Genomic DNA, 461,373 nt, shown 5'->3' on the forward strand with positions numbered 1-461,373 from the left:
ACACCTTCACGCGAAATAGTTAATTATTTTTTTTATATCAAACTTACTACAATTTGTTCCTAATCGAGATTCTTATTCTTCTATTGAAGAAAAGCACACTTATATACTCTATCGACAGATAAGGGGAATTACTTAATTAAACTGGATAAAAACATTCCTGAGTCCATTTTTATCAACTTTTTAATAATTCTTCTGTAAAAATTGCCCGATTTCCTCGTTCATCTGAACCAATACGTCCTGGGAAGGAAAATGTCCGGTATCATACTTAATGGCTTGCACATTCGTAATAATCTTTTGAGCACGTTCAATACACTTATCCGCAGGGAAAAAGACATCCTTCTCCCCCACCAATAACAGGGTTGGAGACGTATAGTTAACGAGCTCTTCCCGCTCTGTGAGTTTGGGCAGATCCTGATCTATGCTGACATATTTGAAAAGTTTGCCGATAATGTTTTTATCCATTTCTTTCATGCAGTTGCACGACATGGTGTCCGTAATTTTTTGCAAGGAAGATGGTGAAGACGTCATACGATACTTGACGATCGGCAGCGTGATATCCTGAGCTGTTTTAATTTTGGAGTTGACCGCAAGACCCGCAGGAGCAACCAATACGGCACACGAGATACGTTCGGGAATATAGGTAGCCAATCTGAGAATGATGCCTCCTCCAAATGATGGGCCGATAAACGCACTCTTTTCAATCTCATAGTGGTCAAGCAGATCCGACACCCATAATGCCAAACTATCAAATCGTGTCGAGATGCTCGCTTCCTCGCTATAACCTGGGTGACCAATCGTATCCGGAGCAATAATCCGGTATTCTTTAAATAAAGAAGAGAACCATGACAAGGTCATTGGGTTCACACAATTACCGCCCTGGAGAATAAATAACGGCTTGCCATCCAGAGGGCCTGTCAGTAGAACATGTGTCTTTCCAAAACGTGTCTCCACATACTCCCGAGTAAACTCCTCACCCAACTCGTTCAAATAAATCTCATACTCTTCAAGTATGCTGCTCTTGCCTTCTTCACTTCTATAAATGGAACTCATGTCTGCCTCCTGCAATATATACTCAAAATAACTGATTCTAACAAATGGACTTGCTAACCAATGGACCAAAAAGATAAAGAGGGCCTGCAGATGACAGGCTCCTCCATATGTTTAACTAATCATATTCAGATGATTATAGAGCGGAAACTGGAAATTGTAAATAACGATTCTAATAGACCAGAAATAAAGGAAGCATCCTTTGTATGAATACTTACTTCCGGCCGTAGTCGGCCTTGATTTCGCCCCACTGTTTGGTCTGCCATTTGAGCACTTTATTGCTGTACGTATTCGTCTGGAGCCACTGTTCCGCACGGTCAATCATCAGCCAGATCTCTTCCGTGGAGTTGTCTCTTGGTAACGTCGTGGCTACTTTTTTCTGCTTCAGCCATTTCATGGCATTGACCGAGTCGGTATATACCGTTTTGGTACTGCCTTCTTTTTTCAGATATGCTAGGGCATGTACAATGGCCAGGAATTCGCCCAGATTGTTCGTGCCTTTGGAGATCGGTCCAACAGAGAAAATAGTCTCACCGGTGCGGGTGTCTACCCCTTTGTATTCTACAGGTCCGGGGTTACCACGTGTACCCACATCAACAGAGATACTGTCGTAATCCACTTCCTCCGACGTTTCCATGCCTGCGCTTCTTCCACTACCCGTTGACTTCTTCTTCGATGCTCCGCCGGCACTTGAACCCCAATTTCCTTTCCACCCGGCACGATACGCTTCTTCTGCAGCCGCTTTGGATTCATACGATTTATATTTAGCTCCGGTATACTGATCCGTCTGCGCTTTGCATTCTGCCCATGTACTGTACACGCCTGGCTTCTTGCCTTCCCAGACAACATAGTATTTCTGTTTTGCCACTGTGACCCGCTCCTTTGTTTACTTCATCAATATCCTATTGTAAACGATCCGGTGGGATGAATGATAGTTATGGATTCAGTCACCTGCATAATTCCTCCAACTCCAGAACAGCCTAAGAAGCAAAGAGCATACTGGAATAGAAAGGAATATACTTATGGACTGGATATGGAAATCTGTTTTACTTGTACTTATCGGCATGATTCTGCTGCGAATTGCAGGACGCAAGTCGATCTCGCAGATGAGTGTTGCCACAACGGTCATCATGATCTCCATCGGAACAACGATTGTACAGCCCATCGCCAATCATGAGCTTGGCAAAGCGATTGGATCAGCATCAATATTCATAGTGACATTACTTGTGGTGGAACAACTTCAATTGAAATTTAATATTTTTGAACGGTTAATGAGTGGCAGTTCCAAAATGGTGGTCGAGGACGGGAAAGTCATTATTCCGAATCTGAAACGTATGCGTTATACGATGGACCAGCTCGAGATGCATATGCGGCAGAACGGAATTACGAGTGTAGATGACCTGGAGTCAGCAACGGTGGAACCTAATGGTCAACTCGGTTATGTCCTAAAACGACATGCTCGTCCTGTGACGATTGGAGATCTGGAGGAGATCCTGCGAAGTTATGCGATGACAGGTAGTAGTTCAGCAACGGCAGAACCCAAACAACAACAAAACAACAGCAGCAACTCTTCAACGCATAATAATAACTCCACAGATATTTTCCAAGAAGTCAGCAACGGTGCTCATGCTCATCCCGTTGATCCTAAGCTTCAATAGACGCACCTAGACCTAACCAAAAAAAGACCTACCCGCGAGCAATTAACAACTTCGCTCCAACAGGTACGGTCTATTTTCACTTTGGATTGGTACCTCCAAGGCTCACATAAAACCCAAGGATTTGGTGCCCAATTTGCCGTCCGGATCACCGTGTACTCAGGTAAGCAATACCCAGACCACCCGTCACCGGATTTGTATAGATTTCACAGTCTACATCGAACACCTCACCAATCATCTCGCGAGTCAGAATATCAGCCGGTTTGCCATGGACGACAATCTGGCCCTTCTTCACCACATAGAGATAATCGCAATATTCTGCGGCGAGTTCGAGATCATGCAGCGCTGCCAATATGCCAATGCCGAGTCCACGGACAATATTTAGAATCTGAAGTTGGTATTTGATGTCCAGATGGTTCGTCGGCTCGTCCAGGATCAGGAATTCAGGCTGTTGTGCCAGGACACGTGCTAATACGACACGCTGTTTCTCTCCACCAGACAATGACACATAATTGCGGTCTGCATGTCCAGTCAGATGTACTTTTTCCAAAGCCTGCTCCACAATTTCGTGGTCACGTTCATTATCCGTCTCCAGCATTTTTTTGTGCGGGGTACGCCCCATCATGACCATCTCGCGCACCGTAAAATCAAAGCTCAATTCATTAAACTGGCCGACAACACCCATATGTCTGGATACAACCTTCGGGCTGGATTTGAGAATATCGGTATGGTCGAGAAAAACCCTGCCTTGCTGCGGTTTGATCACTTTATAGATGCTCTTGAGTAACGTTGACTTGCCGCAACCATTCGGTCCAATCAGTCCGACGAACTGTTTGCCGTCCACCTGTAAAGAAATGTCCTTGATGATGTCCGTGTTCAGCACAGAGATGGATACATTTTCTACGTTCAGCTTCATGTTAATTTCCTCCAAAACCGTAGCCTTTTTTGACCAGCATATACATAAACATGGGTGCACCAATCATGGCTGTAATAATACCGATTGGCAACTCCACGCTGGATATGAGGGATCGTGCAATAACATCCGTCCAGATGAGGAAAATGGCTCCAAACAGCACGGACACAGGCATTACTTTACGATGGTCGGAACCCACCAGACCTCTGACGATATGCGGAATAATGAGTCCCACGAAACCAATCATGCCACAGCTCGCCACCATGACACCTGTCACCAAAGCGGTTAACAGCATATACACCCTGCGGTACACACTCAGATTAATGCCCAGTGTGACGGCTGCTTCATCTCCCAATAACATCGTATTGAGAACTCTGGACTGTAAAAGAAAGAATAGAATCGCCACCAGCACGACGATACCCACGAGTGGAAGCTTGTTCCATCCGGAAGATGCCAGACTGCCCATGGTCCAGAATGTCACCGTTTTGATGCCTTCAGCATTGTTGGCAAAATAAATAATAAAGTTCGAAAATGCGCTGCACAGCGCGTTAATTACCATTCCGGCAAGCACTAGCTTGACCGATGTCATTTTCCCCCGAATCCCTGCCAAAGTCAGGACCAGTAAGGATGCACCCATCGCTCCGGCAAAGGCCCAGAAAGCAACTCCGGTCTGACCAAGCCAGCCAATCGCACCAAAGCCAATGAGAATCGCAAAGGTCGCCCCAAGTGAAGCGCCTGAGGATATACCCAGTATGTATGGATCTGCCAACGGATTCTGAACAGCAGCCTGCATAACAGCACCGCACAAGGCCAAGCCTGCACCAATAAACATCGCCATCAGCACACGCGGGAAACGAATCTGCCAGATGATATCGGTAAAGGAACCTGTCTCAATGGGTGTTGTCCCCCACTGAAATCCCGTTAATTTGTACAAAAGAATACGATATGACTCCGCCAGTGGAATGTGTACCTGTCCAATGGAAACTGCAATACCTACAGAAATAAGCGTAATCATGATTAAAGCTGCAATCAGTAAAGCAAACCCGGATTTACTCTGAATCAGAGACTCTCTTTTCCCCATACGCTGCGTCTGAACCTGAACCGTCTGTGCCATCTCTTCCCCCATCAATTCATGTAAATTGTAGAACATCATAAATTTAGCTATTTACAAAGCATTTTCTCGGATTATAATTGAGAATGATTATCTTTGTCAATTTAAAACACATCGAAAAGGGGTTCATCATTTCATGAAATTTACATCCAGAACGATTGGCATTGTTGCTCTAAGTCTCCTGTTGCTGCTGCTTGCAGCCTGTTCGAATGTTTCAACTTCCTCCACTGCCGGAGAAACAACTTCAACCACGAACACGACAGAAACTTCAACTTCTGCTCAGAATACAAATAAAACGACCTACCCGCTCACCATTGAGAATTTCACGATCTCGGGTGAGGGTGGTGAATGGAAACCAAAAGTGCAAGTATTCGATAAAGCACCGGAACGTGTGGTTGCGAATACCCAATCTGCGGCAGAGATGCTCATCAAGTTAGGTCTGACCGATAAAATGGTCGGCGTTGCTGCTCTATACGGTTCCGTTACACCGGATGTGGCTGATGATTTCGCCAAAATTCCGGTATTGTCCAAGGATTACGTAGGTAAAGAGCTGGTGGTAGGTGCAAGCCCGGATCTGGTACTCGGACGGGGTGACCTGTTCGCTGATGCAGACTGGGGTGTGGGTACCGTCGATGGATTGAATGACATGAATATTCGCACATTCCTGCAAACGACGAATCACAAAGGCACACTCGAAAGCCTCTATAGCGATATCGCACAACTTGGGCAGATCTTCGACGTTCAAGAAAATGCCGCAACATTCACCGAAAGTCTGAAGACTCGTGTTGAAGCTATTAAGGCAAGTGTAGCCGATCAGCCTGAACATTCTTTTGCCTACATCGTACCTGCTACGGAAGACACCATTACGGTAAGCAGCATGCAGAACGATACGTATCAGCTTGATGCGCTGAGCCTGTTGAAGCTGAAAAACACGTTTGATGGTGTGCAAGGTGAGGTTAGTGTTGAACAGTTGATCACAGCGAACCCGGACTACCTGCTCTTGTCCGCGTACGCCGGTTCACCGGATATCGACAAGCTAATTGAAAATCTGTATGCCAACCCTGCCCTGCAAAGTATGAACGCAATCAAGAATAAACAGATCTATGTCACAGATTTCAGCCAGTTCTGGGGTTATGGATATCAGATTCTGGATGGTATTGAGAAAATGGGACAGGAAATGAAAGCTAATCCAATCAAGTAATCGCTGGAGCAAAGGAGCAGGAGAAGAAGTTCTCACTGCTCTTTTGCTATACTCCGCAAGTAATACAACATGATCAAAGCTTGACATTAGTTTGATAACAAACTATATTACACATATGAAAACAAGAGACGCTATTTCACTCATATCCAAAATTAAAGAGAAGGTCAACCGCTTCATCCTGGCCGAGATGGCTGAGCAAGGAATCCAGGATCTCGCCACGTCCCATGGGGATATTATCTATGCCCTGTACAACAATCACAGGATGACCATGGCTGAAATCGCCAAAAAAATTGGCAAGGATAAATCCACGGTAACTGCACTTGTGGACAAATTGGTGCGGACAGGATACGTCGTCAAGGAGCGTGATGCAACCGATTCACGCGTTGTTCATGTGGCTTTGACTGCGAAAGGCGAAGAATTAAAGCCGGACTTTGAAGAGATATCGCAGCGCATGCTGGACGTGTTTTATGCGGGCGTTACGGAAGCGGAGAAAAAAGAACTGCTGCGAATTTTAATGAAGATTCATGACAACTTCTAATTTTTTTGGGAAAATAGTTTGATATCAAACCAATATCTTGGAGGAGGTTTTTAGCATGACAGATTACACAAAATTATTACCGAAACATGAGGTCAAGAAGATCGGAGAACATGATTTGCACTTGGAGATTTTCGAAGGAGCCCTACCTCATGATACCGAAACAGTGACCAAGAAGCCCCCTCTGCTGTTCCTTCACGGTGCCTACACAGGCAGCTGGATGTGGAGCAAATATATCCCCCATTTTGTCCAGCACGGTTGGACCTGTTATGTCATGAACTTGAGGAGTCATTACATGAGTCGGGTCATGGACATGACAAAGATTACGTTTGACGATTATTTGGAGGATATTCGGGAAGTGTTAGCCGGGATCAACGAACCTCCCATACTTATTGGCTTCAGCATGGGCGGGATTCTCAGTCAAAAGATTGCAGAAAACGCTACTCTCGCAGGCCTGGTTGTCATTGATGCCAGTATAAGCAAAGAGGTCCATGACGCCGTGCCTTATCCTGAGAAAGATCGATCGACCGTATCGGACATCATCATGCCTGCACCTGTCCGTGATGAACTGCGCAGTATAGATGAGACGGCAGAAGACATTGCTTTTCAGCGTAAGTATCTGCAAACGGAGTCTGCGAAGGCATTTGCTACCTTTTCAGCCCTGTGTGGAGCCGATGGAATATCCATTAATGGCGACCTGATCCATTGCCCCAGCTTGGTGATCAAGGCTGTTTCCTGTGAAGACGAAGATCAGCGAGGCCAATTAACTGCCAAGCAGCTGGGCGCTGCATATGCCGGACTGTGGGATACGACCCATACGGGTTTGCTGGTAGGCCAACGTTACATGGAACCTGTCGAACTCATTCTTGGATGGTTGAACAGACTGCACCCCTTTGAATTAACGGAAAAACTCACAAAATAAAGTAAATACCATCTTAAGACCTCCTTCTTACCTTTAATCCTGTATGCAAAAGTTTGTTTTTTTTAGATAAGCTTATATGCATAGTTCTGGATAGGATTAAACAATAAGAAAAGAGGTTTTAATTCATGGCCATTCACACATCCCTCCCCAAGCAAAGGGAGCTGCCTTCCATATCTTCAGAACGCCTTCCGTGGGCGGGACTACTTGCTTTAGCCATGGCTGGATTCATTTGCATCCTCACTGAAAGCCTGCCTGCAGGACTGCTGCCGCAAATTGCAAAAGACTTGGGGGTCACCGAATCCCTCACCGGACAGTTGGTGACTCTTTACGCCATTGGATCACTTCTTGCTGCCATTCCCTTGACTGCTGCCACACGTGGATGGAGACGCCGACCTCTTCTGCTGGTATGCATCGGCGGCTTTCTTGTCTTTAACACCGTTACCGCCTTATCCTCAGATTATATCCTGACACTTGCTGCTCGTTTTATGGCCGGGGTCTCTGCGGGTGTGTTATGGGGAATGACAGCAGGTTATGCTCGTCGGATGGTCTCTGATTCGTTAAAAGGCAAGGCCATGGCCGTGGCTATGGTCGGCACTCCGGTGGCGTTAGCCCTGGGTGTCCCCATCGGCAGTTTTCTCAGTTCTTATATCGGCTGGCGCCTCATCTTCGGGATTGTATCGCTTCTGACCGCAGCTTTGATCGCATGGGTTCTCTGGAAAATGCCAGATTTTGCAGGAGAACTGGCCGGGGAACGTCTCCCCCTGCATAAAGTATTTGTAATTCCGGGAGTCAGACCCATTCTGTTTGTTGTTCTGGCCTGGATGCTTGCCCATAATATCCTTTACACCTATATTTCTCCCTACCTTACCCAGACCGTATTTGCAAACAGAGTAGACTTGATTTTACTCATTTTCGGTATCACTTCCATTGTGGGAATCTGGTTAACCGGAATGCTCATTGACCGATTTTTGAGAAAACTAGTGATTATCAGTCTGGCAGCATTCGCTCTGGGATCTGTCGTGATGGGAATCGGTACTGATCAACCTGTGATGATTATCCTTGGCATCATGATCTGGGGAATTACGTTTGGCGGGGCTGCCACGCTACTGCAAACTGCCATTGCTCAAGCCGGAGGTAAAAGTACAGATGTCGCCCAATCAATGCTGGTTACAGCATGGAATCTGGCTATTGGCGGAGGAGGCATCATCGGGGGCATCCTTCTTGAAGTACTGGGAGCAGGATACCTTGCCGGGTCGTTGTTTATCTTGCTCATTCCTGCATTGCTCGTAGCTATGAGGGCTTATAAATATGGCTTCCCCAAAGCTAAATAACAGGAAGGCATTTTGCATGAGATACCATGAGTTACACCATGAGTTACACCATGAGTTACACCATGAGTTACACCATGAGTTACACAAAGAACCAAAGAGGAGTTCACTTGATGTGAACTCCTCTTCTGTATTTCATTTTATAGATTATATAGACTTCGGTCTTATTCTGTCTGTGCCAGCAAATTCGGTCCTTGCATCAGATTTTTATGTGCAATCGGAGAAGACATCGTAATCAAGGTCATGTAAGTCCCGTATGGGTCACACTTGTTCTGGAACTCTTCAAGTCCCTGGATCGTGTCTGTAAGGATTTTCAGCAAGTAGTTATACTCCCCGCTAATCCGATAACATTCCACGACTTCAGGTGACGCACGGCAGAAATCCAGGAAGGGATAACAATCCCGTGTACGAAAGAGAACATATGCCGTGCTCTGCTTGCCCAATTTGGATGGGGAGATCACCGTACGATATTCCTCGATAACCCCCTTTTCTTCCATTCGTTTGACGCGTTCAGTCACAGCTGGTTGAGATAATCCGACTAATTTTCCTAATTCGGTCATGGATAATCTCGCCTGATTCTCCAAGTGAAACAGAATATGCTGATCTATTTCGTCCATGTAATACACCCCTTTAAATACATAAGATATAGGCTGGAATAACCTTAAGTATATCCGATAAATCACTATAATACCTTTAGTAATCCATGTAATACAACATTAATCATTTATATAATAAGCACAGTCACAATAATGAATCAAGCATATCACCTGAAGAGAGGAAGTTTGGAATGGAAAAAAAAAATAAGGCAACATTGCATACTTATGTGGATGAGGCAATAGACCGTGCTATAAGCGAAAACAGAATCGTGGGAACGGTTGTACAGATTGCATTAGGAGGAGAACTGATCTACAGCCGGGCTGCCGGTTTCGCAGACAGGGAGCAAAAGCGTACCATGGCAGAAAACGCTCTGTTTCGACTGGCTTCCGTAACCAAACCCATTGTGTCCACAGCAGCTCTGGCATTGGTCTCACAAGGACAACTGAGTCTGCATGATCCGGTGACTCGCTGGCTACCTGCATTCCGGCCCAAGCTTGCCAATGGTCAGGACACCCAAATAACCATTCAGCAATTGATGACACACACTGCTGGCTTGACCTATCGGTTTTTCCAAGAAGAGCAAGGAACCTATGAACGTGCAGGTGTCTCGGATGGAATGGATTTATCTGAATTAAGTCTGGAGGAGAATCTCCAAAGGATTGCTTCTGTTCCTCTTATATATGAGCCAGGACACATGTGGAGGTATTCCATCGCGACAGATGTACTCGGAGCTGTTATTGAAAAGGGTAACCGGAATGTCATTAAGAGAAGCTGTTCAATTGCTGGTTACTCGTCCACTTCATATGAAGGACACTGATTTTGTTGCGGTGGATTCGAATCGGTTGACCGCTGCATACGCTGATAGTTCCGAAGAACCGCGTCTTCTCCATAATCAATTGGAGCAGGTCCCTTTTATTGAAGGTACTGCCGGTTTCCGGCTTGCCCCCAATCGTGCAAATCAACCTTCGGCTTATGCATCAGGCGGAGCGGGAATGGTTGGAAGCACCGGAGATTTTCTCACTTTACTTGAGACATTGCGGCAAGGGGGGCAGCCTATTCTTACGGAAGCTGTTGCCACCGAGATGGCCACGAATCAAATCGGTGAACTCGACATGCCGTATTGGCCAGGAAGAGGGTTCGGCCTTGGATTTACAATACTTAAAGACCCTGTTGCAGCTGGTACACCGGAATCCCCGGGAACGTGGCGGATGGGCGGAACCTACGGTCACTCCTGGTTTGTCGATCCAAAAGAAGAACTTAGTGTTGTCGCATTCACCAATACGGCACTTGAAGGGATGTCGGGAAAGTATACTACCGATATCTGTGATGCCATCTACGCAGGCATTCGTGAAAGCAACGAGGCTGCAAGAATTTAAATACGAATAACCGCCCAATATCATTGGGCGGCTTTATTTGGCGACAATGGTAAGACCTACTATCTGTCACTGCTCAAGTTTCTCTTTTTAAAAAGGTAAATCCCTGCAACCAGGATAAACCACACCGGCGTGACAAATAACGCCACTCGCGTGTCTTCAGCCAATGCCAATATCACCAGCACAAACGCGAGAAAAGCCAAAATCAAGTAGTTCGAGAACGGATAAAATGGCAGTTTGAAGCGGCTGCGACTCGCTAGTTCCGGCTGAGTACGACGATATCGGAGATGACAGATCACCATGATGCCCCAGACAAAGATAAAGCACACGGTAGACACACTTGTGATCAGCGTAAATACGCCCTCCGGCATGATGTAATTCAAAACAATTGCAATCAAAATAACAATCGTGGAGAAAAACAGCGCATTGGCAGGAACCTTCCTGTTATTCAGACGTGCAAATGACTCGGGGGCGTTTCGATCCTTTGCCATCGAGAACACCATACGGCTTGTACTGAAAATGGCACTGTTACAAGCCGAAGCTGCGGAAGTCAGTACCACGAAATTCACAATTCCTGCGGCAGCCGCAATTCCCACAGCGGCAAACACCTGTACAAACGGACTTTCAGTCGGCACAATGGCGTTCCACGGGTAGATACTCATAATAATCAGCAGTGCGCCAACATAGAAGAGCAGTACCCGGATCGGGATCTGATTAATTGCTCTCGGAATAACCTTCTCCGGGTTCTCCGTCTCTCCAGCAGTGAGTCCCACCAGTTCCATGCCTACAAAGGCGAAAACTACCATCTGGAACGATATGATGAAGCCATGCAGTCCATTCGGGAACCATCCCCCATGACTCCACAGATTGGTGAAGCTTGCAGGACCCTGATCCGTTGTAAAACCTTTGAAAATCATATATAAACCAACCACAATAAGTGCCAGAATAGCCACCACTTTAATCAGGGCAAACCAGAATTCCATCTCACCAAACAACTTGACCGTTGCCAAGTTCATAATTAGCAAAATGACTAACGCAATTAACCCTGGCATCCACTGCGGTACATTCGGAAACCAAAACTGCGTATATAAACCAACGGCGGTAATATCGGCCATGGCAATGGAAATCCAACAGAACCAATAGGTCCAGCCTGTAATAAATGCCGCCATATTTCCCAGGTAATCACGCACAAAATCGACAAAGGAATGATACTGCAAGTTGCTTAAGAGCAGCTCCCCCAATGCACGCATGATCAGGAACAACACAACACCCGTAATAATGTAGGCAAGCAAGATGGATGGTCCTGTCAGTTGGATCGTTTTGCCTGCTCCCAGAAACAAACCTGTCCCGATCGCACCTCCGATCGCCATCAATTGCACATGTCGGTTCTTTAATCCCCTTGTTAACGTTTCTTGCTGCATGATCAACCACCACTCTCTTTCTGCACATGCTCTCTACGTTGAAAAATAATATTAATCATCATATAATAATCTGCCCAGAATACATATCCCTCTTTATATATTTTTTTTGCACAGCAAAAAGCATGTCCCACACGTCATGGATATGATAGGGGGTATGCTCTTTGCTGTGTTATTTTGTTTTAATGAACCTGACACACGTTATTTGCTCCCATTGGCCCAGATCTGAGAACTAACGAATCACAAAGACGCTATTTCGTGGATTCACTGGATTTTTAAGGTTTGGAAGCCCTTTTGTGACGAAATAGCGTTATTTAGGTTCGTTAAATATCGAAACCTTTGATGATCTGCCAATTAAGGTGCGGTAGGTTCGTTAGCGGTTGGGCGAGGCGGAATTCCTTTTGAGACAGTACCTGATTATGTACATGTTTACCATACATACCTAAGGAAATATATTAAAATATAAACCACACATAGAACGGCAACGATTAAAGAGGTAATCGCTAGTGGTCGTTCGTTTTTCCAAACTCGAATCGCATTAGCAACATTAATCATCCATAACGCAAGATAGTTAATAACACTCGAATAAGAATGAAATGAGTTGAACACGATCATAATCATCCCTACGACCCAGACGAACCAAAACCAAAGTGGAATTTTTAGAAAAAGCTGCTTCATTATGTTGTACTCCTTATATATTAAATCGGTCTATGTACAAGATATTCTTCAACGTAGATATAAATCCCTTTATTTAGGTTATAATCCTAAATAATTAATACAATTTAGATCCAATTTTAAGCATCTTCATAGTAAAAAGGGCCCCGATAAAGGCGCCCTCTGGTCTGTTAAAAAACTATTTTTGCTTATAAAACTCATGATACAGCTTCATTAACGCCCGCTTCTCAATCCGTGATACATAAGAACGTGAGATGCCAAGTTCCTTTGCAATTTCGCGTTGAGTTCGTTCTTCCCCGCCTGCTTCCAGACCAAATCGACCGATGACAACTTCCTTCTCCCGATCATCCAGGATATCTAGATTGCGATAAATTTTGCTTTTCTCAATCTTGAGCTGTACCCGATCTACGACATCATCAGCTTCTGTGCCAAGGATATCGATCAATGTAATTTCATTAACACTAAATGGCTGTCGGTGTTTATAACATTTTGAATTCAATAAACTCAGTTCGTTATATTCCATTATAAAGAAAAAAGAGAACTTTCTATAAGGAAAGTTCTCTTTTTTTACTAAGCATAACTGTGACGGTTGTTACTTTTTTTTTCGTTATCGGTCTCTGATTCAATTTCTTTTAACTTTTTAACAAAGAGATCCATATGCTTGCTCGTATCTATTATCAACTTTGCATCCAAATTAATTTTATTCTTTTCGAGTTCTTTTCTTTGTTCGTAGATATTATTAACTTGTTCGATAATTTTTTTGTATTTTTCTGGCGTAATTTGTCCCTTGTCTAAAGAGAGTTCGAGAAACTTTTTCAGGTAAACCACGTCATTATCTCGAATATTCATCTCTGTTCACTCCTTTAAAACACATTATAAGCATTAATTGTTGTGCTTTACAATAGTATATACCCATTATCTAAGGTTATTCTCATCGTCGTCATCGTCGTCATCGTCGTCCAACCAAAATGAACTGAAATCAAAAGAAGAAATATTCTCTCTTTCCTTGCGTTGTTCAGTCATTAATCGGAGTACTGTAAGCAATTCTTTAAGACAAAGTTCAATGACTTTTGTATATGCCTCTGCAATGATCTCAAGTTCATCCCTAACAACATTTTTAGCATCTACTGTTACTACACCAAGTTCTCCAACCGGCACAGCAAGTATCGCTTTGTATTTACTTGTTGTAGGGGAAGATTTATACCATTCATAAGAGTTATTCACTTCATCCTCTTTGATTGTCCTTTTTAATCTGAATGCTCTCCCAGCAATTGAATGGTCAACATTTAGTGACTTATTATTAACATGTTCCGTTTGAAAACCTGCACTTGCATGAATTAGTACCAGTGTTCTATCTTCTGATTGGTATAACCAAAGACCACATCTATGCATTTCTCCTGGATCAAATTTCATGTCTGCTGCCATTGAATCAATTATTCTGTTTAATAAGTTTTTAATTTGATTATGCACTTCAATCAATTCACGTTCTTCTTTATTGTATCGTATGTCTGACAACGTCTTTATGTGAGAAGCAACGTTGCCTAAAGCAGTATGATACAGGGATGACACTTCATTTTTGAATTTATATTCTGTATCCAATGTTCTAATCTGTTCTTGCATTTCTTTGATATTACTTTCCTTATCTAAGACTTTCGTAATTTGCCGAGCTCCTTTGGATAACAAATAAGAAATATAAAAAAATAGAATGATTACTGATATTCCTATGATTGTGAATACCCAAGTTGGCATTCGTGCGATAACCTCTTTAACAATGTCTCCAGTAGCACTCGTGAGATACATATGACCCTCCATTTATCTATTTATCCTTATAATAAGGTCTCTAATAATATTTTCCAATAAAAAAATAAAAAAAGACCCTGCCGCAATAGCAGGGCCTTTCCTCTTAGCTGGCAATTCTGCCACCAGCCTTTTGTGCTTTATAATCAACAACTGCTTTTTCAATAGATGCCCGAATTTCATCTCCGGCAACATCAATTCCCACAGCCTCCAATTGATCACTTGCGTATTCATATGCCTTATTAAGTTTGACATCACCCTCATATTCCTTATACAACGTTTCAGCCTAAGCAAATGCCTCCTTACCAATCTTGTGCAGTACGGTCTTTCTCATTGGTGTGTGCGTTGTAGTATGCTTCTGCTCTCTTTTGTGCCTTCTTGATTGCTCCGGTAATCACAGTAGTTGCCCATGCGATAAGTGCCAGTACAATCGTTTCCAGATATGGCTGTGCTTTGGAGCTAGAATAAAAAGTGGACACCCGTTAACGGACGGAAGGATAATAAGACTAACGGAGGTTTCCACAAGAGAGAACAGCGGCAACGATACAACGAAGAATTCAAGAAACAAACGGTCAAATTCATTCAAGAGCAGACGAAGACACTTGGAGATTTGGCAGAAGAACTCAACATTCCAGAAAACACGTTGCACCAATGGATGAGTGAGTACCACGAACTAAAGCATGAGCCTGTTCCCAGCGTAGATCGAGTGAAGGAACTGGAAGCAGAGCTTCAAGCGATGCGCCGGTTGCTTCAAGAGAAACACCACTCGCTTGCGGATACACAAGAAGAACTGGCGATTGTAAAAAAAGCAGTGCACATCTTCAGCAAACCAAAGAGCTAAGATTTCAGTTTGTGGAAAACCATCGCTCCGAGTTTTCTTTGGAGAAGATGTGCAGTACCTTTCAAGTATCACGGAGCGGATATTACAAAATGGCGAATGGACCGAACCAGCATGCGGCAGAACCGTAAAGACGAGGTCATGAAGCGTATTCGGTATCATTTTTACGACCACCAGATGCGGTGTGGAAGCCCTAAAATTACGTATCTGCTCCATTTAGAAGGGTTGCGAATCTCTTCCCGTACCGTCAGTATATACATCCGTCAAATGAATCTTCGTTCTGTGGTCATGCCCAAATATCGCGTTCAGACGACGGATTCCAAACACAACCATCCCCTTGCGCCGAATACGCTGAATCAGCAATTTAAAACGTCCAAACCGAATACGGTATGGGTTACCGACATCACCTACATTGCTTGCCGAGAAGGTCGTCTATACCTCGCCAGCGTTCTGGATTTGTGCACACGTGAAATTGTAGGCTGGCGTCTATATAACCATATGGAAACCAGTTTGGTGATGGGTGCACTGGAGGAAGCTTACAAGGCCAAACGCCCTGCTCCGGGATTACTCCATCGCTCGGATTGCGGCTCTCAATACACGTCAAAAGAATACGTGGAGCAACTAAAATCATACGGAATGGAATCAAGTATGAGCCGCCGGAAGAGGCTTATACTGCCATCTACCAGTACATTGAGCTCTATTACAACCGCAAGCGAATGCATGGCGCGTTAGGGTATCTTTCCCCTGCTCGTTTTGCGATGAAATTTACGGAAAAATCCGCAGCGTAGTGTCTGCTTTTTTGACATAGGTCCACAGAGACGCTAATTCGTGATTTACTGGATTTTTTAGGTTCGGAACCCCTCTTATGACGAAATAGCGTTATTGAGGTTCGTTAAATCCTGCAACCGTTGATGATCTGCCATTTAAGGTGCGGTAGGTTCGTTAGCAATTGTGCGAGGCGGAATCCCTTTTGAGACAGTACCTGATTATGTACATGTTTACCATACATACCTAAGGAAATATATTAAAATATAAACCACACATAGAACGGCAACGATTAAAGAGGCAATCGCTAATGGTCGATCGTTTTTCCAATTTCGAATCGCATTAGCAACATTAATTATGATTAACGCAAAAAAGTTGATAACACTGGAATACCATTGAAATGAGTTGAACACGATCATCATAAATCCTACGATCCAGACGAACCAAAACCAAAGTGGAATTTTCAGAAAAAGCTGCTTCATTATGTTGTACTCCTTATATATTAAATCGGTCTATGTACAAGATATTCTTCAACGTAGATATAAATTCCTTTATTTGGGTTATAACCCTAAATAATCAATATGATTCAGATCCAATTTTAAAGATATCAACAGACAAGAGGGCTCCCGCTAAGGAGCCCTCTTGTCTGTTTAGTAATTTCTTTGCTTATCCAATCTGTTCTGAGGATATCGATCAGTGTAATTTCATTTCCCTCTTTGTCCGTACCAATTTCAGAGAGCGCAGTGTATCTAATCTTCGATCTTCATGCATCCAGCTACACCAGCAACTATTTTTGCTTATAAAACTCATGATACAGCTTCATTAACGCCCGCTTCTCAATCCGTGATACATAAGAACGTGAGATGCCAAGTTCCTTTGCAATTTCGCGTTGAGTTCGTTCTTCCCCACCTGCTTCCAGACCAAATCGACCGATGACAACTTCCTTCTCCCGATCATCCAGGATATCTAGATTGCGATAAATTTTGCTTTTCTCAATCTTGAGCTGTACCCGATCTACGACATCATCAGCTTCTGTGCCAAGGATATCGATCAATGTAATTTCATTGCCTTCTTTATCTGTACCGATCGGGTCATGCAGAGATACGTCTTTGCGTGTTTTCTTCAAAGAACGCAGATGCATAAGTATCTCGTTTTCAATACATCTCGCCGCAAATGTGGCAAGCTTCGTTCCCTTGCCTTGTTGAAAACTTTCAATGGCTTTGATCAAACCGATGGTTCCGATGGAAATCAGATCTTCCTGATCTTCACCCGTATTGTCGAATTTCTTGACGATGTGTACTCGAAACAAGGTTAAATGAGTAAGTATCCTTTTTAGCGCCTAGGTAACCTATACACGATATTGAAAACCTGTCTTCCTCTTCATTGTGAGTAATTACGATCTCATCAATTAATTTCTCAATGATCCACCTTTTATCTTCATCGGTGAGTTTTGCAGATGCGTATTTTTTAAACGCGTTAGCCAGCTCCATAAGCTGTTCTTTAGTTGCCTCTTTGTTGTTTCTAGAGTTAAGTTTATCTTGTATTTTGTCGTACTCGTTTTTGATCTTTGAAGCTTCTTTGTTCAGTTGTGTGATATCGTCGTCTAATTCTTTTTCATCAATTATGCCTTTACGAAACATCAGTTTAATCTTTGTTCGCTCATCTTCTTTACTCTTTAATTGCCTTGAGTATTCATCAGCCAATTCCTTTAAATTATCATCTGGAGACTTAGACGTTTCTTCAAGTCTAGATAATACCTCCTCTGGATTGTCCAAGAATTTAACTACAATACTCCATACAAAATCATCAAGGACATCTGTTCTTAAAGTTGGAACACGACACTTGTGAACTGATTCTCCAAATCTTCTTGGGTATTTTCCTGAACATCTATAAAGCGGATAAGTCACTTTCTCGCCTTGTTTTTTTGAGTTGTACGTTGTAGACTCCCATCTTCTTCCACAATGCGAGCATCTAATAAGTGATTTAAGCAGATAATTATGCTTTACGTTTCCACCTTTGCGAGTCAAATTCTTATCTCTCTGTAATTGAGCCAAGCTAAACAAACTTTCAGAAATAATTGCTGGTACTGAGAGTTCAATCCATTCCGATCTATCTCTAATCTTATAAGTCTTTTTTGCTTTTCCACTAACTGTCTTTTGGCCTTTTAATTTCTTTGTCTCGCGTCTATTGTAGAAGTACCTTCCTACATATATCTCCGAAGTAAGTATTTTTGATATTGAACTTGCATTCCATACTTTACTTTCTGCCCTTTTGGGAAGTGCACCGAGCATCAATAATTCTTCTCCTATTTCTCTAAGAGTTCTCCCCTCGCGCACATACCATTGATAAATCAAATGTACAAATTTCGATTCCTCTTCATTGATAGTTAATTTTCCATCTTTAAAATCATATCCAAACGGTGCTACTCTCATTGGCATTACTTTGCCTTCCTTTTCTACTGCTCTAATCCTTCCTCTAACCGTTCTCTTTTTAATTAGTTGAAGTTCATACTGAGCTATAGAGGACATCATATTAAAGAAAAGCTGCCCTTCTGGCGTAGTCAGATACTCTGTGTCAACAAATATGAGCTCAACATCGTTCTTCTCAAGTTCACGACATAGTATCAACTTGTCTGTTAGATCCCTAGTGAGTCTGTCAGGATGAGTGACGATGAGTCTTTTAATTTTCTTATCTTTAACATCTTGCATCAATTCATTTAAAGCAGGTCTATCTATGTCTTCACCTGTAAAGCCATACTCAATGTATTCTCTTATCTCTTCTTTTGAGATGTTTAAGCTTCTGGCTTTCTTGTAACATAGCTCAAGTTGCCCCTCCAAACTCGTTCCTTCAGATGCTTGCATGCCGGTTGACACACGTGGATAGACTGCGACATTTCTCAATGCTGACTCACCTCCATATAGAGTAAATTAGAATGACAAAAGGTGGCTATTCGCCACCCTCATCAATTTGTTGATTTTGAAACATTTTATCGATAATATAGTCAATTGCTTGATGTAGTGGTTCATCGTTATAGTATGTATTTTGCATGATTTCTTCGTTTGGAACATACACAATCTCAACCTCTTTTTTGATGGCTATTTTGCATCCCTCCTTTATACAGTCAAATTATTCAAAGGAGAGATCGTCCTATTCCTATTTTAATGACGTAATTCTTAATCAAGGGTCACCCTTGACACCCCACTACACTGTCCAGAATCAATTCTAAGCCTTGTTTTGTTTATGTATTATGCAGTTTCAGGAAGCTATATCTGGTTGGCATAGAATTGATTCCAGACAGATCAAATTATTCCTTTACTAAGTATTTAATCTTGTTTCTTCAATGTAATCTGCATCTGTTCAAAGGTGAATGGTTGGTTAACTGTGTATAATTGCCCATCTATCTCTACCTGTCCAATTGGAATATAACCTACATACTCTTTTTTCTTCTTGCTCGCGGTGTTTTCAGTTTGTACACTTTCTAGTCCACTCGTTGCGCTCTCTGATTGAATAAGAAATTGTCTTCCGTCTTGAGTATTAGTAAACATTCCAGAATCCTTATCTAGTTTCTGTAAGCCCAATTCCTGTTTTGCTTCTGTTATCGAATCGAATTTCCTAAATGTCGGTAATCCAACTGACTGATTATTGCTCATCTCAAATGCATAAACTGGTTTGACTTGTGCCTTATAAGAATTTTTGCCGAACGGTAGCATGGCAATATTAGATAACCTGTATCCTACATCTGGATTAGTCTCTATGCGGTCAACTGTAGGGCGACACGACTGCTGTTGATCTTTCTCTAGGAAAATTTTTGTCTGCTCAACCCACTGTGACCACATATCTGATTTGTATTTGATAATGTCCATCAATCCACTGATTGGATCACTCCAAGCGCAATGAACACCCTTATAGATACCTTGTTCATAGCGACAACTATGGATACGCGATTCTATTGATTTGAATAGTAGATAACAAGCAAATTCGTGCTCTTCATCAATAAACTCATTCTCAATTAAAGTCTGTGCGCATAAAATCGCTCTCGGTAAATATGTATTTTCTCCATACTTCTCATTCCAATTGTTTATTTCTGATGGGTGTACAATATGTGGTCTACCCTTCTTTTTATCTGCCATACTTATCAACCTCTCTTTATTATTTATATAAAATTGTTATTTTATAATATTTAATTACTCAGAAGTCGGACACCTAAGCCCGACCCTTGTAACTGTATAATTCCTACTCGATAATTTTCTTGTAATACTTCAATTGCAATTTTGGGCTATAGAACATCTCGGTGCTATTTGAATATGTATCATCTTTCGTATAGCGTTCCCCCTCTATTCCGAAAATTGAACCATCATCGACCAAAACTTCGTATAATTGCCCAACCGCAAAATCACTCGTCTCACCACTTACCAACTCAATGTAATCAAATTCGTCTTTTTCACTTACTTCTCTCAGTTCAGGGTGCATGTTGATTCCTCCGTGTTTGTGTATATTTTGATAGACACAATTGAAAATACCACTATCTCAAATCAATCGCATCACCACCTCTGGATTGTATCATCAAGGTGTCTATCTATATAAAACACTGCTTAAGTCGTATGTAGGCTATTCCCATGTATCGACGTAGCCAAGTTGAATCATTCCTGCTCTATCCAATTGAGGGGCTAACCCTGCAGGGACAGAACCGATCTTCCACAACAATTGATCCTTTGAGATAGTGCTCATAGTTTCAAGCATCACGATACTGTCATTTTTCAAACCACATTCAGTAGCATCGAGATTAACATGTGTAGGCATTTCCTTTTTACGTGCTGTTGTGATTGAAGCAACCTGAACAGTAGGGCTATACTTGTTTCCCACATCATTTTGGAGAATAAGGCATGGTCTCTTTCCTCTCTGAACAGAACCACTTGCTACTGGCATCTCGGCGAACCATAATTCGTACCGACGATATTCTTTAGTTTGAGCGGTCAACATTTCATCACTCCGTTTGTCTATTGTTTATAGTAGTATTGTACATTCATATAAAATATAAATCAAGTGTTATTTTATAATATAAAGCAAAAAAATAGGATCAGGCTTCATTTGCCCAATCCATAGTTACTTTAACTTATGTCTTCTTTGTTGATCTGTGAGATTTTCTTGTAAACGCCCATTTGGTAGCAGTATTCAATTCTTTGTTCAATAATATCCATGAACTCAGTTATATCGTATTTTTCATCAAGTAGCATGTTCTTATGTATGGTTGTGGTGTTGGATAAATCGACATAGCATTCTTTACCAGTCACTGCATCCGGTAGATATGCGAACAATGGATGTGTTCCTGCTTTTGTAAGATGATACCACTCTTCATCTTTTTCGTGCTCCTTAATACTATAAATCTTTGCTACTATTACATCATCATGAGAGTTATCACCATTTAAATCGTCTGATGATATAATAACAACCTTTCTACGTTTAACCTTTAGAACAATCTCAAATTCACTTTGCCCAGTCTCAAAGTTCTCACTTAGTGCCACAGAAGTTCCCGTTTGTGAGATTGAATGTTTCCTACCTCTATAAGAATTCCGTTGGTCAGGAATGAAGAAATCAAGAGGTCTTTCGCCAGCAAACGGGACTACCGCTTCAAAAACCCATCCACGCTTAATCAGACTCCAATTGCTCTGTTCAAGAAACTTTGTGTTCTTAGACAAGTATTTATTCCTCTCTTCTTTTTTTATTTGAGGTAGACTTCATTTGTTCTGGAGTCAATTTTGTTAGAGGTTTCACTTGAGTGTAATTTCTAATCTCTTTTCTTTTCTTAAAGTCAGCAAGTGAAGTTGGAGACATTTTGTGTCCACTCCTTTTTTTCATGCACAGTTCAACTCCCAACTAGACATATTGTCAGTTAAGGATATGATAGTGCTCTAATTTGTATGCTTGATATGTCCTGAATACAGAAATATAAGCAAGATTTGAAAAACAGTTTGAAGAAGCGTACAAATATGCACCCTCTAAAAACTTAATTTATACCTTAATAATATCAGTTTTATATAACATATACAATGTATATGCGACATTTAGTTGGTAATAGTATCCTTTTTGAGCTGCATAGTTGGTAAAAGTAAAGCGCCTAGAACTTAGTCTAGACGCTAGTTTGGTGATGGTCACATGTTGATTGAGTTATTACCCTCAAAAACCGTTGTAGACGTCCCTAGATGTGTCTGAACCGTTGATCCCTCAATGGCAATCAGTTTCCCGTTCAAAGTCACCCTTGCACCATTTCCGGTTGTTATTCGTCCCTGACCACTTCCACTCGTGCCGGGAGAAATTGAAATGATGCTTCCTCCGCTATTTTTAGGAGAAGGAGAGGGATCAGCTACCCATTGTTCTTGAGTTGGATCACCCACACATGCGACACTTATACCGTTAACCTTGAATTTATTACTGTTGAGAGCTACAGTACCTGTAACCTTAGCACCAGTTGTATGTGTGGTTGTAGTGTATTCGGGATGTCCATCTTCATCATATCCGTAAATGTATCGTTCAACATATGACACGTGTCCACTTTTAGATGAATCCGCTAATCGTGATCCTTGTAATGCTACTTTTGCGATAATAATCTTCCTCTCTTACATCATATAAATTTTAAGATACCTCTGTTCAGTTGAGTTATCGTCAGCGTAATCTATTGCTTGTTTTCCCGTTTTATCCGTCAAGGCTGCGTCTGCTTTTAAACTTGTCATTTCTCCAAAATAGAAATCATTCTTATTGATAATTGTCAACATTAGCGCCGTTTTTCCGTCATCACGTTGAACGTCCACATTAAGTGCATTACGTTTAATCGCTTTGTAAGCTTCGTAATTATTCTCTTCAATAACGTACATCAGCAGTGTGTTACCACCATTAGATGAGTCTTGAGCATTCACACCAAGTGAACCATTGTTTAATGCTGTACGAATCTTTTCAGCGTCTAATTTCCCATCTGTTGAATAAGTTTCTTTCAAATTCTTCACCTTTTTGATTGAAGTTGTATTTGAGTTATTGTTACTTGGAGTAGTAACAACAGTTCCAGATTGACCACCCGTAGAACCAGTGTTTGTTGTGCTGTTTGTCGTAACACTCTCTTTTAAAGAAACTTGAAAACTGGTCACAGATTCAACAGAGTATCCCATTGCATTTGCAGTGTCTCTCACTGGGAGATAAAGTCTTCCACTCACGATAAGTGGACTATCAGAAAGTTTAGCTTGAGATCCGTCGACCATTAACTTAACATTACTTTGAGTAGCTTTAAGATATGCGGTTGCACCCACTGCTGTTCCTGCTGTTAAAGTAATACCAACTATTGCACCGAGCATAAATGTTGGAATCTTTGACGCTAATTTTTTCATATTATGTACCTCCAATTAATTATGGGATATACCTAGTAAGATTAGATACAGTATATCCCATATATCGGTCACACGAATGAAATTAGTTACTCGCCTATTCAACTCTTACTCCGTTGATGTAAACCTCCTTACCAATATTAATTGATGGCTGTTTAGTCTCTTCTGGATTATGTGTAATGAGGCGTAAGTAACTATCTAGCATGTCTGGCTCGGTATATTCCTTAATTTGCTCATAAATATAATTGTCTAGCATCTTAGTTAGATTGTGATCCATAACGAAATTCATAAGAATATCGCTCTCATCCATTGTCATTTCGTATAAATCTCTCGTTTCTTGTAACTCTTCCATCAACGCTTTATCTAACTTATATCTTTTATCCATATGTATATTCCCCTCTGTTAACTAATTTGTATGAAAATTGAATGCTTTACCATGGAGTTCAAACGTACCATCTGCTGTAATCTCAATATAACCATTAGTGTTGCCGATCTTAACAGGGCCGCCGTCAGCCATTGCTGTCAATTCTTTTGCTGTAATTACTACCTTTTCATCTTGAGAATCTAGATAAACCCCACTATCTTTAAAATCAATACTACGCTCTTTCCCTGTATTACTCGCTTTATATACTTGCTTATAACCGCCGTTGTACTTAGTGTTAACCATCCTAGCTCGATTATTTGCTCCACCATCACCAGTACCAATAATATCTGTTGGTTGTGCTACATCCCCTGAACCATCAAAACTAATCTCTCGCTTAATCTTTTCATTGGTCAACTTATATGCATAAGCGATGATACCCGTATTTTCTGTTGTCAAAATACGCTTCTCACTATCTTGCCAATACAAAAGTCTATCACGAGAATCTTTTGCTTGTTCTTTGGATTGAACTTGTGCCGTAATCCATCTTTGATAATTGTCCTGAATGTCAATATAGTCAATAAACTGCCCAACTTCCGCATCTTTACCAATGGTTTTCAACCTATTTACTGTAAGGTTGTTTACGTATCCATCATCAGCCAGAATGGTGTTTACCTCTAGCATCTCAGCCATCAATTTACCAACATTAATAATGTCTAGTTTGTCCATATCTAGATATCCAGCATCAGTATCAAACAGTATTTCTCCAGCTTTGCCAATGAATTTTGCTTTATGGGCTACCAAATTCCCGAAAAGGTCTACGCTAAAGGGTGCGTCATGAAAATTTTCAGCCCCAGCCCACATCCCAATGCGGGGAAAAATCTTGAACACTCCTGTACCATCGCGTAAGGTAAGGGATGATCCTTCAATCTGTGCATGTGCCACAAGCATTTTTTTAATGTTCTCAGTGTTGTCATAGGCTCCTCTATCACCCGGATACCACTGGAATGGTTTTTCTTCAATTTTCTCATCAAGAATCTTACGAATGCCCTGTTTTGCTAGAACGTAAAGTTCCAAGTTACCACCAATTTTCTCACTGCTTGCATTAGCATATGTATTTCTGTAAGCTTCGAAAACATCATTTGCTTTTTCTGTTTGGTCAATGAAAAACTCATTATCATATTTACAGTTCACACCTGCATTGTAGTATGCGACCTTATCATGAGCCTTAATTTTCTTAATCTCAAATTCGCTTCTTTGATCCAGCTCATATAATACAGGAGAACCATTTTCAAATTTTGCCACAACTGTCATATTCACGATTTTTCCACTATCAACCATTTCTTTTACCCCCGGACGCTTGGAGTAATATTGCTCGAACCAATGCTTGATTGTTTCTTTCAATGTATCAATGTTTCTGTCTTCCTTAGTCTTGAACTCATCGATGATGATTTTTGATAAATCTGCATCCCCCGAAGAAAAAATAATCATATCATCAACATGATGAATCTTCTCTCCTTTGTTATGTAGACGGTATGATATACCGTTCAATTTAGAAGAAATAGCCGTATCAGCACCCATATATAGAAAATCTTTGTTAAACATAACCTGACAATAACTCAATTAAACAACTCCCTTTTTAGTTTTTATAAATTCAGTGAACTTGTTTCGATAGATCTCATATATTTCGTAGGCTTCTGGTGTTTGAGCAAGACATTCCATTTCAAGGAACATTTTCACAATGTGAATAACAACGTCTTCGTTTTCTCCCTCAGTAGAAATGTAGGCATTCTCTAGAGCAAGATCATTGTAATCTTTAATGAATGCGCGCTTGTCTTTCATAGAAAGCCTATCTCCAACTTCATTTGATTCGAGAATGATTAAATTCCCATATTCGTCTCTCTCTGCATGTAGCATAATAAGACTCTCGATTTCCTTATTCCATTTGTCATTCAATGGAGATAGTATCTCGTTTAAAAATCGGTTCTTCATTCTTTCACCTTGAGCATTCATCTTAAGGTTGAGGATATACTTCCCCAACCATGGAATGTGATAATTAGGTATTTTCAAAACTATTTACACTCCCTGTAACTTTGACTTAGATCTCAAGAATGACTGCTTTTACTTCGCTACCTTTACATACATATCTTCCTTCTACACGCATCTCAAAATCTTCTTCAATTGCAGTCAACATTTGCTCAACTTGTTCTTTGCTATATGTATCTGCTCTACTTTCATATGCTCTATTGTCTATTAATAGGAATTTAACTTTCATATTCACTTTACCCCATTCATTATGTATTATTTTCGTCTATAAATATTCTCCTAGATAAACTACATCCGAACTTATCCACTCTTCTTCTTCATCTCTCTTACCCTTACTAATCCTCCTTGGATCACTTCCAGCCTAGCCGCTGCATCAACCTGTACCATATATATCTAACCTTCCACGTATCTCATCCCTCCCCTGCTCCTCATTAAGGCTCCAAGAGTCTGCCTTGGAATTCGTTAACCTTGTAATCACAGTATAGTCTCATAATAACGTTACTGTAAAGTGTTATTTTATTATTTAATACATTTAATTTTCTCTTCTACTATAGTGACATCTCAGATTCAATTCTCCTCCTCAGTTCCTTGATTAATTAATAGGAAATCGGAATACAACTATCCTAGGAGGTATAAAGTATCTCCTTCTGTGAGTTCCCTCTTATTTCATTGTTATTTACAGTCGTTGTGTGGTTCGTTGGGATTCACCTATAGCTTCAGCAACATCTTTCATGGAGCGCCGGATCAATGGTCCAGCGCTTTGGTCTCCATTGTTTTTTATTTCCCAATACTCCTTCAAGAATGCTGCCTGTCTTCCTTTCTTAACAGGACCACTCTCAGCTTCTCCTCTACGCTCTGTATTCTCAGCAATCAGCATGTACTCTGATTTCCATTTTTTGGAACACAAAATTTCGTGAGCCCTTATTAAGAATTACACTTGATAAATTCGATTTTGTATGATAACTTAAATGTAGTGTTATTTTATTATATAAAAGGAGGAATACTCATACACGATGACAAGACGTAAGAAACAAACAGTAACAGACATCATAGGCAATGAAGTTGAACAATGGCAGCAGGGTGAGATTATCACGATTGAGGCAGGCACAGGTGTAGGCAAATCGTACTTCGTCAAGAACACTTTATACGAGAAGGCTAGACGTGAGGGAACTAAGATACTGTTTCTGGTTAACCGAACTAGGCTTAAAGATCAGTTTTTAGAAGAAATACAGAAGGACGGAAAAGATGATGTAATTGACATCTTCCTTTATCAAAAAGTTGAAAGTAGACTTGGAAGAGAAAAGGCTACCACATTTAAGAACGATTACACGTATATTGTTTGCGATGAATTTCATTACTTTCTAACCGATTCAACTTATAACTCTAATACAGATACTTCATTTAAGTTGATAATGTCCCATTCAAGCAAAATAAGAATCTTTATGTCAGCCACAGCAGATATCACGATAGCCTTCTTCAAATTTAAGCAGATCAAATTTAGAAGTTATAGCATTCCTCATGATTACAGTCACATCAAAGAATTGATATTTTACAGACATGAGAAAGTGCTGGAGAAGTACCTCAGCAAGATTAGAAAAGGACAGCAAGTGATAGCATTTTTCACTAAAGCATCAAAAGCATATGAACTACATAAGAGGTTTGAAGATTCAATGTTCGTCTGTGCAGAAGGAAACGTTGACTACAAGAAATATGTTAACAAGGATCGAGTTAAACTAATGCTCGACAGTGAAACGTTCGAAGAAAAATATCTCTTTACCACTTCAACACTGGATAATGGAATAAATCTTCGAAGTAAGAATATGAAGTACATAGTCTGTGATATACAAGATGTTGATACTCTGATTCAATGTTTGGGCAGGAAACGTATTATAGATGCCAAGGATCAAGTTACAGTAGTAATTAGAAATATAACGGATAAAGAAATTGGACAACGTATAAGAGCAAAGAACAAGATAATAAATTCGGCAAAATACTTACTTGAAAATGGATCAATTGCATATATGGACAAATACAGACGGAATCATAACAATCCTACAATCTACGTTGAACCGAATAAGGATCGTACTAATCCCGAGTTCTTCGTCAATGAATTGCGCTACTTTAAAGAATGCTCGGACAGAAACAATCTTGAGGATATTCGAGAAATTGAGAATGGGTATATGGAGCACGTAAAAAATAAACTTCAAAAGGAGAATTACACTATGTTAGATGACACATATGATAAAGCTAAATCCGAAGATTATCTGGATAGTTTAGTGGGTAAACAGTTGTTTAAAGATGAGCAAAAAGCCCTTATAAAAATGGTTAACCTTCGAGACAACTATAACAGGGTTCAAAGTAGTGTTAGATTGATTAACGAATACTTTATACAAAATAGTATTCCATATAACATACGAGATAAGAACAGGGACAATAAGCGGAAAACAGAAGATAACCAGCCTAATCCGAATTTTAACAAGACATTCTGGACTGTAGCAAAGCATAATTATTGAGATAATTTCCTGAATTTTGTTCGGTGAAATCTCAAAAAAGCCTGAGTTTATGCGTACTTTTTGATAAAGTTGTCTCATTATCCTGCATATTTATATATATAAACTATAGTAAACTAGACTATAAAGAATACCAAAAAACACTTGATACATAAGGATTTCTTGATTTTTTTGTTCATTTTCTTGCAAGAATTCAAACCAAATTGAATCGGAAGGTGAATTGGCGCAGCCAAGAGGAAACGCGATAGGTCGGTAAATACCGATTACGAAGCGATAGCGAAGTGGTTTTTATCGAGTTGGTATCGTTTCCTGATAATTACCCCCAATTACAATTAAAAATATTCAAATTTAAAATGTGTCACTTCTATTCCCTACTAGGGTTATTGTTTTATATTATAGGACTTTAAGGTGACAAATTTTGAGTTATCAACACACAACAATAATAGGTAGCGAGATCCATTCCGTTTCACTCCATGGCTGTCGCTTCACCTTCATCCACAACTTACGTTGTGTCTGTCATTTGGATTTCTTTAATCTGAATTAGATGTAAGTGTGATACAAGTATAGACTCAATAATAGCTATGGTTTACTACAGTAATTGAGGTCATAATATCCCCCTCTACATTATAATGAGAATGGCAATCCAAGTTATCCAGTCGTATATTTCAAAACATAGTAGATATAAAAATCCCCCAACCATTTATGGAAGGGGGTAATTGGTATGTCGTTGAATAATCTGTCACTTTAAACTCTGGTAGTCATTTACGGTGACATGAACTATTACAGTTACTCCACATCATGTATCTTCGTAATTTCACTCAATTCCTTAATATCCAATACATTCATCAGTCTAAGTAGAAAATGACCATCAGGCGTTGTTTCTCCTCGCTCCCACTTTTGCAGTGTTCGGTCAGAAGCCCCAACTGCTTCAGCAAGCTGTTTCTGTGTCATTCCTATTGCAACTCGTCTATCCTTAATCACTGTATAATCAAATTCCATTAATAATGGGCCTGTATATAGGTCATACCAAATATCTGAGCCATCTTCATCTGCTCCATACACATTGAGTCCCCACACTTTTGTTCTAGGTGTAATTTCTACATATAATGAACCTTTCAACTTATCATTGACATCGACCCATATTCTCTTGGCATTTTTAATTCTTACACCAATCCATTTAAGTATGGGTTGATTGTTATGGTCACATGGGAAAATACCATCCATTCTTAATCTGTTCCCGTATCTTTCGATAAACTCTCCAACATACATTTCTTGAATCTCATATATAATTGGTTCCAATCCAACCATTTCTCTGACAATATTGTATTCAACAATGAAACGAGTCGGTGTCTTCTCTTCTATTCCAAGTTTCTGTGCTAATTCAAGGTAATGCAACCAATTATAAATCGGTTGAATCTCTCCAACACGTCCACGCTGTTTAACTGTATAGTTTAAAATGGTAACAATATCAATACAAAAGTCATAATATAGGCGTTCCAACACACAATAAAAATCTTCAAGTTGATTATTGTAATCTGGTTTGTTGAATTCAAGTGAATAATAGATGTATTGACTTAATTCAGCAATGTCACCTAACTCTCTACTAGGTTTATGAAAATAGAATGGCGCTCTTCGAATGAATGTATCTCTACTGACTGGCTGAAATAAATAATCATCCATCTTATCAAATCCCAAGTATGCAAATACCTCTAAACCAACTACCTCATGCCTGGATAAGTAATCCACCAGCTTTTCTACATTTTTTTCTTCGTATATGTATTGTCTAATCGTTGCTTTTAATTGTTGCTGCTCATCTACTGTAATAGTCATCCTATCCCCTCCTCTTTGATATATCCACATTATAGTATGAAGAATATGGGTAGGATAGATGACAAGTTATTCGTATGAAATAACCCTTCATATTAGAATCTACATATCCTTTAACAACCGTTCCTCCAAAATGCTCAAATTAAACGAAAGAATGTTCGCTAGAATCTATTGTAAAATTCTTTATGGACAGTCTTCTGCTCCCCTCACTCTTTCAATTCATTCAAAAGAATAGAATTTAATAATTGGACGATACTAAAATTAGGTAGTAATTGATCTTATTAAGGTGGTCATTATGAGATATAAGAAAAGGTATGAATATAAGATTATTTCACGTTATCCAGACGAAAACCTAGCAGTTCCAGAAGAAATTATAGAGACGCAAATCCTCAATTGGATGGAACATGTTCTACTGAGTTATTCCAGTGAGAACCAAATAGAAAACAGTCAAAATTCGGAGGACTGATTTTTTGATGAGAGTACTCAAAGATCATGAAAAGCTCACCAGGGAAGATATCGTATCCTTGATCGATAAGATTAAAGCTATTGTTTATACACGAGTATCATCTGATATACAAGTGGATAACTACTCACTTGAATCACAGACACAAATATGCGTAAAGGAAGCAAAAGAGAAGTTTGATATCAACGAACATGAGGTTATTGTGTTGCGAGAAGAAGCTGAATCTGGGGATAACCCTAACCGTCCAATGCTGAATTACATCTTATTTCTCCTTGAAAAAGGAATAGGGAACAAAGTCATCTTCTTGCATCCTGATAGACTGAGTAGACATTTGCATTTACAACAACAAATCACACATAAGATTTGGGAGTTGGGTTGTGATCTACATTTCGTTGAGTTTGACTTGCAAAAAGGAAATGCAGAATCATTGCTAAACTATAATATTCAAGGTTCCATTGCTCAGTATAACAAAGCCAAGATTCTAGCCAATACAAAGCGTGGAAGACAGACTATGGTATCAAATAATAAGATACCCGGTATGAACAGAATATACGGATATACTTATGATAAAAAACTGAACACCCTTGTTGAAAACGAGTATGAAAAAGAGCGTTATCTGACAATGGTTAATATGGTACTAGAAGGTTCAACCGGTTCTGAGGTTGCGGCATATTTAGCTAAAAAGAAACATCCTGCACCAAAAGGAGATAAATGGTATCAAGCGACCATCAGTAGAATACTCAGAAATGAGTCTTATATGGGTACGTACTACTATGGTAAAACTGAGGTAGAACAACAGAACGGGAAAAGAAGACAAGCACCACGTCCTAGAGATCAATGGCAAAAGATTACTATACCTGCTTATATTGATGAGGTTACTTTTGGTCGTTTACAGAACTGTTTAGATGGAAATATAAAGAATGGTGGTCGCCCATCGGAAGATTACTTGCTAAAAGGAATTGCTAGATGTGGAAGATGTGGAGCAGCAGCATCGTCGGGTATTACTACGAGGACACAAAATGGATTGCTGAAATATTATAGTTGCACAAGAAAAACAAGAAAATCCTACAGCGTGGAAACAGGAGAGCCTAACAAGATTTGCTTGGGAGAAAATTGGCGAGTTGATATGGTAGACTCTCTCATATGGAACGAAGTAGTAAGGCTGATTGATAATCCTAAAACATTGATCGATAAGATGCTTGATAAGATTTCTGATGTATCAAAAGTTAAAGAAATGGAGAGAAACAGAGATGACATTGGAAAATTGATTAAAGATAAGGAATCTTCTAAGGCAAGATACATTGACCTTTACGCTGAAGGTATCATTAAATCCAAAGAAGATCTTTCTATTAAATTGGAACGAGCAGATACTGAAATTAGCGAACTAAACAAAGAGCTGAGCTTAATTACAGACAATTTAGAGCTGAACAAAAGACAAAATAAGAATACTTCACCAGGGTCGCCATTGCTAAAAAAATATCAAAATATCCTTAATAACGAATTACAGATGAAAGACGCAAGAAAATTAATGAGCATCTTAGTCGATAAAATAGTCTTACATGATAATAAGCGTATTGAGATATTCTACAAATTCACCGCTGAAAGTGATTTAATTCTGAGTTATAACAACGTTTCTGGTTCAATCAACTTCGATAAGCTTAACTGGGTATTTGAAGAACCAGCTCCTAAATGGGGTGAGATTGAACACCTCTATTACGACATGCTAAAAATGTACAATGAAGATTTACTCAGCTTTGAACAGATTGCCGAAGCTACCGAAACGGATTGGTGGTCGATTAAGCAGATGTTTAAAGCGAAGGGGGCAGATATATTAACTACCAAAGAAAGAGGCATTAAAAGACGAGCTCGTGACTTTGAGAGGATATATGATTTGCATTATGTTGACGGATTAGCCTTCACTAAGATTTACAAAGAGCATGGTTTAAGTCCAACTTACTGTAAACAGGTACTCCAAGAAAACATACAAGTTGAAAAAATGAAAAAGCCCCTCTCTTAGTCCTCTGGAACGAATAGTGTACTCCCCCTCCTCTATGGAGGGCTATTTTGTGTATATGGAATGGTATTATGGTGTCGGTTTTATCCAATAGAATTTCACTCGTTAAAATTCAACTCTCGTGTCGAGGCAGATGTGCTAGGGGCATATTCTGTAAAATGGATACTATTTTAAATTTAAAATATCCCCCCATGTATCTATGTATCGTCAATGCAATAACTTGATGACCCATTGATATGTGCTAGCGGATTATTTTCCAGAAATTATTACTTTTTGGGTGTAAATGTACCCCCGTATGTATGTCCAATTTTGTATCGGTTGGGCTTATTTCAATAGGGATGTATGTGGTATACTGTAATATGCGAATACTTTAAGGAAGGTGTTATATGACGAATAAGGAAAGTGAACAAGAAAAGTTGGCAAGAAAATTATCTATGTTGCAAGAACAACACGTTGATTCAATCACAAAAATGAGTAACATGATCAATCAATCATCAATCTCCAGAATGGTTGAGCAAATAAGTTTATCTTCTAAGATTAACTCTCAATATAGTCAAGCATGGAAAGCGCATCAAGGATTGGCAAGCTCTATTCAACAAGTATCATTGGCTTGGAAAGAACCACTAGCAGAAATTGCTAAAATAACTTCTTCCCCATCTTTTTCTAGTGCAATTAAGGGAATAAATGCTGCAAACAGTATAGGCATAGATAATCTTCAAACCTTTTATAAATCTTCTTCTTTTGCATCTATGATTGATGTAATTTCAAATATGGATACTCATTCTTGGCAATCATTTGTTGATACTGTACCTGAAGATATTTCTTCTAACATTTATGATATCGAACAGGAAATAGAGAGTGATCCTGAGACTAAAGCTAAATTTCAACCTATACTAGACAGTATGGGAGAGGTTTTATCTTCTCAAGTGGGATCTGAAATTGATTTCAGTAAGAGTAAACTTACTATTAATGGATTTAAGATAATGCTCCATATTATTATTGTACTTGTTGGTTTATATGGTCAAGATATTTTGTTTCCTGACCCAGCAGATAAAATGGTTGAAGTCTCCGAGAAGAGTTTTGAAGAACAAAAACGACACAATGCAGTTATAGAGGAGAACAGTAAAAAACAACTTGAAATTGACAGAAAAACATTAGAAGTAAACCAAGAACAACTAAAGGTTAATAAAGAACGATTAGAGTTGGATAAAATTAGATTTGAATTGGAAGCAAAAAAGGACTCGAAATGAGTCCTCTTCTATTTATGATCATACTAAGGAATAATTCCCCAAGGATCATTAACCTAGGCCATTTGCTTTAGCTTCTTGTTGTTCATGTTCCTTTACCCTGCGATAGAAAGTATTGGGCTTCATATCTAGTTCCTTCATTGCGGCAACTGCTGTAATCCTTCCATGTTTCCATTCTGTGTATGCTTGCTTAAACTTCTCGTTGATTGCTTGCTTTGGTCTGCCGAATACAACACCGTCACTCTTAGCAGCCGCGATACCTTCAGCTTGTCTACCGTTAATCCTCTCACGTTCAGACTCAGCCATATATGATAACAGTTCTAACACAATACTGCTTATAACCTTCTCTAATCCATTCTTGTATTGCCGTGTATCTAACAGTGGCATGTCAATTATGACAATGTGAGCACCTATGTTCTGGACAATATCCTGCCATTCATTCTTTATCTCCTCTGCATTCCGTCCCAAACGATCCAACTCTTTGACGAAGAGAATATCACCTTTACGAAGCACATTTTTCATGGATTGATAATATGGTCTGTCAAAGTTCTTGCCACTTTGTTTGTCTATAAAGAAATCACGATCCATTATACCTAAGTCCTTCATTGCTTCTAGCTGTCTCGCTTCATTCTGATCTTTAGATGACACTCTTATGTATCCATACTTCCGAATCTCGCTCATACTGATCATCCTTTGCTATGTCGTTAAGGATATTATATCAAATTAATGTCAAAATGTATACCGTTACTTTTGAAATGTTTCATATATATTTATATACTTTTTGAAATATATCATAACCACTTTTGACACATGCTAAGAGAGTCTTTCAAAAAGTATACTTTTAGCCATACCCTTTCAAATCGTAAGCACGTACCAATATGGTACTGGAACAACATCGAAAAATTACGAAGTCCCTTGGGACAGTGTGAGCCTGTCTTAGAAATCCGTCTCTGTAACCTTATTCTGACTGAATCGACAGATTACAATCACATAGATCATGATTCCAATCGTGTACGATACAACAACTATCCATTTATGCAGTTAAATCAACGTTTTAGCTTCTTTGTCAGGTCAATTTATCCTATATCGTAAACGCAATCGTAGAATGACCATCAACACCCTAAAAAGCTAGTCGTAGCAACGATTTTAACACATTAGAAAATTTTGTAAGTTTACGATTGGAATATCAAAAAATGTAGGTAGGACAAGGGGATTTCAAGGTGTTTTAAAATATCAATCGTATAGTAACAGAGTTATCTAAAATGATTACTTATTTACGCATTTTTTCAAAATTTTCACGATTGAAATCAAGAATGTTGATAAATATATACTAGGACCTCTAAATCACAATACAACTTGAATCGAAGCAAAAAAAATCTAATTTTAAGAGTCATAGATAACTAGTATAATCCTCCAATGAATTGAATATATTAGAATTAAATAGGATGCAGGATGCATAGGAGGATTAATTCTAAATGGAAAAAATCATGTTTGCTGGTGACATTTTCGAATACACAGAGTTCGAAGATGGCTCTAAACTCTTATATACTAAAAAGAACAGCCGAGGATTCGAGATTACACTCAGAATATCAGGTGATCCAGAAGAGCATGAAATAGCTCATCAAGCTTTGAAAAATTTCTTTGTAAAAGGAGGTTTATAGTTTTTCTCTAAAATCTCATCAAGGGGTTAACTCTGTCTTGATGTCCCTTAACCCGAATAAAAGCTAACTCACAAAAAGGCATTCAGATTAATTCGTCTGAGTGCCTTTTTTATGGATATCTACATTTTATCTTGATCATTAATTAAAGGTAGCGATAGCATCTTCAATCATAAACTTTTTCTCTACATTACTGCTGAGTTTAAGTCCCTTTCCTGCAGCCGCATAGAAATGATGGAGTAAGATTACTCGACGATTGCCCCAGTAGTAAAATGAATAACCCCTTGCCTGCTTTAAATCCTTTATAAGTTTTAGAGATCCTAATTTTTCATTTTTTTCTATCATATCAAGAAAAGTATTACATGAATCACTCCCATTACAAACAATCCAACCATCATCAGTAAGGGAATCATGAATAGTTTCTAAAAGTAATGTTAAGTATTTTTTGAATTGTGGGATTGTATCAAATAGCTCTTCTATCTTTGAGCTAGAAGACTTAAATTTATGTGAATGAAAAGGAACAAACTCTGCTGCACAAAAGTTTTCAAGTGCCTTAATTACTTTTTTACTTGTTTCTTCTTTGCTGGGTAATTTGAAGTCTAGCCAGCTTATGTACTCTTTTTCAATTAATGAGGTAGCAAGGGGTGTGATTTCTCTATAGTACTTTCCAATAGGCAATGCCACATGTTTAAAGACCCCATCAGAGTTATAGAAAGATGAATACTCCTCCCACGTATCTCCAGCAAATTCTTTTTCAATGATTGTTTTGTTTGATTCTTTTGTATCTAAATGAGGATTTAAACCAAATACCACAATTTTTATATCGCCGCCTCCTGAAGCAAGTGGAACAGGAGCGATAATCTTACCTTTATACTCACTCACGAAAGCGACGTCGTTCTTTAGATTTAATACCGAGTTAAATCTATCTGTAATGTTGATAAAATCCTTGCCTTGTTCATTAATCTGTCCACTTAAACTATCTTCTTCAGTAAAACATGAAATTAGCTTTAGGAATTGGTCTTTCAAATGAATACCCCCTACTTCAAAATTTTAATCAAACTTGCTTTCATTGACTTGTCTACCACAGTTCTAGTGATTCCCCGTACTCTCTGACATCATCATCCATTTTGTCGATTTTAGAAGCGTCCATTACAGAATGTATAAAATGTTCACCTGCTTCAAACTTACTCATGTCAACCGTGATTTGTGCAATTCTAAAATCCCCACTCATTATTCCAACAGTAACAGTTTCGGCTTCTTTTACCTTAGTTTGCTGTAAAAAGTCATACAACTGTGTGAATACATGTTGCACAGCCAGCCCTTTCCCTACATCCTCACTCATATATACAACTACATCTATATGTTTTGTTATATCTATCGCATCTGTAACTTTTATATCTTGAGCAAATACAAAAACTGATGTGTCGATCTGGGAAACTTCTGGTGTGCTTGCTACTGTAGTATCCTCTTTAGTTTCATGTGTTTCGCTTGCTTCCACAACCGCTTCATCTATTGAAGATCCTGTCTCATTATCGTTAGTGGAATCTTGAATAGAGTTTTCAACGGGGCTAGACTCTAATTTAGCTTGTTCTTGAATAACAGGCTGCTCTACACTCTTCTCTGAACATCCCACCATTAACAACATGAGTGCTAATATAGCTAAATAGAACTTAAAATTCATCATGAATAATTTCTCCCTATGCTGATAGTATTTAATTATAAAGTTCAATACACTTCTTATAAAGCATCCCTCTACCTACTCACCAGAATACTTATTCACCGTTATCGGATAATGATATATCTCGATATCCTCTGCAATGAACCCTCTTCGCTGAGCTGCCAACAGAGTCTCATACATGTTCTGTCTTCCTACAGGATTATCTGTGTGTATGTATATCTTATCTGCCCTTAATCCATGTTCGCAGAAATACTTAACCAAGTCATACCCATTGGGTAACTCTTTACCATCCACATCCTCGCCCAGATCATGGTCTAATGTAAGAATAGCCACCTCTTTGGTCTCTAGGATATGTATTGCTTCATAGTATGTACGAGCGACCACAAAGCCTTCTGGACAGTCTCTGAGGTCGTCTACGTAAAGGTTGATCTTGTCTGTCATGGTCGCACATCCTTCCTCGTGAAACACATCTTTTACTTTAAATCGCTAAGTTTCCTCAACATCTGCCTATATTGCATTTCATAATCGGGAAATCTATGAATGATGTCCAATTTACTTGCATTCTTCATTAGAATCAATCTATGGATCTCTCCTCCAATCCCTGCTTTATCAGGCTTTTGATCATCTAATTGTTTTTGCATTGTCATCAATTTAATAAAATTTTCGTCCACATTATTTTCAAAGTTATCAAAATTGAAGTCTTCTACAGGGGGGCGGTGTGCAGTACAAAAAGTTAACTCCTCAAGTTTGAATTTGTTTGTGCTTCTAAAAACAAATCCTCGAAATTTATTTAACGTTTGAGAGTAACCAAATTGATACATCGTAGTTGTTGCATTTTTGGGGTAGTTTTCATTTAATTTAACCAAGATATCTGTAGAATTCTCGGCAAAAAAGTCTATACTTTGTGCTATAATATTTTTTTGAATTTCTCTGTGCCAATCAAGAACTAAATCCAAATTTCCCGTTCCACACAAAGCCCCTCTCAAATGAGGTAATGGAAAAATCTTTGACACAAACTTGTATGGAGTACGTTTATCAGTAGAAATAGAAAGAGTATCCATGGCAATGAATATTACTTCTTCTTCGAATATAAAGTTCAGTGCAGTCATTGTATATCGCACCCTTCTTTTAAAATAGCCATTTGATCAGAAGTCTTGCGAAGTACCTTGTGTAGACTCCAATACAGAAATTCGCTCCTCAAGTTTATCTCTATTAATATTTTTTTTGTCCAATAGATTGTGCGTTGCGATTAAAGATCGATAATACTCTACTCTATCTAAAGTTGGTCTATTTTCTAAAAAATCAACAATATACGATTTCAAGTCCTCAATGAACAGAGGTGAGGAAAGAAATGCGTCATTAATTTCCTTATATTTTTCTTGTTCATTTCCTAAATGAAGATACTTATTGTACACCTTCTTTATAATTTTATTGACATCTTCACCGCTGTAATCGGAATAAATATGTCCAAGATCATTTCGTACAAACTGATCCACATAGCGTGTCAAACTTGGGCGCGCGCGGTCTGACAATTGATCAAGATAGTTCATGTTAGTTTCCTCCTAGTTGTGGGATAAACCAGTCATTTTACATCTTCATTAAATTGAATCTACCGTTAAATCTGAATATCCTTTTCTCTCTAATTCGTTGAACATATCATATGCCTCGTATCGGGTAAATCTCATTGCTTTGCTTATATCTCCAAATGTTGGCCTGTAATTTTCGTACTTGATTAAATATTTGTATTTACTATTTGAAATTCCAAAATTTGAATCCTGACTTTTCTTTTCATTTTCCATTGAATATCAACACCTTTTCTTATGAAATAGTTTTTTAAATAATCTCATACCTTAAAAAGAGCTTACTAAAAAAATCAAATACCATTTTTTCTACATTGTTTTCATTTATAAATTCAAATCCTCCAAATCTAAAGACTTCATAACCTTGAAGCCTAAGATCTCTATCAGCTTTCATCATCTCAGCATATTTCTTAGGGCTCGGTCTATTATCTTCAGAAGAGTAGTGTTGTTTACCATCTATCTCAATTACAATTCGAACTTTATTGGGTAATAGCAATAAAAAGTCCATACGCTGTCTCACTAGACGTGTTTCATTCAAAACTAATTTAGTAACATATGGGTCATAATGAAGGTATACTTGGGGGATCAAAGCCGGCAACTTATTACCCATATGTTCTCTAAAATGCTTAAAATAGAATTTAAAAAAGTTTCTCTCTGGCCCTTTATCTAATGACTTAATCAACCGCTTGTATATCGCACGTTCAATATCTATCCCTATCTCTTTAGATTCCTTATCTCCCCACCATGTCACCAACTCACTCCATAATAAGCCATCCAAAATTGGCAAGTCATACACAAGACAAAACTCTTGATTTTTAACTATAGTTATTTCGTTATTAATCGAATCACTAATAACAATTTCAGGTTTAGGGCCATCTGCAGCGAATATAAGATTTTTGAATTCTCCTTTGACACCTTTACTGTTTTTTAGAATAGCGTATAATGGATAACCTGATATCTGTGAAGTTACCTGCATTTTGAATCCATCTTTAGCTAAATAATAATTCAATTTTTCAATAAACTGAGGATCAACCTCGCCTCTGACACTTGGATGGACAATTTGTTCTGTAAAATGAATGAATTTTTCATCTGTAATATTGTATATTTCAAGAATATCTTCAAATAATTCTTGATATGACCAATCGTCATTTGCTATCATGTGCTGAATTATGTCCCCAGTTGCATTAGAAAACCTAGAATCTGTAGAAGGCATAGAATCTAAATCCCATGTTCTTTTCAGAAAGTCAATTAAATTCATATCCCCTTCGATGTACCCTAAGGACAATATTTCTTTAACAATGTTTTTTCTTGTTATCTGTGAAACTTTAAAAATTCCTCTTGGAGAGATCGTATTTAACATTCTATTTAAATCAACAGAATTATAATCTTTAGCTACTCTCTTAGCTAAATCAATAAGAAACAATTGATTTTTACCTCTTAGTCTACGTTCTATATATCTTGCCTTGCCCTCAAATGCCTCGCTATCATCACCCTTGTCTAAGCCGTAACTCGAACAGATATCGGGTAAATTGTACGATTTCACTTCCGATGCTAAAACAATTGCTATGTTATGAACTAACTCGGTATGATTCATTCTCCCACCTCGAAATCTGAATAATGATAAAATAAACCTTTTAGACATCTATAATAGTGATCTACAATTTACTTTTTCCTATTCAAAGGTTTCATTTCAACTCACTATCGTATGCATTTGCAAAAGTAATTCCCACAGCCTGAACTTGATCATAACTCTAAAACTCTGCACGAGACTCAATTAATCCATTCACTACATTTGCTGCTCGTTGTGCCAGTTCCTCTTTATCCAGCCTCTCATCAGAATTAACTCTCACGTTTCTGTTTATGTATTCTTCCGCGTCATCCTGACTAGCATATAGATTAACCACAACTGTATATGAGTATCGAGCATTCTTGCTTTGTTCTTTAACATTTTCAGGCATCGAATAATATTTCAATTCTCTAAGCCTCACTTTCTCATCAAACATAATTTTCATCTTATTTTCTAAATTCTTGCATTCAATAACTCATAATTGTTTTTCTTATGATCCAAGATTATTAAATTCTCCAATAATACTCTTATATTTTTTGAATCCAAACTGCCTTGCTCAAATTCGATACCATTAAAGATGAAAGTTTTAATCTGAATTGTGTCTAATTCAACTATGAAGCCATCATTGATGTACTGTTCGAATAATGCCTTCATTCTAATATTGGTATGCTGGCTAGGCCCTGGTTTTATATAACCAGAAATCCTTCGCTTTAAATTATCAGTCTCACCAATATAGACCACCGTGCACTGGGTATTGGGCTTGTATATCTTCCACCTGTATATTGCAGGCACATGATAAAACTTATTCATGGTCTTATCAAATGGTCGAGGGAAACGATAAGTCTCTATGTTTACCACTGCATCGACGCTCTTCCACTCGAAATTTAGGCTCAAACTGTACATGTTAGTCTCCAATCAAATCTGTACCTCCTTCGAGTAAAGATTCGTTTTATTGTAATCAGATTTACATCAGGCCTAGCCTCTCAAGTAAGTCTGTTAATTCATCGGGACATTCAACTTGAACAATTTGCTGAGAGTTAACCCAAAATCGAACAAATTCTAATTCATCTAAGGATAATGATACCTCATTGATCATATTTCTTATTCTAGGAATATCGGGATTGGCCATTATTAGAATCGTTTTACCAGAACTGTATTCGTAATGTTTCATAAGGCAAAATATCTGAGCACTTAGATGATTTTTAAGTTGTCCTGTCCCAAAAACATATGTACATTGATTATTACCAAGTGAACCTTTTGATTCAACAATTAAAGAGTATCCATTCTTTTCGCCATATACATCGAATCCTCTTTCTTTGTTCTTGGCAACATTTTTAACGTCCACCCCTTTATTTTCGAAATATGATGAAACAGCTAAATTGACTGTATTTTCATCCATTATAAAAGGATCTTTACATCTTTCTATTGGTATTCTTACAGTCATTAATATCTCTCCGTCCTCTTAAAGGCTCAAATTATGCAGAGTTTTCATTAATTTGATTTCGTACTCTTCTCAATATTTCCCGCTTAATTTTTTCACGGTAATCTTCATGTTCCCACTCTCTTAAATCCTTTTTATATCCACAGTTCTCACACTCTAAAGTGTTGATATGAAATGTCCGTCTTCCTTCAACGAGATACCCGTTACAAGTAGTGCAAACAGCAGCAATTTGACGAGAAACGTTATATTTCCCATTATATCTAACCCAATCCCACTCCCATCTAATTCCATCAATAGTGTCATTTCTGTAGTTTAAAAGATTAGGTACGCTGCTAGTTTTATTGACAGCTTTTACAATAGGCCTAATAAGTTTAAAATAGACTACTGCGCTTAATAGCAATGTCCAAAGTGGCACCCCGAAAGTCAGGATACTTTTTACTAGTTCGTAAGCCCACTTAAAAATGGAAACAAATGCATCACTGAACGGTTGCGACTTGACATAAGCGACTATTGGAGTGCTAATGACTGTACTTAGAACAGCCGTTGTAACACCAATCCCTATCGGGTTCTTGAATATTTTTGAGATATGCTTCATGTAATTCACCTCGTTATCACTAATTTTGAAAAAGTATATTGTTGATTATCTCGGAACCATTTTCTATAAATCATTTGTAAGGCAGAATTACTCTCTGAATATCTACATCAACGATAGAACCATCAAGCACCACATTTATTTGCACCCATATTGCTTTTCATCAACTATGTATACATCCCGCCCATTACTGCGAAAGACTAATTTTGCTGAAACGAAAACAAATTGCGGTTAGTTATAGACCCAAAACTTTCTAGGAGATTTCGCTGCACCATGCTCCTTATACTCAATATCTATTTTTCCGCAGAACTCTTCAAAGTACCTGAGTATCTGTTCGTTTTGCTTAGGCGTTTTACCTAAGATGTTGTTAATGATCTCATTGGTATAACGCCCATGTTTATCGTCATGATCTGTATGCTTTTCCGCTGAATTTTCAACATATCCAATAAATCTACTAGGATAAAAATTTCTGTTTCCATTGTCATCCATGCAAACTATAAAGCATATACCCTTCTCTATCCTTTTTCTATAATACTCATTATAATCCTTCGAACCTCTGTACTCATCAAATGTTTGCATATTGTTCTTTATATCCTTCCATGAATACACCAACTCCATTTTCAATCATCTCCAGATCATATGTTCAAAATAATTAATGAAAGTATTATTTCACTAAGAATAACTTTTCAATTTAAATTGATATATCAGTACATAATACGTCGGTCCCTATCAATACACTTGCTTTTGTACCACAATTATACAACAACAAGTGTCAGTCTACCTATGTTTTATGAAACAAATGCAGCTATAATGACCAATTTAATTACTACTCAGTCAACAATAAAAAAAGCACCCCAAAGGATGCGAGTTTATACTATTTTGAAGCTTCATATATATACTTTGAAAATCCAGCGCCAGAAGATTTTATTCCCGTCTTAGCCAAGTTAGCCGCTGATTCAGCAATTAGTGCATACTTTATAAGAGTACTATTCTCTGAGATAGGTGCACTATTGGCGAAAAGATCAAGTTCTTTGAGTTTATCTATTGAATCGAAGTAGTTTGCTAGAATTTGATTAATGGTTGCATCGCTTGATGAATAGTTCAACACATCTTGTCTATTGATGAATTCGTTGTACTTGTTAATAGAACTATTTAGTTTACCATAAGCAGTGTTTAACTGTGTGCTAGGCCCAATCACCTTGCTCATCATTGCAATATCATAACTTTGTTTAGTTTCCATTAAATTTTCGCCTAAATCTTCAAGGTATTTAAAAAGGTTCGCTTTCATTACTGCATCACTATTTAATCCTCTACTAGAAGGATTTGATGCTACATCAACCGTTTGGTTTTTAGCATCCCATGTGTAACCAATCCCTAACTGTCCCAGCATACTAATTGGTATCATTGTCCGTCCATTGTAACTAATTGCCGGAACGTCAGGTGTCTTCAAGGCTACTCCGTTAGATGTAATTCTTATGATCTGATTTCCCTTATATGTTCCCCACACACTAGCAGCACTTACCGCCCCTGCAAATAACATACTCGCCATCACTACTGTTACAATCTTCTTCTTCATTCTAGTATCCCCTTGTTTATATCCGTATCGGTTACGGTTCTCACTCAGTTATGTAGACTGCAATATTATATCATCAGTATGCCATCTAAAGAGACTACAAAGTGGAATATTTTCCACCACGGCATAACTAATTTACGATACACATTTTTCACCTCTTAAATTACAGTCGAGTCGTGGAATTGGGTAACAATAATCGCGGAGAGGAACTGTTATCTAATTTGATTCACGCACTAAAAAGATATTTAATCTTCTAGAATACCCGCCAATCATTACTAACCCACCTTGCACTTTCATTGGTCCTACTAACAGTATCTCCCTTCTCATCTTGGGTCAGCATAATAAATCTGCAATCCTTTTCTTCAACTCGTCCTCTCTTTTCTATCTCTAACCGAACCTGTATAGTTGTATTTGCTAAACCCACATCGTCAATTGAATTGAATTTAAATGATTTTAGTAACCTTTCCTGAAAATGTTTTTTAATTCGCAAAGGTGGCTTTATCTCACTTTTACTTGGAGGGAGTATCTCTGCCATTTTTCCATAATTTTTTTTGACCCAATAATTCAAAAATGCATTCAATACATATTCTGGAGTTCCCACTGTAAACTTCTCTGGATCTAACGATATCAATTCTCTAGCAACCCAATTATCTAGTTCATTATTCAGCTGCTCTGTTTGTTGGCTTCTTACTAACAATTCATGTATTGTTACTGGTGGTTCCTCATCTGGGGCTTCAAGCTCTCCTTTTTCAACTTTTGTAGCCCATTCCCCTACTGCAAAAAGCAGTGCCCATGTTTTAGCTGCTACAGTGATATTATCGTAACCGAGATCAGTTCCATGAAGTATACCGTTTCTATAAGGAAGTGTAATTGATTCAGTATTAATTTTTTTTCTACCTTTAAATAGTATACTCTTTAGTTTACCTAGCCCTTGACTATGAGCAGCAATAGAGTCCCATGCTTGTAACTCAGTTTTTTCTGCTGAGATCCCTCTACGATCTGGGTGTAACTCATTTACCAATCCATCCGTTAATGCTAAGACCACTGGAATTATGGCATGATACCTTTCTGCTAGATAGTCATCCAATGCTAAATTTATTAAACGCATACGAGGTTTAAACGCTTTTATTTTGTCAAAATAAGTTAGTTGCATTCGTATATTTTTTTCATTGTAATAATCAATTAAATCTCCTTCTGCTCCTACAAAATCACCTACTTCAGCTTTTTTAATAGCTTCCTTAGCAACAGTCAGACTCATTGTGCTGTAAATAATCCATCCATGTTCAACAAATAATTCATTGAATCTATCTGGGATATCTAACATTTCATCTATGCCTTGAAAATCAAATTTTTCTAATGCTTTCTTCACTTCCCCTATATCTACGCCTAGCATCTCAAATAATGGTTCAACAATAGGCATTGATTGCTTTAAGGTTTCTACGTTTTTCACTGTATCATCAATTTCTCTAGAACTGGGGTTCTCCCTGATAGTATTAGCTAATCCTGTTGGCTTTTGTTTCTTCCTTTGACTCATTTTTGCCCTCCTAATTTTTAAAATTATAATATAGTATTTAAAGATCGTAGATAAACTCATCACTAAGAAGTGATCTCGTGGTTTCGTTTATAATAACTACAGGACTCTGAGGTTCTATTACAAGTCGAGTAGCACCTATAAACCATCCATTATTTATATATTTTTCAGTGTAAACTTGTGCTCGTTTGAATAAAACTGAATTAAACTCTTTAAACTCCGCATTCACATAATCATAAATTCCATCAATTATGTAGTTTTCTGCTTCTCTTTTTGAGTTGAACCTAAAAGCCACAGTTATTCCGTCATAATCAAGTAAGTTGTCAACCATAGACTTTATCACTTTTGAGAGTAATTCATCATCAACCTTCTTTGATATTTCAATAATTCCAGAAGAGCTGCACATTATAAAAATCTCTCGTACTAGAAAGGTTTCTCTAATTATCTTGGATTTCTTAATGAAATTTGTAAAGAATGCTCCTCTTCTTGGCCTTTTTCTATAGCCAAATACTCTCCAAGTCCAATCATCTAATACGATGTTTGCTGAAATACCAATCAGTTCTGTTAATACTGCTTTTAAGCTCTGTGTCATTCTCTCACCCTCCTTGGATTTGCTTTCATATAATGCCTTTCATATGGTCAAGTTGACTATCCTTTGATTTCATCTTTAACTAACCAACTCAACTCTTCATATCTCTTTCTGAAGATTCAACTCTTGGCAACATCAATTCCTAAGATATACTTACAAATGCTGAATTCTTCTAGGCATTCAGTACACTTAATGCTCCAATTGTGAATTATTTCATTCATTAGCTCATGATTGATTAAAACTCTTTGATTGCAGTAATCACAGGTGAGGAAAATATTAGTACCTTTTTCCTCTGCTAAATCAAAGATTTTATATGCCTCCTTCTCTATCTTCTTAGCACTATCAAGGTCAGGTGATATTTTGCTGTACTTAGCATAACGTACAGAGCGATTGAACAATAACTCAAGTTCAGTTACATCAGTTATGCTTATAAAAAGCGCTTCGCAAATTTCAAGCGAATATGTTATTAACTGTGGCATAACTAGGTAGTAGTAGTCCCAATATTCATTCCAGTTTTCATTGTCTGTAAATATAAAATTAAGGTTCCCTCGTTCAGTTAAATAGTTTGGAGAAGTAGTAATAAGGTGCATAGATTGATTCCAGATTCGTTGCAATCCGATTTGTTCTTTATTATTAAATCTAAGCGTAAAAACGATATTATCTTTATTAAGGGTCTCACCCATATACGTTTTTTTACATGCAGAATTAACTATTTTTCGAATTCTTGATTTATCGAAGTTTTTAAAGCTAGCTACGTCATATTCCTCAACAGATCTAGTCATAAAAGTGTTGTAAAACTCTTCACAATTATCTAACAACCACTCCAAATATAACAAATTGTCGCGGATCGGTTTCCTAAGCAAAGAATAAGCCACAGTAACCTTTCCTCTTTGAGCGCAACTCAATGACTCATATAGGTAATAACAGTAATCTTTTACTAGGCTAAAAAAAACCTGACTTACAAACATCTTAATTGAAGTTTCATGGTATCCATTTCTGTCCATCCACTCAAACATATCCTCTGCACTCTCAAAAGAACGTGCTGCTTCTTCGTTGTCAAAATTCAATGTAAAACTAGATAAATTGTTTTGATCTGCTTTCCTTAGCATGTCAGCAATAACATCATATATATAAAGCAAATAGTCTTGAGTTTCCCAATGTTTTTTATGTAAAAAGTTATACTCCATAACTCACCCTCCACAATTTTCTGTTAGTTAACTCGCTTTATTTACAGAATATCTCTGAAATACTTTCTTGAACAGGGTTAATGTATTACTAGATAACAAAATAATTAAAAAAAGGACAGCGCAATATTGCACCATCCTCACATGTGGTATTCCATTTTCAACATCATTCGCTTCTGTTGCCTAATCAATGTTAACTCCTTACGTATTTCCATCCTACGTTCAAATTTTATGTCCGTTCGTGATCCTTCAGCAACCAAATAGCTGTACCTTGAATCAAGTGTTATAGACTTAGGCATACTCTGTTTTTTGGGCTTAGTATGATTGGCAATAATGATTCTGCGTTTATTGTTAGGTGACTGATAAGGTATTTCCGTGTAACTCAGACTCATTATCGTTTCAAATAAGTTCTCTTCATAATACACCTAATTTCGTTCCCCTCTCCATTGTACGATGTCGTACACCTTCCAATTTATTTTTAATAGTGTTCAACATATCCAATTCTCCTCTTCTTCGTTTCTATTGAAAACTCTGGCGATAAAGGTCGTGATACCTTATCAAACAGAATGGAAATTATCATTTGAAGCTCGTCTACAATTTTGCATCAATAATATCAATTATCGTTTGGTACTTTATATTCTCCTCTTTAGCTCTCTCCATCATTTCTATAATCAAGGCAACATCTAACCCGTAGGAGACAAAATACTTATCGATGGCTAAGCGAGTTTGCTGGTAGCTATCATACGTCCAGACCGCCTTTTCATCGGCTGGTAAATTGTCATAGTCCTGCTTAAACAATTCGTTTACATCCATGTATTCTGTTACCTCCATTCTCTTCTATCCTTCAAATGAAATAGAACTAGGATTTCACAGAGAATATTATGTTCATATAAAGTTGTTATAAGAATTATTTAACCATAGTTACAGTACATTGTTTATGTATGAATCAAATGTGAGATACATTTCCGATTGCCCTGACTACATGAATGTGTCTGTTCAGCTTTCGTTGCTCGATTAGATGCTCAATGGTTACACCATACGTCCTCATACGTTCAACGCATACAGGCGAAACCTGTTCTTTAAAGTATTGTGTGAGCGCCTTTACAGGATTGAGTAAGAACATATCTTTGAAATCCTCATCGCTCATGGGATCCAATTCAAGCTGTTCACGTCTGAACTGACACAAAAGGCTAAACACTTGAATAGATGTTGGATAGATCGGAATCCTTGCCATAAACTGTTGACGCAATTCTTGAGTTGTGAGAAGTGCTTCCAACCCGTGGATAATGTTGACAGCATTATTGGAGACTTCACAAGCAACATAAATTTCTTCGAGTGTCCAATCCTGCTTTTGGTTAAAGTAGTAAACTTTCATTTGTGATTGCTCCTTTGTGAGTGTGATTAATTACCCTAATGATGCCACAGACTTTAGTGCTATCCATGTACCGTTACGAGTACGAACGCATAACTGTCTATTAATCAATTTGCAGTGCTTGTACATTTGTAATGCTCCATTTTGAATGAATTCCCCCCCGCAAAATTTTGCGTAGGGTTTCATATCAGTTGTTACATGCATAATACTTACAGTACATTGTTGCTAATTTAACTCGCTTTTAAAAATCGGAACTCAAGTTCCAGTATGTTTTTGATGATGAAAAGTTGTAGATAGTGTACAATGTGTACACAGGTGTTAACGTTTGATACTCATAATTTGATTCGCATAAACGAATAATAATCACCTCTTCATAATATTCGCTCAAACGAATCATGTCAACTGTTTTTAGGGGGAATTTCTAGTTGTACGTTCTGAGAATTAAACTTAAAGATGTACTAAAACACAGAAACATTACTCAAAGACAATTAGAAACTATGTCTGGAGTTAATCAAGCTAGGATATCTCAACTCTGTAAACAGGGTAGACAAGAGATTAACTTAAATATCCTTGAGAAAATAGCTGCTGCACTAGATATCACAGACATATCTGAACTAATTCAGTTTGAAGAAGTACCAGATACACAACATGATGAATCTATATCAAATTAAGGACTCTGAATTAGGGTTCTTTTTACTTTTGGTAAACTATTTTTGCAACTTACATAAACATTGAAGGAGTATCAAAGTATGAAAAAGAAATTAGTTTTTACTGTGTTAGCCGCAATTTTGGTTGCAAACGTATCAGTAATAGTTGTACCTAAAGTTGAAGCAAAAAAAGTATATTACAAGAACTGTATTGCTGTGAGAAAGGCTGGCAAGGCTCCTCTATACAAAAGCGAGCCAGGATATCGTAAAGCATTGGATAGAGACGGGGATGGTGTAGCTTGTGAGAAGAAATAAACTAACTAAAATTTTCAGTGCCTTAATCTGCTTCTCTGTGGTTTCTACTGTAATTACAGTTCCTTCCCTTCACCCTAAAGTAGAAGCTGCTGCTAAAAAGGAGAGCACTGTAGCAGAAAAGGTCGCGTATTACAAAAAGCAAATCAAGAAACTTAGAAATTTGAGAACTAAGGTACAAAATGAACGCGATACGTTAGTTAAGGGTTCAAAAGAGCACATTGCTAACCTTGAATTAGAAAGGAAATACATTAAGCAAATCATATATTATTCAGAAAAGATTCTTGAACTATATAATTAATATGCAAGCACTCCATTTGTTTGGGGTGCTTTTGTCTTCCCACTATTGTTTGAGTGGATGTCTGCACATTTTGAAGAACTTAGTACACGGTTCCCCGAAAATTTCGTGGAAGCTAAAAGGATTCTCAACAGGCCATGTTGTCCCATCGAAACTAAACTACCTACCCAATTTTGGTGCAGGTGTGTACATTGAGTACACAGTTAAAGTTAAACTTGACGAATTGGGCATATAGGTAGAGTGCTAAGTAGTTGATATGAGGACTTATTCGGGGAATCCCGAAAAACTATGACAAATAGGTGATCGTCAAATTGACGAGAAGCATATGTGTTTGTAAGGAGGGTTAACCCCCCCTTTTTTTTTGACCAGTCTTAACCAGATTGGTTAGGACTCAGTTTGCTTCGGGATTCCCCGAAACGATAATTTAGACCTTCTGACTCCCTTCAATCTGACCGCTGAGCTTTGAGTTTTGAACGGGTTTACGTCACGTCAACCTGTAAACAACTTCTAAGGTGTCCCATATAATCTCTTTATCGTTTTGATATTTAGAAAGTTTCTTCTCATAACAATATAATTGTATGTGCCATCATCTCTCTTTCCTACATCAAAATGATCACATATTTCATGATACTCTTCAGTGTCCAACTTACCCCGCTCCTCATGTAAATCTCTAGCCAATTTTAACATTCCACTGTTGCGTAAATTAATTGTGGTGAGCATTGGAAAGTTATTAAATTCACCAGCCTTTTTAATTCTTAGCCCCAATACTTGAGCTTGTGCTGGAGCATCGTCACCATCACTTTTTCTAGAATTCACAGCAGTTCTAAGTATATAATCATTTTCCACTAAATCACTAAATCTTGACTTTATCGTCTCTAAAACTACACCGTTATTTTTTAGATATTTAACTTCTTTATTTGCTTTATCTAATATCTTAAATAGATCCTTTGATATTAAAATCTCCCTAGTTTTAATTCCTTCAGGAGTATCGTTAAACAATTTAATCCTATACTTTCCCTCAATGACACATTCAGAAATATGCTCCATCTTCATATTGGCTAACTCGCTCATCGTGTGACCAGAGATACCTTCAAAAACAGCTTGAACCACAGCTTGATCTTGAGCATTTATCAAACTGTCTACTATATTATCAATTCGCTTCTCAGTGAATAACATTAATGAACTATCATCAACAAACTGGCTATACCATTCATGGGTAGTTACTGCAACGAGGGGGTTTATGTTGTCTTTACGTAAATCCTGTTCTACAGCCCATTGAATATAATTCCTTATTACGCTGCCAGCATGTCTCAATGATGATACTTTAGTCGCTTTTAGAGTATACAAAAATTGTGAAATCTCATGTAAACTGAAATTATAAAGATCCTTATTCAAAGATGACTCCATCATCTCTGTTTTTTTCAAAATTGTAGAATATGATTTTCGAGTTGATTCAGTGCTTAAACTCCTGAGATATCTCTCCTTATGTTCGCTATTATAAAAATCATTGTAGTAAACCTTATTCATTAGCTGCTACCTCCTCAAATAACCTTGAAAAATAGGAAATGAGCTTATCTCTGACTCTCTTATTGCCTGTTAATATTATTTTATCATTTAATAATGAGATTAGCTCATCATCTTCATAGTCTATTCGATCCACATACTTTTCAATTTCCTCCAAGTTGATGTTGTTTGATAGCATGTATTTTGACAGTACAATATAACCAATAAACATCAAAGGATGACTCTTCGTGCGATTCTTACGTTGTTTGATGTCTGTCGAGAATTCATCGGGGTAATTTCCCACTAAATACGCAAAAAATTCATTCAGATACTTAGAGGTTTTGATTACATCCAATTGCCTTTCAAGGTGATACACCTTATCAATTGCGTATGTCATAATATCAAAAATGGTTAGTTCACCAGCCAACTCACTAATCGCATTAGATGACGCAATCTGTTTACCTATTTCAGATTTTTGTTGAAGATCAGATACAACTTTATCCGAAAGTCTTTCTTGAGCAAGCTCTTTTCTTCTTTCTTTCTTGAGTACATTAATTGTGTTTAATTGACTGAAAAATTTCTTAGCAGTTTCATCATCATATACTCTAATGGATAGTATTTCATTTAGTTCAGCATTTGGATTCATCTGTAATGCTGCTACAGCGCCTTGTAAGCGGTGGAACCCATCGAGTATAGATATAACCGCACCCTCGTTAATTGTAAGTGTTCTGGAACCATCATGATACGCTACAGGATCAACCTCAGTTGAGTATACGTTCAATGTAATCATATCTTCAAAGTACTGATTGCCAGCCATTTTAGAAGCGATTCTTCTAACACTTGCCCTGTTCACAATCGGAGTTTTAACTATCCCTCCAGATTTATTCTCTTTATAGACTACCCCACGTTGTGTTTCTTCTTCGTAAACAATTAATTGACTACTTACCATCTCAACTAATTTCTGAATAGATATCTTAGTTAGATAGCTATCAAACTTTATTTCTAATGTATCGATGAACGTTAGAGGTAAAGAAAGCTTGTCATCTTCGTTGTTTAGTGCATGTTCAGAATCCCTTATTTCTCTTTCACCAAATAAAGAGCTTGGTTCTAATTCTTTGTGATTCAACAGATCATGTAACCCACGAGTCAATCCGATGAGATACTGAAATTCCGTTTCTTTAAGCGTGTTTTCATCCTGTATAATTGATTGCAACAAGCCAAATGGAACTCTGTATTCTGCAAGTATCTTGTTTAATTCATACAATTTACGTCGAGAATGTTTGATTTCTTTTAGAGCGTTAGCTATTCTTTGTTCAATTTGCTCTCTTTCAATTTTCATTATGTAGTTACTCCCTTCATACATTACATACAACATGGTATCACATATATTATAAAATAATAAGGAACACTTTTATACTCCCGAAATTCGGAACCACAGTGTCACCGGGTGACACGATTGTATGGGGCTATGATTGGTTGTGCTGGAGTTTTGGGAGTTGGACAGACATAATGAGGGTAAACAAAAAACAGCCGTGTGAGGGCTGTCTAGAAGTTTATTTGAGGTATTTCTGGTTTAAGCGGCGTAAGAACTGATGCAATAAACCTTGATACATGCTCGATAGAGTGTTCAACAATATTGCCCACACCTTGATAGCTATAGTCTGTCTTGTAAGCAATGTAAAACAAGATGAGAAATGCAGAGCCACCAACAAGTATAAGCTTGTCCTTTAACGATAATGATCTCATGTACAACCTCCCTTTTTGTATAGGGATATTATACCATGTGACTACTACATGCTTGCAAATTACCAACGGCTTTCAATCCCGCTCACTAAATATAGAGTTTAATCCTACACTATATGTACAGTAGATGTTTTCTTAATTGCTTTCCGTGTTTTATTTGATCCCCTAACCAACTTTTCGAGAGTCAATTTCCCTTTAAGAATAAGGGTTAATCCGTCTTCAATCTTACCTTGTTTTGTGTTTACATTATCTTGACGATATGCGCGACGAGGCGCAGATTGTGTTCAATGAGCAGATTGCGAGAGTGAGCATTGCCTTCAGCCATAAGGCGTAAATGTTTGGCTTCATCATCCTCAGCCAGTGGCTGGGGGAACGCATTATTTTTGACATACGAGACGAGTAACGTTAACTCTTTAATGAATAGAGCAATTGCGGTAAACAATCCGGGCACAGATGACACCTCCTGCAGTTTTACAACGATCTGGCCTGAGCACATGTGGGAACAGGGTCGATTTATTGTATGTAGGCAGAGGCCCAGAAGTGCATGTACGGGGAAATAGGTACGGGCTATAAAGCTTTAAAAAATATTATTTTATGTAAATGGAGTGTGTAGCATATGCAACCTTTTAATATCGCCATTCTCCTTTCTTAATAAAGCATTAACTTCATGAAGTTACGATAAAAGAAATTTATTCCATTAAAGTTGTAAACATGCTAACATAATAAAATGCTACTTTTTGACTACTAATTAGTACATAAGACTCAGGAGGATGTTATGGGAACCGTATCACAACAGAAGGCGAAAAAGGAAATTAAGAAAGTAGACAGACTTGGCAGAGCAGTAGTATCCTTTATATTTAGTTTTATTGGATTAGCCTCCCTCGGTTTATTCCATATGGCAATGGAAGCAAATAAAAGCTACAATACAAATGGAAACGGAATAATGATCACAATGGCATTGGTTCTATTAATTAACGCAACTAGTTTTTTTCTTGGCATGAGTGCTCGACGTTCAACATCGGGAAGAGGGTTGGCTATTGCGGCAATTACTATAAGCTCAATTCCACTGGCTCTTATGCTTCTATTAATAATAGGTACAATGCTTGCCATGTTTTTAATGAACTAAGCCCTCACTGGGCTTTTTTTATTTCATCAGTACTAATGTCAAGTGGATAGATCCCCCTTCAATCTAAATGTGTATTTTCAAGAAAACTAAAAAAAGGTGACACCTCATGGCCACCTGACACTAAATAAATGATTATAAGACCTTACGAAGATTTCACAGGCTCACAGAAACAATGGAGCCCACCCGCTGAAGCAGGAGAAATTCTTTCTCCACACTTTCGATAAAATACTTCTTTTCACCAAATAGGACAACATCATTCTGGGCTAATGAAACATCGCTTTTAAAATAGATCACATTGTCCGTTTCACGGAACGCACCTTTGTAATAAAACATCATATCCCTCTCCTTCATCACAGTACCTATACCTATGTAATAATAAATTAAACCAATACGTACACTCTCATTAACCCCAACTACAAAATTAATAATACTCTAAATGTTCCATTCAGATGACTTGATTCATCATAAAAACACAAAAACCCCAGCTCTGTACGTAACAGAACTGAGGCAGCGGCCATTCAATATAATTCCCAGTACATATCCTTAAAACTCTAAACCCCTAGGAGTGCCGGTTAATTATTTGAAGATTCGTTGTGAGAACTGATACAGGCCGCTGTTCCAGACAGATGGTTCGTGTCCACCTACATCCAGATAAAACGTATGCGGAATGTTCATGCTGCTCAAGCCGTTTTTGAAATTCTGGCTGACCCATAACAGACCATCACTCGATCCGCAGGAGATCCACAACAATTTCAGTTGGCTAGCAACTTGTCCCGGGTTGGACACCAGCTGCGATACAGATTGCGTATTCGGTGCAGCCGAGAAGGCCCCTACCCAAGCGAAGGTATTCAGATTTTTCAATCCGAAGTTAAGTGACTGCCCACCACCCATGGACAGACCGGCCAGCGCACGACTATTCTTGTCTTTGTATACCGGATAATTAGCCTCGATGTGAGGAATCAGATCCTTGAGCAGGTCTTGTTCAAACCGTTCAAACGCAGCCACTTTGTCCGGAGCAAAGATGTCACCCACTGGACGGTCGTCCTTCATGGCACGGCCATTCGGCATAACAACGATCATATCTGACAGTTTGCCTTCGGAATACAGGTTGTCCAGAATATTCTTCGGTTTCATAGCGTTAACCCACTCATACTCATCCCCGCCGATGCCGTGCAAGAGATACAGAACGTTATACTTTTTATTCGGAGAATATCCTGGCGGTGTATACACCGTCGCTTTCCGTGTATTTCCTACCGTTGTGGAATAATAGGAGATCAGATTGGTATTGCCGTGCGGAATATTGTTGCGATAGGCATCATAACCCGGCGGTGCAGGCACAACCGGAGTGTTAGCCAGCGCATTTTGCCCGGAATTATCCAGGGTCCCGGTCGTTCCCTGATCTACCACCGCCTGAATGGGGCTAGGGGCTGCGGTTTCCTGCATATCGGCTGCAGACGCCATTGTAGGTACAAGGAGTGCTGCTGTGATGGAGAGACTCAGAATCTTGGACAGACCTTTTTTCATCAGTATCAATCTCCTTTGGAATATGATTTTAAATCGTGTACGAACCTCATAACAGGTCTTTCAGATATACAACCCCTAATTGAAAGCCCTTACATTTTAGAGTGAAGTCCCTCCTTCCTACGCACGAATACGTCTTGCTGTTCTTCACCTTTCCTAATACAGATGCCAACATTCACTATCCATAATTTACAAACAATTCCAATTACATTTTCATTATATCACCTTATATGTCTTGTACATCATCAAAAAACTTAAATATCTATACCTTCTACTTAAAAAAGTATACTTCTGCACGCCACCAGACCGTCTATTCACTCCCAACTCCGGATTCATCATGACATAAAAAAACACCTCAATTCTCCATGTTCAATGGAAGAATTGAGGTGAACGGATTTTATGTTCAGCTTGCCGACACAGCTTCTGCGACCTGAGCAACCTCTGGCCCATGATGTTTACGATCCATGAAGAGACTGAAGAGCAGTCCTAGCAAACCCAATCCGGCAATAACTGCTGCGTACAAAGGTACCGATATAAGACCCGTATGAGTAATTGCATACCCGCCCAGATAGGCACCACCTGCATTCCCTAGGTTAAATGCAGAGTGACTTGATGTCGTCGCCAGCAGTGGCGCTTCGCGGGTCATATTCATGATGCGAATCTGTAATCCCGGCATAATACCAAAAGCGGCAACCCCCCACAAGAATATCGTGATTACAGCTAGGTAAGGATTCTCCAGCGTAAGCGTAAGTGCAGCCAGAAGCACCGCCAGGATGCCAAAGTTGACGATCAACGAAGGCATTAGCTTCCAATCTGCGAGACGGCCGCCAACCATGTTGCCCAACGTAACACCGAATCCGAAAAGCACCAGAATCCAGGTCACATTGTGCTCGGCAAAACCACTAATGTCCACAAGCATCGGCGTGATGTAAGTAAACACGGCAAACAGACTTCCACAGCCCATTGCTCCCACGAGCAGAACCAATAATACTTGGGGACGGACCAGATTCCGAAATTGCTGCCCGAGGTTTGCTGGTGCGCCTTGCGGGAGAACGGGAATGAAACGAATGATGCCAATCAACGAAATGATGCCCAAGATCGTAATTGCTCCAAAAGATGACCGCCATCCAAGCTGTTGCCCGATAAACGTACCAAACGGAACGCCAATGATATTGGCAATCGTTAGCCCCGCGAGAACAACCGATACCGCTCCTGCCCTTCTCTCGGGTGCAACAAGCCGCGTTGCCATGATCGAACCTACACCAAGGAACGTACCATGGGCAAATGCCGTTAATATCCGCGCTGAAATTAACAACCCGTATGTCGGGGCAATGACAGACAATGCGTTCCCGATAATGAAAATGCACATGAGCAACACCAGCAGTTTCTTCTGTGGTATCTTGTGGGTGAACACGGTTAAGATCGGCGCACCTACCGCTACACCAAGTGCATATCCCGTGATGAGTTGTCCTGCCTGTGGAATGCTTACATTCAAGTCTGTTGCCACATTGGGCAGCAGGCCCATAATGATGAATTCAGTCATACCAATCGCAAAAGCTCCAATCGTCAGACATAACAGGGACAATGGAAATGCCCCTCGTTTACCAGACTGCGAAGCCTCTAATTCTGTTTTGTGTCCAGTCGTGCTCATAGATGTTCTCTTCTCCTATCTCTTTATCAACGAGTTTCTGTCGCCTTCAACCACAAGGCTTCTGTTAGTTGTTCGAACGTTTCAGGCATAGCCAACTTGTCCCGCCAGTGTGCCGGAATACCACTCAGTCCATAATAAGCACCAGCGATCTGTCCGTACACCGCGCCCGTAGTGTCCGCATCATCACCCAGATTAACAGCTAACAATGCGCCTTCTTCAAAACTTGCCGACTTATGGAACGCCCATAATGCTGCTTCAAGTGAACGAACCACATAACCACTACCCTTAATGTCGGGCGGCTCTTTACTCTGATAGGAACCCATGACAACCTCTTCAATTGCGGGCGAAAATACATTCTCTTCCCTCCACTGTCGGCATGTCTCCGGCATTAGCATGACGTCTTTGTCCGCTCCGTGCAGTCCAGCAACAAGTATGGCAGCCAATACCTCACATGCCTCTACGCTTTCCGCTGCGGCATGCGTTGTGCGAGAACTCAACCCGGCATAGCGGACTGCCTCGTTTGGTTGATTGGCATAAGCCAACGCGACAGGAGCAAGCCTCATAATAGAGCCGTTGCCCGCCGTCATCGGGTCAGCTGATCCGCTGAAGGCTTCTCCAGTGATCTCAAACCTCTCCAGAGCACTTCGCGTGGCCCCGCCGATATCGAAGCAGTCGCCTGTACTGCTCATATATCCGACCCTGTACCAATTCGTATATCTGCGCATCTGATCCGCAGGATCGAAGTCTGCCTTGCGCACCAAACTTTCTGCCAAACATAGAGCCATGGAGGTATCATCTGTCCACTGTCCTGCTTTTAGCCCGAATACGCCGCCTCCCACGATATCCGTTACAGGTTCAAATGTGCCCGGACTGCTAAATTCCACGGTAGTTCCGAGCGCATCACCCACTGCAAGCCCGATGAAGCAGCCATTGAAACGGTCCCTTAGCAGCATGCTTGTCTTCCTCCCTTACTCCATATACTTTCAGAATCTTTCTTCTATTTTCCCACAGGGTTTAATCCGGCGTAAAGCTAATATTCCTGATTACAGGAACACGATTTCTTCTATTATAAAAGTGTCGAAAGCTGTTGAAGGATCAGAAAAGCCCATTTTCATAAAAATTCTTTTATTTTATTATGCTGAAAAAACAGTTTATTCAGTACACCGCTTACATGTAAAGGGCTTAACGGTTTGCAAGGTTCATCACTTTCTGAAAATACGTCATCCATGCGAAAATTTTCAATGTAAACATTCATAACACACTTGACCCCCAAGTTTGTCCTATGTTACGGTTTTATTAGCTTTTAACACATATTTTTTCCCAATTTAATATCCATTAACGATAAACTGCGTCAGATAACATTCCGCAGGTTAATGAATATACGGAAATGAATTTGCAGAAAACTTTCATTTTATTTTATCCCAAACTAATTCTGAAACAGGAGGAACAAATTTATGATTAAGGCACTGGTGTTTGATTTCGACGGAACGATTATTGATACAGAGACAGCATGGTATATTGCTTTTCGTGATGCTTACAAGGAACACGGCGTAGATCTAACCCTGGAGATGTACTCACAATGCATCGGGACCAGTCTGAAAACATTTAATCCGTATGAGTACCTCATCACAGATTTGAATCTTCCGATCGATCGGGAAGCGTTCAGGGAGTCCGTTCAGTTGCAGCACGCTGCATTGATGAACAAGGAGAAGGTACGTCCTGGTATTCAGGAATATCTTGAACAAGCACGTGAAGCCGGATTGAAACTCGCTGTAGCCTCCAGCTCCAAACGGGAGTGGGTTGAACAGCATCTGGAACAACTGAAACTGAAAGATTATTTTGAAGTCATTCGTACGGCAGATGATGTAGCGAATGTAAAGCCTGACCCGGAACTCTACAATCAAGCGCTTGAAGCCCTTGGAGTAACTGCAGACGAAGCCGTAGCGATTGAGGATTCACCTAACGGCGCGCGTGCAGCTGCTGCGGCTGGTATGCACTGCGTAGTCATCTCGAATACCATCACCGGAACACTGGAATTCGATATGCCTCACCAACGGCTTTCTTGCTTGACTGACCTTGCATTTAACGATTTGATTTCGAAGCCACTCGTCACTACCGTCTAAGGTCTGCACGAATTTCGCAATTTAATCCTTAAGGGGGAGTTCACACATGAAAGCTGTACATTTTGGTGCGGGCAATATAGGCCGCGGTTTTATCGGTCATATGTTGTCCGCTTCCGACTACGAAGTCTGCTTTGTCGCACGTAACCCGAAGAAAATCTCCATGCTTCAAGAGAGACAGGAATACCCGATTACACTTGCCAATAGCGAACAGGATACAACAATTGTCAACAACGTGACGGCGATCAACGTAAGTGAGCAAAATCTGGTTGCTGAAGAGATCGCTTCAGCTGATGTGATTACAACTGCGGTGGGTGTATCTGCACTCGGAGATATCGCAGAGCCAATCGCCAAAGGCATTCAACTTCGCATGAAAAACAATAATCAGGCGCCACTGCATATCATCGCTTGCGAGAATGCCATCGGTGGCAGCACTCGGCTGAAGAAACGCATCTATCCATTCCTGGATGAACAGACTCGCAATAAAGCCGAACGTTATATTTCTTTCCCCAATGCAGCTGTGGATCGGATTGTTCCGGCCCAAAACCACAAAGACCCGCTGCAGGTCACGGTTGAACCTTTTTACGAATGGGTCGTTCATCGTCCAGCACTTCTGGATGGTTTTAAAGAAATTGACGGTGTTCACTATGTGGATTCCCTTGAACCTTATATCGAGCGTAAAATGTTTACGGTGAATACAGGCCACTGTGTCGCCGCATACTTCGGATATCTTGAAGGATTCAAGACAATCCGGCAGGTTATGAGCAACTCCACCCTGCGATCCAAGGTACGGCAGGTTATGGAAGAGACCGGTGAGATGCTCATCCAGAAGCACGGATTTAACGCTCAGAAGCATAACAAATATATCGACACCATACTGGAACGCTTTGCTAACCCCAACCTGACAGATCAGGTCACTCGGGTAGGACGTTCCCCCCTTCGCAAGCTCTCGCCACATGATCGGCTTGTTCGCCCAGCGATGCAGGCCAGTGAATTCGGAATCAAAATTCCTCATTTAACTTCTGCTATGGCGGCCGCAATGCTATTCAATGACAAACGCGACGAGGAAGCCATGAAGCTACAACACATGATTCGCGAAGATGGCGTCTCCGCCTTCATCCGTGAACGCATGGGAATTCCCGACGAACATCCCGTTCATCAGAATGTAATCGCCAGCTATCAGGAACTCAGAGGGCGTAAGGAATCGACTATATTAACCTGAATATGCCTATCAGTCCTATCCAGGCTATTGGTTCGATTCTGCTAACTGAATATTAATACGGTGAAGAAGCCGGGAGGAACCTATGCATGGGCATCGTTCCTTCCGGCTCTTTGTCTTTGCATAGCCCGGTACACTCTATAGTGTAGGGACCCTCAACAAAAACAGCATATCTCCTCTCTCAAGGAAACACGCTGTTTAGGGAATCTTTTTTTCTACTCATTCATGATGGAATTAAGGGATGCATATGCCATGGGCAGGAAACCTTCAGACGGTTCCCCAATCGGTGCATGAATATGGAAAACGAAGCCATTACCGTCCAGTTCTTTCACAATAAAGTACTCTGTTTTCTTATCATTCTGGGACATCATGTACAATTTTGCATCCTTCATCGGCCCATTACTGAGTTGTTCAGCCGTCAATTGCTTCACTTCTCCGGTCTCGGACAACTCTTCCTTGGCGTCCATCTTCAGCACATCCAGATTGTAATCCGCCGGCAGCTTTTCAATCTCTACCTCATAGTCGGGATCAATCTTCATGGTCAATTCCTGATCTTCCGCGTCAAAAGCCATCGGTTCAAACACATAAAGTGAATAACCTTTTGCTTGTGCCAGTGTCGCTGGTCGCTTCTCGGTCATGCCTTCTACCGTCACTTCCAGCTCTGCTGTCTTCGGACGATCGGAGGTTACAGTGCCACCTCCATTGGAACCATTATTATCATCACTCGATTCAATCTTAGCAATCTCTGTAAGTACAAGCTGTTTCGTTGTTGCATCAATGGTTTTCTCTACATATTTGAAACGAACGGAATCTTCGTCATCGATATCATCCAAAGACTTCTGCAGGTCTTCGCCCACCTGGAAAGACATCGGTTTGTCATTCACACGAATCTCGACGGTGTGCGGATCAGCCCATCCGGTGAGAATCCCTTCCGCTTCTATTACAGCACTTTCATTCGGTTGTTGCTCTGGTGCTGGTGACTGTTCTTCCGTATTATTCACCGGTGGCTGTGCTGCAGGATTACTGTTCCCACAGGCCACAAGCGAGAATCCCATAAGTAAAACCAGGAGTGATGCACTGACTTTCATTGTATTTCCTTTTCGCATATGAACACCTCCGTTAGCTTATACGCAATGATGCTTGTCCATGTTGCTTCTCATCCATTGGCTTGGCTGTATACTAGTACTTACACGGGAGAAAGGCAGCTCAATCATGCAAATATCTGAACGATTATCAGGGACCCCAGCCTAGCTGGCCTGATCCATCTGAACCAGTTTGGCATTGGCTACGTTAAATGCTTTGGTCTGGAGGTTAAATTGCTTGCGGAATTCAGCAAGCTTCGCATATTCGCTATTTCGTGACCGAATGGCTCGCTTGATCTTAACCAGATTAGGTTCTGCACTTTCTCTCATCAGATCATACAACTGTTCATCGGCACTCAGACTTAGCTGATACGAGGCAATAAAATTTTCCAATGCACGCGCTCTTGCTTCATACTGATCCAGCACCTTTTCAGCCTGTGCCAACGTTTCTTCGTTTTCAAATGATAGTTCTTTCAATGAACTGCGCAGGGCTACCGCCCTCTCGTTGGACTGTTTCATGGCCTCTTCCGCCTCTTTCAACAACGTGCTTCGTTCATCAATATGATCTGCCGCCTGATCCAGCAGTGCTTTGAGATCACTGTTTTTGTTCTTGCCTTTGTCTAAAATGGACTTGTATAACTTCATATCTTCCTGCTCGTGACTGGTCAAATTGTTCAAACTCTGATCAATCTTCTGTCCACTGAGCACCAGTTGGTTCACCTGATTTGCCGCAGGCTCCTGCGGATCTCCACAACCACTCGCCAGCAGAATTAGCAATACACTAACTGCTGCGAGCGCCACTTTTTTACTCGTTAGCACCTAAGTCCTTCCTCTCTTGCACCATCTTGTTGTTCTCTTACAAGCGGGTATCTCCGCTAAAATTCGCTATCCAATGTGCATCCGGATCGTATACTTCGAACTCGTAACCTCGATCTTCGAGCAACTTCAGAATACGCGGCAAAGCCTGAACCGTTTGCTCTCGCTCATGCATCAGAATCACTTCCTTATCCCGATGTACACTTTTGCTCACGCGGGCCACAATCTTATCCGGCTGACCGGGAAGATTCCAATCCAGTGAATCTGTCGTCCAGTCCCACATTTTGAACCCGGCCGCCGCAATGTCACCTCTGAATTTTTCACCGATCTGTGGACTACTGCCATAAGGCGCGCGAATAAGATGAGGCGTAAAACCAATCAGGTCCTGCACCATCTTCTGTTCTTTTTTGAACTCTTTCACAAAGTTTGCAGAGCTGCCGCTCTTATACAGCTTTTTATAGTTATGCGTTATGCTGTGGAGTCCGGGGTAACTGCCTTCCTTCAACAGCCGTTTCACTGCATCTGGATGCTGATTCAATTGTCGTCCGATCATGAAAAAGGTAGCCTTCGCCTCATGCTGCTTCAAAATATCCAGCAGTTGTTCCGTATACTCCGTCGGACCATCATCAAACGTTATGTATGCCAATTTGCGAACCTGGCCCTGGAACCGTACCGGCTCCTCCTTCGCATCTGGAGTAATTTGTATCATGCCGAGCTTGGCGGGCTGTTCGATTACAGTCATCGGAGGCGGTGCCACAACGCTTTTGATCCAATGTGTCATGCCAAGGAATATATATGTTACACCGGTAACGAACAGTACCAGGAGCATTAGAGCTATGCTGATCCTTCCATACCGAATTTTTCTGCGTTTATGTGTTTTCTTGCGGCTTGTGTTGTGCGGAATACTGCCACGTTCTCCCGCTCTCTCTTGTTGGACTCTCACTGTCATGCCACTTCCTTACTTTCATTTTTTCCCGATTATTGGTATATTATCTCGTTTCATGTCTCTATATAGAAGATTAATAGAAAAATGATTCGGGAGAATGACAGAATAGTTACAAGCCCGGTTACAATCTACTTATCTCTTTATTCTCTTGATCTTTCCTACGGTTACCTTCTCCTGTATAATGAAGTGATTTACGCCATCAGACTTCAAGAAGGAGCTACACCCATGACAAGCTTGAACCGTGCCGGCAGATTCATTTATCTGTTATTCTTTGTCGGCATTATCGCCATTTCTTTTTCTTCGATATTTGTACGTTGGTCTAACGCAGATGTTGCGGTCATTGCCATGTACCGTCTATTTCTGACCAATCTGTTAATGCTCCCGTTTGTCTGGAAATACAGACACGAGATGATGCGTCTGAGCTTACGCCAGTGGGGCTTGCTGCTTGCATCCGGTGTGATGCTGGCCCTTCACTTTCTGCTCTGGATGGGTTCGCTTCGACTCACCAGTGTCGCCAGTTCCACCGTTATTCTCGCACTGGAGCCTATACTGATTCTTGCAGGTTCGGTATGGCTGTTCAAAGCCAAAATTAACCGCATGATGATCATCGGCATGGGCATCGCCCTGTTTGGGTCAATCGTCATTGGTGCAGGAGATTTCCAGTTGGCAGGTACTGCCCTGCAAGGTGACATCCTCTCTTTGCTTGGCACAATTGCAGTCGCTGTCCATATGCTGCTGGGTCAATTTTTGCGAGCGGGGCTTAGTGCATTCTCGTATAACTTCTGGGTATTCTTCGTGGCTGCCTGCACGCTGGCGGTATATAATCTGATCATGGGCCATCCGTTCGGAGGTTACGCTGCATCAGAGTGGGGGATCTTCCTATTGCTCGCCATTGTGCCAACGATCTTCGGACATTATCTCTTCAACTGGCTGCTTCAATATATGAATGCCACGACGGTATCCATGGGTGTACTTGGGGAACCCGTATTCTCTTCATTGCTGGCCTGGATGCTGCTCGGTGAATCCCTCAGTGCGTTACAGATGTCTGCCGGGGTCGTCATTATATTCGGGGTATGGATCTTCATTCGATATGGCAAAACCAAACCTCAACCCATTCCTGCTGATGCTCCTATCGCTGGAAAAGGGCCTGTTGAACCTACTACGGTATAACGTATTTTTTTCGTAATGCATAGTTATAAACGACTCTCCCACTCTCATAAGGCGGTGTATTTTGATGAAAAATATTGTATCCATGCGCTGGCTGCTCGCCAGAATGTATGAACCTGATGTCGTCATTGCCGATTGCCGATTCTTGCTCGGTCAGGCGGAGGCTGGAAGACAAGCCTATGAAGCTGGACATATTCCAGGAGCTGTCTATCTCGATTTGGAAAAAGACCTGTCTTCTCCTGTCTCTGCACACGGAGGACGTCACCCGCTCCCTGATCCGGCTGTTCTCGCGAATCGTCTCGCCAAAGCGGGCATTGGCTCCAATAGTCGAATTGTTGCTTATGACGATCAAGGCGGCATGAATGCCTCACGATTGTGGTGGTTGCTTCGCTATATCGGTCATGATCAGGTGTATATCATGGACGAAGGTTTCTCCGCTTGGCAAAATGCCAAGTTCCCCGTGACCACGGATGTGCCCGTGCAGATCCCGTCTTCCTTTGAGGTGAACGTACAGCCGCAGATGCTGGCAAGTGTTGAGGATGCTCAGCAAGCTTCCGCAAGCGGTAGCGCCGTGTTGATCGATTCTCGCGATGCCCGCCGCTATGCAGGTCTGGAGGAACCGATTGATGCCAAGGCCGGACATATTCCTGGGGCGTTGAACTACTTTTGGAAAGATGTGTTGGATTGGGATAGACGTTGGACAGATACTGGGGTGTTAGAAGAGCGTTTCAGTAAGCTGGACAAGGATGGTGCGATTATCGTGTACTGCGGTTCTGGCGTCTCGGCTTGCCCGAATGTGATTGCGCTGGAAGAAGCGGGATTCTCGAATGTGAAGTTGTATTCTGGAAGCTGGAGCGACTGGATCAGTTATGATGAGAATCCGGTGGCTACGGGTGAAGAAGTTTAGGATTCTGATACATTGTAGATGATATGAAATGCTAAGCGGAGATGCCGCCTGGGTCTAAGGACTCGTGGCGGCATTTTATCGTGATTTTTTTCCTATTCACTACGAGGAGTACGGTTTTGGCAGGGATTGAAGTGTGAGGATAAGCTGTCGACTTTGAGAAACGTGTATAAAAGATTGCTTTAAGAGCGTCATGGGCTGATTTGTTTCTGTAGAAACCATCGGCATTACCATAGACGATTAGTAGAAGAATTTTTCGCGCGCGATATGGAGCCGATATCGCTTGTTACGACTCGGTCCCACGTCGCATATCAATCCGAGAAAGAGACCGTCCAAACTTTTCCTTCTTGGTATTATCCCCTTATTCTCTTATAATTAGTAATTTAGCGACCAATATTCAATTTTAAGGAGATGGAGTATGAAAGAGAGTAGGGTACGCTTTGTCACAAAGTTTCTGATCGTAGTAGCTATGATTTTATTTAGTGGGTTGCTACCGATTACAGGTGGAAAAGCAGAAGCAGCACAAGAGAGGTATAAATCCGAATTTGAATTTGAATTCAAGTATGAGGAAGAAGCATCCAGAGTTATACCTCAGGTTCGTGTAACGAAGTTTTATTTTGATGACGGTCATGTGGAGACTGAACTTCATGAATTTCCAAAGCAGGCACGGGCTGTATCGAAAGACGCTCAATATTCGGAGAGCGCTCGCAAAAAAGATGATCCAGCGCTGAAGCAAACATTTTATCCAGGCTGCGGTTGGGGCTTTGGCACACATGTGATGAACACAGAGAAAGGTCCACTAGCTTTTACGATTTATTGTGATTCAACGACAGACAAACAACCAGATGCAAAAGGTCAAAAGAAGTCAGTAAGCAATCATGTTATCTATAAATATGATCTCGAACGCAATCTTCTAAGCGTGTTGAATCAAGTACAAACGTTCGGGGAAAGCCGGCCTCCGTTTCAACTGTATTATGACTTTGGAGGATATACCTTGCAAGAAGGTAACGGAGAAATAAACTATGAAGAACGAAATATCCGAATCTATTCACTGCTCAGTAACAAACTGCTGGCGCGTATTGCTGGATATCCACAGGAAATCGACCAAACCTTAAGATACACCGAGTATAAAAAAATATCCAATGATCCAAAAGTTCTCGCCAAAATCGGCAATTATAATACACATGGCAATAATCATTTTTCGGTAGAAACATACATTTTGAATTCAGATGGAACCCGAACAAAAAGCAAGATTCCCGCCGCACTACCAAAAAATGTTTTTTATGAAGATAAAATCGGTTCAATAACTTATGTATCCTATAAAAATCCAAAAAACGAAAATACCATGGTAGGTTATCGGACTGCTACAAGTACAGCAATTAAGCCACTATCTCGCTCAGATGCTTCAAGTTACATAAGATTCAGTAAGAACAAACGTTACGTTTTGATTCATCAGCAAACAGCCAAAGAAAAAACGATACGAATCGTTGATACAAAAACAGCAAAAGTTGTATCCGATATTCCGGATACCGGCGGTGGAGTATATAAGGAAGTTGGCGATTCAATTCTTTTATTCCAAGCCGAAAAGAAAGATTACTACCTGCATGTGCCAACAGGAATTGTCACCCGTAATATGGAAAACTCCCAATTGGTACAAACCGATACAGGTGGCTACACGGGCGACCAATCGAAGCTGATCTCCATGCAGGCTCCACCACAAATGCTCGTAAACGGCAAACCGATGCGTTATGCCGGCCAAGGGCCTTTTCTGACGAAGGACAACCGCTGGTATGTGGAAGTGAACGATTTTGCAAAGGCTGCAGATGCTACAGTGTCCAAAACTACCAGTGGATTGACGATCAATCGTGGTAATTACAAAATGACCGTCTCCAAAACCGATAAAACGGTATTAACCTGGGCTGGGCAGACCTTCGTACCGTTGGAGACACTGAACGAAAAACTGGGCATGGCTGGAGGTTTCTTGAATTCCCTTTTAGGTAAAGGCTACGAATACAAAGTGCTCCATGTTTTCTCCAAAGATCTGAAAGAAGCAGATGTGATCGCTCGCCCTGATCTGTATGAGGCCATCGAAAATGATTCAGGGAATTATTATTCAATGGAAAATGGTAAACCTGCCGCAAGGCCGTTGTCGGATGCCAACAGGTATTATTATGATGGAACTAATCTCATCTTCAAAGATGGCTTACTCGTCAATGTAGCTTCTATTCACAATGCGGGTGGCCGTACGTTGCGAAATATTATCTTCGATATCAATAAACTGAAGCATGTCATTGCCGTCTATGGAACGCCGAATGCAACCAAGACCGGAGGACAAATGGTACGCTGGTACGAGGTGGAAGGTAACGTCCTAGTATTCGAAAGTAACACGAATTTGAACGGTGCTTATTATATTTCACAATAAACACGAGGTGATATTCTGTGCTCCAAGCCCGTTTCCAAATAAGGACTCGGGCTTTTTTTATTTAGGCTGAAAGAATCCCGCGTCCTGCGGTTCTGGCGTCTCGGCTTGTCCGAATGTGATTGCGCTGGAAGAAGCGGGATATACGAATGTGAGATTGTACTCCGGGAGCTCGAGCAACTGGATTAGTTATGAGGAGACCCCTGTGGCTACAGATATTTTCTGCTTAGAATATAACTTATCTCTTTTAATGTAAAACCATGTTGAAGAATGTAGATGTATCGCTATTTTCAAACTTTCACTGATGGATGAAAGTTTGTTTGTGATTACTACATTCGACATGTTTTTTTGTGTTTTGTCTTCTTTTGAGGTTAGCAATGAAAACACAAAATGGTCTAAACATTTTCTGTCAATGCCCAGACCACACATCAAAACAGGCGAACGATTTCATATTTTTATTAGAGTACGCCAATATATTTTTGTCAATTGTTGGAGTGTAGAGAGGGACGCCTCCCAATTCCAGGAGGTAAATTTATGTGCATCTACAATGTATAGCAATAAAGTTCATAGAAACACCAATTATAATGATCATCTTCAAGAAGCTATCCGGGCACTCAACATCTTTGCATCCAGTAATGAACACTTTTATTGATGTTAACTAACGGTCTAAATCCAAATCTAAATGATAGCAAGGGAAATTGTCTACTCCATTTCTGTTACCAGCTTGATAAAAGTGATGAAGTAGATTTACTTCTTGATTTTGGTGCAGACCCACTGGTGAAACTTCATTAATAACTGAGTTGAGAGTTCAGGGTGGTCAATACATAGATAACAACGATTGAACTTATTTCATATAACTAATTATTCTCAAAATATTTAAAAAATCTGATTGTTTCATTATAATCATCTTCATCCGAATAAATATTTAACATTTTGCCTAGCTCAATCGCAAAATCTACATATCCGTTAGCTTTTGCAGTTATTATGTTCTGACTAACTGTATATGTTTCGTTATTATTTATCCCATTGCCATTAAATCTTTTTCCTTCTAAAACCCCTGCTTGTTTAACAAGTTCAACTCCTGAGCAAATGGCACCAATATATTTCCCGTTAATGTCTAGTCTCTTAATAAGTGATGTTAGCTGACGATTTCCTTCTATGGCGCCAATATCTCCTCCTGGAATAAGCAGTATTTCTACTTCGTCACAATCAATTTCTTTTATATCTTTATGGGGTTTAACAATAAAGCCCTCATAAGAATTGACCATTTCGGAATTTAAACCCACTGTTATAATTTCCCCCTGAGTTTTCATTAAATAAGTTGCCAGCATTATTTCAAAATTTACAAACCCGTCGTAGATTAAGACATGAGTATTAATGCTTACACCTGCTTTCGTGTATTTTTAGTTCATTTTAAGTAAGTTCTAGCTATCCATATGTTCACGAAACCATACAAAGGGCCATTGTGTGAACGAAGTAAGTAATTGAAACAAAAATATCGTCCATTTTTTAATGGAAATAAAAGGACTGATTCAGTTGTTAATACAACAAAGTTTTATTGAAGCCTGCCAAAACAATGATACTCTAAAATGCACTATGCTTTTTAGTATATATGTAAACGAAATTTTCCAAGAGCCACCATTCATCTTTGAATGTGTGGCTCTTGGAAATGTACAGACAATTCAATTAATGTTGAACAACGGTCTGAATCCAAATTTATGTGATTTCGAAGGTATCAGTCTGCTACACCTTTGCTGGCTACTTGACAAGAGTGATGAAGTCAGCGTTCTACTCGACTATGGTGCAGATCCGAAGCAATTAAACATTTATGGTAAAACGCCGTTTATGACTGCTTTGAGAGCTGGAGAAATCCCAACTTCCCTTGAACGATGAAAACAGTACACAATCTTACGACAACATAAATCGCTACCCTTTAATTAAAGGAGGAGTCTTTACCAGTTCCAGTATTTTGAACCATTTGTAATGATAAAACGGTATAGCCACGTTTCAAAATCACAGCCTAAACCATTAAAATCTTCAAATGAAGAGGTACTGTTCCCAACGAACATATAGTTTTTCTCCCCCATAGAGTAGGCATTACAATCTATCATTATAGTATCATCAGATATATAAGCTATTTCTAAATATCCCCTACTACGATTCACCTTTGTATATAAATACTCAACTTGATCTATTGGAAAGAGGTTACTTTCCCCTCCGTAAATTTCGTGATTAAACAAACTACAACCATTAGTGACTCTCAGAAAATCAAGATAATCCAACGGAATTTTTTGTCCTGTAGATTCTATAAATCTCTCGATTTCGCCATCATCTACTGGTTGAGCGAATTTACAGACATATCGTTCTACATTACCTTCACGATCTTGTAAGTAAACACACTCATTAGACATTTCTAACTTTTTCTTCAAACCATTAATTGTATTTTTCACTAACGACAACATAACCACTCTCCTTATATGCATAAACGGACACTATAATTCCCGTGTCCGCCTATGATTATGATTATTCAATAAACGCAGATTGAGTTAATAACTTAACAAGTGGATGATCTCTCCAGACTCTTTTTATTGAGCCGTTTACCTGATGTTTCTTTTATGAGTTTATTTGTCATTCTATCTCCCCATCTTCTAATGCCGCCTCAGATTGATTTACAATGCGTTTACCTAATTACATATAGAGCTCTTGTTATTAAAAACGTACTATATAGTCTCTCCACCAAGCATTCACAACATAAACATGAAAATTAGTTGGAATAGGAATCAAGTTATTAAATTCATTTGTTCCGCCAAATTCGCGCGGTCTAATATGATGAACATTTATTTGTGACCCTGACCAATTATATCCGTTCCTTGGATACAGCTCACTATATTCTTTTATATATTTCGCTCTATCCGTACTTGAGTCCCAATCAATGGAGGGAGTTTTTGCCCACGTTGTTGTAGATGGTTCTATCATAATTTTTTGTGAGACAGGATCTTTATAATAAGGATATATCATTGCCTTTAAGTTAAGTAAAGTTTGCCGTGTTTGAGCAACGTTAGCCATATCATTATACTTTCTTCCAAAAGCATCATAAACATTTAATTCAAGTTCTGTGAAATAAAATCCTGTTTTTGAGATATTAAAAGTATAAGAGACTTCTTTCCCTACCTTCACACCTAAGATACCTTTCAAAGTAAGTTTAACTCCATGTGATAACGTTCCGCTCCCCCGCGCATTTCCTCTAAAAACGTCAAAGTCAAAAACAATTTTATTTGGTTTTTTACCTGTTATTGAGATGATTTTCGAGCGGACTTCTAATTGAGAAGCGCCCTCAATAGGAATTTGAATCAAATTTACAAGTACAGTACCAGCTTGAGCTCCGCTTTTTTGAGCCATAGCTCTAGCAGTCTCTATGGTTTCTACATCTTTTCCTACTTCTACCACATTCGTCTCACCAGTTACTTCATCAAATGTAAATAGATAGTTGGATTCTATAATTTGATTCTGATTCCCATCCGAAGGTATTTCTGAGTTATCAATATTAACGTATTTTATAATATTATCATTAGCATCCTTAATTCCACTAACTTCGAATTCACTAGATCCATTTTCCTGCCCAGTGAAAACACGATAAATGCCCCCAAACGTCACAGGTTGATCTGAAATGGTAGTAACTACAACTTCTTTACCGCCTAAGATCGTCGGTTCAATTGCGGTTGCTGATTTACGATTAGATTCCATTCCATCTGCGTTATAAATGATGTAATCAAACACCCGCTGCTCACTGCTGGAAGCATCGTTTCGAATTCTTTCCGAATCTGGGCTTGTATTGCTGAAGGCATAACTCTCGCCCTTTTTCAGCGTCGCGCGTAGATAAGCCGGTTCTTGACTGTCCACCACAGAGAAATCATCCGTGTATTCAAACAACACAGGAGCACTTCCTACCACGGTGACTACAGCTTCACCACCTGCTGGAATTGTAGCGAGACTTACATTGCTATTAAATTTGTCACTATGTGCTCTGCCGTCTGCCTTATAGACCACAACATCAACTAGAGCACCTATGGACTTGGCGTTACTCCGAATCGGATTACTGAGTGAACCACCATTGTGGAATTTAACCGATTGACCCGGTGAAACGGTAATCTTAGTAAGGGCTTCATTCGGTCGATCCTCTACATCAAAAATCGTGTAAATCGCACCTATAGTTACAGGTTGAGCTGATGCACCCGTAATCACTGCTTTATTCCCATTAAAAACAACAGGCTCAACCGCTGTTGCTTTTTTCGTACTCCGTTCTGTGCCATCAGGGTAATATGTCACGTAATCGAATACCCGTCCTTGGCTGGTGGAAGCATCACTGTCGAGGTATTCCCGATCGCTACCGTGATTCCAAAATGTCACGCTTTCTCCTTGGTTAAGTGTTACCCGATGGTATGCGGGTTCCATGCTTTCCTCAACCGAAAAATCATTCGTGTAACTAAATTCAATTGGGACTTGCCCGGCCACGGTCACGACTGCATAACCCTGTGAACGAATAATCGGATTTGTGTTTTTGTTAAAGCCATCCGAATGAACAACGTCTTCTGATGTATACAGGACATAGTCAAAAACGGCTCCGTTGGTACTGCTCGCATTGTTTTTGATAGGATTAGCTAAGGAACCATTGTTCTGAAAAATAACAGATTCCCCGGGGTATAAGGTAATTCGAGTAATGGCATCTCCACCGGCCTTTTGGACTTCAAATGTCCGATAAGGCACACCATACGTCACTGGTGTTGCCGTTACCAAAGTCAATACAGCGGTTCTTCCCGAAGCTACCGTAGGTTTAGTGGACGTATTTGTCCCTGTAGAACTTTCCGTACCGTTTGGAAGGTAAACGACATAGTCATGTTTATCTTTGGTGGTCCCATCACTTTGGAGCGCATCTGATTTAGCACTGATATTGGTAAATTGGTAACTTTCACCTTGGCTCAGCGTCACTCTGGTATACGCAGGTTCATCGCTCCACTCACCGGTATAGACTTCATAAGGGAGGCCAATAGTGACAGGTTGAGATCCTGCCCCCGTAAAGATGATCTCGTTCCCTCCCCCTAAATATGGTTTCCCCGTTGATTCAAAGTTGGAACTAGAAAGGCTTCCATCTTCATTGTACGTGGCATAGTCATACTTCCGGTCTTGGGCTGTGGAGGTATCGGCACTAACAGCTCTTGTTTGTGTTCCTTCATTGACGAACCGATAGCTCTCACCTTTGGATAAGGTCGCTCTATGTAAGGCGGGATTTGCAGATATACTATAGGTGAATTCAACCGGTATAGTCACTGTAATCGCATTGCTTCCACTTGAAGTAATGACAGCGGTATACCCTGCTCCTACAGACAAGCTACTAAGTGAATTCATGTTATCTGTTGAAATACTTCCATCTGCTTTATAAACAGCATAATCATAAGAATTGCTTCTTGATGTTGCGGCATCTGTACTCAAGGATCGGGTACGAGTTCCAGTATTGGTAAAGCTATAGGAATCTCCTGGATACATAATTAGAACTTCTTCGCCAGCCAATGCGATGGCTTGAGGAGCAAACATATCCTCCTTATACGTATCCTCCGTCACCGTCGATGCATCATCTGTATTTTGTTCATCTTCGTCCACACCTTCTGGTTCTTCGTGGACGTCCGGATCTATACCATCCCGATACTCGTCGTCTGTTAAAGCTAAATCCTCCATAGAAACATCCACATTCTCGGCGCTACTTTCAGTCGTTATTAAGGCACCTGATTGATCCGAAAGCGAATAAACGCTAGTCGGAAGCAAGGTTCCAATCACAAACCAAACGACCAGTAAAATGATAAAGCTTTTTTTAAAATTCATGTAAGTTGTATTCCTCCTTTTGGATTTTCTCCTATCTAACCCTAATTAAAGGTGAATTTGGAGTGAATATTATTTATCGGTACTTTCCTTTATTTAGGTTATAGGGATATAGCACCTTAATTATCAGGACTATTTCCCTTATTTGCTATCGTTAGTCTACACAGGTATGCAACATTTAAAATAATCAGCAGATCAATGCTCGCCGCTATGCGGGTCTGGAGGAACCCATTGATGCCAAGGCCGGACATATTCCCGGGGCGTTGAACTATTTTTGGAAAGATGTGTTGGATTGGGATGGACGTTGGACAGATACTGGGGTGTTAGAAGAGCGTTTTAGCAAACTGGACAAGGATGGGGCGATTATCGTGTACTGCGGCTCTGGCGTATCGGCTTGCCCGAATGTGATTGCGCTGGAAGAAGCGGGATATACGAATGTGAAGCTGTATTCCGGGAGCTGGTCGGATTGGATCAGTTATGATGAGAATCCGGTGGCTACGGGGGAAGAATAACGTATAGTACAAGTGATAAAAAGCCCGCGCAAAGCGCGGGTTCTTTGTGTTAGGTTGGGTGGTTTACCTTCGGTACATTAGTGTTCTGAGATATTCCGAAACATTTAAAGGATGAGAGGCACTCTCAATCCATTTCACGGCTGTCGCTATCATTCGGAACAAATTCCATAATGTCTCCCGGCTGACAGTCTAAGATTTCGCAGATAGCTTCCAAGGTAGAGAAGCGGATCGCCTTCACTTTCCCCGTTTTCAGATTGGACAGATTGACATTAGAGATCCCAACCTTATCTGCCAGATCATTTAATTTCATTTTTTTGTCGGCCAGAACTCGGTCGAGACGTATAATAATCGGCACTGTCATCAATCTCCATTCTTATAAAGTCGAATCGTGCTCTTCCTGCAGAAGAACGCCATATTTGAAAATCTCGGAGACGAACAGCACTAGTATGCCGATGATAATTCCGATTACAGAGATCCCGCCCAGATTAATTGAGAAGATACGAGTAACGAACAGGCAGATCAGAATGTTGAGTACGAGCTTCGCCAGCAAAGAATACAGGATAACGACGATTCCCAGCTTTTTCAGACGGGTGGCATTCGCCTGATTAAACGGGCTGCTTCCGCTTAGTATGCTACCTATTATATTGCGAATCTGGCCAATTGAGTAGATGTAAGTAATGAAGATAAGCGTAGTGTTGGTCAAACTGACGACCAGATATGCAGTCTTGGCATCGAACATATCGGGATTGATCGTTTGAAAATAAGTGAAAGGCACCATAACGCTATTCGTCAGCGTATCCGATAAAGGTACTGAAAAGAACCAGTGCGCGATTCCTTTTTCTACAGAAAACAGTTCCTGAGGTTTTAATCCAATCCAGAGTTTGAAACAGATCAACGCAATGAGCAGCCCGATTCCTCCCCAGTATCCGATCATAAGCGCAATGTGCATTCTTTTGAGTCCAGGTTTGGCTTTAAATTCAATTCCGTTCATACGCAATCTCCTTTTCTTGTGAACTTACAATATATACTAAATGATAAGTTCATGAAAAACAATAATTATTTAATGATAAACATTAATTATTGATCAGAAAGCGGTTCAAAACTGTTTGATAATAATCAACTTGCTAGCACGACTTCGAATGGACAAGAAGGAAAAGCTAGAAGTCTCCCCGATGTAATGACCGACGGTTTTGGGAGCTGAGGGAATTATATCGGGGAGGCAGATTGGTTCTAAACCCAACCAGTTGTAAATCCATTTATATCGCCCCCTAACAACTCCTCTGGAAGTGATTTCTAGCATAATAAACAGCTGAAGTGACTGGATTAGTGATGAGGAGAATCCGGTGGCTATAGGTAATGCGGAAGAGCACAAAGACGTATAGCAGTATATCGATGTTGAATACATCGCCAGGTGGCTTATCTGCCCCGGCGATGTATTTTTCTATGTTTGGATTCATGATAACAGAAAAAACCGTGATGGACGTCCGTCCACCACGGTTGAATATGAAATCTATTATTGCTTTTTACTTAAAGATACATTTGCTGTTAACGTCTTGTCGATCGTCGTCCAGTTTACATAAGCACCTAGTATTTCATTAATAACAGCAACCGGAACGACAGTTTCGCCATTTAAAAGCTTTGGTACTTTACTATTGAACACCAGCTTATCGTTGATTGAATACACATCTGAACCAATTTGAGCAATTATATTTTTCGTACCTAAATTGATTTGCGTGGTACGCGTCTTATGATCCCATTCTACTGTGCCGCCCAATAGCTCAGAAATGGTTCGAATCGGTACATAGAACTCATCATTATGAACAACCGGTTTGATCGTCGTACCACCTACATTCATGGCAACGTCAACATATTCAAGGAAATCGGTCTTTCGAATGAGTCCATGAACGCCTTTTGTTCGGTCCACGACCTGAGATACTTCGTAATCCGTTGCGGCCGACAGGTACGCATAAGCTACACTTCTATCCATATCAAGCTTATCGGATAAGAATTGAATCGATTCACGTACTGATTCTTTCATCGCTTCATCCAAATCAGGGTCCAGTCCAATGGGAATCCAATAATCCTCTGTCTCAGCAAAGGGTTGCGTGAATTCTCCACTATGTGGGAGTGATGGATCACCTTTCTTCAACACCGTTAACCGAACTGTTCCCCTCAAGGAAGCTTCCAATGCAGTTAACGCTACTTCTCCATCCCCTTGAGCAAAATGCGGATCTCCAGTGTAAAATAGCCCGCCTTTAACTTGGATCGGATAATAAATAGTTGCACCAACACCCAACTCATTAATATCCATATTCCCTCCTGTTTCAATCGGTGGGATAGAACTCACAACTTCGCTGGTATTTGGCGCAACCCCCATAACACCTAGAAACGGGTTAATTGGGAAACGTACCTTCTTGCCAGCTTTTGTTGGTAACAAACCATACCAATTACCGTTGATTTCTTCAATAGGTGTAAATATAGATACATTATTATATAATTCCGGTTTTGTTGCGCTAGCTCCCTCTTGCGGGCCTGTATTTTCTGGAAATTCGTTAGGTAGGGCACCTTTACCATGGCGGTTAGAAATGACACCATATGGAACTCGAGTTTGCAAGGAAAGCACTTCTACTTTAAGAACATCTCCTGGCTCCGCTCCCTCAACCGCTACTGGCCCAGTGATAATATGAGGTCCGTCTTTTACAAAATCATGCTTAATGCCAGAAGCTGTAATTGCCTTTGCATCATCCAACACTCCATCGGATGAAATACCGAATTTGCCGAAGTACTCCACTGGATTTCTCCCTTGATCCTCCATCAGTCCCTCATGCGATACCGTGTCAAATGTTACAGCACTTCCTGATGGTACAGTAAGAATCGGAGAGCTGTCTCGATTAGGCAGTGATCCCCAGCGAATGTTCTCAATCGCAGACGTTACATAATAATCACCTTCAACCTTCTCAAGGGTTGTTGGTTGTAGCGGCATACTAAAGCCCACTGAAGGTAGAGCAAATGTAAACATACTTATAATCCCTACTGAAACCCCAAATTTCCTAATCGTTCGGTTAATAAACATCTCGCTCCCCCTCTACGATATGTAACGTTATGTGACATTATATAACACACATAAAAGATAACATATAAATGTATTTACAACAATATTTTCTTGTCAACAAAAATGACAAATAAAGCTAGAATTCAAGAAAAAAGTTTTAAAAACACAAATTTAAGTTAGAATATATAACATATAAAACATAAATGCATGTCCTAAAGTTGATGAACATTTTTCAGAGACCTGAATACACAAAATGAAGTAAGTTGGAGCAACTAGATCAGTTATGAGGAAATGCGGTGGTTGGCCGTATTTTGTTTTCTGTTGAATTCCTTCAAAATCCTGAGCGGCGACTGCTTCGCTTCTGGTTTTGTTCCGAAAATGTTCCTGAGGACTGGAGAGAGGGATGCCGTGACCGTTTTTTCGATCTTACGGTGACAATTGACGCCGAATCACTGATTATTCAACATACGGCGGGACCAAGCCGTTAAAACCAAAAGCCTCCGCTGGAGGAGGCTTCGGATACTGCTGATTACTAACAATCGTAGTTCACTTTATTTCAGAGGAACCTTTATTTCCCGCTAATGAAACAAGATCTGCAATAGAAAGTAAGGGGATGCATTTAGGAGTCCATGAATCAGGATAATCACCCATACTTTGCGATAGCGGGACCATAGATAACCAAGAAAGAGACCCGTAACCCCATGATTTGCAATCACTGTGGCCACATCCATATCCCACTGACCACTTCCTTGAATGGCGACATGCCAGATGGACCATAGTATTGAAACTAGTAATATGGCGGGCCATCTTCCAAGCAAAGTCTCCAACCTCGTTTGCAGCCAAACTCGATAAAAAACTTCCTCCAATACGCTATTGATCATAAAACCGATCAACACCAAGAAAAGTAATTCAGACATATTGGTTGCTTCGATTGCTCCTTCTGGTTGTGCAATCGGGGAATAAAACTTTAGATAACACCAGACCACAATAACGATCAGTGGTGCAATGACGTGTCCGCGAGAGCGAGGCTTTTTCGAGATTACGTCTTGTTGCCCGCCAGTTATTTTGCGATAAATCAGCAATAGAATCAACGGAATGAACAATAGTGTCGTCAACTTGAATGCCAAATAATATAGCTGAAAATGTAATCCTTGCGGGTCTATCGTTATCAGAGAAACCGTAAATAAAACGCCTGACAGCAATAATACAATCGATTGAACGACCAAGCGATTTTTCTCCATTTGTTGATAAGACGAGGGATCTTGACTTTGACTTTCATAAGGAATCATACGGATTAGGAAAATGCCAAAGAATGCCGGGAATATACTATGCCATATTGGAATCACTTCCTCACGGTCGGCTGTGTACCTTATATTCAAGTTTCCGGTCCATACCAACCACAATACAGCAGCAAATATAATTATCATGCACAATAGGCCGATTGCCTTTCCCCATCCTGGAAACATTACTTTGAATTGCTGATTCATTCCAATTATCCTCCTTGAGTGGTATGTTGCTTTGCCTCTTTTTTTAATTCAGTTGAGTTAAATAAACTCTAGCACATCCCATCTTCTTCGTCTATTTATTTCAGTTGAGTTAAATAATATGATATTCTGTGTGTATGCCAAAAATCGTGGACCATGAGAAAATGAAGAATATTATTGCTGAAGCAACTTGGAAAATCATTAGTGAGCAGGGCATTCATCATGCAACGTCAAGAACAATTGCGAAGGAAGCCGGATTATCACAAGGAGCCTTAAGACATTATTTTTCCAAACAAGAGAGCCTGCTAGCATTTGCAATGGAGTTAGTTAAAGAAAAGGTACTTGCTCGGCTAAAGAATCTGAATACAAAAGAACTGGCGCCTCAAGAAAGAATTGTTGAATACTTGCTTGAGCTAGTGCCGACTGATGAACAGACATTATTGGAAATGGAGGTTTGGTTTGCATTTGTAAGCTATGGAAAAACGCAAAAAGGGTTCGATGCCAACTATGAGGACCTGCAAAGCGCAATAAGGAACTGCATTACGTACTTGAAAAATGAAGGTCTTCTACGCACTACCGATGAAGAGAAGGAACAGGAAAAGCTGTATGCCTTTATGAATGGGATGGCTCTCAATTTGTATCTCGAGCCGGATAAAATCAATCGAACACGAAGCAAAGAAATGATACAAGACTACATCCATTGGATTATCCGTTGAAGAAAAGCATGACACATAGATCGGGGAGTTAAGTTAGCTTGCCAAAGCCCAGCAGAATCCAATCTGCAGCAGGAGCGGCTGAATAAGTTATGAGGAGAATTCGGGGGCTACCGGGGAAAAAATAAAGATTAAGAACCCGCGTCTAACGCGGGCTTCTTTGTGCTTTCTATGCATTGATGTCCATGCATTTCAGGAGGTTACCTCTCCGACTTCTGTAACGTTTAGATTCAGCTTATGTTTTCGGCATACTTCGTAAAAACCTTTTGAAACAATGGGTTTGAAGATATGGATATAATCCAGCATAAAAAATTCATGCTCACCAATTCGCTCTTCATGAAGGCAGATTCGAGATACAACTTTGACGATCTTACGTGGAGGCTGTTCTACAGATGCAGCAATGACTGCTTTGCGCCCATATTCGGAACGTTCATAATCGAAAACATCCAAACGATCCAGCTGATGTGCAGTCCAATAGGTTTCTTCCACCATACGACCGTTGTGATAACATACCGTTGTCGGAATAAACTGTGCGTTTGTATTGGCTTCCTCCAACAGCTTTTTAAAACGATCTGATACATGTCTCGTTCCTGTGATCGTCTCAAAATAATCTACATTCATCTTGCGCACTGAAGACAATAACTCAACCTCTGCGGTTGTCCCCTCTGGCAACGGATTCTCTACCGCCACATAATTCATCTCTAATTGAGGAGTGAAAATCGTTCCACCACTAATAAACCCTCTACGTGGATATTGAGATTCCAGAAAATAATAGTTCAAAGAGTGATGTATCCTTTCCAAATGAAGTGCTTTTAAATCTTTACGGTTGTCTACTCGTGCGTGAAGTAATGCTCTAAACGAGATTTTGTTTCTGGATGAGGCATATAAATCATGATTCGCTGATCTGGTTCATTGGGAAATTGTAGGGTAACATGCTCAAACTCAACAACTCCAAAAGTGGGGTGCACAAGCTTCTTGTAACCGTCAAGGGAGCTTGGCACCTCGTGATACTGCCACATCCTCGTAAAATCAGCACTTGTCCTCTTCAAATCTTCGATTAACTTGTCGAATGAATCATCGTTAAGATAGCGTGCTCTTGACGTTCTAAACTCGGCAATCATTCTCTGCGAGACACTCTCCCAATCCTCCGATCCCTCTTTCCACACAGGATCCGTAAATTGGCGCCATATCAAATTATAATCATGCGGAGGTGATATCCTATTAATCGTAAATACAGCATCTGCTGCTTTATTCCAAGCAAGAAAATCCCACTTTTTCCCGATGACATAGGCCGGATTCGGATTCAATTCATTCAGCATGTCCTGAATGGATGAGCTGATTTTCTCTTCAATAATAGTCGATTGAGGAGGCAGTGATTCTCCAGCAAGCAGAAAGAGATGTCTTCGCTCATTGGGTGTCAGCTTGAGTGCCGAAGCCAAGCTTTCCAGTACACTTACCGACGGACGGATATCACGCCCTTGCTCAAGGCGTGTATACCATGATAGTCCTATGTTCGCGATCCCGGCGACTTCCTCTCGCCGCAAACCTCGTATTCGACGACGATTCCCAGGCAAAAGGCCGACATCAAGGGGAGATAGAGAGGAGCGTAAATCTCTTAAGAAATTACCTAGCGCTAACCGGCGCTCACTGTCGTTCAAGTAAAAGCTCCCCCCTTATCCTATCACTCGTAAACCCACCATCAAGCAGGTTCTCGTGACCATTTAATAGTCAAAGTATACTTAAGCCAGTTGATGAGATCAACAATACCAGGCAAGGAGAATGAATATGACAACCATTACAGGACAAATGTTGGCGAGCAAGATCGTGATGATTACAGGTGCGGGGCGAGGCATTGGAGCTGAGGCAGCAAGGCTGTTTGCACAACAAGGAGCTTCTGTGATGCTCGTCGCAAGAACAGAGACTGAGTTGCGCAAAGTCAGGGATGAGATTGTGACGTCGGGCGGAGATGCAGCATATTTTACAGCCGATCTGTCAGATGTAAGCAACGTTGAAGAAGCTGTTAAGGCTACAGTGGAACGATATGGCCGTCTGGATGCTGCTTTTAATAATGCAGGCATCGGAGTCACGGTATCATCGCTGGTGGATGAAAGAGAAGAAGATTTCGACCTGATTCAGTCCGTAAATTATAAAGGAGTCTGGCTATGCATGAAAGCCCAGATTAAAGCTATGATGGAGACTTCAGGGTCAGGTTCTATCGTTAACACCAGCAGCGTGGGTAGTCTAAAGGGGAATCCGGGATTGGGAGCTTACGGGGCATCTAAACGAGCGGTAAACAGTCTAACTCAAACGGCTGCGGTCGAATATGGGCCAGCAGGTATCCGTGTTAATGCCATTGCTCCGGGAACCACAATGACGGATATGATTCAGCAATGGGTTTCTATTAACCCTGACATTGTTGAACAAATTAGTGCTAAGACACCTCTCAGGCGTCCGGCTGAACCTGCTGAGATCGCGAACGCAGCCGCTTGGTTGCTTAGTGATTATTCCTCTTTTGTTACCGGGGTCGTTTTGCCTGTAGATGGTGGACTTAGTGTATAGAATCGGTGGTTACATTCGAAGTGTCTAAGTTGATGTCAATACAGTGTTAACTTGCATGCAAAATGCAAAATAGGGGCCGGGTTACTCATGAATATGAGTGCCCTGCCCCTTGCTTTGATATACATATGAAATATGAATATACAGACCTTAAGCAACACTTTAACAGATCGAAAAGAAACAGTCTATATTTTTGGAAAAATGTTCTATATATTTAGATTGCTGGCCGGCAACTACAGATGAAACGGAGTATAAATCAATGATGTCCAACAACCATCTTACTCATGAAGAATTACAGGATTATGTGTACAATGTATTTGGTAACGGTTACCACTTGACGCAGTGTGCAAGAGTTCATGGAGGCGCACAAAAAGTCATTTACAAAATGGACTTCAAGAATGGGTTCACTTGCCTGTTGTACGTTTGGGATATTTCCAGCAACTATTTTCAGGAAGAGATCTTGAATGAACCCAAGTTCCATAGTGCCTATGGCAGCGAACTTTTTTCTTTGAACACTCGCTTTCTCGCTCAACATGGAATTCGAACGCCAGCCTTGTATGATCTGAATAACGATAGAGGCCGGTACGGTTATGATTTTGCTCTTGTTGAGTATGTGGATGGACAGAAGGCCGAAGCCTATTTCCAGCATAACAATCCCAAAGATCGGGATGCGTTGTTTCAACGGATCAGGGATATGTTGACTCATATGCATAACATTCAAAGAAACGTTTATGGAAACGCCAACGATAACCAAAAAAAGGCTGAGCCTTGCTACAAAGTCAAGCGGTTCGATGCGGAAACAGCCTTATCCTATGCATCCAGGCACATGACCGATATTAGAGAAAATGAAGAAAGGCTGCTTGAGAAACTATCCGAATTGGAAGCAGCAATTCAGCCCAGAGACCTCTATAGTTTCATTCATGGAGAGCTAGGTCCGGATCATATATGGATAGATTCTGCGATGCAACCATGTCTTATTGATATTGAGGGCGCAGGATTCTTCGATCTCGAACATGAGCATAGTTTTCTGGAGTTTCGATTTGGAGACTTTTATCAGCACTTAAAAAATAATGATCTCGACCCGGAGCGGATGACATTTTACCGATTTTGCCATCATTTGTCCCTGATATCAGGAGGACTGAAACTGCTTCATAGACAGTTCCCCGATCAGCAATTCGCTAGAGGTCTCGCGGAGTATCATGCCAGATGCGCAGTTCAGATGCTTATGTGATAAGAACCATACACAGGAATATGGATATAACTCTGGAAGGAGATTTGAGGATGGAATTTATTTACGAAGATGAACGACTTGCCGTGAGCGTTATTCAGGCCATTCATACTGGAGATATCCCATCGTTACAGCAACTGCTGGCAGAGAATCCGGGATTGGAAAATATAAGAATCTTGGAAAGAAAGCCTAACAACATAGACTCGGATTCTAGTATCTCTCGAACGCTGCTGCACGTGGTTACGGATTGGCCGGGGCACTTCCCTCATGGAGCGGATACGGTGCGATTATTAACCAAGTTTGGAGCGAACTTGAATGCTCCTTTTGTCGGTCCACATATCGAGACACCTTTGCATTGGGCTGCAAGCTCCAATGACGTTCAAGTGCTCGATGCCCTTCTGGATGCTGGCGCAGACATTGAAGCGCCTGGCGCGGTGATCGCCGGTGGTACACCGCTGGACGATGCTATTGCATTCGCGCAATGGGATGCAGCACTACGCTTGGTTGAGCGCGGGGCGACCTTTGCCCTTTGGCATGCGGCAGCCCTTGGAAATATTCACGCCATACAAGATCATTTCAAAGGCGTCCAACTCTCGGAACGTTATCCTTGGGGAGCAAGCACCTCCTCTTCCCCACCCGATGTAGTAACCGTTGCCTTCTGGTGTGCTTGCCATGGAGGTCGTAGAGAAACAGCCGAATACTTGCTTAACCGAGGCGCCGAACTGAACTGGATAGCCACCTGGGATGGAATGACTCCACTGGACACAGCCAAACGACATAGATGGGTTGAACTGATCCCTTGGCTTGAGAATCAAGGTGCCAAATCTGCTGGCGAGATTCACAGATAGATGATTGACTGGAAAGAAAAAGCCCGCAATCTTTGCGGGCTTTTTGGCGTGTGATTTGTATGGAACCGAGACGTTTACTGCAAGGAATCGACTTTTTGAAGATCGGATTCGTTTGCCCCTGCCTCGGCTCCTTTACCGTAGAGCTTATCCATATGCTGCATATGCCCTACTCCCCAGTCGCTCATTGTCTGAAGCACAGGTTTCATGAGCTGTCCATACTCCGTAATCGAGTATTCAACCTTTGGAGGAACCTGCGCATACACTTCGCGATGCACAATATCATGATACTCCAGTTCTTTCAACTGCTGGGCTAACATCTTTTTCGAAATATCGGGAATGGCTTTTTGTAATTCGCTGAACCGCATTGTGCTATTGCTTAGCAGGCGTAGAAGAATTAAAGATTTCCATTTGCCCGTAAGAATATCCAGCGCCGTTCCAAATTTGCAATACACCGTCATCTGAATTCCTCACTTTCTAGTCATACGAGGGTATACTTTTGGTTACCTGGTTAGGTTTAAGTGCCTACTTCCTGATTGGACTTTCTCACTTTAGTATAGAGGCAGACATCAAAATTGAACAAGTGAGGGGTAAAGAAACGATGGATATAACGTTATGGATCGTACAAATCATATTAGCGGCAGGTTTCGTATATTCGGGATGGATGAAAACTATTCGTATCGAGTCATCAAGAAAGATGTGGGCCTGGGTCGATGATGTGCCAAAAAGTCTGGTTGTGCTGATCGGAATCGCGGAGCTGCTCGGAGCGCTGGGCCTCGTTTTGCCGTGGGCGCTGAACATAGCTCCGCTGCTTACGCCGATCGCCGCAATGGCTCTGGCAGCGGTCGCATTTCTTGGGATGTTGTTTCATATTCGGCGCAGTGAGTATCGGGAGCTTGGCGTGAATATCCTTTTTATGGTTCTGGCATTAATCGTAACCTTTGGAAGACTATGAACACGGCGCTCATCAGACTTATCTGTTCTCCCACCCAACCCAATTTTATATACGTATCCTTGGGGTAGGTTAAGAGTGAAGGACTGTTTTCAACCTGTCCTAAAAAGCGGTCATAATAATCTATGATAGCATTTTATAGCTATCCTGTTACCGATGTGCTCACATATAAACAGGGACCTCTCGCCATACTGGCAAGGGCCCCTGTCTAACAACTTGATATATAATTTTCCGTTAAGTGATGGTCAGACCGCCGCTTGCATATCCGGCCACGGTTGTAGCTACATCAAGACCGGCTGTTACTGATGCCGAGAAGACCATAAGCAGGCGGTCACCTGCGGCCACCGGAATGCTCAGTCCTGTAGTCAATCCGCTGGATATTGTGCCCAGTGCCAGAATTCCGGTGAGTGGGGGAGCCAAAGTGACCAATGCACCAGGTACAGCTGTAAAGGAGTTATTCGGTGTAGTGGAGCGGAATAATTGTGCAGTTATGGTTACTGTAGATCCAACCAAGCTCAGTCCGGCTGTCGTGCTGAAATATGCAGCCAGTGAAGTAATCGTTCCGGTACGCGATGCGGAGAAAGCGAAGTTAAGCAAAGTGCCAGCAGCGCCTGTGAGATCAATAACTCCGCCACTAACACTGATGCCTGTAGTACTGTTGCCAAAACCTACTAAACTGGAGGTATTCAGAAGGCCGCCCAATACCGTAGTCAACGCAACCGGAAGTCCTGATGCATAAGGAATAATTGCTCCAGAACCTGTCGCACCAGTAGCTCCAGTTGTACCTGCTGTGCCCGTTGCACCAGTAGCTCCGGTTGTACCTGCTGTACCTGTCACTCCAGTAGCTCCGGTTACGCCTGCTGTACCTGTTGCTCCTGTTGCTCCTGTTGCTCCAGTCGTACCTGCGGTGCCTGTCGCTCCAGTAGCCCCGGTTGTACCGGCGGTGCCTGTCGCTCCGGTTGCTCCAGTCGTACCTGCGGTGCCTGTTGCTCCGGTAGCTCCGGTTACGCCTGCTGTACCTGTTGCTCCTGTGGCTCCGGTTACACCTACGGTGCCTGTCGCTCCTGTTGCTCCGGTTACACCTACGGTGCCTGTCGCTCCTGTTGCTCCGGTTGTACCGGCGGTGCCCGTTGCTCCTGTTGCTCCAGTTGTACCTGCTGTACCTGTCGCTCCAGTAGCTCCGGTTGTACCGGCGGTGCCCGTTGCTCCTGTTGCTCCGGTTGCCCCAGTAATGCTCGGGATTTCGCCTAGCAATTCAGAAGAAACCAAACGGTGGGCTGTTACCAAAGAGCCTGTGCTGCTCTTACCCCATACGGATACTTGAACAGGATCATTAATCGTCGCTGTTGTTGTAAAAGTAAACTCGAAGGCATCCAGATTGGCAAAGTAGTTGTTAGTTATTACCTGATTGGGTGCAAGGTCAAAAGTCTCACTGATATACAGAACTCTCATTCCACCACTCATGTAATACCCTTGTATTTGTATGGTTGAGGTAGCCACATTACTGCGGTTATCGATCTTGACTGTAACTGTCTGAGTCGGTCTTACACCACTAACCGCATTATTTTCTATCGGCCCTGTTGATAAAAAGCTCATCGCTACATCTCCTCTTCATGGGATTGGGATATCTTTTTTCCTAAGTGTTTTGAACTATTTCCTCGTACTCCACCACCCGGTGTGCATCAACCAATTGTCCGGAAGCTTGTTTGCCCCACACGGAAATCCCCACTTCCTCCGCACCTGCCACATCCGTTCCAAAAACAAACTCAAACGCATCTAAATCTGCAAAATAATCTCTCGTCACTGCTTCGTTAGGGGCTACACTAATCACTTCACTTACATACAGTGTTCTGGTTGTGCTTAGCACATAACCCTGAATGGATACTGTTACAGAATCCACATCAGTCTGACTTACCAATTGAATCGTTACCCGTTGTGTCGGTCTAAGTCCAGAAACCGGGTTGTTTTCTATCGGACCTGTTGATAAAATAGACATTTTTCCCCATCCCACCTTTTTATGAACCTCATACTCTAGCAGGTTTTGGCATAAGCTCACTTGATAGTAATATTCAAGAACAAAACCAACGGTGTGGACAAAACACAGGGGGCAAGTTCACCATTGTCAATAAACAACAACCCTGTACAACCCGTGATTCTATGCAATGAATGAACAGGCACAACAGCAAACGATTGATACTCGTAAAAGTCGAGCAACAAGTGGGCGAGTCTTTGGTCTGATAACCCCACTCGATTCCAGCAAAAAAACGACCGACTCCCCATTCATTGACAGGGAAACGGCCGCTGCTTAAGACGTGTCTATATATCTGTGTTTATTTCATGAGATTATAAACTCATTTAAAGCTGATCCATCCGTTTTAATTCTAGCGAGAGAGTAATGTTCTTCTTCATCCTCTACTTCAACATAGAAAAAGATTGTAATATCTTAAAATTGTGATATGATATCGTCAAGTTAATAAACATTTAAAAGAAAATATGAAAAATAATTACATTTAGATGTGGTCAAATCTCTTTTTTCGCCAAATTCCAGTTCTAACCCATTTTATTGAAAGCGATTACAAAAAGAAACCTGACAGATTATAGCACTTCTAATCCCACACAAAGATGCAGGCTTACTTTGGGTTATAGCCATTCCCTTATCCCCGTGACCACGCACACGGTGTACAGGTCGCTTGGCTTAAACCATATATAACAGCATGACATAACCTAACAACTGACCTAACAACTATTAAAAAAGGGGGTGACATGAGGGACATCTCTTCATTTTTTCAGCATTTCATCATCTCTGCTATTCTAACTTTCGATCACCACTAATCCAATCTCATGGAGGCGAAATGTATGATCCGTAAACCGCTAGTTTTATTGTTGGCGTGTCTGCTAATCTTTGTCACCCTACCCGTTGAATCAAGCCATGCAGCCAATGCAGCTGTAGCCAAACTTCCTGGAAATTCCAATCCTCTCATCGATCACAAACTTGGAGCTGACCCTTATGTGCTCGTCCATAACAATCGCGTCTATGTCTACATGACAGGTGATGCATATCTGTACAACAGTGACGGCTCTGTCAGAGAGAACCAGTACAGCACCATCGGGAAAATTAACGTCATCTCTTCAGCTGACATGGTGAACTGGACAGACCATGGTTCCATCCCTGTAGCGGGTGCGAATAATGCCAATAATGGACAAGGTATTGCCAAATGGGCTACCCAATCCTGGGCTCCTGCCATGGCGAAGAAAACTATTGCTGGCAAAGAGAAATTTTTCCTGTATTTTGCCAACTCGGGCGGAGGTATTGGGGTACTCACAGCGGATTCCCCCATCGGTCCTTGGTCCGACCCAATCGGACGTGCCCTCTTGACGCACGGAACACCAGGTATGTCAGGTGTAACCTGGCTCTTTGATCCGGCTGTACTTGTCGATGATGATGGCTCTGCTTACCTGTATGCTGGAGGGGGTATTCCGAACGATACCAATGCTGCTTCCATTGCCAATCCCAAAACAGCTCGGGTCATTCGTCTCGGTGCCGACATGATCAGCGTGGTGGGCAGTGCCGTTACGATTGATTCTCCTTATATGTTCGAAGATTCCGGTATTCATAAGTATAACGGCAAATATTACTACTCCTACTGCATCAACTTCGCGGGAACACATCCCGCTGCATATCCAAAAGGTGAGATCGGATACATGGTCAGCGACAGCCCAATGGGCCCTTTTACGTATAAAGGCCACTTTCTGAAAAATCCCGGTACGTTCTTCGGTGTAGGCGGCAATAACCACCATGCCGTATTCCAGTTCAACAACGAATGGTATGTGGCATACCATGCACAAACAGTAAGTAAGGCATTCCTCGGGGATGGCAAAGGGTACCGTTCCACCCACATTAACAAGCTGACCCACAACGCGGATGGCACCATCCAGGAAGTGCAGGGTAACATGACTGGTGTATCCCAAACGACCAACCTCAACCCGTATGTCCGGGTGGAAGCGGAAACCATTGGCTGGCAAGCAGGCATTAACACTGAGCCGAGTCAAGCGAGCGGTGGACCTGTAGCCAATCAGAATGTCACTAATATTCATAATGGAGATTGGATCGCGGTCGGCAATGTGGATTTTGGATCAGCTGGAGCCTCCAAATTCAAGGCTAATGTCGCTTCTACCGGAAATGGCAACATCGAGGTACGACTGGACAGTCCGACAGGTCCTCTGGTTGGAACACTTAATGTAAGCTCAACCGGCGGTGCGCAAACGTGGCGCGAGATGGAGACCAATGTAACCAACGCTACGGGCGTACATCGTTTGTATCTGGTGTTTACAGGCTCAGGTAATGGAAACCTGTTCAAACTGGATTACTGGCAGTTTACATCCGGTTCGGGTGGCAACCCCAACCCCAATCCTAACCCGTCCGTTACTCGCATCGAAACGGAAAACATGACACTTGGCGGTCAATATGCCGGTGTGATCAGCTCCCCTTTTAATGGAGTAGCACTCTACGCCAACAATGATTATGCAGCATACAATCAATATTATGCTTTCCCAACCCATCATTTCTCTGTCCGCGGTGCTTCCAACAACAATGAGACGGCACGTGTGGATCTTGTCATCGGGGGTGTAACGGCGGGTTCATTCTACTTTACCGGTACACAACCGACCGTACAGACCCTGTCGAACATCACACATGCTACAGGCAATCAGGAAGTTAAGCTGGTCGTAACAACGGATAATGGCACGTGGGATGCTTATATTGATTATCTTGAACACTCACAATAACACAAAGGTCAAGATAGACTTGGGAGGACAAGTTATGTGGAAAAAAATCTGTACGCTTCTGCTCTCTCTTCCGTTACTTGTGGCATCGCTGTCAACGACAAGTCCTACCGCTTCCGCATCAACGTTCAGCAATCCGGTCATTTATGCGGATGTTCCTGACAGTGATGTCATCCGGGTGGGCAATGCCTTCTATATGACCAGCACAACGATGCATATGAATCCGGGTGTACCTGTGATGAAGTCTTATGATCTGGTCAACTGGAGCATCGTAAACTATGTGTATGATACGCTTGGAAACGGGGATATACAAAATCTGAACAACGGACAAAACGAGTATGGGCGCGGTTCCTGGGCAAGCAGCTTGCGGTACAACAATGGGATATATTATGTGGCTTTTGGCTCACTTTCCACGGGCAAGACATATATTTATCAGACCAGCAATATCGAAACAGGCCCATGGACACCTTACACACTGAACAGTTATTACCATGACCCCTCCCTCTTGTTTGACGGGAATCGAACCTTTCTTGTTCATGGCAGTGATAACATCAGTATCATTGAGCTGACACCTGATGCGAAGGCCGTCAAGGCCGGAGGGCTGAATCAGGTTCTGATTCCAAACGCGAGCAGTATAGCTGGTTCTAACATGATTGTAAAGGCAGAAGGAGCACATATTCAGAAGATCAACGGCATGTACTATGTATTCCTGATTGCCTGGCCTTCGGGTGATGGTCGCATTCAGCTTGCCTATCGTGCAAACACATTGACAGGGCCATACACAGGTAAAGTTGTACTACGAGACTCGGGCATTGCCCAAGGAGGCATCGTGGATACCGCATCCGGTGCATGGTACGGCTTGCTGTTCAGAGATAGCGGGGCTGTTGGACGCATTCCCTATCTGGTGCCGGTGACATGGTCGGATAACTGGCCTGTGTTTGGGGTGAACGGTAAGGTTCCTCTTAACATGAATATGCCCGTTGAAGGTCAGCCTGCTGCCAAAATCTACGGGTCGGATGAGTTCAACGCAACCACATCAGGTACACCCTCAGTAACGCAACTGTTAGTGAACGGCGGCTTTGAGGACAGCACCATTCAGCCGTGGACCAGCAACAATACAGCAACCATCAGCTTAACGAATGCCGAAGCGTTTAGCGGTACCAAAAGCCTGCTCGTCAGCGGCAGACAGCAGACAGCAGGCGGTGCCAAACAGATGGTTACAGGTAAGCTGTTACCAGGGGAAACGTACTCTTTTTCGGCTAAGATCAAATACACCGCTGGTCCCGCAACCAAAACGTTCAATCTTAGCATCCAGAACGGTGCAAGTTATACCGGAATTAGCATTATGGGCAGTGCAACGCTAACCCGCGGACAATGGGGCACCCTTCAGGGTACGTATACTGTTCCATCGAACGCAGACCTGTCCCAAAGCTTTATTTTTGTGGAAACACCGTATAACTCGAATCCGGACCCGACCAATGATCTGATGGTATTTTATGTAGATGACGTCTCACTGACAAGCAATTCATCTACCGGCACATCCAGTCTGGCTCCATACTGGCAATGGAATCATAACCCCGATGCTGCCAATTGGTCCCTGCTCCAGCGACCCGGTTTCATGCGGCTAACCGCAGGCAAAATCAGCAAAAACCTGTTGGAAGCCCGCAACACACTGACACAACGAACCTTTGGTCCAAAAAGCACGGGCATTACCGCTTTGGATACAGCAGGCATGAAGGATGGTGATTATGCTGGACTTGCTGCTTTTCAGGCCAGATACGGCTTTGTCGGCGTAAAGATGACGGGCAGCACCAAATCCATCGTTATGGCCAATGCCAGTTCCGGCACCATGACCGAAGTAGCAACGGTGCCATTGAACCAGAACAGAATCTATCTCCGCGTCATCTGTGATTTTACGAACCAGACAGACAAAGCCTACTTTGCTTATAGTCTGGATGGAAACAACTGGATATCCCTTGGCAATACACTTCAAATGTCTTACACACTGCCACACTTTATGGGATATCGGTTTGCACTATTCAATTATGCAACGAAGTCTACCGGAGGATATGCAGATTTCGATTATTTCCGCGTAGAATAAATGTGATTTTATTCAGTTATCGATCAGGACCTGGAACTCCATCATGTGTGGAGCCAGGTTCTTTTCAATACATTTCTTATGAGAATATTCACCTTTTAAATTCAAAAAGTCCGGTGCTGTTTTATATAACGCATGTATCCTTCAGCACTTCGGTTAATCTCTTCATCGGAAGCCTGGAATGAGGCTCCATAGACTGCATATTGTGGCACCGCCTGAGCCCCTACATGATTCATGCTTGCTATGAAAGGTGCAACAAGTTCCTCAACGCTGTAACCGATAGAACCATCTTTCGCATAATTCTCCTGTTTATCCCCTATGGAGATTGCCAGTCCCATTCGCTTTCCCTTCAATCGATTCCCTTTCGATCCGTACGCCCATCCATGGGTGAACACATCATCAAACCATTTTTTCAACAGCGGTGGGTAACTGTACCAATATAACGGGAACTGCAACATAATAAGATCATGCGTCTCCAGCAACTCTTGTTCTCGGGCTACATCAATCTTCCAATCGGGGTAGGTCGTATATAATTCGTGAAGAGCAATATCATCTGTATACTGCAGCAACTCCTCCTTCCAGCGACGATTGACTCTCGAACTTTTCATATCGGGATGTGCCAGAATAACAAGTGTTTTCATCATAAGTTCCTCTCTTCCCTTCCAGGGTGTTGGTTTCTATACTTGAATATGGACCATTATCGGCCACATCCAGTCAAAAGAAAATACACACAATGAAGTAAGGTACTTACCTCAAAGTGTGTATGGACTTCCGTGTCAGAACCGTGAGAAAATAAATAGTTACACCCTATAAAACACGTAAAACTTAAACTGAGGTGAATCAGGATGAAACAATACAATCTGGGCATTGAAGCAACGCTCGAAATTATAGGCGGCAAGTGGAAAGCCTTGATCATCTGTTTGTTGATGTCCGGGGTAAAGAGAACGGGCGAATTAGAGCGAAGCATCCCCGGCATTTCGCAAAAAGTGTTAATTCAACAATTGCGCGAGCTGGAACGGGACGGCCTTGTCACCAGACATGTCTACCAGCAGATGCCTCCCAAAGTGGAATATGGACTTACAGAGTATGGCGTTACCGCCAATACCATCGTGGATGTCATGTGTACTTGGGGAAGGGACAATATTGCTCTCAGACAGCAGCGGGGCGAAGACGTTGTATTATTGGAAAACAACCAGCCCGAGTCTTGATTTCACAGTTGCACATTCCCCATACATTATGTAGGACATATGTCTCCTTTTCCACGAAAACGATTAAAAAACCTTTATATTCCAGACCAAATGATCGATATACACATTGGGGCACCTGAATATCCCGTGTTGAGCATTGGATTCACATCTCACAAATGCAACACGGGAGAACAGAATGATACATACGGTAGCGAGTAAGGGAAAAAGATAAGCTCTATCTGGTGAGATGGAAAGGGCTAACAAAGGAGAAGGAGAGTCATATGAAGGTAAGAACGAGTCAAAAAGGAAACACACGCCACAGCTACATCAACTTGATGTTATCTGTTCTGTTATTGATTAGCAGCATCCCGCTGTGGCCAATCTCAAAAGTGCACGCCGCAGATGAGGAACATCATCTGTTATCCCTGAACCGGCCGGTGTACAGTTCCTCATCTCTGGGCGGCAATACGGCAGACCATGTGGTTGACGGCAACAAAAACACCCGCTGGGAAAGCATATGGCAGCAAGATCCGCAGTGGATCTATGTTGACTTAGGCGCGGTGGCCTCCATCTCGGGCATCTCCATCGAGTGGGAAAATGCGTATGCTTCCAGCTTTGATCTGGAAGTATCCAACGACGAGGTCCATTGGCAGTCTGTTTACTCCACAACAAAGGGACAAGGCGGCCTGAACGAAATTGAGGTCACAGCAGAGGCACGATATGTGCGCTTGTTCAGCCATCAAAGAGCACAGCAAGCCTATGGCATCTCTGTATACGAATTCAATGTATACGGGACGGGCGGAGCAAATCCACCGCCCAAACCAGCAGCCATGAACCTTGCACTTGGACAACCGGTTACAGCGTCTTCGGAAGAAATTGATGAGCCTAGCCGTTCAGCCGAGGATAAAGCCAAAATGGAAAAAAAGAATTACGAAGCTCGGAATGTAACGGATGGCAATCCAGATACACGCTGGTCTTCCATCTACAAGGATCAGGAATGGATTGTTGTAGACCTTGGACTGATCCGGGAAATCGGGAACGTATCCCTGCAATGGGAAAACGCTTTCGGACGTGCATATGATATTCAAGTATCCAATGACGCACAGCAATGGACTACATTGTACCGGGAATTGCACAGCAACGGTGGACGGGATGAAATTCCGGTATACGCCGAAGCACGGTATGTGAAATTGGCCGGACTTGGCAGAGGAACAACCAACGGATACTCCCTGTACGCATTTGATGTCTACGAGTATATCGAAGGTGATGCCAAACCTGTGCATACCATTCCGAATATCCCTGAACCGTCATCCGTACAGATGGGTTCCGGCAGTTACGCTGTAAATGACATCACGATGCTGCAGCCGAAAAATCCGAAAAATCGTACGGCTGATATTACGGCGCCTCTCCCTTCCAATAACTGGTGGCAGTCTATTCTTGTATCTGATCTGGGGGATGGCAACAGTCTGGTCACACTCCCACTCAAAAGCAGATATACCAAACAAGGACTTCAACTTCTGAACCCCGGAGCTGGTTACGTTTCGGCTGATGGCGGTTCTATGGACGCTGACGGGGAACCGGATCTGATCATGACCACCAGCAATATGAATCCGGCGGAGGTCAATACCAAGGTGGCGGGATATGGAGATTATTCCTCCACGATCATCATGAGTGATGATGAAACGGCCAAAATGAACACCACGTTTGTGAAGGGTTCCCCTTTCCTGTACAACACCTTCGATAACCCGGATACCATTATTGTTCGTTCGCCCAACATCACACGTCTCTTCGATGATCAGAACCGTGAAATTGTTCTGAAGGATGGAGAATCACTGACGGCCGATCATATCGGCGTTGAAATAACCAATCAGGACAGAGCGCCCAAGCCTCAGACCTTTAAAAGAAATTACGGGATCTTTGCACCTGAAGGAACCGTATTTATGAAACTTGGCAATACGATCAAGATCAAGCTGGGCCAGAGCGAAAACTATCTGTCACTGGCTACCCTGCCGTCCGCGGCAGAGCTGCCTTATTATTACCAGCACGCCTACGCCTTTGTTACCGATACCCAAGTGGACTACAATTATAACGAGAGCACTTCACTGGTAACGACTACCTTCAACTCGGTAACCCAGACGAAACGGGCAGGCTTTTCCTCCGAGACACTCATGGCCTTGTTCCCGCACCAATGGAAACTGGCGACTACTCCGTTAACGGAGCTTGCTTACCCTTCCATTCGCGGCATGATGAAAGTAAGTGAAGGCAATACGTTTACGACACAGGATCGATTCTATGGCATTATTCCGCAGTTTGTTGAGCCGGATGATCCGACCTACTCGCGTGCACAATTAATCAGCTATCTGGATCAGCTTGATGCGGATACGGCAGGCAATCTGATGAGCGAGGATCCTTACTGGCAAGGGAAAAAGCTTCATCCGCTTGCGCTGGGTGTACTCATCAGCGACCAGATCGGAGATACGGTAAGGCGAGACCACTATCTGTCCCTGCTTCGAAACATTTTGACAGATTGGTATACTTATTCGCCGGATGAACCTTTGCACTCGTATTATTTTTATTATTCGGATGAGTGGGGAACCATTTTCCCTTACGGTAGTGGATTTGGTGTTAATACCGGATTGACAGATCATCATTTTACCTACGGCTATTACGTTTTTGCATCGGCTGTACTGGCCACATATGACCAAGCATTTTTGCAAGATTACGGCGACATGGTTGACCTTCTGATTCGGGACTATGCCAATCCTTCACGGACAGATGATCAGTTTCCAAGGCTTCGCAATTTTGATGCGTACGCAGGTCACTCCTGGGCGGGTGGTTACGCCGATAATCGCAGCGGGAATAACCAGGAGGCGGCAGGTGAAGCCCTCTTTAGTTGGGTCGGACAATATATGTGGGGTGAGGTGACAGGCAACAAAGCCTACCGCGACACCGGAATCTGGGGTTTCGTAACTGAAGAAAAGGCTGCCGAGCAATACTGGTTTAATTATGACGGGGATAACTGGCTGGAGGATTACCAACATGCTACGGTAGGTCATGTGTACGGCAGTGCCTACCTGTATGGAACGTACTTCTCGAATGAAGCCGAGCACATTTACGGTATTCACTGGCTGCCGCCAGCGGAATGGATGACCTATTATGGACGTGATCCGCAGAATACTAAGGCTCTCTACAATGGTCTCATCAAGGATCTGGGCGGTCAGCAGGAGCGCACATGGCAACATATTATCTGGCCGTTCCAGTCCATTGGAGACCCGCAAGGTGCTCTAGCCAAATGGAATACGAGCGAGATGCAGCAAAATGAAGTCTTTAACGCGTACTGGTTCATGCACAGCATGGCTTCTACAGGAACACGCACGATGGAAATCTGGGCAGATGATCCGGCAGCAACCGTGTACGAAAAAGACGGCGTCTATACAGCGCAAATCTGGAATCCGTCCGACACTGTCAAAACAGTGCATTTCTACAATGCCAATGGCGCTTTGGGTTCGGCTACCGTTTATGCCAAAGCGCAAGTAAAGGTTAACCCGCTGGAACATTCCGTTGTTAAACAGCCGGATGCCTCTCAGGGTGTAGTCTATCTCGATCGGAGCCAATGGACCATTACGGCATCCTCCAGTTCAGAGCCGGTAGAGCGCATGGTCGACGGTGATCTGACTACACGCTGGTCATCCGGACAGATCCAGCAGCCCGGCGATTGGCTGCATATTGATCTGGGAAGCGAACAGTCTATGGATACGGTATTCATGAACTCCGGCAACAGCGGCGGTGATTATGCTCACGGGTACGAAATCTACGTATCCAAAGATAACGAGAATTGGGGCCAGCCTATCGCAGAGAGCGCTGGAACATCTCCAAGTCTGTCCGTGGAATTGGGCATGCAAACCGCCCGTTATGTCAAGATTGTATTGACTTCCTCTGCGGACAGCTGGTGGTCTATCTCTGAACTCAAGCTTGCCCGATTTGGTAAACTTGACGCAACACCGGACCTCCCACAGCCTGTATCGCTTCCAGATCGCTCTTCATGGATCGTAACCGCCTCCTCTACTCAAGGAGCAGATGTGACGGCCAATATGCTGGACGGAAGTTCAAATACCCTATGGACCAATGGGAGGAAACAAATCGAAGGACAATGGATTACCATTGATCTTGGCCAAAAGAGTTCTTTCGATGCCATAGAATTGGACCCGGGTCATGCGAAAGACGACTATCCGAGACAGTATCGGATCTATGTCTCGGATGACGGCGAACACTGGGGCACGTCCATTGCAGGCGGCGAAGGCACGCCTGGACGCATGTCCATCACCTTCCCTGAACAGCAGGCACGTTATGTGAAGGTGGTACAGATCGGGAATTCCGATCAATGGTGGTCTATCTCCGAGTTGTTTATTCATCATAATGGAACGGGCAAACAAAAGCGGTTGCTGCCAGACGGCTGGTCCGTGACCACTTCCTCCGGAGACGATGCAGCGGCTATACTCGACGGCTCGGACCAAACACGCTGGACCTCCGGTCAGACTCAAACAGGCGGCGAATGGATTCAGATTGATCTGGGGGCCTCGCAGCCAGTGAATCGGATTGTGCTGGACAGCGCGCACAGCCGGGAAGACTTTGCTCGCGGTTATGAAGTATTTACTTCCCTGGATGGAGAGCAATGGGGGGAAGCCCTGGCTTCGGGTGAAGGATCATATCCGCTGCTTTCTATCCCCTTTGCATCACATGAAGCACGTTATATTAAGGTCGTACAGACGGGTACTGATGCTCATTGGTGGTCCGTAGCTGAATTAGAGGTCTATACCGCTGATCAGACGCCCTGGATATCCGGGGAACTGGATCATCTGCTACCTGCTGAACTGGATCGAACATCATGGACAGCGACTGCCTCCACCTCTGGAGATGTTGTGGCGATGCTCGACGACGATCTGAATTCACGCTGGACCTCTTCATCTGGTCAACACGCCGCTCAATGGGTCCAGATTGATCTGGGAAGCAAGCAGAGCTTCAGCCGCTTGACCATGGATTCGGGGAGCAGCAGTAACGATTATGCTCGCAGTTTCCAGTTATTCACTTCTGATGATGGCGAGCACTGGAATGGAGTTACGGAAGTCCTGGGAACAGAACCCGTCATTTCACATACGTTCTCCAAACAAACCGCGCGATACATCAAAATGGTTTTGACCGCGGACACTCCCGAGTGGTGGTGGTCCATTGCCGAGTTAAAACTTTACCATTAATGTCATCACGATCTGTTCAACCACCTCTCTCCCGTTCTTGCGGGACAGGGGTGGTTTTTCTATGCCAAGGATGAAACATACCTCATTCAAACTTCATGTTCCATACATCACCTCTATAGTAAGATATAGATTAATGTATATTCACTAAATGCTATTCAACAAGGAGTGTTCCGTATGAAAAATATAATTGTCTTTGGTGCAAGCAAGGGATTGGGTGACGCATTCGTTAGAGGTGTGCCACAGTCCGGTGATAAAGTCTGGGTGGTTTCCCGCAGCAAGCCGGAAAGTCTGAACGTAGAGGATGGCGTCCAGCGAATATGGATTCAGGCCGATCTTTCCGAACTTCAGGCCGCGGAGCATATTGCCAACCAGCTTCAAGGCGAGACGTTGGATGTGCTTATTTATAACGTGGGGATCTGGGAGAAGGAAGGATTTGAAGAGCACTATACGTTTGATCGGGATGAACCCGCAGATATCAGTCAACTTATTCATGTGAATGTGACCTCAACGATTGTATGTATACAGGCTTTACTGCCTCATCTTCGCCAGTCAGAGGCAGGCAAGATCATCCTGATCGGTTCAACAGCCGGTTTGAGCAATGCAGGCAACAGCCAGGTTTCATTTGTCGCCTCCAAATTTGCCATACGGGGTGTTACGGAAGCTCTAAGAGAGCATACGAGAGAGGACCGCATCGCGGTGACATGTATCAACCCGGGAGAACTGGCGGCAGCGATTCCTTATGAAGACGGAATGGAACGTGCACTCGCCGAGTATGACGGAACCCGTATTCCCTTACAGGATATGGTCGCCGTCGTTCGATGTATTATCAGCTTATCCAAGGCGGCCTGCGTGAAAGAGATCAACATACCCGCATTAACGGATATGAACACTTAGATAGCGATGACATCTGCCCGCACAACCGGTTCGTTCAGTGCGGGTTCGCTATGTATACATACGCTGGACTGAAGACCGTCTACATTAATACATGCGACAAGTGTGCAATGCCTATGGAATTCATGCGTTCATGCTCAGGAATATTTTCATATAACAAATTCGACTTTCCTGCCTTGGCCAGGTGATCACGCATAGCGGCAATCCGTCCTTTGTTCACACCAATATAACGAAAATCAATTTGGCGCAAGTGCTCCAGCTCGGTCAGTCCAGCAAAAGAATTCGCCTTGAGCGCCGTATTTATCTCCTTTAGTTCAATAGATTCCAAAGTGCCGGCTGTCCATAGATGTTCGGTATCCCGCAACGATTTCATATAGTCCAGTTCGAGCTGTCTGAGGCAGGTCATCTGGGAAAAGTCGCATAACTGCTCCAGCTTGGGCAAGGACAGATGCAGATACTCTAGCCCATGCATCTGTTCGATTCCCTGAACACTCGTCAGCTTGCGAACAGAGCTTAGCTTCAACATCGAGATAGTTGACTCTGTCAATACATCCAGTCCACCTTTTAACTCGCCATGATCCAGGGACAGATATTGAAGCATGGGCAGTTCAGCCAACACATCGAGTGATTCAATAGAGCAGTTCAGAATGATGGTGTTGAGACTTAGGCATGTTGCAATGGAAGCAAAATCTTTGAATTTGCCGCGGAGTTCAAGAAAGGTTAGTTGGTTGTAGTGTTCAATAAAATTGAGCCGGGTTGCCTTTGCAGGTGAAATCAACCTTAGAAACTGCAGTTGCTTCATCGCACCCAAAATCGTCAAATCCTGTGCCTGCGAAAGATCAAGCTGCAAGGCAGACACATGCTTCAATTGGGCAAGTCGCCCCAAAAATCCTGATGAATATCCCCCTTTAGGGTCCACATGCGATATGTGTAAAATTAGATCTGGGCGGGCAAAGAACACTTTGGCATCTAGCTCGGCAAGGTCCTCGTATGTATCCGCGTCGACGCGAAAATGAACCGTTGCTCTGCGGCGCAACAGATGCACCGCCTGGTGCATCTTTTCGGCATTCCATGGAGCCCCTTGTATCGAAGCGTGCCATACTTCACTCACAGATAATCCCCCTTTTTACACCCCTATAGTTCCAATTAATTCCATTATAAACAACATTACCTGGATGAACCACTACTGAACCCGGTTTTTCATTCCTATTCTCTTTTCAACCCTTCCTTTCATTTTCCTCATCTTCTAGTCCCTTTCCTTCCTGTTGCTTTCAATATTAATCGACAGAAATCTACATAAAACTATAGGATATGCCGACATATAACTTAGGCGTTTTGAGCTTTTTATTACTCATCTGGGGAGATGGAATATGTCGAACATGTTGAATAAGTGGGGTAAAAAGGGAGCACGGACATCCAGTATGGCAAATACGTTGTCCATTGTGCTGCTCGTCATCATCGTAGTCGTCTTTTCCGTGCTGGGAACTTTTATGTTCGCAAGCACACGAAACATTCTGGTAAAGCAGCAGGAATCCATGCTCCAGACCAAGACACAGGCTATTGTTAGTGAATTTGATGCGCTATTCAAAGAAAAGGGCGCGCTGGTCAAACAAATGTCCACCAACACATTATTTAAGCAATACATAGAAACAACCGCATCTGCAGCAGATGCGGCAAGTTCAACCTACGCTGCTGAAACACAGGCGACACTGGCTGAAATTGTTAAAGCAGAGCCCTCATTTGCCGATGCTTGGGTCGCGGGTCTGGATGGAAAAGGTTTTTGGATTCAAAATGATGGTGTCGTCTCTGCTCCGGACTTTGATATCCAGTCACGTCCATACTACAAGCCTGTTACCGGTGCAGACGGGCTTTATTTCTCCGATCCGTACATTGACGTTGCAGCAGGCGACGTACTTATGGGAATCTTTTATCCCATCAAAGACGACAACAATAACATGATCGGCTTCGCTGCAGCGGATATTGCGTTTAAGGATATTCCAGCCATCATGGAGAGTTATTCGCTTGGTAGCACGGGCTATTCCATGCTGCTGTCCAAGAGCGGGGAAATTCTGTACCATCCTGATCAAGAGAAGGTGCTGAAGGAGAACATCCTGGACAGTACGGGGGACATGGGGGAGATCGGCAAGAAAATGCTTGCCGGCGAACACGGCATACAGCTTATGAATGACAATGGGGAGCGTCGCTATATCGGCTACGCTACCAGCAAGGATACGGGATGGTCCGTTGGTCTGACGATAACAGAGAAAGAAGTACTGGGTGAATTAAAAACTTTCACGTGGATTACGCTTGGCGGTTTTGCTGCAGCCACTCTTCTGCTTGTGATTATCTGTTATATTACCCTTCGCCGTCTGTTACGCTCCATACCACAACTGCTGGCCAAGATCAAACAGATTGAACAAGGTGACCTCACCGTGATACTGGATATCAAATCCAATAATGAAATTGGACAGATCGCCACAGGTTTGAATTCCATGGTACAAAAAATTCAAGGTATGCTGCAAATGGTCGGCAACTCAGCGCAAATTCTGAACCAGTCGTCGAATGATCTGCAAGCCATCTCCTCACGAACGGCTGTGACCATGAATGACACATCGACAGCGATTAACGAGATTGCCAATGCCACGAATTATCAGTCCATTGAAACGGAAAATATCTTACGCAAAACAGGCTCGTTATCCAGCCAAATCGATGAAATTGCCACCGATACACAGGCTATGGGGACGGTCGTACAGACATCTGCCGATCAAAGCAGCCAAGGTCTTGCGGTCGTGGAGCAATTATCGAAATGGTCGGAGGAAAATCATCAGTCCACCCAAGCGGTATCCTCTATTATTCAGGAGATTGATCTGAGCCGGAATGAAATATCCAGTTTTGTAGATACGGTTAAACAGATTGCCTCTCAGACGAACCTGCTCGCCTTGAATGCCTCCATTGAAGCCGCACGTGCTGGCGAACATGGAAGAGGATTTGCCGTTGTTGCCGAAGAGGTTCGCAAACTTGCAGAACAGACCGCTCAGGCAACAGAGGAAATTAACAAAAAAGTGAATATGATTGAAGAGAAAACAACCCTGTCGGTTGAACATACTATGCGCGGTATGAAGATTGCGGAGGAAAATGCCAAATCCGTCGAAGATACCAAGCATGTATTCTTCAGCATTAACCAAGACCTGAAAGATCTACAGCAGCGTATGATGCAGATTACCAACAACACCTCCAATGTACACAAACACAAAGATGAGATATTCCAGGCACTGGAGATTATTTCTTCCACCACAGAGGAGAACTCGGCATCGACGGAAGAAGTAAGCGCCAGCACGCAGGAGCAGCTGGATAGTATTGAACAGGTAGCTGATCTGTCGAAACAGTTGAACCAGCTATCTGGCAAACTGCAAGAGGAATTGAGCCAGTTTAAAGTGAAGTCATGATCCACAGGCGTTCCCCTGCTCTTCTCTTTTCGTCGCTGTCCATTTATTATTAATGAATATGTGTACGAAGAGGATTGGAGGCTGAATCATCATCATGAACTTTGCCAGACGAATGGATCATTTCAACGAAGGAATTTTCACACGGCTACTGGAGATCAAACGCCGCAGACTGGAGAACGGACAGCCGGTTATTGATCTCAGTGTGGGCACGCCAAATATCCCACCTGCGCAGCATATTATAACTGCACTATGCGAGGCCGCAGCTGATCCGGCTAATTATATATATGCAGTGAATGATCAGAGTGAGTTGCTGCAAGCTGCTAGCGATTGGTACAAGCAGCGCTATCAGGTCGAGCTGGACCCGGCATCACAGATCTGTTCCTTGCTCGGTTCACAGGAAGGGCTGGCACATATATCCCTCTCCATTGTAGATGAAGGTGATCTGGTGCTGGTTCCTGACCCCTGCTATCCCGTCTTCGCGGATGGACCGCTACTGGCAGGTGCTGAACTGTATTATATGTCGCAAAAAGAAGAAAACGGGTATGTTATTCAACTTCAGGATATACCGGAAGATATCGCCCATCGTGCGAAATTCATGCTGGTCTCCTATCCTAACAATCCAACAACCGCAATGGCACCGGATCAGTTCTATCTGGACCTGATTGCCTTCGCCAAAAAGTATGATATTATCGTGCTTCACGATAATGCTTACAGTGAACTCGTATTTGATGGAAAGTCTTGCGGAAGCTTCCTCGCGTTCCCTGGCGCCATGGACGTTGGTGTGGAATTCAATTCCTTATCCAAGACCTATGGCCTGGCCGGAGCTCGAATCGGCTTCTGTGTGGGTAATACAACCATGGTTTCCATGTTGAAAAAGCTAAAATCCAATATGGATTACGGGATGTTTCTGCCGATCCAAAAAGCAGCAATTGCTGCCATTACCGGCGATCAATCCGAGGTTGAACGGGTCAGAGCGATATACGAACAGCGCCGAGACATCCTCTGTGAAGGCTTCAGCCAACTCGGTTGGCCTATTGCCAAACCGGAAGCAACCATGTTTGTCTGGAGTCGCATTCCGGCTCACTACGACAGCTCAGAGCAATTTGCCATGGATCTGGTCACACATGCGGGTGTCATTGCAACCCCAGGCAGTGCCTTTGGTCCTTCAGGCGAAGGTTATGTTCGATTCGCGCTTGTTCAGGAGGTTGAAGTACTGCAGCAAGCTGTGGAATCCGTCAATCACAGCGGGATTTTGAAATCCAGCTAACAGGAGCATCGTTAACATGTGCTCAACCATCAATCCCCTCATGGTCTACAGAGAGTATGAGCTTCACGTTTGATACGTGATCTCAACTTCTTGAAGACCTGAGGGGATTTTGTCATTTGGTGCGGGACCAGACATTCATTGGATGGATGCTACTTGTGTGTGCCTTCCAGGGTCCGACAAACCATTATTGATAAACCTCAGTTGTCAGTTCAACGGGATTCTAAGCTGGCAGCTAAATGTTGCCAAGGTATAGCCAAAAGCCTGCTCGGGGAGCAGGCTTTTGGTTTCAATCATTTATACAGACTTTCGCCAGTTAGAACGATACATGAGATACAGGAAGTACGGTGTTCCAATGATCGCAATGAGTATGCCTGATGGAATCTCTGTCGGTGCCATGACGGTTCTGCCGATAGTATCGGCGAGCACCAACATGACTGCACCCGCTAATGCGGATAGGAACATGGATCGTCTTAACTTATTTCCTGTCAGTAACCGAACCATATGGGGTGCAATCAAACCGATGAAACCGACGGTTCCTACACAAGCAACAGCCCCTGCTGCAAGTAAAACACCAACCGCCATGGCCAATAATCGTGTACGACGTACACCCAGACCAAGTCCGGATGCACTATTATCGTCAAATACCAGCAGTTCGAATCTGCGTGCCAGCCACCAAGCCACCGGTACCAGAATCACCAAAAATAATCCGATAACCTTTACCTGATCCCAGGTACGAGCGTAGGTACTGCCTGTCAGCCAGATATATCCACTGCTACCGTATACCGCACCTCGTACAATCAGGATTTGAATACCTGCTCCAGCAATGGCAGACATCGCAATCCCCAGCAACACCACTGCAGATGGGTTTAGCCCTTTCTTCCAGGCAAGTGAGAACACAACCACTGCGGCAATGGCTGCACCGATGATTGCTGCAATCGGCAGCAAGTAACTTGGAAGACCCGGCCATAAAATAATAACCATCATTGCTCCGAGACCTGCACCAGAGGAAACACCCACAATTGAAGCATCCGCCAGCGGGTTCCGAACCGCCATTTGAATCAGCACACCGCTAATGGCCAGTGCTGCACCCGCACCTGCGGCAACAAGGGTACGTGGAATCCGAAGCTGAACCAAGGCGGAGAACAGTCCATCCGACTGGAACAGACTCGGCAACAGATCAGCCAGTGGAATCCGCATCCCGCCAAACATTGTACTGAGTAAGATAAGTCCGACAGTAATGACTGAAAATAAGACGGCCACGGGGCCGTATGCAAAGCGACGCGAAGTTGCTCCCGTGCTCATGGAAGTGGACATGCCTGATCCATTCGCAGCCTTCATTCGTTTGAGCACAAGCCAGATGAGCCACGGTGCACCAATGATGGCCATAACAGCACCTGTTGGCAACTCCATACTGGAGTTATGCACCATCTTGGCAAGCACGTCTGCCCCAACCAGAAGCGCTGCTCCCCATATAAACACACCGGGTAACAGTAATCGGTTGGAACGTACCCCACTCAATCGTACCAGATGGGGTGCAACCAATCCCACGAAGCCAATCGGTCCAATCACACTGACAATGACTGCAGCCAACAATACGGCGAGAATTAAACCACCCGTACGAGCCAATCCAACCTTTTGTCCCAAAGAAGAAGCCGTTGATTCATCCAGCTCCAGCATATCCCACTGTCTGGACATGATTAACGCTAGAAGGGTTATGCCAATCACCCAAGGCCACGCATAAGACACACCACTCCAGTCATTCTGGACAAGTGTTCCGGAGCCCCAAAGAAATAACCCTTGTGTCTCCATGGAGAAAAATATATGTAATGCACTTGTAAATGAACCAAGCACCATCGATACAATCATACCTGACAATGCCAGTCGAACCGGACTTGATGTTCGTCCGCCGCCCATGAAATAAGCTGCAAAAGCGGCCAGTAAACCACCAAAAGCTGCGAAAAGAAAAGGAGACTGACTTAACAAACCCGGAAAAGCGATAGCTCCTAGCACCACTACAAAGTACGCTCCTGCATTAATGCCCAGCGTATCCGAAGCAGCCAGTGGATTACGTGTAATCGTCTGAAGCAAAGCGCCTGCTACAGCCAGTGCACCGCCTGCAAGAATACCAATCACCGTACGCGGCATCCGCAAATCCCAGACCATATTATGCTCTAATGAATCCTGTCTGCCTGTGAGCGATTCCCAAACGACATGCAAAGGAATGGATGCCTCTCCATAAATTAGACTTACAAAAAAAAGCACGATGAGAGCGGTTAAACCGCCCCCATATATGCTTATTGTGCGCCAATTCATCGTTGGCTTGGATCTTTGAACCGAACTCATTTAGTAATCGCCTCAACAACACCGTCAACCAATACTTTGGAGGAGATCGGTCCACCAAAAGTCCATGTGGTGCTATCCAGTTGATAAGTGCGTTTGTCCTTCACGAAGTTCAGTCCGTTCCAAACCGAGTTATCTTTCATGGCTGTGCCAAAAACGTCATCGTCTGGTTGAGTGATGTAAATGAAGTTACTGTCCTTAACAGCGGTCAACGACTCAATGCCTACTGTCGAGAAACCGTAGTTCTCCAGTTTTTCCGGCTTCCAATCATTCACCAGACCAATTTTGTCCAATGTACCGATAACAACCGAATTATCCGTAAACATACGCAGGCTGACTGCATTTTGATACGTGAATGCTTGTGTCAGTGCAAAGTTGAAATTCTCTTTACCCGCAGCAGCCAGCTTTTCTTTGGCTTCTACATAGTGCTGATCGAGATCACTAAGAACTTGCTTTGCTTTGTCTTCTTTACCGAGAGCTGTTGCAATGGTATTAAAGATTTCTGTCATTTTGTCATAATTATAGCCATCGCCATCATACGGATCGAATTCAATGGTTGGTGCAATAGCATTAAGCTGATCGTAGACCGCATTATTGTTATCTGCGTTAGCAATGATCAGATCCGGCTTCAATGCAGCGATAGCTTCCAGGTTCGGCTCACCGCGTGTACCGATATCCGTTACACTGTCATCCAGTGCTGCTTCGGATGTTACCCACACTTTATAGTTAGCGTTATCTGCATTACCTACTGGCTGAACCCCCAGGGCAACAACATCTTCCGTATATGTCCATTCAAGTGTAACGACACGTTCTGCTGGCTTGTCCAACTTAAGCTCTCCACGTTTATGCTTCACCGTAACAGGACCTGCTGTCTCTTCAGCGGGAGCACTGCCCGTATTAGTACCTTGACTTGTATCTGTTGTAGTCGTGGTTTTACCACAACCCGCCAATATCAGCACAAATGCCAGCATGATCAACAGTCCGTTTAACCCTTTTTTCATATCTTGATCTCCCCTGTTTATATGTATTTATATGATAACAATTATCATTATCACTATTGGATTATGCCGTAGGAATGAATTTTTGTCAATGAAAAGTACTTTATTCCAACTCTTTTATAAAATAAAAAAAAGGAAAGGGATTGCTCAACGGCCATCCTTCCCCTTCTATTGCTTGTCTATTGGCGTTAACTCAACTGCATCGTAGTGATACAAGTATTATCATTTTCGTATGTAGACAATTGCGCTTCTGCAACCTTTCCATCTTGAACAATACGAATCAGATAGGTTCTGTCTCTTGGCACCCAAAAGTCCATGAATCCGTTCGCACCAGACTTGATCACTTCGTCTTTCATAAACGTGTTGCCTTGGGAATCGTGAATGGTAACACTGAATTCCTTATTGCTCATTTCCCCCTGACAACCAGTTAAGCTATGAATGGCACAGGGATGGGTCTGATCCACATAGGGTGCAATGGAAAGGAAAAATTCATTTTCAGGCAAATTATATGTAGTCGTATGTTTATCTTGATCGGTGACAATTAACTGTTTGGCATTAATGGAGGCTGATTCCGGCGTCTCTTTTCCTGTGCTGATCTCTTCCACCAATTTTCTGATGTTAGGCGCATTGGCTGTACCTGCCTCTTCCTTGCCCGTATTACTTGCGATCAGGTATGTTCCGATCACAATGACAATTGCAACACTTGCAATGATCCACATTTGTTTTTTCATCTGGAGTCCATCTCCTCGTCCGTTTTCATTAAGTATAATGGAGAACATACCATCATGGACCTATACAGCGAGGAATTCACCAGATATTCACATATATGGTGGGTTGATTACCGAACGTATCATATGTGGAATATCTGATTGAATTGAACGTTTATCTGTTCATACTCTTACGTAAGTGGCATATTCAACGTGCCATAATCAGCTCTGCCATTTCTTCGGCTTGCAGCACCGCCGACAACGGGTCGGACAGAAAATATCTATTCCAATCAAGGTTAATAATCCGGCAGTGCTCTGTCTCGATCGATTTCTGCCATGGTTTGACTGAAGATGGATCATCAGAACCATGTCTTGGACCATTATCCAACACCAACAGGTAGTCCTCCAGATACCCACCTACCGCACTCCGCGCAATATCCAGAGATTCCAGACCCGGCTCTAGCAACTCCTGACGAACCTTGCCTGCCGGCTTCAAGTTCAGTAATCCGTAGGCCGCCTTACCTCCACGTGTTCCCGTATCTCCCACAAGGGTAATATGTTCTCCCCAATTCGGATCGATGAGGGTAAATGTCTTCTCAGAAGAAACCTTGCTCGTGATCGTTTGCTGCAAAGTATGTACCCTCCGCATGTATTCCTTAATCCATGCTTCAGCTTCTGTATGTCGGTTCAGAATACGCCCCATCTGACGGATCCCCTCCGGGACAGAGCCGTATCCACCCCCTCCATAGACTACTGTAGGCGCAATCCGGGCATAGGAAGCATAGGCAGCAGGATTCCACGTGATAATGAGATCCGGTTCCAGTTCAAGCACCTTTTCAAGGGAGATAAAATTATGATTGCCAATATCCTGTACTTGGTCGCAGATATAAGGCTCCAGCATTTGGTTGCTTTCAATGAGTGAATGCGGCGCTCCGAGAGGTGTTACTCCCAATGCCAGTACTTCTCCCAAATTCCAGTCCACAACAACACGGCTAGGCTTGTTCGGTATCGTAATCTCGCCCATGCTTGTGGCAAACATCCGAGCTCTGGCTCTTGGCATCACGGACGCCGAGGACTTCCTCACTTGGACTCCGTTCAAATCTATAATATCCTGTTCTGACATGGTCTGGTCAGCTTCAAGTATGGGTATCTTTCGCTCACTCCATTCCGGATAATGACTCTCCAGAGAGGCGTGTGGTTGGAATGTTTGCAGGGCTAGATCTGGAACATTGCTTTCTCGACGCTTCCTATAATACTCAGGAGAACCCCCATAGTGTTTCTTGAAGTAGCGACTTAGTGTATAGCCGTTCTCATAGCCTACTCTCTCGGCTATTTCCTGCAAGGTCCCTTTCGTGCTTACCAGTAGTTTCATTGCATGTTCCATCCGAATCTGTAACAGCACACGACCGGGACTTGTGTTCAATTGAAGCTGAAACAACTGGTTCAGATACCTTGGACTGCAATCCAGCATATCAGCTACCTGTTCCATCTTGAGTGGTTCCGCGTAGTGACGGTGCAGATATCGCACTGCTTGATCTACCCGGTCCAGCTTCGTACGTTTCTTCCTCTGCTCTTGCAATTGTTTCAGCATCTCGGCGAGCCATTGGTAGAATAATGCCTTGGTTTGAATCCGGCCTGCTGACTGTAGTTCATTCCACTGTCTGTATATCCATTGCATAATCTCAATTAAAGGCATTGGATACCTTGGTTCAAATCCATAACTTACTTGCAGAGAATCTGACCCGGAACTGGTTAGGGAACTTCCCATATTGGCCCTCTCTGGCTTTGGTGACGAATAAGACAACATATATATTTCAATCTGCTTCTTAGCAAGACAATTCAGATGCGTTCCTTTGGAGGCGTGCAGAACATAAGCTCCTTTAATCTGATGCATCGCTTGCCCAAGCCAGATCTTCCCCTTGCCATTCGTAACCAATAAAAAAGCATTCGAGGGAAGCGTCCACGTATCAGGGTCTCCACTGATGTTAACAGTCATGATTTGAATATCCAGTAATCGGATGGTTATATGCTCCCATAATGCCCCGTATTCTTCTATGTTCATCGTCATGGACCTTTCTATTATTTCTCGTTACCACATCCATAGCTTTGCCTCATCATATATGATAATCATTCTCAACTCAACCTGCGACCGAGTTCTGAAATGGGTATGCTTTCACTTCCGAATCGGTTATTGTGCAATCGCAAGTTTCCCTCTAGAGTTGTATTAAATGAAAATCATTATCAATTAGAAAGAGGGTTCTTCATGTTGTTTGCGAAAGCTTGGTATCGTATGCTCCTGCCTGTTTTGCTGATTATGGCCATATTCATGAGTGGTTGTGCCCAGAACGGGAAAGTGGAGCCAGCTGCGACAGAAACAGAAAACACCGTACCACAGACAAGAACACTTTCCACGATGATGGGAGACGTTACCGTCCCCCTCACCCCGGAGCGGGTTGTTGTCGACTGGAATATAGGACATGTTCTGGCTGTCGGCGTAACACCTGTTGGTGTGCCGAGCAGCCTGCTGGATTATGGCATGTTCCTGCGTGACAAACTTGTGGATAGCGCGGATTTGGGCAACCATAGTGAGGTTTCACTTGAGAAAATGGTAGAGTTGGAACCGGATCTGATTATCACATGGGATCAGGAGAAATTTCAGACCTATTCCAAAATCGCTCCGACTGTCGTATTCGTGCCCGATCAGTATGATTCCATGGAAGACGAGGTAACCGCCATGGGCGAGATTCTGAATCGCGAAGCAGAAGCCATCGCGTGGAACGAATCGTTTAAACAACGGATCGCAGCGGCTCAGGCCAAAATCAAAGGCGTGATTCCGGACGAAGCCACCTTCACGGTTGCCGATTTCAACTTCTTGAAAAATCCCGCCATTATCGGCAACAGTGCCAATCGTGGTGGAAGAGCAGCCTATGAATTGCTCGGACTGACTCCAGCACCCAAGGTGAAGTCAGATCTTCTGGACCAAGGTAAAGAAAACTTGGAAGCCAGCGCAGAGGTATTTGGAGAGTACGTGGGTGATTACCTGCTGATGATGGTTACAGAAGGCACGAAGGATCACTCCCTGTTGCCTAATGTCTGGGATAACCTGCCTGCGGTGCAGAACAATCATATCTTCAAACTGGATATCCATAAATATTTCACCGCTGATCCCTATACCTCCATTCTACAAGCTGAAGAGATCGCAGATCGACTCGCAAGTGGACAGACGGAGCTGAACTAGAGGAGTCTATAATCTATTGAAAACCAGCGAAGAATGCGAACACTGGAAAGCCTTTGAAACTTAACGTGTCTGTCTGGAGCAGTCAAGCGTACTGAATCCCGAATGTGTGAGAACACACCCTTCAAGTGAGAGTAAGCGATGGAGGCGTCGTAAAAGTAGATTTCCCCCTCCCAATGAAAAGCCACGCTTCGGGCAAGACTCTGGGCGAGATTCAGGATCGTCCTCCAGGCCAGCCGCCGGTTGGATCAAAACATTGAGCGAGCATAATGAGTTTGGTGCATCAAGATACTCAGCCCTGCGGCCATGTTTACGTGCTAACGAATCTGAGGCGTCTTATTCCAGGATTTGAAGCCACTGCGAAAATCTAAAGAACTTGAGACACGCTATATCCGAGAAAAGAGCTGTTTTCAATCTGTTTATCAGGGAATTTTGGTAGATAACGTGTCTGAGGTTCCTTAGAGGATCACCAATCCATCCTTAGGTAATCTTCTATCCATTCGCCAAGATTGGCAGTCTGGGATTCAAGACTTTTTATCCAGCTCAAAAAAGGAGTAAACAAACAGCGCCCACCAGAATGATTCAGGTGGCGCTTTTGTTTGCCTTAAATATGTTGCTATTATCAATAAGGATATGCAAAAAGCCCGACGCAATTTTGAGGCAATCTCGAAATTGTGCCGGGCTCTTCAGATTGACTTCCATCCGTACTAACCCAACTACGTAGTGGAGAGAGCTTTGTTTTTCTCATAGAATCTGGCATTGTGAGAAGATACACCTGCCATATCCGAGGCACCAGGTTCCAGATACATCTTGGCACTGTTGACCGCAAGCACCGCATCGTTAAAAGCACCTGCAATTAGCCTGACTTTACTTCCATAGGTGATGAAATCACCTGCTCCGAATATGCCTGGAATATTGGTACGCATACGCTGATCAACGGAGACGCCGTAGTCTTCACGCGCCAGTCCCCATTGCACGAGGTTGCCAAAGTCACGATCATACCCATGGCTTACGACGACTTCATCCACCGCGACAGGTATGATCTCACCGGTCTCCACATGGACCAACTCGACACGATCGATTTGATCACCTGTACCGTATAAGCGAGAGATGGTATAGGGTGTCATGACTTTGGATTGAGCTTTCATCTGGGCAACAGGTGACTCATGTCCGCTGAATTCATGGCGCCTGTGTACTACCGTAACTTCACTTGCGATCTTGCCCATTTCATTCGCCCAGTCGACTGCGGAATCGCCGCCACCCGAGATCAGAACTCGCTTCCCGGCAAAACGGGACAGATCGGTTATCGTATAATGAAGATTCGTCAGTTCATACCGATTGGCACCCTCGATATCCAGCTTTTGCACCTGAGTCATGCCTCTGCCCGCACATAACAGGATGGTACGTGTGTAATGATGCTCTCCTGTCTTGGAAATGAGTTCAAATACACCATCCTCACGTCGTTCAAGCTCGGCTATTTCCTGTCCAAACACAATCGTTGGATCGAATGTCCTCGCTTGCCTTTCCAGTGAATCAATCAACTTCTCACAGCGAATCGGATCAACCCCGCCCACATCCCAGATCAGCTTCTCCGGATAAGTACGCATGAATCCGCCCAGTTCCTGCTTGGCCTCAATGATCTTGGTACGCATGGCTCTCATGCCACTGTAAAATGAGGCATACATGCCAGCAGGCCCACCACCAATGATTGTAATGTCATAGATATCCATGTGTGTCTCCTTCGTCATCATCTATGGCACCAACTTTTCAACAACGTAGTCCATCAGTTTTACAGAACCGATCGGACCTACACCGGATACGAATTGGCTTGTCTTCAATGGGAAGACATGATCATTCTTCACAGCCTCCAGATTCGACCATACCTGGCTTGCTTTCAGATCTTCCATGGATTTCTTCGTGTCATAACCCACGAGGGTTCTGTCTTCCAGGAAAATATAATCCGGATTCATCTCAGGCAAGAATTCCAGTGAAAACTGGCTAAACCAATCTGTAGAGTCTTTGATAGCCTCTGGGCTATTCAGACCCAAGATATCATAGAAGAAAACACTGCTGCTTCCTCCTTTGGGACCCATGAACCGGTAACGATTGTGCTCTACCCGGAGAACCAATACGGTCTTGTCTCCCAGGGCTGCCGCAATTTTCTCTTTCGCTTGTGAGGCTTTCTCGTCGAATTCAGCCAGTATTTTGACAGATTCTTCGGTCTTATCAAATAGGGCTGCCAACTTCGGCATGGCACGCTTCATTTCACTGTTGGCATCCAGTGCCACCGTTGGAGCAATTTTGGATAACTCGTCATATACACCCTGTTCCATGCCTTCGCCCGCTGTAAGGATCATATCCGGTGACAACGCCAGCAACTGCTCATAGTTATATTGGTATTGCTCCACTTCGATAACCTGAACACCATGTTCTTTAAAATAAGCAGGGCGGTATTCCGCTTCAACTTCGGGAGTTAACAAAACCATTTGGGGTGTAGTCCCCATCTCAATCAGATACTCGGCATAGATCGAATCAAACACAATTAAATTTTGAGGATGGGCAGGAATCGTTACTTCCCCAAACTGATCCTGCACCACTTTAGTTCTGTTAGCATCCTCTGCTTCGTCTGTTAGACTCGCTGCTCCTTCAGTTGTAGCTCCAGCTGTTCCAGCTGCAGCGTTCTCTTCAGTAGTTCCACCGGAACATGCGGCCAGCATCATACAGACCACCAACATCAAGATGGCCAATCCTTTGAATCTTCGTGACATGATATACTTCGCCCCTTATCTATAATGATAATGATAATTATTATCAAATGGTATCAAATAAGAAGTGCCGCTTCCATAGCATATCGTGCGTATTCAGTTGGATTATTGTGCTCTCTCATGATGAGATTCCGTAAGATGGCGAACGATCTGATTAAGTATCAATGCATGTCCCGTAATTCCGTGACCGTCCACCCACAGGTTGGTATCCACATAAAATACACGATTATTTTTTACAGCCTGCAGGTCATTCCATTGCGGACTCTCCCATAGTCTGCTCATATTCTCTTCAGCACTAAAGTGCTGCATCATCCGTTTCTCCACAAAAAGGTAGTCAGGATTGGCTTGCGTGAGCAGTTCAAGTGAACAAGGATTAAACCAGGCTGCACCTGAATCCAATGCTTGCGGCAGTGCCAATCCAAGCTGTTTATATAACAAGTTCGATACCCCGTAGGAATGCCCACCCAGATATCGATAACCAAATGCTTCAACCCTTAGAAGCATGACTGTCGATGCGGATTGAATAATGGGATGCAACTGTCGCTTCGCTACACTGACCTCGTGTTTCATCTGCTGATGCAGTCTGTGGGCCTCTTCTTCTTTGAGAAACCAGCCTGCCAATTGATCGAGCATTGGTTCCACATCTTGATGAAGGCCGGTTAGAATCGGTGCAATTGTGCGCAGCTCTTTTTTGACCTCTTCCGTCAATATGTTTCCAATCAACATCTCCGGTTGAACTTGCCGAACAAGATCTATCTCCACCTCATACTGTGTTACCTCCAGCATTTCTACTCCATGCGCAGTAAATTGTTCACGGTGATGTGGAGACAACAGGATCGGTGTGACCACAACGGCATGGGGAATGACACCCAGATGAATCATGATTTCGCCACAGATGGGAGACAGTGACACGATCTTTCGCTGCGTCATCGTCTGCCTATATTTTTTAGGAGATATGCCCGTTAATTGTTTGAAGCGCCGGCTGAAATAATGGGCATCTTCAAATCCAGACTTCTTGGCAATATCCTGAGAGGTTGCTCTAGTTAATAACAATTCTTCCTGCGCGCGATAGATCCGGTAGTGTGCCAGATAATCCAGAGGTGGCTTACCATATCGCTCACTAAATTTGCGGGAATAATGCCACGGGCTCATACCTGAAATCTGGGCCAACTGCTTGCGTGTGATCACCTGATCATGATGCTGCTGCATGTAATGAACGGATCGACGCAGGCTCTCTTCTGTCGTATGCATCTCGTCCGGCTGAGCTTGGTACAGATGGTCCAACAACTCATGAATCAGATGTTGTCTGCGAACCCATACTGCATGTGGATTTGGAGACACATCCCCGCTTACCCGCTGGCTAAGTCTGCCTAAGCTCCCACCCGTCAGTTGTACCTTCTGGTATCCAGTGTCGTAAGGAACATGCCAATAGTGCTTCACGATTTCTCGTTGGTTCTGAGGCATTGTGTACGTATGGAACTGAATATGCCACCCTGCCAGATCCTGAAGCCCTCCCTCCATCACTTCAATCACGACATTTTCTTCTACCGCAATAAGTTGTCCATAAGAAACTTCAACTGGATGCCCATTTATTTTCCAAATGGCTTTTCCATCCATAAGGAGGATAAAGGAGGGACTCGAAAAATAATGCACCCTGCCCGCAGTCATCCAGACTGGGGTTAAAGGTTCGGATGATAGCCACTGCGCCACCCATGCTACATTGTTCGTCATAAGATTAATCCTTTCCACGCGCTATCTAACGTTGTACGTTCTTTCATTCATTTGACTTTCTATCATTGTACCATTTTGCATTCCTAGCATAAGATGGGGACTATCAAAACCCAAAAAAGAAGCAAGCGCATCACACATGTGTGGTCGGCTTGCTTCTTCTCATGGTCTGTTTTTGTTCCTCAGCAGGAAACAGAATGATTGCGGAAAAGGGGGATTACTTCGCGGCGGCGGTGGTGTTCACTCGCAATTGTTCATTCAATTTCAGCACATTTTCAAATTTCGAAATGCGGTTGCCATTCTTGGATCCGTATATGCCTGGGTACACAGGTATCATAGACATGCTCACCTCCTTTCCTGATCATCCGTTGAAAGATTGCGAAATCGATTGCACAATTTCAATTACACCAACGTTTTTATTTTCAGATAAGACAGAAGGGTATCCAGTTCCGCCGTATAGACATGCTCTGTTCTTCCATTTCGTACCTGACTATCCGTCCGTTTGGCGAACTTGCTGTAAAGCCTGTTAATATAATGGTTATCTGCAATGGCATGGAACTGTAGCGCTTGAATATATGGGTTCTCCTCACAGATCCATAACACCACATCCCGAAGTCCTGCAAAGAACACTCTGCTGCTGCGATATTTTTCAGCCAAGATGGCTGAATCAATGAATGCCATGTGCCTGTCTTCCGTATATCGATACTGAATGAATGCACTCAACTGCCCCTGCTCATCGTCGAATAAAAGCAAATGTGCTTGCTGTACCGTACTAATCAGATGGAGCAAAGCATCATGCAGCATATATTGCTCATCGAACTCATCACTGTTTGTCAGATAAAACCGGGCAAAACGGGCATAATCCTCGTCCTTTAATGTATCGTGGGCCTTGAGTTGCAGCATCAAGACGACTCCACCTTTCCATGTTTCTCCTTCATCCTTGAGTCTCGCTCAAAAGAAGCGAGGTATGAACGAAGCTCTGCAAGCTGCACAACGTAAGCATTTAGCTCCCCTTCTTCACCGATCATGCTTGTAACTTGCTTCGCAATTTTGGAGAATAACCTGTGGTTGGCTTCTTCACTGAGAGCCCAGAACCTAATTTCCTGCACAGGTTCCTCATCCGCATATTCATCCAATTGTTCCACCAAGAACTGAAGACCCTCGATAAAAATCCTGCTTCGGCGTTGCTCATGTACAATGAAAGCCACCTGAAGCTGAATCACATGTCGATCCTCATAATCATGCTCTCCCGTGCCATGAATATATCCAAACGCACCTGCCACCTCATCCTCATCATCAAAGCATAACATCGCCCCCCCAGCCATAAGCAGTGGGCTAGAAATATAGCTGAGTGTCGTCGAAAAGGAATAGGGCAGCTTCAATTCAAGATAATGAGCCAGTAGAAAGTCCATATATCTATGCTGGTACATATAGGTTGAACATTTAGCAAAGTAGTGACTCATACGTATGTTCCCTTTCTATTACCGGGTCTTTATCCCTACAAGTTATGTGGTCTATTGTACTCACGTTAGTTTAAGTTTTGTTTAAGTCCGGGAAATTTCGCCAAAAATCTTCTTTCTGCAAACCCGGGAACCATCTATAATAAAAAAATATACGATCTTACCCTGGCCGGAGGTCACCCTAGATGAAGCTTATCCCATCGGCTCGCAGTCTCATCCGCAAACGAACTTTTCATCTGAGAAGCCTGTTCCTGCTTGTGATTGCTACCGGAATTCTGATGATATATATATCAAAAACAGCCCCATTAATAGCAGTTTCAGACCACGCGCTAATCTCCGCAGAACACGGAGTCCTGGATATGTCTGATCGTTCTGACTCCATCTTGCCCAATGTGACTTTGGATGGCGAATGGGAGTTTTACTGGCGTCAACTGTTGGAACCGATTGATTTTCAAGCTGCTGCCCCACCTGTACCTGCCTTTGAACAAGTACCCGAGCCCTGGATATCGTACCAACAGGACAACGATTCATTTCTACCCAATGAAGGCTATGCAACCTACAGACTGCGAATTCTCCTTCCGGATGAGCGATCAAGCAGTTCAACACTCGCCCTTTATTCCAAGAGCATCGCCTCGGCTTACCGAATCTGGATTAATGGTCAACTGCAAGGTGGCAATGGTACTGTTGGCACGGATCATTTCTCCGAGAGTCCAAAAAGTTATCCCAAAGTCATCTATTTCGAATCGCATCCTGGATGGAACGAAATTGTCATTCAAGTGTCCAACTTCTCACAGCGAAATTCAGGCATCTGGCAGAGCATGGAGCTTGGAACAGCAGAGAATATCTCCTGGCTACGGATTCTTCATATCGCCGCACAGTCAGGTATTGTCGGGATTTTTGGTGTGATGGCACTATATTACGGACTGGTCTACCTAAACCGCAGAAAAGAATTTTCCGCTCTGCTGTACAGTCTGCTCTGTCTGTCTGTGGGTGTACGTACGGTGGTACTTGGTGAATCGACAGCGTTATATCTTCTGCCTGATCTTCCATGGGAGTGGGCGGTCAAAGCCGAATACATATCCGTCGCCCTGACGGCATTATTGCTCATTTTGTTTATTAACAGGGAATATCCCAAGGAATCTGTATCCTGGGTGTCGAAAGTCGGCGGACTTGTTCTGCCGGTTTTTATCCTGTTATTCCTGCTCACACCGGCTCGTGTATATACCTATGTTCTGACACCTTTTACATGGGGAGTTCTGTTTCCTTCACTGATCTATACACTCTATATGTATGTCCGATCTGCGTTCAGACGGAGAAAGGGTGCTGTCACCAGTATGATCGGTTTTGTGTTTTTCATGGCCTTTGCCCTGAATGATATGCTCTTCTACACGGTCCATTTACCCACGGAGGACATGCTCTCCATCGGGTTGCTTATTTTTCTGTTAACCCAGGCGTATAATCTGTCTTCCCGCTTCTCGCGAGCATTACGGCAAAAGGAACAACTGTCCCTACAGCTTCAACGAACGAACCAACGGCTGGAACGAACCGTGGAGGAGCGAACCCGTTCATTGCGGCAAAGCAATGCAGAGCTTCAGGAAGCTAACCAGAAGATGGCTGAATTCGAGTTGTTCCGTGTTCGGCTCCTGTCTAACATCTCTCATGAGCTGAGCACACCGATCACATCCATTAAGGGTTTCGCCAAAGCGTTGCGAGATGGCATTATTACGACCGAAGCACCTAAGTATGTGAACCGGATTTACACACGTTCCCTCCTACTCGAACGAATGATCCATGATCTGATTGAGCTTACGAAGCTGGAGACCAACCAGGTGCAGTTTCAGATGCAGGACCTTCATTTGCTCTCATTCGTGCAGGACTTGTTCCAAAAATATGAAGCAGACGTAGAGACGCAAGGTATCCATTACCGTCTGAATCTGCCTGTGGAATCAAACTTCGGGCACATGGACTCCGGTGGTTGGATCGTGAAACTGGATCCCATTCGAATCGAACAGGTGCTGTCCAATCTGATCTCGAATGCACTGCGATTCACGCCTCAGTCCGGCACGATCTGTGTGCGTCTTCATCTTGAGGAAACACCCCTAACAGAAACAGGATGGACCGCCTGCATCTGTGTTGAGGATACGGGCACGGGCATTCCGCCGGAGTGGCAGGAACGAATCTTTGAACGTTTTGAACAAGCCAGTCAGCAGCTTGGAGCTGAACACAGAGGTTCAGGGCTGGGGCTCGCCATCTGCAAAGAAATTATGTATTATCACAATGGAGAGATTGGGGTAACCAGTGAGCCAGGTTCAGGCAGTCAGTTCTGTTTTCGGTTACCCGCCTGGAGAGGAAGGTTGCCGGAAGATGACGTACACTGAGGAGCGCCGACGCATTCTAATTGTGGAGGATGATATTGATATCGCAGATCTGGTCACGATCTATCTGCATAATCAGAACTACATAACTCATGTAGCGCATACGCTTGAAGAAGCTACGAAGCTGCTGGAACAGCGACGCCCTGATCTCATTTTGTGTGATATCATGCTGCCTGACGGAACAGGCACCGACTGGATACGAGGGCTTCGGAAGAGTGCTGATCTGCCTGTCATTTTTCTCAGCAGCCGGCAGGAAACCGAGGATATCGTTCAAGGGCTGGAACTGGGGGATGATTATATAACCAAACCGTTCGATCCGGATATTATGGTCGCCAGGGTCAAAAAAAGACTACGACCTGCACCCTCCACATCTGAAAACATGGTTGCCTCTGGTGAGAACGTATGGCGTGACGGCTGGCTCGATCTGCATTTTGGCCGCTTTGAAGTCCGGGTCAACGGCAAAGAGATTAGCTTACCTGCTAAAGAACTGCAACTACTGTTCCTCATGGCAAGTCGTCCAGGGCACGTTTTTAGTACAGACTACCTTTTTGAACGCATATGGGGGCTGGATAACTGGAGTGATGTTCGCACGGTCATGGTGCACCTTCATCACCTGAGACGCAAAATTGAGGATACCTCCAGTACCCATCGCTACATTATCACCGTTCGAGGGATCGGCTACAAATTCCAGGCACGGTAAGATGGAGCGTAGCAGCCCTATGTATTTCACTTAATAGACCTGCTACATCCGTTAAACGAGAACAGAGGGCTACCCTATAAAGTCATGTTATGACTTTGTAGGGTAGCCCTCTTCACCTTTCCAAGTTTCACATGGTAAATAATCCATTACCAGGCCCACTAAGACCCCTCGCCCCAAATTCCAATGAACTTAACTTATGATAATGCCAACATCGCGTTCATATCTTCTTCTGCCGTTGTAATTAACTTCAGACCAAACATATCCACGAGTACATCCAAGACCCCTTCGGATATGAATTCAGGCGGTTTCGGTCCAATCCGAATATCCTGAATGCCGAGGCTGAACAGGCCGAGCAGGATCGCAACTGCTTTTTGCTCAAACCAGGACAGCACGATGCTGACCGGTAATTCGTTGACGGTACAGCCAAAAGCATCCGCCAAAGCCAATGCAATTTTCACCGTAGAACCGGAATTATTGCATTGACCCAGATCGATATAACGCGGGATACCCGTGTCTCCGACCGTACCGTAATCCACATCGTTGAAGCGGAACTTGCCACAAGACGTGGTCAGAATCACAGTATCATTCGGTAATGATGTCGCGAGTTCACGATAGTAGTTGCCGCCTTTACCGGGTGCATCACAGCCTGCAATGACAAAGAATCGACGGATATGGCCGTCTTTCACCGCTTGAATGATCTCAGGCGCAAGCCCGATCACGGTTTCATGGTGGTATCCTGTCGTTAAGACTTGCTCCGACTGTACATCAGCCGCAGGCAGTGACAATGCACGCTCAATCAGAGGTGAGAAGTCATCATCCATAATCTTGGCCACACCCTCCAGACCCGCCACTTCATACGAGAAAAAGCGGTCTGCATATGTTCCTTTGATCGGCATGACACAGTTGGTCGTTGCGAGAATAGCACCCGGAAATTGTTCAAAGAGTCTTCTTTGATCGTACCAGGCTTTACCGATATTGCCCTTCAGATGTGCATACTTCTTCAGTGCCGGATAACCGTGGGCAGGTAACATTTCCGAGTGGGTATAGATGTTGATTCCTTTCCCTTCGGTTTGACGAAGCAGCTCCTCCAATGCATACAGATTATGTCCCGTCACCACGATACACTGTCCTTCGATCTGATTCTGGCTAACCGTAATCGGTTGCGGTACACCAAAGCGGTCCGTATGCGCACGATCCAGCACGTCCATAATGCGGATGGCTGCATTACCTACCTTCATCGCCATATCCAGATGTTCCTGCACATTAAAATTCGAGTTCGTTAATGTCATATATAATGCCTCATGTGTAATTCGATCCACCTCAGGATCAGAATATCCCAACTGGCGTGCGTGTGTCGCATAAGCAGCGATTCCTTTTAACGCAAAGATCATCGTATCCTGCAAACTTGCGATTGTTTCGTTTTTGCCGCAAACCCCTACCACGGTACACCCGCCACTCGGCGTCTGTTCGCATTGATAACAAAACATATGGATTCCCCTCCAAACTTAGATTAAAACGCCCTTCGTTATGTAATAGCGTAACAGACCCGAATATGCGCTAGTGTGATGGTGCACACAGTTTTTGCTCTAGCTCTATATTGTTTTTGTAGACCATCATGCACACTGGAAATAATAATATTCGAAAAAAGGCATATCTCGGATCATTATGAAAAATACTGTATACAGCTAAAAATCGTATATCATCCATAATCTTAAAAAAATACGGAAACGAAACGATTCTAGATTTTGTCCGTAAGGGTAATACACAGAGAGAAATCTACTATTCAAGGAGCTGGTCAATTGCAACATTATAGACACAGTGCGGAGGAAACCCTTCAGGATGTACAGAGTTCCTCTAAGGGACTCACAACCTCCGAAGCTGCAAAGAGACTTGAAACCGAAGGATATAACGAATTAAAAGGGAAAGATGCAACACCTGTCTGGAAATTGTTCCTTGAAAATTTCAAAGATCCGATGGTCATCGTGCTGCTGATTGCAGCTGCGGTACAGGTTGTACTTGGACACCTGATTGAATCGTTGATCATATTCCTGGTTATTTTGCTTAACGCGGTAATCAGTGTAGTTCAGACCAAAAAAGCCGAGAGTTCGCTTGACGCGTTAAAACAAATGTCTGCGCCCGAAGCCAAAGTCATTCGTGACGGGCAGAAAAAAACCATTCCGGCGAGGGAACTCGTTCCCGGTGATATTGTTATGTTGGATGCAGGTGATTATGTCCCGGCTGACGGGCGTATCCTGGAGTCAGGAAGTCTGAAAATCAACGAGGGTATGCTGACCGGAGAATCCGAAGCTGCGGAAAAACACGCGGACACCATCCCGGATGAAGCTCCAATCGGAGATCGTCGCAATATGGCCTTCAGTGGTTCACTGGTCGTATATGGACGAGGCATGCTCGTTATTACAGGTACGGCTCTCAAGACGGAAATTGGTAAAATTGCCGAACTGATCGAAAATGCCGAAGCCAAGAACACGCCGTTACAGCGCAAGTTGGAATCATTCAGCAAAAAACTGGGCTTTTTCATCCTGGGGTTGTCGATTCTCATCTTTGGCATTGAAGCCGGTCGTGTATGGTTGACCGAAGGTACGGAGAATATCGGGCCATCCATCGTAAATGCACTGATGTTTGCTGTAGCTGTTGCGGTTGCTGCCATTCCAGAGGCACTTTCCTCCATTGTGACGATCGTATTGTCACTCGGAACCAATAAGATGGCCAAACAACATGCGATCATTCGCAGACTGCCTGCCGTGGAAGCACTCGGTTCTGCCAGCATCATCTGTACGGATAAAACAGGAACACTAACTCAGAATAAGATGACTGTTGTGGATTATTACATTCCCCATGGCACCAAGGAAGAATTCCCCGATGATCCCGATCAGTGGTCGGAGGAGGAACGACGTCTGTTACATATTGCAGTGCTCTGCAATGATTCGAATATTAACCAGGAAGGCAAGGAACTCGGTGATCCAACCGAAGTGGCACTTATTGCCTTCAGCAACCGGGTGAACAAGGATTACAATGAAATCCGTGACCAGTTCCCGCGTGAAGCCGAGCTTCCTTTTGACTCGGATCGTAAGCTCATGAGTACCGTTCATACCTTTGAGGGACAGACGGCTTTGCTAACTAAAGGTGGACCAGATGTGCTGTTCAGCCGCTGTAGTCATGTGTTTATCAACGGCGAAGTTCAGCCCCTCACACCCGAGATTCGCACACAATTTGAAGAGAAAAATGAGGCCTTCTCCAAACGTGCCTTCCGCGTACTGGCCTATGCGTACAAAAAATTTGATGACAAAAACCAGGTCACTATTGATGACGAGCATGATCTGACACTGGTTGGTCTGACAGCGATGATTGACCCGCCGCGTGAAGCGGTATACGGGTCGATTGAAGAGTCCAAAAAAGCCGGCATTCGCACCATCATGATCACCGGAGATCACAAAACGACGGCTCAGGCCATCGGTGTGGATATCGGCCTTGCCGAACCGGATGATCTCGCCATTACCGGCGCCGAACTGGACAAAATGTCCGATGAAGAGCTGGATCAACAACTTGAACATATCTCGGTATACGCCAGAGTATCACCTGAGAATAAAATCCGGATCGTGCGTGCATGGCAGCGCAAGGGCAAGGTTGCAGCGATGACCGGAGATGGAGTCAATGACGCACCTGCGCTGAAACAGGCTGACATCGGCGTAGCGATGGGTAGCGGAACGGATGTCGCCAAGGATGCCGCTGCCATGATTCTGACGGATGATAACTTTGTCTCCATTGTGAATGCAGTCAGTGTTGGGCGGATGGTATTTGATAATATCAAAAAAGCGATCGCTTACCTGTTCGCGGGTAATCTCGGTGCTATTATCGCGATTTTGTTTGCTCTGGTGGTTGGCTGGGTGAATCCGTTCACGGCCCTTCAACTGCTGTTCATCAATCTGGTGAACGACTCCCTGCCTGCCATCGCTTTGGGCACAGAGAAGCCCGAGCCAGATGTCATGCGGCGTAAACCACGCGATATTAACGAAGGCATCTTCGCAGGTGGAACCCTGCAAGCGGTCATTACGCGTGGTGTCCTGATCGGTGCAGCTGTTATCGTCTCCCAATATATCGGGCTTGGCATCTCGGAGGAAATCGGCGTAGCTATGGCCTTCACCACCTTGATTCTGGCACGCAGTCTGCAAACATTTGCAGCACGTTCCAATACACAAACCATCTTCCAGGTGGGCTTCATGACCAATAAATTTGTGCTTGGTTCCATTCTGGTATGTCTCTGTCTCTATGCAATCACACTGATTCCAGGTGTTCGCGGCGTCTTCGCTATCCCGGATACATTCGGTTGGAATGAGTTCCTGATTGCAGGCGGACTCGCTCTTGTTGCCGTCATTCTGATGGATGTCATCAAGTGGGTTCGCAATCGCGGCAAACAAGTTACTGCGGCATAAGCTCTTCAGATATCGTACGTATGCACAAACAGGCGCCCGTGATCGGAGCGCCTGTTTCTGTATCAAATTCACCCCTGTTTGATGCCAAAAGCGATCCATCGTCCATCGATATCCTCGATCACAAACTCCTTGTTATTATAGTCTGTATGATTGAGGGCACGTACAATCTTCACATCTGCGTTGATCAATTCCTGTTGAAGCTCTTCCTGGTTCTTGGTAATAAAATAGGCATCATATCCATAACCATATAATTCTCTGTTGGGAATGACTTTCTGTCCATTACTTTGGGTTAAAATAATCTCGGTAAGATCACGATAAAGACAGATATGAGGTTCGGCTGCATTGAGATATTCGACCACACGAAAGCCCATCTTTTTTTCATAAAATTGTGCTGTTCGCTTCATATCCAACGTCGGAAATACGCTGTGGGACATTAATAGTAAGTGATCCATACTGTAAACTCCTTATAAAATAATCAATCTAGTTATGTATTCCAACCATCATTTTACCCAATTTCAGGGAACTAGTCTATAAATTAAACTCTGCATTACATAAATTTAACTGATATCCAGTATGACATTATTGCCATATAATAAAATGAAGTGTAAAATGATATATTGCTTTTCATCACATTTTCATCCATGCTCAATCCGAATTCACATTCATAGATAAGACAGGAATGGTTACGTGAAAGATAAAATTGTCATGCCACTCTGGACGTGCTGTTTGTTCATCGTTGTGATGAACACCACCATGTTCAATGTTTCATTGCCCGTCATTATTCATGATCTACAGATTACCTCAGACCTGGGTTCGTGGGTCATCTCAAGTTATTCCATTGGTTACGCCCTGTCAACGGTGATATACAGTCGATTATCAGACCGAATTCCGGTACGCAAACTGCTCACGGTCGGGCTTCTGATCCTGGGGTTATCTTCATTGCTGGGGTTGTTCGCACATAACTTCGCAATCCTGTTGCTCACACGCATTCTGCAATCTGCAGGTGCAGGGGTGATGGCTGGTCTGGGTCTCGTCATCGCGAGTCGTTACATCCCGGTGGAACGGCGCGGAGCTGCCATCGCACTCATCTCATCAGGCAGCGCCATGGCTTTTGGACTTGGCCCCATTGTCGGCGGACTTATTAGTGAGTACTGGGGCTGGAACGGACTTTTTGCCATAACCGTGCTTGTCCTGCTCGCCCTGCCTGTCCTGCTCTATTTTCTCCCACGTGAATCCGTCAAAACGGATCAGCCGTTTGATGTTATTGGTGCCATACTAACCGTCATTAATGCAACTACACTTCTCGTCGCGATCACCCAGCAGTCCTGGTTATGGTTAGCTATTGGCGTTATTTCACTTGTAGCACACCTCCTGTATATTCGGAAAGCGAGTCTTCCGTTTGTGAATCCACAAGTGTTTCGAACACCAGGATACACCCGCTTAATTCTTATAGGATTCTGCGTGCTGGTCGTGAATCTGGGCAATCTGTTCTTGATGCCGCTTGTGCTCTCAGATCTCTATGGACGCTCATCGCTCGCCATCGGTTTGCTGATTGCTCCAGGAGCCATTGTTGCAGCATTCTGCACCCGTTTCGTCGGCCGCTGGATCGACCGTTATGGCAATATGCGGTTTATGATCATCGGACACATCCTGCTCGCAGCGGTACTTGCCTTATTCATGCTCGGACTGGATCAATCCGCCCTGATCATTACCAGTGGTTATCTCTTTTTCTCACCGGCACTCTCGGCATCCATGGCTTCATTGAATAATGAAGCGTCACGTGTGCTGCCCAAATCACAGATTGGTTCAGGAATGGGCATGTTACAATTGATTCAGTTCTTCGGTGGATCGGTATCTGTAGCGGTATGCGGGTTGCTGTTGCACAGCATTCCGGGAGTATCAGTAGAGGAAGCTTATCATGTGGTATACGCTTGTCTGTTGCTCGTCTGCGTTGTTTCACTGGGTCTGACCGTCTGGCATAGCAGAGCTTCACGCTCTGGCATGGAACCTCTTGCATCCGGTAGTTAAATTGTTCAACAGAGAAAGGCTCGCGCCTTAGCGCGAGCCTTTTTACGAATTCGGACAGGAGGTTTCAGTTTCAAAAATGAGTATGCATTCCATGAAATAGCCACCACTCCTTATCCTTCTCAAGCAGCATGCCGACTATTTCCCATCCAGGGCTGACTTCCAGGCCTCCATGATGCTAATTGGGGATTTGCTACTGCTCTCGCCGCCACCTTCCTTGGTCCAAAGTGGTGGATAATATGCAAATACTTGTCCCGTCTGGAGCTGTGCCATATCCTCCTGCCAACCTTTCCAGCGAAACGTCTGATAGAACTGCCCCAGATCGCCATCCGCCAGCCAGTTAATGAACTCTGAATATGTCAGTTCTGTCGATTCCCATTCAAGTGTATCCGGTGCAAAATAATAGATATGTCCCGTACGGCCATACTTGCCTGTATCCAGTCCGAAGAAACCACCTGCCGCATCATATGCGACGATCATCATACCTTCCAGAACATCTACCCAAGGTTGCTCACTCACACCATTCCAACTGGTGAGGCTTCCATATGTACTGTCACCACCCGCACCAAGCAGCGTGATCCAGCCATGGTCAAGTACGATACCTTCTGTCTCATAAGCAACAACTCCCAAATAGGATTTCGTACTTATTTGCAGACGATAGAGGGTATCCTCTCCCGCCTCCTGCTTTGCTGGAACATACACATATGTATTTTGCCCGCTATCCAGAAGTTCCTTGAGTTCTTCCCATGCGTGATTCTCCCGATCTACTAATTCAGCTACAGTTAATGTATTCATGAGCAGTCTCCTCCCTGATTTGATAAAAAGCATATCATGGCTTATTAACCCGTTCAAATCTGCTATAATCTAGCTTCGCAGGTAAATATAAAGGAGGAACAACTTTGATTCGTACAGTTTTGCTGATTATTCCAATTCTATTGTTATTCGCATCTGGTTGTCAGAACCGTACCCAGTCCATGAAGACACCCGTTTCTGTTCAAAAGTTGGATCCTCAGGTCATCCATTACATATCCCCCCATGGAAACGACGCGAATAAAGGAACCCTTCAATCTCCGTGGAAAACGTTACAGCACGCAGCCGACCATGCTTCGCCAGGAAGTACGATCTATTTGCGTGAAGGTGTCTATCATCAGAAAGTCAAAATCACCCGGAGCGGCCATTCCTCCGGTAATCCGACCCTATTTGCCAGCTATCCGCAAGAGAATGTCGTCATTGATGGAGAAGGCCTCGCTGTTCGAGGCATCGAAGGACTGATTGAAATTGATAATGCCAGTTATATCACCATTCAAAACCTCGAAATTCGTAACTTCACGACCACTCTGGGGGGCCAGGTTCCAACCGGGATCTATGTCCACGGGGCAGGTGAGCATATTCAGTTGTTGGGTAACACCATACACGCGATCGCTAGTTACGCACCTCCTGAGGGTCCCAATTTGAGGGGCAGGGATGCCCACGGTATTGCCCTATATGGTACAGAGCACCCTCAAGCATTACGCGATATCATCATTAAGGATAATGAATTGTATGATCTTACCCTTGGTTCCAGTGAGTCACTTGCAGTCAACGGCAATGTCGATACCTTTGCCATACAGAACAATATCATCCATGATTCCGACAACATTGGTATTGATCTGATCGGGTATGAGGGTACGTCCGAAGACGACACGTACGATCAGGCTCGGAACGGCATTGTACGAGGCAACGAAGTATACGATATTACGTCCAATAACAATCCTTCCTATGGAACAGACCTGCCCAATGATAGCAACTCGGCGGGTGGCATCTATGTCGATGGCGGGAAAGATCATATCATCGACCAGAACCGGGTATACCGGAGCGACATCGGAATTGAGATAGCCTCAGAGCATGCCGGGCGTTCAACCAGCAACATTACCGTGCGTGATAACCTGATCTATTCCAACCGATTGACGGGCATTGCCATGGGAGGTTATGACGATGAACGTGGAGCTACCGAGGATAGCAAGATTATGTACAATACGCTTGTAGGGAATGACACCCTGAATGCAGGCAATGGACAGTTATTCATGCAGTCACGGACGAAGAACAATACGTTCATGCGCAATATTCTCGTATCGGGCAGCTCGGAAGTCCTGATATACAATGAATATACAAGCAATACCGGCAATATATTTGACTATAATGTCTATTACTCACCAGGAGAGCAGGAAGATGCGCTGTGGGTTTGGAAAAATAAGGCCTACTCCGGCATCGCCGCCTACCTAAAGGGATCTGGTAACGATGCACACTCCATATATGTGGATCCGGCATTTATGAATGAACCGAGCGAAGATTTTCGCCTCCATGCGAATTCTCCAGCGAAGTCGTATGGCTATCTTGCTCCGCGGTAACGTTAATCTGATGCTATTCCAGTGGGATTAGCCCTGCCTATTTTCACACCAATTAAAGAAGCCTGTGTTATGTGGGATCACTTCCCCATATGCACAGGCTTCTTTTCGTTTCTTTTGATACAATCCAGCTCTTAATTTCTTACCATATGGGCTGAATCTCACCTGCACCAAAAAAATCATGTTTGCATAACGAAACGCACTTTACAATCTGACCATCGTCAGGTAAAATCATTTCAACATGTCGGCCGACAGAGATCAATATACATGGAGGATCCTATGAGCACTTCGACTACCAGCCCTACACCTCAGCAACTCTGGGGAAGATCATTTATTTTCATCATGTTAGCCAACGCACTATTGTTTATGGCCTTTGAAATGTTACTCCCCACCTTGCCATTATTCGTTTCCAGTTTGGGTGGAGAAGCTTCACAGATCGGTCTTGTTACCGGCATATTTATGTTTTCTGCCATTTTGATTCGCCCCTTCACATCCGTCTTAGCAACCCGAATAGATAAAAAGGTTCTGTTAATTATCGGCATAACCGTCTGTGCATTAATGACAGGTACATACTACCTATCGTCAGGTATTGGGATGATCCTCGTGTTTCGAGTGATCCATGGATTCGGATTTGGTTTGGCAACGACCTATTTTGCGACGATTGCTACAGAAAACATTCCAAGCGATCGCCGGGGAGAAGGCATGGGGTATTTTGGGGTAGGCGAGACCGTCGCCATATCCATCGGTCCCTTGATTGGTACCAGTCTGTTGTTTAAGTATGACTATCAGAGCCTGTTTATGGGAGGCATGTGCATTTTGCTGCTAGCTCTCCTGATGGCCGTGTTTGTTTCCAGAAAGCCCAAGGGGTTACCTAATCACGAAAACGCCGAACTTCCAGCTGCAACCGTCAAGTTGATCGAAAAGAAAGTACTGTTCCCTTCGCTGCTGATCATGCTGGTTGGCATTGCAGCCGGCTCCATCATGTCCTTTGTGGCTTTATTTGCCGCCGAGAGAGGATTCAACAATGTCGCCTGGTTTTTCTTTATCGTTGCTATCGCCAGTTTCACTGTTCGGTTGTTCTCTGGGAAAATGTTTGATCGACACGGTCCAGGCTCCGTGTTGTTGCCTTCTGCGGTGTTTGCAATCGCAGGACTGTTGGTTCTAATTATCGCCCAACATGATGTGCAATTCCTGATCGCTGGCGCGTTATACGGCTTTGGCTTCGGTGCCATATTCCCGGCGATTCAGACCTGGTGTGTGAACCTTGTGGAGGAACATGAGCATGAAAATGCGATGGCTTCCTTCTTTAATTTTTTTGACCTCGGGATTGGCGGTGGTTCGTTGATCCTTGGCGTGGTGGCTTCTGTATTTTCCTATACAGTGGTGTACGCTATCGCTATAGGCATTTTTGTGGTATATATCTTGTTATATTTGGTATACTCCCAAAAACAGCAGAGGTATACCGCTCGCCAACTGGAGGTAGACATTGAGTAAAAAACGAATCAAGGAAATTGCCATTCAACATTTTAATCGTCTGGGTTACGAGGGGACCAAGATGGCGCAGATTGCCGAAGAGGCAGGCATTCGCAAGCAATCTCTGGCCTATCACTATTCATCCAAAAAAGCGTTATTGCTGGAGTTATACGAGGAAGTAGTGCAGGAGGAACAGCAGTTTGTACGCCAATTTTTCAGTGAGTCTGTTACCCAAACTCTGGATCAGCAGCTGTACGCCTTTTTGCATGAACACAAAAATCGTTTCCTGACCCATCCAAACGTGGCTTTTATGTATATCCTGTCGTTCATCACACCACTGGAGGTACATGATTTTGTGTTGGCCCAATATCGAACGTATCTCGGGACACTGAAGGAAGAGTTAGCAGCCGTCTTTACCAAACATCCGGATATACGCCTCAGTTCGGAAGAAGCCACCGTGGCCTTTGTGACCATGATGGATGGATTGGACGTACAGCTCGTATATGAGACACGGCAATCTTATGAACAAGCGCTGGCGATTACCTGGAATGTCTTCTGGTCAGGCATCCAGCGCTAACCAATGGATACGATGAAACTACACAAGTAGGAGGAATCAGACAACATGCAACAACTGGATGCGGCCTTAAGCCGTTTTGTGGAACAGCAGGATTTATATAATGAAGCTTATGGGCTTTTCAAAAATCATGATCTTCGTCCGCGCAAACACCATCACCAGCCGGAAGTAGATACACGAATACCGCTTTCACCGGAACTTCAATACCTGTACAGTCATTATGAAATGATGGATGCAGACGCTGAAGGTACACTCAAAATGAAAAATGCCGCCGTCGAGATCGGTGATGCCGCATTGATCTTCTTTGTTGCACCTGAACATCTGCTTCGTCAGCAACTGGGGTTCCGCTGGATTGGCATGAATGAACCTTATGAGGAGTCCTCCACTTGGCCAAAAAATCATGTCGTCATCGCAAACTTTAACGATGATCCTTTAATTGTGGATGTGGAAGCACCGCACTCTCCCGTATATGCCGCTTTTACAGGTGGAGAACCCAACCGTGTTGCCGATTCGCTGTCTGACTTTTTCAATGCTCTAGCCATCCTCATTGAAGCGGCACGGAGCTATGCCGGAGAATTGAAAGATGAAGAAACCTATGAGACCAAGCCAGAGGTTCTGGAACAAGTGGAGCCTTTATTGCAGGATCTGTTGGGAGAAGAATATACTGCTCATCTCTTCGAGTATCTGTCATTTTGTTAAACCGTTGAATTGAAGAAATTGGAGGGGCATCCCTATGATCTATGTAGCCTTGCTGCGAGGTATTAATGTAGGCGGGAACAATAAAATGAACATGAAACAGCTAAAAGAAACGTTTGAACAAGCTGGCATGCTGGATGTCGTTACATACATCAACTCTGGCAATATTATTTTTGCTGATCATCAAGAACGTGCTGATTCGAATAGGGAGATATCCCTACTGTTGGAACAGGCCATCGCGGCTGATTTCGGCTTACAGATCAAGGTGATGGTGCGGAATATGGATGAAATCCAAAGCGTTATCGAAACACTCCCAGCGGAATGGGTTAATGACGACACAGCCAAAAGTGATGTGATGTTCCTCTGGGATGAGATCAACGAGCCCTCCGTGCTGGATCAACTGCCCATCAAACCCGAAATCGGCACACTGATGTATGTTCCCGGTGCCATTTTGTATTCAGTCAGCAGAGAGGATGCATCCAAAAGTGGCATGAACAAGCTTGTGGGTTCCAAAGTCTATGCTTATATGACCGTAAGAAACGTGAATACCACACGTAAGATATATGCACTAATGCAGGCAGCAGCCGAGAAATAAATTGGAATCAGCAAAATGGATATTCAATCTGATGTTCAACGATCCCTCTTCCAATTCAGTCTAAATTAAAACATGCAGAAAACATCCTTATGGATGTCTCCTGCATGTTTTTCATCATATAAGGAAGCAATTGATTTCAAATCTCTATGGTTTAGTCAATTTGAATGCGTCTGCGAGATGGATCATCACCAGGGCGTTTTGGAATCTCAAGCTTCAGCACACCATCTTCCAATCTGGCCTTGATATGCTCCTCATCAATATGATCTACATAGAAACGCCGGATAAATTCGCCTGAACGACGCTCCTGCCGAATGATCCGATTGGAGTCATCCTTCTGTTCCACCAGCTCATTACGTTTGGCACGAATAATCAATTCTTTACCTTCAACTTGAATGTCTATATTCTCTTTGGCAATGCCCGGAAGCTCGGCTTCTACCCAATATTTGTCTTCATCCTCACGAATGTCGGTGCGAAATGGCTGCGAGCCAGTCCCAAAAGGCGAGAGAAATGAGTTCTCAACCATGTCATTGAAGGATTTCAACATGTGTCCGAACGGGTCTTCATTTCGTTTACGAAACGGAATCAGATCAAACATGAAAATCAGCTCCTTTTGTGTGGTTGGTTTATTGGTGTTGCTTACATTGATTATTATAATACTCGTGCAAACAAGGCTCAAAGTCCGTAAAAGACGAATAAAACCGATCTTCTTTCACCATGGTTCATTATTATAAAATAGATCCTTTTTTCTTTTATTTTTGACCTTCTTTGACTTTCTGACTTTGTCTGACTATAACATATGAATGTTTTACATAACTTGCTGGCTTCTCTTATTTCTTTTTAACATTTCACCCCTATACTAGGCCATGTCTGAAAACAATTGCACACACCATCACAACACGAAACGATAAAGGGGATCTGGAACATTGAAAAAGAGAAATCAATGGCTTGCTGTTCTGTCGATGACTGCCATTCTTAGCGCAGGAGCAACCAGCTACACATCCATGATTCATGCCGCTGATGCAACTAAATCTGCCAACGATCAAGTTGCACTGCGTACAGCCATCCAAAATATGCAAGGTACGGTCACCTGGAACGAAAACAGTCGCAGTGTTGATATCCAGATCGCAGATACTAAAGTCCAACTTCCTATAGGAACGTTCTCAGCAACCATTAACGGGGTAAAAACGCCTTTGGACAGTAAAAGCTACATCACCAAAGGTACAACGTATGTATCTTCCCAAACGCTAAAATTAATTACGGATCAACTGATCCTGAAACAAAATAAAACCGGTTTTGAACGAACCGCATCGTTTCAGATGCCCGGTGGCAAAGCAGAAATATCAGCCTCTACGCCAGATGGACAGCGCCTGCTCGTAACCGAAGCGGACAATGGCAGCATTTCTGTATTGAACATTGCTGACTTGAAAAATATCAGCGTATTGAAAACAGTCAGCTTCCATGAGCTCTCTGCCAAAGCTGAAGTCACCAGTGTAACCGTGTCCAAAGACGGCAAATACGGTCTGGCTGTTATTCGTACCGGGGATACGGACAGTGAAGCAAACAAAGGATTGCTTGCCATAGTGGATCTGACAACCTACAAAACTGTAAAAACATATGAACTCGGTATTGGTCCTGACTCGATTGCCCTGTCTCCTGACGGTCTGCATGCGGTGATTGCCATAGAAGACGAAGAGCTGAATAAAGCTGGCGATGAAATTGACTATGCCAACGCCAAACGTCCGGGTAGCATTATGGTTGTATCTTTTGCTGGTGGGAACGTATTGGAAGGTGAAATCACGAACTTGCCGGTATCTCTGGACCATGTTGAAGGCGCCATCTATCCGCATGATCCACAACCGGAGTATGTTGCCATTAGTCCGGATAGCAAAACTGCAGCCATCACGCTACAGGAGAACAACGTCGTTGCCATCGTAGATTTGGAGACCAAAAAGATCAGCTCCATCTTCGCTCTCGGTACCACCTCACATCAAGCGGATCTGAAAGATGATGGCATGATTCAGTTTAAAGAAACATTGACAGCTCGTTACGAACCGGATGGGATTGCTTTCTCGGCAGATGGTAAATACCTGCTGACAGCGAATGAAGGAGACTTGGGCAAGAATGAATTTGAGGATGGGGTAAAAGCAGGCGGACGTAATATTGCTGTCTGGGATCTGCAAGGCAAGCGGATGTACGATAGCCAAAACCTCATTGACACGGCAACCGCCATGGTTGGCTTGTACCCGGATGATCGCAGTCCCAACAAAGGCAGCGAAGTGGAGAATCTGACCGTGGCTACGGTGGACGGCACAACGTATGCAGCGGTCGCTTCCGAACGGGCAGATGCCATTCTGTTCTTCGAGCTTGCTGATCCCGTCAATCCGAACTATCTGGGTCTGATTCCTACAGCCGGAGAGTCACCAGAAGGCATTCATCGGGTTAACGGACGCAGCCTGTTTGTGAGTGCTGATGAAAGCACCGGAACACTTAGTTTTTTTGCCAAGAAATAGATGACGCATACGTGGCCCGCTAAGGCTGAAATAAACAGTTTCAGGCTGTATTGAGTAGGAAGGGGCAAAGAGCCCCTATCCTCTCTTACTATTGAACACGCTAATCCACGTATCTACATATAGTACGTACAGACGGTTAACGAGACTTTATACTCTCCAATTCCCGCCTGTTCCGCTCTACTTCCTCTTGTAACACTCGCACTTCCATCCTTAATGCGGATACTTCCTCTTTCACGCCAGACCGCTTCATCACAAGATAGAAGATCAGATATAATACAAGACCCATCATGATAAAGAAAATTAATAGCGTTATAATCCCAGCAATTCCTATAGAGCTAGCTCCATCCATAATGTACACGTCTCCCCTCTCGATGTTATTAATTTATATTTACAACAATACCATATTTAAGCATGACGAACAGTACAAAAAACCAAGAGAATAGGCTCCCTTGGCTTTCAATTTATCTATATACCTTTTATCTATATATCCCTTCCTACCCGGTGATCCTTATTCCCAGAAGAAACGGCCTGCAAACACTTTTTCAGTCAACAGTTTGTATGTTTCTTCAGACAATTCTTTTTTCATCTTCGCCATTACGGCTTCTTTGCCTTGATTATATTGTGTGGACATGCCAATCTCTGCCGTTGTATTACTTGCATCCAGACGCATGATCGGTGCTTGTGCATCTTTCGTCCAAGGTGTCCATGCCGCAAGATTAGGGGAACCACCCGTACCTGGATTGCCTGTGTACAGGAACTGCTTCAGGTATGCTGCCATCGCGATGGACAACTCATCACGTCCTGGTTTGTTCGTCTCGCTAAAGTATCCCTCAGGGAAATAGGCAGCAATGCCATCGGCGTGCCCTGTATAGAAGTCCATATCCGCACCATGTGGTGCGCCCAGTAACGTGAGCAAACGCTCAGAGATGACCCCAGGTTGTGTACCCCAAGTAAAACGATAAGCATATACCGGCGGCTGACCGGCTTCACTGGTCAATTGCTCCGCGACACGCTCTGCATTAAAGCCTGCATAAGCTTCACTACCGTATTTCAGAGCAGCAGCATATTGCTCCGCCTTGGTTTCATCGGTGAACAGCGTTCCATCCGCAATAGCTGGAGCGAAGTTTGGATCACCAAAGGCAAATCCGGAGAACTCCGTTTCCAGGCTGCCCAGTAATACAGGAACTTTCGTGTAATTGCCGTTCTGGATGGCTTCAAAGCCTTCTTTTGGAATCACGGTGCCGTCCCGGAACAGATGCGGGAATGGCTCCATACGGATTGCGGTTGCACCAAACGCTGTGACCAGCTTGTCCGCCGGCAGTGCACGCAGGTAGCTCTCCAGCTGTGCCGGAGATTGCTTGCTTATCCATGCTTTTGCTTCTTCTGCGTTAGCCGCTTTCCCCTCTTGCACGAGTAGCTTCACAAGTACATCCTCGGATTTTTGCTCGCCTTCTTCCGGTGATGCTGTCGTTAATCCTCCGCTGAAAGCAATAACTTTTTGATACAGTCCTTTGCTAAGCGGAGAGATCAGTGTTGCCAGCACATCACGCGCACCAGCAGATTGTCCGGCTAATGTAACATTGCTTGTATCTCCGCCAAACCCTGCAATATTATCCTGTACCCACTCCAGTGCACGGAATGCGTCGAGCAGACCATAGTTACCGGAGTCATCCAGGGCATTGCCGGTTTTCAGCGCTGCATTCTCGAAGAATCCGAGGGCCCCCAGACGGTAGTTCACGGAGATGATGATACTGTTGGTGCTCCGCGCAAGCTGTTCACCCTGAAAATCTTTACCTGATCCGGTCATATTCCCGCCACCGTGCAGGAACACCATCACCGGAAGTTTAGAACTGGTTGTGTCAGGACGCCAGATATTGAGGTACAGTGAATCCTCACTGCCTACTGTATTCTTGCCGGAGATCTGCAAGCTGTTCGCTGCAAATTCCTTAGCCGATCTAGTTCCTGCCCAAGCTTCAGGTTCTTGTGGAGCTTTCCAACGCAGTTCACCTACCGGAGGTGCGGCGTATGGAACACCGAGCCAGCCGAGCGTGCCATATTGCTCATATTTTTTGCCCTCAATCGCACCATATTTGGTCTGTTGCAACGTTTGAGGTTTGAACGCGCCAGCTACTTTATGTTTCAACCAGCTCTGCTCCAAGGTTCCATTGCCGTTCTTAAGCTGTATTTGCAAAGCCTGTGCAGTTGCTTCGGCCATCAGTCGATTGGTAAGCTCACTCGCTCCCTTCCCTTGAAGTGCCTTGATTCCTTTCCCAGCCGCATAGGTGGAAGAAGCCCCTTGCTCATAATCCGTACCTACTTCATATCCAAGCACCTTCAACAGCATTGTGGCATAATCTTCCGCTGTAAGGGGTGCATTAGGCTCAAATTTCTCCGTTCCCGTTACGATCTCAGCCACATACGGATGCTGCTTCAAGTAACCAACGACCGGTTGCAATACTTTTCCTGCCTGAGCCGCATCGTCATACGTTACCGATCCCTGATAGGTGAGTGCTTCTTTCTCCAATCCGGACAAACGCAAGTACAGTACTGCGGCTTGAATGCGTGTAGCTTTTTTATTCAAATAAGCCGCATTAACACCTTGACCGCTACCACGAATAAGCTCCGATTGGATCAGCTTGTCCATCGCTGCTGAAGAAGAGGTTGCTGTATTTCCTGCTGCATATGCCGGTAACCCGGATACACATAAACCCAGAATGGTTGCTATGGCAATCGAACGTTTAATGCTTTTCATGTCAACAATCTCCTCGCTGTCAAATAGTGTGTGATGGGATAATTGCATTGGAAATGTGCATCTTTGAATCAGTATTCCAATGTCTGGATGAGTCTATTTCTCTATTTCAGAAAACTAAATCTGCTGCACTCCTTTCTGCTCGAAATATCCGCAACGACGCTTGCAGTCATGCCTTCAGGCATTTTTTGTATAAAAAAACCTGAACCGAAGGCAAACAGACATCGCTTTAGCGTGATCTGCTGCCCTCAATTCAGGTTTTGCCTGCAATCAGTAACAACCCTGAGGAATGAGGCTCATTCCATATGAGAATGTAAACGCAATCATTCATCTGATGAACAAAGAACCAACGAATGAACTGACACAGGTATTGCCCTTACACGGTTACAATCCTGTTGTTATGGTGATGTTAGCACATAATGTAAGCGTTCGCAATATCTTTTTTATCATCTTCTTATTCTCCATACAAGGGCTAACCAGAAAAACCCGCACTTTTCATGCGGGCCTGAACTTAGCTTCCATCCTGATGATCCAGACAGCTAACTCCTAGTCATGAATATCGACCATCCTATAGATCTGTTGTTTGCAGGGTACGTGCCAATTTCTCCAGCAGTTCCACCGCAGGCGCCAATACCGCTTCATCAATATCAAATTCGGGATGATGATGCGGGGCAGGTAACTCGCTGCCAACAATCATATACGTGGCTTTGCCACCTTGCTCTTGGACTCGCCGGATCATATAACTGGCATCCTCGCTGCCGAGAGCAGCACTATCCGAAATAGCCTCCGCATGGGTGAAACCAGCGATGCCTTCCGCTTGCTGAACCGCAAGCTCTGCAAGTTCCATATCACATCGAATCGGGATGGCACTTCCAACCACTTCAACGGAAGCGGTTAGTTCGTGCATGGCTGCGCTATGCTCAATGATGTTCCGCACGCGGCGCTCCAGCTCTCGATTCGTTTCTTCACTGGTCGAACGTGTCTCAATAACCATGCGGGCATGCTCAGCAATAATATTAGCCCCTGTTCCACCTTCCAGAATGCCTACATTAATCCGGGTATCTGCTGAGCTGAAGCGGGGAAGTGCATGAATGTTGAGCATGGCGGTCGCTGCGCCCAGCAGCGCGTTCCGGCCTTCCTCCGGTGTAGCCCCTGCATGGGAAGATACACCGGTGAAATGTGCTTCCAGCTTGGTCGTTGCCAGGAATCCGGCAGACGCACCTCTAATATGACCGGATGGCACACCGGTACCTAAGTGCATACAGAACAGGCGATCCACCTGTTCTAGCATTCCTTTTTCAACCATGGCATATGCTCCGCGCACACCTTCTTCGGCAGGTTGGAATAACAGCCGAATCTTGCCGGCAAACTTCCGGTTACTCAACCGTTCTGCAAGCGCCAGTCCGATCGTTGTATGCCCATCGTGTGCACAGGCATGCATAATGCCTTCATGACGGGAACGAAATTGTGCTGCTTGCGGTGCATGTTGTTCCAACTTGCTCTCACGGATCGGCAATGCATCCATATCGAAGCGGAACGCTGTCGTTGGCCCCTCCTGCTCCCCTTGAATTTCAGCAACAACGGCGGTGAATCCTCCTCGCATCTGTTCCACGATCACCGGATCTGCACCTTCACGGAGGGCACGCTGATATGCATCTTCCAAGACTTCGGGCTTCGGCAACCCGCGCCGTGATGTGTCATCAATTGCATCTTTTCCGTAAGTGACGCTATACCCCAGTTCCGTCAGGATTTGCACCACTTTGGTCGCAGTACGAAATTCCGTAAATCCCAGTTCAGGATGTGCATGCAGGTCCCGGCGAAGTGCGATAATATCCATCATATGTTATTTCCCCTCTCTCCAACCTCTATCTATTTGATCGTGTATTCAGACCTACACGACTCATTCAACGTTATACGTCACTAAGCTTGCTCTGCTGATCCCCTACAATCTTGCGTTTACTCCCGGACCAAGTGGCAAGTTGAAGGCGTACCATAGAATGACCATAACCACCCACACCGAGAAGAATGCAATCGAATATGGCAAAATCAGTGAATAATACGTTCCCAGCTTCGCATCTTTACGGTACTCCTGCAGAAATCCTACGAACAGCGGTACAAAAGGCGATACCGGAGCCAATGGAATAACGACCGAATCCGATACCCGAAAAATAACCTGAGTGAATGCCGGATGGAATCCAAGCAGCATCATCATTGGAATAAATACCGGGGCAAGAATGGACCAGATCGCTGATCCACTTGCGATGAACATCGTCAGCAATGCCGACAGGAAAATCAATCCGATCACCACCGGAATGCCATTAATGCCTGTCTTTTCTAGCAAATCGGTAATTGTAAGTGCCAGAAATTTGCCCATGTTGCTCCAGTTGAACATCGCCACGAATTGGGACAACGGGAACACCATCACGATAAAACCAGCCATCGTTTTGATCGGTTCAATGAGCAGTTTTGGCAGATCGTTCTGATTTTGGATCACTTTCAGTTTAATGCCGTAAGTCAGCGCTACGGTAAAGAAGAACAGTAAAATGACAGGAACAATCCCGGCCAGGAAAGGCGAACCCATAACACTTCCCGTTTCCGGGTTACGAAGAACGCCATTCGAAGGGATCACCATGAATGAAATGACTGCGATAAAAAGCAATGCAGCAATCCCCGATGCACGTAATGCCCGGTTTTCTTCAGGTGTCGGTGCTTCGAGCTTATACACTCGCTCCCCTTCGTAACGGCCCAGACGTGGTTCCAGGAATCTGTCCGTCATGAACCCGGCAACGAGAGTCAGCACAATAACTGAAGCGGACATAAAGTACCAGTTATCCAGAACCGTAACGCCCACATTGGGATCTACAGAGGTTGCAATCTCAGTACTAATGCCTGACAGCAATACATCGGTGGTCACAATAAGCATATTGGCTGTAAAACCTGCGCCAACCCCAGCAATGGCGGCAATCAATCCGGCAACCGGATGTCTGCCTACCGCGAGAAAGATCAGCGCTCCAAGCGGAGGCATGATCACAAGCGCTGCATCTGAGGACACATGGCTGAAAAAAGCGATGAAAATGACGAGATAACTGGCGTAACGCGCAGGTACCCGAACAGCCATTTTACGCATAACCGCTTCGAGAAGACCCACCTTCTCCGCCAGACCAATGCCCAGCACCAGAGCCAGGATGGATGCCAGTGGTTTGAAATCAGCAAAGTTCTTGACCACATTCGGCAACAGCCACTGAATTCCCTCCCTGCTCAGCAAGTTCTTGACATGTACCTGTTCCCCATCAATCGGGTTATGTGCCGTCGCATTAAAGAGCGATAACACCAGTGTGGCAACCATCAGGGCGACAATGAGATAGATAAACAATAAAAACGGATTGGGAAGCTTGTTCCCTACTTTCTCTACCCAACCAAAAAGTCCTGTGTTCTCCTGTCTGTCCGCTTTGACCATGCAAACAACCCCCTGACTGTGATGGAACTGCCTCTGGATAGACTGAACAAGTCTGATGAAGGTCTTGTCCCCGTTAGCAGATCATTAACGTACATTTAACGAAAATGTCGTAATTTTAGGACATTATATAATTATCCCCGCACAAAGTTCAATACCTGTGTTATGTATTTTAACACTGGAAATAAAAAAACCGCTGAGCCAGCCTTGTCATTTTGTCCTCTCCACACGGACATGAGACATAAGGTTGCATCATCGGTTTTAGTAATTTGTTCTATGTTCGCTAACCTAACGCAAGAGACGATAACGGTTACTAGGCCTTCCGCGCCTTGTATTCAGCTCATTGCCAGCAATTTCGGCCAGTGCAAAAGCAGTAAGACTGCCCATAATACGTTGTACGTGCCTGATGGTCATGGAGAGCCCTGAAGCCAACTCACCGGCTGTAAATTCTTCTTTGCCCATTCGGCGTATGTAGGCCTTTATTTTCTGGAATGTACGAATACTGACGCCTGCCTTGTTCAATTGTTCCAGCAATTCAATATCACTTGAATAAGTTTCGTAGGATAATTCGTGGTCTTCTCCTGCCGCCTCGACAATGGTTCCATCCGTCTCATAGATAATAATCCGTCCAGCCTCATCATCCTTGGCGTACTGAATAGCTTTACGTGCATGTCGTTCGGCATCAAATGCCGTCTCCCCGAACCCAATCCCGCCGAAGGAAGGCAAGTCTGTATCCAGCTCCAACTGTTGCATGGTCGAATGCAGTGAATCCATACTACGGGCCATCACACCTCTCGAACCATACATCAGGTACCTTCCGGTGCCGTCCTGATGAAGTGATCCATCAATTTGTTCACAGTGTCGCAGCAGCACTCCCTTGATCTTCAGCTCCATATACTGCAACTGATACCGCTCCGTCGACAGTTCTCCCGCTTCATGTAATCGATCAATCTCAATCATGAGCACACCTATCTGACTATCCTTGAACGCTGAACTGCGAATCTGTTCTATTAACATACGTACGGCTTGAACCGTTTCCTGCTTGGTTGAATCAATTTTGAAGACGGGTACCCCGCGTTCCACCAGACCTTCATACACCGCGTACAGACAGGTAATCGCTGCTTTGGTAATCCCCTCTTGCCAATGCCGCACGTGAAACCCGATCATTTCTTCCACATCGTAATCGATGGAAAACACGTATTTACGTAATTGCTCCTGTGAGATATTCAGCTCTTCCAGACTGTCCATCAACCCCCAGCTCTCGTTGTCCGTCATATCAATGGAGATATCTTTCACCGGACTGTCCAAGGTGTAAATGGCCTGAAGCATCGCCTTATACAAGCTGGCCCCAGTAGGAGGGCAGTATATCGCATGTTCTTTTTCCGAAAGTTCAGCCTGAGCACTCAGATAAGGAATCGGCCCCGTAAATACCCATCCGTGTACATTCTCCCGACTTCGTCTAATGATGTCTCCCGTTTCTCTTGCATGTTCATAGGCATATGGCTCGTAGCTCGCCCCCAGATTGTGTCCCTGCAACGCACGCATGGTTCGCTCAATGGATGGCCTCGGCCCTACGATTCCGATTCGATACATCTACACCCCTCCTTCTCTCACGCCACAATTCAACATAGATCATATCGCTCCGAATGTTCCGTGGGTTATAAGTCTTAATTATATACAGAACCGACGATATAACAAAACAGATTACAGTTCGCTTAAAGTCCATCTTTTTTCATTTAATCGTAAATTTTACATATAGTTAATCCATTTCATACATTGGTTTAGCATTGGTTGTATACACTGGGCTCAGGATACAAAACAAACTATACATATATTCTAGGAGGATGCATTCATGTTAAACCGTTTTAATGTCCGTGCAGCCAAAATGATGCTCGCGGTGACAACAATTGTTACAGCTACACTCGGAGGAGGAAGTGCAGCGTGGGCTGTGGAAGACACCACCTCAAAGACATCTGCATCACCGATAAAAAATGTGATTATTCTCATTCCCGACGGCATGGCTAACGATGCCACTGCTCTGGCTCGTTGGTATAAGGGCTCGTCCCTGACGCTGGATTCCATGGCAAGCGGCATGGTTCGTACACACTCTGCAGATGCGCCGATTGCGGACTCGGCTCCTGCTGGAACTGCTTTTGCAACAGGCTACAAATCGCATACCGGATTCGTCGGTGTACTGCCGGACAAAGCTACGATGCCTGGGCAAAAGGCGATTGCGCCTGGAGACGCAAGAAAACCGGTCGCTTCTGTACTGGAGGCTTCCAAACTAGCTGGCAAAGCAACCGGTATTATATCCACATCCGAGATTATGCACGCCACACCCGCGGACTTCTCTGCTCACTACCCGGATCGGAAAAACTATGATGCCCTCAGTAAACAACAAGTCTATAATGGCATGGATGTTGTGTTGGGCGGAGGTAGCAAATACCTTGAGCCTGCGGGTCGCCAAGACGGCGAGAATCTGGTTTCGTCCATCAAAGCACTGGGTTACGATTACGTCACTACACCGGCTGCAATGAAAGCATCCGATTCGAACAAGCTGTGGGGGATGTTCGCACCAGCGGGCATGGCTTACAATATGGACCGTGATCCAGCGAAGCAACCAAGTCTTGCTGAGATGACATCCAAAGCGATTGAAGTTCTGTCCAAAGACGAAGACGGCTTCTTTCTGATGGTTGAAGGTAGTAAAGTAGACTGGGCAGCTCATGCCAATGATCCGATTGGTATTATCAGTGATGTGCTGGCTTTTGATGATGCCGTAAAAGTAGCCATGGATTTTGCCAAAACGGATGGAGAGACTGCGGTTGTGGCTGTAACTGACCACCAGAACGGTGGACTCACGATTGGTAATGCCTCCACAACTGGCACATATGATAAAGAGCCGTTGTCCACATTTATCGGACCTTTGAAAAAGGCCAAACTGACAGGTGAGGGTGTTGAAGCGAAGCTAAATGCCAAGCGTACAAACATCAAAGCAGTGATGAAACAATACTATGGCATTACCGATCTGACTTCCAAGGAGATTGCCACAATTAAAACGGCTGAGCCGGGTAGTCTTAACTATGCAATCGGTCCAATGATCAGCAAACGGGCAGGGATTGGTTGGACAACCGGTGGTCATACAGGTGGAGATGTCGTACTTTACACGTATGCTCCCAACAATGACCGTCCATTCGGGGTAATCGATAACACGGATGTCGCCAAATATATGGCACGTGTACTGGATCTCGATCTGGACAGCGTGAACAAACAATTGTTTGTACCTGCCAAACAGGCATTTACAGCCAAAGGCGCAACATACAAACTGGATCTCACTGACGCCAAAAATCCAAAGATCCTCGTTACCAAAGGCAACACCAAGCTGGAACTGCAAATCTATAAAAATATTGCACTGGTGAACGGCAAAAAGAAAGCTTTGGAAGGTGTCATTGTCTATAACGGTTTAGAGGCATTTGTACCACAAGGTGCAGTGGATCTCATTCAATAATTGATAGAACCAACGGAACGAACGGAGATTATACGATTTGGCTGCCGAATATCTCGGCAGCTATTTTATTGTTTGCTGATAAGGAGTAGGTTCCTGGTAGCACCTATCGTATAATGAACGTAACCAAAATACATATCATGCAAGAAAAAGGAGAAATTCACCCATGTTGATCAAATTAAACTGGATCACGCTGAGGGTCAGTAGTTTGGAAGCTTCGCTCAGGTTCTATCACGACATGCTCGGACTTCCCATTCAGCGCAGATTCGAAAGCCGCGGAAGGCAGATTGCCATGCTCGGCATGGAGAATGAAACCAAGCTGGAACTGATTGAGGGCAGTGAATCCGTTCTTAAACCAGAGGCTGGCGTGTCGATCGGGTATGAGGTGAACTCGCTGGATGAAGCGATGGAACGACTGGCAGAGCTAAATATTCCGATTGTACGCGGCCCCATCCAGCCCAATCCGCATCTACGGTTTATTTACATTACAGATCCAGATGGCTTCGAGGTGCAACTCGCAGAGCATGTCTAATTTAGGCGATTGTGATAGGAGTGTGCCTATCACGATAACCAGTTGTTTGTACATGTGTGCAGTCAAACCTGTATGCCCCCCTCCTAGGGCAGCGTAAAACGTTATTGTGTCTGTTTACAGCTTCATGCGGCGCATCAGCGGCACACCTATGCGATTCAGCAACCGATCAAGCAGCATCCAGCACCAGCGTCTGCCCCATGGAAGGTGGCGCTCATACACAGCCGAATACTCAAAATCCGCCACAGCACCCCGATTGCGCTTAAACTGAGCTGCTCCCGCGCTCTCATGCAACAGATGGCCGTTCTCCCGAGCCTGTCTGATCAGACAGGCGGATAACATGCGGTATAGTCCGACGGACTGGGACACCGCTGTATCGTAACCGAACAACGGTGTTGTCATGATTCCATTTCGGCAGAAATAACCCATGACCGCGTCCAAGCGCCCCTTCTTTCGCAGTCCATACAGCCTGAGTGTTCCTGATGCCATCGCAGCAGCAATGAACCGTTCGGTGAACTGCGGATTGTGATAGGAGTATTTTTCGAGATATAACCGCTTGTACAACTCTACGATTCGCGGAATATCTGCATCTGTCATTTCTACTTCGGAAACAAATTCATACTCGTGCTTGGCCAACAATTCGTAATCCCTCTTCAAGAGCCAGCGCGATTTTGAGTTGCCAAAATTCGGATCATTCGCTTGGTACAGATAGATCTGTCGGCTCGGAATCAGTCGACACCCCACTTCGGTTAGCCTCGCCGTCAGATCGGGATGAAGTCCCGAACACAAGGAGCGAAATACAATGACGTGCTCCGGGTATCTCTCTTGTACTACTGCAAGCAAACATTCTGCCTGTTCACCGGACATGGCTGGATAGAGATTGGTGGACAACAGCCAGTTGTTCACATGCACGACTTTGTTAATCTGTGATTGCTTCATTCCCCAACCGATTAGACTGAGCAGCGCACTAAGGCCTTTTTCCAACACGGGTTTCTGCAACATGCTCAATTCCTGCTTCGCGTAACTCACGTAATGCGTATATGGCGAACAGACGTAAGCATTATCATACTCTGCATCATTCACCGTCAGTGGAATAACGAGATCGTCGATCCGGGCGAGCAGCACTGTGGTCTCCACGTTGGACATATAACTCCGGGACCCTTGCTGCAAGATGGGTTCCAGATAAGCTCTGGCATATCTGCCGTCCTCCGTATCGGGCCAGTCCATGTCTTTGAACGAATGCTGATCATAAAGACGCACACGTTCGATGCAATTGTCATTCCTAACCTCATATGTATGTAGATCGCAACCCGATCTGTCGTTCCCTGCTTTATTCTTCAACCTTTTACTCCCCCATAAGGTAACATCATCTGTACACAAACCATATAGCTATTCATACTCCTTTTCGGTCGACAGAGCTGCTTCCCACTCTCAATCATATAGAAATGTTCGATACTTCCAGCCTGCAACTGATCCACTCTGGCTCTCTGGCTTATATACCTTTTACTCCATTGAATTCACTACTCAACCTTGGATTCTCTCATCTAGCCTCTTTGGGATAATCGCTCTGCCAGCTGACGATAAGCCAGACCATCTTCTCTCTCGTTGACTTCATCTTCATCCATCTTAAGCCAGTAGTCCGCATCCAGCAGTTCTGCCATGTCTAACCGCGTAATCTCTGCACATTCGGAATGTTCACACACTGCAATCATCGGCTCAGGACTGTCGTCCCAGTTGTACCCGTTCACGATGGCATGAAGGAGTACAGCTGAATTCAGTGCACGGATTTGGGCAGCCGCCTTGTCTGGAGACTCCTCGTACAAAATTTCATCGACAACACTTTGTTCCGCCTGGGTCAGCTTGAGTCTGACTGCTCCTTGAGTGTCCAGTAACATGTCTGCGATATCCGGGTTACGTCTGGCTGCGTTCCAGGCACTAGCCTGAATTCCATGGGGAGCATCCAGTTTGACTCCATGTTCAATCAATAACGGAATGGCTTCAAGCTGCTTGAACTTCACCGCTTTTTTCAGCGCGGTATCCCCTTTGTCCTCTAGTTCCAAGTCAGGACCTGTTTCGAGAAGACAACGGATCGCTTCAATCGGCATACGATTTGTCAAAAAGAGCATCAGCGGTGTACGCCCGCGATCATCCTGTTCGTTGATATCCAAGACACCGACAGCTTCTCTGACTTGCTCCACATCTTTGGATTTGCTAATCTCCACCCAATTCATAGTTCGTTCTCCACCATCCTCTTCACACTCTACACAACACTGTATCGGAAAAAATTGTCGGCATCAACTTATACTCCAGATGAAAAAAGCCCGTCCAGCACGATAAATACGCACAGACGAACTTTCAACAATCTGGTATTAAAGTTTATTCTCCACGGAAGATGCCTGATGATCCGAGACTAACTCATTCAGGTTCACAATCAGCTGCTCCAGTTCTCCGAAGCTCTCCACCATCTTCTGTGTTAAGTTACGCTGTTCTTCCATGCTCGCCAGAATCTCTTCTGCCGCTGCACTGGATTGCTCCGTTACACTCGAAATCTCGGAAACCTCATTCACTACTCTAGTAGAAGATTCCTTCATTGTTGCCGAACTCGTCTCAATATCTGTCGCTTGATTCAACACATGCTGAGAGTTGCTGTTGATCGTACGGAACACTTCGTCTGCCGTCTGCACGCTGTCTCTTCCTTGTTGTAAGGATAGACGAATACGTTCGAAGCGATCTGTTAGTGCCTGCGTTTGTCCTTTTAACCGAGACAGGATGGTTGAAATATCACTCGCGGATTGACCCGAGCTCTCGGCCAGCTTGCGCACTTCCTCGGATACAACCGCAAATCCGCGTCCATGCTCGCCTGCACGAGCCGCTTCAATGGCTGCATTGAGCGCAAGCAGGTTGGTCTGAGTTGCGATATCCGCTATACTGTTCAGCATAAGCGTCATGGATTCACTTTCCTCATTGAACTTTTGCATGTCACTCGCCGTTGTATTGATCGTTTCATATAAGTCTTGCATCTGACTGTTCAGTTGGTTCAGATGTTCGCTTCCTGTTTGCGTGCTCGTTGCCATACTTGCAGACACCTCTTTCATCTGCTGGGAATACAGCGCAACATCCTTAATATGCTGATCCGATACGGATAAGGATTCCGAAATTTCCGCCACACTGGTCGCCTGGAACTCCACACCCTTGGCAACCTCACTGAATCCCAGGGTCACTTCATGGGTAATGGAACCTGTTGAATCCACCTTTTGCTTCAATTGATCTGTATAACGAGACAGCCCGCCAACAGACTCCTTGACCCGTTCAAGCATCGTTTCCACCCGGGTCCGCGACGCTTCGACCTCGCTCCATCTTTTTTCACTTTCATGAAAGAGCTTTTGGTTCAGATAGGACACCATCAACAAGATTCCACCCGCAACGGCGAATAGTCCTACATTAATTGCATTAGTTACGAACTGATCCTGAGTTGTTGTAGGAATAATCCAAAGTTGAAGAATATTGTTCGCGAGCATAACCGAAAATCCGATGATAAACCATTTTTTGTTTGGATAAATAAGCAAGATTGAAGAGATAAGCATAGCAAGCAGCGGTTCAACGCTTCCCCATCCGGCGAATACCCCGCACAACGAGATGAGCACCGTGTTCACCCAAGGAATGAGATGAATATGCTTCTTTTTGGCGTTTGCGTATGCGAGCCAGATTCCATACAAGATCACAATACCGTTGGAAATAAATAATTTGGGCTCAATTAAAGCTACTGAAAATCCTACAATTAACACAACCCACAAAATGATGCTGATGATCTTGTTCCGTTTCCATATAATTTCGTCAATACGATTCATGCATACCCCGTCCTTTAGATAAAATAAGTTTACGATTGTAGGGCATACTCGCACTCACATCGGCCTCTTAATGGTTTGCTTCCGTGCATATTTCAACGCAACGCTCAGGCCACCGCCATAGTACAATGTTACTTCACAAATATGAAAGCAGCGCTACATTATGTATATCGGTATTCCGAATACAAAATTAAATATTAACTTTTATTTAATACGCTCCCGTATAAAAAAAACATAAAAAGCCCCCTTATACGCTGTTACGTACAAGAAAGGCTTCTTAGTCAATCGCTAATTGATTATCAAGATAATTAATTATTTACCGAACACAAGTGTCGTATTGGAGGAGCCTGCATACTTGGTGACGAACTCACGCGCGTAGCTGGCGCTCTCTACCTGATAACTGTAATTGGAGCTTGGTCTCCAGTTCGTTTTAGGAGAAATCGGACTTGTCAGGGCTGGCGTACTGCCGCTATCCGTGAACTCTCCATTTCCCTTGTCATCCAGGATGCCGCCCTTTTCAGCGCCTGCACCAAAGTAGTTGTTTTCGGAATAAATCCGTGCTTTTTCACCAATAGTAATGGACTGATTAAAGTTGTTGGCATAGTTGTTTTTGAGATGGAAGTAACCGTATCTTAAAAGTCCAGGACCACGTACATACAAGTTTTCGAAGTAATTGTTGGACATCGTCACATGAGGGACGCCATTGTAACTGCTGTTACCATCATTCGGATGACCGAGGATAACGCCATACTTATGGTTTGCAAATTTGGAATTGCTAATCGTAATATAATCGGCGCGGTCACCGATATACAGCAGTTTGTCCAGATCACTACCGCCAGAGCTGTAGCTGTGACCCGCAAACGTTACATGATCGATCCAGTAATTGGAGCCTGAAGTGATATACATCTGGATATCATCATTGGCATTAATATTGGAAGCGTGTTCAAAAGTCAGATTCTGAAAAATTACATTGCTTGAACTGCTTGTGGATCTGAAATGAATATTCGTTAATGTATGTTTGCCAAAGGAACCTACCAGTGTCTTGTTCGCTCCAAACTCAACCTTTTGCAACGTAGAGGAGGAAATATTCTGTTCAACGACGACAATTTTGGCCGTAGAGCCCGCCATGTGTGTTCTCAGGTCATTAAGATTACTAACATAAACCACCTGACCGTTTTTACCACCTGTCGTAGCTGACTTGGATACACCATTTTCATTCTTGGCACTGCCTGCAAAACCAGTCAATCCGTTTGTACCTGTGTTTGGATAACTGGCCGCACCATATGTAGACGGGGCTGTGGAGACAGTTATCAACAATAGAGTTATAGCGAGTAACAGCATCGAAAATTTCTTCAAAATTTCACCATCCTTTATAATATTATCCTTAAAGACAAATCGATTATATCGTGTAACTTCGGCTGTGACAATACAAAAACTGCAAAAAGACAACAATTCTCACTTTTATGCAACAGCAGATCAGATATCGTGAAAAAACAAAAAAAATGAGATGAAGTCATAACCATTGCCATGACTTCATCTCAACCATCGATCCTATTTTATTTATTTGATTTTGATCTCCAGTTCATCCTTCTGGGCTTCCTGTAAATCATCATAGACCTTATCTGGTTTGCCACGAATTTTTAAAACCATTGACTCCGGATTATCCAGAAAATTGCTGCTGAAAGAATACATCATTCCGTCTTCCGTTCCACTCCCACCTACCATGGATAACTTGGTCTGCTTCCCATTCCTGGAGATCGATATGATTTCGATAGGATGAACGATCTCATTGAGCGACAACTTCGTTTTGTAATCAATCTCTTGATCAGGTGCATGGACAAATTTGACCCGAGTTACTAGCGGAGACACCTCCACCTCCGACAATAAGACCTCATAACCTCCGAGAGTAAAAGTCCGATTAACGTTAATGACTTCCGTTTTGGGGATAGAAAACTTGGGATCCAGTGGGAAAGAAATATTCATCTTTTTGGAAAATTTATATTTTCGTTCTTTCTCCCCTTTTTCTGCATGATTCACCACATCTGGTACAACTGAGGACAACTGGAATTGTAGATTTACTTGCTCAGGCAGCGGTTTATTTCGACTTCGCTCAATTGTATTCCGGCCATAAATGGTATGCTTATCCTTGGAAAGATGAATACCTCCTGCACCGCCATTGTCAAGCAAGTCTCCTGTCGAAGCGTCCATCATCTTCATATTGACAGTCGAATACATCTGCTGCGAAGCATCCGTTCTGGCGGTATACAATACCGTTATTCGATTCTCATCTGCCATAACTGCATTCACAGTAAACGCATATATGCCCGATGTAACCGTCTGATCTACAAGTTGCACATAACCGTTATTGAGCGTTGAAGTAATCGTAGCACTGTCCATATCCGAATTTAGCAGGCTACGAAAGGGTTCAAGTACGCCCCAGTTGGCTATAGGCTCAGTATATGTTGCCTGTTCTTGCCCATAACTCCCAAGAGGCCCCACAAGAAACCATCCTGCTACCAGGACCGTAACCAGAGCTCCCGTAATCCATTGGATACGAACGCTCCGACCTGATCGTCTGGTTCTGGCCTTCGCGAGACCACGTTGAATTGCCGCAGTTGTATCCGCCGAATTCCAGTGTTGTTTCTCTCTTTTCACCTGATATGCGTCTGCAAGAAGTGCTTTCTCCTCCGGGTTAGTGGTCATGCCAATCCCTCCTGTTCTTCATCAACTTGCGCAACTGCTGGAGTCCCTTGTGCTGCCAGGTCTTGATTGTCCCTTCCGGTTTGCCTAGGATGGAGGCAATGTCTGTCAGTGTCATGTCGTTATAATATTTCAGCAATAATACATGGCGATATTTCGGTTTCACCTTTTGCAAAAGAGATTCCATCGCAATTCGATTATCATCAACACTGATCATCCAAGAGGCCGGAATGCTGTCCCCCAGTTCCTCCTTGGCGAGAGGTGTCGCCCGCTTGCGGCGCCTCTGTTCATCGATGCAGACATAGATCAGTATCCGAATGATCCACGACTTGAACGCCTTCTCATTGTTCAGCGTGCGACGTTTAACCCAAGCCCGGCACGTCATCTCCTGCACAGCTTCCAGCGCATCTTGCCGATTACGCAGGTAACTGTAGGCAATGGAAATGAGCGTATCTTGATGTTCCATAATGGATTGCACAAATACCGTCTCATCTTCGGTCTGTACATAGATCCTCTGGTTCAGCTCTGCTTTTGTTTCCACCCCGCATCCCTCCTTCTCTCTCTTTCTATGGTATAAGACGGGTGAGTGAAGCAAACGGTTTTATTATTGGCTCATCAAAAAAAGCTCCGCCATCACCTGAGGGAGCTTTTTACATAAGAGTTTCAACGTCTAAATACCGAATGATGTACACGTATGAACAATCCAAACAAGATTAACTCTTTTACAAATTACCGATTATGTATAAAGGGGATAATACAAATCCCACATTTCGCTGCGGACCCCGATACGGATAGATGAGCGCAGGAATCGTTCTCTTTGATTGTTTAGCAATAGGATCACGTCTGTTCATGCAATTTCACTACTAATCAGAGTTCAAACCAGATTAAATCGCCATCAGCCTGCCTGGTTTCCATCTCCATCTGCTGCATCCAGCTCCGGCCCTCTTCACCCCAGATATGAAACAAACAGTAGATATACGAATCCCCGTCCGCAACCTCTTCCAACCCGGATGCCTCTTCTATCCACACTTCAAGGGCTGTAGGCCAGGATGAATCTTCACGTTTTAATACAAAGCCGTTGGCTTGGTGTTCCAAACTATATACTTCGGTAAACGTTAATACACCTGCCAAACGCTTCACAACTTCAGGTAAAATCGCAGGTTCCGTTGTTCTGATCCCATATTCCCAGCCCATATGTATAACCTCCTTCAGACTTCGTTTGCTCCAGATGATTGCTTTTGTTCGTGCATTTGCTGGATCGAACGATCCAACCACAACTCATACCAGTCCAGAAAATGCAGTCGATTCGTATTGCCCCAATACTGATCAGGATAAATTCCATTGCGGTTAGCCCGGTCATCAACCCAGATCTCTCCGTAGGAGGCTCCCTTAACGATCAGATTCATGGAGATGCCACAACCAAAATCACTGATGCGCAGCATGCCTGCCGACCATTTTGGATCAAAATATTCGTGTTCCAGAGCATACCATTCCTCTTCTTCCTTGCTGTCATCGAACCAGTCATAGTTCCAGTTCCATGCTTCCGTGAATTGAAAAGGGTCCGAGATCGCATTCAGCTCATCATCATAACCAAGCACAGCGTATACACCGTCATCCGGGTTCTCCAGACCATAATAAGGCCCTGCACCACTCGTCCCCATATGTAGAAGCCATACCTTATAGTCCTCCGGCAACTTAATTCGCCATTTCTGCTCGAACTGTGCAATATCCTCCTGTGTCCATACAGCTGATATCTCATATTCATGGCTCTCTGCGCCGAATAGGTCCAGTTTCGAGTCCAGACTTCGGAGATTGATTAACTTTTCACGCATACGTTCTAACTGTTCAGTGTACACGGCCTACCTACCTCCTTTGCTACTCCATCACGTTCGTTCCACGCCATACCCGCGGTGCTGCAACTCATCCAGTGCGGCTGCCACATTTCGTTCAGGACACAACTGCTTAATCAGGCTGGCAGTCACCGGTTTTTCTTCATATATCTCAGCTACAGCTTCCAACGGTAGGTCTGGCATATCATAGTACCCTTTGGCCCAATCCACGTAATCTTCCGAGTCTTTATTCAAGTACTGCAGCAAAAATTCTGCACCACCTCTGGCGTCTGCTTCACCTTCCTCGGCCATCGCCAACTGAATCCAGTTACCAACCTTCCATGACAAGTCGTTCCCTTCCTGCCATAGGCAAAAGGTCACATTCTCCAGATCCAATGTCTCCTCATGATCCCGCAGAACAGTCATCAATGTCTTCGGCGCTTCATCGTACATGCCCGGGTAGATCTCTCCATCCTCACGAGCATGCGGACTTAAAGGTGATTCATGATCAAATCCCTTGATCAACGTGCCTGAATTCGTAAATAAAACATGAAGATGATCACCTGCGCCATTATCGATGCTTCCCCATGCCACACCTGGCTGAAGTTCTTTTTCATAATGATGTACACGCAGCCAGTCTTCCTCCGAAAATATGATATCCAGTGCGGCAAGTATTCTCATCCGTTGACGCAGGGTATCTGTGTCCAATAAGGGTGTCTCGTTCCAAACCTGCATATGAATCCCTCCTGTTCACCTATGTACATTAAATCCGGATTAATTCAGCCAACGTGTTCTTCCCCTGAGTACTTGGAGTCATGACAATTGCGATCCGACTGGCTTCTCTGGAGATGATACAAGCATAGTTTCCGGGATTTAGCTGAAACATGACCCCTTCACACGTCTCATCCGGCTCCAGTTCCCCGCCAGTAACATCATCAGCCGCTCCCAGATAGACGTGCCCAGACGGAACTTGCAGATGATATACCTTTTCCCGTTTCACTACGTCATCTGAATCTGATTCCACCTCTGCATCCTCCAAGCTCCACTCCACCTCATACACTCCATCCGCACCCAGATTCAGGAACAGACAATGGCCTGCATTCACCTCACTCAGCTCATCTTCCGGTATGGACCACCAATCCGAAGTATCCTCGAAACGGTGCTTTAACGCTGCCAGATCATACAGGCACAATGTTGCCGTATCTGTAACCATTTGAAATGTTCCTCTCATATTCCCCGTCCCTTCTGTGAGATTAAGACCAACCTCAGAAATATATTCCATCATTATATCAAGCCTGATACACGTGTAAAAGGAACCCTTGGACCATCTCTGCTTTCGCAACTCTTCATTTCTCGCTCCAAACGGTCGATATAAGCATAACTGACTTTTTTGAACTTGATGGAGGAAGCCAAGCCATGTCGATGAATAATAGAAAAGAACCCTTTCGCTACACACTAAAGGAACCAATCAACTTTGAGATCTATATTCTCAGCATCAACGGGGTCACTGCACCACCGAAACCCATTCAAGCTGAGTTATGTGATATCAGTCGGTCCGGCTGTCAGCTATCATTTCCACTATCCCTTCCTGTCGAGAATAACGATATTCGGATTGGCATGAATATGCTGCTATTCGAAGACCCTCTATATATGGAAGGCACTCTCCGCTGGGGTCAAGAAAAAAATACCTCATGGCACTACGGTGTCCAACTCGAAATGCAGGACGGTAACCAGGACCGACTCTCCCGAGAGATGCGAATGCTTGCAGGACAAGGCAAAATTATTGTGAAATAGCGAGTGGCCATATAGGTTGGTAACCAAAACAAAAAAACAGCCCAATCAAATTGGACTGTTACGAGATAAAACACATTATGCCGCTTTACTGACTGTCACTGGTTGTTCCATTTTGGACCAGTTCACGGTTTTTTCGAGAAGTAATGATACCAATACACCAATAACGAGACCATTGCTTATAATCGGAACAAGATACATGGGCAAGTTTTGAAAGGCTTCAGCAGGAATATTCATTACAGCAACTCCAGTGAGTACCGGTAACGCTACACGATAGATCGTTTTAGAGTTAAACGTCGTGCCCTCAAGTGTTCTTAATGCTGTACCGAACATCTGCAGATAGGCTACAAACAGAACAGCACTGCCTACGCTTGGTGGTATTTGTGCAAAAAAGGCAGTAACCGAAGGGGTAAGCCCCATCATACATAACAACCCCGCTCCAATAATAAAGGCAGCACGACGCAGGATGCGAGTGCTCTCCAGGAAGCCGATTGATGATGCGAATAAACCAAATGGCAACACACCTACACAGGCCGACAACATCGAGAACAGACCCGTTAGCACGTATGAGCGTCGGTACTGCTGACGGGTCGTCTCTGCCTGATAAAGTTTCTCGACCGTGCTTAATGTGGTAATCGAATTCGTCATATTCACCAGTCCCACAAAAAATGCAGTAATGACGATTCCCGGTTCCCATCTTGGTGCTCCCCATGGAAACAGCGTTAGGCCTCCTACTATGTGGTTGGGCTGTCCACCATGTTGTCCCGGAAACAATAGACTATAGGCAATCCAGCCTGCCACAATTCCAATTAAGATCGCGTAGTTCCCCAGTTTCCCCTTACCCTTTAATTGAATCCATGCCACCAGAAATGCAATGACAACGGATAACGCGGCAACTGGCAGATCGAAGCGACCAAACTCCGTATATCCAATCATACCTTTAAAAAAGTTCATGGTTAATTGAATGGTCATCAGAAACAGCATGGCACTCTTCACCATCGGTGTAAACAGCTTCTGCAGCACTTGCGCCGCGCCTAGCCAGCCCAATATCATCATCGTCAGACCCGCTAACAGAAAACCTGCAGCCAGGCCACCACCAATGCGCTCCAGGCTCATACCTGCTGAGGAAGCCGATACAGTCAAGCTCAGCGTCAATCCCCACCATAGTCCTGAAGGACCATCCATGACTGCATAGCGGTGACCAAATACTGCTTGAAGAATACACACCGCTCCGGTAAGGATAAATGCGTGCTGCATGGAGGCAGCAATGGCATCCGGGGACAGATGAAAATTATGTCCGATAGATAGCGGAACCACAACAGTATTGGTAAACAGGAAGAAAAACCACTGTATGCCCGCTAAAATCATTGAAGATACGTCTTTCATATTCTTTTGTAAAAAATGCTCTTGATGTCTATTCATTTTTAGCAATATCCTTTCACTCTTCTGTATCATAAACGCATAAGTGCTTTTAGACTTCGGTTAATAACCGTTCCATCTCCGCATATTGATGCTGACGCGCATGTACGAGCGGTGTAATTCCGTCCCGATCCGCGATCTTTGGATCTGCACCATATTGCAAAAGCAAGGCAACAATCTGCTGATGCCGTGGACCGCCATCACCCAAAATGACTGCTTCCAGCAAGGCTGTCCATCCCAGATTGTTGATATGGTTCACATCTACATCACTGCGTGTCAGCAGAAGCTCCACAATGTGCACATGGCCCCGATCAGCTGCTGGAATAAGGGCGGTACCGCCAAAACGATTTGTTAACCTTGTATCTGCACCTGCTTCAATGGCCAGTTCAACCATGTCATACATGCCCTCGGCACTCGCGTATAACAGCGGATTATCCAATCGTCTATCCTGGAGATTAATGTCTGCTCCGGCGTCCACTAGCATTCTTGCCGTGTCTATCTTATTACCGTGCACGGCAGCCATCAGAGGTGTTCGCCCCAATGCATCCCGTTCATTCAACTGGCTACCCTGGGTGATAAACCGAATGACCTCATCGGTATGCCCTGCTTGAGCGGCGTCATGTATTGTTCTAACCACGTTATTTCATCCTCCAATTCAACATCTTCTCATGCAGTAACTTTCATAGAAAAACCAAGCACTTTACTCAGGTGTGCAAATCTAATGTATGTTAACATAAGAACGTAGTATATTAAAAATACATGTTTTGTTGGCTTTCCATACGAATTACATATAGTTTGAAGGCAAAGGAGACAACCACTTGGATATCAAACAATGTCGCTATTTCATTGCCATTGCTGAGGAGAAACAGATTACAGCAGCAGCCCGAAGACTTCACATGGCTCAGCCCCCCTTAAGCCAGCAGCTTAAGTTAATGGAAGAAGAGCTTGGCGTAATGTTGTTTGAACGCAAAGGGCGCATGATGGAACTAACGCAGGCTGGTCGCAGCTTCTATGATTATGCGGTCACCTTGACCAAATATATGGAGGAAGCTGTAATGGAGATGCAAAGTTTCCAGCACGGCATACGGGGTAAACTCGCCATCGGCATCAATACCATATCAGATCGCCTGATCCCGCAAGCACTACAGCAGTTCCGTACTACCCATCCACAAGTGACCTATAAAATTCAGCAAAATGAATCGGCACAATTATGCCGATTGCTGGAAGATGGCAAAGTTGAGCTTGCCTGTGTACGCATGCCTGTCCAGACCGCACGCTATGAGGTGCTGCACCTGCCACAGGAGCCCCTTTTCTATATCTCTGCAACACCGCTAGTTAACTCGACAGACATGCTACCAGAAGCGGAGATGGGGACTTGTTTTGAGCAGCTCACAGGAATCCCTCTTTTACTTCCAAGTACAGAGGGACTCGGTATGTTCGAGTTAATTTTGGACAAATTCCGTGAGCATCATGTCACCCCCTCCATCATGGGCGAGTGCTCAGACATTAATATGTTGCTGGAGCTGATCCGACTCGGCTTCGCCAGTTCCATCGTGCCTCACACCGTTCTTCAGTTATACCAAGAGCACCCTTTCCATGTATACCGCCTTCAGGATCAGCATTCAACTGTCGGATCAGCGCTGGTCTGGTTGCAGAACCGTTATCTGTCCAAGCCTGCACAACACTTTGTGCAATTGGTACAGGGTATGCTTCCTGTGGTATAGAACAAACAGAACAAAAAAAGCAGCAACTTCCCCGGCTTTGAATCCGGCAAAGTTGCTGCTTTATTCTTTTGATTAAGCTTTCGCTGTGAACAACAAGTCTTTTTCCTTGATCGTCGTGCGACCAGCAGACTCAATAGACTCATATTGATGCATGTTTGTAATAATAACGGGTGTAATCGTTGTATAACCGGCTTTTTCGATCTGTTCCCGGTCGAACTCCATCAGTACATCACCTACAGCAACCTTTGCACCTGCTTGAACTTTAGGAGAGAAGAATTGACCTTTCAGCTTCACGGTATCAATCCCAATATGAATCAACATCTCTGCGCCTGTATCACTTACCAGACCAATAGCATGTCCGCTCTTCGATAACGAGAACACAGTACCGTTAATTGGAGAAACCACACGTCCTTCAGTTGGTTGAATCGCAAATCCTTTACCCATAATCTCTTCAGAGAATGCAGGGTCCGGCACTTCGCTCAGCGGTTTAACTTCACCCGTGATTGGGCTGAATACTTGCTCATCTTGTGCTTTTGCTTCTTCAGTTACAACAGCAGAAGTTGTTGCTGCTGCTGTTGCAGGCTCAGCTACTGGTGCAGCTGGCTCCGATGCATTTTCTTCTTCGAATCCAAGAATATACGTTAGAACTGCCGCAGCTACGATAGCAATCAGACCACCAGCCAACGCATAGAGCAGTGTGCTAATTGCCGGACTGATAAATGCTGCGATACTTGGCAGACCCACTAGACCTGTAAGCACATAAGCTTTAACATTGACGATCCCCATGAATCCGCCTGCGATAGCTCCACCAATAAGAGCTGCAATAAATGGTTTTTTGAACTTCATGTTGATACCATACATCGCTGGTTCCGTAATTCCCATAATAGCCGTAAGACCTGTCGAATAGGCAAGGGATTTGGTTTTGCTATTTCTCGATCTGAGACCCACACCAAATGCTGCACCACCTTGTGCCAGGTTAGCTGCAAACATCAGTGGAATAATAAAGTCGTAACCCAGTGTTGTCATTGAACCGACAATGATTGGCAACAGTGCATAGTGCATACCTGTGATGATCAGCAGTGACATCGTACCACCAATCAGGATACTTGCGAAGATGGACATATTATCGAACAACCATGAAATACCACCGGACAAACCATTACCAAGAACCGTACCCAATGGTCCAACAGTCATCAACGTCAGTGGAACCATAATCAACAGGGTAACCGTCGGAACAATCAGAAGTTTCAATGAAGCATGTGTAACACGATCAACAGCTTTCTCGACATAAGAAGCAATCCAGATGGCGAGAATGATCGGAATTACCGTAGAAGAATATGTCGCTGCTATAACCTTAATTCCCACAAATGTGGTATCACCATTGGCAAGCAATGCTGTAATCGTCGGATGCATAATACCCGCTGCGAGCGCTGCAGCAATATACATATTACTACCCAGCTTACGTGCAGCACTAATTGCTAGAATGATTGGCAGGAAGTAGAAGGCACCATCCCCGATTGCAGACAAGATGATATAGGTTGAGCTGGTATCAGACAACCAGCCCAGGGCTACAAGGATCGCCACGATCCCTTTGATCATACCTGCACCCGTAATGGCTGGCAGGATTGGAGTAAATACTCCTGAGATGAAGTCGAACAGCGCACTTATTGGATTTCTCTTTTTCTTTTCTCCAGTTGAAGCAGCTGATGATGCATTATCTGCGGTTGGTGATTTGGACATGTTGCCAACAAGTGCGTTATACACGACAGGTACATCGTTACCGATGATAACCTGGAACTGTCCGCCGTTCTCCATCACGCCCATCACGCCTGGTGTATTTTTTAGCGTCGCTTTGTCCGCTTTTTGGTTGTCATTCAGGTTAAATCTGAGTCTTGTCATACAGTGAGTGACTTGATCGATATTCTCTTCGCCACCAACAAGCTTCAAAATATCCTTGGACAATTGTTGTTTATCCATTGTGTTTTGCTCCTTTTATGTGTAATGAAGGTTAAAAAAAAACCTAAACACTGAATAATGACAAAGCAGAAAAGCTTATCATTATTCAACGTTTAGGTTTTGCCTTTTTAGCAGTAACAATCCTAATTTTATTCAATTGTTTGTTCATTTCTGACAATTCGTTCAATATGAATGGTTAGATACAGTATTTCTTCCTTGGACAACACCCGATTATAGATCTTACGCGTATAGTCACTGATCCTTACTGCACATGCATGTGCTTCAGGATACTGCTTGCTCACCAAGTCATGAAGCGGATTATCTTCTTCTTTATCTTCAATTGCCGTCCCTTGCAATACACGTTGGGCAAAGAACTTCAGATGAGTTAAAAATCGATAATAACTCAATGAATCTTCATCAAGTTCAATCACAAAGCTGCGTCTTACGATATTAAGAATGTCCTTAACGATGTTTGTAATACTGATCGTTTCCCTCATCTCACCGTTCATCTGGGCATTGACCAGATGCATCGCAATGAATGCGCATTCGTCTTCGGGAAGCAGGACACCTAATGTTTCCTCAATAATCTGTAGCGCCTTAAGTCCAATGGCATATTCCTTCCGGTACATGCGCTTGATCTCCCAGAACAATGCGTTACGGATCTGCAATCCTTGACGATGTCGATCAATGGCAAAATGAATATGATCCGTCAGTGAAATGTAGATGCTCTCATGCAGCTTCTCACCCAACACCGTCTCGGCATAACGGATAATCTCATCCGAGCACTCGACATATTCAACCGGGATATCTGACAGAAGCGTTTTAAGTTTCTGTGATACTTCCTTACTTTCAAGCGAGAATATTTTTTCGACGAGACTCTCGTCTATCGATTCACCAGTATGCTTTTTGAAGGCAATTCCACGCCCCATAACGACCAGCTCGTTTCCTCCCGGATCAATTACGGTAACTACGTTGTTGTTCAGCACCTTCTCAATTTTCATTTCTTCACATCACCTTGCACCGTCAAAGTAGTAAAAGGCAAAACCAAAGCAGGTCACGAAATATGCCCCGCCTCTGGTTTTGCCTGATTGAACAGTAACAATCCAGTATTCATTAGCCTTAGGCCCATCTTACCATATAATTATCCATCTGACAATGTTTTTGTGAAAGCGGTTAATGTGCATTAATATGACATAAGAAGGTGCATAACAACCATGCCTTAAGAACTACTATTTACTTATTGTTACGTTTAAGACTTGCGCCATTTGTATCAATAACTTCTTTGTACCAGTGGAAAGATTTTTTCTTGTAACGATCCAGTGTTCCTGAACCATCATTGTTGCGATCGACATAGATGAAACCATATCGTTTCTTCATCTCTGCTGTTGAAGCACTCACCAGGTCAATACAGCCCCATGACGTATAACCCATCACTTCCACGCCATCCTCAAGAGCTTCACCCACTTGTACCAAGTGGTCATTCAAGTATTGAATACGGTAATCATCGTTCACCGTTTTATTGCCATTTTCGTCGGTGATCAGCTCATCTACTGCGCCCAGACCATTTTCGACAATAAACAATGGTTTTTGATATCGGTCCCAGTATTTGTTCAAGGTTACGCGCAGTCCTTGCGGATCGATCTGCCAGCCCCACTCGCTCGCTTGGAGATAAGGGTTTTGTACCCCTGCAAACAAGTTGCCTTTTCCTTCAATACGTTTCTGGGGATCACCTGTCTCACAGATACTTACATAATAGCTGAACGAGATAAAGTCTACGGTGTGCTTCAGAATTTCAGCGTCGCCGTCTTCAAACTTGATATTGATATTATTTGCTTTGAAATAACGATTAATGTATTTCGGATAGTAACCACGCGCATGGATATCAGCAAAGATATCATTGCGCTGTTCAGCATGCATCGCTGCAACCACATCATCCGGATTCGGAGTCAGCGGATACGTAGGCATGCTCAGTACCATACAGCCAATTTTGGCTTCAGGCATAATTTCATGTCCCAGTTTCACTGCTAACGCACTGGCTACCAATTCATGATGGATTGCTTGATACAGATCCTGTTTGGACAGTTCTGCTTTTGGCGTATAGATCCCGCCGCTCATGAATGGCTCCTCCAGAATGGAGTTAATTTCGTTGAACGTCAGCCAGTATTTCACTTTGCCTTTGAAACGGTTGAAGAGCACCGTTACATAACGCTCGTAGAACTCAATCATTTTACGGTTAACCCATCCATCATATGTTTTGGACAAATGTAGCGGTGTCTCATAGTGAGAGATGGTTACGAGGGGTTCAATGCCGTACTTATGGCACTCATCGAACAGATCATCATAGAATTGCAGACCCTTCTCGTTTGGTTCCAATTCATCACCTTTAGGAAAGATACGGGACCAGGCGATAGATGTACGGAACACTTTGAAGCCCATTTCAGCAAACAGCTTAACATCTTCTTTGTAACGGTTATAAAAGTCAATCCCGATCAGTTTCAGGTTATCCTCAGTAGGTCCTTCCGTTCTGGGCGTTGTAATCCCGTGCGGCATTACGTCTTGAACAGAAAGGCCCTTGCCATCTGTATTATAAGCTCCTTCAAGTTGGTTGGCTGCTACAGCTCCGCCCCATAGGAAATCCTTCGGAAATGGTGTTGTCATGTCAATCCTTCCTCTCTAAGTAACGGTATTTTCATTCTTTGTTTAAATGCTTTCCTCTATCCTTTTCCGACAGGAAAAAGCGGACAATCTCCAACCAAAAGGGCTGACAGGGACATTGGATTCCCTGCTTGCCAACTTTCGTGTTAGGTTTTGCCCGCTTCCTGTGCGGTAACAATCCTGTGAAGAGCGAGTTACAGTTGCTCACCATTGCTGGAGATTACGTTTTTGTACCAGTCGAATGAATCCTTCTTGGAACGTTTCAGTGTTCCGTTACCTTCGTCGTCCAGATCCACGTAGATGAAACCATAACGTTTGGACATTTCGGAAGTGGACATGCTCACCAGGTCAATCGGACCCCATGCTGTAAATCCAATCAGATCCACACCATCTTTGATGGCTTCTTTCATTTGTTCGATGTGTTTTTTCAGGTAATCCACACGATAGGAGTCATGGATCGAACCATCTTCTTCAACTTTATCATAGGCACCCAAACCATTTTCCACGATGAACAATGGTTTCTGGTAACGATCCCAGAAGTTGTTCAGGGTTACGCGCAGACCGATCGGATCGATCTCCCAGCCCCAGTCGGACGCTTCCAGATAAGGGTTTTTCACGCCACCAGTCAAGTTGCCGGATGTCTCTGCTTCGTTGGCAGAAGCCGATTTGGTCACGGACATGTAGTAACTGAAGGAGATGAAATCAACTGTATTGTTGAGCAGAATTTCATCATCGCCCGCTTCTTTTTGAATGACAATGTTGTTCTCTTCAAAATAACGAGCCATATAGTTCGGGTACTTACCACGAGCATGCATGTCCGTGAAGAAGAGGTTAATCTGATTCTCATGCTGAGCCAAACGAACATCTACCGGATTACATGTGGCTGCATAAGTTTCCATACGAGCAAGCATACAGCCGACTTGGGAACCAGGGATAATTTCGTGTGCAAGCTTCGTTACCATGGCACTTGCTACAAATTGATGATGAAGCGCTTGATACGTCGTTTGCAGCTTGTTGTCCACTTTATCGATCAGAATGCCGCCGCCAGTGTATGGGCTGAATAGCATGACGTTAATCTCATTGAACGTCAGCCAGTATTTCACTTTATTTTTATAACGCTTAAATACCGTTTCAGCATATCTAACATAGTGCTGAATTACTTCACGACCAGCCCAGCCATTATATTTTTGCGTCAAGCCAAGCGGAGTCTCGTAGTGAGACAATGTAACGAGCGGCTCAATGCCATATTTCAACAATTCGTCGAATACTTCATCGTAGAATTTCAAACCTGCTTCATTTGGCTCTTGATCATAACCGTTCGGGAAAATGCGTGCCCAGTGAATGGATAAGCGGAATACTTTGAAGCCCATTTCAGCGAACAATGCAATATCTTCTCTAAAGTGATGGTAAAAATCGATACCAAAACGTTTCGGGAAACGTTCTTCAATTTTGCCGGAGAGAATCTCTTCAATTCGGGAAGAGGAAATTTCCATGGCATGTCCGCCTGTACGCTTCTCTTTCGGAACATGAGCAATCATGTCCGCTGTGGAGAGGCCTTTGCCGTCCTTATCGAATGCACCCTCCAATTGATTGGCAGCTGTAGCGCCGCCCCATAGGAAGTTTTCGGGGAATCCTTTTTTTGCCGTGGTCATGAACAACAACCTCTTTTCGAAATTTATTTTGGTTTTTCCAACTGAAAAATGGTGTGATTTAGAGCAGAAAACAAGAAAAACCTAAACTCAAGGTAAAATAGCACCAAAAAAAGGGGCCTTCATTTCACCATCAGTTTAGGTTTTGCCTGTCTTCACAGTTACAATCCATCAAAAGATGTTATTGCGTATTCTGTTGTGTTTGCTCTTGTAATGTAAGCGTAACATATCTATTTTGCAAAATCAACTTCACTGGATCATAGGATCGTTCACCCATTCTTTCCATAACAAAAATTAACGTGGCATATGCATAATGGCTGCCCTTAATGCCTGCGCTCCCTCCTCGGTTTCCAGGTATGTAGCAGGACTTTGGTCCCCTAAAGCCGGGATATCTTTCATGATCCATTCAAAAGTGTACTCCCCCATTTCATACAAAAGTACCCGACTTATGTCCGCCGGAATCCCATGTATTCGCGCACGTTTTACCCACGCAGGGTCCAGTTTATTTTCAAATTCTTCAAACAGTTCGGAAAATGAGTCCCAGCTTGCCTGCTTAAACTCTCTGAAATACATATCTTTCATACTCATGTAAATTCACTCCCTGGATTGCAATTAATAACACCGAAGTCCTATCTGACACAATTCATCCTTAAGCCGCTTGAATCCGTTTCTGTAACAGGTAGACTTAATTTTAAATGTTTTTAGGGGGAAAGACTAGTACAGGAGGATTCAACAAATGACTTATGAAGAAAACACATCCGGTTGGGATGCAATTGATAAAACCATCGGTGAGCTATACGGTGAACAGGAGCCGCACCATTATGGAACATCCATTCCTTACATGCTCGGAGGTCCGGACCCTCTCGATGGCATCAGTGTTTATGCAGTGAATACACCCATGCCCCACTGGCATTTTGTCACATATGGTTTCTCTGAATTATATGAAAAAGAAATGCAGGATGCATCCAAAAGCGGGTATGGTTTTGAACTCACATTTCGCCTTACACGCAGTGAAGGAGAGACTTCTCCGCCAGTCTGGGCGCTGAATCTGCTTCAAAATGTAGGACGTTACGTGTTCACTAGCGGAAATATCTTTCAGCCAGGGGATTACATGGACGCCAATGGCCCCATCTGTCTGGAGTCCGATACTTTGTTGACTGCTCTCTCATTTATTGAAGACCCGGATCTACCGGCGATCTCTACGCCTAACGGTTCAGTGCAGTTTATTCAGATGGTTGGTATTACAGGTCGGGAGCTGGAAATGATTCAAACATGGAATGCGCGCGGCTTCCTCTCTGCCTGCTCCAATTTCATGCCCAAATACGTGACCGATCTGATGAGAAATTCGTACGCAGATATTCCTTCTGTTGTACAAGCGGTTGAGCATGGAATGGAACAGGACGGATCGAGCACAGCCTTTTTATTCATACAACAACTGGGCTGGGAGTCCCCGCGTAAAAAAATGCTGATAAAGACCGTTCCGGGCAAACTCCAGCTTGGAGCCAAACAGGCTGTATTAGTCGGAACCATCCTTCGTAGCCGAATTTCGAAAGGCGAATCTCTGTCCTTGATCGGACCTGAGACCAATATTCTATTCGAAGCTGGAGAAGCTCCAGCAGTCGTGGAATCCGACAAACAAGTTACCCTGACGGTGAACACACAGATTGTTGAAGAGCTGGTGCAGAATCTTCGTCCGGTTGAAGGCACATTCGAGATCGCTTCATTGGATCATATGCTTGTTCAGATTGTTAAAACAGAAATTAAAAACCAGGAAGGGCACGTTATCAAAACGATTGGATGACGCACCTCGGATTCAATCAGATCCTACGCTTACTAGCGACTGTGCAGGAAGGAGGAATCAAACATGCCTGCCATTACACTTGCCTCACGGCACAAGGAGTCCGCCATGCGCAAGCATCTAACAGAAACGGCTCCGTTCAATTATTTACCTAAATCTCAACTGGACAGGCTTCGCAAAAGCAATCATTTCCTGATTCATGCATTCCAGAACAGCCTCTCACATATTAAAGAGAATTTAACGGGCACTTATCTTTTTCTACTCACAGATATGGACGGTGTGCTTCTCTCCATGGATTATAGTCCAGATCTGGAAACTGTAGTAGAAGGTTCACCCATTCGTCCGGGCATGATCTTCACTGCACAGAGCTGTGGAGTCAACGCCATTTCTGTAACGATGGACAGCAATGAACCTGTGCTTCTGTTGCCCGAGCAGCATGAAAGCCCCTATTTTCAAAGTTGGCATTGCTACGCTGCCCCTCTGTCCATGGAATCACAGCATTTCGGTTATCTGGATGTGTCCACCATTAACGCGGATATGCAGGGCGAGCTTATTGCTATTGCCAAGCTGATTCCTGCATATATGCAGAACAGTTACCAAAATCAGCAGGCTACTGAAGCTTGTGACAAACCAGCGGTAGAGTTCACAGCGCGTCAGTTAACCATTCTGGAAATGATCGCGAAAGGGTTCACTGTGAAAGCTATTGCTTTGAAATTGAAAATCAAGGAATGCACTGTGAATCATCATAAAAAAGTGATTTTCAACAAATTAGGTGTGCAATCCAGCACGGAAGCTGTTTCAATTGCCAGCCGATTGTCTTATTTATAAAGGACCCCTATAGATTCCTATAGGTAGTAAATGGGAACGTTTGTGCTACAATTTAGGAAACAAGCAAGATGTAGAGAGAGAAAACACACACACATTTCAGGAGGGTAATATGACAATTCCAAAGAAAGCTTCTTTATTCGCAATGCTCATGATGATTATGCTGGTTGCAGCCGCTTGCGGTGACAAGGCAGATAACACAGCCGCAACAAAAGAGCCTGCCGCAACTGAAACAACGACTGGCACTGATTCTGAGACAGCCAATACAGAAGAAACAGAGAACACTGAACCTGCAAGCGAAGAGTCCAAGGAAACGGATAATTCCCAAGACGTTGAGCTGGGGACTACACAAAAAGGCTCTTACACCAATGACTATTTCGGCGTATCTCTGAAATTCCCGGAAGCTTGGGAGTTCCAGGATGCTGCGGGTATGAATGAACTGACAAGCGCATCATCCGAAGCGATTGCTGGTGATGATGAAACGAAGAAAAAACAAATTGAACTGTCTCAAACCAAAACATTGAATCTGCTTATGGCTTCACAGTATCCATTGGACGGAGGTCAAGTTGGTCCTTCCGCTATGGCCATTGCTGAGAAAGTAAGCTTGTTGCAAGGCATTCGTACAGGTAAAGACTACCTGGAAGCAACCAAAAAATTCATGGTGGATAGCCAGTTCCCTTATGATTATAAAGAGATGACAACCGAAACCATCGGTGGTAAAGAGATGGATCTGATGCAAATTACGATGGATCCAGGTGACGGTTCAACGATTACTCAGGACTACTACAGCACGATTATTGAAGGATATGCTTTTAACTTCATCTTCACTTACATGGATGATGCAACCAAAGCAGAGATTGATACCATCAAGAAATCCGTTCAATTCAAATAATCGCTTTTGAGTATTGCCATCATATTATAAAATCAAGTACATCCAACACAACCCCGACAACGATCTATAGTGATCATTGTCGGGGTTCTTTTTAGCTAAACGGAGTCACATCACTTTAGCTTGACATGGCCACCCAGTGGCCTTCCTTAACTTCTACCCACTTGGAATGTTCCAGATTATAACGGTCCTCTGCTTCAACAGGTGTTTCTTTGACAACATGCCTCTTTTTCTTCGCTTCGATCGCCGGATCAGGCACAGGAATAGCTGATAGCAATGCCTTGGTGTAGGCATGTTGCGGGTTGGAATACAGTTCTTCACTCTCAGCCAGCTCCACAATTTTCCCGTTATACATCACAGCCACTCGATCACTGATATGTTTAACCATGGACAAGTCATGCGCGATGAACAGATACGTCAATCCGAGTCGCTGCTGCAACTCTTCAAGCAATTGTACGATCTGAGCCTGGATCGATACATCCAGTGCAGACAATGGTTCGTCACATACGATGAATTCCGGCTCCACAGCCAGAGCTCGCGCTATACCGATCCGCTGTCGCTGTCCTCCCGAGAATTCATGTGGATAACGCTGCGCATGGGCAGGATCAAGACCCACCATCTCCAGCAATTCCTCCACCCGTTTCTCCCGCTGAGCGGCATTGCCTGCAAGTTGGTGGATATCAAGCGCTTCTCCAATGATATCCATTATCCTCATTTTGGGATTCAGAGATGCATAGGGGTCCTGGAAAATAATCTGCATATGTCTGCGCATCGTTTTCATCTCCGAAGCGGACAGACGATTGAGCGGAACTCCCTTAAACAGCACATCCCCACCTGTTGGCTCATGCAATCGAAGAATGGCACGCCCCGTGGTCGATTTACCACTGCCGGATTCTCCCACAACGCCGAGTGTCTCTCCTTGCCGAATATGGAAACTGATATCATTCACAGCCTTTAAAGTGTTGCCTTTACCCATATTAAAATGTTGTTTGAGCGACTTCACCTCTAGCAATGGCTGATCATCTTCCAGATCTCTCGGGACCATGGATACCCGTTTTGGCTTTTTCTTCTGATCCAAACGTGGTAATGCATTCAGAAGCCTGACCGTATACGGGTGTTTGGGATTAGCAAAAATCTCCGCCGTCGTCCCAGTTTCCACAATCTGTCCTTCTTTCATCACAACAACCCTATCACACATGCCCGCTACTACGCCCAAGTCATGCGTGATCAGGATAATCGATGTGCCCAGTTGCTCTTGCATATCTTTCATCAAATTCAAAATCTGTGCCTGAATCGTAACATCCAGAGCAGTTGTCGGTTCATCGGCAATGAGCAATTCAGGACGACAAGCGAGTGCAATACCGATCATGACCCGCTGACGCATGCCTCCGGAGAATTCGTGCGGATACTGGTTGTAGCGTATTTCGCTGCGAGTTATCCCCACCCGCTCCATCATGGCAATCGCCTGCTTCTTGGCTTCCCTTTTGGACACCTTCTGGTGTTTGATTAGACTCTCAGAGATCTGTTTCCCCACTTTAATTGTCGGATTAAGGGAACTCATCGGATCTTGAAAGATCATACCAATATCACGTCCACGGATGCTCTCCATCTCTTTCTGCGTTTTATTGGCAAGGTCGACACCCTTAAATAGAATTTCTCCCTTTTTCATCTGCGAAGGAGGCGATGCAAGCAGTCTCATAATGGAACGTGCGGTTACACTCTTTCCACTTCCCGATTCTCCTACAATGCCTAGCGTCTCCCCTTTTCGCACTTCAAAACTTACTTCTCGCACTGCCTGAAACTCACTCTCTCCGGAGTGAAAAGAGACAGATAACTCATTAACTTTCAGTAAAGGTTCCATGCAATCACCAGCTCTCATCCGTTTTTCTCATTCACTCATATGTATACCATTTAATTCCTTGACAATTGTTTAGACCCTAAATAATATATACTATATCAATCGGAATAATGCAATTTAAACCTGAATGAAAGGAGGTACACTTGGTTTGAATCTTGCAGATGGCAGTAGAATCTCACGGTTGGTACACAATTTAAGCTTTATTTATGGCAAAATGCTGCTTCATCCTTCCTATCGATACGTTCTGTTCATTCTTGGATTACCGATCAATCTAGTCGTGTTTCTAATATGGCGTTCACATCGAAAAAATGACGGCTGGGTAGCTGCCAGACAGGCCGCTGAGCAAGAACTGTTCGCTTCTTCCTACCGGGACAGACTGAAGTTGGAAGTGGAAGAACAACTGCGGCGCAAACATCGTTTTTTCCAGCAGCAGGTCAGTGAGGGAGAATTCAAACGTCAGACCGAGGAATGGTTGGAGGAGAGCGTTCAGACGGAATTGAAGGAGCGGACATCCCGCATACTTCAGGAACAAGGAAATCAACGTCTTACAATGGCCGATACGTTCCACTCACTGATCAACAAACCATGGTTTTTGGCGATATCCATTATTCCAGGCTGTCTCATGTATAGCATCCTGTTCTTGTATGGTAATCCTTATCTAAAGTACATATTTGAAAGAATACTGATGACGGTATTTGTCATTCTGGGCGTAGCTACACTCGTATTTACAATTTTGTATCTGTCTCCGTTCAACCCGGCAGCTAACATTCTGGGAGAGACAGCAACGCAGGAACAGATTGCCGCATTCAATCAGGTGTATGGCTTGGATCAGCCTTATCTTACACAGCTTTGGAACAATATCAAGGGCGTCGCCTTCTTCGATCTTGGCAAATCTTTTGCAGGAAATGAAGACGTAACAGCCACGATTGCAAGGAAGTTTCCCATTACCTTGACGCTTGCGGTCATTTCCCTGCTGTTAGCACTTGTCATTGCATTACCCATTGGCATTATCTCAGCAATTAAGCCTAATTCGTGGTTCGACTACACCTTCATGTTTATTGCTCTGATTGGATTATCCATCCCGAATTTCTGGCAAGGGCTTATTTTCATTCTGAACTTTTCGATCAAAATGCAGTGGCTTCCCGCCACCTTCAACCCGCAGAACTGGCTGTCGATCATTATGCCGACCATTGTGCTGGGTACGGGTCTCACGGCCGCGGTGGCTCGGATGACCCGCTCTTCTACACTGGAAGTCATTCATGAGGATTATGTCATGACCGCCCGTGCCAAAGGATTAAGCGAACGCCAAGTCATGCTGAAACATGCTGTGCGCAATGCATTAATTCCCATCGTAACGGTGGTTGGACTTCAATTCGGAGCCATGTTGGGCGGAGCAGCGGTAACGGAGAAAGTGTTTAATATCAGCGGTCTCGGCAGCTACATTGTGGATAAACAATTCATCCCCGATATTCCGAGTATCATGGGCGGAGTAATCTACACAGCCATTACAATCTCCATTATTAATGTAGCGGTTGATCTGCTGTATGCTTTTATTGATCCAAGAGTGCGCTCCAAGATGAAACAATATTAATGTGTGAACTTTTTGAACTACCTCTTAAAGCAGGTGTACTATGACAAACTCGTCTTTAACACAAGAAATGCGTTTCCGGCTTAAGTCTTCTCGCGAATACAGCCAGGCGAGCTTCGCCTGGGTCACGTCTCTTCTCTTGACTGCATTGCTGTTGTTCAACAGTTATGACTGGAGCGAGCAGACGTTCAAACCATTTCTGCTAACGATCCTTGGGATCTACGTATTCTTCACACTAGTGCAAACTGTCATCACGTTTCGGATTCGAAAAGACTTGATCCGCACCGGTACAGTCTCTGCTCTGACTCGCAGGCTTGCCTGGGTTCAACTACTTGCTATCATTTCAGGCAATATATTTATCGTAACGGCAGCCTTTCATCTGATTCGAAAATCCAGGAACGTGGAGTATACCTTTGCGGTGTACATGTTGTTAACCCAACTGTTCGTGATCGGTGTATCCGCATTAAATATCTTCAAACCTTATGTGGCTGACAACTTCCTGCCTGCCATGGCGGTGCTGATCTTTATTCTGGTCATCGACCTGGTCGTTCTAATTATCGTATCCCGTTATAACGCGACCTCGATCCTCCCTCGCTGGATGATCGGTGTAAGTGTGGTACTGATTCTGACCTCGATCACAGGTAATGTATTCGCACTATTGCTCGGCATTTCCATTATTGGACGCATTCGCAGACAGGGGAAACAAAAATCAAACTTCTGGAACGATCTGTGGGAGCGCCTTGCTCCGAATATGACTGCGATGTCCGGTTTGTTTTTTATCATTTTTCTGTTCTCGATATCGATCTGCAGCTTCTTTACTTTTGACTACAGCATGGCTGTGGAAAATAACTATTCCGCTCTGCTACAGTCGCCTTCCCTCGCGTATCCCTTGGGAACGGATGACTTCGGACGATGTTTATTTTCCCGGATTGTATTCGGTGCCCGGATCTCCTTGATCGTAGGTTGCATGTCGACGATCATTCCTGTGTTAATCGGTGGAGTCCTTGGAGCGCTCTCTGGCTTCTACGGTAGGCATACGGATAACATCATCATGCGGCTGCTTGATATTCTCTATGCCATTCCGGGCATTCTGCTTGCCATTGCCATTATTGCGGCCTTCGGAGCGAATACGGTCAATCTTATTCTGGCGCTTAGTCTGGGTTCCATTCCAACGTACGCCCGTACGATGAGAGCCAGTGTACTCTATGTATCTACATTTGAATTTGTGGAAGCTGCACGTGCACTGGGGTACAACAATCGTACGATTATTTTCAAACACATTATTCCCAACTCCCTTGCGCCCATGATTATCAAGTCTACACTCACGATTGGCGGAGCTGTTATTGCTACCAGCAGTCTGAGTTATCTGGGACTCGGCGTGGAGCCGCATATCCCGGAATGGGGTAACATCCTGAAGCTAGGCAGTACATACCTGGAGACTCACTCTTATCTGGCGATTTATCCAGGCTTGGCTATTATTCTGCTGGTTCTTTCTTTTAACTTTCTCGGTGATGGTCTGCGTGATGCGCTCGATCCCAAGCTGGAAAAGGCCTAAATGTTCGTTGAAATGAATGATATAGAAAAAAAATTACACATCACACATTCAAGATATGGAGGGTAATTCCATGAAAAAACGCACACTGATCTCATTGCTATTAATTCTCGTCATTGTGATATCCGGCTGCAGTGTAAAAACGAAAACCGAATCACAGGCGGAGACCGCACCATCAGACACAACAGAAATCGCACAAAAACCGGCAGACATTGAGCTGCTTGCCATGAGTTCTTCCGAAAATGACGTGAATATTATCCGTGACCAGCTGACCAAAAACGGCTTCAATGTGAAGCTGAACCTGCAGCCAGATTACGGCAGCTTCAAATCCCAGCAGGATGCAGGGAATTATGACATGGCCTTGTCCAGCTGGACAACGGTAACGGGAAATCCCGATTATGCCGTACGTTCTCTTTTCAAAACAGGTGGAGATTACAGTATCCTCGCAGATGGGGAGATTGATAAGCTTATCGATCAGGCAGCTACCCAAACACCAGACCAATACAAAGATACGTACAAACAATTGGAAGATCGCTTGGTAACGGATCAGGCTTATATCGCTCCTCTGTACATTTCCCTGAAAAGTCAGGCTGTGAACAAAGACATTCTGAATGTCGAAACCGTGCGTCTCTCCAAATCCCGCGCGATGGCCTGGGAACCGATTGAATTCAAGGACAGCTCCAAAAATGCCAAAGATCCGCTGATTCTGACGCAAAGCGCATCCGTACTGACTTCCCTTGATCCGATCAAAGGAAATGACGGTTCCATCAACCAGTTGAATACGAATATGTATGTACGTCTCGTTAACCTCACAGATGACGATCAACTGACAGCAGAAGGATCATTGTCTCATAATTTTAGCATTGCTGAAGGTAATTCAGATTACTACTTCATTCTCAGAGACGATATCAACTTTGCGAAGATTGATAACAAAAAAGCTGTAGATACAGGAGAACGTGTCGGTGCAGATGATGTCATCTTCTCCCTGGATCGTGCGAAAAACAAAGATTCCGTTCCGGATCACCGGACATACAGTCTGCATGAACATATCAAAGAAGCTGAGGTTGTAACGGATCTGAGTGCATTGCAATCCATTAAACAATCCAGCGGTAACGGCACAATCCTCGAAGCATTGGAACAAGGACTGGGCAGCAAAATTACAGAACTCGTAACTGACAAAACCAAAGCGGATAATAGCGCAGGAAAATATCAGGTCGTTAAACTGACAACAACGGAACCTTTCCCACAAGTACTGAACTACCTGGCTCACCAATCAGCCGGGATCGTGTCCAAAAAACAGGTGGAGAGCATCAACACTTATGATGTAGCTTCTTTTGACGTCAACAAAGATATTCCTTACGGTGATCAGAACACGGTGACTGAAGGCGCATCATACAATAACACCCTGTATACGAGCGGACCTTATATTTTGTCATATAAAAATGACTATGAAGCTGTATTCTTGCAAAATCCGGGATACCGCAAAGGCACTGAATATGCACCGAAAATTGCTCAGGTCAATGTCCGGTTCATCGCGGATGCAGACAGCGCCCTCTCTGCTCTTCGCAGCAGTGAAATTCATTTATACTACGGTGTGCCTGAAACCAAGTATGACATCATCAAAAATGACGGCAAATTGCATCTGCAAAGCATTCCGAGCAACGCTGTTTCTTATCTCTTGTTCAACACGGCCAACCGTGATGTGGCCAAGAGCAGTGATTTGAGAAAAGCCGTACTGTACTCCATTAATCAGGATGAAATTTTGAGCTTCTACAAGAATAACAAACTCAAAGCATACTCCACAGTAAGCCCGCTCGTTCCGACCGGGAATGAATTGAAAGCTGATCCTGCAAAAGTAAAAGAATTCTTGAGCAACTATAACGCCTCCAAATAAACGTATACCAAAAAAGCTGTCACTGGATCATCTACCGATCCTGGTGACAGCTTTTTTATTCTTCCAGCACACGGCAATCTGCCAAAACATCGGGGTAATTGAGCATGCTGTCTGCTTCAGTAATTTTGCGAATTACCTTACACGGAACGCCTGCTGCAAATGAATGCGGTGCAATATCACGAGTCACGACACTCCCAGCTCCAATGACACATCCATCTCCAATGGTTACACCTCCGCACACCGTGACGTTCGCCGAGATCCATACATCGTTTCCAATCGTGACAGGTTTGGCATAACATAGCGACTTCACATCACCGTTCTGATCCACCATCTGTCTCCGCTCGCTGGCAATCATGGGATGAATGGGAGTAACAATCGTAACGTTGGGACCAAAACTGGTATAGTCCCCGATCGTCACTGGTGCATCATCTTGTATCGTCAGATTGTAATTACCGAAGAAGTGATCGCCTATCCGGGTATGCACACCATAATGAAAGAAGATGGGGCCTTGCAGGAATCCACCTTTACCGATCTGCCCCAATAGCTGTTGCAATATTTGTTCCCTTTCCTGCGTCTGTTCCTCAAATGTCTGACTGTAACGCTGACTGAGATTATGGGCCCGCCTTTTGATAGTCTTTAATTCCGGATCACTTGGACTAAACAATATGCCCTTCATGATTCTCTCTTCTTCACGCATGATGAATCCTCCTCTTCAACGCCTTAAGAACCATTCCCCTTAACCCAGCATCAAAATCATGTTGAAACGAGTCCTGATGTACGATCTCGGGCAATGCCGGCATGGGATGCTGCTCCCCGTACTGTTTCCACGCCAAGTCCAGTTCTTCTCTCTCCACACGTTCCTGATAAATGACAATCTGGTGCGGGGCGACGACGGCATTGATCGTTTGCAGAATATGACATACCTGCAATACAAAGTCGTTTTTGCTCATGTCACGTCTCCAATCTGGTGAATAAGGAAGATACTTAACCTCACCAAACATCCCGTTTTTCCCGCGGATCATCTGTCCATTCAACATCATGCCCATACCCGGCGGGTATCGGTTAGGAAAATAAATTCCTGCTACACTCTGTTCTTTCAGATCAGCATGCTGTGCACAGTACCCGCTAATCGCTGCATTCACATCATTCTCCACGAGAACGTTCAGCTGGAACTCGCTCTCGATCTCCCGTATCAGATGGGAATGAATAAGCTCTTCATGACTGCTCACCGTGATATCCCCGTCCACGGCTTGTCCTGGAATTCCGATGCCAATCATATCAATGGAGGGGTACTCCGCAACGAAACGCGCAATAAGTTGCAGCACATGTTGTTTATCAAAAGCAGGCAGGATGCTCTCTTCCTTCAACACAACCTTATTCTCCAGATTCATGACCGTTGCCGAAATCAACTCTTGGCCTTTCATCTCTTTGATGTAAAGAACCAAAGCAAGCTTGTAATTATAATTATATCGATATGCCTGAGCAGGACGCCCGCCATTCGAGGGAACCACTTTATCCTGGAACAACTCTCCGCCATCACATAATTCCTGGATCAGCGCATTGATCGTAACCACACTAAGATTGGTTAATGAGGCTAATTGCGGTTTGGTTGCCGTCTCGATCTGCTGCATGACTTCACGCACATTATTCAAATTGATGTATTTCATCATTGTAGCATTGGCTTTTTTCATAATCCTCTCGTTTCCACTCTGGTTCAATGGAGCCAAAGCAATGGTATGGATGTCATTTCACTCCATATCATAGCACAACGTAATACCTTACTCGAACCCACGAGTTCCTTCGTGCTCGCCAATAATCGGAATCGCCAAAGTTGCTCTGTTCACTCAAACAAATCATCCATCGACTTCACAGGTTTTACTTCAATCGGCTGTTTTGACAAGACCATATTTGCATAGGCACCAGCCCAAATTATAATTGCCATAATAACGTATACCATCCATGCACACCTCCCTGTTTCCTGCAAATTATGATTTTGCGATATTCATACATATGCTTATTTCTCATTAATAAATATACTTTATAAAGTTTATTACGTAAGTATGCGAGGATATCCGTTCTTTGTCAACTACAACAACATGTTTCCGCTCGAGGCCCATAACAAATAGCCGGCGAAAGAATCATTCAACGATTCTTTCGACAGCCGTTTGTTCCATATACAAGCAGTTTATTTCGAATATGTTCGCTGTACAGAAGGTAATAAAGTCACAACTTGAATACCCACTCCCCATGCAAAATAGACCAAGTGAATGATAGAGACATCCTGAATCCAATACACCTGCACCATAATCCAGATGATGAGGGCAAACCCCGTGTATAAGGAAAAAGTCCAGGCCCAGTAGCGGTCAGGATAGAGATTCAGCCTCTCACCCGGCGCCCAAGGAGTGCAGCGTATGAGTGCAATAGCAATCATTAAAGGCATCACACCAAGAACCAGCAATAGGATGATTCCCGGAAACAAAAAACTGGAAAATGGAGAATTCAGCAACAAAGATTCAGGCAAATTCACCATATTTCCAGTTGGGTTGATGATTAACATGCTTCCTCCAACGATCGCCCCAACCCCCAGAATTCCATGCATCAAACTGAGTAACCACGATCTACCTTCACTTTGCTTCATCATGAATTGCTCCTTTCTTCCTCTCGTTTCTCAGCCTCATACAGTCAATCTTAGAAGGATGATGATCGCCCCCTCTAGTACCATTCTCACACATGCCGTGCATTGTTCCTGTGCTTCTTTTCACTATATTGATCTCGAACATCATTCATAATGGTAAAACTTGATAAAAGAACGTACGTTCGGTATAATGAAATTATCCTGAATAAGCGAGAGGCAGATATGGACGACAAATTTATTAAAGAATTACGCGAGATTGGTCGGGATGACAGACGAAGATCGGAATTTATGATTCAAGGCTTGAAGGAGACACTGCAAGAACGCAAAGAAGAAGGTGTACTCAAACGCTGGATACGGCGTAAGAAAACAGAGAAGAAAATCTCTCAAAGATTTAATCAAGATCCTCATTCGGATCAAAAGTAACAACATAAAAAAGGAGGCGTATTGCGCCTCCCATGCTACTTACATATGTGGATCAGTTAATCTAGTTAATACCTGATTGATCTATTAGTGCGCGTTCAAAATGGTCGGTTTTCAGTACCAAGAAGATGGAATGATGCTTGGACCTACCCCGTTTCACGGCAGAATAGCAAAGGATCGAACCGGGAAGCCGGAGGCTTTCTCCGCCTTGGGTACAATATTGAAGATGACCGCGCCTTTAGCTGGCACCTGATCCAGATTCGTTAACAGCTCAACCTGGTATGTATCCTGAGCAAGCACATAATATTCTGCCAGGAGTGCCCCATTCTTCTGATAATCTACGGCTGAATCCGTGTCAAAGGTTTCGTGCCCAATGGCCTTTATTTTTCGTTCCTCAAATAAGAACATAAGTGCACTCACCGACCATCCAGGTGCATGACTGTTGCCCTCATCATCCTTGTTATCAAAGGCTTCATGACTCGGCCAACGTTTGCTCCAATCCGTACGTAAAGCTACGAAGCTTCCTGCTTCAATCATGCCATGTTCTCTTTCAAATTCATGAATATGCTCTACATCCAGTGTAAAATCCGGGTTATTCGCCACTTCGGCTGACTGGTCAATGACGATAAGCGGGAGCACAAGCTCCTTCAAACCTAGTTCATCCAGATACCGGGTATCCCGAACAAAGTGAATCGGGGCATCAAGATGTGTACCATACTGACCAGGGAACTTGAAGCTCTGAGCAAAGAAACCTTGATCGTGATTAAACAGCGTATCAAATTGGGCTTCTTCAAAAGCTGAGAAATGTGGGGATTTCGGTCCAAATGTATGGGTCAGATCCACCCACTTCTTTTCTTTTAACAATTGAATGGCTTGAATGAGTTCGTTGGACATCCGTATCACCTCATGCACAGAATGGAATAAATTTCCCCTATTATATCCTATTACACCAGAAAATAAATGATTGATTAATCTCTGAGGTGAAATTAATGTCTAAGCTGGATAATATGTTGGCCATCCTATGGCTGCTTAACTCAGGCCGAAAAATTACAGCCCATCAAATATCTGAAAAATTAGAAATGAATATACGAACCGTTTACCGTTATATGGATGCACTTTGCGCCAGTGGAGTACCGATAATATCTGACACGGGTCATCATGGCGGGTATACTCTCTTGAATCAATTCATTAAAAGTCCTCTTCTTTTGGATGTAGGAGAGAAAACGACATTACTTCATGCTGCCATATTCGCCAAAGAAGCTGGGTATTTTTTAGGAGAGGCATTAGATAGCGCAACTTCAAAGCTTATGATGCACTCCAATCAAGAACAGGAGAATATGATTAAGCAACAATTTGAAGGGGTTGAAGTGATCGGTTCCCTTGGGAAGCCAAGAATAGAGCCCAGTACTGAGATCATATTAAAGACATTAGAGCAAAGTGTACTCCAAAAGTCGTCTGTAGAAATCGATTACCTAACCAGTCACGAAGAGCAATCCAAGTGTAGAATCGTGGACCCCTATGGAATAATCTATTGGAATCATCATTGGTATGTTATAGCCTTTTGTCATTTTCGGAATGACATTCGCAGTTTTAGAGTGGATCGAATCATTTGTGCTAACCAGACAGAAATGATGTTCAACCGACCACCTCATTTTTCGGCAAGTGAATTTTTCAGAGGCAGCCTCCTTCCGGAAGCACAAAATCCGACATCATTTATTCCTCTGGTGCTTACAGGTAAATCAAGCACACTGGATGGCCTATGCCTGCATTGGTTTTTGGGACACCATCTCCAAGAACGGACTGCTGAAAAAGCAACATTCTCACTCGACAAAGAAGACATCCTTCAATATGTTCCTATCTTGCTTTTATCCTATGGCAGATCTGTTCAGGTCATTGAACCTATAAGTTTGAAGCAAAGGATGGTTGAAGTTCTGCATGATCTCATTGATCATTATCAAGTTTGAAAACTTTACTGACGGTAAATGTCAGTGAAGTTTTTTTATAATACAAGAGTAATCCAATCAATCATGAATAACAAAAGGGGTGTGTATGATGCAAAAGAAGAACATATATCTTTATGTATTTAATACGATGTCAGACTGGGAGGTAGGTTATTTAACTGCGGAACTGAACTCGGGAAGATATTTTAAGAAAGATATTGAGCCTTTACAGGTTGTAACCGTAGGTGCAGATCAACATCCGGTAACGACCATGGGCGGATTGAACATCCTTCCCCATATTTCGATTGATGAATGTACGTTGAAAGGTAACGACGTCATCATTCTTCCGGGAGGAAATACCTGGATGGACACCATCCATGATCCCCTATTAAAAAAAGTTACTGACGCTATAGAAAAAGGTACGGTTGTTGCGGCCATTTGTGGTGCCACAGTTAGACTCGCAAAGATGGGGTTACTGGACTCCATACAGCATACAAGCAATGATCTGCAATACCTGAAGATGATATGTCCAGATTATACCGGAGAAACTTATTATCAAACGGAGCCAGCAGTAACCGATGGAAATGTAGTTACTGCATCTGGAATAGCTCCGTTAGAATTTACGATGCATGTACTGAAGAAGCTGAATGTCTTCACACCAGAAACTTTACAGGCCTGGTACAATCTGAATCGGACTCAAGAGTCCACATACTTCTATGAGTTAATGAACTCTATTGCACCTGAATAACGAGTTTTCCACGCGTATGATGGGATTCACTTTTCTCGTGTGCTTCCCTTAATCCCTGCTCAGTTAACGGGTAGGTTCCATCAATAACCGATTTGAGTTTGCCTTCCGCAGCCAGTTCAGCCAACTGATCCAGTTGATCCCCTTTGGGCTCCATCATGAAGACGTTGGCCGTCACTCCAGCTTCCTTGGCAAGCTTCTCATCCGGTTGTTCCACCAAGGATACCAGATGCCCGCCGGACTTCAACACCTTGAAGCTGTCGCGCTGAATATCACCACCCATGGTGTCCAGTACAACATCATAACCGGAGAGAATCTCCGAGAAATCTTCTTTTTTATAGTTGATAAAATGATCCACACCCAGCGATCGAAGTAACGCTTCGTTTGAATCACTGGCCGTAGAAGCCACTTCAGCGCCGAGGGACTTGGCAATCTGAATGGCATACGTTCCCACACCACCTGACCCAGCATGGATGAGTACCTTCTGCCCTTTACCTAGACGTCCATGATCTACAAGAGCTTGCCAAGCCGTCATCGCTGCCAGCGGGATCGCTGCCGCTTCCTCGAAGCTTAAATTCTCCGGTATACGGGCAATAATGTCTGCATCAACTGGGACATATTCTGCATAGGTTCCGAATTCGCGCGGACGTGCAAATACCCTGTCACCTTCTCTGAACCTTGTAACATTTGAGCCTACTTCAGCCACAGTACCCGCAACATCTCCGCCCAGAATCAACGGAAAATTATCCGCTGCTTCTTTCATATAGCCTTGTCTAATCTTAAAATCCACTGGATTGACCGACGTGGCATGCGTTCGGATCAGCACCTGATTCACTCCACATGCTGGTTTGGCTACTTCTTGTTCCTTCAATTGTTCCGCTCCACCAAATTCCTCAATCACAATTGCTTTCATTAGAGATCCCAGCCTTTCCATTGGATTATCTTTTGCTCTCTCTCCCTTCATTACCCTTTCCCAGCAGTCACTTGACCTATTCATTCAAAAAATCACAGCAATCAAGGGATTCACTATCCAGTTCAACAATCATGATATAATGTCGATTATTGATTATGTTAGTCCTTAATCCAATACTTGAACAAGTGAGGTAACAATATGGAAGTTGAAGTAAGTACATTACATGCATTTTCGGACAAGGCTCTTGGCGGAAACCCCGCAGGTGTTGTTTTACAAGCAGCGCATTTGTCTGAATCCCAGATGCAGGAGATAGCCAGACAAGTCGGTTTTTCAGAAACTGCATTTGTTATGCCATCGGAACAGGCTGATTTCAAAGTACGTTTCTTCACTCCAAGTGATGAAGTTGATCTCTGCGGACATGCCACAATTGCTTTATTTTATCTAATGAAAACACAACATCTCGTTGATGTTGGTACATATACACTGGAGACACTCGCCGGAATTCTTAAAGTTGTTATTGAAGACAATGGAGAAGTCTACCTAGCACAGACTTTGCCGGAGTTTGGGGAGATCGTGGATCGTCAGCAGATTGCCGATTCATTACGTATTTCTACGGAGGATTTACATTCCGAACTTCCTGTACAGATTGTGTCTACCGGGCTACCTGATATCATGATAGCTGTTAAAGATGTTGATGTTCTGACCAAAATTGATCCTGACTTCCAGCGTATCACGGAAATAAGCAAGGCTCATCATGCCATAGGTTATCACGTGTTTACACTCGAATCAGATGTTATGGACGTTCTGACCGAATGTCGTAATTTTGCACCACTGTATGATATACCGGAAGAGAGTGCAACGGGTACCTCCAATGGTGCCATGCTCTGTTATTTACACCATTACAACCAGCTTACAGATCCTCATCATCACACGTATACGATCAGACAAGGGTATACCATGAACCGCCCCTCCGAAATCCGGGCCAGATTAACTTTGGACAGCTCCAATGAAATTATACAGATTCAGGTTGGCGGTCGTGCAATTCATATCAAAAACATTCAAATTCACTTCCCTTAATGGGAGGTGTTTTCTATATTAAAGATATGAGAACTATGTATTTTTGAAGCCATATCATGACCTTATATCATTGAATTATTGAATCTCTTGTAAAAATCGTAACACCGCTACCTCCAACTGCTTCAGTCCTGGCTGTTCTATAGGAAAATGGCCTGCACCCTCCAAAATGATGCATTCCTTATCTACCACCAAACGATCAAAAAAAGGTTGGCTGAACCTGATCGGTGTCATGGGGTCCAATTCGGGGTGAACCAACAGGACCGGACACTGGCTGAACTGTTCCGGGCTTACTTCCGGTTCTTTATCAAGGAATGTTCTTAATAATTCCAACGGAATGCGCGTAGCTGCCGCTTGTGGATCATCCATAATAAGCCGGGTTAAGTCCTGGTTATTCGTAATCAGTTGCATCCGGGATACCTGCTTGACCGAAATACGTACATGGTCCAGCAAACCAGGGAACAGATCCATCATACGTTTCCCCACACGGCTCACCAGAAGGTTCGGTGCAAGCTGATCACGCATTTCCTGATTACTCGTGTCTACAAAGGTAGTTGCGATCAGACCCTTAACGTGCTTGCTACGTGCACTGGTGTGATAGGCAAGCATCCCTCCGATGCTACTTCCCAATACAACGATGGGCTTGCCATCTTTCATGTATTCCCGTTTGATGAGTGACACAAGTAACTCTATCCATAGTTCGTAGTTGATACGTGTACCAGACATTGCGTAACTTAACCCATATGGCGGAAGATCCGGCGATACCACCTCGTATCCATGTCGCTGCAACATGCGGGCATACGGAGCGAGCAACCTGCCATTGCCTCCCGCACCATGAATAAACAGAATTTTGATTGGAGACTCCGGTGCAGGTAAACGATCCATATGCAGATGAACCCCATTTGACTCCCACCATTCTTCTTCAGGAACTGTATGCTCCCCTAACCTCACTTCTTCCGGGAAAAAAGCCTGATACTGCTTCCAATAGGGATGTGTTGTCTGATATGAAGGCAAACTTTTTTTCATACGGTTGATTCTCCTCTTTTCATGTACCCAAAAAAAGCCGTACTATGTACGACTTTTCGTTAAGAATACGTCAATGAACATACTTCTTTTTATAACACCTTCGTATATCTGTCAATCCGAAAACTGGACATTGCCCGGTACGATGTACGCACCACCTGATCCATCATTAGGTAGAGCTGGGATCGTGTCATTTATTACCTGACCGCGAATATCGGTCATACGAACGTATAGTTTTTCTTTGCCCAGTCCGGTTCCGAGGAAATGATTATAGTCCTGCTTTTCAAGATTGAGCCACGTACCATCCTTCTGTTTCACTTCGAACTTCAGCACCGGATACTTATGGTTGCGGACCTGAATGGCTGCCCACCACTGACTGCTGCCTTCCTTGATCCGATAGGAGACATTGCCTTGGGTGGGAGCTTTGACTACTTTCCAGCTGATATTGATTCTGCCTGCCTTTGGGTCACCAATCAGGTTAAAGGCATTTGGCGATAGATCGAGCGCTCCACTGGCACCCTCCGGATAGAGGTCTGTTACATAGACCGTTGTTTTGCCTTTCGGACCTTGGACTTCGAGGTAGGCTCCCGCTAGAGCAGCTTTGACACCGTTATAATTGAGCTGGATTGGATTAAGTGCAGTAATTTTCATGTCCGAAGGGATGGGATCAAGCAACAGCGCACCTCCCGAGTAACCTGAGCCCGTATACGTCGCATAACCCTGATATGTATCATTCCACGCGGCAGATGCAGGTAGAGCAAATAATACGAGACTGAGCAAAATCCCTGTACTGGCCCATTTTAACCGCTGAAATCTACTTTTCTTGTTCATGAGCTATTCCCCCTCTAATTCTCGTGTAAATGGTACGTTCAACTGCTAGAATCAAATATAACATTATTTTACATAATAACTTTTTACTTTCAATCCATTTCTGCCAAATCACATCCAAAGTCCTGCCTCTGAATTTGAACATTCACGACCACGCACAAGATATGGATACATACGATAAATTGGTGTGTTAAGCATGATTTCAAGCCGATATTCGGTCCATTTCTATTAATAAAAAAACGCCACACCCCGGAGTGATTTCTCACTCCAACCGTGTGACGCTTATTAGGCCTTGCGGTCAGAATTCTCTGACTGTCCAAGGACAGCTACATCGCCTCATCCTGTCTCCCTTCGTTTCACCCGCTTCCTTAGTCGCTCATACTGTGCGTAGATCCGCGGAGATTCTTTCGTTAGGATAGGCCCCAGCACAGCCAGAATTAACACATACAATACGGCAAACGATTGAATGGATACCATCAGCCCTCCGGCCTTGCCGATGTTCGCCATGATAATGGAGAATTCGCCCCGGGAGACCAGGGTAAAGCCCACATTCAAGGAGGCCTTAGGACTCATTCCAGCCAATCTGCCAGCGATCATGCCTGCACCATAGTTACTGGCGATTGTCAGTATAACGGCAATGATCGTCATGCCAATTGCTCCGCCAAGTGAAGACGGCTCGATGGTCAGACCAAAACTGAAGAAGAAAATGGCACCAAAAAAATCTTTGAAAGGCATGATCTGGTGCTCAATCCGACTGACATGTCTTGATTCGCCCAGCACAAGACCCATCATCAATGCTCCGATGGCTTCCGCTACATGCAATGTTTCTGAGAAACCAGCTACCAGGAAGAGCAGTGTCATGACGGTAAGCAGGAACAACTCTGATGACTTGATATTCAGTGCCTTATCAATATATTTGATGCTTTTCCTGCCAATAATCAGGAACAGCACAATAAACAGCAGGGCAGACAGGGATACCAGCAGAACACTTAAGAATGAAGTTGCCCCGCTGAGCACAAGCCCGGTCAGGATGGAGATATGAATCGCGATGAACAAGTCATCGAACATGATCATGCCCATAATAATCTCTGTTTCAGGGTTTGCGGTGCGTTTCAGATCAACGAGCACTTTGGCTACAATGGCTGTAGAAGAGCTCGTCATGATCCCACAGACAACGAGAGTCTCCTGAAGGGGCAGATCCATGAACCACCCCAACAGTAATCCAGAGACAAAATTAAGCCCTACATAGAACATGCCTCCGGTCAGAATGGCTTTACCAGACTTTAATAGACGGGAGACAGAGAACTCCAGACCCAGGTAAAATAGCAAAAACAAAATGCCAAGCCTGCCCATAAATTCAATAAAGGTCGAACTTTCAATAAAACGCAAATCCACTATGCCGATCTGTGGTGCATGTGGTCCAACAGCCATACCAATCAGAATATAGAAAGGAATGACTGAAAATCGTAATCGTGAAGATATCAGCCCAGTAAGTGTAATCAGCGCAACGGCAATTCCCACTTCGAATATGAGCATATCCATAGGCTAAGTCCGTCCATCAGTCAACAATTGTTTGAGGTGTTTAATCTGATTCCGTTCACCGGCAACGACAACTGTAGCTCCCGCGGTAAAAGCATAATCCGGACCTGGATTAAAATGTTTCTCCTTATCCTTGGTCACCACAGCAAGAATAACAGCGCCCGTAGCCTGACGGATATCCAGTTCACCAATCGTCATGCCTACGCTTGATGCGTGAGGTTCAATTCGTAGCCATTCGATTAACAACCCTTCAAGCATGACTTCACGCTCATCTTGAAACTTCGGTTTATAGGTCATACCCCCAACGATGGCGGCTACCGCCCGGGCTTCATCATCGTCAAGGGTGACAAGAGATACCATATCCCCCATCTCTTCAGGTGTATCCCCTGACTCCATATGGAACAGGTCACGCCTTTCGTCATTATGAATCACAATGACCAAGTGCTCACCACTACGGGTATGCAGCCAGTATTTACGTCCAATCCCTGGTAAGTCTGTCTCTTTAAAGTGCATGATCTGCACCTCCCAAGGCCGACTCGTTTAAGGTTTCGCCCCGCAGCTCAATGCCTGTGATGCGTATTCTCATGGAACCTGATGGTGTATGGACAGACCTAACTTCCCCTTTGCGGCCAAGCAGCAATTGACTCCCCACTGGAGAGAGGAAGGAAATGCGACCCTCATCCGGATCCGTATCTTCTGGCATGACAATCATGAATGAATCTGACGTATGAAAATCGATATATTCAAAATCAATATGACTGCCGATCAATACAGCCGAGTCCAGATCTTCATCAGGGCCCAGTAGCAGTTTTTCCACATATTCCGTATAGGCCAGCAGTTGTTTTTCCATTTGTATTCGCTCTGGATCACGCACGTCGAAATAGGCGTCGAGAAATGTTCTTTTCTCTTCACCGAATGTAAATAGCTGGCTCACCAGCTTCTCTCTGCAATTATGGCGGGAAGTCCTATGGTTCATAATAGATTTCACCCCCTATACAAGCCTTGTTCTCCATGTTGATTGGCATGTTTCTCTTCATCATCTTGTTGTCCTCCTTCTGATTGTTAAAAGGCCTCGGGATACGAGACCTTCTTACCATCTTACCAAAACTAATATTTTAATCCAGTATATTCGTCTAACTCGCTTTTATATTATCATTTGTGGTCATATCTTCCATTTAATAACTCCATTCTTCACATCATGTGGTAGATCCATAGAACATTTTAATTACTGCATAAAAAACATTTTATGAATTTATATCTCGTATTTTTATTTGCTTTACTGTATATTTAACTACAAACTTTTATTCAATTTATGCAAATAGGTATTTAAAGACTTTAACACGATAAAGGAGTGCATCGAAAAAGTGTCCACGATAACAAAAGAAACTACAGAGTCCGTTCAAGTTACTGCCGCAGAATATGTTCATTCCGTCTATGAGTCGGTTGTCGCCAGAAATCCGCATGAAGACGAGTTCCATCAAGCTGTCAAAGAAATTCTGGATTCCCTTATTCCAGTTATTGAAGCACACCCGAAATATCGGAACCATAGTCTGCTGGAACAGCTTGTCGAGCCCGAACGTGTAATCACATTCCGTGTCCCATGGGTAGATGATCAGGGCAAAGTTCAGGTTAACCGTGGATTCCGGGTGCAATTCAACAGTGCCATTGGTCCTTACAAAGGCGGACTTCGCTTCCACCCTTCTGTATACTCGGGCATCATTAAGTTCCTCGGCTTCGAACAGATCTTCAAAAATGCCTTGACCGGTCTGCCTATCGGCGGTGGTAAAGGTGGTTCTGACTTCGATCCGAAAGGAAAATCGGATCTGGAAGTTATGCGTTTCACGCAAAGCTTCATGACAGAGCTGTACAAATATATCGGCTCAGATACCGATGTACCGGCAGGAGACATTGGTGTAGGCGCAAGGGAAATCGGTTACATGTTCGGCCAATACAAACGTATCCATGGTGGGCATGAAGCAGGCGTATTGACAGGTAAAGGTCTGCTGTACGGAGGAAGCTTGGCACGTAAGGAAGCCACTGGCTTCGGATGTGTGTACTTCGTGAAGGAGATGCTGCAATCCAAAGACCTCAGCTTCCAAGACAGCACAGTCGTAGTCTCTGGGTCTGGTAATGTATCCATCTATGCTATTCAAAAAGCCCAGGAGCTTGGAGCCAAAGTCGTGGCATGCAGTGACTCAGGTGGCTACATATACGATCCACAAGGTATCAACCTGGATACCGTGAAACGTCTGAAAGAGGTTGATCGTCTTCGCATCAGCGAATACATCAAAGAACATCCGCATGCTACATATACCGAAGGCTGTGAAGGAATCTGGTCTATTCCTTGTGATATCGCTCTTCCGTGTGCGACGCAAAATGAGATCGATGAAGAAGCTGCTGCCCTTCTGGTTAAAGGTGGCGTGAAAGCCATTGGCGAAGGCGCAAATATGCCTTCCACCCTGGCTGCCATTGATGTCTTCCACGGCGCGGGCGTACTGTTTGGTCCAGCCAAAGCGGCTAATGCTGGTGGTGTAGCCGTGTCTGCTCTTGAAATGTCACAGAACAGCATGCGGTTGTCCTGGTCATTTGAAGAAGTAGACGCCAAGCTTCATGACATCATGAAGAACATCTACAACAGCTGTGTGGAAGCTGCTGAAGAGTATGGCTGTGAAGGCAACCTCGTAGCCGGAGCGAATATCGCCGGTTTCCTCAAGGTCGCTGATTCCATGATCGCTCAAGGTGTTGTTTAATTTTTGATTCTCCACGATTAAAAGGCGTTCCCATCTTATTTGGGTAAACGCCTTTTTTTCATTGTCTCTAATTGCTCTAATCGCAGGGCAATGGTAAAGTGGTACAGACGTAATTCCATTTATTTGTACTCGTATAAGGAAGTGTTTACATTGTCCAACCAACCATTTGTCAGTACTGAGAGTCCTCATCTGAGTGCAGACTGCGAGCAATGTTTTGGCCTGTGCTGTGTTGCCTTGCCCTATGGCAAGTCATCTGATTTTGCTTTTGAAAAGGCCAGCGGCACACCCTGTCCCAATCTGCGCACGGACAATCGCTGCGGTATCCATACCCAGCTTCGGCAGAAAGGGTTCAAAGGCTGTACGGTATATGACTGTTTCGGAGCTGGACAGAAGCTGTCTCAAGTAACCTACGCGGGCAAGGATTGGCGTGATCATCCGGAGTCTGCAAAGGAGATGTTTGATTGTCTGCCTGCCTTGCGACAAATTCACGAGTTGCTCAGTTATATGAAGGAAATGATGATGAGACCGGAGACATCATCCCTTCACTCGGCATTCGGTGAGTTATATGAGGAGATCGAGCGCTTGAGCAATCTGGAGCCTGCGGCCCTCCTGCGTCTGGACATCGTTCATTATCGGTCCTCGGTGAATCAACTCTTGGTTCAGGCCAGTGAAATGATACGTGCGAATGTGCCAGCCGCCGCCGCTCATGGACAAGGGAAGTCGAAGAAGAATAAAAAACGTACCGGAAGTGACTTTTTTGGTGCCAACTTAAAAGGGGCTGACCTGCGGGGCGCAAGCTTCCGAGGGGCTTTAATGATCGCAGCCAACCTCCAAAATGCAGATATACGAAATGCCGATTGGATTGGTGCGGACTTACGGGATACGGATCTGGGCGGTGCAGACCTGAGAGGTGGCATCTTCCTCACGCAATCGCAGATTAATGCAGCCAAAGGTAATGTGAATACCAAGTTACCTGATCATCTCAACATTCCCTCACACTGGGGATAGCACAAAACAAAAAACAGCTCGTCCTATACATCCAAGGACGAGCTGTTTGTTATTGAAACTACAGAAATGAAGCAGAATTATAACAAGTCGCGGCGAAGATCTTCAGCCGATTTCGGGGACAGGTGACCGAGCGGAATATCAAATACCGTTTTCGCTCCCTTATGTCCTTCCACGCTCAAACGTTGTGCGGCTCTCGCATACGCTACAAGTACACTCGCTGTAAATTCAGGATTGCTGTCGAGTTTCAGACCGAATTCAATAATTTGCTTTTGACCGGCACCTGTAACACCACTGCGAATTACAAATCCACCATGCGGCATACCTTCATGCTCGGATTTTAATTCTTCTTCAGTAATGAACGTTACAGTAGTATCGTAATCCGCAAAGTAGTTAGGCATCGATACAATCGTCTCACGGATTTCATCCTGATTGGCGCCTTCTTCAGCTACCACATAACATTGACGCAGATGTTTCTCACGTGTAGACAACTCTGGTGTCTCTCCTGCACGAATACGGTTGATAACCTCTTCCACAGGTACAGTATACTGTACACCCGCCTTAACACCCGGAACACGACGAATAGCATCCGAGTGCCCTTGGCTAACACCTTTGCCCCAGAACGTATACTCTTTTCCTTCTGGCAAGATGGACTGTGCAAGCAGACGGTTCATGGAGAACAAGCCTGGGTCCCAACCTGTGGAAATGACGCTTACATGACCGCCTTGCTCTGCCGCAGCATTCACTTCCTTGTAGAATTCAGGAATCTTGGCATGTGTATCGAAGCTGTCTACTGTATTGAACAACTTGGCGATGGCTGGTGTTTGCTCCGGAAGGTCCGTTGCCGAGCCACCACAGAGGATCATAACATCGATCTTGCCTATGTATTGCTCCGCTGCAGAGATATGCTCAAAGCGAACTTCTGTGCTTTCAGCGACCATCTGCTCCGGATTACGACGTGTAAACACAGCAATCAGTTCAAGATCCTCATTCTGGGAAATGGCTTTCTCTACCCCTTTACCCAAGTTACCGTAACCAACAATACCCACTCTAATCATGTTCAATCCTCTCCTGTCTTCTTCTATAGTTGTCTATTAATCTATTATAATGATATAACATACCATGTAACCTGTCAGGTTTCCAGTTCGAAATAAAAATACCTTGCAGCGGTGCAGCAATAATGCGGCTCCGCATGCAAGGTATTTTAGCGTTGATTCGTTATTATAGGAGGAAAGAAAGCAGAAGAGGACAATAGTCTTATGTTCTCCCTATGATTCTGACCAGGTCAATGTCAGTTCAATGACGCCTTCCTGTGACGCTAATGCCCCTCCAATTAAGGACCAGGCATCCTGCGTTTCCGGGTCAGTTCCCTGAATAATAATATTTTTGTCATCAATCGTCTGACCCGCATCCGTCAACTTTTTGGCATCGAAGTAATCTTTGTACAGCTTGGATATGGTCTTCATATCTTGTTCCGTGGTGAAGATCACCATGGCCGATTGCTTGCCTTCATTCTCACCGGAATTGGCTAAACGAATGGTTGCATCTTCCGGCAGGGGAAAGTCACTTGGCAAATTCCCTGGCAACTCATTCGTTCCAGCAGTGACCTCCTCACCGCTATCTGAATCAGATTCGGCTGGCTCAGTTGTACCCTCCGTCTCTGTCACTCCACTTGTTGTTGCTTCGCTCACTTCTTCATTGGTCGCTTGTTCACCCGTTCCGGAGGAAACTTCGGTGTCCACCTTCTCTGCATCACCTGTCGGTTCTTCTGCTGCACTGCTGCAAGCACTCAAGGCCACCATCATCGCCAGTGCCGCACAGGCCAATATATACTTCCTTCTCTTCACCATCCCGATACCACTCCTTATTATTCGTTTTATGTGCTAATCCCGCTCAAACGACTCAATTACAGGTACCGCATGAACGTTATTCTTGACCCATATCACAGATACAGATAATACACTTAAAGACAACAGACAACTGGCTATGAGAATGGACAGGAATCGGGTGATCACTTTAAACTTTTTCATCCATCCCTCCTCCTCATCCTGTTCTTCATGTATTTGTGGAATCATGTTACTCATAGGTCACTCGACGTTGTTACTAAATTCATGATTTCGGCAGCGACAAGATCCGGCTGACTGTTATGAATATAATGCTCGGCGTCAGGAACAAGCCGCTGGTTTCCTTGTTTGGACCATGAAGCAAATTTTGCTTGATCTGCTTGCCATGCCCGGCTCCCCTTACTTGGTTGATCTGATCCGGCCGTCAGGATTGTCAGTGGAAAAGAAAATTGCTTTTTGTTCTCCAGCACACGTGATGCATTGATCTTGGCGTGACGCATCTCATCCATGACGTTATCATTGTAAGCATGCTTCAGTGTAGAAATGGTGGCGGCTTTTTTCATTGGGGTAGAAACCAACTTCGGGTCAATGACCAGCGTTGCCATCATCCGATCCGAATGAAGCAGTGTACGCGCTACGCCTGTTTTCACCAGGAATCGAGCTGAAGCAAAATACCATTCGGGCGTATCCATCTCCACCGTACTGTAATATTCAGGACTGCCTCCATCGATCATGACCATGCCAGCCACCTCATCAGGGTATCTTTGCGCAAACCGGAGTGTCTCCAAGGAACCCAGAGAGTGACCTACCATGATGTAAGGTGGACGTTGTCCGGATGTTCGCAGCAATTGGTGGATCTCTTCCGAGATGGTATCGACATCACGAGGTTCATTCGTATAGTCGCTGTACCCGTACCCAAACCGATCGTATACCGCAATTTTCACCTTGGATTTCAACTTGTCATACAACGGACTGAAATCCACGTACGGATTGGGTGTACCCCAGCCTGAGGCAAAAACCACCGTAACTTCTCCTCTGCCAGCGGTGTAGAGATGCATGTTGCGACCACTCACTTCATAATACTTGCCTGGCGGGGGATAAGACTTCATATCCTGCGTGGATTGATACGCTTCATACGCTGTACCTGCCAGCAGTATAAGTCCTGTGGCAAGCATCATGCCTCCCAGCACCTTTAACCCTCTCCGTAACCCCTTCTTCATCTTCTCTACCCCTTATCCCAAAGGTTCATCTATATATGTATGCTTCAATCGTACCCAAGAAATAGCAGGATTGAAACAATCCAGAGTCCAGTCCTTTCCCCAACCAAAGTCCAGTTTCAATCCCCTACCCGTAACGCCAAAAAAACTGCAAATCTCCCATCTAGGAAACTTGCAGTTCATCTACACTTGTATTCTAAGTTTCTTAGCTCAATCCATCTCACGCCGATCCTTACCTATAGTTGCAATGTAAGACCCACCGGGCAATGATCACTGCCCATCACATGGCAGTCGATATGTGCATCCGCCACCTTGGGTGCCAATTGATTGGATACGAGAAAATAATCAATGCGCCAGCCCACGTTCCGTTCTCTGACTTTCGGCATATAAGACCACCAACTGTACACATCCGTACGATCCGGATACAGATGCCGGAAGCTGTCCACATACCCGGAAGCAAGCAAATCGGTCATCTTGCCACGCTCTTCAAGGGTAAAGCCGGAATTGCCCAGATTGGGCTTCGGATTCTTCAGATCGATCTCCTGATGAGCCACATTCAGGTCACCGCAGACGATAACCGGTTTGATCTGCTCCAGTTGCAGAATATACCCCCGGAATCGGTCCTCCCATTCCAGACGATAGGGCAGCCGGGTGAGATCCCGCTTGGCATTTGGTGTATACACGTTCACCAGATAAAACTCATCATACTCCAGCGTAATCATCCGGCCTTCTGGCTCGCTGTCCTCCTCCATCCCGTAACGAACGGATATCGGCTTGATTCGGCTAAATACAGCCGTACCCGAATAACCTTTTTTGATCGCATAATTCCAATATTGATAAACGTCTTCCCCCAGGTCCATCTCAATCTGTCCGGCTTGTAATTTGGTCTCCTGAAGGCAGAAAATATCCGCCTGACTCTCCTGATAATAATCCATAAATCCTTTGGTCACACATGCCCTTAAACCATTCACATTCCAGGACACCAGCTTCATATCCTCATCTCCTCACATCTCTCCAATATAGCACGGGCTCATTCAGAGGGACAAGCTTTCGGCTCTGGAATGAGATGGTGTCATTGGAATCATTGTGGGCTATCTTGCCTATATTTCGCTTCGTAACTTGGAGAACACCGCAAGGTCAATATATCTGCCTTTCTCGAACTCATGCTGCCGAAGCAAACCTTCCTTCTGAAAACCAAGCTTGTGTAGTAGGCGAATTGAGGCCTCGTTCTCCGGTTCAACCTTAGCTTCGATCTTATTGAGTTGCATATGCGTGAATCCACAATGTAACACGGCATGGGCCACTTCCGTCATGACTCCGCGACCCCAGAAAGAGGAGCACAAGTCGTATCCGATCTCAGCACGGTTATGTACATCTTCATAGTTCAGGAACCCACAGGTTCCGATCACTTTACGAGTTTCACGGTCTTCAATCATCCAACGTAAGCCCGTGTGTTCCTTAAAAATCTTCTTATACCATTTCATCTCACCCTGTGCATCCTCCAAGGATTCAAAAGGAGTAAATGGCATATATTGAACCACAGCTTCATCCGAATATAACGCGAGCAGATCATGGTTGTCCCTGGCCTCTGCCGACCGGAGGATGAATCGTTCTGTCTGAATTAATGGAAATAGATCAAAACTGAATTGCTCACTCATACTTGGTCTCCTTTGCAACATCCATTGTAGAAGTCCATTTTACTACACTTGCCACCATCTAGCTTTTACGATTAATATATTCTATTAAGGCATTACTGTAGAAAAGGATACATACGGAGAGGACGTGCCATCATCACATCATCATATGACGTTATTATCGTTGGAGCCGGTTCCATGGGCATGAGTGCAGGATACTATCTATCGCGCAGTGGATGCAAAACCCTATTAATAGATGCCTTTGATCCTCCGCATACGGAAGGAAGTCATCACGGAGATACAAGACTGATGCGCCATGTGTATAGTGGTGGGCCTGACTATATCGCTATGGCATTGCTTGCGCAGAAGTTATGGCATGAGCTGGAGGAAACGACTGGCGATCCACTGTTTGTTCCATCTGGTGTACTGAATATGGTTGATCCGGAGATTCATTCCTTCCACAACCGGTTGAGCCATGCAGATGATGCAGGCATTCATTATGAAATATTGCATGCAGCCGAGGTGATGAAACGCTGGCCAGGGATTACCGTACCTGAACATTACGAGGGCATGTATGAGCCTGATGCAGGTTATTTATATAGTGAACCCTGTATTCGTGCCTTTCGCAAGGCAGCCGAGTCTCATGGTGCAACCTTGTTAACGCATACTCGCGTAGAACATATTGAATACGGACCACATTCCGTTGCAGTTCAAACTTCGAGTGGTGAGACATACCATGCAAATCACATCATCCTAAGCGCTGGTGCCTGGTTCCAGACGTTGAAGCCCTTCGTGGATCTCCCGATTCAGGCTGTACGTAAAACGGTTGGATGGTTTGATGCACCTGAAGCCTTGTATGGCGAAGCACACTTCCCCGGTTTTACACTGGCAGGAAAAGAAGGTATATATTATGGATTCCCAAGCATTGGCGGATCAGGACTGAAGATGGGGCGTCATGATACGGGTCAGGTGTGGACACCTGGAAGTACAATGGCACCTTTTGGTACGGAAGAGTCGGATGAGGGTGATCTTCGAAGATTGCTTGAGCTTCATATGCCGCAAGCAGCTGGGGAGTTGAAGCGCGGCAGTGTATGCAAGTATGAATTCACTTCGGATGAAGATTTTATAATCGACCGACACCCTGCCCATGAACATGTGTGGCTGGCCGGCGGTTTCTCCGGTCATGGCTTCAAGTTCGCAAGTGCCATTGGGCAAATATTATCCGATTTGGTGCAAACGGGGCACACGGATCAGGATATCAGCAGGTTCGCCCTATCCCGCTTTCGTTAAATACAAGTCAGGTGAATGAACATATATATGTATAAACTAGCTACTTTCCTGGAGGATACAGTGTTACTTAGGACACTGCACCTCCAAGAAAGAAGGATACATAAGAACGTTATTTCATGACCACAAGTCTAATTCACTTTGACGAGTCTCCATTGCTGATTGGCTCCGCCATTGTCGGCCCACTGAATGGTAGAGGCACCTGCGGTCAGAGACCCTTGATTGATATCCACCGTCAGGCCGCTGTTACGATTCGCAAGCACCACATATCCTCCCACATCAATGGGCAGCCATTGCTGATTGTCGCCCCCGTTATCCTGCCACTGAATCAGAGCGGCTCCACCTTGTGTGGAACTCGAATTCACGTCTAACAAGAGCCCGCTGCCTACATTACGGATGTTGTAATATCCATTACCAGCTGACTCCAGCTTCCATTGTTGGTTGGCTGCTCCGTTATCATTCCACTGAATGATCGTTGCCCCACCCGTAGTAGAAGCACCGTTTACATCAAGTGCAAGTCCGCTGTTGCGGTTGATTAATTTGTAGATGGCGCCGGCTTCATATCCTGTACCCCCATTATAAGATGCACCGGAAATGACGTAAGTTGTGACCGAGTTAGCCTTGGCCGTAGCCGTAAAGGTTTTGTTTTGCACCGAAATATTGGTCAGTTGCTGCAACTTCTCAGTCGAAGAGGTCCGATATACCTGAGCAGACGCGCCTGTGTTCGTAAAACGACTGAGATCATAGGTTACCGTTGTATCCGTCGATTCCGAATTGGTCGTGACCAACACGACTTTGCCGGAAGCTGCATCATAAGCCGCAAGGGTGTTGGCATCACTCATGCCGATAATCTTGTATCCGGGACGAATAAATTTGCTGTAGTTGCCCATGACATAATATTTTTGGTTCACGGTGTAGCTGGTCGTTTGCGTATTGTTCAACACGTTCTTGAAGAATCCCCATCCGTCAGCACTATCCACGGCTTGCCAATATACCCATCCACTTGCGCCCATATTGCGAATATCCTTGAGGATGGTACGTGACATCGTAAGTCCACTTGCATCCCCATCGCCATATTCCGAGGTCCACAGATGTTTGCCCGCAGAAGTCGCTGTGTTGCGCAAAGCCGTACGATTGCTTCCACCATACGTATGGGTATTGATTTGAGTAATCGCTGATTTAACCGCATTGCTGTAGCTGTTGAACGACACATTGGTATCATCGATACTGTATTCTTCCGGTGCGCTCAGCTTCGTGGACAGGCCCTTCGCATTCAAAGAAGCTTGTAGCTGACTCAGAATGGTGTTCTGATCCGCCCGGTCAAAGTGCATGCCCTCCTGGTCGTTGCCCTGCTTCCACCACGTTGAGATCGGTTCATTCAGTGGAGTTACACTATCAAATGTGATTCCCCAGTTATCCCGAAAATGCTTCACAACCTCGGTTAAGTAATCGGCAAAATCATCATAGTAATCGGGCTTGAGGTTGTTTCCACCACTCGCCGAACCGGATACATTGCCACTGATCGTCATCCAGTAAGGTGCGGAATTGGCAAAAGCTTCGATGATATTTACGCCTTGCGCTTTGGCAGCTTGCAGCATATATCGTTGGTTTGCATCTGCATTCCAGTCATACACGCCGGGAGAAGGCTGATAACCAGGAACGGCTTTGCGATATTCAAGGATATTGGAAGATGGATTATCCCCGCCTCCAATGTTATACCGCAGGATGTTCAGCCCCAGTCCGGTATTCGCGTTGAACATTTTCTCTACATACTCATCCCGATTGGAATATTCTCCAATCACTTTGCCCCACCACGCGAGGGATGTTCCCCATCCTTCCATCGTCTGATATTGCTTCGATGGATCGGCAACAGCCGTGTATGCTCCAGCAGCAGACACTTCTGAACCTAGTCCCAGACTACTTGTTAGCAGACTTCCTGCCAGCAGCAGCGAGCTCATTCGTTTTAACCACTTCATCCACTTCACTCCTTGTGATTTACACTTGCACTCCGATGTCAGAACAACTTTCCGATCGCTGTTATCCCCAGATTTTTAATTATTCTTTAAAGGGAAAATCCGGGGATAAACGCGCACGCTTCGCTTCTTCAAGTTATTTCTGACCTCTCCGTTATCGTGTAAATGTATAGTTTAACTTAGAAAACGACGACCTATTATTGTGCGACCTCTCGGAAGGTCGCGTCTGACTTATCGAGGGCAGTAACGACAGCTTCTAATTTCAGCACATTGTTGTAATGTCTCAGATACAGGTTCGGGTCACTAAACGAGGCATACGATGTCCAACTGGTGTTAGCAAGTCCATTGACACGTTTGAACGTGGCGTCATTTCGGAAGGTAGCGCTGCCGTCATTTTTCACGAGTGTAATGTTGCCATTAGTATTGCGCAGGAAATAACCCGGATAATTCATGGACTCAAACGAAATGCCTGTTGCATTCGCCAGCCCGGGAACAATACGGAATTGTGCATCTTCCGCCGGACTCACATTGGCGTCGATCCGTGCCTGATAGTTGTAATGACGAATGAAGCTTCCCGGTACATTGAATGACTCCAACTTGCGGATATCACCCGGCTGTCCGGACTCTTTCAATACGGTCATATGCCGGACCAGTCCGGTAAGACCCGCAATCTCTTGCTTGGTACTCCAAGTCTGGAAATTGTCAGCAGAGTCGCTGTAGTAATATTTTTGTGTCGCATAGCCGTCAAAGTAGATTCGCCAGGAGCCATTATCCAGCTGAACAAGCGCGGGGCCTTCAACCCAAGATCCCCAACCTGCCCAATCTCCTGTACCTTTGAAAGTATAAGGACCCTTTAGCGAAGTGGAAGTCGCATATTCGATGTATTTAGTGGTCTCATTTTTGGTAAAAGCATGATAGGTAGAACCTGTCTTCACAATAAAAGTGTCGATATAATTAGGAGCAATGCCTGCCAGTTCAGTAGGTGCAGACCATGAGGTAGATGCTAAATTGCTGCCTGAAGCGGTAATGACATAAGGTTTGAAATTCTCATAGTTGCCTGGTGAGAGGGACACGATAACGTTCAGACTGCCGTTGCTGTCTTTGAACCATTCCGGTGCCCAGGTGTGTGCGATTGTGGCAGGTGTGGATAAAGTAATGTTACGAACAAATGTCCAGTTCACTTTGTCGGGGCTGAAAGCGATGCCTATGGTGTTACCCGACCAATTCGTGGTGTAGACGACGTAATACAGACCATCGGTGTGTTTCATGATGCTGGGATCGCGAATCAGATTGGCCGGAGGTGTATAGGCTGGCCCTTTTAGCAAACCATAATGTGTTGCATTATAGGATTCGTAGATATACATATTGGACTCACTTGTGTTCGTGAAGGCGGATATCGTATAGACACTTGTCGCCGCTCTCGCTGTATTGGGGAATAACATCGTTAATAGAAGTAATGTTCCAAGCAGAAGGATCATTCCAGCCTTGAAAACGCTAGGTCCTCTTGCTCTGTCTTTCCTCTTCGTTAACATCAGGTCATCTCCTTATCCATGATCGAATGAAATAATGAATTAGACTTAACAATCTTACGGACTACTGTTCAAATTCCAATTACATGAAGCATCACTCCCTTCACAGATCATGGATGAACAATCATTTTTTATGTAAACGGTTACAAAATTAAAGTTGCAATGTTTATCTCGCTTATTGTAAAAATCTGATAACCATAGTTCCCCAATTCCCTTAGCCTAATTCACTCAGAGGACTGAATCAGATGACTCACAAACTCAGGTAAATTGGGCTAAGAAAATGAGGTGGTATGGTTGCGATAAAAAGGTAAACTTATGCGGTATGTGATGCTGCTTTCCGACCTAATTTACTTCTCTAAAAAATGCTCCAACTTGAACTCTTCCGGTTCAATTATCGTTCCCCGCCATAGTTCGATATGGGTAAGACAACTACCGACTAATACATGAACTACTCCACCATAACCCACGGATAACGGGATAATGCATCCAGCAGGAAACGTACATGTGTTGGTGTTCTGCCTTCTTCATCGAACACAAGCAATTCATTCTCTTCCTGTAACCAAGCTACCGGGATCTTGTAATCCTCTTGTGGACCAATCTGCCAGTAACGGCCCAGATGATGGCCATTCAGGTGAATGGTTCCTTTGCTCATTCCGGTCAGACGAAGCATCAAGTTCACCTTATGATGCTCGGATACTACAGGCTTGGTGAAGTGCCAACGGTACCAGACAGGCTGACCATGCAAGCCTTGTGCTTGAGGAGCATTAGATGTGGGCTGAGCTTTCTCGCTCACCGCAGCACTTGAGCCTCCACCGTCTGAGGTATAGGTCACCGGGTTGGCATTCCCATTGCCACTTTTGGCGACACCAGACTGTGCCGTACGCAGGATGGACCCCTGTACGCTAAGTTGAGCCAGTTCTTGCCCTGTTTCAGTGCTCTCCCATTGTTCCGGAAGTAAGGCATCCGTTCCTGCCATACGCCAATCCTTCAGTTCTCCCTGACTTGGATACGTGATCAGTTCCAGTCGGTTCAGTGAGGAACGGCTATACGGCATTTCCAGTGTATTCGTCTCTCCGGGCTTGATATACAAGGAAATGTCTAGTGTCTGGAAGGCAAACCAATCCTGATATCCCTCCATCGAAACTTCGATGCCATTGATACGAAGACCTTTGCTCAAGGCACCCACCAGTATCGCCCGATCCATGCCATCCAGCTTAAAGCTTCTGCTCAGAAGTGGCGCCCCATGTATAGCGTTCACCTCATCGAGATGCACAAGTCCACTCTCCATATGCCAATCGCGACGAATATCCTGAACCTGGCCACCCAGATACACCGCACCAGCCAGACCTTTGCTCTCACCCAAATACGGAGAGAAGTTCAATCTGCCCATATGCTGCACCAGAATCTGAAGTGTGTTCTTCCCTTGGACTACTTGCAACTGAACTCCTGCGGCACCTACCTGACGAACTAGTACCTGTTGTACTCCATTGACAATAATCCTGGCGGTATCCTGAATATCTGGCAAAATGAGACTGGTCATCCCTTCGGTTGCACTCTCGAAATCGCATTCGTACAATAGATAACCAAAATCTTGTCCATACCGGGAAAAGTCTTCCGGTTGTCCACTCGCCGAGCGTTGCATCGCCGTTAACGTAATACGAGACAGCTCAGGCGAAGCAGATAACGTCGGCGCACTCGGTGATCTCCACGCAAGCTGCTGCTGTATATCTGCAATAGACTCCTCGCTGGCAAAGAATTCGTGACCTGTTAATGTCCGTTCTCCATCTGTCCAGTCACCAAGCAGCGTAATCGTGCGATCCGGATCCGTGATCATGCCCTTCACCTGACCCGATGGTAACACGTCCACGTCATCGAACCCGATTGCATAACGTAGTCCCTTCTGATTGGTTGCTTCCAATCGCCATGTTCGATTCATCATCTCTTGATCCAGAATGACGAAACGGATCGGTGTGCCGTTTGCTTCCAGTTGGATCATTCCAGGCTCCTGGAAATGGAACAGGTCGAAGCGGTGTACGTTCCTTGCTGAATCATGCTCGACCAGCACTTGCACCGAACTGTCCATGACGTTCAAGTCCACGGCTTCCAATTCAACTATGGAACGCTGGCCTGCTGGGGCCACGATGAACAGGTTCAATTCTCCGTTGATCATTTCATTGCCTGTAATCATCGTGCCCGCAGTCAGGTATACCTGATCCGCAATCTGTACTCGATCCAGCAATGGAACAATCTGTCCCGGATTCAGCGATACGGGAAGAGTACGCCCTTCTTCAAGCGTAATGTGCATCGTCTCGCGTTCATCCTTGTGACTCTCCAAGAACCAAATCTTCTGGTTGTCCGCCTGTCTGCCTCGTACAGATAAGCCTTCAGGATGACGTACAACGATCTGTTCTTCTGGAATTTCCTCTGTTTCCATCAGAAAGGCCCCGAAAGCATGGACGAAGTAAGACAGATTTTTGGTTACCGCATATTTCGGTGTCACCCGACCATATTCGTTTAGCGGTGCATCATAGTCATAAGACGTAATCATGAAAATGTCACTGCTACCCATCGTTCTTCCGCCATATCCACCAAAGTTCGTGCCGCCGTAGAACATGTAATAGCTGATTCCGGTATACCCGGCACGCAGAATCTCCATGATGCGTCGTTCCAGCAAAGGCGCCGTCTTCTGAATAGCCGAAGGCCCTCCCCAATTCTCGAACCATCCGGTCCAGAATTCCGTGACCATCTTCGGGGTGTCCGGCTGTTTGGCTCGAAGTTTCTCATAATGCCCGTCAGCACCCGACCAGAAATTAGCCCCTTCAATCGTGCCTTCCGCCCCGCCAACGCATGTAATCAGCGTAGCGTCAATGCCACGTTGCAACAATCCATCCCTCAGCGTAATCATATGTTCACTTGCGGCGGCGTCATCCATCAGGTACTCATACTCATTCTCCACTTGGACGAGAATGACCGTGCCCCCGGCAGATAACTGGCGCTCCCGAATGATCGGCACAATCCGGTCAAAATACAAACTCACATAGTGCAGATACGTCTTATTATTCTCCCGGAACTTCACACCGTCCTTCGTACCAAGCCAGTATGGAAAACCGCCAAAATCCCATTCCGCACAGATAAACGGACCCGGACGCGCGATGACCCACATGCCCAGTTCTGCGCACAGATCCAGAAAAGCCCCACAATCGTTGTCCCCTTCAAAGGACCACTGTCCTTCTTCCGGTTCATGCACGTTCCACGCAAAGTAGGTGTCGATACAGTTCATACCTGCCAGCTTCGCCTTCAGCAGAACCTCACGCCATTCCTCCTTCGGCATGCGGAAATAATGGATCGTGGCACTGTTCAGAAATACTCGCTCTCCGTTCAGGAAAAAACTGCGTGCATCATATGTTAATTCGGATTGAACACCATTCTCAGCCCTGGCGATGTTCTTCTCCTGTTCCTCAAGCAAAAGGGATGTGTTCTCTGTCAAAAATATCCCCTCCTTCTCTGTATTTATATAAATTGAACTAAAGCTTATTTACACTGCGCACTTCGATGACAGAATAACCTTCCGATCGCTGTTATCCCCAGATTTTTTGATTTTCTTTTCTCAAAGGGGAAAATCAGGGGAAAGCGTATGCTTCCGATGTAGCTTTCTTGCAGAAAGCTTCTAGGCGAGCGCTTCGCTTCTTCAGGTTTTTTCTGTCCTCTCCGTTTGGTGTAAATGTTTAATTCAATTTATATAGTTTCATATGTCCCATGACTTTTTTAAAAATATAAGGCAAAACAAATCCGTTGAACTAAATGACCATTTACACTGGGGCTACGATGACAGAATAACCTTCTGATCGCTGTTATTACTTCGCCTGCAACGTTACGCCTTCCAGTACTACGGTTGTAATGGAATTGTCTGCCGTAGGCACTTCAAGTCCGTTGGCATACACCGGAATGTCTTCAAGCTGTTCCATGTTCCGATCCGGTGAAGTCTGATACACCTGCGCGGTGGATGATTTTCCATACGCATACCCTTCCAGTTCAAACGCCGTTGTTCCAGCCGACAATTCGTTACGAATCACCAGCACCAGTCGTTGACGTTCTGCGTCAAAGGCAGCCAGCGTACGCCCACCATCCGTTGGAATAATCGTCGTGCCAGGACGAATGAACTTCGTAAACTGGGCCATGCCATAGTACTGTTTGGTCATCTCATACTGCTCTTCTCCGTTAAAATTGGCGTGAATGAAGCCCCAGTTATTATTGGCGCCTTCATCTTCAACGGCCTGCCAGTATACCCAGGCGGATGGCTGCATGATTTTCAGATCGAACATGATGCGCTCTGCGAGTTCCTGCACTGAGGTCATGTCCTCATGACTGTGCGGCTCGCTGCCGCCTGTTCCGTACTCGGACATCCACAGCTTCTTGCCATGGCCTTCTGCCAGCGTGCGCAGCTCTTCCATTTTGCTACCATTATAGGAATGGGTATTGATCTGCTGGATTACGTCCAGTGTGTCCTGGTCATAGAGATTGAAATTGAACACCGTCTCATCAATGCTGTTATCGTCTGCGGCACTAATGACGGTTCCATCCAGCCCTTTGCTCTTCAGCGATGCAGCGACTTTTTTGATAATCTCGGCCTGCTTCTCATTGGTAAAATGACTGCCTTCCTGCATATTGCCTTTCTTCCACCAGTCGGAGGAAGGTTCATTGAGCGGATTCAGGGTGCGGAAAGTAATCCCCCACTCATCCCGATAATGCTTCACAACTTCCGTCAGATAATCGGCAAACGCATCATACTGGTCGTCACGCAGGTTATTGCCGCCATCCACGGCTCCAGTGACCGATCCACTAATAGTCATCCAGTAGGGTGGTGAATTGGAGAAGGCTTCCGCAATATTCACCCCGCGCTCCATCGATCCCTGTAATACAGCACGCTGGCCTGCATCGGCCTCCCAGTCCCACTCTCCAGGTTCAGGCTGGAAGCCGGGTACGTCCCCACCGGGACGAAGGGCTTTCATCTCCGGATTTTCCTCACCGCCGATATTGTACCGAACGATGTTCAGACCTAAGCCTTTCTCCGGATCAAAGACCAGATCCATCACTTCACTCACTTTCGCCTGATCCTTCCATCCCCCAAGATCGTTGGCCCACCAAGCAAGTGATGTGCCCCAACCTTCAAAATGATCGTAGGACTGATCCAACTTCAGACGTACAGGTTCCTCTTGGAATACAAGTGTTTTGGATGATTCATTGGCAAAATGATTGATAACAATTCCTCCTCCTGCCAGCAGGGCAACCAGGGCTACACCCATGAGGATATAACTCCGTTTGCTCCTGCTGCGTTGTTCTTTATGCGCCATGGGCTAAACAATCCTTTCTCCATGTACGTTAATGACTTCATTCACCTTGAACAACAGGTTCAATGCATACACACACTGCACATCTCCTGTTACTTGATCCCGCTGCTTCCGCCGCTAATGTTCGCTTCATAGACATAACGTTGTCCGAACAGATATACCAGTACCATCGGAATGGTGAGGAACAGGGAGGCAATCATCACGAGGTTCCATGGCGGCATCTGTCCGCCACCTACTGTAGTCAACAGCTGCACACCGAGTGCAAGCGGCATTTTCTCCGGGTCATTGATATAGATGAGCGGCCCCATGAAGTTCCCCCAGTTATAGGAGAATGAGAAGATCGCAATAGCCGCCAGAATCGGATAAGTTAGTGGCATAATAATCTTCCAATAGATCCCCGGATGTCCCATGCCGTCAATCATGGCGGCTTCATCCAGTGATTTGGGGATACTCATGACAAACTGCCGAATCAGGAATACGTTGAACGCTCCGGCGAAGAAGCTCGGTACGATCAGCGGGTAGAATGTATTAATCCAGTCCAGATGACGGAAGATGATGAACTGCGGTACCATCGTCACCTCACCCGGAATCATCATCGTACTGAGCAACACGATAAACAGGAAACGGCTGCCTTTCGCTTTGATTCGGGCAAAGCCGTAAGACACGATGGAAGCTGACAATACCGATCCAACAATCGTAAAGATGGTAATAATGACTGAGTTTTTGAGATACGTTCCGAGATTGTTATTCGTGAAAATCGTATAAAAGTTCGACCACTGGAACTCCATTGGAACGAAGGTAAAAGCTGATTTGACGGTTGTTGCGTCACTTGCCAGTGCAATGGAGATCATGTACAGGAAAGGTGAAGCAAGCAGCACCCCGACCAGAATCAGAAAAATATAGGATATCGTCTTCTCCACAGTCGATGGATTACTCATTGGCTTTTCCCTCCTCGTAGTGCACCCATAGCGCCGATGAACGGAATACAACCAGTGTCAACGCCATGATGATGATGAATAGTACCCAGGCAATCGCCGATGCATATCCCATTTTGTAGAACTGGAATGCATTCTGGAACAGGTAAGGAACGACCATCTGACTTGAATTATCAGGTCCTCCGGCAGTGACGATGAAGACCTGCGCGAAGGTCTGGAGCGCCCCGATCATGCCGGTCACGAGATTGAAGAAAATAACGGGAGTCAGCATCGGGAATGTAATATGGAAGAACGATTGTGTGCTTTTCGCACCATCGATGGCTGCGGCCTCGTACAGTTCCTGCGGAATGCCTTTCATCCCTGCAAGCAGCAATACCACGCCGCCTCCTACACCCCATAAGGACATGAGAATCAATGCAGGCTTAACCCAGTTGGGATCAAGAAGCCAGGCAGGACCCTCAATACCAAAGATCGCGAGTGCCTGGTTGATCAATCCTTCCGTCGGTGCAAGCAAGTGAATGAAGAGTAATGAACTTGCAACCACCGGAACGACGGAAGGCAGGTAGAATAGAATCCGGAAGAAAGTAATCCCTTTGATCTTCTTGTTCAGGTAATATGCAATCCAGAGCGAGATCGACATGCCCAGTGGAATGGATATCAGCGCATAGAAGAATGTATTGCCGACGGATTTCCAGAAGATCGGATCATCGGTCAGCAACGTTTTGTAATTGTCGATACCGATGAATTCAGGGGACTGGAACAGATCCCAATTTGTGAAGCTCATATAGATGGAAAACAGGATCGGACCCAGGGTCAGCCCCAGGAACCCGATCAGCCAAGGCGAGATGAAGATGTAGAACCATTTCCCGTCCTTTTTTCTCACGTTAAGCCCTCCCATGACGCAGAGAGCAGATGGAACCCGCAATCATGCCGAATTCCACCTGTCCTCCTGTCGATGCTATTTGAACAACCTCTATTTGTAGAGTCTTTCCAGTCCACTTTGGATTTCAGTAACGGTATCATCAAGTGAAGCTTTGTTGTTGAAGTACACACCCAGCTTGTCGTTAATCAGCTTCATCATTTCGTTCCATTGCGGATTGAACGGTTCTGCATAGATCGTTGATTCACTGAACGCAGCCATGTTGATTTTCTTGCCGCCATATTCAGCATTCAGGAATTCATCACTGGACAGACCGGCTTTGGTTGCGGGAGCATCCTGACCGGCTTTGACCATTGGCATCTGTGCTTCTGGTGTCGTCAGTGCTTCAATGACTTTGAATGCCTCTTCCTTGTGTTTGGAAGCGTTGGTAATCGTTAAACCGTTGAAGAATGCGTTCGTTTCGCCCCATACCGGTGAGATATCCCAGTTGATGCCTTCGACCTTAGCGAGTGAACCAATGTTCCAGAAACCGGTTGTTTCCATGGCGATCTTGCCTTGTGCAAATAGCGGATCGGCTCCGATATTCCCCATGTCGGCAATCTCAGTTGGCGTTGGTCCTGCACCGTGGGTGAAGGTCAGATCATTCATGAATTGCAGTGCTTTACGCACTGGCTCCGTATCGAAAGTTGGTTTGCCACTCTCATCAAACAACGAACCACCATTCTGGTAGATGAGCTGCATCCATTGTGGCCACCAGCTACCTGGATAGTAGCCCCACTGAACTGTTTTGCCATTCTCTTTCACCGTCAGCTTCTGAGCCGCTGCCATCAGATCGTCCTGCGTCCAATCTTTGGTTGGGTATTCCACCCCGGCTTTGTCAAACAGATCTTTGTTATAAAAGAGGACCATCGCGCCTGCACGATCCGGCAAACCGAATTGCTTGCCATCATACTTCATCAGGTTCGCAATATCATCGGAATAACGCTCTGACATGTTCACATTGTTCGCCTTGATCATGTCATCCAGCGGTATAATCTGATTCTTGGAGGCGTAGGCCTGATAGTTCTCGGCAATCATCATAATGTCAGGTGCCGTTCCTCCGGCGATCATGGTCTGTACCTTCTGGTCATAATCTCCTGCAACCACGTTGAGTTTCACATTAATATCGGGATACGTCTGCTTCACAATATCGAGTCGTTCCTGATAAATTTTCTTCTCATCCTCCGAACCCCAGATCGTCATACTCAAATCTACCTTGCCACCGGACTCGCCGGAGGAACCACTTTTACTGCTACAGGCTGTCAGACCCATTACCATGACCAACATCAATAACGAAATGACCTTTAGACTTCTTCTCATACGTTACGCCCCCTTGAACTAATGAATGGATGACCACACTGAAACCCGTTTCATGAAATGGGTTTCATTAAGCTGAAACATAAAACCCGTTCCACTTTATGAAAGGGGTTTCATTCACGCACTCATTATATTTCACCCTTCGAGGAAATGTCAACGCTTTCTTTTCCAATTACAGGCCCTTTATCTTGCAGCAGGTCCTGTACTTTGACGCACTATTAGCTCCGGTCGCAGAATAATCTGCTTCTTCGGTTTGCCTTGGTTAATCAGCTCATGCAGCACGTCCACAGCCTGTTTGCCAAGCTGATATGTGTTCTGGGATACGGTCGTCAGTTCCGGTATAACCGCACTGGCGAGAGGTGTATCATCAAAACCCACAATGGATATATCCTTCGGAATGGAGAGCCCGTGCTCAATCGTCGACTTGATCGCACCAATGGCTGTGTTGTCATTCACACATAAGACTGCAGTTGGCGGATTGTCTCGATCCAGCAGTTTGGACATTTCCCTTTTGCCATCGTCGATGGAGAAACTTCCGAGCAGCTGCCGTTCTTTCGGTATTTCGAGCCCATGCTCCCGAAGTTTCTTCTGCACCGCTCTGACCTTGACCATGGTGGTGGATAACTCTTTCAGCCCGCCGACAAAGGCGATATCACGATGCCCCAGTTCAAGCAAATGCTCAGCTGCAAGGGCCGCCCCTGCTCCTTCATCGGTATACACCCGGTGGAACCCGCCTTTGGCAATATTGCCATTGACCAGCACGATCGGCATGCGTTTGCCCATATCAATCAATTCCTGCGCCATGTCATCCGGACAGACTTGCATGTTGATTCGCCCGCCGAGAAAAATAATCCCGTCTACCCGCTTTTCTCGCAAGATGGACAAATATTCAGATTCCCTGTTGTAGTCGCCTGCGGTATTGCAGAGAAAGAACGTGTATCCTAACCCGCGAGCTTCATTCTCCGCGCCCCAGAAGACTTCCGGGAAAAAGGGATTCGTAATGTCCGGCAGGATGATGGCGATGGTACCCGTCTCTTTCTTGATCAGACTGCGCGCTTGCGCATTGGGCTGAAACTGGTGTTTTTCGATGATGGACATAATCTTCTCTCGGGTGCTTGCACGCACAGGTGCCGTATCATTCAGCACCCGGGAGACTGTCGCTACAGATACGTTTGCTTCTTTGGCGATGTCGTATATGGTGATCGGTGTCATAGCGGAACCTTCCTTTTTCTCTAATTTTCCCTATTTTCCCTGCTTATCATACCAGATAAGGAATGGCGATGAAATGGGTTCCATTGAGGGGCTGTGAAGACAGGAGGAGAAGCTTTACCAAGACACCGGGAAAAAAGTAAGCTTCGCCTCCGTCAACCGTCACTTAACGTGTCCAAATAAACAGCTTGCTGTCGGCATTCACAATCTGTGTGCCATTGCTCAGCTCAACCAGCGACATATCCCAATGGGTATGTCCGCTGAACACCACCGTCTCCGGCCCGGCCTCCAGGGCTTGCCGGATGAGCGGTTCACCCCTAAGCCCAAGCTCGGCGATGCCCGGGCTTTGATGCAAAAGCAAGCAATCCGGCTGCTGCTTCAGCAGCTTGCGTACGGATTGCAGGTACTGCTCTGCCGGCAGCCGGCCCGGCTTGTCCGGCCTGCCGATGATGCCGCCCAGGCCCGCGATGCGCAGCTGGCTGGGTTGGGCGGCACTTGGCGCAGGGCCACCCGTTGGGGGGCCAGCGTTGATCATTGCGTCTGGGCCATCCATGGCATGGATGCCCTCGACGCTGTGCAACCGATGAGCATCTGCCTCATCGGTGAGATCGTGGTTGCCGTGCACGCCGGCAACCCAGCCGAAGGCTGCCCTGAAGGCGAGCCAGACGGGTACCGGATTGCCGCTGGCTCCCCTTTTCCCGCGCAGGGCATACAGGTCTCCACACATCAACACGCCTATACGTTCCGGATCAAGCTCAGGCCACTCCACTTCCAGCAACAACCGGACGTAAGCAGGCAGGACTTCGCCAAGAAGTTGATCCTCAGAGGTACTTTGCATAGGGTTGCTATCCACTTCGGCATTCGTTTTAACGCTGTTGTACGTCTCTTCATTAGAAGCCGTCGCTCCGCCAAAGTTGGCATCTTTACTCCGCTCCGTAGCAGGCACAACTCCTTGCAGATCCGAGGTCACAATGAGTGCATCCACTCCATCGGGCAGCCCCGAGACTGTGCCATGATACATGGGTAGTTGGGCTTCGACCACCTCTCCCCCGGAGATGGTATTCAGATAGGTGAAGTGTTCCATCGGCTGATCGTCCAACGTTACGATTCTCATGGGACATGCCTCCTTTTCCTTTATTTTACCTTCTAATCTGCATTCGTGGTCCATATATTAAAATGTAAGCGAATTCAATGGAGATTAGAGGAGTGTGAACGACGTCATGATCATTCAAGTCAGTCCGCTGGCAGAAGCAAGACTTACTGAAAAGCTGGGAGATCGACCAGGCTATTTCAAATTGTTTTATGATACCGATGGATGCGGTTGTGACGGAATTGCGGTACTTCTGATCTTAAACGAACCGGATAGCGATGATGTTACCATAGAAGCGGGTTCGCTTCCATTTGTCATCAACAAACAGCAGCAGATTTACTTCGAAAATTGTCTGCGTCTGCAATCCGAGCATAGTTTCCCTTCGTTCCGACTGAGCAGTGATTCCATGATCTATGGCAGCAACGTTAAAGTCCATGATTTACGAGATACCGCTGATATTGCTCCTCAACCCACCGGATGGCTGGTGCGATAAACCTTGCATAAAGCACGATAATCAAAACCTCCCAATCCCAGATGTTCTGCGGGACGGGAGGTTTTTTTATCAATTGAAAGGGTGCATGATTACTTCAAAATAATTTCAATCGGATCCATGGCTAATGCGATATCCGCAGTCATATCCACATAGAGATTTTGTTTCCCTTTTTTGCTTACCATGAATTCATCTTCAACCTCAACTACTTGACCTGTCTTAAACTCAGTATAGTACCCCACATCCGCATAGCTGCGTTCCTCCTCACTACCGGAAAAGAAAAAACGAATGATTGGTTTTCCATGGGTAACTTCAACGGGTTTGATACCTGTATATTCTAAAGTCCCTTTTACTTTCATTGTCTCACCCGTGCCTATAACAGTTGGTGTTGTGACTTCGAGAACAAAATCAGATGCGACTACACGTTTAGTAACTGTATCTTCAAGTTTCTCTGTTGATGAACAACCGGATAACATCATGAATACCACTGAGACCAACATTAAGATGCTATTACTCATTTTATTAATAGTAATCACCCCTCATACTCTAACGAATGATATATGGAGAGGGTTGCTCAATACGTTCATTGATTTCCCTGCAATATTGCTTACTCTTAGTTCAATCATGTATCACACGAATTCAATTAACTTCCTATCTATTTCTGCGATATCACCAATCTCGGATGTGCCATCCCAAAGGATTATTGAAGAAGCTTCATCGTTTTCAACAAAATCTTCAAGTCGGCACAGTTCACCCATGAACAGAGCTCCACACTCTATTCGTTCCGGTCCATGAAAACTTGGCTGGAGTCTAAACTTCATTAGCCCTTTGAATTCAGCTGTATCCAGAATTTGATTGGTTTCCTCATACAATTCTCTAATTACACATTGCTCCGCATGCTCTCCAGCTTCAATAATCCCACCTGGAAGTTCCCAGTTTTTTCTCCACTTATTATGCATGAATAGATACTTTCCTTGGCACTTTACCACAATTTAAGCATGTGTTAGTGGAGCATCCAGTTTACTTGTAATGACCTTATCGTACTCGATACGAATAAATTCCAAAAAAATGTTACCTCTTGAATCTGTCATGATTGCCATTTACATTCCTCCATTTCTTTTGAACAAAAATAAAAAAACGCGCTAGACCTAAGTCCTGCGCGTTCATAACACAGGATGGGAAGCGCGAATAGCGTTAGACCATTCTCTTAATCATCGATATATGGGAATAATACCCACTATTACACTTTAGAGTCAAGTATATAATTTTGCTCATTTACCTATATCGTAACTCTTGGATAATCACATCGTTTAGCGAAAATCCAAAAAAAGCGACTTTCGATAAACCTAGACTTAACAACATCCCGGTTCAAAGTTACAGGTACTTGTCTCATAAACGGGATGAATTACTAGAATACGTTTTTTTTCATGTAACCTTTCATCTACCTACTCGGAGCTACTTTTTATGTGTTAATAGTTAGACTAATTTAGAATCTCACCTTTATCTATTTTCGCCAAGCGTTTATGCCAAACTGCGAGTTGTTCAGGCGTTTGTCGCACCCAATCTTTCACTTCGCCAACAACTTTTAGTGGGGCTTTGCTGCGATATGATCGCGTCGGATTACCTGGGAATTTCTTATCCGTCACATTTGGGTCATTCTCCCATTCCCCTGTTGGTTCAACAAGATACACGCGCGGTTCACCACCGCCTTTTGCCAACTCCGCAGCTAACCCAGCCCCATCACGCAAAGCTGTAAAATAAATGTGATTCATCACAACATCCGGATTGTAATTCGAGCGAAAGCCGGCTGTGAGCAGGTCCCCAATCTGCAAATCTGCTCGTGTCCCATGATAAAAAGGACCTTTGTCAAGAATTTCAGCCATCTCGCCACCACCCCCAAATTTAGTAAGATACTCTATTTTATCATGAACCTGCCTCTTAGATTTTTCTCGCGTAATACATCCATAGTGCCAAAAATACGATTAAAACAAATAATAAACAAGTTAGTAAGGTGTAAAATATCATGGGATTAAAGAAACCGGCAATCATGGTGGCTATGCCCAGACTAATAAGAATAATTGCTACGCTAAGTGTGCCTGCATTCTGGAGTATTGTAACACTCCGCTCGTCATTCTCCTCAATAAACTGCTTCTTCAGCTCGGCTTCATTTTTGCTGGCTTTTATATACCTGACAAGAAAATAAGCGACGGCCACTTCAACCCCGATAAAAGCTCCTGTATGAAATCCCTTTATAAAACTAGGCAGAGCGGGTAGTCCACCTCTGTAAAATATAAGTCCTACATAGATCAATATCGTAGCAGCGGCTACCAATGACAGTGCGTTTTTGCGAGTTTCTACTTTAATCTTGAACTTGTCCACTTATATCTCCTCCACTTCGCTGAAATCAAAAACTTCTTCAATAGCGAGTCCAAAAAAATTAGAAATTTTGTAAGCAAGAATAAGGGAAGCCGTATATTTTCCCCTTTCTAGAGAAGTGATGGTTTGCCGGGTAACACCTACAATTTGTCCCAACTCTTCCTGTGACAGTTTATGCTGCTTACGCAGTTCTGCAATTCTTGTCTTCATGTAATCACGTCCTTGCAATGTTTACTTTGCATTTTTAGCATAGTTGACTTTGCATTTTGTGTCAAGTTAACTTTGCATTCTATATAAATTAACCCGCCCTTTATTTGAAAAAAATAAAAATAAACAGCTGATCACATGGATCAGCTGCTTTCTGACATTTAAGGAGTGCTAATATGTTGCATTCTAATGTCTCTATTTTACACAGTGAAAAATAAAGGATCGACTTTTAGAATTTGCGTGTTTAAAATCCCAATCGCCATATGTTTCAATTTTCGAAAACCCTGTTTGTTTCAGCGACTCATCCAATTCTTCTTGATTTCGAAATCTGATCTGCATTTTTTCATGAACTAGGACTTCGTCTGTTTTTGTATTTTTCACAGTTTCATAAAAAGTATAGATATCTCCCTCAAACCCTTCATATTCTGTAGAGATTTCAAGAGGGTCTCCACTTCGCATATCTTTAGCTAAGTCCGGCGTCCCGTCCTTTTCCCACTCTTCCCACGCTTTAACCAAAGGGTTTCTAATATCAAAAATAAAGTGGCCGCCAACGTTTAGGGATCGAAATACGTCTGAGATTACTTTCTTCCAACTATCATCAGTTAGAAATACCTGTGCCACATTGGCAGTCATAATAACCGCGTCATTGGTATTGGTTTGTAAAGTTGAGCTATCTCCTACAATCCAATTCACTTTGCCTGCATTATCTTTAATTCTCGCTACTTCAATTGCTTCTTCATGGGGATCAATAGCTGTAATTTTATAACCGTACTGAACAAGATGAGTCGTCCATCTTCCTGTTCCGCAGCCTAAGTCAACGATAGACTCTACTTTTAATTTATTTAATAAGGCAAGGAAAAACTCGTCGTCTTTTCCCCAATGGTTAATCTGGTCATATACTAATGGAATCATAGATGTTGTTCCCACTTTCTGTAGCATTTTTATTAGTTCATCAGATAAGAAAGGGTTTAGTCAATTAGTGTCCCAGCAATTCTTAATTGATTTATGTATTACCTTTCAACTTTGTTCGGATGATCCCCATACTTCCCCATCAACGCGATAACCGCCACCATTCCATTGAAGCAAGTAGCCTCCAGTACTCATTCCCTGTGTGAAACCTTCTTTAACATTTATCCACTCTAAAGATTCCCCGGGAGCAATCGTTCTAACGAAATACACTTTACTAGTATCTAAGTGCGTCAAACTAACATTGACTTCATGGCTACTATTGTTCTTCATAAGCAGTTTTATATGTACAAATTCCGGATTAATGGAAAAGGGTTGCTGCACCGTAGCGCCTCCAGAAGCAATAAAGTGGGAGGGTTTGCTCTCTTGTTCGCTTAAAGAATTAGAAAGGGTTGCACTTTGGGACTGACTTGATAACACACTAGATGTTTGAGTATCTAAATTCTCTTGAGTTGGACTTGTTGAATCACAGGCAGTTAGGGCCACTGTTGTTAAGGCTAATGTTACAACAATATAAAATAGTCTCTTTTTCTTCAATACTTCATCCCTCATATTCTTTTATTTAGTTATTCTTGAACCTGTAAAAAATCACTTGTGACTAACAACGCTATTAATTAGTCAAAAAGTTACACTTGTAATTCGCAAGATGACATTGAGTTAACCTGCCCGTCACCTGAACAAAAGCAGCCGATTAGGTTAATCGGCTGTTTTCTGTGGTTTATTGAGCTATCGTATTCCCTTAGTGTAACAAATGACGACTGGGACTGATATCATTAACAATTCAGTATCATTTGAAACCGAAATGCCTTTCAACTTCTAATAACATCTGCTCTTTATTGGACTGAGATGTTCTTATAAACCATTTTAATTGATACTGCTCTGCTTGTTGCAGGTAATGATTCGATGCTTTAACCACTGTATTTAATGTTTCGTCCCGTGCACGTTGTGGATCTGATAAATTAGGAAACAGACCCTCCATGCCTCTCAGGTGATCTCGATCCAGATAATCTGCTCGAATGAGGTCATCTTCTGCAAACATATAAATAACTCGGTTGGGGTCAGTAATCTCCCTTAGATAAGCAGGTTCCATAAAAGTATCTACTACGATTGGCTTCTCTTTCCCCATCTGTAACAAATCCAAGATGATAAATTCCACACTCTCGTCAAACACGGAATTTAACCAGTGGCTTCTATCATTCCCTCGCCCTAAAAAGAACCATTCCCAATCAATGAAATGTCGTAATATTGCGGGATGATCCTGCGGATTAGCCTTTTTTTGATAATCGAACGTGTGGTCATCTGAAGAATAATAATTCATATTCCATTTTGAAGAAAGCAAATTAGTCATCGTGCTTTTTCCGCCGCAAGGGCCTCCACATATCCAATAAACATGATCTAAATATTGTCTTAATAGTCGGTCTGAAATCTTCATAGTATGAACATCTCCTAGTATAAGATTATTTTCTTATAAGAGAGAATGTCTCTTGTCCTATTTGCACTAAATGTCCAAGTAGCTGGCATTTTTACACCGCCTTTCCTAACTTCCTTTTATGACAAATTTATTCCTCTGATTCGCTTTTCACAAAATAATTACCATGAGAAAAAATTTGTTTGGTATCGGCCGTTAAATGATCTAAGTTATCAACCGTTTCCTTCTCGGTAATGTAGGGATCTTTCTCGGTTACCCTTTCAAATGTTCCAAAAGAAGTCGTTATACCACTGACATTTTCTAAAGCTCTATTTATTTCCTCTTCTGATAATGTTACTGCTGGACCAAAATCTGGATAGTTTGGGTTATCCGCTGTAGCTTCATCATAAAAATTACTCGCATAAATACTTAAAGCAGTCACTGCCGAAACAGTCATTATCGATGCCGTACTAACCAATAATTTTTTCATTGGATGTCACTCACTCCTCAATCGTTTCTATAGTATGCATTCATATATCCATTGCCTTCTAGTTCAAGTGGGCCTATGTTTGGTAGAAGACAGGTACAACAACTAATGATCTGTATACTGCATAGCGTGAATCGGTGTACCTTTCGTGACTTCACCTGTCCATGTATTGATTTCTAGTGGCTCTACTAAAACCTTCCATCCATTTCCGCTTTTGAAAATTTTATATGGGAGTGGCGGTGACTGTTCATAGTCTTGTCCTGCATACTTTTGAACGACATAAAGTTGAACTTCATCCGTATTGATTTGTTTGCTCTCCACAATCTCATACCCTGTAGTTGGATTGGTCTTCAAGTCCTTTACATATCCTTCTTCACGACTCTTCTCATCCAAATAATTTGTATCTTTAGCATAGAACATCATCCCTTCTACATCCTTAGCAATGTAAGCATCAAAGTACTCAGTTGCGGCTTCCATCGGAGTTTGGGCTATGACTCTTTCCGCAGTTGTAGTCGATGCAACTAAAATAGAACTAGCAACAACACTGGCAAGTAGAAGCAATACTAATCCTTTTCCTTTCATGGATCGAGAACTCCTTTTTAGTGATAGAATTGTTAATAGTTATCAAATTTTCTTTATATCTATTTAGTATAACGCATTGAATTATTGGAAAGTTTTTATATTTATGAGAAATTTGTTTGCATTGGATTTCCGAAAGCTATCGACATCATTCGATGATCACCGAATCAGGCAACTGCTGATCCTCCTTATCTTATGTAACTTTACCTCACGCATTTTAATAGAAACACACCTAATCCACCTCAGCATTTTGTACAATCTGCTTAAAAAATCAATATCATTTAGCCTCTTTATCCAAACTTTTCTTTACGCCCAACTCACTTAATGTTAGATTTTATAACATATAATAACGAAAGCGAGTGGGTTGAAGATGGATCTGCAACAGTTATTGACTATCCCCATTCTCTCCAAAGCAAAGGTAATTGCCGGACATCGTGGCCTAGATCGTTTGGTGCAATCGATTAATATTATGGATGCCCCAGATATTGTACAATTCCTGAAACCCGGAGATATGCTGCTGACCAACGGTTATATTCTGAAAGACCGCCCCGATGCTCATCTTGGATTCATTACCGATATGCATGCGATCGGTTGTGCAGCGCTTGCGGTCAAGACACAGCGCTTCTCTCTTGAATTATCTCCGCAACTGCTTGAAACAGCCGACAGGTTGGGCTTCCCAATTATCGAGCTGTCGGAGATCGACAATACACTCGGTGAAATATTTCAACAATCGATTAGCGCCATCCTTCAGAACAAAACCCATGAGCTTCACTACGCCTTATCTATTCACAAACAATTTTCCACGATGATTATGCAGGGAAAAGGTATACCCAACATCGTAGATACGTTGTCTCAATTGCTCTCTTCACCCGTTCTTCTGCTTGGTTCGAAGAAACAGATTACAGCAAGCTCCCATTATGCAGAACAGATGGATGACCACTCTCTCGCCGCACCCTTACTGACATTTATAGATGAGCACGCTTCCTTCCATACCACAATCTCAATCTGTCTGCTTACCGCTGAGAAATATCGACATGCCGAGTTCCATCCCATCTTCACGGATCGGCACGAGGGCTATTTGATCGCACGATACGATAGTTCCGCAAGTTCTAAACTCTCCACTCTGGCACTGGAGCAAGCCGTCAATGTAATCGGTCTGGAGTTAACCAAGAAGCAAGCGGTCAAAGAGCGTTCCCGTCGTTACAAAAATGAATATTTCTCCGATCTCATTCAAGGCTTCATTCGTTCGGAACAAGAAGCGCTGCACCGCGGCAAGAAATACGGGCTGCATGCAAAAGGAAGTTCCGTTCTCATCATTGCCAAAAAGGATGAATCCTTAGCGGGCATACCTAAGCAGAACGCTGCTCCCTCCGAAGAGCGGTTCATCTCGGAACGAGACGCTAATTACGAGCTGATTAAGCAGGAGTTCACCAAACTGGATCTTTCTTTTGTCATGTTCACCAAAAACGACCAGTTTGGTATACTCGTCTTTTTGAACGAATCGTCTTGGGACGAACACACCGTTACTCAGCAACTTGAGCGAATCGCAAGCAATCTGTATACGGAGTCGCAGCTCAGCTTATCCTTCGGAATAGGCAATCCCTATACGAATGTATTGGATATCGGACTCTCCTATAAGGAAGCAGTCAAGGCGCTTCAATCCGGCTATCAGATGCGAAAGACCCGCTTCGCCCATTCCTATCAGACGATGGATATAAGTCGCCTGCTGCGTATGATTCCCCACGATGAAATGTTGCAGTTCCATCAAGAAACCTTTAAGCCCTTCGAAGGCCGAGATCCAAACGAGCGCAGCGAACTTATGAAGACCTTGTCCTCCTTCTATGAGAATCATTGCCAGATCGTCGATACAGCGAAAGAACTGTTTGTACATCGCAATACAGTGATCTATAGGTTGGAAAAATGCGAGAAACTAACCGGCCGAAACATCAAGGACCCGATGGAGAGCCTGCGCTTTCGACTTGCCTTTGCACTTGAGTCCCTTCTGAAGCTTAATCCACCTCCCAGTGAAGTTAATCATACGTCTTGAACCCAGAACGTGTCATATATAATGACACGTTCTTTTGTTTTTCTTTTCATATCCAATCTTCAATTGTTCATTTTAACTGATTTAATTGTATTTTTATGTTCAAAGTAACTAATGACAACAGAACCCACAGTCTATATGATTAGGAATATATTCATGAATGTCACGTTAATTAACATCAATTCACATCAAGAACCGAACAACCATCAGGCTGTAGGAAAGGGGCTACCTATCATGGCTATACAGATACAAGGCGTATCCAAATCATTTGTCAGTGCAACTGGCGAAGATATTCAAGTACTCGCTGAGGTTTCGATGCAAATCAAGAAGCAGGAGTTCTTCAGTATCGTGGGACCGAGCGGATGTGGCAAGAGTACGATCTTCAATATTATCGCGGGTCTGCTTAAACCAACGAATGGCAAGGTTATCGTCTGTGGCGAAGAGATTGATCAGACCACCGGGCATGTCGGCTATATGATGCAAAAGGATCTGCTGCTGCCTTGGAGAAGCATCTTGGACAATGTCACGCTAGGTTTGGAAGTGAAGGGCATGTCCAAAAAAGATCGCGGCGATATTGCCATGGATTATCTGGATCGTTATGGCCTGGCTTCATTCGCAGAAGCCTATCCCTCCACACTATCAGGCGGTATGCGCCAACGTGTAGCCCTCATACGTACCCTCGTTACCCAGCCCGATATTATATTACTGGACGAACCCTTCTCCGCACTTGATTATCAGACCCGACTCATTCTGGAAGATGAGATCTTGTCTATCCTGAAATCCGAGGGCAAGACAGGCGTGCTTATCACGCATGACATTGAGGAAGCCATCGCCATCTCCGACCGCATTGCTGTCATGAGCAAACGACCAACGACCGTGAAGCAGGTGTATGAGATTGGTCTCGCCTCGCAATACGGTTCAGCACTGAAAGCCCGCTCCGACCAGAAGTTTAAACAGTATTTTGAATCGATCTGGGCAGAGCTTGATATCCAAATGGGGAGGATCAGCTAATGAAGAGCACATCACCTGAAATTACCCTTGCCGGAAAGCCTGCTGGAGTTGTGAAGAGCAAACGCAGACAGTCCACCTTCTCCAAAGAATGGCTCATAACGATGCTGTGGCGGTTCATTATTGTAGCGGTCATCCTGGTGATCTGGGAATCCGCCGTTCGTCTGAAACTGGTTAACGGATTCCTCATGGGATCACCAAGCGCCATTCTTGATGCCGCCATCACGATGGCCAGCTCAGGGCAACTGCTTACAGACGCTTTTGCAACGGTGAATGCCACTGTTATCGGCTTCGTAGCAGGGAGCTTAATCGGATCGTTGGCAGGATTACTCATGTGGTATTCCAAGTCCGTTGCCCGTGTGCTCGATCCGTTCATTGTAGCGATGAACGGTATTCCGAAGATCGCACTCGCTCCCATGATTATCATCTGGTTCGGTTCAGGCATCTTCTCCAAGATTGCTCTTGCCTCTGTCGCAACATTTATCGTAGCGCTATTATCCGCCTACCAAGCGACGCATCAGATCGACGAATCCCAGATTAATCTGATGAAATCCTTCGGTGCGAAGAAATCACAGATTTTCCGCAAAATTATCGTTCCTTCCTCTCTGCCATGGATTATCTCAGCCTTCCGGATCAATATCGGTCTGGCACTGGTGTCTGTCGTAGGTGGAGAATTCATCTCTTCTGACAAAGGACTCGGACATATGGTGTTCGTCGAAGGTAACCTATTCAACCTTCCGGCTGTATGGGTTGGCGTATTCATGCTTATGCTGGTCGCCATGCTACTCTACACCTGTGTCGGTTATATCGAATCCCGACTTCTTCCATGGAACGACAACAAGACCAGCAGCAAAACCACATCTGTCTAAACTGACCCGCAACGACTAACTTAACTACTACCATTAAAGGGGCCTGGTGACTAATGCGTACATTCAAAAAGATAGCTATTCTGGCAACGATGACGATGATCTTGACCACACTGCTCAGCGCATGCGGAACCAATGCTACAACACCTGCGAGTAGCGGAGGTACATCCAGTAATGAGGGGCAAGATACTGCGAAGGTGGATAAAATCATGGTGTCCGAGGTGTATCACAATTTGCTCTACCTTCCGCTCTATGTAGCGAATAACCAAGGATTCTTAGAGGAGAATCGCATTGAGCTATCCTCCATCCGTGCTGCAGGAAGTGGACCAACAGCATTGTCATCGGTCATCTCAGGCGAGTCAGCGTTCTCATTTCATGGTCCTGAGCATGTCGCATTCGCTAATGCCAAGGGTGGAGATGCTCGCTCATTGGTCCTTCTGTCCGGCAGTGCTCCTGTGTGGGCGGTTGCACGAGAAGGAGTAACGGTGGACACAACAGCGGATTTCAAAGGTAAAACCATTGTTGTAGGTTTGGCACCTACAAGCTCCAACAGCTTACTGCGGAAGCTTTTCGCCGACAATAACATCGATATCGACAAAGATGTGACGATCACCGAGGTTCAGAATGGCTCCGAACTTGGTGCTGTATTAGCCGGCAAAGCCGATATTGCTATCGTTTACGAACCCCAACTGGATCAAGGCGTTGCTGAGGGGCTGCACATTGTCCATGATTTCACGAAAGATTATCCTGACTTCGCCTTTGCAACGATGAATACAACCGCAAGCTTCATTGAGGAGAATCCTGATCTCACCCAGCGCTTCGTCACCTCTATCGAGCAAGCCCTGGACTATATTCAAACCAATCCTGATGGTGCCAAAGCAGTCGCTGTAAAAGAGTTCCCCAATCTGGACAAAGAAGTCGTGGAACAAGCCGTACAACGTATGATTGACAGCAAGGTATACCCTGCTGAGGGGCTCATCAACGAATCAGCTTTTAACACCGCAATCGATATGCAGCGCTTCATCGGCAATCTGAAGGAAGACCTCGCTTACGAGGACATTATCGATTCAAGCTTCACCAAATAGAGAGAGAAAGGGTGATTACTCTGAAACAGGACGACTATCTCACACACCGCCGTACGGAAAGTGCGAAATACACGAACGGAGTTATTACGAGTGAGGAGCTTGCTCTATTTACAGCCGACTTGGAACTGATTCGAGGTTTCAAGTTGTCAGAAGAAGTCGGCCCCAATGCGCCGCATAGGAGGGTACCTCTGCGATGATTACGAAACCACTGAACGAGCTGACGATTGCGGAAGCCGCAACATGGATTAAAAACAAGACGATATCTCCTGTTGAGCTTACAGAGTCCTATTTGACTCGCATTGAGCACGTAGAGCCTGCTGTGCAAGCCTTCGTTACGGTTACCGCCGAACAGGCTTTGCAGGCCGCAAGAGAGTCTGAGCGTAAGCTGATGAATGGCAACTATCTCGGCCCTCTGCATGGCATTCCTTATGGAGCGAAAGACATTATCCATACCGCTGGCATACGCACCTCGGCCGGATCTAGTACCTACCCTGACTTCATACCAGAGACGAATGCTACTGTCATTGATAAGTTGCAGGCTGCGGGCGCTATCCTGCTCGGCAAGACAACAACGACGGAGTATGCGTTCCAGGGAGGAGAACCCCCAACACGCAACCCGTGGAATCTGGCGCACACCCCAGGCGGTTCCAGTTCAGGCTCTGCCGCTGCTGTAGCGGCTGGCATGGCCTCCTTCACACTCGGAACGCAGACCTTTGGATCTCTGCTCAGACCCGCAGCTTACAACGGATTAACCTGTATGAAGCCAACTTACGGCAGGGTTAGCCGTAACGGTGTCATCACAGCCAGTTGGAGTCTGGATCATATTGGCGCCTTCACTCGATCCGCACAAGATAACGCAATCGTTCTGGAAGCGATGGCCGGGCAGGATGAGATGGACTCCTTCACACTGCCTCACGGCAAGCCAGACTTAACAAGCGCTCTTGAGCATCCTGTTTCAGGAATGGTGATTGGGCTACCAAGCAACTTCTTCCAGACTGATGAACCGGCGATCTTGTTAGCGGTAGAGTCGGCACTCGCTGTACTTGAGAAGCTGGGCATGCAATGGAAGAAAATTGTTCTGCCTTCGTATATGGAAGAGACCATTGCTGCTCATCGTACAGTTATGCGGGCAGAAGCTGCTGCCTTCCATCAGGAACGCTTCGCGGAAGCCTCCGATCGCTACGGTCACACGATGCGGGAGCAGCTTGAACTCGGCTTCCAAACGAGTGCTGTTGATTATTTGCAGGCACAGCGCATTCGAACGCTATTCCGCAGCGAGATGATGATGCTTTTCGATGAAGTAGATGTGTTATTGACTCCATCAACGCCGTATGTGGCCCCCTATGGCTACAAGACCGGTAGTCCGATTTTCAACGGGCCTTTTACTAATACAGGACTACCTTCCATTACCGTTCCCATCGGATTTGATACTTCCTCAGGGAAGCAACTACCAATCGGCATGCAGCTTGCTGGTCCACTCATGCGAGAAGACCGCTTGTTGTCCATCTCCCATCAATATCAGCAGGCTACAAACTGGCATCAGTTAACAACCAATATACACCCTCACTAAGAAAGGAATGATAACTTCTATGTCTACCATCATACATGCGAGTACAGCACCCAAGTTCCCACTTCCTTTCTCCCACGCTGTCCGTGCAGGAGATATGGTCTACGTTGCAGGTCAGGTAGGCGTTGATCCACAGACCCTTGAGCCTATCGGCGGTATTAAGGAGCAGACTGAACAATGTATTCGTAATATTGAAGTGATCCTGCAAGAAGCCGGACTTACACTGGATCATATCGTGAAGGTAACGACTCATCTGGCACGAGTGGAGGATCAGCCCGCATACAACGAAGTCTATGCACGAATGATTAAGCAGCCCTATCCCGCCCGCATGACCGTATTCAGTGGGTTAGGCCCTTATTTAATTGAGATGGAAGTGCTAGCATATGCACCATCCGTTCGAGGAGAGTAGCGCATCACACACAAAAGCACCTGTACCCTTAGATGGGTACAGATGCTCACATTGTCGGAGAAACCCAGTTCTCTTATGAGGAATGGGTTTCTTTCGTATTCATTCAACTGTGTAAACTGAAGAAATTCTACGCTGTGTCTCACAGACTAGCTATACTACTTCTCACTACGCAGGCTGCTATGCTACTTTATTTTGAAGCGGGATGATTCTTCGGCAAGTTGTTTGCTCAGTCCATCAATTCTCTGCACCATATCTGCCAGATGTTCTGTCATACCGGACTGCTCCTGCATCGTCGCTGTGACTTCTTCCACAGACGCGGATACTTCTTCCCCGGAAGCGGACAGATTCTGTGCAGCTCCAATGACGTCATCCTTATCACGTTCAATGGATTGGATCTCCGTGGCAATGGCCTGGACCTGGCTCATCATCTCATTCATATTCTGGGTGACGAAATTGAATGTCTCCTTGGTCTGGCTTACACTGCTCTTATGCTGTTCCGCAATCTCCTCAATGGCCTGAACACTTCGGTTATTCTGTTCCACGTGATTAATGGTCTGCATGACAATTCGATTGATATCCTCCGATTGCGCTGTCGTCTGCTCTGCCAGCTTGCGAATCTCGGAAGCAACCACGGCGAAGCCGCGCCCTTGCTCGCCCGCTCTTGCAGCCTCAATGGAAGCATTCAGCGCAAGTAATTTCGTCTGATTCGCAATTTCGGCAATCGTACCTGTGATCTGGTGAATGCCCGAGGAGCTTTCAGCAAGTTGCACTGTAATTTTGGAGATGTTGCCAACTTCAATCTCGTTCTGCCCGTTCACCGCAATGAGCGCATCAATAACTTCATGATTATTTTTGAATGCATCCGTAATTTCATCTGCCTTGAGCATAACGGACTGCGACATCTCATTTACGTTCTCAATCTTGTTACCAACATTCATGAATTTGTCCACTATGGCTTCCGTATCGTTCGCCTGGGACTCCATAGCTCGTGAAATCTCAAATGCTGTTGTCGTTGTTTCGGCAATCGTGGTCGAGGTTTGCTGAGTGGAATTTTCCAGCTCCGTCGTACTTGTATTCAGGATGCCGATGGAATGGTTCATGCTGGAGATCAGCTGTTTGTTCCCTTCGGCCATCGTGTTAAAGCTGTCTGCCAGTTCTTTGAACTCTCCGGTATATTTGCCTTGTGCCTGTACAGTCAGGTCTCCGCCGGCCAACTGTTTGAACAACAGTGTAATTCGGCTAATCGGTCTGGTTACCAGTTGCGAGATCAGGATGCCTGCAATGATCGACACCACAATAGCACTGAACAGAACAATGTACATTTGATTCGCCATACCTGTCAGCGGCTTCTTCACATCTTCATACGTATCCTCCACAATGACAGTCCAATCAGACTTCGGAATTTTGGAGTAGAACACCACTTTTTCCTCCGTGCTCGCCTCCCCTTGTTGCAACTGCTCATTGGCAGGCAGATCAATCAGCGACTGATACTCAGAGGAATCCATCTTCTGACCAATCATTTTCTCATCTGCTGAATTAAAAATAACCAGACCTAAACGATCCAGTATAATAACTTTTCCTTCTTCGTTAATCTTGACGTTCTGTAACTGGTTGACGAAAAATGAGGTCGAGGCAGTCGTCGCAAGCACGCCTTTCACTTCCTTGTTATCACCGTAGATCGGCATTGCAAAGACGGTCCCCAGCGTTCCCAGAGATTCGGAGATCACACCTTCGCTGACATAGTTTTTCCCTTGAAGTGCCTGCTGAAAATACGTGCGTGTGGCACGTTCCCCGCCGACCACTTCGGGATTGTTTGCTGCAACCACAACGCCTTCCCGATCCAGGAGAATTAGAACGCTACTGCCCTCCATTCCTGTCAGGCTGTCTGCCAATATGCCATTGGCCTTGTTCACCAGTTCGCTATTTTCCGAAAAAAACGCGTCATCACTCTGTCCTGCTGTATCTCGAATCTCCAGTAAGTCTTGGAATGTCCGATGTGTTGTGATCAGAAACGTGGACTGCTCCTCCAGACTTAGTGAAGTAAATAAACCTGCTCCAATCCGGTCAGAAGTCGACTGGATCTCATCTTTGCTTTTGTCCAATGTGATCTCCTCTGCCACTTTGTAACACAGTACTGCCGTCACGGCCAGTACGATGCAGACCAGAATACTGATCATCATTGGCAATTTGAACCGAAAAGACATGTTGGTCAAGCGTTGCCTCGCTTTTGCAAATAACATGAATACATTCACCATCCATCCTCATTCTTGTTGTGTCCCATATAATATAGGTTAACTTTATATCGGTTGTTATTAAATAAACGTCCAGTATAGAAAACGCTTTCAAAAATATTTTCCTTATTCTTTGGAAGCGGATAACTGTAGGTACAGGATCGGTGTTGACGATTGGAAAATGTAGACTTTGGGTTAATACAAAATATGACATCCCCATCATCGGTTAATGTATGAAATACATATCGTGAAAGAAAAGGACGATTCATTGAAGGGGAATAGGAATAGGAGTACAATCCATCATATGGGTTCGAAGTAGAAGAGGAGAAGTGATATGGTAAAACCAGCTTTACCCACACTTTTAAATGTCGTGCGCATTTTATTAAGTGTAAAATTGATCTACGTGATGGTGTCCTTTATTGTGTTCCTCATCGATTTTAACCAGAACATGGAGGCCTATCTTGCTTTCTCACGCAAAGGGGATGATCTGGCTTACGCCTCTGGCGTAATCGTAGGCAGAATGTTGTTTATGATTGGACCAAGCCTGCTCGCCGTTATATTCATCACCAAGAGAAAGTTCAAGCTCACCGTGACATTTCTAAGTTTGGCGCTACTTGTTGCTATTCCCAATGAAAGTAACCTGTTTATCCTGATTCATCTCTTCGCCTTGCTCATCGTGCTCTTGCACCGTCCAAGCAAGTTGTATCTGAAACGGATGTATACTGGTGGGAATGATGAAACGGTTGAACAAGCTTAAAGTGCTCGCAAGATATGATCTGGAATATGCCGTTGAACGTACAATAGATGATGTTAAAATAAAAACAAGGACTTTCCTCAGTCGTACAGGAAGGTCCTTGTTTATTACATTCACTATATAAGTGAATTTCCAATTACAGTGCGGCTTGATAGATTTGCACGACATCTTCACGCTGCAATTTCTGGAAGAATCCGAACGGACCGAATCGCATCGCTTTATCAGCCATCGCGTCAATCTGACTGTCGTCGATGTCATAGTCAGCTAGACGGCTAGGAGCACCAATCGAAGTCCAGAAATTACGCAGGGCTTCGATGCCTTCTTCAGCCACTTGTTTGTCTGATTTTCCATTAGGATTGATATCAAATACATTAACAGCCATACGTTTGAATCGACTTACATCCACATCCAGATTATGCTTCATCCAGTGCGGGAACAGTATGGCAAGGCCACCCCCATGAGGAATGTCATACACGGCCGACACGGCATGTTCAATATTGTGAGATGCCCAGTCTCCTGCAAGGCCCATATTCAGCACATCATTAAGCGCCATGGTTCCACAGTAGAGAATGGTTTCGCGCAGTTCATAGTTTTCCGGATCTTTGATCAGGCGAGGGGCAGTATCGATGACAGTACGAAGAATCGTCTCACAGAATCCAAGCTGAACCGGTGTATTCGTATCCAGATGGAAATAATGTTCAAACACATGCGACATCATGTCCACCATACCGTATACCGTCTGATCCAGAGGTACCGTAAATGTGTTTACCGGATCAAGAATCGAGAATGCCGGGAATGAATACTCGCTGAACCATGCCCATTTCTCCTGTGTATCTTGATTCGTAATCACTGAACCGTTATTCATCTCGGAACCTGTCGCTGCCATCGTCAGAATTGTACCCAGTGGAAGTCCGCCCTGCGGAGTTGCTTCGCGCACAACAACATCCCACATATCCCCATCGTATTTGGCCCCTACGGCGATGGCCTTAGCGCAATCAAGTACACTGCCGCCGCCAACCGCAAGAACGAGATCAATGTGATGTGTTCTGCATAGTTCTACGCCCTTATGAACTGTAGATAGACGGGGGTTCGGTTCTACACCAGCGAGTTCCGTCACCTCTGCTCCAATCTCATTCAACTGGCCGATCACCTGGTCGTACAGGCCGCTGCGCTTGATACTTCCACCACCATATACAAGCAAAATACGCTTTCCGTATTTTGGAACTTCGGTTTGCAGTGCTTGAAGCTGCCCTTTGCCAAAAATCAGCCGGGTCGGATTATAAAACTGAAAAGATCTCATTACGTATGTTCCTCCAAAAAAGTCTTAAATTTTGTGCATCCACCATTATAGTTCTCTTTATTCGTAAAAACAAATACAGCCAAAAAGGAGATAACAGATGAGCATGGAGTCTCTCACATTACAACAACTAATAAAACACACCATTCATCAATATGTATCCTCGGATGTTCACATTCAAAGTATTACAAGTAACCCTGTCGGGACGGGATCTCAAGCCGTTGAATTGCTTCGACATTATATTGAATTCCTTGTAAATGGAGTGAACAGGGATATTTCTCTTGTGACCAAGAAGGCCACGTTTATTGAACGCTCTGCCTTGTCCAGATTATTTTTACAAGGAGCAAATGTACCTTATAGCCTAACCAATGAACCTCATAACAAGGATCGCAGCCTGATCTGTATCCAAGATGTAGACTACCAAACCGATTATAGTCATTTGAATATAAATCTGCTTCAGAATAAAGAATTACGAGCATTGGCTTACATACACGGAACGAATATGGGGGCAAAAAAAGAATTGCCCTGGATACCTAATGTGGATCGATCTCATATCGTTGATATGATGGAAAACCGCTGGAGACCTTCGTGGAAAAACGCTATAGAAAGTCCATCATTCATTGAGGAATACGGATTACCGCTCATCTCGGAAATTGAAGCTGTAGCAAGAAACATCGTAGATGATCTTGAAATTCTCATCAAGGATGAACACACACATACGATGATTCATAATGATCTGAATCCTGGCAATGTATTGGTGCACAACAATGAGGACGTTTATTTTATCGATTGGGAGGAAGCAAGATATGGCTCCCTGTTCTTCGACATCCCTCTGCGCTGTGCACATATGAGACAAGTTGAGGTCTATCGAGAGGCTCTTAGTTCTCAAGGATACGATATTCCACAACATCAATTTGAAAAGTACTTCTCCTCGGCATCCCGATATCTCGGAATTCGTTATATGAGTTGGAACCTTGGAGTTTGGCAACACTCCCCCCAAGCCAAAGACGACTTAAAAAAGTATATGAAAATGGTGACTGAACCCTTGTTCTCCTGATCACTTCATTTCAGATTAGACGTAAGATGAATTCACTCTCATCTTGAACCCAAACAGCTCCTGCCAGTAAAGTGGCAGGAGCTTACATGGCAGGGATTTAACGTGAACCTCGCATCTTCCATGAATGACATACACGGATGATATCCCCTCAAATATTAAAGTTTCATTACTTCCCTTTTAACCCAGATCTGCAATCCGCTGTCCAATACGTGGAAACAGCCCAAAGGCATTCTCGTAGAACACCTTATCATGATGCTGTTCCGGTACAAGTCGGCGGACAAACTCGGCATACAGGTCGATAGGGGCAAGCGGCCAGTCCGTGCCAAACAGCATCTTCTCGTAATGATCCGAATAGACCAAGGCCCGACGGAAATGATCCATGAACAAAGGCTCGTTCATGAAGCGTTCAAAATGAGGTCGATCCCCCACCACAAGACCGGACAGATCCGCATACACATTCGGATTCTTCGCCACCACTTCAGCCGCATCCATCACCCAGGGATCGCCCAGATGACAAATCATGAAGTTCACACCGCGCTGCTGAAGTGCTAATTCATCCACCGTCAGTGGATGGGAATACTTGAGTAACCCGTTCATGGAGTATGTGTCTCCTGTATGAATCACAACAGGCAAGTTGTACTTGGCTGCGAGTTCATAGACAGGGGTATAGATTTTGTCATACACATAGTGATGATAGTAACCGGCATAGAGTTTGATTCCGGCTACCTCAGGGGATTGCAGTCTAGCTTCAATCCGGTCAAGCTCATCCTGAGCATTTTTTCCATCCAGCGCATTAGGATTAATGCCCACGCACTCCATGAGGAATGACGGAACCTTTTCCTCCAAATCAAGCCCCATCGGGTTGGGGGAACTGGAATCCGGGAACGCTCCCTTCGTCTGCTCCGTAACCCCCATTCCAATGCCCAAAATGACGTCGTTTTTATCGAATTCCGCTTTAAGACCTGCGGCTGAGTAATCCACTTTGGACAGATCGATTGCTGTTCGGTGAAAGCTCTCGATGTCCGACAGATGAATATGAATATCAATGATCGGCATGTGAAGCCTCCTTTTTATCGGTAGAAGTTACAAAATTCAGTTTCAGAAGGTCATGCACATCCGCTGAACTCAGCGGGATGGGTCCCAGGACAAGATATGTTGGCTCCGTCCAGACCGTCTCCCCGTGATGAAGTGTCAGATGATGATTCACGTGCAGACCCGTCACCTGATTGTTGGCAAAAGCCCAAGCACTCTGATTCGGGTAACGATGGACCGCATGCAGCATGTTTTCACGCGAAACCGATCCGACTCGCAAAAGGTCTTCCAGTGGCAGGCCCACATCTACTTTGCCTAATGGGAATCGATCTTTGCCCGGTTGCTCTATCCATCCTTCCGCAAATACAGATGAAGGCTGTAGGAAACGTTCCTCCGCAAGCGAGTAATCCGTCAGCGTCAGGCCACTTTCGTTTGTCACCGCAAGCAGCGTGCAGAGCACAGGAACACCCGGCAGCATCAGATAATGCTGGTGAATTGTGATTCCCCGATTCGCTTCATGCTTCTCAATCCGGGTGGTCAGTTTAATGCCCTTCCAGACGTTACCGTATTGATCCTTCTGCTCTGTCCAGGAAGCGACTCTTTGTTCCAACTGGCGGCTGAAACCATTCATGCCCGGGATCGCCACTCCCAACCCGCCGTACCACGGATTCCACCATGAGCGTGGAGCCGGTTCAGGGTACGAGCTGTCCAGCCATTCTTCGCCTGCAACTTTCAGTGAGTGTACGACACTGCCGAATTCTGGAGTAACGGCGATCGACAATACGCCATTGTCTACAGTGTATACAGATCCCGAAGAACCTTCTTCAATCTTCTGCTTCACCTCTGTTCCGGTCTGCGGGAACCAAAGCGCCGTTCGCACCTGAATCCGATCTTCGCCCCGGTATAGCCCACGAACTTTCCAACCACTCACGTGCTGGTGGCGATCCACTTCGTCCGGTGAAAATGTCAGCTTGGCGGAGTTTAGACTCTGCTCCGGATTGAATTCCTTCGCTTTTGCCATAACCTCCGGTTCGCTACCCTGCTGCACATACAGCTCCAGCTTGCCCGCAAGCGGAACCAGTTTATGTTCAGTCAACGTTGCTTGCAGCACATCCGGGGCAAATGGATTCCCCTCACTGAGTGTCAGATCCAGATGACTGTCTAGCAAAGGAATGACCGGGTTACGCTGCTTCCGGGCAAATGCACGGAAATCATGCCATTTGGCAAACGTGTTCAGAGCAAACACCGTTTCCTTGGTTCGTGCTACAGCCCCTGCCTCCAAACGTCCCAGTTCATGCTGCAACCCCAGCGTGTATTCCGGACGAAGAAGCTTCAGGGAAGGGTCCCAATAGATGCCGCACGCGCCATACTCTTCTTTGCAGAACAGCCAGTTCTCCGTAATCTGTGAGCTATTCCAATGGTTCGGATCACCCGCATAATCATCACCCATGTCAACGAAGCGCCCCTGATAAGGAAGGATCAACCTGTTACCATAGAACCCGAAGTTATTCATTAGATACAGGTCCTCTTCCCAGGCAGTATCTCGTGTATTTTCAACTTCGTGGTGGAATTCGGCGATTCCATTCGCAGACAGCTTGACCACGGACTTAATCTGTATGCCAGGGAAATCCTCCGAGTCATACAGCGCTTCAAGAACCTGACGTTCCCCTTCGGGATAAATATTCACTTCTTTGGCTTGTTTCTTGGATAACTCTTCAGCAAACGGCTTACCCAGCTTCGGATAAGTCCACCAGAATGAATGACGGGAACCGGGATATTCAATCCACATGACGTTATCATGCTTGTTCATATGGAGCGAGAATGCGCCATTGACGGCCACCCATTGATCCTCAATTTGCCCGCCATATTTGCCCTCGATTCCCTTCATCAGGACAGAAATTTTGCTTGTAAAAGAGATCGCATGGTTCCCCACGGGGACAGCCGTCACTTCTACTTCTTGGAAATATAGACCATATGAACGCAAGGTGAAGCGTACTGGCACAGACACTTTGCCTTTGGCAGGCACCGTAAAGCGTATCGAACGCTCCGCCCATTCAAGGAATTCATCCTCAGGCAGGTTCAGGCTGAACTCTGTTTCTGCATCCACATTATTTTCCACATTCAGAATTAACTCCGCAGGGATACCTGGATAGAGCTCTTTCACGGGCAAGACGGTCTTGATCTTGGCCGGGAATTTCGGGGCAATACCTAACCTGAACTCCGCTTTCTTACCACCGATCAACCATGTGCTGGCAACAACGGGATGGGTTTTATTGTTATTCTGTTCCTCTGTAATCGGATCAAGGTGAAACTCACCTTCCACGGTAATGGTTTCTCCCGGAGCAACTGCTCGTACAACGTCCAGCGCAAATCGAATATTTTTGTTATCCTGACCCTTGATTTCGATCGCCAGTTCTGACGCAGAAGTGTTCTTAATGCGATAGCGAACCATATAGCTGGAACCGAAAACCAGATCATGATCATCGACCTCTGTAGCGATCTCGTAATCCGGTGTTTCGAGGGCCGTCAGCCCGCGACCCGACTTTTCAAATTCAGCCCGCAGGGAGACCTCTCCCTTTTTCCACGTATAGTCAAAGAAATCAAACCCACGCTCCCGTCGGCCATCCGGCTCGACGACGAGTTCACGCGTGCTGTCTGCATACCAATCCAGCTCCTCGAAATATGGAGTGAGTGCTTCGGTCTGCAAGATGGTGGGGATGAAATTCATTAGATGCACATTCTCATCTTTTTTCTCCCAGAAGAATCCGCATTTCTTGTACATCGGCACAGCCTTCGTATTGCCTGCCCATGTGAACAGATCCAGACGGGGCCATCCGGCCTCTACGGTCTTGCGCACAGCATTCAGGATCAGGTTGCGTCCGACCTTGTACCCGTGATAGTCAGGGCGTACATTAAGCAGCGGTACATATAACGCTCTCTCGTCATAGCGGTAGTGAGCAAAACTGCAGAAGCCCACCACCTCTTTCCCATGAACGGCTAGAAATGCGTGAAGATTGGACGAACTCTCCATCTCGCGGCGAACCGTTTCCTCTGTTCTAAGGTTGGTGCCACCTCCCCAGCTCTCATTACTGCGGTTCCACATATCCGCGAGTGCGGCAGCGTAAGAGGGATCGTATTCAATAATGTGAATTTGATCGATAATCGAAGTTACGGTCATGTTCGGATCTCCTTCTCTTTATGTACAGGATGGTGAAGAAGCTAGTGATAGTCTTATCATACTATATTTGGAAGCATTTTCAGAGGATTAAAAATCTTTCTTATCAACTTATAAGTGCCTTTCGGAAGCTCTTATTCGAAGCGTCAAGGATGGATGAAGCTACTTAGATATGAAAGAAAAAATCCACGTCTTTTAGTTAGACGTGGATTTAGGAATATGATCAGCTACTAATTTTCAATTATGCCAATATAGAACGGACATTGCGTAGAACTGATTTCATAAATTCAGAGGTTGGTTCGGCATGTCCCGCAATTTGGATACGTCGTTGCCGCACATCAAGACTCTTCAACTGATCTGTCAAAACAACACCTGAAAATGGCAGGTCTTCTGGTAGTGTAACTTCAAAAGGATAATCCTTGGCTTGGCTCGTTATGGAACATACAACGGCAAAACCCGTTATTTCATTGAATTCAAGTTCCGATAGAACAATAGCCGGTCGTCTCCCGGCTTGCTCATGACCCGCTTGAGGATCAAAGTCAAGCCATATCAGATCGCCTCGCTTGGGAATAATCAAAGTAACTCGTTCCCTTCAGTGCCAAAGTCTATTTCTTCATGTCTTGCATCCTGTTTTACTTTAGAGAGCAACGTCTTTAGATGGTTACGAAGTTCCTCATTGGACTCTACAGGCTTGGTTTTTGGACGCAACAACAATTCATTATCTTCTGTCACCAAAATCTCGATTTCCGAGCCTTCTTCCAGATTAAGACGCTTAAGCAATTGGTTAGGAATACGAATTGCACTGCTATTTCCCCATTTGCTAAGTGTGGCTGTAGTCATGGCAATCCCACGCCTTTCGTTTGATTGATGCTCCAATTATACCTCACCTCCCTACAGTTGTATATCTATATGATATACATGAAACAATAAAAGGATACATTGTATTCAACCATAATATGGATCTGGTCGATAATCGAAGTTTCGGTCATGTTCTGATCTCCTTCTCTTTATGTACAGGATGGTGAAGAAGCTAGTGATAGTTTTATCACGCTATATTTGGAAACATTTTCAGAGTGTTATATTGGTGTTAGGGGCAGGGTGATATGGAGTTCATCTTGTTCGAAGACCGACCGCCTGCTCAACGCATGTCGAATGAGATATCGCTTATGTATGACCTAACATATCCCGCCGTGACGGGCTTAATCGGATATGCGTGTGAGTTTTGACAAGCTCTATTCGCTATTGTTACTCTTGGTATAGGAGTGTTTCTAAACTATAAAAAATAGATAGATTTGTGGAGGGAAAGCATGACGGAGTGGATCACGCAATTTATACTTTTTTTCAAAGATTTGTCGTACGCAGGTCTCGTTATTGCCTTGTCGTTTGAATTCGTACCCGCTGAACTCGTGCTGCCCATGGCGGGATATTGGGTGTACCTTGGAGATATGAAACTGTGGCTGGCTATACTGGCGGGTACCGTAGGTGGAACGTTTGGCCCTCTGACGTTATATGCCCTGGGACGGTACGGCGGCAGACCTATGGTCGAAAAATACGGCAAGTATTTCTTGATTAAACCTCATCATCTGGACGCCTCCGATACGTTCTTCGAGAAATATGGCAGCGGGGTCGCTTTCTATGGCCGTTTTGTACCTGGCATTCGGACCGTGATCTCCATCCCTTGCGGAATGGCGAAGATGAATGTGTTCAAATTCAGTCTCTTTACATTCCTGGCCATGCTTCCGATCACCTCATTATACATCTACTTAGGCTTCAAATTAGGCTCTCAATGGGAGCACGTGGATGAGATTGTTAAACCTTATATCGTTCCGGCAGCGGTGGTTTTCTTGGGCGGATTCGGATTGTACGTGCTTCTGAAACGTTGGAAAAGAAGAGCGGCTTTGAACAAATCATAGGAGTTACTAATCTACTCATATATTCATATGCAAAGCCCCACCGATCATGGAGATCAGTGGGGCTTTTATCTTTGCAATTGATTTCTAAATCAATTCCTGCCTTCTTTTCAAATACACATACAACACTACGCCAGATACCGCACAGATCACCGCACATAATCCAATGAATCCATATCCCGCCTGAAGCCCGCGCAGCAGTCCCAACTGAGTCGTTGAACCGTATATATTCTTCACACCTTCAATGACCCAGCCAATCACATAGTTACCGATGACACTACCAACCCCCATGAGCGTAACCGTGAATGTAATCGCAGTGTCACTGCCGTTCGGATATCTGCGTGCGATAAACGCCATAACAGTTGGATAGATCATCGCTATGCCCGCGCCAGATATCGCAAAGAAAATCGCAAGACGCTCTCCCCCTGCAAGCGCCACGAACGTACATACTCCCGAGAACGCTGAGAACAGAATCAGTGACAATACAAATCCGATCCGGTCCGTCAATGGTCCAAGCAGCAAGCGTCCTAGCGAGAATGTGAGGAAGAACGCAGATAACAACCCGGAGGCTTTGACCGTGTCCCACGTGTAGGCTTTCTCCAGGAAATTAACCAGCCAACCCCCAACCGCCAGTTCCGATACCACGCCAAAAGAAAGAATGAGCACCATCAGCCAAAGGGCAGGATCACGTGTTAACGTCTTAAGCGAGGTCCGATCTTCATGAGGAAGATCATCCCCCGGGAATTTGCTGCGCAGTGCCGCAATGATTGGCAACAGACAGAGCGACAACATCACCAGATACATGCCGCGCCAGTCCAGTACATGTCCGAACACGCTCAACGACATCACCCCTGTCGCCAGCAAAGGCGCCACCGTGGAACTTAACCCATAGAAGAAATGGGACAGGTTCATCATCGTACCTGTGTTTTTCACAAAGATCCGCGCACCCAGAATCGCCAAAGCAATCTCCAGCATGCCGTTACCGATGTACATGAAGAAGTACGATGAAGCAAAGAGCGGATAGTTGTGAGACATATAAATGAACACGCCCGATAGAATCATCGATGCAAACGATATGATGCTGACAGCCTTGATGCCCCATTTGCGAACCAGAATAGCTGTGAAGGAGCAGGCAATCAGGTAACCCAGTGCATTCAGGGACAATAACGTCCCGAGCTGTTTCTCATCCAGATTGAAGTCGAATTGAATGCGCGGAATGGCTGGTCCCTTAATATTTTCCGATATGCCAAATACGATAAATCCCAAAAAGATTGTTGCCAGTTGCATGGCGTACAGCTTGTTGAACTTTCGTTTGTTGCCTTGTGTATCTGCTTGCTGATTCAAAATAAGTTCCTCCAGTGTGTCTATATAAGTTGAAACAAGGGTCATTAACTCGGACACTCCGATGACAGAATAACCTTCCAATCACTGTTATCCCCAGATTTTTTTGAATTCCCTTCTCCAAAGGGAAAATCCGGGGATAAAGGTGACCGCTTCGCTTTTTCAGGTTTTTTCTGTCCTCTCTGTTACCTGTTCAATGAAATAGTTCACTTATATAAAAGGGATATTACAACTCATTGATCTGATGAAAGATCATCCTTCTGATCGACGTTCAGTTCCTTTACCACTGCTTCTCAATTACCTGAATGCGGTAGGTCAGGCTCTCCAGTGTAACAGCGACTAGCCCAGTCACATACTCGCGCCGAGTGTCTCTTTGGATGATCAACTCCGGCATATGTTCCTGTGGGATCAGGTGATCCCGACAGCCTTGTAACAGGTCATCCCGCATAGCCGGGTCCATTGTATCGCCCGTAACGACAATCGCTGCCGGGTTAATAATCGCAATGATGGAGATCAGCGTCTTTGTGACGAGTTCCTGCAACCCTTCCGTCGTTTTCAACATGCGCAGCTGCTCTTCCCGTGACACGCCAAAAGGTAAAAAGGACACCTCGCCCCCAAATTGCGTGTTCCCCGTCAGCGGACGACCATCAATGATAAAGCCTGCACCCGGAAAATGATTCTCCGGAAACGTCACCACCGCGAAGTTCTTCTCTTCCTCAAATTGCTGCTGGTTGTAAAGTCCGTAAACTGTCAGGTTCATGTCGTTGCCAATAACCACTTCCACGTCTTCATATTGCTCCTTAAGCCTTGGCCCGAGCGGCTGATACATCAGCTCCGGTACATCGCAAATCCCAATCACGCCGTTGTGCGCCACACCAGGTATGCCGATACCAATCGCCTGCACATTGTGGTGTTGTTCGATCAGATTTGCAATCAGATCCTCTACCACCGTTACATTAATTTCTTCCAAAATGAGCGTCTGTTCGTCCGCCATATCTCCGTTCAGATTGGCATATGTATGTGTGATTGAGTGAATGCCGCCCTCTGTCCGAATAATCAGACACAGCACACTGGCGTAGTCCGCATTGAACTGATACCGACTTGCAGGTCTTCCCCCACTCGATTCATCCGGGCCCAGATCAATAATCTCACCAGTTTGGAGTAATTCGTTCAGGATCGTGCCGCATGTCGCTACGCTGAGTTTCGTCAAGTTCGCGATGGAAGCCTTCGTGCCTACGCCCATGGATCTGAGTGTGTTCTTTACCAATTCAACGTTAATGCGCTTCACCTGTTGGGTGTTGTGTGATGTGGGTAACATCGTTAGTTATATGCCTCCTTTCGTTCATTTCGAACCATTCAATGAAAGTTTTTAAAAGTGTTTTAATAATTGAAGTGTAGGGGGATTTGTGGGGAAAGTCAATGCTTAATTGGAAGGGGAAAACGTTTGGATGGGAAGGCAAAAGGACAGTTCATGATCATCTTGTGTGATCCTGCACTGTCCTTTAGTTAAAGTGGTTTTATGTAGACTGGCTCATTTGATTTGCCAAGATGCTCTTCTCCAGTCGGACTTTAAATAATTTTCGGTTTAGATCCTGCTCCATGGCATGAAGGTGATATGCTGCTTGTTTCACTGTCTCCATGTCTAGCACACCTGCCTGCCTCGCGATAATATCCATGGCGTCCAGGATGAGTTTGTTACATGTGACCAGTTGATCGACGTAATCGTCTTCTTGTCGGACGAGTTGTACGTACTGCGAAGCGAGGTCTTCGCTGTTGGTACTTGTCATGTCACCACTCCTTTGTTAAGGACAGGGTAACATATCACTAGTAAAGATGTGGTACGTGAGAACGTACCATTGTATTCCTATTCGCATCATTGTTTATTAACAGTAATCATCTATTTGACTGAATGAATTTATAGTAATCTTTAAGTTTTGCCTGCTACACATGCGGCTTTATGAAGTATTATTATTATAGATTTCCAACATAAAAATCATTAATTCAATTTTTTATATAAATATGTTAAACATTCCTAGAAGTTCCACCGTCTAATTATTGGAAAGAACATAAATTTAGATTGGAGGTTAGCTTTATGAATAAAAAATTAGTTTTTTCAACAGTCATACTCTCTTTAATGGCAGGAGGAATGATTTACTCAGGTACACTTGATCAAAGGAATTCAGGGTCAGTCGTTAATGGGGATGCTCAGACTTCAGGACCTATTAATAATCAAGAAACGGATGAAAAGAAAACCTTCAAAGGTCAACTAGAGGTATTTCCCTTCGAGGATGGGGTTAAACAAGCAGATTTAATTGTCAAAGTAGTATTACGTGAAAACCTTGGTGAACTTACCGAACCCGTGCCTAAAAGTATATTTAATGCTCAAATTCTAAGTACACAAAAAAGTGACCCTACACTAGTATCAGAAACTATTAGTATCATGCAACAAGGTAATAGTGAAGTCTTGTTTAATGATAATCCGTTATTCCAAGAAAATGAAGAATATATTCTATTCTTGAAAAAAGCTGTTGGTTCTGTGGCAGAAGAATATCCAAACCTTTATTGGATACTGGGTGAAGAGACTAATATGTATAAAAATATTAGAAATAACACTGTTGAAAAATTAGGGTATATTGACAAAGAACTTTATGATGTTGAGAACAACCATACTTTAAATCTCAATGAAACGCCTAACACTCAAGTGCTCAACGAAGAAGAATTCATTAAGAAAATAGAATCAGTAACTAAATAATTTAACAAAGAGAAAGAAATGGGGTATAGATTATGAGAAAATTCCTAGTAAAATTGTCAATAACTTCTCTTCTTTTATCAACTCTTGTTCCTATAAATGCATATGCACATAAGTCTCCTAATACTTGTCACCCGAATGGAGAATCTTCTGGATACTCTGTTGATTGTAACAATCAACAAGGTTCTTCAAGTTTCACTTATAATCTCCAAAATGTTGACTCAACATACGCTGGATATGTCAGTAACGGAGCCTCAAGGTGGAATACTACTGGTGTAGTTAATATTACAAAAACTAATACTGAGTCTACTAACGGAAGAGTTATTAAATACACTGATCCTAACACGAGTACCATTGCTTACTTTGGTAATTATTATTCTGACGTTAACGGACATTTATATGCTTGGACTTTAGGAATGAACACATCAATTATGTCTTCTAGAACAGCTGCCCAAAATTCACATGCCTTAACACATGAACTCGGTCATGCTATTGGATTAAATGATCTTTATAGTGATAATAATCAAGGAAAGCTAATGTATGGATATTCGACTTCAACAGCATCTTTTCCAACCAGTAGAGATATTGCTGGGGCAACCGAAGCAATCAACGGAAGTTAGTCGTATTTTAATTTTGCTCTGATAACTTATAAATGAATCTCATAATTCAATCTAAACAATCCCCTTCTATACAAAGTAGATGTTTTGAAACAGTTCCCTAAGTAGCCTTGGTTCAATATTCGACTGAACTAAGGCTGCTTAATTTTTCTTGTATTCAAGTCCGACAATATAAAAAATATCCACTTAGCTACAACTTAGGTAGCATATTTGTTACATTACTGTTGGAATTTCCTCCCCGATTTGACACCCCCTAAAAAAAGGTCTATCCTAATAACGAACTAACCATTCACTATTAAGGAGTCGTTCCCGATGGTGCAAGCCAAGAAAGACGAAGTTAGGAAAGAGATTGAATACGCGGCGCTCAAGGTCTTTTTTGAAAAAGGCTATGTGGATGCCAAGATGAGCGATATCGCGGATGAGATCAATATTTCCGTGGGCAATATCTATACTTATTTTAAGAACAAGAAGGAACTCTTCTACGCTGTCGTGCCGCCGGATCTGGTGGATTATCTGAAAAATGTGCTGGTGGAGACGATTCACTTTGATAATCAGACCTTGTTCGAGGAAACGGATAGCGAGCGAAAGTCGGCGCTGTTACAGGAACAGGTGGATGTATTACGGAAATACCGGAATCAGATTGTGATCATCTTCGAAAAGAATAAAGGAACGATCTACACCAACGCCAAGAATGAACTTGTTGAGCTGATGATCGAAACCAAGAAGGCCTATCTGAAGAACCAATATAAACGGTATGAGATTGGCACCGAGGAGAACTTGATCCTACTGAACATCCTCGCACACAACGTGATCGACATGAACCTGGATCTGTTGAAGCGGGATATGAGCGAGGACAGCCGGAAGCAAATATTCGAAGCGTTGTATGTATACAGACTGTACGGTATGAAAAGTCTCAATGAATAACGCTCCTTCTCATCAATTATGCTGGTTAGACAAAGCGTGCAGATCAGGTCATTTTCACTTGGTTTGCACGCAAAAAATATCTAACATTAAGCAGCTCTATTTTTTTGATCCAAAAATGAATTAATTATTCATTTTTTAAGTTGAATATTTACCATTTACCAAACTATTTAAGTTGAACCTACATTTACCCGATAACGGAGAGGACAGAAATAACCAGAGGAAGCGAAGAGTTCGCCAAAAGCTTTCTGAAAGAAAGCTACATCGTAAGCATGTGCTTATCACCGGATTTCCCCTAATAAGAGAGTATCAAAAAAATCTGGGGATAACAGCGATCCGAAGGTTGTTCTGTCATCGGAGTGATAAGTGTACATACCCATCATTCAACTTATATAGCTTCACCCACATTCTAAGGAGGAACACAACATGAACACCGCTTACGCATTAAAAAACGTCAATCTGATCCACGGAGATGCCAACAGCAATCTGCAAAAAAACATGACAATTCTCGTCAATGAACAAGGACTTATTCAGGATATCGGCCGAGATCATGAACTTATTATCCCAAGTCATTACAGAACAATCGACCTCTCAGGAAAATACGTAATGCCAGGACTGATCAACGCCCACGTGCACCTCTTTGCAGATGGTAAACCATTCAGTCTCTCGGTCAGCGAAGGTATGTTGAAGTTCGCATATGATCGAATCCTGAATACGAAATTCGGCAGAAACATATTGAAAAAACGCATGAAACGCAACGCGCTGACCGCACTCCATGCGGGTGTAACAACGATGCGCAGCGTGGGAGAATTCTTTTACACCGACGTCCAGCTGCGGGATGAGATTAATAACGGTGACTTTGTCGGTCCTAATCTGCTTGTCTCCGGGTTTTTCCTAAGTGTCACAGGCGGACACGGCGCTCCATTCCTGGCTCTGGTGGGCGATTCCCCGTGGGAAGCCAGAAAAAATGTACGCATCAATGTGAAACACAGTGTGGATCTGATCAAAATCTGTGTGACGGGCGGCGTGACGGATGCGAAAATGGTGGGCGAAGCTGGTCGTTTACAGATGACGGTGGAGGAAGTTGCGGCGATCTGTGACGAAGCGCATAAGATTGGCCTGCGGGTAGCAGCCCATGTGGAAAGCACGGAAGGTGTACGTGTTGCGTTACAAGGTGGCGTGGATACCATTGAGCATGGTTCGGAGATGGATGACGAAATCATTCGTTTGTACAAAAATAATCCCAATGCCCTGAATGGCTATACCGCACTCATCCCCACCCTGCAAGCCGCCTATCCAGCCGCCTCACTGGATACCAGCGTAACGAAGGTAAGTGCAACGGTAAAAGAAAATTCCAGACTCGTCTACGATTCCATGCTCAAAGGTGTGAAGCAAGCGATCGAAAACGACATTACCATCGGGATTGGCACCGATGCCGCCATGCCTTACGTAACTCACTATGATATGTGGAGAGAGATGGACCACTACATGAGACAGGCCAACCTGAACAACAAACAGGTCATCGACATGGTAACTCGAACCAATGCGAAGATCCTCGGTGTTGACGATGTTACAGGGACGGTGGATATCGGGAAACATGCTGATCTGATTATGATGGAGCAAAATCCGCTGGAACATATCGGAGCCTTGTCAGACATCTCTATAGTCATGGTCAAAGGAAATCTAATTCAAACACCATCTGTCACAAGAATCAAAGAAGTCGACGATGTTCTAAACTCAGTTTGGTGAATTCAGAATTAAAAATAGGATCAGGAATGAAATCATGCTTGGTATATTTTCAATTGTTTTTCATTATATGCGGAAGTACCCGTGGGGCCCTCTCCAAGAGTTCATGAATGACGGATACAAGTCCATACTCAATCAAGTGATTGGAATCAGCGCGCTCATCATAGGCACGAGTACAACCATGAACAGCATATCCAACAGTCAATATCAGATTATGTTTATCATTTTCCTCACCATAGACGGGATCATTGGGCAACTGATTAATTTCGAGAACATCTTGTCCAACCTCATAAATGATATTACTATGATTGGCGGCATCTTGGTGCTTTGTACAAGGTTAAATATTTTGAAGATTACGAAGATCAAGGTATTGAATCAACTGCCTGCCTTATTTGTCCCGATCTCTTATGCTTAAGTTCGGGTTGAAAATGAGATGTAAGAACAAAATTAACTCATTCGTGTCTATAGCTTAAGACAAACTATCACAGAAACATATAAAAAGTTGACAACACTTAATTGTCGACTTTTTACGATAATTTGATTGGGTAATTCCATTGTATGAATGCTTATTAATGCAGTTAATGGTGACTTTCCCGTTCTCAATATGAATATATTTGGCTAAAACAGCTACTTTGGTTTCCCTATTTAAGGTATTCCAATAAAAATCAAGAGTTTCGGTTGATATCGTCAAAGACACTGACTATAAACGGCTCGCCCTCAAGGAAGGAATGGGGTCTCCATTTGTCGCATAGGTTGTTATACAATGGCCAAGCCCATTCAAAAAAGCTAATTTAGCCTCATTCAACTTCTTAATATTATACAGATCAATTTCCAACTCTTTTGTATAACCACCCTCAAATCGAGAACTAACGAAACTTACTAAACGATGTTGCCTGATAAATTGCATGACTCCCATTTTGTCCGTTTGAGGTAAAAGATTCGAGATAGCCTCCTTTATTTGTTCCACAGACTTAACCTCCTGCACCTTGATATTTATTCACGCTGAGCATCCACAGACGGTAACCAAGCAAATAAACCAGAGGACCTATCACAGGTACAATCCACATCGTCCATGATGACAACAGCGCGGTGCCTTTGGTAAGCAAGAATGCAGCAGGATAGAAATTGATGAACGCAAATGGAATGACAAACGTTAAAAGTACTTGTATGAATGTACCGAATACAGGGAGTGGATACGATATGAATTCCTTAAATTTGAAAAATAAGGTGAACAAAAAATTCGTTCTAATCCAAACAAAGGATACGGCTCCGATTACCGACATGAATCCAGCCTGAATCATGGCCCCGCCAATGATACAGAGAATAAGGTACAGCACTTCAGCCCCGGATAAATTCAGGTTTAACTTAAAGAGTGCCCAGAGCAGCACAGACCCTGATATCGCCACATGTGCAAGGTATCCCAAGTTGAATCCCCTGCATACCAAGTATAGGTATGGATTCACGGGTTTGATCAATATTGAATCAAATGTCCCATTCTTCACTTGATTCTCAAGGTCCCGCATTTGCACAAATGAAAAAGAGGCTCCTAGTGCGTAAGTGAACAGCCCCAGACTGTACAACAACGCAATTTCAGGCCAGGACCAACCGGCCAGAGTATCAAACTTTCTTAGAAACAGCCAAATAATAATATAATCTCCGGTATAATTAATGATTTGAGCAATAACTGCAAGGAAGAAGTCCCCGCGATATTCCATTCTTTCTTTAGTTAACAAAAAGACTAATTTCCCAAAAAGTTTCAATGTCATTTAGATCAGCCTCTCTACAGCTACATTATCCACCTTGGACCACCAGACGCTTGATCGCCCTATTCCATAACCAGCACACAAGAAGAGTCAGCCCCGCAGTCCATACTAGACCTGTAATAATAAAAGTTCCTATCTCCTGAATCGTGACCGCTCCCAAATAGATTGCAGCAGGAAGATATCCCAGGTACAGGAAAGGAAGCATTTTGGTTATGGTCACCCACGAATCCGGAAAAAACCATAAGGGTAAAAAGGAACCTGAAAAAATCGTGATGAATCCGCCCAACATCCAATTTAATGCAAAGTGATTCATGAGCCAAAAAGCCAATAAAGATATAAGGTACCCCAACAAAAACGAAATGGCCAATGCCAGGATTAAAGCAATCAAAAAAAACAGAAAATGAATTGCCGAAGCTGGAGGAAGAAAACCAAAGAAAAACCATGCGATGAATAAAGAAGGAATAGAAGTAAACACCAACTGATAGAATGAATTCCCTAGTCCCTCAGATAATAGATGTAGAGGATAAGAAAGAGGTTTAATAAGTTCCGAAGCGATTGAACCTGTTTTTAGACTGTTATCCACTTTTGCACTAATTCCGGTAAGTAGCAGGGCAGCAAGCAACGTGTTGATAATGCTATATGTAATCATTTGCTCTACACCTATGCCTTCAATCTCTCCATTCCCTAGAACTGCTCTCCAGATCTCAGTCAGAATCAAAATAGCCACAAAATTCCCGAGCAATCTTAGCCAAACTTCAGAACGATATGAAAGTTGATTCGAGAATGTTTTTACACCAAACATAATATACGTTTTCAACCCAGGCCCTCCTTTCACAACTCATTTGCTCTATCTTCTTCGTCCAATTTTCTATAGAGTTTCCGAATGACCGAATCTATGTCTGCGCTTTCAATAGAAGCATCTTCAACTGCATGTTCACTAGCGATCTGATTCACACAATCAAATACGGTCCTGTCGCTTTTTTCAAATAAGTACGTTTTTCTTAACCCTTCGTCCTTTATTAGTTTAATCCCGGGTATATCAATCACGCCTGGTTCTTCCCGGAAGTAAATGATAACCTGGCGCTGATCACCCAACGTTGTTCGAAGTTGTTCGACAGATCCGTCATAAACCATATTGCCTTTGTTCACAACAATCATTCGTTGGCAAATTTCCTCAATATCCTTCATGTCATGAGTCGTCAAAACAATGGAGACTTTCTTCTCACGATTAATCATCCTTAGAAATTCCCTAATCTGTTCTTTGGCAATGACATCCAGACCAATCGTTGGTTCGTCTAGAAATAAAATTTTGGGATCATGCAGTAAGGCCATTGCGATTTCCACTCGCATTCTTTGACCCAAACTTAATTGTCTAACAGGCTTTTCAATAAATGAGGATAACGCTAGGAGATCGGAATAGTAGTTCAGATTTTTTTGATATGTGGAGTCTGAGAGCTTATATATGTATTTATGAAGATCAAAAGAATCACGAACCGGAAGATCCCACCATAAATTACTCCTTTGTCCAAACACAACGCCAATATTTTGAGAATTGCTCTGCCTTGCTTCATGTGGGATCGAACCAAGAACCCTTAGCTGGCCAGAAGTCGGAACCAATATTCCCGTCATCATCTTAATCATGGTGGATTTGCCCGCACCGTTTGGACCTAGATAACCTACTGCTTCTCCTTCCTTTATCGAAAAAGTGATATCACGTACCGCTACTTCCTCCGTATACTGCCTAGTAACTAGACTTCTCAGAGAGCCAACCAATCCCGAAAATCTTTTGTATTGCCGATAAACCTTTGTGATACCGTTTACATCAATGATGCTCATAAATCACACCTCGTCCACTTCAGTTAATGTTACACAACTCAATTTATTACAATTTCCACCATTCTTTTTAACATATTACCTTTTTGTAAAATGAAAAAATACCATGTTTATTAGATTATTTTTCATATTATAATTAGGTATTTTTTCATGCTGCAATTCTTACTATCAATAATATATATATATCTACTCACTTTTTGTAATATCATTCAACTCAAATCGCGTTAACCTTTATCAAAGTCATCTCGGTAAAGCTAATAACGCTATAAGGTCGAAGTTCATCAAGAAATCCCCCTTGAAAAAGGGTTGTTTTAATAACGTACCAGCCATTCACTATCAAGGAATCGTTTCCTATGGTATGCCTGGCCTGATTAATGCTCACGCGCACCTCTTTGCAGATGGTAAACCATTCAGTCTGTCGGTCAGCGAAGGTATGTTGAAGTTCGCATATGATCGAATCCTGAATACGAAATTCGGCAGAAACATATTGAAAAAACGAATGAAACGCAACGCGCTGACCGCTCTCCATGCGGGTGTAACAACGATGCGCAGTGTGGGGGAATTCTTTTACACGGACGTTCAGCTGCGGGATGAGATTAATAACGGCGACTTTGTCGGCCCTAATCTGCTTGTCTCCGGGTTTTTCCTAAGTGTAACGGGGGGACATGGTGCTCCATTCCTGGCTCTTGTGGGCGACTCTCCGTGGGAAGCCAGAAAGAATGTGCGCATCAATGTGAAACACGGCGTGGATTTGATCAAAATCTGTGTGACGGGTGGCGTGACGGATGCAAAGATGGTTGGCGAAGCTGGACGTTTACAGATGACAGTGGACGAAGTTGCGGCGATCTGTGACGAAGCGCATAAGATTGGCCTGCGGGTAGCAGCCCATGTGGAAAGCACGGAAGGTGTACGTGTTGCGTTACAAGGTGGCGTCGATACGATCGAGCACGGTTCGGAGATGGACGACGAAATCATTCGTTTGTTCAAAAATAATCCCAATGCCCTGAATGGCTACACCGCACTCATCCCCACCCTGCAAGCCGCCTATCCATCCGCTTCACTGGATACTAGCGTAACGAAGGTAAGTGCAACGGTAAAAGAAAATTCCAGACTCGTCTACGATTCCATGCTCAAAGGTGTAAAACAAGCGATCGAAAACGACATCATCATCGGGATCGGTAATGATGCCGCCATGCCTTACGTGACTCACTATGATATGTGGAGGGAGATGGACCACTACATGAGACAGACCAACCTGAACAACAAACAGGTCATCGACATGGTGACTCGAACCAATGCAAAGATCCTGGGTGTTGACGATGTTACAGGGACGGTGGATATCGGGAAACATGCTGATCTGATTATGATGGAGCAAAATCCGCTGGAACATATTGAGGCCTTGTCCGACATCTCTATGGTCATGGTCAAAGGAAATCTAATTCAAACACCATCTGTCACAAGAATCAAAGAAGTCGACGATGTTCTAAACTCAGTTTGGTGAATTCAGATATGTAAAAGTAGAGTCGATCAGTAATACGTAATATTGGCTTCAATTAAATACGCTTTATCTTTAGAGTTCAATAATTCAGGCATTGTGCTTTGAGGTGGCGGAATATCTTCAAAAGGTTCTCCATCCAAAAATAATTCAAGTGCTTCTTTCGCCATGAATAATGCTTCTTCAACTGAATTGCCACAGGTGATACATCCAGGCAGATCAGGAAATGTAACATTAATTCCATCTTCAGCAAAATTAAAAATTGCGTAGTATTGGTAAGTTCGAATCATATGGGACGCCTCCTGTTATCTAAATTTTTATTAAAAACAGCAAAAAGCCTTTCGTATTATATTCTGAAAGGCTTTCAACTCGTTTAACTTTTCATTTTCCTCAAATATATTGTTATAAGATTAATCATTCAACCCTTTGCCCTCCAGGATCGGCTGCATGTACTTCTCGATTCGTGACACTTTTGTCTTGGATTGCTTCGGTTGTGAGAAATAATAGAGATAGGCCCGCTGCCGTCCGGGTGTGAGTGCTTCAAATGCATCTCGGAAAGCAGGATTCTCATCGAACTGCTGCTGAAGTTCCTCCGGAACGCTATATTCGGCAGTCTTTTTCATCTCCACTTGCAATCCGGCTTGTTCCACTTCAATCGCTTGCTGGATGTAGGCTTTGATCCAAGCCTCCTGCTCCACAATCTGCTCCAGACTGGTGAAGCGAAGCTGGCGCTCTGCCTGTACATTCTCCGTTTGCTGAACCAAAATGCCATGTGTATCCTTCAGCAGAGCACCTTTGAAGAACAGGATCGCGACGTACTCTTTGAAACCATGGATTAGGACGATGTTTTTCCCATCAAGCATATAACAAGGATGCATCCATTTCATATCCTCTGTCAGGTCAAAATCCCGAATAATCTCTCTCAGCTTCATGGACTCTTCCTGCCACGTTTTAAGTTTCTTAAGATAGCCGTCAACTTTGCGATTCCCACTTGTATCCGTCATGGAGAAATACCTCTCTTTATATCATGTTCTTATAGGTTCAATTGTACTGGTTTTCATTGGATTGTACAGCGTTGCTTACAGAGCTTTTATTGACCTTTCCACTTGAATTTAAACCTTAATAGCAAACATAGCCACCCTCTCAGGGTGCCCTATCATTCAATCCAATCTCATCTAATAAGTTTCAATCGACAGTTCACCATACCCATAGTAAAATAATGGAATGTCTATTTCCATAATTCCAACATATGAAAGGATGATTCAAATGAGAGAGTACACAGTTGTTCCAGGTCCCAAGAATGTTCAAGTAAACCGAGGTGATACTCAGGCTGCTGTTAATTTATTCGCTGATATCATCAATCACAAAGCAAAATCCGGATGGATCTATCAATCCATGGAGTCGCTAGCCGTTACCGAGAAGCCCGGTTGTCTCCAGCAACCCGTTACAACGCATCATTATATGCTGATTTTCTACAGAGAGATGCATTAATCGCACAACAATCATGAGAAACTCCGAATCTGAGGAACTGATATATAATAACATGCCATCCGAAGAAGAACTTATTAGACTCTTACATACACATCATGAAGAAAACGATCCTCGAAGCAGTTTCTATATAAGAACTCATGTTATTCCAGAAATCGATTGGTTGAAGTCTTTACTCAACGTTACACTTGCACTATTCACAGGACTAGTCATCTCTATGATCTGTTTCTATCTTCTGAATCTATTCATTCCAGTAAATGCTTTGCTAGGTGCCCAGATTGTTTTCATAGCAAGTATGTTTTTCATCGTTCTACGACGTGCTGGAGCAATCCTGATATGGAATGTTAGAATTTATCAACGTTTTGCACCCATTGAAGTGAGGAACAAATGTCGCTTTGAACCAAGCTGTTCGGTATATATGATTCAAGCGATTGAGAAATACGGAACGGTCAAAGGTCTTTCCCTGGGCATCCAGCGTCTTCGCAAATGTAATATCCACGGTGGAGGATATGATTATCCATAAAGCAAAAAGGTCCATAGGCAATCTATGGGCCTTTTGGTTTGGTTAACATTTCTGGCTTGAGCTAATATCCAGTAGTGATTGTGTCTCACCTTCCAACATGGAGGAAGCTATCATCATGAAGTCTTCAGCCCCAATCTCAAAATGGCCTTTGCGAAATGGAAATCCCCAATTCCGATTGCCGCGTGTAAAAGTGAGTTGGTCTAACAAGGTTGCAATCTTCACTTCTCGGCATGGAAGATAACGGAGATCTCGGCGAAAGGGTACAAAGGATTCCGACATCTGAAATTGGTAAACCCTGTTGTCGATAATCTGACCAATAGCGGTAAACGCCTGAAGTGGCTTCCCTGTTGATATCTCTGTACGTGGAGAATAGTATATCATCCAGTCACCTGGGGACATCTGTCTCAACATTGCGGACTTGCCATGGCACAGCTGCGCAAACCCTCCCTCTACGGCTACATTCACATGAGAAGCAGATACAACACCAATCCAATATCTACTGTCTGTCTTTTCTAATGATTCCAATACTTCCGTTGCACTTCTCATCCGCAACCAACTCCAATTCCTCTTGATCTGTGATATATCCAAGTATAAAAAAACACTACTGACAGGTGTATGTCAGTAGTGTTTTAAGATGTTTTTGGCGACTTCCTGCATTCGAAAGCGTAAAGACTCCGGCTCCAAGACCTCGATATCCCCACCCCAGCCAAGCAAATAATGTAATATTTCCTCCGGATGGCGGACACGAAAATGAAAAATCACACCATCCTCTTCCTCCTCAAATGCATCCATATAGAAATGAAGGGCCTCCATAATTTTGTCAGCAATCTCAGGTTTAGCCCGAATGAATACGTGTTCGTTACGGTCGTCAGGAGGTCGATAACTGTTCAGATCAAAATCTGGCGGAAAATGGAAGTGTTCCTCCAGCTCTGAAAGTTCAGTCATGCGTGACAAACGAAAATGACGAATGTCTTGCCTTAGATCACAACGTGCAATCAATACCCAATTCTCCTGGACAAGCGAGAGTCCATAGGGGGAAACCTCACGCATGTTATACCGAGTGCCATCCGCTCCCGGCATTTTCTTCAGGTACATAAAGCTGATCTTCCGTTGCTCCAAAATGGCATTACGAATCTGGTTAAGGTATGTCTTCACCCTCACTCGAGTTAAGGGTTCAAGCGTATGAAGCGTTCGCATCGTTTCCCGGACACGTGTGGACTCGTTACGAACGGATTCAGGTAAGATGGCTTCAATTTTCCGTTGAGCCGATTTAGCCTGCATCGCGTATTCCGTATCCAATCTCTGTTCAATAAAATCAGCTCCCATAAGCAGGGATACCGCTTCTTCTGCGCTGAAGCTTACCGGGGGCAGAAAATATCCTTCCATCAAGGAATACCCATGACCCGGGGCTCCCATGATCGGAACGCCAGCTTCACTTAATGCCTGGATATCTCGATATATCGTACGTACACTTGTCTCGAATTGAGCCGCTAAATCTTCTGCTCTTAACATCTTTCTTCGCTGCAATTCAAGCGTAATTGCAAGCTGCCGCTCCGTTTTGTTCATGTTCCAAGCCCCCACCGTTTCATCATCCAGATAACTTATTCTATCACAATAACTTGTCCTCTTAACTTCTGCTGAGAACTGGCAGAATTAAAGATAGCGAAAACACAAAAAATCACAAATTTCCGTTCCTGCTCAACATTAAGCCCGTACTTCCTCATAATTTTTTTCGCCCCCAATATATTGATTAGAGTGAATTTATGATAAAGGATGTGAAATACAGTGGCTTTCATTGAAAGATACGTAATCAATGATACCGGGGCTATAACTTTTACAGGAAATACGCTAGGGCTAAGCCGGTCCAATACGGTGGGTGTTCCCGGTACGGTGGACAGTATTGGAGGGTACATCATCACGGATACCAACGTACAGTTCGGCTCCTATCCACCTGGAACCACCAACGTATTTCAGAACAACAGCTCAGCTGCTGTTCTCAATCTGCCTGTGGGAAGTACTGTTCTCTATGCGGAACTAATCTGGGGTGGAACATTCATTGATAATCAGGAGAACAATTCGGCTTTTATTAACAAAGACGTCATTCTGACCACACCCGTCGGTGTAACCACCGTCTCTCCCGATCCAGCCACAGCTAGAGAAGTTCTACTTTCAACGGCATCTGGATTTCCAAGAACCTTCGCTTACGTAAGATCATCGGACGTAACGGATTTAATTCGAGCTAGTGGGGCAGGTATATATGTGACAGGTGGCGTAGTCGGGACGTTGTCCATTCCTGATCCGACGTCGAATCATGCAGGCTGGACACTTGGCGTAGTTTACCGCAATCCAACCTTGCCCCTGCGGAACCTTTCGATTCGGGTAGGTGCCGAGGTTATCCTTTCGACATCAGGTCCGGTTACTACACCGATTGAGGGCTTTGCAACACCATTTTCTGGCCCTCTGGCTGGCAGAGCCTTACTCGGAGCTCAAGAGGGAGATGCGAACAAAACGGGAGATCAGGCTTTGTTTGGTCCCACCGTCTCCAATCTAAGGGCATTATCCGGTCCGAACAATTTCGCAACGAATTTCTTCGCCTCCCAGATTAACGGAGATACCGGGGCATTGGACACCACAGGCACCTTCGGCAACCGAAATCAGATCAACGGGACGCCTGGGACGAATATTGTGGGCGGACGACAAGGATGGGACATTACTAACGTGGATGTCAGTACTACACTTGTGAACACCCAAACTTCCGCTTTACTGCGTTTAACAACTTCGGGCGACGGATACTTGGTTGATTCCTTTGCCCTGCAGATCAATATTAATACCCCTGTGATTACTGCCACGAAGACCGCGAGTGAACAGAATGCAATTGTCGGAGATACGATTACGTATTCGGTGCTTGTGGAAAATACTTCCGTTTCGGACGCTACGGATGTGGTGGTGTTCGACAACATTCCTGCGGGAAGCTCCTTTATACCCGACACAGTTACCATTAATGGGGTATCACAGCCGGGAACGGAGCCCCTAACCGGAATTTTTGTCGGCTCACTTCCGGCCGGCAGCTCGGTTATCGTTACATTTCAGGTGCAGGTGACCTCATTGCCTACACCACCTCGTCTGTTTGACCAAGCAAAAGTCGGTTATACAGCACCTACTGTTCCGGATGGCCCCATCATCTCCAATGAGGCTCCGTCCAATGCGGTCACTGTCCCTGTCTTTCAACCGGACATCACGATTGAGAAAAGCGCAGATACAGCCAATGCTCTAGTTGGCAGCACGGTGACATATACACTGGTCGTAACAAATGTCGGAAATATTGATGCCATCAGCACCGTAACGGACCCGATTCCGGAAGGTTCCAGCTTTGTACCAGGAAGTGTTACGGTTAATGGCACTGTACAGCCGACAGATGATCCCGTTTCTGGTATCAACGTTGGAAATGTCGCCATTGGTGATACGGTAACTGTCACATTCCAGGTACTGGTGTCTGGGCTGTTTCGGGGATTTGACTTAACGAATCAGGGGGCTGTGAACTATACCTCCCAACTGCCTGATGGGCGTGTGATCACAGACACATCTGTTTCCAACATCGTAACCGTGACTGTATCCACTCCGCTGGTCAGTGTTACCAAAACAGCAAGTGCCACTGATGCTGTTATAGGAGATACACTAACCTACACCGTAGTTATCACCAATTCAGATACTGATCCAATTGACAACGTTGTATTTGCAGATGCCATTCCAATCGGATCGGCATTTATTCCTGGCAGTGTAACCATTGATGGAATCGTTCAGCCCACAGCAGATCCGGCCACAGGGGTAAGCCTTGGAACGATTGGCCCAGGTGTGTCTGTCACCGTCACATTCAGCACTAACGTTATTTTCTTACCTGATCCGCCCGAGTTGGCTGATCAGGCACAGGTTACGTTTACGAGTGGCCCGTTCGAGCAAGCATCTTTCTCTGATCCTCTAGTCATACCCGTATATCAGCCTATCATTACAACAACCAAAAGCTCCGATCCTACCTTTGCAACCGTTGGTCAAACGTTAACATTCCAATTCAATGTCACGAATTCAGGCAATATCGCCGCAGACGCGACACTGACGGATATAATTCCGCCTGATGTTGCCTTTGTACCAGGGACCGTGATAGCCAATGGCATTCCATTGCCTGCGGCTGATCCTAATCCAGGTATTCCTTTAGGAACGCTGGCTCCGGGGGAATCCCTATTTGTTACATTTCAGATTATCGTAAATACACTGCCTGCCAATCAGCAACTAGTGAATCAGGCAACGACGGACTATACATTTAGTCCACCGGATGGGCGTGTCATTCCGGGAAGCTCCCCTTCCAATGAAATCAACATACCGATATCGTCTCCAGACCCGATTGTAACCAAAAGCGCTGATGTGATTGATGCTGTGGACGGAGATGTGATCACTTACACCATCGTTATCGATAATATTGAAAGCTTCACGGTTAATGACATCATCTTTACCGACTCGATCTCGGCCGGCTCCGAGCTTGTTCCAGATAGTGTAACCTTGAATGGGACGGTCATTCCGGGAGCCGATCCTTCTGCTGGTATTAATGTCGGCAGCATTCCTGGCAATAGTCAGGTTGTTGTGACCTTCCAGGTCAGCGTTACCGATCTGCCTGTGCCTCTGCCCAATCCTTTTTACTTGACAGATCAGGCAACCATCCAATTTACTGTCGGAACAACCACTATAGAGAACTTGTCCAATATAGTGACCATCCCCGTATATAGTCCAATTATAAATATTGAGAAATCAGCCTCCGAATCAATTGCGGTTGTGGGAGACACCATTACGTACTCTCTACTCATCACCAATACGGGGAATCTGAATGCAGATGTCATATTGTTTGACCCACTCCCGCCGGGAGAGACGTTTGTGCAGAACAGTATATTCATTAACGGGAATCGATGGAGCGGGACCAATCCAGTGACAGGCGTTATTCTGGGCACGATATCTCGTGAATTCCCTGTACATGTCACATTTCAGGCTGCAGTCACTTCGCTTCCTGATCCGCCTGTACTGAACAATCAAACCAGAGCTGACTATATTGCCATTCTGCCAGATGGTCGCATTCTCAGTGACAGCGTATTATCCAATATCGTCTCCATCCCGGTTACGGCTGAGAATATTATATCCGTATTGAAATCAACACCTGCCCAGCATGTTCAGATAGGGGAAACAATCACTTATACGATTTTGATCGAAAATAATGTATCGACGCCCATTACCGATGTTTTGCTTACGGATCCGATCCCGGTCGGTACCACATTTGTTCCAGGAAGTGTTACTGTAGATGGCACCGTTACCCCTGACGCCGATCCGTCTACAGGCATAACGATCAGTTCGATCCTGTAAAATGACTCAGTAGCCGTCACTTTTCAAGTCATAGTTAATGATAGTGTGATTAACGAGCCTATGCCTGTCCTTGTAACCAATCAGGCACAAGTCCGATTCACCACAGGAGATTTCACAGATACCGTGGAGTCCAATGCAGTGACAACACCTGTAGATCTCCCGATCATCACCATAGTCAAAGCGGCAAGTACTCAAAATGTACAGATTGGAGATACGGTTCAGTACCTGTTTACTGTCCGTAATTCAGGTCCAGTTCCAGCTCAAGTGACCTTGTTCGATATATTGTCAGCCAATACGACTTTTGTGCAGGGAAGTGTCGTATCCAATGGCAGCCGTTTACCCTCAGCCAACCCAGGTACTGGCATTCCATTGGGAACGATTGCTCCGGGGCAGCAAATGGAAGTCACATTCTCGGTGACCCTTACCTCCATACCTCCAAGTTTGGAGATTATAAATCAAGCGACTGCAAGCTTTACTTTCCTTACCGCAGACGGACGAACACTAACGGACAACTCACAATCGAATTCCATTATCCTTTATGTAAACAATCCCAATGTATCTATTATCAAAACGGCGAACAGACCTGATGCCTTACCTGGTGATGTCATTACTTATAGCATCCTTATACGCAATAATAACCGATCACTCATAAGTTCGGTTGTATTAACCGATCCTGTTCCTCAAGGAACATCATTGGTAACGGGCAGTGTAGTCGTTAACGGAGTAGCGGCACCGTTGGGAAACCCTGCGGCCGGAATCAATCTCGGCATTATTCCGCCAGGAGGCACCACCGTGTTGTCCTTCCAAGTCAGAGTAAACGCAAACACTACGCTTTCACTAATTACAAATCAGGCGAACCTCCGCTATACGTTGGGACAGACAATTTTTACACTCCAATCCAATCCCGTCAACGTACTCGTAACCGCCACTTCGCCAACACAGATTACCCTTCAAAAAACAGCGGATAAAACTTCAGTTGTTGTGGGCGACACCATCACATACCAGATCGTCGTTACCAATACGGGAAAACCAATCGTTCAGGTTACGATTACCGACCCAATTCCGACTGGAACCCAATTCGTTGAGGGTAGTGTAAGATTGGACGGACAACTGGTTGCTGGAGCTCATCCAGCCGCGGGTATTTTCATTGCATCCCTTCAGCCGGGGCATAGCGCAAGTATTACGTTTGAGGTTATCGTCATTAACCAGCCCGTAAACGGAAGTATCCTTAATCAGTTTACAGCCCAATTTCAAGCTCAGGGTCAAGCAACAGTTGGGTCACTCCAATCCGAAACAGTGGTTATTCCGAGTCGTTTGCCACAGCTCACCATTGTCAAAAGTGCAAACAAATCTGAGGTCGAAGTCCATTCTCATCTCCGTTACAAAATTTTGATTCATAACGCAAGCTCATTGCCAGCGATAGATGTCATTCTGAAAGATGTACTCCAAGCGGAGTCCACCTTTATTTGTGGCAGCGTGGTGGTTAACGGACAGCTCCTACCCGATGGAGACGTTGTGAAGGGACTTTCACTGGGGACAATCGCCCCAGGAGGGACGGTAGACATTCAATTTAATGTGCTGGTGCACAGCATACCTGAACACTGTCGATTGCTTAATCAGGCGTTATTACATTTTAACATTGCACTGCCCGATGGCAGTCTGCTTCCTTCTTTCCTAGCCTCCAATAAAACCGATGTGGAGATTATAGAACAGGAAGAATAAGCTGCGCTGGGAGCAGACTCTTCATAACCTGCCCACATGCAAAATAAACAAAGGCCATCCTTGTCAGGATGACCTTCGTTTATTTTCATTAAATACTTTGCAGTTACACGTGAAGCGCCAAAAGCAGTTTGTAGATCATCGTCACAGCTTCCGCTCGAGTCGTTTCACTGCCTGCACGAACCGTATGGTCCGTATATCCGCTAACAATCTTCGCCTGCACCGCTGCATCCAGTGCTTCCTGTGCCCAAGACGGCGTCTGCGATGCATCATTAAAACTTGGTTTAACGGATGTATTGCCAGACATCCCGGCTTGTGCCTCCGAACTTGCTTTTAGCGCATTCGCCACCATGACTGCCATCTCGGCACGGGTAATCGTCCGACCGGGCTTAAATGTGTTATCGCCGTAGCCTTTCACGATTCCAGCTTGCACGGCTGCGGCTATGTCTCTTTTCGCCCAGTCGGGCAGATTACCTTGATCTGCAAACGTTGTATCCGATTCGACAGACTTCAATGCCAGCGCCTTGCTGAGCAACGTAACAAACTCTGCCCGGGTAATCTTCTTCGATGGTTGGAATGTTCCATTTGTGTACCCTTGAATCACGTTCATACCCAGCAAACGATCTGCGTAGTCGGCAGCCCAGTGTCCACTCAGGTCAAACAGATTCAAGGGTGCATAGCTTGACACAACGAATGTGCCCAGATGATTCACATTAGCCGTTATGCTTCCTGCTGTATCCGTCTTGCCACCGATAAATACCCAGCTCTGACGAGCTTCATTATAATAGTAGATTGCAGGTTGGGTGCCATTCGGCAGTTCTGTCGAATCCACTTTCAAGCTCAATACGGCCTGATCATTCAATGTTCTTCCGCCACTGCGACTAATCTGTACAGCTTGTCCAAGTACATTCAGGGAAGCTGTCTTCTGCAACTTGTCCTTGGCCACCACGGACACTTGCAACGTATCCTTGGAACCGATGGCTCCCGTCGGAGCGTTGAATTGTACGATGTCTTTCAGACCCGTTTGGACCGGCTGATTCGCTTCCACCTCAACCTTCACTTCAGTGGATGAATCTGCCCCCGTCCCCGGCCTCGTTGGTGTGGTTGGAACGGTTGGCGTTGTTGGCACACTTGGTGTGCTTCCTCCTGAATTCCCACCAGAGTTGCCTCCATTGCCTCCACCTGAACCCCCGCCACTATTGCCTGAGCGGGGTTGTACAGTCACGGTACGGAAAACTTCCTGTGCTGCATTACCAGCGATATCCTTCACGTTATACCGAAGGGTGTAGATTCCTGCTGCTTGTGTGTTCACCGTGCCATCCACCTTCACGGAACCACGGATGCCGACATTATCAGAAGCCTGTGCTCCAGGCTCATTGTATGTGTCTCCCACATTCAACGTCATCTGGCTGCTACCTTGCAAGCTGATGACGGGAATCTCACGGTCCATTTTAATGACCAGAGGTAAAGTATACGTTTGTTCAAGATCATCGGTTGCCCGGAATAAAAGGTTGTGCTCTCCCGGCTCCGTTATCTCCAAAGGCGTATTCTCTTCATATGGCTCGTACGTCTGCCCTCCGTCACGAGACAACTCGATGATCGCAGAAGTAGCAGGTGCGTATACTGCGCCGGTTACACTAACTGTTACGGACTGGTTCGTCCATGTATCCGTGTAATATGGCTGACCGTCAGCGGTAGTCATGTTGCTTTTCAACACCAGCGCCTGATTATTCGTACCTTCCACAATGACAGTGAACGTTTTGTTTTGAGATTCCGTTCCACGCTGCACAGTTGCCGTCAGTTCCAATCGCTCATTATTGTCAGGTTGTGTTAGCAGCTTGCCTTCGTTATTCATTCGTTCCGGGTTGGAGCTGGACCAACTAATGGTTGCACCATGCTTTCCTTCAACAGGAAGGGTAAGGTCGGAAGTGACCGCGCTCAGATCACCCAAATCGATTGCTTGAATTGTATCAGTTACCGCCTGTGCATCACTATAAGGTGTGGCACTCATAAAAATTGGGTTGGAGTAGAACCACAGGTCGCGGTAGTTGCTATCATTAATTTGATTAAAACGGGTGGTTGCATCCGCAGTCGTATTTTTCGGATCAAGCTGCGGTTCGCCATTGACAGTCTCACCTGTCACGTTCATGCCCAGATTCGTCCCGCGCAGGCGGAAATACTTGTCCTGGTCTGTAGCTTGGATCTTGTACGTGATGACATTATAGCCTTCGGCATCTGTCGTCCAATCGTTGGACGTGAAAGTAGCCAGTACTCTGGTAGAGTCATTGGTGTCTTTGGTATATGCGGCTGTACCCTTCTGGACCTTGGCTGTAACATCTCCGGCGATGAGATCAACGTGATCCACAACGGGTACTTGTCCGGCGGACGCACCACTGTTGATTGGATTTTCATAGTTGTTACTCGTCGCGGGACTCTTGAAGCGAATCTTCAGCTCTACTTCATCACCTTGGGTAACATTAAGGTCTCCGCCCATCTCAACCTGATTACCCGCTCCGGATGCCGTGAAGTCCAGTGCATTGATCAGGTCACCGAATACGGAAAATGATTTCCCCGAACGCAGTCCATCCAGAACAGCCTGCATCCCTGTACCCTCAACCCAGGAATACGTCTTGGCATATTCGCCCGGAAAATAACCACTGGAATTCGTGCCAATCGTCTTGAAATGGTAGTCCGAATTGCCATAGTTCCAGAAATGACGTCCTTCTCCAAGCAATGCATCCCATAATCCGCCAACCTTGGCGACCATGTAGTCTACGCCGCCGTATGTACGGTATTTGTATCCATCATCAGCGGTCGGATTAGCTACATTGTAGCTTGTGTTGTACCCACCACGATCCGGTTCCATCTGATTGCCGAGCATGCCTTCGATACCGAATACCACTTGTGGAGCCAAATCGTTGAAATCACGGAAGTCCGCGATGGTATATTTGTTTTTGCCCCGTGAAGGGTGGTTGATCATCGCATAACTTGTCATTGGATAGTTGGTCGCGAGCCAATTGATGGCGGTTAAGGCATCCTGATGAGTCGTGTAGGCACGCCCCCCGTTCTGATCCCAATTCGCTACGTCTGCCGCATTAAACAGGTTCGCTGCGCGATTCGTGAAACGATACTCGAATTCCTTGGCAGCGTTCAGCGCTTCGGTTGAGTTCGGCTCATCCGTAAGAATCCCCACCCCAACATGTTCATGTGTAGGCATGTCCCATTCGAAACCGGAGAAGATCGTTTTACCCGCGTATTTGCCTGCATCCTGAAGGGCCTTGATCTGTGGTACCTGATATTCATTCATTCCTTGGGACATGGGAATCGGTCCACTTGGAATGTCTGCGCCGTTGTGATCCCGCTTGGATAACCGCAAGTGATCCGTCAGCGCGATCCAGTCCAGCCCATATTTGGTTAAAACCGCATCAAGCACGTCCTCCAGTGAAACCTGTGCATCATCGGACTCAAACGTATGTACATGCAAATCTCCCGTTTGCCAAGAACCTGTTGCCTGGCTGTTGATTGGTGTGTTGTCTCCTGCATCTGCATATGTTATCGCAGCAGGGAAAGCTCCCATGACCATCCCTGTAGCCAAGGGTATAAGTGTAAGCATAGCGAGCATTTTCTTGCCTTTATGAATGAACAAAATCATCCCACCACCCGTTCTGAGTTGTTGTGTCGGGAGTAAATATAAGAGACTTTTGGGGGCAGGGTCAACGGCCTGAAAGCATGTATTTAAAATTTTACATATGGCTGTATTCTTTCATATTCCGTTAAAGGTTTTTCTAACTTATCCTAACGAAGTTATACTCTATACTGCTCCATATTGGGGGAGTGAATCTAGGGATAACGCAGCAATTAGGAGGTGATGCAAAATTCAGAGATTGTTCACGATTCAGGAAAGTTCCACCACTGCTGTGGATCATTAGGAGGAGAATTGACATAGGCGGAATCATCAAGCGGAGAACATAGTGATTTTTGTAAAAAGATCAGGGTTACGCATACGCCGAGTATAGAAAAAGCACCCACGAACCACAGGCATGATATGTCCTGAAGCCGCAGGTACTTTGGGTGAGCGGGATTTTGTTGCAGCCTTTACATCTTTACTTTTGTGAACTGGGTGCAAGTTATTTGTAAGATTTAAGATGTGATTGATGAACCTACTTCCATTATTAAATTGCCTACGGTAAGTGTTTGCTCATATCATGGATAAAACCATCATTACCATAGATGGCTACAACAAGGTATTTTTGTTGAATGGGTATTGGAATAACAAGCGCTTGCTTTCCATTAAAATAATAACGGTCCTTCCTCTCGATCCAATTTTCGTCCGTGTATATAATATTCACAAAATCCATATCATGAGGCACTGCTCTATCGTGAATAACAACACAGAGATAATCCCCTAATTTCTGGACTGAAATCCCTTCCTCATCTTCTTTCCATACATACTGATTTGGTTGCATGACAAGCTTGTTCTTGGGTGATTTGGTAAGTACGGACGCTTTGGCCTCTTCCCCTTTTACACTAACCAAAAGTGCCGATTGATCATTCACGATTTTGATTTCTGCGTATTTCAGATGATGCATTTTGAGATAACTATGAATTTCTTCTTTGGTAATCGGTTCACCACTTGCGCCATTCGTTAACAGAAGCATGGATAACATTAATTCAAATAAAAATTTCATCTTATGTACTCCTTATCTACTAAAAACTTCGTATTATGCTGTTGACCAATGTAACTGATAATATCAAAAATATGGAATTCTAACAATTGAATCACAGTATAACAAAAATCATTCTTAGTTCATTTTCCGTGTTTCAACCGGATACATACGTCTGTAAAAACAGCAAAAAGTCTTTCAGATCAGATCTGAAAGACTTTCACACTTCTCAACGATAAAACATTCAACCAAACCGGCCACTAATATAATCCTGTGTACGTACATCCGCTGGCTCAGCGAACATGCTTTGGGAAGCGGAACACTCCACCACTTCGCCATTTAGGAAGAACACGGTCTGCTGGGATAATCGAGCGCCTTGCTGCAATGGTATAACGCGCTCCTTCAATTCGTGCGTCAGCTCCTCAATCTTGAAGGTAGAGAGGGGATCCATGCTGTTTGGGTCCAAAGGTCACGTGATCATAGATGGATTTGGGAAAAAGGTTCGGTTGCTGGAAGACCATGCCGATCTTCTTACCAAGGGTCTCCACATGAACTTCACCACTGTAGATATCGGATCCTCCTACGGCAACTTTACCCTCAATCCGTGTGTCGGGTATCCGGTCATTCATGCCGTGCCTGTTGTCTAATATGCTGCATGTATCATCCATATGAGAGCTTGTCTGCCTCATCCCCCCCAAAGTTCCACGTTCATAGTAAAAATAACCTATTACGTTGTAATTATAGGTGCGAATTGCAAACGGGAAATCCTGGGATTTTTAGCACATTGTCAATGTTTTCATATAAACAAAAAACATGGGCTGGAAGACATTCTCCAAGACAATTTTTTTGGGAATTTCAGATCATCATGCATACGTTGAATCATTGCAGCTACTCCTTAACACTTCAAGCTTTAATCTGCTCATATAATCGTGTGCTCACTGAAGAAGGACGAATATGCAACTCACTTAAACGTTCTTCAAGATCGCGATAGATACGTAAGACATGGTCATGATTGCCCATGGACAAATATGCTTGCATGGCACAACGATACGCTTCTTCTTCATAAGGGGAATGCCGCATGGCACGTTCCGCTGCTTCTGCTGCCTTCTTGTCGTTATGCAGTTCCAGGTACTTCTCGGACAGCTTCAGCATCAGTTCCAATGCACCGCGCTCGATCTTCTGGCTAAGTTCAGACATCCAGAAATAATCTTCCTGCGGAAGCAGTTCATCCTGATACATATGTAAAGTCCGCTCCATTTGAGCCAGTGGAACATCCTCCTCGCGTTGCATCCGAAGTACAAGTTCCAGTACATCATATACATCAGCACGGATTCGCTTTTTGTCCAGCATGTAATGTTCATTCCTGTAGCTGACCATCTGCTCCATTCCCAACTTCTTCAGGTTTTTCCTCAGCAGACTCACACAGGTATGCATATAGATTTTGGCCTTTTCGTAACGCTCATCAGGCCACAGATGGTCAATAATGCGATCCCGGTGAACAACACCGGTGATCGGGTCATGCAATAGCAAATATGCAAACAGTTCCTTCTCCTTCGCTGTACGCCACATGACCATTTCACCATTCGTAGGCGTGACACGAAAATTCCCCAACATTTGTACAAATAATTGATTTGACTCATTGCTGTTCCCCGAAGATTGCCGTGCTGGTTCCGCTGCAGTTGACTTAGCCGCATTTCCCTTATCCTTCAGCAGTCTGTCAATGGTTTTGGACAATCGGCCCATCTCAATCGGTTTAAGCAGGTAATCCAGAGCCTCATGTTCAAAAGCAGAGACAGCATAATGATCATAAGCCGTTGTAAATACAATGACGGCATCCGGTTCGACTTCATGGATATTCGCTGCAAGCTCCAATCCGCTCATGCCCGGCATCTCAATATCGAGGAACCAGATATCCGGTCGTGTATGCTGAAGTGCCTCCAGTGCCTCGAATCCATTCACCGAACGCCCAGCAATGGCGACTTCTCCCGTTCGAGTTAGAAACATCTCCAGCATATTCAGCGCATGCGGCTCATCGTCCACCAAATAGGCCTGCAACACGGTCTCTCCCCCTCTGTATTATTGATATGGAAATTTAATGGTAACCTTGGTGCCCAGACCTTGTTCACTCTGAATCACAGGTGCTTGTCCGTTCATATGTTTCAATCGTCTCTGTACATTTTGCAGGCCAATACCTTGTTCTGTATGACTTCTATTCATAATAAAGGCAACCTGCTTACCAGACATGCCCACACCATCATCCTCAACCACCACTTGAACGCTATCCTCATATCTTCGAATGGTCAAGCGAACGGTTCCGCCGTCAATCTTCTTGGATACGCCATGCCGAATGGCGTTTTCCACCAGCGGTTCAATCAGGAGCGGCATGACTTTACAGGAATATAACGAGCTGTCCACGTCCAGTTTAACCTGAAGCCGTGAACCGAATCGCTCCTGCTCTATCTCCACATAGGCTCGAATTAACTCCATCTCTTTACTAAGCGGAATCAACTCCTCCGTGTTATCCAGATGGAAGAGTATACGCAGATAACGACTGAAACTGCCTAGCAATTCTCCGGCTCTCGGCCCATCCGTAAAACATAACGACATGATGGTGCCCAACGCATTATACAGAAAATGCGGCTTGATCTGTGAACGCAAAAAGGCCATCTCGTTACTCGCCGCCTCTTTCACCAGTTGCTTCATGCCGAGCAAGGTATGGATCCGGACAAGAATTTCGCCAGCATCCAGTGGACGGGTAATAAAATCATTACCGCCGGCCTGAATGCATGCCTCAATATCTGCTGGTGTACTGCGCATGTTAATAAACAGAATTGGTAAATCTACCTGACTGAACTCCATCCGTACCTGCTTGCACAGCTCATACCCGGTCACCTCAGGCAACATCGCGTCGACAATCACAAGATCGGGCAACTTCCCACCAGCCAGAGCAGTCCGAACCTTGACATCAGAGTCAGCGAAGCTCAGATGAAAGCCTTCTGTAGCAAGCAATGTATTCAATTGTTCCATATCCACAAGATCAGATGTCGCAATTAATACGTGGGCTGAAATCACGCTTCCCACCTTTTTCTCCTCCTTCACATCAGTCTCCTGCGTTGCGGCTACCTCGGCCAAATCGGGCTTGTTGGTGCTAACTGCGTGAGGAAGCTCAATCATGATTGATGCTGCTTCATCGTTTACCACGAGTTTCCCTCTCATTGCACTGACCATTTCCGCTGCAACAGCAACCCCCGCAGCAATCTCATCCCCTTGCTGTAGAACAGGGTCTGCACCCTGACTTTGCAGAGTACTCCAATCCGAATCAGCTTCCAGATAAAGAGTAATTCGCACATGATCCAGATGCCTTTCGCACGCCAGTACCAGCTTCCCATTATGATGTTGTCCCATCATGTGGTAGACCAGGTTATACAGCACTTGCAGCAGCCGACTCTCATCCGCTATGACATAACGTGCTTCAGGCTCCAGTCTGCGAATCATAACAATTCCTTTGCCAGAAGCCAAAAATCCCAGCACTTCCGTAACCAGTGAAAGGCAGGATACCAGATCAACGCTTCCCATGGAGAGTTTTATGCTGCCATCCCTGAATCGTGATATATCAATCAGATCATTGACCAGATTGGACATTCGGTACGCCGTATTGCGAATAAGCTGAAGCTTGCCCTGAATTTCCAATTCATTGGTGCGTCTCAGTGACGTTGTGAGAAGGGAGCGGGACAGATGAATAATGCTATGGAGCGGCGAATTTAACTCATGCGAAGTCAGAAGCAAGAACTCATCCTTGGCTTTGTCCGACAGTTGAAGTTGATGCGTAAGTTGCTGCATCGAATCATATGCCTGTGTGTATTGATAGATCAGCAACATGGCAAAGGCACACAAAATCACAAGCGTTGTACAGTTCAGCAGCACCTGACTGATCGGGTACCATGTCACAATGATTCCAAGCACATAGTTGATCAGCATAAGCCAGATGCAGATGATAAGCAATTGCGCCTGGGACCGACTCCGGTTACCGTACCTTGCCCGAACATACTGATGTATAATAACCATGAAAGCCACTGCATAGGCACACAGATTAATAGCGTACATACTCTCCTGAATATAGGAATAGACACGAAATGGTGCCAGCGCAATAAATGCCAGATAGACAGTCAGTACCATGCTGGGTACCTGAAGCCACCTTTTTAACACGGGCGCGAGATCGGGAGTAAGTCTCCAGGTAATCATGCTGACAATCACAGACACTCCGTATACCGACATGTATTTCAATTTATACGCCAACTCAAAAGGAATGTCCGGCAGCAACTGTAACAGCAAACGCTCCCCGTTAGTCACAACCGTCAATGCAAAACCGATGAAGAACAGCGCATACAACAGCTGATTTCCATCCCGATGCAGACGGATATACAGATACAGAAACAACAATCCAAAAATTACCACAATCCCTATAATTAATAGCTCAAGTCCGGATTGAATGATCGTTCTTGTTTCCATGTAACTGCCTGGTCCCAGATCCATTGAGTTATAGATGCCACCACTGCGGAAATCAAAATTGGCTACTTGCAGCACAACTTCAATCTCTGTACGTTCAGGGTGAAAATAGATCGTATAAGGTTCATTGCGCGGGACGTACGAGGTGGCAGAGGTTCCCGGCTGACCGGAACGACTCATCAACTTGCCATCCACATACATTGCATCTGCAAAACGAACATAACGTTTGGCAATGGCCAGCAGCTCACCTTGCGGCACGTTTTGCACAATCAAGCGGTAGGTTCCATAACTTTTGCCTTTCATCGGATAGCCCTGGTTGTTTCTCTCGTCGTCCCAATTACCTGGCACTTGCATCATGACAGGTTTATCATGCATACTATGAATCTGCTGTGGGGAGAGCAACTGTTCCGGATAGAACTCCCACTCTCCATCCAGTGGAATGACGGATTGGCTCGTCCACTTCATACCCGCCAAGTCCAGAATGCCCTGTCTGGCCACGGGCTTTTCGTGTCCACCTGAGATCTGCCATGTTACCACTAGCGCAAGCAGCAGGGTCATGAGTCCGATCCCTAACATAAATCGATCCGTTCTGATGACTGTCATCTCTCTTTCTCCAGTAAACGTCTATCTTGCATAGCGTTATTTTCCCACTCGCACCTGAAGCTGTCCATCCTTTTTGATAACTACCATATAACGATGAAAAAAAGGCATCCGCAGATGCCTCCTGGATTTCATCTGATCCTGCTCTTCCCCAACTGAAGACAGGGACAAGCAGGATCAGCAATCTACTTTTTAATTCTGGGATGCAGCCTGAATCGCGCCGTAAGCCCAGTGATCTGCAGATACATCCTTCCATCTCGATGCACCGGACAGATCAGGCTCGATCTTCACCAAACGATTCAGCAACGTGACGGCCTCTGCTCGCGTCACAGCATCGTTCGGGCGGAATGCTCCGTCTTGCGACACACGCATGACTCCCGTTGCCAATACATGTTGAACCGCCTCTCGGGCCCAGTGCGGTGTAATATCCGTAGCTTCGCTTGGCAAAGCTGCTGTTGCTTCAGTTGCTTCTGTATTGACATCGGCAGCTGACTCTTGAATTGTCAAAATCCGCTCGATGATGACAGCCATCTCGGCACGTGTGATAGAGCGCCCTGGCATGAAATCACCCGCAGCATTACCACGCATATAACCTGCTGCTGTCGCCTTTGTAATGGCATCGCGGGCCCACTCCGCAACAGGCATATCCCGATACGATGAACTGAGCGTAGCTTCCTCGCTGTCTGAAGGTAATACGCGAGATAGCAATGCAGCCATTTCGGCACGTTGAACCGCCTGATTCGGTCTGAATGTACCGTCGGCATAACCTTGAATGTACGCTGAGGATTGGCTGCCATTCATGAGAATAATGGAAAATGTGCTGAACTTGGTGACTTCAAACTCAATTCCCGGTTGGTCTGTTACATTAAACTTAACAAGTTTACCCTTAACGAGTTCCTTGGTCCCATCGCTATGTTCAATAAATACTTGCAGCTTGTGCAGTTCCTTCTGTGTCAGGTTCGTATCCCTGATCGGTAGCACTACTGTCACCGGACGACTGCTCATATTTGTCTCAATGGTCATTGGACGACCTATTAAACGGAAGTCGGAGGTATTGATTGGCTGTTCTACAATTAATGGATCCTTCTTAATTCGCTGCTCTACTACCTCACGCCCTGCGGCATCCTTGATCGGAACAAGGTGGAAAAATACGTCCGAGTCCAGTCCTTGCAAAGATTTCGCCGGAAGTTGCAGAGATGCGTTATCCGTTTCAATATACAGATTCATCTTCTCGTCTGCCATTAGTGCAGTAGACTTGGCAGGCAGCTTCACGTTCAGTTCAGATACCTCGTCCTTCTCATCCGGAATCATGATCCGGGCAATAGTCGAACCTGCCTTCTTCAGGGTTTCAATTGCACGAGAAGTCTGCTCGGCCGTCAGATTCACCTCGTCTTTTTTGCGTCCATCTGCCCCTGTTGTTCTTTCAATAATCGTTTCTGAAACAACGGCATTCGTGTTCCGTTCATTGGTCACATTAACGGTAATCTTCTCGGAAGTGCTTGCAGACGGTGATGGTGTTAACGAACCACCGGATGAACTTCCTGAACCGGACGAACCCGGATTGGATGGGGTTGTTGGTGTAACCGGTGAGCCCACGACTGTGATTTTGCCTGGTACAATCTGCTTGTTCATCTCAATTGCATCAGCATCCGTCACCGTAAAGTGTTCAGGCAGGGCCGTGTCGACAACCTGGACCGGATACTCTCCTGCAATAACATCGGAAGCCATCGTGAATTCGATGTTAAACAACTCCTGCGGGCTCTCGGATGCCGGAATGGGACTGAGCCCACCATCCTCATCACTCCAGCCTACGATGAGTGATCCTGTTTCATTATTCACGTTATACTGTATTCCCGTTCTGTTACCTGTAACATCAGTAACCCGCATGGCTGCGGGATTGAACTTCAATCGTACCCCGTAAGAGCCGATTGGTTGATCAAGTGACACCGTATCGACCGATAGCGTTACCTTTTCACCTGCTTTTCCTTGTGCTGATCCAATGCCAACAGTTCCATTCCCGACTGGCTTTACATCTTCAAGCACAATGACTTGTCCAACTTGCCCGGTCACTTGAACCGGATCAATATCCCCTGTCCATACGCCCGTTTGCAGGGTTACTAAGCTTGGACCGATAACCGCATTTTCCTTAATCTTAAAATGAAGGGAATACAACTCCGTAGATTCATCGATGAATTGTTGAGTCATCATAGACACTTCAATGTAACCGGAAGCAGAGGTATCTTTGGTTAAATTTAATCCCTGATATTTTTCATAAGCCTGCTGGTTTACAACCTCGTCCCCTTCCACGAGTTCAAGCACAGCTGAATCGTAGGCAAAGGACAGCTCAGAGTGATAAAAAGCAAATGCTGAGCCTTTCGAATCATAAGACACAGGCACTTCGACGATATCTCCTGGTTTGCCAGATACTTCTCCGATATGAATGACAGGATCTACACTGGCCTGTGCCTGAGGAAGCCACGAAAAGATCATGGAAACCGTGAGCAGCATAGTCAGAAGCGCCTTCATGGATCGTTTGGATTTTACAGAAATTAAATACCCCTTTTGGTTTGGCAAGATAGTCACTCCCTTCTAATATTATGAATTAATTCCCAAGTAAACGCCCATAATCAGCGCTGAATCCTTCGCATCGAGTACACCATCATCATTCATGTCCAACGCTTCAATCTGACCAGGTGTTAATGTAATTAAGCCTTTAATATATTTATTGACCAATAACGCATCGGCTGGTGTAATTACGCCATCTCCATTGGCATCCCCTTTGATTCGAAGCATGATCGTTACATCCGCGCTATCAGAAAAAACAACTCCATTCTTGGCCTGCCAACCAAATGAAGTCTTAAAACCAGTAAAAGTAGAAGGTGGAATAAAACTCAACGTACTTAATTCAGCTACAGGAATAATCTGATTAGCCACCACATCAACGCCATTCAACTGTAATTTACCGCTGTCAGGCAGAGATGTGATACGAATATCCGTTATAAGCAGGTTCCCTGGATCTGCATAATTACTGTCAAAATCTGTGGATGTAAAAGTGATTGGGAGCCCATTTACAACCGTTTTGGCAAATGTACCTACAACCGGTTTAGGGGTATTATCCTGACTCAGAACTAGAGGACGAGCAGAAGTACCGTCTGCACTGAATACGACAATCCGGTCTCTCGCAGTATCTGCCATATACACTTCGCCTTCCGGATCAACACTGATCTGGTTTTTAATGTCAATCGGGTACATCTCCGTTCCGCTAAACCAGTTACCCAGGATAGGAGTATTAGGGCCTTCATAATCAGTCCGCATAATTTTATTCTCGCTCACAACGTACAAACGTTTGTTTACCAAATCCAGTGTCAGATTTGCAAGCTTGTCAGTTGTATTCTGTATACTAAGTAAAGGGGGCATAAATATACCATGACTATGGGTATACCCATAATTTTGTCCAGCCTCGTTAATACCGGAGATTGCACTGGAATATTCATTTAAAGCACCAACATTTCCACCTACCGAGTTTTCCAGGTAACCATAGGCAAATTTAGTGTTTTTCTGTGTAGCATCATTCGCCACGCTGATCTGGTTATAAATTACAGCTATAGCTTCTTTGTTGAACTGTTTAAATCTGATGACATTGCGAATATACCATTGCTGACCTTCAACTTGACCCAAACTCATCCATTGTTTATTTTTTAATTCAATCGGTGGCGCGTTTTCTGTACCATCCGGGTTAAAAACATGGATCTGTAAGGCTGCACCTGATTCGGCTGCATAGATTAATCCATCGTTCCCCATCGTAACGGCCGTCACCTGATTGACCTCTATCGTCGACAGCACTTCGCCTTCCGGTGTAGCGCGAATAACCCGATTGTTACCGCTATCTGCGATCAACATTTCTGTTTCGCCATCAGCCGTCTTGTACAACTTAATATCTGTAGGTCGATTTAAAGAAAGGGGCTCTGTTGCAGCCATGGCCGATGAAGATGGGAAACCCACGCTTATGAGTAATGTAATGACAAGAGCAAGCACACTCCATCGTTTTCTGTTGACTCTTGCACCCCTTTTAGTGTGTAGACTCAAACCGTCTCCTCCTTAAAACTTCTGATTATGTTCATTATCAATATAACAAGTAGCTCTTAACAATCACTGAACAGAAACATGTTTGGATATCGAATACAGGCATACCAAAAAACGACCAGACCAAACGGATGCCCGTTTAATCCAGTCGTTCTCTTTCATTCCTTTTCCCTCAGCATGAATTAGAAATCTGCAAACACCTTATCGAACCCAGCCTTCGACTTGGCAAATAGTTCATTCGTACCAAGATGCGATGCAGGTGCCAACACCTCCTGAGCCACGACACCGTTGTAGCCAATAACCTTCAGATTTCTCAGAAAACCTTTCAGATCTATTACACCTTCCCCAGGATACAAGCGTTCTCCGTCCTTCAATTGCTCGATCGGCAAATCATAGGCATCATTGATATGCACATGAACAATCTGCTCTTTCTTCAGCTTCAACAGATCTTCCATCGGTAAACCATTCGTATGCCAGTGATAGGAATCTACAAGCAAGCCTACGTTAGGCGCATGAATGGTTTCAATCCAGTCCAGCGTATCTTCCACACGCCAGATAAACGGATTCTTCCATTGCGTCCGCAAGTGATGGCAACCAACAAACTCCAGCCCTAACTTAATCCCGTAAGCGTCCAGAATATCTGCGCAGAGTCTCAAACGTTTCGTAGCTGCCGCCATAAATTGCGCTGCTGGCTGATCTGTTGATGGTAAAATATACGTGCAACAGTTGTAACAGTCCAGCGAAGCAGAAGCTTCAGCCATGGCAACCAACGATTGTAATCCCTCACGGAATTGCTCATCTGTTGTCCGCCACTCCACCGTCAGACCCGATGAACCGATAATGACCTGATTGCTATCCAGCAGATGTTGCGCCCGCTCCTTGCCATACGTTTCAATCAATGAGAGCGGATTCAAATCTACAGATCCGAAACCATACTTGGCCGCGCCAGTGATATATTGTTCATCAGACTCGATGTTGCCCAGTCCCGCATTCGTTAACCCTCTAATCATCCCAATCTCCTCCTGTGACTCGTCTGGAATTACAGCTTGTTTATCATTTTATAATAACAGTACTCTCTCAAAAAGAAACCATCAAAAAGAGCGGCAACACGTTAAATTAACGTCATTACCGCTCTATCTTTTCTATCTTACACTTTCTAACGTATACCGGTTACGCGGAATCTCAAGTCCCAGATTCTCCCTTAGCGTCTCATGCTCATACTCCGTGCGGAACAGCCCTCGTTTTTGCAGAACCGGAACAACTAGCTCCACGAAATCTTCCAAGCCATTGGGCACCACAGTACGAACATTGAATCCGTCTGCCGCCTCGCCTTCAAACCATGCCTGAATCTGATCTGCGATCTGATCCGGTGTACCAATGAACGATGTACGCGGGGTAGATGCTAACAATGCTACTTGGCGCAGGGTCAGACCCTGTTCCCGTGCCTGCTGCTTGATCTTATCTGTTGTACTGCGGAAGCTGTTGCTGCCGATCTCCCCAATCTCGGGGAAAGGTTCGTCCAACGGGAACTGGGAGAAGTCGTAATGATCGAAGTAACGTCCCAGATAATTCAGCGCCTGATCTATGCTCACCAGTTCGGCAATCTCCTGATACTTCCGCTCAGCCTCTTCCACTGTTCTCCCCACAATGGGGCCGATGCCCGGGAAGATCAGGATATCCGTTACCTGACGTCCATACGCCACTGCTCTTGCCTTCACATCCCGGTAGAACTCCCTTGCTTCCTCCAGCGTCTCATGTCCTGTATAGACAGCATCCGCCGAGCGGGCAGCCAGATCTTTACCAGATTCGGATGACCCTGCTTGGAAAACCACCGGATGACCCTGCTTCGAACGCCCCACATTCAGGGGGCCCTGTACGGTGAAGTGCTTTCCTTTGTGATTCAGCGTATGCAGCTTGGCAGGATCGAAGAATACGCCCTGTTCCTTGTCCCCAACAAAGGCATCGTCCTCCCAGGAATCCCAGAGACCTTTGACCACATTCAGATGTTCTTCCGCAATTTCGTAGCGCAGCGCATGGTTTGGATGTTCGCCTTTGCCAAAGTTCTGTGCCGATCCTTCCAAAGGTGAAGTAACCACGTTCCATCCAGCCCTCCCGCCGCTCAATTGATCCAGCGAAGCAAATTGCCGCGCAACCGTGAACGGTTCACTATAGGAAGTAGACAATGTAGCAACCAGCCCAATATGGGAAGTGGCCCCGGCGAGTGCGGACAGAAGTGTCAGAGGTTCAAAGCGATTGAGAAAATGAGGATTGGACTTCTCATTGATGAAGAGGCCATCTGCAATAAAGAGCAGATCGAACTTCCCTTTTTCCGCGATACGCACCTGCTTCTTGTAGAATTCCAGACTAACGCTTGCATTAATGGGAATATCCGGATGACGCCAAAAGGAGATACTGTTACCCACTCCGTTCAGATTAGCTCCCAATTTCAATTGTCGTTGCGACATATATATTCCTCCCTATTATCTCTCAATTTTGTTGCGTCGTTTTGTCATTTCTTTATGCTGTTTCCGCCCGCTTCTGCTGTTGTCATGCTTAATCCGGGTTTGCTTGCCTGTTTCACATCACTAACCCTGACTGCCCAAGCCGCTCCCAGCAATACAATCCCAGTGAATAGAAAAATAAACGGAATGCCGATCCAGCCACCCAGAAAACCAGCGATTAACGGTCCGAGTACAATACCGAACTGGCTCGCCGTCTGACTCAGGCTGACAGCCCTCCCACGAAAATCATGGTCAGCATACTTGATAATCAGCGCATTAAGCGCCGGATAGACCGCGGCAAAGAACAGACCATAGACGAATCGCAGGCTGCCAAAATAAATCAGATTCGTTGCTGTCATTTGCAGCAGACTGCCAATTCCGCCGCCAATCAGACCGATAAACAGCGTTTTCTCGTATCCGATTCTGCCACCAATCTTCCCCCATCGCGGTCCCATAATAACGGTTGCCACACCAATCGCCGAGAAGACAATGCCCGCACTAAGTGTTGCACTGCCGATATCTCCTCCAATCTGGACGACATAGAGTGTCAGCACCGGTTCAATGATGAGTACAGACGTTGAAACCAGTAGAATCAGACCGTAGATCCGCATCAGACCGGGTGTGGAAGCTGCTCTTTTCAAGTCCCCTATGATCTTCGTCGGAACGATTGTACGAGCTTGTCGTGACTCCTTAACACCCAGGACCATTAGAGCCGCGATCAATGTAATCACAGCCGATGCAATGAAGCATCCTCGCAGTCCAATCCAGTGACTCAACACACCACCAGCAAGAGGACCAAGAATTCCGCCCGCAGCGCTGGCCGTGGAAATCACGCCAAGTGCGTAACCCACATGTTTCTCCGGAGTATTGGTGCCGATCAGTGTAATCGAGGCGGGATGAAAACCAGCCATAAGACCCTGAAAGACCCTCACTGCGATAAACGTATATGGATCGTAAACAAAGAAGTTAGCCAGATGTGCAATGCCTAGCCCAACTCCTGAGCGGACGAGCATCAGTTTACTACCATATTTATCAGCCAGTGATCCCCAAAAGGGTGCGCATAATCCACTGATCAGAAAGCTGATGGAGATCGAAATACCGGACCAAGCCTCCAGGCCGCTCTGGATACCGAGATCATTTTGCAGGAATATAGGAAAGAACGGAACGGACAGCGAGTACGCCATATGATTGAAAAACAGGCCGAACCACAGAATATACAGATTTCGCTTCCATTGTGGCATCTTGGCATTCTCCATACTATATAATTCCTATATAAAAAGTAGGTTATTATCCATATTAGGGTAACGTCATCGGAAAGTATAATAGAAAAGTTCAATAGACCCATTCAAGAATTAAATGAATGGGCTCTTCCTTTGTTTCGTGTGGATTTTCGGGAACACCCACGGACTTTCACATCATCGGCGTAAACAAAATCCTCTCGTTAAGTGGTATGTTTTTCACTTCCCCTTCTGGTGTAACGTTTTTGTGGAATGAAGGTAGTTCGTACGAACATGGGAAATTTATGTTGAAACAACAAGTACGTTCGTATAATATAAAATAAATAATCTGTTCTATAAATATAGAACTCGATACAGAAAGGAACTAAACTCTTATGAACTACACAGTAGAAGTTGATTTTGCACCAATTTATGAATGCGTAAGCACCCTGAGCGCTTTTATGGGTAAACAAAATCATACTAACCTGGATGCCGGGAAGCGATGGGTTCGTGATGTACAGGATCAATTCTCACCAGCCAAACTTCAACAAATGCGAGATACGATGAAAGCCACAGACAATTTCAGCCTTGCGCCATATATATGGAGCTGTTCAGGGGAACGTTCGGTGAATCACTTTTTGAATTGGCTTGAAGATTTGTCCTCAGGCCAATTGTATGACATCGCCGCTCGCTTTAAGTTATCTGTCCCCTCCAATCTGCCCGAATTGCGCAGTCGGACATCCGAAGTGCTACGAGAATGGGATGCTCAGTATTTTGGGCAGATTGATCCGGCAATTATTGAGGGACTCTTTTTGGAAGCTGAATCGAGACGTTCCGGTCTGAACGGGACAAATAACCAAGAAGTATACGAACAAGCTACACAGGGCATGAGGATATATCCCAACGATACGCTAAAACAAATAATCCTCATCCCTCAATATCATGCACGTCCATTTGTCACCTCAGTGATCTTTGACGAGATGATCTTTACTAATTATTCTTGCGATATTCTGCCAACAGAACCGGGACGACCAGACCCTGGGTTACTTCGTCTAACGCGGGCCCTGTCCGATGAAACCAGACTGTTCATCTTACGACTACTGGCTGGTAAACAGCTGACCTTCACTGAAATTGTCCGTGAGGTTGGACTGTCCAAGAGCACGGTGCATTACCATCTAATAGCCTTACGAGCAGCCGGTCTGATTATCGTGCATTATGATTTCAAAAACACCGAATATAGCCTGCGCTTGGAAGCTCTGAACAACCTTCCACTGCAGATTGGAGCTTATATTGAAGGTTGAATTCATGCATTTCCTTCACCACAAATTGCACTATTCTATCATACGGAGGAATCATAATGCTGAAGCGAAGTTACTACGGTTTATTGGCTACTGTTACTCTTAGTTCTCTCGGTGATGTATTTGGTCTTTTGGCCATGGAATGGCTTGTTTATGAATTAACTGCCTCTAAGCTAGCCATGGGTGCTATGGCAATAAGCTTCAGCATTCCCGAGGTAGCTTTCCGGCTACTTGGATCACCGCTGTCCGACCGACTGCATCGTGGACGGTTCATGGCTGGACTGGCTACAGTACGATTGCTGGCTCTTTTGTTGCCACTAAGTATGGGTATTGCGGGCCAATTACAACTTTGGCATCTATTTCTCGCTGCATCACTTAGCGGAACTTGCTCCTCCCTATTTATGCCAACGGCCATGGCTGTTGTACCTGGCGTAGCTGGTAAACACAAACTGCTGCGGGCATTCGCAGTGATCGACGGCTGTCGAAATGCCGCTGCTTTGCTGGGACCAGCCTTTGCGGGAGCTCTAACGGCTGCATCCGGAGCGTTACCGACACTTGGCATCAATGCTATTTGCTACATTGCAGCCATCACCACACTGCTCTATCTGCCCACAATGCAGAAACCAGCAGCTCAAGCATCTTTTTCTCGCAAAGCTTATATCCGAGATATTGGAGAGGGCTTCTCTTTTTATCGGCGATTCCCAGCCATGTTCTCGATTATGGTTATGGTTTCGATCAGCAATATGTCCTCTATAGCCATCTGGACCATGATGATTCCTTTTGTCCGCGAAGTGTTGAACCGGGATGCCGCAGCCATGGGCACTCTGACCACCGCTTCTGCATTTGGTACACTAGCAGGACTAGCTATTATCTCTTGGATGGGTGAAATCAAGAGACGACGCATGGTCATGCTGTGCAGCTTAGCTGCGATTGGGCTGTTTAACGCTTTGTTGGGACTATTTCCGAGTTACCCATTTGCACTTATTGCCTTATGTGCCGCAGGAGCAGCAGGGCCTTTCTTCAGTTCTCTAAGCTCTTCGTTACATGGTACGCTTGTGCCTAGTTCTCTACAAGGCCGGGTTAATTCAATACGATTCCTGATTAGTGGAGGATTACAGCCCGTAGGCGCTTTTGCAGGTGCAGCGGTTGCAGAAGTCTATGGCCTTCCCTTCCTATTTCTGTCTTTAGGTCTTCTTCCTTTCATCTGTTCGATAGCTGCCTCATTTCTCCCGAACCTGAAAGATTTGAATGGCGATCTCGATACTCTACTACATCAGCCATCCAATAAAGTTCATACTACAAGCAGTTAATAACACTAAAAGCGCCGTCCCTTTTTATTGGAACGACGCTTTTGATGTGTGACAACGATAGCAGTTACCTCAAACATGCCATGATACAACATCTGTCCTCCACATTCCAAACATGCGGGATCGGTATCCTGACATAGATAATTATGAGATAAAAGCCCACTCTTCGCTTCTTAAGATTTTTTTCTATACTCTCCATTATTGCGTACATATGAAGTGAACTTGATTAAGCATGGTAATCATATTATTACTGCACTTGTACCGACATGAATACATCGACCTCATCTTCACTGTCCAATATAAATCCAAATCGTTCATACAATCGCCGAGCAGGACTTCCCTGCAATACATTTAAAGTAACTTGTCTGCCCTGAACTTCATCCTGTTCCAGCAGCATGTTCAGCACCTGAGTTCCTATTCTCTGACCCTGATAATCGGGATGTATGTAGAAATGTTCCAATAGATATACCTCAGCCTTGGGCTTTAATGCTACACAACCTACCATTGAACCCTCCACTTCAATAATCCGCGTATGGACAGGGTCGAATGTATTTCGGAAACGTTCACGCACTTTCACATCATCGTACCTTCCCAACCTGGTTAGATCATCGTATAATACCAACGCCCGTAAATCAGCGAGTTGCTCTTGGTCTGCCTGCACAGCTTGACGCATTGTTATTGGGTTCATTGATTGGATTCCTTTCCATTGAAGACACGCTAAATTTTGAATGTCTTATCGCACGATAGGGATAGACACTCAAAATCATACCTTTGGCAGCTGACTTGAGCAACAACGGATTTTAGAATGTATTATATTTTTCCAGCTAGATCCTCCATCCAAAAAGTAAAAGGACAGTAAAGGCTATATAAGTTGAACTAATCATTTACACGATAACGGAGAGGACAGAAAAAACCTGAAAAAGCGAAGCGTTCGCCTTTATCACCGGATTTCCCCTTAAGAAAAGGGGATCAAAAAATCTGGGGATAACAGCGATTGGAAGGTTATTCTGTCATCGTAGTGTCCGTGTAAATAATCTTTAGTTCAACTTGTATAACTTAACAAAATAAGCAAATCAACAACCGTCCCTTTCGGGATGTACATTATTTAATAAAACTACGAAGCATGTGAAACTTGTGCCGCATGTTGCCCTGCTTCCAGACCCAATGCGAGCGCACCACATAGACCTGCATGTTGGCCTAATCCGGGCTGGACGATATATTGGTCCATATGTTGTGTGATTTGGGCTGCATTCACATAACCATTGAGATTCCGGATAACCCTCTCCCGGATCAGTGGAAACAGATGATCTTGCTGCATCACACCACCACCCAAGATGATCTTCTGCGGCGAATGAAGCAGGATGGCCGTGGTGATCGACTCCGCAATGTAAAAGGATTCGATCTCCCACGCCGGATGATTTGCCGGCAGTTCACTGCCAGGGATCTGCCAGCGTGCCTCAATGGCCGGCCCTGCCGCCATTCCCTCCAGGCAATCGCCATGATACGGGCATAATCCGGCAAAGTGATCGTCCGGATGGCGTCTTGTGCGAATATGTCCACCCTCGGGGTGTAACAATCCGTGTACTCGTTGGCCCCCTGCCACAATTCCGACACCAACGCCTGTGCCAATCGTGTAATATACACAAGTGTCCAGTCCTTGCGCTGCTCCCCACGTCACTTCTCCTAGCGCGGCAGCATTCACATCCGTATCCCATCCGATAGGAACCGGAAATTCATGCTTCAAGGTTCCAACCACATTACAGTTCTCCCACCCTGGCTTAGGTGTGGTCGTAATATAACCATAGGTGGGACTATCCGGTTGCAGATCAATCGGACCAAAGGAGCCAATCCCCATAGCTTCCACATCTTTATCCCTGAAATAGTCGATTACCTTGGCAAGAGTGGTCTCCGGATGTTCTGTTGGAAAGCTGATCCGATCTTCAATCTGTCCATGCTCATTACCTACACCACATACAAACTTCGTTCCGCCCGCTTCTATAGCTCCAATACGCATCGTTTTGGGCTCCTTTCCTTCATTACAATTAACCTTTAGCCTTGGTTGATGATATCTCATAGATATGAAGTGAAGAGAAGACCAGCTCCGTATTTTCGGCATGAGCAGAGATGCCCTTGGAATCCACATCCGGATAGATCAGATCCGTGATAACCGCCTGACCATCATTTGCAAATACCTCCACAGATGAATGATCTACAAAGATACGCAAACTTTGATTCCCATTTACATCTTTTAACTCAGCTGTATGGCGGCTCAGGAAATGTTCATGAAAATCGCCTATACCCGATCCACTACGATCGATATATACTTCCCCTCGGTTGGCGTCTACGCCAACGAGCGTTTCGTTACCAGCTCCGCTTCTTAGTGCCAAATGAAACGACTGATCCAAAGCCCACTCTACGTCGATCTCATAATTCACAAGTTGCAAAGCATTCAACTGCTCACTCACTTGTGCAATCGAAACATCCTGTAGGGACAATACTGGCGTACGGGCTTGCTCAAGTTCACGTGCAGGACGTTGAATCAATATAACTTCTCCCGCTCTTGTCTCCAGTGTTAACTCCCGGGCAATGGTCATGGCTCCACGGTAATCTTCGGTTGGCGTCTGGTTGGCATACATCCAGTTGCTCATCCAACCCATGAACAAGCGTCTGCCATCTTCAGCCGGAATGTCGGACCAACTCACGCCCGCGTAATTATCCCGGCCATGGTCAATCCAACGAATCATGTGGGATGCCTCATCTGGGACAAATGTACTTCCATCAAAATCCCCGGTGAAATATTGCGTTCTGGAGCCTTCTATACAAGCAGGATCTGCACCAATGCTGACGAGCATTACCCACTTCTCCTGCCCAATTTCTCCATCCACTGCAAGTGGGAACAGGTCCGGACATTCCCACACACCATCGTGTGAACCGATCCCGGCGCCAAATTCACTTCCTAACGTCCAATCCTTCAGATTGGGAGAACGATAAAGACATACCGTTTGACCACAAGCGATAATCATAATCCATTCCTTGCTCTGCTCATACCAGAACACTTTGGGATCACGGAAATCTACAAAGGATTCGTGCGTTAATACCGGATTACCCTCGTACTTGGTCCAGGTTCTGCCACTGTCTTTGCTATACGCCAGACTCTGACGCTGAACAGGATGCTCATTCGGCACTTCCAGATGATGTGTGAAAATGGCAACCAACCCCGGCTCATCTTCGAAGAATCCGGAAGTATTGTTCCAGTCCACCACCGCGCTGCCGGAGAAGATCATGCCATGTTCATCTGGAGCCAGAGCTACAGGAAGTTCCTCCCAAGTGACGAGATCTCGGGTCACGGCGTGCCCCCAATGCATTGGCCCCCATGTGGTACCAAACGGATGATACTGATAGAACAAGTGATACTCTCCATTGAAAAACACCATGCCGTTCGGGTCGTTCATCCACTTCTCTTTCGGTGAAAAATGGTATTCATTGCGGTAATCTTGTTGTAGAATCGTCGACATTATGGTTTCTCCTCCGTACTTTTCTTTATTGGTTATTACGGTCATATCCCGCTTGTTTAATCTGCAGCCATTCTTGCAATCCAAGACGATCCAGCTCTTTCAGATAAGCATCCCATTCCTGATCTACTTTCCCGTTCTGATACCATTCTGTACGCAGACGCAGCACATAGGCGAACAGATCCGTCTCAATGGTGGAAAGGCGGTCGAGCTCATCGATTGAGAAGAACACGCTTGGATAGACGTTATCTGCTTTCATGTGTGGAACCATATATTTATCGAGCAGTTCCATACGCCATGCAGCATCTTCCGGTTTGGTGGTGTATTTGTCATAATAACTGTCGAGAATGGCCAGTGGTCCCGCGATACTTGTCTTTTGTCTGAGTTCTACAGGTGCAGAGCCTTCCAGCGGAAGATGCTTCAACATGCCCTTGGCTTCATCGAATTCAAATATATTTTGCTGACTCTCGTCTCCATACGTACCCCAGTTGTTCTGCACAGATTGGAGCGGATCGTACAATTGGTCTACCCACTTTGCTGTGGATTCGAGGTTTTTATTGCTGCTGGTAATGACCATGCGACCACGATCAAGACCGATGCCATTTGTTCTTGTGACATTAATCTCTCCATCAGGTCCGGCAATTGGAGGCAAAACATCATACGTATCATTCATGCCTGTAATGTTGGCTTTATCCCATGTGAAGTACATACCGTACTTGTTGTCTTTGCCTTTTGCCAGATACGTGTTCCAATCCTGCTGATACGATTCAACATCGATGAGACCTTCCTGAACCAGTTCATGAATGTACTTAACTGCTTCCTTGTAACCTGCATCGGCTGCTGTGAAGACGACTTTCCCTTCATTCGTTACTACGGTATGATCCCAGTTCTCCCCGAGTCCAAATGCAGCAAAGAGAAATGTCAGATCTTCTCCGCCTGGCTTGTTAATAAAAGACAATGGAATTTCGTCGGCCTTGCCGTTGCCGTTGGGATCTTGGGTTTTGAACGCGATCAGCACTTCTTTCAACTCTTCGGTTGTCGTTGGCATCTTCAGTCCGAGCTTATTCAGCCATTCCACATTAATCCAGGGCAAGTTATCCACTGCCTGAATCCGTTGTTTGCCACTTCCGAGTTCTTCAATCCATGGGAATGAATAGATATGTCCGTCCGGAGCCGTGATCATGCTCTTGTATTCGGGAGCTTCCTCCAGTACCTTTTGCAGATTGGGCATATATTGTTCAATCATGTCCTCAAGTGGAATGATCGCCCCGTCCTTCGCCAGTTTCAGGAGATCATAATCCCCATAACCTGCATCAAAAATAGCATCCGGCAAATCACCGCTGGCCACCGCCAGATTTCTTTTCTCCGCAAATACATCACTCGTATAGTTCTTCCAGTTGATATGCACATTGGTTTTCTCTTCGAGTCGCTTGTTAATCAGCTTGTCGTTCGGATCAGCGGGAGCCAGTGGAGAACTCTGCGTGATAAAATTCAATGTCACTTTGCCATCAGGGGATTGCGCCTCACTTGCTGCGCCGCCTCCACCCCCGCCACAGGCGGTTAGAAAGAGCATTGCAGATAACATGGAAAGGGATGCCGTTGTAACGGCTTTTCTGGACTTCTTGTTCACTTTTTTCATGATAATGACCTCCATGAGTTGGATTGGATCAACTTACAGTATCGCAGGCTGTTCACTATTTGAGGGAACCAACCATGACACCTTTTTCGAAATACTTCTGGAAGAACGGGTACATGATGATCAGTGGCAGACTCGAAATGACAATGGCTGAATATTTAATCATCTCGGAGAGCCTTTTCAGTTCCGCCATCGCGAGTTGGTCACTGATCATACCTGGTGCAGCCTGATTCTGAATCAGAATGGAGCGCAGGACGAGCTGTAACGGATGGAGATTCGGATTGTCCAGATAGATCATCGCATCAAAATAGGAATTCCATTGCCCAACGAAAGCATAAAGGGCGAGTACAAATATGATGGGCTTTGACAACGGAATGACGATCTGGAAGAAAATCTTCATCTCAGAAGCGCCATCCACGTTTGCGGCTTCTTTCAGTTCTCGAGGGACTCCTTTGAAGAAGGTTCTGGAGAGAATGATGTTCCAGACGTTAACGGCTCCAGGAATGATGATTGCCCACACCGTATCCAGCATGCCGAGATTACGAATAAGTAGATAGGTCGGGATTAATCCCCCGCCGAAAAACATCGTGATGATAAAGATAATCATGAAAAATCCACGTCCCGCGAGCCTTTCATCCGACAATGCATAACCTGCAAATATGGATACGGTCACGGTGATCAGTGCAAAGGAGACCGAGTACAGTACCGCATTTGCAAAACCTCGGATCATGGCTGGATTGGACAGAATCATCTGATAACCGTCCAGACTCCAATCCGATACATTGAAGGACAGTCCACGATTCAGTAGCACAGTGGGGTCCATAAATGAGGCGATAACAATATAAATCAGGGGAACAACCACAACCAGTACAGCACAGGTGAGAAAGATGGCATTGAGTGTGAGGATCAATCGATCCATTCCCGTGTGTTTAACAACCATGGAACATACTCCTTTCCTAATAGAGGCCTTCGCCTTCATTCAATTTCTTCACAATCAGATTCACTGTCACCAGCAAAATCACATTGATAACCGAGTTAAACAATCCCACTGCCGCAGAATAAGCGTAATCTCCAGACTGTAACCCCACCTTGTAGACATATGTTGCAATAATCTCAGAGGAAGGCAGGTTCATGGACGTCTGCATCAGATAGGCCTTCTCAAATCCAATGGACATAATGCCACCAGCTGCAAGAATAAAGACGATGGCCATAATCGGACGAATCGTTGGAAGATCAATGTGGCGAATACGCTGAAGGAGATTGGCTCCATCCAGATTAGCCGCATTGTGAAGCTCCGGATCAACATTGGCCAAAGCCGCAACGTATATGATGGAAGCCCACCCCGCTCCGGTCCAGATATCGGACAAAATGTAGATCCATCGGAAATATTCCGGTTCAGACATGAACATAATTGGCTGACCTGTAATCCAGGTTGCTAATTGATTAATTGGCCCTGTCGGTGAGAGGAAGATGAACAGCATACCCACCACCACAACAACCGAGATAAAATTGGGTGCATACAGAAACAGTTGGATATTTTTCTTCACGCCAGCTTTACGTACCTGATTCAGCATAAGTGCAAGTAAAATGGGCACCGGGAAACTGAATATCAATCCCAAAAAGCTGAGCTTAAGCGTATTCATTAAAATGATATCGAAATTGGGTGAAGCTATAAATTTCTCAAAATGCTTCAGTCCTACCCAATCACTGCCCATAATGCCTTTGATCGGACTGAAATCCTTAAACGCAATGATGGCTCCGTACATCGGAATGTACTTGAAAATAAGAGTCAAAATTAAGGCTGGTGCGAGCAACATATATAAAAAGTAATTTTTTTTGAGCTGCTGCAACCTCTGACCGCTTGTCGTCCTCACTTTCAGTACCCTTCCTTCGCCCTTTTTGCTGTCGGCTATGTTATCCAACACGATACCCCCGTTCCATTCTTGAAGTTGACAATTGTTTTCGGTAAGGGCTTTCAATATTTACAATTGCCTATTTAATAATTTACAATTTATCAGGTTTCAATGAATCTAGTCAATACATTTTGTAAAAAATATTTGTGCATTTGATCATTTCTTCTTTGCCTAAATGTAAATAAAAAACACTAAAATTGCATATAATTAGCACCAATCCGGTGATATCAACATAGATATTTCTTTGTCACCGCTGATATTCATCCAATCACATTACACTTGTAACCAAAATTTTGGAACAATTTTGAAAATTAAATTTGTGTTCCGAATTGTAAACGGAATTGTGCATTTGTAAAGTAAAGATTGCTATTTGTGCCGTTCTATTATACATTTGACTTAGAGAAGAATATGGATGACTATTGATGAGTAGAGGTGAAGCATTAGATGGCAAAGGAAAAAGTCACGATACAAGACATCGCTGATGCTTTGGGGATCTCCAGGAATACGGCTTCCAAAGCATTGAATGATAGCGGAAACATCCCGGATGAGACTAGAAACCGTGTAATTAAAAAAGCAATTGAACTTAAATATAAACAGTTTGCCTATATGGAAAATGAACATGTTTTAACCAAGGCCCCGGGCAATATCGCCTTGTTAACTGAAAACCTGCCTAATACATCTCACTTTGGTTCGTTGTTAATCAGCGGTTTGGAGAAAAGAATCAGTGCGGAGGGATACAATCTCTCGATTCATATCGTGCGTGACGAAGATCAAGACGCGCTTACACTTCCCAACAATTTTGATATCGCCAAAGTAGACGGCATCATTTGCATTGAATTATTTGATCTGGAATACACTCAGCTGATTACCGATCTGGGCATCCCCACGATCTTTATCGATTGCGCTTCCAACATATGTTATCCCGAATTCCATGCAGATTTGCTCCTTATGGAGAATGAACACAGCATCTATCAGATCACCACCAAATTAATTGAGAGCGGCTACACAAGTATCGGATTTGTTGGAGACTACAATCACTGTAAGAGCTTTAATGAACGATGGGTTGGATATCACCGAGCTATGCTTGAATCGGGGTTGCAGGTAGACCTATCTCATTGCATTCTAGATAATGACCGCCTATGCTTCTCCAAGCCAGGATGGTTGAACCAGCGGGTGGCAGAGCTGACTTCCTTACCTTCCGCTTACGTATGCGCTAATGATTTTCTTGCCGTCGATCTGATCCGTGCTTTGAAAGCCAGAGGTGTTTCCGTTCCGCAGGATGTTGCGATATGCGGATTCGATAATGCACCCCAATCCCGAATTATTGAGCCTGCATTAACGACCGTTCATATTTACAGCAATGAGATGGGGATTAAGGCTGCGGAGATGCTGTTATCCCGGATTAATAGCCCGACACAGCCGTATCAGGTCTCACATATTGTGACCAACCCCATCATCAGGGAGTCTACGCCAGCAATCATGGCCGATCATTCTCAGATGGTTCTTGGTTCGGCAAAATAAAAATAAAAAAACGTATGTCTCACGAGTAACAACTCGTGAAGCATACGTTTTTTGTGTTTTCGACTTGGCTGGCTGTATGGGGACTTTAACCTATCCAGCGCTGTCCAGAATAGAAATCATCTCGCGATTAGATTTCTTTCAAAATGCCTTTTACCAAACCAATAAAGGTTGTTTTCACTTGGGCAGCCACTTCAATGACTTCATCATGACTTAACGGCTGATCCAGAATGCCACAGGCCATATTGGTCAGACAGGAAATGCCCAGCACCTTCATACCGCCATGAATGGCAACAATAGCTTCAGGTACCGTAGACATACCCACCGCATCCGCACCCATCGTACGAATCATGCGAATCTCTGCTGGTGTCTCATATGCCGGACCACTCCACCATGCATACACACCTTGCTGCAGGCCAACGTTTTGCTCTTCTGCAACCTTCAGCGCAATGTTGCGCAGTTCACGATTATATACCTGTGATACGTCCGGGAAGCGCACACCCAGTTCAGCATTATTCGGTCCCATCAACGGGTTGTTGCCCACCAGGTTAATATGATCTGTAATCAGCATCAGTTGTCCCGGCTCAAAGCTTGTGTTGATGGCTCCGCAGGCATTCGTGATAAGCAACTGCTCGACACCCAGCGCTTTCATAATGCGAACAGGGAAAGTCACTTCGTCCAATGTAAACCCTTCATAGTAATGAAGGCGGCCTTTCATCGCTACAACCGTCTTGCCCATCAGCTCGCCAATAACCAATTCATTGGCATGACCGATTGCCTCGGATTGCGCAAAGTAAGGAATTTCTGTGTAGGGAATAACCGTCGCATTTTCAATCTCGTCGGCGAGCGCTCCCAGCCCCGAACCCAGAATCATGCCTATGGCAGGTTTGGAATGGATTCGGTTTAATATGTAATCTCTTGCTTCCTGAATATGTGCGGATTGATGCATAATGGTATCCTCCTGATGATCTCAATTGAGTTAATGAGGTCTTACTCATCAAGTGTAATGAACAATGGTCCTGATGTAAATGGAAGCTGTTGTCCGAATCATTGCAGGGAGAACCTAGCCAATCCCGGTCAAGGCTTTTGTCCGGACTGTACCACTTGAAAATAAGTTGTAAGAAGTTCAGCAAAATCAGGTTCTTTCTCATCGATCCGTTCAATGTACTTCCACAATATCAGCATTTCCGTCTCAATGTGAATGACCTCATATTCCATTTGTCCGGACTCCCAAACCGTTACCTGACCGATGGCACACCCCGATTCATGTACGAATCCGGTAGAAGGATCGGGAATGATGTGGTCATCATAAACGGAATGCTCTCTCTGTTCCGTGGATATGTGAAGAGACTTCAGGCCATCTACCTGTTGTTCAACCCATTGTTTGAATTGTTTCCGTAACAAATCACGGCCTCCCTGTTATCAGCCTAACATGCATTTTTCTTTTCATAAAAAAAAAAACGACCCTGTGTCACAGGATCGCTTAAGCTCATCGAATATGCTACTCCAGTGAATATGTGTTCCTGCTTTTCACGTAATCGATCAACATGATCAGTAACATCATGAGTGTGGCAAACATCATTGGCTTGGCCACTGTGCCCTCTTCAAAAATATAATAGGCTACCACCAAGTTCCCTGCAAATGTCATCAGGTAGTTACGGATGGAATCCATACACTCATCTCATTTCGATCAGAAATTTGAATCATACTCTGATTTTTTTAACTCTCGTTATCTTTAATTATACGCCAAAATGATTCCTTTGGCTGCAACTGTTGATCAAATACAAAAGGCCAATTCTTACGTCCACGTACCGGGAAATGATCCAACCAGGTGTAATTGTCCGCTACTCCCCAGAAAGTCACTGAGGTAATGGATGATTTATATTCTCGGAACAGATCGAAGATTTCTTCATATCGACGCTCCTGCAACTCGGCCATTTCCGGAGTGGGCGCAGTAAGATCGGTTCGACGATCCTCATGACGAAACACCGACATATCCAGCTCCGTAACATGCAACTGTACATCCAGTGAAGCATAACGCTCAATCGCCATTCGGATCTCCTCAATTGAAGGACCATGAATATTCCAGTGCCCCTGCATACCGATTCCATGTACAGGCGCTCCCTTATCCAGCAAAGACCGAACCAAATTGTATATTTTCTCCCGTTTGACCGGATCGGTCTCATTGTAGTCATTATAGAAAAGAAGGGCATTGGGATCTGCTTCATGAGCCATGCTGAATGCTTGCTGCAGATAGTCTTCTCCCACGAGTTGCAGCCACTTTGTGTCCCGCATGAAGAGATCGGTCTTATCTTCAATTGCTTCATTGACGACATCCCATGCATATATTTGCCCCTTATACCGTCCTACCACTGTATCAATATGTTGCTTCAAGCGAGATAATAATAGTTCTCTGGACACGGGAGCACCTGAGCTATCCTCGAAAACCCATTTCGATGTCTGATTGTGCCAGACAAGGGTATGTCCGCGAACCCCCATTCCTTGAGCAACAGCAAAATCAACAATTGCATCTGCCGCATCGAACACATAACGATTTTCTTCCGGGTGAATTTCTCCGAATTTCATCTGATTCTCTGCCGTGATGCTATTGAAGTGTTTCGCGATAAATTCCCCTTCGGACTGCAACATGCCTGTATGTACAGCAGCACCTATTTTGAACTTGTTGGCATAAGCAGCATGTAATGATGGAATTTCCGTCGACATTTACAATTCCCCCTACCCATTTTTATCCATCATATCTTTTGTTGAATGCGCTTACAATGAACAAATTATACTTCTTCCCCCTCATATTTAACTATTTATGAATCTTGCGCCCTGTTCGCAAAACAAAAACACCTCCACATTCGTTCCGCTGCTCATAGCAACAAAACTATTTCGTGGAAGGTGCCATGTGATCGTGATGTTCCGTTTAATTCAACTCCAGTACGAAGAGGGGATGCAATGTTACAGCTTGTCCACCTGTAATAAGGTGACATGTTTCACTGTACATGCCGGGTTAATTTGCTCCTCGGACAGAATGTTCAGCTTGATGAGACTTTTCAGCTTATGGCTGTCTACCTTGGATAACAATCGCCAGATGTCCGGGTCCGGAAGAGAAGCATACAGCTTCTGATCATCATATTCTTTGCGGTTCTGAAGCACTGTTTTCACGGTGTAACCACCAACCTGCGTCTCATAGACTCCTTGTTCTGCACAATACGCAACAATCTCGTCTCGTAGCACAGACAACTGTTGCTCAATATCTTTTTGCTGCTGCTTCAATTCAAAATAGGATTGAACTTTCTGCTCCATATCGATCACGCTCCTCTATTAACATAGGTATGCGAGGATCGCTAATTTAGGACAGGCTGTTTATTTTATTCACACACATGTGGTCTTACTCTCATTCAATCGTATCCTGTCGTCGTTGATATTCCGTGACTAGGATTACAACAAGTGTTCATTCAAATATGGATTATGTACAGCTATGCTGCGAACCCTTTGCATGACATCCGGCCCCATGGGTACATCCCCAACACGTTTTAACAGAATCCAGCGCAGGCATGCCATGGCTTCAAAGACCTGCCCCTCTTCCTGCGTATACGTGTTGTAGCTTGCAGAACATGCAAATGCAGCCCGATACATCTCGCCGTAACTTCCCCCATTATAGATGGTGATAAGAAAAACAGACCATGCCATATCGTACCTTGGATCACCATACTGCCCATTGGTCCAATCGATGATGGTGTAATGACCGTCCATTTCAAGAATGTTTCCCAGATTATAATCACCATGAATCAGACATTCCTGTCTGATCTGGACATGCTGAATCAGGTTTGCTAGAAGATTTTGTATATCTCCATGCGACTCAATCTGAGGAAAAAAGTATTCAACAAAATCATACTTGGATATGTATTCTTCATCTTCTCCAGCACCCACTCTATTCACCGGATAACGATGAACCTCCATTAATCGCTCAGCCAACCGTGTCAGTTTGGTCTGGGTTAATTGGGTAATAGGCTCTCCATCATAGCTTGTTAACAGCACCTGATTCTGTTGGTCGTCTACACCCCAACCGCAGGGTTTGGAAACACCAACTCCACTATGATAAAGCTTGGATAATAATTGATATTGTTTGGCGATATCCGGCTTGGAATCCTTGTCCCAGACCTTCAATACGTACCGCTGACCACCCATTTCAATTCTCATTACACTCGCTTCCAGTCCAGGTGACAAGGGAATGATCTGAACTTCCTGTTCAATCACCTGCTGGACACGATCATGCAGTTGTATCCAATCTATCTGGCTGAGTCCGGTAATCATCGTTACCCTCCATCCTTCCATGTCCTGCCATGTCCTTCCGATCTCTCATTTAGTCAGGTAGAATAAGTCCTTTGCCAATGACATTGGCGGATACCGGCTGCTTGCCCAATTCTCGGGCCCATACCGATAGCTGTCCCATATGGTGGATCTCATGGGCGATCACATGTCGCATGACTTCTCCCCATGAATCTGTAGCGACATTGCCACCTGAGCGATGATCAATATAAGCTCTTTTTTCCATACTCGGCTCCCATGCTGTAACAAATGCCTCCACATCCGGACGTAATCTGCGATCCAATTGTCTTACCGCCTCAAGGTTCTGGTAATTTGCAAAATTTTCGGCATCATCCGGTTTACCCTGAAGCAACTGAAGCCAGCTCCACTCTACATCAATGATATGAAACAACGTTTGTAATATGTTACCTACTCCGCCCGTACGAAGCCGAAGCAGTTCTTCAAGCGGTACATCTTCACACCAGGCATACCATTGCTCACGCACGATCCAGTTGTAACGAAAGAAAGTTTCCATTGGTATATTCCCCTTTATCAACATATTTTTCAGAGAGATTTGATCAATTCTGTATCGGCAAAGGTATCATTAGAATGTTCAAAATCTCCATAAATTCCGCTGATCTGATTAAATCCGGATTTGATCCAGAAGCGTAATGCAGGCCAATTTTTGAGCGCCACGTTAATTCGAATTTCCTTGTAACTTAGCTCGGAACAATGGAGAGTCAGTGCCTGAATTAATTCTTGTCCATATCCCTGCTTCTGGATTTCACTCTGAATATACAGAAACTCAAGATATAGCGAATCGTCAGAAGGATAACCGTGGTACACACTTAACAAACCAATGTTGCGATCATCCTCAGCTGTACGAATGGATTGAATTCGATAATTCTCCATTCTCCCTTCTGGAGGAAGGTGGCCTTCTTGAACACATTTTTTCACATAATCCAGATCATGCTCTCGTCCATCCCATTGATGCATGTATCGACTGGTATCATAAATCGACTGGAGTTCAGGAATGTCGGACTCTTTCACATCTGAAATTAAGAGCCTGTCTGAGTTCCATTCTACTGGAAGTTGTTTCATCGTCATCACTCCATCTTTACGTTCTAGCAAATTTCTTTTTTATATACAAGATTACATGAATACCTGCATAAATAAACAGGACATTGAACAAATATAGAAGTACATTTAAATGAATGCCAGATATAAACCAGATTGTTCCGTCCGAGTTGGCATAATGATAATCCGTAAAGAATCGGATCGGGAAACCATACTCTGTTCGGAGCGGTCCATCATCTGTATATAAAGTTCCAGGAATACATATGATGGCTAATACAGCAAGCCAGGCTGATAGATTCATTATTCTTTTGTTAATCGCCAATACCTCTCCTCCTGACGAATCAGTTTAATTCAACTCTTTCTGCTTCGCGTCTGTAACCAAACTTCCAACCCCATATCAATCATTACAAATAAAATAGCAGCAAAAGCACCCAATAAGGTCAGAACTAACGTCTCTTTGAAATTCAGTATTTCTTCTCCTGCTCCCATGAGCACATAATAGATATACATCCCTAGAACTCCAGCACATGCATAACCCAATATCCTCGTACTTAGATACAACATATGATTAACGAATTGTATTCGGCAGAGCAGATCATCCAGCAATATCGATAAAGGCAGCCCAATCAATACGATCAGTGGAGTTGCGTATACCAGATACATAATAATGTAAAAATCAAAACTGTAGGATTCATTCATTGATATGAGGCTTGCAGCCAAAGTAAAACAAATGATGGTTAGAACGGTTGTTAACAGCTTTCTTCCCATGTTCATCTCATCACTCCAATAGGGTTATCTCGATTCATTGGATGTGCTCATTGGATATCATTATGCATCAGATCTTGCCGGTTGCCATCCAATTTCTTGAGACCAAATATGCGCTCTCTGTAATATGCTCCACACCGTTGGTGCTTTTCCTTCAACATACTTGGGACGCTGATCTTTATACAATGACATGAGTCTGTGCTTTTCTTCCGCATATTCCAGACAATCTTCTGGATGCTCCCGTAAATAGTCTCTGAACAGCAAGGTCATTTGCTCGGAGAAACTGCCTGCCTGTCTAACGTGTACATGTATCCTTCTGCTTCCAGGTTCTTCACGAAAGTAACGTTTAGTCTGATCCGGATTTTCTGCTCTGAATACAAATCCGACGCTTTCGATCTCACGCTTGTAGTCCAACAGATTTTCAACATTGGAAACAGATATCTGTATATCGATAATGGGTTTAGCGTCCATTCCGGCAATTGAAGTGGACCCCACATGATCAATCCGTACAGCCTTTTCGCCTAACGCTGCTCTTAATTTCGAACCCGTTTCCAGAAATAAATCACGCCATGCCGGATCATACTTTGCAATTCTCCATTGATCCTCCATACAACTCCTCCTTCGTTATCCAATCAAGCTATATAATTAAATAACACGTTCTTTCAACTTTTTGTTACAGTTAGATTATTTAGTGATGCCATAAAGAGATCATGCAAAATCATCATTGTTTATCCCCAGTTCGATTTGTTTCCTGGATTCAATCATGTATTCGTACACATCATCAATTTCTGCTATACCTGTAATATTCTTTTTTAGCAGTTTAATAATTAGATTATTATCACACTCTCTCATCCTTATATCTTTCAAATAGTTATCATTATAGTCGTTTATAAAATCTGATTTATGCTTATAAAATTGAAATCTTTCCAAAATATATATTTCCTTAAGATTAATAAATAATGCTACAAAATCCTTAAAGTTTCTGGCCACTAAAGTTACTTGATTACCAAACGCCGTAGGTTGGATAAAGATAACTGGAGCTTCTTCCAAATCACTAATGGATCTATTAAACGTAAAAAAAGCAAAATGGTCACCATCTGCCCCTGTTCTTCCAAATATGATGGCATCATCTGGCGTACAATAGTATCTATCATCGTCATTGTTAAAACTAATATAAAAACCCATATAATCTTGAAGGGTTCCATCATGTTTTTTACGTAATTCTTTATCTATTCGAACGATGCCTTCTAAGGATTCTGGCATTTTATAATGTACTTCCATGTTTACATACCTCTCTTCTATTGGCATTTATTAATAGATCTATTTCTATATTTTGACACAAATTAAAAAAAAGAGAAGGACCCTAGGGCCCTCCTCTTCACTTCTTAGTGATATTCACACTTGAAATTGGTAAACTCCGCTGAAGCTTCTTCACCCGTCGCGTACAATCCAATAAGTACGCCTGTAAAACCTCCAGCCACTTCCGAGGATAGGTATCTCGTCTGTGCCGTGCCTAGCAGAATCTCTTCACCATCTGCTAGAAACAGGAAACTATATCGTTCCTGACTTGAGCGGATCAACAGCGTTGCATGCTGTTTATTTCCCAGATCCACTTCATGTGCTATCGATTTGATATCCCCGATATTCAGACGCTCGATCACCCTATAGCCATCCTGCTCCTGACGAATAGCCACTTCATAATGATGATTTTCATCCATATAGATGGTGATACCGGCTTCTCGACTTGTTAGACTAACATCGACTGAAATCGTGGCATTAAAGTCTTTCTGGCGTAACCCGATGAACGTCGGAGATGCCGGAATGTCCAGCGTCACATCGGTTCCTGTTAGTGTAAGCTTGTCGCATTCAAGCTGATAATGCTCTGTATTCGGATGACGAAGGTAACACCAATCGAGATTCCAGTCGGTATTTTCAAACGTATAATGCTTCTTATCCTGCTGGATCACTGTGTCCGGGATACGTTTAGTCTCAAAACTCGTCAGTGTTGTACCCTCATGCCCGGCTGTAAACCATCCATCTTCATCAAACGTAATCGGAGTCAGAAATACTTCTCGGCCCAGATGATGGTACGTAGCCCATCTGCCAATCTGTCGGAATCCCAGGTGAAAGAGCCACCAGTTCCCCCGATCATCCTGAACCAGATCACCATGCCCCACACCCTGGAGCTCATAACCGCCCAGATTGCGATTGGTTAGAACCGGATTGTGCTCATAAGCCTCGAATGGACCTGAAGAAGAAATGCCCCGAGCGTAAGTAACCATATGCCCATATTCGGTGCCACCTTCGGCTGCAAGCAGATAATAGTAGCCGTTCATTTTATACAGATGCGGACTTTCCAGATATCGTCCACCTGTTCCGTTCCAGATGGTCCGACCTGGCGTCAATTGCCGGCCAGTTTCAATTTCAATCTCACACTGGACAATTCCTCCAACGCCTTGATCATCAACCCCGTTACTCATAAACAAGGTCTTTTCATCTTCAAAATACAAATCCGGATCAATTCCACCTTGATCCACATAGATAGGTTCAGACCACTCTCCGTAGATATCGTCTGTCCATACATAAAAATTCTGATGCGTCGTATCGTTGGTTGTCACCATATAAAATCGTCCGTTATTGTACCTAATGGTGGGGGCAAATACCCCGCCGGAACTGTTCACGGTGTCCAACTGAATCTGGCTTTTACGAGTGAGGCAATGGCTAATCTGCTTCCAATTCAGCAAATCCTTGCTTTCAAAGAGCGGTACGCCCGGAAAGTATTGAAAAGAACTGCACACCATGTAGTACGTGTCGTGCACCTTAATCACACTAGGGTCTGGATAGAAACCTTTTACAACAGGGTTATTGTATCTCATTACTCCACTCCTTCTCTTATTTAAAATTCACAAATATAAGAATTCAACTTCGTAGCAACTAAAAAAATTAAACACTATTGGCGATTAACTTGCAATGAATCTGGATTGCATCTTCGGACTAATTTCATTAAATTAATATATATGTGATTTTAGTGGATTGAGAGTAGGGAGTTGTTGTACAGATGATCAAAGCAAATGGAGAGCCTCGGTTCATTCCTTTATATGAGGCGCTGGCAAGCGAAGTCAGATGGAGAATCATGGATATGATTGCAGATCGTGAAATGAATGTGAAGGATATTGCCGCAGCATTAGAGCTTAGCCCCTCCATTGTCACGATGCACATTCGTAAATTGGAGGATGCGGGGCTCATTGGGAGCAGACGCGTTCGGATCAACGGAGGGACACACAAGTTATGTTACCTCAAGCAAAATCAGATTGAGATCGAGCTGCCATCCGCTAGTCGGACTTCACGAACCAGAGAGCAGACGATATCCGTCGGGCACTATACTGCTTTTGATATCCAGCCTACTTGTGGGCTAGGGACACTTGAGAAAGAGATTGGCCTGTGGGACGATCCCCGCTACTTCCTGGATCCTGAGCGGGTACACGCTGCAATTTTGTGGTTTGGAAAAGGTTATGTTGAATATAAAACATCTAATTTTGTTCTTCCGGACGAGAATACAGATGCGATAGAGATCTCGATGGAACTGGCATCTGAAGCCCCGGGATTACGGGATCATTGGCTGTCAGATATTCAATTCACCTTTAACGGTGTTGCGCTTGGAACGTGGACAAGCCCTGCCGACTTCGGCAGGGCAGCGCGCGGCAAGTATACGCCAGAATGGTGGCATCGCAATGTGAATCAGTATGGATTATTGAAGACCATCCGCATTGATACCTCCGGTACTTACATGGATGGAGAGCGGATGTCTGACATTACACTTGCAGATATTAAGCTGGACGAGCCGTTCTGGACGCTTCGATTTACAGTTGACGAGAAGAGCCCCAACGTTGGGGGATTAACGATCTATGGTGCCGGTTTTGGTAATCACGATCAAGATATTGTTATTCGTGTATTGGGTTGATTTTTTTCACCTAATCGATTAACTTGATTTTCTCAAAAACATTATATTTCTCCAGATCTGAAGTAATTGCATAAGGCAGGTAATGATATAATTCAGATCTGGTTGCCCACTTGTATTCAATATGTTCTTCTGAAAGATTCACTTGATGATCTTTGGTTCTGCACAAATACATTAGAAGAATGACCTGTCGATGAGGATGGGTAAAGAACGTATTAGTAATCAGTTTATGTTTGGAACCACCTTCTCAATTGATTAATATGAGCTTGATGATAACGGTTATGGTCAGCCATGTGCCATAATCCCCAACGGATCGTAGCTTGCTTTTCGTTCTGATGTCCAAAAGTAACGACTCGGTCTAGATCAGCATCCGCTAAATGTGCGCATGTCTCTTTTAGAAGGGTTAGTACACTCTCATGTTGAGAGATAAGTGTGTCACGTGCCACACCTTGAACCAGCGGGAGTCTATTATTCGCATCGATCATAGGGCCATATTGCTCTATTAAACGCTGAGGAAGGACTGCTCCCTTTATTCTATAAACCCAATTTATATCAACGAACGTAATATGTCGGATTAATTGAGCTGTACTATTAAACTGGTTGTGTTCCCCTCTATAATCTACCTCTTCTTGCGACATACCTTCTGTAATTGATTTAAGTCGTTGGCTATTTTCTGTTACAGCGGATAATAACATCCCCACAACAGGTGCCATATTGGCTTCCCCTTGTAAATCATAAATCATACACATCCCCCTCCTTTACCTTCGCTCTTTCAATAAGTCCTTTATTTCTCTTAATTCTGATAATATTTCTTTTGTGTGCTGACTATTTTTTGAGTTATCCATTCCAACTTTCACAACATAAATACCGAGGAACAGATAAACTACCAACATAATGATCATTCCCATGTGCATTTCTCCTTCCCAAAGTAGCAGCACATTGCTATGAACGATGACTACCGTCTATATTTTCTCTTTCCAACTGATTCCCGTGAAATGCCTTCAAAATAAAAGCTCGATCCGGAACGTTCAACCGTTCATACGATCGCAGGTACTCCCTGTTGTCATATGGAACGCCAATGAATTTCACATCAATGTTCCCCTCTTGGAGATCCACAATGCCATATCTGGCAATGGCAAGATCGTTACAGCCTAAGGCTCCCGGATTCATATAGATTCGCTGATCTGTCTTATAATAATGAAGAATATGATGATGACCAAAACAAACCAAATCATGGGCCGTCCCCTGATACTTCGCGTCCAATTTGGTTCCAGATGATTCTTTATCGATGGCATCCAGCTTGTCATTGCTCATATGATAGTGAGTCAAAAGGAACTGACGTCCTTCGACCTCTTTTTCAACAAATTTTGGTAGAGCCTGAATTCTCTTGATCGACTCTGCATTTAGATGTTGACCTATCCATTCATGGTGTTCAGCCATGCCTTTGTGCCCTTCTAATGGTCCCTTTTTTTGGAGCAAACTCAATACGGCCTCTTCGTGATTCCCTGAAATCGCTATCATATTTTTGCGGCTGTACAACATCTCAATCACTTCATTAGAGTAAGGGCCAATGCCGATCATATCCCCCAAACAAAATATATGCTCAATGTCTCCTCTGGAATCCATATCAGCCAATACCGCTTGAAGCGCAGGAACATTGCCATGAATATCGGTTAAGATGGCAACCTTCATTGAGACTCCTCCACTGGAATATACATCGTCTGAATCTCCTGTACACCCGGAATAAAGCCCAGATTCAGATACACGGACTCCGCATCATTTCCTTGCATCACATACAATCGCAGCACGGGATATTTACCCTTAAGCTCATTCAAAGCTCTCTGTAACATCAGTGTAGCAAGCCCTCTGCCTCTATACGCCGGTCGAACCCCTATACTATATACGGCAGCCTGATTATCCTGCAGACAAAGACGACAGTTGGCAATAAGCTGCCCCGTCTCCTTATCGTATACAAGTGTAGAGGCCTGAGTTAGGATCTCATTCGTATAATTAGGGTCATCACTCGGGATAAAATCTGCAAGAGTGGTATGTTTTCTTCGTGTAGCTTCAAGACTTCCTGCAAAACTCTCCAGGTCACACTGGGCAATTTCATCTTCATTCACATATGTTCTGGTGCCGGTTTCACTTTCAATAATCTCTGGACTCTTCACCGTTACCCTGCTGTCCCATTCGATGTCAAAATGATCTGTAGGCCGCTGCATCCAGCGACATCTGAACTCCACTGGCCAGAATCCTGCTCTTGCGTATAGATCGACTTGGTCTGGAAGAATCTCAAAGGTCAGAATGCGTTTGGTTCGATCCGACCACTGTACTAATGTATGCTTCAGCAGTTTCAATACCTCAAAGCACTGCTGGAATGGCGGGATAAAAAACAAATGATACATCCGGTTAGGCTCCATTCTCACGCCACCTATTTTGCTTTCCCCCTTGTAAATCCAGTACGCACTGATCTTGGAAGAGCTGAACTCTTCTTCTCTGAAAAATCCGACATAACGCATATCATAATAAACCGTGCAAAATAATCCCCATTCGGCAAAATCAGCTCTGCGAATCGAATATTCATCTGACAGATCATATTGAAGTATATCTATGGACCATTCCGTTAAACTCATATGTCATTCCTCCTCGATTCTAATTACATGTACAGCAATCAAAGAACCTTTCTATATGCCACCCCGTGAACATGAATTAACAAATGCTCCACTTCCAAACGTTCGAATAAATCCAACATGTCCTTAAACGGATTCTCGAAATACGAAGTCAGGTGGGCAAGTTCTGGCGTTGTTTTGATAAAATTGTAAAAGAAGTAGGGGTCCATGTTACCCACATCCGCTGGACTACCAAGGAAAACCTCCAATGTCTGGCCTGTTTCGGTATTCTTGAACATACAGTGCTCGCCGTGGACATCAAAATACCAATTTCCTGTTAATTCTTCTTCACCATGGATTACATCCGCATTGGACAGCAGATGATACGCCCCTGCGAGGATTTCCTCGCGATCAGGCTGATCGGTTTCCAATATCAGTTGGTCGATCAATTGCCGCGCAATTCTCTTGTACATATCCATTGCCATTAATAATTCTTCCGTAATTTCCTGTGTTATTGATTTCATCATTTCAGATCCTTTGCCCTTTCCAATGGGAATTAACTGCTCGACCTTGAGGTTAGCAAAGATACGATAACGTATCCAAAAAGTTGAACCGTAAATACAATAGCGACAAACTCAACCATCATGCTGTTCGCTGCATTGAAATCATTCACAAGATCCACAAAGATCTTTCCCGGTCTGGATAATACATCCCATGAATTCCAACGATTAAATCTGCCAATGTAGACCCCTATACTGCTCAATAGCAAAATAACGCCTACAATTATCATGCTAATGTACTTATTTATTAATTTATTTAACATGCCTTGGATTTGAATGATCGAACATGTCGAGAGCAGCAATCCGATGATCGCTACGGCAAACGTCAGGGTGAGTCCATACCAAAAATCAATATTAACCCAAAATCTGACCTCCCCTTGAGCATCAAAATATCGGAATGAGTGCAGGATCTCTGTAAAAAGGTAGGCCGCATTGGGCAGAAAAAAGAGCCAAACTGCACACATCAACCACATACATATAACACTCGTTGTGGTTACTTTCTTATGAAATATGTATCTAATGCAGGATGAGATAATGAATGGCACCCATGCCAGGAGCATATCCCAACTTAAAAAGCGATACATATTCCTATCTGTTTGGGCCCGTAAATACATCACAACACCTAAACAACAACAAGTAGCCACAAGCAAGGTAACGATGAATCGGGGATCTTGCACCGGATGTTTGTTATCTTTCATTTCTTTGCTTCTACGTCCTTTTCCTTGATGATGTTATACGTTATAAATACTTTTTTAATGCCTTGCTGGATTCTCCGTCGTACCCCAATTTCGTATAAAAGTGATGTGCTTCATGTCTGGATGATCCACTGGTAAGAAATACCTTCATACAATTTTTCTGTACACATATGTTTTCCACATATTTCATCAATTCAGATCCATATCCCTTGCTCTGCACATGTTCCGTAATGATAACCCGCTCAACGACGCCGAATGGTCTATTTTCCACCAAAGCATCCAAACAAATATGTAAATGAGCCGTGCCGATCACCTGATTACCCAGTTCATATACGAACAAGAAACTATTCGGGTTATTCCGAACTTCTTCAATCCGTTCTGCCAGTACCTTTGTATTTAAGTTGTTCGGCAATAATTCTTTATACAGTCTCTCGATAACCTCTGCATCCCTAGCTTCTGCCTCTCTTATCATCAAGCTCCCCCTTCCTGTTACCTCACTTGATAACTTAAAATGATATCCCCGTTGTCCTCGAATTCACCCGTGTCCTGAAATCCGCAACGCTTATACAGCGCATTAGCCGCGATGTTATGAGGAACATGGGATACCCTGATTTGCTGGCAATCACTTCTATCTTGCAACATACGAATCACTTCTTGAATAGCAAGTTTACCGTAGCCCTTCCCCTGATACTTCTCATCAATCATGAAGCGCAGAATCCAGTAATACCCGTCATTGTAGACCTCATTATCAAATAAAATAAAACCGACCATCTGATCCTCTGCGAAAATGCCATATGGTTTGGACGTAATTTCCTTTGTCGCATGAATCAATGAATCCGCATTGCTAGCTACCAAATCCAGCTGATCTTCCCTTGGTTTAAGGTGCATGCACTCGAGTTCATTATCTTTGGTTATAGGTTGTAACTTCACTTGCTCCATACCTACCATCCTCTCTCCTTGAAGCTTATCACTAGATTTTCTTGATCAATATAATCTCCAAAGGTTGTGTATCCAGCAACAGAGCCCCTGCGTCAACATACCCCAGCTTTCGATAGAAATGTTGGGCATGTTCGTCTGACTGCGTTGAAGTCATTACGGTATCGAAGCCTTGTTGCTTCATTAGATTTTCCCAGTGATGCACCACTTTTTTGCCAATTCCGCCGTTTCGATAGGGCTCATCAATCCAGATCATATTCATGAAGGGAAGGTTGTCCCAAAAGTAACCGTACCTCATCCATCCAATTCTTGATCCCTCGTCCTCGTTCCAGAGGATGAATATTTCTTTTTCATGAATCTTCGTTTTCACAAGTGCCTGATGGATATGCCGATCTCGATCCATGATAAAGTCGAAGTCAGCTTCCGTTGCATATACAATCTTCATTCGTTCTACTCCCTTCATTAACTACGTCCATCATAACCCAAAATGTGGTAGTTGCGAACAGTTCCTTCCTCTTTTTTTCCCATGCCAAAAAACCACGGTTTCCCGTGGTTGCACCCGCTCTATTTTTCTCAATCCGATGTCGATCCGCTCACCAATTGTCCCTTGTACCATACGGCCTGCCGCGCAGATCGCCGCGCAACGGCTTCCGCCGAACAACTTGCATGCACCAATACAAAACTTGCTGTGTCACCCACCTTCGGCCATACGTGTTCCCCTTGTGAATCCAGCGGTGTCACACCGCCTGTTACGAACGCCAAAGATTGAGACAAGGACAATTCATCACTATATCCGTACAGTTCTGCGAAACGTCCCGCTTTCTCAAGCAGATCTCCACTGCCAAAAGGAGACCAATGATCCGTCAGGCTGTCTGTGGCCAGCTTCACATTCACGCCCATACGATGGAGCATGGGAAGAGGCATCATCGTTCTGCCAATAGGCACCGTGGAAGCAATGCTCATCCCGAGCGAAGCCATTCGCTGCGCCATATCTTCCGCTTCCTGCTGCTCCGCTCGAGCGAACCAGAACGCATGACTTACCGTAACTTTACCCTGAAGCCCTGCTGCTTCGGTCAGACTCGCAAGTTCCAGCAACGTTTGTTTGCCGGCCTGCCCGCCATCATGCAGATGAATATCGATGCCCGCCTGATGCTGAACAGCCAGTTCGACCATGGCATTCAGTGATTTCTCGATGTCTTCGTCCACAGTATGGGGATCGAGTCCACCCACATGCGTTGCACCTTCCTGCATCGCTTGGCCCATAAGCTCCACTGAATGGGAGCGAAGCAGTCCATGCTGCGGGAAAGCTACAATCTCCGAAGAGATTTTGCCCGAAAATGATTCCAGAGCCTGCCGCGTTGCTTCCAGTCTTTTCAAGCCACTGACGGGTTCGATATTGCAATGACTACGTACATGAGTGGAGCCATACTCCTGGATCAAGGTCAGAATACTCTCCGCTTGACGCTTGGCATCTGGCATCAGCTTGGGTAACAGAACCTTCTCTTCTTCAATACGTTCGAAAATACTGGAGATCCGTTTAACCGCAGTCCATGGTCCATCGTAGTAGGTTTTATCCAGATGAATGTGTGCCTCCTCGAACGAAGGCAGCAATAAAAGTCCCTTGCCATCTACTTGTGGCAGATCGTTAGACAGCGGGTTGCTTCCTTCCACAATCGCCGCAATCCGTCCATCTTCAATCCGCAGATGAGCGAGGCTTGTCCGTGTCCCTGTCACCTGTTCCCCTTCCCAAACATAACGCTGTTCCAAAGTCACATTGGTTAACCAATAGGCCTGCTTCATTATGTCATCCCTCTTTTCTTACCCGGCATTACGTCCCCCGGATACCGATTGATCTATGATCTATGATCCATGTTACCATACGGTTTCACAGGGCAAAAATACGTAAAACGTTGGTGTTCCATATGCGGAACGTTTGTATTGCTCTACCTTGATTCATGCCAAAAAACAGGCACAATACGTGCCTGTCCTGTCCACTCACCTTATTCTCCTTAATTACGTGAATATATTAAAAATAAAACCGTGCATGCCCTCCATCGGTCACGCCTTCAATCTGTTCGATATCCAGCAGTCTGCGCTTCATCTCCAACCCTCCACGGAACCCGGTCAGCTTGCGATTAGCCCCAATAATACGGTGGCATGGTAACAGAACCGGAATCGGATTGGCTCCATTTGCAGCCCCAACCGCTCGCACAGCCGAAGGTCTTCCAATCGATGCGGCAATGTCACCATAGGTCCGAATTTCACCGTAGGGGACGCGGCCCAGTTCTCTCCATACCTCCTGCTGGAAGTTAGTTCCGATCAAGTCCAGTGGAATTTCATCGGTATAAGCCATCGGTTCCCCTGCAAAATAGGACTGTAACCAATCCATCATGCCTGTTTGTTTCAGCGCATGCTCATTCTCTTCCAATTCCACGCCAGGTGCAACTTTCTGCATCCAGCCATTCCAGTCCTCCAGTGTTTCGTTGGGCATGACCACTCGGCACAATCCCTGTTCTGTAGCGAGCAACACCCATGGACGACCGTCCAGTTGCATCGTGGTATACATTAACTTTTTTCTCATTCGTTTATCGCCCTCTCCCTGGTGGAATGCTTCATGCTAGGACTACGAGGAAATTCGCTTCTTCACCTTACGTTTCATACTGCGGATCATCTGCTTGCTCTCCGGATCAACGCGATACGATTCCGTGATTTTCTGAAGTGCCTTATTATACGTGAAATCGTCCAGGGTATTATGGTTCAGATAACGCATAGTAACCTCAGGTTGTTTCACATAAGCCATCGAGATGGCCCACGCGACCGCCATTTTCACATAATAAGCTTCGTGCCTGATCCGATCCAATGCGATTAGAACCCGATCAATATATCTCTCATCCAGATAAAAATTCAACAGCATCACCACGCCAAACCGAATCTCATATTCCTGCTCTGATCTCAGATACGGCTGCAAGAATGCCCACACCGGCTCCGAATGCACCTTCGTATATTTTAGTCCCGCACAGAAGCTGTCACATACCGACCAGTTATCGATCTTGGGTACAAATGCTTCAATGGCCTTCAGCAGCTCGTCCAGATCAGCCTGGACATGTCCAATGACCATGGCTTGCAGCATCACTTCTTCAAAGTATTCATCGTCTGCCGTCTCCAGATACGTGCGCCAGTCCCCGGCGGCGATCTGTTTGGCAATCTTTCGTAAGGCTGGCAATCTCACGCCTAACACATTTGTGATGTTGGGAATAAGCGCAGCCGAGAATTTCTGATACTCCGGCTCGGCCAGACTGAGCAATTGTGTTCTAATATTTTCTGCTTCCACCGCACACGTCCTCCTCGTCTGTTGCTGTACAACAAGTATATCCTTGCAACGCCAGTTTGTAAGCCCATATCGAATGTTTGAGCAAGATTACAATATCATTTTGGGTACTCTCTTTTCCTCCATTTGTTTAACTGCCAACCCATTTCGTTTAAAAATATGAAGCTGACCGTTTAGAAAGGAGTGTCGATATGAACGGACCTCATACCAAGAAAGATTTCTCCGTGGAGGAGATCACCGAACAACTCTTGCAACATGTGCAATCCCGGAACCTTCCCGATTTCTATAAATTGGTGAAAGAACTGCATCCCTACGACCTCTCACTCGTATATAAAAAGTTTCCTGAAGAAGAAACCAATCGGTTTCTGCTCCTGTTCAAACCCGATGCTCTGGCGGATCTCGCCGAGACCCTGAAGCTGCACGAACAGATTCAACTGTTTGAACGACTCGGGCCGGAACGAACGCTTGAGGTCATGCAGCAGATGGACAAAAGTGATCTGATCCGGTTCATGCACGATTTGCCTGCCAAACGAAGAGAAGAATTGCTGTCCACCATGAATCTGGACCACTCCGCCATTATCCGGTCCCTGCTTAATTATCCGCCGGAGACGGCTGGACGCATCATGACAGACCGATATCGAACCCTGCTTGCCCATGAGACAGCCAAGGAAGCCTTGCGACAATCGCAAGGCACCATGCATATCTCCGCCTCCAGTTACCTTTATGTGACGGATGATGAAGGTAAACTGGTCGGAGTAGTGAGTTATCGATCCCTTGCCTTGGCTGACGACAAGACCCAGGTTGAAGAACTGATGACCCGACGGGTGATCCACGCAACGGTAGATATGGACCAGGAAGAAGCAGCACAGCTTCTGCAACGCTATGAGTTTATGGCGCTTCCAGTAGTAGATGAGAATCACAGGTTATGCGGGATTATCCAAATGGATGATGTCATCGATATTATTATGGATGAAGCCAGTGAAGATTTGGCCAAGATGGGTGGGGGCGGCAAGGATATCGACTTTGATACCAAACCACTCGTTGCCGTCAGACGCAGACTCCCCTGGCTCATTCTATTGCTGCTGATTGGCCTGATCTCGGGAAGCATCGTGGATTTTTTCGAGGATACACTGAATCAGGTTGTCGCATTGGCATTCTTTATGCCGATGATCGCGGGTATGACTGGTAACACAGGAACGCAATCTCTGGCTGTTGTGGTACGAGGACTAATCGGACGCAAACTCGACAAATCCACTGTACTCGCATTGATTGGTCGGGAGATCAAAGTGGGCATCATGATTGGATTGGTCTGTGGATTGCTGATCACCGTCATCGCTTATTTCTGGCAAGGGGACTGGCTGCTCGGCGCCATTATCGGGGTTTCTCTATTCTTCACTCTGGTGATCGGTACACTGACCGGCACATGCATTCCGCTTCTACTTAGTCGTTTCAAGGTTGACCCTGCTGTCGCTTCGGGTCCGTTAATCACAACATTGAATGATATCTTGTCCCTGTTTATCTATTTTGGGATCGCCACACGTTTCCTCGATGCCTTGATGTAAACAAGTTGTGTATACAGCAAAACAGACCTGATCCTGAGATCAAGGTCTGTTTTGCATTTTATCCAGTTTTACGCCGATCTTTTATTTTTATTATAAATATCAAACGCCACAGCAAGCAGCAGTACCAATCCCTTAATTCCCTGCTGCCAGTCAATACCGAGACCAATCAAGGACATCCCGTTATTCAGCACACCCATAACCAAACCACCAATGATGGCTCCAAATACCGTACCTATGCCCCCTGAAGCGGAAGCACCTCCGATGAAGCAGGCCGCAATGGCATCCAGTTCAAAGTTGGTACCCGCCCTTGGCGTAGCGGCATTCAGTCGTGCGGCGAAGATCAACCCGGATACCGCGGCAAGCGTACCCATGTTCACGAAAACCCAGAAAGTTACTTTTTTTGTTTTCACTCCGGACAGTCCCGCGGCCTTCTCATTACCTCCAAGCGCATACACATGCCGGCCCATAACGGTACGGTTCATCACGAAGGAGTATACGATGATCAGGACAAACAACAGGATCAGAATATTCGGAATCCCCGCGTAACTCGCGAGTACAAATGTAAACAGATTTGTCACGGCAGCCACCACAATCAACTTGAGCAGAAATAGCCCCTGTGACACCACCTCGAAGCCATATTTTCGCTGGGAACGACGTTCCCGCAGTTCATTAACAATGTACCAGACGGTGAGTACAAGCCCCACAATAATGGATACCAGACCGAAGCCTGAGAAGTGAATGTCCGGCAGGAAACCCGAGCTTATTTTCTGGAATCCACCCGGAAAAGGAGAGATCGACTGTCCCTCCAGCACAATCATCGTCAAGCCGCGGAACAGAAGCATTCCTGCCAGCGTCACGATAAATGCCGGAATACGCACATATGCGATCCAGAAGCCTTGCCATGCCCCGATCAAAGCGCCTACCAGCAAGGATGCGATAACCGCAAGCCAGGCCGGAAGCTGCCAATCTACCATCATAATTGCGGCAACAGCACCAACAAAGGCTGCAATGGAACCAACAGACAAGTCAATATGTCCGGTAATGATGACCAGCACCATCCCGATCGCCAGCACCAAAATGTAGCTGTTCTGCAAGATCAGATTCGTTATATTAATCGGCTTGAGTAATAGTCCACCTGTCAGTACCTCGAACAAAAGCATAATTACAACCAGGGCAATAATCATGCCGTATTGACGAATATTATTTTTGAACAGTTTTGTTATCATTTCCATGCTTGCCGCCTCCAGACTTGGTCATATATCTCATCAACGTTTCCTGCGATGCTTGCTCCCGGCTGACTTCGCCGGTGATTCGCCCGGCATTCATCACATAGATCCGGTCACACAGGCCAAGAACCTCCGGCAACTCGGATGAGATTACCAGTACACCCTTGCCCTCAGCGGCAAGCCGATGAATGATGGTATAGATTTCGAATTTCGCTCCCACATCAATCCCGCGTGTAGGTTCATCCAGGATAAGAATATCCGGTCCGGCAAAAATCCATTTACTCAGCACCACTTTTTGCTGGTTGCCCCCGCTCAGATTACCGGTCTTCTGCAAAATACTTGGGGCTTTGATGTTCATGCTTTTCTTCATCTCTTCCGCTACCAGCACTTCTTCGCGCTCGTTCACTACTGCGTTTCGCGTCAGCTTGCTGAGACCCGTCAGTGAAATATTGCGCTTGATGTCATCCATTAGAATAAGTCCGTATTCCTTACGGTCCTCTGTCACATAAGCGAATCCATTCTGAATGGCCTCCGTGACCGTATTGTTTTGAATGGGTTTACCATTCTTGATGAGCTGTCCCGAGATATTTCGACCATAGGATTTGCCAAAGATACTCATGGCAAGCTCGGTGCGCCCAGCTCCCATCAGCCCGGCAATACCCACAATCTCACCACGTCGGATATTCATATGGATCTGATCCAGTACTTTCCGCTCGGCATGATGTTCGTGATATACGGTCCAGTCCTTCACCTCAAGGATGATTTCACCTATGGTGGCATGACGCTCCGGGTAACGACTGGTGAGATCACGTCCTACCATCCCGCTGATAATCCGGTCCTCCGTCACTTTCTCCTTCTTCATATCCAACGTCTCAATTGTCTTGCCGTCCCGTAAAATGGTCACGGAATCAGACACCTTGGACACCTCATTCAGCTTGTGCGAGATCAGGATACAGGCGATGCCCTGCTTCTTGAATTCCAGCATCAATTGCAGCAGATTTTCACTATCATCCTCATTCAGCGCAGCGGTTGGCTCATCCAGGATGAGGAGCCGTACCTTTTTGGAGAGCGCTTTCGCAATTTCGACCAGTTGCTGTTTGCCTACCCCGATACTGGATACGAGTGTATTCGGATTTTCGCTCAGCCCCACCTTCGAGAGCAGCTCCCGTGTACCCACAAATGTTTCTTTCCAGTCCACAATGCCTCTGTTGGCACGTTCATTGCCCAGATATATATTTTCCGCGATTGAAAGGTAGGGAATCAGGGCCAACTCCTGATGGATAATGACAATTCCCAGATCCTCGCTCTGCTTGATATCCTTGAACTCACATTTTTTGCCCTGAAATAAAATGTCGCCTTCATACGTGCCATGTGGATATACTCCGCTTAACACTTTCATCAATGTAGATTTACCTGCACCATTTTCACCACATATGGAATGAATTTCGCCTTCACGGACTTTCAGATTGACATTTTCCAGTGCTTTAACGCCAGGAAAGGTCTTGGTGATGTTCTTCATTTCCAGAATGATTCCGGCCATGGGATGTGCTCCTTTCATTTATTATTTCAGTCCGATTTCTTCCTTCGTGTAATACTGGGTACCCACGATATCCTGTTCCACATTGGTACGATCCACGGAGACAGGATCCAGGAGATATGCAGGAATAACCTTAATTCCGTTGTTATATGATGTTTCATCATTAACTTCCGCCTGTTTCCCTTGCAAGATACTATTGGCCATCTCTACCGTCTTCTCGGCTAGCTTGCGCGTATCCTTGAACACGGTCTGCGTCTGTTCCCCGGCCACAATCGATTTGATTGAGGCAAGTTCGGCATCCTGTCCTGTAATAACGGGCAGCGGCTTGTTCGAAGTACCGTAACCGATCCCTTTCAAAGATGAGATGATACCAATACTGATTCCATCATAAGGAGATAACACCGCATCCAGATGATCACCTGAGTAATAAGCACTCAGCAAGTTATCCATCCGAGACTGGGCCAGTGCACCATCCCAGCGCAAGGTCGCAATCTGAGACATCGTCATCTGCTTGCTGCGTACGACCAGTTTGCCGGAATCAATGTACGGCTTAAGCACAGACATCGCACCGTCGAAGAAGAAATAGGCATTATTGTCATCTGGAGAGCCGCCAAACAATTCAATGTTATACGGTCCTTTTCCATCCTTGAGTCCAAGCTTTTGTTCGATGTAGGAGGCCTGAAGCACACCCACCTTAAAATTGTCGAACGTGGCATAATAGGTCAAATAAGGCGTATTGCGAATGAGCCGATCATACGAGATCACTTGGATTCCTTCGTCATGGGCCTTCTTGATGACATCCGTTAGTGTGTTGCCATCCACAGATGCGATGACCATCACATCCACACCTTTGGTGATCATGTTCTCAATCTGTGAAATCTGATTCTCGACCACATCCTCAGCATACTGGAGATCGGTTTTGTACCCCTGCTCCTGAAAGAGACGGACCATATTCTCACCATCTCCCACCCATCGCTCTGATGATTTGGTTGGCATCGAAATACCGACATATCCCTTTTCCTTGCTGCCTGCACCACTCTCTGCCAGATTGCAGGCCGAGAGCATCAGAGTCATCACCAGAAGCCAGATGAACACTGCTCCTTTTTTCATATGAAGTTCCCCTTTCCTCACGTCATACGGTTCTAAATGAGTTATAAGATAACGCTTACAATGCATGTAGTGCATCCTGTTCCTTGCTGTCCCTGTCTGAGATCAATGGTAGCATTGCACGAGCCTCAAGGTCTTTGCACGTTTTGAACCTTTTTTATAAAAATTTAACTTTTGATGGAAACTTCCGTTGTGAGCCTGGTCCATCAAAAATCAGTTTAAGATCAAAAAAAAGGACATGCTCCGCTTCGCTTCACACGAAGTAGAACACATCCATCTCATGTACCACATGGCTGAATGAACAACTGTACAACCATAATCAATTCGCCGAAGGACGATAAGCCGTTCCTCCGTTCTTTCGATACTGTACTGGCGAAATGCCCATTGTTTTTTTGAACGCGGTGCTGAAATAATGCTGGGTGTCGTAACCTACACGTTCGGCTATGGTGTGCATCGGCAATGTTGTGGAGTCCAACAACTGTATGGCCTTGCGAATGCGAGCGTGCGTGACAAGCGTCACGAAAGAATCATTCAGCTCTTTCTTTAGCACACGGCTAAGATATACGGCAGATACTTGCAGGCGGGAAGCAAGCGATTCCAACGTTAGTTCCCGCTCGGCATACTCTTCTTGAATAAGTTGTTTTGCCCGGCGAACCAGAGGGGACAACCGCACTTCTTCGTATACCTGTTCACGGCAATGACGGTACGTATCCGGCGTTTCTTCCAGTGTCCCTGCATGTATCTCCAGATGAGCATGAATGGCAATATTCAGGCATGAACTGATCTGCTGTTCCAGAAGGGACTCTATTTCTTCGGGAGCTTCTTGCCACAGACATATGCCAATCAATCCGCTTACGTCCCGAAACAGAACATGTGGCAGATCTGCCAGCAGTTCACTGATTATATTTTCCACTGCAAACAGAAACAACTGACGATCATTCTCTCTCAGTATCGTCTGACGAGCTTCGGCGGCAGGCCATCTCACAATCCCGATCTGCACAGGTGGAACCGCGGGTAGACGCAAAAACTCAAGCTGTTCCATCAGATCTTTCCCTGCAGCCTGCCCTTCCAGCCACTCCAGCATAAATCGCTGGCGAAGCAGCGGGATATTCCGTTCAATCTGATGGGCTGCCTGTTGTACATAAGCCGTCCTCTGGTGCTCTTCCGTAAGTCGCTGATGTAATCGCTCAAGTGCAGCATGTAATTGTTCTGATTGTACAGGCTTTAAGATGTAATCCTCTACGCCAAGCCGAACCGCCTCCTGCGCATATGCAAATTCATCATGCCCCGAAATGATTAGGTAACGACAGTCCGGGCACTTCTGCTGTAGAGCACGTATGAGTTCGATTCCGTTCAGGAATGGCATATTCATATCGACCAGAACAATATCCACGCCCAAGTCAGCAGCCCGTTCCAGTGCTTCCTCACCGTCTTCCGCTTCACCCACAACCTCCATCCCGAGTATCTCCCAGTCAATTGCATCCCGAATTCCCTCACGAATGATGGGCTCATCATCAGCGATGAGCACGCGATACTTCTTCGTGACGTGGCTATCCGGTGTAAGCTCCATAACCGTGTTTGATGCGGATGTCCCATCTATCCCAGTGGAAGTTGTCGCGTTCGATTTTATGAATTTTCCCATTCACTCTCCTGCCTCTCTTTGTTATTGATTTGCGGGATGGGTGGCAGCTCTCGCATCAACGGATGAATGATGGTCACGCGAGTTCCTTGACCCTCCTCGCTCTCCAGCAGAATACCGTAATCATCGCCAAAGGACAGCCGGAGACGGGCTTGCACGTTCAACATCCCATAACTTTTGCCTGTGATCCCAGGCGAAGACGCTTCCAGACTTGCCAAAGGAGCTTCGAGCAGATGCAGCATTTCGGCAAGCCGTCCGTTGGACATCCCTGCTCCATCATCCTGAACGGTCAGCAGCAGTCTGCCAAGTTCTAATCTGGCCTCCACCTGTATGTGTCCCGGCCCACGCCTGCCCTTGATTCCATGATAGATTGCATTCTCTATCAGGGGTTGAAGCAGCAGCTTTAACACAAAAAGATCCCGCAGTTCCTCTGGAATATTCAATGTATACTGAAGCCGGTCGCGGTATCGTGTCTGCTGAATTTGCAGATAACTGGTCATATGCTCAAGCTCAGAGTGCAGCGGAATGTAATCCTGTCCTTTACTAAGCCCGATCCGAAATAATCGAGATAACGCGCCAACCATGCCGGATACATCGTCTGCACCCTCTTTGCGTGCCATCCAATGAATTGTATCCAGGGTATTGTACAAAAAGTGAGGTTTGATATGCTCCTGCAAGCTTCGCATTTCAGCATCGCGCTTCTGCCGTTCTCGCAATTCATTCAGCGATATCAGTTCTCGAATCTGTGCCAGCATTCGGTTATAGCTGTTGCCAAGCATTCCAATCTCATCCGCCCGATCGCTCCACCGGCCTGGTCTGAGATTACCCGTCTCCGCCCTGCGCATATAGGACATGAGTCGGAAAATCGGGTGGGCAATGGAACGCGAGAACCATAAAGAGGCGCTAAGTCCGAATAAACACACCACAAATACAAAACTAACCACATAAAACTGGATTTGGCGTACTTCGGATATCGAGTCTCTTGTGGGAAATACCCCTACCGTTCTCCAACCCGTAAAGGTGGACGACTGATACATGAATAATAACGCTCCACCCTTGGTTTCGGCGGTAAACGTGCCACTCTCCCCGGAGGGAAACCACTCTGCGGGGATGTGTTCGATTAACGGATGCTCCGGCTTGTATACACTTTGACCTTCGGCATCCGTCACCATCACATAACCAGATTTACCCAAGGTCACATTGCGGGCAGCCTGAGAGACGGACCTTAGTTTAAGATCAATCATAATAACGCCTCGCACACGCCCTGACGCTTCATCCGTGATGGAACGTGCAACCGATACAATCTCATCATCCTTATACCGTACATGTGTCGTGAGATTACGCTCTTTGGGCTGACCCAACACCATGAATATGCCCGGATTGGCCGCGGCTTCTCGGTACCAATTTTCCTGGATCAAGCTCTGCTCTGCTCGGGGATACATCTCGTTGCTAATATAGTCACCACTTCCATTGACGAGAACAATCCCGGCGATTTCAGGATACAACGTTGTGAACCCCTGCAAGGTTTGCTTGATGCCGTATAACTGATTTTGCTCCGTTTCGGCAATTGCGCCTTTATTCATCCGTTCACCGCTTGCATCATCATTCAACGGCATGTTGTCGTTCATAAACGCATCAATATCCGGGTCAAATGCAATCAGATACGTCATATTTTGCAGATTCTCCATCTTGCTGTTCAGGGCTTCATTCACTTTACCAATCAGTTGCATCGTATGCCCTTCAACCTGTCGCTCAACAACCCGCTCCACTGTCCAATTGACAAGCAGGCCGAGTCCTACAGAGGGCACAATGGCGAATAGCAAAAAAAGCAGCATTAGCTGGTAGCGAAGGGGCATATTACGCAAGCGCAAACGCCGAATCCCGTTCCTGAAAGTTGAGAGAATCGCTCTTCTGCCCCAAAACCTCTCACTCTTCAAATGCTCCTTGTTATTTGGCATAGTAATCATCCACATTTGAACGTGTCACGACAGAGATCCCCGTGTCCACCATCACGGGAAGCGGTGCATTTTCACCGGATGACGATGGAGCAGGAACCGTCAACTGGTGATGCAGATGGAACAAATATTGGAGTGACCAATACCCCATATTCCAGGTTCCCTGTGCAATTGTAGCCGAGATCGTCCCGTTCTTGATCATATCCAATGTAGCCTTATTTGTATCAAATGAAATAATCTGCATAGGATGTCTGCTGCCCCCGGCAGTTTGAACGGCTTCTCCCGCTCCTGCTCCTCCGGTGGCTTCAGTCACAAAAATACCCGCCAGTTCCGGACGTTCCTTCATCATTCTCAGTGTTTCGTCTCTGGACACCATCGCATCACCGTGCCCATCTGCAACTTCAACGACCTGCATGGAAGGATATCTCTCCTCGATCGTATCGCGGAAGCCTTTCGTTCGTTCTTCATGATTCTGTTGTCCAGGCAAGGTTAATACCGCAACCTCTCCTTCACGCCCCAGCAGTTCAGCCATTTTATCAGCGGCCATTACACCGGACTTGTAGTTATCTGTCCCCAGAAATGAATAGGCCTGGCTATCGGGTGCATCCGCATCAAATAATACAACAGGGATATCTGCATCGACTGCCTTGTTAATCGCTGGAACTAGCGATTGGGGATCGATCGCAGATATGGCAATGCCCGCGGGTTTACGAGCGATGGCCTGCTCGATCACCATCGTCTGCTCCTTCGCATCATACCGGGTAGCTCCGCGATATTCTACGGTCACCCCAAGCGCATCCGCGGCATCCTCGAATCCTTTAAGCGGGCTCTTCCAATACTCCAGCCCGGACTGGAATGTAATCATGATATACGTCTCTCCGATATCACCGCGCAGCCCCCGGTCCTCCCATGAACTGTTAACCTGACTGGTATATTCGAATCTCAACACATACAGCGCAAATGCCGAGATTAGCAAAATATAGACTAGCAGCATTTTCTTCATTACGTTCACTTCCTCAAGTGGTCTGATCATCCTATGCTCCGTCTAAATTGTAAACGCAATCATTCAAAAAGAAAACTCCCCCGTATCTTTTAAACGGAAGCCCGTGCTGCTATCCATGTACCTGCTGCAATAATGTACTATATGGTTTTTCCCTCTGGACGTATGATCATGGAACTAGACTACAACCAGAGGAGCGCTTCGTCATGAATATTGCATCTTTTTTAATCTATTGCATCGTCGTCACCTTTACCCCCGGGCCTAGCAATATCGTCATTCTATCGTCCACCCAGAAGGTAGGCGCGCGACAAACGATGAATTATGTGTGGGGAGCTACGCTGGCATTTGGCCTGCTGCTTACGGCATCAGCTTTCCTTAATCACCTTCTTGCCGACGTGTTGCCCGGAATTCTGAAGGTGATGCAGATTGTCGGCGGCATCTATATGGTATATCTGGCGTATCAGATCTACAAGATGGGTACCACTGAGGATGCACCAACCCAAGTTACCGGATTTGGGAACGGTTTTATTATGCAATTTGTCAATCCCAAGGTGGTCTTGTTTACGTTCACGGTCCTTCCAAGCTATGTATTGCCCTTTTACCACAGCTCATTTTCATCGTTCCTGTTCGTATTGCTCATTACCTTCATAGGTTTTCTGGCCTACTCCAGTTGGGTTGTTTTTGGCACGGTTTTCAGAACGTTGCTGAATCGCCACCAAAAATTACTGAGTATTCTCATGGCACTTTTTTTGTTATACTCAGCCATTATAGTATCCGGATTGATCTAAAGCTTGGGAGGTGTGCTGCATGGAACGGTTCAACTATAAAAAGTCACAAAACGTGCTGGCACTATCTGCCAGCTTTACTGATTTTGCATACAAAAAACATTGCCACGAAGAGTACGCGGTTGGCGTAACCCTGCGCGGCATTCAACAATACAACCTGGACGGACAATATCAGGCATCTCACCAAAATGGTGTCATGTTGTTCAATCGTGAGCAGTCCCATGATGGTAGCTCCTATGATAGAGAAGGCATTGATTACGTGATGCTGTATCTGAAGCCGGATTTGGTAGAGGAGATTATAGGCAAAAAGGAATTGCGTTTTGGAAGTCCCATCGTCTATGATCCCGAGCTTGCACGGAAGATCCTGATGCTGAACGATGCCGTTCAGCACAGACAGGACGAAGCCGAGTGCAGCGAACGGGTCTTCGATCTGGTTCACCTTCTGGCTCAGAAGGAGATGCATCCCAAGCTCTGGGTGCCTCAGGACAGCCTGGTTCGAAAAGCTAAGGAAATGATGTTTTGCAGCACCGAAGATGTGCTCAAGCTGGACAACCTGAGCGCCGAATTTGGCATGTCCAAGTTTCAATTTATCCGTGAATTCAAGTCACAAGCAGGTATTTCTCCCTACCAGTTTTTCTTAAACTGCAAGGTGGAGCGTGCCCGTCAGTCCATCGAAATGCAGAAGGACGTCTACGCTGCTGTTGCTGATTGTGGATTCGTGGATCTGACCCATCTGAACCGGCATTTCAAACGGGTATTTGGCGTCACAGCTTATGAATACATGTTGCAGTTAAACTATAAAAATTGAACTACAAAATATTTACACTGGCCACTCCGATGACAGAGTAACCTTCTGATCACTGTTATCCCCAGATTTTTTGATCCCTTATTATAAAGGTAAAATCCAGGGATAGCGTACGCTTTCGATGCAGCTTTCTTTCAGAAAACTTTTAGGCGAACGCTTCGCTTCTTCAGGTTCTTTCCGTCCTTGGGCAATCAGATTCTTTTCTTTCGTCTCCAAAACCACAAAACTGCCAATGCTGCTAATAAAATGACTGTACCGTATAAGATAAGATAGACAGGTCCACTTTGCCAGCCATCACTGGTTTCTCCAAAATCTTCTTTACTTACAACCTTGCCTGCGCCCAGCAATTTCAAGTCATCTCCGGCTTGTTCCACAAGAACGTTGCGACTGCACAGATTCGTATGCAGCTTTTGATCCAGTTCAGATTGATACGCATAGATCAGGTAGGACTGATTCTTTTCGAATTGAATACCACATGATTCAGACCCACCGTCACTCGCGATGATTTTCATCTTTTTGGCGTTAACCCCCTTCCATGCCGTATCTACATCAAAGGTATACTCTCTTAACATGCCATCATTCTTCGATTGCTGCGATGGTCCTTTCTTTACCACTTCTCCTGTAAATACAGTTGTGTTTGTCTTCAATCTCTCTTGGACACCACTCTCCACACAACTGCAAGCATACACTTTCTCTCCGGAAAATAGAGCTAACCCCGACGTAACCAACAGTAAGACCAACATGCACATCACCAACCGTTGTTTCATTCCGACCGCTCCCCTCCTACATTCTCTGCTTGAACAAACGTTGTAAAGGTTACATATTTTTATTGCTGCTATAATTATTGTAAAATTATAGCACAATACAAATATCGTTATGTCCAACATACGCAAGGAGCCCACATACGAAATTAACGTTCACGGAGGATCTCAACATTTGATGCACAACTGGAAAAAGAACTTCTCATTCCCGCTGCTCGTTGCAGCGTTATGCATGATCGCCTTTATAAGCATCGCCCTATCCATCAGCGATAACCAGATTCATCGATTTGATGATACGCTGATCGGCTGGATTCAGGGGTTGGAATCCCCTGGCATGACACAATTCATGCAGTTTTTCACCTGGATCGGCAGTGAAATGCCTGTAGTTTTCATTACAATCATTGCCATGATTGTGTTATACGTTTGGCTGCGACACAAACGCGAACTACTCTTCCTCGCTTGTGTACTCGCCGGTTCAACCCTGTTAAATGCATTGCTCAAGCTGGTATTCCAACGTGCCAGACCTACCATTAACCGAATTATTGAAGTGAGCGGCTACAGCTTCCCCAGTGGACATTCCATGGCTGCATTTAGCCTGTATGGTGGACTGGCCTTTCTCATCTGGAAACATGTACCCACCGTCACCGGACGTGTACTGATGATCATGGCCAGTGCCGTCTTTATACTGACCATTGGCATAAGTCGTATCTACTTGGGTGTGCACTATCCAAGTGATATCGTCGGTGGATATTTCTTGAGTGGTTGCTGGCTCTCCGCTTGCATATGGTTTTACCAGCGGCATCTGGAGCGTATGTCCCAACTGCACAGCAGAAGACTGGCATAGTCTCTACGAGCGCATGCATATGGAAATACCCGGCTTTCCTTAACTGAAGGATAGCCGGGTATTTCTTGCTTTTGTTTGTCTAAACTCATTCCTGTATCCCATCTTGTACAAGGTCCAGCTCAACATGAACTGGAATATCCATCGCAGGGTAGTTTTTATAGAATGTTTGGCTATTCCAATGATGACTACGGCTTCTTACATAATCTCCGAATGCGGCAGGATCCACATTTTCCGTCTGACATTTTCGAACCAACTGATTGATTTTGGATTCAATATGTTTTTGTACTTCATACTCCAGAGCTTTCATGTCCTTAAGTGATAAGAGAAAGTCATTTTGTGAATCCTTAATAATAGAAGCATTGATTCGAATGATCGTATCCAGAGTCTCTGAAGACCGAGCAGAAGACCAGTGATGCTTTACAGAGGAAGACAAAATTTTAAGCAATGCATAGTGATGTTGCTTCTGGGAGGACGTCTCCGAGTTCGGAACACCCGTGATAGGCACCAAAAACCTGCCGTTCTTGGCGTTCTCCGTTAATAGCTTCAAGCACAGCCCCTCATCCTCCGTGATCTGAAGTGTGGCGATCTCACCCTTAAAAATGACTAACCCATTGAGTTCAATTTTCTTTTGTTCGTTAAGGATAAGTCTGGGAAGATAAATATCCTGCCCCTTGCTGAAATACTGGAACAACGTCTGATGCAGACTGGAATGAGGCAGATTAGCGTAATTAGCATTTTGCTCAATCAATTTCATCAGATATAACGGGTCATGAAATGGCATGGATGCTTTAATAATATCAAGTGCCTTGCCATCAGCAACGGCAAACTGCATCCGTCTGGAGACTTTGATATTGTGTGACAGAACATGCAAAATATCTCCAATGCCATTACGTGCATATGTTTCCCCGAGTACCATCACTCTTAACTGACCGTATTCGATAGGTTCTTTAGATTGCATGTTCATTCTAGCTACAACGTCGAAACTGTTCGACGAATCAATCTCCATCAATTTAACATCACTTTTGTCTTTGTCACGATATTCCCCGATCAGCACACTGTTATGAATGTGGTTGTCTTGAATATCATATGCAGAAGCTAAAACAAGACTAATATTGTTAATAATATTGGTATCTTTACAAGAGCCCAGTAGAAACATAATCGTTACGATTATCAGGATTTTGCCGATGCGGATCATGCTTAATCACTCCTCGTCCAGACGATTTTTGGACTGCACTTTACCGGGCTTATAACGAATGAACGAGAGTGGTCTTAAATAACTCGGACGGGTGGTCGTCTGCTCATAGGATGCTCGAATAAGACTGTCTTTGAGATCGTTAAGCCGCATAGGGAAAAAAGGCGACATGTATGGCGAGCCCAGGGACTTTAGTCGGGACAGATGAACCAGCAGAAAACAAAGTCCAATCGCAATACCAAATGCACCCCAGATTGAAGCTAACAGAATAATCGGAAAGCGTAAAAAACGAATTGCATTCGACATTTTATAGATCGGTGTGACAAATGATGCCAGCGCAGACAAGGATACAATAATAATTAGCACATTACTTGTAAGCGCAGCTTCTACGGCAGCTTGCCCCAAGATAATACCTCCCACTACGCCGAGTGTCTGCCCGATTCGATTTGGTAATCTCGCACCTGCTTCACGCAAAAATTCAATTGTTGTTTCCAGAAATATGGCTTCAAAAAAGGGAGGAAAAGGTACACTTTGTCTGGTAGAAATCAATTTACCTAATAGCTCCTTTGGTACAACTTCGTAGTGAAAAGTCAGTAATGCCACGTACAGCGCTGAGGCAAACAAGGAAAAAATCACTCCAAAGATACGGATCAGTCGAAAAAAGGAACCTAGAGCCCAAGGCAGATAATAATCTTCCGGGGAGACAAAAAAATCAAACAATGTCGATGGACCTGTAATAAAAGAGGGAGATCCATCACTAATCACCGCGACTTGTCCTGTTATGAGTGCATAGATAACTCTGTCCCTGCGTTCCGTCGTGGTGAATAGTGGAAATGGCGTGAACGAATTATCTGCAATCAATTGATCCAGTTGCGATGTGTCAAATACAACATCAAAATGAATGCCCTTCAGTCTCTCTTCCATTCTGGTCACATTATCTGGATTGGTGATACCTTCCACATAAAGTACGGCCACTTTGGACTGGGACAAGGACCCCACCGTTATTTCCTTTACAATCAGATTGGTCGTTCGTAGCTGCATACGAATCAAGTGCAGATTAACTGCCAATGACTCCACGAAACCAACTTTTGGACCTATAACACTGAACTCATTCTCGGTATCATTGTTACTTCGGATTCCTTCCTTGCCTGTCATGGGAATGAGAATGGTTTTCTGTTCCTGAGCATGACATCGAATCACCAGATTACCCTGAAGGAGAGCTTGCAACACTTCATCACTTTGATCGGTCAATTTTGATTCCTCAAGAGGGATGTGCGTCAACAGATCGAGAAATTCAACTTTTATTCCTGTATCACTTCGCTCTTGTAACGCATGAATTACAACTTCCAGCAGATGACTGTCTACCAACGTTTTATAATAGTTTAATTCGAGTGGCAAGCCGGGAATGGCTATAACCTGGGTTATGAAATCATCTGAACGTCTGCAGGCTGCAAGTACATCCGGAATGAATTCCATCCCTTGCTCTTGAGTATGATCGGATGAGTTCATTTTTCATCTCCTTTTACCGTAGTACGATTTGGTATCTCTCTCGTTGGCTGGGGAAACTGTCCCCGATTGATTCGAAACAGAGAGACCAGGAAAAGAAGCGGCAGATAGATGAAAATCAACACTTCTCCTGATCGCATATATACTTCTGTCATCATCTCAATTTGGGTGCTATTTCGGATAACCATAATGAGAATCACAAAGAGTACCATAGCCATTTTGAGACCCATGCTGGGTCTGATCGATGTCTCCAACTTCAGACAGTGGCAGGCAGCCCAGAGCCCCAGCGCAATAATTGCTAGCATTTTCAGTAACCAAAAGGATAACACTAAATACTCCATACGCTGGATCAAAGGCATTTCGATAATGCTAATCAGGCTGAGTGTCGGCCACAGATGCTCTTTCATTTGTCCATGACTGAAGAACATAAAAGAAAATGTGAAAAAGACGAGGTACACCACTGTGGCTGTGACAACTGCCGCATAAGCCCATCGAACGGAACGTTCGGGTGTTCGGATAAAGGGATAGACGACCAGTAGAATACCACAACCGATAAACTCGTGGAGCATATCCCTTGTTGAAAGTAAGATGGTGGATGCTTCATGATCCATAATTGGCAGCAGATTACGAGGATGCAGATAGGAAGACACCAGGAAAATTTGTGGAAAAACAAGCAAGAGAATGAACAGTGTTCCCCAAAGACACATGCCTGTTACCGACTGAATCCCGCCAGCCACACAATAATAGAGCAGTACCAATACTACGAGACTAATTATCCGAATATTCTGTGTAGGAAGAATCCATAATTGAACAATATGAACATAGGAGAGGAAGGCTACGATGGAACCGAGTACAAAGTACAAAATAAAAATCCAGTTGATGATAGAACCTGCGTATTTCCCCCAATAACGTTGGTTGATATGTACAAGGGTCGATTGTTTTGCGGATTGCCTACCCAGTAAGACGTACATCATTTTAATAACTACGGCAACAATAACAGACGCAATCAAAATACTGATCCAACCATCGTTCTCTGCCCCGTGAAGCATTTTATATTGGAAGTTCATCAATCCCACGTTGACCAGACTGACATATAACACGTAAAACAGATGAATGGGTGACATACTGTAGCGGTTCCCGGATGTGTTCACAGAAATCTCCCCTTTTATTAAAAATGCCTTCTTTAAATCCAGTTATCAACTGATCCACATTGTCGTCAATACAGTAGATTTAATATTGTAGTTAAGTTAGTCGCTTGAATTCAGTATGTAAATTAATCTGCATTTTATGCACCATAATAAAAAAACGCCTGTCCCATGAGTAGGAACAAGCGGGTATTGATTTTATACCAAATTACAACTCTTCACCATTGGATTCGATAACTTTTTTGTACCAGTGGAAGCTCTTCTTCGGTGTTCTGCTCAAATCTCCGTTACCGTCGTTGTCCTTGTTGACATGAATGAAGCCATAACGCTTCTTCATCTCTCCAGTGGACGCACTAACCAGGTCAATACATCCCCACATGGTGTAGGCAATCAGATCCACGCCATCCGCTACCGCTTCTTTCATCTGTTCAATGTGACCTTTCAGATAATCAATACGATAGTCATCCTGAATGGAACCATCTTCCTCTATCACATCGACAGCACCCAATCCGTTCTCAACGACCATCAGTGGAATCTGGTAACGGTCATACAGATGATTCAGCGTATAACGCAATCCTTTTGGATCGATCTGCCATCCCCAGTCGGAAGCTTCGAGATATGGATTTTTGATACCACCCAGCAGATTGCCTTCAGCTCTCTCCAGGGACTCATCCGCACTTTCTACCAGAGACATGTAATAACTGAAAGAGTAGAAGTCTACGCAACCTTCACGCAGTGTCTGCTCGTCTCCTGGTTGCATTTCGATTTTAATGCCCTCTTCGGCGAAGAAACGTTTGGCGAATCCAGGATACGCTCCACGAACCTGAACATCACCACAGATCATGTTGGACAGTTGGTCTTTCTTCTGTGCAAGCAGCATGTCGTCCGGGTTACACGTATTTGGATAGGTGGTCATGAAAGCAACCATACAACCGATCTGGAAGTCTGGGTTGATCTCATGTCCCAGCTTCACTGCTTTGGCACTCGCAACGAATTGATGATGTAATGCCTGGAATCGAGTCTGTGGATCATCCACTCCGTCGACCAACGTCTCTTTGCCTTCAAACAGAAGACCTCCAGCCATATAAGCACCCAACGGCATCGTCAGACAGTTGATCTCGTTAAATGTCAGCCAGTATTTCACTTGATCTTTGTAGCGATTGAAGAGAGTTGTACAATAACGAATATAACAATCGATGACTTCACGGGAAGCCCAGCCGTTATACTTCTGTGTCAGACCAAATGGCGTTTCGTAATGGGAGATCGTTACGAGCGGCTCAATATTGTACTTTTTCAACTCGGCAAAGACATTATCGTAGAACTGCAATCCCTCTTCGTTTGGCTCCAGTTCGTCACCGTTCGGATAGATCCGGGACCAGTTGATGGACATGCGGAACATTTTGAAACCCATCTCTGCCATCATGGCAATATCTTCTTTGTAATGTCCGTAAAAATCAACCGCTTCATGGCTCGGATAATACGTGCCCTCTTCCAATACAGGTGTAATCCGGCGTGGAATCGTGTGGGTTCCCCCTGTCATCATGTCAGATGTGCTTGGCCCTTTGCCACCCTGGTTCCATCCGCCCTCGAATTGATTGGCAGCCGTTGCGCCACCCCAGTAAAATCCTTCTTTCATTGTCATGACCAGTTCCTCCTTCATATTTAACTCAATTCGATATAAAATGCTTGATATTATGCGAGTAGCCGTTCCGGTCACGAATCGTTCTTCTGATCGCTGTTATCCTCGGATGATGAAGGCGAACACTTCGTTTCGTCAGAATCGATATCGTCCCCTTCACTACTTCGCAATAAATGAAGAACAAATTATAAGACTGAGTCAAAATGTTTTCGTAAGACGATATAACCAGTGTACCACCCATACCCTGACACCTATTGTCATGGTATAATCAGAGCATGGAAAATAACCGATTATTTCGAATGTTGCTTTTGTTATTGGAGAAAAAGAAAGCCACTGCACCCGAACTCGCCCGTATGTTCGAGATTTCGGTACGTACGGTGTACCGTGATATCGACCGGCTAAGCGCTGCGGGCATCCCCGTCTATACGACGACCGGCAAGCATGGCGGCATTCATCTCATGGACAACTATGTCATGGACAAGTCCCTGCTGTCGGAAGAAGACCAGAACGAAATTTTGATGGGACTATACAGCATCAGTGCAATCCCACACCTGAATAGTGCTCATATGCTGCAACGGCTGACCGCCCTATTTGATCACAAGCTGGATTGGATCGAGTTCAATTTCTCACCATGGGGCAGCATTCCCCTGCAAGAGAGAGAACTTTTTAATCAAGTGAAACAAGCCATATTAACCAATCAACTGATTACGTTCCACTATGTTAATTCGGATGGAGAGAAGAGTGTTCCAACAGTGGAACCTCAGAAGCTTATATTCAAGAACAGTACATGGTACTTCAGAGGATATATTCATGATGATCCTGAACGGAAAGAATTCGAGACATTCAAGATGAAACGGATCACCCAATTGACCTTTCTAACGAGAAAACTCGATCCTGTTGATGTGGGGTCAGCCCACCCTGAATCAGAGGCAGCTCCTGTCCTGACTCCTCTGACGCTCTTGTTCACCAATAATATTGCTTACCGGGTGTATGATTTTTTCGAACCGTCCCTCATTAAAAAAGAGCCTGATGGCAGGCTCCGTGTGTCTCTCGAATTAAATGTAGGGGAATGGCTCTACTCCTTCCTGCTATCGTTCGGTTCAGAGCTGACCGTAATCGAGCCTGTACATGTTGGACAGGAATTGCTCAGACGCCATATCCAAGCCGTTGAACATTTACAGCATGTCATGAACAACCTTCCCAACAATGAATGATATAATATAGGCCTATACAACTTTTAATCACAGCTGACTCTCCGTCATCCATCTGACCGAAGGAGGTTTATCCATGCAAGACATTAGACGCAACAATGTGGAACGTTTCAAAGGTTTTGGTACGTTATACGATCAGAACCGACCAGCTGCTCCCACTGAAGTGGTGGATATTCTAACGACATATCTTGGAAGCACACCGCGCATGGTCGCAGATGTTGGCTGTGGCACCGGCTTATCCTCGTGGATCTGGCTGAATCAGGCAGAACGCATCATCGGCTTCGAACCCAGCGATGACATGAGGTCTGTAGCAGAATCCAAGTGGGAATCTGCCGGGAAGCCGGATAACCTGCGGTTTGTGTCCGGCTTGTCTCACGACCTTGGATTACCAGATGGCAGTGTGGATGTGCTGACCTGCTCCCAATCATTTCACTGGATGGAGCCGCAACCTACACTACGCGAGTTTGCACGTGTACTTCGTACAGGCGGCATATTTGCTGCCTATGATTGTGACTGGCCGCCAATGTTAGACTGGCAGTTAGAACAAGCTTATCTGAAGCTGAATAAGGAAGCAGATCAACGGGCAGCCAGTCTGGCTCCCCAGAATAGTCAGGCACACAAATGGAGCAAGGATGGGCATTTACAGCAAATTCAGGAGTCCGGTCTGTTCCGATATGTGCGGGAAATCGTGTTTCATCACCACGAGACCTTTGATGCAGACCGATACGTGAACCTGGCCTTGAGCCAAGGCGGCTTGCAAACGGCGTTGAAACTTGGAGCGGATGAACTATTAACAGCTGCCGATGAGTTCAGAGCGCTGGCTAATCGTGTATTTGACGGACAATCCAGAACAGTACTCTTTTCTTATCGCATGCGCCTTGGTATTGTCTGAAAGCAGTACGTTGTTTGCATCTCTTCTACATACCAAATGTAATAAGGAGGTCGTACACGTCATAATAATGACCTGTACGACCTCCTTATTATCTATATCCTCAGGATGAGAATAAGTCACTTAATTGTCGCTCCTGTACATTCAATGCCAACACCAATTTTGTCGGGTCTTGTCTTGAATAAATGACGTTAATGATATGGCCCTGCTGCACCTGCGGCAGCGCAGTAGATAAAATTTCTTTTTGCGTTGTCACAGTGAACGTTTCACCATTCGTCTTGGTTATGCTGAGTTTGAGTTGAAGCTTGATCTTATTACTGCCTACATTGCCAAGTGGAGTGACATCGAGAATCTTGGCCATTGCTTTTTCGCCTGTTCGTGCAATATCCATCATCTCAGGGGATACCCCTTGTTGTACCATCTTTTCATTCAACAGTTGCTGCATATCCTCCTGTGATAACTGTCCTTTCATATCAAGACCTACCTTGCGTTCATCCTTCACAGAGACCACTAACGGAATGAAGCTGCCCGGCTGAAACTGAGCCATGGATGTCAGGGGAATAACAGTTTTCATCTCGGTATCGTATTTCTCACGCCCCTTACGCGACACCGTCAGAACCAATCGAACCTCCGGCTGTTCATTAATATACGTGCCAGTCTGTTGTATGCTCTTAATGACACCCACTGCCGGTAAACCTGTCTTGACTCGACCTACGCCGAAAATACTACTCAAAATCGCAGGAACAAAGATCAACCCGAACCCGGCAAAGATCGCCGGTTTATACCACCAGGCTTGCATGATGATAAATGGATCATCCCACATCTTCTGTGCCAGAAATGGGGAGAACCCCACTCCAAACACAGTTAATACGCCAATCAATCTCAGAAAACCTACCATATGGCCCACCCTCTCTTCATCCTTCTCTTCATATCTCTATCCAAACCTCTAACGTTATGTCTATGATCAGTTGTTATACGTATTTAATAAATGGAGTATCACTGTCCTACAAGCAAAACCTTCTAGATGGAAACTAGCCCCATATAGATCAGTTCAGTCGGATTCGCTGGATTCTGACCCAATCCCACCCGATCTCCAACTCGTGGAATCTGCATTTTGGACACCAGTGTCTCTAGTGTTCGCTGATACTGGTTACCGTTTGTCTCCGTCACATCCAAGACAAGCACAACAATCGGATCAAAATTGATCAGTTTGCCCGTATCGGTGATTGTCACCACCGTTGCTGTTGCCGTTAATGGAAGCGAACCACTCGCAGCCATTTGTGCCTGTTTTGCCGAATCCAGACTTTGGTTGATTGCCTCCCGATGTTCCTTGGATACGAAACCTTTCATCATCATGCCAGTGAGCCCTTTATTCATCATTTTATCTGCTTTCGCAATCGCATCTTCCTGTTTGTTCTTTCTACCGAACCATCCCATAGTAAGCACCTCATTTGTTATATTTTATTTATAATTAAATTATAAACACCACGGCTTGTCTTTGAATACCCTTCTGGCGGCATACAAAAAAAACGAAAAATCCGGTAATCGAATTACCGGATAATCATCTCTTTGGTAAGGCATTATGCCAATTCCACAAAAAAGCAACTGCTAATGCGATCTTCATTTTACGTTTGGCAGATATTATTTGTGGTTAAAGTGGTGGCATTGCACCAAATCATATTCAATATACTCATTTTTAAATGTGTGTCCATACTATAATCATCAATCTAACTCATTGCGGTTAACACTACGGCAATCGTATTAAACGCACCGTGAACAATCATGCCAGGCACGACCGATCCTGTCCGTTCATACGTCCATGCAAACACAACGCCACTAATAAAATTTACGGGCATGGCATTAATCGTTGGAAAGTGAGCAAGAGTAAAGATTAGAGCACTAATCACAATCGCCCATTTCATCCTGATACGAGTCCTTAGCCAGCGATATATGAACCCGCGGTAAAAGATCTCCTCATAGAGAGGTGACACGAATCCAGCCGAAACGATACCGATAACGATAGTAAAAAGAGTGACATTTTGCTGAAGACTCTCTGTTTTGCTGTTGTCTACCGTATTTCCAAGAAAACTGGTAAGATATACTGCCATCACACTTAAAATGATGAGAAGCAGGAGCCACAGTACAATTCTCCACCAATCCCTTACGGAGAATCCCTTCACGCCCACCTCTCTCCACGACAGCTTCTTCGGTCGCAAAGCAACCAAGTACAGTCCCGTCAAAAGTGTAATTGCGATGGTAAGCCCTGTGAGTGTCCCAGAATAAAGGGTATTATCCAACCACTCCTCATATCCGGACTGTATCGGGTATTTAATCACGAATATTACAAATACAAATTCCAGCGTTAGCAATACTAGTAACTCACGCCATGTCCACTGATCCGTCTTTTTCCACATTACCGCTCTAGTCATTCTCGATCCCTCAATCCTCTATTATATATTATAATGATATTAGGTGACGTAACGTCACCTGCAAGCACTTTTTGGGAGGAAAAAACATGCAGAGATGGACAACAGGACAAGTATCCAAACAGAGAGATATTTCCGTGAGAACACTACGTTATTATGATCAGATCGGTCTACTACAACCGAGTCATAAGGAAGACAACGGTCGCCGTTATTATTCAGAGGAAGATTTATTTGCGCTTGAAAAAATCACGTTGCTCAAATCACTATCATTATCGCTTGAAGACATACAAACTGTAATGAACAAACTATCTTATCGTCATATTCTGATCGCACATCATAATCATCTTCAGGAGCAATTAACTTCAATTCAGGGCAGTATTGAAAATACTACATCTTTGATCAATATGATTGATCTGGAAGGTATACTTTCCTGGGATCGGGTTTCACATCTGGTCCAAAACGTACAGCCCGTTGCTAAACAGTGGATGGATTACTTCAATGCTGAGGAAGTTGCCTTTCTACAGAAAGCATTACCGAAACTTAATAATAATGATAAGATTACTCAGCAATATGTCTCCTTGATACGCCGGATTGAGTGGTGCATACAACAATCTGTTCCTCCCCAATCGGATGAAGGCTATAACATTGCCTGTGAATTAATGAAGTTATCTCACGATACTTTTAATGGTGATGAGACATTGATCGAAAAGTTTTGGGAAGTGAGGAAGCTTCCTGCTACAGAGTCAGGACTATATCCCGTATCTGACGAAGTTCTGAACTTTGTGGAGCTTAGTACGGCTTATGCTCTTGAAATGGAATCAAAATTATAGTGGAATGAGAAAGAAAGCCGACTTGTCAGCCGGCTGTATCCAGGAAATATCCTTATATGGGACCCGTAGTGACCCATCTTTTCCAAACGGATGATATCATGCTACCGCTCTATTTTTTGCGTAACAAATATACCAGCTTCCGATAATACATCGCCGCTTCCTTGTATTTGCGCTGATCCTCAGACACCACGGCCAATCCTTCGTATAACGGCTCAAGCCGCACGACATGCTGCGCGGATTCAAAATAAGGCAGACAGGCAAGCGCACGCTCCATGAAAACTTCGCGATCTCCATGCGCAAGAGCCAGCTGGCTCTGGTAGAAGGTTCCGCTCATCTGATGGTCCTGGGTTGTTGCACATTTCAAGAGTTGATCTACACTTTGTGCAAGTACGCCCCAGTTCTTCCGCGCCAGAGCCACTTCGCATTGATATATACAGACGAGCGGCCGCATCGCGAGCTGTGTTTCTTCCGTTTCCTGCTGCAATAGTGACTCAAATCGTTCAATCTCCGCCTGTGCCTGATCCAATTCACCTGTCATCGTTAACATAACAATCCGATTGTTGGCAATTGCGGTCACCAGATCGCCTTGGTTCCCCGCATATACGAGGTTCGCCTCCGCCATGGTTAATGCCGAGAGTGCCTCCTGAACCAGTCCCATTGCGAAACAATAACCACTATATGCCACATATAACCCGGACAATCGATGGAACAGCCGCTGATCATATACATGACGCATCGTAAGCTCGAATACCTGTTTCGCCTCTTCATACTGTTTAACCTGGATGTAGGCTTCCATCTTGATATTTTGCACAGACAGCCAGAATTCACTGCCAGGAAGCTCCAGCTCACTGAGCCTGGTTGCATGAGTTAGTACATCTACAAAGGCCATTTTGGAGCGATAATATTGTATTTTATAGAATAAAAGTGCCTTGACTAACGGGCGCGGCAGATCAATATCGTCTGGGCGACCATACTTCTCCAGGTAAAAATTAAGATAGGACGTATGTATATATTCATGTGCCGTTGCATCATTTAACTGTTGATAATATACCGCCTTCATCAAAGCCGTTGTCAGCTCAACAGTCAGTGTGTCATCCCGATCTGACAGCGCATGCACCGTCTCTTCGGATATCAACGACGCTGGAACAGACATTTGTTCGAAGATGACTTCTGCCCGTTCAAGTGTTTCCTCGTCCTGAGCCGCAGCCTTTAGAATATAGGAAGGGGATACCCCCAGGCGTCCAGCGATAGCTTCTGCCAAATCCTCAGGGAGCGGATAACGATCCGCCAGAATATTGGCAAAGTGGGCCTGCGTGACCAGACCTTCCACAAGGTCTTTACGGGAGATTTGTTTTCTTTTGCTTAGCAGTTCAATGCGTTCCTTCAGCATGGCATTCCTGTCCTTTCTACCCTAACAAGCGAGTACATTATATGCACATCATCGCAAAATTAGAGATATAACGCCACCCTTCCGGCGAAATCAAACGAAACGGTTTCCGTTTCCGAGGTAATTGTTTTACAATAAGGAGGTATGTATACGAGCATTTGATCGAAATGCTGAAACATGAGCTGAATATGAAAGGATGCAAATAAATGATTATTAAACCAAGAACACGTGGTTTTATTTGTACCACTTCCCACCCTGTAGGTTGCGCTGCGCAAGTGCAGGAACAGATTGATTATGTGAAATCACAGCCTGAGCTCAAAGGCCCCCGTAATGTGCTCGTAATCGGCGCTTCCACCGGATACGGTCTGGCGTCACGCGTTGTATCCGCTTTTGGAGCGGGAGCGAATACGATCGGTATTTACCGTCCGAGCAGTTCCACAGAAAAACGTACAGCCTCCGCAGGCTGGTACAACTCCGCTGCATTTGAAAAAGCCGCTGAAGAAGCAGGCCTCAAATCGTACAGCATCACAGGTGATGCATTCGCAAACGAAACACGAGACAAAGCCGTTGAACTGATTCGCAGTGAACTCGGTCAAGTGGATCTGGTCGTATACAGCGTAGCCTCGGCACGCCGTACCGATCCAAACACGGGTGAAGTATTCAACTCTGTGCTGAAGCCTATCGGACAATCCTACACGAATAAAACAGTAAACTTCCACACAGGCGAAATCAGCTCTGTTACGCTGGAGCCGGCAACGGAAGAGGAAATTCGTCAGACCGTAACCGTAATGGGTGGAGACGATTGGGAACTGTGGATGGATGCCCTGCAACAAGGTGGCGTACTCGCGGATGATGCAACAACGATTGCTTTCTCCTACATCGGACCTGAACTTACCCATGCTATCTATCGTGATGGTTCCATCGGTCAGGCCAAGAATCATCTGGAAGCGACTGCACTCAAGTTGAATGATCGTCTAAGTGCCAAGGGTGGACGTGCTTATGTAACTGTCGCCAAAGCGCTGGTGACTCAATCCAGCTCCGCAATTCCAGTCGTGCCGCTGTACATCTCAGCATTGTACAAAGTCATGAAAGAAAAAGGCTTGCATGAGGGATGTGTCGAGCAATTGCAGCGTCTGTTCGCTGATCGCCTGTATGCAGGAGGAGAAGTTCCAACCGACGCAGAAGGTCGCATTCGTATCGACGATTGGGAGATGAGAGATGACGTTCAGCAAGAAGTCGCGAAGCTCTGGAATGAATTGACTACAGAGAACATCTATGATCTGTCCGATCTGGAAGGTTATCGTCGCGAATTCTTCCAACTGTTTGGTTTTGAAACCGATGGTGTGGATTATGAAGCAGACGTTGATCCAAACGTTGAAGTGCCCCATCTGGTGAACTAAAAAAGTTTTGGCGAGTACGCAAACTTAGATTTTCGTTAGCACTTCTAATGCCATGTTAAAGATCTGATTGTACAATCAATGAAGGGGAAACCACCGGGTTCTCCCCTTTTTTGTCTATTTTTTAGATCCTTTCATCCTAGATCCTTTCTACGCCATTTTAATTTCATATCCTTACATTCTTTCGTGTATCCCCTGATCAAATCGATTTAAGCTTTTTTTTCAACTCTTTCGGTACCGTCTTCTCAATAGTGATTGAATGCGCTCCATGCATGGACGCAAAGAATTGAAGGCCCTCCCGAAAATCCGCAATCCATTCCTCCACAGGTGGAGCAGTCTCTTCCATTGATAACAAACGAACGGTAAGCACTCCAGTTTTGCGATCAAGTCGCGGGTCCATACGTCCGATTAACCGATCACCATGAAGAATCGGCATGGCATAATAACCGTAGGTTCTTTTCACCTCTGGCGTATAGATCTCCCATTTATAATGAAAATCGAATAAATCGACAATACGTTCTCTTCTCCATAACAGATTGTCCAGTGGCGGCAGGAAACGGACCGGGCCTGATGGATCATAGTGTGGCTCTTCCCTCTCCATATGCAATAACAAATCCTCGTCTTCAGCTCGAATATAATAAGGCGTCGCCACGTCCTCCACCTTAAGCGGGATCATTCGCCCATCTGACACACGGGCAGCAATATCGGCGCGTCGTTCAGCCGCTGTAGATTTTAGCCAACCCAGACGGGGATCACGGGCATCTACAACGCGATACACATGAATGTATTTATCCAGTAGAGCCTGCTTCTGGGCCAACACATCCATATCTTCTTTCATCGGAAGTCCCTGTTGCTGCAATCCGGATTCGGTAATATGAAAATAACGTTCATTCCCTTGCCTCGCCACCACACGAATCACAGCAGAGTCTAACAGTAGATTCAGAGCAAGTGTGGTATCCTTCGTCTTTGGCACATCTGCACTGTCCCAATAACCACTTACCCGTTCAACAGCACGGAAGGCTCTTGAAGGTAAAGGTCCTTCATCCTTCAAACGCTGTAACACATGCTGCACTGTTTTCTCCAGACCTTGCAGGGATGGAGCCAGACGCTCCCTTAATCGGGCACGCACAGGTTCAAAGAGAGCATAATCCTCGATTGGAATGACACAGGCAGCATTTGCAAAATATTCAAACACCTTATGATCACTCAGCAGCGAATTTAAGCTATCAGCCGTATAACCCGGGTCACGGGCACCCAGCACCAGATGCTGGTTTCCGGTTACAGCAGCCACAGGATCGATCTGCACGCAACCAAGGGAGCGAATCAAACTCAGAACTTGATCGGGTCCCGATGGTAAGGAAACTGCGGGCCAACGTTCCAGTAAAGCTTGCGTTTGCAGCAAGAAACGCCGAACGATTTTTTTATTCATGTGCAGCGCTGTTGTCATATGTATAGGTTCTCCCCTTCATTATATGTACAGAATTTATAGCCAATTTATAAGATCGATTTTAACAGTCCACATGATTACTTTCCAACCAAAGAAAGGATTATAATCGTCTTACTTATCCAGCAATCCGTTTCTCATAGACAAAATAAAAAGAAGCACCACCATCCTGGATGATCTGCTTCTTGTGTTTGACCTTTTGCAATTTTTCCTGCTTCGTAGGCATGAGACGTACATGCTGGGATAATGCACCATAATCTCCGTTCACTCGTCGGCTCTGTTCCGAGCACCACTTGCCTGACCGCTCTGCTTTGCGTAATGCTTTTTGTGTTTGTGTACGTGCCATAATGGATTACACACTCCTTTGGTTGATATACACTCAATATATCATGTGCAGCTACGCAAGTGAAGGTGCTTCCTGCTGGAATGGGCATATACATATTTTAAGAAGGCTTCCACCGTGTACTTAGCGGGATTGCCGCTTTCGCCGAGACTGCCACGTTTCGATGGGTTCATGATCATCTTCTTCGATCAGTTCCAATGCTTCCTCCACTCTTCTCGCCTTGAATAAAAGGATTAATTCCATCAGATCTTCCCGGTCCAGCAACTTCACTCCATTGACTGCCGCAAGCGTCCGGCAAGCTTCCGTGTAACGGGCGGACGTTAATACAATCGACCGGTCAGCTTCATAATAACGCATGGATGTATAGATCTCCTGCACTGCACTTAATCCTACCGGATGGTTCGCACCGTATCGCTTCGCTTGTATAACACTCCGCCGGCCGAGTCGATCCACAAATACAAGATCCGCACCGAAATCCCGGCTGCTCGTCGTTTTATGAACCTCATCGTACCCGAGTTCTTCGAATAGATGATAAAGATATAATTCAAATTCCGAACCATCCTCCATCTTGTCGATGTCCTTTATCGTAATCTTCCTGGGATTGGCTTCACTTCGTATCCGCTGACCGCGCCCGATAATACGCCGAATAATCCAGGCCAACAGTAGTAATATGACAATAATTCCGATGACCCATAGGGTCACATTTTCACTCCAGTTCATAGCTCTTCTCCTTGTTCTTTTCCCTATGTTCTATCCAACGTCTTAATCAGATATGGCTTATCACCGCACTAAATATATCAGACTTCCACCTTGATCGAAAGAAGATGAATTCCCTGTAACCCTCACACTTCTCCAAACATAGTTATTTCGACAAATACATGATAAAAGGTTACAGTGTGTTCGGTTGAATTGCACTTCATTTCAATGGTAAAATTCAACAATCGGTTCTCTTTTGAACCGAAGAAGAAAGGTGGTTTATCACTTGCATACATTGACCAAACACAAGTCCAAAACATGGGCTGCCCTCATTTTTAGCGGCATGCTCCTCTTCACCATGAATACAACAAGTTACGCTGCTGCCTCAACCGAATCCATGCCCAAACCAGCGTGGACGTCATCTTCCCTGATGTTATCTGAGGCCAATACCGAAAAAGATGTCCTGATCAAGGCAATCCATGCCGTGCCATCCAAAAATCTTGTCTATGTACATGCATCCCAGGCCGTAACGAAAACAAGCAGCAAAACTACACTGGACTGGCAACTGGACTCTCTCCAAGCATTCGATGCTACAACTGGGCAATTGAAGTGGAATACGATATTCCATGAGAAAAGCGGTCCTTACACCACATACTCCGATTCGGTATATGCCAGTAACGGTACAGCTTATGTGTATATGGAATATTCGGACAAAACCAAAAAATTGTACTCATTCAATACATCCGGTAAAACCAACTGGATCAAAACGGTGAACTCACCTGCAAGCATATCCCTTTTGGATAACGATACGCTGATGGTTGCTTCAAGTCAGGGCGTGCAGTCAAATGGTTCCGTTCGCTCAGCCATCTCGTTATATGACAAAAAGGGCAAATTAATTACCGAAAAGACCATTAACGGCAGCGTGCTCAAGGCTGATCATGGTCGAATTGTAGTGGATGCCAGCAAACAAACCAAGGTAGGCAACTTCTGGCAGCAAGCTGCGAATCCCAAGGTGGAGATCTATGATCGTACGTTGAATCGTCTGTCCTTCTACCAATTCCCTGCCAATGCCAATACACTGGGAGATGGCGGCGGTGAATCGCTGGCCATTCTGGACGATGGTTCCATTATTATGCGTGCCAATTTCGAGAATACGGGTAACCGACTGATGGGCTTTGGCACCGACGGCAAGCTTGCATGGGGACGTGCCATTGCCGGTGATGCCTACATCCAAACGGCTGGCAACGGTTATACGGTCCTTACAGGGCAGAAGCTGGAACTGTATACGATGAAAGGCAAAGTGACTGAGCGTACATTCAAGGACGCACAGCCTGCATTAATGCATGTTGACCAGACACAGGATGGTCAGTACCAGCTTGATTTTGCCAAAAAAGGATACATTCTTGATCCGCAGACACTGGAAGACGTGCATATCTACACGACCAGTGCCTCCGTTCCTTCATTAGAAGGTGTCTCTACCTATGTCGATGATGTCATCTATTCGATGAACGATGAGACATTGTCCAAATATGTATTAAAGGCTGCTGTAAAATAATGAACGGAGCGCTTCTGTATGACCGTCTAAACGGTTGACAGGGCGCTCTTTTATTTCAAATTCGCCTGGCTTCCCTTACTTGTCATTTCTTCTCATCCTGTTATACTAGTAACGTTCTCTTGCTTCACCCTAATCTTGATAGGCAAAAGGAGCTTAACCTTCCTATGATAATTCAGTTCATTCGATATAGATAACTTGGGGCATAGCCATAAACCTCTTTTTTGAATTTCGTGCAGAGGTTTATTTGTTATGCCCTTTTCTTCAGTTATCCAAATCTGAATGAATGGGGTGTTATTCCATGTCAGTCCATCGCAGAGAACGTAGCGCTGCGCTTATTAATCCATACAACCATATGTTGAACTGTCCCATCTGTCATAGCCCTATGGCAACCATTAACTCAGGGAGCATTCAATGTGTGTCCAGGCATAGCTTTGATTTTGCAAGACAAGGCTATATCAATTTCATGACACGTTTTTTCAAGGGCAACTATGACAAACGTTTATTTACTGCCAAAAGGAATATCTTATCGGAAACCGGTATTTATGCTCCTTTGACCGAAGTACTACGCAGGTGGATCTCACGTTATTCGGTTGACATCAGCTATCGAGTGCATATTCTGGATGCCGGCACAGGAGAGGGAACATTTCTGCAGCAGATTACGCAGGATACTCCAGCCGTTGGCTGGGGCATCGACATTGCCAAAGAAGGCATTGCCATGGCTTCCTCTGCCTACAACCAGCAAATTTGGTTTGTCGGCGATCTGGCATGCAGTCCGTTTGCAGAAGGTCAGCTGGACATCATCCTGAATATATTTTCTCCTTCCAATTATGGAGAGTTTGGACGAATTCTGAAAGATGGGGGATGGATCATCAAAGTCATCCCCCGTGAACGATATTTAATTGAACTAAGAGAAATGCTGTTCCTGAATCGACCTGATCGAGCAGACGGCCGGGAACTTACGCTGGACCGATTCCGCAAACATCATCATCTCATCGCCAGCATTCCGCTGACCTACACGCTGCCCGTCACCGCAAACATGCTGGATTCACTCGTTCATATGACACCACTTTCCTGGCATCGGTCGGGATCATCCCTGGTGAGCATTCAAACTTCCTTGTCGAAGATTACCATTGACGTAGAAATACTGGTGGGAACAATCAGATAACCGTTATGGCTGATTTCAGCCTCCATACAGCCAAAAAGCCGGGCGAGTTCCAACTGGAACTCGCCCGGCTTTTCATGTGATCTGATGCATTATTTCCAGTTCTGGTCGATAAATTCGTCCCGTCCGGATAACGCACGGTCTTCCTTATAATGCTTCTCGTTTTTCTTGTGGTAATCCTGATGATAGTCTTCAGCCGGATAGAACACGACGGCATCCCGAATTTCCGTGACAATCGGTTGAGTGAATCGTCCGCTGGCTGCCAGTTCCTGTTTAGACTGTTCAGCAAGCTCACGTTGACGTTCATTATGCACAAAGATTGCCGTACGATACTGTGTCCCCCGATCCTGGAACTGTCCTCCGTCATCTGTCGGGTCAATCTGAGGCCAGTATAGCTCCAGCAGTCGTTCATAAAGGAATACTTCCGGATCAAATGTAATCTCAACCACTTCGACATGACCGGTCTCCCCGGTTTTGACCTGCTCATATGTTGGATTCTCGACGTGACCGCCAGTATAACCCGATATAATCCCATGAATGCCCGGTTGTTCTTCGAACGGTGTAACCATACACCAGAAACATCCGCCGGCGAATGTAGCTTTTTCCATTCCGTTCATCCCCTCTTATCTAAACTACGTATGAATATAGATAGCCATTACGCATACCTTCTTATATTCTAAAACAACAAGAGGTTGATTGAAAGCCATCGTTATGGCTCTCAATCAACCTCTTCATTGGTAATTTATTTTATTCATTAGGTAATGCAATGTAGCAACAACTTATTCAAGAACTGATCTTGAATGAGTTACCCGCGACTACGTCCCATCGAACGGAAGATCAAGCTTACGATGGCTACAAGAACGATCGCACCAATCAATGCAGGTACAATGTAGAATCCGCCCATCTCAGGACCCATATCACCCAAGATTACTCCACCTAACCATCCACCGATGAAACCCGCAACGATGTTACCGATAACACCACCTGGAATGTCACGACCAACGATCAAACCTGCCAACCAACCAATGATACCACCGATAATTAATGACCATAACCAACCCATATCATTCACCTCTAATTAAAGTTTTTGTTGTTGTCTGTCTACTATTAACCGCTACAGAAGCATTTAAACAATTGGCATAAAAATTTTTGCATATTACCGTTTGTCCCATGCATTCTTCTCTGCAAAATAGGCTGTGGCCCAGTATGAAACAGATCACGTCACTTTCCGGCATCTCACCAGCTCAGGGCTGCGTTATGTACCTCCCGAAAGTCATTGTATGTTAGAGCAGACAAGGTTAGTATCACCAATTGAGGTAGGATTATTTATAAATTTGCGTCATATTATAGGATTGATGGGTTAGATCTGATCAATAAAAGCCTGCACGGCCCTTACCTGGCTGCGCCAGCCACGTATGTTTGTGACTCTTATCCAGCTCGCCACGCATCGACTGAATGACTTTTACAATGTCGGTCTGTCCATTCTGATGCCATTCCAGCGCAGCGCTCACATACAACTCACCTAGCTGTGCAAGAGAAAACGTGTCGGTCAGACGAGCTGCTTCTACCGTGCCCTCTTCACCCGCGAATACGGTGAAGCCTCGTTGGCGTAAATATTGCAGGCGCAGTGCTTCATCTGGCAACGGAATTTCGTAAGCCCGGTCAAACCGTCCAGCACGGTTCATAAGGCCAGGATCGATTTTCTCAGGATAATTCGTTGTCCCGATCAAGAAAATGCCTTCTTTGGACGTAGCTCCATCCAATGTATTCAGGAAAAAGGAACGAACCTCATCCGGCATCGAATCGATGTCCTCAATGATCAGTACCATCGGTGCGAGTCGCTTGGCAGCCTCGAACACTTCACGCACCGATTCACTGTTGGTATACTCCGTTATCTGCCAATACGCAGCCGGTCCCGGGATACTTCCTGCAATGGATTTCACCAATGTGGTCTTACCGTTTCCGGGGTGTCCATACAATAGAATGCCCCGTTTGTACGGGATATCGTAATCTCTGTAAAAGGAACGATCCGCTTCGAAGAACTGATCCAGCGAGCGGAAAATATCCTGTTTAATCTGTGCAGAGAGAACAACATCCTCTCTTCCCACGGAGCGAGTAATCGATTCGACATGACGGTCGCTGCCATTGCGGGCATCGGTATACACCGTCACTTTTTTCATATTTTGCTGACGTTCCCGTTCCCGGACACTTCCGAGAAATTGCTTCATCTCTTCATCCCCGACAGCAAATACAAAGTCTTCGCTATAGATCCCGTTCTCTCTGAAAAATGGAACCCGCACAAGTGCAACGCCCCATTTTGGATAGGCAAATACGTTGTTGCGGATGGAGTAGTGCACACCATACGTGGGCACATCACCATCATCATCGTAATGCAACGTCTGAAGCTCCAGATCCTCGAAAATGCGGGATACCAATTCCACTTCGGTACTTCCATTTTGCAAGTCTTCCCGGAGTAACTCCCAATATTCATTGTTCGGGTCAGAACTGGCATACAGTTTGTATTCAATCCCATATCGCTGATGTAGCGCCTCGCTGATGCCACGAATCAGCCTTGAATAGATGGCGTACCCTTCCACTCGAATACGGGTATCATGTTGTTCGTCGTAGCTATAAATCGCACGCGTAGGATCCACTTGTTGTTCGTGTATTGTCATTATTTCGCTCCCTTTACCGCGGCAAGCGGTTTGCATTTGGCTACAACTTGAGCCAGGCCTGCGCCGGTTACACTGTCTATGATTTCGTCTACATTTTTATAAGCTTGTGGTGATTCATCAATAATGGATTCAAGTGAGCGCTGGTTTACCACGATCTCATCTTCTGTGCCGACGCCAAGTGCCTTAGCAAAATCCTCTACAGTAACCAATCGTTTCGTTGCTGTTCGTGAACGTATGCGACCCGCGCCGTGACATATGGAATAATAATTATCAGCGCCCTGTGGCTGACCGACCATGATATATGAAGCAGTTCCCATCGAACCGGGAATAAGCGCCGGATGTCCAGTTGCCAGATAAGGCTTGGGATTGTCCGGGTGACCCGCGGGCAACGCACGTGTCGCTCCTTTTCGATGTACAAAAACGGAGTCTTGGTCTGCATGGGATTCCTCCCAGGCGTAGTTGTGCATCAGGTCGTATAACGTACGAAATTCACATTTGGGGCCAAACACATCCCGGAATGCTTCGCGAATAGCATACGCAATCAGGTGACGATTGACAACAGCGTAATTCAATGCAGAATACATCATGTTCACATAATGACGACCTTCTGCATGCTCCAGCGGCGCAAATACCAGTCTTGGATCAGATGTGCCCAAGTTAAGACGCTGCATGACTTTCGCAATCGCTGAAGAACTCGTCTGACTGACATATCCGCCCCATGAACGAGAGCCGGAATGAATCATGACCACGATCTGTCCATCGTACAATCCCCAAGCTTCGGCGATTCCACGATTCTCTTCGGCGATCTCAATCGCCTGAATCTCGGCAAAATGGTTCCCTCCGCCCAGTGTACCGAGCTGACGATGCGAACGATGCCACGTCATATCAGGAATGTGATTTAACACATCCTCATCGTAACTGAATTTGCTGCTTTCCACATGAGTTATCGAGGTTGATTTTTTCGGTGTATAGCTGTCAGGGATATATTTTTTGGGTAAACCATGCAGCCCTTTACGAACAATGTGCTCCAGTCTTATATCCGAGTAATGACCTCGCTGGTTCGCCTCCATTGGCAATACTTTCTCTATGGCTTTGACAAGTTTACGGCGAAGCTTGATGTCTTTCAATTCGTCCTTGTGCAAGTTCGTCATGTGCACTCGCATGCCACAGCCAATGTCACTGCCAACGATGGAGGGAGAAACGTATCCGCTCTGCGCATCCCAGACGGCTGTTGTTCCAATGCATGTACCTACACCGACATGCACGTCAGGTGTGTAACTCATATAAGAGATTCCCGGAATCTGCAGATTATTGTTCGCCATCTCGAATACCTTGTAATCGAGCGAGGAAAAGAGTTGTTGTGCTGCATATACGGTTAGGTCGCCCGCGGGCAATTTCACTTCATGGCGATAGCCACCTGCGTTTTCATTTGGATCATTAAATAAATTAAAGTCTGTATTCATAAAAGTGTAGTATTCCTTCCTGTACGTTCAGCAAATTCGGTTTGCTGATTCATCTATAAAATAAAACTAAAAAAAGCCATAGGCTAGTCGCCCATGACTTCTACTGAATGACAATAACGGAGAACAGAACAGCTTAAATATGCTTGTGTGTCTGTTATCCATCGCTATGATATAAGCGAAGAACGCATATCGATTATAAAACCCGCTAAACGATATGCCTATCCCCTATGTCGACCGTATGAGGCCAATGAGACGATGAGCCTGATATGCAGTTGTATCCACCTTGCGCCCTGTTAGATTCAGATCATAACCAAGCATCATGTCTCTCGGCCTCCCTTCGTTAATGTTAAGTCTTATAATAAAGGGACTGAAATTCATGTGTCAACCCTTTTCTTGGAAATAGGTCCATGGTGCAGACTTTATGTATAAACCATAAGAGGGGACTGTCCTAGGACAGTCCCCTCTTTTCTTAATAATAATGATGTTGTTAGCGTAACATGATTATTACAGACCTGCTTGTTTTTCCAACTCATCAACCGGATTTTCGTCTTCTTTTTCAGGAACTTTGGAAGACAGGAACCAACCACATACCGCAATGGTGATCAGTACAATATAGAATCCGAATTTCCAAATTTTATTTTCCGGGAAATGCTCATCCAGAACCCCCAATGAAGGGTGTGCAAGTGTAATAACTGCCAGTTTAACCCCTACCCAACCTACGATCACAAAAGCCGCAACTTCAAGCCCTGGGCGGGAATGAAGCAACTTCACAAAATATGAGGCTGCAAAACGCATAATTACAAGCCCGATGAATCCACCGAGGAAAATAACGATAAACTGTCCTCCGTCAAGTCCCCCGATTGCAGGCAATCCACTTGGTGGCAACGCTACAGCCAAGGCAACTGCAGCCAGAATGGAATCGACTGCAAATGCGATATCGGCTACTTCGACTTTGAATACGGTCATCCAGAAACCAGATTGTTTTTTCTGTTTCTTTGGCGTCGAATCAGCAGCTTCATCTGTTTTATTGCGATTACCCAGTATCTTTTTAACAATATGGTTAATCGAAATGTATAGAAGATACAGGGCACCGATCGCTTGTACTTGCCAAACATCGACGAGGAAAGAGATCAGGAACAATGAACCTAAACGGAAAACAAATGCGCCCATCAGACCATAGAACAACGCTTTTTTGCGCTTCTCTTCAGGTAGATGTTTAACCATAATTGCGAGTACCAATGCATTATCTGCTGCAAGTAATCCTTCTAGAACTACTAAGACAGCCAACACCCACCCATATTCCAATAATAATGAAACTTCCAACGTTGACTCCTCCTTAATATCCTTATGATGTACAAAAAAAAGGACCTTTACCATCGCTGGTAAGGTCCTTTTATATCCACAAAAAGAGACCTTTACCGAGCATGAAAACTTGGTAAAGGTCTCGCTAACAACAAATTTGCTGCCAATAAAGCCGGGGATACGATCCCGAATTGACGACTTTACTGTAAAAGCTACTCCCCTTTAACAGGAATATGTAGTTTTAGTTGGAACGGGTTGTTAAACCTGTACTCATCATATTTCATAATCTTAAATAAAGTCAAGCTTTATTTCGTTGACGGTACAGCTTACGGAATACGACAACATCGTAAATCATATTCCCCAGTGGAATGAAAGAAATGAAGAAGAGGGCAATTGGACGACGCAGACGCCACTTCTGTGAGGTGTACATGCTCACCATAAATAACAAGTACATTAAAAATAAAAAACCGTACAAATTTCCAAACCAAGTGACAGCCTGCGGCATAACTCCGGCATCTCTCAACGGAAAAGCAACAAACAGTAACAATACATACGAAATTCCCTGCAACCACAACATCAGCCGGAAGCGTCCCAGCATAGAATGTAACATTATTTTCCTCCTGCTTTTATACATGTAACGAATTCAATTGTTCCCGTACAGTATATCACAAAAGCTGAAAATCTCCGCTTCATTCCACGCAGCAGATTATTCCTGCACGCTTATATGGGTGTTCACCTGCCTTTTTGCAGGAGCCAAATACCTCAGCTTCTCATAAGATATACGACGAAGATTGTTACCGATGTCGGACAAGGAGGAGCCAGTTAATGAAAATTGCTATGGTTGCACCCGAGAAATTACCTTTGCCCGGTAATGGTTCCGTGGAAATCTGTATATTAGGGATTGCCCGCGAACTTGCACACCGCCATCAGGTGACTATCATAACTCGTCAAATGGAAGGTCTCGCTGCCACAGAACAGATCGATGGCATCACCATTCAACGTGTCCCTGCATCGAGTCCTGTCAGATACACCAAAGCCGTCATACGCCAGTTATCCAAACAACCCTACGATGTAATTCAAGTGGACAACAGGCCACGAAGTATGGCGAACATCAAACAAGCTTTTCCACGCACTCCCGTTGTACTCTATCTTCACTCGTTAACCTTTGCTCAGCCCGGAACTTCCAGACTCAAATTAATGAGAAAAGCGGATTGGATTGCCGTTAACAGCCAATCCCTGCGACAAAGGCTAGGCCGCAGATTTCCGTTGGTAAAACGCCGGATGAGTGTGGTTCCATTGGGTGCGGATCTAAGCCGCTTCAGGCCTGCTGAATCCAGCGAAGAACAGATTCAACTGCGTACACAATTTGGAGTGACTAAACCATTCTCTATTTTGTATGTCGGCAGGCTCATCCCTGGAAAAGGCGTAGACGTATTAATTCGTGCGACTGCCCTCCTTCAGCGACAGATGCCTGTCCAACTGGTCGTTGCAGGCAAAGGCCCTCCGCATTACATGCGTAAACTTCGCGAACTTGCCCATAAACAAAAAGTGCATGTATCCTTTCGTGGTCAGATAAACCATGAGCATATCGATCAGTTGTATCGGGCCGTCGATTGTCTGGTGTGTCCCTCCCAAGAACATGAAGCTTTTGGTCTGGTCAATGTTGAGGCCATGGCTTCAGGATTACCTGTCATCGCTTCTGATAACGGAGGCATTCGTGAGATTATTGAATCAGGTATTAATGGATACCTTGTGAGTGATTATAAACGTCCCCAACGTTTCACCTCCTGCCTGTACAAACTTGCAAGCAACCCCACGTTTGCCGAGATGTTAGGGAAGGCTGGCCGAGACAGCGCAAAGGCACATTTCAGTTGGGCCAGAACAGCCATGCATCTGGAAGCCACCTATACCAGGCTCATCCGTCAATGAGCCTTCTTCTGTTATGAGCTTTTTGCCCCATGTAAACCTGCTCTTTAAAATGATCAAGCTTTTTCACGAAATTGCCATCCCGCAATCAAAGAATCCATCTGTGGAACAGGAATGTGACTCATCTCAATTAACTCCATAATAACCATATCTCTCATCATGAATCGTACTTTGGCACACGTTAGTTGATGAAATACATCGTAGAATGCCTTCCCGGTCCAACATCCATGAGGTACGACAAGCGGATCATTAACGATATAGCCTACCGCTCCAATCGGTGGAATAACGACCTTAATTGCTTGTTGATCCAATCGATTGTCTGGATCTTTGACGAGATACACGGTATCCCCCACATGTAAAACCTGTACTCCATGATAGTGGTCCATCCCATACATAGCTGCGAATAATTTAGTGCTCATACGACCTGCTCCTTCTCTTGTATTTGTCCATAATTAAAATTCACAAAGATACATCAGTCTCATAATGTTCCAACCACTCGACAAGTTGCCTGCGTATCTCTCTACGAAACTCCCGTGGTTCAAGTACCTCTGCCTCGGGTCCAAATTGATACAACCATTTCAAAAATTCTCGGCTGCTATTCAGTGTCACTTCAAATAACAATCCCCCATCCGACATATTCGTCATTCGCGGGCGAACAAACATCTCTTCTTCTTTTATGTAGGGGGCTATTTTCTCAGAGAATCTTACCTTGAAATGGATATGCTCGTCTCCACGGTCAATAGACCATGTGTTCTTCATATACTGTGTTATGTTGAAGTCACCCTTGTCGAAACCGGCATTGGTTCGTGTTACATCCAAAAAACGGCTAATTCGGAACAATCGAACTTTTTGCAGCAAATGACAGTAGCCGATCAGATAAAAACGTTGATCACGCGGAATGAGATAATAAGGATCGATATCGCGAACTGTAATCTCATTTCTTGTCAGCGTATGATATTGAGTACGAATGGTTTGCTGGCTTAGAATAGCTTCGATGATGGGAATCAGCAGATTAGGATCTTTTCCTTCCTCACGATAAGCTGGCGTGCCCATACGAATAATTCCCGCAATATTCTCTACAATGTCACTGTTTCTTGATTTTAATTTGGTATGAGCCGACATGACCTTGTCAAAAGCCGAATCGAACTCAGCAGGTAACTTGGAGGTATCAACTACGGACGGAAGCATGGAGAAGACCATTGCCTCCTGTTCAGTAAAATCTAATGGATACATGGCAAACTCACCAATAAATCGGTAACCTTTTCCATATCCTTCGTTCATAATCGGGGCAACCCTGTCCAAAATCCGGAGATCACGATATATCGTGCGTACAGTCGTACCGCATTTTAGCGCCAACTCTTTGGCCGAAATTCCAGGATTTGCTTGTATAGCCTGAAGTATACGCAGCAGACGAATTAATTTCTCTGTCATGTAGTTTCTCCCCTTCGATATTTTATCGGCAAGGAAAACTAGTTCCTTTAGTACAGAACTAAATCTTTAGTCCCAATATTATTTTTCGCAATTTCACCATTTCAGTATAGTCCAATTGCACTCTTACCCCCTTTTAATATACATTCTCTTACTTGCTTGCGTAAAACATTAACCCCAATGACCTTAAACCTAAGCCTGAAAGCCTACACAAACTTTTAAAAAAATGCAAAAAAAAAGCCTAATCTCACCAAAGAGACAAGGCTTTCTTGGAATTACTGGTTATGCAACAACTCTAATAATTGATTCATCACATTCACCATATGCTCACATAGTTCAGGAATATCTCCCATCTGGTCTTCATTCACACTACGGTCAAAGTATACATGAGCCATAACGTTGTATGTGATTGGCTCTTCATCAAAGATATAGCGGATGTTCAGGCACATCCGCTGGTCAGGCCAGCCCATCTGCAATAATGAACGAATAGCCGAGCACTGTGTCTCGGTCTCCTTCACATCCATACCAAACCGCAGTTCCAATCGGCAACCCGGATGCGCTCCAGGCTTCTCCAATATCTCTGCTGCAAGTTCCTCAAGGGAACTGCTTAATATGACTTCTCCTGTTACTTCCGGACGATCCCTGAGACAGAACTGTATTGTGAACTCTCTGGACATCACTGCCATCTCCAGCCGATCTTTACGCCCCGTAATCTGAATACGTTCATCCAGGTTATCCATATCATAGAGATAATTCTCAAACCCGACTTTCAGATTGTCATACACCGTTGGATCAAACATTGAAATATACCTACTTTCTTGCCCTTTAACATGTATTGTAGTATATTCTTTTCCTTCATGCGACTATCATAACTTCTCGTCCGGGAAATATAAAAAGCCCAGTCCGGGGACTGGGCTTCGGCTAAGCATGGGGTCTGATGAGATCACCAAGCTTGGCTTATTCTTCTTCAGCTTTTTCTTCAGCTGCTGGTTCAGCGGCTTCATCAGCAGAAGCTGTTGGCTCTTCCTCAGCCGCTTGTGGCGGCATGACGGACGCGATGATTGATTCAGGAGATGTTACGAGTGTCAAACCTTTATCCAGTTTGACGTCCGCTGCAGTCAAGCGATCACCAATATCCAATCCGCTAACATCAACTTCAATGGACGTTGGCAGATCCGCAGGCAATCCTTCTACCTCCAGCTGTGTCTCCTGTGTCTGGAATACACCACCCGCTTTTGAACCGGCTGCTGTACCCTGGAAGTCGATCGATACACTTACGCTGATTGGCTTGTTCTTGGAAATCTGCAAAAAGTCTACATGCAGCAAACGTCCATTACGCTCTTGCTGATCCTTGATCAGTACAGGAATCGTTTTACCACCCTCAACATTCAGGTTGAACATTTCGGAGCGGCCTGTGCGTGCCACTTTCAGCATCTCTTTTTCATCTACATGTATTGAAGCACCTTCAAGTCCCGGGCCGTAAACGACTGCAGGAACTCGTCCGCCTTGTCTTAACAAGCGCAGTGCTGCACCTTTCTTTTCCGTTCTTGGCGTTGCTGTAAGTTGAGCCATTTTTCCGTTGGATTTCATGATTGAACATCCTCCTTCAAGGGATCACTACATTATATTTGTTGGAAAGCGTTAAAGCTTCGCTTATAGACCATAATGGTCTTTTTTCCGTTGGCCGAATCGTGGGCCATATCTATATTTACCCCAATGATAGAGGATCTCAAACACGAAACAGGACAATTCTTTATTTTCGGCTAAGCTATTCTCCGTGTATTCAGACCAAAAAAGCAGTCGGAATCTCTTCCAACTGCTGGTTTAGCAAGGGTTTGACGAACTACGTTCAAAGTTATAAATAAAGAAACTATGCGCTATCACGATCTTCCGTTTTTTCGCTTTCGCGAATGATCTGCATCTCGTCTGACCCGCTACGGACAATAATGTGCACGTCCCCATCTTCAGGTACAATGTCCACGTAACGGTCTCCGCACGTATCTTTGGCTTCCCATTCGTTCAATCGGATGATCAATCCCAGGTGATGCAGACCCGGAGCAACGCGGAAGCGGGCTTCTGCGGCATTACCGACTTGTTCCAACCTTACTGCTCCGTCTTCCATACCTGTGCCCCACACCCAGACATCCCAACCTTCATAATGCTGGTCATCCCGTTCATATCGAAGCGTGACGGTTCGCGAAATCTGTTTATGAATCGTCACGGCAAGAGATGCCCTTATTCCTCCAGCTTCAGCAATAATATGGGTTACTCCGGGTGTCATCGCACGTACGATCCCTGCCGCACTCACCGCTGCAAGTTCAGGGTGAGAAGAGCTCCAGCGTACATTCGAATCCTGTAGCGGCTGACCAAATTGATCAAGGACCAAGGCACGGAAGCGGCTGATGCGGGTCATGTACATGACGGGTTCGCCCACAATTTCAATTCGTTCAGCATGACGGTAATCCACTTGTAACATACAACTTGCCGTTATGTCCCCGCAGTGGACTGTAATTGAAGCTTCCCCTCGTTCCAGTGCATGGATTGTTCCATCAGGCTGGATCTGAATAATATCCGGATCAGAAGAAGTCCAGGTAACCGGGGCTTTTTCTACCACATTGCCAATGCTGTCCCGTACGATTGCTCGCAGTTGCGTGGTCTCCTTCGGACTGTATACCTGGCGAGGAAAACTAATCTCCACTGTTGACGGCTCAGCGCCTCCAGCACGCTCTGTGTCATACAGTACCATCAATGACCATCGTTCTATCTGCACAGTACCACGAACAGTCTCGATCAGATCTGTACCTGCCTGATGAGCATTGACTACGACATGCCAGTCCCCTTCTCCCAGGTCCACATGCTGCTCATGTTCCGTTCCGTTATAAATGACCATAATCTGATTCCAGGTGTCCTGATTCGCACCATTTTGAAGTATAAAGGCAACTACATTGCCATCCGCACGAATTACACGAAGGTGATTTCGTACCTGTTCAGCATCAATCATACGAAAAGCGGGATGTGTGCGACGCAGGTGAATAAGACCACGATAGTAGTCGAACACCGGTCTGAACCGTGATTTGTTGGCCCATGTGATGGCGTTCACCGCATCCCCGCTCCGATAACTGTTATGATCACCGGCTTTGGACCTGAGCAACTCATCCCCTGAATGCAGGAACGGAATGCCTTGAGAAGTCAGCAGAATGCCGGAAGACAGTAACGAGCGACGAACCATTTCATGATCCAAAACATCATCTGCATCCACATACCGATAAGGATCTGCTGCTTTTACAGCGGACTCAGCACTCCCACCACCCACGGGCTGTCCGTCCTTCCATACGGGAAATCCTAATTCATGTCTTAGGTTCATGGTTGTTGCAATTTTATCCCACAGATTGAGGTTGTCGTGGGCAGTTACATAATTGACAACTTCCACAGGTGAAGATGTGAAATCATCCAGTGCTCCGGCTAATCCTCTGAGAATCTCATATTCCTGTCCTCCGGCACCCGTGACAAACCCTCTGCCACTTCCATCACTATCCCCCTTGATTGCGCTGCGAAAATGATCATTAAATACTGCAAATCCCTGACCTCGCTGGGTTCCTTTTAATGTTTTGCGGTCCAAAGGCGAATCTCCACCCGTCCAAGGTTCCCCATAGATCAGAAATACCGGATCGATCTGCTCCCGCAATTCGCGTGTCAATTCATTCATCGTTTCCGTATCTATTAGAGCCATAAGGTCAAATCGAAATCCGTCCACATGATATTCTTCTGCCCAATATCGGAGAGAATCCACAATATATTTTCGCACCATTGGACGCTCAGTCGCCAGTTCATTGCCTACACCGGAACCATCACTGAGGGTGCCATCCTCCCGATAACGGTAATAATAGCCGGGTACGATCCGTTCAAACGGTCCTTCTTCCACGCTGTACGTATGATTATAGACAACATCAAGTACAACACGAATACCTTGTCTGTGCAGCGATTGTACGAGTGATTTGAGCTCCCGAATTCGAACTGCCGGATCACGAGGGTCGGTAGCGTAGGAACCTTCGGGAACGTTATAATGTTGCGGATCATATCCCCAGTTGTATGGTGCTCGGACATTAGAACCAACGTCAGCTGTAGCGAGTTCATTCACCGTCTGATAATCCGCCACAGGCAGAAGATGTACATGAGTGACTCCCAGTTCGGCAAGATGGTCTACACCAATACTATTGCCTGCTCTATCCGTCAGACCGGATGCTGTGAATGCCAGATATTTTCCCTTATACGGAATATCGGCATGTGGGTCTGAGGAGAAATCACGGACATGCAACTCATATAACACGGCATCGACAGGACGCAGAAAAGCAGGTTTGACATCCAGTTCCCAATCGACCGGATTGGTGGTGTCAGGATCTATAATAGCCGTTCGTTGCCCATTGGCCGTTACCGCTCTCGCGTAAGGATCAACAACGACTTCAATCCGCTGATCATTATGAGTGATACGGTACATATAATAATAACCTGCCCAATCGCCTGTAAGCTCTAAAGTCCATATTCCATCCGCATCACGTGTCAAGGAATGTTCCCTTTCACCCTTATGCTCTTGCACCTTACCTTCCTCGTTGTAATGCCCTTCATCTTCAAAAATCAATATATCAACCTGTTGTGCCGTAGGTGCCCACAATTTAAAAGTACTTGCAGCACGAGTATATGTTAAGCCAAGATCGTTGCCTTCGTAACGAAAAGAAGTCCATTCCGGCATCGTTCCCACCGCCTTTATATCCATTGTTTTCGTGTTGTCCCGATGTTACGGAGCGGGACGGGATTTGTCAACCCGGGGTTGTCTGTACTCATCATATCGGTTCAATTTGTGTATTCAATTAGCAATCGCTTTCAAAATATAGGATATGAAAACAAGTGCCATAGATTGACAGCATATGTACCTGTCCTGACAAAAAAAGTTTGAAAAATACAAGAATAAAAATAAATTACAGGATGTCATCTGCTTTCCAAACAAATCTATACTTAGCTACGCATTGAACTGGCGGATGTTTTAGTATTTCCGAGTATAACAAACTCCTGTTTATGGTCGAGCCATCGCTCTTTAACTCGACAAAAAATCGCCCTTCCGATTGGAAGGACGACTCATTTTCATTTTTCACCCGATCTACAGGACAATTGAACATGTCCTTATTTAAGCACGCTCCCTTTTACTAGCACACTACATTCTCTTGCTTGGAGATTAAGGTCGATTAGGAATTGGAATACATCACCGTTATGGATAGCCCGTTCACATTTACCTGTCCGTCCTGTACGGTGCGTATCGTATCCACGCCGGCTTGTCCTTTCTCAACTATTACATTCCATGTTCCTGCGGGAACAGAGAGGTCACGGTTTTCCTTTGCCGCGTTATAGATGACGACAATGCGTTCCCAAGGATCGCTGGCTGCTGTACCGTTCAGTTCATACGTCAGTAGCCCCTTATCTTTTTCGATTAGACGAACATGCTTCTCGATCTCTTCCCGTGTACGAAGCCGAAATACGGGATGCTCTCGCCGAAGAAGAATCAGCCCACGGTAATAGTCAAACACTGGCTTGAACAGCTGCTTTTGCTCCCAATGAATGGCGTTGACTGCGTCTCCACTCTGGTGGCTGTTGGCATCCCCATATTTACTGCGAAGCAGCTCATCTCCAGCGGCGATCAGGGGTACACCCTGGGAGGTTAGAACAATACCGTTGGCAAGCAAACAACGCCTAACGGTCTCATTCTCCAGAATGTGTTCCGGATCAATCTGCAGGTAAGGCTTAGCCTTCTCTACAGCCTCTTCCACACTTTCGCAACCGCGAATACACCCATCCTCGTCATAGGTGAGGAAATTCAAGGTATCGTGGAGTCCTTGTGTACGTGCGACTTTGTCCCACAGGTTGAGATTATCATGCACCGTTACATAGTTGATCGTCTCGGATGGACCATCCGTAAAATCCTGAACGGCTCCCCGGACGCCAGTCCACAATTCGTCTTCTTTCCCGTCCGCCCCCGTCGCAAATCCCGTACCCACTCCATCGCTGTCTCCCTTGATCACGCCGCGGAAATTATCGTTAAACACAGCAAAACCCGCCCCGCGTTGCGTTCCTTTTAGGGTCATATCATCCCCAAGTGGCGAATCGAGTGCGCCCCATGGTTCACCATATAACAAAATGGAAGGTGACACTTCGGTATGCAATTCCGCTGCAAGCTGTTTCATCGTAGTGGTGTCGATCAGGCCCATCAGATCAAAGCGAAAACCGTCCACATGGTACTCCTCTGCCCAGTAGCGGACCGAGTCGATGATAAACTTGCGAACCATGGCGCGTTCAGTAGCCACCTCATTACCCGTACCTGAACCATTGCTATAGGTCCCATCGGCGTTTTCACGATAGTAGTACCCTGGTACAAGTTTTTCAAAAGAGCTGCCTTCCGTATCAAACGTATGATTATACACCACATCCATAATGACACCTATTCCCTTGTTATGAAGGGCAAGCACCATGGATTTGAACTCACGAATTCGTGTCTCCGGGTCGTCTGCACGTGATGCATAGGAACCTTCCGGCACATTATAATGGAGCGGGTCATATCCCCAGTTATAGTTGGAGGCATCCGTCGTATCACCATCTACTCTGGATTCATCTACCGTCGCAAAATCAAATACGGGTAGCAAATGCACATGGGTAATCCCTAGTTCAACCAAATGATCGATCCCTAGTGTGTTGCCCTTCGAATCACGCAGATCTGTCTCGGTAAAAGCCAAGTACTTGCCTTTATTCGTTATTCCCGACGAAGGGTGAATGGAGAAATCACGGACATGCAGTTCGTACAGGACTGCATCTACAGGACTGGTCAATTCGGAGCGTATATCCTCACTCCATCCGTTCGGATGTGTCTGCTCCAGTCTGACAATTACACCCATTTCTCCATTCATGGTCACGGCTCGTGCGTAAGGATCTACAGCATTGGTCGAATGTCCATCTTCGAAAGTAGGCTTGTACATGTAACGGTAGCCGCTTAAATCGCCCTCCAGTTCCAGAAACCAGGTGCCTTGTTCTTTCTTTTGCATAGGTATCGCCTGCTGTTTCCGTTGATTGGGCTCTTCTTCAGGGTTCCCTCCTGTCAAAGGCGGGTACAGAAGTAGTTCCATCTGAACGGCTAACGGTGACCAGACTTTGAAGCGACAGGCTTGTGCTTCTAAGGTGACACCTAAATCTCTTCCTCTGTATGTATCATCTGAAATCAATAGTTCCTGCTTACCCTCTTCAATCATATGTGTTGTTCCCCTCTCGTTGAGAAAATTATGAATATGGATAGAACGAGTGCTCCTTACCCTTTATACCCGTTCTGCTGCCCAACCATAATCCCAATTAGACAAAAGAAGACAAACGTCATGTAGATTCACATAACGTCTGCCTTCTTAATGGATCGATAACTTCTCTCTAATGCGGTACCTGGGATTGGAAATCATTACGGCTGGATTGATCGGCGTGGTACCAAACCACGTCCCCATCTTGCATCGGCCAGCTTTTCCCCTGACTATCTACCGGGCTGTAATCGAAACCTTCCATTTGCCATTGATTCATTAACGGCGCATGAATGTATTGCAGATGGGGTGCATTCGTATCGCCGCTGCGCAACGTTTCGATGTTGAAGTTCACTACAATGTAACCGTCCCTCAGAAATACTGTTGCCTTCTCATCCAACTGGTTTTGTCTGGCAAGTAATTCGAGATCGGTTCCTTTGGGCACCGCATATACATCCGCTGGCAAGCTATATTCCCCATACCAGCGCTGAATCGCTGCATTCGCCCGATCCACATTAACACTGGAGGGAATATCTGTTTTTGGGCCAATAAGTGTGCGGATCTGTGAAGGGAGAATCATCCAGTTATACCGACCTACCCACGTTTTATAATGAGAGGTCTGATCCACGAAACGAACCATATGTTCGGCGAGTGACCCTTGAATACGTTCTTCCTCCGACAGTTCATAGGTATACTGGTAGCGCGCCGTATCCCCCAACTCCGTACCGGGTACATTCCGCAACCGTGAGTTCAGCACAACAAAGCGTTTCTCTAAATCCTGTGCCGATCCGATACGAATAAGTCGTTCCTGTCCCCGATGGTAGTATAAATTCACTTCTTGCCGGGTGGTGCCATCTTTGCTCACAAAAGAGAACGTTGGCGTGATTCGGATACCATCCTGTTTCCCAAACATATTACCTTTGGTCTTCAGATCAAACTTGAAATGGTAACCCGTCTTCACCGCTGCATTTCGGAAGCCTTGTACCGGATGACTGCCGGGACGAATAGGCAGAACATAAGGAGCCAAATTACCTCGGGGATCTCCGTCGATACTGTTTCCTCCGGTCCAGTAGCTCACACCCGTTGGTTCAGGGCTGCCCATCCGCTTGCGGAACACATTCTCCCAGTTGTAGTCCGAAATATCCGTGATATGAAAATCATACAACCGTCCGATAACCTCTACAGCAACGGTATCTGCTGCAACATGATGGGTCAGATTTGTGTTGGCATCTTGTTGTTCTGTAAAGTTTGCAGGTGCATTTTCGGCAATATTACGAAACTCTATCTGATAGTTCCCTTCATCTACCCATACAGGAAGATAAAAAGGGGTGTCCAACTGATTTACCGGAATATCCACCCAAGTCATGGCCGGGATAAATTGGCTTCTGGCTGCATTATAAACATCGAATGGGAAACGAACCTGTTTGATCCGGAAATATTTTGCATAATCACGGTTTCCATAACCAGGGTAACTCCCTATATCCAAATGTTGACCTGAAGTTGGGATTCGTACAACAAATGGACGCTCTAGAATAAGTGCAGCTCTGGTCGGATCAGGCGTAGTCTTCTGGTTATGCGGCTGATCATCGGATACCCAGGCATAGTTCACAACTGGAGTATGTACTGTCACCGAGTTGATGCCCAGAATGGGGAACTTCTGATCCTGCCCTCCGTTAATGTTGCCAGGGAGCAGTCCATACGTAATCTCACCCGTGGTGGGCTGGTTAGCTTTGTTCATCAATGTGTTCTTGATCGTCAGTCGGTTCTGGTACAGAACAAGATCCCCAATCATGCCCGGCTGGGAGATAGTTCCCGGTTGCGGAGCTGATTTTGCTACTGGAGCGGGGTCCATAATCGTCGCCCCATTAAAGGTTACCTTATCGTTATTTACATTGTTCTCTCTAACCTTCGCTTCAGCTTCAGATTGAAACAATGACGTTTCATCTGGCGTAGGCGGTTCATCGGAACCACCCGGAACACCTTGGATGCCAAGATCAATTTCTTGACATGGCGCAGGTTTCACATGAGTGTTAACCGCAGTATCCATAGCCGATTGCAAAGTCGGTGGAGAATATGCATTGGGCGTCAGGGTCACGGTGTCACCGTAACCACCTAGCGCATAGTTAGATACCTTTGCCTCATTTAACTTGTATACCTCCAGATTATCGATCTGCCAATAGCTATATGTCCTTGTTACTTGCATGATTTTATCCCCAGGGACGTCAAGTTCTCTGGGCTCAGGAGGTGTTCCTGGATCCCCCTCACCACTAGAAGCTCTTCCCGGAATCGTCCAGGTTTTATGATAAACCCTTTTCACAGGAACCTTGTAAGTCACCGTTCCTGTCATGTTAACCCAACGGTGATGAAACAGATATTCCTTGGCCAAGACATTGGCATAGAGATCTTCCGAGGTCGGAATACCACGGGTAACATCGAACTTCTCAGATCCCCGATCGTCCGCCTTCAACACACCTCGAACAGATGGGTCTATAACCGATGCTTCGATAACCGCGCCTCTACTAGGTGGGCTGATGGTCACTGAGCAAGCGTTCACAGGATCTCCCCCATTATCCGTGCAGTCCTTCACCTCAAGCACCTGAGACCCTTGTTCATCCAGTTGCTGAGCAGAATCAACAAAATGGGCTTTGATGGTAGTGCTGCCCACGATCCCTTTTGTTGTAATTTTGCCGTCTGCGCCGATCGTTGCCACAGTTGGATTCGAACTCTGCCACGTCAATTTGGGATGAGCCGTCAGCTTATGAACAGTGCGATCCGGTTTGGTTAGAACGGCTTCTGCCTGTAGAGCTGTCGTATTGGCTTTACAAGCATTCGGCAGATTCACAACGAGTCCTGGCTCCGACGTGACTGTTATGGTCGCAGTATCCGAGATCAGATATGTACCATTGTTCCAGATCGCACGCACAGTGACTGTGCCCGGACTTTCGGCTTTCAACATTCCGGTTTTCAACTCTATACTTGCAATCGACTCGTCAGAAGAAAACCATTTGATCTCCGCTTCTCTTCGTGACACGTCGATGCCCTCACCAAAGGCTGTCGCACCATAGCCCTTAGTCTTCACCAAGGCTTCCATCTGCTGGGTTTGACCTAGGGTAAGAGTTTTATCTGGAGTTACATCGATTTCTTTCTCTTCGTGAATCTTACCTTCCCAGAAGATGCTAACAGGGGTGTGGTATACCATCTTATATTTGGGTTTATTGCCTGGCCTAGTCCCATAAGGTTCTCTTTCAAAGAACTCAAACCCTTTGCCAGTATATGTTCTAAGATCCGCATTTTTTTCACTTGTAACTCTTGGACTACCTATTCCTTCATAACTATTTACCTGCTGATATTTTACGCCATCAGGATCGTTCTTTAGCTTAATATCAGTTACCATTTCCTTATCAATTCCTATTCCTCTATATGGCTTCCAACTTAGTGGCGGCCATTTACTCATATCAACATTATCAGGAATTTCTGTTTTCACAGGGTATGCATCATAGTCAGTTCCTCCGTTATCCACATCTTTGTGTGTGCCTTGATATTCTGCCCTAAATTCTCCTGAATCAAGTTGATACCAGTAAACTCCCGGTGTTCCTTGAGTTGGGTTTGCATCAACTGTTACTGCTGGCCCTTTCATGGATTTGGGACCATATTGTTCTTCTAAGGCATTAGCTTTAGGAGTATCAGAAATGCAGTAATAGACTGGTATCATCATTAGTATTATTACTAAGACTCTAAATAAATTTCTTAAGCCATCTAATAGATAACGTTTAATATTAAATTTAAACACCACCAAAAGTTCTATTGATAGATTTGAACTTCTTTACCAGCATCATTCTTCAACATATATCCGCCTTTCACAGGATCCAGAGTATGTGATGACCAAAACTTGGTAGGCACTCCTTGCTTCAACATTGCATTCGAATCGTCTGGTAAAGTAATAAACCCTTTTTCTTTCAAATAGCTCACATTAAATAATCGTTGAATTGGAATAGCTATATTATCATTCGCTCTAGCAATAGTTAAAAGATTTGACTTATCAAATTTAGAAGTAAACGTTATCTCGGCGTAGGTAGAGAAGCGACCTCCTTGTGCCCTAGTCAAGTTCTTTGGATCTATAAATAGCGAGGCGTACAGTCCCAAGGGCTTAGTCCCTCGAGTATCCACTACGATAAATCTATGGTACCTTACGACCCCCACATTATTTTTCAAGGTGTAATCTGTGTTAACTATATCTCCGAAGTTACCCTTGATATATTTGTAATTTGTTACTGTCGTTAAATTCGTACCCGTCGTGCCGACCTCTCTCATTTCATTCAGATCACTATATTTCCCGGCATCCGTGCCCTCTACGTCCATATAACGCAGCAAAATGGCCGATACTTCTGCACGTGTGGTGGAATCCGCGGGTTTTAATGTGCCATCCTGAAAGCCACCGACAATGCCTGTCCCGCGAACAAGGGCAAGATACGGAATCTGCTCGGCACGAACGGTGCCACGGTTCACTTCCGGTGTGGGAAGCAGCGTGTTTTTCGTATCGTTAAAAGCATCTTGGAAGCTGCTGCCGGACTTGATCAATCCATTGGCAATCCATTTCATCATCTCGTAACGAGTTAGTTCCGCATTCGGATTGAAGCCTTTGGGATAATCGCCAGCGTTAATGAATCCTTGTCCGACAAGCTGGCTAACCGCCGCTTCAGACCAATGTCCCTTGAGATCAGCAAAGGGATTCTGCCCCTCTACCTTCTCCAGTCCAGTCGCGCGGGCAAGTATGGTGGCATATTCCCCACGCGTGATTTTGCCATTAGGACGAAACGTTCCATCTTGGTATCCAGAGATCAAGTTTTTTTCATAAGCTTTGGCAATTGTTGCTTGAGCCCAGTGGCCCTTGATATCTTTGAACTTGCTAAGGGCAGTGTCACTTGTTACCGACGCCGCATTCGCTGTTGACGTCAAATGTACGGGGCCAATCGGTAATAGTGTTGCTGCCAATACAGCTGTCGTTAACAACCCGACGATCCAACCGTTCCTTTTTTTCTTCTCGTGTCCTTCAATCTGCTTCTTCAATCTACTCACGCTCCTATGTACCTTAGTATGGGGATGCTTTACTTGGTCAACCTAGTCACTTCTCTTCATAACAAAAACCTAAATTTGCCATAATAATCAATATTCTACCATGTTGTACTAGGCTATTGGTATTATTTTTCGTTCGTCCCCATCACTTCAAGGCGTGCAACACTCCTTCTACAGACCCACTTCATTCGTTTAAAACACAAAAAAGGCCATGAATCCGCAGATTCATAGCCTTATGCTTTAAGGGTGTGGTCTTTTCGTATGCTATTGGAAAAATAAACTCATTCATAGAATAAACCATATCATTCCATTTGATCAACCTTTTTTTATTTCACACAGCTTTATTTTCCGTTCAATTCCTTATAGGATGCTTCCAATTCCGTGATCAATTGATCACCACCGGCTTTTCTCCAGCTTGCAATTTCCTGCTCCCAACCTGCATCATCGATTTTACCCATAATGTACTTGGTCTGCGCATCCCAGATCATCTGATCCAGCTCCTGACCACGCTCGGTATAGATCGCCGAAGACAAGGTGAGTGCCGGATTGGCAATGGCGTACTGCTCATTCTCACGCGCCATCTTTGTACCTTTCATACCAATCGGAACATCGACCAGTTCAGCCACGTTATAACCTTCAATGCTTAACAAATTATCCCGATATGGCTTCACTTCACGCTGATAAGCATCGAAATCCTTGAGTTCGGTTTTTCCATCCGCAGTCTTGGTATAGTGCACATCGAGTAATCCACGGAGCTGCAACGTGCTCAGTTCCTCATCCATCAACTGATCCAGGAACGTAAGGACCTTCTTCAGTTGCTCCTCATCTGTAACGGATGCTTTCGGAATGACCAGCATTCCGTAGTTTCCAGGCTCTCCGGCGATGCGAATACCATCGGGTCCCTGGAACGGAGCTACATCAATCTCTCCATCCGGAGCATTTGGCGTAAGCCGTTGCTGAGAAGATTTTCCGTTCTGAGCCACACCGTTCAGCTTCATGCCAACGAGGCCCGAATCCATTTTTTTGTCTGCATCCGAAGGATCAAGGGCAGGGAAGTCACTGTTAATCAGCCCCTCGCTGAACAATCGCTTGAAGAGTTTCATCGTATCCACATATTCGGGAGTCAAGAACTCCGGGGTCAGTTTCCCAGCATCATCCACACCCCATTTGTTGACACCGCCAATACTTACAGCAATACGCGTCAGTGGCGAAGAGACTCCCTCGTTATATTTCTTAAATAACAGTGCACCGTACGTATCTTCCTTACCATTTCCGTCCGGATCATCCTTACGAATAGAGCGCATCACTTCATACCAGTCATCCAGCGTTTTGGGTATATCCAGCTTCAATGTATCGAACCAGTCCTTGCGATATACGATCGCAGTCCGTCCAATATCCCGGAAGTTCGGAATACCGTAGACCTTGCCTTCAATTTTGATATTGTTAAAATAAGCCTCGGATTGGGCAGACAGGTTTTTATAATCCTTCAAGTAAGGCCCAAGTTCCCAGAACAGTCCCGTTTTGGCGGCATTAAACGTTGTCGGTACATAATTCACACGCATAATGGTCGGCATCTCGCCCGATGCAACCATCACGTTCACTTTATCATCAAAAGCAGACTGCGGAATCCACTGTACATTGACATCCGTATTGGTATATTCCTCAATCTTCTGTTCAATCCCATTCTCCTTGGCCGGTATATCACCTACCTGCATTAAAGAGATGGAAATGGGAAGTTTACCTTCCCCTGCAGCAGGCGCTTTTTCTCCCCCGCAACCTGCAAGCAATCCAGCGGACATTGCACCAATTACAACGATTCCGCCTAAACGGGACATTGGACCTTTTGGACTCATGAACCATCTCTCCTTTTGGATAGCCAATTTGTTCAGCAAACTTGCCTCATTTCACTCATACCAACCATGTATGCGCTATCATAAATAATTTAGAGAGAAGAACCAGCATTACGCCAGTTCAATCTCCACCCCTGCCAAAATGAACGGAGCAACCGATTTCGGATCATTGATCCGAATGGACTCGGTCACATAATACTCGTAGGACCCGTCACGATACGGGCTTCCTCCAAGACCGGCTCCGCCATTACACTGCGTCAAGGACAGCACGCCTTCACGATCCGTTTGCAGCAGATGCTGCAGCAGACCCTGATACCCTTTTTCCGCAACCGCTTTGAACTTGCCGCTCAGATATCCTTTACGCACACCCTTGGCCAATGCATAGACAAACATTGAGGTGCCTGAAGCCTCCAGATAGTTCCGCTCTCTTCCCGGCTGATCCAGCAGATGTGGCCATAGTCCGGTCTGTTGATCCTGAACATGTACTAATGCGTTTGCTACCCGTTCGAAGATGCCCACGATCTGCCCTCGCTGCGGATGATCTACCGGCAGATGATCCAGTGTATCCACAACCGCCATCACATACCAGCCCATCGCCCGGCTCCAGACATGTGGAGAACATCCCGTCTCCCCCGAACTCCAACGCTGCTCTTTGCTCTCATCCCAGGCATGGTACAAAAGACCACTACGCGGATCACGTGTACGTTGCTCCACCAGTAAGAGCTGCAGAGCCGCCTTGTCGAACCACTTCTCTTCACCCGTCACTGCGCCATACTGGGTGAGATAAGGAGTAGCCATATACAAACCATCCAGCCACATCTGGAAAGGGTAAATCTTTTTGTGCCAGAATCCGCCTTCACTCGTATGTGGCTGTCCCTTGAGCTGAGTCATAAGTAAATCCGCAGCTTTGCGGTACTTTTCTTCACCCGTTTTCTCATGCAGCAGGAACAGTGATTTTCCCTGATTGATCTGATCCAGGTTATATTCCTCAACCGTATAGGAACGAATCGAGCCATCTTCCTGAACAAAATGATCCATTAGCTCACGGATGTAGTCAAAATACTTTTGCTCCCCGGTGTGCGTGTACAGCTCCTCGAGTGCTTTCAGAAAGCAGCCATTCTCATAATGCCAAGTGGAGTACAGCTCATGGTTGCGATAACTTTCCATGAATTGCTGTGCCATGCGCACCGATGTGAGTTGCAATGTTTCCTTCATGATCAAGCCTCCGCTTCCGGCTCTTTATTGAGCCTGTTTTTTATAATCTTCGGCATATTCCTCACGAATCTTGTTTCCACCCGCATTGCCCCAATTCTCAATTTCCTTTTCCCAGCCACTTCGATCGATCTTGCCCATGATATATTTGGTTTGTGCATCTGCAATGACCTGATCCAGATCCGCCCCGCGGTCACCATATGTTGGGGAATATAACGTTAGCGCAGGGTTTGGCACAGCGTGCTCCGCCAGTTCCTTGGCAAGTGCTGTACCTTTTTCACCCAGTTCCGTATCCTTCAACTTCGGTACGTTATACCCTTCGACATAAGGAAGGTTGTCACGGTAAGGTTTCACTTCACGCTGGAATGCATCGAAGTCACTCATCTCCACCTGATCTTCGCCCACTTTAGTGTAATGTTTATCTTCCATGCCACGCATCAACAGGGTAGCCATCTCAGGGTCCATCAGTTTATCCAGGAAGGAGAGCAGGTTCTTGAGTTCTTCTTCCGATTTCACCGTCGATTTAGGGAATGCCAGAATGCCCGAGTTACCCGTCTGTCCTGCAACACGATCTCCATTGGGTCCGAGCAAACCAGCGATGTCTACCACACCATCCGGATTGTTTTTGGACAGACGCTCTTGCTGACTTTTTCCATTCTGAGCAACACCTACACGGATACCCACAACACCGGAATCATACTTTTTCTCCGCTTCCGTAGAATCGAATACGGCAAAGTCCTGGTTCAGCAGTTTCTCATCATACAACCGTTTCAGCAGATCCAGCACCTGCATATATTCCGGCGTCATGAATTCAGGCGTGAAGCTGCCATCCTCCTCAACTTTCCACTTGTTAGGTGCACCAAAACTTACGCCCAGGCGCGTCGTGAAGGAATATTGGTCCTCATTATATTTTTTGAAAAGCATCAACCCAAACGTATTATCCTGACCATCTCCATCTGGATCGGAGGTTGCCAGTGTTTTAATCGTCTCATACCATTCATCCGGTGTGGTTGGCACCTTAAGATTCAGCTTCTCGAACCAGTCCTTGCGATAGATCACCGTGGCCCGCGCGATATCCGAGAAAACTGGAACCCCGTAGATTTTGCCCTCTACCTTGATGTTGTCAAAAAAACGCTCGTTCTGAGCCGACAGATTTTTGTAGTCTTTCAGCAAAGGCCCCACTTCCCAGAACACATCATTACGCATAGCGCTGGTCACGGTCGGATTATACTGCACCTTCACAATTTTTGGCATATCGCTTGAAGCGATCATCACGTTAATTTTGTCATTATAGGCCGAAGCTGGTATCCACTGGATATCCAGCTTGGTGTTGGTATACTCTTCAATCTTTTGCTGAACTTCATTGCCTTTGCTTGGCACATCACCCACCTGCGCAATGGCTATGGATACATTTTGTACGCCGCCCTCGGCAGCCTGACCCTCGTCTGATCCGCATCCTGCCAGCAACCCTGTCACCAGTGCCAGTGTGCTCAAGACAGCTACGGCTTTCTTTTTTGTTGCTTTCATAACATGAAAACCTCCCTTTTTTATGCAGTTAAATTGTCATCTTGAACTGAATTTGAAGCATGTGAAGACTCAACCTTTCACCGAACCCAGCATTACTCCTTTTGCAAAGTGCTTTTGCAGGAATGGGTACACCAGCATAATCGGGATCGTGGAGAATACGATAACCGCCATGCGAATGGTAAGCGGCTGGATCTCGGTCTCTTCGATACTCGTGTCTCCGATTCGGCTCTGTGCCAGAATGACAATCTCACGCAGCCAGACTTGGACAGGCCACTTCTCACTATCGTTGATATAGATTACAGCGCTGAAGAAACTGTTCCAGTGGGCCACTGCATAAAAAAGTGAAAATGTCGCCATGGCTGGCATGGACAACGGCAGTACAATCCGGAACAATACGCCGACATCGTTACATCCATCAATTTTGGCTGCATCCTCCAGTTCATCGGGAATAGCCTGGAAGAAGTTTTTCAGTACAATCAAGTTAAACGCACTAATAGCGGTAGGCAGCATCAGCGACCATAATGTATCCGTCAGGTGCAAAGATTTCACGACAAAGTACGTTGGAATCATTCCGCCGCTGAAGAGCATCGTGAACAATACACCCAGCAAAATGGGCTGGCGTCCACGCAAATATCTTCTGGAGAGCGGATACGCCATAAGTGACGTAAACAACAGGTTAATAAAGGTACCAATCACCGTAATGTAGACCGATACACCCAGACTGCGAATCAAGGTATCCGTTGAGAAAATGTAGCGGTATGCAGCCAGAGAGAACTCTTTTGGAAAAAGAATAAATCCTCCCTTGGCCACTTCATGTGGACTGGTAAACGATACGGCCAAAATATAAATGAACGGTATGACCGTCACGATACCAATCAACAGCAGCAAGCCGTGATTGAGAAAATCAAAGATCCGGTTGCCCCACGTTTTATCCTGTTGCATCTTAATGTTCACTCCTGTCTGGTGAAGAACGTCTGCTCCCGAGGGTTAGTAGACGCCTTCCTCCCCGAATTTTTTGGCCAGCGTATTGGCACCAAGGACAAGCGCCAGCCCGACAACCGATTTGAACAACCCGACAGCAGCACTATAACTGTACTGTGCCTGGGTGAGCCCCTTCGTGTACACGTAGGTATCAAATACCTCGCCCACATCCCGGTTCGTCGGAGTCAGCATCAGGAAGATCTGTTCAAAGCCTGTATCCAGGAAATTGCCCAGACGCAGAATAAGCAAAATGACGATTGTACTGCGAATGGCCGGCAACGTAATGTGCCAGGTTTGGCGCCAGCGATTGGCACCATCAATCCGTGCAGCTTCATAGAGTTGTGTATCAACCCCGGAAAGTGCAGCAAGGAAGATAATCGTGCCCCAACCGACTTCTTTCCAGATGGATTGTCCAACAATCATCGTACGGAACCATCCGGGTTCAAGCAGGAACGCCACTTTTTGTCCAGTCAGGTTATAGAGCAATTCATTAATCGCACCGCCCTCGGTTGTGAACAGCATGTAGAACACACCGACAACAACAACCCAGGAAACAAAGTGCGGAACATAAACAAGCGTTTGTACAAATCGTTTGAAGCGTTCACGGCGAACCTCATTCATCATGAGTGCCAGTACAATCGGCAGCGGGAAAAAGAACACAATGTTATAAATGGCGAGTAAAAACGTATTTCGAAACAATGTCCAGAACTGGGGTTCTCCGAAGAAACGCTGGAAATGTTTGAACCCTACCCAGTCACTTCCCAAGATGCCCTTGTAAGGCGTGTAATCTTGAAAAGCCATCGTGATGCCATACATGGGTATGTATTTGAAAATAACAAAGTAAAGCACACCCGGTATTAACATGATATACAGCCACCGGTTTTTGATAATGTCCCTCCACAGCAGGTTTTTGTCACTGCGGGTAGCGGGCCGTGTTCGAGCCGCCGTTTCGGCTTTCATAGTGTCTTCCTCCCCACATTGGAAACGATTACAAAATATCACTTCCTGAATTCATATCTTCATTGTGGAGGATAAACCTATGACTGGCTATCGTCTCGTTTTAGCCTTTTGTTATTCCTTATGCAGCAAGGGTTTATCTGATTTCATTCACAGAAATGAAAGGCGCAATGAACTGCTTTTAACCTCCATATTCCTGTCTTAACTTCATGGATAAGTGTGGCCTTTTCCCTACACCTGAACATGAAAAAGCCTGCCTCCATGGCAGGCAGAACAGGCTTGTTTTATCGCTGCTGCTCCCGGTACTTGCCGGGGGTAGTTCCTGTAATTTTGCGAAACGTACGGATAAATGCGGTCGGATTGGTATAGTTTAATTTCTCTGCAATCTCCGATATTTTAAGATTGGTTGTTTGCAGCCAAGTCTTCGCTTTTTCCATACGATACTCTGCAAGATATTCCGTAAAATTGACTCCTGCTTCCTTCTTGAATACTCGACTTAGGTAGACAGGGTGAAAATTAAGCTCAGCGGCACAGGCCTCCAGCGACAATTCACGATCATAACGTTCCTCGATCAAACGAATCATGCGCCTTGCAATATTCATGTATTGAGATTCTTCCTGCTCTCGCCAAAAACGGATGACGGGCTGGAACAGCCGCTTGCGGAACCAATTGGTCATTTCGTCCAATGTGGACAACTTTAGCAGATGTGACATGGATGCTTTTTCACCCAGTACTTCAGCCACATCTCCACCTTGCTCCTGAACAAGCTGATATACACGAGACAATAGCTGAACCATAATGACGGGGTATTCACTGAAATGAAGCTTCTTATCGGCAAGCAACCCCAAATATTGCGTAAAATAGGCGTCCGTCTTCTCTTCATCTCCTTGCTTGAGCGCAGAAGCGAGCTGATCTTCAATCATCCGTAACTGGGTATACAACGCAGCCTCCATCTGACCACGTGGCTGTATATCCTCGTAATGCAAAATAATACGGCTGCCCAGACTTACCCGGCCTTGCAGTGCCTCGCGGCTCTCCTGAACCGCTCTTGGCGTATCTCCAATACAAGTGTACGAACGACTGATGCCAATACTTACGGGCAGATTCAGATAGGTCACGACACGTTCGCGAATCCAGTCTGCCTGGGTGTGCATCCATTCCTTCAACTTCACCTCATCCGTGAGTTCAGAGGCAAGTACGGTGACTTGGGCATCATCTAGCATGACCGGGGTGAACCGAACTGCAGAAGGAAGGAGTTCACCTACCATATTGTTGACAGCAAACAGCAACAGGTCCCGATCCTGTTCCTCATATCGGGTTCCTTCCAACGTATCCATCTGGAGCATGAGTACGCCAAGGCTTGCCCACCCGGTCGGGAAGTCATACAATTCTCCCTGATATCTGAAATCTTCTTCCGAGATTTTGCCTGTTAGCAGTTTGGTCATAAAAAACTCTTGGAGATGTACATGCTGCCCCTTCATCTGCTCACGCATCGTTTTCTCCGAACTGAACAAAGTTGACAATTGCTCCTCAATATAGATAAATTCATCCTGACGACGTCCTGATGGAATAACTGGGGAATCCAACCCTTTCGTAAATTGCAGCAGTCTGGAGATCGGTGAATACATCCGCCGACTGCCGTATATGGCGACCAATCCCGTTACACATAACATGACCAGTGTAGCGACACCGGTAACCAATGCAATTTTCTGTGATTGGGCCGTGATCTGCCCAAGGGATACAACGGACACGTATAACCAGCCATTAAGTGGAGATTGCCTATAGCTAACCGCCACTTGGTTACCTTCCACCTCCGAGCTGAAGAACCCCTCTGGCTGGCCTGTCGTTTGTACCATTTCATCAATTTCCTTATTGAGCGTGTCATATTTCCCATCTTGCTGCACATCGTTTAGAAAATACTTCTGCTCCCGATCCAGAACGTACATATCTCCGGAATTCGCATTTCGGCTCAAAAATGTACTTATTTCCGTATCGGCGATATCAATCACAAGAAATCCCTTTGGTTTCACATTCGTTGGCATCATCGGGATTTTGAATACCATACTGACCACATTATCCGATGAAATGAGAGTAGGTGCCTGTTCGGGTGTCAGTTCCCCCATGCCAGCTGACACGGGTACACTTTCTTTCGCTGAACTGGCATTTTGAGTGACCCAGAACAGGCTGTTAGTGTAGGTCAGATAAGAACCAATCCGGTCCCGAATACTGAAATCATCCAATTTGCCAAAAGAACGCATCGAAACAACCCAATCTTCGTCCAGATTAACCAGATAGGCTTGGTCAATGTTCGTAACCGCTTGCAAGTTGTTAAAGCCCGACGTCAGGTCACGAATCTCCTGAAAATCGCTGCTGTCCAGCGGTTTCTTCATCGCCTGAAGTACCAGGGGTGAATTGACATACTGAATGGATGATAATTGCAGGCTGCGCAGAACTTGTTCTACCCGCATTTGGGTCTGATGCAATATCTGAAGGTTGCTTTCACGCACTTTCTGCTCAATGTCACGTGATGCAATCGTGTACGAGACCGAACCAATAACAATAACGGGAAGGGCTCCGAGGATCAGGGTAAAGCAGAGCAAACGCAGTAAATACTTAGGCAAAAAGAGCATCCTCCTTTAATATGTATGTTTATTATATTAAATCGCTTTCATTGGATTATTTTACTATTGTTATTTTAAAACCCATTCTTATTCAAGTCCACTCATTTATTCTAAGGTTGACTTCAAACCAATTTCCAGTTTATATTGGTTGCATATTCCTCAATCAAAGGAGAGATTTTTAATGTCGGTGAATGTTCTTAACTAACCAAGTTTCATATTCAGGAGTTTGGCCTTTCATTGCGCTTGTGCCCACATGGCATACGTGTATTTCATGATGCGCCAGATCCCTGTACTTAGTTAAGAACAGCGGATATCATAAATCGCCTCCGGGATTGTCATTGTCCGGGTCTATTTCCGCGCTGATTTCAGCGCGGATTTTTTAATATAGACCTGTAGCGGACTTTGCTTTCCCATATATTTAGGGCGGAGAATGACGTTTGTTCATTCTCCGCCCTTTTTGCGTTTTCCAGGAATATGTTTCGCGTGTCAACTGCAATCCCAATTCAAATTCAAGGAGAGATTACGCATGAATGAGAACACATTAAACAGTCTAGGTTATCCACAAATTCAAAAAAATGTTGCAGACTGCGCCCTGTCTTATCTGGGCAAACGTTATGCCAGAGAACTAAAACCGATGGTAGATGCTCGCCTGATCCAGCTGCGCCTGGAAGAAACAGCAGAAGCGGCTGCGTTGATTCGTTTCGGGGCCAGTATCCCCCTCCCTTCACTCGACGGAATGGAAACGATTATGGATCTGCTTGGCACCGGTTATCTATTCAGTGAACGTGACTTCAGTCATCTTGCTCAGTTCCTGCGGAGCTGTGCACAACTCATGAAGTACATGGAGGGCAAACCTGACGCCGCTCCCACCGTTAGTCGCTATGCAGCATCCATGATTCTGATCGAACCTTTGCTGCGTGAGATCGAGCGCTGCATCCATAGTGGACGCATTCAGGATCAAGCAAGCAAAGAGCTGACTCGTATTCGCAAAAAAATGACGGTGAATGAGGAGCGTATGAAACGAAAGCTTGATTCTCTGGTGAGTAAACATCGTTCCATTATGCAGGAGCATGTCATCAGCCAACGCGGAGGAAGAACCGTTCTGCCCATTAAGAAAGAGTTCCGCAAACAGGTGAAAGGCAGTGTGCTGGATGAATCCGGAAGCGGGCAAACCGTATATATTGAACCTGTTGAGTTAGTAAGTCTGCAGATGGAATTGGCCGCTCTACAAGCGGAGGAGTCCCGAGAGGAGATGAGAATTCTCGGTGATTTAACCTCTCTGGCCGAATCGTATAATCGTGAAATCGCACTGAACACCGAAACGGTTGGTGTATTGGACTTCCTGTTTGCCAAAGCCAAATATGCGGCCACCATGGACGGACGTACCGTTCGAGTCAATACACAGGGCCATATCAGCCTTCAACGTGCACGACATCCGTTCATGGGTTCTTCCATGGTTCCGCTTGATTTCGCCATTGGCAGGACGTATTCTTCGCTCATTATTACGGGCCCGAATACCGGGGGTAAAACGGTCGCACTCAAAACCCTTGGTTTGTTAACCTTGATGATGCAATCCGGTTTGCTTATTCCGGTAGAGGAAGGTGGCGAGATGGCTGTTTATACCGAGGTAGCGGTTGATATTGGTGACGGGCAGAGTCTGGAACAGGCACTCAGTACATTCTCTGCACACATTCGCAATATGATTGGCATACTGGAGCAGGCCAATACGTCAACTCTGGTGCTTATTGATGAGATGGCTTCCGGCACAGATCCCGGTGAAGGTGTTGGACTGTCCATTGCCATGCTGGAGGAATTGCACAGCCGAGGAGCAACCGTTGTGGCGACAACCCATTTTGGTGAAATCAAACATTTTGCTGCGGCCACGCCAGGATTCGAAAATGCCCGTATGGAATTTGACACTGTTACTCTCCAGCCGCTGTATCGATTGCGTATCGGAGAAGCTGGTGAGAGCTATGCTTATTCCATCGCATTAAAGCTGGGCATGCCACAGCGAATTATCGAGCGTTCCAAGTCCCTGTCAGATCAAAGTATTTCAAGAGATCGTACAATGGTGTTCACGTCACCTCCTATGGAAACTCCGATCCTGACGCCGGAGCGTTCCGCTAAGGAGGCAGACGACCCGACAGAGTTATCCAAGCGGAATCAGTTGAATCAGACGAAGCAATCCAAAAATTCAATCGGTCTCCACAAACAGAGAACAACCAGAGAGTCGAATTCTCTTGCTCCTGCCAAAACGTTTCGCAAAGGGGATCGGGTGTATGCGGCCTATCTGAATCAGTCGGGAATCGTATGTGATGTGGAGGATAGCCGTGGAAATATCGGGGTCATGCTACGTGGACGCAAAGTCAAAATCCATAAAAAACGCCTGACCCTGCATATATCTGCCGATGAGTTATATCCGGGTGACGATTATGATCTGGACATTGTGCTGGAGACAAAAGAAAACCGCAAGAAACGCAAATTAATGGGACGTAAACATGTGGAAGGCCTGCAGATTGAACTACCGCCTGAAGAATGAATAACCCCTGGGAGAAACAGATGTGGTGGTAAACCGGAAGTCATATATACACAGTGAATTCCATAATCACTGACGCATTTCTGTTATACTGGGAGCAGTATGTTCAACTTCAGCTCGTAGCTATTCCACAGGGAGGGAAGAACTGTATGTCTGCAGAACAAGACGATCAAGAGCACATCCCTATCGATGTTCTTGTCTGCCCATTATGCGGTGAAGCTAATCGCTGTTCTTATGCCGCAGGACATCCTCATTCGGAATGCTGGTGTAACCGGGCTACTTTCCCGGAGGGTGTATTTGACCGCATTCCGGCAGAACAGCGCCGAAAATCGTGTATATGTCAGCGCTGTTTGGATGACTATGCCGATAAACATCAACCAAAAGAAGAGCCACACAGTTAACAACTGTATGGCTCTTCTTCATTATGCCTAATCTATATTGTTAGCTGGCTACCGCTGCTCTTACATTTGGTTATACTGGGCAACAGCCTGTTCAAGCACCGGATGATGCTCATCCATCGACGTGTAATGGTGGAGCGCAGCTGTAATTCCCTTTTGGCGTATCATGTCCTGTAGTTCCACTGCTTCCGGATCATCGGAGACATCGAACTTGCAGGCTGCTGCCATGCCCATAGCCAGATAGATCGTTTCGGTTCCATCCGCATATGCCTGAAGGGCAGGGCGAACCAGACGATCATTCGGAGACAATTTGCGCAGCGGGGAACGACCAACACGAGTAACCTCATCAGTGAGATACGGGTTGACGAACCGTCCCAATATTTTGACAATATACTGCTCATGCTCTTCCGGGTTGAATGCAAAACGCTTCACCAATACTTTTCCGGTTTCCTGCAAAGCACCGTATACAATCAATTTCACTTTCTCGTCGGCAATAGCCTTCTGAATCGTGTCATACCCGTGTACATGACCGATATATGCTGCAACGCAGTGTCCTGTATTCACCGTGAACAGCTTCCGTTCGATATACGGCTCCAGATCATCAACATATAGAATGCCCTCAACCGGTTTGAATGCCGGGGCCATCTGGGAACGATCCACCACCCACTCGTAAAAAGGCTCCACCTGTACATGCAGAGGATCTTCATGATGCTGGATAGGCACGATCCGGTCTACGGCCGAATCTGGAAAATACACATACTGATCCGCAAGGGAACGTGTCTCATCATTGAGCAGAGCATATACATGCTCTTTCAATTGTGTACTGGCTCCAATGGCGTTCTCGCAAGCAATAATGTGAAGAGGGTTAAGTGCAGGACCGGAATTCAGTCTTTTTTCAAGTCCCTTCGCAATACCTGGTGCAATATGTTTCAGTACACCCACGCCCACTGCGGTTGTGATCAGATCAGCTTCCACAACGGTTTGGGCAACCGACTCCAGTTGGGTTCCATCAATTGCATTTACGCCTGTCACGGTCTCCTGATCCTTGCTCTCGTTAGCCAATTCCACCGTATACTGACCTCGTTGCTGGAGAGTGGTTACCAATGTCTGATTCACGTCTGAAAAAATCACCTCATACCCTGCCCGGGAGAGGATTAATCCGATAAAACCGCGTCCAATGTTACCTGCGCCAAAGTGTAGGGCCTTCATAGCTCCATTTCACTTTCCAGAATAGCGATAACTTCTTCGGCTGTTTTCGCGAGACGCAGGGCCTCCATGTTCTCATCCTCAGCACAGATCACCGCAATGCTAGTCAAGATCTCCATATGTTCCCCGCCTTGAGCCGCGATACCAATGACCATATAAGCCTTCTCATCGCCAAAATCAACACCCTGTGGATACTGAATAACGGAGATGCCTGTGGATAAAATGAATGCTTTGGATTCCTTCGTGCCGTGCGGAATCGCAAGTCCGTTCCCTACATAGGTTGAGACAATCTCTTCACGTTCAATCATCTTCTCAATGTAATCAGCGGTAATATGTCCCGCATCCTTCAGAATCTGTCCTGCCATACGAATCGCTTCGTACTTGTCCTGAGCCGTCGCATTCATGATGACTTTATCTGTTGTTAACATACTCATAGTGGTTGACCTCCAATTTCGGTTTTACTGCGATAGAATCCAACGAGTTCCTGGGAAAGGTAATGAATGAGTTCATCCCTGATTCCCTTTTCCAGCAATGTAATCATTTCTTCCTGCAATAACAGGGCACTAATCTCACTGAGAACCTCCAGGCTTTCCTTGGATAATTCTCTCGGACCGAGCATCAAAAGAACATGGGTAACTCCTGCCGGATCATCCGGCGTACGAAGAAGTGGCTCCGTGAGCTGAAACAGACTGATAGACGGCCTGTATATCCCCTCACTTCGTGTATGAAACAGTGCAAGTCTTGTGCCGGGAATCTTCTGACTCCCCACTGCTTCACGTGCCTCCAGCCGTTTTGCGATCTCCTCTGGCTCCTTCAACACGCCCGTTCCATGGAGTACGTTGCACATCGCATACACCGTTTTATAGAACCCGATATCCTGATTATCCAGCGGGTACACCTGAAACTTGCCGATAATTCGGACGATTTCAACTAAAATAGCTTCCATTCCATCAGGGTCTGAGTAACGACTTGTTGTCTGAACCTCTGCTTCACGGGGCTTATTATGCTGTCGTTGTAACGTTGTTGTTCGGATAAAATGACGCAGACGTTCGCTCTCTTCTGCCGTAAGCAGTGGACTCACTTTGTAATACTGATGCTCATCCATCGGCAGATCGACCGTCGATAACACCAGATCATACTGATCTGTAGGTATCCGGGCAGCTTCATACCAGGACACGCTATCCATGATTCGAATCTCGGGAATCTCCTTGGACAATCGGCTGGATAGCATGCGCGATGATCCAATTCCGCTTGTACACACGATGATCGCCCTGATCTCCCGTTTCAATGTACGCAACCTCTCGATGGAAGCCCCAAAGTGCATGACCAAGAAACCAATTTCCTCATCCGGAACATCTGTGCCTGGCCAAGCTTGCCCAACAGATTGTTTGACCTCTTCGAACAGGGAGTCATAATCTTTGCGAATCTGCTGCAGTAGCGGATTACGTATCATCTGTTGCCCTTCAATTCGCTCCATTACAGGTTGCATATGACCAAGCAGACCTTCACGAAGCAATCGATCCTCATGAAAGGTGTAATGCGTTCTTGCCTGCATCTGATCAATCAGTGAATGTACCCTGTCCAGTAAAATCAAGTCGTCGATTGGCAACAGCCGCGAAGAGTGAATTCGCTGCTCTGTCTCAACTAATAATCTGTGAAAATAAGCTTGCTCATCTTGGGAGAATGTCAGCCCCAGTTGAGTGGATAACACACCGCATAAGCGGGAAGCCATATAAGGTGGAACCTTCATCTCATCCTGCTCTGCAGTTGCATCTTCCATGTTCTCTCGCGGAGAAATACGGCCAATGCCAAAGCCTTTACGAATACGTACAACTGCGACGGATAATTGAATCAGCAGCTTCATGTATTGGCGTTCCGGGATGTTCTCCAGCCATTCGATATCTGGTTGCCATAACGCATTTTCGATCGTAAGCACATCACCGTGTCCAATCATATCCAGCAATTTTTGGTTTACGATGGAGCCACCTTGTTCAGTTTGTCTTCCGAACAGGTCGGATTCATCCAGAAATTCCAAAGCAAGTGCAGCTATGGCTGTGCGATGAATCGTCTCACTCCCGTTAATCTTGACGCCATATCCACGTCTGCGAACCAGCTTCAGTCCCGCCTGACGAATCCGTGACTCCAGATCATCCAGATCTGTGGTTACGGTGGATACGGTCACTTTCAAATCCGAAGCCAGAGCGAGTAACTTCACAGGCTCCGCTTCATCAAGCAGGATGCAAAGCATGAAGAGCTTACGCTCTTCCGGCGTAAACTCTACATATTCTTTACCCTCCAGTTGCTGGCGCAATACAGCCAGATCATCGGAACTGGCATCAATTCGGATACCGGTTCCTGATTTTTTTTCCAGCCTCATGCCCAAAGGTTCAAGCCATTGTTCAATCATTTGCAGCTCCCGGTGAACCGTTCGGGTACTAACCTTTACTTCAACGGCAATTTCACCGGCAGTGACTTCATGTGGATGCTCCAGCAGAAACTCCACGATTTCACGTTGTCTTTTGGTAATACTCATATCTCAGCCTCCGGCTCAGGGAAAACGATTGCGCGCAATTACTTCAGACGTTCAACAAGCGCATCGTATTCCGGGCTTTTTAGGAAGTTGTCGATGGATATATGTTCTGCGTTCGGCGCAACGGAGCGGGCACGATCGGTTAATATTTGTTGTGTGATTACCACATCTGCATCCGGCGGGATATCACTGATGGCCGTGTTGGTCACCGTAACGTCAATCCCCTCTGCCTTCATCTTCTTGCGGAGAATGGAAGCACCCATGGCACTCGACCCCATGCCTGCATCACAGGAGAAGACAATCTTCTTCACATCTGTTTTCACTGTAGAAGAAGCCTTATCTGAAGCTCTGTCTGCTTCACGATGATTATTAGCCGTAATGCCTGCGTTTGGCACGGTTCCTTGACTCTTCATGTCTTTCATCCGACTGGATGCGGACTCCAAATCTTCGTCCTTTTGTTTACCCGTTTTCAGCAACACTGCTGCAATCAAGAATGAAACGACTGCTGCTACAAGCACCCCTGCGAGCATTGGCAGGTATCCACCTTTTGGTGTTAACAGGAAATACGCGATAATACTACCCGGTGATGGTGCCGAAACAAGTCCTGCTCCGGTGAGCATGAATGTTAATGTACCTGCGACGCCACCCGCGATTGCGGCAAGAATCAGAATCGGTCTCATCAGAATATAAGGGAAGTAGATCTCATGAATTCCCCCGAAGAAATGAATGATAACAGCACCTGGTGCAGAAGATTTGGCCATTCCGCGTCCGAAGAAGCAGTAAGCAAGCAAGATACCAAGTCCCGGACCCGGGTTGGATTCAAGCATGTATAGAACAGATTGTCCTAATTCTCTTGCCTGATCTGTTGCAATTGGTGTCAGAATACCGTGGTTGATTGCATTGTTCAGGAACAATACTTTACCTGGTTCGATAATCAGGTTGACCAGCGGTAGCAAGCCCAGATTCATCAGACCTTGCACACCGGCAGACAATACTTTGCTAATCGCTTCTACAGCTGGCCCAATACCCAGTAGAGCAAAAATCCCCAAGATCCCGCCAATAATACCGGCTGAGAAGTTGTTAACCAGCATTTCGAATCCGGCTTTAACTTTACCTTCGATTGATTTATCGAACTTTTTAATGATCCATGCTGCCAGTGGTCCGGCAATCATGGCACCGAGGAACATCGGAATATCACTACCCACGATGACCCCGATGGTCATAATGGCACCTACGACACCACCACGCTGACCATGCACCATCGTACCCCCGGTGTAACCAATTAACAGTGGGAGCAAATATTTAATCATTGGATCGACTAACTGTGCTAGTGTCTCGTTAGGGAACCAGCCTGTTGGAATGAACATGGCCGTAATTAATCCCCAGGCGATGAACGCTCCCATATTCGGCATGACCATACCACTCAGGAATCGGCCAAAACGCTGCACACCTACCCGTAGCCCACCTTTGGAATTGGACGATTGGTCCAAATTACTCATTGTATTATCCTCCTTGGATCAAGTGATTATGACTTATGAAAGGGGTATCATTTCTCCCCTGCTGTAATCCTAAGCGAGAATGCTCTCCTGTTCAATGAAATGAAAGCGTACTTTCGTCATGAACAATGATGACAACATTAGGTTATGTAATCGTTTCAATCGATGCATAATGGCTGAAACCATTGGTACACAAGGCTTTTCCTGCCTATGACTTTTGTCATTTCCAGCATCATTTTCTAACCTATAGCTTGGTCCAATCAGGTGATTTACATCCCTAATCTGCCTCGATCCCTATTCAAAACTATTCCTCGAAAGCACAAAAAACCTGTGCAAGCATCCGGCTCACACAGGTCGAAACAATATGAAGCTTATTTCATTTTTTTATAAAGTATATGTTAATAAGTACAAGCTCGTTGACCCTATTCTTCCGTATGTTTACGATACGCATCTGCATTCATCAATGCAGACAACGCTGCTGTCAGATCTCCCTCAACACGGATCTCAATCATCCAGCCTTCCTCGTAAGGAGAACTGTTCACAAGTTCAGGTGAGTCCTGCAACGAATCATTGACTGCAATAATTGAACCTGTGACGGGAGAGAACAAGTCCGACACCGTTTTGACCGATTCAATCGTTCCAATGCTGTCTTCTGCTTTTACATTGGATTCAAGGTCAGGCAATTCCACAAACACAATGTCACCCAGCTGATGCTGCGCGAACTCGGTAATGCCAATACGTACAGTATCCTCCCCTACGGTTTGCACCCATTCGTGCTCTTCACTGTACAGGAAATCACTTTTCAATTCGCTCATCGATATCCGCCTCGCTTTTCATTAATGAGTGCATGCGTTCTTTGACCTTAACCTTTTTCCCAGAACATAGCGTATGATATTTCGGATTCAAATGTCAAGATACCTCACAATTTATTTGATAACGGCCTCTCCAAACCGTAACCTAAATACACTCTTTCTACATATACTGGTGAAAACTAGAATAGTAAGCGCAGTCTTTTTAAATACACGAACAATATAATTTAAAATACAATAAATATTCGGTTTTAATTCAATATCAATGATATCGTTCTTGACATCAGTAGTGGATTCACGTTTTAATGAGGAGAGTAAATGTGTTTATTGGACTATGTTATACCCGCGGATGAATGTAAAGGGAGAGATTACCCGTGCCACCCGATTCGGGATGTACATGAGGTAACGCCGAAGGAGTAAACCACCGATAAGCGGGGGTGAATCTCTCAGGCAAAAGGACTTTTACGGGACGCAACTCTGGAGAGCATCTATTCGCCCTGTACGGGCGTTATGATCACCCAAGGGGAAACCTGTTGTACAATACAGCGGGGTAACTCTCAGGTACAAGGGACAGAGCCTTAGAATACAGCGTGCTACTTGGCATGCCGATTCTTTGGCCTGTCCTTTTCCTTTTTCCCAAAAAAACGAAAAACAGGATTTCAATCGGCGCTGCCATAGTTGCCTTACCATACTTATCTACGAATGACTTCTAGCTGAAAAATTAAAAAATACCCTGGTTCATTGATCCACGATTGCATATTCGGCCGTTTGACGGCCCATGACGAGGTGATTTGATGTCCGATTTGCTTAGAACACCACTCTTTCCCCTGTATCAGCAATACGAAGGCGTACGGTGCATTGATTTTGGAGGCTGGGAGCTTCCGGTGCAATTCAGCGGAATCCAGAAAGAACATGAAGCGGTGCGTGAGCGTGCTGGACTGTTTGATGTATCCCATATGGGCGAATTCACTGTACAGGGTGAGCAGGCTGAAGTTTTTTTGCAACAAATGACAACCAATGATGTAACCACGCTGGTTCCCGGTCAAGCCCAGTACACCCTGATGTGTTATCCAGATGGTGGTGTGGTGGATGATCTGCTCGTGTATAAGCTGGAAGATCAGCATTATATGCTCGTCGTTAACGCCTCCAATATCGACAAGGACTGGGCGTGGCTGCAAGAGCACTTGATCCCTGGCGTAAACATGACCAACGATTCGGAGCAGACGGCGCTACTCGCCCTGCAAGGTCCACTGGCTGTGGATATTATCGGAAAAGTTACCGAAACGGATGTATCCACGATTGAACCGTTTCGTTTTGTGCAGGATGCCGAAGTCTGTGGAGTAAAATTGCTGTTGTCCCGTACCGGTTATACCGGTGAAGATGGCTTTGAACTATATGTTCCTGCGGATCAGGCCGCTATGGTCTGGAATGGATTAATGCAGGCTGGAGAAGAGCACGGGCTGGTTCCCGCTGGACTTGGTGCAAGGGATACGCTGCGTTTTGAAGCCAAGCTGCCTCTGTATGGGCAGGAATTATCTGCAACGATCTCTCCGCTAGAAGCTGGCGTTGGTATGTTTGTGAAACTGAATGCTGGACCTTTTATCGGACACGAAGCCTTGTTACAGCAAAAAAATGACGGGCCCGCCCGTAAACTGGTCGGCATCGAAGTGCTGGAGCGCGGTATTCCTCGCCCCCACTATCCGATTTACGCCGAAGGCGTACAGATCGGTGAAGTGACAACAGGCACGCAATCACCTACATTGAAGCGTAATCTGGGGCTTGCCCTCATCGACAGCAAATACGCTGCGCTGGGAACCCCGCTTGAGATTGAGATCCGAGGGAAGAAACTGAAAGCCGAGGTCGTAAAGACCCCTTTTCATAAACGGACACGTACGTCAAAGACACTTACTCAAGGAGCTGATCAATCATGAGCAAGCACCGCTACATTCCCATGACAGAACAGGATCAGAGTGCCATGCTCGCAACCATCGGTGTGGATACGCTGGAGGAACTGTTTCAGGACATTCCAAAAGAGATTCGTTATCAGGGCGAGCTGCCCGTATCCTCCAAGCTTGATGAATATGCGCTGACACGGCACATGTCCAAACAAGCTGGTGCCAACGCCAATTTCGAAACACACGCCAGCTTCCTCGGCGCAGGCATATACGATCATCATGTTCCTTCCGTCATCAATCATGTCATTTCACGTTCCGAGTTCTACACTGCCTACACACCTTATCAGCCTGAGATCAGTCAAGGTGAACTACAGGCTATTTTCGAATTTCAATCCTACATTTGTGAATTAACCGGTATGGCTGTAGCCAATGCCAGTATGTATGACGGCGCAACCGCCTTTGCTGAAGCAGGTAATCTGGCCGCAGCGGCAACTCGTCGCAAACAGCTTATCGTATCCCGTACCGTTCATCCGGAAGCCCGTCAGGTATTGCAGGCGTATGCGCACGGACTCCGTCTGGAGATTGTCGAGATCGGTTATAAGGATGGGGTCACGGACTGGGATGCCCTGCAAGCCGCCATATCGGATGATACCGCAGCTGTCATGATCCAGAGCCCGAACTTCTTTGGTGCCGTGGAAAATGTAAAACAAGCGGCCGACCTCGTGCATGCGCACAAGGGCCTACTCGTTGTAAGTGCCAACCCGCTATCGCTGGGTCTGCTGGAAGCCCCAGGCAAGCTGGGTGCCGACATCGTTGTAGGTGATGCGCAGCCCCTTGGCATCGCCGCTTCACTCGGCGGCCCGACATGCGGATATTTCGCCGTATCCCAGCCTCACATGCGCCGAATTCCTGGCCGAATTGTAGGCCAGACAACGGATCGCAACGGCAAACGTGGATTTGTACTCACACTGCAAGCGCGTGAACAGCACATCCGCCGCGAAAAAGCGACATCCAACATCTGTTCCAACCAAGCTTTGCTTGCGCTCAGCGCATCTGTATATATGTCTATCATGGGTAAACAAGGCATGATCGATGTCGCGGATCTGAATCTGCAAAAGAGTCATTACACCTTAAATACATTAACTGCGATTCCCGGTGTTAGCCTGACGTTTAAGGCGCCAACATTTAATGAATTTGTGATTAAGCTGCCTGAAGGAACTGACATCGATGCCCTTCAACTAAAACTGCTGGATGCGGGCTTTATTGGCGGCTATGAACTTGGACGTGATTATCCGGAGCTTGCCGGACATATGCTTATTGCTGTTACCGAACGACGTAGCAAAGAAGAGATCGACGAATTCGCACGAGTATTGGAGGGATCGCTGTGACTCAGGAAACGACAACATCGATACAAGGACAATCTGAAATGGGTGCATCAGTATCCACTCCGGCTCAATCTGAGACAGCTACAACATTCAGCGCACAGACCTTATCTCCTGCTCCGGAACAATCATTGATCTTTGAACTCAGCAGCCCTGGACGTGTCGCTTATTCCCTGCCGGAATGTGACGTTCCTCGTCAGGCTGTTGATACGTTGATTCCCCGGGAAATGCTCCGTTCGGAAGCAGCAGCACTGCCAGAAGTATTTGAGGTAGATGTTATCAGACACTATACTGCGCTGTCCCGTCGCAACTTCGGCGTAGATAATGGATTTTATCCACTGGGCTCTTGTACAATGAAATACAATCCCAAGATTAATGAGGATGTTGCACGTTATAATGGTTTCGCCAAAATCCACCCTTATCAGCATGAATCCAGCATTCAAGGTGCACTTGAACTGTTATATACATTGCAAAATGACCTTGCGGGGCTGACAGGTATGGATGCGGTAACCCTACAACCAGCCGCTGGTGCCCATGGAGAATGGACTGGACTTATGATGATTCGTGCGTACCACGAAGGTCGTGGTGAACAACGTACCAAAGTCATCGTGCCCGATTCATCTCATGGCACCAACCCGGCAAGTGCAACCGTTGCAGGATTTGAGACCGTGACGATTCCATCCCGCGCAGATGGACTGGTTGATCTGGACGCACTCCGTGCAGCCGTTGGTACGGATACAGCAGCATTGATGCTGACGAACCCGAATACACTGGGTTTGTTCGAGAAAGACATTCAGGAGATTGCATCCATCGTACACCAAGCTGGTGGCTTGCTGTACTACGATGGCGCGAACTCCAATGCCATTATGGGCATTACCCGTCCGGGTGATATGGGCTTTGACGTGGTGCATCTGAACTTGCACAAAACGATGAGCACGCCTCATGGCGGTGGTGGACCTGGTGCCGGACCCGTCGGGGTGAAGAACCGTCTGATCCCGTTCCTGCCTAAACCGATGGTGATCAAGAATGATGATGGTGTGTATTCACTGGACCGTGAAGGAGATCAATCCATTGGCCGGGTCAAAGCGTATTATGGCAACTTCGGTATTTTGGTACGTGCCTATGCCTACATTCGCACCTATGGACCGGAAGGCTTACGCCGTGTATCTGAGTGTGCGGTAATGAATGCCAACTATATGATGGCCCGTCTCGCACCTTACTACGAGATTCCGTATTCAGGGGTATGTAAACATGAATTCGTCATGTCTGGTCGGGGATTGAAGCAGTATGGTGTGCGTACACTGGATGTTGCCAAACGATTACTTGATTTTGGATATCACCCGCCAACGGTTTACTTCCCGCTCAACGTTGAGGAATGCATCATGATCGAGCCGACGGAAACCGAAAGCAAAGAAACGCTGGATGGATTCATCGATACGATGATACGGATTGCCAAAGAAGCGGAAGAGACACCAGAGTTGGTACTCAACGCACCTTACGGAACACCGGTCACTCGTCTGGATGAAACAACAGCAGCTCGTAAACCTGTACTGAACTGCGCTTGCAGTTAATCCAATCATTGTTCTCACAGAAGCTCTTGCTGACATTCCAATCAGCAAGAGCTTTTCTAATGTCTTCCCTCCGAATCAGATTATCCCGCTCATAACAAAAAAAGCCGATATCCACAATGAATCGCGGATACCGGCAAAATTGCTGCACGACTGCAGCTTTTTATCGGAAAAAGAAACCCTTAAAATCGGGTGGAAACCCCGTAAAATTACATTATGCTTGAATGCTTTGAACCAATTCAACGACTTGTTCAGCCGTTTGCATATCCAGAGCTTTAGCAGCCAGTTCTTGCATATCCGCACGGGACAGCTTGGTGATCTGACTACGAGCTGGCAGAATGGATGTTGCGCTCATGCTGAACTCATCCAATCCAAGGCCGAGCAGCAATGGAATTGCTGTTTCGTCTCCTGCCATCTCACCGCACATGCCAACCCATTTGCCTTCACGATGCGCTGCATCGATAACCATTTTAACCAAACGCAAAATGGCTGGGTTGTAAGGTTGGTACAGATACGATACACGTTCGTTCATACGGTCTGCAGCCATAGTGTATTGAATCAGATCGTTCGTTCCGATACTGAAGAAATCCACTTCTTTGGCAAACTGATCCGCGAGAACTGCAGTCGAAGGAATTTCGACCATGATTCCGAGTTGAATGCTGTCAGAAACAGCAATACCTTCAGCAACCAGCTTCTCTTTCTCTTCGAGCAAGACAGCTTTTGCTTCACGGAATTCACCCAGTGTTGCGATCATTGGGAACATGACACGCAGGTTTCCATGTACGCTTGCCCGCAGCAATGCACGCAATTGTGTACGGAAGATATCCAGACGGTCCAGACACAGACGAACTGCGCGGAAACCGAGGAATGGATTCATTTCTTTTGGCAGATCCAGATATGGAAGTTCTTTGTCTCCACCGATGTCGAGTGTACGAACAACAACAGGTTTGCCTTCCATTTTTTCCAGTACCGCTTTGTAAGCATTATACTGAATGTCTTCGGAAGGAAGCTTGTCTCTACCCATGTACAGGAACTCGGTACGGTACAGGCCTACAGCCTCGCCGCCATTCTCCAGAACACCCGTTACATCATTTGGTGTACCGATATTGGCTGCAAGTTCAACATGAACGTTGTCCACGGTTACTGTTGGCTCATCACGCAGTTTTCTCCACTCTGCACGTTGTGCATCATACTGTTCCTGTTTGGTACGGTATTCAGCAATAACTTCATCAGTAGGGTTAACCAGTACGTGACCATCCAGACCATCAACAATGATCATATCGCCTTGTTTCGCTTGAGCCAAGATGTCCTTGGTTCCAACAACAGCTGGAATTTCAAGAGAGCGAGCCATGATTGCGGAGTGAGAAGTACGTCCACCAATGTTAGTTGCGAAACCTTTAACAAATTGGCGATTCAATTGAGCCGTATCGGAAGGCGTCAGATCCTCCGCAAGCACGATCACTTCTTCATTGATCTCAGCCGGACTCATGAAGTCGATACCAAGCAAGTGATTTAGCACACGTTTGGTAACGTCACGCATATCTGCTGCACGTTCCTGCAGGTAGGCACTCTTCATGTTCTCAAACATGGAGATAAATTGCGATGCCGTTTCATTCAAAGCATATTCTGCATTGATCATGTTATCAGCAATACTCGCTTTAACCGGATCAATCAATTCCGGGTCATTCAAAATGAGCAAATGCGAAGCAAAAATCTCTGCTTTTTTCTCGCCAAGCTCTTGTAAAGTACGCTCTTTGATCGCCTCAAGCTCAGCCTGGGACTTGCCCAGAGCTGAGTCGAGTTTTGCGATCTCTGCGTCAACGTCGTTAATTTGGCGTTTTTCTACAGAGTAGTCAGGATGCTCCAAGATAAACGCCTTGGCGATAGCAATACCCGCCGAAGCCGCGATCCCGGAGACATTAAGCATTAATTTCGCCCAACCCTTCGTTAACCATAACGTCAGTCAAAGCTTGAAGAGCTTCAGCTTCGCCTTCGCCTTCAACGATAATGCTGATGGTGTCGCCTTGTTCCAATCCGAGGGAAAGAACACCCAAGATGGATTTCAACGTTACTTTTTTACCGTTAGCTTCTGCAAAGGATTCTGCACCTTTGAATTTGTTTGCTGTATTAACCAGGGCTGTCGCCGGACGTGCGTGGATACCATCTTCGTCTGTAATTCTGAATGTTTGTTGCATTACAATCATCTCACTTTCAGTAGTTTGGTTTAGGCATTGCATATATTTACACTTGCTTGCCATCGTCGTAACACTTCTTATTTTATCTCAATGATTGGCTGATCGCCAACTTTGAGCACTCCACTCTTCTTCAGGGTTACCGTGGAGCCCTCTGGCAGGTTGGTGAAAATAACTGGCGAAATGATCGATGGAGCGTTTGCTTTCACATACTCCAGATCCACTTCCATAATCGGCTGACCCGCCGATACCAGATCACCTTCCTGTACCAGTACGTTAAAGCCTTGACCCTTCAGCTTCACCGTATTGACACCTATATGAACAAGCACTTCCTTGCCTCCGTCGGACATGATGCCCACGGCGTGTTTGCTTGGAAATACATTAAACACCTTACCATACACAGGAGAAGTTATTGTACCATCATGTGGCAAAATTGCGAATCCATCACCTGTCATTTTCTCAGCAAAGACTGGATCAGGTACATTCGTAATGTCCATCAACTCACCATTGACTGGCATGACGATGTCCTCAGCAACGATACGCTCGCCTTGCTCACCTTGTGCCTTCTCCTCTTCTGGAGTTGGTTTGGCTGCTACTGGCGTTGGTGCTGGTGTTCGTCCTGCAATGATATCCTGCATTTGAGATTTGATCGTGTCGGAACGTGTTCCGAAGATGGCTTGAACATTATTACCCACTTCAAGCACACCAGATGCACCCAATTGTTTCAAACGATCTTTTTTCACATTGGATTTCTCATTAACTTCAATCCGCAAACGAGTAATACAAGCGTCCAGATGTTTGATATTTTCCTTGCCACCGAAAGCTTCGAGAATATTATGGGGCAGATCATCCGTTGAACCGGAGCCTCCACCAGATTCGGTTTCAGGCGTTGCATCTTCACGTCCTGGTGTTTTGAGATTGAATTTGCGGATGATAAACCGGAAACCGAAGTAATAGATTACCGCAAGAATCAATCCGACAATAATAACGTCCCACCATGGTGTACGGTTTGGAATAATACCAAAGATCAGGAAGTCAATGAACCCACCGGAGAAGGTCATACCGATCTTCACACCCAGAATTTGCATGGTCATGAAAGACAAACCTGCAAAGATACAGTGTACTGCAAACAGGATTGGTGCTACAAACAGGAACGAGAATTCAAGTGGTTCTGTAATCCCTGTCAGGAACGAGGTCAGCGCAGCTGAACCCATGATACCTGCAACATACTTTTTGTGTTCCGGTCTTGCTTCATGGTACATCGCAAGAGCGGCCGCTGGCAAACCAAACATCATGAACGGGAATTTACCAACTTGGAATGTTCCCGCTGTGAGGTTAACACCATCACGCAATTGATTGAAGAAGATTTGCTGGTCACCACGAATGACATCTCCAGCTTTGTTCACATACTCACCGAATTCAAACCAGAATGGGGAGTAGAAAATGTGGTGAAGACCAAACGGAATTAATGACCGTTCCACGACACCGAAGATAAATGCCGACAACGTCGGGCTTGTATCGACCATGAAGTGAGACACAGCATTCAATCCATTTTGAATTGGTGGCCAGATAATCACCAGAACTAACCCCAACAAGAGGGAAACAACCGAAGTGACAATCGGAACAAAACGTTTACCTGCAAAGAAACCCAGGTAGGACGGCAGTTCAATTTTGAAAAATCGATTGTAACAGAGCGCGGCGGCAATACCTATGATAATACCTCCGAACACGCCTGTACTCAATGTTGGGATACCCAGAATGCTGGCATAACCAGGCACTTCGCCGATCATTGCTGGTGTAACCCCTACGGCTGTACCCAGTGTGACATTCATGACCAGATAACCGATGATGGCTGCAAGACCCGCAACCCCTTCGCCACCAGCCAATCCGACGGCTACACCGACGGCGAACAGCAATGCCAGATTGTCGAATACGATCTGCCCTGCGTTCATCATAATTGTTGCGATCGAGTTCACCCAAGGGGTGTCGAGCGCCGTTACATATTGCAAGAAATCTGGATTAACCAGCATGTTACCGATTCCAAGCAGCAATCCTGCCGCAGGTAGAATGGCTACAGGCAACATAAGAGCTTTACCTACTCTTTGCAATACACCAAAAAGCTTTTTAAACATCGCGTCGTATCTCCCTTTCGTCTAAGTTATATGTCGTGATGCAAGCAAGGAAACACAAAAAAAGGCATGAATTAATAAAGTGAACTGTGCCAACCTTCGGGTATAGCATACCCTGTATAAGGTAAGAACAATCACACTCAAATTAACTCATGCCTGATCGAGTCAGTAACACGTCGCTTATGTTTATTCAGTTGCTTGATTACGGAAATCATTGTAGCACCAGTTCTAATCTATTGCAAGCCTTTACACCAAAAAAATAAATTCCGCATTCTATCACTGGAATGATCTCACTTATTCTCTTCTTCCTTCCGTTGATTCAGCCGTTGCAGGTGAATGGTCAGATAGCCTACCTCCGCAGGATAAACAGGCAGATTCAATCTTTTCTCCATCACTTTGGTCAGTTTCCATGCAAGCGAGTACATTTCAGGATACTCCAACTTCAGCAGGGAATCCAACTTATGAAGCTCTTCCACTTTGTCGCCACGACGAACACGCTCAAGGGCGAAACGAAGATGAGTCAGCAAACGAGAGTAATCAAGCGATTCCGTTTCAAACGAATACTCGAGTTGATTGGACACCAGGTTCACCAAATCCGTGATCAATTGTGAATGTTCACGTACTTGGGATATATTTTGATTGGTCATTGCACTATAGATATGGAGCGCAACAAAACCAATCTCGTCCATCCCGAGATCTACACCCATTCTCTCTTTGATCAGACGAACCGCGTAATCTGCCATTCGATATTCTTCCGGATAAATCTCGCGAGTCTCATATAAAAATGGATTTTGTATGACAATACCCTGCTCTTTGCGTTTTAACGCGAAAGAAATGTGATCGGTTAATGCAATATGGATATGTTCATTCAGAGGAACATCTGTACGCTCTGCAATATACGTAATAACTTCGTTAATAATCTCGATCAGCGCTTCATCCACCTGTGGAAGAAGCTGTTTGTACTGCTCTTGCTCCTGCTGGTTTTTCAGAATAAACATTTTTTCCACAGCCATCAATGGAATGTGATCACTTGGTTTTCGGTTAAAGCCAATGCCTTTTCCAATAACAACGACTTCCCCGTGTTCAGGATGCTGTGCAATGATTACATTATTATTTAGCGCTTTATCTACATGCAGGCTGCTCATTGTTTGCACCTCTTTTTTCACACCATCTTAGGTGCGATTAAGTCACACCCTGTTACGAACGAAAAGACACCCGGAGCGGGCAATCCGCGCCGGACGTCTCGCTTAAAAAGTAACAAAAATTCGCCTTAAGGTCAATAGAGCAACCATGCAAGATTCGAAGTACTTCTTACTCGTCAACCCCAGCTCTCTCCACAATTTTGTCGATAATAGAAGGAGTTGTAACAGCCTCGCTCTGTTGAATGGCAACTGGAGCAGGTGTTTTGGACTTGGTAAGGCCTTTAATCAGCTGCTCTACATCGATGCCGGATACACTCTTCAGCATCTCTGGAGCCGTCGCCATAAGTTCGGTAACATAGTTACTCACTCGCGCTGCACCTTCACCTTTACCTGTATCTACCACCGTCAGTTTATCAATAGATGCAATTGGCTCTGCAATTTTGCCAGCCAGTTCAGGCAGCATTTTGACAATGATATCGAGTACAGCCGCTTCGCCAAACTTCTGGAACGCCTCGGCCAGTTTTTCCTTCGCTTCGGCTTCTGCAAGACCACGCAAACGAATAACTTCTGCATCCGCTGTACCTTTGGCAAGTTCTGCATCCGCCATGGCCTGACCTTCGAGTCGCTTCTGTTCAGCTGTTGCTTTGGCATGTGTTTCAATGGAATACTGCACAGCATCGGCTTCCCGCATTCTTTTGGCTTTATCCGCCTCGGCAGCCTGCTCCACCGCATAACGATCCGCTTCTGCCTTTTTCTTCACTTCAGCATCATATTGCTTCTCACGTACGACAATTTCTTTTTCCTGGAGATCGATCTCACGTTCTTTACGAACGAGTTCAACTTTCATTTCTTCTTCCACTACGGTTTGTCTAGCACGTGCTTCATGGATATGGTATGCCTGATCAGCTTCCGCTTTGGCTGTATCCTGATCCCGCTTAAATGTGGCTACTTTCAGTTCCTTCTCTTTGGCTGCCTCGGCGATATTGGTATCACGCAGCAACTCTGCTTTTTGACCCTGCTCTTCTGCATTGGCCTTTTGAATACGTGCATCACGCATCGCTTCCGCTTCGGCAATTTCTGCATCACGCTTCACAGCAGCAATTCTCGGTTTACCGAGGGCATCTAGGTAGCCCTGTTTATCACGTACATCCTTGATGGTAAATGAAACAATTTGCAGTCCCATTTTCTTCAGATCTCTAGCGGCTACGCCTTGAACCTCTTGCGCAAACCGATCCCGGTTCCGATATACTTCTTCTACCGTCATTGTACCGAGGATGGCCCGCAAATGCCCCTCCAGTACCTCCTGTGCTTCGCTTCTCAGCGCTTCTACAGGTTTACCGATGAATTGCTCAGCTGCCGTAGCAACGTCTTCTACAGCGCCTCCAACCTTGATAATAGCTACACCGTCAGCAATAACCGGAACCCCTTGCTCTGTGTACACTTCAGGTGTAGAGACATCCAGTTTGTGGGACAACAAAGAGATGAACTCCGATTGCTGGAACACGGGCAGGATAAATGCACCGCCACCACGAACAATTTTAATTTTTCGGCCAGAATCATCATCGGAGATGTTTTTGCTACCCAGAAATGATCCCGTAACGATCATCGCTTCATCCGGTCCAACCGTTTTGTATCTCGCCCAGAAAGCCAAGCCCAGAATCAGTATTACAGCAACCACAACTATAGGAATCAACAATACATCCCAATTCAAATTCAAACTTTCCATTCCACATCTCTCCCCTTATTCATTCATGATGAGTGCTTAAAACTACTTAGGTGACAAGAATACTTTATAAATCTTTAAGTACATTTTCATCCCATTCCGACACACGCAGTACGCCATCTACAACATCCACAACAACAACACGGGCTCCCGCCGCAATGGGGAGGTGTTCAAAACTGGATGCCGTTTGAATCGTACTGCCGGATGCAAAGCGGATCATGACTTCACCAAAACCTTTTTCCGGCACCGGAATGGTAATTTCCCCAATTTTCCCAGATAACTCTTTCATTGAAAATGCAATCGAGACATCGCTGTTACGCATCGGTTTGATATATGCGAAGAATACCAGCATGGCTGCAGCAATACCTATAAGCAGGGATAATATTAGACCCGACATCGCACTTAATGAACTGTAACGTGTCAGCATAATGCCTGCCCCACCGAAGGTTGTAATGGAACCAGCTAACACAACGGGTTTAAAAAAATCAAGACCTGGCATCTCAAAAGCCCCGTCCAGCAAGCCGTCAATCAAGTCACCCAGCACCAGGCTGACAACCGCAAATATGGCCCCTCCGATCAGACACCCCCAATAGATCGTCTCCATCCCCTGTTCCTCCTCTCTCTGCCGCAAATTCATCCTAACTGGGCATTCCACATGTAAATAAATACGTAGCTAACATCAAAATGTTTCAAAATCTTTCCTCAATTGTATTCTGGAGCCGATAATGGGTATTATCACGACATTCTTTACTTCATGCTTCAAGATCCTCCATCATTCGCGTACGCATCCAACACATAGAAAAACCGCAAGCCCCCATAAAGGAGACTTGCGGTTTTTGGACAACAGGATGTGTCCGTTCACTTGTATGTGATTATAGAATTACAGAGAAGCCTTGTAGATGGATACAACATCTTCCCGTTGCAGTTTCTTGAAGTTACCGAATGGACCAAACAACATAGCTTTATCAGCCATAACATCGATCTGGCTATCATCGATATCGTAATCAGCCAAACGGTTAGGGGCACCGATGGATGTCCAGAATTGGCTCAGCGCATCAATACCTTCTTCGGCAATCTGTCTGTCCGACTTGCCTTCAGGATTCACTTCGAATACATTAATTGCCAGACGTTTGAATCGATCCACATTGACATCCAGGTTATGTTTCATCCAGTGCGGGAACAAGATCGCCAGTCCGCCACCATGCGGGATATCATACACTGCGGATACCGCGTGTTCGATATTATGTGTTGCCCAGTCTCCTGCGAGACCCATATTCAGCACACCATTCAATGCCATCGTTCCGCAATACAGAATCGTTTCGCGCAGTTCATAGTTCTCCAGATCCTCAACCAGACGAGGTGCTGCTTCCATTACCGTACGCAGAATCGTTTCACAGAAACCGAGTTGAACCGGTGTGTTGGCATCCAGATGGAAGTAATGCTCCAATACGTGGGACATCATATCCACCATACCATATACCGTTTGGTCCAGTGGAACAGTGTATGTATTCACCGGATCCAGGATGGAGAATGCAGGGAATGAGTATGCACTACCCCAGCCCAACTTTTCTTGTGTATCCTGATTCGTAATAACCGAACCGGAGTTCATCTCTGAACCCGTTGCTGCCATCGTTAATACGGTACCAAGCGGAAGAGCGTCTTGTGCAACGGCTTTGCGCTGAGCAAAATCCCACATGTCGCCATCATATTTAGCACCTACAGCAATCGCTTTGGAGCAGTCCAGTACACTACCGCCACCTACAGCGAGAATCAGGTCAATGTTATTCGTTTTGCAAAGGTCTACCCCTTTATGCACTGTAGAAAGCCGTGGGTTAGGTTCAACGCCTGCCAGTTCAGTCACTTCTGCTCCAGCTTCCTTAAGCAATCCGATCACTTGATCGTACAGCCCACTGCGTTTGATACTGCCGCCACCATATACAAGCAGAACCCGTTTACCGTATTTCGGCACTTCTGTCTTTAATGCTTCCAGTTGTCCTTTACCGAATATCAAACGGGTTGGATTATAGAATTGGAATGATCTCATATCTATTGTCGCCTCCAATGGAGTTTAGAATTTTTTGTGCAACTCCAATTATAGTACCCCGTTTATAGAAAAACAAATCGATAGCCACTCACTTTATAACAATCCGTTAATCTCCAAATGTGCTCTAAACATCTCGCTCGTTGAAGGCAAATCCTCAGCGTCCACCCATGTTTCATGGGCCCATAACCCAGCCTGTTTGAATGCTCGCGGACAATGAATAAAGCACTCTTCCACATCCACAATGACAGCTGCACCTATGGTTTTACCACTCCATCCCATGCTCGCAATGAATTCTTCATCCTTGGTGATGGAAGCTGTACCATTGATACGCAGCACTTCATTCATTCCCGGAATCAGAAAGAGCATACCGATACCTGGGTCAGACAGAATGTTCAACAAGGAGTCTATCCTTCGATTGCCTGGGCGTTCTGGATAAACGAGTCGATATGTATCATACACTTTTACGAATCCTGCTCCATCGCCCCGTGGAGATACATCACTTTTACCATTATGATCGGACGTGGAGAGGAAAAATAATGGTGACATGGATAAAAAATTCTGAACATGTGAATCCACAAATGAAATTGCCTTATTACGCACATGTTCATGCGGTTCACCCACCATGCCTTGCAGTTCCTCAGCATCTGTAATCAACGTAATATCCAATGCCTGCTTTTCCAACATATTAACCCCATTTCCTCAATTCATTGTGGTACTCTAGGACTTCACTCCATTATAACTGGCTCGGAAGTTCATTCCAATGCACACAAATATCAAGAAAGACAAGAACACCCGCTCATGATTGGGCGGGTGTTCTTGGGTTATGTTAATTATGTTGATTCCTATTCCGTGTATCCCATGCTGCTTACAAAACGACGGAAAGCCTGGCGTCCTGCTTCATCATATTTGTAGACACCTGCATGTTCGAGAATCTCGGCAAATTTCAAGCCGACTTCCTGCTGTACGATGGAAATGGCTTGTTCTTTGTCCAGGTTAGGCCCAAATCGTTCAACCAACTCTTCGGCCCAGCCCAGATGTTTGTTCAACACATGATCAGAAGCTTTGGCTGCTTCAGCAAGTTTGGCATCTCCAGCGAGAATATCCGCGATACTGTCCAGCTCTTCCTTCAAACGGCCCGGCAGGATGGCAAGTCCCATCACTTCGATCAGACCAATGTTTTCTTTCTTCAGATGGTGCATTTCACGGTGAGGATGGAAAATCCCTTCAGGATGCACATCATTTGTGCGATTGTTACGCAAGACGAGATCCATCTCGTAGCCACCGTCTGCACTGCGGCGAACGATTGGTGTTACCGTATTGTGTGGTACCTGTTCACCGTCTACTTCACTGAATGCTTCGATATCCACAGCCGAATCACTGTAAACCTTCCACGCTTCATATACAGCGTTACCGGCTTCAAGCAGCTCTGCAGGATCGTGTGAAGCCAGACGCATGACGGACATTGGCCATTTCACAAGACTCAAAGTAAGTCCAGGTGCATCCGCATGGCGGAAGACTGCCTCTGGCTGTGCATTTTGAATGGCAAACGTATGACGTCCGCCCTGGAAATGGTCATGTGTCAGGATAGAACCGCCAACGATCGGTAGATCTGCATTAGACCCGATAAAGTAATGCGGGTACTCCCCAACAAAAGCAAGCAGCCTGCGCAGCGTATCTTTGGTCAGTTTCATCGGCACATGGTCATGATGGAAAATGATACAGTGCTCGTTGTAGTACACATATGGCGAGTACTGGAACAACCAAGGCTCGTTGTTAAGCTCCAGCGGAATGACTCTCAAATTCTGACGGGCTGGGTGATTTACTCGACCCGCATAGCCTACATTTTCACGACACAGTTGGCATTTTGGATATACCGGTGGCGGAAGCAATTTCGCCATGGCAATTTCCTTCGGGCTTTTCTCCGGCTTTGAGAGGTTAATGGTAATCTCCATCTCCCCATAAGCCGTATCCTGCGTCCAATAGACGTTCTTCGAGATGCGATCCATCCGAATGTAGTTGGAGTTAATCGACAAGTCATAAAATTGAGATGTCGCCGCCTCAATGCCTTCCGTCTGCTCGGTGTGGCGGAATGCGCGTACCACTTCCGATGGGCGTGCCATCAAATGACCCATGATTTTGGCATCCAGCAAATCACGGAACGTATCGCTATTTTCAGGAATGAGTCCAATGGTAAATCCATAATCGATCAACGTATCCAGCATCGCCTGTGGACCATCGGGCACTGTTGTGTCCAACTCGCCGGCATAAGGCTCCGAGAATCCGAATTGTTCCAGCAAGAGGTTGCGGCTGTAATCCCAATCCGCTTCCTCAATTAATTGTTTCTGCAAGGCAAATGCAACCAGACGTTCAATGGCATGCAGTGCTTCCTGCTGCTCCGGTGTCCGCTCTGTGGCACCTGCTGCAATATGAGTCTGTGACATAAGGTGTTCGCCTCCTAGTTTTTTCCGTAGCCGTCAGGACGTGATTGGTGCCAGCTCCAAGCGCTTTGAATGACATCTTCCAGATTGGTCCATTTTGGATTCCAGCCCAGAACGGATCTCGCTTTTGCAGATGAAGCTACTAGCACTGCCGGGTCACCCGCACGACGTGGTTCCTGTACCACCGGGATATCGAGGCCGGTCACTTTTTTAGCTGTTTCGATCACTTGTTTTACCGAGAATCCTGTGCCGTTACCCAGGTTAAACACGTTACTGTTCTCACCTTTACGCAGGTAATCCACTGCACGCAGATGTGCATCAGCCAAGTCGCTCACGTGGATGTAGTCACGGATACATGTTCCATCTTCGGTTGCATAGTCGTCACCAAATACTGCGATATGCGAGCGTTGTTTCAAAGCCGTTTGCAGTACGAGGGGGATCAGGTGACTCTCTGGCTGGTGATCTTCACCAATTTTGCCGCTCTCATGCGCACCGGCTGCATTGAAGTAACGCAGGGAAACGTACTTGATATCCTGAACTTTATCGAACCATGACATCATGCGTTCCATCATCAGTTTCGTTTCACCATATACGTTGGTCGGCTCTGTACGATCGCTTTCTTCGATTGGCACTTTCTCAGGCTCACCGTAGGTCGCTGCCGTGGAAGAGAAGACGATGCGACGTACATTTGCTGCATTCATCGCTTCCAACAGACACAGTGTACCAAACACGTTGTTGTCATAATATTTAACCGGGTCTTTCATACTTTCGCCTACGAGTGAGTTGGCTGCGAAGTGAATAACCGCATCAATTGAATTTTCAGCGAATAGCTTCGCCAGAATTTCTTTGTCACGAAGATCTCCTTCATACAATTTACCGCCCAGCAGCGCCTCACGATGCCCTGTCTGCAAGTTATCCAGTACGACAACCTCTTCTCCACGTTCCAACAAAGCCGCTACCGTATGAGATCCAATATACCCTGCTCCACCTGTCACCAAAATTGCCATTTTACTTCGCCTCCTTCAATTCTTTAACACCGTCACCTACGCCGCATACATAAAAATCACCTTTGAGAGTGGTACGTGCTTCATATGCAGCGCCCACTTCGCTTACAAAACGCTCGACAACATTTTCATGCACCAGCGATACGGTGCAACCGCCAAATCCTGCGCCAGTCATTCGGGCACCAAGTGTGCCAGGAATACGCTGAGCTTCTTCAACCATAACATCCAGCTCATCACAGCTTACTTCGTACAAGTCGCGAAGCGATTCATGAGAAGCGTTCATCAATTGGCCGAAGGTTTCCAGATCATTACGCTGCAATGCTTCGACTGATGCGAGCACACGCGCGTTCTCTTCCACAACATGTTGTGCACGCTGTCTAACTTTCTCATCCTTGATCTGATCCTGTAGTGTTACGAACTGCTCTGGCGTCAATTGAGCCAGGTAATTCAGTGCAGGCAGCTGTTCCTTCAAGATGGCAAGTGCCTGCTCGCATTGGGAGCGACGTTCATTGTACGCCGAATCCACCAGCCCGCGGCGTTTGTTTGTGTTCCCGATGACCAATTTGTAAGAGCCTGTACGGAAAGGAACCTTTTCGTACTCCAGTGTGTCACACATCAGCAGAATCGCGTGATCCTGCGCACCATTTGCAACTGCGAACTGATCCATGATTCCACAGTTGACGCCTACGAACTCATTTTCGGCTTTCTGGGACAGAAGTGCCAGTTGAACCGTATCAATATCCGACACGCCCTCCAGAGACTGAATCGCGAATCCGGTAAGTACCTCCAGAGATGCAGATGATGAAAGTCCTGCCCCGTTCGGAATCTCCCCGTGGTACAGGAAGTCGTACCCTTTCGTTACATTCACGCCTTTGCCTTGTAATTCCACCATGACACCAACAGGATAGTCGGTCCATTCACCCGTTTTCTCCTTACCAATAGTGGAAGTATCCAGTGCTCCTTCATAAGACATGTTCGTGGAAGCCAGTTGCAACTTGTTGTCCTGACGCTCACGGATTATTAATGTTGTTCCAAATTCAAGTGCTGCCGGAAGCACGTATCCACCATTATAGTCAATGTGCTCACCGATCAGATTCACACGACCAGGGGCATGAAATACACGGATGTCCGCTCCACTCTCTCCGTACTTCTCAATAAACTTTTGTTTCAATTCAGTTACGTTCACTGCTTCTGCACCTCGCCTCGTTGTTGTGGTTTTCTTAATGTTATTATATAAGAAAGCGGTACCTCATGTAATGCAACCATGTGTGTTTCATATGGATAAATGTGACCTTAAAGCGTATAATGATCAGAGCATCCCGGAAAGAAGGAAACAACTATGGCAGATCAATCCAACGCCAAGAAAGACCCGCTTGCATCTTCAATAGAAAGAATACAGGAATCACCTTCCGGTAAAAGTGGAGCACTCAGTTATTCGGTTGCCTCCAATCCAGTCTATTATGAGCAAGGCGCACTGCATGTCCTGTTTGCCGGAGCAAGTCAGACCCTTCCGGGTCACGCCCTCGGCCCTAAATTGTTTGATTATTATCTGCTGCATTATGTAGAAAAAGGGGCGGGTACGTTCCGTACCGAACTGCACACCTACGAATTATCCGCAGGTGATTGTTTCCTCATTCACCCCGGGCAGCTGGTGAGCTACCAGTCACATGCCCGTAACCCATGGCAATACCGCTGGATCGCCTTTACCGGCAGCCAGGCTGCCCAGCATGCCGAGGAGGCAGGATTCCGCCCGGAGAAGTCCGTTTTTCATGCCGGACCTTCCTGTGGAATATCCGATTGGTTATCCGTGATGCAGGATGCTTTTGCCGAGCGCAAAGAAAGCTCCCATTTCACATCACTGGGTACGTTATATATGATTCTAGCCGAAGCACAGAATCACCTTTCGCAGGGTCAAACCTTAATTCCAGGTGAATCCTCCATCCGACGTACGGTGAAACAAATGATTCAATATATGTCCACCCAGTATGCCTATCCTGTCTCCATTGAACAAATGTCTGCGAGTCTCGGGTATAATCGTGCGTATCTTTCCCGTATTTTCAAACAGGAAACCGGACTTTCGCCAGTCACTTATCTGCTAAAACTGCGGATCGACAAGTCGCGCCAACTCCTAAGAGAACGCCCGGATCTGTCCATCGAACAGGTATCTGCATCGGTCGGACTGCCAGACGCGCTGTATTTCTCCAAACAGTTCAAACGATTCCACGGTGAAGCGCCCAGCTTGTATCGAGAGAAAATCCTCTCGCGTCCACGACATCAGGGGTTACAGAAGAATGCTCAACCTAACAAACGGTGATCAACATAATGGACCAAGAATCATATACGACAAAAAAGGTGCATTCCGCCATTATGGCTAAGATGCACCTTTTGCACGTTAATTATTTGTCATCAGACTTGGGTGACAGAATGGACTCAATCCGTTCCAATTCCTCTGTAGAGAAATCCAATTGGCTGAGTGCAGCCACATTCTCTTCAATCTGGGAAGGACGGCTTGCGCCAATCAGCGCAGATGTTACCCTGCCATTACGTAGAACCCATGAAAGTGCAAATTGGGCCAAGCTCTGACCACGGGCTGCTGCAATCTGGTTGAGCGCACGCACTTTGCGGAGCGTCTCCGGAGAGATATTGCTCTCATTCAGGAATACCGACGGTCCTTTGGCACGTGAGTCTTCCGGGATACCATTCAAGTATTTGTTCGTAAGTACACCTTGTGCCAGTGGACAGAATGCAATACTGCCTGTTCCATATTCATCCAGCACGTCCTGCAAACCATCTTCAATCCAGCGATCCAGCATCGAGTACTTTGGTTGATGGATCAACAGCGGCGTACCCAAACTTTTGAGAATCTCAGCGGCCTCTCTCGTCTGGTCTGCGGGATAGTTGGAGATTCCTACATAGAGGGCTTTACCCGAGCGAACAATATGATCCAGTGCCATCATCGTTTCTTCCAAAGGCGTTTCGGGATCATAACGGTGGGAATAGAAAATATCCACGTAATCCAGGCCCATACGCTTCAAGCTCTGATTCAGACTGGATACCAGGTTTTTGCGTGAGCCCCACTCGCCATACGGGCCGGGCCACATATAATATCCTGCTTTGGTGGAGATCACCAGTTCATCCCGATAAGGTTTCAGATCCTGGGCAAGCACCTGTCCAAACAACTGTTCTGCCGAACCTGCCGGTGGACCATAATTGTTGGCAAGGTCAAAATGGGTAATACCCAGATCAAATGATCGGGTGATCATATTTCGTCCATTCTCAGCGTTATTGATACCGCCAAAATTATGCCACAGTCCCAGTGAAATCGCTGGCAGTTTCAACCCTGAACGTCCAACGCGGTTGTATTTCATCGTTTCATAGCGAGTATCGCTTGCTACGTAGACCATCATGAATCCCTTCTTTCCCCAGGTTCCGCCTCCTGATCCGGTCAACACCGGAGAATGCGGTTATTCAGTCCATACGTTTAACCAAGAAGCTGGTCCACATCATTCATTACCTCACCAATCGGCTCTGTAATCAGCAAATCCGCCCTGCTGTCGTAAGCGGTAGGTGTAGCATTGAGCAGAACGGTATGTTTTCCCTGAAAATACGTAATTAACTGGGCTGCTGGATATACCGTTAGTGACGTGCCGCCCACGAGTAACAGGTCTGCGGAAGACAATGCATCAATAGAGCGATACAATGTTGTCTGATCCAGCTCCTCCTCGTACAGCACCACATCCGGCTTGATCACACCACCGCATGCGGTACAGCGAGGTACGATATCTTGGGATTGTATAATATCATTCAGTGCATAAAACTGCTTGCAATCCATACAGGCATTACGATGAATTGAGCCGTGTAGCTCCAGGACATTGCTGCTGCCTGCCTTCTGATGCAATCCATCGATATTTTGCGTGATCACTGCCTCAAGTTTTCCCTCCTGCTCCAGACGGGCTAACAGTCGATGGCACCCATTAGGCTCCGCATCTGGATGAAGCATTTTGCCTCGATAAAAATCATAAAAAATATTGGCATGCTGATCAAAAAAATGCCGGCTTAACAACTCTTCCGGTGGATAAGGGGAATGCTGTTCCGTCTGATACAGACCCGCAGCCGAACGGAAGTCGGGAATCCCGCTTTCCGTTGAAGTCCCGGCCCCTCCGAAAAAAACAATACGGGAGCTTTCCTGAATCCAGGCAGCCAGTTGTTCTGTTGCGTTCATCCTCTCTCCTCCTTTTATATACAATATAAATTGAACTAAAGAATATTTACACTGACCACTCCGATGACAGAACAACCTTCCGATCGCTGTTATCCCCAGATTTTTTGATTCCTTCTATGAAGGGTAAATCCGTGGATAGCATATGCTTCCGATTAGCTTTCTTTTAAAAAGCTTTTAGACGAACGTTCCACTTCTTCAGGTTATTTCTGCCTTCTCCGCTTCGTGTAAATGTTTAAATCAATTCATATCGTTCAAGCAGTTAAATGGTGACTTATATAATCACACTTAGCTCACTATAATGGCGAATAATGGCATGGGCATCAACCAGGTGTGATCCTTGATCTAACTGCGGACAGTAACCCAGCGTATAGAATACCTCTGCATGCCGTCCCATCTGCATATCCCCATTACTGTCTCCAATGACAACGGCCATCGCAGGATCGATATGTAATTCCCGGCAAGCCAAAAGTGCTGCTTCTCCATCCGGTTTGCCCTGGGTCACCCGATCACAGCCTACAATGGATGTAAAAAAGGAGCGGATTCCCATCCAATCCAGATGTGTCTCTGCTGCAGCTGTACTGTCTGAAGTAACAACCGCCAGAGGTATGTCCGCTGCCTGGCAACTCTGCAAGAAATCCAGCAATCCTGGCATCGGTTCAGCCGATTTGCGCTCTCGTACCGATCTCATGGCTACACTTGAGAATTGCCGTATCGTTGTGATCGCTTCATTCCATGGCATGCCTGCTGCATATAGCTGCCCGGCAAGCAATCCCGTGCACTCATCCACAGTTGCAATCGCGAGGGGACCTTGCGGATCATAACCGACAATATGCCCCTCTGCATTATGGGTGGTGCCCAGAACGTGCTCCAGTTCAACCGTAAATGAAGCACCAAGTTCGTTCATACGTGATTGTAACTGATTCAGTAACGTCTCTGCCCACGGCCCCCATAACTGGAGGAATTCCAGCAGTGTTCCATCTTTATCGAACAGGATACCTTTACATGGGATCTGCGCTCCATTCACTTGAAGCATGGCCATCCGTATCACCTCCATCAAGTTATGCTATAAATGCATACAGTCCTTAATACAGACAGATTAATCTAGATCACTTAATGGTACTTAACCAACCCAGGACTGTCTTGACGGTCTGATTCAGCTGTTCTTCTCCACTCACTTCCGGCTTGCCATCCCCTTTTTGATGACCATAATCACCAAACTGGGCGTGGTTTCCACCTTCAATGGTGTAATATACTGTATCTTCCGGAAGATACATCCGTCCACTCTGATACTTCGTAGCATTCACGACCTCATCTTTGGTACCCAGAATAGATAAAGCAGGTATTCCGAGTGACTTTACGCTTCCTTTTTCATCCGGGTAAGATGCCAGGAAGAAGATGCCCTGTAGTGCATCAGGATGCGATGCTACATAACGTGCAGCCATGGACCCACCAAGAGAATGCCCACCCATGACGAATTGTTCATCTGGATATGCGGCCAGAATCTCATCTGCCAGGTTTGGCTTGAGCACTGCCAGATTAACTGGCATCTTGGCAATAATCGTGTGATGACCGGCAGCAGCCAGCTCATGGGCAAGTGGTGCATAACTTTCCGGTTTTACCAGTCCGCCGGGGTAGAAAAGAACACTCTTACCCGCCGGTTTGTCTGGCGCAAAATCAATCCAGTTCTCTTGTTCGCTCACCGTCACCTGATTGACTGTTTCCATGGCCGTTTGAGCTGTTTCCTGTGGACCGTATGGTGTGAATAATTTCCACGCAACAAATCCACATCCAATAACAATGAGCGCCAGAAGTACGAGCAGGAATTTCCCGATGCCCCTCTTCTTGCGCCCTGTATTATACCGATTTCTCAACGTTAATCACCTTTCTTCACTTCCGCAGGTGCCGCGGCTCACAGAATTGGGAGCCTTCGTTAATCAGGCTCCCCTCTCCGGATTAAAAAAATATTATTCAGCCTTGGCCTTGCGGTAAGCATCCATATATTGTTCTGCTTTGCGACGGACATGACTCAGGTCACCCGTCTTCACAGCTTCCGATGTCAAGTCGGAGCCGATCCCTACAGCCACTGCTCCACCCTTGATCCAATCCCCCAGATTAGATAAGGATACTCCGCCAGTTGGCATAAAATTCGCCTGCGGCATAGGACCTTTCATCGTTTTGATAATCGATGGATCGTACAGATTACCCGGGAACAACTTCACAATGTCCACACCAAGTTCCAAGGCGCGTTGAACATCAGCAATCGTCATCACACCAGGCAGGATCGGAATTCGATACAGGTTGCAGATCTGAACGGTATCCGGATTCAGGGAAGGACCGACGACAAACTCGGCACCCGACATGATGGCCGCTCTTGCCGTTTGCGGTTCTAACACCGTTCCCGCACCAATAATCGCGAACTTCTCTGGATCTTGTGTGTTCCAATGGTATACACGGCTTAATTTTTCAATGGCTTTGAGTGCACTGGGTACGGTCATCGTAATCTCGATAACTTTAATGCCACCCGCAATCGCTTGCTCGGCCATGGCAATGACCTGATCCGCAGAATCTGCACGCAGAACTGCCACAACCCCATTGTCCGTAATCTTTTGCAACAGCTGAAGCTTCTTCATTTCATTCTCTCCCTTGTCAATGTGGTGGTTGTGTATACAAGCCTTACATTTGAAGAACGAAGATGAGCCATATATGATTTCAGCAGCGACTAGCGCTCAACATGGGCAACGTTGTTCAGCTTGGCCTCGACCTGCCCCCACGTCGGGAGCGCCTCCCAATCGCCAACAGCCTGTATAACCATGGAACCGGTCAAATTGCCGAGACGAGTTGCTTCCTGCGGGGAGTATCCTTTTAATAGACCTGATAAAAATCCCGCGCAGAATCCGTCTCCTGCTCCTACCGTATCCAGAACATGATCCGCCTTAAAGTACGGAACTTCCGTTAGGGTACCATTCGCCAATACGTAGGTCAAATCAGGGCCACCCTTCACGATGCACACAGCATTCATGGCAGATAAACGCTCAAGTACTTTTTGATCATTTTCTTCGTTGTATAGAAGTTTCATCTCATCCAGACCCGGTAAAAAGTAGTCCGCCAGTTCAGCCAGACGCAGTAAAACCGAACGGGCCTCAACCGCTGACCACAGTTTGAGACGCAGATTTGGATCAAAGCTTACTTTCACACCTGCCTGTTTGGCAATATGTATGGCAGCTTCTACCGTTTCAAGTCCAGACGAACTAATGGCCGCTGTAATACCTGTAACGTGCAATATCTTAGCTCCGGCAATATATGCGGGATCCAGATCATCTGGTGTAATCGCACTTGCTGCCGAAAGCTTCCTATAATAATGTACCGAGGCTTTCCCGGAAGCGTTCTCACGAATCATCAAACCAGTGGGCTCGTGATCACTTAACCTTGCACGTGATACATCTACACCTTCACCGCGAATGGCTTTCAGAATCATGTTGCCGATCGGATCATTGCCCAAACGTCCAAACCAGCCACTGGAATGCCCGAGCCGGGATACACCAATAGCCAGATTGCTCTCGGCACCCCCAAACGACTTGTCCAGTGTGGCTGCATATTCCAGCCCTCTTGTATCTTTGGCAGTCAGCAAACCCATACTTTCCCCAAACGTAATAATTTCCGGGCTTGGATTGGGACTCGTTGACATGATTTCTTCCCTCCTTATCGTTACATTTCCTCATCTTCTGTTACTATTGTCATCCTCTATGCAACCGTTGTCAATCCCGGAGCGTTCATTTTGTTGTCACAGCTTTGAGAAAAGATAACGCTTACTAATGTGAATTAAATCACAATAGATAATGTACATCCGTATTACCCTTATTACAGATGCAAATGACCTTGCAGCTGGGGTCTATAAGGGGGCTACACCATGAAAAATCAGACACTGATCCAGGATGATCAGGAATCTTTCTTTTACAATCTGCGCTTTATGCTTATCGTCTGTGTCCTTGCCGGTAATGCACTGGAACCACTCATCACACGCTTTGCAGGAGCAGAAGCTCTGTTCTTATGGATATATACGTTTCACATGCCACTCTTTGTATGGGTGACCGGGTATTTTGCGACACACTCACTTCAAGGGGCCTCGGGGCGAAACGTCCTGAAACAGATTGCCTTGCAATATGTGCTATTTCAGTCCTTATACGCATTAATGGACTTTACTGTGTTCCACACACCTCATATGCGGCTATCCTTCTTTGCACCTTATTTGCTGTTATGGTTTCTCGCGAGTCATTTCTGTTGGCGACTGTTGCTTCGTCTGACGATTTCATGGAAACCGATATATCGGCTGATTGGATCGATTGCGCTCGGTGTCATTGCCGGGTATTTTCCCATCGACGGATTCTGGCTCAGCTTCAGCCGTACGTTTGTGTTCCTGCCGTTCTTTGTCATCGGTTATGACTATGGGGCATCCATCCGTTCTCGTTTATTATCCGGTTGGGGGCGAAGAACCGCAGCCGTCCTCTCCGCTGCATTGTTGGTATGGATCGGGTATGGCGGTTTAAATATTACATCGGGATGGTTACTCGGCAGCATGACTTACGCCGAATTGGGCCATCACGAATGGTATGCCGGCATCTTCCGACTTGGCATCTATTTGCTGGAAATCGGATCGGCAGCACTATTCTTGGCCTGGGTACCCTCCTTGACTTCCAGACTGACGGACCTTGGAAAACGCACACTCTATGTATTCCTGCTGCATGGTTTTCTCGTTCGTCTCGCAATCTGGTCTGGAGTCTACAGTTATATGGGAAGCTCGGCGTATATTCCAGTCATACTTGTCATCGCCTTACTCTTCGCAGTCACATTGGCTCTGCCGGCTGTTCGCCACACGTTCAAACCCTTGATCGAACCGGATATATCCCGCTTTTCTTTCAATCGACATGAGGTGTTTAAACGGTCGGCCTAATTCTCTGACGGATTCTCTTCGCCAACGATTCTAACCTGGTTGGTTGTTTCAGGCTGGAAATGATGTGGTAATTTAGGGATACGCGCTACAAAAAACAACTTATTGTTGTAAGGAGTGATTTGTAATGGCACGTCAACCGACGTCAGAACGCAAGATGAGCCGTGAGGAAGCCGGTAGATTAGGTGGGAGAGCCACCTCCAAGAACCATGATCGAAGCTTCTATCAGATGATTGGAAAAAAAGGTGGAGAAGCGACTTCAGATGCCCATGACACTGACTTTTACAAGCAGATTGGCCGCAAGGGCGGCGAAGCAACCTCCGAAACCCATAATAAGGAATTCTATCGTGAGATTGGACGCAAAGGCGGAAGCAACTAATGATTTCCGCTCCCACATCGAAACATGATCATAGTTTTCCCGCAAATCAAGAAGTCTGATTCCATGAAAATGGTTTGAGGCTTCTTTCTATTGATTGTAGAAATATGACGATGGTTGTGATAGACTCAATAGAAAAACCGGGTGTTCACGGGTTTAAAGCAGCAAAGAATTTCACAAACTACGGGGAGCTCGACACCGGCAAACCGATCTTTTTTTTAGAGTACGGATGAAATTAAACGACAGATGCACTGCCATTTACTTTTCCATTCATGTTGCTCAATATTATATATTTGGGGGGAAACACACCATGTCAGCCAAGAAGATGCGTTCCGATATGATCAAAAAAGGTTTTGACCGTGCACCGCACCGGAGTTTGCTCCGCGCAGCGGGCGTTAAAGAAGAGGATTTCGGCAAGCCATTTATTGCCGTATGTAACTCTTACATCGATATCGTGCCCGGCCACGTCCACCTTCAGGAATTCGGTAAAATTGTAAAGGATGCTATTCGTGAAGCCGGTGGCGTTCCATTCGAATTTAACACCATCGGGGTAGATGACGGAATTGCCATGGGACACATTGGTATGCGTTACTCGCTGCCAAGCCGTGACATTATCGCGGACTCCGTGGAAACCGTTGTATCTGCTCACTGGTTCGACGGCATGGTATGTATCCCGAACTGCGATAAAATTACACCCGGCATGATGATGGGTGCACTCCGCTGTAATATCCCTACCGTGTTTGTCAGCGGTGGACCGATGAAAGCCGGTCGCGACAGCAATGGTAAAGCTCTTTCCCTGACTTCCGTATTTGAAGGCGTAGGTGCTTACCAAGCAGGTAAAATCGATGATAAGAGCTTGCTTGAACTTGAACAGTTCGGTTGTCCAACTTGTGGATCATGCTCCGGTATGTTCACAGCAAACTCCATGAACTGTCTGGCTGAAGCGATGGGACTGGCGATGCCAGGTAACGGAACCATCCTGGCTGTTGCTCCTGAGCGTCGTGAGTTTGTTAAACAATCTGCCAAACAACTGATGGAGCTTATCAAAATGGATCTGAAACCACGTGATATCGTTACTGTAGAAGCGATCGATAACGCGTTTGCTCTGGATATGGCGATGGGTGGATCTACGAATACAGTACTGCACACGCTGGCACTGGCTCATGAAGCGGGCATCGAGTACCCAATCGAACGCATCAATGAGGTAGCTAACCGCGTTCCGCATCTTGCTAAACTTGCACCAGCTTCCGATCTTCACATCGAAGACGTTCACAATGCAGGCGGCGTAAGCGCAGTGCTTAACGAATTGCTCAAGAAACCAGGCGCGATTCATGGGGATTGTATTACGGTTACTGGTAAAACGATTCGCGAGAACGTTGAAGGAAAAGAAATCCAGGATACCAATGTCATTCACCACTTGGATAACCCGCATTCCGAAAAAGGCGGCCTGGCTGTATTGTTTGGTAACCTTGCACCACAAGGCGCTATCATCAAAGTTGGTGCGGTTGATGCTTCGGTTGGTGGATACCATAAAGGTCCTGCTATCTGCTTTGACTCCCAGGAGCAAGCGCTCGAAGGCATTGCTAACGGCAAAGTAAAAGAAGGACATGTTGTTGTTATCCGTTATGAAGGACCAAAAGGCGGACCAGGTATGCCTGAGATGTTAGCTCCTACTTCCCAGATCGTTGGTATGGGGCTTGGTGCCAAAGTTGGTCTGATCACCGATGGACGCTTCTCTGGGGCATCCCGCGGAATCAGTATCGGACATATCTCACCAGAAGCAGCTGAAGGTGGTCCAATCGCCTTTGTTGAAGAAGGAGACATCATCGAGCTGGATCTGAACAACCGTATCATCGAATTGCACATCAGTGACGAAGAGTTTGAACGTCGTCGCGCAGGTTGGAAAGGCTTTGAACCGAAAGTAAAAACCGGTTACCTGGCTCGTTATTCCAAACTGGTTACCAATGCAAGCAATGGTGGCGTACTGAGTATCTAATTTACTAATAAATAAAGGGTTGCTCTTCTGCCAAATCTGGCGAAGGGCAACCCTTTTCTTTTGCTGGTTGGTGTAGCTTAGTCCGTTTAGTTCCGCTCTGGCAATATCTCTTGTTCAATTAACAACGATTCATCTCTGGATTCTTCTAGCGTTGCAGCCACCTGTGTCGTATGTTGACCGTAACGTTCCAACAATATATCCAGCGGCATGGCAATCATCTTGGGTACCAATTGTTCTGTACGCTGTTTCAAGCGTTTGGTTCCTGCCGGATGGATCACACTTAAGAGCAGTTTAAGGTATACTTTGGATGCAGCGCTGAACGGTCCAGGGGGCAATTCTTGTATGGTAAATCCAAATTTTTCAGGACCTCTGTTTATCATACTTACACCGTATATGGCTTTGGCAGAGCGTAACTCAGGATCGAGCGCCACCATATGTGCCAAATCCGGCAGTTGCTGTTCCATCGTGCGGATCATACGAATAGCCAAATGCATACTTGAACGCGAAGTCACCCCAAGTTCGAACAACTTCTGATTGTCAAAATGCAATTCAATGACCGGATCTCCGTTTTGGATGACATGGCCATCGCTCATCTCCATTCGTGCTCCGTGATATACACGAGATCGAAAGTGTAACATGGGATCTTCTGGCGAAGCCGTCCGCAGATGATATACCCAATGGAACAATTTCTCCCAGCCAAGCCATAAGGCAACAACGATCCGCTTCCATAACTTCAACGTTGTCTGTGGTTGATTCTTGTTCTGAGATTCGCTCACTGTAACACCTCCCATCAATGTGTCGACACGTACGCTTTGCAGGCCCAGCCTTTCAGCTTCCTGCAATACGACCTCCAGCGCCTGAAGCATATGCTCCGGCGCGTGTGCATCAGCACCAAGAGTCGTTCCTCGATCATGCAGCAGCATGACCTCTCCGCCTCTTAACTCCTTCAGCATCCGTTCGGTCAGTCGCTGGACACCTACTCGGCTTCTCCAGTCTTCAAACATGGAAGACCACAGTACAATCTTTCGTTCTTTCTTGCTGAAAAAATCAAACAGATTCATAATGCCCCATGGTGGACGATAAAAACAAGTTTTAACCCCGGTTACTTCATGGATAATCTGACCTGTTCGCTGAATCTGGTCACGAACCGTACGCGGCCGCATGAGCCAGTTCGTTTTGTGAATATAATTATGAATGCCAATAAGGTGGCCTTCGTCATGTATGCGCTGAATGAGTTCAGGATGACTCGCGGCATGTTCTCCCACGACAAAAAATGTTGCTTTTGCTTGATGCTGACGAAGCAGATCGAGCAATCTCGGCGTATACAGCGGATCTGGCCCATCGTCAAACGTTAATGCAAATTGTGTATCACTTCTCCCACGTCTAAATACACGAAAACCGAAAAGCCTGCTGATCAAACTTGGAATAAAGGCGTAAAAGGATGAAAGATACAATAACCACAGTAGAATACTCTGAAGTATCGTTGTCATGTTGCAAGCTCCCCACTTCTCCTGCTGAATTACGGTGCGCTATGGCACTATCAAAAATAAACCGCCTTTAATTTTATCATAGTTCAGACTTTTCTTGAATCCTGTTTTCCCAAAAAGATAGCTATCGTGTACAATATATACATTATAATGATCTGCCTGCAAAGGAGCCATGTCCATGCTACCGCTTTATAAAAAATACGGGCGAACTGTCTTTGATATCGCTTTACTCGTATTAACCGTGTACGTCATCATGTACAGTTTTAGCCAATTATATCAAATCGCTGCACCGGTTTTTCTCTCATTTATCGTGTACTGGATGATTGAGCCATTAGCCAAATTTCTACATCGCAAAGGACTGCCCAAGACGCTTGGAGCTGCCATATCCGTCCTGTTATTTCTCGCGATAATTATCGCGGCCTTTTTTGGTGTGGGCTTGATTATTATCTCACAGATATCCAATCTTCAAGATAATTTTCCTGTATACATTGAAATGATACAGCGTGAGTTTACCAATCTGGTGTTATTCATCCAGGACAAGTCAGACGCTCTCCCTGATGGAATTATGGATAAAGCGAATGATTATTTTGCAACACTGACCGGCTTTCTTTCCAAATGGGTAACGAGCGGAGCGCAATTCATTGTAGGTTTCCTCAGTTCATTCTCTTCATTTATTACGAACTTCGGAATTGCGATTATTCTGGCCTTCTTTCTCAGTATCGAGATTGAATCCTGGCGCAAGTTCGCCCGTGCGAAGACGCCTAAAACCTTGAAGTTAGCTATTGAATTCATGCGTAATCACGTGTTCAAGACGATCCGTTCGTATCTGAAGGCACAGATGATCATGATGCTCATTACGTTCGTATTGATTTATGCAGGTTTGTTGATTTTGGGAACCTCTAACGCCTTTACCATTGCAGTCGTCTGTGCAGTTTTTGATCTGGTACCATTGCTAGGGGTTCCTGTTGTATTCATTCCATGGATTATCTACTTGTTCATTATAGGCAATAGCAGCCTGGCCATCGGCCTGATTGTGATTCTGGCAGTGACGATGCTGACACGACAATTGTTGGAACCGAAGATATCGGGTAACTCGATTGGTGTATCTTCGGCGTACTTGATGCTTTCGTTCATGCTAATCTCCCTTTCGATCTTCGGCCTGGCTGGTGTAGTGTTATCTCCAGTGCTGCTGATCCTTTTGAAAGAACTATTACAACAAGGGTACCTGCAAAAGTGGATTCACCTGCCAAAAGATGAATTTGAATCTTCTCCATTGGTTATGGACCCGCCCGTTAGCACGGCCTCAACGAGTTCTGCCGAGTCCGCGATGCATACGCCTGTTCCTGCGAAGGATCACGAGGACCCAGCCAAATAGTCCATGACCTTCCTGAAGAGAGCTGTCGCCTGATGATGGCTGTCTGGAGAGACATTTTGAACAAGCACAGCTACGGCGTACTTGGGTTGTTCTATCGGTCCGTAACCGATGAACCATTGATGATTACGCTTCTCCCCATGTTTCTGTACCTGAGCTGTACCTGATTTCCCTGCAACATGCCACCGCGCACGCTGCAGGGATTTTCCTGTTCCCTCACGGACTACCTTATTCATCCAGGATAACAGTTTATGCGCAGTTGCGGGAGCAATCTGCCCTGCGGCTGAAGGAGAATCATGCAAGGGCATCTCAAGCATGATGCCACCATCCGCATATCGGATTCTCTTAACGAGACGTGGGGCACTAACCTTTCCATCATGTAACAGTGTCACAATCAGATTGGCGGCTTGCAGCGGTGTGACCAGCACATCTCGCTGACCGATGGCTGTCTGTATTTTCGCACCTTCATCACCAGAAGAAACAGCTTCTGTTCGCACACGCCCGTGATCTTCGTGATCAAAGTGTCGCAAGACGGGCATTCCTGCCATCTTTTTCCCCTCCCAACCAACAGGTCGCGCCAGTCCCAGACGATCTGCCGTGTTCTCCAGTTGCTCCATACTAAGCCTGCGCGCCGTTTCCGCGAATACGATGTTGCAAGACTCCGCAAATCCTTGTTCCAGATTCAGGTTACCATGCCCATGCTCTTTCCAGCAGGACAAACCATACTTTCCATACTCACCACCACAATGAAATTCTTCTCCATGAGAAACCGCATGGTATTCCAACGCAGCAGCCGCAGTGACAATTTTGAAAATGGAACCCGGGACGGCTCCCTGTACTGCACGATTTCCCCAGGCCGATTGTTTAGGGTCCACATGTTGTGGCTGATAGAATGGACTTGAAATCATGGCGCGAACATCTGCGTTAGCCGCATCTAACACAACAACGGCCCCTTCTTGTAAGCCAGCTTCTTCTGTCAACTGCTCCAATCCACGCTGCAACTTGGCATCCACAGTCGTTTCTACACGTAAAGGATAATGGCCATTGGCCGGTGCAATAACGTGAGGCTGAATTTCAGGGATAATCTCCCCACTACCCGAGACCATACGTGATACAAGCGTAGGACCAATTCCCCTCAACAGGGGTTCAAGTGTCCTCTCCAGTCCAGCTGCCCCTGATTTCATGGCAAATGGCTGTTTTACTTCATCCTGATGCCCAGTTAGAGCTCTGGAGGACTCAGGCTGTTCAGCCAGATAACCCATCCACTGCATTCCCGTATGCCCCTGAAGATACCTTGTCATCATTGGATAGATACCCGCTCCTTGCAGGTGCAGATTACGCAGACACTCCACCTGAGCAGCTGTCAAATGAACAGGCTGAGTTGCACCTGCTGTCCAGAAATGAGGTGCATTTTCCCGATTCCATTCCTTCTTCAATTGATCCGGATCGGTATGTAATATAGCTGCCAACTGCGTCATCTCTGATCCTTCTAGTGCCCCTTGCTTGTGTAGTTCACCTGATGGCACTGCCTGTGGAAAAAGAACCAAGCCCCATTGCAGCTTACCTGTCAATGCCTCACCTTTGTAATCCGTAAATTGTCCACGGCCCGGATCTAACATCACCCCGCGTTCACGCTGCAATACGGACATTTCACGTACCGTTCGGTGAAATCCAGGCATCGTCTGATTCACCTGAACGATCTGGACCCATCCCAATCGCAATATAAGCAATCCAAAGACAAGAGTTAGCATAATACAAGCTATATAGATTCGCCGTTTCGCAAGGAGATGCATCCCAGTCTCACCCTTTGTCGTTTTGACATATTATTGCTAATACAGCTTGGAATTATCCGGCAAACAGCAAGAAGGCCTGTCCCATGTACGGGACAGGCTCCTTAGCAATATTAATCCGCATATTTCACGGATATGCTTTATTTTTTTGTTACACCGTAAAGCGTGACAACGTTTCTTTCAGTTCCGTGGACACATTCTCCAGCTTACCAGACAGATTTACCAGCTGATTACTGATATTTTGCTGTTCACTACTCAAGGAAGCTACTTCTTGGGACGTTGCAGAAGATTCTTCAGCTACAGCGCTAACGTTGCTCATGGCTTCAGACAACGTAGCTTGAGATTGGTTTAATTCTCCAATGGAACCTGTCACCATACCCAGACGCTCCACAAATGCACCCATCTGTTCCTGCACGGAAGCAAAGATGACGTTGGTATCTTTAACCGCATCCATCTGTTCCTTAAATAACGGATAGGCTTCAGACAAAGCATCCACGGTCTCGTTCATTTCGGTCATGATTTTATCTGTGATCTCTCCAACCATTTCAATGGATTGTCTGGATTGAGCTGCAAGCTGTCGCACCTCATCAGCCACCACCATGAATCCGCGTCCGGCTGCACCAGCACGTGCTGCTTCAATGGTTGCATTCAGGGAAAGAATATTCGTCTGTTTTGTGATATTTTGCAGCACTTCAAGCACTTTAAGAACAGAGGATGTACTCTCTTTCAACGAATCAACCTTATTCACCAGTGCACCAATCATTTCTTCTGTCTTCTGAGTTTTGGTCATCAACTGATTCAGATGTTGTGTTCCTGTCTGACTGGACTTCTCTACATGACGAGCAGAATCACCCATCTGTTCATTAGCAGCAATTACACTCTGCATCTGACGGGAGATATTGTCCGTTAATTCATTGCCACGTTCCGCTTCAGTTGCCAAACTGCCTGCACCGCCTGCGATCTCTTCTGTGGCTACGGCAATCTCCGAAGCGGATACAGCCGTTTTCTTGGATGCACTGCTCAGCTCAGAAGCCGTATCCAATACTTCCTGCGCAGAACGATTCGTTTGTTCAACCAGCTTCGTGATCTGCTCCATCATCAGATTAAAGGCGGTAGAGAGCTGACCGATTTCATCTTGGGAGCTGTACGGTGTCCGAACTTTAAGGTTACCTTTAGCACCTTCCTGCATCAGATCTTTCAGTTTGCCGAGTGGACGAGCAATCATACGAACCATCCAGACCCCGATTAATACTGCAATCCCCGCATCAACCAGCGCCATCCACAAGGTCAGTGTCAGAATGCCTTTTGCATCCTGAACCAACACAGAGGTAGGTATCATACCAACCAGTTTCCAATTGGATGTATCCATCGTACTGTATACAGCCAGCATTTCCGTGGATTTGCCATCTACAAGATACTTCGTATTCGTGCTACCTGCTGGTTCGGTCAACTCTTTGACAAATGCAAGCTCTGTATCTTGTCCCGTACGATCCGAAATGGAGGATGCAACCACTTTATTATCCGGAGCAATCAGTTGAAGAACAGCTCCTGGCCCCAGATCAAGCGATTTTAATTGTTCCTCCAAAACTTCCAGCTTCAGCTCAATAACCAGAACATACGACTGAGTGGTCCCCTGTAAGTTTTTCATGGAACGTGCAATTTTGAACGTTGGCGTTGAGCCATCTTCCTTGACCTCGGTTGGGAGCCAGCGATAACCGCCCGACTCAATCAACTCAGTGTACCATGCTTCCTGACGAATACCGCCCATGGATGAACTGTTGTTGCCCGTACCCATAACGGACTTTGTTTCGTCTGTTGGCACCAAATAAATCGCTTCCATAGATTTATTTGTAAATGCAACATTGGACAGTTGCTTGTTGATTGAACTTGAGTTCACAAATGTATCATACGCAGTCAGATTCTTATCTGACATCTTTTGCAGCAAGGACTGCATTTCCGGATCAAAGAAAATCTGTGTGGATGTATCCACAAATCTCTCCAAAATAATGTCCATTTTTTGTTTGGTCTGATCAATGGTCTCCTGATTGGCACGCGAAGCATTTTTCTCTATCGTACCCTTGGCTTTTGAATAGGATAATAGACCCAAACTCACTACAAAAATCATGATCCCCGCAAAAAAGATCAAGAACAGTTTAACCCCTACGGATTTTACCGGATTTGCCTTCCTAATTTGTTTAAAAGAAGCTCCCCCAAGGTTTTTCCAATCCCGGTTTTTGAATTGTTTCTTTACCCAATCGGTCTTGATCCAGCCCAGCTTCAGTTTACTACGGTCAAGCTTAAGTAATTTTTTCCCATTCCCTGTAATTTTACTTTTACCTACTTTTTCTTTCTTCACTTTCTGAACCTGCTCAGGATTAACCTGCTCATCTTTTGTCACTTGCTCTCCACTGTCTTTCTGCTTCTTTTGAACCAATCCCATTCACCTGCCAGTTATTTACTTGTTAGATTTTTGTGTCTCTCCCCTATAATTATGTAGTATTCGACAGCTTTCTTCGTTCACCTTTCATTTCCCAGAAATTTTTTACAACTTTATTCCTATTTTTCTATAAAAAAAAGACCCCCATATGCCGATAACGGAGGTCCTTCCTGTTGATTTCATAACACTATTTTGTTAAATCATAATACTATTTTGGCACATTGTAGGTATTTGAACCTACTTCTTTTTTCTCATCATGTCAAAATACGAAACCGGCTGATTCACTTTCATTTTAACCAGCTGTAAAGGGTGACGAGCAGCATCTAGAACATTGCCTTCTTCATCCTGTATTTCGCCAACCACCTGTTTGAAAAAGTGACCTCCCGGACCAAAAAATTCGATTTCCTGTCCTGGTTTGAAGTGATTGCGTTGTTGAATGGTTGCCATTCCTGTTTCGGCATCATACCCCATAACCAATCCAGCGAAGTCAAAAGGTACAGCTTTTTCTTCCGGTTCATAGATATGATCTTCATGGTCTGGTGTATCATAGAAAAACCCGGTATTCAGCGGGCGATTCGCCGCTTTGTTCATTTCTTCAACCCATTCAGGTTTCAGAACATAATTCTCCGGATCTGCCATATAGGCATCAATGGCTTGACGATATACGTTAACCACGGTTGCCACGTAGTGAATCGATTTCATACGTCCTTCGATCTTGAAACTGTCCACACCCACATCAATCAACTCGGGAATATGGCCAATCATGCACAGATCCTTTGATCCCATGGAGAATGAATTATCCTGTTCCTGGAACAGGGGAAGCTGGTTCTCACCCAGTTTGAATGGTGCAGGTGTCTTCATCTGCATGTCCTCTTCGCTAACCCACACTGCATCTTCTCTCGCATCCTCAAACAAATCATACTTCCAGCGGCAAGACTGGCAACAGCCGCCCCGGTTGGAGTCGCGATCCGTAAAATGGTTGGAGAGCACGCAACGTCCGGAATACGAGGAACACATTGCCCCGTGAATAAAGGCTTCAATTTCAATATCCACATTTGCCTTGATCTCTTCAATCTCTTCGAAACTGGTCTCACGTCCGAGAACAACCCGTGGAAGTCCTTCATCTTTCCAGAACTTCACAGCCTGCCAGTTGAGTGTGGATTGTTGCGTACTCAGATGTACCTCAAGACCTGGCACAGCACGCAGGGCTACTTCAATAATAGCCGGATCAGCTACGATGATCGCAGAGATTCCAGCATTATAGAGATTTTGCAGGTATGTTTCAATACCCTCAATATCCTCATTATGTGCATAGATGTTCGTCGCTACGAACACTTTGGCTCCATACTTTTTGGCAAACTCCACACCTTCACGCATCTCTTCAAAGCTGAAGTTGTCCGCGTTGGAACGCAGTCCATAGGCCTGTCCACCGATATATACGGCATCTGCACCGTAATGGATTGCAAATTTCAGTTTTTCCAGATTACCCGCCGGAGCTAGCAGCTCCGGTTTGTCCAGACGGTTACGTTTACCCGAGAACTTCCGCTGTACCGCCACTGTTTCCATTCTGTTCACCTCGTCTATTAATACACTTGTTCTTTATAGAAAAATCCAAACGACAATTCACGTTCAGGATCCTGTAACTCCCGTACCTCATCGAGCCACTCTTCGGAGAACGCATATGCGTCAGCATCAGCAACATAACTGTCAATCGCTGTCCGATATGCACGTACAACAGCTTCATTGTAGGCTAGTGATTTTAGGATACCTTCAATTTTGAAACTGTGTACACCCGCCTCCATCAACAGATGAAGATCTTCGAGGATGCATATATCCTCCGAACTCATGATATGTGTGCCGTTAATGTCTTCATAGATCGGGAATTTCTCATCCCGGCGTTCAGCCTCGATCAGGAACAATCCACGTTCTTTACCCAAGTGTCCCTCGACTGGCCGTCCTTGATGAGCCATATAACTTTGCACCAGGCTACGCTTGGAGTGATATATATTCGTCATGCCATGTACCTGAACCTGAGCTTCCACCTTGAGAAAAGGAACCATCTCCGTCAACTCGTCCATATTCAACTCACGGGCAAGCACAACGCGACTGGCTCCTTTGGTCCCCCAATAGTTAGCTGTTGCATAGTTCGTCGAAGTCATCTCCGCATTCCAATGCAGCTTCACATGTGGAGCATATTCCTTCATGGTAGCCAGCACGGATGGATCATTAAATTCCACACCGTCAATACCGATTCTGCCAAGTGATTGAACATATTCGGGCAATTCTTTCAACAGCTCGTTGGACATCAGATTCGTCATGGATACATACACCCGCGCCTGATGTTTGGCTGCAATGGCAACCACCTCTGCTGTCTCCTCCACGCTGAAGCTGCCTGGAAGACGCATACCGAATCGATCATCTCCAATGACCAGAGCATCTGCTCCAGCCTGGAGCAGCACTTCTGCCTCTTTCACATTCGCTGCTGTAACGAGCAGTTCATGTTTCTTACTCATATAATCCCCTCCGCTTATTGCGCAGCCTTACTTTTGGCTATATTTTGCTGGTGTTCCTTATACGTTTTGGCAAATAGATGTCCAGACGAGCCGTCCTTTTTGGTCACATAGAACAGATACTCCGATGCTTCCGGATTTAGTGCTGCTTCAATGGACGGAAGACTTGGACTGGCAATTGGACCAGGCGGCAGGCCTTTATTCAGATACGTATTATAAGGACTTTTCACCTTCAGATCCTTGTAATACAATCGCTCCTTTGGCCTGTCGAGCAGATATTGCACGGTAGCATCAATTTCCAGCTTCATATCCTGATTGATCCGATTGTAGATTACCCCTGCAACCAGTGCACGTTCCTCATCCACTACAACTTCTTTCTCCACCAGTGACGCAATGGTCAGCAGCTCGTGCAGGGAAAGATTCTTCTCTTGGAGCTTAGCTTCCAAATCCGGGATAGAATTGATCTTGGTCTGGAATTCTTCCAGCATACGTTGCATCACATCATGCGTGGAACTTCCCTTTTTCAGCTCGTAGGTCTCCGGGAAGAGATACCCTTCCAATACGTAGCGAAGTTCTTCATCCACTGGAATATCTTTGAGAATATCTACATCGAAGGCCGAAGGATCATTGGCCAGCTTGATGAATTCATCCCGATCGAGAACATGCTCATAAGAAAGCTTGCCCGCCATTTGCAGAACATTATAACCCTCTGGAATCGTGAATTTCACCATTTCCTCCGGTACCACTTCACCACTACTCAGCTTGCTAACAATCTCATCATATGTCACGCCAGGATTCATAGAATATGTACCCGCCATGAAATTAGATCCTAGTTTTTTCCACTTTAAATACCCTTTAAAGGTTAACCCGCTTCGAATGAGGCCTTCTTCTTGAAGCTGATCCGCGATTTTTGAAGTTCCCGATCCGCTCTTAATCTCGAATACGATCGGTTCTGTAGAAGCTTCCACAGGACGCATCATACTCCATACGTAAACACCTGCGCCTCCGGCAAGAACTACAATGATAAGCAGTATGACTACTATTGCTTTCCCTTTCAAAAAAGAAACAACTCCTTTACACAACCAAAAAGAGCGGACTTCTCCGCCCTCCCGGTTTCTTCAATTTGAAGCTGATTAATCTTCGTCAATGGGGAGTGTACATTCATCATACAGTTCTGAGATGTTCTCCCACTCATCATCATCGTCGATCGTAACTAACTCTGGCATGATCTGGTTCTCACTTCCAGGTGATACCCGCAGAAGTTCAACCTCGTCATAAGGTCGCAACGAACTGCGGAGCACCGCATATTGCTGACCGTTCACTTCGAACTCAGCCAACAAGTCATACGGTTGTGATTTACCGTTCTCTTCCTCGAGCTCAACATGAGCACCGAATGCCAGACGCAGTGAATCTGTCCATTTCAGGTCTTTGCGGCTATATTCCGTCATTTAGTTCGCTTCCTCTTCATCATCTTCAGCAAGAAATGTATTAAACGTCTCCTCGACGATATCCCACTCGGCATCATCTTGGATAACGAAAAGTTTGATATCGTCGCCCTCTTCTTCATAACGGAATGCATATACATCCGTTTCGCCATCTTCAGGTTCAACCGGAGCAACCATCATATACTTGGCCTCCGAACCGTCTACTTCAAACTTCATGATGACTTCGAATTCCTCTTCATTACCCTCGTCATCCGCAATGTAAATGATTTCCGCTTCTTCTTCCATACCCAGTTGATCTTCAGCCATTGTTGATCCCCCTCACCTTCTACTATTGGCGTCCAAATAATTTTGCAAAATCAAGCTTGCGGCCATTTTGTCCACAACTTGCTTGCGTTTTTTCCGACTGACATCCGCTTCGATCAGCGTACGTTCTGCTGCCATGGTTGTCAGCCGTTCATCCCAAAGGTGAACAGGTAAATTCAGTTCATCCCGCAGCCGATCGGCAAAAGCAATGCATATCTCACCGCGCGGTCCTACGGTGCCGTTCATGTTTTTGGGAAGTCCCACTACGATTTCACTAATCTCATGCTCACGCACAAGTTCGGCAATTCGAGCGAACTCGCCTTCATCACGGCGGCGTTCAAGTACTTCCAATCCCTGGGCAGTCCAACCGAAGGCGTCACTCGCGGCAACTCCGATTCTTCGGTCCCCATAGTCCAAACCTAATATTTTCATCCATGCTCTCCCATCCTGGGGCCTGCTCAGGTCGATTCAACATCGCCTTCTCAAGCTTCAGGCTGTATTCTGTCGGTTCATTTCCCGCTGCCTGCATGGCTGCAACACAGCGGAAGCGGCGTACATTACCGGTGATTGGCCAGATAGGAACGTACAAGCTCTTCAATCAGCTCATCGCGCTCCTTTTTACGGACCAGACTACGTGCGTTGTTGTGACGAGGAATGTATGCCGGGTCTCCGGAAATCAGATACCCAACAATCTGGTTGATCGGATTATACTCCTTATCGACCAGTGCATCATATACCGTGAGAAGAATCTCTTTGGATGATGCTTCCTGTTCGTCACCTTTCACATTAAATTTAACCGTCTTATCCATGGAGTCCATTGATGACACCTCGCTCCTGCATGAACATGGGGACCATGTCCTGCCGAATTGATTTCTGTTTATATAATAACATATTCTGACTACCACAAGTAAACAAAGGATAAGGCAATTGTGTTTTTTGCTTGTCCTTTACTGGCTTCAGCATACTGCATCATTGGATTTCAGTCGTTCTCAGGTACAAAATACAAATGAACAGAACCATTTCGATTTATATTTTGACGATGATAAGCTGCTCAATGGATTATGCAGTATGCCCGCTAACCAATGAAACCGCCAGTTTCAGCGCTTCATCCAGCTTGGTAGCATCCTTGCCTCCGGCTTGTGCCATATCTGGACGTCCACCGCCACCGCCGCCGCATACTGCTGCGACTTCTTTGACGATTTTACCTGCGTGCAATCCTTGTTTTACTTGTTCAGCAGGTACCGCTACAACAAAATTCACTTTACCATCCGCCGGAGCACCCAATACGAGTACTGCATTAGGCAATTTTACTTTCAGCTCATCTGCCACTGTACGCAGTGCATCCATGTTCGGAGCATCTACGCGTGCTGCCAGCAATTGAGTATTTCCTGCTTGTACCACTTGATCGGTCAGTTGACCAGCTTCCATGGCACTCAGCTTGCTTTGCAGGGATTCCGTCTCTCTTGCAGCTTCTTTCAGTTGAAGATTCAGACCTTCAATCCGTTTAGGTACATCAGCCACATTTGCTTTGAGCAGTGCTGCTGATTGCTTGAGCAGTTCCAACTGGCTTTCCACATACAGATATGCGCCACGGCCAGTTACAGCTTCGATCCGACGAACGCCGGAGCCGATTCCGCTCTCGCTTACCAATTTGAAGATTCCAATCTCTGAAGTATTATTTACGTGACAGCCGCCACAAAGTTCCAAACTGTAGTCTCCGACTTGAACAACACGTACAATATCTCCATATTTTTCGCCAAACAGGGCCATCGCACCCATCTCTTTGGCTTCATCAATAGCTTTCAGTTCGATGTTCACATTCAGACGATTCCAGATCTGTTCGTTCACCTGACGCTCAATCTCAGTCAACTCTTCCGGCGTAATGCTGCCGAAGTGAGAGAAGTCAAACCGCAGACGCTGTGGCTCTACGAGCGATCCTGCCTGGTTTACGTGTGTGCCGAGCACATCTTTGAGTGCCTTGTGCAGCAAGTGGGTCGCCGTATGGTTTTTGATAATGTCGCCACGTTTGGCTGCATCCACTTCAGCGTTAATCACATCACCTACACGCAGTTCACCGGACTCCACCGTTACCAGATGTACGTGTTGTCCTAGTGGAGCTTTGAACAAGCCTTGTACTTTCGCTGTTACACCAGCACCGCGCAACAAGCCCTGATCACTCACTTGACCGCCACTTTCCGCGTAGAACGGAGTCTTGTCCAAAACAACCTGACACGTTTGTCCTTCGCCTACGGTTTCAACAAGGGCGTCACCAGCGACGATGGCTACCACTTTTGTTTCCGTCAACAGGTCAATATAACCAACAAACTCGCTTTTAACCTCCAGCTCAGCAAGTGGTCCACCTTGAACTTTCATGCTCTCACTCTCTTGACGCCCAGCACGTCCAAGCTCACGTTGCTTCTGCATGGAAGCATCAAAACCTTCACGGTCCACAGTCAGACCATGCTCTGCAGCATAATCTTCTGTCAGGTCAAACGGGAAACCGTACGTATCATACAGTTTAAAAGCTTCAGGTCCGCTAATAACCGTGCGTCCTTCGGATTTGGCAGTACCGCTAATATCAGCCAGAATCGCCAGACCATCTGTTAGTGTTTCGTGGAAGCGCTCTTCTTCCGTTTTAATCACTTTGGCGATAAACTCTTGTTTGTCTACGACCTCAGGGTAGTACATGCCCATCACTTCACCAACCGTTGTAGTCAGTTCATACAGGAATGGACGGTCGAGTCCAAGCACTTTTCCATAACGAACCGCACGACGGAGCAGGCGGCGGATGACATATCCACGTCCTTCATTACTTGGCAGCACGCCATCACCTACTGCAAAGGCAACGGTACGAATATGATCGGCAATGACTTTCAGTGCAACATCGATTTCGACACTGTCGTTATATTTCACACCCGCAAGAGCGGCTGTTCTTTGAATCATCGGTTGGAACAGGTCTGTGTCAAAGTTGGAATCCACATTTTGCAGAATGGAAGCAAAACGCTCCAAACCTGCACCTGTATCAATATTTTTGTTAGGAAGCGGTGTGTAGCTGCCGTCCTTGTTATGGTTGAACTGGGAGAATACCAGGTTCCATACTTCCAGATAACGTTCGTTTTCCCCACCTGGATACATTTCAGGATCACTCATGTCGTTTCCGTAAGCTTCGCCGCGGTCATAGAAGATCTCGGTACAAGGACCACATGGACCTTCGCCGATATCCCAGAAGTTTTCATCCAATTTAATGATACGCTCAGCAGGCAGTCCCACTTTTTCGTTCCACAGTTTGAATGCTTCCTCATCTTCCGGATATACCGTTACGGACAGGCGCTCCGGATCGAAACCGATCCACTCTTTGCTGGTCAGGAACTCCCACGCCCATGTTACGGTCTCTTCCTTGAAGTAATCTCCAATAGAGAAGTTACCGAGCATCTCGAAGAACGTATGGTGACGACGCGTTTTGCCGACATTCTCGATATCATTGGTACGGATACACTTCTGGGAGTTCGCAAGACGCGGGTTCTCCGGCTTCTCACGTCCGTCAAAATAAGGCTTGAGCGGTGCCATACCTGCATTGATCCACAGAAGGGAAGGATCGTTGTGAGGCACGAGCGATGCGCTCGGCTCGATTTTGTGACCTTTACTTGCAAAAAATTCTATCCATTTGGACCGGATTTCACTGGCTTTCATACTGGATGCCCCCATTAAATTATAATAGTCCGTTGCGTATTCGCTCCGGTTGGTCAACATTGTTTTCTGTAAAAATAAACACAAAAAACGCCCCTGAATAATCAGGGACGATGTTATCGCGGTACCACCCTGGTTATTGCTGTTTATCCCTTGCTGCGTAGATAAACAAACAATCTCCTCGTTCATGCGAAATAACGGTCGCTCCCGGCAGGGTTGTCCTGCACTCCGAAATTAGCTTTCTGCCGCTTCATCTTTCAAGACTCTTCCAGCCATCAGTTCAGGTTCACCCTGATCCGAAGAAGTCTATTCTCTGAGGAAAGGAACCCTCGGCGTACTTTATTTCATCATCGATTTCATGTTCTAAACATACACACTCATTATATCGGTAGCACAAGCGGGTGTCAACGCAGGCTAGCTGTTGTTGTAACCCTATTTATCAGTCGATCCTACGTTTGATGTAATAGGCGAAAAAGTGTTGCACAATGACCTTTAGTACGGCAAAAACGGGTACTGCCAGAATTAAACCTACAATGCCTGCCAGTTCGCCTCCGACGAGCAGTGCAAATATAATGGACAGTGGGTGCAAATGCAACGTACGTCCCACAACCTGAGGAGAGATAACGTTACTCTCCAGCACTTGGCACAGGGTGTTCACAATAACCACAAGCAGCACCATTTTAAACGACACGGTTGATGCCATGACCACAGCAGGAGCAGCACCAAGGAACGGCCCCAAGTAAGGCACAATATTAAACACAGCTACAATGCTTGCAAGCAGCAGGGCATATGGCATATCAATGACGATATAACCAATGTAGGCAAAGATGCCAACAATAACACAGACAATAAACTGGCCCCGAATGTAGTTCCCTAGTGCAGTATCGATTTCTTTCATCACGGAGACAATCGCTTTACGGCGTGAACGCGGGAGATATGCCACTATAGTGCGCTCAAACACCTCAAAGTCTTTTAACATATAAAATATCAGAAATGGCACGATGAATACATTGAATAACACATTAATGGTCGCCCCGATATTGTCCATAAGCACGGTAATGCCCTGAGTTAGTCGATCCTCCATCTGAAAGAACCAACTGTTCATGCCTGTTCGCACACTTGGCGGCATTAATTTGTGATCCATATTGTTCATCAGACTCTGGGCACGCATGGACAGCTCCGGCATATGCTCGTTGAGTTCCTCCAGCTGTTCAATCAATACCGGAATCACATTCATCAGAATGACACCGATGCAGGTCAGGAAAAAGGCATATATGAGCAGTACCGCAATCGTACGCGGCACCTTGCGCCCTCCCAGCATGCTGACAATCGGATTAAGTACATAGGATATGATAAGAGCTACGATAAAGGGTGCCAGCACTGTTTTCAGGAATGCATATATATGAAGCAGTAAAGGCCGCAGCAACCAAATAAAATATAGAATAATTAATCCGAGCAGCAGCCAGATCGCATAACGGAACAGCTTGTTTTTGGTTAATTGCTCCACTTGTATCTCTCCTTTTGGACTGGCTCTGAGAGTCAGTATATGTAGGAAAGGTAAAATTTATTAACACAGCGCAGAAGTGGAAGGAGCAATTCGAACATTTTTTCTTAAACCAAAAAAACGCCTCCTTCATCAGAGAAGGAAGCGCATTTTGCAGTAAAGGGTAGCATATAATCATACATGTGCAACCCGAACCATTATGTAACCGCATCTATATACATGTGCCAACATATAAAGACAGCATCCCATGACATACATTGTCATGAAACCGCATATAGAGGAAGTTATCCTGCTTATTAAGAAGAAGCGTGAAGATGAGGGAAGTCTTGTGGCAGCTCGTCCCCGAAAAACAGATCATCCAGGGAGCTCAGCGTACCGTCTTCTTCCACTTGATATACAGACATTTTCTCACCGTTCACCGTTAATTCGATAAAGCATCCCCAGCAATAAAACTGGTGGGAACCAATTTTCCCGATATCTTTGGAACTACAGTTTGGACATTTCATATTCATTCACCTATCCATTAACAGAATGAATGGCATTTTCCAAGCGCTGTTCACTCAGAGACGGCACCATAATGGCACTTTCCCCGATAGACATATCGCTTGTACATGGCAGCCATTTGCGGCCCTCGATCAGATCGGACACAAAACCGTCCGTAATTTCAATCCCTATTATTGTATTTCCCAACTCTTGGTCAAAATAAACATCGGAGACACGCCCAAGCAGCAAACCTTCTTCGGTGAGCACGGACATCTCCTTCAATTTAGACCGACCGAGGAGGTACGTGTATTTTATGTCGTCGGCTCCCGTCTTGCGGACAGCCTGTTGATTACGGATCATGACGGCATCTTCGCCGTAGGCAACGATATCTTGCCACTGCACGATTTTGACATGATTGGTAAACAGGCCTTTGTTCTCAAGTTCAATGCCTTCAATCTGCCAATCATCATTCACAATGAAATCCTGGATTTTACCGACCTGCTTCCCGTCCTCCACATCAAAAACGGCAAGTCCGATCATTTCCTGAAGCTTCATCGCTGGGTCCCCCTCATCTTCTTATCATTAAATAGGCGTGGCGCTATTGCTAGGTATGCCCAAAGTTGATGAGTGGCAATCAGACGCCGATCATCAAAACCGCTTCTATCCAACCGATGAAATGGAACTTCTTCCCTCCTTCTGTTCCATGTGTAAAGTTCCCCTTAGGGTCTATTACGCAGTCGTCCAAGAATGGTTCCAATTTTTTCGGCGGTTATCATGATTTCTTCCGTAGTATTACCCAATCCCCAGCTAAAACGAATCGCAGAATGTAAAAATGTTTCAGGCAGTTTCATCGCTTTGAGCACATGAGAGACTTCAAGTGAACCGGAAGTGCAGGCAGAACCGCTTGCAACAGCAATCCCTTCCATATCCAAATTCATTAACATCGTCTCTGTGGACACTTCCGGAAAGCTGATATTCAGGATGTTCGGCAGCGTATGCTCCGCGTGTCCATTCACATGAAAGTGCTCCGTCCCCACATGGATTTCAAGCTGTTCCAACAAAAGTTTGCGCAATTCCAAATCATGCTGACGATGCGTCTCCTTTTGAGCTGATGAAATCTTGAGAGCCTCTGCAAATCCGGTAATACCTGCGATATTTTCCGTACCAGCGCGCCGCTGACGTTCTTGCAACCCACCGTGGGCTCTTGCTTCCAACACGATTCCTCGCCGTACATAGAGTACACCGACACCCTGAGGCCCATTGATTTTATGCGCTGAGAAGCTAATCAGGTCCACAGGAAGTTCCTTACAGGAAATATCCTGGCTGCCCAGAGCCTGAACTGCATCAGTATGGAACAGAATATTGTGTTTACGTGCAAGCTCACCGACCTCACGGATCGGCTGAATGGTGCCCACTTCATTGTTGGCAAACATCATGGTAATCAGAACCGTATCCGGCCGGATGGCCTCTTGCAATTCATCCAGATTTATTCGACCGTGACGATCCACAGATAGATAGGTTACTTCATAACCTTGCCGCTCCAATTCCTGACACGTATGCAAAACAGCATGGTGCTCAATTGCGGTCGTAATGACATGTTTCCCCTGATCTTGCCTTGCTGAGACTGCTCCGAAAATGGCCAGATTGTCGCTCTCGGTACCACCTCCGGTAAATACCAATTCGTCCGGGAAACAGTCCAAAGACGCCGCAATGACATCCCTTGCTCCGCTGACAGTCCGTTTGGCTTCACGCCCAAAGGCATGGATACTTGATGCATTGCCAAATTGTCCTGTCATGACGTTCATCATCGCTTCTGCGACTTGTGGATGCATAGGTGTCGATGCGGCGTGATCCAAATAAATTCGTTTCATTTATTTCCACCCCGTTATATGTTAAATTTCTATCTCATGGCGTACTGTCAAATTGGAAATTGAAATGGATGCTCTATTGTCGCATCTTCGTGTATAATGTTCTATATCCATTTCAAAAAGGAGAGAGAGACATGAGTGATCCCATTCTCGGGCAGATTCTGAATCAACTTCAACAAATGGACAAACGATTCGACAGCATCGACGTACGTCTTGAAAAGATGGAAGACAGACTAATTACCATGAAAAGTAGATTAGACACCATGGATGGTAGATTGGATACCATGGATGGCAGATTGGACACCATAGATGAACAAACCAAGAATATCCCACTTCTTCAACAAGCTGTTCTGGAAACATTGACCGTTACGAAACGGCTTGACGCTTCCCACTCCGCCTCTGAACGCAAAGTAACTACCGAATTGAATACCCATCAGCACAGCATTGATATTTTGAATCGCCGTCAGTTACGCATGGAAGCTGATATAGAAACTTTAAAAAATCGCTGATTCACAAGATATCTGGTTAAGCTCACACTTCACCAACTTGTAAATCCGCGGCTGAATACATAGTCCTTACTTCCCTGAAGTCATCAGTAGAAATTGAAGAACAGAGTACCCATTGGTGCGTGTTCAAAGAGTCTGCTTTTCAATACCGAGAAGATCAGACTTTTTGAAATATACCTATTGGCATGTCTAAAGCCCCCTAGTTGGGGGCTTTAGTGTGTCTTCTGCGATGCGAATGATGACCCTAAATATAGAACATGTAGCTATCTTTTTTCTCTTGATCCTGGAATGTAATTAGGTCTTTCAGTGTTGTGGAATCCAACACTTCCGCAATACCGTCACGGATACGCAACCATAGATCACGCTTCGCCGGATCATCTTCCTCTGTGAAGTCTACTGGAGAGATTGGCCCTTCCAGTACACGGATGACATCGCCTGCAGTTACGGTTGCAGGATCACCTGCAAGGATATAACCGCCGTATGCACCTCTAATGCTCTTCACCAGTCCTGCATTACGTAGTGGAGCAATCAGTTGCTCCAGGTAATGTTCCGAGAGCTGGTTGCGCTCGGCAATGCTCTTAAGTGATGTAGGGCCTTCGCCTGTTCTGGCAGCAAGCTCCATCATGATTGTGAGGCCGTAACGGCCTTTTGTCGATATTTTCAAAGGAGTCACCTCTTTCAATTTTCAGTAACGATTGGAAACTTTATATTGTATCCTGTAGTCCATGACCGTTTGTTTCACGATCTGTCCACAGCAGAGATTCATAGAACTCATTTTTAACTTTCTAATTCTCCGTATTCCGATCATAACCCTCAGCTAATGTTAACATATCTGCATGCTTTATGGAAAAGAAAGATTGACGATATTCCAAAATGTGCGTCTGTGGTGGACACTATCCAAAATTGGCCGGGTGTATCGTATCTTGGGTCCGGTTATGCTAGAATAAGAAACGAAACACATTTATATATAGAAATGGTGATAACGATGTCCAAAACAATTGAAAATACACGGGTCGTCGTTGGCATGTCCGGAGGTGTCGATTCTTCCGTTACCGCGTTGCTGCTGAAAGAACAAGGTTACGATGTCATCGGCATTTTCATGAAAAACTGGGATGACACCGACGAGTTCGGCCACTGTACCGCTGAAGAAGATTCAGAGGATGTACGCCGCGTATGCGAACAGATCGGCATTCCTTACTACACTGTCAACTTCGAGAAAGAATATTTTGATAAAGTATTTACCTATTTCCTTGATGAATATAAGTCGGGTCGCACGCCAAATCCGGATGTCATGTGTAATCGTGAGATCAAATTTGGTGAATTCCTTAACAAAGCTCTGGATCTCGGCGCAGATTATGTAGCTACAGGACACTATGCTCGTCTGATTGAAGAAGATGGCACATTCAAACTACTGCGCGGTGTGGACAACAATAAGGACCAGACGTATTTCCTTAACGCACTCAATCAGAACCAGTTGTCCAAAGCCATGTTCCCGATTGGTCACTTGCCCAAACCGGAAGTACGCAAAATTGCAGAAGCGGCTGGCTTGTATACTGCCAAGAAAAAAGACAGCACAGGTGTCTGCTTCATCGGTGAGCGTAATTTTAAAGAGTTCCTGAGTAACTATCTGCCTGCCAAAGGTGGAGACATGGTTGATATCGTGACCGGTGAAGTCAAAGGCCGCCATGATGGTCTGATGTACTACACACTTGGACAGCGCCAAGGTCTTGGCATTGGTGGTTCAGGCAATGGTGAGCCCTGGTTCGTTGCAGACAAGAATCTGGAGAAAAATCAACTGCTTGTTGTTCAGGGCGATGCCCATGCAAGCCTGTACTCCACTGGTCTAACCGCAACGGGTGTGAACTGGATTGCTGGTACAGAGCACATGCCTAATGTGCCATACCGTTGTACTGCCAAATTCCGCTATCGTCAGCCGGATCAAGGTGTTACACTGACCTGGCAGGAAGATGGAAGTGTGGACGTGCAATTTGATCAGCAGCAAAAAGCCATCACGCCAGGACAAGCCGTTGTTTTCTACGACGGAGAAATCTGTCTGGGTGGGGGTACGATCGATCAGGTGCAAAAGGTACCTGTACCCGCAATGCAATAATAGAGCTTGTCCATAAAATGCGGATTATACACAATACCGTGTATCCCTATAAAAAAAGCCGTCTTTCATGTATACCATGAAGGATGGCTTTTTTCCTGCTTTTCTTTGCAAAAAAAATAAAAATAGTTCGTTATGCAGTCAACCAGAATCCTGCCAAGGAGGCCAAAACCCCAACTCCAACCGAACTGACGACATAGAGCGCCGCGCTAGCGTATCGTTGACGACCCATAAGTCCTAACGTTTCATAGCCAAAAGTGGAGAATGTGGTGAACGCACCGCAGAATCCGGTTCCCCAGATCACCCAGATTACATCTGAGATCATTACCGATTGATGCCACCCGTATAACAGCCCCAGCAACAATGAACCACTGATGTTAATGATCCATGTCCCCCATGGAAAAGTCGTTCCCAGCAAGCCCGAGACCCATTTGCCTAGACTGAAACGCAGTACTGCACCCAGTACACCAGCCAAACTAATCCATACGATCATGAGGCATCACCCTCTTGTCTTGGCGATCCCAACATACGCTGTCCGATGCTCATTCCCAACGCACAAAGCATTAATCCTGCTAACACACTTGCGATCATATAAAGGGCGGCATTCACCCATTCGCCCCCTTCGGATAAACGAACAATATCCAATGTAAACGTGGAGAACGTCGTAAATGCGCCGGTAAAACCTGTGCCAATTGCCAGTCGAAGTTGTGGTGTTATTTTGCCTGGAATAGCGATGGTAAAGAACCATCCTAAAAAAAGACTTCCCATTGCATTGATTAGCAGCACTGCCCAAGGGAACCCCCCATGGACAGTTGGTATCGCTAACTGTATGGCATATCGGGTTAATGTCCCAAGAAATCCACCCGCTCCTATATACATAAGCTCTTTCATGTTGTGTGCATCTCCCGATTGATCTGTCTGTTCTTAAAATTCCCTGCGCCGCTGTTGGTTCAGCCTGATCTTCGATTCGTTGCCTTGTTCCGTTGCCTCATAGAATACTCTACGTGAAAGCTGTTTTGGTAAATATTCCTGCTTCACATAATGCCCCGGATAATTGTGCGGATATTGATAGCCCTCATGTCCAAGTTTCACGGCACCCGAATAATGCGTATCTCGCAAGTGCAGCGGAACTTCTGCCGATTTCACTTCATCAATGGCGTTCATGGCTTTGGAGATGGCGGTGTATACCGCATTGGATTTTGGACTTTCGACCGCGAACAGAATCGCTTGTGCGATGTTCAGCTTGGCTTCGGGCCAGCCGTTATTCCGGTATGCATCAAGTGCTCCAATGGCCTGGGTCATGGCTTGCGGGTTCGCAAGTCCAATGTCTTCACTGCTCGCTGCAATCAGGCGCCGGATGAAGGTCATTGGGTCCATACCGAGTTTCTCCACCGCGTATAGAAACCAGAACAGCGCCGCATCACTAGAACCCCGGATACTCTTGTGAAAAGCAGACAGCACATCATACTGGGTAGATTCATCGGCCTTCACAATAGGGCGCCGAATAGACTCTTCAGCTACACCAAGCGTAATATGAATGGAGCCATCCTTCTCCGGTGGCGTCGTCAACGCAGCCAGTTCAAGTGCGTTAAGCGCACGCCGAATATCCCCATTGGCCATCGTGGCAATATGCTCAAGCGCCTCATCGTCTGCCTGTAATTCCATGAACCCCAGACCTTTGTCCGCATCACTCAATGCTCTGCGCATCGCAATAAGGGAATGATCCTTGTTCAGCGATTCTAGCTGGAACAGAGTTGAACGGCTCATTAGGGCCCCATTGACGTAATGAAAGGGATTCTCTGTCGTCGCGCCGATAAAAATAATCGTGCCCTTCTCTACCGCTGGCAATAACGCATCCTGACGTGAGCTGTTAAACCGATGCACCTCATCGAGGAACAAAATGGTTTTGGTTCCATACAGCTGTTTGTTCGTTTGCGCCTGTTCGATGACTTCACGCACATCCTTGACAGAAGCTTCCACTGCATTCAGGCGAACGAACTGTCCCTGCGTTTGCTGAGAAATAATATGTGCCAGGGTTGTCTTGCCACATCCCGGAGGGCCATATAACAAGATGGACGAAATCTGATCCGCCTCGATGGCGCGCCGTAGTAATTTCCCCGGTCCAATAATATGTTCCTGTCCAATATATTCATCCAGATGCTCTGGCCGCATGCGGTCCGCGAGCAATCTGGCTTGTGGTTTGGAGTCCTGCTGAAACGAAAATAAATCCATTGCTCATCACTTCCTTAACGGATTGCCTTAACATGTGTACATTTACACTTCTGATGTATTACCACTCTCTATCATATCATACTCCTGTGGTAACATAGCTATAAATGCGCCAAGCGCACTGCTGACAAACGCATCCTTGCGTGTAATAAAACGAGTCATCATTCTACTTATGCCAGAAGGGAGCGAATGTTTGCGAAGATTTCCATTTGCGATTTGCTGCCGAATCACAATCTCTGGTAACAGAGAAATCCCCATTCCGGACGTCACACCACTAATAATCGCCTCCAGCGTTCCAAACTCCATAATCACTGGACGATTTACCCCACTTGAGTTCAACCACTCCTCTAAAATCTGTCGGTAGGAGCATCCCATGCTGTAGACAAGGATCGGCTTACGGGTAAGCTCTTCTCCGGGCCCCACACCCGACGAGACCACAAATAACTCTTCATCAAATACATCGATGGACTCGATATCGGGATGATCACAGGAACAACCAATGAAAGCCCCTTCCATTTCATACCCAATAACTTGATCAATAAGCATCTGCGAATTACCCGTAGCCAGTGACAAGGACACTTCGGGATACTGTTGATAATATTTTGCAAAAAGCTCAGGTAAACGAACTGCTGCTGCCGTCTGAGTAGACCCTATTCGCAACGGACCTGATGGTGTACTTGTCGCCCGTAGTGCCTTGGAAGCATCATTCAGCAAACCAATAATTTTATCCGCATACGTCAGCAGCATCTCTCCGGCTGGAGATAACGTCATGCCCCGGTTATGACGAATGAACAACGTTGTACCCACTTCTGCTTCCAGATGCCTGATACGTGCCGTTACGTTGGATTGAACATACCCCAGCTTAGCAGCAGCTTTGGTCAGATTCCCTTCCTGTGCAACACACTGAAATATTCTAAGATCCCCGCTCTCCATGGTCCCCCCACTCTGACATCATTCAAAATGATATCCACTTCATTACCAATCATTATACTTCATGTGCAAACCGGACTACAATTCATGTAGATCCCTAACCAGTCCTCTGACTGGATGATGATAAGGAGTGTTCGGCATGACATACTGGAAAAATAGAGTTGCTTTGATCACAGGTGGCGGAACAGGCATAGGCCGTGCTGTAAGTCTAATGCTGGCTAAGCGTGGAGCGTTGGTCGCCGTCAACTATTCGCGCTCCAAAGATGCAGCAAGCGAGACTGTTCAACACATTTTGCATACGGGCGGCCATGCATTCGCCGTTCAAGCTAATGTTGCCAATGATCTTGATGTCCGGCGCATGGTCACCACAATAACTGAAACCTATGGCCCCATTACTGCACTTGTAAATAACGCCGGAATCACGCAGCACATCCCTCTGCACGACCTGGAGTCTGTTACAGATGACGTCTGGAATGAGCTGGTGGATGTGAATGTGAAAGGCATGTTTCATTGCGTGCGTGCAGTGACGGAAGGCATGAGACAGGCTGGTGGGGGTTCCATCGTGAATCTGGGCAGCATTGCAGGCAGTACAGGTTCTGGCTCATCCCTCCCTTACGCCGTCTCCAAAGCGGCAGTTCACGGCCTGACCTTATCCCTTGCGCATGCACTCTCACCACACATTCGGGTGAATGCTATCGTCCCTGGCGCAGTTGCTACAAGGTGGTGGGCTGGAAACAAGGAGCGAATGCATCGTCTCGGTGGAGAAGTATTATTGCAGAAAATTGCCTCGCCTGAGGATATCGCACACATGATCTGTGCTGCGCTTGAACAGCAATCCATGACCGGGCAGCTCATTACTGTAGATAGTGGACAAACGTTATGAACTCCAGACATGAAAAAGGTATCCGCACCATCCAACCCTTGAAGTATACAATTTTGATCATTTTGACAACGCTAATCATGGGTACTTCGTTTCCAGTCGGCAAGATCGGTATGTTATATGCTCCACCTTTCCTGCTCATGGGTCTACGTTATGTACTGGCAGGCAGCTTGATGGCCTGGTATCTACGTAAACGTCCATTACCTGCCCAGTGGCAGTCTTGGTTGAAAATAATCCTCATTGGCCTGTTCCAATCCGCAGGAGTGATGGGCTGCGCCTACTACAGCATGAACTGGATTACCTCTGGCGAATCGGCCATTATTACATTTACCAATCCGTTGCTGGTCATTATCCTCAGTGCTCTCTTATATAGACTGACCTACCGCTTCAGTCAGTGGATCGGTGTTATGCTCGGTTTCATGGGGATTATGTTAACCTTTGGATGGCAGATGAGTTTTAGTCCTGGCACCTGGATTGGATTCGGTGGTGCGATCTCCTTTGCCGTGTCCACAATGCTTATCAAACGCTGGGGCGATGACTACGATACTTTTGTCTTAACAGCCTATCAGATGCTCGCGGGAGGTGCTGCGCTTCTTCTACTGAGCGTATGGACTGAACATCCTCACTTTATAGTGAATACCACCTCGGTGATCGTACTGCTCTGGTTAACGCTTGTTTGCTCCATCATGCAATTCTCGCTTTGGTTTTATTTGCTGCAACATAGTGATCCGGCTCAAACCAGTTCCTATCTGTTCCTGGCACCATTCTTTGGTGTATTGTCGAGTTGGATCTTGCTGGGAGAACATGTCCAGTGGTTTGCATTGGCAGGTGGTTTACTCATTGCTATCGGCATATTCCTGGTGAACCGTCGCTCGTCCAGAATGGGAAATAGGGTAACATAACCCTAAACTTCCACTGTCGTTCTTTCTCAGAGGTTTAAGCATTCTTGCACAAATGCAGAAAAGGCATGCGCTTATGGGACATTTCCCCATGAACGTCATGCCTTTTAATGTTTAACAGACTTTATTCACCCAAGTTCTGGCCAACCCTGAATAGTTACGGGCTCGCCGCCCGGATTATGTGTTGCGGCCGCGTACTCTGGCAAATCACCATCATGGAAGAGCCACAATTCGTGCAAGGCCCGTGTACACCCCACGTACAGCAGCTTTGCATCACCGGCATTCGGCAGATAATGCTTCTGATCTACGTCTGCCACGATAACGGCATCAAACTCCAACCCTTTGGACAGATAAACAGGTAAAACGGAGTGTCCGCCCGTGTACTGCTTTTTGCCACCGTCGATCAGGTTCAGATCCCAGCCTGCGGCCTGCAGTTCACGATGAAGTTCCTCTGCTTCATGCAGGGTACGGGTCAGGATGGAGACCGTTCGGTAGTCTTTGACCGTTAACACCTTCAAAGCCTGCTCCAGACTCGCCGTCCGCCCATCGCCTCCATAAGCCAATGTCCGAACCGGATCACCACTACGGAAAACAGGGATCGCCGTAATTCCGCTCTTGACACCACGTTCCAGAATCGTATTGGCATAGTCGATAATTTCCATCGTTGAACGATAACTTCGGGTCAATGCAAAGTATGCATTCTGCTCCTCAGGAAACAGAGAACTCATCTCATCCCACGCATGAACACCACGGTACTCATGAATCCCCTGGGACAAGTCACCCAGTATGGTGAAGGAATGCCCTTTGACGAACTGATCCAATAACGCCACATGAAAAGGGGAAAAGTCCTGCGCTTCATCGATTACGACATGATCGAACCGCTCCGAACCCTCAATATCATGAACCAATGTATGGATGTATACCAATGCAGGCAGATCCTCTTCACGGACGATATCCTGCTTCAGATCTGCTGCCGTTTGTTTCATGACCAATTTTGGAATAAGCCCGCTGAGCGAGGTTGGCACTGTGCCACCCTTTGCAGCTTTGAACAGCTGTTTGTATAACGTAAGCGGCTCGTATTGAGGCCATTTTTTGGCATAAGCTTTCTCACGAGTAGATGCTTTTTTCTTGCGTTCTTTACGCACAGCTTCTGGCATCGGTTTCTTAAGTTCCATCTCAATCCAGCGGTGAACCCGCGCCATGACCCGTTCTTTGCGTTTGGCCAGCGGATAATGTTTGTATTCCTCACCAAACCAGTTCTCAATCTCCGTCTTGCTAAGCACCTTACCATCCCATGGGCTGAAATCCATATCCGGTACGGAGTCCGCTTCCATCCCCGACAGCCACTCTCGAATAAGTTCCATGAAACGGATCGATCCTTTATACCGTCCAGGTACATCATCATTCAATTCAGGCCGTGCATCTGGTGTTTCGAACCAGGTGTTGAGCGTATCTGACGTATTCGCCAAAGGCATCTCCAGCCCCAGCAGGTTCATCGCCCAATCCGGGAATGTCCGTTGCTGGATGTCCCCTACTCCGAGTTCCGGGAGCACATCCGAGATGTAATCCAGGAACATGTGGTTGGGTGCAAAAATAACCATTTTCTCCGCAGATACCTGCTCCTTGTACTGATACAGCAAAAAGGCCAGCCGATGCAGGGCAACCGTTGTTTTCCCGGATCCAGCCACACCCTGAATGATCAATGCGGTGTTTCTCGCCGCACGAATGATCAGATCCTGCTCCGCCTGAATCGTAGATACGATGTCACGGAGCTTGTTATCCTTGTTCTCTCCCAGACGATAAACGAGGAATTCATCAGATACCGCTGGCTGGTCGCTGTCACGGTTATATGTATCCGCCACACGTTCCAATATCCGCTGTCGAATGACAACGTTTCGTTTCAGGTACACCAGACCTTCAATTAGCCCTTCTGGGGCTTCATACGTTGCGGAGGCTTCGCCTCCTGTAAATGAGTAAAACAGGCTGGCGACAGGAGCACGCCAGTCGATGACGAGCGGATGCTCTCCCACCTCTTCGCGGTCTACGCCGACTTTGCCAATATACAGCGGTTTCCGTGCACCACTGCCCTGTTCTTCGAAATCCAAGCGTCCGAAATAGGGTTGCTGCGCGCTCTTGGACAAGGCGGTGCGGCGCTCTTCGCGTCCAGCTTCCAGCACTTGTTCTGTGAAGTCGTGGCCGGTATACACCGGAATATTTTGCAGTCGTTGCAACTGACTGTCCACTTCCTCCATCGTTCGCTCTAACCTGTACTCTTCTTCTTGATAGGCACTTTGAAAGCTGTCTGACATGTTTCAGTTACCTCCTAAGAATATGTTTTGCTCTGCATCACCTAGATCTGGAAATACAAAAGGATACTTACTATATCACATAGGGCAATTGAAAGCCACATCCGTTTTGTAGGCTTACTTTTGTAATATATGAGGCTCATCTGAATTGATAATTAATGATGGCACTGACAAGCGCACAACAACCAAACAAAATAAACCACCAGGCCCACTTGTTTCTGGTCTGCCTGTGCCTGCTGTTCAATACGCCGTAAATCCCAATTAGCAATACGATGGTGGAAAAACTAATTCCTACGATCCAACCAGCCATGATATCTGCCCCCATTGTTTTCAGTACACACGATTAGTCTCTTATTTCCTGTGTTTTAAATGAAAAGCTCCTCCTCGAATATCCACTTGGAATTCACTTTTTCCACTTTTGTGTATTAGATTATTGCTGTCCCCGTGAAGGGGAGTCAAATCAAATTCACTTTTAAGTGCTCCTGATCTTTCTTTAAGTATAATTTGGAAACCTTCGTTATCTGGAATGGAGACTACTGCCTGTCCCCCCGTGGATACGGAATACAAGCTCTCCGGCATATTAAGACATTCCATATTTAAACTTCTGCCTGTAATGGTAAATTGCAAGTGACGGAATTCTCCCGAAATGTCGATTTTGGCTGAAGTGGATTGAAGATTGAATTTATCTGCACAAAGATGTTGTCCACTCACTGTGGATGCCACTGCGTACAATTCAAGCTCACCCATCTTCCCTGACAATTCTACACGACCTGAGGTGATCTTACATTGACAGCGAGTGGCCAGAAGTCGATTCAACCGGAGTTGTCCTCCTGTGGAGTTTAGCAAAATACGTTTATAAACCCGAGCTGGTAGATGAATTTTCAATGCTGTTCGACCTATATTTAACCCGATGAGACCTCTCATCTTTCTTCCGTCTACGATGTTTAAGGTTCCTCCACGTATGTCAACTTGCATCAGTCTTCGCTTGGAGAACCACACATCCGCATATTGCGTGACGTGAATCAGTTCATCCACACTCGGAAGAATGCTGATATCTCCTGATAACCAATTTAGCTGTATATCATGAATGGATTGATCAATATCTAGGCTCTTGCATAGGGCAAGCTCACTATTTTTGAACATCGTTCCCATCTCCATTTCAAACAAGCATGTGTGTGTGCTTACTCCGGATTCACATAACCTCCCGTGCTGGCATGCCGATTGGTAATACGTTGAATAAGCTGTTCACTTACGATATCCACTCCCAAAAGCTTCATCATGTGCTGTAGAAACTTGAGTCTTTCCAATGTCTGTGCCTCATCCCGTCCAAAAAGAAGAGGGTTGATCCAGATATTAACGAGTAGCATGAAGATTTCAGCGCATTCCAGCGGATATTCGACAGAGATCGATCCATCACTCTTGCCTTGCTCCATGATATTGGCAATAATTCGTGCGTCTTTTAGAACACCCTTCCTGATTCCACCAAGTACAAACTGTGGATTCTTGATCTGAGTGCTTAGAACCTGATCAATGGAGTTAGACTGAATGCCAGGATCAACAATAATATTTTCCAAAATACTGATGAGCTTCTGTCTGGCATTCGGAGCATGCGTGTTCTGGATGAGTTCCATAAACATGTCTTCTGCCCGCCCAAGCTCCTTCTCCATCACTGCACTAAGGATATCCTCCTTGGACTTGAAATGATGATATATTGCACCTTTGGACATACCTAATTCATCTATAATGTCTTGAATACTGGTCTTTTCATATCCCTTTTCGGTAAACATTTGAGTTGAGACTGCCAGAATCAGGTCCAGTGTCTGCTCAGGGTATTTATTTCTGGCCATAATGCCCTCCTTATACATACCAACGGTCGGTATCTATAATATAGGTTATGTTGGATCTATTGTAAATATGAGGGATCAAATCAAACAAAAAGGATCTCCGTTGAAATACCTCAGGGGTATAACGGAGATCCTGCAATAATGGGAATTACTCTTCGTTTTGTACTGTAGCTGCGTTTCCTTCCTGTGCCACAAACTGTTTCTGCGCTAATTCACGGTATACCGGATGATTGCCAATTAATTCAGCATGAGTTCCTGTTCCGGTCACATGTCCATGCTCTAGTACAACAATCTGATCGGAGTCCACCACTGTAGACAACCGGTGCGCGATCACAATCGTGGTTCTGCCTTCCATAAGGTTGGACAGAGCCTGTTGTACTTCATACTCCGAGGTACTGTCCAGACTGGACGTTGCTTCATCCAACATGAGAATGTCAGGACTTCGTAGCAGCGCCCGTGCAATGGCAATCCGCTGACGTTGTCCCCCGGATAACTTAATTCCCCTCTCGCCTACTTCCGTCTCATATCCCTGTGGCAACTTGTCGATAAAGTCGGCAGAATAGGCCATCTCAGCAGCTTGCCGGATCTCATCCATCGTGACCTCACGATCCAATCCGTACGTGATATTATCTTTGATCGTACCCGCCATAAGCGGACTTTCCTGAGACACATACCCGATCTTGCTGCGCCAGGAGGACAAAGAATATTCCGTTATCGCTTGTCCCCCATACGAAATATGGCCTGAATCGGGCATATAGAACTGCTCCATCAAAGAGAACAGCGTTGATTTACCGCTACCGCTTGGGCCAACAATCGCCGTCACTTTACGTGTAGGTACCGTCAGATTAATTCCGTGCAACACTTCTTCACCTGTGACATAGGAAAAGTGTACATCATGGAACGCAATCGTCTCATTTCCTTTTGGAGCTACCTTGGTGCTATCATGCGGCTCTTCCTCATCAGCAAGAATAGCTTGTATGCGCTCTGTTGCACCTACAACTTTTTGCAAACGGGAGTATAACGTCGTGAACTGCCCCATTGGCATAATGACCTGGAACAACAGCAATATAAAGGCGACCAGTTCACCTGGTGACAGCATACCAGACGCTACACGCATTCCCCCTACACCAAGAATAACGACCAATACTGCCGTCATGACAAATGTAAACAAAGGACCGATCAGCGCAAGGATGCGTGCTTCCTGCAAGCCAAAAGCAAACATTTTACGAATCCGGGAATCCCCGGCTTCTGATTCCTGTTTCTCCGTTCCATAGGCTTTGACCAAGCGAATCTCACCAATAACCTGACTAAGTACGGATGTAAGACCTGCCATCTCATCCTGCTGTTTCTTGGAGATTTTGTACATCTTCCTCCCCACTGGCAACAGGATCAACAGCGTAAGTGGCACCAGACTCAGAATAATGAGTGACATCACCCAATCCAAATAAAAAAGTAACGCCACCCCACCTACAACGGCAACGATGTTCGACACAAAGGAGACCAGATAATCTGCAATCAACGTCATGATCTGGCTTGTATCATTCGTAATCCGGCTCATCGTATCGCCTGTCCGATTGCGATCGAAATATGGCATTCGCAGCGACAATACTTTGTTCCACAGCTTCGTGCGAAGTGTGGCGACCACACGTTGTCCTGCGTAATTTAACATATAAATGCTGATACCCGAGGCAATCGCCTGAATCACAAATGCACCGAGCAACAATAAAATAACCGATTTGTTCAGTGCCGAAGTGGTTAGTCCATCAATCAGACCTTTGGTCATCAGTGGCACAATCAGTCCGGCCGTCGTCTGAATCAAGGTCAGGATGAGGGCCAGGATCAGGATCAGTTTTGGCGGGTTCGTGGAAGCGATCAGCTTGACGAAATCCTTAAATCCTTTTTTTCCTACCTTCGGTTCCTTCTGCCCTGCTTGCTGCTGTTCTTCCATTCCCGTTCCTCCCGTTCTACATCTGCTCACCAGAAATCATACGTATGAACTTATATAACGTTGCCTTTTGTTGTATAACACAACTTTACAAGATGCCGTGCAGCACAAAATTGGCCAAAAAGAGGATGGATATGCCATACATGACCACAGGCACCTGTTTACCCTGACCTGCTGCCAGCTTCGCAAGTGGATAGGCAATAAATCCAAACGCCATCCCGTCCACGATGCTATATGTGAATGGAATCATGACCATGATCAGAAAAGCAGGAAAAGCCTCTGTAAAGTCACCAAAGTCCATATCTTTCACACCTTGCACCATCAGACCGCCAATAATGATCAAAATGGGTGCAATCGCACTGTCTGGAATGTAACCGAGCAGAGGGATGAAGAAAAAGGTTGCCCCAAACAACACGGCTGTAACGAGCGGAGTTAACCCTGTGCGTCCACCTGCGGCAATACCAGCTGTCGTCTCGGCGGCGGCCACTGGAGGACTGCTTCCAAATATGCCTGCCAGCACGGTACTAATCGATAGTGCCCGCAGACTTCCCTTGAAGCGCTTCGGACGACCAATCATCTGTGTCTGAGCTGTAATTAAACCGATATTTTCGAACACCACAATCAGCAGCAACAAAAATACCGCGATCCAGAATGCTACATCAGCCAGCTTCATCAAGGACAATTCACCAAACAAACCGCCATATTGACGTAGCGCATCCATCGCTGATACGGATTCACCCGGATTCACTGCTCCAAGTACATAGGCAAGACCTGTCCCGACCAAAATACTAATTAGAAGTCCGCCTTGCACATTACGGATAAATAAAATCAAGGCCAGCACCAGCGTAACGCAGGCTGTAATGACATTCGGATCATTAAAGTGACCAATCGCGACAAATGTCGTCTGATGCGCGATAACGATTCCACTTTTTTGCAAACCAATAAACGTGAGGAACAAACCAATCCCCACCGTAATACCATGCTGCAGATTTTTGGGAATGGCTTCGCTGATCATTTTGTATAGAGAAGTAAACGCAACAATGGCAAACAATATACCTGTAACGGTTACAACGGCCAGCGCTTCTTGCCAGCTTAATTTCATGGAATGTACGAGTGTATACGTGAAAAATGCATTAATCCCCATTCCGGGTACAACGATAATCGGTGATTTTCCGCCAAATGCCATGAGTAAACAGCCTGCGATCGATGTCAGCAGGGTTCCAACCATAGCTGCCTGCAAAGGCATTCCGGCATCGGAAAGAATTGTAGCATTGACCATAACGATATAGACCACGGCAAAATAGGAAATGGCTCCCGCCACAACTTCCTTCTTCCACTGGTCTCCTGGCTCCATGCCAAGACGTCTGGCCATCCATCCGTGTTTCATTTCGTTCTATTCCCCTCTCTCTAGCCGCAAATTCTTTTATGTATGTATCATCATTTCGCGCAGCAGTGAATATCATACACGGTTTTGACGTTGAAGTACATGACGTAACTCTGACATTTCTTCAGGAATGCGGTTCGTCTATCATAGACGTTTGATGTCTCATCCGCTCTATCTTCCGGGGTATAATTATACAAAAAAGCGCAGATGCCTTAAGGGCATCTACGCTTCTTCTGTTGGCAGCAAGTTATTGCTGCTTGTTCTCTGCAATTTCTAACAAATCCTTAATCGCAACACTGACCATAATCAGTCCGGCTACCGGAGGCACGAATGAGTTACTCGCAGGTGGCTGTTTGGCCTTGCGAATTTCCGGAGCATTCTCGGGAACGATTTTTTGGGTTACGTCCTCGCGCGGTTTCATCGGCTTTTCAGTTGAGAAGACCACTTTTACACCTTTTTTAATGCCGTCTTTACGAAGTGTGGTACGCACAACACGGGCAATCGGGTCCATGGTCGTTTTCGAAATATCCGCAACCTGGAATTTCGTTGGATCCATTTTATTCGCCGCACCCATGCTGGAAATCATCGGAATTTTACGTTTCAGGCACTCTTTAATGAGATGGATTTTGTAGATAATCGTGTCGGATGCATCCAGCACATAATCCAGTTCATATTTGAACAGTTCCTCATACGTTTCTTCCGTGTAAAACATATTCAATGCAATGGCATCACATTCCGGATTGATCAGTTTCACCCGTTCCACCATCAGGTCCGCTTTTTTCTGTCCCACTGTTGTGGTCAGCGCATGAATCTGGCGGTTGATGTTGGTAATGTCCACGACATCTTTATCAATCAGAATGATGCGTCCAACGCCGCTACGGGCAAGAGCTTCTACAGCAATTCCACCCACGCCGCCAATACCGAGCACAGCGACTGTACTATTTTTCAATGCGTCCAGACCTTCAGGTCCGATCGCAAGCTCTGTTCTTGAAAATTGATGGAGCATTGAGAATCGATGCCTCCTTTATTTCTTTTCCGCTACCGGTTTACGGGCTACGCGAATATGAAGTTGTTCCAATTGCGAGTCATCCACTTCGGAAGGTGCATTCATCAGCAGATCCGTTGCACTTGCCGTTTTCGGGAAGGCAATCGTTTCACGCAAATTCGTGCGGCCCGCCAGCAACATCACCAAACGGTCAAGACCAAAAGCAATTCCGCCATGCGGTGGAGTTCCATATTCGAATGCTTCGAGCAGGTAGCCAAATTTCTCATTCGCTACTTCTGGAGAGAGTCCAAGGGCAGCAAACATTTTCTCCTGAACGTCACGTTTGTAGATACGCATCGAACCGCCACCTACTTCATAACCATTGAGAACAAGGTCATAGGCTTGAGCACGAATAGCACCCGGATCTGTGTCGAACAGATGTACATCTTCGTCTTTTGGACGTGTGAACGGATGGTGTTCTGCCACATAACGTTTGGCGTCTTCATCATATCCAAGGAGTGGGAAGTCCACAACCCAAGCAAATTTGAATTTGCTGTCATCGATCAGGCCGAGTTGACGGCCGATTTTCAGACGCAATGCGCCCAGTACGTCAGCAACCACTTTTTTCGTGTCTGCGGAGAAGAGCAACAAGTCGCCATCCTCAGCACCTGTACGTTCTTTGACAGCTTCGATCTCTTCAGGAGTGAAGAACTTCACGATTGGCCCTTTGAACTCGCCGTCTTTTACTTGAATCCAAGCCAGACCTTTCGCACCGTAACGTGCAGCAAATGGTCCGAGATCATCGATCTCTTTACGACTCCATGTGCCACAGCCTTTAGCGTTGAGCACTTTCACTTCTCCACCTTTTTCGATGACGGAAGCAAATACTTTCACACCACTGTTTGCTACGATATCGTTCATTTCAACCAGTTCCATACCGAAACGCAGATCTGGTTTGTCTGAACCGTATTTACCCATTGCATCTGCATACGTAATCCGTTGGAAAGGCAGTTCCAGCTCAATGCCTTTGGTTTCACGCAACAATTTGGCCATCAGTTCTTCCATCATTGGCAGCAGGTCATCCTGTTGCAGGAAGGAAGCCTCGATGTCGACTTGCGTGAATTCGGGTTGACGGTCTGCACGAAGATCCTCATCCCGGAAACAGCGAGCGATCTGATAATAACGCTCAAGTCCACCCACCATCAGCAATTGTTTGTAGATTTGTGGGGATTGTGGCAAAGCGAAGAATTCACCTTCATGCACACGGCTCGGTACGAGATAATCACGCGCACCTTCCGGGGAGCTCTTCGTCAGGATTGGTGTTTCCACTTCAACGAACTCTTCTCCATCCAGATAGTCACGGAACACTTTGGATGCTTTGGAACGCAGTTTCAGTGTTTCGAACATTTCCGGACGACGCAGGTCCAGGTAACGATATTTCAAACGAAGGGATTCATCCACTTCTACACCATCTTCGATGAAGAATGGAGGTGTTTTGGCTGCATTCAGCACTTCAATTTCAGTGATTTGAACTTCAATTTCGCCAGTAGGCAGATTTTTGTTCACTGTTTCTGCATCACGTTTAACGACTTTACCCGTTACAGCGATAACATACTCGCTACGTACACGATCTGCAATTTGCAGAGCTTCGCCGGAATAAGCCGGGTTAAAGACAACTTGTACAATCCCGCTGCGGTCACGCAGATCGATGAAGAGTACGCCCCCCAAGTCACGACGGGTTTGAACCCAACCGTTCAATGTTACTGTTTCACCGATGTGTGCGGGTGTTAATGCGCCGCAATGATGACTTCTTTTCATAACCAAACTCCTCATTATGTGAATTTCCGTTCTGCATGGGCAAGTGGTACCTGCTCTTCAACAGTCCGGTTACGTGTAGATCATGTATTCGAAAAGGCTTGTTACCTCTGGCTCACCAGCTCCCAATTCGTTGGAAACGTTGATGAACCTCAGTAATTTTGCCGGATCAATGTGTTAATGGAACGTTTTAATCTCCATTTTACAGTTCGTGCTTATTTACTTTCGCGAATGGCTGCTACCAGATCATCAAGCTTCACGGTTTGTTGCTCTCCCGTATCCATCGACTTGAGGGCGATCTCACCACGCTCCAGCTCGTCATCACCAAGGATGGCGGTATAGCGGGATTTGAAACGGTCAGCCGATTTCATCTGGGCTTTCATCTTGCGGCCCAGATAATCACGTTCCCCAGACAGTCCAGACTGACGAATTTTGAACAACAGTCGGTTCACTTCACGATCAGCGGCCTCTCCCAGAGCAACAAAGTACACATCCAGTGGAGCGAGCGTAGTCACCTCAATATTTTGGTGCTCCAGAATCAGTTGAATACGCTCCAGACCAATACCGAAGCCGATGCCCGGCTGATCAGGTCCGCCGATATCTCCAACGAGACCATTGTACCGGCCACCGCCACCAACCGTATCAATTGCTCCAATCCCTTGGGCTTTTAATTCAAACGCAGTCAGCGTGTAATAATCCAAGCCCCGTACCAGACGATTGTTCACAGCATAATCTACTCCGAAATCATCCAGGTATGCCTGCAGCTTGGCAAAGTGATTCAAAGACTCTTCATCCAGGCTATCCAGTATGGAAGGCGCCCCTACGAATTTGTCCTGATCGACTTTGCAGTCGAGTACACGCAGCGGATTGCGCTCCATGCGAGACTGGCAGTCCTTGCACAGGCTGTCTTTCATCGGTCTGAGGAACCCAAGTAATGTCTCGCGGTATTCTGCACGGCTAGTCGAGTTGCCAACGGAGTTGATCTCCACTTTAACATCCTTCAAGCCGAGCTCTACACACAATTGGTAGCCCAGTGCGATGACTTCGGCATCAATCGCCGGGTCCAGTGCACCGATGGCTTCTACACCAAACTGGTGGAACTGACGCTGACGACCTGCCTGCGGACGCTCATACCGGAACATCGGACCGATGTAATACAACTTGCTCACATCCGGTTCGCCGTAGATTTTATTCTCTACATACGCACGGACAACACCGGCTGTTCCCTCTGGACGAAGAGTCATGCTGCGATTGCCTTTGTCATCAAAGGTATACATTTCTTTCTCAACGATATCGGTAGTCTCTCCTACACCACGTACAAATAAAGAAGTCTGTTCGAAGATCGGTGTACGAATCTCGCGGTAATTAAACCGTCGACACAGATCTCGTGCTTTTTCTTCTACGTACTGCCATTTCTCGACAACTCCAGGAAGTAAGTCCTGCGTCCCCGTCGGTTTTTGAAAAGCCATCTTGATCCCTCCAGCATTGATTTTTTTCTCTACAGTTAAAAATTCTACACGTGATCACTGCGCTGGCAGATCAACCTTACAATCGCTGTTATCCCCAGATTTTTTAAATTTTCATTCTAAATGTGAAAATCCGGTGATAGCATATGCTTCCGATGCAGCTTTCTTTCAGAAAGCTTTCAGGCGAACGCTTCGCTTTTACAGGTTTTTTCTGCCCTCTCCGTTTTCGTGTATTTCTTTTAAATCAACTTATATAACAAAAAAATCCCTCGCCCTGTCGCTGTATATACAGCAAACAAAGGGACGAGAGATTGTGTAATATACATTCACCCGTGGTACCACCCACATTTCGGAAACCTGACACTTTAGCCGTTCAGGTGATCTCTGATGATTCAGGATTGCCTATTGCACCCTGATCAAGCAGATATTCCGCTCTACGTGTAACGCACGTCCTGCGCAGGCCGGCTACTGGTCAACAGATCATGTCTGCCATGTTCGCCGTCTGTTCTCGGGGAAGTCATTCGTCCGCTCATCAAGAGAATCCTTACAGCCTGGGGATTCCTCTCTGGTCATGTGGGCACGGAGTACTTGGTCCCGTCATCAAATCAGTAATATAGTTCAAAAATCGACTTGTATTGACTATAGTCAACGTATTATTTTCTGATTGTAATGAACCGCAGTGCTAAAGTCAAGGGTTAACATGAAAAGATAGCATTAAAAAAATTCTAAGCACACGCCGTACTGGATAGAGAGTACACTCCAATTATGGCGGATAGAAGCTGGATTCCTCAAACGAATTCCAACTCCAATCCCTACATAACTCTATTGTTTCAGCATCCACTTCAGCAGATCAGGCATGCTCGCCCATAGACGGGAGTGCATAATGACATATTCAATCGCTTCATTGGAATCGCCCATTCCGACAAAATCAGGGAGGTTATGCGGCAGGCGTTTCAAACCCAGCAGGTAATCCGGCACATGTTTGTTCATCCCCCGAGCCACACGGTACAGCTTTTCGAGCTGCGAGGTGATTCCATTTTTCTTATACTCCAGAATGATCTGGTCATAGGCAAAGGCCGTTGAGGCGACACCTTTTCCATACTTCGCCATCAATTGTTCTGCATGCTTCAATTGGTTGCTGTACAAATACACAGCAGCGAGCAGGTAACGTGCTCCGGTATTGTCTTCCGTATTAAGTTCCAGCAACCGCTCCAGGGTTTGTGCCGCTTCTTGGGTATCCCCACCAAACCAGCAAGATTCCGCGTAGCTTTTGCATACCCGGATATATGGACGAGTCTCTTGAAGCCCCCAGAAGTGCCCTTTGTTCTTCTCAAAAAACAGGTCACCCAGTTCGCGTTCTCCAGCAGCAATTCCGGCCTTGAGGTAAGCCCGTGCATCTGACTCGTTGTCCGATTCCTCAGCCAGTATAAGATATGCATCCGAGCTGTCAGGATATACCTCCAGCACCGTTTTCGCCAGTTGTATTCTGCGTTTGGCAGAACTGGCTTCTCTCGCCTTATGTAGCAGAGCCTCCGCTTTGTCCTTTGGTGTACCTGGACCGTTCAGCACCATCAGCTCGTCCGTTTCGCCGCCCATTCCGTATTCTTCAATGTAACTGAACATCTCATTGACCTTCCGGGAGATTGTACCTGTCGTCACCTCATATTTAGTGGCCATATCAGGTTTTGAGACATTGAAGCCGTATTCCTCGGACAGCAAATATTCAATTGCAGCACAGAAGGAACCTGTCTTCTTCACAGTGGGGCGCGTCTGGCGGGAATAACCGTTCCATAACATCAGAGCTTCCGAAATCAGCTCCCCCTCGTATTGGTTCCGCATGTTCTCAATCAGCTCCAGGGCCAACTGTTCGTGAGAAGGATGTTCCCATTTCAGCTCTTGCGTTACCAACCTTTTCAGTTTGGTTGGAGTCAGCTTGCTCTCAGGCTGAACTGTAGCTTCTTGGACAGGCTGCTCCGTTGATATCAGGCGCAGTATAGATTCTGCGGGTGAGGACTCCTTATTCAAACAGCACTTCTTATATTTTTTCCCACTTCCGCATGGGCATAACTCATTTCTTCCAACCTTACTCAAAACTAATTCCCCCTTAAATCTGTCACTAGCCAGTTGTATGAGAACACAGTTGCATTAACATTTAGGTGCCGTTTCTCGTACGAGGCATTCTATATGATTTGCAGTTTCCAGCGAGCAAGCAGAACGGCTACCCCGCCCTTGTATAAGGACGGGGCGTTTCTGCGAGTATTAGAAGGATTAAAGACAACCCGAAACTCCTTTTATACTGTTCATGTGCAATAAGGCGGTTCTCTCTGGCGATGTGTTCCTCATACACACTGTCGTTGAATTGCATTCGCCTGAGCCCAAATGCTAAATGCTTGCTTGATGCTTGATATACCATCCGATGAAGCTAAACTATGAAACAACTGGCTTTAATATATTCGAATCCATTCCTCTATTCTAGCAAAAATTATATAAAGGGGTAAGCTTTACACAAAACATATACATTTTCATTGCAAAAAAATAGCCTGCACACGGTGTGCAGGCTCAAAAGATATATAAAAAAAGGGGGTCATGTGTGTTATTATAAGCCCACTATGTTAAAGGCTTATGTAACTAATATTACAGTAATATTACAAAAATGATAGCGCTTTATTTCTTTGAAAAGTATAGACATAATTAAAAGCCCTTGCACATTACTCGACTCTGTAGTCAAGCAGTGCAAGGGCAAAAGGGATCTACACGTTAATTCAGTTCTTCCACATAGGCATGGTTGGAACGAAGCTTATGAACAATCTCGTCATAGTCCTCATCCCTTACTTTGGCAGACAGAACATAGTGCAGATCATCATAATCGGCCGAAGACACGTCTGCAGCATCCAGCATGTCTCCATCCTCATTCACTCTGTCACGAGAGTCCCGTTCTGCATCACGATCCACATTGGATACCACAGGGATCACATTTTCGCTGGCTGGAACACCGGGAGCAGCACCAACACCCATTGCTCCGTTCGTGCCTACACCACCCGCAGTATTATATGGTACCAGTGGTACCATAACACGCGTGTCTCTACCAATCGCACTATCGAGTTGACCTACTTCCAAATGCTCTGTACGGAACGTCTGAAGTGAAGTTCTTGCTCCCTCCGCCTCGTCTTCGGTTCGAAAATACGCCTGAATATGTTTTGTCATGTCAAACCCTCCTTTTTCGGAATGAAATGCAAACGTGAAGTTTGTATAAGTCACGATGTAACGTAGTTACAATACTTCAATGTATGTCAGTTAAAACTGGTGAAGTTAAAACTGGTGAAGTTAAATCACTTTTAACAGTTCACGCACAAATGCTGGCTCATCTTCAGGCGTTCGGGATGTAATATAGTTTCCATCCACAACAGCCTCATGATCCTTGAACTCTGCTCCTGCGTTTACCATGTCATCCTTGAGCGGTGGATAGGATGTAATCGTACGGCCTTTCAACAGATCGGCACTAGCCAAAATCTGCGGACCATGGCATATCGCCGCGATTGGTTTCTTCGCACTGTTGATCTCGGTGACAAACTTCAAGATGTGCGCATCACTTCGCAAATTCTCAGGGGATGATCCACCAGGAATCACGACTGCATCATACTCTGAAGCGGATGCGTCAGCAATCGCCTTATCTGTCGTATAGGAGGCTTTTCCTCCTTTACCTTTAAGGGTCTCACCAGCTTTTAAACCGATAATCTCCACTTCGTGTCCAGCTTTTTTTACTTCGTCATACGGCACCTGCATCTCCGAATCTTCAAAGTCATTCGCCAATAAAAAAGCAACTTTACTCATAATGTATGTTCTCCTTTCCGTGTTCGAACTTTCTTTATGAATCGGGCCTTGCAGTACAATGGCACTTCGTTGTGCCTCGTTTTGTTATTACCCTCACCAGAGCAATTTATAACAATCCGATGTAATTTCATTTTCTAGGAAAATCGACTAACGAGTATTTTATAAAAATCAACTCATGACAAAAAGACCTGATTCGGTGAGGAATCAGGTCTTTTTCAAAATCTGTATAATCCAAATTTCAGATGTTTATACAAGTGTGGACAATCAAGATCGCGGAAGATGACTCTGTTTCCCTTTGTCGGAATCCTCAAGTGCCCAGATCGTTGCAACACACTCAGCAGCCGCACGGGCAAGATGCAATGATTCATACAGGTTGCCAGGGAGTAACAAAGGTTCTGTACGGATACGTGTTTCTTTCGCAGATTGGCGCATAATTGGCTGGATACTCCTTTGATCATAAAATAGTCATCAACGAATTATCCTTCATTATGGCCTGAACCCGAAGAAATTATGCACGTGGTTCCTAACGAACCGGACTTTCAAGCATCAAAGTCACGGGTCCCCAGTTGGTAAATGTTACATCCATCATCGCTCCGAAACGGCCGGTTTCAACCTGAATCCCTTTATCTCGTAAAAGTTGATTAAACGTCTCATATAAACGTTCTGCCGCTTCCGGTCGGGCCGCAGCTGCAAAGCTAGGACGCTTTCCTTTGCGACAATCTCCGTACAGGGTGAACTGGGAAACGGACAGTACAGCACCGCCTACATCAAGCAGGCTGAGGTTCATCTTCTCCTGATCATCCTCAAATATCCGTAACCCGCTAATTTTGTCAGCCAGATACTGAGCATCCTTCTCCGTGTCCTCATGGGTAATACCTACGAGCAACATTAATCCGGATTCGATCTTACCCGTCAGTTCGTCTCCCACAGTCACCTGAGCCTCTTTACAGCGTTGAACAAGCACCCTCATCTTACAGGCTCCTTACTGCATAATCCGATGCACCGAATAGACATCTTTCACCCGTTTGATCCGATCTACAACGGATTGCAGATGATCCGTATTACGAATCAGAATTGTGACGTGCACCAATGCTAATTTATTTTTATCTGTCCGTCCGGTAACGGCAGAAATATTGGTTTTACTTTCGGATACAGCCTGAAGTACCTCGTTAAGCAAGCCATTCCGATCATGGCCTGTAATCTCAATATCCACACTGTAACTCGCTTCGATATTCTCTTCCCACTCAACCTCAATCACACGTGCTGCTTCTTCTCCGTCTGCACTTGTCGGAATATTCGGACAGTCACTACGGTGCACGGAAACACCCCGTCCGCGTGTAACGTATCCGATAATGTCATCCCCTGGCACAGGATTACAGCATCGTGCAAATCGAACAAGCAGATTATCGATGCCCTTGACACGAATGCCATTGGTTGGTCGATTTCTCCGTTCCGGTGCAGGTTTCAGCTCGCGCATCTCGGAATTCAATTCCAGCAAACTGGACTCTTCCTGCTCTTTACGGAGTTTTTCAGTTGCTTTGGTTACGATCTGTGCAGCAGTAATTCCACCGAAGCCAACAGCTGCAAGCATGTCCTCAATATCATTAAACGCATATTTTTTGGCAGCTTCCATCAACTTGTCATCCGTCATCCACGCAGAAGGATCAAGCCCCATGCGTTTCAATTCACGCTCACAGCTCTCTCGACCTTTTTCAACGTTTTCTTCACGGCGTTCCTTCTTGAACCATTGTTTGATCTTCGCTCGTGCATGAGAAGATTTCGCAATTTTCAACCAGTCCTGGCTAGGTCCGTAAGAATGTTTGGACGTCAAAATTTCGATGATATCACCTGTCTTCAGATGATAGTCCAGCGGAACAATTCGACCGTTCACTTTGGCACCGATGGTCCGATTACCAACCTCCGTATGGATTCGATAAGCAAAATCCAAAGGAACAGACCCAATTGGCAATTCAATGACTTCTCCTTTTGGCGTAAATACAAATACCAGATCCGAGAAGAAATCCATTTTGAGCGATTCTACGAATTCTGACGCGTCCTGTGCTTCATTTTGGAGTTCAAGAATTTCGCGGAAGAACGTAATTTTATCTTCGAATTGCGGACCTGCCGCTGCGCCTTCCTTATACGCCCAGTGAGCAGCGATACCAAATTCAGCAGTCCGGTGCATATCCCATGTCCGAATCTGTACCTCGGTTGGTTCGCCATTTGGACCGACTACCGTTGTATGCAGCGATTGATACATATTCGCCTTCGGCATCGCAATATAGTCTTTAAAGCGTCCAGGCATCGGTTTCCATAACGTGTGTATAATTCCCAGGGTAGCATAACAATCCTTGATATTATCCACAATAATACGAATGGCAAGCAGATCATAAATTTCGTTAAACTGCTTGTTTTTGGTCGTCATTTTCTTGAACACGCTGTAGATATGCTTCGGGCGGCCCGAAAGGTCTGCCTGAATGCCCATCTCATCGAGTTTGTTCGTAATTCCGTCCATAACCGTATCAATATATTGCTCACGTTCGGCACGCTTTTTGTGCATCAGGTTTGCAATACGGTAATATTGCTGCGGATTCAAATAACGGAGGGCGATGTCCTCCATTTCCCATTTGATCGCAGAGATCCCCAGACGGTTCGCAATCGGACAGAAAATTTCCAGCGTCTCATATGAAATCCGGCGCTGGCTTTCTTCCGACTGAAACTTGAGTGTCCGCATATTATGCAGACGGTCAGCCAATTTGATCACGATGACACGGATGTCCTGCGCCATGGCGATGAACATTTTGCGGTAGTTCTCGTTCTGCTGTTCTTCCTTGGAGCGGAACTTAATACGTTCCAGCTTCGTCAAGCCGTCAACAAGCATGGCACACGTATTGCCGAAATGATTGCGGATCTCTTCAAGTGAGACCGTAGTATCCTCTACTACATCATGAAGAAGCGCTGCTATTATGGAGATGGTGTCCATCTGCATGTTCACAACAATGTCGGCAACCGCAAGCGGATGCAGAATATACGGTTCTCCCGATTTTCGCGTCTGTCCATGGTGGGCCTGATCAGCAAATTCGTAAGCTTCTCGTATGCGCACCAGATCGGGTTCTTTGATATATGCCCCGGCCTTCTCGAGTAATTGCTCTATGCCCATTCTGATCTGTTCCGTGTCCTTTCTATACCAAATGGAACCCGTGACATTGCTGCAACACAGGTTCCCCGTAAAAGTAATTTCCTATAATTATGACGCTTCGCCCGTTTCCCGTCAACTGCTGACGAATAAGAGCGCTTAACCATTTTTTATATTGGTGCTCTGTATTACTTTTAACCCGTTTCCCTATAACTCACAAGGGATTGAATGTATTTCTTATTTCTTTTGTATTATTGCCGTTATTTGCTGAAATAGAAGGAAAATTCATGAAAATATAAATTCTACCGCTCTGCTGCGTCAAAAATGTTATTGCTTAATTAAGAGAAACTCTGTAATCTATTGAAAGTTTGTGTTTCGGAAAAGGAGATGAAGTTCATTGCAACGCGAAATTCAGGTTAATCAAAAGATGCCACTTGGCTCAGGTTCACTGCTTAGCCTTCAGCATTTGTTCGCCATGTTTGGCAGTACGGTGCTTGTACCAAACCTGTTCGGTGTCGATCCAAGTATGATCCTGCTGATGAACGGGATTGGGACACTGTTGTACATACTCATGTGTAAAGGTAAGATTCCAGCATATCTCGGATCAAGCTTTGCCTTTATCGCACCTGTCACAATGGTATTAAAACAACATCCAGAGAACGGCTACTCCATGGCACTTGGAGCTTTTATCATAACAGGACTTGTTTTCTGTCTCGTGGCCCTCATTATAAAATTTGCGGGTACCGGATGGATTAACGTAGTCTTCCCACCAGCGGTTATGGGCGCGATCGTTGCTCTGATTGGTCTGGAGCTTGTACCTGTGGCTGCAGGAATGGCCGGTCTGATTAATCCCGATATCCTTAAATATCCCAACTGGACACCTCAGGCTAAACCCATTATTTTATCCATGGTCACATTGGGAATCACAGTAATTGGTGCAGTAACGTTCCGTGGATTTCCCAAAATCATTCATATTTTAATCGGAATTGTATCCGGTTATGTATTGGGTAGTTTAATGGGTCTGGTTGATAAACAAGCTATCGGAAACGCAGATTTCATCTCACTGCCAACCGTAACAACACCTACATTTGACTGGTCCGTTATTTTCACCATTTTACCTGTAGCGCTTGTCGTTATCGTAGAGCATATCGGACATTTGCTTGTAACGAGCAGCATTGTGGGCAAGGATCTTTCGAAAGACCCGGGCCTTCATCGTTCCCTGCTTGGTAACGGGGTGTCCACCATTCTTTCCGGGTTTGTAGGATCTACTCCCAATACAACCTATGGTGAGAACATCGGTGTTATGGCACTGACTCGCGTCTACTCCACATATGTCATTGGTGGGGCAGCAGTTATTGCCATCGTGCTCTCCTTCTCAGGAACATTCTCGGCGCTTGTTGCCAACATTCCTGTGCCAGTTATGGGTGGAGTATCACTACTTCTCTTCGGGGTTATTGCTGCATCGGGTCTGCGTATTTTGGTTGAACAGAAAGTCGACTTTGCCAAGCCAACCAATCTGCTGCTTACCACACTTGTACTGGTCATTGGACTGAGTGGTACTGAGGTTGTCTTCTATGGCGTTCATCTAAAAGGGATGGCACTGGCAACCATCGTCGGAATCCTGATGAGCTTGTTGTTCAAACTGTTTGAAGTAATGGGCTGGTTGAATGACGATTCGCAGAAACAGCCTATCACTGAAAAAACGCCTGATTAATTTCACCGTATCGTATATAAATCAAAAAAGCCTGTTCTATCCAACCGTTGAGGTTGGATAGAACAGGCTTTTTTATAATCATTAATGCTGTATATTATTTCCCGGGAAAAGGGAAAAGCAATTCAGGTTTTAATCACAACACTCCGAGTGGAGATTTAAACTTAGTAGTTCATCAATGTAAATACATCGATTTTTTCAGGCAATTTAGCACGACCATTCAAATCAGTCAGCTCGATCAGGAATGCAGCACCAACAACGTTCCCACCCAATTGTTCAATCAAGTTGATGGAAGTTGCAATCGTTCCACCCGTTGCGAGCAGATCATCTGCGATCAGGACATTTTGACCTTTCTCAATCGCATCTGTGTGCATCGCGAGTGTATCCTTGCCATACTCGAGATCATAACCGACTTCAATCGTCTCTCCAGGCAGTTTTCCACTTTTGCGGATCGGAGCAAAACCGACACCAAGAGCGTACGCCAGAGGGGCGCCCACAACGAAACCACGTGCTTCAGGTCCAGCAATGACGTCAATTTTGAGATCAGAAACCATCACTTTCAACTCATTGATCGCATTGCGGTACATTTCTCCATCTTTCAACAATGTCGTAATGTCCTTAAAGCTGATTCCCGGTTGTGGAAAGTCAGGAATGACACGAATATAATCTTTAAAATCCAAAATAATCTCCTCCTAAAATAAATACACAAACTTCCATCTAAGATACGCCCTTCATCCGGGATATCATCCATTGTGTCAGTTGCGGTGTGGCTGCATCCAGCATCACCTGTTCTATCTCGGCCATGTTTTCGAGCGCCTGATAGTGACGAGAAGCGGTTAGTTCACGCTTAGGCGGGTTATCCACAAACGCAATTTTGCCGTTATCACGGGTAATGAAGGAAAGCTCTTCGAATACATCCAACATCATCGTAATCATGCGCGGCGAACAACCACACTGACGACTGAGCACAGGAGTAATCTCTTGTTCCTCCACGGGTTCAGCTTTCCATTTCAACACCTGCATATAAATACGCTTAAAGAGATCTCTGGAAGGCATCTGAAGGCGATCTCGGCGGTTGCCTGATCCGTGCAGAAGGATGATATTCTCGGCTCCACTGAACAAAGCCAGCATGGCATCAAGTTGTTCCGGGGTTTCCGGCGTATCAAACACAAATAACGTCCGGACTTCTTCCTGTCCATAATGCTGTGCAGCAGCATTACACGGAAATAACCCGACCTTTCTATCATATACCCAAAGGCAAGGTTCATACAATGAATTTCCCTCGGAAACGTCTGTTTCTTTCCGAATAATAGCACCAACAGAACCTGATTTGTATCGCAGATGCACCTCAAGTGAGCTCAAGAATTGCTTCATCGCATTCAATGGCTCTGCATTACCGCGCATATCAAACACTTGAACCTGAGGAACATGAATGTCCTGAAGCATCAGTTGCGGTTTTCTCATCCCATTCCATTCATTAATGGACAGTTCTCCCATCACATCAATAACGGAACCTGGGAGAAGGAACTCCGCTAACGCCCCCTTGCCAAAAGCGACAGTTTCCAGTTGCTGACCATCCTGTTCCAGAACCAGTTTCAAATGGCGTTTCTCTCGTCCCATCGTTCTGGTTTCCTTCACAGTCACGCTTCTCAGTACGAATCTTGGCGAAGGATTGCTCATCCCGAAAGGCTGCAATCTGTCGATCTCCTGGATCACTTTCAGCGGAACATCACTGATTCTGCATTCATCATCTGCAAGACGCTGAGGTACAAAGTCTTCTTCAGTCAATACAGATGCAGCAAACTCATTCAAGCCATCCTCAAGTTCTTTCAGCTGATCCCGATGCAAGGTCATACCTGCTGCAGCAGGATGGCCCCCGTAATGGTCCAGACTGTGTTTATTAACTGTGAGCGCCTCATAGATATCCAAGCCCTCAATGGAGCGCGCAGAGCCCTTACAAACACCGCTCTCTGGATCAATTCCAAGAATAAGAGTAGGTCGGTAATAACGCTCCAGCAACTTGGAAGCCACAATACCCACCACTCCAACATTCCAGCCTTCACCAGCCAATACGATAACATCCGGAACAGCTCCTGAACGTAGCTGTATCTTTTGTTCCAGCTGCGCAGTTGCTTCTTGTAGTATGCCCTCTACGACTTGCTGCCGCTCTCTGTTCAGTAGATCAAGTTGACCCGCAAGCGTATGAGCTTCATCCAGGTTCTCCGTGGTGAGAAGTGATACCGCTCTCCCGGCATGATCCAAACGTCCACTGGCATTAATACGAGGAGCCATGGCAAAGGCAATATTAATTGAAGTCACCTGACTTTGATCCACTCCACTGATTTCCAGTAATGCCCCCACACCTGGAAGACGTGAACCACGCATCGACTCAATTCCATAACTGACGATAACCCGGTTCTCCCCTTCCAAAGGCATCAGATCGGCCACGGTACCGATGGCAGCAATCTCCATCCATTCACCGGGCACTTCCCCGATCAGTGCCTGGGCAAGTTTCAGGGCTACTCCCGCTCCGGCCAAACCTTTAAAGGGATACGGACATCCCGGAAGTTTGGGATTAATAAGGGCAAAGGCTTCTGGCAAAATTTCAGGCGGCTCGTGATGGTCTGTCACAATAACTTCGATACCCAGTGTTGCCGCATAGGCAATCTGTTCAACAGCGCTGATTCCGGTATCCACGGTAATAATCAATGAAACACCTTGTTGATGGGCCCAATCCAATGCATGGTTGTGCAATCCATACCCTTCATTCGAGCGATGAGGGATATAGATATCGTACGAGGCACCAAGATGACGCATCAAATGGATCATGAGCGATGTGCTGGATACGCCATCGGCGTCATAATCACCGTAGATCAAAATATGTTCTTCGCGCTGCAAAGCCAATTTGATGCGAGGCACAGCTTCATTCATGCCGAGTAGCAGATAGGGATCATGCATTTGATTCAGATCAGGATGCAGAAAACGTTCGGCCTCCTTCTCATTGTGCACGCCTCGACTCACAAGCAAACGTCCAACAAGTGGGGAAACGGAAAGCGCCTGTGAGAGTCCCGCAGCCGCCTCCAAAATGATATTCGGTGTATTCCACCGGTATTGCGAATAAAGCAAAGATAACGCTCCTTTCCTGATCTACTGGACCCGCGCTTCACTACTGAATTAATGTCGCTTCGTGATCGGGCAGTTCATGATTGGATTTATAGGGATAGCCTGGATCATAAGGCACCGCTTGAATCTGTACCTCTTTTACATGACTGAACCGGGTAAGCAATAGTGTCTTGGCCCGATTTGCAATTTCCTGTGCTTCCAGTATGGAGATTCTCGGATTCACACTAACGACCAACTCAATCGTAACGTCATGTTCCTGTTCCCGAGCAACCAAGTGCTCAATGGTAATAATGCCGTATACGCGCTGTACAGTCTCTTTGAAATCGGACGCATCCTCCTGCTCCAGTTCCTGAACAAGTGAACCATATACTGTGTCCACAATCATTCGGTAACCCTTATGAAGTACAAAACAGGAAGCAATCAATGCAGCCGTAGGGTCCAGGTAGAGCAGCATGCTCAAACCTGTCTCTTCACCAGCCATAGATCCTATAATGCCGATCAACACGGTGAGAGAACAATAGAGCGCACGACGATGTTGCTGTGCATAGGCTAAAGCCTGAGACTGGTTTCGTTTGCGAAAATATCTGTACTGAAATTGAAAAATCGCTTCTTTTACAGCCAGAGCTGCAACAGCCACCAAAAGTACCGACTTGCCGGGTGCTTCCGGTTCACTTCCGGAGAGACTACCCAATGCGGAGATGGCAAGCTGTAATCCACCCATGAGGATCAGCACAGATAACAATACGGAGATTCCCGGTCTGGCAACCCGTGAGTGTTCTTTAAACCGATCCCTGCGAGCCTTATTCTTATCACGTACAGACTTGGAGGGAAAGAGACCTGCCAGGGCAGAACCAGCTTCAGAAGCAGAATACAAGCCGTCAGCGAGCAATGATTTGCTGTTTGCCATATAACCGACTCCCGCTTTGATTACCGCAAGTCCCATATTACCAGCAATACCACTCCATGTGGCAGCCTGAGCAGATGGGATATGTTCTCTGGTCATGAATATTCCCCCTTATTTCTGTACATAAAGTTGCAAAACCGCGCCTGGCAGACGCGGCTTCACAATAAGATGTTTAGTTAGATTCTTTAGCCACTGTTTTTGGCTTGTTCGTTTGTTGTTTACCTTTAAGCGTAAACCATAATGGAGCTGCAATAAAGATCGAAGAATAGGCACCAAAGAATGTCCCGATCACCATCGCCAGAGAGAACATGCGAATAGACTCTCCGCCAAAAATAAACAAACAGAGTGACGCTATAAATACAGTAAATGTTGTGTTAAGCGAGCGCGTCATCGTTTGAGATAAACTCCGGTTTACCACTTCACGCAGATCAGCTTTTGTTGATTTTTTGGCAAAACGCAGATTTTCCCTAATCCGGTCAAAGATAACGATGGTATCGTTGATAGAGAATCCGACAATGGTTAGCACTGCCGTAATAAAGGTCAGATTCACTTCAAGACGGAATATAGAAAATACACTTATAACTACGAAGGCATCATGGAATATGGAAACAACTGCTGCCAAAGCGAATCGCCATTCGAATCGAATCGCAACATAGATCATGATTCCGATACTGGCAATCAGCACCGCATAGATTGCATTACGCTCAAGCTCTTTGGCCATTTCTGGATCAACGGTATTCACTTCATAAGAAGCAGTCTCATCCAGTTTGCTAAATTCTTGCTTGAATTTGCTTTCTTGGTTTTCATCCAGTACGTTCGAGAATCGAATATTAACCCGATCAGATCCAGTTGTAATCTGGACTTCCTTTGTGTCAACACCCAGTTCATTCACGATTGGATTGATTTGCTCCGCTGTAATGGCTTTGGATACGGTAATATCCACATTTGATCCTGAACGGAAGTCAACGGCGTAGTTTAATCCAAGTGAGAGCAAACTGATAATCCCTACTACAGTCAAAATAATCGAGAATGTATAGGCAATTTTACTCCCTTTAATATAATCGAAATTCCAATTAAAGCGCACGAATTTCACTCTCCTTCACTCCGAAGTACTTAGGCTTCTTCAACACGTTAGCCCGTACGAGCAGGGTCAGCAGGAAGCGGGAGAAGAAAATATTCGTGATAATACTGGTCACAATATCAAAAATCAGCACGAGGGCAAACCCTTTAACCGCACCTGTACCCAAGAAGAACATAACAGCGGCCGCAATAATGGTTGTGACATTGGAGTCGATGATTGTTCGGAAGGAATGTTTACCGCCCGCTTTAACCGAAGACAAGATCGACTTACCACTACGCATTTCTTCTTTAATCCGTTCGTACGTGATGATATTGGCATCCACCGCCATTCCTATACCCAGGATAAACGCCGCAATACCTGGAAGGGTGAGCACGAATTCTCCTAAATAGAAGATTGCAAGTACCAGCCACGTATGTGTGATCAAGGCAAAACTCGCGATAATGCCAGGAATACGATAAAGCCCGATCATGAACACTAGAATAATAACGGAACCAATCAATCCCGCTTTAATCGTCTGATCCAGAGAGAGCTTACCAAGTGTTGCACCAACACTTTGTGAATACTTCTCTGTAAGTTTCAGTGGCAATGCACCCAGGTTAATGGTGTCACGAAGCTGGTTTGCTTCATCACGTGAATAGGCACCTGAGATTTGGGCAGATCCATCTGTCAACTGTTGTTGAACTGTTGGTGCAGAAAGTAGCTGATCATCCAGATAGATAGCAAGAGGTTGTCCGATCAAACGTTTGGTTATCTCGGAAAACTTGGCTTTGTCTTTCACTTGGATGTCAATCATCGGCTGATTCAAACTTGTAAAAACAACTTTGGCTGCATTCTCAACAAATTCATTTCCGCGAAGTTCAATTTTGGTGTATTCGCCTTCCTTGTCATTCTCAGCTTTACTACGGAAGGTCAGAACAGCCGGTTCTTTCATTTTGGCTCTAACTTCAGCCTCATCCGTAACCCCTGCCAACTTCAATCGAATCCGGTTGCTTCCTTCAGTGGTTACCTCCGGTTCGCTTGTTCCGAGCGCATTGGCGCGGCTTTCAAGACTTTTGGCCGTTTGCACCAAAGATGCTTTGGTGACTTGTTGTCCTGCTTCGAGCGGCTCTGCTTCATATAAGATCTCGTAGCCTCCCTTTAAATCAAGGCCCAAGCGTATATTTTTGAGCAGTTCCGGGCTTGTTCCCACCATTACCCCTGTGGTGACAAGCACGACCAGAATGAAACTGATAATTCTTTTCATGCCGTTCCTAGATCCCCTTTCGTTCTCAATATTCCTATTATAGCGATGCCGTAAAAAGCAGTCAATTTTCAACAAAAAAGATCCCTTTCGTCTAGAAAGAGGACCCCCGGTATGCAGACACGGTCATAAAGTTCATAAAGCTTGTTGCTTTCAGTGACAAAATGTCGTTCACCAGCTGGTGAAGCGGTGGAATGCCCTGTTTTTCATATTTATGACTGACGCAATTCCAGACATCTTTGCTGGTGACATATTCGTAACCGACAAGCCTTAATTCCTCCGCCTTGCTTCGGCAGAGCATCTCTATTGACTGTTCCAACTCCACATCATTCATTTCTTCCAACGGGGAGCCTCCCTTCGTACATCCAAGCCTTTATGCGGCATCAATATTACATCATTCGACTTCGCCTGATCATATTCCTTCTTGCTGGTTATGGTTCTTTTTGTTAATCGTGTCCAAGTTGTCATGAGAAGATGAAGGACTGGCATAGGATGAAGAACAACGGCTTTGTCCCGTTTATGATGATAACCTGTACTTTCAACCGGGAAAGAGGGGTAGTCTTGAAGAAACAGACATTTATTCAGGGGGCCATGATCCTGCTCGCGGCAGGCATAATTAATCGAATACTTGGTTTCATCCCGCGTATTGCGCTGCCACGAGTCATCGGTGCAGAAGGTGTTGGCATCTACCAATTGAGCTATCCCTTTTTTATCGTACTGGTGACATTAATTACGGGTGGTATTCCGCTGGCCGTAGCCAAGCTCGTAGCCGAAGCTGACACTGGTGCCAATCGTTATTCCCCCCAGCGAATCCTGCAAGTAAGCTTAAGCTTTACGTTGACCCTGGGTGTGGTATTCATGTTTTTGTGCATCCTATTTGCACCCTGGGTTACCAAGTATGTGCTCACGGATGAGCGGGTGTATCATACATTCGTCAGTATGAGCCCCATGATTGCCATTATCGCCGTATCAGCCGTCTACAGAGGGTACTTCCAAGGCAAGCAAAACATGATGCCTACTGCCATATCATCCATTGTTGAAACGATCATTCGCATCGTCTGTGTCATTTGGTTTGCCTGGCTTCTCCTCCCCCACGGTATTGCACAAGCTGCTGCTGGTGCCATGCTGGGAGCGCTTGTTGGAGAATTTGGCGGTATGCTTGTACTCTTGTGGAAGTATAACAGGCAGAAGAAAGAGTTACCGCTCGTTATGCAACAGAACATGTCCAATCTAACAACCAAACCTTCAGCCAAAGCTTTAAACCCAATTCCTTCAGTTATGAAAGAAACCACTACTCCACAGCCCGGTTTAATCCGGCGATTGCTTGCAATCTCGATTCCCGTTACAGCAGGCCGATTGGTTGGTTCTCTATCCTATCTGGCCGAAACTATCGTTACTGCCCAGAGTCTGGCTCTGGCAGGCATATCCAAAGGAATCGCTACAGCACAATATGGTGCACTACAAGGTATGATTATTCCTTTGCTGCTGTTGCCGGGGGCACTGACTTCATCGCTTGCGACATCACTTGTGCCTTCACTGTCAGAAGCTTCTGCTCAGGGAGATCGCGCGCTGATTCACAAAAGAATGCATCAGGCATTACGTTTGGCGCTCGTGACTGGTGCTCCGTTTTCTGTGTTTATGTATGTGCTTGCCGAACCGATGTGTCTTGTTCTGTATAATGATGCATCGATCGGAAGCATGCTGAAGCTAATGGCTCCTTTTGCTTTATTCATATATATTCAAGCTCCTCTTCAAGCTGCGTTGCAAGCCCTTGATCGTCCAGGTAAAGCACTGCTAAATACATTCATCGGTGCTGTTATCAAAATCACGTTAATTTTGACGCTCGCTTCCCGTCCTGAATATGGGATTTTCGGTGCAGTCATCGCCATCTGTGTGAATTCTACTGTCGTTACCTTGTTACACGCCCAAAGCGTTCGTAGTCTGCTACAGTTCCGCTTCAAAATTATGGATTGGGTCAAAACGGGGGCCGGAATGTTTATTATGGGAGCAGCGACCCTACTCGTATACGAAGAGACTGCCATGATCTTGCCTTTCTGGCTCCGCATGATTCTCGCTCCTTTTGTCGGGCTTATTGTGTATTTCATCGTCATGGGCTGGACCAAAATGATTGACTTCCATGATCTGTCCCGTGCTCCTTTGATAGGTGCATGGTTCAAGCGTCGGTCAGGCAAATAAATTTCATTTTTTATCATCTTTTGGACTTACATAAATCTTACCATTATGGTCGATGGAGCATATAAATACATCTTTGAAATCCAGAATTCCGTTATGTTGAATTTGATTTTTCAGCCAAAATCTTGTTTTCTGGATGATTTCCAGATTCTGATCCTGAACTTTACCGTCCATAATGAGGGGCAGCGGCAGACCTTCGTATTTGATATTTGTCAGCCCATCAATCTGATTTTTCTCTGCTTTGGATTTACTGGAAGAAGTCCCTCCCGAATCAGAGCCTGAAGAATTGCTGTCGTTGGAAGCATTCTGATCCTTGGGAAAGACGGTCAACTTACCCGTAGTCTCCAAAATGGCATAATCCACCTCACCGATACTGTCAACATTCTGTTCGCGGAGTTGCTGCAATAGATCATCCAGATTATATCGTTGCTTCCGCATCTCATCTCGGTGAAGAACGCCTTTGGAGATCAAAACCGTAGGTTTGCCATCAATCATCAGGCGAAGACGCCGACTTTTAAGACCTATAAAGGCCATTCCGATCTGTACGATGATCAAGGTAAGCATGGGGGCAATCCCATGAGAGAGCGGTTTATCGATATCTTCAATGACAAAAGCAGCCATCTCGGCAAGCATAATGGACACGACAAGATCAAACATGGATAGCTTACCAATCTCACGTTTACCCATAACCCTCATTGCACAATACACCAGAAAGTACATGAGAATGGTTCGAAAGATATGTGATCCAACATCTGGGAAGTTCACAACAGGGGTCCTCCTTCGAAACTGAGTTATTAACAGTAGCTGAGTAGTGCAATCCATATTTTGACCTGAACCTTACAGGCTCATGCAGAAATAATCCGTTCATTTAATGGAAATCAGTTCATAAGTCAGAGGGCTTGACCATACACTGTATTAACTTCAAACTTGTACAAGGGGGTTGCTTCATGCAATTGATCCGCCGCTTGGTTTCGTTTCGAGTGTCCAATCCGATTCTGTCAGGCCTCTGTCAGGCTTTTGTATGGATGTTTATCGGAGCATTAATCCTCTCCTTTTTTCTCTGGGTGAGCGGAATGCGGGAACAGGACCTCTCGTTGTATACTTATGTTGTGCATGGCTTATCGTTATTGGTTGGTGGTTTTGTGGCAGGCAAACGTTCTGGTGAAAAAGGATGGTACTACGGAGGAATTACCGGAATCGTATACGGACTGCTCGTACTGTTAATTGGATTTCTCGC

Annotated in this window: 413 protein-coding genes, 7 pseudogenes and 1 riboswitch (1 of these 421 running past the window's edge); of the genes and pseudogenes, 118 read left to right on the forward strand and 302 right to left on the reverse strand. The window is 45.2% G+C overall.

The annotated features are described in order from the left end of the window. Positions 1-180: 180 nt before the first annotated feature. Both MKX40_RS22085 and MKX40_RS22090 read right to left on the reverse strand, forming a co-directional pair. On the reverse strand, positions 181-1,050 hold the full coding sequence (locus MKX40_RS22085) for an alpha/beta hydrolase (RefSeq protein WP_339236175.1): 870 nt from the start codon (positions 1,048-1,050) through the stop codon (positions 181-183). Between the two features lie 211 nt (positions 1,051-1,261). After that, positions 1,262-1,915 (reverse strand): ribonuclease H family protein, encoded by a 654-nt coding sequence (locus tag MKX40_RS22090; protein WP_339236178.1) that lies wholly within the window; start codon positions 1,913-1,915, stop codon positions 1,262-1,264. A 154-nt stretch (positions 1,916-2,069) separates the two neighbouring features. Between MKX40_RS22090 and MKX40_RS22095 the strand changes: the two genes are divergently transcribed. Beyond that, a complete protein-coding gene (locus tag MKX40_RS22095) occupies positions 2,070-2,705 on the forward strand; it encodes a DUF421 domain-containing protein (RefSeq protein WP_339236180.1) in 636 nt (211 codons plus the stop codon). Positions 2,706-2,850: 145 nt separating this feature from the next. Here MKX40_RS22095 and MKX40_RS22100 read toward each other — a convergent pair whose 3' ends face one another. Further along, complete coding sequence (locus tag MKX40_RS22100; protein ID WP_339236182.1) at positions 2,851-3,618, reverse strand: ABC transporter ATP-binding protein; 768 nt, start codon at positions 3,616-3,618, stop codon at positions 2,851-2,853. Between the two features lies 1 nt (position 3,619). Then, positions 3,620-4,729 (reverse strand): iron ABC transporter permease, encoded by a 1,110-nt coding sequence (locus tag MKX40_RS22105; RefSeq protein ID WP_339236184.1) that lies wholly within the window; start codon positions 4,727-4,729, stop codon positions 3,620-3,622. 133 nt (positions 4,730-4,862) lie between these two features. On the opposite strand from MKX40_RS22105, the gene MKX40_RS22110 reads away from it, so the two are divergent. From MKX40_RS22110 to MKX40_RS22125, 4 genes are all read left to right on the forward strand, one after another. Next, on the forward strand, positions 4,863-5,927 hold the full coding sequence (locus MKX40_RS22110; RefSeq protein WP_339236187.1) for an ABC transporter substrate-binding protein: 1,065 nt from the start codon (positions 4,863-4,865) through the stop codon (positions 5,925-5,927). A 91-nt stretch (positions 5,928-6,018) separates the two neighbouring features. Next, positions 6,019-6,465 carry a MarR family transcriptional regulator gene (locus tag MKX40_RS22115; protein WP_339236190.1) on the forward strand — a complete coding sequence of 149 codons (447 nt, stop codon included), beginning with the start codon at positions 6,019-6,021 and terminating at the stop codon, positions 6,463-6,465. Positions 6,466-6,520: 55 nt separating this feature from the next. Next, positions 6,521-7,384 carry an alpha/beta hydrolase family protein gene (locus tag MKX40_RS22120; protein ID WP_339236193.1) on the forward strand — a complete coding sequence of 288 codons (864 nt, stop codon included), beginning with the start codon at positions 6,521-6,523 and terminating at the stop codon, positions 7,382-7,384. Between the two features lie 125 nt (positions 7,385-7,509). After that, positions 7,510-8,715, forward strand: a complete 1,206-nt coding sequence (locus MKX40_RS22125) for an MFS transporter (protein WP_339236195.1) — start codon at positions 7,510-7,512, stop codon at positions 8,713-8,715. Between the two features lie 161 nt (positions 8,716-8,876). On the opposite strand, the gene MKX40_RS22130 is transcribed toward MKX40_RS22125, so the two are convergent. Next, positions 8,877-9,329 carry an Lrp/AsnC family transcriptional regulator gene (locus MKX40_RS22130; protein ID WP_339236197.1) on the reverse strand — a complete coding sequence of 151 codons (453 nt, stop codon included), beginning with the start codon at positions 9,327-9,329 and terminating at the stop codon, positions 8,877-8,879. Positions 9,330-9,499: 170 nt separating this feature from the next. Here MKX40_RS22130 and MKX40_RS22135 point away from each other — a divergent pair, with 170 nt between their 5' ends. Together MKX40_RS22135 and MKX40_RS22140 are read left to right on the forward strand one after the other, a co-directional pair. Then, complete coding sequence (locus tag MKX40_RS22135) at positions 9,500-10,126, forward strand: serine hydrolase domain-containing protein (protein WP_339236199.1); 627 nt, start codon at positions 9,500-9,502, stop codon at positions 10,124-10,126. Continuing rightward, entirely contained in the window at positions 10,065-10,685 is a 621-nt protein-coding gene (locus MKX40_RS22140; protein ID WP_339236201.1) for a serine hydrolase domain-containing protein, read from the forward strand. Before MKX40_RS22135 ends, MKX40_RS22140 begins: the two co-directional genes overlap by 62 nt. 59 nt (positions 10,686-10,744) lie before the next feature. Here the strand turns inward: MKX40_RS22140 and MKX40_RS22145 are convergent, their stop codons facing one another. The 6 genes and pseudogenes from MKX40_RS22145 to MKX40_RS22170 form a co-directional block, all read right to left on the reverse strand. After that, positions 10,745-12,103: an amino acid permease gene (locus MKX40_RS22145; RefSeq protein WP_339236204.1), complete on the reverse strand. Its 1,359-nt coding sequence runs from the start codon at positions 12,101-12,103 to the stop codon at positions 10,745-10,747. Between the two features lie 850 nt (positions 12,104-12,953). Continuing rightward, a pseudogene (locus MKX40_RS22150) lies at positions 12,954-13,232 on the reverse strand (sigma-70 family RNA polymerase sigma factor); the annotation flags it as partial. Between the two features lie 113 nt (positions 13,233-13,345). Then, positions 13,346-13,624, reverse strand: a complete 279-nt coding sequence (locus tag MKX40_RS22155) for a hypothetical protein (protein ID WP_339236206.1) — start codon at positions 13,622-13,624, stop codon at positions 13,346-13,348. Between the two features lie 66 nt (positions 13,625-13,690). Then, positions 13,691-14,575, reverse strand: a complete 885-nt coding sequence (locus MKX40_RS22160) for a hypothetical protein (protein ID WP_339236208.1) — start codon at positions 14,573-14,575, stop codon at positions 13,691-13,693. 103 nt (positions 14,576-14,678) lie between these two features. Further along, entirely contained in the window at positions 14,679-14,849 is a 171-nt protein-coding gene (locus MKX40_RS22165; protein WP_339236210.1) for a hypothetical protein, read from the reverse strand. A gap of 25 nt (positions 14,850-14,874) precedes the next feature. Continuing rightward, the gene (locus tag MKX40_RS22170) at positions 14,875-15,051 is read right to left on the reverse strand and encodes a hypothetical protein (protein WP_339236212.1); all 177 of its coding nucleotides are present in this window, start codon (positions 15,049-15,051) and stop codon (positions 14,875-14,877) included. A gap of 62 nt (positions 15,052-15,113) precedes the next feature. Here MKX40_RS22170 and MKX40_RS22175 point away from each other — a divergent pair. Both MKX40_RS22175 and MKX40_RS22180 read left to right on the forward strand, forming a co-directional pair. Beyond that, positions 15,114-15,413: pseudogene (locus tag MKX40_RS22175) on the forward strand (transposase); the annotation flags it as partial. A 9-nt stretch (positions 15,414-15,422) separates the two neighbouring features. Beyond that, a complete protein-coding gene (locus MKX40_RS22180) occupies positions 15,423-16,142 on the forward strand; it encodes an IS3 family transposase (RefSeq protein WP_339236214.1) in 720 nt (239 codons plus the stop codon). Positions 16,143-16,962: 820 nt separating this feature from the next. Here the strand turns inward: MKX40_RS22180 and sigK are convergent. From sigK to MKX40_RS22250, 14 genes are all read right to left on the reverse strand, one after another. Further along, entirely contained in the window at positions 16,963-17,484 is a 522-nt protein-coding gene (sigK, locus tag MKX40_RS22185; RefSeq protein WP_339236217.1) for an RNA polymerase sporulation sigma factor SigK, read from the reverse strand. Further along, the gene (locus tag MKX40_RS22190) at positions 17,441-19,075 is read right to left on the reverse strand and encodes a recombinase family protein (RefSeq protein ID WP_339236220.1); all 1,635 of its coding nucleotides are present in this window, start codon (positions 19,073-19,075) and stop codon (positions 17,441-17,443) included. Before MKX40_RS22190 ends, sigK begins: the two co-directional genes overlap by 44 nt. Before the next feature lie 423 nt (positions 19,076-19,498). Continuing rightward, positions 19,499-20,305 carry a hypothetical protein gene (locus MKX40_RS22195; protein WP_339236223.1) on the reverse strand — a complete coding sequence of 269 codons (807 nt, stop codon included), beginning with the start codon at positions 20,303-20,305 and terminating at the stop codon, positions 19,499-19,501. A gap of 103 nt (positions 20,306-20,408) precedes the next feature. Then, on the reverse strand, positions 20,409-20,645 hold the full coding sequence (locus MKX40_RS22200; RefSeq protein WP_339236225.1) for a hypothetical protein: 237 nt from the start codon (positions 20,643-20,645) through the stop codon (positions 20,409-20,411). A gap of 138 nt (positions 20,646-20,783) precedes the next feature. Further along, positions 20,784-21,155 carry a type II toxin-antitoxin system PemK/MazF family toxin gene (locus MKX40_RS22205; protein ID WP_339236227.1) on the reverse strand — a complete coding sequence of 124 codons (372 nt, stop codon included), beginning with the start codon at positions 21,153-21,155 and terminating at the stop codon, positions 20,784-20,786. Positions 21,156-21,283: 128 nt separating this feature from the next. Beyond that, positions 21,284-21,871, reverse strand: coding sequence for a hypothetical protein (locus MKX40_RS22210; protein WP_339236229.1), 588 nt, complete (start codon positions 21,869-21,871; stop codon positions 21,284-21,286). 4 nt (positions 21,872-21,875) lie between these two features. Next, complete coding sequence (locus MKX40_RS22215; RefSeq protein ID WP_339236231.1) at positions 21,876-22,031, reverse strand: hypothetical protein; 156 nt, start codon at positions 22,029-22,031, stop codon at positions 21,876-21,878. Between the two features lie 293 nt (positions 22,032-22,324). Continuing rightward, a complete protein-coding gene (locus tag MKX40_RS22220) occupies positions 22,325-22,717 on the reverse strand; it encodes a hypothetical protein (protein WP_339236233.1) in 393 nt (130 codons plus the stop codon). Between the two features lie 72 nt (positions 22,718-22,789). Then, positions 22,790-23,548 carry a stalk domain-containing protein gene (locus tag MKX40_RS22225; protein ID WP_339236234.1) on the reverse strand — a complete coding sequence of 253 codons (759 nt, stop codon included), beginning with the start codon at positions 23,546-23,548 and terminating at the stop codon, positions 22,790-22,792. A 94-nt stretch (positions 23,549-23,642) separates the two neighbouring features. Further along, on the reverse strand, positions 23,643-23,930 hold the full coding sequence (locus tag MKX40_RS22230) for a hypothetical protein (RefSeq protein ID WP_339236235.1): 288 nt from the start codon (positions 23,928-23,930) through the stop codon (positions 23,643-23,645). A gap of 21 nt (positions 23,931-23,951) precedes the next feature. Beyond that, positions 23,952-25,529, reverse strand: a complete 1,578-nt coding sequence (locus tag MKX40_RS22235; protein WP_339236236.1) for a hypothetical protein — start codon at positions 25,527-25,529, stop codon at positions 23,952-23,954. After that, positions 25,530-25,976 (reverse strand): hypothetical protein, encoded by a 447-nt coding sequence (locus MKX40_RS22240; RefSeq protein ID WP_339236239.1) that lies wholly within the window; start codon positions 25,974-25,976, stop codon positions 25,530-25,532. A gap of 28 nt (positions 25,977-26,004) precedes the next feature. Further along, positions 26,005-26,181, reverse strand: coding sequence for a hypothetical protein (locus tag MKX40_RS22245; protein WP_339236242.1), 177 nt, complete (start codon positions 26,179-26,181; stop codon positions 26,005-26,007). Positions 26,182-26,628: 447 nt separating this feature from the next. Further along, a complete protein-coding gene (locus MKX40_RS22250) occupies positions 26,629-26,829 on the reverse strand; it encodes a hypothetical protein (RefSeq protein ID WP_339236244.1) in 201 nt (66 codons plus the stop codon). A 136-nt stretch (positions 26,830-26,965) separates the two neighbouring features. On the opposite strand from MKX40_RS22250, the gene MKX40_RS22255 reads away from it, so the two are divergent. Next, positions 26,966-28,465 carry a DEAD/DEAH box helicase family protein gene (locus tag MKX40_RS22255; protein ID WP_339236246.1) on the forward strand — a complete coding sequence of 500 codons (1,500 nt, stop codon included), beginning with the start codon at positions 26,966-26,968 and terminating at the stop codon, positions 28,463-28,465. A 783-nt stretch (positions 28,466-29,248) separates the two neighbouring features. On the opposite strand, the gene MKX40_RS22260 is transcribed toward MKX40_RS22255, so the two are convergent. Next, positions 29,249-30,292, reverse strand: a complete 1,044-nt coding sequence (locus MKX40_RS22260) for a helix-turn-helix transcriptional regulator (protein WP_339236248.1) — start codon at positions 30,290-30,292, stop codon at positions 29,249-29,251. A 470-nt stretch (positions 30,293-30,762) separates the two neighbouring features. Here MKX40_RS22260 and MKX40_RS22265 point away from each other — a divergent pair, with 470 nt between their 5' ends. Both MKX40_RS22265 and MKX40_RS22270 read left to right on the forward strand, forming a co-directional pair. Beyond that, the gene (locus MKX40_RS22265; RefSeq protein ID WP_339243154.1) at positions 30,763-32,769 is read left to right on the forward strand and encodes a recombinase family protein; all 2,007 of its coding nucleotides are present in this window, start codon (positions 30,763-30,765) and stop codon (positions 32,767-32,769) included. Between the two features lie 383 nt (positions 32,770-33,152). Beyond that, a complete protein-coding gene (locus MKX40_RS22270; protein WP_339236251.1) occupies positions 33,153-34,016 on the forward strand; it encodes a hypothetical protein in 864 nt (287 codons plus the stop codon). Positions 34,017-34,064: 48 nt separating this feature from the next. Here the strand turns inward: MKX40_RS22270 and MKX40_RS22275 are convergent, their stop codons facing one another. Then, positions 34,065-34,694, reverse strand: a complete 630-nt coding sequence (locus tag MKX40_RS22275) for a recombinase family protein (protein ID WP_339236252.1) — start codon at positions 34,692-34,694, stop codon at positions 34,065-34,067. Between the two features lie 794 nt (positions 34,695-35,488). Between MKX40_RS22275 and MKX40_RS22280 the strand changes: the two genes are divergently transcribed. Next, the gene (locus MKX40_RS22280) at positions 35,489-35,674 is read left to right on the forward strand and encodes a hypothetical protein (protein WP_339236255.1); all 186 of its coding nucleotides are present in this window, start codon (positions 35,489-35,491) and stop codon (positions 35,672-35,674) included. Positions 35,675-35,812: 138 nt separating this feature from the next. Here the strand turns inward: MKX40_RS22280 and MKX40_RS22285 are convergent, their stop codons facing one another. From MKX40_RS22285 to MKX40_RS22370, 18 genes are all read right to left on the reverse strand, one after another. Further along, positions 35,813-36,697: a hypothetical protein gene (locus MKX40_RS22285; protein ID WP_339236258.1), complete on the reverse strand. Its 885-nt coding sequence runs from the start codon at positions 36,695-36,697 to the stop codon at positions 35,813-35,815. Positions 36,698-36,749: 52 nt separating this feature from the next. Continuing rightward, positions 36,750-37,355, reverse strand: a complete 606-nt coding sequence (locus tag MKX40_RS22290; RefSeq protein ID WP_339236260.1) for a hypothetical protein — start codon at positions 37,353-37,355, stop codon at positions 36,750-36,752. 72 nt (positions 37,356-37,427) lie between these two features. Then, positions 37,428-37,790 (reverse strand): cyclic-phosphate processing receiver domain-containing protein, encoded by a 363-nt coding sequence (locus tag MKX40_RS22295; RefSeq protein ID WP_339236263.1) that lies wholly within the window; start codon positions 37,788-37,790, stop codon positions 37,428-37,430. Between the two features lie 32 nt (positions 37,791-37,822). Continuing rightward, positions 37,823-38,458: a hypothetical protein gene (locus MKX40_RS22300; RefSeq protein ID WP_339236266.1), complete on the reverse strand. Its 636-nt coding sequence runs from the start codon at positions 38,456-38,458 to the stop codon at positions 37,823-37,825. Between the two features lie 36 nt (positions 38,459-38,494). After that, entirely contained in the window at positions 38,495-38,899 is a 405-nt protein-coding gene (locus tag MKX40_RS22305; protein ID WP_339236268.1) for a hypothetical protein, read from the reverse strand. Between the two features lie 48 nt (positions 38,900-38,947). Continuing rightward, positions 38,948-39,148 (reverse strand): hypothetical protein, encoded by a 201-nt coding sequence (locus MKX40_RS22310; protein WP_339236271.1) that lies wholly within the window; start codon positions 39,146-39,148, stop codon positions 38,948-38,950. Between the two features lie 34 nt (positions 39,149-39,182). After that, positions 39,183-40,523 (reverse strand): hypothetical protein, encoded by a 1,341-nt coding sequence (locus MKX40_RS22315; protein WP_339236274.1) that lies wholly within the window; start codon positions 40,521-40,523, stop codon positions 39,183-39,185. A gap of 157 nt (positions 40,524-40,680) precedes the next feature. Then, complete coding sequence (locus MKX40_RS22320; RefSeq protein WP_339236276.1) at positions 40,681-40,932, reverse strand: hypothetical protein; 252 nt, start codon at positions 40,930-40,932, stop codon at positions 40,681-40,683. Between the two features lie 17 nt (positions 40,933-40,949). Beyond that, the gene (locus tag MKX40_RS22325; RefSeq protein WP_339236278.1) at positions 40,950-41,411 is read right to left on the reverse strand and encodes a hypothetical protein; all 462 of its coding nucleotides are present in this window, start codon (positions 41,409-41,411) and stop codon (positions 40,950-40,952) included. Between the two features lie 49 nt (positions 41,412-41,460). Continuing rightward, positions 41,461-41,940 carry a hypothetical protein gene (locus MKX40_RS22330; protein WP_339236280.1) on the reverse strand — a complete coding sequence of 160 codons (480 nt, stop codon included), beginning with the start codon at positions 41,938-41,940 and terminating at the stop codon, positions 41,461-41,463. A 31-nt stretch (positions 41,941-41,971) separates the two neighbouring features. Then, on the reverse strand, positions 41,972-42,532 hold the full coding sequence (locus tag MKX40_RS22335; protein ID WP_339236282.1) for a hypothetical protein: 561 nt from the start codon (positions 42,530-42,532) through the stop codon (positions 41,972-41,974). Between the two features lie 228 nt (positions 42,533-42,760). Further along, entirely contained in the window at positions 42,761-43,147 is a 387-nt protein-coding gene (locus MKX40_RS22340; protein ID WP_339236285.1) for a hypothetical protein, read from the reverse strand. 256 nt (positions 43,148-43,403) lie between these two features. Next, complete coding sequence (locus tag MKX40_RS22345; RefSeq protein WP_339236288.1) at positions 43,404-44,105, reverse strand: stalk domain-containing protein; 702 nt, start codon at positions 44,103-44,105, stop codon at positions 43,404-43,406. A 250-nt stretch (positions 44,106-44,355) separates the two neighbouring features. Then, positions 44,356-45,636 carry a hypothetical protein gene (locus MKX40_RS22350; RefSeq protein WP_339236292.1) on the reverse strand — a complete coding sequence of 427 codons (1,281 nt, stop codon included), beginning with the start codon at positions 45,634-45,636 and terminating at the stop codon, positions 44,356-44,358. A gap of 37 nt (positions 45,637-45,673) precedes the next feature. Beyond that, positions 45,674-46,225, reverse strand: a complete 552-nt coding sequence (locus MKX40_RS22355) for a hypothetical protein (protein WP_339236295.1) — start codon at positions 46,223-46,225, stop codon at positions 45,674-45,676. A gap of 116 nt (positions 46,226-46,341) precedes the next feature. Then, on the reverse strand, positions 46,342-47,409 hold the full coding sequence (locus MKX40_RS22360; protein WP_339236297.1) for a hypothetical protein: 1,068 nt from the start codon (positions 47,407-47,409) through the stop codon (positions 46,342-46,344). Between the two features lie 588 nt (positions 47,410-47,997). Next, a complete protein-coding gene (locus tag MKX40_RS22365; protein ID WP_339236299.1) occupies positions 47,998-48,237 on the reverse strand; it encodes a hypothetical protein in 240 nt (79 codons plus the stop codon). 115 nt (positions 48,238-48,352) lie between these two features. Next, positions 48,353-48,781 (reverse strand): hypothetical protein, encoded by a 429-nt coding sequence (locus MKX40_RS22370; protein ID WP_339236301.1) that lies wholly within the window; start codon positions 48,779-48,781, stop codon positions 48,353-48,355. Positions 48,782-49,203: 422 nt separating this feature from the next. Here MKX40_RS22370 and MKX40_RS22375 point away from each other — a divergent pair, with 422 nt between their 5' ends. The 3 genes and pseudogenes from MKX40_RS22375 (at position 49,204) to MKX40_RS22385 (ending at position 50,038) form a co-directional block, all read left to right on the forward strand. Beyond that, positions 49,204-49,449, forward strand: coding sequence for a helix-turn-helix transcriptional regulator (locus MKX40_RS22375; protein ID WP_339236303.1), 246 nt, complete (start codon positions 49,204-49,206; stop codon positions 49,447-49,449). A gap of 171 nt (positions 49,450-49,620) precedes the next feature. Next, positions 49,621-49,740, forward strand: a pseudogene (locus MKX40_RS22380) (excalibur calcium-binding domain-containing protein); the annotation flags it as partial. After that, positions 49,727-50,038, forward strand: coding sequence for a hypothetical protein (locus MKX40_RS22385; protein ID WP_339236305.1), 312 nt, complete (start codon positions 49,727-49,729; stop codon positions 50,036-50,038). The pseudogene MKX40_RS22380 and the gene MKX40_RS22385, both read left to right, overlap by 14 nt. A 504-nt stretch (positions 50,039-50,542) precedes the next feature. Here the strand turns inward: MKX40_RS22385 and MKX40_RS22390 are convergent. The 4 genes and pseudogenes from MKX40_RS22390 to MKX40_RS22405 form a co-directional block, all read right to left on the reverse strand. Next, positions 50,543-51,562: a hypothetical protein gene (locus tag MKX40_RS22390; RefSeq protein ID WP_339236307.1), complete on the reverse strand. Its 1,020-nt coding sequence runs from the start codon at positions 51,560-51,562 to the stop codon at positions 50,543-50,545. Next, entirely contained in the window at positions 51,555-52,877 is a 1,323-nt protein-coding gene (locus tag MKX40_RS22395; RefSeq protein ID WP_339236310.1) for a DNA sulfur modification protein DndB, read from the reverse strand. Before MKX40_RS22395 ends, MKX40_RS22390 begins: the two co-directional genes overlap by 8 nt. A gap of 206 nt (positions 52,878-53,083) precedes the next feature. Then, positions 53,084-53,284, reverse strand: coding sequence for a hypothetical protein (locus MKX40_RS22400; protein WP_339236312.1), 201 nt, complete (start codon positions 53,282-53,284; stop codon positions 53,084-53,086). 247 nt (positions 53,285-53,531) lie between these two features. Beyond that, positions 53,532-53,732, reverse strand: a pseudogene (locus tag MKX40_RS22405) (RNA polymerase subunit sigma-70); the annotation flags it as partial. Between the two features lie 324 nt (positions 53,733-54,056). Between MKX40_RS22405 and MKX40_RS22410 the strand changes: the two are divergent. Beyond that, entirely contained in the window at positions 54,057-54,407 is a 351-nt protein-coding gene (locus MKX40_RS22410) for a hypothetical protein (protein ID WP_339236315.1), read from the forward strand. A gap of 153 nt (positions 54,408-54,560) precedes the next feature. Here the strand turns inward: MKX40_RS22410 and MKX40_RS22415 are convergent, their stop codons facing one another. The 4 genes from MKX40_RS22415 to MKX40_RS22430 all read right to left on the reverse strand — a co-directional run bounded on the left by MKX40_RS22415 (position 54,561) and on the right by MKX40_RS22430 (position 58,532). Then, entirely contained in the window at positions 54,561-54,743 is a 183-nt protein-coding gene (locus MKX40_RS22415) for a hypothetical protein (RefSeq protein WP_249912092.1), read from the reverse strand. Positions 54,744-54,983: 240 nt separating this feature from the next. Beyond that, on the reverse strand, positions 54,984-55,931 hold the full coding sequence (locus MKX40_RS22420; RefSeq protein WP_339236318.1) for an alpha/beta hydrolase-fold protein: 948 nt from the start codon (positions 55,929-55,931) through the stop codon (positions 54,984-54,986). Positions 55,932-56,331: 400 nt separating this feature from the next. Further along, positions 56,332-57,579 carry an MFS transporter gene (locus MKX40_RS22425; protein ID WP_339236321.1) on the reverse strand — a complete coding sequence of 416 codons (1,248 nt, stop codon included), beginning with the start codon at positions 57,577-57,579 and terminating at the stop codon, positions 56,332-56,334. A 26-nt stretch (positions 57,580-57,605) separates the two neighbouring features. Next, the gene (locus MKX40_RS22430; protein ID WP_339236323.1) at positions 57,606-58,532 is read right to left on the reverse strand and encodes an ADP-ribosylglycohydrolase family protein; all 927 of its coding nucleotides are present in this window, start codon (positions 58,530-58,532) and stop codon (positions 57,606-57,608) included. A 501-nt stretch (positions 58,533-59,033) separates the two neighbouring features. On the opposite strand from MKX40_RS22430, the gene MKX40_RS22435 reads away from it, so the two are divergent. Together MKX40_RS22435 and MKX40_RS22440 are read left to right on the forward strand one after the other, a co-directional pair. Beyond that, complete coding sequence (locus MKX40_RS22435) at positions 59,034-59,702, forward strand: HAD family hydrolase (protein WP_253439552.1); 669 nt, start codon at positions 59,034-59,036, stop codon at positions 59,700-59,702. Positions 59,703-59,748: 46 nt separating this feature from the next. Beyond that, positions 59,749-60,921: a mannitol-1-phosphate 5-dehydrogenase gene (locus MKX40_RS22440; RefSeq protein ID WP_339236325.1), complete on the forward strand. Its 1,173-nt coding sequence runs from the start codon at positions 59,749-59,751 to the stop codon at positions 60,919-60,921. 212 nt (positions 60,922-61,133) lie between these two features. Here MKX40_RS22440 and MKX40_RS22445 read toward each other — a convergent pair whose 3' ends face one another. The 3 genes from MKX40_RS22445 to MKX40_RS22455 all read right to left on the reverse strand — a co-directional run bounded on the left by MKX40_RS22445 (position 61,134) and on the right by MKX40_RS22455 (position 63,759). Beyond that, positions 61,134-62,024: a hypothetical protein gene (locus tag MKX40_RS22445; RefSeq protein WP_339236327.1), complete on the reverse strand. Its 891-nt coding sequence runs from the start codon at positions 62,022-62,024 to the stop codon at positions 61,134-61,136. 141 nt (positions 62,025-62,165) lie between these two features. Next, a complete protein-coding gene (locus MKX40_RS22450) occupies positions 62,166-62,819 on the reverse strand; it encodes a YkyA family protein (protein WP_339236329.1) in 654 nt (217 codons plus the stop codon). A 37-nt stretch (positions 62,820-62,856) separates the two neighbouring features. Continuing rightward, positions 62,857-63,759, reverse strand: coding sequence for a polysaccharide deacetylase family protein (locus tag MKX40_RS22455; RefSeq protein ID WP_339236331.1), 903 nt, complete (start codon positions 63,757-63,759; stop codon positions 62,857-62,859). A gap of 228 nt (positions 63,760-63,987) precedes the next feature. Here MKX40_RS22455 and MKX40_RS22460 point away from each other — a divergent pair, with 228 nt between their 5' ends. The 3 genes from MKX40_RS22460 to MKX40_RS22470 all read left to right on the forward strand — a co-directional run bounded on the left by MKX40_RS22460 (position 63,988) and on the right by MKX40_RS22470 (position 68,255). Beyond that, positions 63,988-64,932, forward strand: a complete 945-nt coding sequence (locus MKX40_RS22460; RefSeq protein ID WP_339236334.1) for a DMT family transporter — start codon at positions 63,988-63,990, stop codon at positions 64,930-64,932. Between the two features lie 64 nt (positions 64,933-64,996). Continuing rightward, on the forward strand, positions 64,997-65,836 hold the full coding sequence (locus MKX40_RS22465; protein ID WP_339236336.1) for a sulfurtransferase: 840 nt from the start codon (positions 64,997-64,999) through the stop codon (positions 65,834-65,836). A 415-nt stretch (positions 65,837-66,251) separates the two neighbouring features. After that, positions 66,252-68,255 (forward strand): hypothetical protein, encoded by a 2,004-nt coding sequence (locus MKX40_RS22470; RefSeq protein WP_339236338.1) that lies wholly within the window; start codon positions 66,252-66,254, stop codon positions 68,253-68,255. Between the two features lie 854 nt (positions 68,256-69,109). On the opposite strand, the gene MKX40_RS22475 is transcribed toward MKX40_RS22470, so the two are convergent. Then, positions 69,110-69,631 (reverse strand): DJ-1/PfpI family protein, encoded by a 522-nt coding sequence (locus tag MKX40_RS22475; protein ID WP_339243156.1) that lies wholly within the window; start codon positions 69,629-69,631, stop codon positions 69,110-69,112. A gap of 157 nt (positions 69,632-69,788) precedes the next feature. On the opposite strand from MKX40_RS22475, the gene MKX40_RS22480 reads away from it, so the two are divergent. Beyond that, positions 69,789-70,145: an ankyrin repeat domain-containing protein gene (locus MKX40_RS22480; protein WP_339236340.1), complete on the forward strand. Its 357-nt coding sequence runs from the start codon at positions 69,789-69,791 to the stop codon at positions 70,143-70,145. 59 nt (positions 70,146-70,204) lie between these two features. Here MKX40_RS22480 and MKX40_RS22485 read toward each other — a convergent pair whose 3' ends face one another. Both MKX40_RS22485 and MKX40_RS22490 read right to left on the reverse strand, forming a co-directional pair. Beyond that, positions 70,205-70,714 (reverse strand): SMI1/KNR4 family protein, encoded by a 510-nt coding sequence (locus MKX40_RS22485; RefSeq protein WP_339236343.1) that lies wholly within the window; start codon positions 70,712-70,714, stop codon positions 70,205-70,207. A gap of 247 nt (positions 70,715-70,961) precedes the next feature. Beyond that, a complete protein-coding gene (locus MKX40_RS22490; protein WP_339236346.1) occupies positions 70,962-74,126 on the reverse strand; it encodes an HNH endonuclease signature motif containing protein in 3,165 nt (1,054 codons plus the stop codon). Between the two features lie 200 nt (positions 74,127-74,326). Here MKX40_RS22490 and MKX40_RS22495 point away from each other — a divergent pair. Then, positions 74,327-74,635 (forward strand): annotated as a pseudogene (locus tag MKX40_RS22495) (rhodanese-like domain-containing protein); the annotation flags it as partial. A 124-nt stretch (positions 74,636-74,759) separates the two neighbouring features. On the opposite strand, the gene MKX40_RS22500 reads toward MKX40_RS22495, so the two are convergent. The 3 genes from MKX40_RS22500 to MKX40_RS22510 all read right to left on the reverse strand — a co-directional run bounded on the left by MKX40_RS22500 (position 74,760) and on the right by MKX40_RS22510 (position 77,708). Then, the gene (locus MKX40_RS22500; protein ID WP_339236349.1) at positions 74,760-74,990 is read right to left on the reverse strand and encodes a helix-turn-helix transcriptional regulator; all 231 of its coding nucleotides are present in this window, start codon (positions 74,988-74,990) and stop codon (positions 74,760-74,762) included. Between the two features lie 18 nt (positions 74,991-75,008). Beyond that, a complete protein-coding gene (locus tag MKX40_RS22505; protein ID WP_339236351.1) occupies positions 75,009-75,626 on the reverse strand; it encodes a DUF2975 domain-containing protein in 618 nt (205 codons plus the stop codon). 522 nt (positions 75,627-76,148) lie between these two features. Next, positions 76,149-77,708, reverse strand: a complete 1,560-nt coding sequence (locus tag MKX40_RS22510) for an acetamidase/formamidase family protein (RefSeq protein WP_339236354.1) — start codon at positions 77,706-77,708, stop codon at positions 76,149-76,151. A gap of 275 nt (positions 77,709-77,983) precedes the next feature. Between MKX40_RS22510 and MKX40_RS22515 the strand changes: the two genes are divergently transcribed. After that, positions 77,984-78,175: a hypothetical protein gene (locus tag MKX40_RS22515; RefSeq protein ID WP_339236357.1), complete on the forward strand. Its 192-nt coding sequence runs from the start codon at positions 77,984-77,986 to the stop codon at positions 78,173-78,175. A gap of 90 nt (positions 78,176-78,265) precedes the next feature. Here MKX40_RS22515 and MKX40_RS22520 read toward each other — a convergent pair whose 3' ends face one another. Then, positions 78,266-79,174 (reverse strand): CPBP family intramembrane glutamic endopeptidase, encoded by a 909-nt coding sequence (locus tag MKX40_RS22520; protein WP_339236359.1) that lies wholly within the window; start codon positions 79,172-79,174, stop codon positions 78,266-78,268. A 134-nt stretch (positions 79,175-79,308) separates the two neighbouring features. Between MKX40_RS22520 and MKX40_RS22525 the strand changes: the two genes are divergently transcribed. Continuing rightward, positions 79,309-79,887 carry a TetR/AcrR family transcriptional regulator gene (locus MKX40_RS22525; RefSeq protein WP_339236361.1) on the forward strand — a complete coding sequence of 193 codons (579 nt, stop codon included), beginning with the start codon at positions 79,309-79,311 and terminating at the stop codon, positions 79,885-79,887. A 189-nt stretch (positions 79,888-80,076) separates the two neighbouring features. Here the strand turns inward: MKX40_RS22525 and MKX40_RS22530 are convergent, their stop codons facing one another. Together MKX40_RS22530 and MKX40_RS22535 are read right to left on the reverse strand one after the other, a co-directional pair. Next, positions 80,077-80,664 (reverse strand): DUF1629 domain-containing protein, encoded by a 588-nt coding sequence (locus MKX40_RS22530; RefSeq protein ID WP_339236364.1) that lies wholly within the window; start codon positions 80,662-80,664, stop codon positions 80,077-80,079. 50 nt (positions 80,665-80,714) lie between these two features. After that, entirely contained in the window at positions 80,715-81,542 is an 828-nt protein-coding gene (locus tag MKX40_RS22535) for a helix-turn-helix transcriptional regulator (protein ID WP_339236366.1), read from the reverse strand. A gap of 127 nt (positions 81,543-81,669) precedes the next feature. Between MKX40_RS22535 and MKX40_RS22540 the strand changes: the two genes are divergently transcribed. From MKX40_RS22540 to MKX40_RS22550, 3 genes are all read left to right on the forward strand, one after another. Continuing rightward, positions 81,670-82,443, forward strand: a complete 774-nt coding sequence (locus MKX40_RS22540; protein ID WP_339236368.1) for an SDR family NAD(P)-dependent oxidoreductase — start codon at positions 81,670-81,672, stop codon at positions 82,441-82,443. Positions 82,444-82,699: 256 nt separating this feature from the next. After that, positions 82,700-83,671: an aminoglycoside phosphotransferase family protein gene (locus tag MKX40_RS22545; RefSeq protein WP_339236371.1), complete on the forward strand. Its 972-nt coding sequence runs from the start codon at positions 82,700-82,702 to the stop codon at positions 83,669-83,671. Between the two features lie 50 nt (positions 83,672-83,721). Then, the gene (locus MKX40_RS22550; RefSeq protein ID WP_339236374.1) at positions 83,722-84,516 is read left to right on the forward strand and encodes an ankyrin repeat domain-containing protein; all 795 of its coding nucleotides are present in this window, start codon (positions 83,722-83,724) and stop codon (positions 84,514-84,516) included. A 74-nt stretch (positions 84,517-84,590) separates the two neighbouring features. On the opposite strand, the gene MKX40_RS22555 is transcribed toward MKX40_RS22550, so the two are convergent. After that, the gene (locus tag MKX40_RS22555) at positions 84,591-84,974 is read right to left on the reverse strand and encodes a helix-turn-helix domain-containing protein (protein ID WP_339236375.1); all 384 of its coding nucleotides are present in this window, start codon (positions 84,972-84,974) and stop codon (positions 84,591-84,593) included. A 38-nt stretch (positions 84,975-85,012) separates the two neighbouring features. Between MKX40_RS22555 and MKX40_RS22560 the strand changes: the two genes are divergently transcribed. Beyond that, positions 85,013-85,468 (forward strand): DoxX family protein, encoded by a 456-nt coding sequence (locus MKX40_RS22560; protein WP_339236377.1) that lies wholly within the window; start codon positions 85,013-85,015, stop codon positions 85,466-85,468. A 231-nt stretch (positions 85,469-85,699) separates the two neighbouring features. Here the strand turns inward: MKX40_RS22560 and MKX40_RS22565 are convergent, their stop codons facing one another. After that, on the reverse strand, positions 85,700-87,061 hold the full coding sequence (locus MKX40_RS22565; RefSeq protein WP_339236380.1) for an exosporium glycoprotein BclB-related protein: 1,362 nt from the start codon (positions 87,059-87,061) through the stop codon (positions 85,700-85,702). Between the two features lie 40 nt (positions 87,062-87,101). After that, entirely contained in the window at positions 87,102-87,461 is a 360-nt protein-coding gene (locus MKX40_RS22570; RefSeq protein WP_339236383.1) for a hypothetical protein, read from the reverse strand. An 860-nt stretch (positions 87,462-88,321) separates the two neighbouring features. Here MKX40_RS22570 and MKX40_RS22575 point away from each other — a divergent pair. Together MKX40_RS22575 and MKX40_RS22580 are read left to right on the forward strand one after the other, a co-directional pair. Next, positions 88,322-90,250, forward strand: a complete 1,929-nt coding sequence (locus MKX40_RS22575) for a carbohydrate-binding protein (RefSeq protein WP_339236385.1) — start codon at positions 88,322-88,324, stop codon at positions 90,248-90,250. Positions 90,251-90,284: 34 nt separating this feature from the next. After that, entirely contained in the window at positions 90,285-92,348 is a 2,064-nt protein-coding gene (locus tag MKX40_RS22580; RefSeq protein ID WP_339236387.1) for a family 43 glycosylhydrolase, read from the forward strand. 101 nt (positions 92,349-92,449) lie between these two features. Here MKX40_RS22580 and MKX40_RS22585 read toward each other — a convergent pair whose 3' ends face one another. Continuing rightward, a complete protein-coding gene (locus tag MKX40_RS22585) occupies positions 92,450-92,986 on the reverse strand; it encodes an NAD(P)H-dependent oxidoreductase (protein WP_339243158.1) in 537 nt (178 codons plus the stop codon). Positions 92,987-93,190: 204 nt separating this feature from the next. Here MKX40_RS22585 and MKX40_RS22590 point away from each other — a divergent pair, with 204 nt between their 5' ends. The 3 genes from MKX40_RS22590 to MKX40_RS22600 all read left to right on the forward strand — a co-directional run bounded on the left by MKX40_RS22590 (position 93,191) and on the right by MKX40_RS22600 (position 99,678). Continuing rightward, a complete protein-coding gene (locus tag MKX40_RS22590; RefSeq protein WP_091013671.1) occupies positions 93,191-93,553 on the forward strand; it encodes a helix-turn-helix domain-containing protein in 363 nt (120 codons plus the stop codon). Positions 93,554-93,813: 260 nt separating this feature from the next. Beyond that, entirely contained in the window at positions 93,814-98,784 is a 4,971-nt protein-coding gene (locus tag MKX40_RS22595) for a discoidin domain-containing protein (RefSeq protein ID WP_339236391.1), read from the forward strand. Positions 98,785-98,958: 174 nt separating this feature from the next. Then, entirely contained in the window at positions 98,959-99,678 is a 720-nt protein-coding gene (locus MKX40_RS22600; RefSeq protein WP_339236393.1) for an SDR family NAD(P)-dependent oxidoreductase, read from the forward strand. A gap of 79 nt (positions 99,679-99,757) precedes the next feature. On the opposite strand, the gene MKX40_RS22605 is transcribed toward MKX40_RS22600, so the two are convergent. After that, positions 99,758-100,786 carry a hypothetical protein gene (locus MKX40_RS22605; RefSeq protein WP_339236396.1) on the reverse strand — a complete coding sequence of 343 codons (1,029 nt, stop codon included), beginning with the start codon at positions 100,784-100,786 and terminating at the stop codon, positions 99,758-99,760. Positions 100,787-101,045: 259 nt separating this feature from the next. Here MKX40_RS22605 and MKX40_RS22610 point away from each other — a divergent pair, with 259 nt between their 5' ends. Together MKX40_RS22610 and MKX40_RS22615 are read left to right on the forward strand one after the other, a co-directional pair. Beyond that, positions 101,046-103,121: a methyl-accepting chemotaxis protein gene (locus MKX40_RS22610; RefSeq protein ID WP_339236399.1), complete on the forward strand. Its 2,076-nt coding sequence runs from the start codon at positions 101,046-101,048 to the stop codon at positions 103,119-103,121. Between the two features lie 94 nt (positions 103,122-103,215). Next, the gene (locus MKX40_RS22615; RefSeq protein WP_339236402.1) at positions 103,216-104,388 is read left to right on the forward strand and encodes an aminotransferase class I/II-fold pyridoxal phosphate-dependent enzyme; all 1,173 of its coding nucleotides are present in this window, start codon (positions 103,216-103,218) and stop codon (positions 104,386-104,388) included. Between the two features lie 294 nt (positions 104,389-104,682). On the opposite strand, the gene MKX40_RS22620 is transcribed toward MKX40_RS22615, so the two are convergent. The 4 genes from MKX40_RS22620 to MKX40_RS22635 form a co-directional block, all read right to left on the reverse strand. Further along, positions 104,683-106,731: an iron ABC transporter permease gene (locus MKX40_RS22620; RefSeq protein ID WP_339236405.1), complete on the reverse strand. Its 2,049-nt coding sequence runs from the start codon at positions 106,729-106,731 to the stop codon at positions 104,683-104,685. Further along, complete coding sequence (locus tag MKX40_RS22625; RefSeq protein ID WP_339236407.1) at positions 106,728-107,729, reverse strand: iron-siderophore ABC transporter substrate-binding protein; 1,002 nt, start codon at positions 107,727-107,729, stop codon at positions 106,728-106,730. The genes MKX40_RS22620 and MKX40_RS22625 overlap by 4 nt, the downstream gene beginning before the upstream one ends. Before the next feature lie 185 nt (positions 107,730-107,914). Continuing rightward, positions 107,915-108,457 carry a CueP family metal-binding protein gene (locus tag MKX40_RS22630; RefSeq protein ID WP_339236409.1) on the reverse strand — a complete coding sequence of 181 codons (543 nt, stop codon included), beginning with the start codon at positions 108,455-108,457 and terminating at the stop codon, positions 107,915-107,917. Positions 108,458-108,641: 184 nt separating this feature from the next. After that, on the reverse strand, positions 108,642-110,495 hold the full coding sequence (locus MKX40_RS22635; protein ID WP_339236411.1) for an AraC family transcriptional regulator: 1,854 nt from the start codon (positions 110,493-110,495) through the stop codon (positions 108,642-108,644). A 201-nt stretch (positions 110,496-110,696) separates the two neighbouring features. On the opposite strand from MKX40_RS22635, the gene MKX40_RS22640 reads away from it, so the two are divergent. Continuing rightward, complete coding sequence (locus MKX40_RS22640) at positions 110,697-111,671, forward strand: ABC transporter substrate-binding protein (protein ID WP_339236414.1); 975 nt, start codon at positions 110,697-110,699, stop codon at positions 111,669-111,671. Positions 111,672-112,384: 713 nt separating this feature from the next. Here MKX40_RS22640 and MKX40_RS22645 read toward each other — a convergent pair. The 6 genes from MKX40_RS22645 to MKX40_RS22670 form a co-directional block, all read right to left on the reverse strand. Beyond that, the gene (locus tag MKX40_RS22645) at positions 112,385-113,416 is read right to left on the reverse strand and encodes an NAD(P)/FAD-dependent oxidoreductase (RefSeq protein ID WP_339243161.1); all 1,032 of its coding nucleotides are present in this window, start codon (positions 113,414-113,416) and stop codon (positions 112,385-112,387) included. Positions 113,417-113,419: 3 nt separating this feature from the next. Beyond that, on the reverse strand, positions 113,420-114,436 hold the full coding sequence (locus tag MKX40_RS22650; RefSeq protein WP_339236416.1) for an ABC transporter substrate-binding protein: 1,017 nt from the start codon (positions 114,434-114,436) through the stop codon (positions 113,420-113,422). A gap of 102 nt (positions 114,437-114,538) precedes the next feature. Further along, complete coding sequence (locus tag MKX40_RS22655) at positions 114,539-116,164, reverse strand: helix-turn-helix domain-containing protein (protein WP_339236419.1); 1,626 nt, start codon at positions 116,162-116,164, stop codon at positions 114,539-114,541. A 214-nt stretch (positions 116,165-116,378) separates the two neighbouring features. After that, complete coding sequence (locus tag MKX40_RS22660) at positions 116,379-116,504, reverse strand: hypothetical protein (RefSeq protein WP_339236422.1); 126 nt, start codon at positions 116,502-116,504, stop codon at positions 116,379-116,381. Positions 116,505-116,563: 59 nt separating this feature from the next. Beyond that, on the reverse strand, positions 116,564-117,064 hold the full coding sequence (locus MKX40_RS22665; RefSeq protein WP_339236425.1) for a hypothetical protein: 501 nt from the start codon (positions 117,062-117,064) through the stop codon (positions 116,564-116,566). Then, a complete protein-coding gene (locus tag MKX40_RS22670; protein ID WP_339236428.1) occupies positions 117,064-117,624 on the reverse strand; it encodes a hypothetical protein in 561 nt (186 codons plus the stop codon). Before MKX40_RS22670 ends, MKX40_RS22665 begins: the two co-directional genes overlap by 1 nt. Before the next feature lie 182 nt (positions 117,625-117,806). On the opposite strand from MKX40_RS22670, the gene MKX40_RS22675 reads away from it, so the two are divergent. Both MKX40_RS22675 and MKX40_RS22680 read left to right on the forward strand, forming a co-directional pair. Next, positions 117,807-119,999: a sensor histidine kinase gene (locus MKX40_RS22675; RefSeq protein WP_339236430.1), complete on the forward strand. Its 2,193-nt coding sequence runs from the start codon at positions 117,807-117,809 to the stop codon at positions 119,997-119,999. Continuing rightward, a complete protein-coding gene (locus MKX40_RS22680) occupies positions 119,986-120,696 on the forward strand; it encodes a response regulator transcription factor (protein WP_339236433.1) in 711 nt (236 codons plus the stop codon). The genes MKX40_RS22675 and MKX40_RS22680 overlap by 14 nt, the downstream gene beginning before the upstream one ends. Before the next feature lie 194 nt (positions 120,697-120,890). Here the strand turns inward: MKX40_RS22680 and hcp are convergent, their stop codons facing one another. Next, positions 120,891-122,183, reverse strand: a complete 1,293-nt coding sequence (hcp, locus tag MKX40_RS22685; RefSeq protein WP_339236436.1) for a hydroxylamine reductase — start codon at positions 122,181-122,183, stop codon at positions 120,891-120,893. Positions 122,184-122,495: 312 nt separating this feature from the next. Here hcp and MKX40_RS22690 point away from each other — a divergent pair, with 312 nt between their 5' ends. After that, positions 122,496-125,147, forward strand: coding sequence for a cation-translocating P-type ATPase (locus MKX40_RS22690; RefSeq protein ID WP_339236438.1), 2,652 nt, complete (start codon positions 122,496-122,498; stop codon positions 125,145-125,147). Positions 125,148-125,215: 68 nt separating this feature from the next. Here MKX40_RS22690 and MKX40_RS22695 read toward each other — a convergent pair whose 3' ends face one another. Further along, entirely contained in the window at positions 125,216-125,599 is a 384-nt protein-coding gene (locus tag MKX40_RS22695) for a VOC family protein (RefSeq protein ID WP_339236440.1), read from the reverse strand. A 235-nt stretch (positions 125,600-125,834) separates the two neighbouring features. On the opposite strand from MKX40_RS22695, the gene MKX40_RS22700 reads away from it, so the two are divergent. Beyond that, positions 125,835-127,175, forward strand: coding sequence for an MFS transporter (locus tag MKX40_RS22700; RefSeq protein WP_339236442.1), 1,341 nt, complete (start codon positions 125,835-125,837; stop codon positions 127,173-127,175). Between the two features lie 135 nt (positions 127,176-127,310). On the opposite strand, the gene MKX40_RS22705 is transcribed toward MKX40_RS22700, so the two are convergent. Continuing rightward, positions 127,311-127,967, reverse strand: coding sequence for a DUF2625 family protein (locus tag MKX40_RS22705; RefSeq protein WP_339236445.1), 657 nt, complete (start codon positions 127,965-127,967; stop codon positions 127,311-127,313). Positions 127,968-128,071: 104 nt separating this feature from the next. On the opposite strand from MKX40_RS22705, the gene MKX40_RS22710 reads away from it, so the two are divergent. The 5 genes from MKX40_RS22710 to MKX40_RS22730 all read left to right on the forward strand — a co-directional run bounded on the left by MKX40_RS22710 (position 128,072) and on the right by MKX40_RS22730 (position 132,894). Continuing rightward, a complete protein-coding gene (locus MKX40_RS22710) occupies positions 128,072-129,559 on the forward strand; it encodes a DUF5123 domain-containing protein (RefSeq protein ID WP_339236447.1) in 1,488 nt (495 codons plus the stop codon). A gap of 276 nt (positions 129,560-129,835) precedes the next feature. After that, positions 129,836-131,050, forward strand: coding sequence for an MFS transporter (locus MKX40_RS22715; protein WP_339236449.1), 1,215 nt, complete (start codon positions 129,836-129,838; stop codon positions 131,048-131,050). Continuing rightward, positions 131,043-131,606 (forward strand): TetR/AcrR family transcriptional regulator, encoded by a 564-nt coding sequence (locus tag MKX40_RS22720; protein WP_339236452.1) that lies wholly within the window; start codon positions 131,043-131,045, stop codon positions 131,604-131,606. Before MKX40_RS22715 ends, MKX40_RS22720 begins: the two co-directional genes overlap by 8 nt. Positions 131,607-131,651: 45 nt before the next feature. Continuing rightward, a complete protein-coding gene (locus tag MKX40_RS22725; RefSeq protein WP_339236454.1) occupies positions 131,652-132,302 on the forward strand; it encodes a hypothetical protein in 651 nt (216 codons plus the stop codon). 34 nt (positions 132,303-132,336) lie between these two features. Next, entirely contained in the window at positions 132,337-132,894 is a 558-nt protein-coding gene (locus MKX40_RS22730) for a DUF1697 domain-containing protein (RefSeq protein WP_339236456.1), read from the forward strand. A 151-nt stretch (positions 132,895-133,045) separates the two neighbouring features. Here the strand turns inward: MKX40_RS22730 and MKX40_RS22735 are convergent, their stop codons facing one another. Further along, positions 133,046-133,489, reverse strand: a complete 444-nt coding sequence (locus MKX40_RS22735; protein WP_339236458.1) for an Hsp20/alpha crystallin family protein — start codon at positions 133,487-133,489, stop codon at positions 133,046-133,048. Between the two features lie 328 nt (positions 133,490-133,817). On the opposite strand from MKX40_RS22735, the gene MKX40_RS22740 reads away from it, so the two are divergent. Next, a complete protein-coding gene (locus MKX40_RS22740; RefSeq protein WP_339236460.1) occupies positions 133,818-135,404 on the forward strand; it encodes a stalk domain-containing protein in 1,587 nt (528 codons plus the stop codon). A gap of 136 nt (positions 135,405-135,540) precedes the next feature. On the opposite strand, the gene MKX40_RS22745 is transcribed toward MKX40_RS22740, so the two are convergent. The 5 genes from MKX40_RS22745 to MKX40_RS22765 all read right to left on the reverse strand — a co-directional run bounded on the left by MKX40_RS22745 (position 135,541) and on the right by MKX40_RS22765 (position 143,200). Further along, positions 135,541-135,753: a hypothetical protein gene (locus MKX40_RS22745; RefSeq protein WP_339236462.1), complete on the reverse strand. Its 213-nt coding sequence runs from the start codon at positions 135,751-135,753 to the stop codon at positions 135,541-135,543. A gap of 159 nt (positions 135,754-135,912) precedes the next feature. Next, positions 135,913-138,156 (reverse strand): carboxylesterase family protein, encoded by a 2,244-nt coding sequence (locus MKX40_RS22750; RefSeq protein ID WP_339236465.1) that lies wholly within the window; start codon positions 138,154-138,156, stop codon positions 135,913-135,915. A 565-nt stretch (positions 138,157-138,721) separates the two neighbouring features. Then, the gene (locus MKX40_RS22755; protein WP_339236468.1) at positions 138,722-139,993 is read right to left on the reverse strand and encodes an amidohydrolase; all 1,272 of its coding nucleotides are present in this window, start codon (positions 139,991-139,993) and stop codon (positions 138,722-138,724) included. Between the two features lie 102 nt (positions 139,994-140,095). After that, entirely contained in the window at positions 140,096-141,610 is a 1,515-nt protein-coding gene (locus MKX40_RS22760; RefSeq protein WP_339236471.1) for an AbgT family transporter, read from the reverse strand. Positions 141,611-141,895: 285 nt separating this feature from the next. Beyond that, a complete protein-coding gene (locus tag MKX40_RS22765) occupies positions 141,896-143,200 on the reverse strand; it encodes a hypothetical protein (RefSeq protein ID WP_339236474.1) in 1,305 nt (434 codons plus the stop codon). A gap of 292 nt (positions 143,201-143,492) precedes the next feature. On the opposite strand from MKX40_RS22765, the gene MKX40_RS22770 reads away from it, so the two are divergent. Both MKX40_RS22770 and MKX40_RS22775 read left to right on the forward strand, forming a co-directional pair. After that, complete coding sequence (locus MKX40_RS22770) at positions 143,493-145,112, forward strand: alkaline phosphatase (protein WP_339243163.1); 1,620 nt, start codon at positions 143,493-143,495, stop codon at positions 145,110-145,112. Between the two features lie 163 nt (positions 145,113-145,275). After that, positions 145,276-145,641: a VOC family protein gene (locus MKX40_RS22775; protein ID WP_339236477.1), complete on the forward strand. Its 366-nt coding sequence runs from the start codon at positions 145,276-145,278 to the stop codon at positions 145,639-145,641. Between the two features lie 114 nt (positions 145,642-145,755). Here MKX40_RS22775 and MKX40_RS22780 read toward each other — a convergent pair whose 3' ends face one another. From MKX40_RS22780 to MKX40_RS22825, 10 genes are all read right to left on the reverse strand, one after another. After that, positions 145,756-146,979, reverse strand: a complete 1,224-nt coding sequence (locus MKX40_RS22780) for a GNAT family N-acetyltransferase (RefSeq protein WP_339236480.1) — start codon at positions 146,977-146,979, stop codon at positions 145,756-145,758. Positions 146,980-147,182: 203 nt separating this feature from the next. Beyond that, the gene (locus MKX40_RS22785) at positions 147,183-147,869 is read right to left on the reverse strand and encodes a DUF4274 domain-containing protein (protein WP_339236482.1); all 687 of its coding nucleotides are present in this window, start codon (positions 147,867-147,869) and stop codon (positions 147,183-147,185) included. A 138-nt stretch (positions 147,870-148,007) separates the two neighbouring features. Then, complete coding sequence (locus MKX40_RS22790) at positions 148,008-149,486, reverse strand: methyl-accepting chemotaxis protein (protein WP_339236484.1); 1,479 nt, start codon at positions 149,484-149,486, stop codon at positions 148,008-148,010. A 309-nt stretch (positions 149,487-149,795) separates the two neighbouring features. Beyond that, positions 149,796-150,824, reverse strand: a complete 1,029-nt coding sequence (locus tag MKX40_RS22795; RefSeq protein WP_339243164.1) for a pectate lyase — start codon at positions 150,822-150,824, stop codon at positions 149,796-149,798. Between the two features lie 219 nt (positions 150,825-151,043). Beyond that, positions 151,044-152,186, reverse strand: coding sequence for a DUF4179 domain-containing protein (locus MKX40_RS22800; RefSeq protein WP_339236487.1), 1,143 nt, complete (start codon positions 152,184-152,186; stop codon positions 151,044-151,046). Then, complete coding sequence (locus MKX40_RS22805) at positions 152,176-152,724, reverse strand: sigma-70 family RNA polymerase sigma factor (protein ID WP_339236490.1); 549 nt, start codon at positions 152,722-152,724, stop codon at positions 152,176-152,178. Before MKX40_RS22805 ends, MKX40_RS22800 begins: the two co-directional genes overlap by 11 nt. A gap of 326 nt (positions 152,725-153,050) precedes the next feature. Then, the gene (locus MKX40_RS22810) at positions 153,051-153,377 is read right to left on the reverse strand and encodes a hypothetical protein (protein ID WP_339236492.1); all 327 of its coding nucleotides are present in this window, start codon (positions 153,375-153,377) and stop codon (positions 153,051-153,053) included. A 14-nt stretch (positions 153,378-153,391) separates the two neighbouring features. Further along, positions 153,392-154,039 (reverse strand): SMI1/KNR4 family protein, encoded by a 648-nt coding sequence (locus tag MKX40_RS22815; protein WP_339236495.1) that lies wholly within the window; start codon positions 154,037-154,039, stop codon positions 153,392-153,394. Between the two features lie 27 nt (positions 154,040-154,066). Then, on the reverse strand, positions 154,067-154,747 hold the full coding sequence (locus MKX40_RS22820; RefSeq protein ID WP_339236498.1) for a hypothetical protein: 681 nt from the start codon (positions 154,745-154,747) through the stop codon (positions 154,067-154,069). Between the two features lie 28 nt (positions 154,748-154,775). Next, complete coding sequence (locus MKX40_RS22825) at positions 154,776-155,243, reverse strand: DUF6386 family protein (protein ID WP_339236501.1); 468 nt, start codon at positions 155,241-155,243, stop codon at positions 154,776-154,778. A 185-nt stretch (positions 155,244-155,428) separates the two neighbouring features. Between MKX40_RS22825 and MKX40_RS22830 the strand changes: the two genes are divergently transcribed. Then, positions 155,429-155,806: a PilZ domain-containing protein gene (locus tag MKX40_RS22830; protein ID WP_339236504.1), complete on the forward strand. Its 378-nt coding sequence runs from the start codon at positions 155,429-155,431 to the stop codon at positions 155,804-155,806. 75 nt (positions 155,807-155,881) lie between these two features. Here the strand turns inward: MKX40_RS22830 and MKX40_RS22835 are convergent, their stop codons facing one another. Beyond that, a complete protein-coding gene (locus MKX40_RS22835) occupies positions 155,882-157,225 on the reverse strand; it encodes a uracil/xanthine transporter (RefSeq protein ID WP_339236507.1) in 1,344 nt (447 codons plus the stop codon). A 49-nt stretch (positions 157,226-157,274) separates the two neighbouring features. Next, positions 157,275-157,859 carry an ankyrin repeat domain-containing protein gene (locus MKX40_RS22840; protein WP_339236509.1) on the reverse strand — a complete coding sequence of 195 codons (585 nt, stop codon included), beginning with the start codon at positions 157,857-157,859 and terminating at the stop codon, positions 157,275-157,277. A 181-nt stretch (positions 157,860-158,040) separates the two neighbouring features. Here MKX40_RS22840 and MKX40_RS22845 point away from each other — a divergent pair, with 181 nt between their 5' ends. Then, positions 158,041-158,946, forward strand: coding sequence for a LysR family transcriptional regulator (locus MKX40_RS22845; protein WP_339236512.1), 906 nt, complete (start codon positions 158,041-158,043; stop codon positions 158,944-158,946). Positions 158,947-159,018: 72 nt separating this feature from the next. Here MKX40_RS22845 and MKX40_RS22850 read toward each other — a convergent pair whose 3' ends face one another. From MKX40_RS22850 to MKX40_RS22870, 5 genes are all read right to left on the reverse strand, one after another. Next, on the reverse strand, positions 159,019-160,923 hold the full coding sequence (locus MKX40_RS22850; RefSeq protein ID WP_339236515.1) for a beta-glucoside-specific PTS transporter subunit IIABC: 1,905 nt from the start codon (positions 160,921-160,923) through the stop codon (positions 159,019-159,021). A gap of 128 nt (positions 160,924-161,051) precedes the next feature. Then, positions 161,052-161,903 carry a PRD domain-containing protein gene (locus MKX40_RS22855; RefSeq protein WP_253439676.1) on the reverse strand — a complete coding sequence of 284 codons (852 nt, stop codon included), beginning with the start codon at positions 161,901-161,903 and terminating at the stop codon, positions 161,052-161,054. A gap of 232 nt (positions 161,904-162,135) precedes the next feature. Then, entirely contained in the window at positions 162,136-163,566 is a 1,431-nt protein-coding gene (locus MKX40_RS22860) for a glycoside hydrolase family 1 protein (protein WP_339243167.1), read from the reverse strand. A 185-nt stretch (positions 163,567-163,751) separates the two neighbouring features. Further along, positions 163,752-165,209, reverse strand: a complete 1,458-nt coding sequence (locus MKX40_RS22865) for a glycoside hydrolase family 1 protein (protein ID WP_339236518.1) — start codon at positions 165,207-165,209, stop codon at positions 163,752-163,754. Between the two features lie 291 nt (positions 165,210-165,500). Beyond that, positions 165,501-165,794: a hypothetical protein gene (locus MKX40_RS22870; RefSeq protein ID WP_339236520.1), complete on the reverse strand. Its 294-nt coding sequence runs from the start codon at positions 165,792-165,794 to the stop codon at positions 165,501-165,503. 148 nt (positions 165,795-165,942) lie between these two features. On the opposite strand from MKX40_RS22870, the gene MKX40_RS22875 reads away from it, so the two are divergent. The 3 genes from MKX40_RS22875 (at position 165,943) to MKX40_RS22885 (ending at position 168,721) form a co-directional block, all read left to right on the forward strand. After that, complete coding sequence (locus MKX40_RS22875; RefSeq protein WP_339236522.1) at positions 165,943-167,007, forward strand: suppressor of fused domain protein; 1,065 nt, start codon at positions 165,943-165,945, stop codon at positions 167,005-167,007. A gap of 63 nt (positions 167,008-167,070) precedes the next feature. Next, positions 167,071-167,832, forward strand: a complete 762-nt coding sequence (locus tag MKX40_RS22880) for a LuxR C-terminal-related transcriptional regulator (protein ID WP_339236524.1) — start codon at positions 167,071-167,073, stop codon at positions 167,830-167,832. A 109-nt stretch (positions 167,833-167,941) separates the two neighbouring features. Then, entirely contained in the window at positions 167,942-168,721 is a 780-nt protein-coding gene (locus tag MKX40_RS22885) for a hypothetical protein (protein WP_339236526.1), read from the forward strand. A gap of 115 nt (positions 168,722-168,836) precedes the next feature. On the opposite strand, the gene MKX40_RS22890 is transcribed toward MKX40_RS22885, so the two are convergent. Beyond that, entirely contained in the window at positions 168,837-170,579 is a 1,743-nt protein-coding gene (locus MKX40_RS22890; protein WP_339236529.1) for an ABC transporter ATP-binding protein, read from the reverse strand. A gap of 124 nt (positions 170,580-170,703) precedes the next feature. Between MKX40_RS22890 and MKX40_RS22895 the strand changes: the two genes are divergently transcribed. From MKX40_RS22895 to MKX40_RS22905, 3 genes are all read left to right on the forward strand, one after another. After that, positions 170,704-172,167: an ABC transporter permease gene (locus MKX40_RS22895; RefSeq protein WP_339236532.1), complete on the forward strand. Its 1,464-nt coding sequence runs from the start codon at positions 170,704-170,706 to the stop codon at positions 172,165-172,167. A 40-nt stretch (positions 172,168-172,207) separates the two neighbouring features. Next, positions 172,208-173,719 carry an ABC transporter permease gene (locus MKX40_RS22900; protein WP_339236535.1) on the forward strand — a complete coding sequence of 504 codons (1,512 nt, stop codon included), beginning with the start codon at positions 172,208-172,210 and terminating at the stop codon, positions 173,717-173,719. A gap of 70 nt (positions 173,720-173,789) precedes the next feature. Beyond that, positions 173,790-175,610 (forward strand): ABC transporter substrate-binding protein, encoded by a 1,821-nt coding sequence (locus MKX40_RS22905; protein ID WP_339236538.1) that lies wholly within the window; start codon positions 173,790-173,792, stop codon positions 175,608-175,610. 55 nt (positions 175,611-175,665) lie between these two features. On the opposite strand, the gene MKX40_RS22910 is transcribed toward MKX40_RS22905, so the two are convergent. The 3 genes from MKX40_RS22910 to MKX40_RS22920 all read right to left on the reverse strand — a co-directional run bounded on the left by MKX40_RS22910 (position 175,666) and on the right by MKX40_RS22920 (position 178,251). Then, positions 175,666-176,307: a sugar O-acetyltransferase gene (locus tag MKX40_RS22910; protein WP_339236540.1), complete on the reverse strand. Its 642-nt coding sequence runs from the start codon at positions 176,305-176,307 to the stop codon at positions 175,666-175,668. Then, positions 176,300-177,301, reverse strand: a complete 1,002-nt coding sequence (locus tag MKX40_RS22915; RefSeq protein WP_339236542.1) for an ROK family protein — start codon at positions 177,299-177,301, stop codon at positions 176,300-176,302. The genes MKX40_RS22910 and MKX40_RS22915 overlap by 8 nt, the downstream gene beginning before the upstream one ends. A 494-nt stretch (positions 177,302-177,795) precedes the next feature. Then, the gene (locus MKX40_RS22920; protein WP_339236544.1) at positions 177,796-178,251 is read right to left on the reverse strand and encodes a hypothetical protein; all 456 of its coding nucleotides are present in this window, start codon (positions 178,249-178,251) and stop codon (positions 177,796-177,798) included. A 216-nt stretch (positions 178,252-178,467) separates the two neighbouring features. On the opposite strand from MKX40_RS22920, the gene MKX40_RS22925 reads away from it, so the two are divergent. Further along, positions 178,468-178,668 carry a hypothetical protein gene (locus tag MKX40_RS22925; protein ID WP_339236546.1) on the forward strand — a complete coding sequence of 67 codons (201 nt, stop codon included), beginning with the start codon at positions 178,468-178,470 and terminating at the stop codon, positions 178,666-178,668. Between the two features lie 153 nt (positions 178,669-178,821). Here the strand turns inward: MKX40_RS22925 and MKX40_RS22930 are convergent, their stop codons facing one another. Then, on the reverse strand, positions 178,822-179,559 hold the full coding sequence (locus tag MKX40_RS22930) for a cyclase family protein (protein ID WP_339236548.1): 738 nt from the start codon (positions 179,557-179,559) through the stop codon (positions 178,822-178,824). A gap of 95 nt (positions 179,560-179,654) precedes the next feature. Between MKX40_RS22930 and MKX40_RS22935 the strand changes: the two genes are divergently transcribed. Together MKX40_RS22935 and MKX40_RS22940 are read left to right on the forward strand one after the other, a co-directional pair. Then, on the forward strand, positions 179,655-180,629 hold the full coding sequence (locus tag MKX40_RS22935) for a YafY family protein (protein ID WP_339236549.1): 975 nt from the start codon (positions 179,655-179,657) through the stop codon (positions 180,627-180,629). Positions 180,630-180,717: 88 nt separating this feature from the next. Continuing rightward, positions 180,718-181,353 (forward strand): type 1 glutamine amidotransferase family protein, encoded by a 636-nt coding sequence (locus tag MKX40_RS22940; protein ID WP_339243169.1) that lies wholly within the window; start codon positions 180,718-180,720, stop codon positions 181,351-181,353. Here MKX40_RS22940 and MKX40_RS22945 read toward each other — a convergent pair. Then, positions 181,337-182,263: an NADP-dependent oxidoreductase gene (locus tag MKX40_RS22945; protein WP_339236552.1), complete on the reverse strand. Its 927-nt coding sequence runs from the start codon at positions 182,261-182,263 to the stop codon at positions 181,337-181,339. The genes MKX40_RS22940 and MKX40_RS22945 overlap by 17 nt on opposite strands. A gap of 198 nt (positions 182,264-182,461) precedes the next feature. Here MKX40_RS22945 and MKX40_RS22950 point away from each other — a divergent pair, with 198 nt between their 5' ends. Continuing rightward, on the forward strand, positions 182,462-183,340 hold the full coding sequence (locus tag MKX40_RS22950) for a PhzF family phenazine biosynthesis protein (RefSeq protein ID WP_339236555.1): 879 nt from the start codon (positions 182,462-182,464) through the stop codon (positions 183,338-183,340). Positions 183,341-183,415: 75 nt separating this feature from the next. Here the strand turns inward: MKX40_RS22950 and MKX40_RS22955 are convergent, their stop codons facing one another. The 5 genes from MKX40_RS22955 to MKX40_RS22975 form a co-directional block, all read right to left on the reverse strand. Beyond that, positions 183,416-184,363, reverse strand: a complete 948-nt coding sequence (locus MKX40_RS22955) for an alpha/beta hydrolase (RefSeq protein ID WP_339236558.1) — start codon at positions 184,361-184,363, stop codon at positions 183,416-183,418. Positions 184,364-184,474: 111 nt separating this feature from the next. Beyond that, entirely contained in the window at positions 184,475-185,191 is a 717-nt protein-coding gene (locus MKX40_RS22960) for an expansin EXLX1 family cellulose-binding protein (protein WP_339236560.1), read from the reverse strand. Between the two features lie 333 nt (positions 185,192-185,524). Further along, positions 185,525-186,730, reverse strand: a complete 1,206-nt coding sequence (locus MKX40_RS22965) for a cation:proton antiporter (RefSeq protein WP_339236562.1) — start codon at positions 186,728-186,730, stop codon at positions 185,525-185,527. Positions 186,731-186,733: 3 nt separating this feature from the next. Continuing rightward, a complete protein-coding gene (locus MKX40_RS22970) occupies positions 186,734-187,240 on the reverse strand; it encodes a cation:proton antiporter regulatory subunit (RefSeq protein WP_339236564.1) in 507 nt (168 codons plus the stop codon). Continuing rightward, positions 187,230-187,703, reverse strand: coding sequence for a GreA/GreB family elongation factor (locus tag MKX40_RS22975; RefSeq protein ID WP_339236567.1), 474 nt, complete (start codon positions 187,701-187,703; stop codon positions 187,230-187,232). The genes MKX40_RS22970 and MKX40_RS22975 overlap by 11 nt, the downstream gene beginning before the upstream one ends. 388 nt (positions 187,704-188,091) lie before the next feature. Between MKX40_RS22975 and gdhA the strand changes: the two genes are divergently transcribed. Together gdhA and MKX40_RS22985 are read left to right on the forward strand one after the other, a co-directional pair. Further along, positions 188,092-189,477, forward strand: a complete 1,386-nt coding sequence (gene gdhA, locus MKX40_RS22980; RefSeq protein ID WP_339236569.1) for an NADP-specific glutamate dehydrogenase — start codon at positions 188,092-188,094, stop codon at positions 189,475-189,477. Between the two features lie 150 nt (positions 189,478-189,627). Then, a complete protein-coding gene (locus tag MKX40_RS22985; protein WP_339236571.1) occupies positions 189,628-190,485 on the forward strand; it encodes a pentapeptide repeat-containing protein in 858 nt (285 codons plus the stop codon). Between the two features lie 77 nt (positions 190,486-190,562). Here MKX40_RS22985 and MKX40_RS22990 read toward each other — a convergent pair whose 3' ends face one another. The 6 genes from MKX40_RS22990 to MKX40_RS23015 form a co-directional block, all read right to left on the reverse strand. Then, on the reverse strand, positions 190,563-191,546 hold the full coding sequence (locus MKX40_RS22990; protein WP_339236573.1) for a diaminopimelate dehydrogenase: 984 nt from the start codon (positions 191,544-191,546) through the stop codon (positions 190,563-190,565). Between the two features lie 204 nt (positions 191,547-191,750). After that, positions 191,751-192,332, reverse strand: a complete 582-nt coding sequence (locus MKX40_RS22995) for a hypothetical protein (RefSeq protein ID WP_339236575.1) — start codon at positions 192,330-192,332, stop codon at positions 191,751-191,753. 33 nt (positions 192,333-192,365) lie between these two features. Next, positions 192,366-192,512 carry a hypothetical protein gene (locus tag MKX40_RS23000; RefSeq protein WP_339236578.1) on the reverse strand — a complete coding sequence of 49 codons (147 nt, stop codon included), beginning with the start codon at positions 192,510-192,512 and terminating at the stop codon, positions 192,366-192,368. Between the two features lie 50 nt (positions 192,513-192,562). Then, entirely contained in the window at positions 192,563-193,546 is a 984-nt protein-coding gene (locus MKX40_RS23005) for an alpha/beta hydrolase (protein ID WP_339236580.1), read from the reverse strand. 233 nt (positions 193,547-193,779) lie between these two features. Continuing rightward, on the reverse strand, positions 193,780-194,535 hold the full coding sequence (locus MKX40_RS23010) for an exodeoxyribonuclease III (RefSeq protein ID WP_339236583.1): 756 nt from the start codon (positions 194,533-194,535) through the stop codon (positions 193,780-193,782). A 108-nt stretch (positions 194,536-194,643) separates the two neighbouring features. Then, positions 194,644-195,201: a GNAT family protein gene (locus tag MKX40_RS23015; RefSeq protein ID WP_339236585.1), complete on the reverse strand. Its 558-nt coding sequence runs from the start codon at positions 195,199-195,201 to the stop codon at positions 194,644-194,646. Between the two features lie 132 nt (positions 195,202-195,333). Here MKX40_RS23015 and solA point away from each other — a divergent pair, with 132 nt between their 5' ends. After that, positions 195,334-196,467 (forward strand): N-methyl-L-tryptophan oxidase, encoded by a 1,134-nt coding sequence (gene solA, locus MKX40_RS23020; RefSeq protein WP_339243170.1) that lies wholly within the window; start codon positions 195,334-195,336, stop codon positions 196,465-196,467. Positions 196,468-196,595: 128 nt separating this feature from the next. On the opposite strand, the gene MKX40_RS23025 is transcribed toward solA, so the two are convergent. From MKX40_RS23025 to MKX40_RS23065, 9 genes are all read right to left on the reverse strand, one after another. Beyond that, positions 196,596-198,440 carry an RICIN domain-containing protein gene (locus tag MKX40_RS23025; protein WP_339236588.1) on the reverse strand — a complete coding sequence of 615 codons (1,845 nt, stop codon included), beginning with the start codon at positions 198,438-198,440 and terminating at the stop codon, positions 196,596-196,598. 194 nt (positions 198,441-198,634) lie between these two features. Then, entirely contained in the window at positions 198,635-199,969 is a 1,335-nt protein-coding gene (locus MKX40_RS23030) for a glycoside hydrolase family 43 protein (RefSeq protein WP_339236590.1), read from the reverse strand. A 445-nt stretch (positions 199,970-200,414) separates the two neighbouring features. Then, the gene (locus MKX40_RS23035; protein WP_339236592.1) at positions 200,415-203,453 is read right to left on the reverse strand and encodes a beta-galactosidase; all 3,039 of its coding nucleotides are present in this window, start codon (positions 203,451-203,453) and stop codon (positions 200,415-200,417) included. Positions 203,454-203,820: 367 nt separating this feature from the next. Continuing rightward, positions 203,821-205,317, reverse strand: a complete 1,497-nt coding sequence (locus MKX40_RS23040; RefSeq protein WP_339236594.1) for a glycoside hydrolase — start codon at positions 205,315-205,317, stop codon at positions 203,821-203,823. An 89-nt stretch (positions 205,318-205,406) separates the two neighbouring features. Then, the gene (locus MKX40_RS23045) at positions 205,407-206,252 is read right to left on the reverse strand and encodes a carbohydrate ABC transporter permease (protein WP_036617294.1); all 846 of its coding nucleotides are present in this window, start codon (positions 206,250-206,252) and stop codon (positions 205,407-205,409) included. Beyond that, a complete protein-coding gene (locus MKX40_RS23050; protein WP_307542940.1) occupies positions 206,245-207,132 on the reverse strand; it encodes a sugar ABC transporter permease in 888 nt (295 codons plus the stop codon). The genes MKX40_RS23045 and MKX40_RS23050 overlap by 8 nt, the downstream gene beginning before the upstream one ends. Before the next feature lie 90 nt (positions 207,133-207,222). Continuing rightward, positions 207,223-208,488 (reverse strand): sugar ABC transporter substrate-binding protein, encoded by a 1,266-nt coding sequence (locus MKX40_RS23055; RefSeq protein WP_339236598.1) that lies wholly within the window; start codon positions 208,486-208,488, stop codon positions 207,223-207,225. A gap of 180 nt (positions 208,489-208,668) precedes the next feature. Further along, the gene (locus MKX40_RS23060; RefSeq protein ID WP_339236600.1) at positions 208,669-209,697 is read right to left on the reverse strand and encodes a LacI family DNA-binding transcriptional regulator; all 1,029 of its coding nucleotides are present in this window, start codon (positions 209,695-209,697) and stop codon (positions 208,669-208,671) included. A 163-nt stretch (positions 209,698-209,860) separates the two neighbouring features. After that, a complete protein-coding gene (locus MKX40_RS23065; protein WP_339236602.1) occupies positions 209,861-210,808 on the reverse strand; it encodes a metallophosphoesterase in 948 nt (315 codons plus the stop codon). Between the two features lie 106 nt (positions 210,809-210,914). On the opposite strand from MKX40_RS23065, the gene MKX40_RS23070 reads away from it, so the two are divergent. After that, positions 210,915-211,277: an iron-sulfur cluster biosynthesis family protein gene (locus MKX40_RS23070; protein ID WP_339236604.1), complete on the forward strand. Its 363-nt coding sequence runs from the start codon at positions 210,915-210,917 to the stop codon at positions 211,275-211,277. A gap of 89 nt (positions 211,278-211,366) precedes the next feature. On the opposite strand, the gene MKX40_RS23075 is transcribed toward MKX40_RS23070, so the two are convergent. From MKX40_RS23075 to MKX40_RS23120, 10 genes are all read right to left on the reverse strand, one after another. Continuing rightward, a complete protein-coding gene (locus MKX40_RS23075) occupies positions 211,367-211,810 on the reverse strand; it encodes a hypothetical protein (protein WP_339236606.1) in 444 nt (147 codons plus the stop codon). Between the two features lie 93 nt (positions 211,811-211,903). Further along, complete coding sequence (locus tag MKX40_RS23080; RefSeq protein WP_339236609.1) at positions 211,904-212,233, reverse strand: NUDIX domain-containing protein; 330 nt, start codon at positions 212,231-212,233, stop codon at positions 211,904-211,906. Between the two features lie 522 nt (positions 212,234-212,755). After that, positions 212,756-213,157 (reverse strand): NAD(+)--rifampin ADP-ribosyltransferase, encoded by a 402-nt coding sequence (gene arr / locus MKX40_RS23085; RefSeq protein WP_339236610.1) that lies wholly within the window; start codon positions 213,155-213,157, stop codon positions 212,756-212,758. Between the two features lie 55 nt (positions 213,158-213,212). Beyond that, positions 213,213-213,653, reverse strand: a complete 441-nt coding sequence (locus MKX40_RS23090; RefSeq protein ID WP_339236612.1) for a hypothetical protein — start codon at positions 213,651-213,653, stop codon at positions 213,213-213,215. Next, entirely contained in the window at positions 213,654-213,860 is a 207-nt protein-coding gene (locus MKX40_RS23095; protein WP_339236614.1) for a helix-turn-helix transcriptional regulator, read from the reverse strand. It abuts the gene before it with no gap. A gap of 192 nt (positions 213,861-214,052) precedes the next feature. Then, the gene (locus MKX40_RS23100) at positions 214,053-214,769 is read right to left on the reverse strand and encodes a class I SAM-dependent methyltransferase (RefSeq protein WP_339236616.1); all 717 of its coding nucleotides are present in this window, start codon (positions 214,767-214,769) and stop codon (positions 214,053-214,055) included. Positions 214,770-214,874: 105 nt separating this feature from the next. Further along, positions 214,875-215,360 (reverse strand): hypothetical protein, encoded by a 486-nt coding sequence (locus tag MKX40_RS23105; protein WP_339236618.1) that lies wholly within the window; start codon positions 215,358-215,360, stop codon positions 214,875-214,877. Positions 215,361-215,610: 250 nt separating this feature from the next. Continuing rightward, on the reverse strand, positions 215,611-216,255 hold the full coding sequence (locus MKX40_RS23110) for a hypothetical protein (RefSeq protein WP_339236620.1): 645 nt from the start codon (positions 216,253-216,255) through the stop codon (positions 215,611-215,613). Positions 216,256-216,382: 127 nt separating this feature from the next. Further along, the gene (locus tag MKX40_RS23115; RefSeq protein WP_339236622.1) at positions 216,383-216,721 is read right to left on the reverse strand and encodes a hypothetical protein; all 339 of its coding nucleotides are present in this window, start codon (positions 216,719-216,721) and stop codon (positions 216,383-216,385) included. Between the two features lie 102 nt (positions 216,722-216,823). Then, positions 216,824-217,300 (reverse strand): hypothetical protein, encoded by a 477-nt coding sequence (locus MKX40_RS23120; RefSeq protein WP_339236624.1) that lies wholly within the window; start codon positions 217,298-217,300, stop codon positions 216,824-216,826. Between the two features lie 367 nt (positions 217,301-217,667). Between MKX40_RS23120 and MKX40_RS23125 the strand changes: the two genes are divergently transcribed. The 7 genes from MKX40_RS23125 (at position 217,668) to MKX40_RS23155 (ending at position 224,276) form a co-directional block, all read left to right on the forward strand. After that, on the forward strand, positions 217,668-219,344 hold the full coding sequence (locus MKX40_RS23125) for a PucR family transcriptional regulator ligand-binding domain-containing protein (RefSeq protein WP_339236626.1): 1,677 nt from the start codon (positions 217,668-217,670) through the stop codon (positions 219,342-219,344). A 231-nt stretch (positions 219,345-219,575) separates the two neighbouring features. Then, the gene (locus MKX40_RS23130; RefSeq protein ID WP_339236628.1) at positions 219,576-220,352 is read left to right on the forward strand and encodes an ABC transporter ATP-binding protein; all 777 of its coding nucleotides are present in this window, start codon (positions 219,576-219,578) and stop codon (positions 220,350-220,352) included. After that, entirely contained in the window at positions 220,352-221,218 is an 867-nt protein-coding gene (locus MKX40_RS23135) for an ABC transporter permease (RefSeq protein WP_339236631.1), read from the forward strand. The genes MKX40_RS23130 and MKX40_RS23135 overlap by 1 nt, the downstream gene beginning before the upstream one ends. Before the next feature lie 53 nt (positions 221,219-221,271). Then, a complete protein-coding gene (locus MKX40_RS23140) occupies positions 221,272-222,300 on the forward strand; it encodes an ABC transporter substrate-binding protein (protein ID WP_339236633.1) in 1,029 nt (342 codons plus the stop codon). Positions 222,301-222,311: 11 nt separating this feature from the next. After that, complete coding sequence (locus tag MKX40_RS23145) at positions 222,312-222,497, forward strand: hypothetical protein (protein WP_339236635.1); 186 nt, start codon at positions 222,312-222,314, stop codon at positions 222,495-222,497. Then, complete coding sequence (locus MKX40_RS23150) at positions 222,494-223,870, forward strand: amidase (protein ID WP_339236637.1); 1,377 nt, start codon at positions 222,494-222,496, stop codon at positions 223,868-223,870. Before MKX40_RS23145 ends, MKX40_RS23150 begins: the two co-directional genes overlap by 4 nt. 19 nt (positions 223,871-223,889) lie before the next feature. Further along, positions 223,890-224,276, forward strand: a complete 387-nt coding sequence (locus MKX40_RS23155) for a Rid family hydrolase (RefSeq protein WP_339236640.1) — start codon at positions 223,890-223,892, stop codon at positions 224,274-224,276. A gap of 182 nt (positions 224,277-224,458) precedes the next feature. Here the strand turns inward: MKX40_RS23155 and MKX40_RS23160 are convergent, their stop codons facing one another. Beyond that, complete coding sequence (locus MKX40_RS23160) at positions 224,459-226,516, reverse strand: methyl-accepting chemotaxis protein (RefSeq protein WP_339236643.1); 2,058 nt, start codon at positions 226,514-226,516, stop codon at positions 224,459-224,461. A 325-nt stretch (positions 226,517-226,841) separates the two neighbouring features. Here MKX40_RS23160 and MKX40_RS23165 point away from each other — a divergent pair, with 325 nt between their 5' ends. Beyond that, entirely contained in the window at positions 226,842-227,264 is a 423-nt protein-coding gene (locus tag MKX40_RS23165) for a hypothetical protein (protein WP_339236645.1), read from the forward strand. A gap of 133 nt (positions 227,265-227,397) precedes the next feature. Here the strand turns inward: MKX40_RS23165 and MKX40_RS23170 are convergent, their stop codons facing one another. Then, positions 227,398-228,561, reverse strand: a complete 1,164-nt coding sequence (locus tag MKX40_RS23170) for an iron-containing alcohol dehydrogenase (protein ID WP_339236648.1) — start codon at positions 228,559-228,561, stop codon at positions 227,398-227,400. A 97-nt stretch (positions 228,562-228,658) separates the two neighbouring features. Between MKX40_RS23170 and MKX40_RS23175 the strand changes: the two genes are divergently transcribed. Continuing rightward, positions 228,659-229,615: an aminoglycoside phosphotransferase family protein gene (locus tag MKX40_RS23175; protein WP_339236650.1), complete on the forward strand. Its 957-nt coding sequence runs from the start codon at positions 228,659-228,661 to the stop codon at positions 229,613-229,615. A gap of 177 nt (positions 229,616-229,792) precedes the next feature. On the opposite strand, the gene MKX40_RS23180 is transcribed toward MKX40_RS23175, so the two are convergent. The 4 genes from MKX40_RS23180 to MKX40_RS23195 form a co-directional block, all read right to left on the reverse strand. Then, on the reverse strand, positions 229,793-230,671 hold the full coding sequence (locus MKX40_RS23180; RefSeq protein WP_339236653.1) for a TatD family hydrolase: 879 nt from the start codon (positions 230,669-230,671) through the stop codon (positions 229,793-229,795). Further along, on the reverse strand, positions 230,658-233,825 hold the full coding sequence (locus MKX40_RS23185; RefSeq protein ID WP_339236656.1) for a GNAT family N-acetyltransferase: 3,168 nt from the start codon (positions 233,823-233,825) through the stop codon (positions 230,658-230,660). Before MKX40_RS23185 ends, MKX40_RS23180 begins: the two co-directional genes overlap by 14 nt. A 238-nt stretch (positions 233,826-234,063) precedes the next feature. After that, complete coding sequence (locus MKX40_RS23190) at positions 234,064-234,399, reverse strand: type II toxin-antitoxin system PemK/MazF family toxin (RefSeq protein WP_339236658.1); 336 nt, start codon at positions 234,397-234,399, stop codon at positions 234,064-234,066. Next, positions 234,396-234,698, reverse strand: coding sequence for an AbrB/MazE/SpoVT family DNA-binding domain-containing protein (locus tag MKX40_RS23195; protein ID WP_339236660.1), 303 nt, complete (start codon positions 234,696-234,698; stop codon positions 234,396-234,398). The genes MKX40_RS23190 and MKX40_RS23195 overlap by 4 nt, the downstream gene beginning before the upstream one ends. A gap of 431 nt (positions 234,699-235,129) precedes the next feature. Here MKX40_RS23195 and MKX40_RS23200 point away from each other — a divergent pair, with 431 nt between their 5' ends. Beyond that, positions 235,130-235,735, forward strand: a complete 606-nt coding sequence (locus MKX40_RS23200; RefSeq protein ID WP_339236663.1) for a DedA family protein — start codon at positions 235,130-235,132, stop codon at positions 235,733-235,735. Between the two features lie 84 nt (positions 235,736-235,819). On the opposite strand, the gene MKX40_RS23205 is transcribed toward MKX40_RS23200, so the two are convergent. The 3 genes from MKX40_RS23205 to MKX40_RS23215 all read right to left on the reverse strand — a co-directional run bounded on the left by MKX40_RS23205 (position 235,820) and on the right by MKX40_RS23215 (position 238,860). Further along, positions 235,820-237,019: an MFS transporter gene (locus MKX40_RS23205; RefSeq protein ID WP_339243172.1), complete on the reverse strand. Its 1,200-nt coding sequence runs from the start codon at positions 237,017-237,019 to the stop codon at positions 235,820-235,822. Between the two features lie 334 nt (positions 237,020-237,353). Continuing rightward, the gene (locus MKX40_RS23210) at positions 237,354-238,391 is read right to left on the reverse strand and encodes an ROK family protein (protein WP_339236666.1); all 1,038 of its coding nucleotides are present in this window, start codon (positions 238,389-238,391) and stop codon (positions 237,354-237,356) included. A 199-nt stretch (positions 238,392-238,590) separates the two neighbouring features. After that, entirely contained in the window at positions 238,591-238,860 is a 270-nt protein-coding gene (locus MKX40_RS23215) for a hypothetical protein (RefSeq protein WP_339236668.1), read from the reverse strand. A 305-nt stretch (positions 238,861-239,165) separates the two neighbouring features. On the opposite strand from MKX40_RS23215, the gene MKX40_RS23220 reads away from it, so the two are divergent. The 5 genes from MKX40_RS23220 to MKX40_RS23240 all read left to right on the forward strand — a co-directional run bounded on the left by MKX40_RS23220 (position 239,166) and on the right by MKX40_RS23240 (position 243,521). Continuing rightward, entirely contained in the window at positions 239,166-239,825 is a 660-nt protein-coding gene (locus MKX40_RS23220) for a hypothetical protein (RefSeq protein ID WP_339236670.1), read from the forward strand. A gap of 32 nt (positions 239,826-239,857) precedes the next feature. Continuing rightward, the gene (locus MKX40_RS23225) at positions 239,858-240,442 is read left to right on the forward strand and encodes a hypothetical protein (protein WP_339236673.1); all 585 of its coding nucleotides are present in this window, start codon (positions 239,858-239,860) and stop codon (positions 240,440-240,442) included. A 309-nt stretch (positions 240,443-240,751) separates the two neighbouring features. Beyond that, positions 240,752-241,363 carry a TetR/AcrR family transcriptional regulator gene (locus MKX40_RS23230; protein WP_090809647.1) on the forward strand — a complete coding sequence of 204 codons (612 nt, stop codon included), beginning with the start codon at positions 240,752-240,754 and terminating at the stop codon, positions 241,361-241,363. Positions 241,364-241,786: 423 nt separating this feature from the next. Continuing rightward, positions 241,787-243,109, forward strand: a complete 1,323-nt coding sequence (locus MKX40_RS23235) for an amidohydrolase family protein (protein WP_339236675.1) — start codon at positions 241,787-241,789, stop codon at positions 243,107-243,109. 34 nt (positions 243,110-243,143) lie between these two features. Continuing rightward, positions 243,144-243,521, forward strand: coding sequence for a DUF554 family protein (locus MKX40_RS23240; protein WP_339236677.1), 378 nt, complete (start codon positions 243,144-243,146; stop codon positions 243,519-243,521). A 285-nt stretch (positions 243,522-243,806) separates the two neighbouring features. Here the strand turns inward: MKX40_RS23240 and MKX40_RS23245 are convergent, their stop codons facing one another. From MKX40_RS23245 to MKX40_RS23260, 4 genes are read right to left on the reverse strand one after another with little or no spacing between them, the layout of a single operon-like run. After that, positions 243,807-244,073 (reverse strand): hypothetical protein, encoded by a 267-nt coding sequence (locus MKX40_RS23245; RefSeq protein WP_339236679.1) that lies wholly within the window; start codon positions 244,071-244,073, stop codon positions 243,807-243,809. Positions 244,074-244,077: 4 nt separating this feature from the next. Then, complete coding sequence (locus MKX40_RS23250) at positions 244,078-244,872, reverse strand: ABC-2 family transporter protein (protein WP_150365926.1); 795 nt, start codon at positions 244,870-244,872, stop codon at positions 244,078-244,080. 25 nt (positions 244,873-244,897) lie between these two features. Beyond that, positions 244,898-245,686 carry an ABC-2 family transporter protein gene (locus tag MKX40_RS23255; RefSeq protein WP_124115778.1) on the reverse strand — a complete coding sequence of 263 codons (789 nt, stop codon included), beginning with the start codon at positions 245,684-245,686 and terminating at the stop codon, positions 244,898-244,900. Positions 245,687-245,700: 14 nt separating this feature from the next. Then, a complete protein-coding gene (locus tag MKX40_RS23260) occupies positions 245,701-246,705 on the reverse strand; it encodes an ATP-binding cassette domain-containing protein (protein WP_124115777.1) in 1,005 nt (334 codons plus the stop codon). A gap of 292 nt (positions 246,706-246,997) precedes the next feature. Here MKX40_RS23260 and MKX40_RS23265 point away from each other — a divergent pair, with 292 nt between their 5' ends. Beyond that, complete coding sequence (locus MKX40_RS23265) at positions 246,998-248,203, forward strand: amidohydrolase family protein (RefSeq protein WP_339236685.1); 1,206 nt, start codon at positions 246,998-247,000, stop codon at positions 248,201-248,203. A gap of 26 nt (positions 248,204-248,229) precedes the next feature. Here the strand turns inward: MKX40_RS23265 and MKX40_RS23270 are convergent, their stop codons facing one another. Together MKX40_RS23270 and MKX40_RS23275 are read right to left on the reverse strand one after the other, a co-directional pair. Then, positions 248,230-248,487 (reverse strand): type II toxin-antitoxin system HicB family antitoxin, encoded by a 258-nt coding sequence (locus tag MKX40_RS23270; protein WP_339236687.1) that lies wholly within the window; start codon positions 248,485-248,487, stop codon positions 248,230-248,232. Between the two features lie 120 nt (positions 248,488-248,607). Beyond that, entirely contained in the window at positions 248,608-249,201 is a 594-nt protein-coding gene (locus tag MKX40_RS23275) for a YdeI family protein (protein ID WP_339236689.1), read from the reverse strand. Positions 249,202-249,463: 262 nt separating this feature from the next. Here MKX40_RS23275 and MKX40_RS23280 point away from each other — a divergent pair, with 262 nt between their 5' ends. Both MKX40_RS23280 and yidD read left to right on the forward strand, forming a co-directional pair. Further along, positions 249,464-249,688 (forward strand): hypothetical protein, encoded by a 225-nt coding sequence (locus MKX40_RS23280; protein ID WP_339236691.1) that lies wholly within the window; start codon positions 249,464-249,466, stop codon positions 249,686-249,688. 160 nt (positions 249,689-249,848) lie between these two features. Further along, positions 249,849-250,208 (forward strand): membrane protein insertion efficiency factor YidD, encoded by a 360-nt coding sequence (gene yidD, locus MKX40_RS23285; protein WP_339236693.1) that lies wholly within the window; start codon positions 249,849-249,851, stop codon positions 250,206-250,208. A gap of 42 nt (positions 250,209-250,250) precedes the next feature. On the opposite strand, the gene MKX40_RS23290 is transcribed toward yidD, so the two are convergent. Together MKX40_RS23290 and MKX40_RS23295 are read right to left on the reverse strand one after the other, a co-directional pair. Beyond that, entirely contained in the window at positions 250,251-250,754 is a 504-nt protein-coding gene (locus MKX40_RS23290; RefSeq protein WP_339236696.1) for an EVE domain-containing protein, read from the reverse strand. Positions 250,755-250,826: 72 nt separating this feature from the next. Then, complete coding sequence (locus MKX40_RS23295; protein ID WP_339236698.1) at positions 250,827-251,774, reverse strand: YafY family protein; 948 nt, start codon at positions 251,772-251,774, stop codon at positions 250,827-250,829. A 219-nt stretch (positions 251,775-251,993) separates the two neighbouring features. On the opposite strand from MKX40_RS23295, the gene MKX40_RS23300 reads away from it, so the two are divergent. Together MKX40_RS23300 and MKX40_RS23305 are read left to right on the forward strand one after the other, a co-directional pair. After that, on the forward strand, positions 251,994-255,608 hold the full coding sequence (locus MKX40_RS23300; protein WP_339236700.1) for a hypothetical protein: 3,615 nt from the start codon (positions 251,994-251,996) through the stop codon (positions 255,606-255,608). Positions 255,609-255,668: 60 nt separating this feature from the next. Continuing rightward, positions 255,669-257,330 carry a DUF11 domain-containing protein gene (locus MKX40_RS23305; protein ID WP_339236702.1) on the forward strand — a complete coding sequence of 554 codons (1,662 nt, stop codon included), beginning with the start codon at positions 255,669-255,671 and terminating at the stop codon, positions 257,328-257,330. 103 nt (positions 257,331-257,433) lie between these two features. Here the strand turns inward: MKX40_RS23305 and MKX40_RS23310 are convergent, their stop codons facing one another. From MKX40_RS23310 to MKX40_RS23355, 10 genes and pseudogenes are all read right to left on the reverse strand, one after another. Continuing rightward, positions 257,434-260,973 (reverse strand): S-layer homology domain-containing protein, encoded by a 3,540-nt coding sequence (locus MKX40_RS23310; RefSeq protein WP_339236705.1) that lies wholly within the window; start codon positions 260,971-260,973, stop codon positions 257,434-257,436. Positions 260,974-261,508: 535 nt separating this feature from the next. Continuing rightward, complete coding sequence (locus tag MKX40_RS23315; RefSeq protein WP_339236707.1) at positions 261,509-262,015, reverse strand: hypothetical protein; 507 nt, start codon at positions 262,013-262,015, stop codon at positions 261,509-261,511. 220 nt (positions 262,016-262,235) lie between these two features. Further along, positions 262,236-262,644: pseudogene (locus MKX40_RS23320) on the reverse strand (hypothetical protein); the annotation flags it as partial. 250 nt (positions 262,645-262,894) lie between these two features. Then, positions 262,895-264,049, reverse strand: a complete 1,155-nt coding sequence (locus MKX40_RS23325) for a response regulator (protein ID WP_339236709.1) — start codon at positions 264,047-264,049, stop codon at positions 262,895-262,897. 18 nt (positions 264,050-264,067) lie between these two features. Beyond that, a complete protein-coding gene (locus tag MKX40_RS23330) occupies positions 264,068-267,100 on the reverse strand; it encodes a histidine kinase (protein WP_339236711.1) in 3,033 nt (1,010 codons plus the stop codon). Positions 267,101-267,289: 189 nt separating this feature from the next. Next, positions 267,290-269,671, reverse strand: coding sequence for an S-layer homology domain-containing protein (locus MKX40_RS23335; RefSeq protein WP_339236713.1), 2,382 nt, complete (start codon positions 269,669-269,671; stop codon positions 267,290-267,292). Positions 269,672-269,692: 21 nt separating this feature from the next. Then, positions 269,693-271,183 carry a dockerin type I domain-containing protein gene (locus MKX40_RS23340; RefSeq protein ID WP_339236716.1) on the reverse strand — a complete coding sequence of 497 codons (1,491 nt, stop codon included), beginning with the start codon at positions 271,181-271,183 and terminating at the stop codon, positions 269,693-269,695. Between the two features lie 179 nt (positions 271,184-271,362). Then, positions 271,363-272,190 carry a sugar phosphate isomerase/epimerase family protein gene (locus tag MKX40_RS23345; RefSeq protein ID WP_339236718.1) on the reverse strand — a complete coding sequence of 276 codons (828 nt, stop codon included), beginning with the start codon at positions 272,188-272,190 and terminating at the stop codon, positions 271,363-271,365. Positions 272,191-272,322: 132 nt separating this feature from the next. Then, on the reverse strand, positions 272,323-273,645 hold the full coding sequence (locus MKX40_RS23350) for an LLM class flavin-dependent oxidoreductase (RefSeq protein ID WP_339236720.1): 1,323 nt from the start codon (positions 273,643-273,645) through the stop codon (positions 272,323-272,325). Between the two features lie 44 nt (positions 273,646-273,689). After that, positions 273,690-274,922: an MFS transporter gene (locus MKX40_RS23355; protein ID WP_339236723.1), complete on the reverse strand. Its 1,233-nt coding sequence runs from the start codon at positions 274,920-274,922 to the stop codon at positions 273,690-273,692. Between the two features lie 371 nt (positions 274,923-275,293). Between MKX40_RS23355 and MKX40_RS23360 the strand changes: the two genes are divergently transcribed. Beyond that, positions 275,294-276,199, forward strand: a complete 906-nt coding sequence (locus MKX40_RS23360; RefSeq protein ID WP_339236726.1) for a winged helix-turn-helix domain-containing protein — start codon at positions 275,294-275,296, stop codon at positions 276,197-276,199. A gap of 56 nt (positions 276,200-276,255) precedes the next feature. Beyond that, the gene (locus tag MKX40_RS23365) at positions 276,256-277,506 is read left to right on the forward strand and encodes an MFS transporter (protein WP_339236728.1); all 1,251 of its coding nucleotides are present in this window, start codon (positions 276,256-276,258) and stop codon (positions 277,504-277,506) included. 244 nt (positions 277,507-277,750) lie between these two features. Here the strand turns inward: MKX40_RS23365 and MKX40_RS23370 are convergent, their stop codons facing one another. The 6 genes from MKX40_RS23370 to MKX40_RS23395 all read right to left on the reverse strand — a co-directional run bounded on the left by MKX40_RS23370 (position 277,751) and on the right by MKX40_RS23395 (position 284,468). Further along, positions 277,751-278,191, reverse strand: coding sequence for a GNAT family N-acetyltransferase (locus MKX40_RS23370; protein ID WP_339236730.1), 441 nt, complete (start codon positions 278,189-278,191; stop codon positions 277,751-277,753). Between the two features lie 426 nt (positions 278,192-278,617). Beyond that, positions 278,618-279,517 (reverse strand): ROK family protein, encoded by a 900-nt coding sequence (locus MKX40_RS23375; protein WP_339236732.1) that lies wholly within the window; start codon positions 279,515-279,517, stop codon positions 278,618-278,620. A gap of 28 nt (positions 279,518-279,545) precedes the next feature. Then, the gene (locus MKX40_RS23380) at positions 279,546-281,018 is read right to left on the reverse strand and encodes a glycoside hydrolase family 32 protein (RefSeq protein ID WP_339236735.1); all 1,473 of its coding nucleotides are present in this window, start codon (positions 281,016-281,018) and stop codon (positions 279,546-279,548) included. A 25-nt stretch (positions 281,019-281,043) separates the two neighbouring features. Beyond that, complete coding sequence (locus tag MKX40_RS23385) at positions 281,044-282,654, reverse strand: ABC transporter substrate-binding protein (RefSeq protein ID WP_339236737.1); 1,611 nt, start codon at positions 282,652-282,654, stop codon at positions 281,044-281,046. A gap of 55 nt (positions 282,655-282,709) precedes the next feature. Further along, positions 282,710-283,591, reverse strand: a complete 882-nt coding sequence (locus MKX40_RS23390) for a carbohydrate ABC transporter permease (RefSeq protein ID WP_215076232.1) — start codon at positions 283,589-283,591, stop codon at positions 282,710-282,712. A gap of 16 nt (positions 283,592-283,607) precedes the next feature. Then, positions 283,608-284,468, reverse strand: a complete 861-nt coding sequence (locus MKX40_RS23395) for an ABC transporter permease subunit (RefSeq protein WP_339243173.1) — start codon at positions 284,466-284,468, stop codon at positions 283,608-283,610. Positions 284,469-285,008: 540 nt separating this feature from the next. Here MKX40_RS23395 and MKX40_RS23400 point away from each other — a divergent pair. Continuing rightward, positions 285,009-286,085, forward strand: coding sequence for a LacI family DNA-binding transcriptional regulator (locus MKX40_RS23400; RefSeq protein WP_339236741.1), 1,077 nt, complete (start codon positions 285,009-285,011; stop codon positions 286,083-286,085). A gap of 127 nt (positions 286,086-286,212) precedes the next feature. Here MKX40_RS23400 and MKX40_RS23405 read toward each other — a convergent pair whose 3' ends face one another. From MKX40_RS23405 to MKX40_RS23465, 13 genes are all read right to left on the reverse strand, one after another. After that, positions 286,213-287,031, reverse strand: a complete 819-nt coding sequence (locus tag MKX40_RS23405) for a purine-nucleoside phosphorylase (RefSeq protein ID WP_339236743.1) — start codon at positions 287,029-287,031, stop codon at positions 286,213-286,215. A 128-nt stretch (positions 287,032-287,159) separates the two neighbouring features. After that, a complete protein-coding gene (locus MKX40_RS23410; protein ID WP_339236746.1) occupies positions 287,160-287,486 on the reverse strand; it encodes a hypothetical protein in 327 nt (108 codons plus the stop codon). 97 nt (positions 287,487-287,583) lie between these two features. Then, positions 287,584-287,754, reverse strand: coding sequence for a hypothetical protein (locus tag MKX40_RS23415; RefSeq protein ID WP_339236748.1), 171 nt, complete (start codon positions 287,752-287,754; stop codon positions 287,584-287,586). A gap of 47 nt (positions 287,755-287,801) precedes the next feature. Further along, a complete protein-coding gene (locus MKX40_RS23420; RefSeq protein ID WP_339236749.1) occupies positions 287,802-288,806 on the reverse strand; it encodes an endo-1,4-beta-xylanase in 1,005 nt (334 codons plus the stop codon). A 240-nt stretch (positions 288,807-289,046) separates the two neighbouring features. Beyond that, positions 289,047-289,394, reverse strand: coding sequence for a hypothetical protein (locus MKX40_RS23425; RefSeq protein ID WP_339236751.1), 348 nt, complete (start codon positions 289,392-289,394; stop codon positions 289,047-289,049). Positions 289,395-289,529: 135 nt separating this feature from the next. Further along, entirely contained in the window at positions 289,530-290,405 is an 876-nt protein-coding gene (locus MKX40_RS23430) for an aminoglycoside phosphotransferase family protein (RefSeq protein ID WP_339236752.1), read from the reverse strand. A gap of 49 nt (positions 290,406-290,454) precedes the next feature. Beyond that, a complete protein-coding gene (locus MKX40_RS23435; RefSeq protein ID WP_339236754.1) occupies positions 290,455-290,934 on the reverse strand; it encodes a DinB family protein in 480 nt (159 codons plus the stop codon). Between the two features lie 29 nt (positions 290,935-290,963). After that, complete coding sequence (locus MKX40_RS23440; protein WP_339236756.1) at positions 290,964-291,500, reverse strand: GNAT family N-acetyltransferase; 537 nt, start codon at positions 291,498-291,500, stop codon at positions 290,964-290,966. 16 nt (positions 291,501-291,516) lie between these two features. Then, the gene (locus MKX40_RS23445; protein WP_339236757.1) at positions 291,517-291,798 is read right to left on the reverse strand and encodes a hypothetical protein; all 282 of its coding nucleotides are present in this window, start codon (positions 291,796-291,798) and stop codon (positions 291,517-291,519) included. A gap of 29 nt (positions 291,799-291,827) precedes the next feature. Next, on the reverse strand, positions 291,828-292,250 hold the full coding sequence (locus tag MKX40_RS23450) for a hypothetical protein (protein WP_339236759.1): 423 nt from the start codon (positions 292,248-292,250) through the stop codon (positions 291,828-291,830). A gap of 54 nt (positions 292,251-292,304) precedes the next feature. Continuing rightward, positions 292,305-292,850, reverse strand: a complete 546-nt coding sequence (locus MKX40_RS23455; RefSeq protein WP_339236761.1) for a GrpB family protein — start codon at positions 292,848-292,850, stop codon at positions 292,305-292,307. Positions 292,851-292,949: 99 nt separating this feature from the next. Next, positions 292,950-293,522, reverse strand: coding sequence for a hypothetical protein (locus MKX40_RS23460; RefSeq protein WP_339236763.1), 573 nt, complete (start codon positions 293,520-293,522; stop codon positions 292,950-292,952). Positions 293,523-293,626: 104 nt separating this feature from the next. Further along, positions 293,627-295,117 (reverse strand): glycoside hydrolase family 43 protein, encoded by a 1,491-nt coding sequence (locus MKX40_RS23465; protein ID WP_339236765.1) that lies wholly within the window; start codon positions 295,115-295,117, stop codon positions 293,627-293,629. 182 nt (positions 295,118-295,299) lie between these two features. Between MKX40_RS23465 and MKX40_RS23470 the strand changes: the two genes are divergently transcribed. Beyond that, entirely contained in the window at positions 295,300-296,202 is a 903-nt protein-coding gene (locus MKX40_RS23470; protein WP_339236767.1) for an ArsR family transcriptional regulator, read from the forward strand. Between the two features lie 224 nt (positions 296,203-296,426). Here MKX40_RS23470 and MKX40_RS23475 read toward each other — a convergent pair whose 3' ends face one another. From MKX40_RS23475 to MKX40_RS23530, 12 genes are all read right to left on the reverse strand, one after another. Beyond that, the gene (locus MKX40_RS23475; RefSeq protein WP_339236769.1) at positions 296,427-296,942 is read right to left on the reverse strand and encodes a DinB family protein; all 516 of its coding nucleotides are present in this window, start codon (positions 296,940-296,942) and stop codon (positions 296,427-296,429) included. Between the two features lie 15 nt (positions 296,943-296,957). Further along, positions 296,958-297,107, reverse strand: a complete 150-nt coding sequence (locus MKX40_RS23480; RefSeq protein WP_339236771.1) for a hypothetical protein — start codon at positions 297,105-297,107, stop codon at positions 296,958-296,960. Between the two features lie 34 nt (positions 297,108-297,141). Beyond that, positions 297,142-297,891: a metallophosphoesterase family protein gene (locus MKX40_RS23485; RefSeq protein ID WP_339236774.1), complete on the reverse strand. Its 750-nt coding sequence runs from the start codon at positions 297,889-297,891 to the stop codon at positions 297,142-297,144. Beyond that, complete coding sequence (locus tag MKX40_RS23490) at positions 297,888-298,832, reverse strand: GNAT family N-acetyltransferase (protein ID WP_339236776.1); 945 nt, start codon at positions 298,830-298,832, stop codon at positions 297,888-297,890. The genes MKX40_RS23485 and MKX40_RS23490 overlap by 4 nt, the downstream gene beginning before the upstream one ends. A 38-nt stretch (positions 298,833-298,870) precedes the next feature. Beyond that, entirely contained in the window at positions 298,871-299,332 is a 462-nt protein-coding gene (locus MKX40_RS23495; RefSeq protein ID WP_339236777.1) for a hypothetical protein, read from the reverse strand. 32 nt (positions 299,333-299,364) lie between these two features. Continuing rightward, positions 299,365-300,066: a DUF1361 domain-containing protein gene (locus MKX40_RS23500; RefSeq protein WP_339236779.1), complete on the reverse strand. Its 702-nt coding sequence runs from the start codon at positions 300,064-300,066 to the stop codon at positions 299,365-299,367. Positions 300,067-300,106: 40 nt separating this feature from the next. Then, entirely contained in the window at positions 300,107-300,535 is a 429-nt protein-coding gene (locus MKX40_RS23505) for a GNAT family N-acetyltransferase (RefSeq protein WP_339236780.1), read from the reverse strand. 17 nt (positions 300,536-300,552) lie between these two features. Next, positions 300,553-301,002: a GNAT family N-acetyltransferase gene (locus MKX40_RS23510; protein ID WP_339236783.1), complete on the reverse strand. Its 450-nt coding sequence runs from the start codon at positions 301,000-301,002 to the stop codon at positions 300,553-300,555. Positions 301,003-301,033: 31 nt separating this feature from the next. Further along, positions 301,034-301,444, reverse strand: coding sequence for a GNAT family N-acetyltransferase (locus MKX40_RS23515; protein WP_339236785.1), 411 nt, complete (start codon positions 301,442-301,444; stop codon positions 301,034-301,036). A gap of 128 nt (positions 301,445-301,572) precedes the next feature. Beyond that, the gene (locus MKX40_RS23520; RefSeq protein WP_339236788.1) at positions 301,573-302,799 is read right to left on the reverse strand and encodes an amidohydrolase; all 1,227 of its coding nucleotides are present in this window, start codon (positions 302,797-302,799) and stop codon (positions 301,573-301,575) included. A gap of 226 nt (positions 302,800-303,025) precedes the next feature. Beyond that, positions 303,026-303,580, reverse strand: a complete 555-nt coding sequence (locus tag MKX40_RS23525; protein ID WP_339236790.1) for a methylated-DNA--[protein]-cysteine S-methyltransferase — start codon at positions 303,578-303,580, stop codon at positions 303,026-303,028. Between the two features lie 42 nt (positions 303,581-303,622). Further along, positions 303,623-304,330, reverse strand: a complete 708-nt coding sequence (locus MKX40_RS23530) for a DNA alkylation repair protein (protein ID WP_339236793.1) — start codon at positions 304,328-304,330, stop codon at positions 303,623-303,625. Between the two features lie 188 nt (positions 304,331-304,518). Between MKX40_RS23530 and mgtE the strand changes: the two genes are divergently transcribed. Beyond that, a complete protein-coding gene (gene mgtE, locus MKX40_RS23535; protein WP_339236795.1) occupies positions 304,519-305,889 on the forward strand; it encodes a magnesium transporter in 1,371 nt (456 codons plus the stop codon). A gap of 68 nt (positions 305,890-305,957) precedes the next feature. Here mgtE and mmsB read toward each other — a convergent pair whose 3' ends face one another. The 6 genes from mmsB to MKX40_RS23565 all read right to left on the reverse strand — a co-directional run bounded on the left by mmsB (position 305,958) and on the right by MKX40_RS23565 (position 314,356). Further along, positions 305,958-307,121 carry a multiple monosaccharide ABC transporter permease gene (mmsB, locus tag MKX40_RS23540; protein WP_339236797.1) on the reverse strand — a complete coding sequence of 388 codons (1,164 nt, stop codon included), beginning with the start codon at positions 307,119-307,121 and terminating at the stop codon, positions 305,958-305,960. Then, positions 307,090-308,655 (reverse strand): multiple monosaccharide ABC transporter ATP-binding protein, encoded by a 1,566-nt coding sequence (gene mmsA, locus MKX40_RS23545; protein ID WP_339236799.1) that lies wholly within the window; start codon positions 308,653-308,655, stop codon positions 307,090-307,092. Before mmsA ends, mmsB begins: the two co-directional genes overlap by 32 nt. A gap of 21 nt (positions 308,656-308,676) precedes the next feature. Continuing rightward, a complete protein-coding gene (chvE, locus tag MKX40_RS23550) occupies positions 308,677-309,762 on the reverse strand; it encodes a multiple monosaccharide ABC transporter substrate-binding protein (protein ID WP_339236801.1) in 1,086 nt (361 codons plus the stop codon). A gap of 316 nt (positions 309,763-310,078) precedes the next feature. Beyond that, complete coding sequence (locus MKX40_RS23555) at positions 310,079-311,329, reverse strand: response regulator (RefSeq protein WP_339243174.1); 1,251 nt, start codon at positions 311,327-311,329, stop codon at positions 310,079-310,081. Between the two features lie 56 nt (positions 311,330-311,385). Beyond that, positions 311,386-313,254, reverse strand: coding sequence for a sensor histidine kinase (locus MKX40_RS23560; RefSeq protein WP_339243175.1), 1,869 nt, complete (start codon positions 313,252-313,254; stop codon positions 311,386-311,388). Positions 313,255-313,345: 91 nt separating this feature from the next. Then, the gene (locus tag MKX40_RS23565) at positions 313,346-314,356 is read right to left on the reverse strand and encodes a substrate-binding domain-containing protein (RefSeq protein ID WP_339243176.1); all 1,011 of its coding nucleotides are present in this window, start codon (positions 314,354-314,356) and stop codon (positions 313,346-313,348) included. A 203-nt stretch (positions 314,357-314,559) separates the two neighbouring features. Between MKX40_RS23565 and MKX40_RS23570 the strand changes: the two genes are divergently transcribed. Further along, the gene (locus tag MKX40_RS23570) at positions 314,560-315,141 is read left to right on the forward strand and encodes a LysE family transporter (RefSeq protein WP_339236803.1); all 582 of its coding nucleotides are present in this window, start codon (positions 314,560-314,562) and stop codon (positions 315,139-315,141) included. 19 nt (positions 315,142-315,160) lie between these two features. Then, complete coding sequence (locus MKX40_RS23575) at positions 315,161-315,946, forward strand: AraC family transcriptional regulator (protein ID WP_339236805.1); 786 nt, start codon at positions 315,161-315,163, stop codon at positions 315,944-315,946. Between the two features lie 188 nt (positions 315,947-316,134). Here MKX40_RS23575 and MKX40_RS23580 read toward each other — a convergent pair whose 3' ends face one another. Continuing rightward, positions 316,135-316,710, reverse strand: a complete 576-nt coding sequence (locus tag MKX40_RS23580; RefSeq protein WP_339236807.1) for a hypothetical protein — start codon at positions 316,708-316,710, stop codon at positions 316,135-316,137. 172 nt (positions 316,711-316,882) lie between these two features. Here MKX40_RS23580 and MKX40_RS23585 point away from each other — a divergent pair, with 172 nt between their 5' ends. Continuing rightward, on the forward strand, positions 316,883-317,548 hold the full coding sequence (locus tag MKX40_RS23585; RefSeq protein WP_339243178.1) for a phosphatase PAP2 family protein: 666 nt from the start codon (positions 316,883-316,885) through the stop codon (positions 317,546-317,548). Positions 317,549-317,633: 85 nt separating this feature from the next. Here the strand turns inward: MKX40_RS23585 and MKX40_RS23590 are convergent, their stop codons facing one another. The 4 genes from MKX40_RS23590 to MKX40_RS23605 form a co-directional block, all read right to left on the reverse strand. After that, positions 317,634-318,743 (reverse strand): Ger(x)C family spore germination protein, encoded by a 1,110-nt coding sequence (locus tag MKX40_RS23590; RefSeq protein WP_339236810.1) that lies wholly within the window; start codon positions 318,741-318,743, stop codon positions 317,634-317,636. A 6-nt stretch (positions 318,744-318,749) separates the two neighbouring features. Further along, positions 318,750-320,249 (reverse strand): spore germination protein, encoded by a 1,500-nt coding sequence (locus tag MKX40_RS23595; protein ID WP_339236812.1) that lies wholly within the window; start codon positions 320,247-320,249, stop codon positions 318,750-318,752. Then, a complete protein-coding gene (locus MKX40_RS23600; RefSeq protein WP_339236814.1) occupies positions 320,246-321,397 on the reverse strand; it encodes a GerAB/ArcD/ProY family transporter in 1,152 nt (383 codons plus the stop codon). Before MKX40_RS23600 ends, MKX40_RS23595 begins: the two co-directional genes overlap by 4 nt. Positions 321,398-321,599: 202 nt before the next feature. Next, the gene (locus MKX40_RS23605) at positions 321,600-323,033 is read right to left on the reverse strand and encodes a glycoside hydrolase family 1 protein (RefSeq protein ID WP_339236817.1); all 1,434 of its coding nucleotides are present in this window, start codon (positions 323,031-323,033) and stop codon (positions 321,600-321,602) included. Positions 323,034-323,305: 272 nt separating this feature from the next. Here MKX40_RS23605 and MKX40_RS23610 point away from each other — a divergent pair, with 272 nt between their 5' ends. After that, entirely contained in the window at positions 323,306-324,244 is a 939-nt protein-coding gene (locus MKX40_RS23610; protein WP_339236819.1) for a YafY family protein, read from the forward strand. Positions 324,245-324,317: 73 nt separating this feature from the next. Beyond that, on the forward strand, positions 324,318-325,133 hold the full coding sequence (locus MKX40_RS23615) for a class I SAM-dependent methyltransferase (RefSeq protein WP_339236820.1): 816 nt from the start codon (positions 324,318-324,320) through the stop codon (positions 325,131-325,133). Positions 325,134-325,233: 100 nt separating this feature from the next. Here MKX40_RS23615 and MKX40_RS23620 read toward each other — a convergent pair whose 3' ends face one another. The 3 genes from MKX40_RS23620 to MKX40_RS23630 all read right to left on the reverse strand — a co-directional run bounded on the left by MKX40_RS23620 (position 325,234) and on the right by MKX40_RS23630 (position 327,559). Next, the gene (locus MKX40_RS23620; protein WP_339243180.1) at positions 325,234-326,028 is read right to left on the reverse strand and encodes a hypothetical protein; all 795 of its coding nucleotides are present in this window, start codon (positions 326,026-326,028) and stop codon (positions 325,234-325,236) included. Positions 326,029-326,150: 122 nt separating this feature from the next. Beyond that, on the reverse strand, positions 326,151-326,567 hold the full coding sequence (locus MKX40_RS23625) for a hypothetical protein (RefSeq protein WP_339236822.1): 417 nt from the start codon (positions 326,565-326,567) through the stop codon (positions 326,151-326,153). Between the two features lie 290 nt (positions 326,568-326,857). Then, positions 326,858-327,559, reverse strand: coding sequence for a type II CAAX endopeptidase family protein (locus MKX40_RS23630; protein WP_339236824.1), 702 nt, complete (start codon positions 327,557-327,559; stop codon positions 326,858-326,860). Between the two features lie 86 nt (positions 327,560-327,645). On the opposite strand from MKX40_RS23630, the gene MKX40_RS23635 reads away from it, so the two are divergent. Next, positions 327,646-328,386 (forward strand): MerR family transcriptional regulator, encoded by a 741-nt coding sequence (locus MKX40_RS23635; protein WP_339236826.1) that lies wholly within the window; start codon positions 327,646-327,648, stop codon positions 328,384-328,386. Between the two features lie 109 nt (positions 328,387-328,495). On the opposite strand, the gene MKX40_RS23640 is transcribed toward MKX40_RS23635, so the two are convergent. Next, positions 328,496-329,776, reverse strand: a complete 1,281-nt coding sequence (locus MKX40_RS23640) for an XRE family transcriptional regulator (protein WP_339236829.1) — start codon at positions 329,774-329,776, stop codon at positions 328,496-328,498. 203 nt (positions 329,777-329,979) lie between these two features. Here MKX40_RS23640 and fabV point away from each other — a divergent pair, with 203 nt between their 5' ends. Beyond that, on the forward strand, positions 329,980-331,173 hold the full coding sequence (gene fabV, locus MKX40_RS23645) for an enoyl-ACP reductase FabV (RefSeq protein WP_339236832.1): 1,194 nt from the start codon (positions 329,980-329,982) through the stop codon (positions 331,171-331,173). A gap of 196 nt (positions 331,174-331,369) precedes the next feature. On the opposite strand, the gene MKX40_RS23650 is transcribed toward fabV, so the two are convergent. The 3 genes from MKX40_RS23650 to MKX40_RS23660 form a co-directional block, all read right to left on the reverse strand. Further along, positions 331,370-332,617, reverse strand: coding sequence for a crosslink repair DNA glycosylase YcaQ family protein (locus tag MKX40_RS23650; RefSeq protein WP_339236835.1), 1,248 nt, complete (start codon positions 332,615-332,617; stop codon positions 331,370-331,372). Positions 332,618-332,732: 115 nt separating this feature from the next. After that, positions 332,733-332,960, reverse strand: coding sequence for a hypothetical protein (locus MKX40_RS23655; protein WP_339236837.1), 228 nt, complete (start codon positions 332,958-332,960; stop codon positions 332,733-332,735). Between the two features lie 120 nt (positions 332,961-333,080). Then, positions 333,081-333,677: a restriction endonuclease gene (locus MKX40_RS23660; protein WP_339236839.1), complete on the reverse strand. Its 597-nt coding sequence runs from the start codon at positions 333,675-333,677 to the stop codon at positions 333,081-333,083. 262 nt (positions 333,678-333,939) lie between these two features. Between MKX40_RS23660 and MKX40_RS23665 the strand changes: the two genes are divergently transcribed. Together MKX40_RS23665 and MKX40_RS23670 are read left to right on the forward strand one after the other, a co-directional pair. After that, positions 333,940-335,208 carry a hypothetical protein gene (locus tag MKX40_RS23665; RefSeq protein WP_339236842.1) on the forward strand — a complete coding sequence of 423 codons (1,269 nt, stop codon included), beginning with the start codon at positions 333,940-333,942 and terminating at the stop codon, positions 335,206-335,208. A 352-nt stretch (positions 335,209-335,560) separates the two neighbouring features. Then, the gene (locus tag MKX40_RS23670) at positions 335,561-336,373 is read left to right on the forward strand and encodes a putative RNA methyltransferase (protein ID WP_339243182.1); all 813 of its coding nucleotides are present in this window, start codon (positions 335,561-335,563) and stop codon (positions 336,371-336,373) included. An 89-nt stretch (positions 336,374-336,462) separates the two neighbouring features. On the opposite strand, the gene msrA is transcribed toward MKX40_RS23670, so the two are convergent. The 6 genes from msrA to MKX40_RS23700 form a co-directional block, all read right to left on the reverse strand. Then, the gene (gene msrA, locus MKX40_RS23675) at positions 336,463-336,978 is read right to left on the reverse strand and encodes a peptide-methionine (S)-S-oxide reductase MsrA (RefSeq protein WP_339236845.1); all 516 of its coding nucleotides are present in this window, start codon (positions 336,976-336,978) and stop codon (positions 336,463-336,465) included. Between the two features lie 197 nt (positions 336,979-337,175). Then, complete coding sequence (locus MKX40_RS23680; RefSeq protein WP_315938471.1) at positions 337,176-337,433, reverse strand: GlsB/YeaQ/YmgE family stress response membrane protein; 258 nt, start codon at positions 337,431-337,433, stop codon at positions 337,176-337,178. A 307-nt stretch (positions 337,434-337,740) separates the two neighbouring features. Further along, positions 337,741-339,045, reverse strand: a complete 1,305-nt coding sequence (locus MKX40_RS23685) for an ATP-binding protein (protein WP_339236848.1) — start codon at positions 339,043-339,045, stop codon at positions 337,741-337,743. Next, positions 339,045-340,508: an RtcB family protein gene (locus MKX40_RS23690; protein WP_339236851.1), complete on the reverse strand. Its 1,464-nt coding sequence runs from the start codon at positions 340,506-340,508 to the stop codon at positions 339,045-339,047. Before MKX40_RS23690 ends, MKX40_RS23685 begins: the two co-directional genes overlap by 1 nt. Positions 340,509-341,012: 504 nt before the next feature. Then, positions 341,013-341,831 carry a TerC family protein gene (locus MKX40_RS23695; RefSeq protein ID WP_339236853.1) on the reverse strand — a complete coding sequence of 273 codons (819 nt, stop codon included), beginning with the start codon at positions 341,829-341,831 and terminating at the stop codon, positions 341,013-341,015. A gap of 277 nt (positions 341,832-342,108) precedes the next feature. Next, positions 342,109-342,420, reverse strand: a complete 312-nt coding sequence (locus MKX40_RS23700; RefSeq protein WP_339236856.1) for a DUF3817 domain-containing protein — start codon at positions 342,418-342,420, stop codon at positions 342,109-342,111. 215 nt (positions 342,421-342,635) lie between these two features. Between MKX40_RS23700 and MKX40_RS23705 the strand changes: the two genes are divergently transcribed. Further along, positions 342,636-343,739 (forward strand): glycosyltransferase family 4 protein, encoded by a 1,104-nt coding sequence (locus tag MKX40_RS23705; protein ID WP_339236859.1) that lies wholly within the window; start codon positions 342,636-342,638, stop codon positions 343,737-343,739. A 53-nt stretch (positions 343,740-343,792) separates the two neighbouring features. Here the strand turns inward: MKX40_RS23705 and MKX40_RS23710 are convergent, their stop codons facing one another. The 14 genes from MKX40_RS23710 to MKX40_RS23775 all read right to left on the reverse strand — a co-directional run bounded on the left by MKX40_RS23710 (position 343,793) and on the right by MKX40_RS23775 (position 366,704). Further along, on the reverse strand, positions 343,793-344,155 hold the full coding sequence (locus tag MKX40_RS23710; RefSeq protein WP_339236862.1) for an HIRAN domain-containing protein: 363 nt from the start codon (positions 344,153-344,155) through the stop codon (positions 343,793-343,795). 40 nt (positions 344,156-344,195) lie between these two features. Beyond that, entirely contained in the window at positions 344,196-345,167 is a 972-nt protein-coding gene (locus MKX40_RS23715) for a WYL domain-containing protein (RefSeq protein WP_339236864.1), read from the reverse strand. Between the two features lie 272 nt (positions 345,168-345,439). Then, positions 345,440-345,964, reverse strand: coding sequence for a hypothetical protein (locus MKX40_RS23720; protein ID WP_339236866.1), 525 nt, complete (start codon positions 345,962-345,964; stop codon positions 345,440-345,442). A 157-nt stretch (positions 345,965-346,121) separates the two neighbouring features. Further along, positions 346,122-346,754, reverse strand: coding sequence for a 50S ribosomal protein L25 (locus tag MKX40_RS23725; protein WP_339236868.1), 633 nt, complete (start codon positions 346,752-346,754; stop codon positions 346,122-346,124). Between the two features lie 280 nt (positions 346,755-347,034). Beyond that, positions 347,035-349,911: a type I pullulanase gene (gene pulA / locus MKX40_RS23730; protein ID WP_339236869.1), complete on the reverse strand. Its 2,877-nt coding sequence runs from the start codon at positions 349,909-349,911 to the stop codon at positions 347,035-347,037. Positions 349,912-350,401: 490 nt separating this feature from the next. Then, entirely contained in the window at positions 350,402-352,450 is a 2,049-nt protein-coding gene (gene pulA / locus MKX40_RS23735; RefSeq protein WP_339236870.1) for a type I pullulanase, read from the reverse strand. 169 nt (positions 352,451-352,619) lie between these two features. Then, positions 352,620-355,877 carry a DUF5704 domain-containing protein gene (locus MKX40_RS23740; protein ID WP_339236872.1) on the reverse strand — a complete coding sequence of 1,086 codons (3,258 nt, stop codon included), beginning with the start codon at positions 355,875-355,877 and terminating at the stop codon, positions 352,620-352,622. A gap of 407 nt (positions 355,878-356,284) precedes the next feature. Further along, positions 356,285-357,550, reverse strand: a complete 1,266-nt coding sequence (locus tag MKX40_RS23745) for an S-layer homology domain-containing protein (protein ID WP_339236874.1) — start codon at positions 357,548-357,550, stop codon at positions 356,285-356,287. A 347-nt stretch (positions 357,551-357,897) separates the two neighbouring features. Then, positions 357,898-359,409 carry an extracellular solute-binding protein gene (locus MKX40_RS23750; protein ID WP_339236877.1) on the reverse strand — a complete coding sequence of 504 codons (1,512 nt, stop codon included), beginning with the start codon at positions 359,407-359,409 and terminating at the stop codon, positions 357,898-357,900. Between the two features lie 108 nt (positions 359,410-359,517). Then, positions 359,518-360,621, reverse strand: a complete 1,104-nt coding sequence (locus MKX40_RS23755; RefSeq protein WP_339236879.1) for a glycoside hydrolase family 88 protein — start codon at positions 360,619-360,621, stop codon at positions 359,518-359,520. Between the two features lie 24 nt (positions 360,622-360,645). Next, a complete protein-coding gene (locus MKX40_RS23760; protein ID WP_339236881.1) occupies positions 360,646-362,145 on the reverse strand; it encodes an extracellular solute-binding protein in 1,500 nt (499 codons plus the stop codon). Between the two features lie 69 nt (positions 362,146-362,214). Continuing rightward, complete coding sequence (locus tag MKX40_RS23765) at positions 362,215-363,087, reverse strand: carbohydrate ABC transporter permease (RefSeq protein ID WP_124115652.1); 873 nt, start codon at positions 363,085-363,087, stop codon at positions 362,215-362,217. A 45-nt stretch (positions 363,088-363,132) separates the two neighbouring features. After that, positions 363,133-364,086, reverse strand: a complete 954-nt coding sequence (locus MKX40_RS23770; RefSeq protein WP_017686861.1) for a sugar ABC transporter permease — start codon at positions 364,084-364,086, stop codon at positions 363,133-363,135. Positions 364,087-364,367: 281 nt separating this feature from the next. Further along, positions 364,368-366,704, reverse strand: a complete 2,337-nt coding sequence (locus tag MKX40_RS23775; RefSeq protein ID WP_339236883.1) for a helix-turn-helix domain-containing protein — start codon at positions 366,702-366,704, stop codon at positions 364,368-364,370. 526 nt (positions 366,705-367,230) lie between these two features. Between MKX40_RS23775 and MKX40_RS23780 the strand changes: the two genes are divergently transcribed. Then, entirely contained in the window at positions 367,231-369,243 is a 2,013-nt protein-coding gene (locus MKX40_RS23780) for a DNA mismatch repair protein MutS (protein WP_339236885.1), read from the forward strand. Positions 369,244-369,389: 146 nt separating this feature from the next. Then, complete coding sequence (locus MKX40_RS23785; protein ID WP_339236887.1) at positions 369,390-369,641, forward strand: cysteine-rich CWC family protein; 252 nt, start codon at positions 369,390-369,392, stop codon at positions 369,639-369,641. Positions 369,642-369,701: 60 nt separating this feature from the next. Here MKX40_RS23785 and MKX40_RS23790 read toward each other — a convergent pair whose 3' ends face one another. The 5 genes from MKX40_RS23790 to gcvH form a co-directional block, all read right to left on the reverse strand. Next, on the reverse strand, positions 369,702-370,847 hold the full coding sequence (locus MKX40_RS23790; protein ID WP_339236889.1) for a mannitol-1-phosphate 5-dehydrogenase: 1,146 nt from the start codon (positions 370,845-370,847) through the stop codon (positions 369,702-369,704). After that, the gene (locus MKX40_RS23795) at positions 370,844-371,278 is read right to left on the reverse strand and encodes a PTS sugar transporter subunit IIA (protein ID WP_339236891.1); all 435 of its coding nucleotides are present in this window, start codon (positions 371,276-371,278) and stop codon (positions 370,844-370,846) included. The genes MKX40_RS23790 and MKX40_RS23795 overlap by 4 nt, the downstream gene beginning before the upstream one ends. After that, positions 371,275-373,377, reverse strand: coding sequence for a BglG family transcription antiterminator (locus MKX40_RS23800; protein ID WP_339236893.1), 2,103 nt, complete (start codon positions 373,375-373,377; stop codon positions 371,275-371,277). Before MKX40_RS23800 ends, MKX40_RS23795 begins: the two co-directional genes overlap by 4 nt. Before the next feature lie 38 nt (positions 373,378-373,415). Next, positions 373,416-374,873, reverse strand: coding sequence for a PTS mannitol transporter subunit IICB (locus MKX40_RS23805; RefSeq protein WP_339236896.1), 1,458 nt, complete (start codon positions 374,871-374,873; stop codon positions 373,416-373,418). Positions 374,874-375,292: 419 nt separating this feature from the next. Further along, entirely contained in the window at positions 375,293-375,685 is a 393-nt protein-coding gene (gene gcvH / locus MKX40_RS23810; RefSeq protein ID WP_339236898.1) for a glycine cleavage system protein GcvH, read from the reverse strand. Between the two features lie 343 nt (positions 375,686-376,028). Then, a riboswitch (glycine riboswitch) is annotated at positions 376,029-376,151 on the forward strand. 322 nt (positions 376,152-376,473) lie between these two features. Between gcvH and gcvT the strand changes: the two genes are divergently transcribed. Genes gcvT through gcvPB form a run of 3 tightly spaced genes read left to right on the forward strand, consistent with a single transcriptional unit; the run spans position 376,474 to position 380,527 of the window. Continuing rightward, positions 376,474-377,610 carry a glycine cleavage system aminomethyltransferase GcvT gene (gene gcvT, locus MKX40_RS23815; protein WP_339236900.1) on the forward strand — a complete coding sequence of 379 codons (1,137 nt, stop codon included), beginning with the start codon at positions 376,474-376,476 and terminating at the stop codon, positions 377,608-377,610. Continuing rightward, positions 377,607-378,962, forward strand: a complete 1,356-nt coding sequence (gene gcvPA / locus MKX40_RS23820; RefSeq protein ID WP_339236901.1) for an aminomethyl-transferring glycine dehydrogenase subunit GcvPA — start codon at positions 377,607-377,609, stop codon at positions 378,960-378,962. The genes gcvT and gcvPA overlap by 4 nt, the downstream gene beginning before the upstream one ends. Further along, entirely contained in the window at positions 378,959-380,527 is a 1,569-nt protein-coding gene (gene gcvPB / locus MKX40_RS23825; protein ID WP_339236903.1) for an aminomethyl-transferring glycine dehydrogenase subunit GcvPB, read from the forward strand. Before gcvPA ends, gcvPB begins: the two co-directional genes overlap by 4 nt. 211 nt (positions 380,528-380,738) lie before the next feature. Here the strand turns inward: gcvPB and ptsP are convergent, their stop codons facing one another. The 11 genes from ptsP to MKX40_RS23880 all read right to left on the reverse strand — a co-directional run bounded on the left by ptsP (position 380,739) and on the right by MKX40_RS23880 (position 394,382). Then, complete coding sequence (ptsP, locus tag MKX40_RS23830; RefSeq protein ID WP_339236905.1) at positions 380,739-382,451, reverse strand: phosphoenolpyruvate--protein phosphotransferase; 1,713 nt, start codon at positions 382,449-382,451, stop codon at positions 380,739-380,741. Next, positions 382,444-382,719 carry an HPr family phosphocarrier protein gene (locus MKX40_RS23835; RefSeq protein WP_036617010.1) on the reverse strand — a complete coding sequence of 92 codons (276 nt, stop codon included), beginning with the start codon at positions 382,717-382,719 and terminating at the stop codon, positions 382,444-382,446. Before MKX40_RS23835 ends, ptsP begins: the two co-directional genes overlap by 8 nt. A 77-nt stretch (positions 382,720-382,796) precedes the next feature. After that, positions 382,797-384,848 (reverse strand): glucose-specific PTS transporter subunit IIBC, encoded by a 2,052-nt coding sequence (gene ptsG, locus MKX40_RS23840; RefSeq protein WP_253440114.1) that lies wholly within the window; start codon positions 384,846-384,848, stop codon positions 382,797-382,799. 287 nt (positions 384,849-385,135) lie between these two features. Further along, the gene (locus MKX40_RS23845; RefSeq protein ID WP_339236908.1) at positions 385,136-385,990 is read right to left on the reverse strand and encodes a PRD domain-containing protein; all 855 of its coding nucleotides are present in this window, start codon (positions 385,988-385,990) and stop codon (positions 385,136-385,138) included. Positions 385,991-386,156: 166 nt separating this feature from the next. Beyond that, positions 386,157-387,713 carry a flotillin family protein gene (locus tag MKX40_RS23850; protein ID WP_339236911.1) on the reverse strand — a complete coding sequence of 519 codons (1,557 nt, stop codon included), beginning with the start codon at positions 387,711-387,713 and terminating at the stop codon, positions 386,157-386,159. 64 nt (positions 387,714-387,777) lie between these two features. After that, the gene (locus MKX40_RS23855) at positions 387,778-388,314 is read right to left on the reverse strand and encodes a hypothetical protein (protein ID WP_017686844.1); all 537 of its coding nucleotides are present in this window, start codon (positions 388,312-388,314) and stop codon (positions 387,778-387,780) included. Between the two features lie 276 nt (positions 388,315-388,590). Next, positions 388,591-389,754: an iron-containing alcohol dehydrogenase gene (locus MKX40_RS23860; RefSeq protein WP_339236914.1), complete on the reverse strand. Its 1,164-nt coding sequence runs from the start codon at positions 389,752-389,754 to the stop codon at positions 388,591-388,593. A gap of 93 nt (positions 389,755-389,847) precedes the next feature. Beyond that, the gene (locus MKX40_RS23865) at positions 389,848-390,438 is read right to left on the reverse strand and encodes an MSMEG_1061 family FMN-dependent PPOX-type flavoprotein (RefSeq protein ID WP_339236916.1); all 591 of its coding nucleotides are present in this window, start codon (positions 390,436-390,438) and stop codon (positions 389,848-389,850) included. A 158-nt stretch (positions 390,439-390,596) separates the two neighbouring features. Beyond that, the gene (locus MKX40_RS23870; protein WP_339236918.1) at positions 390,597-392,195 is read right to left on the reverse strand and encodes a UDP-glucose--hexose-1-phosphate uridylyltransferase; all 1,599 of its coding nucleotides are present in this window, start codon (positions 392,193-392,195) and stop codon (positions 390,597-390,599) included. A 14-nt stretch (positions 392,196-392,209) separates the two neighbouring features. Next, on the reverse strand, positions 392,210-393,199 hold the full coding sequence (gene galE, locus MKX40_RS23875; protein WP_091020409.1) for a UDP-glucose 4-epimerase GalE: 990 nt from the start codon (positions 393,197-393,199) through the stop codon (positions 392,210-392,212). Position 393,200: 1 nt separating this feature from the next. Continuing rightward, a complete protein-coding gene (locus MKX40_RS23880) occupies positions 393,201-394,382 on the reverse strand; it encodes a galactokinase (RefSeq protein WP_339236922.1) in 1,182 nt (393 codons plus the stop codon). A gap of 153 nt (positions 394,383-394,535) precedes the next feature. Here MKX40_RS23880 and MKX40_RS23885 point away from each other — a divergent pair, with 153 nt between their 5' ends. Continuing rightward, positions 394,536-395,510 carry an AraC family transcriptional regulator gene (locus MKX40_RS23885; protein WP_339236924.1) on the forward strand — a complete coding sequence of 325 codons (975 nt, stop codon included), beginning with the start codon at positions 394,536-394,538 and terminating at the stop codon, positions 395,508-395,510. Between the two features lie 82 nt (positions 395,511-395,592). Here MKX40_RS23885 and mgrA read toward each other — a convergent pair whose 3' ends face one another. From mgrA to MKX40_RS23915, 6 genes are all read right to left on the reverse strand, one after another. Then, a complete protein-coding gene (gene mgrA, locus MKX40_RS23890; protein WP_339243184.1) occupies positions 395,593-396,600 on the reverse strand; it encodes an L-glyceraldehyde 3-phosphate reductase in 1,008 nt (335 codons plus the stop codon). A 77-nt stretch (positions 396,601-396,677) separates the two neighbouring features. Beyond that, positions 396,678-397,418 (reverse strand): NAD-dependent protein deacylase, encoded by a 741-nt coding sequence (locus MKX40_RS23895; protein ID WP_339236926.1) that lies wholly within the window; start codon positions 397,416-397,418, stop codon positions 396,678-396,680. 271 nt (positions 397,419-397,689) lie between these two features. Further along, positions 397,690-398,457 (reverse strand): HAD family hydrolase, encoded by a 768-nt coding sequence (locus MKX40_RS23900; protein WP_339236928.1) that lies wholly within the window; start codon positions 398,455-398,457, stop codon positions 397,690-397,692. A 67-nt stretch (positions 398,458-398,524) separates the two neighbouring features. Next, entirely contained in the window at positions 398,525-399,289 is a 765-nt protein-coding gene (locus tag MKX40_RS23905; protein WP_339236930.1) for an alpha/beta fold hydrolase, read from the reverse strand. A 93-nt stretch (positions 399,290-399,382) separates the two neighbouring features. Continuing rightward, positions 399,383-400,048 (reverse strand): bifunctional 2-keto-4-hydroxyglutarate aldolase/2-keto-3-deoxy-6-phosphogluconate aldolase, encoded by a 666-nt coding sequence (locus tag MKX40_RS23910; protein ID WP_017686833.1) that lies wholly within the window; start codon positions 400,046-400,048, stop codon positions 399,383-399,385. An 89-nt stretch (positions 400,049-400,137) separates the two neighbouring features. After that, entirely contained in the window at positions 400,138-401,103 is a 966-nt protein-coding gene (locus MKX40_RS23915) for a sugar kinase (RefSeq protein WP_339236932.1), read from the reverse strand. Between the two features lie 222 nt (positions 401,104-401,325). On the opposite strand from MKX40_RS23915, the gene MKX40_RS23920 reads away from it, so the two are divergent. The 3 genes and pseudogenes from MKX40_RS23920 to ilvD all read left to right on the forward strand — a co-directional run bounded on the left by MKX40_RS23920 (position 401,326) and on the right by ilvD (position 404,735). Beyond that, complete coding sequence (locus tag MKX40_RS23920; protein WP_339236934.1) at positions 401,326-402,366, forward strand: fucose 4-O-acetylase; 1,041 nt, start codon at positions 401,326-401,328, stop codon at positions 402,364-402,366. 124 nt (positions 402,367-402,490) lie between these two features. Continuing rightward, positions 402,491-402,733 (forward strand): annotated as a pseudogene (locus tag MKX40_RS23925) (general stress protein); the annotation flags it as partial. A gap of 316 nt (positions 402,734-403,049) precedes the next feature. Then, the gene (ilvD, locus tag MKX40_RS23930; protein ID WP_074096200.1) at positions 403,050-404,735 is read left to right on the forward strand and encodes a dihydroxy-acid dehydratase; all 1,686 of its coding nucleotides are present in this window, start codon (positions 403,050-403,052) and stop codon (positions 404,733-404,735) included. An 86-nt stretch (positions 404,736-404,821) separates the two neighbouring features. Here ilvD and MKX40_RS23935 read toward each other — a convergent pair whose 3' ends face one another. Beyond that, positions 404,822-406,225 (reverse strand): polysaccharide deacetylase family protein, encoded by a 1,404-nt coding sequence (locus MKX40_RS23935; protein WP_339236937.1) that lies wholly within the window; start codon positions 406,223-406,225, stop codon positions 404,822-404,824. Between the two features lie 175 nt (positions 406,226-406,400). On the opposite strand from MKX40_RS23935, the gene MKX40_RS23940 reads away from it, so the two are divergent. Then, positions 406,401-407,597 carry an AI-2E family transporter gene (locus MKX40_RS23940; RefSeq protein WP_339236939.1) on the forward strand — a complete coding sequence of 399 codons (1,197 nt, stop codon included), beginning with the start codon at positions 406,401-406,403 and terminating at the stop codon, positions 407,595-407,597. On the opposite strand, the gene MKX40_RS23945 is transcribed toward MKX40_RS23940, so the two are convergent. The 14 genes from MKX40_RS23945 to MKX40_RS24010 all read right to left on the reverse strand — a co-directional run bounded on the left by MKX40_RS23945 (position 407,576) and on the right by MKX40_RS24010 (position 423,624). Then, positions 407,576-409,315: a penicillin-binding protein 2 gene (locus tag MKX40_RS23945; protein ID WP_339236942.1), complete on the reverse strand. Its 1,740-nt coding sequence runs from the start codon at positions 409,313-409,315 to the stop codon at positions 407,576-407,578. The genes MKX40_RS23940 and MKX40_RS23945 overlap by 22 nt on opposite strands. A 220-nt stretch (positions 409,316-409,535) precedes the next feature. Continuing rightward, positions 409,536-411,818 (reverse strand): methyl-accepting chemotaxis protein, encoded by a 2,283-nt coding sequence (locus MKX40_RS23950; protein ID WP_339236945.1) that lies wholly within the window; start codon positions 411,816-411,818, stop codon positions 409,536-409,538. 240 nt (positions 411,819-412,058) lie between these two features. Continuing rightward, positions 412,059-413,387: a U32 family peptidase gene (locus MKX40_RS23955; protein WP_339236947.1), complete on the reverse strand. Its 1,329-nt coding sequence runs from the start codon at positions 413,385-413,387 to the stop codon at positions 412,059-412,061. A gap of 17 nt (positions 413,388-413,404) precedes the next feature. After that, positions 413,405-414,334: a peptidase U32 family protein gene (locus MKX40_RS23960; protein WP_339236949.1), complete on the reverse strand. Its 930-nt coding sequence runs from the start codon at positions 414,332-414,334 to the stop codon at positions 413,405-413,407. A 14-nt stretch (positions 414,335-414,348) separates the two neighbouring features. Continuing rightward, positions 414,349-415,389 (reverse strand): endolytic transglycosylase MltG, encoded by a 1,041-nt coding sequence (gene mltG / locus MKX40_RS23965; RefSeq protein ID WP_339236952.1) that lies wholly within the window; start codon positions 415,387-415,389, stop codon positions 414,349-414,351. Between the two features lie 75 nt (positions 415,390-415,464). Continuing rightward, the gene (locus MKX40_RS23970; RefSeq protein WP_339236954.1) at positions 415,465-415,779 is read right to left on the reverse strand and encodes a DUF1292 domain-containing protein; all 315 of its coding nucleotides are present in this window, start codon (positions 415,777-415,779) and stop codon (positions 415,465-415,467) included. Beyond that, a complete protein-coding gene (locus tag MKX40_RS23975) occupies positions 415,780-416,082 on the reverse strand; it encodes a DUF1292 domain-containing protein (RefSeq protein WP_278298550.1) in 303 nt (100 codons plus the stop codon). Between the two features lie 12 nt (positions 416,083-416,094). After that, on the reverse strand, positions 416,095-416,511 hold the full coding sequence (gene ruvX / locus MKX40_RS23980; RefSeq protein WP_036616953.1) for a Holliday junction resolvase RuvX: 417 nt from the start codon (positions 416,509-416,511) through the stop codon (positions 416,095-416,097). A gap of 125 nt (positions 416,512-416,636) precedes the next feature. After that, positions 416,637-416,897, reverse strand: a complete 261-nt coding sequence (locus MKX40_RS23985) for an IreB family regulatory phosphoprotein (RefSeq protein ID WP_036616950.1) — start codon at positions 416,895-416,897, stop codon at positions 416,637-416,639. A gap of 241 nt (positions 416,898-417,138) precedes the next feature. Then, a complete protein-coding gene (gene alaS / locus MKX40_RS23990; RefSeq protein ID WP_339236958.1) occupies positions 417,139-419,769 on the reverse strand; it encodes an alanine--tRNA ligase in 2,631 nt (876 codons plus the stop codon). Between the two features lie 436 nt (positions 419,770-420,205). Further along, positions 420,206-421,273, reverse strand: a complete 1,068-nt coding sequence (locus MKX40_RS23995; protein WP_253440170.1) for an AI-2E family transporter — start codon at positions 421,271-421,273, stop codon at positions 420,206-420,208. A gap of 293 nt (positions 421,274-421,566) precedes the next feature. Beyond that, positions 421,567-421,776: a hypothetical protein gene (locus tag MKX40_RS24000; RefSeq protein WP_017686815.1), complete on the reverse strand. Its 210-nt coding sequence runs from the start codon at positions 421,774-421,776 to the stop codon at positions 421,567-421,569. Between the two features lie 10 nt (positions 421,777-421,786). Next, positions 421,787-422,308, reverse strand: a complete 522-nt coding sequence (locus MKX40_RS24005) for a PRC-barrel domain-containing protein (protein WP_339236963.1) — start codon at positions 422,306-422,308, stop codon at positions 421,787-421,789. Between the two features lie 164 nt (positions 422,309-422,472). After that, entirely contained in the window at positions 422,473-423,624 is a 1,152-nt protein-coding gene (locus MKX40_RS24010; RefSeq protein WP_339236966.1) for a cysteine desulfurase family protein, read from the reverse strand. Positions 423,625-423,755: 131 nt separating this feature from the next. On the opposite strand from MKX40_RS24010, the gene MKX40_RS24015 reads away from it, so the two are divergent. Further along, positions 423,756-424,130, forward strand: a complete 375-nt coding sequence (locus tag MKX40_RS24015; RefSeq protein ID WP_339236968.1) for a hypothetical protein — start codon at positions 423,756-423,758, stop codon at positions 424,128-424,130. Positions 424,131-424,371: 241 nt separating this feature from the next. Here MKX40_RS24015 and MKX40_RS24020 read toward each other — a convergent pair whose 3' ends face one another. Further along, entirely contained in the window at positions 424,372-424,791 is a 420-nt protein-coding gene (locus tag MKX40_RS24020) for an Rrf2 family transcriptional regulator (protein WP_062835876.1), read from the reverse strand. Between the two features lie 321 nt (positions 424,792-425,112). Between MKX40_RS24020 and mnmA the strand changes: the two genes are divergently transcribed. Continuing rightward, a complete protein-coding gene (gene mnmA, locus MKX40_RS24025) occupies positions 425,113-426,237 on the forward strand; it encodes a tRNA 2-thiouridine(34) synthase MnmA (RefSeq protein WP_150364602.1) in 1,125 nt (374 codons plus the stop codon). Positions 426,238-426,367: 130 nt separating this feature from the next. Here mnmA and crcB read toward each other — a convergent pair whose 3' ends face one another. From crcB to MKX40_RS24045, 4 genes are read right to left on the reverse strand one after another with little or no spacing between them, the layout of a single operon-like run. Beyond that, positions 426,368-426,727, reverse strand: a complete 360-nt coding sequence (gene crcB, locus MKX40_RS24030) for a fluoride efflux transporter CrcB (protein WP_339236972.1) — start codon at positions 426,725-426,727, stop codon at positions 426,368-426,370. Next, positions 426,724-427,125: a CrcB family protein gene (locus tag MKX40_RS24035; RefSeq protein WP_339236974.1), complete on the reverse strand. Its 402-nt coding sequence runs from the start codon at positions 427,123-427,125 to the stop codon at positions 426,724-426,726. The genes crcB and MKX40_RS24035 overlap by 4 nt, the downstream gene beginning before the upstream one ends. A 33-nt stretch (positions 427,126-427,158) precedes the next feature. Then, positions 427,159-428,466 carry a replication-associated recombination protein A gene (locus MKX40_RS24040; RefSeq protein WP_339236977.1) on the reverse strand — a complete coding sequence of 436 codons (1,308 nt, stop codon included), beginning with the start codon at positions 428,464-428,466 and terminating at the stop codon, positions 427,159-427,161. Between the two features lie 42 nt (positions 428,467-428,508). Continuing rightward, complete coding sequence (locus MKX40_RS24045; protein WP_339236979.1) at positions 428,509-429,396, reverse strand: LysR family transcriptional regulator; 888 nt, start codon at positions 429,394-429,396, stop codon at positions 428,509-428,511. Positions 429,397-429,532: 136 nt separating this feature from the next. On the opposite strand from MKX40_RS24045, the gene MKX40_RS24050 reads away from it, so the two are divergent. Further along, positions 429,533-430,276, forward strand: coding sequence for an SDR family NAD(P)-dependent oxidoreductase (locus tag MKX40_RS24050; protein ID WP_339236981.1), 744 nt, complete (start codon positions 429,533-429,535; stop codon positions 430,274-430,276). Continuing rightward, positions 430,273-431,175: an EamA family transporter gene (locus tag MKX40_RS24055; RefSeq protein WP_339236983.1), complete on the forward strand. Its 903-nt coding sequence runs from the start codon at positions 430,273-430,275 to the stop codon at positions 431,173-431,175. Before MKX40_RS24050 ends, MKX40_RS24055 begins: the two co-directional genes overlap by 4 nt. 125 nt (positions 431,176-431,300) lie before the next feature. Here MKX40_RS24055 and MKX40_RS24060 read toward each other — a convergent pair whose 3' ends face one another. From MKX40_RS24060 to MKX40_RS24130, 15 genes are all read right to left on the reverse strand, one after another. After that, positions 431,301-433,481 (reverse strand): UvrD-helicase domain-containing protein, encoded by a 2,181-nt coding sequence (locus MKX40_RS24060; RefSeq protein ID WP_339236986.1) that lies wholly within the window; start codon positions 433,479-433,481, stop codon positions 431,301-431,303. Between the two features lie 136 nt (positions 433,482-433,617). Next, positions 433,618-433,788 carry a hypothetical protein gene (locus MKX40_RS24065; protein ID WP_339236988.1) on the reverse strand — a complete coding sequence of 57 codons (171 nt, stop codon included), beginning with the start codon at positions 433,786-433,788 and terminating at the stop codon, positions 433,618-433,620. Between the two features lie 41 nt (positions 433,789-433,829). Then, positions 433,830-434,621, reverse strand: a complete 792-nt coding sequence (locus MKX40_RS24070) for a DUF4097 family beta strand repeat-containing protein (protein WP_339236990.1) — start codon at positions 434,619-434,621, stop codon at positions 433,830-433,832. 38 nt (positions 434,622-434,659) lie between these two features. Next, positions 434,660-435,325: a TetR/AcrR family transcriptional regulator gene (locus MKX40_RS24075; protein WP_339236992.1), complete on the reverse strand. Its 666-nt coding sequence runs from the start codon at positions 435,323-435,325 to the stop codon at positions 434,660-434,662. Positions 435,326-435,470: 145 nt separating this feature from the next. Continuing rightward, on the reverse strand, positions 435,471-437,270 hold the full coding sequence (locus MKX40_RS24080; protein WP_339236995.1) for an ABC transporter ATP-binding protein: 1,800 nt from the start codon (positions 437,268-437,270) through the stop codon (positions 435,471-435,473). Positions 437,271-437,355: 85 nt separating this feature from the next. Then, positions 437,356-438,654 carry an NCS2 family permease gene (locus MKX40_RS24085; RefSeq protein ID WP_339236997.1) on the reverse strand — a complete coding sequence of 433 codons (1,299 nt, stop codon included), beginning with the start codon at positions 438,652-438,654 and terminating at the stop codon, positions 437,356-437,358. Between the two features lie 244 nt (positions 438,655-438,898). Beyond that, complete coding sequence (locus MKX40_RS24090; protein ID WP_091020457.1) at positions 438,899-439,657, reverse strand: tRNA threonylcarbamoyladenosine dehydratase; 759 nt, start codon at positions 439,655-439,657, stop codon at positions 438,899-438,901. Positions 439,658-439,675: 18 nt separating this feature from the next. Then, a complete protein-coding gene (gene aspS / locus MKX40_RS24095) occupies positions 439,676-441,454 on the reverse strand; it encodes an aspartate--tRNA ligase (protein WP_339236999.1) in 1,779 nt (592 codons plus the stop codon). 212 nt (positions 441,455-441,666) lie between these two features. After that, positions 441,667-442,920, reverse strand: a complete 1,254-nt coding sequence (gene hisS / locus MKX40_RS24100) for a histidine--tRNA ligase (protein WP_339237003.1) — start codon at positions 442,918-442,920, stop codon at positions 441,667-441,669. 819 nt (positions 442,921-443,739) lie between these two features. Beyond that, positions 443,740-445,008 carry an SEC-C metal-binding domain-containing protein gene (locus MKX40_RS24105; protein ID WP_339237006.1) on the reverse strand — a complete coding sequence of 423 codons (1,269 nt, stop codon included), beginning with the start codon at positions 445,006-445,008 and terminating at the stop codon, positions 443,740-443,742. Positions 445,009-445,674: 666 nt separating this feature from the next. Beyond that, the gene (locus MKX40_RS24110; RefSeq protein ID WP_215074538.1) at positions 445,675-446,121 is read right to left on the reverse strand and encodes a hypothetical protein; all 447 of its coding nucleotides are present in this window, start codon (positions 446,119-446,121) and stop codon (positions 445,675-445,677) included. A 120-nt stretch (positions 446,122-446,241) separates the two neighbouring features. Beyond that, complete coding sequence (locus MKX40_RS24115; RefSeq protein WP_339237008.1) at positions 446,242-446,748, reverse strand: type 1 glutamine amidotransferase domain-containing protein; 507 nt, start codon at positions 446,746-446,748, stop codon at positions 446,242-446,244. 264 nt (positions 446,749-447,012) lie between these two features. After that, complete coding sequence (locus tag MKX40_RS24120) at positions 447,013-447,180, reverse strand: hypothetical protein (RefSeq protein WP_253440218.1); 168 nt, start codon at positions 447,178-447,180, stop codon at positions 447,013-447,015. Positions 447,181-447,271: 91 nt separating this feature from the next. Next, positions 447,272-447,718 carry a D-aminoacyl-tRNA deacylase gene (gene dtd / locus MKX40_RS24125; protein ID WP_339237012.1) on the reverse strand — a complete coding sequence of 149 codons (447 nt, stop codon included), beginning with the start codon at positions 447,716-447,718 and terminating at the stop codon, positions 447,272-447,274. A gap of 12 nt (positions 447,719-447,730) precedes the next feature. Continuing rightward, on the reverse strand, positions 447,731-449,908 hold the full coding sequence (locus MKX40_RS24130) for a bifunctional (p)ppGpp synthetase/guanosine-3',5'-bis(diphosphate) 3'-pyrophosphohydrolase (protein WP_339237014.1): 2,178 nt from the start codon (positions 449,906-449,908) through the stop codon (positions 447,731-447,733). Between the two features lie 373 nt (positions 449,909-450,281). On the opposite strand from MKX40_RS24130, the gene uraA reads away from it, so the two are divergent. Beyond that, the gene (gene uraA / locus MKX40_RS24135) at positions 450,282-451,598 is read left to right on the forward strand and encodes a uracil permease (protein WP_339237017.1); all 1,317 of its coding nucleotides are present in this window, start codon (positions 450,282-450,284) and stop codon (positions 451,596-451,598) included. Positions 451,599-451,759: 161 nt separating this feature from the next. Here uraA and MKX40_RS24140 read toward each other — a convergent pair whose 3' ends face one another. The 6 genes from MKX40_RS24140 to MKX40_RS24165 all read right to left on the reverse strand — a co-directional run bounded on the left by MKX40_RS24140 (position 451,760) and on the right by MKX40_RS24165 (position 458,277). After that, positions 451,760-452,275: an adenine phosphoribosyltransferase gene (locus tag MKX40_RS24140; RefSeq protein WP_124115601.1), complete on the reverse strand. Its 516-nt coding sequence runs from the start codon at positions 452,273-452,275 to the stop codon at positions 451,760-451,762. 37 nt (positions 452,276-452,312) lie between these two features. Continuing rightward, positions 452,313-454,721 carry a single-stranded-DNA-specific exonuclease RecJ gene (gene recJ, locus MKX40_RS24145; protein ID WP_339237019.1) on the reverse strand — a complete coding sequence of 803 codons (2,409 nt, stop codon included), beginning with the start codon at positions 454,719-454,721 and terminating at the stop codon, positions 452,313-452,315. Between the two features lie 40 nt (positions 454,722-454,761). Beyond that, positions 454,762-455,721 (reverse strand): cation diffusion facilitator family transporter, encoded by a 960-nt coding sequence (locus tag MKX40_RS24150; protein ID WP_339237021.1) that lies wholly within the window; start codon positions 455,719-455,721, stop codon positions 454,762-454,764. 73 nt (positions 455,722-455,794) lie between these two features. Beyond that, positions 455,795-456,706 (reverse strand): protein translocase subunit SecF, encoded by a 912-nt coding sequence (gene secF / locus MKX40_RS24155; protein WP_339237024.1) that lies wholly within the window; start codon positions 456,704-456,706, stop codon positions 455,795-455,797. Continuing rightward, entirely contained in the window at positions 456,696-457,946 is a 1,251-nt protein-coding gene (secD, locus tag MKX40_RS24160) for a protein translocase subunit SecD (RefSeq protein WP_339237028.1), read from the reverse strand. The genes secF and secD overlap by 11 nt, the downstream gene beginning before the upstream one ends. A 91-nt stretch (positions 457,947-458,037) precedes the next feature. Continuing rightward, positions 458,038-458,277, reverse strand: a complete 240-nt coding sequence (locus MKX40_RS24165; protein WP_036617497.1) for a post-transcriptional regulator — start codon at positions 458,275-458,277, stop codon at positions 458,038-458,040. 227 nt (positions 458,278-458,504) lie between these two features. On the opposite strand from MKX40_RS24165, the gene spoVB reads away from it, so the two are divergent. After that, positions 458,505-460,139 (forward strand): stage V sporulation protein B, encoded by a 1,635-nt coding sequence (gene spoVB / locus MKX40_RS24170; RefSeq protein ID WP_339237030.1) that lies wholly within the window; start codon positions 458,505-458,507, stop codon positions 460,137-460,139. A gap of 3 nt (positions 460,140-460,142) precedes the next feature. On the opposite strand, the gene MKX40_RS24175 is transcribed toward spoVB, so the two are convergent. Next, positions 460,143-460,901: a DUF421 domain-containing protein gene (locus tag MKX40_RS24175; RefSeq protein WP_339237033.1), complete on the reverse strand. Its 759-nt coding sequence runs from the start codon at positions 460,899-460,901 to the stop codon at positions 460,143-460,145. Between the two features lie 182 nt (positions 460,902-461,083). Here MKX40_RS24175 and MKX40_RS24180 point away from each other — a divergent pair, with 182 nt between their 5' ends. Continuing rightward, positions 461,084-461,373: the 5' portion of a TIGR04086 family membrane protein gene (locus tag MKX40_RS24180; protein WP_339237035.1), read on the forward strand. 103 nt of this gene lie beyond the right edge of the window; the window shows 290 of its 393 coding nt (coding positions 1-290); its start codon is at positions 461,084-461,086; its stop codon lies beyond the right edge, outside the window.

This window comes from Paenibacillus sp. FSL R5-0517 (assembly GCF_037974355.1).
GTDB lineage: Bacteria > Bacillota > Bacilli > Paenibacillales > Paenibacillaceae > Paenibacillus.

Excerpts from the sequence above, each read along its gene's own strand:
- MKX40_RS24040 (WP_339236977.1), bottom strand. The coding sequence starts at position 428,466 with ATGGATTTATTTTCGTTTCAGCAGGACTCCAAACCACAAGCCAGATTG.
- MKX40_RS23655 (WP_339236837.1), bottom strand. The coding sequence starts at position 332,960 with ATGGCACGTACACAAACACAAAAAGCATTACGCAAAGCAGAGCGGTCA.
- MKX40_RS23040 (WP_339236594.1), bottom strand. The coding sequence starts at position 205,317 with ATGGCGCATAAAGAACAACGCAGCAGGAGCAAACGGAGTTATATCCTC.
- MKX40_RS22215 (WP_339236231.1), bottom strand. The coding sequence starts at position 22,031 with ATGAAAAAAAGGAGTGGACACAAAATGTCTCCAACTTCACTTGCTGAC.
- MKX40_RS23635 (WP_339236826.1), top strand. The coding sequence starts at position 327,646 with ATGCAGAGATGGACAACAGGACAAGTATCCAAACAGAGAGATATTTCC.
- MKX40_RS23590 (WP_339236810.1), bottom strand. The coding sequence starts at position 318,743 with ATGATCCGCATCGGCAAAATCCTGATAATCGTAACGATTATGTTTCTA.
- MKX40_RS23415 (WP_339236748.1), bottom strand. The coding sequence starts at position 287,754 with ATGGATTCCATCCGTAACTACCTGATGACATTTGCAGGGAACTTGGTG.
- MKX40_RS24010 (WP_339236966.1), bottom strand. The coding sequence starts at position 423,624 with ATGAAACGAATTTATTTGGATCACGCCGCATCGACACCTATGCATCCA.
- MKX40_RS22580 (WP_339236387.1), top strand. The coding sequence starts at position 90,285 with ATGTGGAAAAAAATCTGTACGCTTCTGCTCTCTCTTCCGTTACTTGTG.
- MKX40_RS23765 (WP_124115652.1), bottom strand. The coding sequence starts at position 363,087 with ATGCAACAGGATAAAACGTGGGGCAACCGGATCTTTGATTTTCTCAAT.
- MKX40_RS22790 (WP_339236484.1), bottom strand. The coding sequence starts at position 149,486 with ATGAATCGTATTGACGAAATTATATGGAAACGGAACAAGATCATCAGC.
- MKX40_RS23225 (WP_339236673.1), top strand. The coding sequence starts at position 239,858 with ATGAGAAAATTCCTAGTAAAATTGTCAATAACTTCTCTTCTTTTATCA.
- MKX40_RS23395 (WP_339243173.1), bottom strand. The coding sequence starts at position 284,468 with ATGTTGCTCGCACCAGCCTTAATTTTGACTCTTATTTTCAAGTACATT.
- MKX40_RS23315 (WP_339236707.1), bottom strand. The coding sequence starts at position 262,015 with ATGAAATTTTTATTTGAATTAATGTTATCCATGCTTCTGTTAACGAAT.
- MKX40_RS23070 (WP_339236604.1), top strand. The coding sequence starts at position 210,915 with ATGATCATTCAAGTCAGTCCGCTGGCAGAAGCAAGACTTACTGAAAAG.
- MKX40_RS22595 (WP_339236391.1), top strand. The coding sequence starts at position 93,814 with ATGAAGGTAAGAACGAGTCAAAAAGGAAACACACGCCACAGCTACATC.
- MKX40_RS22260 (WP_339236248.1), bottom strand. The coding sequence starts at position 30,292 with ATGACTATTACAGTAGATGAGCAGCAACAATTAAAAGCAACGATTAGA.
- MKX40_RS22520 (WP_339236359.1), bottom strand. The coding sequence starts at position 79,174 with ATGAATCAGCAATTCAAAGTAATGTTTCCAGGATGGGGAAAGGCAATC.
- MKX40_RS23365 (WP_339236728.1), top strand. The coding sequence starts at position 276,256 with ATGCTGAAGCGAAGTTACTACGGTTTATTGGCTACTGTTACTCTTAGT.
- MKX40_RS22330 (WP_339236280.1), bottom strand. The coding sequence starts at position 41,940 with ATGACTGTAAGAATACCAATAGAAAGATGTAAAGATCCTTTTATAATG.
- MKX40_RS23555 (WP_339243174.1), bottom strand. The coding sequence starts at position 311,329 with ATGGAGCTTACACCGGATAGCCACGTCACGAAGAAGTATCGCGTGCTC.
- MKX40_RS23140 (WP_339236633.1), top strand. The coding sequence starts at position 221,272 with ATGCGTACATTCAAAAAGATAGCTATTCTGGCAACGATGACGATGATC.
- MKX40_RS22695 (WP_339236440.1), bottom strand. The coding sequence starts at position 125,599 with ATGGATCACTTACTATTAATGTCCCACAGCGTATTTCCGACGTTGGAT.
- MKX40_RS22570 (WP_339236383.1), bottom strand. The coding sequence starts at position 87,461 with ATGTCTATTTTATCAACAGGTCCGATAGAAAACAACCCGGTTTCTGGA.
- ptsG (WP_253440114.1), bottom strand. The coding sequence starts at position 384,848 with ATGTTTAAAAAGCTTTTTGGTGTATTGCAAAGAGTAGGTAAAGCTCTT.
- MKX40_RS22810 (WP_339236492.1), bottom strand. The coding sequence starts at position 153,377 with ATGGGCTGGGAATATGGGATCAGAACAACGGAACCTGCGATTTTACCT.
- MKX40_RS23485 (WP_339236774.1), bottom strand. The coding sequence starts at position 297,891 with ATGAAGGTTGCCATCTTAACCGATATTCATGGCAATGTTCCTGCGCTT.
- MKX40_RS22355 (WP_339236295.1), bottom strand. The coding sequence starts at position 46,225 with ATGACACAGAGCTTAAAAGCAGTATTAACAGAACTGATTGGTATTTCA.
- MKX40_RS22670 (WP_339236428.1), bottom strand. The coding sequence starts at position 117,624 with ATGAGTCACTACTTTGCTAAATGTTCAACCTATATGTACCAGCATAGA.
- mgtE (WP_339236795.1), top strand. The coding sequence starts at position 304,519 with ATGAACGGACCTCATACCAAGAAAGATTTCTCCGTGGAGGAGATCACC.
- galE (WP_091020409.1), bottom strand. The coding sequence starts at position 393,199 with ATGGCAATTTTGGTGACAGGTGGAGCAGGGTATATTGGATCTCATACG.
- MKX40_RS23400 (WP_339236741.1), top strand. The coding sequence starts at position 285,009 with ATGGCAAAGGAAAAAGTCACGATACAAGACATCGCTGATGCTTTGGGG.
- MKX40_RS23430 (WP_339236752.1), bottom strand. The coding sequence starts at position 290,405 with ATGATTACCGGACTCAGCCAGATAGATTGGATACAACTGCATGATCGT.
- MKX40_RS23220 (WP_339236670.1), top strand. The coding sequence starts at position 239,166 with ATGAATAAAAAATTAGTTTTTTCAACAGTCATACTCTCTTTAATGGCA.
- MKX40_RS22395 (WP_339236310.1), bottom strand. The coding sequence starts at position 52,877 with ATGAAAATTGAAAGAGAGCAAATTGAACAAAGAATAGCTAACGCTCTA.
- MKX40_RS22660 (WP_339236422.1), bottom strand. The coding sequence starts at position 116,504 with ATGTCTATGATACCTGTGTACCCAGGCATATACGGATCCAAGAATGGC.
- MKX40_RS22470 (WP_339236338.1), top strand. The coding sequence starts at position 66,252 with ATGAAAGAGAGTAGGGTACGCTTTGTCACAAAGTTTCTGATCGTAGTA.
- MKX40_RS22935 (WP_339236549.1), top strand. The coding sequence starts at position 179,655 with ATGTCTAAGCTGGATAATATGTTGGCCATCCTATGGCTGCTTAACTCA.
- mgrA (WP_339243184.1), bottom strand. The coding sequence starts at position 396,600 with ATGGTCTACGTAGCAAGCGATACTCGCTATGAAACGATGAAATACAAC.
- MKX40_RS24080 (WP_339236995.1), bottom strand. The coding sequence starts at position 437,270 with ATGGAAGAACAGCAGCAAGCAGGGCAGAAGGAACCGAAGGTAGGAAAA.
- MKX40_RS22350 (WP_339236292.1), bottom strand. The coding sequence starts at position 45,636 with ATGAGTCAAAGGAAGAAACAAAAGCCAACAGGATTAGCTAATACTATC.
- MKX40_RS22830 (WP_339236504.1), top strand. The coding sequence starts at position 155,429 with ATGTCGATGAATAATAGAAAAGAACCCTTTCGCTACACACTAAAGGAA.
- MKX40_RS23425 (WP_339236751.1), bottom strand. The coding sequence starts at position 289,394 with ATGGAGCAGAAAGTTCAATCCTATTTTGAATTGAAGCAGCAGCAAAAA.
- MKX40_RS22305 (WP_339236268.1), bottom strand. The coding sequence starts at position 38,899 with ATGAACTATCTTGATCAATTGTCAGACCGCGCGCGCCCAAGTTTGACA.
- MKX40_RS22345 (WP_339236288.1), bottom strand. The coding sequence starts at position 44,105 with ATGAAGAAGAAGATTGTAACAGTAGTGATGGCGAGTATGTTATTTGCA.
- MKX40_RS22835 (WP_339236507.1), bottom strand. The coding sequence starts at position 157,225 with ATGAATAGACATCAAGAGCATTTTTTACAAAAGAATATGAAAGACGTA.
- MKX40_RS22445 (WP_339236327.1), bottom strand. The coding sequence starts at position 62,024 with ATGCGAAAAGGAAATACAATGAAAGTCAGTGCATCACTCCTGGTTTTA.
- MKX40_RS22960 (WP_339236560.1), bottom strand. The coding sequence starts at position 185,191 with ATGAACAAGAAAAGTAGATTTCAGCGGTTAAAATGGGCCAGTACAGGG.
- secD (WP_339237028.1), bottom strand. The coding sequence starts at position 457,946 with ATGAAAAGAATTATCAGTTTCATTCTGGTCGTGCTTGTCACCACAGGG.
- MKX40_RS23295 (WP_339236698.1), bottom strand. The coding sequence starts at position 251,774 with ATGAACAAAACGGAGCGGCAGCTTGCAATTACGCTTGAATTGCAGCGA.
- MKX40_RS23705 (WP_339236859.1), top strand. The coding sequence starts at position 342,636 with ATGAAAATTGCTATGGTTGCACCCGAGAAATTACCTTTGCCCGGTAAT.
- MKX40_RS22250 (WP_339236244.1), bottom strand. The coding sequence starts at position 26,829 with ATGCTGATTGCTGAGAATACAGAGCGTAGAGGAGAAGCTGAGAGTGGT.
- MKX40_RS23450 (WP_339236759.1), bottom strand. The coding sequence starts at position 292,250 with ATGAACATGGGAAGAAAGCTGTTAACAACCGTTCTAACCATCATTTGT.
- MKX40_RS22510 (WP_339236354.1), bottom strand. The coding sequence starts at position 77,708 with ATGTTTATTAACCGAACGATTAGGAAATTTGGGGTTTCAGTAGGGATT.
- MKX40_RS23570 (WP_339236803.1), top strand. The coding sequence starts at position 314,560 with ATGAATATTGCATCTTTTTTAATCTATTGCATCGTCGTCACCTTTACC.
- MKX40_RS23250 (WP_150365926.1), bottom strand. The coding sequence starts at position 244,872 with ATGACATTGAAACTTTTTGGGAAATTAGTCTTTTTGTTAACTAAAGAA.
- MKX40_RS22335 (WP_339236282.1), bottom strand. The coding sequence starts at position 42,532 with ATGAAGCATATCTCAAAAATATTCAAGAACCCGATAGGGATTGGTGTT.
- MKX40_RS23370 (WP_339236730.1), bottom strand. The coding sequence starts at position 278,191 with ATGAACCCAATAACAATGCGTCAAGCTGTGCAGGCAGACCAAGAGCAA.
- MKX40_RS23970 (WP_339236954.1), bottom strand. The coding sequence starts at position 415,779 with ATGACGGAATATAGCCGCAAAGACCTGAAATGGACAGATTCACTGCGT.
- MKX40_RS23985 (WP_036616950.1), bottom strand. The coding sequence starts at position 416,897 with ATGGACTCCATGGATAAGACGGTTAAATTTAATGTGAAAGGTGACGAA.
- MKX40_RS23280 (WP_339236691.1), top strand. The coding sequence starts at position 249,464 with ATGAGAGAGTACACAGTTGTTCCAGGTCCCAAGAATGTTCAAGTAAAC.
- MKX40_RS22485 (WP_339236343.1), bottom strand. The coding sequence starts at position 70,714 with ATGTTGTCGTTAGTGAAAAATACAATTAATGGTTTGAAGAAAAAGTTA.
- MKX40_RS23380 (WP_339236735.1), bottom strand. The coding sequence starts at position 281,018 with ATGTCGACGATTCTACAACAAGATTACCGCAATGAATACCATTTTTCA.
- MKX40_RS23160 (WP_339236643.1), bottom strand. The coding sequence starts at position 226,516 with ATGTTATTTGCAAAAGCGAGGCAACGCTTGACCAACATGTCTTTTCGG.
- MKX40_RS22365 (WP_339236299.1), bottom strand. The coding sequence starts at position 48,237 with ATGGAGGTAACAGAATACATGGATGTAAACGAATTGTTTAAGCAGGAC.
- MKX40_RS22590 (WP_091013671.1), top strand. The coding sequence starts at position 93,191 with ATGAAACAATACAATCTGGGCATTGAAGCAACGCTCGAAATTATAGGC.
- MKX40_RS22750 (WP_339236465.1), bottom strand. The coding sequence starts at position 138,156 with ATGAAAAGCATTAAACGTTCGATTGCCATAGCAACCATTCTGGGTTTA.
- alaS (WP_339236958.1), bottom strand. The coding sequence starts at position 419,769 with ATGAAAGCCAGTGAAATCCGGTCCAAATGGATAGAATTTTTTGCAAGT.
- MKX40_RS24070 (WP_339236990.1), bottom strand. The coding sequence starts at position 434,621 with ATGTTCAAAAATAGTGAGCTTGCCCTATGCAAGAGCCTAGATATTGAT.
- MKX40_RS22920 (WP_339236544.1), bottom strand. The coding sequence starts at position 178,251 with ATGATGAAGCAAAGTGAAGGTAGATCGTGGTTACTCAGTTTGATGCAT.
- MKX40_RS23130 (WP_339236628.1), top strand. The coding sequence starts at position 219,576 with ATGGCTATACAGATACAAGGCGTATCCAAATCATTTGTCAGTGCAACT.
- MKX40_RS22340 (WP_339236285.1), bottom strand. The coding sequence starts at position 43,147 with ATGGAGTTGGTGTATTCATGGAAGGATATAAAGAACAATATGCAAACA.
- MKX40_RS22870 (WP_339236520.1), bottom strand. The coding sequence starts at position 165,794 with ATGAGTATGAAAGATATGTATTTCAGAGAGTTTAAGCAGGCAAGCTGG.
- MKX40_RS22095 (WP_339236180.1), top strand. The coding sequence starts at position 2,070 with ATGGACTGGATATGGAAATCTGTTTTACTTGTACTTATCGGCATGATT.
- MKX40_RS22865 (WP_339236518.1), bottom strand. The coding sequence starts at position 165,209 with ATGACCACGGCAAAAAAAGGATTCCCCGAAAACTTCCTATGGGGCGGC.
- crcB (WP_339236972.1), bottom strand. The coding sequence starts at position 426,727 with ATGATCGTATGGATTAGTTTGGCTGGTGTACTGGGTGCAGTACTGCGT.
- MKX40_RS22850 (WP_339236515.1), bottom strand. The coding sequence starts at position 160,923 with ATGGATAAACAACAATTGTCCAAGGATATTTTGAAGCTTGTTGGTGGC.
- MKX40_RS22290 (WP_339236260.1), bottom strand. The coding sequence starts at position 37,355 with ATGATGAATTTTAAGTTCTATTTAGCTATATTAGCACTCATGTTGTTA.
- MKX40_RS22635 (WP_339236411.1), bottom strand. The coding sequence starts at position 110,495 with ATGAACATAGAAGAATACGGGGCATTATGGGAGCATATAACCATCCGA.
- MKX40_RS22540 (WP_339236368.1), top strand. The coding sequence starts at position 81,670 with ATGACAACCATTACAGGACAAATGTTGGCGAGCAAGATCGTGATGATT.
- MKX40_RS23805 (WP_339236896.1), bottom strand. The coding sequence starts at position 374,873 with ATGAGTAATTTGGACCAATCGTCCAATTCCAAAGGTGGGCTACGGGTA.
- MKX40_RS22940 (WP_339243169.1), top strand. The coding sequence starts at position 180,718 with ATGCAAAAGAAGAACATATATCTTTATGTATTTAATACGATGTCAGAC.
- MKX40_RS22945 (WP_339236552.1), bottom strand. The coding sequence starts at position 182,263 with ATGAAAGCAATTGTGATTGAGGAATTTGGTGGAGCGGAACAATTGAAG.
- MKX40_RS22550 (WP_339236374.1), top strand. The coding sequence starts at position 83,722 with ATGGAATTTATTTACGAAGATGAACGACTTGCCGTGAGCGTTATTCAG.
- MKX40_RS24045 (WP_339236979.1), bottom strand. The coding sequence starts at position 429,396 with ATGGAGAGCGGGGATCTTAGAATATTTCAGTGTGTTGCACAGGAAGGG.
- pulA (WP_339236869.1), bottom strand. The coding sequence starts at position 349,911 with ATGCCGGAATGGACTTCTTTTCGTTACGAAGGCAACGATCTTGGCTTA.
- MKX40_RS23115 (WP_339236622.1), bottom strand. The coding sequence starts at position 216,721 with ATGAAAAAATTATTGGTTAGTACGGCATCGATAATGACTGTTTCGGCA.
- MKX40_RS23275 (WP_339236689.1), bottom strand. The coding sequence starts at position 249,201 with ATGACGGATACAAGTGGGAATCGCAAAGTTGACGGCTATCTTAAGAAA.
- MKX40_RS22565 (WP_339236380.1), bottom strand. The coding sequence starts at position 87,061 with ATGAGCTTTTTATCAACAGGGCCGATAGAAAATAATGCGGTTAGTGGT.
- MKX40_RS22965 (WP_339236562.1), bottom strand. The coding sequence starts at position 186,730 with ATGGATATGCTCATATTCGAAGTGGGAATTGCCGTTGCGCTGATTACA.
- gcvT (WP_339236900.1), top strand. The coding sequence starts at position 376,474 with ATGTCCGATTTGCTTAGAACACCACTCTTTCCCCTGTATCAGCAATAC.
- MKX40_RS24110 (WP_215074538.1), bottom strand. The coding sequence starts at position 446,121 with ATGACAAAACATATTCAGGCGTATTTTCGAACCGAAGACGAGGCGGAG.
- MKX40_RS22545 (WP_339236371.1), top strand. The coding sequence starts at position 82,700 with ATGATGTCCAACAACCATCTTACTCATGAAGAATTACAGGATTATGTG.
- MKX40_RS23500 (WP_339236779.1), bottom strand. The coding sequence starts at position 300,066 with ATGAAAGATAACAAACATCCGGTGCAAGATCCCCGATTCATCGTTACC.
- MKX40_RS23845 (WP_339236908.1), bottom strand. The coding sequence starts at position 385,990 with ATGAGCAGCCTGCATGTAGATAAAGCGCTAAATAATAATGTAATCATT.
- MKX40_RS23270 (WP_339236687.1), bottom strand. The coding sequence starts at position 248,487 with ATGATTCGAACTTACCAATACTACGCAATTTTTAATTTTGCTGAAGAT.
- MKX40_RS23495 (WP_339236777.1), bottom strand. The coding sequence starts at position 299,332 with ATGAAATCAATAACACAGGAAATTACGGAAGAATTATTAATGGCAATG.
- MKX40_RS23045 (WP_036617294.1), bottom strand. The coding sequence starts at position 206,252 with ATGAGTAATCCATCGACTGTGGAGAAGACGATATCCTATATTTTTCTG.
- MKX40_RS22995 (WP_339236575.1), bottom strand. The coding sequence starts at position 192,332 with ATGGTGAAGAGAAGGAAGTATATATTGGCCTGTGCGGCACTGGCGATG.
- MKX40_RS22140 (WP_339236201.1), top strand. The coding sequence starts at position 10,065 with ATGTCATTAAGAGAAGCTGTTCAATTGCTGGTTACTCGTCCACTTCAT.
- MKX40_RS24120 (WP_253440218.1), bottom strand. The coding sequence starts at position 447,180 with ATGCGCCAATCTGCGAAAGAAACACGTATCCGTACAGAACCTTTGTTA.
- MKX40_RS23895 (WP_339236926.1), bottom strand. The coding sequence starts at position 397,418 with ATGAACGCAACAGAACAACTGGCTGCCTGGATTCAGGAAAGCTCCCGT.
- MKX40_RS22435 (WP_253439552.1), top strand. The coding sequence starts at position 59,034 with ATGATTAAGGCACTGGTGTTTGATTTCGACGGAACGATTATTGATACA.
- MKX40_RS22800 (WP_339236487.1), bottom strand. The coding sequence starts at position 152,186 with ATGACCACTAACCCGGAGGAGAAAGCACTTCTTGCAGACGCATATCAG.
- fabV (WP_339236832.1), top strand. The coding sequence starts at position 329,980 with ATGATTATTAAACCAAGAACACGTGGTTTTATTTGTACCACTTCCCAC.
- MKX40_RS23360 (WP_339236726.1), top strand. The coding sequence starts at position 275,294 with ATGAACTACACAGTAGAAGTTGATTTTGCACCAATTTATGAATGCGTA.
- MKX40_RS23435 (WP_339236754.1), bottom strand. The coding sequence starts at position 290,934 with ATGGAAACTTTCTTTCGTTACAACTGGATCGTGCGTGAGCAATGGTAT.
- MKX40_RS23465 (WP_339236765.1), bottom strand. The coding sequence starts at position 295,117 with ATGAGATACAATAACCCTGTTGTAAAAGGTTTCTATCCAGACCCTAGT.
- MKX40_RS22225 (WP_339236234.1), bottom strand. The coding sequence starts at position 23,548 with ATGAAAAAATTAGCGTCAAAGATTCCAACATTTATGCTCGGTGCAATA.
- ruvX (WP_036616953.1), bottom strand. The coding sequence starts at position 416,511 with ATGAAAATATTAGGTTTGGACTATGGGGACCGAAGAATCGGAGTTGCC.
- dtd (WP_339237012.1), bottom strand. The coding sequence starts at position 447,718 with ATGAGGGTGCTTGTTCAACGCTGTAAAGAGGCTCAGGTGACTGTGGGA.
- MKX40_RS22730 (WP_339236456.1), top strand. The coding sequence starts at position 132,337 with ATGATCTATGTAGCCTTGCTGCGAGGTATTAATGTAGGCGGGAACAAT.
- MKX40_RS24115 (WP_339237008.1), bottom strand. The coding sequence starts at position 446,748 with ATGAGTAAAGTTGCTTTTTTATTGGCGAATGACTTTGAAGATTCGGAG.
- MKX40_RS23800 (WP_339236893.1), bottom strand. The coding sequence starts at position 373,377 with ATGAGTATTACCAAAAGACAACGTGAAATCGTGGAGTTTCTGCTGGAG.
- MKX40_RS22925 (WP_339236546.1), top strand. The coding sequence starts at position 178,468 with ATGGACGACAAATTTATTAAAGAATTACGCGAGATTGGTCGGGATGAC.
- MKX40_RS23580 (WP_339236807.1), bottom strand. The coding sequence starts at position 316,710 with ATGAAACAACGGTTGGTGATGTGCATGTTGGTCTTACTGTTGGTTACG.
- MKX40_RS23865 (WP_339236916.1), bottom strand. The coding sequence starts at position 390,438 with ATGTTGGAAAAGCAGGCATTGGATATTACGTTGATTACAGATGCTGAG.
- MKX40_RS23975 (WP_278298550.1), bottom strand. The coding sequence starts at position 416,082 with ATGGCTGAAGATCAACTGGGTATGGAAGAAGAAGCGGAAATCATTTAC.
- MKX40_RS23685 (WP_339236848.1), bottom strand. The coding sequence starts at position 339,045 with ATGACAATACACGAACAACAAGTGGATCCTACGCGTGCGATTTATAGC.
- MKX40_RS22320 (WP_339236276.1), bottom strand. The coding sequence starts at position 40,932 with ATGTTTGATGAGAAAGTGAGGCTTAGAGAATTGAAATATTATTCGATG.
- MKX40_RS22910 (WP_339236540.1), bottom strand. The coding sequence starts at position 176,307 with ATGCGTGAAGAAGAGAGAATCATGAAGGGCATATTGTTTAGTCCAAGT.
- MKX40_RS22770 (WP_339243163.1), top strand. The coding sequence starts at position 143,493 with ATGATGCTCGCGGTGACAACAATTGTTACAGCTACACTCGGAGGAGGA.
- MKX40_RS23095 (WP_339236614.1), bottom strand. The coding sequence starts at position 213,860 with ATGAAGACAAGAATTGCAGAACTGCGTAAGCAGCATAAACTGTCACAG.
- MKX40_RS23650 (WP_339236835.1), bottom strand. The coding sequence starts at position 332,617 with ATGACAACAGCGCTGCACATGAATAAAAAAATCGTTCGGCGTTTCTTG.
- MKX40_RS23960 (WP_339236949.1), bottom strand. The coding sequence starts at position 414,334 with ATGAGTAAGAAACATGAACTGCTCGTTACAGCAGCGAATGTGAAAGAG.
- MKX40_RS22245 (WP_339236242.1), bottom strand. The coding sequence starts at position 26,181 with ATGAAAGTTAAATTCCTATTAATAGACAATAGAGCATATGAAAGTAGA.
- MKX40_RS23215 (WP_339236668.1), bottom strand. The coding sequence starts at position 238,860 with ATGACAAGTACCAACAGCGAAGACCTCGCTTCGCAGTACGTACAACTC.
- MKX40_RS23010 (WP_339236583.1), bottom strand. The coding sequence starts at position 194,535 with ATGAAGCTGGTGTCCTGGAATGTGAATGGTTTAAGGGCATGTGTGACC.
- MKX40_RS23065 (WP_339236602.1), bottom strand. The coding sequence starts at position 210,808 with ATGAGAATCGTAACGTTGGACGATCAGCCGATGGAACACTTCACCTAT.
- MKX40_RS23625 (WP_339236822.1), bottom strand. The coding sequence starts at position 326,567 with ATGGGATGGTTCGGTAGAAAGAACAAACAGGAAGATGCGATTGCGAAA.
- MKX40_RS23770 (WP_017686861.1), bottom strand. The coding sequence starts at position 364,086 with ATGAAAGCCGAAACGGCGGCTCGAACACGGCCCGCTACCCGCAGTGAC.
- MKX40_RS22665 (WP_339236425.1), bottom strand. The coding sequence starts at position 117,064 with ATGCTGCAACTCAAGGCCCACGATACATTAAAGGACGAGGATTATGCC.
- MKX40_RS23715 (WP_339236864.1), bottom strand. The coding sequence starts at position 345,167 with ATGACAGAGAAATTAATTCGTCTGCTGCGTATACTTCAGGCTATACAA.
- MKX40_RS22265 (WP_339243154.1), top strand. The coding sequence starts at position 30,763 with ATGAGAGTACTCAAAGATCATGAAAAGCTCACCAGGGAAGATATCGTA.
- MKX40_RS24075 (WP_339236992.1), bottom strand. The coding sequence starts at position 435,325 with ATGGCCAGAAATAAATACCCTGAGCAGACACTGGACCTGATTCTGGCA.
- MKX40_RS22640 (WP_339236414.1), top strand. The coding sequence starts at position 110,697 with ATGTTGTTTGCGAAAGCTTGGTATCGTATGCTCCTGCCTGTTTTGCTG.
- MKX40_RS22630 (WP_339236409.1), bottom strand. The coding sequence starts at position 108,457 with ATGAAAAAACAAATGTGGATCATTGCAAGTGTTGCAATTGTCATTGTG.
- MKX40_RS22420 (WP_339236318.1), bottom strand. The coding sequence starts at position 55,931 with ATGAAAAAAGGTCTGTCCAAGATTCTGAGTCTCTCCATCACAGCAGCA.
- MKX40_RS23110 (WP_339236620.1), bottom strand. The coding sequence starts at position 216,255 with ATGAAGATTTCAGACCGACTATTAAGACAATATTTAGATCATGTTTAT.
- MKX40_RS22735 (WP_339236458.1), bottom strand. The coding sequence starts at position 133,489 with ATGTTTGATCTGATTCCGTTTCGTAAACGAAATGAAGACCCGTTCGGA.
- MKX40_RS24005 (WP_339236963.1), bottom strand. The coding sequence starts at position 422,308 with ATGAAGCTTCAGGAAATGATCGGACTTGCCGTTTTTGATGTGGAGGAC.
- MKX40_RS22275 (WP_339236252.1), bottom strand. The coding sequence starts at position 34,694 with ATGAGCGAGATTCGGAAGTATGGATACATAAGAGTGTCATCTAAAGAT.
- MKX40_RS23125 (WP_339236626.1), top strand. The coding sequence starts at position 217,668 with ATGGATCTGCAACAGTTATTGACTATCCCCATTCTCTCCAAAGCAAAG.
- MKX40_RS23690 (WP_339236851.1), bottom strand. The coding sequence starts at position 340,508 with ATGAATACAGACTTTAATTTATTTAATGATCCAAATGAAAACGCAGGT.
- MKX40_RS23155 (WP_339236640.1), top strand. The coding sequence starts at position 223,890 with ATGTCTACCATCATACATGCGAGTACAGCACCCAAGTTCCCACTTCCT.
- MKX40_RS23870 (WP_339236918.1), bottom strand. The coding sequence starts at position 392,195 with ATGTCACAGACTCATATTGCAGCAGGTGCCACAGAGCGGACACCGGAG.
- MKX40_RS23015 (WP_339236585.1), bottom strand. The coding sequence starts at position 195,201 with ATGAGTGAGCAATTCAGTTTTGATCTATTTCCATTAATTCAGACAGAA.
- MKX40_RS22880 (WP_339236524.1), top strand. The coding sequence starts at position 167,071 with ATGCCTGCCATTACACTTGCCTCACGGCACAAGGAGTCCGCCATGCGC.
- MKX40_RS22950 (WP_339236555.1), top strand. The coding sequence starts at position 182,462 with ATGGAAGTTGAAGTAAGTACATTACATGCATTTTCGGACAAGGCTCTT.
- MKX40_RS23375 (WP_339236732.1), bottom strand. The coding sequence starts at position 279,517 with ATGCGTATTGGAGCTATAGAAGCGGGCGGAACGAAGTTTGTATGTGGT.
- MKX40_RS23100 (WP_339236616.1), bottom strand. The coding sequence starts at position 214,769 with ATGATTCCATTAGTATATGACCAGATTAACCATTGGGGAAAAGACGAC.
- MKX40_RS22705 (WP_339236445.1), bottom strand. The coding sequence starts at position 127,967 with ATGAATACATTAACTGTAGCTGAATTAGTAGATCGGGAGAATCACGCA.
- MKX40_RS22110 (WP_339236187.1), top strand. The coding sequence starts at position 4,863 with ATGAAATTTACATCCAGAACGATTGGCATTGTTGCTCTAAGTCTCCTG.
- MKX40_RS23205 (WP_339243172.1), bottom strand. The coding sequence starts at position 237,019 with ATGCAACTGGCAACAATCTTTTTGGGATTTATCGTATTTGGCATATCG.
- MKX40_RS23235 (WP_339236675.1), top strand. The coding sequence starts at position 241,787 with ATGAACACCGCTTACGCATTAAAAAACGTCAATCTGATCCACGGAGAT.
- MKX40_RS22975 (WP_339236567.1), bottom strand. The coding sequence starts at position 187,703 with ATGAACCATAGGACTTCCCGCCATAATTGCAGAGAGAAGCTGGTGAGC.
- MKX40_RS22650 (WP_339236416.1), bottom strand. The coding sequence starts at position 114,436 with ATGTCACGAAGATTCAAAGGATTGGCCATCTTGATGTTGGTGGTCTGT.
- MKX40_RS22430 (WP_339236323.1), bottom strand. The coding sequence starts at position 58,532 with ATGCTGCTAAGGGACCGTTTCAATGGCTGCTTCATCGGGCTTGCAGTG.
- MKX40_RS23755 (WP_339236879.1), bottom strand. The coding sequence starts at position 360,621 with ATGAAGGAAACATTGCAACTCACATCGGTGCGCATGGCACAGCAATTC.
- MKX40_RS24035 (WP_339236974.1), bottom strand. The coding sequence starts at position 427,125 with ATGAAAGAGCTTATGTATATAGGAGCGGGTGGATTTCTTGGGACATTA.
- MKX40_RS22765 (WP_339236474.1), bottom strand. The coding sequence starts at position 143,200 with ATGTATCGAATCGGAATCGTAGGGCCGAGGCCATCCATTGAGCGAACC.
- MKX40_RS22715 (WP_339236449.1), top strand. The coding sequence starts at position 129,836 with ATGAGCACTTCGACTACCAGCCCTACACCTCAGCAACTCTGGGGAAGA.
- MKX40_RS22755 (WP_339236468.1), bottom strand. The coding sequence starts at position 139,993 with ATGATGGATATTATCGCACTTCGCCGGGACCTGCATGCACATCCTGAA.
- MKX40_RS22645 (WP_339243161.1), bottom strand. The coding sequence starts at position 113,416 with ATGACGAAGGAGACACACATGGATATCTATGACATTACAATCATTGGT.
- MKX40_RS23790 (WP_339236889.1), bottom strand. The coding sequence starts at position 370,847 with ATGAAGGCCCTACACTTTGGCGCAGGTAACATTGGACGCGGTTTTATC.
- MKX40_RS23505 (WP_339236780.1), bottom strand. The coding sequence starts at position 300,535 with ATGATAAGAGAGGCAGAAGCTAGGGATGCAGAGGTTATCGAGAGACTG.
- mnmA (WP_150364602.1), top strand. The coding sequence starts at position 425,113 with ATGTCCAAAACAATTGAAAATACACGGGTCGTCGTTGGCATGTCCGGA.
- MKX40_RS22955 (WP_339236558.1), bottom strand. The coding sequence starts at position 184,363 with ATGAAAAAAAGTTTGCCTTCATATCAGACAACACATCCCTATTGGAAG.
- MKX40_RS23850 (WP_339236911.1), bottom strand. The coding sequence starts at position 387,713 with ATGGAAAGTTTGAATTTGAATTGGGATGTATTGTTGATTCCTATAGTT.
- MKX40_RS22085 (WP_339236175.1), bottom strand. The coding sequence starts at position 1,050 with ATGAGTTCCATTTATAGAAGTGAAGAAGGCAAGAGCAGCATACTTGAA.
- MKX40_RS22295 (WP_339236263.1), bottom strand. The coding sequence starts at position 37,790 with ATGACAGACAAGATCAACCTTTACGTAGACGACCTCAGAGACTGTCCA.
- MKX40_RS22195 (WP_339236223.1), bottom strand. The coding sequence starts at position 20,305 with ATGGCAGATAAAAAGAAGGGTAGACCACATATTGTACACCCATCAGAA.
- MKX40_RS22970 (WP_339236564.1), bottom strand. The coding sequence starts at position 187,240 with ATGCACTTTAAAGAGACAGACTTACCAGGGATTGGACGTAAATACTGG.
- MKX40_RS22525 (WP_339236361.1), top strand. The coding sequence starts at position 79,309 with ATGCCAAAAATCGTGGACCATGAGAAAATGAAGAATATTATTGCTGAA.
- MKX40_RS22820 (WP_339236498.1), bottom strand. The coding sequence starts at position 154,747 with ATGCAGGTTTGGAACGAGACACCCTTATTGGACACAGATACCCTGCGT.
- MKX40_RS23605 (WP_339236817.1), bottom strand. The coding sequence starts at position 323,033 with ATGACAATGAAAGAAGGATTTTACTGGGGTGGCGCAACGGCTGCCAAT.
- MKX40_RS23585 (WP_339243178.1), top strand. The coding sequence starts at position 316,883 with ATGCACAACTGGAAAAAGAACTTCTCATTCCCGCTGCTCGTTGCAGCG.
- MKX40_RS23180 (WP_339236653.1), bottom strand. The coding sequence starts at position 230,671 with ATGCCGATCATTGATATTCATATTCATCTGTCGGACATCGAGAGCTTT.
- MKX40_RS22795 (WP_339243164.1), bottom strand. The coding sequence starts at position 150,824 with ATGCTGTTACTCGCTATAACTCTATTGTTGATAACTGTCTCCACAGCC.
- MKX40_RS22625 (WP_339236407.1), bottom strand. The coding sequence starts at position 107,729 with ATGAAAAAAGGGTTAAACGGACTGTTGATCATGCTGGCATTTGTGCTG.
- MKX40_RS24165 (WP_036617497.1), bottom strand. The coding sequence starts at position 458,277 with ATGAATGATGTGGAGTTGGAACAGTCAATAGAGATGCTCTGCCGAAGC.
- MKX40_RS23330 (WP_339236711.1), bottom strand. The coding sequence starts at position 267,100 with ATGACAGTCATCAGAACGGATCGATTTATGTTAGGGATCGGACTCATG.
- MKX40_RS23185 (WP_339236656.1), bottom strand. The coding sequence starts at position 233,825 with ATGACCGTAACTTCGATTATCGATCAAATTCACATTATTGAATACGAT.
- chvE (WP_339236801.1), bottom strand. The coding sequence starts at position 309,762 with ATGAAAAAAGGAGCAGTGTTCATCTGGCTTCTGGTGATGACTCTGATG.
- MKX40_RS23780 (WP_339236885.1), top strand. The coding sequence starts at position 367,231 with ATGAATGAGAACACATTAAACAGTCTAGGTTATCCACAAATTCAAAAA.
- MKX40_RS24085 (WP_339236997.1), bottom strand. The coding sequence starts at position 438,654 with ATGAAACACGGATGGATGGCCAGACGTCTTGGCATGGAGCCAGGAGAC.
- MKX40_RS23475 (WP_339236769.1), bottom strand. The coding sequence starts at position 296,942 with ATGATTTATGATTTACAAGGGGAAGCCAATATGGCACCTGTTGTGGGG.
- MKX40_RS23000 (WP_339236578.1), bottom strand. The coding sequence starts at position 192,512 with ATGAAAAAGTTTAAAGTGATCACCCGATTCCTGTCCATTCTCATAGCC.
- MKX40_RS23560 (WP_339243175.1), bottom strand. The coding sequence starts at position 313,254 with ATGCCCCTTCGCTACCAGCTAATGCTGCTTTTTTTGCTATTCGCCATT.
- MKX40_RS23405 (WP_339236743.1), bottom strand. The coding sequence starts at position 287,031 with ATGCATCAATCCGCACATATTCAGGAAGCAAGAGATTACATATTAAAC.
- gcvH (WP_339236898.1), bottom strand. The coding sequence starts at position 375,685 with ATGAGCGAATTGAAAAGTGATTTCCTGTACAGTGAAGAGCACGAATGG.
- MKX40_RS23260 (WP_124115777.1), bottom strand. The coding sequence starts at position 246,705 with ATGAGCATCATTGATGTAAACGGTATCACAAAGGTTTATCGGCAATAC.
- MKX40_RS22900 (WP_339236535.1), top strand. The coding sequence starts at position 172,208 with ATGACAAACTCGTCTTTAACACAAGAAATGCGTTTCCGGCTTAAGTCT.
- MKX40_RS23135 (WP_339236631.1), top strand. The coding sequence starts at position 220,352 with ATGAAGAGCACATCACCTGAAATTACCCTTGCCGGAAAGCCTGCTGGA.
- MKX40_RS22885 (WP_339236526.1), top strand. The coding sequence starts at position 167,942 with ATGACAATTCCAAAGAAAGCTTCTTTATTCGCAATGCTCATGATGATT.
- MKX40_RS23680 (WP_315938471.1), bottom strand. The coding sequence starts at position 337,433 with ATGGGTTGGTTATGGTCATTAATTATCGGTGGTATCATTGGTTGGTTG.
- MKX40_RS22895 (WP_339236532.1), top strand. The coding sequence starts at position 170,704 with ATGAAAGGAGGTACACTTGGTTTGAATCTTGCAGATGGCAGTAGAATC.
- MKX40_RS23240 (WP_339236677.1), top strand. The coding sequence starts at position 243,144 with ATGCTTGGTATATTTTCAATTGTTTTTCATTATATGCGGAAGTACCCG.
- MKX40_RS23080 (WP_339236609.1), bottom strand. The coding sequence starts at position 212,233 with ATGCATAATAAGTGGAGAAAAAACTGGGAACTTCCAGGTGGGATTATT.
- MKX40_RS23390 (WP_215076232.1), bottom strand. The coding sequence starts at position 283,591 with ATGGTTGTTAAACACACGGGAATGGATCGATTGATCCTCACACTCAAT.
- MKX40_RS23470 (WP_339236767.1), top strand. The coding sequence starts at position 295,300 with ATGATCAAAGCAAATGGAGAGCCTCGGTTCATTCCTTTATATGAGGCG.
- MKX40_RS23915 (WP_339236932.1), bottom strand. The coding sequence starts at position 401,103 with ATGTCAACGAGTCCCAATCCAAGCCCGGAAATTATTACGTTTGGGGAA.
- MKX40_RS23940 (WP_339236939.1), top strand. The coding sequence starts at position 406,401 with ATGCTACCGCTTTATAAAAAATACGGGCGAACTGTCTTTGATATCGCT.
- MKX40_RS22615 (WP_339236402.1), top strand. The coding sequence starts at position 103,216 with ATGAACTTTGCCAGACGAATGGATCATTTCAACGAAGGAATTTTCACA.
- MKX40_RS22775 (WP_339236477.1), top strand. The coding sequence starts at position 145,276 with ATGTTGATCAAATTAAACTGGATCACGCTGAGGGTCAGTAGTTTGGAA.
- MKX40_RS22785 (WP_339236482.1), bottom strand. The coding sequence starts at position 147,869 with ATGAATTGGGTGGAGATTAGCAAATCCAAAGATGTGGAGCAAGTCAGA.
- MKX40_RS23725 (WP_339236868.1), bottom strand. The coding sequence starts at position 346,754 with ATGAAATCCAACGGAAAAATGGCTCAACTTACAGCAACGCCAAGAACG.
- MKX40_RS24150 (WP_339237021.1), bottom strand. The coding sequence starts at position 455,721 with ATGACCAGAGAACATATCCCATCTGCTCAGGCTGCCACATGGAGTGGT.
- MKX40_RS22390 (WP_339236307.1), bottom strand. The coding sequence starts at position 51,562 with ATGAATAAGGTTTACTACAATGATTTTTATAATAGCGAACATAAGGAG.
- gcvPA (WP_339236901.1), top strand. The coding sequence starts at position 377,607 with ATGAGCAAGCACCGCTACATTCCCATGACAGAACAGGATCAGAGTGCC.
- MKX40_RS23835 (WP_036617010.1), bottom strand. The coding sequence starts at position 382,719 with ATGCAACAAACATTCAGAATTACAGACGAAGATGGTATCCACGCACGT.
- MKX40_RS22825 (WP_339236501.1), bottom strand. The coding sequence starts at position 155,243 with ATGAGAGGAACATTTCAAATGGTTACAGATACGGCAACATTGTGCCTG.
- MKX40_RS22620 (WP_339236405.1), bottom strand. The coding sequence starts at position 106,731 with ATGAGTTCGGTTCAAAGATCCAAGCCAACGATGAATTGGCGCACAATA.
- MKX40_RS23440 (WP_339236756.1), bottom strand. The coding sequence starts at position 291,500 with ATGAAACAACTTCCAGTAGAATGGAACTCAGACAGGCTCTTAATTTCA.
- MKX40_RS23855 (WP_017686844.1), bottom strand. The coding sequence starts at position 388,314 with ATGGAGACGATCTATTGGGGGTGTCTGATCGGAGGGGCCATATTTGCG.
- MKX40_RS23575 (WP_339236805.1), top strand. The coding sequence starts at position 315,161 with ATGGAACGGTTCAACTATAAAAAGTCACAAAACGTGCTGGCACTATCT.
- MKX40_RS23700 (WP_339236856.1), bottom strand. The coding sequence starts at position 342,420 with ATGTTACATTCTATGCTGGGACGCTTCCGGCTGATGTTGTGGTTGCAG.
- MKX40_RS23060 (WP_339236600.1), bottom strand. The coding sequence starts at position 209,697 with ATGACACCGATCACCATATACGACATCGCCAAAGAAGCAAACGTATCT.
- MKX40_RS22230 (WP_339236235.1), bottom strand. The coding sequence starts at position 23,930 with ATGGATAAAAGATATAAGTTAGATAAAGCGTTGATGGAAGAGTTACAA.
- MKX40_RS22725 (WP_339236454.1), top strand. The coding sequence starts at position 131,652 with ATGCAACAACTGGATGCGGCCTTAAGCCGTTTTGTGGAACAGCAGGAT.
- MKX40_RS23710 (WP_339236862.1), bottom strand. The coding sequence starts at position 344,155 with ATGAGCACTAAATTATTCGCAGCTATGTATGGGATGGACCACTATCAT.
- MKX40_RS22105 (WP_339236184.1), bottom strand. The coding sequence starts at position 4,729 with ATGGCACAGACGGTTCAGGTTCAGACGCAGCGTATGGGGAAAAGAGAG.
- MKX40_RS22155 (WP_339236206.1), bottom strand. The coding sequence starts at position 13,624 with ATGAATATTCGAGATAATGACGTGGTTTACCTGAAAAAGTTTCTCGAA.
- MKX40_RS22425 (WP_339236321.1), bottom strand. The coding sequence starts at position 57,579 with ATGAGCACGACTGGACACAAAACAGAATTAGAGGCTTCGCAGTCTGGT.
- MKX40_RS22400 (WP_339236312.1), bottom strand. The coding sequence starts at position 53,284 with ATGAGATCATTATCGTTAAAGGACAAGCTTATACTTGTTGGTGGCTCT.
- MKX40_RS22930 (WP_339236548.1), bottom strand. The coding sequence starts at position 179,559 with ATGTCCAACGAACTCATTCAAGCCATTCAATTGTTAAAAGAAAAGAAG.
- MKX40_RS22760 (WP_339236471.1), bottom strand. The coding sequence starts at position 141,610 with ATGGTCAAAGCGGACAGACAGGAGAACACAGGACTTTTTGGTTGGGTA.
- MKX40_RS22575 (WP_339236385.1), top strand. The coding sequence starts at position 88,322 with ATGATCCGTAAACCGCTAGTTTTATTGTTGGCGTGTCTGCTAATCTTT.
- MKX40_RS23935 (WP_339236937.1), bottom strand. The coding sequence starts at position 406,225 with ATGACAACGATACTTCAGAGTATTCTACTGTGGTTATTGTATCTTTCA.
- MKX40_RS23005 (WP_339236580.1), bottom strand. The coding sequence starts at position 193,546 with ATGAAGAAGGGGTTACGGAGAGGGTTAAAGGTGCTGGGAGGCATGATG.
- MKX40_RS22100 (WP_339236182.1), bottom strand. The coding sequence starts at position 3,618 with ATGAAGCTGAACGTAGAAAATGTATCCATCTCTGTGCTGAACACGGAC.
- MKX40_RS23345 (WP_339236718.1), bottom strand. The coding sequence starts at position 272,190 with ATGATTAGAGGGTTAACGAATGCGGGACTGGGCAACATCGAGTCTGAT.
- MKX40_RS22655 (WP_339236419.1), bottom strand. The coding sequence starts at position 116,164 with ATGACGAACAATGTAGCATGGGTGGCGCAGTGGCTATCATCCGAACCT.
- MKX40_RS22555 (WP_339236375.1), bottom strand. The coding sequence starts at position 84,974 with ATGACGGTGTATTGCAAATTTGGAACGGCGCTGGATATTCTTACGGGC.
- MKX40_RS22585 (WP_339243158.1), bottom strand. The coding sequence starts at position 92,986 with ATGAAAACACTTGTTATTCTGGCACATCCCGATATGAAAAGTTCGAGA.
- MKX40_RS23920 (WP_339236934.1), top strand. The coding sequence starts at position 401,326 with ATGAAAAATCAGACACTGATCCAGGATGATCAGGAATCTTTCTTTTAC.
- MKX40_RS23455 (WP_339236761.1), bottom strand. The coding sequence starts at position 292,850 with ATGGAGGATCAATGGAGAATTGCAAAGTATGATCCGGCATGGCGTGAT.
- MKX40_RS24015 (WP_339236968.1), top strand. The coding sequence starts at position 423,756 with ATGAGTGATCCCATTCTCGGGCAGATTCTGAATCAACTTCAACAAATG.
- MKX40_RS23030 (WP_339236590.1), bottom strand. The coding sequence starts at position 199,969 with ATGTTAACGAAGAGGAAAGACAGAGCAAGAGGACCTAGCGTTTTCAAG.
- MKX40_RS22315 (WP_339236274.1), bottom strand. The coding sequence starts at position 40,523 with ATGAATCATACCGAGTTAGTTCATAACATAGCAATTGTTTTAGCATCG.
- MKX40_RS23615 (WP_339236820.1), top strand. The coding sequence starts at position 324,318 with ATGCAAGACATTAGACGCAACAATGTGGAACGTTTCAAAGGTTTTGGT.
- arr (WP_339236610.1), bottom strand. The coding sequence starts at position 213,157 with ATGGCTGAAATTCTTGACAAAGGTCCTTTTTATCATGGGACACGAGCA.
- MKX40_RS23025 (WP_339236588.1), bottom strand. The coding sequence starts at position 198,440 with ATGAAGTGGTTAAAACGAATGAGCTCGCTGCTGCTGGCAGGAAGTCTG.
- MKX40_RS22610 (WP_339236399.1), top strand. The coding sequence starts at position 101,046 with ATGTCGAACATGTTGAATAAGTGGGGTAAAAAGGGAGCACGGACATCC.
- MKX40_RS22360 (WP_339236297.1), bottom strand. The coding sequence starts at position 47,409 with ATGGAGTATAACTTTTTACATAAAAAACATTGGGAAACTCAAGACTAT.
- MKX40_RS23290 (WP_339236696.1), bottom strand. The coding sequence starts at position 250,754 with ATGAGAAGTGCAACGGAAGTATTGGAATCATTAGAAAAGACAGACAGT.
- MKX40_RS23565 (WP_339243176.1), bottom strand. The coding sequence starts at position 314,356 with ATGAAGAAAATGCTGCTAGTCTATATTTTGCTAATCTCGGCATTTGCG.
- MKX40_RS22505 (WP_339236351.1), bottom strand. The coding sequence starts at position 75,626 with ATGAACGGAATTGAATTTAAAGCCAAACCTGGACTCAAAAGAATGCAC.
- MKX40_RS23490 (WP_339236776.1), bottom strand. The coding sequence starts at position 298,832 with ATGAGTTTAACGGAATGGTCCATAGATATACTTCAATATGATCTGTCA.
- MKX40_RS22905 (WP_339236538.1), top strand. The coding sequence starts at position 173,790 with ATGAAAAAACGCACACTGATCTCATTGCTATTAATTCTCGTCATTGTG.
- MKX40_RS23740 (WP_339236872.1), bottom strand. The coding sequence starts at position 355,877 with ATGGTAACTGATATTAAGCTAAAGAACGATCCTGATGGCGTAAAATAT.
- MKX40_RS23230 (WP_090809647.1), top strand. The coding sequence starts at position 240,752 with ATGGTGCAAGCCAAGAAAGACGAAGTTAGGAAAGAGATTGAATACGCG.
- MKX40_RS22440 (WP_339236325.1), top strand. The coding sequence starts at position 59,749 with ATGAAAGCTGTACATTTTGGTGCGGGCAATATAGGCCGCGGTTTTATC.
- hisS (WP_339237003.1), bottom strand. The coding sequence starts at position 442,920 with ATGGCTTTTCAAAAACCGACGGGGACGCAGGACTTACTTCCTGGAGTT.
- MKX40_RS23420 (WP_339236749.1), bottom strand. The coding sequence starts at position 288,806 with ATGTCGACGGAAATTCCATCATTACATGCTGCTTATGCCAACAAGTTC.
- MKX40_RS24060 (WP_339236986.1), bottom strand. The coding sequence starts at position 433,481 with ATGTCAGACAGCTTTCAAAGTGCCTATCAAGAAGAAGAGTACAGGTTA.
- MKX40_RS22465 (WP_339236336.1), top strand. The coding sequence starts at position 64,997 with ATGAAAAATATTGTATCCATGCGCTGGCTGCTCGCCAGAATGTATGAA.
- MKX40_RS23760 (WP_339236881.1), bottom strand. The coding sequence starts at position 362,145 with ATGAAAGCAACAAAAAAGAAAGCCGTAGCTGTCTTGAGCACACTGGCA.
- MKX40_RS22675 (WP_339236430.1), top strand. The coding sequence starts at position 117,807 with ATGAAGCTTATCCCATCGGCTCGCAGTCTCATCCGCAAACGAACTTTT.
- MKX40_RS23525 (WP_339236790.1), bottom strand. The coding sequence starts at position 303,580 with ATGAGAAAAAAGTTAATGTATACCACGATGCAACTGGACGGTCGTCCA.
- MKX40_RS22145 (WP_339236204.1), bottom strand. The coding sequence starts at position 12,103 with ATGCAGCAAGAAACGTTAACAAGGGGATTAAAGAACCGACATGTGCAA.
- MKX40_RS22370 (WP_339236301.1), bottom strand. The coding sequence starts at position 48,781 with ATGAAAGTTTACTACTTTAACCAAAAGCAGGATTGGACACTCGAAGAA.
- MKX40_RS22855 (WP_253439676.1), bottom strand. The coding sequence starts at position 161,903 with ATGAAAATTGAGAAGGTGCTGAACAACAACGTAGTTACCGTAATTGAT.
- MKX40_RS22255 (WP_339236246.1), top strand. The coding sequence starts at position 26,966 with ATGACAAGACGTAAGAAACAAACAGTAACAGACATCATAGGCAATGAA.
- MKX40_RS22280 (WP_339236255.1), top strand. The coding sequence starts at position 35,489 with ATGGAAAAAATCATGTTTGCTGGTGACATTTTCGAATACACAGAGTTC.
- MKX40_RS23120 (WP_339236624.1), bottom strand. The coding sequence starts at position 217,300 with ATGAAAGGAAAAGGATTAGTATTGCTTCTACTTGCCAGTGTTGTTGCT.
- MKX40_RS23165 (WP_339236645.1), top strand. The coding sequence starts at position 226,842 with ATGGTAAAACCAGCTTTACCCACACTTTTAAATGTCGTGCGCATTTTA.
- MKX40_RS22915 (WP_339236542.1), bottom strand. The coding sequence starts at position 177,301 with ATGAAAAAAGCCAATGCTACAATGATGAAATACATCAATTTGAATAAT.
- MKX40_RS22200 (WP_339236225.1), bottom strand. The coding sequence starts at position 20,645 with ATGCACCCTGAACTGAGAGAAGTAAGTGAAAAAGACGAATTTGATTAC.
- MKX40_RS22875 (WP_339236522.1), top strand. The coding sequence starts at position 165,943 with ATGACTTATGAAGAAAACACATCCGGTTGGGATGCAATTGATAAAACC.
- MKX40_RS23620 (WP_339243180.1), bottom strand. The coding sequence starts at position 326,028 with ATGGTAGGTTTTCTGAGATTGATTGGCGTATTAACTGTGTTTGGAGTG.
- MKX40_RS23385 (WP_339236737.1), bottom strand. The coding sequence starts at position 282,654 with ATGAAAAAAGTGAACAAGAAGTCCAGAAAAGCCGTTACAACGGCATCC.
- MKX40_RS22130 (WP_339236197.1), bottom strand. The coding sequence starts at position 9,329 with ATGGACGAAATAGATCAGCATATTCTGTTTCACTTGGAGAATCAGGCG.
- MKX40_RS22310 (WP_339236271.1), bottom strand. The coding sequence starts at position 39,148 with ATGGAAAATGAAAAGAAAAGTCAGGATTCAAATTTTGGAATTTCAAAT.
- ilvD (WP_074096200.1), top strand. The coding sequence starts at position 403,050 with ATGTCAGCCAAGAAGATGCGTTCCGATATGATCAAAAAAGGTTTTGAC.
- MKX40_RS22415 (WP_249912092.1), bottom strand. The coding sequence starts at position 54,743 with ATGATGTTTTATTACAAAGGTGCGTTCCGTGAAACGGACAATGTGATC.
- MKX40_RS23670 (WP_339243182.1), top strand. The coding sequence starts at position 335,561 with ATGTTGAACTGTCCCATCTGTCATAGCCCTATGGCAACCATTAACTCA.
- MKX40_RS23955 (WP_339236947.1), bottom strand. The coding sequence starts at position 413,387 with ATGGAAACAGTGGCGGTACAGCGGAAGTTCTCGGGTAAACGTAACCGT.
- MKX40_RS22490 (WP_339236346.1), bottom strand. The coding sequence starts at position 74,126 with ATGAATTTTAAAAAAAGCTTTATCATTTTACTGGTCGTTTGGTTTGTG.
- MKX40_RS23795 (WP_339236891.1), bottom strand. The coding sequence starts at position 371,278 with ATGAGTATGTTAACAACAGATAAAGTCATCATGAATGCGACGGCTCAG.
- MKX40_RS23480 (WP_339236771.1), bottom strand. The coding sequence starts at position 297,107 with ATGGGAATGATCATTATGTTGGTAGTTTATCTGTTCCTCGGTATTTAT.
- MKX40_RS23350 (WP_339236720.1), bottom strand. The coding sequence starts at position 273,645 with ATGTCGCAACGACAATTGAAATTGGGAGCTAATCTGAACGGAGTGGGT.
- MKX40_RS23640 (WP_339236829.1), bottom strand. The coding sequence starts at position 329,776 with ATGCTGAAGGAACGCATTGAACTGCTAAGCAAAAGAAAACAAATCTCC.
- MKX40_RS23910 (WP_017686833.1), bottom strand. The coding sequence starts at position 400,048 with ATGAAGAAGCTTCAGCTGTTGCAAAAGATTACGGACAATGGGGTTGTG.
- MKX40_RS22600 (WP_339236393.1), top strand. The coding sequence starts at position 98,959 with ATGAAAAATATAATTGTCTTTGGTGCAAGCAAGGGATTGGGTGACGCA.
- MKX40_RS23210 (WP_339236666.1), bottom strand. The coding sequence starts at position 238,391 with ATGTTACCCACATCACACAACACCCAACAGGTGAAGCGCATTAACGTT.
- MKX40_RS23460 (WP_339236763.1), bottom strand. The coding sequence starts at position 293,522 with ATGGAAGTACATTATAAAATGCCAGAATCCTTAGAAGGCATCGTTCGA.
- MKX40_RS24050 (WP_339236981.1), top strand. The coding sequence starts at position 429,533 with ATGACATACTGGAAAAATAGAGTTGCTTTGATCACAGGTGGCGGAACA.
- MKX40_RS23170 (WP_339236648.1), bottom strand. The coding sequence starts at position 228,561 with ATGAGATCTTTTCAGTTTTATAATCCGACCCGGCTGATTTTTGGCAAA.
- MKX40_RS22410 (WP_339236315.1), top strand. The coding sequence starts at position 54,057 with ATGGGAACCGTATCACAACAGAAGGCGAAAAAGGAAATTAAGAAAGTA.
- MKX40_RS22890 (WP_339236529.1), bottom strand. The coding sequence starts at position 170,579 with ATGGAACCTTTACTGAAAGTTAATGAGTTATCTGTCTCTTTTCACTCC.
- MKX40_RS23150 (WP_339236637.1), top strand. The coding sequence starts at position 222,494 with ATGATTACGAAACCACTGAACGAGCTGACGATTGCGGAAGCCGCAACA.
- pulA (WP_339236870.1), bottom strand. The coding sequence starts at position 352,450 with ATGATTGAAGAGGGTAAGCAGGAACTATTGATTTCAGATGATACATAC.
- mmsA (WP_339236799.1), bottom strand. The coding sequence starts at position 308,655 with ATGGCCGGAATCATTCTGGAAATGAAGAACATCACCAAGACCTTTCCT.
- mmsB (WP_339236797.1), bottom strand. The coding sequence starts at position 307,121 with ATGGAAATGATAACAAAACTGTTCAAAAATAATATTCGTCAATACGGC.
- MKX40_RS23520 (WP_339236788.1), bottom strand. The coding sequence starts at position 302,799 with ATGAAGCAGGCCTATTGGTTAACCAATGTGACTTTGGAACAGCGTTAT.
- MKX40_RS23055 (WP_339236598.1), bottom strand. The coding sequence starts at position 208,488 with ATGAGAAGAAGTCTAAAGGTCATTTCGTTATTGATGTTGGTCATGGTA.
- MKX40_RS22745 (WP_339236462.1), bottom strand. The coding sequence starts at position 135,753 with ATGGATGGAGCTAGCTCTATAGGAATTGCTGGGATTATAACGCTATTA.
- MKX40_RS23630 (WP_339236824.1), bottom strand. The coding sequence starts at position 327,559 with ATGACTAGAGCGGTAATGTGGAAAAAGACGGATCAGTGGACATGGCGT.
- MKX40_RS23885 (WP_339236924.1), top strand. The coding sequence starts at position 394,536 with ATGGCAGATCAATCCAACGCCAAGAAAGACCCGCTTGCATCTTCAATA.
- MKX40_RS22680 (WP_339236433.1), top strand. The coding sequence starts at position 119,986 with ATGACGTACACTGAGGAGCGCCGACGCATTCTAATTGTGGAGGATGAT.
- MKX40_RS23860 (WP_339236914.1), bottom strand. The coding sequence starts at position 389,754 with ATGAGATCATTCCAATTCTATAATCCAACCCGTTTGATATTCGGTAAA.
- MKX40_RS22300 (WP_339236266.1), bottom strand. The coding sequence starts at position 38,458 with ATGACTGCACTGAACTTTATATTCGAAGAAGAAGTAATATTCATTGCC.
- MKX40_RS23510 (WP_339236783.1), bottom strand. The coding sequence starts at position 301,002 with ATGGAGCAAGTGAAGTTACAACCTATAACCAAAGATAATGAACTCGAG.
- MKX40_RS22205 (WP_339236227.1), bottom strand. The coding sequence starts at position 21,155 with ATGTTGACCGCTCAAACTAAAGAATATCGTCGGTACGAATTATGGTTC.
- MKX40_RS23175 (WP_339236650.1), top strand. The coding sequence starts at position 228,659 with ATGAGCATGGAGTCTCTCACATTACAACAACTAATAAAACACACCATT.
- MKX40_RS24055 (WP_339236983.1), top strand. The coding sequence starts at position 430,273 with ATGAACTCCAGACATGAAAAAGGTATCCGCACCATCCAACCCTTGAAG.
- MKX40_RS23610 (WP_339236819.1), top strand. The coding sequence starts at position 323,306 with ATGGAAAATAACCGATTATTTCGAATGTTGCTTTTGTTATTGGAGAAA.
- MKX40_RS24065 (WP_339236988.1), bottom strand. The coding sequence starts at position 433,788 with ATGGCTGGTTGGATCGTAGGAATTAGTTTTTCCACCATCGTATTGCTA.
- MKX40_RS22120 (WP_339236193.1), top strand. The coding sequence starts at position 6,521 with ATGACAGATTACACAAAATTATTACCGAAACATGAGGTCAAGAAGATC.
- MKX40_RS23515 (WP_339236785.1), bottom strand. The coding sequence starts at position 301,444 with ATGAAGATTGTATATGCAACGGAAGCTGACTTCGACTTTATCATGGAT.
- MKX40_RS22460 (WP_339236334.1), top strand. The coding sequence starts at position 63,988 with ATGACAAGCTTGAACCGTGCCGGCAGATTCATTTATCTGTTATTCTTT.
- MKX40_RS22125 (WP_339236195.1), top strand. The coding sequence starts at position 7,510 with ATGGCCATTCACACATCCCTCCCCAAGCAAAGGGAGCTGCCTTCCATA.
- MKX40_RS23900 (WP_339236928.1), bottom strand. The coding sequence starts at position 398,457 with ATGGCCATGCTTCAAGTGAATGGAGCGCAGATCCCATGTAAAGGTATC.
- MKX40_RS24000 (WP_017686815.1), bottom strand. The coding sequence starts at position 421,776 with ATGAAATGTCCAAACTGTAGTTCCAAAGATATCGGGAAAATTGGTTCC.
- hcp (WP_339236436.1), bottom strand. The coding sequence starts at position 122,183 with ATGTTTTGTTATCAATGCGAACAGACGCCGAGTGGCGGGTGTACCGTG.
- MKX40_RS23595 (WP_339236812.1), bottom strand. The coding sequence starts at position 320,249 with ATGAACTCATCCGATCATACTCAAGAGCAAGGGATGGAATTCATTCCG.
- MKX40_RS24130 (WP_339237014.1), bottom strand. The coding sequence starts at position 449,908 with ATGGGCATAGAGCAATTACTCGAGAAGGCCGGGGCATATATCAAAGAA.
- MKX40_RS23355 (WP_339236723.1), bottom strand. The coding sequence starts at position 274,922 with ATGCCACAATGGAAGCGAAATCTGTATATTCTGTGGTTCGGCCTGTTT.
- MKX40_RS22135 (WP_339236199.1), top strand. The coding sequence starts at position 9,500 with ATGGAAAAAAAAAATAAGGCAACATTGCATACTTATGTGGATGAGGCA.
- MKX40_RS23720 (WP_339236866.1), bottom strand. The coding sequence starts at position 345,964 with ATGTTTGATCCAACGGTGTATGACAATCTGAAAGTCGGGTTTGAGAAT.
- MKX40_RS23660 (WP_339236839.1), bottom strand. The coding sequence starts at position 333,677 with ATGAACTGGAGTGAAAATGTGACCCTATGGGTCATCGGAATTATTGTC.
- MKX40_RS23785 (WP_339236887.1), top strand. The coding sequence starts at position 369,390 with ATGTCTGCAGAACAAGACGATCAAGAGCACATCCCTATCGATGTTCTT.
- ptsP (WP_339236905.1), bottom strand. The coding sequence starts at position 382,451 with ATGCTTAATGTCTCCGGGATCGCGGCTTCGGCGGGTATTGCTATCGCC.
- msrA (WP_339236845.1), bottom strand. The coding sequence starts at position 336,978 with ATGGAAAAAGCTACATTCGCCGGCGGATGTTTCTGGTGTATGGTTACA.
- MKX40_RS23200 (WP_339236663.1), top strand. The coding sequence starts at position 235,130 with ATGACGGAGTGGATCACGCAATTTATACTTTTTTTCAAAGATTTGTCG.
- MKX40_RS22160 (WP_339236208.1), bottom strand. The coding sequence starts at position 14,575 with ATGTATCTCACGAGTGCTACTGGAGACATTGTTAAAGAGGTTATCGCA.
- MKX40_RS23750 (WP_339236877.1), bottom strand. The coding sequence starts at position 359,409 with ATGAGTCCAAAAGGTCCAATGTCCCGTTTAGGCGGAATCGTTGTAATT.
- aspS (WP_339236999.1), bottom strand. The coding sequence starts at position 441,454 with ATGAAAAGAAGTCATCATTGCGGCGCATTAACACCCGCACACATCGGT.
- MKX40_RS23305 (WP_339236702.1), top strand. The coding sequence starts at position 255,669 with ATGCCTGTCCTTGTAACCAATCAGGCACAAGTCCGATTCACCACAGGA.
- MKX40_RS24090 (WP_091020457.1), bottom strand. The coding sequence starts at position 439,657 with ATGCTCCATCAATTTTCAAGAACAGAGCTTGCGATCGGACCTGAAGGT.
- MKX40_RS22270 (WP_339236251.1), top strand. The coding sequence starts at position 33,153 with ATGACGAATAAGGAAAGTGAACAAGAAAAGTTGGCAAGAAAATTATCT.